The sequence below is a fragment of the Variovorax sp. 10L421 genome (assembly GCF_056395365.1).
In genome coordinates this window covers 56,466-490,261 of the sequence record NZ_JBFTJJ010000002.1, presented here as the reverse complement: position 1 = coordinate 490,261, position 433,796 = coordinate 56,466, and the positions used below count along the sequence as shown (strand labels likewise).

The following is a 433,796-nucleotide window of genomic DNA, read 5'->3' as shown; positions in this document are numbered from 1 at the left end:
TTACCGATATGCGGCGCCTCAGCACGTGCAAACGAGGTCACTCGCGACAATTCGCTTGCTGGGGGCATCGAGACCCATCAGGACACTCGCTAACGCGAGGGTCCGGCATACTGGGCGCGATGAGGGCGTTTCCACACAGCCTCGGCCGATAGTACCCATTCGCGCGAGCCCGTCGAATGTCGGCAACTCGCTGCAAAACCGCCTCTCACACGGCCGTCACGACCACCTCATCCTCGGGCTTTCAACTTGACGGACTCTCCAAAGAACACGGACATTGCCCCTGCTTCGTGATGAGCGAGGCCGGATTTAGCAGCCCGCTGACATCCTGCGACGAAAGCCGCAGTCACCGCACATGGTCCGCGGCTTTTTCGTTCGTGCCTCTTTTTTAGGCGGATCGAACGGGAGGGCTCGCGCCCTGCCGGTTTCCGCAAGGATGTCCCGGTCTGTCAACCCGTTCGAGCTGCCGCTCTCGTTTGACAGCAGGTGCTGGTTGTTGCAAATCGACATCCTTGGAGGCCCATGGCCCATGCTTCAAACGCTGGCTGCTTCTGCACGCCTTATTGTCCTACCGCCCAATTCAAATCCTTCGAATTGGTATAAGCCGAGCGGCTCCCCCCCTCCCAACAAAGCCAGGCCGCATTCCTCAACGACGCACGCGACGCCGTGCAAGGTGCACACACGCTGGTCCAACTGCTCGCCTGGGACGAAGACCGCCGCGATGCCGCCTTATCCGACGCAGACCCTGCACCGCTCTTCGACACATGCCAGCGCAGCGCGCTGCAGCGGTTTCTCTCGGTGTCGCTGGGCCTGCTTCATGCCCGCATCGAAAGCCAGTGCGAGGCGCTGACGCAGGAGGGTACCTTGCGCGCCGCCTGACAGCTTGTGCCCCCTCCATGCGGCGCGCAGAATCACGGCCCCGCGTTGGAGGAATTGACCATGACGATTCCGTACTTTGTCCTGACGCCTGACCGGCGTGAAGTTCCTCTGAACGTGCTCGGCACGCAGGTGACGGTGCTGGCGTCGAATGCGACGACGCAGAGCTATGGCATCACTTTCCAACGGGGTGACGAAGGCACGGGGCCGCCGCCGCACAGCCACGACTGGGACGAAGCCTTCTACGTCCTCGGAGGCGAGGTCGAGTTTCTCTGCGACGGCCGCGCGCACATGTGCCAGCCCGGCACGCTCGTCCATGTACCGCGTGGAACGGTGCATGGCTTTCACTACGGCAAGGGCGGCGGGCAGATGCTCGAGATCACCGGGGAGGGCGCCTTGGCCGCCCAGATGTTCACCGCGATCGATCGCGAGATTCCGGTGGGGCCGCCTGATATTCCGAAGCTGCTGGAGGTGCTCGAGCGGAATGGGATTGCCGTCGCAGCCTGACCGGGAGGCGGCCGTAGCCGGGCGGTCGCTTGCCGAGGCCAGACTGTGCCGCAGTGCGCATGGCATACGAATGTTGTATGATGCGCATCATGCGAAATACCAGGCCCAATACCCGAGCTGCCGCCAAGGATGCAACGCATGAGCGCATCGTGTCCGTGGCAGCCCGCGCGATCCGTCGCAGCGGCTACGACGGGACCGGGGTCTCGGACATCATGAAGGAGGCCGGCCTGACGCACGGGGCCTTCTATGCCCACTTCGCATCGCGTGAGACCATGCTGGCCGAAGCGGCGGGGAGGGCGTGCGCAGAGTCCGCCGCCGCCGCGGCCGACGTCGTGGCCAGCGTGCCCCCCGGCACTGCGCTCGCATCCATGCTGAGCGCCTATCTCTCCAGGGAGCATCAGGAGAACGCCGACATAGGTTGCCCCCTGGCCGCGCTGGGTTCCGAGACCTCGCGGCAGGCTCCCGAAGTGCGCCGTGTAGCGACCCGGCACATCAAGGAAATGATCGACCTCGTCGCCCGCCAGTTGCCGGACTGGGGACAGCCCGGAGCCCACGAACGGGCCCTCGTGACCCTCTCCACCATGGTGGGCGCCTTGCTGCTGGCGCGTGCTGTCGACGAGCCTGCGCTGTCTGACAGCCTGCGCGAGGCCGCGCTCAAGCACCTGACCTCCGTCGGCAACTGAATCCGTTGATGGATGGATGCCGCCCTTTCGTTTGCCTTTAAATATGATGATCATCATGCCAAATGAAGTGTTTATTGACGGAGAAACAAGGAAGGCCATGAAAGCATTTGTGTTGGAGCGCTACGGGAAAAAGAGCGCGTTGCGGTCGGCGGAAATGCCGACCCTCGAATTGCGCGATGACGAAGTCCTGGTCGAGGTTCATGCCGCCGGCGTGAACCTGCTGGACGCCAAGATCAGGGACGGAGAGTTCAAGCTCGTCCTGCCCTACCGCCTGCCGCTCGTCCTGGGCCACGACGTGGCCGGCGTCGTGGTCGAGGTGGGCCGGCGTGTGCAGCATTTCAGGCCGGGCGACGAGGTGTATGCGCGGGCGGATGACTTCCGGATCGGCACCTTCGCCGAATTCGTTGCGGTCAAGGAGGCATCGCTTGCGCTCCGGCCCAAGGGTCTCACGATGGTCGAAGCCGCCTCCATCCCCCTGGTGGGCCTGACGGCATGGCAGGCGCTGGTCGAGAAGGCCGAGCTGAAGAAGGGGCAGAAGGTCTTCATTCAGGCGGGCTCCGGCGGCGTGGGCACTTTCGCCATCCAGTTGGCCAAGCATCTGGGCGCAACCGTCGCCACGACGACGAGCGCAGGCAACGTCGCGCTTGTGAAGAGCCTGGGCGCAGACGTGGTCATCGACTACAGGACGCAGGACTTCGAGGATGTCCTGCGCGACTACGACGTGGTCTTGAACAGCCAGGATGGCAAGACGCTCGAGAAGTCTCTTCGCGTGCTCAAGCCCGGCGGAAGGCTCATCTCCATCTCCGGGCCGCCGGACCCCGAATTCGGCAAGGAAATCTCGGCACCCGGGTTCGTGAAGCTGGTCATGCGGCTGCTGAGCTCGGGCATCAGGCGAAGGGCGAAACGCCGAGGCATTGGCTATTCGTTCCTCTTCATGAGGGCGAATGGAGGCCAACTGCGCGAGATCACCCGGCTCATCGAGGCCGGGGCCATCCGGCCCGTGATGGACCGGGTCTTTCCTTTCGAGGCGACCAACGAGGGCCTGGCCTATGTCGAGTCTGGCCGCGCGAAGGGCAAGGTCGTCATCAAAGTCAAGTGAACCCGATTCCCAACCAACTCATTTTTTGGAGTCTCCCATGAAGATCGAAAACGCTGTCGTCCTCGTCACCGGAGCCAATCGTGGCATTGGCCTGGCCTTTGCACGCGAGTTGCTCGCCCGTGGCGCCCGCAAGGTCTACGCCGGTGCGCGCGACCCCGTCACCATCACGCAAGCCGGTGTCCAGCCCCTGCGGCTCGACGTCAACAAGCCGGAAGACGTCGCAGCCGCCGCGGAGCTGGCCTCGGACGTGACGCTCGTGATCAACAACGCCGGCATTGCACAGCCTGGCGGCTTTCTCGCAGCCGACAGCGAAGACGTTGCGCGGCGCATCTTCGAGACCAACTTCTTCGCCGTGCTGCGCATGAGCAAGGCCTTTGCGCCGATCCTCAAGGCCAACGGCGGTGGCGCATTGCTCAACGTGTTGTCGGTCGCCTCGTGGGTGAACGGCGGCGAACTGGGCGCCTATTCGGCCAGCAAGTCCGCGGCCTGGTCGCTTACCAATGCACTGCGCAACGAACTGGCGGCACAGAAGACGCAGGTGCTGGGGCTGCACATGGCCTACGTCGATACCGATCTGACACGCGGGTTCGAGGTGCCGAAGTCCAGCCCGGAGGAAATCGTCAAGCGCGCGCTCGACGGACTTGAATCGGGTCTCGACGAAGTGCTGGCCGATGAACTCACCCTGCAAGTCAAGCGCGGGATGACGGCGGACAGACCCAGCTACCTGCCGCAGGCCTCCTGAGGTGTTTCGGTTGCACGCCGACTTCCTGAGCAAGGCGCTTGCGTTCCTTGCGCGATGACCGGCGGCGGACCGCCTGCCGTGCACAATCTGCCCCAGCATGCGAATCCACGAACTGAAACGCCGACTGCGCGAAGCCGGAGCCGGCCCCAGCCACGAACAACGCATCCTGCGGCTTTGGTCCCATGCGCTGCCCCGGGACAGCGGCAGGCGCCTGCCGGGGACCTTCTTCCCGTCGTCGTTGCTGGCTGCCTTGCCGTCCATCGAAGCCGAGCTTGCTGGGCTGGCGCGCATCCATGCGGTGCATCCCGGTGCCGATGGTTCAGAGCGGCTGCTCGTGGCCCTCGCGGACGGCCAGACCGTGGAGAGCGTGCTTCTGCCCCGCGATGGCCTGTGCGTCTCCTCGCAGGTCGGATGCGCCGTCGGGTGCCAGTTCTGCATGACCGGCCGCGAAGGCTTGCTGCGCCAGGTGGGAAGCGCCGAGATCATTGCCCAGGTCGCCCTCGCGCGCATGCGGCGGCCGGTGCGCAAGGTGGTGTTCATGGGCATGGGCGAACCGGCCCACAACCTCGACAACGTGATGGAGGCGATCGACCTGCTCGGCACGGTGGGCAACGTTGGCCACAAGAACCTGGTGTTCTCGACCGTGGGCGATCCACGCGCGTTCGAGAGGCTGCACCAGGAACGCGTGAAGCCTGCGCTGGCTCTTTCTTTGCACACGACCAGGGCCGATCTGCGCCGCAAGCTCCTGCCGCGCGCGCCGAACATGACGCCCGAGGAACTGGTCGCCGCAGGCGAGCGCTATGCGCGTGCCACCGGCTACCCGATCCAGTACCAGTGGACCCTGCTGGAAGGCGTCAACGACGGGCAGGATGAGATCGAAGGCATCGTCCAGCTGCTCTCCGGCAAGTACGGCGTGCTGAACATGATTCCCTTCAACGCGGTCGACGGCGTGGCGTTCAGCCGCCCGTCGTGGGAGCGTTGCGAACAGATGGCTCGCACGCTGCACGAACGGGGCATCCTGACGAAGCTGCGCAATTCAGCCGGCCAGGATGTCGACGGCGGATGCGGCCAGTTGAGGGCGCGCGCAGCCGAAGTGCAGGTGCTGTTTCGAAAGACCGAAGACCGGCGTTAGGTCGACCCGCCCGCGTCCGGGTGCTGCAGCTTCACCGAGATCCCGTAAAGAGCCAGCATGCCGAGCACATGCCCGATGGCGACGCCTGGCTCGCCTGATTCGATCCGTGCGATGGTCTGGACGTGAACGCCCAGGCGTGCGGCAGCGGCGGCCTGGCCCTCGCCGGCACTGGTGCGCGCCAGCTTGGCGGCGGCGCCCAGCTCCTTGATCGCCAGAATGGCGTCGCCCCCGATGTCTGCGGAAATTCGTTTGCCTTTGGCCATTTCCGCATTGTCACCGCAGAGAATCCCCGCATGCCCCACGCCGTTTCCCTCCTTCGCGCCGCGCGCCTGGCGCGAAGCGCCAAACCCTTTCTGGCCCGCGGGGGCTTCAAGCGCGAGCGCTGCGCCGGCTGCCGGCTGGTGCCCAGCCACTGCATGTGCGCAGTGCGCCCGTCGGTGGCAACACGCGCTGGGGTGTGCCTGCTCATGGCCGACATCGAGCCGCTCAAGCCGACCAACACGGGTTGGCTGATTGCCGACGTGGTGGCCGATACCTTCGCCTTCGGCTGGATGCGCACCGACACCGACCCCGCGCTGCTGGCCTTGCTGAACGACCCTCAGTGGCAACCGTACGTGGTGTTCCCGGGGCAGTACGCGGCGCCCGAGCGGGTGGTCGCCAGTGTCTCGTCGCCCGACCCGACCCGTGCCGGCACTGCCAAACGCCCGCTCTTCATCCTGTTCGACGGGACCTGGGCCGAGGCGCGCAAGATGTTCAGCAGGAGCCCTTACCTCGACCTGCTGCCCGTGCTGAGCCTGCAGCCGGAGCAGATCACGCAATACAAGCTGCGCCGCTCCGGCCGCGACGATCATTTCTGCACGAGCGAGGTGGCCGCGCTGTGCATGAACCTGGCAGGTGAACACGCCGCCGAGCAAACGCTGGGGGCCTATCTCGCGGTCTTCACGCACCACTACCTGAGTGCGAAGAAGCAGCAGCCCATTGCATGGGATGGGGCTGCGCATCAGCGGCTGCGCGAGCTGTCCGCTCTCCCGCTTTCATGAACCGCGCCGGCCGCTGATGGGCGCATGCAGCGCCATCAGCCCGGCCACCCAGTCGATGAACACGCGCAGCTTGGCGCTGACGTGCCGGTTCGGCGGAAACGCGATGTACAGCGGCATCGGGTCGAGCTGCCAGCCCTCGAACAGAGGTACCAGTTCCCCGTTCGCCACGTGCGCCTTGGCCAAGTAGTCGGGTAGCCAAAGGATGCCGAGTCCGGCCAGACCAGCCGCGAGGTAGGCATTGCCGTCGTCGACCGACAGCACGTAGCGGCCCTGCACCCCGATGTGCTCGCCATCGCGGCGCATGGTGTACGGAAAAGTCTTGCCGTTGCGCGACCACAGGAAGCCCACGATGCGGTGATGCGTGTCTTCCAGGTCCTGAGGGTGCGAGGGCGTGCCGGCGAGTTCCAGGTAGCTCGGCGCCGCATACACGCCGAGCTGCAGATCGCCCACGCGGCGTGCCATGAGCGACTGGTCGGTGAGTTCGCCGCCGCGCACCACGCAGTCCACGTTCTCGCCGATCAGGTCCACCATGCGATCGCTCACGCCCATGTCGAGCTGGATGTCGGGGTAGCGCGCGTGGAACGCCGGCAGCGCCGGCACCAGGATCGTGCGCGCCAGCGGGCTGGGCACGTCCACGCGCAGCCGGCCCCTGGGCGATGCCGAGGCGCCCGAGAGGCTGGTCTCGGCATCGTCCATGTCGGCCAGCAGGCGCACCACGCGCTCGTAGTAGGCCGCGCCGTCGGCAGTGACGTTGACCTTGCGCGTCGTGCGGTTGAGCAGCTTCACGCGCAGCCTCGCTTCGAGCTGCTGCACCAGCTGCGTCACGCTGGTCTTGCTCATGTGAAGCGTCTCGGCCGCCTTGGTGAAGCTGCCTGCTTCCACCACGCGGGCGAAAGCCTGCATTGCATCGAAACGGTCCATGGTGCTGCTCCTGCGGATGCGCGGATTGTTTGGGTTCTGCAAACAGTGATTGTTGGCCTTGCCCGTTTATCCGGGAGGCGCGGTTCCCTAAAGTCCCTCCATCGTTATTTCTTCGGGAAGGCCGTCCATCCATGACTCAGCGCGACGTCGTTTTTCCACCCGGGCGCCAGGCGCTCTACGAAAAGAATCGCTACTCGCCGGCGATCCGGTCCAACGGCTTCCTGTTCGTGTCGGGGCAGGTCGGCAGCCGCCCCGACGGCTCGCCGGAGCCCGATCTGGAGGCGCAGGTCCGGCTGGCGTTCGAGAACCTGAATGCGATCCTTGCGGCGGCGAACTGCACGTTCGACGACGTGGTCGACGTCACGGTGTTCATCGTCGATCCGGAGTCGAATTTCGAGACGGTCTGGAAGGTGGTGCCGGAGTACTGGGGCGGAGCGCCGCACCCGACGCTGACGGGGATCGGGGTGACGTGGCTCTACGGATTCCAGTTCGAGATCAAGGTGATTGCGAGGCTGCCGGAGAACAATGAGGGCTGAGCCCTGCGCTCGCCACGGGCCGCCCGGCCGCCTGCATGGGAGCGATCTCAGCGGATGGGCTTATGGTGACCTGCGCGGAGCTGGCTTGCGCGCTGGCCTTTCAGGTAGCCGGTCACGAGGCGCGCACCCTCGTCGATGAGCGCTTCCATCCGATCGTCGGTCAGAACCCTGGAGTGGTGCAGCACCGCGTTGTGCGTCAACGCCTCGATCGTGGTGACACATACAAACGATGCGAGCTCCAGGTCGTCGACGCCGAGTTCGTCCCGGGCTCCTTCTAGATAAGTACTGAACAGGCTGAAATTTTCACGACTGAAGGTTTCCAGCTTCTCCAGCTTTCCCACGCGCGGGATCTGTTCGGCGAGCACCCGATGCAGTTGGGGGTCGAGACGGTGGGCCTCTACCGCGACAGCGACGAACCTGCGCATCACCTGGTCCAGCGGCTGGCTCGAGACCTCGCTCAGCTCGCTGCGCACCATCTGCATGATCTGCTGCTGGTGGCGCTCGATCACGGCGGCGACGAGTGCCTCCTTGCTGGGGAAATATTGATAGAGCGAGCCGATGCTCACCCCCGCAACCTCCGCGATGCGGTTGGTGCTGGCCTTGTCGAAACCATCCTTGACCAGAATGCGAGCAGTTGCCTCGATCAGGTTGTCCACGGTCGCGCGCGATCGCTCCTGAATGGCGGTTTTCCTGGGCCGGATGACTGGTTTTCTCGTCATTTTCAGATGCCATCAATGCGAGTATGAAAAGCGAATGATCGCTCATATTCTGAGTGGGCGCGGACAGGCAGCGCAACTTCCTGCATGTAAGACCCGTGGCGCGCAAACCCCTCAGGAGACCATGACATGGACGACACACTGCATCACCTCTTCAGATACAAGGCTTGGGCAAACGACCAGCTGTTGACCGCGCTGGCCCGGCTTGGCGACAGCTCCTCGATCACCGCATTGGCCATCAAGGCCTTGAGCCACACCTATGTGGTCGACCGGATATTCGCCGCTCACATCAGGCGGGAAGCTCACGGGTACGCATCGGCCAACTTGAGCGAGATGCCAACGCTGGAAGATCTGTCCACCGATCTCCGGAGAAGCGATCAGGAATACGTCGACTATGTGTCGACGCTCGATCTCGACCAACTGGCCGAACGAATCGACTTCGCGTTCACCGACGGCGCACAGGGGCGCATGTCCCGCGAGGAGATGCTCATGCATGTTGTCACGCACGGAGCAGGCCATCGTGGACAGGTCAGCGCGGTGATGCTGCTCAACTCGGTTCCACCGGCCAGGGATGGCTTCACGACGTACCTGCACGAGGCGCAGGCGTCGGCGAGAGGGCGGCTTGCCTCTGGAGCGTAGTGAGTTGCGAGGTCCGCTCCGGGCCTGCTTGACGATGCCCCGCACGGTTTCTGGAGACAATGACCCCGCTCGAAGCCAAGCACGAAGGGATCAAGATGTCAGCTGACGACTGGTGGAAGTGCGGAATCGTCTATCAGGTCTACCCGCGTTCGTTCCAGGACAGCAACGGCGATGGCATCGGAGACCTCGACGGAATCCGCGCCCGGCTGGATCATCTGGTCTCGCTCGGCGTCGACGCCGTCTGGATCTCGCCGATCTATCCCTCGCCGATGGCCGACTTCGGCTACGACATCTCCCATTTCTGCGACATCGATCCGTGCTTCGGCACGCTCGATGGCTTCGATGCGCTGGTGCAGGAGGCCCATGCGAAGGGGCTCAAGATCATCCTGGATTTCGTGCCCAACCACACGTCGGACCGGCATCCGTGGTTCGTGCAAAGCCGCAGCGCGCGCAGTGATGCGCGGCGCGACTGGTACATCTGGCGCGACCCGGCGCCCGACGGCGGGCCGCCCAATAACTGGCTCGGCAATTTCGGCGGCCCGGCCTGGAGCTTCGATGCGGCCACCGGGCAGTACTACGCCCATTCGTTCCTGAAGGAGCAGCCCGACCTCAACTGGCGCAACCCCGAAGTACGCGCCGCGATGTACGAGGTGCTGCGTTTCTGGCTTCGGCGCGGCGTCGACGGATTCCGCGTCGACGTGCTCTCGCAGATCGTCAAGGACGCGCAGTTCCGCGACAACCCGCCGAATCCGGATTTCGTCGAAGGGCAGGACCCGTTTCTTCGCTGGACGATGCTTCACAACACGGACCTGCCGGAGGTGCAGCCGATCGTGGCCGAGATGCGCCGCGTGGTCGACGAGTTCAGCGATGCACACTCGTCGCGCGTGCTGATCGGCGAGCTCTACCTGCCGCTCGCGCGCCTGGTCGCCTACTACGGCCTCAACGCCCAGGGCGTGCTCGAAGGCGTGCAGCTGCCCTTCAACTTTCAGCTGATCGCGACCGAGTGGCAGGCGGCGCGCATCGACCGCCTGGTGCGCGACTACGAAGCCGCCTTGCCCGCCGGCGCCCAGCCGAACTGGGTGCTGGGCAATCACGACAGGTCCCGCATTGCAAACCGCGTCGGGCCACGGATGGCGCGGCTCGCCGCCATGCTGCTGCTCACGCTGCGCGGCACGCCCACGCTCTACTACGGCGACGAGATCGGCATGACGGACGTCCCCATTCCTGCCGACGAAGTGCAGGACCCGTTCGAGAAGAACAGGCCCGGCATGGGCCTGGGCCGAGACCCGGAGAGAACGCCCATGCAGTGGAGCGCCGAAGCGCACGCCGGCTTCACGACGGGAATCCCGTGGCTGCGCCTCGCATCCGACTGGCACATGCACAACGTCGAAGTGCAGTCGCGCGATCCGGGCTCCATGCTGGCGCTCTACAAGCGCCTCATCGCGTTGCGCCGCGCGCAGCCTGCGCTGCACCGGGGCAGCTACGAAGCGCTTGAAGCCGGGGACGAGATGCTCGCCTATGCGCGCGAGAGCGACGGACAGCGGCTGGTGGTGATATTGAACTTCGGCGCCACCTCGGCGCCGGTGTCGCCGGCGCTGTTGCCGCGCCAGCCGATCGTGCTGGCATCGACCGATCCTGCGCGCGCCGGATCGATCGAAGGGCCCTTGGTGCTGGCGCCTTGCGAAGGTGTCCTCATCGGCGCGGTGAGCGACAAGGGCCCGACGACACGATGAGGGATCAAGGCTCGCCGGTCGGGATCTCGACGTAGCTGCGCGCATGCCAGCGCACGCGCACGGGCCATTTCGCGTCGGCAATGGTTTCCGAGTTCACGTCCTTGCCGCTGCCGTAATTGACCTGCCGGTCGGGGCGCCTGTTGAGGCCGATCACCAGCACGATGCGGCTGCCCGCCGCGAGCCTGCAAGCGGTGACCCGCTCGGTGGTGAAGGCCAGCAGCTGGCGCTCGCCGGCCCGAAGAAGCCGGCGGCGCACGCGATGGCCGGCGTAGCTCGCGCGGAAGTCGTAGGGGTCGAACAGCAGCTGGTATTCGCCGCTCGCCGTCTGCTCGTACAGCGAGATGCGGAAGTCCACGTCCTGCCGCGAGGGCGTGATGTCGAACACGCCGCGCAGGCTGCCGGCGATCTCGGTGTCCGAAGGCAGCGGGTCACTGACAAAGCTGATGCCGTTGCGCGTCGGCACTTCCTTCACGCGCAGCGCGTCGGGCCACGGCATGCCCACGTCGCGCCGATCGGCGAGATCGACCGAGAGCCGCGCGCTGCCACCGCCTTCGGACGGCGACGGCAACAGGCGGTGCGGGTCGTCGCGCCCATTGGTGTCGAGATAGAGGCGCAGCGGCGCGCGCTCCTGCGCGTCCAGCATCGGCACATGGCGCCACTGGTCCGCGCCCATCACCTGGTAGTTGATGCGATCCAGCAGCAGGGAAGGCTTGTTCGCGCCCTTCAGGATGTGGTCGAGCCATTGGTAGCGCAGCTCGGGCAGGTCGACGCGCGCGACGGGGTCCAGCGTGTAGCCGCGCAGCGTCGGCGCCGTGCCGCGGCGGATCGAGGTCGCGTCGTAGGGGCCAAGCAGCAGCGTCGTGTCGGCCTGCGGCCGGTTGCGAAGATGCTCGTGGTGGAAGTAGAGCGCGCCGGCGTCGGCGCCGTAGTAGCCGGCGAAGCTGAGCACCGGGATGTCGATGCGCGCGAACTGCTCCGCCGACGGCAGGAACTTCTGCCAGTAGCGGTCGTGGCTCGGGTGCGTCAGCCAGGCGCGGATCAGCCTGCTGCGCCTGCCCAGCAGGACGCGGTCCACGTCCCAGTAGGGGCGATTGCCGCGATGCCAGCGCGCGTCGAGTGCCTGCCATACCGCGTCCGGGCCGGCGTCGGCGTCGATGCCGGCCTGCAGGGGCTCGGCATCCGCGTGCTCCTGCGCCCAGCGGACCATGGCGTTGCGGAAGATCTGTCCGGCCATCGGGAAGTCGATGCCCGGCGCCATCGGCGCGATGGTGGCGATGGCCTTGAGCGCCGCCGGCCTCCTGCGCGCGGCGGCCCAGGCGGCGTAGCCGGAGTAGCCGTCGCCGAGCATGGCAACGCGGCCGTCGCTCCACGCCTGCCGGGCGATCCAGTCGATGACGGCGGCGGCATCTTCGCCGTCGCGAATGAAGGGCCACACGGCGCCCTTGCCGTCGGGCGTGCGTCCGCGCACGTATGCCGTGACGCCGATGTAGCCCCTGGCGGCGCTGCGCCTGGCGTCGTCCTCGGCCGGGTCGAGCGTGAAGCGCAGCAGCGTCGACAGCGCGCCATCCATGCGGCCGGGCCGGACCACGCTGGCATGGATGACGCCGCCCCGCACGGGAATCCTGACGTCGGCCTCCGCCACGTAGCGGCTGCCGTTTTGCGCGGCGAACAATTCGGGCAGCAGCGCACTGAAGCTGCGGCGCGACTGGAACGAGAGCCAGGTTCGCACGAGCGCCAAGGCCTCGGCCTCCGGCAGGCTGCCCTTCGCGCGCCAGAGATCGAAGGCCTGGCGCAGCGGCTCCCTGTATGTAGCCGGCGGAATCTCGAGCCGCGCCATGACGGCCTGGGCCTGCGCGTTGTCGAGCGGCGACACCAGCTCATGGAACGAGCGCGCGTAGGCTTCGGCGAAGCCGAGGCGCCCGTCCGCCTCGAGCATGCGCGCATTCGCATAGATGCCATCGAGGATCGCACGCTCGACCAGGCCGTCGAAGGGCTTGCCCTGGCGCCGGTCGCGCAGGGAGCGGCTGCTGTCGTAGGCCGCACGGTAGGCGCCGCTGACGATCTGCAGGGCGGTGACGTTGGCCAGGAAGGAGTCGGTGTCCGCGTCCTGGTACACCGGCAGGATGCGCTCGGCCAAGTCCCGCATCAGGTCCGCAGCGGCGGCATCGTCCGGGTCGCGCGGCGGCCGGAAGCCGAAATCAGCCGCCCGGGACCCGGTGGGCCAGGCGGGGAGCGCAAGAGCCAGCCGCATGAGGGCGCGGCGCGCACGGCTGACGGTTGGCAGGGGGCGTCTCATGGTCGCTGCTCCTCGGGCACGGCGTGCGGCGCTTTGACCAGATGAACCACCTGCGTGAACAGCCGGTCGTGCGCCTCGCCGGCCGAGCCTATGTGAATGATGCCCGTGTGGGTGAGCTTGCCAAGCACGCCGATGATGAGTTCGAGCGTGTCGTCGTCGAATGCGCTGAAGGCCTCGTCCATCACCAGCCAGGGCGGCGCCTGCAGCACCACGCGGGCGAAGCCCAGCCGCAGCTGCTCGTCCATGCTGAGCTCGCTTTCCCAGCGGCCCTTCCTGTCAAGCAAGGGTTCCAGGCGCTGGAGGCCCACGCTTGCCAGCGCGGCCACCATGGCATCTCTGGGATAGGTCGTCGGCTCCATCGCATACGACAGCACTTCGGCCAGCGTGCCGCGGGGAATGTAGGGCGTGCCGCGCGGCATGTAGTGGATCGTCTCGCCGCCCGGCCGGCGCACCGTGCCGGAGCCCCAGGGCCACAGGCCCGCAAGCGAGCGGAACAGCAGCGTCTTCTCGGCACCCGGCGTGCCGAGGATCAGCACGCGCTGGCCGCGGTGCACGACCAGGCCCGAAACGTCCAGCCGATCGTGGCCGCTCCAGGAGCGAACCTCCAGCGCTTCGATCGCGAGCGTTCCGCCTTCGCCTTCCTCGTAGGCGATGCGACTGCCGCTCGCCCGTGCCTCCAGATCGGACGCCAGCATCCGGCGCAGGTCGGTCACGCGCAGCAGCGTGGCGCGCCAGTCGGCAATGATGCTGAAGTTGTCGACGAACCAGCGCAGCGACGACTGCGCCTGCGTGAAGGCCGCGGCAGCCATCATCAGGCCGCCGAACGAAACCTTCCCCGAGAAATACAGCGGTGCGGCCACCAGCGTCGGCGCGATGATGGTGATCCAGCCGAAGCCCGCGGTGACCCAGGTCAGGTTGGTCAGCCCGAGCACCACGCGCGACGTGGCGCGCAGCACGTCGCCGAAATGCATGGCGACGCGACGCTTCTCGTCGGCCTCGCCACCGGCCAGGGAGATGCCGTCCAGATGCTCGTTGATGCGCGTCAGCGAGAAGCGCAATTCGCCTTCGCGCGCGTAGCGCTCGGCGTTGCGCGAGATCAGGCCGTTGCCGACCCAGTAGGTGACCAGCGACCCGGCCACCGCATAGACAATCGCCGCCCACAACATGAAGCCCGGCAACACATGGTCCTGGCCGTCGAAGAAGATGCTGAAGTCCTTGGAGAGCACCCACAGCACGCTCGCGAAGCTGCCGAACAGCATCGTGGCCTGCAGCAGGCCCACGCCGAGGGTGACCGACAGATCGCACAGCTTCAGCGTGTCGTCGTGCATGCGCTGATCCGGGTGGGCACCCATCGGGCCGCTGGCCTGGAGCCAGAACGCCCGGCGCGGCTGCAGCCACAGCCCCACCAGGTCGTTGACCACTGCCTTTCGCAGCTTCAGTTGCAAGGTTTCGCCGAGCCACCGCTGCGCGACGTTCAAGACCAGCAACGCGCCCGCAATCACCGCGAAGACGCCGACCTGCACGATGAATTCGCTCAGGTCGCGGCGCGAGATCGCGTCGTAGAACGGCTTGTTCCAGCTGTTGAGCTCGATCTGCCCATACGCCGTGAGCGCGACGACCACGACGATCGCGCCCATCAGCGCGACAAGCGTTTTCGCGACCGGGGATACGCGCAAGGCGCCGAGCAGTTCGCCGACCTGGCGGAAGACGCCGGTCCTTGCAGCCGGCTCGGCAGGGTCGCCTGGCCTTGCGCTCATCGTTACCGCGATGCCTGAGAGGCGGCGGCCGCGATGCGGCGCGCGGAGACACACGAAATGAACGCGGCGTGGCTCCAGGCCAATTGCTTCGCCGAGGTCTGCGCGCCGCTGTGCTGATCGAACTGCTCCGACAGATCACCGCCGGCCGGCGTGTAGGTGCGTACGGTGGCCAGGTAGGCGTCGCCGCGCTCCATCCACTGGTTCCCATGGCGTGCATCGCCGCCCAGCGCCGCGGCGCGGAAACAGAACTCGGCGGCACCGAGCGTCGAGAAGTAGTACGCGCCGCCTGAGCAGTACACGTCGCCGGCGTACCGGCCCATCGCCGTGCCACGGCCTGCGGCACGGCCGTGGTTGATCGGATAGGCAGCGTCGAACAGTGCGTCGAGCCGCGCCAGCGTGGCCTGCATGCGCAGATCGACCGGGCTGTGCGAGGCCTCGGTGCCGAGGCTGTGGATCGCCGACAGGATCACCGCGATGTCCAGCGCCTTCGGACTGGGCCGGCCGTCGGCCAGCACGCGCGAACGGTAGTAGCCGTGCGTCGCGCCTTCCTCATCGACCCAGTAGCCATCGAGCAGGCGCAGCACGGCCTGCGACTCCTCCCGGCAGCGCTGCGCCTGCGCCGCGTCGCCCAGGCCCTCCAGCCATGCCGCGCCTTCGGCCAGCGCTGCTGCCGAGACGCGCAGCGTGTAGTAGTGATGGCCGCTTTCCTCCTCCCAGATGTCGAACGACGGCTCGCGCCAGTGGCGCAGCGTGAAGCCGAGGTCGAAGCGGATCAGCGGCGCGACCTCGGCCAGCAGGGCCGCGTCGAGGTGCCCGCCGGCCACCCAGCGCAGCAGCGCCAGCGCTCGCAGCGGCGGCCCGTCGTGCTGAGGGCGCGCCCAACGCAGGACATCGAGCGTGCCGTCGGGGTTCACCCGCGTCTCGGCGGCGACGGCATCGCCGTGGACGCCCGCGAGCTCATGGTCCTCGCGCAGGTACTGCAGCAATTCGGGAGCCACGCGCGTCCTGCGGTCCTGCACCGCGGCAATCGCGCGGCCGTCGAGTGCGTTCAAGGCAAGACTGAAGCGGATGAAGTCGCGCAGATGCTGCAGGGCTTCGGCGCCGATGCGTCGCTCGACGTAGAGCAGGCGCAGCGCATCGATGACGACGGCGGAATCCCGGAACCAATGGAAGAAGTAGTCCGGGTCAGGGTCGTAGTTGCCGAGCACCGGCGAGGCGACGATGGCACCGGCGACCGGCCGTATGGTCTGGCCGAAGCCTGGGCGATGCTTGACGATCGACACCGGCGAGACGCTGGACAGCATCGCGCTCGCCGAATGGGAGAGCTGTCCGTCGAGCCAGGACTCGAACGCCGGGTCTTGATGACTCGCCACGCCGAATGTCACAGTGCCGGTGACCCGAGGTGCGGGCTGCTGAAGTCCAGGCGGTGCAGCCCGGCCTGCACCTCGGGCACGCTCATGAACAGTTTCCAGAGCAGGCCTGTGCGATGGTTCTCCATCATCACGACGATCGGGCCCTGGTCGATGGCGAGAAAAGTCTCTGCGAACCAATCGCGCCGTTCGCAGAACGCATCGACGAAGCCGTAGTCCTTCCACAAGCGCGTGCCATGCACGGTGAGGAAATGCCGCAGAACCTGCATCACCTCGGTGGGCGCATACGGCAGGCTGGCCAGTGCGGCCGTCGGCGAAATGGTGCCGTTGTCGACGTCCGGGGCGTGCGCGAGGTAGCCGTCGGGGTCGTCGCTGGCGGTCAGGCCCCAGCACGATTCGCCGTAGCCCGGGTGGCCATGAGGATTGGCGATGCAGTGTGCACGGTTGATCTGCAGGTGGCGGCAGTTGAGATCCCAGTAATCGGCGTAGCGATCCTTCAGGCCGTGCGGATCGAGGCCGCAGAACGAGTAGTGCGTGAAGAACAGCGGGCCGCCATACGGCATGCCCAGCGGTATCTCGATGCCGTAGTACGACCGGCCGTTGAGGAAACCAGTCCCCGCCGCAAAGCCGCGGTGGTACACCCGCGGATCGATCGCATGGCGCGGCGCGGCCGCCGCCAGCAGATATGTGATGAGGCACTCGTTCCAGCCGCGCACTTCATGGTTCATCGCCCAGCCGTGGTTCGGGCTCCAGTGCCAATACAACACGTCCCGTCCGCCCTGGGTGAACCAGTTCCATTCGACCTCGTGCCACAGTGTGTCGATGTCACTGCGCAACCGGCGCGCCGCGGCCGTGTCCTCGCTGAAATACTGGCGCGCACAGAGCAGGCCCATGCAGAGGAACGAGGTCTCGACCAGATCGCCCGCGTCGTCCTTGGGGCTCATCGGGATCGTCGCGCCGCTTGCTGCGTCCATGAAGTGGGGGAAGGCGCCGTGGTAGCGCCTGGCGCGGAAGAGGGCGTCGCGCATGCGCCCCAGGCGCTCCAGCGCTGCGTCCCGCGTGACCCAGCCGCGTTCCACCGCGACGATCATGGCCATGATGCCGAAGCCCGTGCCGCCGATCGCGACCCTCTCGTCGGCCAGGTCTTCGCCCGTGGCGCTGACGAGCGTGCGGCGGTCGAGTGCCAGGCCGCTGGCGGCATCCGCACCGTCCCAGAAATAGCGGAAGGTCTGCCGCTGCACGGCGTCGATCAAGGCTTCATCGGGCAGGGCAGCCAGTGCCCTCGGGTTCCTGTCATCCTTCTGCACGAACGGTTCCTTTCGTTGTCGTCCCGGGTGTCACGGTTGGTTTTCATCGAATCATCGGCGTCACGCGGCCGACGGCTCCCCCGCAGCATGCCATCATTAGGTCCCCTGGGTTCTATTCGAAATCCCTGATGATGAGTCGCATCGATTCCCTCATGGCCCGGATGACGCTGGCCGAAAAACTGGGTCAACTGACGATGACCGCCTCCAGCTACACGGTCACCGGGCCGGTGCTCGCGGGAGACTCCACGCAGTCGATCATCGATGGCACCGTCGGCAATCTGCTGAACATGGTCGGTGCCGGCCCCACGCGCGAGATGCAGCGGCTGGCCGTCGAGAAGTCCCGGCTCGGCATTCCGCTGCTGATCGGCCTGGACATCATTCATGGCCATCGCACGCTCTTTCCGATCCCGCTCGCGGAGGCCGGCACCTTCGACGACGAACTCTGGGAGCGCACGGCGCGCGAGGCCGCGCGCGAGGGCGCGGCCGAAGGGTTGGCGATGACCTTCGCGCCGATGCTCGACGTGTCGCGCGATCCCCGCTGGGGCCGCACCGCGGAAGGACCCGGCGAAGACCCCTGGCTCAACGCGCGCATCGCGCAGGCCAAGGTGCGCGGTTTCCAGGGCGCCGACCTGTCGTCGGCCGAATCGCTGGCCGCCTGCGCGAAGCATTTCGTCGCGTACGGCGGGGTCGCCGCGGGGCGCGAGTACGCCGCCGTCGACATCTCCGAGCGCACTTTGCGCGAAGTGCATCTGCCGGGCTTCGCGGCGGCCGTGCGCGCCGGCGTCGCGACGCTGATGCCCGCCTTCACCGATCTCAATGGCGTGCCGATGACGGCGCACATTCCCTTGCTGCGCGACTGGCTGCGCGGCGAGATGGGCTTCGATGGCGTCATCGTCAGCGACTACAACGCGATCGCGGAATTGATCAAGCACGGCGTTGCCGCCGATCTCGTCGATGCCGCGGTACTGGCGCTGAAGGCCGGCGTCGACATCGACATGATGGCCGACGCATACCGCAAGGGCCTGCCGGTCGCGCTCGAGCAGAGGCGCGTGACGATCGAGGAGATCGACGCCAGCGTGCGCCGCGTGTTGCGGCTCAAGGAACAGCTCGGACTGTTCGACGACCCCTACCGCCGCGGCGCGACACCGGAGCCCGCGGCGGTTGTCGCCGAGCGGCGCGCGGTGGCGCGCGACGCCGCGCGCAGGGCCATCGTCATGCTGAAGAACGAGCGTGACACCTTGCCCTTGTCCGCGGCGGCCAAGGCACTGTGCGTCATCGGCCCGCTGGCCGACGCGAGCACCGAGATGAAAGGCCCGTGGTGGGGTGCCGGCGAACACGAGCCGGCCGTCAGCGTGCTTGCCGGCTTGCGCGCCGCGCTGCCGCAGACCGACATACGCCACGCACCGGGCGTTGCCATCGAGAGCGACGACGACAGCGGCATCGAAGCTGCTGTCGCGCTGTGCGAGGGCGCCGACGCCGTTTTGCTGTGCCTGGGCGAGCGCGCCACGATGAGCGGCGAGGCGGCCAGCCGCGCCACACCCGCGCTTCCCGGTCGACAGCAGGCTCTGGCCGAAGCGGTGACGGCCCGTGCACGTGCGCTAGGCATCCCCGTCGTCGCGATCCTGTTTTCGGGCCGTCCGCTCGTCGTCCCCTGGCTTTCCGAACACGCCGATGCGCTGCTGGCTGCGTGGTTCCTCGGCGTCGAAGCGGGCCATGCGATCGCCGACGTGGTCACAGGCCGGGCATCGCCCTGCGGCCGCACGCCGATGAGCTGGCCGCGCGCCGTCGGACAGGTGCCGATCCACTTCGGCCAGCGTCCCACCGGCCGGCCGATGAATCCCGCCGACTACTTCACGAGCAAGTACCAGGACGTCGACAACACGCCGCTGTATGCCTTCGGTCATGGCCTGACCTACGGCCGATTCAGCTACGACGAACTCCAGGTCGAGCCGCGGCGCGTGCGCGAGCAGGACGCGCTGAAGATCAGCGTCAGGCTGCGCAACGTTGGCGCGCGCGAGGCTGAAGAGACCGTCTTCCTGTTCGTGCGCGGCAAGGTGAGCCGTGTCACCCGGCCGCTGCTGGAACTCAAGGGCTACGCGAAGCAGCGATTGATGCCCGGCGAAGCCGGCGCGGTCGAACTGGAGTTGCCGGCGTCCGAGTTGCGCTACCTCGGGCCGGACCTGCTGCCCTTGTTCGAGGCGGGCGAGGTGGAGATCCTTGTCGGGCCGAGTGCCGAGCAATCGGGGGTGCTGCGTCGGACCATTGAATTGGGTTGAAACCTCGGCGCTGAAGGAGACCGGCCGTTTGTGAGCGGGGCGTAGGTAAGGGGGCAGCCAGCCTGAAGCGGGCATCCTCGAAGGGCGGTTACGCAGCGATCGCGGTCTGTCGTGCGTCTGCAATTGACGTCCGCTTCTTGCTAATGAACTGCCCTTCAACGCGGCTGCTCCGACTACCAGCAGGGAGAAAAGCTGGCCACAAAAGCCGGGGCGATTCAGTTCGCCCTGTGCTGTTAGCCTTGCATGGTCGGCAGGGCCTCTGCCACGCCAACTCCGGCCATCGTGCCCAAAATTTTAGAAGTGAACTAACCATGACCAGCCCGCTGTACAACGCCTCCGTTCCCGTCATGCAGCAGATGCTGCGCGCCCTGTCCGACGTGCTCAAGAAGGCCGAAGACCAGGCGACGCAGAAAAATATCGATCCGAATGCGCTGCTGCAGGCGCGGCTGTTCCCTGACATGTTTCCGCTGGTACGTCAGGTACAGATCGCCGCAGACTTCTCCAAGGGCATTGCCTCCCGCCTGGCTGGTGCCGAGGTGCCGTCCTGGCCCGACACCGAGGTCAGCTTCGCCGACCTGCAAGCGTTGATCGCCAAAGCTTTGGCCCATATCGGCTCCTTCAAGCCTGAGCAATTTGATTCAAGCGAGAGCCGCGAGATCGTATTGCGCCCCGGCACCCCCAAGGAAAAGAAGCTGACTGCAGGCGCATATCTTCTGCACTATGGACTGCCGCAGTTTTTCTTCCACGTGACCACCACCTATGCCATCTTGCGTCACAACGGTGTTGAGATCGGCAAGCGCGACTACATGGGTGCCTACTGATCCAAGACAGACAGGCGTTCAGCCACTCTGACCACTGCCGCTCGAAGTGCAAGCGTGCACGGCAACCCCAATGTGTTGACGCGCGACATCGGCACCTCATCGCTGGCGCAGGGTTGCGCGGGGCAACGCACTGCGGTGCAGGTCGCGCGCTACGACGGCGTGCTGCCACCGATTCGCGCCTTTGAGCCGCCAATGACGGTCCTTGAAGGCGCCGCCCTAGAGCCTGGGCCTGCCGGCACTCGAACGCGGTGTTCAACGGCCAGCGTACGGCAGCGACGAGTGATGCACGACGATGCGCAGCTTGCCGGCACCGTCCTTCACGAAAGTCCAGGTCTTGTCGACCGTGGTGACCTTGCCGTCCGGGTCAGTGAACAGCACGTTACCCAGCGTGCTGGCCACGTCGCCGTGGATGAGCACGGCACTGTTGGCAATGTCGCATTTGGTCCAGCCCTTCAGGGCGAAGCCGGTGTCGTTGGGAAAGGCAGGGTTGCCGCCCACGAAGTACGCCAGCGCGCCGTCGCGAGCGGTGCGGAAGGTCTGCGGCGATGTCGTGAGCGTCGGCTTGAACAGCACTGCGCCCAGCTGGTAGGCGTAGGCGCTGTCGATGACCTTCTCGGCCAGCGCCCTGGCGGCCGGCTGCCCTGCGCTGGAATTCGCAGCACTGATGTCGACCAGCGCCTTGCACCAGGCCTGCTGGGCCCCCAGGACTTCCGCTTCCGTGATGCTCCGGTCGACGACTTTCTCCTTGGCGGCGGCCGGCAAGATTGCCCCGGCGATCAGGAGGCTGGCGATGGCGCTGGGAATGAATTTTTTCATTTGGGTCTCCAATTGAAGTAGTTGGATACCGGAGCGGCCGGGTGGGTCGAGCCGAGACCCAAAGTGCATCGATACGACATGCACAAGACATGATGCGCCGGCTGATTTGCTCTGAGTAAAAGATGCAAATGAAATGATTGGTTGTGCATTCGCGAGATAGTCAGGCGTGCAGGCCTGTCTCGCAACAGTCTGAAGCGGGCGCACACGAAGGACGGCCATGCAGCGACTGCCAGCCTTCGAAAGGCTCGCTCGAATAGGTACTATCGGCCACGACCGGACCTTCGGAGCCAGGACCCAACAATGCGAATAGCAGTTCAAAAGCTTGTCGCTCTTGTGCTCGCCTGCATCGCCCTTGGTGCAGCGCACGCAGAATGGAGTAACGAGGAATTGGAAGCCCGGAATCTTCCCAAAGCACAGTGGAACGCGATCGCCAGGGGTGATTTTGCGCAATGCCAAGCCGACGCTGCGGCAGTCAAGAAGCAGGCAGTCCCTGAGCAGCACGGGTGCCCAGAGACCATGGCGCCATATCTGTATCAACAGTGCATCAGTGCCAGCAACAGTCTCAGAGCCGATGGCGAACAACTGAAACAGGACATCTTGATGGGCTGTATGGCCCGCAAAGGTTGGGCTTGGTCCGACAACTAACCGACAGCGGCACCCGGCCAGAACCGGCTCTTCGGCTCTGACCGGAATCTAGTCAAAGCCAATGACGTACAAGACATGGTGAAGCGCAGCCGAAACTCGGCAGAGGTATTCACTTCTGCAACTCATGTGCAACCTCCCGGCGTATCAACTACCACACAGACTTCATGCTCTTCAAAACAGTGCTCGTCTCCATCGTGCTCGCTCTCGCGGGTTGCGCAGTTCAAACAGTGAATCTAAAGCCTGTGTCAGGCGTGGCAGCGCGCGCGCCGGCAGAAGACTTCGTGCACGAGGGTGTCGCGGGCCTCGCGAAGGTTCAATATGCGCTCGCGATAAAAGCAGGCCGATACGTACCCGTCGGCCAGAATGAAGCGGGTACATTCTTCTTGAGTGAGCAGTCGGACAACTTTCGAATTTTCTATTTAGAGCGCAAGAGATTTGATGGAAAGCGACTCATCGCGGTGTATTCCGGCGGGATGCTTATTCCGCACAGCGCATCTGCATCACCGAGATTCTTCATCTTGCTGGGAACCGAGAAGCTGGTGGTTGTGAGTGATGCTTCTATCTCCAAGTTCGCACATGGAACCGGCCACCCGGCGGCCGACATTACTTCCGAGGAGATGACTGCGCATCTTGAACGACCTGCTATTCCATTTGATGGCGCAGTAGCCTTCTTGATTCGGGACTTCGAAGGAAAGGGCTTCACATTCTGGGGACCACAAGACGAAGCAGAACGAGCCGCAAGATCTTGGCTGCTTGACACTCGCAAGCTGTAGGGGAGTGCCCGTCTGCGCCTCAACAAGAGGGATGGCGTTGGAACGACACGGTTCTGACCTTCAGGTCGAACGACTGCTTCCGGGGAGGCTTGATGTCCACAATGGGCCCTTTCGCGACGGTAGCGCGACCAGCTACAGTCGGCCAGGAGCCATAAACTGCCACGCCAAGGGAGGTCCGATGTCACAAGCAAACCAACTGCGCCCGTTTTCGTTCGTGCTGGCTGTGCCGGACCTTGAGCGAAACACCGCCTACTTCAGGGATGCCTGGGCTTTAAGGCTGAATACGCGCACCGACTTTTGCCGGAACTGTTTCATCCAGAGGGCTAACGTCAGCCCGATCGGGCGACCGCTCCGGCAGAATTCAGCCACAGTAGCGGACGGTCGGGCCTTCAAGCACATCTCATGAAAACAAGACTTCATGCTATTCGAGCCGACATCACTGGGCTGTCGGTCGATGCCGTCGTCAATGCAGCCAATTCGTCATTGCTTGGCGGGGGCGGTGTCGATGGAGCAATCCACCGCGCCGCAGGTCCTGAGCTGGTACATGAGTGCCGCTTGCTGGGGGGATGCAAAACAGGTGATGCAAAGATCACAAAAGGCTATCGGCTACCGGCCCGCTTCATCATTCATACGGTCGGTCCGGTCTGGAGGGGAGGGGTAAACGGCGAGGCGGACCTGCTGGCGTCCTGCTACCGAAAATCGCTGATGCTCGCAAACGAATACGGGGCGCGAACGGTGGCGTTTCCGAGCATCAGTACGGGCATCTATGGCTACCCGATCGAACGGGCTGCGCAGGTGGCCGTTGATGCGGTCCGCGCTGCGTTGGAAGAAACTTCGGTCATTGCAGAGGTCACGTTCTGCTGTTTTTCAGACGAAGACTTGGCAATTTACAGGTCTGTTCTTGGATAAGGTGGGTGTAGGCCTCCTTCTCACCATGGCAGACACTGAGGCCCGCCGCCGCGCTGTCCAACGGCCTAAGCCGGCCTCAACGGCGCGGCGAACCTGTAGGTATTGAGGACAAGGCCGGACGGCGTCGTCTTCGTGCTGGCGAGCTCGAAGGAACACCCCGGGGTCCCCTCGGCGAAGAAGCGCTTGCCCGTGCCCACCAGCACCGGATAGAGGATCAGCATGACTTCGTCCGCAAGTCCGTGCTCCAGCAGCGTCGATGTCAGCGTGGAACTGCCCCACAGAACCAGGTCCGGGCCAGCCTGCGACTTGATGCGCCGCACCCCCTCGACCGGGTCCGGCCCGACGCCCTCGAACGGCCCCCACGCGAGGCTTTCCGGGCGATGGGTGACGACGAACTTGGTGGCCGCATTCAAGCCATCAGCCATCGGACTGGCCGGCACCTTCGGCCAGTAGTCCGACCACATGTCGTAGGTGCGCCGGCCCAGCAGCAGGTCGAAGCGCCCGCCGTGCGCGGCGAGCACCTCGTCCCGGCCGGCGGGAGTCCGGTAGGGCGCCGTCCAGTCGGCATACGGGAAGCCGTCTTCGCCGGAGGACTGGATCACGCCGTCCAGCGACAAGTGTTCCATGATCTTGAGCTTTCTCATTCGGGTCTCCGTGTTTGGTTGTTGGGCTTGGAGGGGATGAGGATGCTGAACCGCTCTCGGTCTTCGCGCAACTCCGCCGGCCTAGGAGTCAGGCGTTGCTCGCGCGCGCCATCTGTGGCTCATCGAAGCGCTCGGGAGTCTGAGGCGAGCCGGCCAGGTCCGCGCGGGCGAGCTGGAAGCAGTCTGTTCCCGCAGGAAGCACCACGCCCGTCTGCGCCGAGCTGGTCCAGATGTGCGAACTGATCGAAACGGAGTTCGGGTCGTCGAAAGCTCCGCGAGAAATCGCGCGGTACTCGGGCCAGCGCTCGAAGGTGAGCGAGAGGGTGGTGCCGCACTTGGGGCAGAAATGAACATGCACCTGCTTCGAGCTGCCTTCCGATCTGTGCGAATACTGCGCCATCGGCTCGCCCGAGAACCGAACCGCGTCCACCGCATACATCGACTCCGCATACGAGGTCGAGCCCGTCATGCGCTGGCAGAACCTGCAGTGGCATTGCAGCGTGCGAATGGGCTCGCCCTGGGCGACAAAACGCACTGACCCGCAGAGGCATCCTCCAACGCGCTGAGTGGTCACGTTGATCTCCTTTGTGAATGCCGCGAGTATGGGCGAGCAATCCGCTTGCCTGTCTCCCGAACTTGACGCTGGCGGGGCAGGGCCTCGCCTTCCTTTCACAGCGTCGGCATCCTGTCGAACTTGGGCAATGCCGGGTCCAGAAAATCCCATCGATGTCCGCGCACGGCATACGTGACCGCCTGTGGCTTGTACCGGCCAGGGTCGTCGAGGCTCGCGGCGTGCACCGTGAAGATGTCGGGCATCGCCGCAAAGGTCATGTACACGGGCGAGCCGCAGTGCGGGCAGAACGCCCGGGTCTTGACGTTGCCGCTGTCGCCGACCATGTCCCACAGCGCGGCCTGGCCGCTGTGCTTCACGCCGCCACGCGGGAAGGTGAGGTACGAGCCATGGCCGGTGCCGCTCTTGCGTTGGCAGTCGCGGCACTGGCAGTCGTTCTGGAAGATGGGCTCGGCTGAAATCTCGTAGCGGACTGCGCCGCATGCGCAGCCGCCGGTGTAGGCGTGGGTCATTTCCTGGTTCCTTCGGGGTGTGCTTTCCGGCGGCTCTGGCCGGGTGCAGCCAATCTAGCGGGGGCACGCGTGTCGCGGGGAGTAACAAGTTCGTCGCGAGTCGCTTCGCCGAGCCGGCTGGATGCCAGGGCCGCCATTTGAAGTGCTTACAACTTCGGCGCCATCCAGTCTGCTGCCAGACGGTAAAGTTCCCGTCTCCGGTTTCGGATCGTCCGCGGCCCTTTTTTCCACCGCCTCCCGCTTTTCCGCTCGCCCCCCATGTCCAACCTCATCGTGCACGGCGGAACGCCGCTGCGTGGCCGCGTCACCCCCTCCGCCAACAAGAACGCCGTGCTGCCGGTGCTCTGTGCCACCTTGCTCACCTGGGAGCCGCTGCGCCTGCACGGCGTGCCCGACATCACCGACGTGCGCAAGATCCTCGACATCTTCCGCACCCTGGGCAGCGACGTGCGCATGGACCACGAGACCGGCACGCTCGAGCTGCACCATCGCGAGACTGCCTTCGACGCATCGCGCCACCGGCTGCCGGAGGAGATGCGCTCGTCGATCATGCTGGTGCCGCCGCTTTTGGCGCGCTTCGGCGTGGCGCGGCTCGAGGACAACGTGAAGGGCTGCACGCTCGGTGTGCGCGAGATCGATCCGCACGTGGAGGTGTTCCAGCGCTTCGGCGGCGAGGTGGAGCGCACCGAAGGCTCGCTGCTGGTGCGCAGCGCGGGCCGCCTCACGCCCACGGACCACTGGCTGGACTACGCCTCCGTCACGACCACCGAGAATTTCGTGCTGTGCGCAGCCGCAGCGGGCGGTACTTCGACGTTGACCAATGCGGCGTCGGAGCCGCACGTGCAGGAGTTCTGCCGCTTCATGGCGATGATCGGCGTGCGCATCGAAGGCATGGGTACCTCGCGGCTCACTGTGCACGGCGGCGGCACGCTCAAGGGCGGTGAGTTCCGCTTCGACGAAGACTTCCACGAGATCACGACCTTCCTGGCGCTGGGCGCCATCACCGGCGGCGACGTGGTCGTGCGCAACAGCGCACCCGAAAACTTTCCGCTGCTCGACCGCACGTTCGCGAAGTTCGGCGTGCAGATCGTGCATGAAGACGGCTGGTCGCGCGCCATCCGCAGCGGCCCGCTGAAGGTGCAGACGCCTTTCACGAGCAACGTGCTGACCAAGGTGGAGGCGGCGCCGTGGCCTTACTTTCCAGTCGACCTGCTGCCGATCTTCATCGCGCTGGGCGTGCGCGCGCAGGGCAATGCGATGTTCTGGAACAAGGTGTACGACGGGGCGCTGGGCTGGACGGGCGAGTTGTCGAAGTTCGGCGCGCACGTGTTCTCTTCGGACCCGCACCGGCTCATCACCTTCGGCGGCAATCCGCTGACGCCGGCCGTGGTCGAAAGCCCGTACATCATCCGCGTGGCGATCGCCTTGTTCATGGTGGCGGCGAGCATCGAAGGGCGTTCCGAGATCCGCAACGCCACGCCCATTCGCCGCGCCCATCCGCGCTTCGTCGAGAACCTGCGCAGCCTTGGCGTGCAGGTGGAGTGGACGAGCGAGGAGTGAGCTGATCCACGGGCGATGGCCCTGTTGCGGGAGGCAACTCCGCCTTGGCGGGAGAATTGGCGGTATCCGACACAAAAGGAGCGCCTTCATGACCACGCTGCAGCAGATTCTCGGCACCGAACTCCCGTTGATCCAGGCCCCGATGGCCGGCATTCAGGGCAGCGCGATGGCCATCGCGGTGAGCAACGCAGGCGGCCTCGGTTCGCTGCCTTGCGCCATGCTGAGCCCCGAGGCCATGCGCAGCGAGCTCGCCGCGATCCGCGCGGGCACCGACAAGCCCTTCAACGTCAACTTCTTCTGCCATACGCCGCCCGTGCCGAGCGCCGAGCGCGAGGCGGCGTGGCGCGCCGCGCTGGCGCCTTACTACGCCGAGTTCGGCATCGATGCGGCCGGGATTCCGACCGGGCCGGGCCGCAACCCCTTCAGCGCCGAGGTGGCAGAGCTGCTGGCCGAATTCGCACCGCCGGTGGTGAGCTTTCATTTCGGACTGCCGTCCGAGGCGCTGCTGGCGCGGGTGCACGGCTGGGGCGCGAAGGTGCTGGCCTCGGCCACCACGGTGGAAGAGGCGCTGTGGCTCGAAGCGCGCGGCGCCGATGCCGTCATCGCCCAAGGACTGGAGGCCGGCGGGCATCGCGGCCATTTCCTCTCGCACGACCTGACGAGGCAGCTCGGCACTTTTGCGCTGGTGCCGCAGGTAGTGCATGCAGTGAAGGTGCCGGTGATCGCGGCCGGCGGCATCGCGGATGCGGGCGGCGTGGCCGCGGCCATGGCGCTGGGCGCTGCAGGCGTGCAGGTGGGCACGGCCTACATGCTGACGCCCGAGGCGACGACCAGCGCGCTGCACCGCGAGGCGCTCAAGGGCCGGGCCGCGCGGCACACGGCGCTGACCAATCTCTTTACCGGCCGACCGGCCCGCGGCATCGTGAACCGTGTGATGCGCGACCTGGGGCCCATCGGCGAGGCCGCGCCGGAGTTTCCGCTGGCCACCTCGGGCATTGCGCCGCTGCGGGCCAAGGCCGAGGCGCAGGGCAGCGGCGATTTCTCTCCGCTGTGGTCGGGGCAGAACGCAACCGGCTGCCGCGAGGTGCCGGCGGCCGAAGTTACCCGCGCGCTCGCGCAAGGCTTTCACGCAACCGTCTGAAGATCCATCGATGCCTCAACTTCACTTGCCCCTCAAATTCCTCGAACACGCGGCCCGGCCCGAGGCCCGCGAACCCTGGCTGCTGGTGCTGATGCACGGCGTGGGCAGCAACGAGCAGGACCTGTTCGGCCTCGCGCGGCTGATGCCGCCGCAGTTCCACGTGCTGAGCCTGCGCGCGCCGTATGTGCTGTCGCCCGGTGCCTACGCGTGGTTCGAGTTCCAGGTGCTGCCGAACGGCGAGCGGCAGATCAACGAAGAGCAGGAGCGCGAAAGCCGCTTCCTCGTCGGCGAGATGATCGCCTCGGCTTCGCAGCAGCTCGGCGTGCCGGCCGAGCGGGTGGTGGTTGGCGGCTTCAGCCAGGGCGGCATCATGTCGCTGTCGCAGCTGCTTACCAAGCCGCAGAGCGTGCGTGCCGCGATGGTGTGGCACAGCCGGCTGCTCTCGCAGGTGGTGCCGCACATCGCGCCGCCGGAGGCCTTCGAGGGCAAGGCGCTGTGGGTGAGCCATGGCAGCGCCGACAACGTGATTCCGCCGAGCGCCGCGCAGGCCACGCGCGAGCTGGCGCGCGGCTTGCCGCTGGCGCTGTCGGGCTCGGACTTTCCGGGCGCGCACGAGATCCGCCCGGCCGAGCTGCAGGGGGCGATTGCCTGGCTGCAATCGCTGAGCGGGCCCACCGACGCGGCCTGATTGCGCAGCTTGCGCGGCACGGGGCGACACAGGGCGTTACGCGGCCGTGGTGCCATGGAGCGCCCGATTGGTGCAACATGACCGGTCTCTCCGCATCACACACAGCCTTAGCAGAAGGAAAGTGCCGCCATGTCCGACCGAGATACCCCCGGCTCCGGGGACGATTCCCCCGAATTCCGGCCACGCCGCGAAATGCCCATAGGCGCCATCGTCGCCTTCATGCTGGTGGTGCTCGGGACGGCCTTCGTCGGCTGGCGCTGGTATCAGCAGCAGCAACAACTACCCGAGGCCCCGCCGGTGGCCGCGGCGCCGAACGACGGGCTCGCGCCCGCGCCGGCGCCCGTGCCCGCGCCCGAGTCCCTGGAGCCGCGCAACCCCATCGACGCGATTGCCGTGCCCGACACGGGGCTGCCTACCGTCACCGATTCCGATACGCGCGTGATGAAGGCGCTCGTCGACCTGCTCGGCAGCAAGAACGTGGCCGACTTCCTGAAGTTCGACGGTGTCGTGCGCCGCTTCGTGGCAACGGTCGACAACCTCGCGCGCGAGCAGGCGCCAGCGAGTGCGTGGCCGGTGCAGCCGGCCAGGCAGCGCTTCACCACCGCAGGGCAGGGCGAGAAACAGGTCATCGCGCCCAACAACGCCGCGCGCTACAACGCCATCGTGCTGTTTGCCGAATCGGTCGATCCTGCGAAGGCGGCCAAGACGTATGCCCGCCTCTACCCGCTGTTCCAGCAAGCCTATGAAGAACTCGGCTATCCGGGGCGCTACTTCAACGACCGGCTCATTGCCGTGATCGACCACCTGCTGCAGGCGCCGGAGCCCGCCGGACCGGTGCAGGTGCGGCTGGTCGAGGTGAAGGGCAATGTTCCTTCGCAGCGGCCCTGGGTGCGCTACGAATACGCCGATCCGCAGTTGGAGTCGCTTTCTTCCGGCCAGAAGATCATGGTGCGGGTGGGGCTCGAAAACGAACGCAGGCTGAAGGCCAGCCTGCGCGGCTTCCGCGAGCAGATCGCCACGGCCGGCTTGGCGAAGAAGAAACAGCCCTGACGCGCACGGTGCGCCGTGTAGGCGCGGACTGATTGCATGCCGCGCAGATGCCGCAGATGATTTGTTCCCAAGACCAAGATCTCGAGGACAAACGTATGAACCCGATGAGCGTCGACCTCTACCAGAGTGCCACCGATCCGGAGAAATTCCTCGCGCTTCCCGCGGGCGCCGATCCTGCCGAACTCATGGGCCCGATGACCTTCGACCAGGACTACGCGCAGGTCAAGCGATACCAGGAGGCATTCCAGTTCAACCCGTCCGAGGCCTATGCGGGCGTCAACGCGGCCAAGATCGCCGCGGACATCCTGACTGTGAAGTGGGCCATCTATCGCCGCGAATCCCCACCGAAGAAGGGCGCCGCGGCGCGGCGCGGCTGAACCCGCCTGCGGGCCTTCTCAGGCCTCTTCGGTTTCCTGGTATTCGCCCACCGGCACGCAACTGCAGAACAGGTTGCGGTCGCCGTACACGTTGTCGACGCGGCCGATCGGCGGCCAGTACTTGGCCTGCTTGAGTTCGGCCAGCGGGAACGCGCCGAGTTCGCGCGAGTAGGGGTGCGGCCACTCGGTGCCGAGCAGGCTCGCGGCCGTGTGCGGCGCGTGCTTGAGCGGGTTGTCGTCCTTCGGCCAGACGCCTTCCTCCACGCGGCGGATCTCGCCGCGGATGGCGATCATCGCGTCGACGAAGCGGTCGAGCTCGGCCAGAGGCTCGCTCTCGGTCGGCTCGACCATCAGCGTACCCGGCACCGGGAAGCTCAGCGTGGGCGCGTGGAAGCCGTAGTCGATCAGGCGCTTGGCCACGTCCTCGGCGGTGACGCCGCTGGTGTCCTTGAGCGGGCGCAGGTCAAGGATGCACTCGTGCGCGACGTGGCCGTTCGGGCTTGCGTACAGCGTCGGGTAATGGTCCTTCAGGCGCGCGCTGATGTAGTTGGCGCTGAGGATGGCCGTTTCGGTCGCGGCCTGCAGGCCCTTGGCGCCCATCATGCGGCAGTACATCCAGCTGATCGGCAGCACGGCCGCATTGCCGAGCGGCGCTGCGGAAACCGCACCGACGCCGTTCGATGCGACGCCGGCCGTCGCATGGCCCGGCAGGTACGGCACGAGGTCTTCGACCACGCAGACCGGGCCCACGCCCGGGCCGCCGCCGCCGTGTGGAATGCAGAAGGTCTTGTGCAGGTTCAGGTGGCTCACGTCGCCGCCGAACTCGCCCGGCGCGGCCACGCCGACCAATGCGTTCATGTTGGCGCCGTCGACGTACACGCGCCCGCCGTGCTCGTGCACGAGCTCGCACAGTTCCTTCACGCGCGTCTCGAACACGCCGTGCGTGCTCGGGTAGGTGATCATCACTGCGGCGAGGTGGGTGCTGTGCTTCTCGCAGGCGCGCTTGAGGTCGTCCATGTCGACGTTGCCCTGCGCGTCGCAGGCCGTCACCACCACCTGCAGGCCCACCATCTGCGCGCTGGCCGGGTTGGTGCCGTGCGCCGACGACGGAATCAGGCAGATGTTGCGGTGGCCCTGGCCCTTGGCCTCATGGAAGGACTTGATGGCCAGCAGGCCCGCGTACTCGCCCTGCGAGCCGGCGTTGGGCTGCAGGCTGATGCCGGCATAGCCGGTGGCCTCGCACAGCCATGCGCGCAGCTGCGCGTCGAGCTGCGCATAGCCCTGCTGCTGCTCGGCCGGTGCGAAGGGGTGGATGTTGGCGAACTCGGGCCAGGTGATGGGGATCATCTCGCTGGTCGCGTTGAGCTTCATGGTGCAGCTGCCCAGCGGGATCATGCTGCGGTCGAGCGCGAGGTCCTTGTCCGACAGGCTGCGGATGTAGCGCAGCATCGCGGTCTCGCTCTTGTGGGTGTTGAACACCGGGTGCGTGAGAAAGGCGCTGGTGCGGCGCAGGTCTTCGGGAATGAGCGGCGCGGTGTTGGCGGCCAGGTCGTCGAAGCGCGGCATCGGGGTGCCGGCGGGCACGAACAGCGCCCACAGCGTCTCGATGTCGGCGCGCGTGGTGGTCTCGTCGAGCGAGATGCCCAGGTGCTGCTGCAGGCGCTGGCGCAGGTTGACGCCGCCCGCCTGCGCGCGCTCGATGATCGCGGCCGTATCGTCGCCGGTGCGGATCGTCAGCGAGTCGAAGGCCGTGGTGTTGACCGGCTCGCGGCCCATCTGCGACAGGCCCCGGGCGAGGATGGCGGTGAGCGCCGCCACGCGCTGCGCGATGCGCGTGAGCCCGTCGGGCCCGTGGTACACGGCGTACATGCTGGCGACCACGGCCGGCAGCACCTGTGCGGTGCAGATGTTGGAGGTGGCCTTCTCGCGGCGGATGTGCTGCTCGCGCGTCTGCAGCGCGAGTCGGTAGGCGGGCTGGCCGTGCGTGTCGACGCTCACACCCACCAGGCGGCCCGGCAGCGAACGCTTGAACGAATCGCGGCAGGCCAGGTAGGCGGCGTGCGGGCCGCCGTTGCACAGCGGCATGCCGAAGCGCTGCGTGGTGCCGCAGACGATGTCGGCATCGAACTCGCCGGGTGCGACCAGCAGCGTCAGCGCCAGCAGGTCGGCCGCGACGATGAGGGCGGCGTCGCACTGGTGCGCGTGGCCCGCGAGCGGGCGCAGGTCGTGCACGTGGCCGGTGGTGGCGGGGTATTGCGCAAGCACGCCGAAGAATTCGCCGCTCACCATCAGGTGCGGCAGCGTTTCCGACACGGTGCTCACCTTCACCTCGATGCCCAGCGGCGCAGCGCGCGTCCTGATGACTTCGATGGTCTGCGGATGGCAGTCGCCCGACACCAGGAACACGTTGCTCTTGCTCTTGACGCTGCGCTTGGCGAGCGTCATGGCTTCGGCCGCGGCCGTGGCTTCGTCGAGCATCGATGCGTTGGCGATGGCCATRCCCGTGAGGTCGCACACCATCGTCTGGAAGTTGAGCAGGGCTTCCATGCGGCCCTGCGAAATCTCGGCCTGGTAGGGCGTGTAGGCGGTGTACCAGGCGGGGTTCTCGAGCACGTTGCGCAAGATGACGCCCGGCGTGTGCGTGCCGTAGTAGCCCTGGCCGATGAAATTGCGGAACACCTTGTTCTTCGACGCCATCACCTTCAACTCGGCCAGCGCATCGGCTTCGGTCGCCGGTGCGGGCAGCCGCATCGGCTTCGCGCGGCGAATGGCCGCGGGCACGATGCCGTCGATGAGCTCAGCCCGCGTCTCCGAGCCGATCACGGGCAGCATGCGCGCCTCGTCCGCCGCATCGATGCCGATGTGGCGGGCGAGGAATTCTTCGGCGTTCTCTAGTTGTTGCAGGGAGGGGAGGGCGTGGCTTGACATGGCGGAGAGGTAGGGCGGGAGGGGCGGGAGCGGTGGTCCGTGTTCAGCAGCGCATCAAGACTCGGCGGCGAACTTGTCGTACGAGGCCGCATCGAGCAGCGCGTCGAGCTGCGCCGGCTCACTCAGCTTGACCTTGAAGAACCAGCCGCCGGCCAGCGGGTCGCTGTTGGCGAGCGAGGGGTCGGCGCGCAGCGCTTCGTTCACTTCGGTGATCTCGCCCGACACGGGCATGAACACGTCGGCCGCGGCCTTGACCGATTCGACGACGCCGGCGACTTCACCCTGGGCAAAGGTCTTGCCGACTTCGGGCAGGTCGACGAACACCACATCGCCCAGCGCGTCCTGCGCGTGCACGGTGATGCCGACGGTGGCCGCGCCGCCTTCGGCCGAGACCCATTCATGGTCCTTGGTGTACTTGATGCTCATGTAAAAAACTCCTCGTGGAAAAAATGATGATCGGGATGCGTAGCCTAGCCGCGGTAGTAGCGGGTGGGCACGAAAGGCATGGTCGAGACTTCCATCGGCACCGGCTTGCCGCGCACGATGGCCTGGATGCGCGTGCCCGGCTCGGCGAAGGCGGTGGCCACGTAGCCCATGGCGATGCAGCGGTCGGCGGTAGGGCCGAGCAAGCCGCTGGTGACGAGGCCGATGTCCTGGCCTTCGAAGGATTGCAGCACCGTGCCGTCGCGCACCGGAATGCGTTCGAGGGCAACGAGGCCCACGCGCTTGCGCTTCAGCGTGTCGTGATCGGTGTGGCCTGCCGCGCCCACGGTGGATGCGGTGAGCTGCGCCAGGACCTTCGCGGCGCCCGGAAAGCCGCCTGCGCGCGCGCCGCCGGTGCGGCGCACCTTCTGCATCGCCCAGTTGAGCGAGGCCTCGACCGGCGTGGTGGTGGTGTCGATGTCGTTGCCGTACAGGCACAGGCCGGCTTCGAGCCGCAGCGAATTGCGTGCGCCCAGGCCGATGGGCTTGACTTCGGGCTGGGCCAGCAGCAGGCGGGCGAGGGCGTCGGCGTCCTTGGCGGCCACCGAGATCTCGAAGCCGTCCTCGCCGGTGTAGCCGCTGCGGGTGACGAAGGCGGGAATGCCGCCGATCTGCACCGCGCCGCCCGTCATGAACACGAAGCGCTCGACACCGGGCGACAGCCGCGCGAGTGCGGCGGCGGCCTGCGGGCCTTGCAGTGCGAGCAGGGCGTGGTCGGGCAGGGGCTGCACGTCGCAGCGGGCGCCGATCTTCTGCTGGATGTGCGCGATGTCGGCCACCTTGCAGGCCCCATTCACGATCACGAAGATCGAGCCGTGGCCTTCGTTGAAGAACATCAGGTCGTCGATGATGCCGCCCTCGTCGTTCAGCAGCAGGCCGTAGCGCTGCTTGCCGGCGGGCAGGTCGATCACGTCGACGGGCATCAGGGTTTCGAAGGCGGCTGCCGCATCGGGCCCGACGAGGCGCAGCTGTCCCATGTGGGAAATGTCGAACAGGCCGGCCGCATCGCGCGTGTGCTTGTGCTCGGCCATCAGGCCGGCGGGGTATTGCACGGGCATCGAATAGCCGGCGAAAGGCACCGTGCGGGCGCCGAGCTCCAGATGGAGGTCGTACAGCGGCGTCTTGAGAAGAGGGGCGTCGGAGGGAGCGGAAGAAGCAGCCACTGGGCACTCCAAAGGGGCAGTCGAAATCCATGGCTGCAACGCCATGGGCCACCCCTGCTGTCCGCTTTACCTGAGAGATTCGCCCCACGATCGGGGTTTGCTCCTTCGGTGGGCCGTTACCTGGCAACGGCCTCTCTCCAGCAAGGAAACACCGGTGTCCACCAGTGCCTTGTCAGTCCTTTTGCCTGAGCGTTCGGGAATCCCCTGCGCCTTCGGCGGCCCCGGCGTGCGGGGCTCTCTCCTGACCCCGGCAAGTGTAGTGGATCGCGCAGCCCGCAGCCCCGGACTTGCCCTTCACCCTATCGCGACCACAGGCGCCACGCTGCGACGCCGACCGCGATCCACACGGCCACGACAAGCGCGGCGCCATACCGGCTGGTCGGCCTGGCGCCCGACTTCTGCATCCAGTCGTCGGCTTGCCGGCGGCACTCCGCGAGCACCGGCGGCGGAATCATCCGGATCGCAAGCCAGATCAGCCCCGGCAGCAGGAGAACGTCGTCGAGGTAGCCCAGGACCGGGATGAAGTCGGGAATGAGGTCGATCGGGCTGAGCGCGTAGGCGACCACGAGCATGCCCAGTGCCTTGGCATACCACGGGGTGGATGCATGCCTGCCGGCGAACCACAGCGTGACGCCGTCGCGCTTGACGCGCCGGGCCCAGGCGCGAAGCCGGTCGGACAGGGGCGGTTTTTCGGGAGCGGAGTTCACCTCGCGATGGTGTCACAGGCCGCGTTCGCGCCCGTGGTGCGCTCTTCAATGAACGATTTCGGCCGGCGGCAGCAGCCGGTCGATGCGCTCGCGCAGCGATTCGGCCCGCTCCACGCCGGCGGTTTTCTCGATCTCGGTCAGCATCAGCGCGGCGATGGTCAGCATCGCCTCGCGGTCGCGCGCCTCGCGCAGCGCGTCGCGCATCTGCAGCGCGAACTTCGGGTCGCGCCGCACGAACATGCGCTCGCAGATGTCGAACAGGAACATGCGCGTGGTGGCCAGCGAGCGCTTGCCGTCGAAGGTATCGGCCGAGGTGGGGAGGCGGATCGGTTCGTTGGCGGGGATCGGCACGGGCTGGGCGGGTGCCGGTGCGTCCGCGGCTTGCGGGCTCTGCAGGTAGCCCCTCTGGATCAGCGCCCGGATCGCCAGCTCGGCTTCATGCCGGTCGGGGAACAGCGCGCTGAAGTCGGTCAGCGAGCGCCGGCCGTCGGCCATCAGCAGCAGGGCGCGCTCGCGCTGGCTGAGCGTGCGCTGTCCGCCCTGGAGTTCGTCGCGCGCCTTGTCGGTCTTGGTGGGAAACATGGCAGCCACAGCTTTGGGGAATCGATGGACGCAGCATCGTTGCAAGCGGTGACATCTTTATTACCCGTTTTCCTCGCAGGGCCAATGGCCGCCGACGCTACTTGAACCCGAGCGCGTGCGGCAGCCAGGTGCTCAGCGCCGGCACGAAGGTCAGTATCAGCAGCACCGCGCCGTGCGCCCAGAGGAAGGGCACCAGCTCCTTCACCAGCGCCGACATGGGTACCTTCGACACGTTGCACGTCACGAACAGCAGCCCACCCACCGGCGGCGTGATCATGCCCAGCGTGAGGTTGAAGATCACGATCATCGCGAAGTGCACCGGGTCCACGCCCAGCTTCACCGCCACTGGCGCGAGGATCGGCGCCAGCACCATCACGCCCGGCAGCGGCTCGATGAAGATGCCGAACAGCAGCAGGAAGATGTTGACGATGATCAGGAACATCCACGGCGAGAGGTTCATGCCGATGAGCCATTCGGCCATCTGCTGCGGAATGCCCTCGATGGTCAGGATCCACGCGAACGAGGCCGACAGGCCGATGATGATCAGCACCGAGGCCGACAGCAGGGCCGAGCGCGAAAGAATGTCGGGCAGCGCCTTCCATTCGAGCGTGCGGTAGATGAACTTGCCGCACACGAGCGCGTAGAACACCGCCACCACCGATGCCTCGGTGGGCGTGAACCAGCCCGCGCGCATGCCGCCGAGAATGACTACTGGCAGCAGGATCGCGGGAATCGCCTTCCACGTCGTCACCAGGATCTCGCGCAGCGGCGGCGTTTGCCCGTCGCCCTTGTAGTTGCGCTTCTTCGAGACGTGGAAGTTCACCAGGCACATCGCCACCGCGATCAGGATGCCCGGCAGGATGCCTGCTGCGAACAGCGTGCCGACCGAGACCGTCTCGTCCTGCAGCGCGTAGATGATCATGATGATCGAGGGCGGAATGATCGGCCCCACGATCGCGGTCGAGGCCGTGAGCGCCGCCGCGTAGGAGCGGTCGTAGCCGGCCTTGTCCATCATCTTGATGAGCATCGACCCCGGCCCCGCCGCGTCGGCCAGCGCCGAGCCCGAGATGCCCGAGAAGAAGGTCAGCGACACCACGTTGGTGTAGCCCAGACCGCCCCGGCGATGGCCCACGAACTGGCCCGCGAAGCGCAACAGCACCTCGGTGAGGGAGCCGCCGCTCATCAGCTCGGCCGCCAGGATGAAGAAGGGCACGGCCATCAGCGGAAAGCTGTCGATGCCGGTGAAGGTTTCCTTCAGCAGTACCATCAGCGGGTAGTTCTCCGCGAGGATCAGCGTGGTCACGGTGGAAAGGCCCAGCGCGAAAGCAACCGGCACGCCGATGGCCAGGAACACGCAGGCGGAAACGATCAGAACGAGGCTTGCATCCATGGTCGTTCCTCCTTACAGCGACGCGCTCGCGTTGGCGTCGAAGTGCGCGTCGGAGGCGAACTCGCGGTTCAGCACGTAGCCGCGCACCACCAGCAGCCAATGCACGACGAGCAGCACGCCGCCGAACAGCATCGCGCTGTAGATGTAGGCAAACGGAATCTGCGTGACGGCCGTGAGCTGGAACATCGTGCGCTGCATGTACAGCCAGCCGTACCACACCATGAAGCCGAAGAAAGCGAAGAGAAGCCCTGCCACCACGATGCGCAGCGCCACCGCGGCGGGGCGCGGCAGCGCGTCCTGCAGATTCTCGACCGCGATGTGCCCGCCGTAGCGCAGCACCGGCCCGGCGCCCAGGAATGTGAGCCAGATCATCATGTGGCGCGACACCTCCTCGGCCCATTCGAGCGACTGGTTGGTGGTGTAGCGCAGCACGACGTTGGTGAAGATGATGACCGACATGGCGGCCAGCAGAAGAATCAGCGCCCAGCGGTTGGCGGCGAGAAAGTAGCGCTCGAAGGCTTGCACTTTGAGTTGTTCTCTGTTGTGTCGAGAGATGAAAAAACGAAGCGCCCGGCGCACTATGGCGAGCCGGGCGCGTTGCCGGAAGACCGGCGGGGCGGCGTTACTTGACGTCCGAAATCTTCTTGATGTTGTCCGCGCCGAATTCCTTGGCGTAGCTCACGTATGCCGGCTTCAGCGCCTCGCGGAAGGCCGCGCCGTCGACGGTGCGCGTGACCTTCATGCCGTCTTTCTCGAGCTGGGCGATGCCGTTGTTCTCGTCGTCGTTCACCTTCTTGCGCTGGGCGACGGAGGCCTTCTTCGCGGCTTCGACGAACACCTTCTTGTCGGCGTCCGAGAGCTTGTTCCACACCTTCGGCGACAGCAGCAGCAGCGCCGGCGAATACACGTGGCCCGTGAGCGAGAGGTGCTTCTGCACCTGCGAGAACTTCGATGCCAGGATCACCGGAATCGGGTTCTCCTGCCCGTCGACCGTGCCCTGCTGCAGCGCGCCGAAGAGTTCGGGGAAGGCCATCGGCGTGGGCAGGATGCCGAAGGTGCGGTAGCCGTCCATGTGCACCTTGTTTTCCATGGTGCGCATCTTCAGGCCCTTGGCGTCCTCGGGCTTGACGATGTCGCGTTTGCTGTTCGTCATGTGGCGGAAGCCGTTCTCCGTCCAGGCCAGCGCGACGATGCCCTTGCTCGGGAACTTGGTCAGGATGTCCTGGCCGATCGGGCCGTCCATCACCTTGCGCGCGTGGTCGTAGTCGCGGAACAGGAAGGGGATGTCGACGATCTTGACCTCGGGCACGAAGTTGCCCACCGGGCCGGTCGAGGTGTTGACCAGGTCCTGCGTGCCGAGCTGTATGGCCTCGATCTGCTCGCGCTCGCCGCCCAACGCCGAGTTGGCGAAGTGCTGGCACTTGTAGCGGCCTTGCGTGCCCTTCTCGATCTCTTCGCAGAACACCGTGGAGCCCACGCCGTAGTGCGACTCCTTGGAGGTCGCGTAGCCGATCTTCAGGACGGTCGGTTGTTGCGCATGGGCAGCGGAAGCGCCCAGGGCGAGCGAAAGGCAGGCGGCGGCGATGTGGCCGATTTTCATGATGTCTCCGGGGTTGAAGTCAGGTGCGCGTCAGGCGCCCCGGACTATGCAACACCGGAGAGCTTCACCGCGTCGGGATTTTCACGGACGTATTCGCGGATGACGGTCTCGAAGCTCTGGTCCGCCGACAGGCCCAGCGCCTTCGCACGCGCCGTTTCGATGCGCCCGGGCCAGGTCTTCACGATGCGCATGATCGTCGGATCGGGCGTGCGATCGAGCAGGGCGGTGGCGGCCTGGCCGGCCACGTGCTCCAGCGCGGCAGCCATCTCGCCCACCGTGGTGGCCAGCGAGGGCAGGTTCAGTGCGGTGCGCGGACCCCACTGCGCATCGCTCGCCTCGGCGGCGCGGATGATGCCCTCGATGGTGCGCGCCGGTGACGCGATGGCGACAGGCGTCGAATCGGGCACGGGGCAGGCCGCGCGCAGGCCGGCCAGCGGCTCGCGGATCATGCCGCTGAAGAAGCCCGAGGCCGCGCCGTTGGGTTTGCCCGGGCGTACGCTCACCGTCATGAGCCGCACGCTGCGCCCGCGCACGAAGCCCTTGCGCGTGAAATCGGCCACCAGCTGCTCGCCGATGAATTTCTGGATGCCGTAGCTGGTCTGCGGCGTGGGCAGCGTGTGGTCTTCGATGACCTTCGGCAGCGGCTGCTCGGGCGAATCGCCGAATACCGCGAGCGAGCTGGCGAACACCAGCACTGGCCTCGTGCCGAGCGCACGCACCCGTTCGAGCAACGCGTGCGTGGCTGCGAAATTGCTGCGCATGCCGAGGTCGAAGTCGGCCTCGCACTCGCCGCTCACGGCCGCGGCCAGGTGGAAGACGGCATCGGCTTCGCGCCAGACGGTCGCGTCTGCATCGGGCGAGAGTTGCGCGTTGAGGTCGCCCGTCACGGTGGCGATGCGCGCATCGGACGCGAGGTCGGCGGGCGCGCCCACGCGGTCGACCAGCGTGATGCGCTCGATCGGCCGGACCGGTGCGCCGGCCAGCGAGAGGGGGCCTTGCTTCAACAGCGTGCGGGCGAGGCGAGCGCCCAGAAAACCGGCGCCGCCGGTGATGACGATGTGCATGGGTTTTGTCTCCTGTGAGCCGCCAGAATACGCGAGGCTCCGGCAACACGAAGCGCAGCGGAGAGCCGAAACGAAAAAGCCCTCCGAAGAGGGCTCGCCGACGAGGCAAGGAGGCCTTACATGCCCACGTAGTTCGGCCCGCCGCCGCCTTCGGGCGTGACCCACACGATGTTCTGCGTCGGGTCCTTGATGTCGCAGGTCTTGCAGTGCACGCAGTTCTGCGCATTGATCTGCAGGCGCTGCTTGCCGTCCTCGGTGCCCACGAACTCGTACACGCCGGCCGGGCAGTAGCGGCTTTCGGGGCCGGCGAACTTGGCGAGGTTGATGTTGACCGGCACCGTCGCGTCCTTCAGCGTCAGGTGGGCCGGCTGCTGCTCTTCATGGTTGGTGTTGCTGATGAACACGCTGGAGAGGCGGTCGAAGGTGAGCTTGCCGTCCGGCTTCGGATAGACGATGGGCTTGCACTCCGAAGCGGGCTTCAGGTAGAGGTGGTCGGGCTTGTTGCGGTGCAGTGTCCATGGAATGTGGCCCTTGAGCAGCCACTGCTCGATGCCGTTCATGAAGGTCGCGATACCCAGGCCCTTCTTGAACCAGGCCTTGAAGTTGCGCGCTTTGTTCAGCTCGGTGTAGAGCCAGCTCTTCTCGAACGCGGCCGGGTAGGCCGTGAGTTCGTCGTGCTGGCGGCCGGCCTGCACCGCCTCGAAGGCGGCTTCGGCGCACAGCATGCCGGTCTTGATGGCGGCATGGCTGCCCTTGATGCGGCTCACGTTGAGGTAGCCGGCCTCGCAGCCGACCAGCGCGCCGCCCGGGAACACCGTCTTGGGCAGCGACATCAGGCCGCCGGCCGTGATGGCGCGCGCGCCGTAGCCGATGCGCTTGGCCGGCTTGATGCCCTGGGCCTCGTCGCCTTCGAGGTACCAGCGGATGTTGGGGTGCAGCTTCCAGCGCTGCATTTCCTCGAACGGGCTCAGGTAGGGGTTGCTGTAGTCCAGGCCGGTGATGAAGCCCATCGTGACCTTGTTGTCCTCCATGTGATAGAGGAAGGCGCCGCCATAGGTGTCGCTCTTCATGGGCCAGCCGGCCGTGTGCAGCACGAAGCCGGGCTGGTGGCGCTTGGGGTCGATCTCCCACACTTCCTTCACGCCGAGGCCGTAGGTCTGCGGGTCCTTGCCGGCGTCGAGCTTGTACTTCGCGATGAGCTGGCGGCCGAGGTGGCCGCGCGCGCCTTCGGCGAACACGGTGTACTTGCCCAGCAGCTCCATGCCGAGCTGGAAGTTCTCGGTCGGTTCGCCGTCCTTGCCCACGCCCATGTTGCCGGTGGCCACGCCGCGCACCGAACCGTCTTCGTTGTAGAGCACTTCCGCCGCGGGGAAGCCCGGGAAGATTTCGACGCCCATGTTCTCGGCCTGCTGCGCCAGCCACTTGGTGAAGGCGCCGAGGCTGATGATGTAGTTGCCGTGGTTCTGGAAGCAGGCCGGCAGGAACAGGTTGGGGGTGCGCAGGCCCGACTTCTCGCCGAGGAACACCATCGCGTCGTCGGTCACGGGCTGGTTGAGCGGCGCGCCGAGTTCCTCCCAGTCGGGCAGCAGCTCGTTGAGCGCGCGCGGGTCCATGATGGCGCCAGAGAGGATGTGCGCGCCGGGCTCCGAGCCCTTTTCGAGCACCACGACCGAGATCTCCTTCTCGTGCTGCGCGGCCAACTGCTTGAGCCGGATCGCGGTCGAGAGGCCGGCCGGGCCGCCGCCGACCACGACCACGTCGTATTCCATGGCTTCGCGAGGGCCGAACTGGGCGAGGATTTCGTCGTGGGTCATGTGGGTTGGGTCGATAATGATTTTTCGAGGCGCGGGGCATTTTATGCGGCGTCCACGGGCGGTCCGTGTCACTCGCGGACGGGCCTGTTTCGTCACCTGCGCGACTCCACAGGATCCAGTCCATGGCTTACAGCATCGATCTTTCCGGCCGCGTGGCCTTCGTCACCGGCGCCTCCAGCGGGCTCGGCGCCCAGTTCTCGAAAACCCTGGCGCGCGCCGGTGCCGCCGTGGTGCTGGCCAGCCGCCGCGTCGAGAAGCTCAAGGAGCTGCGCGCCCGCATCGAAGGCGAGGGCGGCGACGCCCATGTGGTCGAGCTCGACGTGACCGACATCGGCAGCATCAAGGCCGCGGTCGCGCGTGCGGAGACCGAGGTCGGCCCCATCGACATCCTGGTCAACAACTCGGGCGTGAGCACCACGCAGCGCCTGCAGGACGTGACGCCCGACGACTACGACTACATCTTCGACACCAACGTGAAGGGCTCCTTCTTCGTCGCGCAGGAAGTCGGCAAGCGCATGCTGGCGCGCGCCACGGGCACGGCACCGGGCACCTACATCGGCGGGCGGATCATCAACATCGCCTCGTCGGCGGCGCTCAAGGTCATGCCGCAGATCGGCACGTATTGCATGAGCAAGGCCGCGGTGGTGCAGATGACCAAGGCCATGGCGCTCGAGTGGGGCCGCTTCGGCATCAACGTGAACGCGCTGTGCCCGGGCTACATCGCGACCGAACTCAACGAGGAGCACTGGACCACCGAGGCAGGCGCCAGGCTGGTCAGCATGCTGCCGCGCAAGCGCGTGGGCAAGCCCGAGGACCTGGACGGCCTGATCGTGCTGCTGGCCAGCGGCGAGAGCCATTTCGTGAACGGTGCCGTCATTGCGGCCGACGACGGGTTCGCGCTCTGAGTCCGCGGGCCTGGACCGGCATTGCCGCCGGCCTGGGCGCGGGTGCGCTCTGGGGGCTGGTGTTCGTAGCGCCGCGCATGGTGGGCCAATTCGGCATGGTCGACATCACCGCCGCGCGCTTTCTCGTGTTCGGCGCGGTCTCCGGGCTTGCGGTGTTCGCGCGGCCGGCCGCCGTGCGCTGGCCGAACGGTCGGCAGGCGCTCGCGGCGCTGGGGCTCAGCGTGCTGGGCTTCAGCGGCTACTACCTGCTGCTCGCCTTCGGCATCGCGGCAGCCGGCACCGAGGTGCCGAGCCTCGTCATCGGCACGATCCCTGTCTGGATGATGCTGCTGGGCCGGCCCGCGGGCCTGCACATGCGGGCCTTGCTGCCCGGGCTGCTGCTCACGGGCGCGGGCATGGCACTCATGATCTGGGGCGCCTGGTCGGCGCACGGCGGCGCGGGCAGTGGTGCTGGCGCGCGCTTCGGCGGGGGCATTGCGCTGGCGCTGTGCTCGATGGTGAGCTGGACGGTCTACGGCTTGCTCAACGCCGCCTGGCTGCAGCGGCACCGCGAGGTGCACGCGGCCGACTGGGCCAACTGGCTCGGCATTGCCACCGGCCTCGGGGCCTTGCTGCTGTGGGCGGCGGCGGGCAGCGATGTCGCCACGCTGCGGTCGCAGCCCGACGGCATGCTGTTCATCTGGATCGCACTGGCGAGCGGTTTCGGTTCGTCGTGGCTCGCGACCATCCTGTGGAACGTCGCGAGCCAGCGGCTGTCTGCGAGCCTGTGCGGCCAGCTGATCGTCAGCGAGACGCTGTTCGCATTGCTCTATTCCTTCCTCTGGGACGGCCGCTGGCCGCTGGCCACCGAATGGCTGGCGGCCTTGCTGTTCGTCCTGGGCATCCTCGCATCCATCAAGGCCCACCGATGAGAATCGAAATCCCCGAAAAGAAGAAGCTCGTGTACGAAATGTCGATCCCCATCCGCTGGGGCGACATGGACGCCATGGGCCACCTGAACAACGGCACCTACTTTCGCTATCTCGAAACCGCGCGCATCGACTGGATCCGCTCGATCGGTGTCGAGCCCGCGCCGGGCGGCGAGGGCATGGTGATCGTCAATGCCTTCTGCAACTTCTACCGGCAGATCGAATACCCGGGCAACGTGCGGATCAAGATGTACGTGAGCGACCCGGGGCGCACCACCTTCGAAAGCTGGGCCACCATGGTCCGCGAAGACGCGCCCGACGTGGTCTGCGCGGCCGGCGGCGCAACCACCATCTGGGTCGATTTCCCGAAGCAGAAGGCGCTGGCGCTGCCCGACTGGCTGCGCACGCTGGTGAGCGACTGAGCAGGAGCCGCTGACGCAGCTCAGGCCGGCTGCAGCACGATGCGAGCCTCGAAGCCATGCGCCGCGGCCGCCGGCGGCGACGAGAGTTCGAGCCTCGCGCCGTGCTTCTCGACGATGGTGCCCACGATCGAGATGCCCAGGCCGTAGCCGGCGCGATCGGAGCTGTGGCGCACATGGCGCTCGCGCAGGGTTTCGAGCTGCGCGGGGTTCACGCCGGGGCCGAAGTCGCGCACGGCAAGGGTGCAGGGCGCCGTCACCTCGACGACGACGCGGCCACCCCCGTAGCGCAGCGCGTTCTCCACCAGGTTGCGCAGTGCGATCGCGAGTGCGTCGAAGTCGCCGAGGGCCAGGGGGGTGGCGCTGTCGGGCACCTTGAGCACGAGGCGCTCGGTGTTGCGCGGGTCTTGCCAGAAGTCCTGCGCCACGGCGCCGGCGAGCTGCACCAGGTCGACCCGCGTGCGTGTGAGCGAGGCGCCCGATTCCGCGCGCGACAGCTGCAGCAGCTTCTCGGTGCGGTGGCTGAGGGTGCGCAGCGCATCGAGCGCGGCCTGCACGTCGTTGCGCTGCAGGTCGTGTTCGAGCGCGGTCTGCAGCCGCAGGCGGGCGGCGGCAAGCGGTGTTCGCAGTTCGTGCGCGGCGTTGGCCGCCAGCGCGCGCTCCACGTCGAGCGAGTGCGACAGGCGCTCCAGCAGCCGGTTGACGTGGTCGCCGACGGTGCGCAGCTCCCTCGGCAGGCCGGGCAGGGCGATCGGGCTCAGGTCGGCGCCGCTGCGTTTCTCGATCTCACCGGCCAGCTCCTGCAGCGCCCGCAGCTCGGCACGCGCCACGTTGCGCAACACCAGCGCGAGCAGCGGCAGCACCGCGACGAGCGGAATGATCAGGCCGAAGAGCGTGCGGTTCAGGGCATGGCGGCGTTCGTCGAGCGGGTCCGCCACCTGGAAGAACAGGCCCAGCGTCGGATGGCGCACGGTGTAGATGCGCCAGCTCGGGTTGTTCGCGAAGCCGGCGGCCAGCGGCACATCGAAGGTGTCCGCGGGCGCTTCGGCGGAGCGCAGCAGTACGTGTTCGTGCAGGTCGACGATCTGGTAGATCACCGCGTCCTCGGAGAACAGCTGCTTGGGCGCGATCAGCGGTTCGCGCGGCGGCTCCTGTCTGGGGTGCTGCAGCTTTTCCAGTTCCTGCACGGCCATCGCGAACATGCGGTGCGAAACTTCGACCATTTCGTTGTCGAAGTTGTGGTTGATCTCGCGGTCCACATACCAGACCACGGCGAACACGCACAGCAGCCACACGCCGCCGACCCAGAGGATCAGCGTGCGGGTCAGCCGGCCCGCGAGCGTGTCGCGGCCGGCCACGAGCTTGTTCAGGCTCATTCGTCGTCGTCCGCCGAGAACGACAGGCGATAGCCGAGGCCGCGCAGCGTCTGGATGTGGTTGCGCCCTAGCTTGCGGCGCAGGCGGCTGATGAAGACCTCGAGCGTGTTGCTGTCGGCCTCGTCGCCGAAGCCGTAGAGCGCATCGGCAAGGTTCTCGCGCGTGTGGATGCGCTCGGGTCGCGTGGCCATGACGCGCAGCAGCGCCCATTCCTTCTGCGTCAGCGTGATCGGCGAGCCGTCCTTGCGCACCATGTCGTGCGCCAGGTCGATCTCGAGCGTGCCGAGCTGCAGCACCGGCGAGCTGCTCGCGCTGCGGCGGCGCTCGACCGCGCGCAGGCGCGCCAGCAGCTCGGCGGGGTCGTAGGGCTTGATGAGGTAGTCGTCGGCGCCGGCATCCAGGCCGCGGATGCGGTCGGTCACCTGGTCGCGTGCCGTCAGCACGATGACGATGGGGCGCTCGGGCAGGGCGCGCACCTGCGGCAGCAGCGAGAGGCCGTCGCCGTCGCCCAGGTGCAGGTCGAGCAGCACGGCCGCGTATTGCACCGAAAGCAGGGCGCCGCGGGCGTCGGCCAGGCTCGAAGCCACGTCGACCACGAAGGCCTTGGCCAGCAGGTAGCTGCAGACGGCATCTGCCAACGCAGTGTCATCTTCGACCAGCAATATGCGCACGCCATGTCCTTCCAACAAAAAATGGAGTCTAGCGCTGCCCGGTTGCACGGGGCCTGCCAGTCAGGTTCGGTTCATCTTGCTTCAGGCTGGGTTCATTCCGCGAACGTAGGCTCGCGTCTGTTTTTCAGTCCCGCCTTCGTTCATGACACGTTTCCCGCTATTTCGCCTGGGGGTCCTGACCCTTTTTGCACTGGTTGCACTGATGGCATGGGACGCGACGGGGGCAGACCTGGTGCTGGCGCGCATGGCAGGTTCGCACATGGGTTTTCCCTTGCGCGACAACCCTTTCATGGTTCACGTGATGCATGAGGGCGCCCGGAACCTGAGCTGGGCGCTCGTGATCGCATTGTTCGCCGCAATCCGGTGGCCGTTCGGCTTCCTGCGCCGCCTGAGCACCGGGGGCCGCGCCCAGCTGGCGCTCACGGTGCTGGCCTCGGTGATCGCCGTCAGCGTGCTCAAGCATGCCAGCCAGACCAGCTGCCCGTGGGACCTGCAGGAGTTCGGCGGCGTTGCACGGTATGTGTCGCACTGGTCGTGGGGCGTCAACGATGGCGGGCCGGGCGGGTGTTTTCCTGCCGGCCATGCGTCTGCGGCCTTTGCCTACGTGGGCGGGTACTTCGTGCTGCGCCGGGTGTCGTCCCGTGCGGCGGCGATCTGGCTGGGGGTGTCCGTGGTTGCGGGGTTCGTGCTGGGCGCGTCGCAGCAACTGCGCGGCGCCCATTACATGAGCCACACCCTCTGGACCGCTTGGGTCTGCTGGGTGGTGGGCTTCGTCATCGAGGCGGCGGTGACTCGCTTCAAATCGCGCATGCTGAAGCCGGCGATGCCCGCACATGCAGGATCTTGATTTCGCACTGTTCAGGCTGATCAACGCGGACCCTTCGGTGCCGGCGTGGAGCCTGCGTGTCGCCGAGTTCTCCTCCAACCTGCTGCCGGCCCTGCTGACGCTCGCCATCGGGGTCTGCGCGCTGTTCAGCCGGCGCTGGCGCCATGCGCTGTTCACGGTGCTGGTGAGCGTGCTGGCCGTGTGGTTGATCGTGAACATGATCCGCACGCTGATGCCGGTTCCCCGGCCTGCGTTCTATGGCCTTGGCATCCAGTGGGTGCCCCAGGGCGTGCGGCCCGGCTTTCCGAGCCTGCATGCGGCCGGAACCTTTGCCGCCGCCTTTTCGCTCTGGTGCCTGCCTTCCCGCGCAGCCATGCTGGCGGCGCTGCTGGTGGCTGTTGTGGTGGCATGGAGCCGGGTGTTCCTGGGCCTGCATTTTCCCTCCGATGTCGTCGTGGCGGCGGTGCTGGGCGCGGTGGTGTCGGTCATTGTGGAGCGCGGCGTCAGCCGGCCGCTGGGCCTGGCCGCTTCCGGCGTGCTCATGGCGCGCAGGCGCGCGAAGATGCGCCTGCGCCGGGCCAGCCTGAACACCGACTGAAGGGGCAATTCAGGCTCGCTTCAGGCGGACTCGCTACATTCGCCGCATGTCTGTTTCGCGAATCGAGCCCGCACCCCTGCAGCGGGCGAGCACTTCTGACCCCAAAACGCCGCACTCACCCGCCTCCGGTACGTCGTGGGAGCGCTTCAACCTGTGGTTGAAGCAGCCGCGTTCGGCCGCCGTGCTCGTTCTTTGGCTCAGCCTCTACCTCGTATTGACCACCAACTGGCCGCTGTGGAACGAGCTGGCCCGTATCGGCGGTGCGCCGAGCACCTACATGTCCACCATCGTGGCCATGAGCCTGCTCACGCTGTGCGGCTCGGCGGCCATGCTGTCGCTGACCGCCTGGTCGCGCTGGATGAAGCCGCTGTGGCTCGCCGTGGTCGTGCTGGCCGCGGTGGTCCAGCACTACATGCTCCAGTACCGCGTGGTGATGGACCCGACCATGATCGCCAACGCGCTGCAGACCGATCCGAACGAGGCGCGCGATCTGCTGAGCTGGCGCATGGCCTTCAACGTCGGCGTGGTGGTCCTGCCTGCGGCCTGGCTGCTGTGGCGGGTGCGCGTCACGCCGATGCGCTTTCTGTCGAAGCTCTGGCGCAACGCCGCGCTGTTGCTGCTGTCGGTGCTCGTCGCGCTGGGCGCGGCGGTGTCCATGAACCGCGAGCTGGCGCCGCTGATGCGCAACAACGTTCATCTGCGCTACATGATGAACCCCATCGCGACGCTCTATTCCACGGGCTCGCTGTTCATCAAGCCGCTGTTCAAGCGCAGCGGCAAGCTGATTCCGATCACTGCCGGCACGGCGCTGGGCGCCAGCTATGCGGCTCAGACCAAGCCACCGCTGTTCGTGGTGGTGGTGGGCGAGACGGCTCGCGCCGACCACTTCGCCTTGAATGGCTATGCGCGCGACACCACGCCCGAACTCGCCAGGCGCGGTGTGCTGAGTTACCGCGAGGTGCATTCCTGCGGCACCAACACGCTGGCCTCCGTGCCGTGCATGTTCTCGCCGCTGGGCAAGGAAGGCTACGAATCGCGCAAGGACGACTACGAGACACTGGTCGACGTGCTGCAGGCTGCGGGCCTGGCCGTTTTCTGGCTGGACAACCAGGCCGGCTGCAAGGGTGTGTGTGTCCGCGTGCCGAACGCCTCGGCCTTCGAAGGCCTCGATGCCGCCACCAAGAAGGCGCTGTGCGACGGCGACGAATGCCTCGACGACGTGATGCTCAAGGGCCTCGACGAGCGCATTGCCGCGCTACCGGCCGAGCGCCGCGCCAAGGGTGTCGTGCTGGTGATGCACCAGATGGGCAGCCACGGCCCGGCCTACTACAAGCGCTCGGCGCCCGACGTGAAGCGCTTCCTGCCCGAGTGCAAGACCAATGCGCTGGCCGAGTGCGGCCACGCCGAGCTCATGAACGTGTACGACAACTCGATCGTGCAGACCGACCGCTTCCTAGGCCAGACCATCGACTGGCTCAAGGCCCAATCGAAGCAGTACGACCCGGCGATGCTGTACGTGAGCGACCACGGCGAGTCGCTCGGCGAATACGGCCTGTTCCTGCACGGCGTGCCGTACAGCTTCGCGCCCGAGGCGCAGAAGCACGTGCCGATGGTCACGTGGTTCAGCGAAGGCATGAGCCAACGGCGCAAGCTTTCGCGTTCGTGCATGGAGGCGGGGCTCGACACGCCGCTCACCCACGACAACCTGTACCACACGGTGCTGGGCGTGATGGACGTCGCCACGCCCACCTACAAGCCGGCGCTGGATGCACTGGCTTCTTGTCGCGGTAAGGGCTGAGCTTCTATCGGAGCTTGCCTGCGGTTGATGGCCCAGGGACATTCGCGCAGGGGACTACCCGGTGCCCTGTGCACACGCCCTGAACGGACCCCGCATCAAATCAGGCTCACTTCTTCTCGCGCGGCAGCCGCCCCATCAGGAAGAACTCGTTGTTCGGCTGCATGCCGCTGAAGCTCGCCAGCCGGTTGCTCAGGCCGAAGAAGGCGGTGATGGCCGCGATATCCCAGATGTCCTCGTCGTCGAAGCCGTGCGCGTGCAGCGGCGGGAAGTCGCTGTCGTCGATCTCGTGCGAGCGCTCGCAGACCTTCATCGCAAAGTCGAGCATGGCGCGCTGGCGCGGCGTGATGTCGGCCTTGCGGTAGTTCACCGCCACCTGGTCGGCCACCAGCGGCTTCTTCTCGTAGATGCGCAGCAGCGCGCCATGCGCCACAACGCAGTACAGGCATTTGTTGGCCGCGCTGGTGGTGGTGACGATCATCTCGCGGTCGCCCTTGGTGAGCGAGCCTTCTTCCTTGAGCATCAGCGCATCGTGGTACGCGAAGAAGGCGCGCCACTCGGCCGGCCGGCGTGCGAGGGCGAGGAACACGTTGGGCACGAAGCCCGCCTTTTCCTGCACGGCGAGGATCGCGGTGCGGATGTCTTCGGGCAGGTCTTTCAGTTCGGCGAGGGGATAGCGTTCTGCGGCCATGTTGTCTCCGGTGCGGGTTGCTTTGATGGAGCCATCATAGGCAAGCCGCACCGCAGACGTGGAACCGCTCCTTCTCCTACTTGAGTGCCTTGCCCTGCGTCGCACCCAGCGGCGTGTGCAATTGCGACGGCACCCACTCGCCGGTGTTGTCGTTGCGCCCCTGCAGCAGATAGCGCGTGTCGGCCTTGCCGTAGTTCTGCACCGCCATCGCCGAGAACTTGCCGATGTCGGTCTTCGGGTCGCGCAGGCGGTTCACGATCAGCACCTTCTTCGTGTCGGCGAAGTCGGCCATCATGTTCTGGTCGCCTTCGCTGTCGCCGGCCACGAAGCTCGGGCCGTAGCCGTACTTGGCGACCAGGAAGCGCTGGATGTTCTTCGTCTTGCCCGGGCCCTGCGTCTGGTCGTAGCCGCGGCGGAACTCGGGCTGGATCACGCCATTGGCATCGCGCTCCAGTTCCATCGCGAGCACGCGCTCGGGCGGGTTGTTGTAGCCGAAGGCGGGGTTCGACGAGATTTCCTTGATGACATCGACGAACGACGCCGAGCACACCCACACGTCGAAGCCCGCGTTGCGGAAGGCGGCGTACAGCGCCTGTATCTCGGGTTGCAGCCGCAGGCCGTTCTTCCAGCTCACCGACACCACGCCGGCGCGGCCCGGCAGGGCTGCGGGCGACGTCCACTTGACCTTGACGATCGGCTCCTTCAGCTGCCATGCCACCGTGTCGGCCGTGAGCTTGCGCACCTGCGCCTCGGTCATGCCGGCGAAGAGGTAGGTCACCCACGGGTAGGCCGTGTCGTGGTCAAAGGTGTCGCCGATGGCTTCGTAGAGATAGCGCACCTTGGCGGTGAACGCGATGTAGTGCGGATTCAGCTTCACGGCCGCCAGCGGCTGGCTGCCCTTGAGGCCGGCATAGTTCTGATAGAGCCAGGTGTAGCTGGCCACGATGTCGGGCACCACCAGGTCGATGTTGACCGACCCGCCGGCCGCGTTGTTGAACGGCGGGAGGAAGTCTTTCTTCGGAATGTTCTTGCGCAATGCCACCTCGAGCTGCGCGGGCGTGGCGCCGAACACCAGGTTCTCGAGCTGGTAGATCAGCGAGGCTTCCTCGATGTCGAGGAAGACGCTGGTGTTGTCCCAGTCGAAGACGACGTAGGGCGGCCTGGCGGCGTTGTAGCCGGGGCTGTCCTTGCCGAGGCCGGCGATCAGGCCTTCGATCTGCGCGCGGTTGAAGGCGTCCCAGTGGCCGGGCGACAAGCCCTTGGCGGGCGAGAGGCTGGCGCAGCCGGTGGCGACGAGCGCGGTGGCGAGGGGGGTAAGGAGAATGAGGCGGCGTTGCATGCGTTCCCTGTTGTTGTGCGGTGTGGATGGGAAGCACCAAGCGTATGCGGCGCTGGTGACACTTCCGCGTCGACCTACGCATCAGCCGTGCCAGCCCACCGCATGAGCTCACGCTTGCCTCCTGCCGCCTCGACGCTCGCCGCGGCCCGCCGATCTCCACGCCAGCTTCGACACGCCGGGAATTGGAAGGCGTCTAGCCGGGCAGCCCCGGCCTCACCGCACCGGGTTGCTTCAGCACTGCGAGATCGCTCTCGTCCTTGAGCCCGACGCCGGTCAGCCCGCGGCGCAGGGATTCGCGCATCAGCCATGCCAGCTTGAACGCGGCGGTTTCATAGGACAGGCCTTCGGGCCGCACATTGGAGATGCAGTTGCGCTCGGCGTCGTGCCGGCCGCGCTTGGGCGAATGCGTGAGGTAGATGCCGAGGCTGTCGGGCGAGCTCAGGCCGGGGCGCTCGCCGATCAGCATGACGGAGAGCGCCGCGCCGAACAGCTCGCCCACCTCGTCGGCCAGCGCCACGCGTGCCTGCGTGGCGATGACCACCGGGGCGAAGCTGGTGTCGGCCGGCAGGTGCGAGCGCAATGCGGCCAGCAGCGGCGCCGCATGGCGGGCGACGGCGAGCGAGGAGAGCCCGTCGCCGATCACGATGCAGACATCGCAGCCGTAGCGGCCGTCGACGAGCAGGCGCGTGGCGTCGTCCTCGTCGAGCTGCCGGCCGAGGTCGGGGCGGCGCAGGTATTCGGTGCGGTCCGCTGCACGGCTGCGTGCGCGCGCCACCTCCCAGTGCTGCGATCGCAAGGCGGCTTCGAGCGCATCGACGTCGAGCGCGGCATGGATGGCATCGCGTGCCATCGCATGTGCCCAGCCGAAGCGCAGCGTCTCGTCGGTCGGCATGCCTGCGCCGGCGCGGCCCAGCGCCAGCCGCGCGGGCGTGGCCGAGCGCCATTGCGCCCAGGGGTTGGGTGTGACCGGTGAATCGCTCATGACGCGAGCGCGGACAGCCCGCTCATGTCGGCCAGCAGCCGGTTGGCAGCAGGCGGCGCCAGTTGCCCGGCCGCGTTGGTGATCTGCATGCGCTGCAGCCAGGCCTCGAATTCGGGCGCGCGCTTTAGGCCCAGCGTTTCGCGCAGGAAGAGCGCGTCGTGGAAGGAGGTGCTCTGGTAGTTGAGCATCACGTCGTCCGCGCCCGGGATGCCCATGATGAAGTTGATGCCCGCCGTGCCCAGCAGCACGAGCAGCGTGTCCATGTCGTCCTGGTCGGCCTCGGCGTGGTTGGTGTAGCAGATGTCGCAGCCGATGGGCAGGCCCAGCAGCTTGCCGCAGAAGTGGTCCTCGAGCCCGGCGCGGATGATCTGCTTGCCGTCGTACAGGTACTCCGGCCCGATGAAGCCGACTACCGTGTTGATGAGGAAGGGCTTGTAGCGCCGCGCCAGCGCATAGGCGCGCGCCTCGCAAGTCTGCTGGTCGACACCGAAGTTGGCATTGGCCGAGAGCGCGCTGCCCTGGCCGGTCTCGAAGTACATGACGTTGTCGCCGATGGTGCCGCGCTTGAGCGACAGCGCCGCGGCATAGGCCTCGTCGAGCAACTCGGGCGTCACGCCGAACGAGAGGTTGGCCTTCTCGGTGCCCGCGATCGACTGGAACACCAGGTCCACCGGCGCGCCGGCCTCGGCAAGCTTGAGCGTGTTGGTCACGTGCGTGAGCACGCAGCTTTGCGTGGGAATCTCGAAGCGCTGGATCACCTCGTCGAGCATGCGAAGCAACTGGCCCAGCACGGGCATGCTGTCGGAAGCGGGGTTGAGGCCGATCACCGCATCGCCCGCGCCGTAGAGCAGCCCGTCGAGCGTGGAGGCCGCCACGCCGCGCAGGTCGTCGGTCGGGTGGTTGGGCTGCAGCCGCACAGCCAAGTGGCCGGGCAGCCCGATGGTGTCGCGAAAGCGTGTGACCACGCTGCATTTCTTCGCGACCGATACCAGGTCCTGGTTGCGCATGAGCTTGGACACGGCCGCGACCATCTCGGGCGTGAGGCCCGGTGCCAGCGCGGTGAGCGTGGCGGTGGTGGCCGCTTCGGACAGCAGCCAGTTGCGGAAGTCGCCGACCGTGAGATGCGCGACCGGCGCGAACGCCTGCGCGTCGTGGCCGTCGATGATGAGGCGCGTGATGTTGTCGCTCTCGTATGGAATCAATGCTTCGGTCAGGAACTGCCTGAGCGGCGTCTCGGCCAGCACGTGGCGCGCGGCCATGCGTTGCTGCGCGGTGGCCGCGCCGATGCCCGCGAGGTAGTCGCCCGAACGCGCCGGGCTCGCGAAGGCCATGACCTGCCGCAAGTCGTCGAAGGCGAAGACATGGCTGTCGATGGTGGTGCGGTACAGCATCTGTCAGGCGGCAGTCTTCGAGGAAGACAGCATCTCGTCGGGCGCGGCCGCCTTGCGCTGCGCCGAGGTCAGCAGGAAGTAGCCGTACGCCGCTGCCATCAGCACGATGAACAGCAGCGTGAGCATGCCGTTGAACCACACCATTGCGCCCAGGCACACGACGCCGAGCCCAAGCGCAATGGCCGGGAACACGGGGTAGAAGGGCGCGCGGTAGGTGCGCAGCAGGTTGGGCTCGGTGCGGCGCAGCTTGAACAGCGCTGCCATCGAGATCAGGTACATCACGATGGCGCCGAGCACGGCCATGGTCACGATGTTGGCGGTGAGCGTCTGGCCGCCGAACTGCACCCACTCGTCGCTGAAGATCGCGACCACGCCGATCACGCCGCCGGCCAGCAGCGCGCGGTGCGGCGTGTCGAAGCGCGGGCTCAGCCCGGCGAAGTAGCGCGGCAGGTACCCCGCGCGCGCCAGCGCGAAGATCTGGCGCGAGTAGCCCATGATGATTCCGTGGAACGAGGCGATCAGCCCGAACAGCCCGATCCACACCAGCATGTGCAGCCAGCCGCTGTTGTCGCCCACCACCGCCTTCATGGCCTGTGGCAGCGGATCGTTGATGTTGGCGAGCTTGCGCCAGTCGCCCACGCCGCCCGCGAAGATCATCACGCCGAAGGCCAGCACCACCAGCGTGACGATGCCCGTGGTGTACGCGATGGGAATGGTGCGGTGCGGATCGCGCGCCTCCTCGGCCGCCATGGCCGCGCCCTCGATGGCGAGGAAGAACCAGATCGCGAACGGAATGGAGGCGAAGATGCCCGAGATGGCCGCGCCGTTGAGCACGCTGCCGCCGGCCCAGCCGTTGGCCACGAAGTTGGCCATGGTCCAGCCCGGCGTGACCACGCCCATGAAGACCAGCAGCTCGACGATGGCCAGGATGGTGACGAACAGCTCGAAGGCCGCCGCGATGCCCACGCCGATCCAGTTGAGTCCGATGAAGATCACGTACGCGCCCAGCGCGAACCACTTCGGGTTGATGCCCGGAAACTGCACGTTGAGATACGCACCGATGGCCAGCGCGATGGCCGGCGGCGCGAAGACGAATTCGATCAGCGTGGCAAAGCCCGCGACGAAGCCACCGTTGGGACCGAAGGCACGCCGCGCATAGGCGAAGGGCCCGCCCGCATGCGGGATGGCAGTCGACAGTTCGGTGAAGCTGAAGATGAAGGTGGTGTACATCGTCGCGACCAGCACCGTGGCAACGAGAAAGCCGAGTGTGCCGGCCGTGTTCCAGCCGTAGCTCCAACCAAAGTACTCACCCGAGATGACGAGGCCCACCGCGATGCCCCAGAGCTGGACGGGACCGAGCACTTTCTTGAGATGACCGGTGCCTGAATGGTCGGGCGTCGTGCCCGTGCTGGCGGCTGCGGTGGAGTTCATGCGGCTTCCTCTCTTCGTGGATGTTGACAGTGCACATTCCGCAAAGCAAGGGCTGTTCCAACACGCGCATCGGTCCCGAATATCCCCTTACAGGCCTGGCCGGCCGCTGGCCATAATCGACGACTTTCAACCTCCGAGGTCTTTCGTGAAGTCTCTTCTCTGCGCCGCACTCGTGTCCGTTCTCGCCGCTCCCGCCGCCTTTGCGCAATCCGCGCCGGTGACCACGCCCAGCGGCCTGGTCTACCAGTCGCTCAAGGAAGGCACCGGTGCCTCGCCTGCCGCGACCGACACGGTCAAGGTGCACTACCGCGGCACCTTCCCCGATACCGGCAAGGAATTCGACAGCTCCTACAAGCGCGGTGAGCCCACCGAGTTTCCGCTCAACGGCGTGATCCCGTGCTGGACCGAAGGCGTGCAGAAGATGAAGCCGGGTGGCAAGGCCAAGCTGACCTGCCCGCCGTCGATTGCCTATGGTTCGCGCGGCGCGGGCGGCGTGATTCCGCCGAACGCCACGCTCAATTTCGAAGTGGAACTGGTGTCGGTTACCAAGCGCTGATTTCAGGCTGCAGCCCCGCCCGCAGTCAGACTCCCGGCTGGTACTGATACAGCCAGGTTTCCGTAAGCGTCTTGTCCCCCGTCTTCAGGTAGAGCCGCATGTCGACCGGCTCGTTGCCTTCGGGCGTGAAGTCGAACTGCGCGCGCCAGTGGCCCGGCACGCCGTTGGGCACGGCCTCGGCGAAGATGTACGAGAACTTGCCGCGCGCCGCCGTCAGCACCACCTCGGGCTTCACGCCGAAGGGCACGGTAGTCAACGGTTGGCCGACGAACTCGACCATGAACTTGCGCACGCCCTGCGGTCGCGGCTGGCCCGGCTGTCCGCCGCGGCCGATGCGCGTGGCCACGCAGCGCGCGAGCGGCGACGGAAACGGCTCCTGGTCAGTCCAGTGCAGCCGGTACTGCAGGCTGTAGCTCGCACCCGCCTTGGCATCGGCCTTCGGCACCCAGAAGGCGACGACGTTGTCGTGGATCTCGTCGTCGGTCGGAATCTCGATGAGCTGCACCGAGCCTTCGCCCCAGTCGCCCAGCGGCTCGATCCACAGGCTCGGGCGCTTCTCGTAGCCCACGCCGTCCTGGTAGTGGTCGAACGCGCGGTCGCGCTGCAGCAGGCCGAAGCCACGCGGCTTGGTGTCCGCGAACGCGGATGCGCGCGTCTGCGTCGGGTTGTTGAGCGGGCGCCAGATGCGCTCGCCCGCGCCGTTCCAGATCGCGAGGCCGTCGGAGTCGTGCACCTCGGGGCGCCAGTCGATGGCCGTGGGCTTGATGGTTTCCGAGTACCAGTACATGGACGTGAGCGGCACCAGGCCAAGGCGCGACACGTCGCGGCGCAGGAACATGCGCGCGTCGATGTCCATGATCACGGCCTTGGTGCGCTGCATGACGAACTTGAACACGCCCGTCACGCTCGGTCCTTCGAGCAGCGCGTAGACCGTCATCGAGGTGGTGTTGTTCGCGGCCGGCGTCTCGAAGTAGAAGCGCGTGAAGCTCGGGAATTCCTCGGGCTTGTCGGGCACCGCCACGTCGAGCGCAATGCCGCGCGCCGACAGCCCGTACTGGTAGAGCTCGCCGATGGCGCGGAAGTACGAGGCGCCGAGGAACGCGACCCAGTCGTTCTTCTGCCAGTCGAGCTTGGCCTGGTCGCCCAGCCGGCTCTCCTGCAGGCGAAAGCCCGCGAAGCCCGCGCCCGGCGGCAGCGCGCGCGCGGGGCTGTCGGGCGGCATTGAGAAGTAGGTGGGGCTGTAGAGCACCTCGCGGGCGAACGCATCGCCGTCGGTGTTCTCGAGCACGTGCATGCGCACCGGCGTCTGGAAGAAGCGGCCGAGGTGGAAGAAGGTGACCGGGAACGCGCCGGGCCCGTCGCGGAACAGGGCGTTGGCGACGTCGAACTTGATCTTGCCGTGCGCGTCGTAGTCGATGCGATCGAGCACCTCGGGCGCCAGCGGCGCTGCGGCCGCATAGGGCCTTGCGGCGAGCGACTTCGCTTGTGCGACCAGCGCGTCGAAGGAGAAGGGAGTGGGCTGGCTCAGTTGCAGTCCGTTGGCGGCCAGTGCCTCTTCGGGCAGTCCGAGGGCGGCGAGTGCGGCAGCGGCTCCGCCGGCGGCAAGGAAGGATCGGCGATCAAGCATGTGTTTCTTGAGGGTTGCGAATCTTTGGGGGAAAGAAGGGAAAGCGGCGGAAACGACAGCGCATTTTCCGCGAATGGGAACACCGGCGAGCTTGGCCCGGCGAGGGATCGAACCGCGTCAGCCATCCAGCGCAAGCCGGGCCGGACAAAGCCGGCAATTCACGAAATTGTGCGTTTATGTATCGGCCTCGTTCTCCGCCTTCAACGCGTAGAGCGCATACAGCGGTACGCCCAGGAACAGCATCACCATCGGCGCGAACAGCGTGTAGGGCAGGCCGGCGCCTTCCAGCACGCCGTAGGTGGCGGCCAGCCGCAGGCGCGGATGGGGTTGCGTCAGCTCGGCCGGCCGATGGATGCCCCAGTGGAACTCCGCGCCGGTCGCGCGCACCGAAGGGTGCTGCTTCGCGTGGCCCACCGCGAGCCAGCACAGGGCGTCGAAGACCAGCATCGAGCCCGCAGGCGCGCGTTCGCCGAAGGTGGCGAGCACCGCCTGCACCTGCTCGGGCTTCAGGTACATCAGCACGCCTTCGGTGAACAGGAACACCGGCCGCGCATTGCGCCTGCGCGGCAGGCCCAGTTGCTCCCACCAGCCGGGCGCGGTCAGGTCGAGTTCGCGCAGGTCGTGGCGTTCGTTGGCTTCGGGGATCAGCTCGCGGCGCAGTTCGAGCACTTCGGGCAGGTCGGCGTCGGTCATGCGGGACTTGCCGTCGTCCAGCCACTGGAAGTAATGGCTCAGGCCGCAGCCCATGTTCACCACGCGTGCTCCGGGGTGCTCCTTGAGGAAGTCCTGGGCCAGGCTGCGGAAGCGCCGCGTGCGCCAGAGGATGCCGTAGATGGTCGCCCGGTCTTCCGGCAGCGCGCTGCCGTCGTCGCGGATCTGCTCCAGGATGCCGGCGGCGTAGGCGTCCCGCACGGCCATCTGCGGAAAGATGGCGTCGCCCGAGGCCCGCGCAGCGAGGGGAATCCGCAAGGTGGAAGGGACGGCCGAGAGGCGCTGTGCCTTTTTTCTGGTGGTCATGAATGCGAGGGCGAGGCCATGCGCAAAGTCTGGCCGCTGCGGCATGGCGGGGCAAGTCAGTCTTTGGTTGTGCGGGCGGCCTCCACCGGCCGCCCTGTCAGTGCCCGGAAGGCTTGCCGCGCTGGCGTGCGAGATGGCGGTAGATGGTGCTGCGGTGAACGCCGAGGCGGCGCGCGGCCTTCGCCACGTCGTGCTCGCAGGCCTTCAACGCCTCGTCGATGGCGTGGCGTGTGATGGCCTGCAGCGGCTCGGCATGCGCAGGGGCGCACTCGAGCGGGTCGTCGGGCAAGACGGTAGGCTGCGCGCCCAGCAGGTGCGCGGGCAATGCGCTCGCCGTCACCGAGTCGCCCGTATCGGCCAGTGCCACGATGGCGCGCAGCGTGCTGCGCAGCTCGCGCACGTTGCCCGGCCAGCGGTAGGCGGCCAGCACTTCGAGTGCGTCGTTTTCCAGCCGCAAGTGCTTGGCCGCGCCGCCCGCTTCAAGAAACAGCCGCGCGATCAGCGCGTGCCGGTCGTCGCGCCGGCTCAAGGGAGGCAGGGTGACGGTGAACCCCGCCACGCGATACATCAGGTCGGCGCGGAAGCGTCCGGCCTCCACCAGCGCCGGCAGGTGGCCGTGCGTGGCGCAGACCAGGTCGAAGTCCACCGCCACCCCCTGGCCGCCGCCCAGCGGCGTGACCACGCGCTCCTCCAGCACGCGCAGCAGGCGCGTCTGCAGGGCCAGCGGGATCTCCGCGATCTCGTCGAGGAACAGCACCCCGCCATGCGCTTCGCGGATGCGGCCCCCCATGCCCTTGCGCTTCGCGCCGGTGAAGGCGCCTTCCTCGTAGCCGAACAGTTCGGACTCGATCAGCGTCTCGGGCAGCGAGGCGCAGTCCACCGCCACGAAGGGGCCCGTGCTGCGGCGGCTCGCGGCGTGCAGCCGGCGCGAGAAAACCTCCTTGCCGCTGCCGGTCTCGCCGTTGACCAGCACGGAGACGCCTTCGTTCAGCACCCGCACGGCCTTGTGCAGCAGAGGCTGCACATCGTCGGTTTCGGGCTCGGCCACCGCGCGCCGCGTGGGCGTGCGCGAACCGCCGGCCGCATGCGAACGCTCCATCACCGTCGCGATCTGCCGGCCGCCCGGCAGCGTCAGCAGGCTGCGCCGGTGTTCCATGCGCGGCCAGTTCGCGCCGAGAAAGGCCTCGGCGTCCAGTTCGAGAAGACCGTCCCACGAGCGCCCGAACAGCTCGAGCGCCACCCGGTTCGCCGCGACGATGCGCCCGCCCTCGATCACCATCAGCCCTTCGCGCGCGGTGCCGATCAGCGCCGGGCGCGCATGGAAGCGCAGTACGTGGCCGTTGGCCTCGGCCAGCATCATGCGGTGCTCGACCTGCTGCGCCGCCATGCGCACCAGGCCGAGCGCATGCGTGTTCACGCGCACCGTCTCGCCCGAGATGTCGAGCGCGCCCGCCAGTTCGCCGCGCCCGGTGAAGATGGGCGCTGCCGCGCATCCGAGCGTTCCGTTCTGCGCGAGGTAGTGCTCAGCGCCCAGCACCATCAGCGCCTCGCGCTCCGCCAGCGCCGTGCCGATGGCGTTGGTGCCCCGGTTGCGCTCCGACCATTCCACGCCGGGCTGCAGCGCGATGCGCTCGGCCTTGGGCAGGAAGTCGGCGCTGCCGACCTCCTCGAGAATCAGGCCGCTGGCATCCGACAGGATCACCACGCAGCCGTTGCCGACCGCATGCTCGGCCAGGCCGTCGAGCTCGGGCTGCGCGCAGTTCAGCAGCCGCATGGCCTGCTCGCGCCGTTCGCGCAGCAGGGCCAGCGCCATCGGCTCGGGGTCCGTGGCCTGGTGGCCGACCGGCCGGCAGCGCTGCCAGGAGCGCGAGATGTGCGGGGCGATCCACGGCGCGGGATCGCAGCCTTGTCCAAAGAACAGTTCGCGGGCCTGCGCCACTTTGATCGACGGCAACTGCGCTGCGCTCATGCGTGTCTCCGAGAGGTTTTCGCCTTGTGCGACATCCTAGTCGCCATGTTCGCGCGGACATGTCGCATATTGCGAATGAAAACCCCCCCTGCGGCATGCGATGCCCAGGAGGAAGTACCCAGGGAATGTACCGATCCGGCCGGGTATGCGGCTTGCGATTGCTCAAGCAGGTCGCCGCATGTCGCGGCGCCGCCAGCAGCAAATGGAGACAAGTCATGGACATGCTCGAACCGGGCAAATTCGGCACCGCGGTGCCGTTCAAGAAGCGTTACGGCAACTACATCGGCGGCGAATGGGTCGCGCCGGCGGACAACCAGTATTTCGAGAACATCACGCCCGTCACCGGCAAGGTCTTCTGCGAAGTGCCGCGCTCTACCGCGGCCGACATTGAACGTGCGCTCGACGCCGCGCACAAGGCCAAGGGCCCCTGGGGCCGCACCTCGACCACCGAGCGCGCCAACATCCTCAACAGGATTGCCGACCGCATGCAGGAGAACCTGCCCATCCTGGCGGCAGCGGAGACCTGGGACAACGGCAAGCCCATCCGCGAAACCACCGCGGCCGACCTGCCGCTGGCCATCGACCACTTCCGCTACTTCGCCTCGTGTGTGCGCTCGCAGGAAGGCGGCATCAGCGAGATCGACTACGAAACCTTCGCCTACCACTTCCATGAGCCCATCGGCGTGGTCGGCCAGATCATTCCGTGGAACTTCCCGATCCTGATGGCCGTGTGGAAGCTGGCGCCCGCGCTGGCGGCCGGCAACTGCGTGGTGCTGAAGCCGGCCGAGCAGACGCCGGTGTCGATCCTCGTGCTGCTGGAGGTCATCGGCGACCTGCTGCCGCCGGGCGTGCTGAACGTGGTCAATGGCTTTGGCGTGGAGGCGGGCAAGCCGCTGGCGTCGAGCAACCGCATCGGCAAGATCGCCTTCACCGGCGAGACCACCACCGGCCGGCTGATCTCGCAGTACGCGAGCCAGAACCTGATTCCGGTCACGCTGGAGCTGGGCGGCAAGTCGCCCAACATCTTCTTCGCCGACGTGATGGACAAGGACGACGCCTTCTTCGACAAGGCGCTCGAGGGCTTCGCAATGTTCGCGCTGAACCAGGGCGAGGTCTGCACCTGCCCGTCGCGCGCGCTCATCCAGGAGTCGATCTACGACCGCTTCATGGAGCGTGCGCTGAAGCGAGTGGCAGCCATCAAGCAGGGCAGCCCGCTCGACATGGCCACCATGATCGGCGCGCAGGCCTCCGGCGAGCAGCTAGAGAAGATCCTGTCGTACCTCGACATCGGCAGGCAGGAGGGGGCGAAGGTGCTGATCGGCGGCGAGCGCCAGCGGTTCGAGGGCGACCTGGCCGACGGCTACTACGTGAAGCCGACCGTGTTCCGGGGCCACAACAAGATGCGCATCTTCCAGGAGGAGATCTTCGGCCCGGTGGTGTCGGTCACCACTTTCAAAGACGAGGAAGAGGCGCTTTCCATCGCCAACGACACGCTCTACGGCCTGGGCGCCGGCGTGTGGAGCCGCGACATGAACCGTGCCTTCCGCATGGGCCGCGGCATCCAGGCCGGCCGCGTGTGGACCAACTGCTACCACCACTACCCGGCGCACGCGGCCTTCGGCGGCTACAAGCAATCGGGCATCGGCCGAGAGAACCACAAGATGATGCTCGACCACTACCAGCAGACCAAGAACCTGCTGGTGAGCTACAGCGAGAACAAGCTGGGCTTCTTCTGATGAGCACCACCGGCGACGTCCTGCGTGTCACCGCGACTGATGCCGCGCTCGCGCTGATCGACAGGCTCGCCAAAAAGCACGGCCCGCTGATGTTCCATCAGTCGGGCGGCTGCTGCGACGGCAGCGCGCCCATGTGCTATGCCCAGGGCGAGTTCATCGTGGGCGACTACGACCGGCTGCTGGGGCACATCGGCGGCATGCCGTTCTACATCAGCGGGCCGCAGTTCGAGTATTGGCAGCACACGCAACTCATCATCGACGTGGTGCCGGGGCGCGGCGGCATGTTCTCGCTGGAAGGCCCCGAGGGCGTGCGCTTCCTGACGCGCTCGCGGCTTTTCACCGACGCGGAATGGGCCGTGCTGGAAGCCGAGGAGGCGAAGTAGGGCTGCTGCAAAAGGCCTCGGCCGAGGCGAGGCTGCCGGGCTACGAGGTCGAATCGTGGTTCGCGGTGCTCGCGCCAGCGAAGACGTCGCCCGAGGTTGTCAACAGGCTCAGCGCGGAACTCCGGAAGATCGTGGAGAGCGAAGCCTTCCGCAAGAAGGTGGACGAACAGGGCGCCTTCGCGACCTACATGGACCTGCCGACGCTCGCGAAATTCGTCGACCAGGAGCTGGCGGCGTAGTCGAAGGTGATCAAGTCGGCGGACATCAAGCCCGACTGATTCGAAATACGGGCACGACCGGCTACAGCTTGACGTTGATGATCGACAGGATGATCGCAGAGAGCGTCATCGCGACGGGCAGCTTCCGCACGGCGAGCGCATGAGCGCGGGCGACGGAGGCTTGCGTCTGCAGCAGAAGGCTGCGTTCGGAATGGATGGGTGTGGACATTTCGGACTCCTGTTTGGTTGTGGGCTCGTCGCCCTTGATGACCTCCACGATAGGCTTCGCAGGGCGCAGCGGCGCGGGCGTTTCGACGACACGGCGTTTCTGTTTTCGCAACGATGAGGCGGCAACTGGCCGGAACTTCGGGCGGCTCTTTTGGATCGGCGAGGCTTGCGTGCGGCGTGAGAATCCGGCGCCGGCGCCGGCGACCAATGACCGAACTAGAAAGCAGGCAGAAATCATGAACATTGCGGTGCGCGATGAACTGCGCGGCCATGGTGTGGGCACTGCGCTGTTGTGCAGAAGCAGGACGGCATCGTGTTGCGCGACATGCTCCGCATGCGCATCGAGCTCGCTGACTAGCCCGCGATCAGCTTCTGCACCAGTTCCGCGGTGGTCGCGGCCGCGTACTTGCGCATCAGCCGGGCCCGGTGCAGTTCCACCGTGCGGTGGCTGATGCCCAGCGCCTTGCCGATCTCCTTCGAGGTCAGCCCGCGCATCACCTGCGCCGCCACCTCGCGCTCGCGCGGCGTGAGTTCGGCCTTGACGGCGCGGCGCGAGCCCAGGTCCTCGAAGGTCCAGATGCCGGCCTCGTGCGGCGCGGCGCGGTTCATGGCGTGGCCGGTGACGTGGCACCAGAAGGTCTCGCCTGCGATGGCGCCGTGCAGTCCGCCCAGGCGCTTCATCATGCGGTTGTCGGCGTAGTGCCCGCTGGCATTCAGAAAGGGCTCCATGCGCTTGCCGATGCGCTCGAACTCGACCACGCTGGGGTACAGGATGCTGAACGAATGCCCGACCAATGCGGAGGGCGTTGCGCCAAAAATCTCGCACACGCGAACGTTGCAGGCCACGATGGTGCGGTTGCTCGACACCACCATGCCGACGGGCGCGTGTTCAAAGGCCAGCCGGTAATCGATCTCGGGCATCGGGGGTCACCATTACGAAATACTACGTATGCGAGTAGGTAGTATCGTTCAGGGCTTTCCCACCTCTCTCCATTCACCCATCAAGGAGCCCGAGTGAACAAGATTTATCCCACCGCGGACGCGGCACTCAAGGGGGTCGTCGCCGACGGGCAGATGCTCGCGGTCGGCGGCTTCGGCCTGTGCGGCATTCCCGAAGCGCTGATCGACGCGCTGAAGGACTCCGGCGTGCAGAACCTCACCGTCGTGTCGAACAACGCGGGCGTCGACGGCTTCGGCCTCGGCAAGCTGCTGGAGACGCGCCAGATCAAGAAAATGATTGCGTCCTACGTCGGCGAGAACAAGGAGTTCGAGCGCCAGTACCTCGCGGGCGAACTGGCCCTCGAATTCACGCCCCAGGGCACGCTGGCCGAGAAGCTGCGCGCCGGCGGCGCGGGCATCCCGGCCTTCTTCACCAAGACCGGCGTGGGCACGCAGGTGGCCGAGGGCAAGGAGCTGCGCGAGTTCGACGGCGAAACCTACGTGATGGAACGCTCGCTGGTGCCCGACGTGGCGCTGGTGAAGGCCCACGTGGCCGACAAGTCGGGCAACCTGCGCTTTCGCCTCACGGCGCGCAACTTCAACCCGGCCGCCGCCATGGCCGGCAAGATCTGCATCGTCGAGGTCGAGAAGATCGTCGAGGTGGGCGAACTGGCCCCCGACGACATCCACCTGCCGGGCATCTACGTGCACCGCATCGTGCTCAACGCCAAGCCCGAGAAGCGCATCGAGAAGCGCACCGTGAGCGCCTCGGTCGATGCCGTCGCCGCCAAGGTCGAGGCTCAGACCGCCATCGCCCAGGCCGCTGCCGGCAGTGAAGTGCCAGCCAAGGTCGTCAACAAGAAAGAAGGAGCCTGAGATGCCCTGGACCCAAGACCAGATGGCGGCCCGCGCCGCGCAAGAACTCGAAGACGGCTTCTACGTCAACCTCGGCATCGGCATTCCGACGCTGGTGGCCAACCACACCGGCACCAAGGAAGTGTGGCTGCAGAGCGAGAACGGCATGCTCGGCATCGGCCCGTTCCCGACCGAGGACAACGTCGACGCGGACCTCATCAACGCCGGCAAGCAGACCGTCACCACGCTGCCCGGCTCGGCCATCTTCGGCAGCCATGACAGCTTCGCGATGATCCGCGGCGGCAAGATCAACCTGTCGATCCTCGGTGCGATGCAGGTGAGCGTGAAGGGCGACCTCGCCAACTGGATGATCCCCGGCAAGATGGTCAAGGGCATGGGCGGCGCGATGGACCTCGTGGCCGGCGTGAAGCGCGTGATCGTGCTGATGGAGCATGTGGCCAAGAAGAAGGACGGCACCGAGGACCTGAAGATCCTCGAACAGTGCACGCTTCCGCTGACCGGTGTGGCCGTGGTCGACCGCATCATCACCGACCTGGCCGTGATGGACGTGGTGCCCGAAGGCCTGAAGGTCGTCGAGCTGGCGCCGGGCGTGAGCTTCGATACGCTGCAGGCCAAGACGGGTGCGAAGCTGATCCAGTAACAAGGCTGCGAACGCAACGACGACAAAGGGCAGGGCCGCGCAAGCGGGCCCTGCCTTTTTTCCTGGAGAGACGGAATGAATGCAAGCGAAGTTCTGGGCGACATCTGGCAGCAGGCGGGCCTGCCCGCCGAAGCCTTGGTGTTCGCGCGATTGACGGGCGCCGACCCTGTGCTGCCGTCGTCCTTCGCGGTCGGCGCAGCGGCGCAGAGCACCATCGCGGCGGCCGCGCTCGCGGCCTGCGAACTGGGGCACCGGCGCGGCACGGCGCGGCAGCAGGTCGGCGTCGACATGCAGCATGCGGCACTCGACTGCACCGGCTGGTTCAGCCTCGACGGCCGCGTGCCCGACCCGTGGGACGCCTTCTCGGGGCTGTACCGCTGCGCGGACGGCTGGGTGCGCGTGCATGCGAACTTCGCGCACCACCGAGACGGTGCATTGCGCTTGATGAAGCTGGACCCGGCCACCGCCACCCGCGCCGACGCCGAGGCTGCGATGGCCGGCTGGCGCGCGCTCGATTTCGAAGAGGCGGCCTCGGCACTGGGATTGGTGGCGACCGCGCTGCGGCGCTTCGACGAGTGGGATGCGACGCCGCAAGGGCAGGCTATCGCGGCCCAACCGCTCTTCACGCTTGAGCGCATCGGCGATGCGCCACCGCTCGCACTGCCGCCGCTGCGCGAAGACCAGCGTCCGCTGAGCGGCCTGCGTGTGCTCGACCTCACGCGCATCCTCGCGGGACCGGTCGGCGGCCGCGCGCTCGCGGCCTATGGCGCCGACGTGATGCTGGTCAATTCGCCGCAACTTCCGAACATCGAAGCCATCGCCGACACCAGCCGCGGCAAGCTCTCGGCGCACGTGGACCTGCGCACCGACGAAGGTCGCGCCGTGCTGCACGGCCTCGTCGCCGACGCACACGTCTTCGTGCAGGGCTACCGTCCCGGCGGCATCAAGGCGCTGGGCTTCGGCCCCGAGGCGCTGGCGCGCGAGCGGCCGGGCATCGTCTGCGTCTCGCTCACGGCCTACGGCACGCAGGGGCCGTGGGCTGACCGGCGCGGCTTCGATTCGCTGGTGCAGACTGCCATGGGCTTCAACCATGCCGAGGGCGAGGCTGCAGGCGACGGCAAGCCGCGCCCGCTGCCCATGCAGATCCTCGACGAGGCCACCGGCTACCTGATCGCCTTCGGCGCCGCTGCGGCGCTCTGGCGCCAGCAGCGGGAAGGCGGCAGCTGGCATGTGCAGGTGTCGCTGGCACAGACGGGGCAGTGGCTGCGCGGGCTGGGGCGCGTGCCGAATGGGCTGTCGATCGCGAGGCCCGATATCAAGCCGTACGTCGAGACCTCGGCTTCCGGCTTTGGTGAGCTCGCGGCGTTGCGCCACAGTGCGCAGCTGCCGCGAACGCCTGCGGCATGGCCGCGGCCGTCGATGCCGCCGGGCAGCGATGCGCCGGTGTGGCCGGCCGTCACGACCGGGTAGGCGCTGCGCATCGCTGGGCGAGGGGCGCGCGTCTACTCCCCGGCCTGCGCTGGGGCGGGGATCGGCAGCCCCTCGAAGCCCTTGAATTCCTGGAGCGAGAAGCTCGTGCGCACCTGCCGCACGCCGGGCAGCCGATGCAGCCGGGTCTGCAGCAGCGTGGAGTAGTGGTCCAGGTCGCGTGCCACGACCACCAGCATGAAATCCTCGGGCCCGGAGATGCCGTGGAACATCACTACCTCGGGAATGGCCTGGACTGCCTCCTCGAACTCGGTGGAGCGGGCGTCGTTCTGGTGGTCGATGCCGATCATCACGAACGCCATGACCCCATACCCCAGCGCGCGACGGCTGAGCCGGGCCTGGTAGCCGGCGATCAGCCCGCTTTCTTCCATGCGTTTGATGCGGCGCCAGCAGGGCGATTGCGACAGCTGCGTCATCTGTGCGAGCTCGCCCGTGGTGAGCCGTGCGTTGTCTTGCAGCGCCTTCAACAGCTTTCGGTCGGTCAAATCGAGGTCGGTTTGCATAATTATTTCTTCAAATTGAAAAATTCGAATAAACATACCTCAAATTGATATATGTAGGGTTCAACACTACGTTATTTGTGGATTTGATGCATAGCATTGCGTGAAATTCAGAAGCAAGACCGGTCCCGGTTGCGCTTTTCCTGCCCCCTCCAGAAGCTCCAGCCCCCACGACCATGTCCATGTCACCGCCCCCCCTGTTCGCCCACGTTCCGTCCTATGCCGGCGACCCCATCCTGTCCTTGATGGAAGACTTCCAGAAAGATCCGCGGACGAACAAGGTCAGCCTCAGCATCGGCATCTACTTCGACGGCGCGGGCCGGCTGCCCGTCATGGAAGCCGTGCGCAAGGCCGAGACCGCATTGCTCGACGGCATCGGCCCGCGTCCGTACCTGCCGATCGAAGGCGTGGCGGACTACCGCCAGGCCGTGCAGCGCTTGCTCTTCGGTGCCGGGCACGAGGCCGTGGCCAGCGGCCGCATCGCCACGCTGCAGACCCTCGGCGGCTCGGGCGGGCTCAAGGTGGGCGCCGATTTCCTGCGCCGCTACTTCCCCGAGTCCCAGGTCTGGGTCAGCGACCCCACCTGGGAGAACCACCGCGCGCTGTTCGAAGGCGCGGGCCTGGCCGTCAACACCTACCCCTACTACGACCCGGCCACCGGAGGCCTGTGCTTCGACGAAATGCTGGCCAGGCTCGCGACCCTGCCGCGCCACGGCATCGTGCTGCTGCACGCGAGCTGTCACAACCCGACCGGCGTCGACCTCTCGCCGGCCCAGTGGCAGGCGCTGATTCCGGTGCTGCGCGACCGCGGCCTGATCCCGTTCGTCGACATCGCCTACCAGGGCTTCGGCGACGGGTTGGACGAAGACGCCTTCGCGCTGCGCGCGCTCGCCGACGCGGGTCTGCAATTCTTCGTGGCCAATTCCTTCTCCAAGAACTTCTCGCTGTACGGCGAACGCTGCGGCGGCCTCAGCGTGGTGTGCGCCGACAGCGCCACGGCGCAGACGGTGCTCGGACAGCTGAAAGCCACGGTGCGCGCCAACTACTCGACGCCGCCCACCCATGGGGCGCGCATCGTCGCCACGGTGCTGCGCAGCGCCGAGCTGTTCGCGCTGTGGACGCAGGAAACCGCGCAGATGCGCCAGCGCATCCGCGCCATGCGCGAGCGCCTGCACGCCGCGCTGGACGAAAGATTCCAGGGCCGGCGCAACTTCGACTACCTGCTCACGCAGCGCGGCATGTTCAGCTACACGGGCTTGAACGAAGCGCAGGTGACCCGCCTGCGCGACGAGCACGCGGTGTACCTGGTCCGCTCGGGCCGGATGTGCATCTCGGGCCTGACCGACGGCAACGTCGATCACGTGGCGGCGTCCATGGCCGCCGTGCTGGGCCGATGACACAGCCGGCGAGGAATACCATGAAAGAGATCATCGACGTCGGCCTGCCCGCGCTGAGCCAGCCGTTTTCCTGGGCCGTGAAATCGGCCGGCCTGCTGTTCACCGCGCACGGCCCCGTGCGCTCCGACGGCAGCATCGACACCGGCGCCGTCGACGATCAGGCTCGCCTGACCTTCGCCAACCTGCGCCGCGCGCTCCATGCTGCCGGCGGCACGCTGCACGACGTGACCCAGGTGCTGATCTACATGACCGACGTGCAGGACATGAAGGCCATCGACGCGGTCTATCGCGAGTTCTTCGAGGCGCCTTACCCCAACCGGTCGAGCATGGGCGTCAACGGCCTCGTGGTGCCCGGCATGAAGCTCGAGATCGTGGCCTACGCCGTGATCCCCGAGCCTCCTGCATCCGCATGACTTTCCAAAATACGAGGAGATGACGATGTCCAGCAGCTTTCAGGAAATATCGAACAGGGAAAAGGGCCTGCAGAAGGAGCTTTCCGCAGGCCAGATGGCGATGATCGCGATCGGCGGAGCCATCGGCACCGGCCTGTTCCTCGGCAGCGGCTTCGCCATCGGCCTGGCCGGCCCCAGCGTGCTTGTGAGCTACGCGATCGGCGGCCTCATCGCGCTGCTGCTGATGGGCTGCCTCGCCGAGATGACCGTGGCGCATCCCACCTCGGGCTCGTTCGGCGCCTACGCCGAGCACTACATCGGCCCGTGGGCCGGCTTCATCGTGCGCTACGTCTACTGGTCCTGCGTGGTGCTGGCAGTGGGCACCGAGGTCACGGCCATCGGCGTGTACATGGCGTACTGGTTTCCCGGCTCGCCGCAGTGGCTCTGGGTGGTGCTGTTCTCGGCACTGCTGATCATGGTCAACGCCATGAGTGTGAAGGCCTTCGGCTTCGTCGAGTACTGGTTCTCGATGGTCAAGATCGTGGCCATCGTGCTGTTCATCCTGATCGGCGCCTACGTGGTGTTCGGCTCGCGCCCCGCCGGCATCGGCCTGGACAACTACGCCGTGCAGGGAGGCTTCTTTCCCAAGGGCGTGTGGGGCACCTGGGTGGCGGTCGTGGTCGCCATCTTCAGCTACATGAGCGTCGAGACCATCGCCGTCGCCGCCGGCGAGGCCAAGGACCCGGAGCGCGCGGTGACCGGTGCCTTCCGCGCCACCATGCTGCGCCTGGCGGTGTTCTACCTCGCATCGATCGCGTTGATGCTGGCCATCGTGCCGTGGAACGCCACCAACGCCGACAAGAGCCCGTTCGTGAAGGTGATGGAAATCATCGGCATTCCCGGCGCCGCCGCGGTGATCAACTTCGTGGTGCTGATTGCCGCACTGTCGGCCATGAACAGCCTGCTCTACATCGCCACGCGCATGATGTTCAGCCTGTCGCGCGCCGGTCATGCGCCCAAGCGCTTCGGCCGCATCCGCGGCAACGGCGTGCCGGTCGACGCGCTGGCGATCTCCTGTGCCGGCATTGCCATCGCCACCGCGCTGAGCGTCGTCGCGCCCGAGCAGTCGTTCGCGCTGATGATGGCCATCGCCATGTTCGGCGGCCTGTTCACCTGGTTCATGATCTTCGCGACCCACTGGTTCTTTCGCCGCCGCTGGGTGAAGGAAGGGCGCCCCGGCCCAGGCTTCCGCATGTGGGGCTTTCCGTGGCTCACGCTGCTGGGCGCGGGGCTGGTGCTGGCGATCCTGGTCACCACATACTTCACGCCGATGTTCAGGTTGACGCTGCTGGTGGGCCTTCCGTTCCTGGCCGTCCTGGTGGTGGTGTACCTGGCCTGGTACCGCCCGCTTTCCGGCGGTGCGGCGCTGCCGGCCCGGGCACGCCGCTAGGCGTCCAGCGCGGCGCGCACCTTCTCGCCCAGTCCGCGCAGCCGTTCGACCGGCTCGTTGGAAAACACGAAGCGCAGGTACTGCGCGCCATGCGTCTCGCCCCAGCCCTTCATCGCGGTGGCGCACACGCGATGCTTCAGCAGGCGCTCCGACAGCGTCTGCCCGTCGATGCCGAAGTCGCTCGCACGCAGCAGCAATGACCAGCCGCCCGCGGGCACGCCGACCGGCAGTCCCTTGAGTTCATCGAGCACCGTGTCGCGCCGCCGCTCCAGTTCGCCCACATACGGCGCGAGCGTGTGCGCCGATTGCGCCAGCGCCGTGGCCACCGCGTCCTGCGCAATCCCCACGGGCACCACCACGTTCGCGAGCGACACGGCCACGAGGTCCGGCATGTAGCTCTCGGGTGCCACGGTCCAGCCCACGCGCCAGCCGATCATGCGCAGCTCCTTGGCCGATGAACCCACCGTGATCGTGCGTTCGGCCATGCCGGGCAGGCCCGCGGGGTGGATGACCTCGCGGCCGTCGTACAGCAGGCGTTCCATGGCGGTGTCGAGGATCAGCGTCAGGTCGTGCCGCACGCACAGCGCGGCGATGGTGCGCCAGTCGTCTGCGTCGAAGTACCCGCCCGTCGGCATCGACGGCGACATCAGCAGCATCACGCGCACGCGGGGGCCGATGGCCGTTTGCAGCGCGGCGCGGTCCAGCTTCCATTCGCCGCCGGGGTTGAATGCAAAGGGCAGGTACTTCGGCGTGCCGCCGGCGAGCCGGATGCGGTTGAGCAGGCCGGCGTAGGTCGGATCGGTGACCAGCACTTCGTCGCCCACCTCGACGGTTGCGAGCAGCGCGTTGAGGATGCCCGAGAGCCCGCCGGCCGAGATCACGCAGTTGCGTGCGTCGTAGGCAACGCCCGAGAGCGCGGCCACATGCCGCGCCGCGATCTCGCGCAATCGGGACTGGCCGACGAACGGGAGGTAGCTGTTGTCGGCGTCTTCCGAGGCGGCGCGCACGGTGCGCGCGATGGCATCGGGGTCGGGCGGGATGTCGACGTCGAGGTTTTCCAGCCGCAGGAACCGCGGGCCGTCCGCGTCGTCGGCGATCGCGCCCATGCGGTCGACGCCGATGCCTGCGATGTGTTCCAGGCGGGCGGGGCGGTGGCGTGGCATGGGGCGAATCTCCGTGTCGGGGTTGGCTTGCTACGGGGCCGGCCTGCGCGAACGGGCCGGCCGCTGCTGCGACGCGCCATTCTCATCGCCGGGCGGGGCCGGGAGCAACAGCGCCTGCCGGGCCTGCGCCGTCTCGCGCAGGAAGCTCCACACCGCCTGCATGCGCGCCAGGTGCTTGGTTTCCTCCGGCATCGACATCCAGAAGGTGCGCGTGAAGTTCGCCTGCCCCGGCAGCACGGGCCGCAGCGCGCTGTCGTTCTCGGCGATGAAGGCCGGCAGCACCGCGATGCCCGCGCCCGCCGCCACCGCACTGTGCTGCGCGAGCACGCTGGTGCTGCGCAGCGCGAAGCTGTCAGGGCGGTGCAGTTCGTCCAGGTACTGCAGCTCCTTGCTGAACAGCAGGTCGTCTACGTAGCTGATGAAGGTGTGGCCGCGCAGGTCTTCACGCGTCCTGATGGGCTTGTGCGCTGCCAGGTACTTCTTCGACGCATAGAGCCGCAGCGTGTAGTCGGTGAGCTTGGTGACGACCACCGGTCCGCGCGCCGGCCGTTCGAGCGAGATCACGATGTCGGCTTCGCGCCGCGACAGGTGCACGAGCCGCGGCATCGCGAGCAGGTCGATGGTGAGCTTCGGATGCTGCAGCGCGAACAGCGCGAGCTGCGGTGCGAGCACCACGGTGCCGAAGCCCTCGGTGGCGCCGATGCGCACCAGCCCCGACAGGCCCTCCTGCGAGGCCGGCGCGGTGCTCTCCACGGCCTGGAAGGCGCTCTCCATCGCCTCGACCTGCGGCTGCAGCCGCCGGCCGGCCTCGGTAAGGCGGTGGCCGCCCGCTTCGCGCGAGAACAGCGGGGCGCCGACCTCCTTCTCCAGCGCCTGGATGCGGCGCGCCACCGTGGTGTGGTCGACCTCGAGGCGGCGCGCGGCGCTCATCAGCGTGCCGGAGCGGGCGAGTTCGAGGAAGTAGCGCAGGTTGTCCCAGTCCATGTGTGTTCGGGTTCTCGATGGAGGTTTGCATCCTCTGCGTCTTGTTCCGCATTCTGCATTTATGCAAAACCAAGGTGCAGATTTGTCTATTGTCATGGCAAATATGCAAAGCTAGGATGCACGCTGTACCGGCCCCCGACCGGCATCGCCTTCCCGAGATTCACAGGAGACAAACCCCATGGACGCCACCACCACCCCCTCGACGCAAGTCGCCACCGTCAAGCTGCTGATCGGCGGCAAGCTCGTCGAGTCGAAGACCACCGAATGGCGCGATGTCGTCAACCCGGCCACGCAGCAGGTGCTGGCCCGTGTGCCCTTCGCCACGCAAGCCGAGCTCGACGCTGCCGTGGCCTCCGCCAAAGAGGCCTTCAAGACCTGGCGCAAGACCCCCATCGGCGCGCGCGCCCGCATCTTCCTGAAGTACCAGCAGCTCATCCGCGAGAACATGAGCGAGCTGGCTGCCATCCTCACGGCCGAGCAGGGCAAGACGCTGCCCGACGCCGAAGGCGACGTGTTCCGCGGGCTCGAAGTAGTGGAGCACGCATCGAACATCGGCAACCTGCAGCTCGGCGAGCTGGCCAACAACGTGGCCAACGGCGTCGACACCTACACGCTGCTGCAGCCGCTGGGCGTGTGCGCCGGCATCACGCCGTTCAACTTCCCGGCCATGATCCCGCTGTGGATGTTCCCGATGGCCATCGTCACCGGCAACACCTTCGTGCTGAAGCCTTCCGAGCAGGACCCGATGGTCACCATGCGCCTGTGCGAACTGGCACTCGAAGCCGGCATTCCGCCCGGCGTGCTCAACGTGGTGCATGGCGGCGAAGCGGTGGTCAACGGCATCTGCGACCACAAGGACATCAAGGCGATCAGCTTCGTCGGCTCGACCAAGGTCGGCACGCACGTCTACAACCGCGCCACGCTGGCCGGCAAGCGCGCCCAATGCATGATGGGTGCGAAGAACCACGCCATCGTGATGCCCGACGCGAACAAGGAGCAGACGCTCAACGCACTGGCCGGCGCCAGCTTCGGTGCAGCCGGCCAGCGCTGCATGGCCGTGTCGGTCGCGGTGCTGGTGGGCGAGGCACGCAACTGGGTGCCCGAACTCATCGAGAAGGCCAGGACGCTGAAGATCGGTGCGGGCACCGAGAAGGGCGTGGACGTGGGGCCGCTGGTGTCCTGCGCTGCCTACGACCGCGTGAACGGTCTCATCGAACGCGGCGAGGCCGATGGTGCCAAGCTCGTGCTCGACGGCCGCAAGCCCACGGTGCCCGGCTACGAGAAGGGCAACTTCGTCGGCCCGACGATCTTCACCGGCGTGAAGCCCGGCATGTCGATCTATGACCAGGAAGTGTTCGGCCCGGTGCTGTGCATCGCCGACGCCGAGACCATCGACGAAGCCATCGAGCTGATCAACAGCAACCCGAACGGCAACGGCACGGCGATCTTCACGCAGTCGGGCGCGGCCGCCCGCCGGTTCCAGGAAGACATCGACGTGGGCCAGGTCGGCATCAATGTGCCGATTCCGGTGCCGGTCCCGATGTTCTCGTTCACCGGCTCGCGCGCCTCGAAGCTCGGCGACCTGGGGCCGTACGGCAAGCAGGTCATCATGTTCTACACGCAGACCAAGACGGTGACGGCGCGCTGGTTCGACGACAGCACCGTCTCGCACGGCGTCAACACCACGATCAGCCTCAAGTAAGAAGTCCGCCGGATGGACTTCGAACTTTCCGAAGAGCAGCGCGCTTTCGCGCAAAGCGCGCGCGACTTTGCGCAGGCCGAGTTCGCGCCCCATGCGGCGCAGTGGGACGCGGAGGGTGTCTTCCCGAAGGAGGCCATCGCCAAGGCCGGCGAACTGGGCTTCTGCGGACTCTATGCGCCCGAGCGCATCGGCGGCCTCGGACTGCCGCGGCTCGATGCGGCGCTGGTGTTCGAGGAGATGGCCGCGGTCGACCCCTCGACCACGGCCTTCATCACGATCCACAACATGGCGACGTGGATGCTCGGCACATGGGCCACCGATGCCGTGGCGCAGCAGTGGGGCGAAGAACTCACGAGCGGGCGCAAGCTCGCGTCGTACTGCCTGACGGAGCCGGGCGCGGGCTCAGATGCGGGTTCGCTGAAGACGCGCGCCGAGCTGCGGGGCGCCGAGTACGTCATCAACGGCGGCAAGGCCTTCATCTCGGGCGCGGGCTCGACCGACGTGCTGGTGCTGATGGCGCGCACGGGCGGCGCGGGCGCCAGCGGTATCTCGGCCTTCGCGGTGCCGGCCGACGCGCCCGGCGTCAGCTACGGCAAGAAGGAGCACAAAATGGGCTGGAACAGCCAGCCCACGCGAAGCATCAACTTCGACAACGTGCGCGTTCCCGCGCAGAACCTGCTGGGCAAGGAGGGCGAGGGCTTTCGCATTGCCATGAAGGGGCTCGACGGCGGGCGCATCAACATCGCGACCTGCTCGGTGGGCGCGGCGCAGGGGGCGCTCGACGCGGCCCGCCGCTACCTGCACGAGCGCCAGCAGTTCGGCAAGCCGCTCGCGAGCTTCCAGGCGCTGCAGTTCAAGCTGGCCGATATGGCGACCGAACTGGTGGCGGCGCGGCAGATGGTGCGGCTGGCGGCATCGAAGCTCGACGCCGGGCATGCCGACGCCAGCACCTATTGCGCGATGGCCAAGCGCTTTGCAACCGATGCGGGCTTCAACGTCTGCAACGACGCGCTGCAGCTGCATGGCGGCTATGGCTACCTGAGCGAATTTCCGCTGGAGCGGCTGGTGCGCGATGCGCGCGTGCACCAGATCCTCGAAGGCACCAACGAGATCATGCGTGTGATCGTTGCGCGAAAATTGCTGGAGGGCGACAGCGATATCCGCTGAAGTTTTCGCATCCAGAACCTCTCAAGACAATGACCGACTCCGTAGTTCTCTTCGACGAAATCAAGACCGCCGGCGGCCAGCGCTTCGGCGTTGCCACCCTCAACGCGCCGGCTTCGCTCAACGCGCTCTCCGTGGACATGGTTCGCCTGCTCACGCACAAGCTGCGCGAATGGGCGAAGGACGCAGGCATCGTCGGCGTCCTGCTGCAGGCCGCGGGCGAGAAAGCCTTTTGCGCCGGCGGCGATTTGCGCCAGCTCTACCAGACGCTGCTCGACTGCGGCCCCGAGCGCAACACCTACGCCGAGGACTTCTTCCGCGAAGAGTACGAACTGGACCACCTGATCCACACCTTCCCCAAGCCCTTCCTGTGCTGGGGTCACGGCATCGTGATGGGCGGCGGCGTGGGCTTGCTGGCTGGCGCCTCGCACCGCGTGATGACGCTGCAAAGCCGCATCGCCATGCCCGAGATCAACATCGGCCTGTACCCCGACGTGGGCGGCAGCTGGTTCCTGCGCCGCACGCCGGGCCGCACGGGCCTGTTCCTCGCACTCACTGCCGCGAACATCAACGCAGCAGACACCATCTTCTGCGGGCTGGCCGACGTGCTGGTGCCGCAGGAGCGCAAGGGCGAGGTGCTGGAAGCCGTCGCTTCGACGAAATGGGCCGGCGAGAACAAGGCCGACCGCGCCACGCTGTCGCGCATCCTCGCCAAGGCAGGCGAGGGCACCGAGATGCCGCCATCGAAGGTGCGCGAGCACTACGACACCATCAACGCGCTGATGGCGGGCGACGACCTGCTCGACATCGCAAGGCGTTTGCGCGATCTGCAGAGCGATGACACATGGCTGCAGACCGCAGCCAAGACCTTCGCCAAAGGCGCACCCAGCTCGGCCGCGCTGAGCTTCGAGCTGTGGCAGCGAGTTCTGCGCATGTCGCTGGCCGAGGTGTTCCGTCTCGAATACTGGGCCTCGCTCGGCTTCTGCGCACACAAGGACTTCGCCGAAGGCATCCGCGCGGTGCTGGTCGACAAGGACCGCAATCCGCGCTGGAGCCCTGCGACGCTCGAAGAGATCACGCCAGCCTTCATCGAAGATCATCTGCGCCCGCGCGGCGAGATGCCGGTCGAGCTGGCGTCGCTGGTCTGATCCACACGCATAGATTCCTGCACAGAACAACGGAGACAAGACATATGAAGATCGCATTCATCGGCCTCGGCAACATGGGCGGCCCGATGGCCATGAACCTGCTCAAGGCAGGCCATACGCTCAGCGCCTTCGACCTCTCGGCCGAGGCCTGCAAGAAATTCGGCGCCGAAGGCCTGCCCATTGCCAAATCGGCGGCCGAGACGGTGGCCGATGCCGAGGTGGTCATCAGCATGCTGCCGGCCAGCGCGCACGTCGAGGGGCTGTTCCTCGGCAGTGGAGGCAAACCCGGCCTGCTCGACAGCATCCGCGCCGGCACATTGGTGATCGACAGCAGCACCATCGCCGCAGCCACCTCGCGCAAGGTGGCCGAAGCCGCTGCCGCCAAGGGCGTTGCGATGATCGACGCGCCCGTATCGGGCGGCACCGGCGGTGCGATTGCCGGCACACTGACCTTCATGGTCGGCGGCGAGACGGGTGACCTGGAGCGCGCGCGCCCGGTGCTCGAAAAGATGGGCGCCAACATCTTCCACGCCGGCGCGGCCGGCGCGGGGCAGACCGCGAAGATCTGCAACAACATGCTGCTGGGCATCCTGATGATCGGCACCTCGGAGGCGCTGGCGCTGGGTGTGGCCAACGGGCTCGACCCCAAGGTGCTGTCGGAGATCATGCGCCGCAGCTCGGGCGGCAACTGGGCGCTGGAAAAGTACAACCCGATGCCGGGCGTGATGGAAACGTCGCCCGCCTCGAAGAACTACGCGGGGGGGTTCGGCACCGACCTGATGCTCAAGGATCTGGGCCTGGCGCAAGAGAACGCGACCGCCGTGCGCGCGGCCACGCCCCTGGGTGGGCTGGCGCGCAGCCTGTATGCCGCACACAGCCTCGCCGGCCACGGCGCGCTCGATTTCTCGAGCGTGCTGAAGCTGGTGCAGAAGGCTTCCTGAAGCGGGCTCTGTGATCAGCCGTAGTGGGAGTGCAGGGCCCACAACAGGCCGATCACCACCACGAAGAGCACCGCGAAAAGCGCCCAGGCACGCATGACTGCCTGGTTCTCCGTGATTTCGGCGGGAGCTGCCTCGGGAGGCTGGCTAGGAGCGGCGGGCGGCGGTTGGGTCATTCCCGACTGTACCCCGCGCCGAGGCGGCGGGGCGAGCTTTGCAGAAGCGTCCATCCGCGACATCGCCCACATGATGCCGGCCGCCACGAGGTTGGCGCCCACGCTGGACAGGATCGGCAGCATGTAGCTGCGGCTGATGTCGAAGGCAAAGCCCGCGGCGGCGGGGCCGACCAGCGTGCCGAAGGCCACGCTGGTGTAGAGCACCCCGATGATCGCGCCGATGTTGCGGCCGCCGAAGTAGTCCATGACCAGCGCCGGCAGCAGCGCGACGAAACCGCCGTAGAACGCGCCGTAGAAGAACGCGAACACGGCCAGCCCCGGGAAGCCGCTGGACGCCGCCCACACGAGCAGCGACAGGGCCATGCCCGTCGACATCAGCAGCATGGTCTGCGCACGCCCCATGCGATCGGCCAGCCCACCGAGAAAGAATCGCCCGGCCGTGCTGCCGACGCCGATGGCGCCCAGCAGCAGCACCGCGGAGGCGTTGGGCACGCCGTGGTCCAGGGCGTAGGGCACGAGGTGCACGAAGGGCACGAACAGGCCGAACGAGCTGATGAGGCAGGCCGCATACAGGCCGGCGAAGCGCCTTGAGCGCACTGCATCGCGCACCGTGAAGCCTTCGGGCCTGGCCGAAGCGGCCAGCGGCTGCGGCGGATCGCCGTCGGGGCCGAGCCCCCGGTCGCGCGGGTCGTTTTCTATCAGCAGTGCCATGCCCACGCCCACCACCACCGCCAGCCCGCCGAGTGCCAGGTAGGCGTGCCGCCAGCCCAGGGTTTGGATGAACAGCGACGCCAGCGGCGGCATCACCAGCGTGCCCACGCCGATGCCGCTCACCGCCAGCCCCGACGCGAAGCCGCGCCGCCTGACGAACCAGCGCTGCACCGCGCCCAGCACCGGCACATACGACGCGCCAACCCCGAGGCCGACGCCAAGCCCGTAGGCCAGGTAGATCTGCGTGAGGCTCTGCGCCTGCCCCGCAACGGCCAGCCCCAGCCCGACCAGCACCATGCCGGCGACGGCCAGCCGCCGCGAACCCCAGCGGTCGGCCAGCGGCCCGCTCAGCACGCCCAGGCCGAAGTAGAGAAAGCCCGCCAGCGAGAACACCAGCGACACCGAGCCGCGCGAGGCGCCGAAGTCTTTCTGCAGCGATTCGAGAAAGGCGCTGAAGGTGTAGGCGCTGCCGAAGCCGACCAAGGTCACGGCGAAGGCGCCCGCGACCACCAGCCAGCCTCGGAAGAGGCCCCTGTTGCTCAACGGATGGCCTCCATTGGATGGATCAGAATATTTGAATTCATAGTTGCGAGTGACGAATCAGATCGGTTTTCTTCTTTCCCTGCGTGTGCCAATATTCCTGCTTCGAGGATCGCTTCGCAAACCAGAATTTCTGACCGGTTCGGATCAGATTGGCTAAACCATGGAGCACCAACTCCCACCGCTCAACGCTCTGCGCGCCTTCGAGGCCGCAGCACGCCATCTCTCGGTGAAGAATGCCGCGGACGAACTGTGCGTGACCCCGGGTGCCGTGAGCCAGCTCGTCAAGACGCTGGAGCTGCACCTCGGCGTGGAGCTGTTTCGCCGCGTCAACCGCGGCATCTTCCTGACCGATGCGGGCCAGGCCTACCTGCCGCCGGTGCGCAATGCCTTCAGGCAGATCAGCGACGCCACGCAAAAGGTGGCCGTGCCTGCGGACACCGGCCTGCTCACCGTGAGCGCCACGCCGTTCTTCGCTGCCGCCTGGCTCGTGCCGCACCTCAAGTCATTCCAGAAAGCGCATCCCGGCATCGACCTGCAGGTGCGGGCCAGCAACACGCTCGCCGATTTCTCGCGCGACGGCATCGATGTGGCCATCCGCCACGGCATGGGCCGGTACCCCGGGCTTGCCAGCCAGCGCGTGCTCACGGTCGAGATGGTTGCCGTCGCCGCGCCCGCGCTGGTCGCCGAGCACGGCAAGCCGAAGAAGCCGGCCGACCTGCTGCAATGGCCGCGCGTGAACGACGCGGAACGCAAGGGCTGGCACACGTGGTTCGAGGCACAGGGCGTTGCTGACACCGGCCCGGCCCGCGGGCCGTCGTTCGACGATGCGGGGCTGCTGGTGGGCGCGGTGCAGGCGGGGCAGGGCGTCGGCCTGCTGCCCGCGGCCCTGGTGGCGAACGACGTCGCAGAAGGCCGGCTGGTGCGGCTCTTCAGGGCCGCATGGCTGGAAGACTTCGCCTATTACCTCGTGTACCCGCAGGCCAGCCACGATCGGCCGAAGGTGGCGGCCTTCCGCGCCTGGATCGGCGAGGCGATGCGCCGCGGTCAGACGGCGGCGAGAAAGTCGCCGGCGTCCCCGCCTTCGCATTTCCAGTCGGCAAAGACACCGACGAGGCTGCAATTGGTGCAGCGGCAGCCGAGGTAGTACCAGCGCACGTCGGTGCTGTCGGCATGGAGTGCTACGCCCGAGAGCAGCTCGAAGGCTTCGGCGCCGCAGACGCATTCGTGGTTCTCGAACTCGGCTTCGTCTGCGTATTCGGCGCTGTCGCCCATCAGGTGAACGTTGCCGCAGGCCGTGCAGGTGCGCCGCGCCGCGCCCGTGTCTTCGTCGGTCTCGAGCTTGAAGACGCGTCGACCGCAGCTGCATGCCGATGCCGCGAACCGCGTGGCCGGGTAGGCGTTGGCCTGGCTGTAGCGCTGCATTTCGGCCTGGGTGTCTTCCGAACCATCGCCGTACCAGTAGCGGCCTTTTTTCTTCAGAGCCATCGGGTCTTCCTGTCCTCGAGTGCGGATGCGAAGTCGCGATTCTGCAGTGCCATTGCTACAGCAGCTCGATCCCCGGCAGGCTCTTGAAGCAACTCTCGCGCGTGATGCGCACGAAGTCCGCCAGCCATGGCTGCCCCGACGTGCCCCGCGTGCACGCCATGTAGAGCCGCCCCGTCAGCCCTTTACTGCCCACGCGGCGAGCCGTGACGTAGCCGCGGTCGAGGTAGTTCTGCACCGCCCACAGCGGCAGCGTCGCCACGCCGCGCCCGCTCGCCACCAGTTGCAGCATCGCCACCGTGAGCTCGGTGGTGCGGCGGTGCGCGGGCTCCACGCCCGCCGGCGCCAGCACCTGCCGCACGATGTCGAGCATGTCGTCGGGCACGGGGTAGGTGATGAGCGTCTGGTTGGCGAAGTGGCGCGCCGTCAGATACGCCTTGGCTGTCAGTGGATGGTCGTTGGCCAGCAGCGCCATGATCTCGAAGCGAAACAGCGCGTGGTAGTCGACGGTTTCGTCGGGGTCTTCCTCGGACACGATCGCCACCTCGGCGCGGTTCTGCAGTACCAGCGCGATCGGGTCGGGGTGAAAGCCGGAGACGATGTCAAGCTCGATCTCGGGCCAGCGCTGGCGGAACGCGTCCATCGCCGGCATCAGCCAGTCGAAGCAGGTGTGGCACTCGACCACGATGCGCAGCTGCCCGCTGCGCCCCAGCGCGAGCCGGGCCACGTCACGCTCGGCTTCCTCGATGAGCGGCAGGGCGGTGTCGGCCAGCTGCAGCAACCGCAGGCCGGTGGTGCTGAACTGGGGCGGCACCGACTTGCGTTCGAACAGCTGCGCGCCGTAGCGGTCCTCGAGCAGCTTGATCTGGTGCGACAGCGCCGATTGCGTGAGGTTGAGCAGCTGCGCTGCGCGCACCAGGCTGCCGGTGTCGCGCAGCGCGATGAGCGTGCGCAGGTGGCGTATTTCGAGGGTCGACTGCGACATGAAAATTATTCAATCGAATGGGCAAAAGGTTTCGTTTGAATCATATGCCCCAAACGCCGACCATTGCAGGCTCCCAAGATCAGCGATTACTACTTGCAAATGACCACCCGTATCCACACCCTCGGCTTTCCGCGCATGGGCGCCCACCGGGAACTCAAGTTCGCCCTCGAAAAGCACTGGCGCGGCGAGATCGATCGCGCCTCGCTCGAAGCGGTCGGCGAAGAACTGCGCGCGCGCCACTGGCAGGCCCAGCGCGATGCGGGACTCGACTTCGTGACGGTCGGCGACTTTGCATACTACGACCACGTGGCCAACCATATCCAGCTGCTCGGCTGCGAGCCGTCGCGCTTCGGCTTTCATGGCGGCGAACCCGAACTTTCGCGTTACTTCACGATGGCGCGCGGCGTGGAAAGTGAAGCCGGCCACGTACACGACGACAGCTGCAACCACGCCGAAGGCACTTTCGCGCTGGAAATGACCAAGTGGTTCGACACCAACTACCACTACCTCGTGCCCGAGTTCGATGCGGCCACGCAGTTCAAGCTCGTGTCGACGCGCCTGTTCGACGAAGTGGCGCAGGCGCAGCAGGCCGGGCACGCGGTCAAGGCCGTGCTGCTCGGGCCACTGAGCTTCCTGTACCTCGGCAAGGAAAAGGAAGCCGGCTTCGACCGCTTCTCGCTGCTCGACTCGCTGCTGCCCGTCTATGAACAGGTGCTTCGGCGGTTGAAGCTGCAGGGCGTGGAATGGGTGCAGATCGACGAGCCCATCCTCGGCCTCGACCTGCCCGACGCGTGGCGCAACGCCTTCGAGCGCGCCTACTGGCAACTGGCCCGCAGCGCGCCGAAGCTGCTGCTGGCCACGTACTTCTCGCCGCTGTCGGACAACCTGCGCCTGGCCTGCCAGCTGCCGGTGGCGGGCCTGCACGTGGACGCCGTGCGTTCGCCGCAGGAACTGACGGGCGTGGCCGACTGGCTGCCGGCGCACAAGGTGCTGTCTGTCGGCGTGGTCGATGGCCGCAACATCTGGCGTACCGACGTCGATGCCGCGCTGGCCAAGCTCAGGCCAGTGGCGGAGAAGCACAAGGGCGAGCTGTGGATCGCGCCTTCGTGTTCGCTGCTGCATGTGCCTTTCAACCTCGAGGCCGAGACGAAGCTCGACACCGAGCTCAAGTCGTGGCTCGCCTTCGCCATCGAGAAGCTCGACGAGCTGCGCGTGCTGCGCGCGGCCATCGACGGCGATGAAGCCTCGGTCGCAACCGAACTGGTGGCCGCCCGCGCGGCAGTGTCGGCACGCCGCGCCAGTCCGCGGGTGCACCGCGCCGACGTGGCCCTGCGCCTGGCGCGCAGCGTGGCCGGCGACGACAGCCGCGTGTCGGTCTTTGCGCTGCGCCAACCGGTGCAGCGCACGCGCTTCGCCTTGCCGGTGCTGCCGACCACCACCATCGGCTCGTTCCCGCAGACGCCGGACATCCGCGCCGCGCGCGCCGCCTTCAAGCGCGGCGAGCTCGACGCCGCCGGCTACCGCGAGAAGATGCGCGCCGAGATCGCACTCGCCGTACGCAAGCAGGAGGAACTGGGCATCGACGTGCTGGTGCATGGCGAAGCCGAGCGCAATGACATGGTCGAGTACTTCGGCGAGCAGCTCGACGGCTTCGCCTTCAGCGCCAACGGCTGGGTGCAGTCGTACGGCTCGCGCTGCGTGAAGCCGCCGGTGATCTTCGGCGACGTGGCGCGCCCGGCGGCGATGACGGTGGAGTGGAGCGCCTATGCGCAGAGCCTGACGAAGCTGCCGATGAAGGGCATGCTGACCGGCCCCGTCACCATCCTGCAGTGGTCTTTCGTGCGCGACGACCAGCCGCGCGCCACCACCTGCGAGCAGATTGCCTGGGCGATCCGCGACGAGGTGGTCGACCTCGAAGGCGCGGGCATCGGCATCATCCAGATCGACGAACCCGCGATTCGCGAAGGACTGCCGCTGCGCCGCGCCGGCTGGCCTGCGTACCTGAAGTCGGCCACGCGCGCCTTCCGCATCAGCGCTTCAGGCGTGCGCGACGAGACGCAGATCCACACGCACATGTGCTATTCGGAGTTCAACGACATCCTGCCGGAGATCGCGGCAATGGACGCCGACGTGATCACCATCGAGACCAGCCGTTCCGACATGGAACTCCTGCGAGGTTTCGGCGGCGAGAACGATGCGGGTGGCTTCCGCTACCCGAACGAGATCGGCCCGGGCGTGTATGACATCCACTCGCCGCGCGTGCCCTCGGTCGACGAGATCGTGCGCCTGATGCGCAAGGCCGCGGGCGTGGTGCCGCACGAGAACCTCTGGATCAACCCCGACTGCGGCCTCAAGACCCGCGGCTGGCCCGAGACCGAGGCGGCGCTGTCGAACATGGTGGCCGCAGCGAAGCTGCTGCGAAAGGAACTGGTTCCCGCTTGAGGTGAGGAGGGGCAATGCGGGCGCGCCAATAATGGCGGCATGCTTTGCCCAGACCGTCTCTTCCCGTTCCGTTTCTCCCTGTTGCTCCTGTTGCTCCTGTTGCTCCTGGCCCCCGTGATGGGCTGGGCGCAGAACCGCGCGGAAGCGCTGCTGCAGTTCGAAGGCGTGCAGGCGCGCTATGAAGCGTCCTATGCGCCCGGTGCCGTCGCGCGTGGTGCGAGGGAACTGCTGGAGCCCGATGACCAGGCCATTGCCGACAAGGCACTCAAGGCGCTGGACACTGCCGCCGGCCGTGCGTTCAACACCAGGGCCTCCGTGGCCGCGATCCAGCAGGAAGTAGCGTTGGCCGGCAACGGCGGTGCCGCTCCCGGCCCGCAGGTGCTGGCCGCCGTGGCGCATCTCGTGAAACTGCGCACCGACTACGCCGCCATGACCGAGGCCGGCAAGGCCGAGTTCTTCAGCCGCGAGCGCGCCAAGCCCGCCGATCCGGTGCGCACCGAACTGCTCGAACGCATGGCCGTGGCGGAGGTGCGCGAGATCGACTTCTCGAGCCAGTTGCTGATGAGCGCGGTGGTCAAGCAGCTCGCGCGCGGCAACGGCGGCCAGCTCAGCTCGCTGCCGGACCGCACACTGGACATGGCACTCGACACGCTGTGGTCGCGCGGCGTAACGTCGACGCGCCCACGCAACCTGATGATCGTGGCGCGCGAATTCGAGAAGCAGGTGACGCAGGCACAGCTCGCCGCGCTGCCCGATGCGGACGTGGCCGCATTGCTGGCCTGGCGCAACGACCCCCAGGCGGCAGTCGAGCGCGAGGCCCTGGTGGGCACCTACCGCGCAGAGGTCAAGGGGAGCGGCGCGGTCGCGCTCCGGACGCTGGTGCGCGCCTGGCCGCGCTCCTGATCGCGCCTGCCGCCGGTGCTGCCGCATAGGGCATGAACCGGCTCTGGTTCTCGTCCACGGCCAGCGGCCGGCCCACGAACGGAAACGCGCGCTGCGGGCAGGTCTCGCGTTCGCACACCTTGCAGCCCGCGCCGATGGGCGTGGGCACGTCGGGGTCGCGCAGGTCCATGCCCTTCGAATAGACCAGCTGCGTGGCATGGCTGATGTCGCAGCCCAGCCCGATCGAGAAGGTCTTGTTGGGCGAACCGTAGCCGCGGTAGCCGTGCGACACCGTGCGCGCGATCCAGAGGTAGGCGCGCCCGTCGGGCATGCGCGCGAGCTGCGTGAGTACGCGCCCGGGCTGCGCGAAGGCCTCGTACACGTTCCACAGCGGGCAGGTGCCGCCCGTCTTCGAGAAGTGGAAATGCGTGGCCGACTGCCGCTTCGAGATGTTGCCCGCGCGGTCGACACGGATCAGGAAGAAGGGCACGCCGCGCGCATCGGGCCGCTGCAGCGAGCTCAGGCGGTGGCAGATGGTCTCGAAGCCCACACCGAAGCGGCGCGCCAGCTGGTCGATGTCGTAGCGCAGCAGCTCGGCGGTTTCGAGGAACTCGCCGTAGGGCAGCAGAAGCGCCGCGGCGAAGTAGTTGGCCAGGCCGATGCGCGTGAGCGAACGGGCCGTATCGCTGGACAGCGGCGCGGTTGCCACCAGCGCTTCGAGCATGTCGCCGAGCTCCAGGAAGGCGAGCTGCGTGGCGAGCTGGAATGCATGCTGCCCGGGCTCCAGGTGAGGCGAGAGCCGCAGCACGCGCGAGGCCGGGTCGTAGCGCCGCAGCGCACCGGCTTCACCATCTTCGGCGGGCACCACCTGCACGCCGTGCGCTTCGAGCAGCCGGCGCGCGAGGCGGTCGCCGGGGTTGCCTTCGCGCAGGCGCCATTGCGCAGCGAAGGCTTCGGCCGCATCGTCGAGCGGCGCGATGTGGTTCTGATGCGCGAAGAAGAAGTCGCGCACTTCCTCGAAGGGCATGGGCCGCGCCTGCGGCAAGCGTGCGAGATCGCCACGGCCGTCACCCAGTTCGCCCGCCAACGCTTCGAGCCGTTCCATCGCATCGCGGTGGCGCTGGTGCAGGGCCACCAGCGCGCGGCCCACGGCCGGCATCTGAGTGGCCACTTCGCGCAGTTCGGCCAGCGCGACCGCGTCGCCGCTCGGGTTGTCGGCCAATGCCTCACGCAGGCTGGCGATGAGCCGCGCTTCCTCGTCTTCCGAGAAGGCCTGGATGTCGACGCCCAGCGCGGCATGCAGGCGCAGCAGCACCGGCACCGTGAGCGGCCGCTGGTTCTGCTCGATCTGGTTCAGGTAGCTGGGCGACAGGCCCAGCTGCTGCGCGAGCGCGAGCTGGCTCAGGCCGCGCTCCTCGCGCAGGCTTCGCAGCCGCACGCCCATGAAGGTCTTCTTCATCGTCTGTGTCCGTTGTTCGCAAGATTCGCAAACTTGATCGCGTTTCCTTCGCAATCATTCGCCAATTCAGTTCTTCATTATGGACACGAACATGCGTAAATTGCGAATCATGCAAGGCACTCGCGGCTCGGTCCGTCTCATCGAGGTGGTGTTCCCGGAACACACCAACCACTACGGCACGCTGTTCGGCGGCCAGGCGCTGCAGCTGATGTCGAAGGCTGCCTTCCTGGGCGGCCGGAGCTTCGTGCGCGGCGACGTGGTGATGGCGCGCTGCGGCGAGGTGTTGTTCCATGCGCCGGTGCGCCTGGGCAGCACGCTGGTGCTCGACACGCACGTCTCGCGCGCCGGCCGCAGCTCGCTCACGGTGTGCGTGCGCGGCTGCGTGCAGGACGTGGCTACCGAGGCGCTTGCATGCGTGCTCGAGGGCGAGTTCGAGATGGTGGCGGTCGACGCCGCCGGACGCCCGAGGCGCATGGCACGCCTCGCCGAAGCAATTTCCGAGGAGATCGTATGACCACCGACACCGCAAGCCCCCAGTACATGGTGGCCGTGCCGATGATCTTCGGCCGCCTCACTGCCGGCGACTACGACGACAGCGTGGCAAATGACCCGCGCATCGACGCGCTGCGCGACAGGATCGTGTGCGTGGAAGACCCCCGCTTCACCGCCGACTACCACGACCCCGAAAAGCGCAGCATCGCGAACGCGCTGACGGTGGCGTTCAAGGACGGCACGAGCCTTGCCGAAGTGGTGGTCGAGTACCCCATCGGCCACAAGCGCCGCCGCGGCGACGGCATTCCGCTGCTCGAAGCCAAGTTCCGCACCAACCTTGCGCGCCGCTTCGCGCAAGGCCGTGATCGAGACGGGCGAGATGCTCGGCAAGATCAAGGCCGCGGTCGATGCGCGGCAGGACGGCGATCTGCTCGTCATGGCCCGCACCGATGCGGCGGCAGTGCATGGCTTCGAGGCCGCCATCGAGCGCGCGCAGAAGTTCGGCGAAGCCGGCGCCGACATCCTCTTCGTCGAGGCCGTGACGCTGGCCGAAGAAGTGCGCACCATGCCGCAGCGCCTCGGCAAGCCGCAGCTCATGAACATGGTGATCGGCGGCAGGACGCCGACCTTCGGCGCGCAGGAACTGGGCGCGCTGGGCTATGGCTTCGTGCTCTACGCCAATGCCGCGTTGCAGGGCGCGGTGGCTGGCATGCAACGTGCGTTGACCGTTCTGCGCGATACCCGCCGGCTGGAAGAAGACCCGGCGCTGGTAGCACCTTTTGCAGAAAGGCAGCGCCTGGTCGGCAAGCCATTGCTTGATGAGCTAGAGAAAAAGTACGCGAATTAGCCGCGTTTTTGACGGCGGAGAGGGCGGTTGAGTTAGCTTCGTCAGAAAGTTCCTCGTCATTGTTTCGATTTCATGAACACTGCGATTCGGTTGTATAGGGGTTTGCCCTAGTAATCGTGATGCACACTTGAGGCACCCAAAGGCCCAATGAATAAGGAATTGAAATGAAGACCTCGAACATCCTCGCCGCCGCCGCCCTGTCCCTGCTCGCCGCCGCTGGCGCTCACGCAGAAAGCTACGAAGGCGTGCAGCCCCTGACTTCCGGCTACAGCCGCGCCGACGTGGCGCCCCAGGCAGTTGCCGCCGCCCGCGCCGGCAATGCATATGGCGACAACGACGGCGCTGCTTCGACCGCAACGCCCGCGCTGACCGCTTCGGCCGACCGCGCCGCCGTCCGCAATGAAGCTGTTGCCGCTGCACACGCACCGGGCCAGAACCTGCGCCCCGAAACCTTCGCCGGCAGCGTGATCCCCGCGCAAGCGAAGGGCCTGGCCTTCACGCGCCAAGCCGGCCTGTAAATTGTCGCGGCGCAAGCCGCTTCACTTAGCAGCCAGACAAAACCGGACCATGCGAAAGCGTGGCCCGGTTTTTTTATTGCGTCATTTCAGCTTGGCCGCGTGCCGGTGGCAGTCGTGCGCATGGTCGTCGACGATGCCCGTGGCCTGCATCCACGCGTAGACGATGACGGGGCCGACGAATTTGAAGCCGCGCTTCTTGAGCGCAGCCGAAATGTCTTCCGACAGCGGCGTCTTCACCGGCACGCTGCCCGTGCGGTTGACGATGGGCTTGCCACCAGCCATGCCCCAGATGAATTCCGAGAAGTCTTCGCCCGCCGCCTGCATCGCAAGGTAGGCGCGCGCATTGCCGATGGTGGCTTCGATCTTCGAGCGCGAGCGCACGATGCCGGCGTCCTGCATGAGCCGTTCGACATCGGCCTCGGTGAATTTGATGATCTTCTCCGGCACGAAGCCCTTGAAGGCCTTGCGGAACGCATCGCGCTTGCGCAGGATGGTGAGCCACGAGAGGCCGGCCTGGAAGCCGTCGAGCATCAGCTTTTCCCACAGCGCACGGCTGTCGCGCTCGGGAACGCCCCATTCGGCGTCGTGGTAGGCGGCCAGCAGCGGGTCGGTCTGGGCCCATGCGCAGCGGATCTTGGCGTTGCTGTTGTTCATCGTTCGGTATTTCGCTCGGCTATCGTCGGGAATGTTTTTCAGAATGAGGAGGTCACCCTGATGCAGCATTTTCGATTTTCATTGTCGGCCCTGTCGATGGTCGTGCTCGGCCTTGGTGCGAGCGTGCACGCCGAAGCACTCAGGAAGCCCCAGCTCGATCAGCTCGCCGCCGCATGGCAAGCCGGCAAGGCCCCGGCCGATTTCAATGCCTTCCTCGCGCAGGCAACCAGGAGCAACCCCGCGCTGCAAGCCAGCGTGGCCGCCTATCGCGCGAAGAAACCGCTGGCCGGGGACGACCTCGTCAACATCGCGCGCCTGCTCGGCTTGTACAACCGCCTGCAGAACCAGCAGGCCGTGATCGCGAGCATCGGCACCATGGTGGCGATTCCGACGGTGCGCAACGTGCAGGTTCCGCCCCACGAGAGCGCACCGATCATCGAGTTCGGCAAGCTGGTCGAGAAGATGGCGGGCGACTTCGGCCTTGCCTACCGCAATGTCGACAACCGCATCTTCGAAGTCAGCCTCAAGGGCAAGGGCACGGAAGAGTTCGGCATCCTCACGCACGCCGATGTGGTGCCTGCGGTGCTGTCCGAATGGGTGCTCGACGATGGCACGCGGCTCGACCCGTTCAAGATGACCCGCGTGGGCGACTTCCTCTACGGCCGCGGCACCATCGACGACAAGGGCTCCATCGCCGCCGTGCTCTACGCGATGAAGGCCGTGAAGGACAGCGGCCTGCCCATCGAGCGAAGCATCCGCCTGATGATCGAGACCACCGAGGAAACCGGTGGCGACGCCATGCAGTACTACCGCGCGAAGACGCAGCTGCCGGCCTACAACATCGTGCTCGACAGCAAGTACCCGGCCGTGGTGGCGGAGAAGGGCTCGGGCGCGCTGAAGGTGCTGTTCCCGGCGGAAACGGCCGATGGCGCATCGACGGCGATCACGGCCATGGCCGGCGCCGCATCGGCCAACGCGATCTCGCAGACGGCAACCGCCACGCTCAAAGGCGGCGACCTTGCAGGCGTGCTCGCAAAGCTCGAAGCAGCAAAGCCGGCCTTCCTGCAGAAGTACGAAGCGCAGGGCGGCAAGTTCGCCATCGACATCGCACGCGGCGCCGACAGCATCGAGCTCAAGGTGACAGGCGTCTCGGCCCACGGCTCGCGCCCGGAAGAAGGCGTCAACCCGCTGCCGCGCCTTGCACTGTTCCTGGAGGAGTCTGGCGTGCCGCTGGCCGCCAACCAGTACCTGAAGGCCGCGAAGTACATCGACGCGCTCTACGGCACCGGCTACCTCGGCGAGAAGATGGGCCTGGGCTACGCCGACGATTTCATGGGCCCGCTGACCTTGTCGCCGAACCTCGTGCGCATGGGCAACGATGGCAGGCTGGAGGTCACGGTCAACGTGCGCATGCCGCGCGGCCGCACGCCCGACGAACTGAAGGCGCAGGTCACCTCGAAGGTCAACGCCTGGGCGAGCGCGAACAACGTGAAGCTCGATGTGGTCTACGACCAGGGCAACTGGATGGCGCGCGACCCCAAGGGCGCATGGCTGTCGACGCTGCTCGACATCTACGGTGACACCACCGGCCTTGAAGCCAAGCCCGTGCCCACGGCCGGCAGCACCACTGCGAAGCTGATGCCCAACGCCATCAACTTCGGTCCCGCCATGCCAGGCAAGAAGTACACGGCGCACAACGCCAAGGAATACAAGGAAGTGCCCGACCTCGACGCCGACATGCAGATGTTCACCGAGATGCTGGTGCGCATCGGCAACCTGCAGCAGATGCAGTAGCGTCAGCGCAGGCCGTGTGCCTGCAGCACGGCCTTGAGCCGCCGCACTTCGTGCTCCAGGTCGAGGATCAGCGCGGCGGCATCGAGCCCCACGCCGAAGTCGCGCTCCAGCCGGCGCACTTCGAGCGCGTGCTGCAGGTCTGTGCTGGAAAATTGCCAGCGCTCGGGCTGGGTCTCGGCCGTTTCGATCTGCAGGATGCCGACCTCGACCAGTTGCACGATCCAGGCGGTGTCGGCGCCGACGGCGTGCGCCAGTTCGCTCGCCGCGAGCGGCTGCGAGGCGCTGATGGCGGTGGCGGTCGTAAGGGTGAAGTTCACCATGCTCAGACTCCCAGATGCTGGCGTGGGTGGAACGATGCCGTGGCTTGCGCCAGCTGCTCGTAGGCCTTGCGCGCATCGTCGCTGTCGGCCGGCGGCAGGGCGATGTCGAGCAGCAGGTACAGGTCGCCGGGCGTCTTGCCCGCGAGGCCCCGGCCCTTGAGCCGCAGCTTCAGGCCGTTGCGCGCATTGCGCGGCACGGTCACCTCGAYCACGCCGCCGGTCGGCGTCGGCACCTGCACCTGCGTGCCCAGTGCCGCCTCGGTGGGTGTGACGGGCAGCGTCATGTACAGGTCGCGCTCTTCCACGCGGTACAGCTTGTGCGGCGCAATGCGCACTTCGAGATACAGGTCGCCCGGCGGCTCGCCGCCGTGGCCGGGCATGCCTTGCCCCGCGAGGCGGATGAACTGGCCCGGGTGCACGCCCGGCGGGATCTTCACGCTGAGCGTGCGGTTCTGCCACTGCGGGTGGCCCTGAGCGTCGACGGTCTGGGCGCGCAGCGTGATCTCGCGCTCGGCGCCGTTGAGCGCGTCTTCGAGTGCAATCTCGATGGCCGCATGATGGTCTTCGCCGCGCGCCTTGTAGTTCCGCCGCGCCGCGTCGCGCCGCTCGGCCTCGCCGAACAGCGACGAGAAAAACTCGCTGAAGTCCGCGTGGTCGGCCGGGCCCTGGCGCGGGCCGCGGTGGAACTCGAAGCCCTGGTCCCAGCCCGGCGGCGGCTGGAAGCCGCCCTCGGGGTGGCCGCCGCGTGCGACACGGTCGGCCAGCGCGTCGTAGGCCGCGCGCTTTTCCTTGTCGCCCAGCACGTCCTTGGCCTCGTTGATGTCGCGCATGCGCTGCTCTGCGTCGGACTCCTTGCTGACGTCGGGGTGGTACTTGCGGGCGAGCTTGCGGTAGGCCTTGCGCACTTCGTCGTCGGACGCGGTGCGGTCGACGCCCAGTGCGCTGTAGTAGTCCTTGAATTCCATGGTGTGTGGCAGTTCGTTGTGTGGACGGCATCAGGGCCCGGGGCGCCGGGGTTGGTTAAGCCAGGGCTGCGTTTCCGTCAGTTTGCCGCAGCAGCGGCGTTACGCCCCATGTGGGGCCTGTGCGCTCGAAACGCAATGGCTGTGCGTTGCCGAGCAGGCCGAGGTCGATAGGTACACCCAGCAGTGCAGCCAGCGCATAGAGCGTGCCGCCGTGCGCCACCACCAGCACCGGGGCGGGCAGCCGCAGTGCCTCGTCGAGGGCGGCGCGCGTGCGCGCGACGAACTGCGTGAGCGTCTCGCCGCCCTCGGGCTCGCAGGCCCAGTCGATGTTGGCGGACGAGGTGCCGATCAGCGCGCCGAAGTTGCGCTCGCGCAGCGCTGCCTGCGCGGCCGGCACCAGTTTCAGCGCCGTGCCAACGGCGTGGGCGGTGTCGTTCGCGCGCCGCGCATCGCTGCACACGACGGTGCGGATGGGCTCGCCCGCCAGCAGCCCGGCAGCGCGCGCGGCCTGCTGCAGGCCGAGCTCGCTCAGGGGTTCGTCCACCGCCTGGAAGATGCGCTGCGCATTGCGCCCGGTCTGGCCATGGCGCAGGAAGTAGAAGTGATCGCAGTCGGGCGACAGCGGTTGCGTCTCGGCGATGCAGACGAGCTGATCGAGGCCGCCGGTGCCGATGTGAACGGACGTGGTTTGTGACATGGCGTGTCGCTTTCAGCCGAACTTCATGCCCTTGGGGCGGCCCTGCAGCCGGTTGACGTAGGCGTCGAGCTTGGGCCGGTTCAGGATGCCGCCGAACGCGCGGTGCCAGATGAGCATCGAGCCGATCATCACGTCGGCCGCGGTGAACTGCGCGCCGAACAGGTAGGGGCCATCGCCCAGTTCGCGCTCGACCGCGTCCTTGGCCGCCTCGAAGTCCGTCCAGCCGCGCGCTCTGTTGTTGCTGCGGATCTTCAGCAGGCTGTCGCCCATCGCAGGCTCCAGCTGCGAGGTCGAATAGACCATCAGCGACAGGTAGCGGCCACGATCCGGTGAACCGGGGAAAGGCGCGAGCCGCTTGCCGGGAAACTTCTCGGCGACGTACATGCAAATGGCCGCGTTCTCGAAGACGCGCGTGCGGCCGTCGACCAGCGCCGGCAGCTTGCCCGCCGGGTTGATCTTCAGGAACTCGGGCGTCTTGTGGGCCTTGTCCTTGATGAGCGTGGTTACGATCTCGTAGTCGACGCCGGCTTCGTCGAGCATCCATCTGGCAACCTGCGAGCGGCTCTGAGGGTCGAAATACAGCTTCATCGTCATCGGCGTGTTTCCTTCGTGTTGAACGGTCAGAACTTGGGGATGCGCAGCGTCTTGCTGATCATGAGCGTGCCCGACAAGGCGAACAGCAACACCAGCGGATGCAGCTGCCACGGGCCGACGGCCCAGGCGGCGCCCCACAGCGCGTCGCCGATGCGGCCCTGCCAGGCTGCGTACGCCAGCACGCCCACCAGCACCACGCTGGTCGGGATGGGCGTGCCCTCGAAATACTTCACCTTGTCGGCGCCGGCCGACAGGGCTTCGGCCGTGACGTTGTAGCGCGCGAGCCGGCTCACGCCGCAGCCCACGAAATAGATCAGGATCACGCAGTCCCAGCCGCCGCTCAGCCCGGCCGCGAAGCCGAGCGCGGCGGGCGCCACGCCGAACGAGATCACATCGGCGAGCGAGTCGAGCTCGCGCCCGAGGGCCGATTGGGTCTGGCGCCAGCGCGCGATGCGGCCGTCGAGCACGTCGAAGATGAAGGCGGCCGGCGCGAGCGCTGCCGCCCACAGGAACTGCGCGAGCGAATGGCTCGCCATGAAGGCCATCGCCAGGAACACCGCGCCCACTCCGCAGGCCGCATTGCCGAGCGTGAACGCATCGGCGAGGTGGAACCCCCGGATCATCGAAAAATGCTTGCGGGCTGGCGCGGTGGAAGGAGTGGTCATGAAAGAAGGGTTGGCAAACGGCGAATGGACCGCACCTTAACCGAAGCGCGCGGCGCTTCCTGTAGTCGCGGTCCGACGGCCCGGCGGGGCTTTCGGGCCGCCGAAGCTCAGCTGCCGTGGTGCGCTTCGACAATCCGCGCGAAGCGCCCGAGCAGCCCGGCCGCCGCGTCGGTAGGGCCTACGCGCTCGCGCAGCGCGGCCGGATCGACGCCGGCGGAAGCCAGGTCGTCGGCCAGCAGGTCGATGTAGCCGCGCATGGCCTCGCCGTCGAACTCGGGGTGGAACTGCACGCCCCAGGCGTGCTTGCCGATGCGGAAGGCGTGCACCGGCTCGTGGTCGTTGCCGGCCAGCCGTACCGCGCCTTCGGGCAGGCGAAGCGCGCTCTGCCAGTGCACCACGTGCGCCGGAAACTGCGCGGGCAGGCCGCGCAACAGCGGGTCGGTGGCGGCCGCCTCTTCGAGGGTGACCGTGACGGTGCCGACCTCCACGCCCGCCGGATGATTGCCTGCTTCGCCGCCGAGCGCATGCGCGAGCAGCTGGTGGCCGTAGCAGATGCCGAGCACGGGCGTGTCGTGCGCCACCAGCTGCGCGAGCCACGCGGCGGTGGTTTCGCTCCAGGGCTCGCGGTGCGACACCATTGCGTGCGAGCCGGTCACCACCACGCCGGAGACCGCTTCCGCGTCGGGCAGTGTGTCGCCGCGGCGCGGGTCGATCACCAGGATCGGCAGCGCCTGCGTGTCCAGCCCGTCGGCAATCCAGTTCTCGAAGTCGCCGCGCTCTGCGCGAAGGACTTCGAAAGTGCTTCCAACCTTGACGATGACCAGCGGATTCGGGGGCGTTTTTTCCATGCCCGCGATCATGCCGCAGACCGAAAGCGAGGTTTCGACGTGCGGTTTCAGCGCGAGGCTTCCCTGCTGTGCAGCAGGTCCATGAAGGCCCGGCCCACCGGCGAGGGCGACCGGCCCGCGCGCGTGATGAGCCCGATGGGCCGAGACATGGCCGGGCGCTGCAGCGGCACCGTCACCAGGTCGTCGTTGCGCGTGAGCTGCAGCGCCAGCCGCGGCAGCGCCGTGATGCCCAGACCCGCGGCCACCAGCGCGCCGGCCGCGGCCACGCTCGGGTACTCCAGCGCCGGCACCACCTGCAGCCCGCGCTGGAGAAAGGCCGCGTCGGTGATCGGGCGGATGCTGCTGCGAAAGCCGCTGGCAATGAAGGGCCGCGTCGCGAACACCGACCATGCCACCGTCGTCCGCGCCGCCAGCGGATCGTCGCGCCGGCACAGCAGCATGAACGGGTCGTCGATCAGGTGGCGGTACAGCATCGGTTCCTGAGGCCCGGGGCGCACGCTGATGCCGAAGTCGGCCCGGCCTTCGTCCACGGCCGAGCGCACCAGCTCCGCCGGCCCTTCGATCAGCGAGAACTCTACCTGCGGGTGGCTGCAGCGGAATTCCACGATCGCGTTCGGCAGCAGCGCCGCGCCCGTGGACGGCAGCGACGCAATGGTCAGGTGGCCGCTTCGGCCTTCGAGAAACTGCGACAGCTCGCTGAACGAGCTGTGAAAGTTCTCCAGGATGCGCAGCGCAATCGGTAGCAGCTCGCGCCCGGCGGGCGTGAGTTCCACGTGGCGCGTGTCGCGGTCGAACAGCCGCGCGCCGGCCAGGTCTTCGACGATGCGGATGGTGCGGCTCAGCGCGGGCTGCGACACATGCAGCGCCAGCGCGGCGGCGCGGAAGTTCGAGGTCTTCGCCACTTCGGCGAAGGCCTCCAGCTGCTGCAGCGTGATGTCGATTCGCACCGGTGCATCCCTTGTGGATTGATCCATCCAAGTTATCACAGATATAGAAATATTCGTCTTCCCAGATCAATGCGGGAAGCCCAGACTGGCGCCACTGAAACGAGACAACGGGCCTGGCAACAGGCGCGAGACATGCAAAAAATACTGGAAGGCATCCGGGTGCTCGAACTCGGACAGGTGCTGGCCGGGCCGTTCGCGGGGGCGATCCTTGCGGACCTGGGGGCCGACGTGGTCAAGCTCGAACGCACCGAGGGCGGCGACGACGCGCGCCACATGGGCCCCGCGTTCCGGCACGGCGACGCGCTCAACTTTCATGTGTTCAACCGCGGCAAGAAGTCGGTGGCCATCGACCTCAAGGGCGCCGACGGCATGGCGGTGTTCGAGCGGCTGGCGGGCGAGTCCGACATCCTGATCCACAACCTGCGCCCGGGCGTCACGCAATCGATGGGCATCGACGGACTGGCGTTGTGTGCGCGCCATCCGCGCCTTGTCTACTGCGAGATCTCCGCCTTCGGCCACGCCGGGCCGCTGGCCATGCAGCCGGGCTACGAGCCGCTGATACAGGCCTTCAGCGGGTTGTCGAGCATCAACGGCGGCCCCGAAGACCCGCCCCTGCGCACCGGCGCCTCGGTGTGCGACCAGGGCACCGGCATGTGGGCCGTGATCGGCGCGCTGGCGCTGCTGCAGCGGCGCCACGTCACCGGCAAGGGCGGCGTGGTGAGCGCCTCGCTGCTCGAGACGGCGCTGGTCTGGACCGGTCAGAAGGCCGACGCCTATGCCAACGAAGGCCGCCTGCCCGATCGCCACCGCTCGGGCCACCCGGGCTTTGTGCCCTACGAATCCTTCGACACCGCCGACGCGCCGCTGCTCGTGTGCTGCGGCAACGACCGGCTGTTCGCCAAATTCGCACACGAACTCGGCCGCGGCGACTGGACCGGCGACGAGCGCTTTGCCACCAACCGCCAGCGGCTGCGCCACAAGGCGGCACTGTTCGAGCAGATCGTGCCGTTGCTGCGCGCACGCACCCGCGACGACTGGGCTGCGCGCTTCGCCGCGGCCGGCGTGCCCTGCGCGCCGGTGCACACCGTGCCCGAGGCCATCGCGCACCCGCAGGTCGGGGCACTGGGCATGCTGCAGGCCGTGCCGGGCGAAGACTTCAGGCTGACCGCGCTGCCGCTGTCGATCGACGGCGCGCGGCCGCGGCACCGCGCGGCGGCGCCGCGGCTGGGCCAGCACAACGCGGAGTTCGGCGCGCCCGCCATACCGCCACAGAAAGACCAGGGAGCCGCACATGTCTGATTTGCCGCGCCGCGTTCACTTGCACGAGGAAGGCCCGCGCGAGGGCTTCCAGATCGAGGCCGGCCCCATCGCGTCAGCCGACAAGGTGCGCCTCATCGAGGCGCTGGCAGAGACCGGGCTCGAAGAGGTGCAATGCGTGTCCTTCGTCAACCCCGAGCGCGTGCCCGGCATGGCCGACGCCGAACTGGTCGCCCAGTCGATCCGCAAGCGCGAAGGCGTGCGCTACTCGGGCCTGTGGCTCAACCTGCGCGGGATGCAGCGCGCCATGCGCACGCAGCTCGACATCGAAGGCACCATCGGCACCAGCGCGTCGGAGGCCTTTTCGGTGCGCAACAACGGCAAGGGCCTGGCCGCGCTGCGCGAGGCCCAGCGCGAAACGCTGGCGTTCTGCGTGGATCACGGCATTGCGGTCACGCGCGGCATCGTCACCACGGCCTTCGGCTGCAACCTCGAAGGCACGATCGCCCCGGCCACCGTGGTCGAGCGCGTGGCGCAGATGCTCGACACCATGGCCGAGTTCGGCCTGCGCCTGCCGATATTGCGGCTGGCCGACACCGTGGGCTGGGCGCAGCCCAACGCCATTGCCGCGGTGGTGGGCGCCGTGCGCGAGCGCTGGCCCGAGCTGCGGCTGGGCCTGCACCTGCACGACACGCGCGGCACCGCCATGGCCAATGCATTGATGGGCCTGCAGATGGGCATCGACACCTTCGACAGCGCCTGCGCCGGCCTGGGCGGCTGCCCGTTCGCGGGCCACACCGGTGCGGCCGGCAACATCTGCACCGAAGACTTGGCCTTCATGTGCGAGGAGATGGGCATCGAGACCGGCGTGGACCTCGACGCGCTCATCGGCTGCGCGCAGCTGGCCGAAGAAATCGTCAGCCATCCGCTGCCGGGCAAACTCATGCGGGCCGGCACGCTGGGCCGGTTCCGGCACTGAGCGCTTGACGGCCCCCTTGCAAGCCGAAGAAAAAAACATTCCACAAGAGACAACGACATGCCGACTTTCTTCTCCCGACTCTGCGCCGTCTCGGCGCTCTGCGCGGCCGTGCTGGCCGCCGGCCCGGTGCACGCGCAGCCGTACCCGAGCAAGCCCATCACCATCGTCGTGCCCTTCGGCGCCGGCAGCGGCACCGACCAGCAGGCGCGCAGCATGGCGCAGGCGCTGGGCGCCGAGTACAAGGTGCCCGTCATCGTGGACAACCGGGCCGGTGCCAGTGGCTTCATTGCCGCGCAGTACGTGGCCAAGGCCGCGCCCGACGGCTACACCCTGCTCATGACCACCAACACTACCCACGCGGCCAACGAGCACCTGTTCAAGAAGCTGCCCTACGACCCGGTGAAAGACTTCACCCCGGTCACGCTGCTGTCCAAAGGCCACATGCTGCTGCTGGTGAATGCCGAGTCGCCCATCAAGTCGGTGGCAGATCTCGTGGCCGCGGCGAAGAAGTCGCCCGGCAAGCTCAATTTCGGCAGCGGCAGTTCGTCGAGCCGCGTGGCCAGCGAACTGCTCAAGCAGATGGCCGGCATCGACATGGTGAACGTGCCCTACAAGAGCAACCCGCTGGCCATCACCGACCTGCTGGGCGGGCAGGTCGACTTCATGTTCGCCGATGCGCCCACCGCACTGCCGCAGGTCAAGAGCGGCAAGCTGCGCGCGCTGGCTGTCAGCGGCAACAAGCGACTTGCCGCCGTGCCGGCGCTGCCCACCGTGGAAGAGGCCGGCGTGAAGGGCTACGACATGTCGTACTGGACGGCCGTGTACCTGCCGCCGGGCGCGCCCGCGGCCGTGACGAACAAGGTCAACGAGATGATGATCAAGGTCTCCGCCGCGCCCGCCGTAGTCGCCTACCAGACCACCACCAGCGGCGAGGCCGTGACCAGCACGCCCGAGGGGCTCGCGCAGTTCCAGGCGGCCGAGTCGCAGAAGTGGGGCCAGGTGATTCGCGCGGCCGGCATCCAGCCGGAATGACGATGCCGTGAGTGGGGGCGGGTGCCGGGGGCTCGCAAGGCGGGCAGGGTGCGGCTACAGTTGGTGCATCTTTCGCAGCCGACCTGCAACCCGACCCGACCTCACCTCACTGGCCCATTCACCGATGCGTTCCCTGGCACTCTTCCTGTCGATCTTCGCCACCGCGGCAGGCGCGCACGCGGAAGTGGTTCGCTGCACCGATGCCAATGGGGCCATCTCGTACACCAACGTCGAATGCCCGGCGGGTAGCAAGCAGTCGCGCCAGGTGCAGATCCTGGAAGCGCCGGTGCCCGTCCCCAACCGCCGGCCCGACTACGCGCCACCGCAAGGCGCTGCGCCATCCACCCCGCCGCCCGCCCAGGTGGCCGCCAACCCGCCGTCGGGCCCCGCCATCATTCCGCGCTACCCCGCCGGCATGCAGGAACTGCAGCAACAGCAGCCGGCTGCCGACCCGCCCGTCGTCATCCTGAGCCCCGACCCGTACTACGACGGCGTGCGCCCCATCCGCCGGCCGCCGCCGCATGTGCGCGACCCCGGGCCGCCGCCGGGCCAGCGGCCCTGCCAGAACCTTGCGGGCATCAAGCGCAACAACTGCTGAATGAGCGCAGGGGAATCCAGCGGGCCCGACAGCCTTCTTCCGTGGACCGTCTATTGCGACGGCAGCGCCATGCCCAACCCGGGCCGCATGGGCATCGGCGCCGTCCTCACCGCGCCGGACGGAGCGCGCCACACGCTGTCGCAGGCCACGCACACCACCGGCTGCAACAACGAGGCCGAACTGCTCGCACTGACGCTGGCCCTGCAGGAGCTGCGCGCACGCGGCGCGACGGCGGTGCGGGCCTACAGCGACAACAGCATCCTCGTCGAGCAGCTGGCCGCGTCCGAAGCGAAGCCGATCGTGCGCATGGCCGCGTTGTTCGACGATGCCCGCGCCTTGCTCGCAAGCTTCGACGACGCGCGCGTTCAGTGGATCCCGCGCCACCGCAATGGCGAGGCCGACGCACTGGCCCGTGCCGCCCTGGGCTTCGCGCCAAAGCCCCCGGCGCGGCACGCGAAGAAGAAGCGGCGCTAGGGCAGGGCGCGGAGCCCCTATCATCACGCGCCATGACAGAAGCCACTCCCCGCCCACCCCTTCCCGACCACCTCTCCATCGATCCGCGCAGCCCGCACCACGTGGCGGCCGCCTTCGAACACGACATCGGCATCCGTTTCAACGGCAAGGACCGCCTCGACGTCGAGGAATACTGCATCAGCGAAGGCTGGGTCAAGGTGCCCGCCGGCAAGACCCTCGACCGCAAGGGCAAGCCCCTGCTGCTCAAGCTGAAGGGCAAGGTCGAGGCGTTCTACAAGTAAGCCGGTTCAGCGCCACTGCAGCAGCAGCGACCAGGGCTGGCGGCTCATGTGGCGATCGATGCAGCCCGGCGTGCCCGGCGTGCATCCCTCGGACTGGTAGCTCGGGTCCAGCCACCGAGTGCCCGGCGCAAAGTCGAGCCGGCGCCGCGTGACCGACTGCAGCACGTTGCCGCCCACCGTGTCGAAGCCCGTGGCATCCACGGCCACCACCACGTCGCAGTGCATGGGCAGCGACTCGCCGCCGGTGTCGCGCGTGGCCAGCACTCCACCGATCTTGTCGAAGGTGTCGAGTTCGGCGCCCGCGCCGCGCGCCTGGCAGACGATGTCGCCGATGCGCGGGGGCGTGCGCCTCAGGTCGCAGGCTCGCAGGGCGTAGCGCGTGGGCCGGCCCGCGGCCTCGTCGATGCCGGCTTGCCAGGCGGCGCCCGCATAGTCGACATGCGCTTCGGAGAAAACGAACTCGTCGTCCGCCAGACCGGCCTGCCGCGCCAGCCAGCTGATGAAGGCCGCGGACCAGGGCGTGTCGATCACCGCGACGCGGGCGAGGGCGACCTGCACCGCGCGCAGCTCTCCAGAATCAAGCCCCTCGTCGGGGCCTACGCCCATGCCCTGAAGCCGCCCGGCCGTCGCCTCGTTCAACGCCTGCATCAGCAGGTGCCGGTCGGCGGGGCGCAGGGCGCCGAAGCGCACGAGCGACGGCAGCCGCGGGTCGACCGCCTGCCAATAGCCGAGCACCCGCTGCCATGGCGCCAGGCCCGGCAGGGTGGGGCGCGTGTCTTCGGCCTCGGAGCTGCCGGCTTCGGTCATGCGGCCTTCGGCGTCCATGGCCTGGCCACCGAAGGCTTCGTGCTCCTGCAGCGCGAAGGTGGCCATGGCGAGCGCGCGCGATGGCGAAGGGGCTTGCGTAGCGGTGTCGAGGCAGCCTTGCGCGGCCGACGCGGGACTTGCGAAGGCCAGCCACAGGGCGCAGGCGAGCACGGCCAACGAGCGGCGAGGCGTGCGAGGAATCGTGACGGGTGGCGGCATGTGCCGGGAGCATAGCTGCGGGCAGGATGCTCCGGATGCGGAGGTCTATCGCCGCGTCATTTCCGCTTTCCCCCGACCGGCTGTGGCGCCACCTGGAAGTTATTGCGGCCCGCCCCCTTGGCCTGGTAGAGCATCTCGTCGGCCTGCCTGACGAGCGCGGCAGCCGTTGCGGTGCCGCCTTGGTAGAACGCCACGCCGATGCTCGTGCTGATGGAGATCGTCCGCTGTTCGGTGGTGAACGGCACCTGCATGGCCTTGATCAACTTCGAGGCGGCGGAAACCGCGGCGTCCCCATTGGACAGGCCCTCCATGATCACCGTGAACTCGTCGCCGCCCAGGCGCGCGCGGACATCGCTGGAGCGCAGCGCCTGCGACAACCTGCCCGCGAAGCCCCGCAGAAGCTCGTCTCCCGTCTGGTGGCCGAACCGATCGTTGATCTGCTTGAATCCATCGATGTCCAGGTACATCAGCGCCATCAATGCACCGGGGCCTCGCGCACGCTCCATCGCCTGCGCCAGGCGCACCTCGAATCCTGCGCGATTGGCAAGACCGGTGAGAGGATCGATCTGCGCCAGGTTCACCAGGCGCTTCTCCTCGAGCTTTTGCCGCGTGATGTCGGTGATCACGGCATGGAAGCCGACGATGGCCTCGTCGTTCACTGCAGGTTGCGGGATGTACTGGGCTTCGTAGCAGTAGTAGGCGTCGCTCTTGTCGATCTCGCTCTGGAAGGTGACGACCTCGCCGGCCAGGGCCGCGCGGATGTGCGGTTGCACGGCCTCGTAGGCGGGCTCGCCCAGGAGCTCTTTCACGGTGTGCCCCTCGATCTGGTCGCGGGAGAGTCCGAACCCGCGCTCGTAGGCCAGGTTGTTGAATCGATAGCGCTCCTCCGCATCGATGTAGGCGACACGCATCGGCAGTGCGTCGGCCACCGTGCGCAGGCGCGCCTCGCTTTCCTGGAGGGCTTCCTCCGCCTCGTGGTGCGCGGTGATGTCGCTGTCCAGCGTATAGAGGCCGATCACTTCGCCGCGTTCGTCGCGCTCGGGAACCAGCGTGGCCTGGATATCGCGGCGCCCGCCAGGCGTTGCCAGCCTGCGCTCGTAAGTGACCTGGCGCCCGGCCAGAGCGGCGCGCATGTGCGGCTCCATCTGTGCCCACGCTTCATTGCCGTAGAACTCGCGCAGGCTCAGGCCGAGCAGTTGTTCGGGCTGGACGCCGAACCAGTCCTGATAGGCCTTGTTGACGAAGCGCAACCGCAGGTCGCGGTCCAGGTAGGAGACCAGCGCCGGCAGGTGGTCCGTCACCATGCGCAGGCGATGCTCGCTCTCGCGCAGTGCCCGCTCCGCGGCCTTGGCCGCCGAAATGTCGCGCATCAGCCCCGAGAAATACTCCACCTTGCCATGCTTGTCGCGATGCGCGATCACCATGTGGCTGGCCGGAAACTCGTTGTGCTCGGCGTCCCACACCATCGATTCGCCCACCCAGACGCCGGTCTTGACCGCGGTGGGAACCACCTCCGACCGGAACCTTTCCATCGTCTCCGGCGGATTGAAGTCGGCCGCGCTGAACTGTTCGATGGGGGCGTCGAGGGCCAGCCCCGTGCGGCGGCGCGCGGCCGGGTTCATGTAGATGAGCCGCCCCGCCGCATCGAGCTGGACGATGTAGTCGGTCGTCATGTCGAAGATGGCCGTCAACGTGCGAAGTGCCCGTTCGGCCCGCGTGCGCTCGGTGATGTCGGTCACCGTTCCCACGTGGCCGATGACGCGGCCTTCGGCGAGCACAGGCCGGCTTCTCAATGCCACCAGCACCTGGGTTCCATCCCTGCGATGGAGCCGGCGTGTGGCGCTCAACGGCGCGGCCGTGCTGACGACACGAACCCAGTCCTGGCGAACCGTCTCTCGAATCTCCTCGCGCACGAGCGTGAGCCAGCCTTCTTCGGCGTCCTTCCGCTCGAGCCCGTGGATCGCCAGGTACTCGTCGTTCACGTAGGTCATGCGCCCGTCGCTGTCGCAACGGAACAAACCCACGGGTGATGCATCGGTAACCGCCGCCATCTCGAGCCGCTGCTCGCGCAGGTCGGCCATCAGTGCATCGAACTCGCGTGCCAGGTCCCCGCGCTCGTCGTTGGCGACGACGTCGAGTCTTACCTCGCTGTCCGGCGAACGGCGCAGGGTGCGGATCGCGCCGCTCAGCGCCTCCAGGGGGCGCATGACCCACGCAGTCCCCAGCCAGACCAGGAGCGCGCAGCCCAGACCCAGCCCGATCAATTGCAGCAGCAGGTTGCGCCTTGCCTTTTCCAGTGGTGCGTAGGCGATGCGCGCAGGCACGATCAGGCGCAGTTCCCAGTCGGCACTGGGCACGGTGGCGCGCGTTGCCATGTCGCTCTCGGTCCCGCCGTTGAAGGCGACTGCGACTGCGGTTGCGGGCTTGAGCAGCAGGTTCGCATCGGGGTGCATGACGACCTGCGGAGACTGGCCGCGCGTGACGATCATGTAGTGGCCGCCCCGGCCGATGGTGGCGCGGCTGAGATCGCCAAGCACGTTGGCGCGCTGCAGGTTCAGCGCCGCGCCGAGCACGCCGGCGAGGCGGCCATCGGGGCCCTTGACGGGGACCGCCATGACGACCGCGGGCTGTTGGGTGCTCTTCGTGAGCAGGGGCGCAGAGATCGCGGGCTGGCCCATGTCGCGCACGCGCCGGAAGTAGTCGCGGTCGCCGACGTTCGAAGGCCGGCTGGTGGGCGGGTCGATGGCGACGATGGCGCCGTCCAGTGTCGCCAGCGCGGCGTTGTCGAACATCGTGCGCAGGTCCTCGTCGGCAAGGAAACGCTGCTGCGCCGCGGGGTCCGCGAAGCCGTGCAGGCTGAGTTCCCGGGCCGCGCGCGCCAAGGCGGCCAGATGGATTTCGAGCTTGTAGTCGAGATCCGCCGCTGCGCTGTCGGTCAGTGCCTGCTGCTGCTCGCGCATCAGGTTGAGGTATTCGCTGGACAGGCTCCGGTACTGCCACCAGCCAGCCACACCGACCAGCGTGAGTACGAGCGCTGTGATCAGCAGTGCTGTCTTTGTTCTTAGCTTGAGCCGCACTTGGTTTCCTCCGCCACCACGGTGCCGGCGGCCGCATGGTTCGATGATAGCAACGGCTTTTTCACGGCCGCCGCAACGCCGCGCGCGCGCACGCCAGAAACGGCTTGATGAGCGGACTGTCCCAATCGCTGCGCCAGCACGCGGCGATGTCCATCGTCGCGTCGATGCCGCGAAAGGGGCGGAACACCACGCCCGGGGGGCGGCCGATCTGGGCGCAGGCAGGCAGGATGGCCACGCCCTTGCCCGCCAGGACAAGCGCCAATGCGGACACCATGGTTTCGACCCGCAGCGCAATCGGCATGTTGACCTCGTGCCTGCGTAGCATCGACGTGACGACGGATTTGTCGATGTCGCCTTCCGGAACGGGAAGGCCGATCAGAGGCATGCCGGAGAGGCGCGCCAGTGGAATGCTGGACATCCGTGCCAACGGCGAATCCGATCGCACGGCAAGCAGCAGCGGCTGGGTGCCGATGCGTTCGATCGCAATGCCAGGCTGTGCAATCGGTGGGATGCAGATCGCAACCGAAACGTCCGAGTCGGTGATGGCCTCTACGTTGTTGACGGCGTTCAGCTCCACGTACTGGATCTCCACGTCCGGAAGCCTCAGCCGAAGCTCGTTTTCCAGCCGTGGCAGCACCAGGTAGGACAGCACGACCATGGTTCCGACCGCGAGTCGCCCTCTGCTGCCCGAACCCACGGCGCGTGCGGCGTCGAATCCTTCGTTGGCGAGCAGCAACGCCTCCTTGGCGCGCTGGAAGAGGGCATTTCCCGCGTCGGTGATCTCCATGCCGCGCGCTGCCCTGCGGAACAAGGGCGCGCCGATGGCCGCCTCCAGGTTCTTGATGTGAACAGACAGCGGCGGCTGGGCCATGTTGAGCCGCCGCGCCGCCTTGCCGACGCTGCGCTCCTCTGCAACGGCCACGAAGTAGCGAAGCGATCTAAGGTCGGGTGTAGCCATACGCTGTGCATATGCCTTTTCTGGAAAACAGTATTGGACGCAATGTTGCCGCGTATCAATCATCTACGCATGAAGAATTTTCCGCGCCTTCCAAGGTCCGAGATCTGCGAGATGTCCGCGTCGGCGATGCGCACGCTGGTCGCGCAGCGCGAACTCTCCCCGGTGGAGATCGTCGACGAGGTGCTGCGCCGCGCCGATGTGCTCCAGCCACACCTGAACTGCTTCATCACTCTGTGCCACGACGAGGCGACGGAACAAGCCCGGCAGGCCGAGCAGGCGATCATGAGAGGCGACACCGTGGGGGCACTGCACGGCTTGCCGTTCACCGTGAAGGACATCGTCGACACCGCGAACGTCAGGACTACCTACGGATCGCTGCTGCATCGCGATCACGTGCCCGCGCACGACGCCGTGGCCGTGGCGCGCATGCGCGAGGCGGGCGGCATCCTCATCGGCAAGACGACCTCGTCGGAGTTCGGTGCCAAGTGCATGACCGACGCGCCACTCTTCGGCAGCACGCGCAATGCATGGGATCCGACGCGCACCAGCGGCGGCTCCAGCGGCGGAGCCGCCGCGTCGATGGCGGCAGGCATCGCGCCGCTGGCCATCGCGACCGACGGGGGCGGCTCCACCCGCATTCCCGCGGCGTGCAACGGCGTGGTCGGGCTGAAGCAGAGCCTGGGCGTGGTTCCGCACAGCCAGGTGCAGGACGCGTTCGGCAATTACACCTACGTGACGCCCACCACGCGCAACGTCGGCGACACCGCGCTCATGCTGCAGGCGATGACCGGCGCCCACGGTTCGGATCCCTGGTCGCTGGGCGTGCCGTCCCGACGCTACTTCGACGACCTGCAGCCTGGCGGCGACCTGCGCGGCAAGCGCGTCCTTTTCAGTGCGGCCCCGGCGGGGCGGCCGATTGCCGCCGACGTCGCCGCCGCTTTCGAGGCCGCCCTCGCAACCCTGCGGTCGATGGGCGCGGACCTGGAGGAGATGACGGGCGAGGGCTATGACGTCGAGCCGGTGTGGCGCGTGATCAACCACACGAGCTGGCGAGGCCGGTTCGCTCCGCTGGCCGAGGCGCATGCCGACCGGTTGAGTCCGTCGCTGCTGCAGCAGCTGGCGCTGGCGGAGCACGTCGACGGGGTCGCCTTCCAGCAGGCCATGTTCGCGAGGACCGCGCTCTTTCGCAAAGTCCAGGCGCAACTGGAGACGCACGACTTCATCTTCACGCCGACTCTTTCGCGCACGGCGCTGCCGATCGACCAGGACCTCTTCGGAAGCATCGAGATCGACGGCAGGGAATTTGCAGAGCTGCGGCCCAACTGGTTCCCCTGGACGATGCCGTTCAACCTTACCGGGCACCCCGCCATCAGCCTGCCGTGCGGCGCGGGCCGCGACGGATTGCCCATCGGCATGCAACTCGTCGGCGGCTTCCGCGAAGACCTGCAGTTGCTGCAGGCCGCGGCGGCTTTCGAGGCCAACCACCGGCCGGCCAATCCGCTGCCGGTCCTGGCCTTCTGAGCACGCCATTTCTCTTCCTGTTTTTCGTCAATCAACCTTGCGGGTACCTCACCATGACCTCGTTTCCAAAGACACTCGTGCTCAGTGCGCTGGTCGCCCTGGGCGGAAGCTTCGCGCATGCGGACAACAACGCGCCCATCAGGCTGATCGTGGGCTTTCCACCGGGTGGCGCGCTCGACAACCTGGCACGCTCGGTGGCCGAGGACTTGCGCACGGCGCTCAAGGAACCGGTGCTGGTGGAGAACCGGCCCGGGGCGTCGACCCGCATTTCCATCGAAGCGGTCAAGGCGTCGCGGCCTGACGGGCGCACCATCCTGATCGGCGCGACGCCACCGTTCGTGTTCTTTCCGATGACTTATGCGCGGCTGAACTACGACGTCGACAAGGACTTCATTCCCGTTGCCCACCTCGCCAACGTGCCCAGCGTCATCTCCGCCGGCGCGGGCCAGCCGTACAGGACGGTTCCCGAATACGTGGCGTGGATCAGGAAGAACCCCGGCCAGGCCAGCGTGGGCATGACCAACCTCGGGGGCGGGCTTCACTTCAGCGTGCTGCAGCTGTCCAAGGCCATCGGCGTGCCTCTGACGGCGGTCACCTACAGGGGCGGGGCGCCGCTGGCGACCGACATCATCGGCGACCACGTGCCGCTCGGCACCGACGCGCTGGCCAGCCAGCTCGAGCTGCACCGTTCCGGAAAGCTGCGCATCCTGGGCGTCGCAGGAACGAAGCGGCTGAGCTGGCTGCCCGACGTTCCGACGATCAAGGAAGCGGGCTACGACGCGTTCGACCGGGCCAACGCCGCCTATGCCGCGTTCGTGCCGGCGGGCACGCCGAAGGAAGTTGTGGCGAAGCTCGAAAGCGCGTTCCTGGCCGCGATTCGCAGCCCGCGGGTGCGCGGGCAACTCGATCACATGGGCCTCGAGCCGACGGGGCTTCCCGGCGCGGAAGTGACCCGGGTGATGAACGAAGACCGCGAGTACTGGCGCCCCATCGTCAAGGCCTCGGGATTCAAGAGCGAAGACTGAACCGGTGGCAGCCGCATTCATCGCCGGTTCTTCGCGTGCAGAGGCGGCTGCCGACGACGAGGACAGGGCCGGATGGGCCGTGCTCGCCGCGGCATGCCTCGGCGCGCTGCTGTGCTTCCTGAATCTCAGCGCGCTCAACGTGGTGCTGCCCGCGGTGGGGCGCAGCCTGCAGGCCTCGCCCGCGCAGGCGAGCTGGATCCTGCTGTCCTACATGCTCGTGAGCACCGTGTGCATCCTCAGCTTCGGAAGGCTCGCCGACCTGTGGGGGCGGCGGCACCTGTTCCTGGCGGGGCTGGGCCTCTTCGTGATCGCCTGTGCAGCCTGTGCCGTCGCGACGAGCGCGGAAACGATGCTTGTCTTCCGCATCTGCCAGGCCGTGGGCGCCGCGGGCGTCATGGCCAACACCAGCGCCCTGGTGGGCGATGCGTTCGGCCGCCGCAGGATGGGGCTCGCCCTGGGTGTGCTCGCGATGGTGGCCGCGCTGGCCCAGGTCGCCGGCCCGCTGGCGGGCGGCTTCATCGTGTCGTGGTGGGGGTGGCGGGTTCTCTTCATGCTCAATGTCCCGGTCGGCCTGTGCGTCCTGGCATGGTCGTGGCGGATCCTCCCGAAGACGGCGGCGGTCCGTGCCGAGCGCTTCGACATGGCCGGCGCCGCGTTGTCCCTGGCCGGGATCGGATGCGTCACCTATGCGCTCTCGCTGGCGGGGAGCCACGGCTGGGCCAGCATGTCGGTATGGGGCTTCCTGCTCGCGGGCGGCGCGGGAATCCTGTCGTTCGCCCGGCTTCAGCGGCGCGTGGCCAGTCCGCTGGTCGACCCCGAACTCTTCGGCGACCTGCGACGCCGCACCGCCTACATATGCATCCTGCTGCTGTCGATGACGCAGGCGGCGCCTCTTTTGCTGATTGCGCTGTATCTGCAGGCATGCACGGCCCTGTCTGCCTCGGATGTCGGGCTGCGCGTGGCGCCTGTGGCCCTCGGGATGCTGGTGGCCGCGCCCGTGGCCGGCGGCCTGCTGCAGCGCTTCAGGCCCGAATCGATCTGCATGGCTGCGATGCTGCTTGCCGCAGGCGCGCTGGCGCTGCTGGCTGCGCTGCTGCAGCCGGCGATCGGTGCCGGGCAGCTTGCCATGTGCCTGCTGATGCTCGGCTGCGGCATAGGGAGTTTCGTGACGCCCAACAACGCGTCGATCCTGCAGAGCGTGCGTCCCCAGCGCCGGGGCATCGCCAACGGCGTGCGCTCGACGCTCCAGAACGCGGGAATCATGGTAGGCACAGCGCTGACGCTGGGCGTGGCGATGGCGCAACTGCCCGAGGACTCGCAGCGAATGATCCTGGGACACAGCGGCACAGGCCTTTCGGCCTTTGACGTTGCGCTGCTCACCCGGGGCGCGAGGTACGCGTTGCTCATGCTCGCGTTGTGCTGCGTGTCGGGAGCGGTGCTGATCGCGAAGACATGCCTTCGGCCCGCGCCGCCGCCGCCGGCTTGAAGCCGCTCGGCGCCGTTACAGCAGATACACCCGGGACGCGGAACGTCGCCGGGCGGCTGGATCGCCGGGAGGGGCGCTCCTAGGATTCGCTTCGTCCCATCCACTCGCCGAATGAAAGAGAAGACGAAATGAATCCTCCCATCCAGCGCCGCAGCCTGTTGCTCGCGGCCTCCGTCCTGCCGCTCGCCGGCGCATGCACCGCGTGGTCCCGAGCGGGATCGCCGTCTTCGGCCGAGGCGCAGCTCGCCGAGCTCGAACGCGCTTCGGGCGGCCGCCTGGGCGTGGCCGGCTTCCACACCGGCAGCGGTGCGCGCATCCAGCACCGGGCGCACGAGCGCTTTCCGCTGTGCAGCACCTTCAAGCTGATGCTGGCGGCGGCCGTGCTCGAACGCAGCGCGAAAGACGCCAGCCTGCTCGCGCGGCGCATCGGCTACGGCAAGGCCGACCTCGTCTCCTGGTCGCCCATCACCGAGAAGCACGTGGCCGACGGCATGACGGTCGCCGAGCTCTGCGCCGCCACCGTGCAGTACAGCGACAACGCCGCCGCCAACCTGCTGCTGAAGATGCTGGGCGGCCCGGCCACCGTCACCGCCTTTGCGCGCGGCATCGGCGACCAGGCCTTCAGGCTCGACCGCACGGAGCCCGAGCTCAACACCGCAATTCCCGGCGACCTGCGCGACACCACCACGCCCGCGGCGATGTCCGACAGCGTGCAGCGGCTGGCGCTGGGCGACGCGCTGGGCACGGCGCAGCGCGACCAGCTGACGACCTGGCTGCTGGGCAACACCACGAGCGCCGAGCGTTTCCTGGCGGGCGTGCCGGCCGGCTGGAAGGTGGGCGACAAGACCGGCTCGGGCTCCTACGGCAGCACCAACGACGTCGGCGTGCTGTGGCCGCCGGCCGGTGCCCCGGTGGTGCTGTCGGTGTACCTGACCTTTCCGCAGAAGGACGCGAAGGGACGCAGCGACGTCATTGCATCGGCAACGCGCATCGTGGTGGCTGCGCTGGCGGGCTGAGGCGCCCTCAGCTGCTTTGCCGCACCACCAGTTCGAACCCCATGTCCACCATCGGTTCGTTCACCGGGTCGCCGCGCATCAGTGCCAGCAGCATCGAGGCGGCGCGCATGCCGATCTCCTTGCGCGGCGTGCGCACGCTGGTCAATGGCGGCAGCATCTGGTCGCTGCCGTCGAGGTCGTTGAAGCCTGCGATCGCCACGCGCTGCGGTACCGCGACGCCGGTGCGCAGCGCGGCGAGCAGGCCTCCCTGCGCAAGGTCGTCGTTGCAATAGAAGATCGCGTCGACGTCCGGGTGGCGGGCGAGCAGGTCTTCGAACTGCCGTCCGCCGAGCGCCATGGACGTCGGACCCGGCGTGAGCAGTTCGAGCTGCGGGTCGTGGCAGCCCGCCGCACGCAGCGATTGCCGATAGCCTTCGAGCCGCTGCATCACACGCGGATCGAGCTGGCCCGCCGCATAGGCGATGCGCCGGCGGCCGCGCTGCAGCAGGTGCTCGGTGAGCGCACGGGCCGCATCCTGCTGGGAGAGCCCTACGCTGTAGGTGCCCGGTGCCGGCGAGGTTTCCATGAGGTGCACGCAGGGCACGTCGCTTTCTTCCAGCATGCGCGAGGCGGCCGCGCTGCGGTCGAGGCCGGTCAGCAGCAGCCCGGCGGGGCGCTGCGAGAGATAGCTGCGCAGCAGCGCTTCTTCCTGCGCGAGGTCGTAGTGCGTCACACCGATCAGCGACTGGAAACCCGAAGGCGCCAGCGTGTCCTGCACTGCCTCGAGCAAATCGACGAACAGGGCGTTCGTCAGCGACGGGATCAGCACCGCGACATGGGAGCTGCGGGCCGAAGCCAGCGCGCGCGCGGCAACGTTGGGCACGTAGCCGAGTTCGTCCACCGCGGCCTGCACGCGGGCCTGCAGGTCCGGCGCCACGTTGCGTGCTCCACGCAGCGCGCGGGACACGGTGATCGGGCTGACGCCGGACACCCGGGCCACGTCGTCGAGCGTGACGCGGCTGGAAGAACGGGAGCGGGGGCGTTCGGAGGTGTCGGCCATTTTATTGGGGTTAATACCAGTATTTAATTGGACAGCGCAGTCCTAGGATAGCGCTATCCCAGCCCTGGGCCATCGGCACAAACCCGGTTCGATCGCCCTGCGGCTGATTTTTTCGATCTTTGAGGATAGCGCTATCCCAAAAATGCCTGGCCACCCCCTTGCAGCCAGGATCCTGGAGACAACATGTTCGGTTTAAGCAAAGAGGTGTTCCTGCTGGTCGATGCCCTGGCAGCGATCCTCGGGCTCATCCTTCTGATCACGCGCTGGCGCGTGCATCCCTTCATCGCGTTGACGCTGGCCGCAGGCTTCCTGGGCCTGACCTCGGGCATGCCCGTGGCGCTGGTGATGAAGTCCTTCCAGGACGGCTTCGGCGGCGTGCTGGGCTTCGTGGGCATCGTGCTGGGCCTGGGCACCATGCTCGGCAAGATGATGGCCGAGTCGGGCGGCGCCGACCGCATCGCGCGCACGCTGGTCGGCGCCTTCGGCCGCGAGCGGGTGCACTGGGCGATGATGTTCGCGGCCTTCCTGGTCGGCATTCCGCTGTTCTTCGAGATCGGCTTCGTGCTGCTGATCCCGCTGGTCTTCATCGTGGCGCGGCGCACCGGCGTATCGCTGATCCGCATCGGCATCCCGCTGCTGGCCGGCCTCTCGGTGGTGCACGGCCTCGTGCCGCCGCACCCAGGGCCGCTGCTGGCCATCGGCGTGTTCAACGCCGACATCGGCAAGACCATCTTCTACGGCCTGCTCGTCGGCCTGCCCACGGCGATGATCGCGGGCCCGATCTTCGGCAAGTTCATCTCGAAGTACGTGCCGGGCGAGGCTTCGCCCGAGCTGATGGCGCAGCTGGCGCACGAGCCCGAGGCGCGCGAGCTGCCGGGCTTCGGCATCACGCTGCTCACCGTGCTGCTGCCGGTGGTGCTGATGCTGCTCAAGACCTTCGCCGACGTGGCGCTCGACGAGAAGAACGTCGTGCGGCAGTGGCTGGACTTCATCGGCCATCCGATCACGGCCCTGCTCGCCGCGCTGCTGCTGTCGCTCTACACCTTCGGCACCGCGCGCGGCTTCACGTCGAAGCAGATCATGAAGTTCGTCGACGACAGCCTGGCGCCCACGGCGGCCATCGTGCTCATCATCGGCGCGGGCGGCGGCTTCAAGCAGATGCTGGTGGCCAGCGGCGTGGGCAACGCGATCGGGCAGATGGCGCTGCATGCGCAGATATCGCCGATCCTGCTGGCATGGCTCGTGGCGGGCCTGATCCGCATCGCCACCGGCTCGGCCACGGTGGCGACCATCACGGGCGCGGGCATCGTCGCGCCGCTCGCCACCATGGTGCCGGGCGTGAACCGCGAACTGCTGGTGCTTGCCACCGGCGCGGGCTCGCTGATTCTTTCGCACGTGAACGACGCGGGTTTCTGGCTGGTGAAGCAATACTTCAACATGAGCGTGGCCGAGACTTTCAAGACCTGGACCGTGATGGAGACGCTGATCTCGGTTGTCGCGATCATCTTCATCATGCTGCTCAGCATGGTCGTCTAGGAGAAGGCACATGAACCGCATCGCCATCGGGGTCGACATCGGAACCACCAGCACCAAGGCGGTCGCCTTTTCCACGGCGGGGCGCGTGCTGGCGAACGATGCGGTGGAGTACCCCCTGCTGCAGCCTGAACCCGCGGCCGCGGAGCAGGACCCGGAGCAGATCTACAGGGCCGTGCTGTCGACCATTGCCTCGTGCGTGCGGCAGTGCAAGGCGGCGCCGGGCGATGTGCTGTGCGTGTCGTTCAGCGCAGCCATGCACAGCCTCATCCTGGTGGACGAGCACGGCGCGCCGCTGACGCGCAGCATCACCTGGGCCGACCACCGCAGCGCGGCCTGGGCCGGGCGCATTCGCACGGAGTGGGAGGGCGACGCGATCTACCACCGTACGGGCACGCCGATCCATCCCATGTCGCCGCTGGCCAAGCTGGTGTGGCTGCGCCACGAGCGCCCGGAGCTTTTCGCGCAGGCCCGGCGCTTCGTCGGCATCAAGGAGTACGTGTTCTTCCGGCTGTTCGGCCGCTGGCTGGTGGACCATTCGATCGCCTCGGCCACCGGGCTCTTCAACATCGGGCAACTCGACTGGGATGCCGGGGCGCTCGCGCTCGCGGGTGTGCGCGCCGAGCAGCTCTCGGATCTCGTGCCCACGACTTGGCACGTGGAGGGATTGGCGGGCGAGACGGCGGCGCAGCTCGGGCTGTCGAGCGACACGCCCTTCGTCGTCGGGGCCAACGACGGCGTGCTTTCCAACCTGGGCGTGAACGCGGTGGCGCCGGGCGAGGTGGCCGTGACCATCGGGACCAGCGGCGCGATGCGCACGGTGATCGACCGCCCGATGACCGACTCCGAAGGCCGCACCTTCTGTTATGCGCTGGCCGACCGGCGCTGGGTGGTCGGCGGGCCGGTGAACAACGGCGGCATCATCCTGCGCTGGGTGCGCGACGAGTTCGCCTCCGCCGAAGCAGAGACCGCCAAGCGACTGGGCATCGACACCTACGAGGTGCTCACGCGCATTGCCGAACGCGTCTCGGCCGGCTCCGAAGGGCTGGTGTTCCATCCCTTCCTGACCGGCGAACGTGCGCCGTACTGGAATGCGGATCTGCGCGGCTCCTTCTTCGGCCTGGGCATCCATCACCGCAAGGAGCACATGATCCGCGCCGTGCTCGAGGGCGTCATCTTCAATCTCTACAGCATCCTGCCCGCGGTCGAATCGATTGCGGGCACGAGCACCAGCATCAAGGCCACAGGCGGTTTTGCGCGCTCGGGTCTGTGGCGCCAGATGATGGCTGACGTGTTCGACCGCGAAGTGGTGGTTCCGGAGAGCTTCGAGAGCTCCTGCCTCGGCGCGGCCGTCCTCGGGCTTTATGCGCTGGGGCACGTCGATTCCCTGGACGTGGTGTCGGGCATGGTGGGTGCCACGCACCGCCACACGCCCAATCCGAAGAACGCGGCGCTCTATCGGCAATTGCTGCCTGTGTACCTCTCGCTGCCGCGCAAGCTCGGCGACGAATACCGCACCCTTGCGAAGTTCCAGCAGCAGGCGGTGCAGCGCACCGGTGACTGAGGCCATTCCTTTCTAGTTGGAGATTCGGTCTTGTTGAACACGATCCCGCCAGCCATCGCCGCCCGACCGCACATGCCCGACACCCTGCGCCGCGCGATGCTCCAACGGCCTGGTGCCGACGTGTTCGACAAGAAAACCTCGATCCACTGCGCCGAGTACGCAGCCCGCGACCGGCAGGCCGGCCTGCACGACTACGAACTCCATCTCACGGGGGCCTTGCCAGGGCGCATCCGCGTGAGCGACGGCGTGGACAGGGAGGTGCCGCCGGAGGCGGTCGTTCTTCTGGGCCCCAGGCTGCCGCACAGGCTGGCCATCGAATACCGCGCCAGCGGGGCGGCTGAGCAGCCGTGCGGCCTGGTGCTGCGCTTCGGCGACGAACCGCTGCGCCGGGGCATGGCGCTGTTTCCCGAACTCAATGACGCGGGCCCGCTGCTGGCCCGCGCACGGCATGGCGTGCAGTTTCTCGGCCTCGGCGAGGGCACGGTTGGGCGCTTCAGGCGCATTCACGCGCTGCAGGGGCTTGCACGCTTCTCGGAATTCACTGCGCTGCTGAGCGAGCTTGCGCAATGGAACGACTACCGTCTTCTTTGCACGCCGTCGCTGCAGGACGACGCGCATGACGAGAACGGCCGCGCGACGCGCATCCACACGGCGCTCGACCACATCCGGGAAAACTACGCGGAAGAACTCTCGCTCGCCGAAGTCAGCGCCGTGGTCGGCATGCGCGAGCACACCTTCTCGCGCTGCTTTCGCCGTGCCACGGGACAGACCTTCACCGATGTGGTGATCGGCCTGCGCGTGGACAAGGCCTGCCGGCTGCTGCTGTCCACGCGCCAGCACGTCAGCAGCATCTGCTACGAGGTGGGGTTCAACAACATCTCGAATTTCAACCGGCACTTCCGCAGGCTCAAGGGCATGGCGCCGGGTGAATTCCGCGCCATTGCGCGGGAGTAGGACTTACAGCACGAACCACCCCACCGCCACATAGTGGCTCGCCGTCCCCGCCAGCACGAACAGGTGCCAGGCCCCGTGCGCATGCCGGAAGCCCTGGCGGTTGCGGTAGAACACCGTTCCCGCTGTGTAGAGCACGCCGCCGATCAGCAGCCATGCCAGCCCCGCGCCCTCGAGCCGCGCGGCCAGCGGCACGGCGGCCAGCACACCGAGCCAGCCCATGCCGATATACAGCGCCAGTGATGGCTTCTTCAACGCCTTGCCTCCGGCCGGCATCAGCTCGCGCCAGATGCCGAAAAGCGCCGCGCCCCAGATCGTCGCCAGCAGCAGCCGGCCCCACGGACCTTGCAGCGTGACCAGCGCGAAGGGCGTGTAGGTGCCCGCGATCAGCAGGTAGATCGCGCAATGGTCGGCGCGCTCCCACATGCGCTTGAGCCGGCCGCGCGTGCTGTGGAAGAGCGTGGAGGCCGCATACAGGGCCACGGCCGAGAGCGAGAACACCAGCGCTCCCGCGATGCGCGCGGGATCGCCGGTGGGCACGGTCTTGGCGAGCAGCAGGGCTGTCGCGGGCAATGCGAGCAGCAGGCCCAGCAGGTGGCTGTATCCGTTGAACCGTTCGCCGGGGTACATGCGCTCGCTGCAGGCCTCAGCGGCCCGTTTCCTTCAGGTAGCTCGCGCGCGCCGCGAACGCCGTGTTCGCGAAATCGGAGAACACGCCGTCGATGCCCGCGCGGAAGTACGCGAGGTACTCGGCCGTCGGGTCGCCCTTGTAGACGCCTGCCAGGTACTTGGCCTCGTTGCGGAAGGTGTAGCTGTGCACGAACAGGCCGGCCTTGTGCGCATCGGCGATCAGGCTGGTGGGCTTGATGGTGTTCACATCGGCAAGGCCCTTGCCTGCGACAAAGGGCACGATGGTGTGGGCCATGACCTGTGGCTTCCACGGGCCGATGCCGTCGGCATAGGTCTTCACGTCGGCCAGGCCCGCTGGCGTGAGCATCTCTGCGAACCACTTCGGGTTACCGGCCAGCGTCCAGCTGTAGGGGCGACCGTCGACGAAGGTGTAGACGTCCTTGGTGACGTAGATCATCTCGCCGGTCTGGTAGTTGACGTCGTTGCCGTCCACCAGTTGCACCGCACGGGCCTTCATGCCGGCCGAGCGCAGGTACTTCAGGCTCTCGGGTTCGAAGCTCTGCACGAAGATCGGCGCGTCCTTGCGGTTCAGGTCGTTGAAATTCATGATCTTCAGCAGCGCGTCTTCCAGCGGATGGCTGCCGGCCGGCCCGCAGCCGTTGGCGATGGCCTGGGCGTTGTTCCAGATCGGGTTCTTGGTCTCCGGGTACACGGTGAGCGTGCGGCCGGTGGCTGCGCTCTTGGCCTTGGCGATGTCGATGATTTCCTGGAAGCTCAGGATCGGCAGCTTGCCGTTGAGGTCGGTCGGACGCTGGTCCCTGGCGTCGTAGGTGGTGCCGCGGATCCACTGGCGCAGCTCGTCCATCGTGAAGTCGGTGATCGACCAGTCGTTGGTGTGGTCCTCGCCATCGACGACGAGCGACTTGAGCACCGACTTCGGATCGCTCGGGTCGGTCAGGTCGCTCAGGTACTGGGCCGGGCCGTTGGCCTCGACGGGCGGGTACGTCACGTTCACCAGCACGCCCGGCACGGTGCGCTTGCGGCCCGCGACGGTGGTGTTGGTCTTGGCCACGTCGGCGATGTTGGTGTTGTCGCTGAGCCAGGGGTTGTGCCGCGCGACGAGCACGCAGTCCTTGGTGAGGTGCAGGTCGGTCTCGAGCGAATCGGCACCGGCATCGGCCGCGGCTTCGTAGGCGACCTTGGTTTCCTCGGGGTACAGGCCCGGCAGGCCGCGGTGGCCGATGACCAGCGGGACCGAGCCGTCGAGCGTGCCCAGGGGCGCGGGAGCCGGGGCAGGGGCCGGCGGTGCGGGGGCAGGTGCCGGTGCCGGCGGGAGAACCGGGAACGCGATGCCCCCGCCGTTGCCGCCCCCGCAGGCTGCAATCACGAGGCAGCCGCCGATGGCTGCGATGGCGGCGCGAACCGGGCGTGGCGCGGGCACGGGGACGCTCTTTTTCATATGCGGTCTTCGGGTGTTCGTTGAAAGAGAAACAAAAGCCGCCGGATGCTAGGTCGGGTGCGTGACGCGGCAGTGACCGAGGCCGAAGGCCCAGGCCTCGGGACTGCGAGCGCGGCGCGAACGAATGGCAGACGATGTTCCGAGCGCATCGGAAATAACTGAAACGCAGCGCGAGCCCGCACCATCTAATGGGAAAAGCAGCACACCATGTCCCACACCGCCTCCACACCCGACGCCGCCCCCGAAACCGGGGGTGCATCCGATCGCGAGCTTGCGGCACGCTCCGCACAGGGCGACACGCGGGCTTTCGCGGCCATCATGCGGCGCCACAACCAGCTGCTGTTCCGCACGGCGCGCAGCGTGCTCAAGAGCGACTCCGAGACGGAGGACGCCGTGCAGGAGGCCTATTTGCGCGCGTGGCGGGCCATCGGCACCTTCCGGGACGACGCGCAGCTTTCGACCTGGCTGGTGCGCATCGTCATCAACGAGGCCCTGGGGCGCCTGCGGCGACGAGGGGCGCAGGTGATTCAGCTCGACGGGGCGCACGTTGCCGACGTGGACCCGGACCCGGCGTCGGCGGTGGCCGACGATCCCAACCTGCAACCCGAACATCTGGCCATGCGTGAAGAACTCCGCCTTCTGATGGAGCGCCGCATCGATCGGCTGCCCGATGCCTACCGCACCGTGTTCATGCTGCGGGCGGTCGAGGAAATGAGCGTGGCACAGACGGCGATTGCGCTCGCACTGCCCGAAGCGACCGTGCGCACGCGCTTCTTTCGCGCACGCAGCCTGCTGCGCGAGGGCCTGTCTCGCGACATGGACGTCGCTTTGGGCGACGCCTTCTCATTCGACGGCGCACGTTGCGATCGCATCGTGGCGGGTGTGCTGTCGAGCCTTGTCAACGGGCGGGAATCGCCCCGCTCGTGACGTTCACCCTGCGAGGAAAACAAAATGTCCTTCTTTCAGATGGCTTCCCCCATTGCCGCCCGGCGCATGTTCCTGGGCCGTTCGGGCCTGGCGCTGTCCGGCGCCGCGGTTGCGCTGCTGGCCGGCAAGGACGTGCTGGCCGCCAAGGCCGGCGGCGCGACCGGGAACGATGTGCAGATTCTCAATACCGCGCTGGGCGCGGAGCTGGAAGCCATTGCGGCGTACCAGCTCGGTGCCGAAAGCAAGCTGCTCGAGAAGCCGGTGCTCGACCTGGCGGTGACCTTCCAGGGGCACCACAAGGCGCACGCGGAGCTGCTGGCCCAGACGATCGCCAAGCTCGGCGGCAAGGCCGTTGCGGCAAAGCCGAAGTACGACTTTCCGGCGAACCAGCTGAAGTCGCAGGCGGACGTGCTGCGGTTCGCGGCCAAGCTCGAACAGGGCGCGGTGAGCGCCTACCTGGGGGCCGTGCCGCTGTTTGTGAACCGCGACCTGTCGAAGGCGGCGGCGAGCATCCTCGGCGACGAAGCCATGCATTGGGCCGTGCTGCGCCACGCGCTTGGCGAAGCACCGGTTCCTTCGGCCTTCGTGTCGTGACGCCGCTGCAGCTTCTGGCGGTTGCCGCGCTGTTCTCAAGCATGGCCGCATGGGGCGCCGCGCCCGATGCGGTGCGCGGCGAGCAGATCTACGCGCGCTGCCTGGCGTGCCATGCGCTGGCGACCGACCGGGTCGGGCCCAGGCACTGCGGCCTGTTCGGACGGCTGGCTGGCAGCGTGCCCGGTTTCAGCTATTCGCAGGCCATGAAGAATTCGAAGATCGTGTGGAACGACAAGACACTCGACCGCTTCCTGGCGAAGCCGCTGGCCATGGTGCCCGGAAGCGCCATGACCTATGACGGCGTGCCGGACCCCATGGAGCGGGCGGACCTGATTGCGTACCTGCGGCAGGCGAACGGCAAGCCTCCGTGCACGAACAGCCATTGAAGAAAAGCATCACGCGCGCGTACCCGCGAGCACCGGCTGGAAGAACGCGCCGTCGACGCGCCCCAATCGGCGCTCATGCCCGCGGCACCTTCCCCGCCGTATTCGGCGCACGGAGAAAGTCGAAGTCCACGCCCTTGTCGGCCTGCGTCACGGTCTGGAGGAACAGCTTTCTGTAGCCGCGCTCGGCGGTGGGTTCGACCACTGTCGTCTCCTGCGCGCGGCGCGCCAGTTCATCGTCCGTCACCAGCAGCGAAATCTCGCGCCTTGCCACGCTGAGGCGGATGCGGTCGCCGCTGCGTACGTAGGCCAGTGGGCCGCCGACGGCCGACTCGGGCGTCACGTGCAGCACGATGGTGCCAAAGGCGGTGCCGCTCATGCGGCCGTCGGAGATGCGCACCATGTCCTTCACGCCGGCACGCGCGAGCTTGCGGGGGATGGGGATGTAGCCCGCCTCGGGCATGCCCGGCGCGCCCTTGGGGCCGATGTTCTTGAGCACCAGCACGTCTCGCGGCGCGACGTCGAGCGTGTCGCTGTCGATGCGGGTCACCAGGTCTTCGGCGTTCTCGAACACCACCGCGCGGCCTTCGTGTTCCATCAGCGCCGGGTCGGCGGCCGATTGCTTGATGATCGCGCCGCCCGGCGCCAGGTTGCCCCAGAGCACCGCGATGCCGCCCTGCGGATAGATCGGCCGGGCAGCCGGCCGCACCACGTCCTGCCGAAAGCCGGGGCCCGCGCGCTCGAGCTCCTCACCCAGCGTGCGGCCGGTGACCGTGAGCGCGTCGAGGTGCAGCAGCGGCTTGAGTTCGCGCAGCAGCGTGGCCATGCCGCCCGCGGCGTGGAAGTCTTCCATGTAGTGCTGGCCCGAGGGCTTCAGGTCGAGCAGCACCGGCGTCTCGCGGCCCATGCGGTCGAGCGCGTGCAGGTCGATGTCCAGGCCCATGCGCCCCGCAATGGCCGCGAGGTGCACGATGCCATTGGTCGAGCCGCCGATGGCCAGCAGCACGCGCATCGCGTTCTCGAAGGCGGCGGGGGCCAGCACCTTGTCGATGGTGAGGCGATCGCGTGCCATCTGCACGGCCTGCGCGCCGGTCTGCTCGGCGATGCGGATGCGGTCGGCCGTCACAGCGGGCGGCGAGGCGCCGCCCGGCATCGTCATGCCCAGCGCCTCGGCGATGCAGGCCATGGTGCTGGCCGTGCCCATCACCGAGCAGGTGCCCACGCTCGCGACCAGCTGGTTGTTGACGTCGGCGGTTTCCTCGGCGTCGATCTCGCCCGCGCGGTACTTGCCCCAGTAGCGCCGGCAGTCGGTGCAGGCGCCCACGCGCTCGCCGCGGTGGCTGCCCGTGAGCATCGAGCCGGTGATGAGCTGGATCGACGGCAGGCCCGCCGAGGCCGCGCCCATGAGCTGCGCGGGCACGGTCTTGTCGCAGCCGCCGATCAGCACCACGGCGTCCATGGGCTGCGCGCGCACCATTTCCTCGGTGTCCATGGCCATCAGGTTGCGCAGGTACATGCTGGTGGGCGCGGCGAAGCTCTCGTGCACCGAGATCGTCGGAAAGTCCATCGGCAGTCCGCCCGCGAGCATCACGCCGCGCTTGACGGCCTCGACGAGTTGCGGCGCGTTGCCGTGGCAGGGGTTGTAGGCGCTGCCGGTGTTGGCGATGCCGACCACCGGACGATCAAGTGCGGCATCGGTATAGCCCGCGCCCTTGATGAAGGCCTTGCGCAGGAACAGCGAAAAGCCGCGGTCGCCGTAGCTGGTCAAGCCCTTGCGCATGCCTGCACGGTCCGGGTCCGTGCCGTTGTCGTCATCGGGTTCGAGGGGCAAGGGGGACATGGAAGGGCCTCTGTGTTGCTTGCGTGATCGTATGCCCGTGCCCGGGCAAACCCGATTACCACTTTATGTTTCAAATCCTTACGATTGGAGCCGGGGGTGTTTCCGTGGCATCCCCTTGCGCTGGCGCGCAATTTGCACTGGTTTTGCCTTTTCTCATCGAGGGAGAGTTCATGAAAAGCTTCTTGCCGTGGCACCGGGCGGGCGTGCTGCTGATGGCATTGGGTGGCGTCATCGCTGTCCACGCCCAGGCCCAGGTGCTGCAATTCAAGTGGGGCCATGTCTACGAGCCCGCGAGCATCTTCCACCAGCAGGCGGAGCTGGCGGCGCGCAAGATCGCCGAGCAGTCCGACGGCAAGATCAAGATCGAGGTCATTCCCTCCTCCAAGCTGGGGCAGGAGGGCGACTTTCCGCTGATGCTGGCGAACGACTCGGTGCAGATCGCCTACGTCGGGCAAGCCACGCTGGCCGAGGGCTATCCGCCGCTGAGCCTGGGAACCTACCCCTTCGCCTTCAAGGACCTCGACCACATGCGCAGGTACCTGGCGAGTCCGCTGTTGGCCGAGCTGATGAAGGGCTACAACGAGAAGAGCGGCAACCGCATGGTGGCCTCGGTGTACTACGGCGCGCGGCAGGTCACGTCGGCAAAGCCGCTGTCCAGGCCCGAGGACTTCCGCGACCTGCGCCTGTACGTGCCCGCCGCCGCGGCCTACCAGCTGTTCGCCACCGCGCTCGACGCCAAGCCGGTGACGCTGCCTTTCATGAGCCTCTACGGCTCGCTCAAGAAGAACGAGGTGGAGGCGCAGGAAAACCCGCTCGACATCGTCAAGTCGAAGAAGCTCTACGAAGTCCAGAAATACGTGCTGCTGACGGGGCACGTCCACGACACGCTGGGCATCGTCATCGGCAAGGCCGCCTGGGCGAAGCTCGCGCCGCCCCAGCAGGCGATGGTCGAGAAGGTGCTCGCGGAAACCGCGAAGTGGACCAACGTGGGCGTGATCGCCGGCGAGCTCGAGGACGAGAAGTTCCTGCGCGACAAGGGCATGACCGTGTCGCCGGCCAACCGGCAGCTGTTCCTGGAGCGGATCGCGAAGCGGTCGACGCCCGAGCAGATGGGCGCGCGGCCGGGCGACTACGCACGCCTGCAGGCGCTGGTGAACTGACGAGGCGGTTTCAGGCGGCTTCGAAGGCACGCAGCAGCGCGTGCGAGAGGTCGGCCACGAGTGCTTCGCGCTGGGGAGAAGGGCGCCAGAACGCGCGGCTGGCCACGCCCGTGGCTTCCCATTCGGGATGGTTGCGCGCCGGCTGCACGCCGCGCACCGCGGCCGCGGCGGCACGCGTGGGGGCATCGCCGTTCTCGGGCGCATCGGCGGCGATGCGCTGCGTGGCCGCGTGGCCGCGCTGCTCGAGGGCCTGCGTGAGCTTGAGCTGCCATGCGGCCAGCGTGAACAGCACGCCGTCTTCCACCGTGAGTTCGTGCACGTCGCGCAGCTTGTTGGCCAGCTTGCGCCCGAGCGGCCCCAAGCCCTGCGACACCGCACCGCCGATGGCGCCGCCCAGCGCCGCACCCGCACCGAGCGAGATGCCGGCCACCGCCAGGTCGGCCACCACGCCCACGGCCGCGCCGATGACCGCGCCCTTGCCGAGCCGCAGGCCCGCGTCCTTCATGGCTTCGGGGCTGAAGAAGTCGAGCGTCCAGCGGCCTTCGATCATCGGCAGCGGTGCCTCGTCGGCGTCGCCCTGGCGGAAGCCGTAGAGCGCGAGCAGGTCGTCGGTGCAGCGCTGGGCCTTGTCGAATACCGCCTTCTGCAGCGCCTCGACGAGCGCCTGGCGGCGTGCCGCGTCGGCGAACTCGGTGGACGACACCGTGCGGCGCACCGCGGCCGCATCGACGAGCAGGCCGGCGATGCGCGTGCAGGCGGACTGGCGGCGCCGGGCCGCCTCGGCGTCCAGCGCATCGACCACGGCGCGCAGCAGGTCGCGGCGCTCGCGCAGCAGCGTGGCGAGGTCGTTGTACAGGTCTTGTTCGGCGCCGACGAAGGGGGCCGCCGCGTCGAAGCGCACCTGCACGTGCAGGCCATAGGCCGAGAGCAGTTCCTTCCACGCCGTTTCGCGGCTGGCGGCATCGCGCACGAAATTCAGCACCGGCAGCACGGGGCGCGCACAGGAGTTGAGCAGTTCGATCTCGTCGCGGAACTTGGGCAGCACCGGCTCGCGCACGTCGATGACCAGGAAGGCCGCGTCGATGTCGAGCATGGTGCGCAGCACCTTGGCCTCCTGCTCGAACACGCCATGGGCTTCGGGACCCTGCAGGAACCGGCGGATGCGCTCGGGGGGCGTGGCCTGCTGGTCGAATCCGGCCAGGTGCTCGCGCAGCGCGACCGCGTCTTCCAGGCCTGGCGTGTCGAAGAAGCGCACGGCGCCTGCGCCATCCACGTCGAGGTCGACCGATTCGACATGGCGCGTGGTGCCGGGGCGCTGCGACACCTCGCCGAAGCCGACGCGGCGCGTGAGCGTGCGCAGCAGCGAGGTCTTGCCCGCGTTGGTGTGGCCGACGACGGCGATGCGGATGGGCGGTTGCGGCGTCACGGTGCGGCGACCCCGTCCTGCAAGGAGACGTCCAGGCGGTCGGCGGCGGTTACGCGCTCCAGGCCGGTGTCGCGCAGCCAGTCGAGCCAGCGCTGCGTGGCGCCGGCATGCGGCGCATCGGCCAGCCAGATTCGGCACTCGCCGCAATGCGCGAGCAGCTCGCGCAGGAAGCGCTCGGTGCCGCGATCGGGGCTCGATGCGGCGTGGCAGACCAGCAGCACGGTACGCGGATGGACGTGGGCCAACTGGTCGAGCAGGGCGCGGCGCGCGGGGGCGCTGCCGTCGATGCGCTGCACCTGCGTCGCGATGCCGGCGGGCAGGGCGGCTGGGGGCCAGGGCATGTCGGGCGGCAGTTCGAAGCCGACGACGAAGAGCGCGTCATGCAGTTCCGAGGCCGGCAGGCCCGTGGGCAGCGCACCGCGCGTGCGGCCCGGGTCGGCATCGACGATGGCCGCCGGGGCCATCGCGGCGAAGCGGGCCAGCAGCTTGCGGTAGTAGGGCTCGCTCCAGTCGGGCTGCAGCGCCTTGCGGCGGCTGCGCCACACGGCCGCGCTCCACAGCACGAGCACCACGCGCGGCAGCAGCCCGTAGACCACGATGCAGCCGGTAAGCCACAGCGCCCAGGCGCGCTGGCCGCCGGCGTTTGCGGCACCGGGTGCCGCGGCCAGCACGGCGGCGGCATCGGGCACGGGAAAGCCGAGCCGCGCCGGCGCCCAGCCCAGCGCCTGCACGGCCCGCACGAAGAATGCCGGCTCGAGGATCGTCGTCTCCCAGCTCAGCGTGTAGCTGCGGAACGCGAGCGCGAACAGCATCGCGGCCAGTACCACGGCGAACGACAGCGACCAGATGCCGTGGCTCACGAGCCCGAAGGCCCATGGCAGCAACTTCGCGCGGGACAGCAGCCCGGTGGCCGCACGCACCAGCAGCGGCGCCTGGCCGCGCCTGCCGCCGGCCACGCGGGCGGTGAGCGACAGCCAGATCCAGCCGAGCGATGCGGTACTGAAGGAAACGAAGGGCACCCACAGGCCCACGAGCCAGAGCAGCAGCGTGAGCACATGCAGGCCCAGCAGGCTCGCGAGCGCGACGATCACGTTGATGTGGCGCTCGCCGCCGCCGACCACGTTGCCCGCCAGCCCGAGGCCGGCCGCAACGATCAGCGCCACCAGCGCGAGCAGCACCCAAGGGGCCCAATGGCGGGCGCGTGCGAGTTCAGCCTGCAGGCCGATGCGTTCGCCGAGCCGGAGTGCGCGTTCGACGATCTGCCCGTGGGCATCGGCTGTGTGCGAGGCTGCGGTGCGCAGGGCTTGCGCATCGTCGAGCGGACCGGCCTGCTCGGTCCATCGGATGGCCTCGGTGATCACCGCGTCCGGAAAAGCAGTTTCGCGCAGCGCGGTGTTGGTCAACAGGGTCCCTTCGCAGCCAATCGGTCATCGCCCCGCCGGGTGCGGGGGGCGCGCGAATTATGCCCGGCGCATCAGGGACGGCCACGAAGGAAACGGGGCCGCAAGCGGCCCCGTTCTGCATGTCGCGGGAGGCGATGGCGCGTGCCCGGTCTCAGCGAAGGCCGAAGAACGAAAGCACGGCTACGACCACCACGATCAGACCGACGATGTAAATGATGGAATTCACGCGAGGACTCCTCTGTGTTGAGACGGGTCCAGCATTGCGCCGCCTGCGTGGCACCACTGTCGGCAGGGGGCGGCGTGTGCTGTAGGCGCGGGTGAAGCACCGCCCGGAGGTTTCCCCGGGGGCTCGTGGCGGCTCGCCTCATTTGTGACGATTGTTTGCAGGCGCAACCGGTGCCGTTCAGGCGCGCATCGCCTCGTCTTCCTCGAGGTTGTCGCCCAGGAAGCCACCGCTCTGGTGCGCCCACAGCCGCGCATACAGCCCGCCCTGCGCCATCAGCGTGCGGTGGTCGCCTTCTTCCACCACGCGGCCCTCGTCGAGCACGATCAGGCGGTCCATGGCCGCGATGGTCGACAGCCGGTGCGCGATCGCGATCACGGTCTTGCCCTCCATCAGCGCGTAGAGGCTTTGCTGGATGGCGGCCTCGACTTCGGAGTCGAGCGCGCTGGTGGCTTCGTCGAGCAGAAGGATCGGCGCGTCCTTCAGCATCACGCGCGCAATGGCCACGCGCTGGCGCTGGCCGCCCGAGAGCTTCACGCCGCGCTCGCCGACGTGCGCCTCGTAGCCGCGCCGTCCGGTTGCGTCGCCGAGCGTCTGGATGAATTCGTGCGCCTCGGCCCGCTTCGCCGCCGCCTCGATCTGTGCGTGCGTGGCGTCGGGCCGCCCGTAGGCGATGTTGTCGGCCACCGAGCGGTGCATCAGCGAGGTGTCCTGCGTGACCATGCCGATGTGGCTGCGCAGCGAGTCCTGCGTGACGTGCGCGATGTCCTGCCCGTCGATCAGGATGCGGCCGCTCTCCAGGTCATGGAAGCGCAGCAGCAGATTCACCAGTGTCGACTTGCCCGCGCCCGAACGGCCCACCAGGCCGATCTTCTCGCCGGGCTTCACCACGAGGTTCAGGTCGTCGATCACGCGGCGGCCTGCATCGGCATAGCGGAAGCTCGCGCGCTCGAAGCGCACCTCGCCGCGCGGGACTTCCAGGGTCTTGGCACCGGGCGCGTCGAGCACGGTGCGCGGGCGCGACAGCGTCTTCATGCCGTCCTGCACCGTGCCGATGTTCTCGAACAGGCTGGTCATCTCCCACATGATCCAGTGCGACATGCCCTGCAGCCGCAGCGCCATCGCCGTGGCCGCGGCCACCGCACCCACGCCCACCGCGCCGTGCGACCACAGCCACAGCGCCGTCCCTGCCATGCCGGCGGTGAGGCCCATGCTCAGCGTGTGGTTGACGATCTCGAAGGCGCTCACGAGGCGCATCTGGCCGTAGCCCGTGTGCATGAATTCGCGCATCGCGTCGCGCGCGAAGCCGGCCTCGCGCTGCGTGTGCGAGAACAGCTTGACGGTCGCGATGTTGGTGTAGGCGTCGGTCACGCGGCCGGTCATGAGCGCGCGGGCGTCGGCCTGCGCCTTGCCGACCTTGCCCAGGCGCGGCACGAAGTACACGAGCGAGCCGATGTAAAGCGCCAGCCAGATCAGGAAGGGCCATGCCAGTTGCGCGTCGAGCACGCTCACCAGCAGGATCATGGTGGCCACGTACACGCCCATGGCCACCAGCACGTCGGCCAGCACGAAGATGGTGTCGCGCACGGCCAGTGCGGTCTGCATTACCTTGGCCGTGATGCGGCCGGCGAACTCGTCCTGGTAGAAGGCCATGCTCTGGCCCAGCATCAGGCGGTGGAAGTTCCAGCGCAGGCGCATCGGCAGGTTCACCGCGAGCGTCTGGTGCTTCACGATGGTCTGCAGCGCGACCACGCCGATGCTGATCACCAGGAACGCGGCCAGCCACATGAGCGTGGTGCCGCGTTCTTCCCAGAGGCGCGAAGGCTCGAGCCCGCCGAGCCAGTCGACGATGCGCCCGAGGATCGCGAACAGCGCCGCCTCGAAGATCGACATGACGGCGGTGAGCGCGCCCATCGCGGCGATCTTGCCGCGCACGCCGTGCGTGCAGGCCCAGAGAAAGGCCACGAAGCCCTGCGGCGGCAACGCAGGTTCGGCTGCAGGGTAGGGGTGAAGGAGTTTTTCGAAGAGGCGGAACAAGGAAACAGTCTCCCGGAGAACTCAGGACTTTAGCCGCGCAGGCATGACCTTGCCCCGCAAAGGTGCGCTCCGCGGCGCATCCCTGCCGAGCCGCTCACCCAGGAAGCCCGAGCCTGAGGACCAGCGGCCCTTCCAGCTCGACGCGAGCGCGCAGTCCTACCAAGAAATCCGCACCGTTCCCGGCTTGGGTGTAGTCGCTGCGTGCAGCCACTTCGCACAAGACTGGCCGGGGTCGCCCCCGCTAGTCTCGTGGCGCTACCAGGAGACACCGGATGGAATTCTTCGAAGCGCTCCCGCTTCCCTTCTATTTCTCGCCCGAGCACGAGCAGTTCCGTGCCAGCCTGCGCGACTTCATCGCGCGCGAGATCACGCCCCATGTCAACGAATGGGACGAGGCCGAGACCTTCCCGCGTTCGCTCTACGGCCGCGTGGCCGAGTTGGGTGTGCAGGGCCTGGGCTACCCCGAGGAATACGGCGGCACGCCGGCCGACATCTTCTACCAGTTGGTGGTCGCCGAGGAGTTCGCGCGCTGCGGCGGCGGCGGCGTGCAGGCCTCGCTCAACTCGCACAGCATCGCGCTGCCGCCGATCCTCAAGGCCGGCAGCGACGAGATCAAGCGCCGTGTGATCCCGCCGGTATTGGCCGGCGAGAAGATCGCCGCGCTGGCCGTGACCGAGCCTTCGGGCGGTTCCGACGTGGCCAACCTGCGCACGACCGCGGTGCGCGACGGCGACCACTACGTGGTCAACGGCGAGAAGACCTTTATCACCTCGGGCATGCGCGCCGACTTCATCACCACCGCCGTGCGGACCGACCCCGCGATCAAAGGCGCGGGCGGTATCTCAGTGCTGTTGATCGACGGCGACACGCCGGGCCTCACGCGCACCGCACTGCAGAAGATGGGCTGGTGGAGCTCCGACACCGCGCACCTGCGCTTCGACAACTGCCGCGTGCCCGTGGCCAACCTCGTGGGCGAGGAGAACAAGGGCTTCAAGACCTTCATGAACAACTTCAACAGCGAGCGGCTGTTCATGTCGGCGCTGGCCTGCGGTTACGCCGAGGTCTGCTTGCAGGAAGCGCTCGACTGGACGCGCCAGCGCACGCTCGCGGGCAGCACGCTGTCGCAGCGGCAGGTGGTGCGCCACAAGCTGATGGACATGACGCTGCGCATCGATGCCGCGCGCGCTGCTCTACGACCTGGCCTATCGCATCGAGCACCGGCTCGCGCGGCCCGAACACCTGGTGGCCCGCGTCTGCCTGGCCAAGGTGCAGGCCACGCAGGCCATGCAGTTCTGCGCCGACCAGGCGGTGCAGTTGCTGGGCGGCATGGGCTTCATGCGCGGCACGCGCAGCGAACGCATCTACCGCGAAGTCAAGGTGATGATGATCGGCGGCGGCTCGGAAGAGGTCTTGAAGGACCTGGCCGCGCGGCAGCTCGGCGTCTGAGCACGTGTGGCCGGCCGCGCTGCAGGTGGCGGCGCTCCAAGGGCCGCAGCCAGTTCGCGCAAGACCGGTCCCGGACCTTTGCCTAAGCTGACACCCAATCAACAGTCCGCGAACCAAACGCCAACCAGCAACTGCAGCAACACAGCAATGGCAATCATCGAGTCGAACGTTTCCCCTGGCAGCGAGGCCTTCGAGGCCAACCGCACCGGCATGCTGGCCCTGATCGACCGCGTACGCGGCTACGAGAAGCGCAGCATCGCCACATCGGGCAAGTCCCGCGAGCGTTTCGAGAAGCGCGGACAGCTGCTGCCGCGCGAGCGGCTGTCGTTGCTGCTCGACCCGGGCACGCCCTTCCTCGAGATCGGCTCGCTGGCCGGGCTCGGGCTGGACAATCCCGACTTGGAGAAGAGCGTGCCGGGCGGCGGGGTGATCGGCGGCATCGGCTGGGTCTCGGGCGTGCGCGTGATGGTCAATGCTTCCGACTCGGGCATCGATGCCGGCGCGCTGCAGCCCATGGGCATCCCCAAGCAACTGCGCATGCAGGAGCTGGCGCTGGAGAACAAGCTGCCCTATGTGCAGCTGGTCGAGAGCGCGGGCGCGAACCTCATGACCTACAAGGTCGAGGAATTCGTCGCTGGCGGCAACCTGTTCCGCAACATCGCGCGCATCTCGGCCGCGGGCCTGCCCGTCGTGACGGTCACGCATGGCTCGTCCACCGCGGGCGGCGCCTACCAGACCGGCCTGTCTGACTACATCATCATGGTGCGGGGCCGTTCACGGGCCTTCCTCGCGGGACCGCCGCTGCTCAAGGCCGCGACCGGCGAGATCGCGACCGAGGAGGAGCTGGGCGGCGCGCTGATGCACACCTCGATCTCGGGCCTGGGCGACTACCTGGCCGAGGATGACCGCGACGCGATTCGACTGGCGCGCGAGATTCTGGCCAACATCGACTGGCAGCGCGGCATGCCCGTCGAGCCCGCGCGCAGCTTCAAGCCACCGCGCTACGACGCGGAAGAGCTGCTGGGCGTGATGCCCATGGATCACAAGCGCCCGGTCGACATGAAGCAGGTCATCGCGCGCATTGCCGATGACTCCGAGTTCCTCGAGTTCGGCGAGAACTACGGCAGCGCGACCGTGGTCGGCCACATCAAGATCGAAGGCATGCCGCTGGGCGTGATCACCAACAACGGGCCGATCGACCCGGCCGGCGCGACCAAGGCCACGCACTTCATCCAGGCCTGCTGCCAGTCGAAGACCCCGATCCTCTACCTCAACAACACGACCGGCTTCATGGTTGGCAAGGACTACGAGGAGGCCGGCATCATCAAGCACGGCTCCAAGATGATCCAGGCCGTGACCAATGCCACCGTGCCGCAGATCACCATCTACTGCGGCGCCTCGTTCGGCGCCGGCAACTACGGCATGTGCGGCCGCGGTTTTCATCCACGCTTCTGCTTCTCCTGGCCCAACGCCAAGACAGCGGTGATGGGTGGCGAACAGGCCGCGCAGACCATGATCAACGTGACCGAGGCCGCCATGAAGCGCAAGGGCGGCGAAATCGACCGCGAGAAGCTCGCCGAGATGGAGCGCCGCATCATCGACCGCTTCGACAGCCAGATGAGCGTATTCACCACCAGCGCCCACATGCTCGACGACGGCGTGATCGACCCGCGCGACACGCGCGCGGTGCTGAGCAAGGTGCTGTCGATCTGCCGCGATGCCGAGCTGCGTACACCGCAGAAGATGCAGTTCTCCGTGGCGCGCCCCTGAGTCGAAGAAAAAGAAGCGAGACACACGAGCCATGCAACTCACGCCCGAGCACGACACGCTGCGCGACACGCTCAAGCGCTTCATCGACAAGGAGGTCAACCCCTACGTCGACGAATGGGAGCGCGCCGAGGTCTTCCCCGCTCACCAGGTGTTCAAGCGCCTGGGCGAGCTGGGGATGCTGGGCCTGACCAAGCCGGTCGAGGACGGCGGCGCGGGGCTCGACTATTCCTACGGTGCGGTGATGGCCGAGACGCTCGCGCACATGAACTGCGGCGGCGTGCCGATGGCCATCGGCGTGCAGACCGACATGGCGACGCCCGCGCTCGCGCACCGCGGCAGCGCCGAGCTGCGCGCGGAATTCCTCGCGCCCGCAATCAGCGGCGACTGCGTGGCCTGCCTGGGTGTGTCGGAAGTCGGCAGCGGCTCCGACGTGGCATCGATCAAGACCACCGCGCGCAAGGACGGCGGCGATTACGTGATCAACGGCGGCAAGATGTGGACCACCAACGGCACGCAGGCCGACTTCTGCTGCGTGCTCGCCAACACCTCCGAAGGCGCCTCGCACCGCAACAAGTCGCTGATCGTGGTGCCCATGAAGACCAGGGGCGTCGAGGTCGCGCGCAAGCTGCGCAAGATGGGCATGCACTCGTCGGACACTGCGCAGATCCACTTCGACGACGTGCGCGTGCCGCAGCGCCATCGCATCGGCGAGGAGGGCATGGGCTTCATCTACCAGATGGAGCAGTTCCAGATCGAACGCCTCTGGGGTGCGCTCAACAACGCGGGCATGGCGCAGCGCGCCATCGACACCACCATCGGCTACACGCGCGAGCGCCGCGCCTTCGGCCGCTCGATCCTCGACAACCAGTGGGTGCACTACCGGTTGGCCGAGATGCAGACTGAGGTCGCGGCCCTGCGCGCGCTGTGCTGGCAGGGCGTGGAGGAGGTGGTGGCCGGGCAGGATGCCACTCGCACCGCCACCATGGCCAAGCTCAAAGCCGGCCGCGTGATCCGCGAGGTGGCCGACGGCTGCCTGCAGTTCTGGGGCGGCATGGGCTTCGTCGACGAGAGCCCCATCTCGCGCATCTTCCGCGACGGCCGGCTCACCTCGATCGGCGGTGGCGCCGACGAAGTGATGCTCCAGATTCTCAGCAAGTTCATGGGCACCTTCCCGTCCGCTCACTGAAAAAACCATCGACGTACGCTCCATGACCGCCTCGACCCCACAGCTCACTCCCTTCCGCAAGATCCTGATTGCCAACCGCGGCGAGATCGCCTTGCGCATCATCCGCAGCGCACGTGCGCTCGGCTACCGCACGGTCGCCGTGTACTCCACGGCCGATGCCGGCGCGCGTCACGTGTGCGAGGCCGACCAGGCCGTGTGCATCGGCGAACCGCTGCCCGCGCAGTCCTACCTGCGCATTCCCGCGATCATCGAGGCCGCGAAGCTCAGCGGTGCCGACGCGGTGCACCCGGGCTACGGCTTCCTCGCCGAGAACGAGGACTTCGCGCAGGCCTGCCAGGACGCGGGCCTGGTGTTCGTCGGCCCGTCGGCCGAGGCCATCGTGTCGATGGGCAACAAGGCCGGCGCCAAGACGCTGATGCAGGCGGCCGGCGTGCCCTGCATCCCCGGCTACCAGGGCGACGACCAGAGTGAGGAGCGGCTCGCGGCCGAGGCCGTGCGCATCGGCTTCCCGGTGATGATCAAGGCCACGGCCGGTGGTGGCGGGCGCGGCATGCGGCTGGTGCCTTCGGCCAAGGAATTCCCCGAGCTGCTGCGCAGCGCGCGCTCCGAGGCGCAGAGCGCCTTCGGCGACCCCGAGGTGATCCTGGAGCGCGCGATCGTCGAGCCGCGCCACATCGAGATCCAGGTCTTCGCCGACCACCACGGCAACGCGATCCACCTGGGCGAGCGCGACTGCTCGGTACAGCGCCGCCACCAGAAGCTGATCGAGGAAGCGCCTTCTCCGGCCGTCGACGCCGAGCTGCGCGCACGCATGGGTGCCACCGCGGTGGCCGCGGTCAAGGCCATCCGCTACGAAGGCGCTGGCACGCTCGAGTTCCTGCTCGATGCCGAGGGCAACTACTACTTCATGGAAATGAACACCCGGCTGCAGGTCGAGCATCCGGTGACCGAGGCCATCACCGGCCTGGACCTGGTCGCGCTGCAACTGCGCGTGGCCGGCGGCGAAGCGCTGCCGATCACGCAGGAGCAGGTCAGGTTCCAGGGCCACGCGATCGAGGTGCGGCTGTGCGCCGAAGACGCCGACAAGGGCTTCATGCCACAGAGCGGCACCATGGCGCTGTGGGCCATGCCCGCGCAGCTGCGCGTCGAGCATGCGCTGCGCTCGGGCGGCGAGATTCCGCCCTACTACGACTCGATGATCGCCAAGGTCATCAGCCACGGCGACACGCGCGAGGCCGCGCGGCGGCAACTGATGGCCGGCCTGGAGGATGCGGTGGCGCTGGGCGTGACCACCAACCAGGCCTTCCTGCACCGCTGCCTGGGCCATGCGGTGTTCGCGGCCGGCGGCGCCACCACCGCCTTCATCGCGCAGAACCAGGACGCGCTGCTCGCGCCAGACACCGAGGCCCGCGCGCGCGCCGCCGCCATCGCGGCCGTGCTGCTCTACGAGACCACCGGTGCGCGCCGCGCGCCGTCGGCCGGTCGGCGTATGACGCACAGCCTGCCGATCTCGCTGCGCTTCGAGGTCGAGGGCGCCGCGGTGCGCGCGAGCATCGTGCTGCGGCAGCAGCGCCATTTCGAGGTGTCGATCGGCGATGCCGCATATGGGGTCGAGCTGGCCGAGATCGGCGAGCACGCCGTGCGCTTCGTGTGCAACGGCCTCTACGAAAGTGCGGCCTTCCACCGCGACGGCGCCACGCTGCTGCTGCATTACCGCGGCATTCCGGTGCGCATCGAGGACAAGACCCGGGCCGCGACCGCGCGCCAGGGCGAGGCCGGCGGCGACGGCAAGGTGCGCGCATCGATGAACGGCCGCGTGGTCGCGGTGATGGCCGCGATCGGCGACATGGTCGAGGCGGGTCAGCCGGTCATCACGCTCGAGGCCATGAAGATGGAGCACATCCACGCAGCGCCGGTGGCCGGCAAGGTGATCGCGCTGCACGTGAAGACCGGCGACCAGGTCGCGGCCAGCCGTGTGGTGGTCGAGATCGAGGTGGCCGCCAAGGACGCGGTCGCGGCTTAGTAAACACCGGGCGCGCGGTCGGCGCCCCAGAACAAGGAGCGAGACGAGATGAGCGAGACGAACGAGCCCGCGGTGCGGCTGGAGAAGCGTGGCCACGCGATGTGGGTCACGATCAACCGGCCCGACAAGCGCAACGCGATCAACAAGGACGTGGTGGCCGGCATCCGCGACGGCTGGCGCCGCGCCCATGCCGACAGCGAGGTGCGCGTGATCGTGCTCACTGCCGCGGGCGACAAGGCCTTTTGCGCGGGCGGAGACCTGCAGCCGGGCGCGGGCTTCGCCTTCGACCTGTCGCAGCCCAACATCGACTACGCCGATATGCTGCGCGAGGTGCAGAACGCCACGTTGCCGAGCATCGCGCGCATCAACGGCGTCTGCATGGCCGGCGGCGTGGGCCTGCTGTGCATGACCGACATGGCGGTCGCGGCCGACCACGTGCAGTTCGGTCTGCCCGAGGTCAAGATCGGCCTGTTCCCGATGCAGGTGCTGAGCCTGCTGCAGGACATCGTGCCGCGCCGCACGCTGCGCGAGTGGTGCCTCACGGGCGAGCCCTTCGGCGCGGCGGAGGCCCGGGAGGCGGGGCTGCTCAACTACGCGGTGCCCGCCGGCGAACTCGACGCGAAGACGCAATGGCTGGTCGACCGCCTCGCCGGCAAATCGCCCACGGCGCTGCGCCGCGGCAAGTACGCGATGCGCGCGATGGCCGCGATGTCCTTCGACGAAGGCATCGCCTACACCGAGAGTCAGATCGCGCTGCTCGCAATGACCGAGGACGCGCGCGAAGGCCTGGCCTCGTTCAACGAGAAGCGCAAGCCCGTATGGACCGGACGCTGAGCATCGCCGCCCCCACGGCCACCGACCGCAGCGCGCACGCGGTCGGCCTGGCCGAGTGGCTCTCGCGCCGCGCGGCGCGCGCGCCGCACCGCCCGGCGCTGAGCTGCGAGGACGTCCACTGGAACTACGGCGAACTCGTCGACCGCATCGAGAGCATGTCGGCGGTGCTGGCCGCGGGCGCCCGCGTCGGTTACCTCGGGCTCAATGACCCGATGTTCGTCGTCGTGCTGTTTGCCACCGCGCGGATCGGCGCGATCTGCGTGCCGCTCAACTTCAGGCTCAGCGGCGCGGAGCTGTCCTTCGCGATCAACGATGCGGGCGGGCCGTGAAACTCGCGGAGAAGGCCGGCGCGGACATCGTGCTGCTGTCCTATCCCCCGCAGTTCTGGCCCACGACCGAGCAGGAGATCTACGACTACACCAAGCAGTTCTGCGATGCGACCGAGCTGGCCGTGATGCTGTTCCCGATTCCGCTGTGGGGCTTCGAGCGTGTGCATCCGGCGGGCATGTCGGTCGAGCTGGTGCGCCGCCTGCTGAAGGATTGCCCCAACATCGTGGCGATCAAGTCGGAGCAGGGCTTCCCGCTGCCCGCAGGCCTGTGCGAGATGTACCACCATTTCCGCGACGAGGTGGTGATCAGCTGCCCCATCGAGGGCGATGCCATTCCGCTCATGAGCGTGATGAAGCTGCAGTTCTCCGGGACCAGCAACACGCAATGGATGAGCACCTACTACCCGCGCGCCTTCGACCTGGCAAAAAACGGCGAGTGGGAGTCCGCAATGGAGATGTACTGGAAGGTGAACCCGGCGCGCAGCGCCAACGGCGCCGCCGCACAGAGCTACGCCGGCGGCACCGGCGTGTTGAACCGCACGATGTGGAAGTACCAGGACTGGCTGGCGGGCTTCAACGGCGGGCCTTTGCGCGCGCCGGCCATGCGTGTCCCGGACCGCCTCATGAAGATGCTGCGCCAAGGGCTGGTGGCCTCCGGGCTGCCGGTCACCAAGGACCCGGACAGTGCCTACATGGTCGGGCGCAACCCATGCTGAAGGAAGGCACGATGCGCCACCTTCTCGAGGATCCGACGCTCTTTCGCACCGCCGCCCACGTGGCCGGCGAGTGGATCGGCGCCACGCCGCACGGCACCTACACGCTGCGCAATCCGGCCGACAACGCCGTCCTGGCCGAGCTCCCGCGCTTCAAGGAGGCGGAGACCGGCAACGCCATCGAAGCGGCCCACGCGGCTTTCCTGTCCTGGCGCAGGACCACGGCCAGGCACCGTTCGGAAGTGCTGCGCCGCTGGTACGAACTGATGATCCGGCACCGCGACGATCTTGCAACGCTGATCACGCTGGAAGAAGGCAAGCCGCTTGCCGAAGCGAAGGTGGAGGTCGACTACGCGGCCTCCTTCCTGCAGTGGTTTTCCGAAGAAGCCAAGCGCACACGCGGCGATGTGATTCCCGCGCCGAAGGACACGCAGCGCGTTCTGGTGCTGAAGGAGCCGATCGGCGTGTGTGCGGCAATCACGCCCTGGAACTTTCCGGCTGCAATGATCACCCGCAAGGCCGGCCCGGCGTTGGCGGCCGGCTGCAGCATGGTCGTGAAACCGGCCAGCCAGACGCCGCTCACGGCGCTGGCGCTCGCCGAACTGGCGCAGCGCGCCGGCGTGCCGCCCGGCGTGTTCAACGTGGTCACCGGCAATGACACGCGTGCCATCGGCCACGCGCTGACCAGCCATCCGCTCGTGCGCAAGATCACGTTCAACGGTTCGACGGAGGTGGGGCGCCTGCTGCTCGCGCAGGCCGCGGCAACGGTCAAGAAGTGCTCGATGGAGCTGGGCGGCAACGCGCCGTTCATCGTCTTCGACGATGCGGATCTCGACGCGGCCGCCGACGGCGTCGTCGCCGCCAAGTTCCGCAACACGGGCCAGGCGTGCATCAGCGCCAACCGGGTGCTGGTCCAGGCGGGCGTGTACGACGCCTTCGCGGCCAAGCTCGTGGAGCGGGTGGCCAGGCTGCGCGTGGGCAACGGCCTGGAAGCAGGCGTGCAGCTGGGACCGCTGATCGATGACGCGGCCGTGGCGAAGGTCGAGGAGCACATCGCGGATGCGATCGCCGGCGGCGCCACCGTGCTGCACGGCGGAAAGCGCCACGCGCTCGGCGGCCGCTTCCATGAGCCGACGGTCATCATGGGGGCGACGCCGGAAATGGCCGTGGCTCGCGAGGAAACCTTCGGACCCCTTGCGCCGCTGTTCCGCTTCGAGAACGACGAGGAGGCCTTCGAGCTTGCGAACGCCACGGAATTCGGCTTGGCCGCTTATTTGTACAGCCGCGACGCGGCCCGCATCTGGCGCGCATCTTCCGCGATCGAGTCGGGAATGATCGGTATCAACTGCGGCCTGATCTCGAACGAGGTGGCGCCCTTCGGCGGCGTAAAGCAGAGCGGCCTCGGCCGCGAAGGCTCGCACCATGGCATCGAGGAATTCCTCGAGATCAAGTACCTTTGCTGGGACGGGCTGGCGCCTGCCTTCGGTTGACGCCTTCCCAGAAAAATCAGGAGACAGAAATGAAGCAACAGCGTTGCCCTGCGTGGCTTTCCCCGCTTTTTGCCGCGATCGCCATGATTGCCGCAGCCGCCACGGCCCACGCACAGCCGAACGTGACCAAGATGGTCGTGCCCTTTCCGCCGGGCGGCGTCACGGACCAGGTGGCCCGCATCATGGCGGAGCACATGGGCCGGCAGCTCGGCCAGGTCATCATCATCGACAACAGGCCGGGCGCAAGCAGCCGGCTGGGCGTCGAGGCCGTCATCAAGGCGCCCGGCGACGGCACGACGCTGCTGTTCACCAATTCGAGCTACAGCATCCTCCCGGTGGTCGATCCGAAGATTTCCTTCGATCCTGCAAAGGCGCTGGCGCCTGTCAGCATGACCGCCACCTATGGCCTGCAGATCGTCACGAAGAAGGACATTCCCGCGAGCACGCTGGCCGAGTTCATCGCCTACGCCAAAAAGAATCCCGGCAAGCTGAGCTATGGCAGCGCCGGCATGGGGAGCGGCGCGCATTTTGCCGGCGAGTACTTCAAGTCGCTGACCGGAACATTCCTCGTGCACATTCCATACCGTTCCACGGCGGGTGCACTGAACGATGTCGCGGGCGGCCAGCTGGACGTGGCGTTCGATGCCTCGGCCAAGCCGCTGATCGATGCGGGGCATATCAAGTTGCTGGCGGTCACCAACCGGCAGCGGGATCCGCGCTTCCCCGGCACACAGACGGCGTCCGAGGCCGGCGTGAAGCCCTTCGTGCTCGAGTCATGGGTGGGTGTGCTGGCACCGGCAACGACCCCGCAGCCCTTGCTCGAGAAGCTGAACAAGGCGGCGGGCGCGGCGCTGGCCGACCCTGCGGTGCAGAAACGGTTCGCGGAACTCGGGCTGCGGCCTGAGGGCGGCACCTCCGCGCGCTTTGCCGATGCGATCCGCGACGACCTCGTGCTCTATCGCGGGATCGCCAAAGAGTCCAAGCTTCAATTCGAATAGGTCGACATCATGAATCTTCCAGTCATCCATCGCGTGGTCACCGGCCACGACGCGCAAGGCAACGCCGTGATCACCAGCAATGGGCCGCTGCCCGTCGTGGCGGAGATCAAGGCCATTCCGGGCACGGTCTTTCACGAGGTGTGGGCCACGACGGGTACGCCGGTGCGTGTCGACAACGGCCCGGACCCGACCACCGGACCGCTGACGCTGCCCCCGCCGGCGCTTGGAACGCGCATCCGGTTCGTCGACATTCCGCCGGACAGCGAGGAACTGTTCAGCCGCAGCGCCGACCAGTTGCGCGCGGGTTTCAGCGAGATCGGGGACATGGCGGCGTCCACGGCGGACCGGGGCGCGCCGCATCCGTTGATGCACCGTACGCAAAGCGTCGACTACGGTGTCGTGATGGAGGGCGAGATCACGCTGGTCGTGGACCAGGGCGAGGTGCAGCTCGGCGCCGGCAGCGTCGTCGTGCAGCGCGGTACCAACCATGCGTGGGCCAACCGCTCCGGCAAGCCATGCCGGATGCTCTTCGTCCTGATCGACGGCGAGTACGACCCTGCCATCGGCCAAGCGCTGGCCGGCCTGCGTTGAGGCGAAGCAGCGCTGCTCTTCGAACTGAAAAAAGCATGAAACTGGCATCCTTGAAGGGCGGCAAGGACGGCCGCCTCGTCGTCGTCTCGCGCGACCTGCAGCAATCGGTGAGTGCGCAGGCGATCGCACCCACCCTGCTCGACGCGTTGGAGCGTTGGGCCGAGTGCGAACCTCGGCTGCAGCAACTCTATGCAGGGCTCAATGCGGGGCAGGCGGACGGTGCATCCGCGTTCGATCCGCGCCAGGCTGCCGCGCCGCTACCGAGAGCGCCGCAATGGTGCGACGGTTCCGCCTTCCTGAACCACGGCCGCCTGATGGAAACGGCGTTCAAGCTGGCGCCCATTCCGGACATGGAAACGATCCCGTTGATCTACCAGGGCGGTTCCGACGACTTCCTTGGAGCCACCGACGACGTGCCGCTGCCGGACGAGGCGCATGGCATCGACTTCGAGGGCGAGTATGGCGTGATCCTGCACGAGGTGCCGCTTGGCACTTCGGCGCAACTTGCGCGCAGCCGCATCGCGCTGCTGGTGCAGATCAACGACGTGAGCCTGCGTGCCTTCGGCCCGCGCGAGATGAAGACCGGCTTCGGATTCTTCCAGGCCAAGCCTTCCTCCAGCTTTGCGCCGGTGGCGGTGACGCCGGACGAGATCGGGGACCATTGGCGGAACACCCGCGTGCACATGGACCTCCACGTCGAATACAACGGCGCATGGTTCGGCAACCCCAACGGCGGCGAGATGAACTTCGGTTTCGACGAGCTGATCGCACATGCGGCCGCGACGCGTCGCCTGTCCGCCGGCACGATCATCGGCAGCGGCACGGTCTCGAACGCAGGCGGGCAGAAGGGCTCGGCCTGCATTGCGGAGCGCCGCGCCATCGAGACCATCGAGCACGGCGCACCCCGGACGCCGTTCATGCGCTTCGGCGACCGCGTCCGGATGGCGGTGCGCCAGGACGGCCAGTGTGTCTTCGGCGCCATCGACCAGCGTATCGTCCGCGCCCCCGTGCCGCCGCAGGCGTGAGCGAAGCCATGCGAGTCCTCATTACCGGCGCGGCCGGCTTCATCGGCGCCCACCTTGCCGGCCTGCTGCGCGAGCGGGGCGAAATTGGCGGCCGGCGCATCGGAGCACTGGCGCTCGCCGACCAAAGCTTGCCGGACACGGCCGCAGAGATCGCGATTCGCGGCGATCTCGCGGACCCCGGCGTGATGGCCCAGGTCGCGGCGTTCCGGCCGGACGTGGTCTTTCACCTCGCGGCCGTCCCGGGCGGTGCATCCGAGCAAGACTACGCGCTCGGCCGCCGGGTCAACCTCGACGCATCGCTTGCGCTGTTCGAGGCGCTGGCCGGGAACGGCGCGAGGCCGACAGTCGTCTATGCCAGCAGCATCGCGGTGTACGGCACCCATCTTCCGGACTGCGTCACACCCGCCATGCCGCTGCGGCCGCCGCTCACCTACGGTGCCCACAAGCGGGTGTGCGAGATCCTGCTGGCCGACTTCACGCGCCGCGGGCTCCTGGACGGCCGGTCGGTCCGGTTGCCCGGGATCGTCGCGCGCGCGAAGAGCAGCGCCGGGCTCACCTCCGCATTCATGAGCGACATCCTGCATGTGCTCAAGGCGGGCGTTGCCTACACCTGCCCGGTAGGTCCCGAAGCCACGGCGTGGTGGATGTCGGCGCGCCGCTGTGCCGAGAACCTGGCCCATGCGGCGGTGATGGAAGTCCCGCATGCGGAGCCGGAGCGCGCTTGGCCGCTGCCTGTGCTGCGGCTCTCGATCCAGGAAATCGTCGACACGTGCTCGGCACGCTACGGTGAGTCCCGTCGCGGGTTGGTGTCATTCCAGCCTCGTCCCGATGTAGAGGCGGTGTTCGGGCGCTATCCGCGCCTCGACGATGTATCGGCCCGTGCGCTCGGACTGCGCGACGACGGCTCGGCGGACGAGCTGGTGCGCCGGGCACTTGGTGAAATCAACTGATCTGAAGCCCCGCTTCCGGGCTGATGCCGAGAAACCAGCTTCTCGTCAGTTGCGCTTCGAAAATTTGTCAGGATGGCCGGGTTCTCCAGCGTCTTCGCCTCGTCCTCCAACAGGGCGCCTGCGTTTCAGGAAGACGAGGGCGCCGATCGCCTGTGGTTTCGTCGGAGCGCCCAGCCACCACGGCTTCGGCCACGAGGCGCCGATTTTTGTGGAGTAATTTAGAGAGCTATTGAGATAACTCTTCTTATCACGATAGCAAGTTTCCATGGCTGAACTGGAGGGCATGAAAGTAGGCAGTCTCATTTCAGCAGGTCTCGATCCCCTTCGTTTCAAGATCTAGCAGTGCCGAGCTATTCTGCGTGTGTCGGACAACTGCGTCGAGCTCAACTGCGCTCAGCCTTTTTCCTCGATGGATGCAGTAGCGAGTTGTTCTTGATTAGCGTCGAGTCTTTGGCGTCACCATTGAACCGATAGACTCCTGTCTTGCAATTTGAAGAACTAGGAATCTAGACGCAGCGTTTCGCGGAGACCCACATGGATCGCATGACCAGCTTGCGGGTGTTCCGCGAAGTGGTGGAGGCCGGCAGCTTCGTAGCGGCAGCCGAGCGACTGGGGCTATCGGCGCCGATGGCCAGCAAGCATGTCGCACAGCTTGAGAAATCCCTCGGAGCACGGCTGCTGCACCGCTCCAGCCGCCACTTGAGTCTGACCGAGGCCGGGACGGGTTGGTACGAGCAGAGCCGCCGCGCGCTCGATCTACTCGACGCAGCGGAGGCCGCCATTGGCCAGACGCACGACACACCGCGCGGACAGCTGAGGGTGAGCGCGCCCATTTGGTGCGCCACGCCGCGCTTTGCGCGCGTGCTGGCCGACTATCGCGAGAGATACCCCGAAGTGCTGGTCGACATCCATCTGGAGAACCGCAAGGTCGATCTCGCGGCTGATGGCTACGACTTGGCCCTGCGCGCCACACTAGAGCCTTCGACCGCTCTCATCGCACGACCGCTTTGCCACGTCCCCTTCTACCTCGTAGGAACGCCGGCCTACATCGAACGCATGGGCGGCCTGCCCACATCGCCTGCCGAATTGGCGAGGCTCGGTGCCATTGTGCCGAGCTACGTGAACCTGGAGAACCTCGAGCTCAAGGGCCCGGGTGGGCGCATGTTTTCGCTGCGCCTCTCGCCGGCCATGCGCTCCGACGACACCACGCTCTCTCTTCATGCGGTCCATGCGAATATGGGTATCGCGTTCATGCCGTTGTGGCTGATCGCAGAGGACATTGCTAACGGACGTCTGCTGCAACTTCTGCCGGAGTTTGCTTTCGGGCCGATACGATTGTTCGCGGTCTATACGAGCCGACAGTACATGTCGCCTAAGCTCAGGACCTTCATTGACTTCCTAGGCGAGCGGCTCGAGAAGGCAGTCGCAAACGCGCAGACGTCGGTCACCCGCCCTGGCGTTGCTAATCGGGACAGAAATGCTAAGCCGCGGATAGGGTCCTGAGCTCGTAGCCCCAGCAGCAGAGGCGGCAGCGAATTCTTTCCCCTTCTGTCAGATGACGAGATGACCGATGAGATGCCTAGCCGATAGCGTGACCTTAGACATCGGTACGGAGATGCGGGTGTCGTGCAGAGGCGGGCACATCCTGTGCTCGTCGAGCGTTGCGCAGGATCTGCGTGACGTTTGCTTGGTGGGGCGGGGTAACTTTTGCCACTTGGCAAATTTCCATGACCCTTTGCCTCGGGGTATTTCTCGCGATAGTCGGCCAGCACCCGTGCGAAGCGCGGCGTGGCGCACCACACGGGCGCGCTCACCTTGAGCTGGCCGCGCGGCGCGTCGTGGGCCTGGCCGATGGCGGCTTCGGCCGCATCGAGCAGGTCGAGGGCGCGGTGGCTCTGCTCGTACCAGGCGGTGCCGGCCTCGGTCAGGCTCAGGTGACGGCTGGAGCGATGCAGCAGCCGCGCCCCGAGCGACTTCTCGAGCTGTGCCACGTGCTTGCTGGCCATCGGCGGCGACAGGCCCAGCCGCTCGGCCGCGGCCACGAAACTGCCGGCCTCCACCACTTCGCGGAACACACGCAGGCTGGTCATCCGGTCCATGGCAATCTTTCCTGTGGAGAACTGATTCGATGCATCGTAGCCTGTCGATTTCCTTGCAGGAAATGTCTACAGTCGATGCAAAGCCTTCAAGGAGCATCGACTTGACCCACGACAACGCCAGCGCTTCATCGCGCCTGCCCACCTACTTCATCTCGCACGGCGGCGGCCCCTGGCCCTGGATGAAAAAGGAAATGGGCCCGACCTACGACCAGCTCGCCGCCTCGCTGGCCGACATGCCGCGCCAGATAGGCCGCACGCCCAGCGCCATCCTGATGGTGTCGGCGCACTGGGAGGCGCCCGTCTTCACGGTGCAAGGCAACCCGAAGCCGCCGATGATCTACGACTACGGCGGCTTTCCGGCCCACACCTACGAAGTGCACTACGACTCGCCCGGTTCGCCCGAACTCGCGCAGCGCGTGCAGTCGCTGATCGCCGCGGCGGGCCTGCCGGTGCAGATCGACCCCGAGCGCGGCTACGACCACGGCATGTTCTCGCCGATGGCCGCGATGTACCCGAAGGCCGACGTGCCGGTGGTGCAGCTGTCGTTGCGCCGCGGGCTCGACCCTGCCGAGCACCTGGCGCTGGGCCGCGCGCTCGCGCCGCTGCGCGACGAGAACGTGCTGATCGTCGGCAGCGGCCTGAGCTATCACAACCTGCGCAACTTCGGGCCGCAGGCGCACGGCGTGTCGAAGGCTTTCGACGACTGGCTCGACGACGCGGTGGTGCAGGGCGCGCCGGCCGGGCGCAGCGCCCGACTGATCGACTGGGCTTCAGCCCCGGCGGCACGCATGGCGCATCCGCGCGAAGAGCACCTGATTCCACTCATGGTGGCCGTCGGTGCGGCAGAGGGCGAGGCCGGCGAGCGCGTGTACCACGAGGATGCCTTCATGGGCGGCCTGGTGGTGTCGAGCTTTCGTTTCGGCGCCTGAGGCTTCAGCCCCGCCGCACGCCCTCGGCATCCACCAGCCCGACGCGCGTCTGCCGGCCCCAGGTGCCGCGCCCGGTCAGGAACATCCACCAGCCCCAAGCCGCGCCCGTGTGGCGCAGTATCTGGAAGGTGAAGGGCTCGACCAGCGCGGCCAGGAAGGCCTGCACCATGTTGGCTTCGCTGCCGTGGCCTATCCAGCGCCGGTACAGGAACACCGACCACAGGTGGAAGACGAGGTCGAGCACGATCTTCGCGCCGATCACGCCGGCCACCGGCGCGAGCACGCCGAAGTTGCCGCGCACCAGATACACCAGCAGCAGCCCGAAGGCCGCAAGGCCGTAGAGCGGCTGCAGCGTGTCGATGGCCTTCACCGGCAGCATCGCAACGCCGAGCCAGCCATAGCGCCGGTCGCCAACCATGGCGCGGTACCAGAACTGCGTCTGCAGGAAGCCGCCGAACCAGCGGCGGCGCTGTCGCAGGAAGGCGCCCGTGCTGCTGGGCGCGTCGGTGTGGGCCTGCGCGTCGCCCAGCACGCGCACCTTCCATGGCAGGCCGTGGGCCTGGGCGTGGCGATGAAGGCGGTGGATGAGCTCGTAGTCTTCCACCAGGCAGTCCGTGTCGAAGCCGCCCACGGCGCGCACAGCGCCGGTTCGAAAGCCGGCGAAGGCGCCCGAGATCAGCAGCAGCCCGTTGACGCGCATCCACGCGTAGCGCGAGAGGAAGTTGCGGATGTACTCGTAGGTCTGGAACCACTGGAAGCAGCGCCCGGCCAGCGTGCGGCTGCACACCGGGATGATGACGCCGGTGGCGGCCACGAGGTTGGGCTCTTCGGAGAACGCCCGGCGCACGGCGCCGATGGCCTGGCTGTCGAGCAGCGTGTCGCCATCGACCGTGAGCACGGTGTCGGTGTCGATACACAGGATGGCCGCGTTCAGCGCGACCGCCTTGCCGCCATGCGGCAGGCGCAACCAGAAAAGAGAAGGATGTGTCGCGCTGGGCGCGCTCAACTCGCCCGGGGCCGGCGCGACGAGCCCGTAGCGCGTGGTCAGCAGCTCGGCCGTGCCGTCGGTCGAACCATCGTCGGCGATCACGATGCGGTCGGGCAGGTCGGCCTGGCCGAGCAGGGCGGCCAGCGTCACAGGCAGCACGGCGGCCTCGTTGTGCGAGGCGACGATCACGCCCAGCGTGTCGCGCCGGGTCGCGCTTGCGACAGCGGGCAGGGGGCGCGGCCGCAGGATCGGCAGCGTCATCCACGCCACGAACAGCAGCAGTACCGTGTCGTACAGCACATAGGCCACGCCCACCGACCATGCGGCGACGTTGCCGAACTTGAAGGCCATGGCGAAGAGCAGCGCCCACAGCACGAGCACGCCGCCGTGGATGAGCCAGCTTCGCAGCGGAGTATTGGGGGGCGACAGGCGCGGCGATGCGGCCGCGAAGGCGCGTTGGAGAGAATCGTTCAAGTGAAGGTGCCCCGGGGCGACAGTCGGTCGTTCGTCGATACGCAAAAACTCGGCCTGCGGTTTCGAAAATCCCGGGCAAAGCCGGGACAATCGCACGCGCCTTCGAATGAGTCGCCTCACGCCCGAAAATTCCCCGCATGCTCGCACAAACCCGCTACACCCGAACCGCCATCGTGCTGCACTGGCTGGTCGCGGTGCTCATGATCGCCAACATCGTCCTGATCCTGCTGGTCGACCATTACCCCGACGACTGGGTGCGCCCGGCCGTCGACACCCACAAGTCGATCGGCATCACCGTGCTGGGCCTCGTGATCCTGCGGCTCCTCTGGCGCGCCACGCATAAACCGCCACCCATGCCGGGCTCGTACGGTGCGCTCGAACGGTTCGCGGCGCATGCGGCCCATGGCGCGCTGTACCTGGTGATGGTTTTGCTGCCGCTGTCGGGCTGGATGCACGACTCGGCCTGGAAGGACGCGGCCACCCACCCGATGCAGCTCTTCGGCCTGTTCGCATGGCCGCGCATCGGCTGGATCATGGCCATCGAGCCGGCCGTGAAGGAAACCTGGCACACCGTGCTGGGCGGCGTGCACGCCTGGGCGGGCTATGTGCTGTACGTGCTCTTCGGGCTGCACGTGCTGGGTGCGCTCAAGCACCAGTTCCTCGATGGCGAGGCCGAACTCCAGCGGATGCTGCCATGACGACACCGCAGACCGGGGCACGCGACCTCATCACGCGCATCGACGCGCTCTCCACCCGCCACGACCCGGTGCACGAGGGCGTGCGCGTGCGCTGGCGCCGCTTCGGCACCGACGCGACGAAGCCCCCGCTGGTGCTGCTGCACGGCGGCCACGGTAGCTGGATGCATTGGCTGCGCAATGCCGAGGCGCTCTCGGCCGGCCGCACGCTCTGGCTGCCCGACATGCCGGGTTTCAACGAATCCGATGCGCTGCCGCGCGTGGCGCCGGGCGAAGACCCGCTGCAGCCGCTGCTGGCCGCGCTCGGTGGCACGCTCGACCAGCTCATCGGCGCGGGTACCGTCATCGACCTCGGCGGCTTCTCCTTCGGCGGTCTGACGGCCGCGCGCTTCGGGGCAGGGCGCGGCGCGGTGCGCCGGCTCGCGCTGATCGGCAGCGGCGGCCACGGCACGCTGCGGCGCATGACTGCGCAGATGATCAACTGGCGCGCCGCCCCCGACCGCGAGGCCGAGCGCGCCGCGCTGCTGCATAACCTGGCGGCGCTGATGCTGCACGATGCCGCAGCCATCGGCGAGCTGGCTTTCGCCATCCACGACATCTCCTGTCACGGCACGCGCTTTCGCAGCAAGGAGGTGTCGCAGTCGGGCGGACTGCAGCAGGCGATCGGCACCATGAGCGTGCCGACGCTGCTGCTGTGGGGTGAGTTCGACGTCACGGCCGATCCGCGCCCGCTGGTGGCGCAGCTCGCCGCCGAAGGCCCGGGGCGCGAAGGCGTGGTGATCGACGGCGCCGGGCATTGGGCGCAGTACGAGCGCGCCGACGAGGTCAACGCGCGGCTGCTGGAATTCTTCCGCTGAGCCTTGCCGCAGCCGTTATTGCTGCTGCTTCACCAGCCCCAGCTTGCGGATGATGTCGCCCCACTGGTCGTATGTTGCGCGCGTCAGGTCGGCCAGCTGCTTCGGGCTCGACGACTCGGCCTCGTACGCACCCCGCCGGAAGAACTCGCGCGTGGCCGGCATCGCCAGCACTTGCGCCAGCGCGGCGTTGAGCTTCTCGACCACCGGCGCCGGCATGCGCGCCGGGCCGTGGAAGCCCGGCGAGGGCTACGGCATGAGTCCCGCGAAGTTCGCCGAGTTCTTCCGCGCACAGTACGACGCCTTCGGCGCCACGGTGCGCGAGCACAACGTCAAGTTCGAATAGAGGCGGCCTCGCGCTGCCAGAAGGCCGCGTCGGGAAAACTGCCCGTGCCGGCTGCCGCGTTGTCGGCCATGTGCTCGCGGCGGCTGGTGCCCGGTATGGCGCAGGTCACGGCCGGATGGCTCAGCACGAACTTCAGCAGCACCTGCGCCCAGCTCGTGCAGCCGATCTCGCCGGCCCACGCGGGCAGGGGCCGGTCGCGCAGCCGGCGCAGCAGTCCGCCGCCGCCGAAAGGCATGTTGACGATCACCGCCACGCCGCGCTCGGCGGCCAGCGGCAGCAGGCGCTGCTCGGCCTCGCGCGCGTCGAGCGAGTAGTTGATCTGCAGGAAGTCGAGCTTCTCGGCCTTCAGCACCGCTTCGACCTCGCCGTAGGCCGAGGCGGTGTAGTGCGTGATGCCGATGTAGCGCACGCGGCCCTGTTCCTTCCAGCCGCGCAGCGTGGCGAGGTGCGTGCGCCAGTCGACGAGGTTGTGCACCTGCATCAGGTCCATGCGCTGCGTGCGCAGCCGCGCGAAGGACTGCTCCATCTGCGCGATGCCGGCCTCGCGGCCCGAGGTCCAGACCTTGGTGGCGAGAAAGACCTTGCCTTGCAGCTTCGACACGGCCAGCAGTTCGCCGGTGCTTTCCTCGGAGCGGCCGTACATCGGCGAGCTGTCGATCACCGTGCCGCCGGCCGCGAACAGGGCGTCGAGCACGCCGGGCAGGCGCGCGTATTCCTCGCTGCCGGGGCGCTGGTCGAAGCCGATCCAGGTGCCGCAGCCGATCACGGGCAGGGCCTCCTGGGTGGAGGGGATGGGGCGGGTGTTCATCTTCATCGCAGGCCTGCCTTGTTGCTGGGCGAAGGAGGGGAGCGCGGCGCCAGCGCAAAGTGCGACGCTCGCACGCAGCAGCCGGGCGCGCGTGAAAGCGGGGAGGTGGGGCTCGTTCGTGAAAGGCGTCGTCACGGACGAAATTCTGCGCCGACAGGTTTCGGCTTGGAACCTGTCGGGGCCAGCGGCAGGCAGGGCCCTCAGCGCAGGTAGCGCCCGTCGGCCTTCAGCATCGACAGCTCGGAGAAGGTGAGGCCGCGGTGCTCGCCGGGCCGGTACGACACCGCAATGCCGCCGATGTCGAGCGTCTTGAACGACTCGAGGCCCTTCTGCAGCGATTCCGGCGTCGGGTTCGCCCCGGCGCGTTTCAGGCCTTCGACCATGACCTTCGCCGCGACATAGCCCTCGAGGCTGGCATAGCCGAACTCGGTCGCGCCGATCTTCTTCATGGCCGCCTGGTACTCGGCAATCACCGGCATTGCGCTGTTCCACGGATAGGGCACGACCTGCGAGATGACCACCCCGGCAGCGTCCTTCTTGATGTCCTGGAACAGCTTCTGCCCGTTCAGGAAGGAGAACGAGTAGAAGGCCGTCTCGCCGCCCGTCGCGCGGTAGGCCGTGATGAACTTCGCCGCCACCTCGTTGGTGGCTGCCAGCACCACCGCCTTGGGCTTGAGCTTGGCCAGCTCGGCGGCGCGCTCGGCGGCGTCGGAGCCGTCGTTCTTGATCGCCACGCTGCCGGCCATCTTCTCGCCGCGCTCGGCAATGAACTTCTGCGTGCTTTCCAGCGCCGACCGTGCGCCCGGGTTGTCGTTGTGGGCGAAGGCGATGCGCGAGAGGCCGATCGTGTAGAGGTGGTTCACGATGCGGCTGTATTCCTCGTCGAAGCTGATGCGCACCGGGAAGCCGTATTCGGTGGGCTTCACCACCGGGCCAGAACCCGAGTAGGGCCCGACGATGGGAACCTTGAGTTCGTTGGCCGCCTTGATCGCGCCGATCGACGACGAAGTGCCGATGGGCATCAGCACGCCGATGGCGCCGTCCTTCACGAAGGTCTTGACGTTCTCGGCGCCCTTGGCGGGGTCGTAGGCGTCGTCGAGCTGGCGCAGCTCGACCGGCCGGCCGTTGATGCCGCCGTTCGCGTTCACCGCGGCGAACATGGCACGGATGCCGAGCAGGGGCTCGGGCGACAGGGACGCCAGCGGCCCCGTCTGCACGTAGGTCTGGCCGATCAGGAGCGGCTTGGTCTGCGCCTGCACCGCAGACGGAAGCCCCAGGACAGTGGAGAGAGCGACGAAGGCCGAAGCCAGCAGATGAATCTTTTTGTGCATGTTGGTAACTTAGTGTTAGCGACCCCATCTTAAGGCGATGGCCCTGCGAGGTAAATCGGGTCTTTGGTTGCGGCCTGGAGAGTACTGTATAAAAATACAGTTAACAGTCTTCACCCATGGGCCTCCCTTTCCTCGACTCCTTTTCCGCTGCCGCGGGCCGCGGCGTCTGGCATGCCGACGAACTCGGCCTGGCCGACGCGCAGGTCACCGCCACCGGCCACGCCGCGCTCGATGCGCAGCTGCCGGGCGGCGGCTGGCCGGTGGGCGCGATGACGGAACTGCTGCAGGGCGCACCCGAGGCCCATGTCTGGCGGCTGCTGCTGCCCGCGCTGGCGCAGGCGGTGCAGGCGCGCGGCGGGCCGGTGGTGCTGGTCGGCGCGCCTTATGAACCCTGCGGGCCGTCGCTCGCGGCGCAGGGGCTGCCGGTGGAAGCGCTGATGTGGGTCAGGAGCGAGGCTCCGGCCGCGCGGCTGTGGGCCTGCGAGCAGGCGCTGCGCTGCGCGGACATCGCCGCCGTCGTGGCCTGGCTGCCGCAGGCGCGGGTGGGCGAATTGCGGCGGTTGCAGCTGGCGGCCGCGCAGCACGAGGTGCTGCTGTTCGTGTGCCGGCCCGAATCGGCCGCGCGGTCGGCCTCGCCGGCGCGGCTGCGCATCCGCGCCGGGCGCTGCGAATCGGATGCGTCGCAGATCGAGCTGCACATCCTCAAGCGCCGCGGCCCGCCGCTGGCCGCGCCGGTGATGCTGCCGGCGCGCAACGAACGCATGGCCGCGCTGCTGGCCGCCGCCCGGCTGCGGCGCAAGTTGCGGTTGCAGCAGTCGGGCACGGTGCCGGCCGGCGAGACGGCAGCGTCTTCGGCGACCGTGGTGCGCATCGACGCGTGGAAAGGAGGAGGCCCGGATGCACTGGATCGCCTTGCAGTGGTTGCCTGACGCCGACACGCCCGACGCTCCCACGCTGCCCACGCCCGAATCGCTGGGCTGGTGGGCGCTGCAGTACACCCCGCACGTCGCCTGGCAGGACGAAGCGCTGATGCTTGAAGTCTCCGCCTGCGAGCGCCTGTGGGGCGGGCGGCTGCAGCTGATGCGCCAGTTGCTGGCCGCCAACCCCGCGCCCGATGTGCGCATGCTGGGCGCGCAGGGCGCCACGAGCCTGATCGCGCTGGCGCGGCTGCGCCTGTTCGAGCGCGACGAGAACAGGCCCCAGGACATTCCGGCCGGCCTGCCGCTCGACACCCTGAGCGCCGCGCGTGAGCACCTCGACCTGCTCGCGCGCCTGGGCTGCCGCACCTGGGGCGATGTGGCGGCACTGCCGCGCGGCGGCCTCACGCGGCGCTTCGGCACTGGCTTGCGCGAGGCGCTCGACGCCGCCTGGGGCCTGCGCCCCGAAAGCCATGCCTGGCTCACGCTGCCCGACGTGTTCGAGCAGAAGCTCGAGCTGCCCGCGCTGGCCGAGACCGCGCCCGAACTCATGTGGTCGGCCAACCGGCTGCTGTCGGCCCTGCAGATCTGGCTGCGCGCCCGCCAGCGCGGTGCGCGCGCGCTCGAGCTGCAGTGGACGCTCGACCTCAAGCGCTTCAACGGCGTGAACCTGCCGCCGCACCAGCAGGTCACCGTGCGCACGGCCGAGCCCACGCAGGACATGGCGCACCTGCGCCGCCTGCTGTCGGAAAAGCTCGCCCTCACCACGCTGGCCGCGCCCGCGAGCTGGCTCAGGCTGCGCACGCTCGAAACCGATCCGTGGGCCGGCGCCAGCACCAGCTTCCTGCCCGAGGACAACCGCAAGGGCGACAGGCTGCACGAGATGGTCGAGCGGCTCAGCGTGCGGCTCGGAGCGCAGCAGGTGGTAGTGCCGGCGGCGCAGGCCGATCACCGGCCCGAGCGCAAGCAGGCATGGCGCCCCGCGCTGCAGAAGGAGAACGCGCCCGCCAAGGCCCGCAAGGACGAAAAAACCGCAGCCTCGCAGCCCGATGCCATCTATCCGCCGTGGCTGTTGTCCGAGCCGCTGCTGCTCGAGATGGACGGCGAGCGCCCGTGCTACCGCGGCCCGCTGAGCAGGCTGATCGGGCCGCAGCGTGTCGAGGCCGGCTGGTGGGGCGACAAGGAAGACGGCGGCCAGCCCGCCATGCGCGACTACTACGTCGCCGAAAGCCCCGAAGCCGGCCTGGTGTGGATCTTCCGCGAGCGGCCCTCCGCCCGTTTTTCGTCCGGCGAGGTGCGCTGGTACCTGCAGGGGTTCTATGCCTGACCTGAGCGGCAAGCAACTGCGTGGACGCAACTCGGCGAAGGTGCATGCGCTGCCCTTGCCGCTGCGCGGGAAGCCCACATTCACGCTGCCCGACTACGCCGAGCTGCATTGCCTCACCCACTTCAGCTTCCAGCGCGGCGCCTCGACGCCGGAGGAAATGGTTGAGCGCGCCTACCAGCTCGGCTACACGGCCTTGGCCATCACCGACGAATGCTCGGTGGCGGGCATCGTGCGCGCGCATGTGGCCCTGCGCGACCTGCCTGCGAAGCTGGACGAGTACGAGCGCGAACATCCCGATGAGCCGCCGATTCCGCGCAATCCCGGTTTCCGCCTGCTGTTCGGCAGCGAGTTCCAGTTCGAGCGCTTCAGGCTCGTGGTGATCGCGAACGGCACCGAAGGCTGGGGCAATCTCTGCGAGTTCATCACCGCCGCGCGCAACACCGAACTGCCCAAGGGCGAGTACCGCGTGAGCTGGGAAGGCAGCGACGTGGCCTCGCTGCGGGACTGCCAGGTTCTTTTCGTACCGCAGCGCAACCCCGGCGGCGCGATGGACACGGCGACGCTGCACGAAGACCTGTCGGCCGCCAGGGCGCTGTATGGCGCGAATCTCTGGCTGGCCGTGGAGCTGTTCAACGAACTCGACGACGACCTCTGGTTCGTCACGCTGATGCAGGCGGGCGAAGAGGCCGGCGTGCCGCTGGTGGCGGCCGGCGACGTGCACATGCATGCGCGTTCGTGCAAGCCGCTGCACGACGTGCTGACGGCCGTGCGCGAAGGCCGGACCGTGGCCGAATGCGGCTTTGCGCTGCAGCCGAATGCCGAACGGCACCTGCGCCCGCGCATGCGGCTGGCCGATCTCTACCTGCCGCTGATGCTGGCGAACACGCTGGTGGTGGCCGGTCGGTGCAGCTTCGATCCCGAGGTGATCCGCGAAAACTACAAGTACCCGCTGGAAAGCGTGGGCAGCCATGAAACACCGGCGCAGACGCTGGTGCGAAAGACGTGGGAGGGCGCGCAGGTCCGCTATCCCCAGGGCGTTCCCGACGTGGTGCGGGCGCAGGTGCAGAAAGAGCTCGACCTGATCCTCGAACTCGAATACGAGATGTTCTTCCTCACCGTGGAAGACATCGTGCGCTTCGCGCGCTCGGAGCACATCCTCTGCCAGGGGCGCGGGTCGTCGGCCAATTCCGCAGTCTGCTATTGCCTGGGCATCACCGCGATCAACCCCGAGAAGGGCCACCTGCTGTTCGAGCGCTTCCTGAGTCGCCACCGCCGCGAGCCGCCCGACATCGACGTCGACTTCGAGCACCAGCGGCGCGAAGAGGTCATCCAGTACATCTACAGGAAGTACGGTCGCGAGCGCGCCGCCATCGCGGCCGTCGTCATCTGCTACCGCTCGCGCAGCGCGTTGCGCGATGTGGGCAAGGCCATCGGCATCGACGAGCGGCTGATCGACGAGTTCGCGAAAGACCACTACTGGTTCGACGACACCGTGCTCGGCGAGCAGCTGCGCCAGGCGGCCGCACGCGTGGGCGTGGAGGAAGACGAACTCAAGCTGGTGCAATGGATCGAGATGACGCAGCGGCTCAAGGGCTTTCCGCGCCACCTGAGCCAGCACGTGGGCGGCTTCGTGCTCACGCATACGAAGCTCACGCGGCTGGTGCCGGTCGAGAAGGCCTCGATGAAAGACCGCTCCGTCATCCAGTGGGAGAAGGACGACCTCGAAGCCATGGGCATGCTCAAGGTCGACGTGCTCGCGCTCGGCATGCTCAGCGCGATCCGCAGGGGACTCGACCACATGAACCGCTGGCGCAACTCGGCGATCGAGATGCATCACATCCCCAACGACGACCAGAATGTGTTCGACATGATCTGCGATGCCGACACCATCGGCGTGTTCCAGATCGAGAGCCGGGCGCAGATGTCGATGCTGCCGCGCCTGAAGCCGCGCACTTATGAAGACCTCGTGATCGAGGTCGCCATCGTGCGGCCGGGGCCGATACAGGGCGGCATGGTGCATCCGTATCTCAAGCAGCGGGAGCGGAAGCGCAACGAGCTGCCCATCCACTACGAGAAAGAAGAGCTTCGCCCCGCGCTGGAGCGCACGCTGGGCATCCCGATCTTCCAGGAGCAGGTGATGCAGATCGCGATGATCGCGGCCAAGTTCACTGCCGACGAGGCCGATCAATTGCGCCGCGCCATGGCCGCGTGGAAGCGCAAGGGCGGCCTGGGCAAGTTTCACGACAAGCTCGTGGATGGCATGGTCGATAACGGCTACAAGGCCAGCTTCGCCGAAGCCATCTTCAAGCAGGTCATGGGCTTCGGCGACTACGGTTTCCCCGAAAGCCACGCCGCCAGCTTCGCGCTGCTGGTCACGATCAGCAGCTGGCTCAAGAACTACGAGCCGGCCTGCTTCCTCGCGGCATTGCTCGATTCGCAGCCGATGGGCTTCTACAGCCCCTCGCAGCTCGTGCAGGACGCGCGGCGCCATGGCGTGGAAGTGCGTCCGGTCGACGTCACGAAGAGCGAGATGGACACCACGCTCGAAGCCCGCGCGCTCGATGCGCCGCGCATGCCGACGGGCACCGATGCGCGCTACGCCGATCGCCTGGGCAACGAGAACCAGCCCGCGGTGCGGCTCGGCCTGAAACGGATCTCGAGCCTCAGCGAGCAGGGCGCCAAGCGACTGCTCGAGGCGCGTGCGCAGGCGCCTTTCACCAGCACCGAAGACCTTGCCCTGCGCGCTGAACTCGATGGCAAGGACATGGCCGCGCTGGCCGCGGCCGATGCACTGATGTCGCTCTCGGGCCATCGGCGCCAGCAGGTGTGGGACGCCACCGCCACCCGTGGCATGGGGAGCCGCGCCCCGGCCCTGCTCAAGGGCGTGCCGATCCACGAACAGGCGCTGCTGCTGCCGGCCGCGCCGGAGGGCGAGGAGATCGTCGGCGACTATGCGGCGCTCGGCCTCACGCTGCGCCGCCATCCGCTCGCGCTGCTGCGCCCGCGCCTCGCGCGCATGAAGCTCATGAGCGCGGAGCAACTGCGTGCGCAGCCCAGCGGCCAGACCGTGCGCGCCTGCGGCATCGTCAAGGGGCGCCAGCGGCCCGGAACCGCCAACGGCACCATCTTCGTCACGCTGGAGGACGAGACCGGCAACGTCAACGTGATCGTCTGGAGCCATGTCATCGAAGCCTGGCGCGAGCCGCTGCTGAAGTCGCACCTGCTCGCGGTGCAGGGCACATGGCAGCGCGACGACGACAGCGGCGGCAAGGTGCAGCACCTGATCGCCACCGGTTTCAAGGACCTGACGCCGCTCATGGGCCGGCTCGCGCAGAGCAACACCAGCCGCGACTTCCATTGACGGGCAAGGGCGAATGCAACCGATCGTTCCATGCCTCGCGCACCCCTCGACTTTTCGCTAACCTGTTTCTCCCATGTCCGCACTCGCTCTTGACTCCGTCGTCGACACGCCGATCGGCCCACCGCCGCCCGCGCCCGACGTGCCCATACCCGTGCCGCCGCCACCGCCGCCCGGACTTCCGCCCGAGGGCGATCCGCCACCCGCGGAGCCGCCGTTCACCGATCCCGGTTTTCCGCCACCCGTGGTGGAGCCTCCGCCGCCCATACAGAGAACCGGCGAGGTGCCGTTCGGAAAACTGCATGCGCGGCGGCTGCGCGAGATCTACCGATCCGCGGGGTGGCCCTGCTGCGATGCCATCGAGGTCGAACTGCTGGCGGGCGGTTATCTGGAGCGCGTGCGCACGCCGCACGGCCACGAGACGCTGCGCGTGACCGACGCCGGCATTGCGCGCATCGCCACCACGCTCACCATCAACCGCGCGGCGCTGTCGCCGCACGAGGCATTGGTCGAACGCGTGGCGCGCGAGATGACGCGCGGCGGCCGCGTCGCGTGGCGCGGCCTCGGCCTGCGGGCTCGTCTGCCGCCGCTGGAAGAGGGCGGCAAGCCGCGCTGGTGCGTTGCGCGGCCCGATGTGTTCTCGATCCGCAATACCAGCGTCGAGGCCTATGCGCACCCCATCGTGCACGAGGTGAAGGTGAGCCGCGCCGACCTGCTGGGCGACCTGCGCAAGCCCGACAAGCGCGCGGCCTACCTCGACCTGGGCGGCGAGTGCTGGTACGTGCTGGGCAACGACGCGAAAGGCCGCTGCATCGCCACGCCCGAGGAGGTGCCGGCCGAGTGCGGCGTGATGGTGCTCGAGGGCGATCGCCTCGTGGTGGCACGCGCGGCCGTGCATCGCGCGTTCGATCGCATTCCGTTTGCGGTGTGGCTTGCGCTGGCCAAGGCGCAGCCGGTCGAGGGCTTCGAGGACGACGCGCAGGACATGCTGATCTGAGCCGTTTCCGTTTCCTTGCGCAGTTCAGTGCAGGGGATAGGAGCCCAGCAGCTCGTGGCGGAACGGGGACGTGAAATGCGAGCGCACCAGGCGGAACTCGGTCGCCGTCCAGCGGATCGGGGTCCGCAATGTGGGCCCTGCGGCATGCTCCGAGTGCCGTGCGATCGTGATGTGCGGTGTCCACACGTGAACCAGAAGGGGAAAGCCGGCCCGCAGCAGCACGTGGGTGATGTCGCGCTGAAGGCGTCGCAATCCTTCGTGCTCGGACAACTGCATCACCGAGACATTGTTCGACCAGGTGCATGAGCGGTCGAGCGTGAGCTCCAGCGGCTGCATGGACACTTCGGCGAGCGCGGCACGCAGCCGTTGCTCGGCGTCTTCCCGCTGGTCGTCGAGGTACTGAAGCGTCAGGTGCAGGCGTTCCTGGGGCGGAAAGGAGCAGCCGCGGGGCCACAACCAGTCCTTGCGGTGAGTCTCGATGTCGACCTGGACTTCCCTGGTGGGAAAAAGCCCGATGAGAAGCTGTCTGCGAGCAGCCATTGCGCACCTCCATCAGGATTCGGATGGCCACCAATTCTCGGCCGTCGTGCGGATCACGCGCGCCGCCTGGACGCGAATGTCGTCCCTGTCGCGGGCTACCTTGAAGGGCCAGGTCGAAATCCGGCCAGCGGGAGAGCGGGAGCGGGCCTGCAACGGGTGCAGCCGGGAGAAAAAAAGAACCTGCGCAGAGGGCGCAGGCGGATTGGCGGTGGTCATGGTCGTCGCCTTGAAGTTGTTCTCGGAGACGACGAATTCTAGGGAAATACTGTGTTTGTGTACAGTATGTTTCCGGGCTTGCAAGCCCTGAGGAAGGCTGCTCTAAGGCTGGACGGGTGCGCCGAGCAGGGCGTCCAGGTCGATGGCCGCCGCCATCGCCTTGTAGCCGGCATCGCCCGGATGCAGGTGGTCGCCCGAGTCCATTGCCGCCTTCAACCGCGAGGGGCGGGCCGGGTCGCGCAGCAGCGCATCGAAGTCGACTACCGCGTCGAACACCTTGCTCTCGCGAATCCAGCGGTTCACGGCCTGGCGCACCTTGTCCTTGTCGGGCGAGTAGTGGCCTTCGAGCGGCGTGCCTTCCAGCGCGCGCTCGGTCGGCGCGATGGTGCCGGCCGTGATGCGCACGTTGTGGGCATGGGCCATCTCGACCAGTTGCCGCAGGCCCTGGATGACGGCTTGCGCGCTCACCGCGGGCTCGTCCGGTGCGAAGGGGCCGCCGGGCCAGCCGATGTCGTTGGTGCCCAGCAGCACGACCATGGCGCGCACGCCGGGCTGGCTGAACACGTCGCGGCCCGCGCGCTCCAGGCCGGCACGGCCCATGCCGTCCTTCAGCAGGCGGCCGCCGGAGATGCCGGCGTTCAGCACCGCGACGTTGCGGCCCGCCAGCCGCTCGGCCAGCGCGTCGGGCCAGCGGGTGTTGGCGCCGGGCGTGGAGCCGTTGCCGTCGGTCAGCGAATCGCCGAGGGTGACGACGGTGATGGGTGGCTGCTGCGTCTCGACCATGAGGCCGCTCACGTAGACGCGGGTGCTCCACGCGGTGGCCCTGGCAGGCAGGTGCTGCGCCGCGCTCAGGTCGCCGTCGGCCACGTAGGCTGTCTGGCGTGCATCGAAATGAAAGCCCGCGGGCTGGCTGGGCTGCGGCAGGTAGAGCGACACGGCCACCTCGGCGAGTGCAGGCAGGGCAATGTCCACCGGGTCGCTGACCAGCCGCGCGCCGGGCGGGATGGTGACTTCGGTCTGCCCGCCGAAGCGCAGCGGCCGGTCGCTGCCTTCGACGACCGCCGAGCCCTCGGCATGCCGCGCCAAGCGCGCCGCGCCGATGTGCAGCGGTGTGGTGCCGCCTTCGTTGCTGATCGCCACGCGCAGCCGCGAGCCACCGATGCTCAGCCGCGCCACCTGCCGCAGGGTCTGCCGGTTGAACTGGAACGGCAGGCCGGTGGGCAGCACGAAGTCGCCGCTCCAGATCGGCTGCGTGCTGGACATCCAGCTGGGGCTCCAGTGCGCGGCGGCCGGTTCGGCCACCGAGCCGGCAGCCATGCCGGCCAGGGTGAGTGCGAGGGCGCCGTGGCGCAGGATCGATGCGAATTTCGGGGTTGTCATGGGAGTCCTTCGATGAGCGGTGAAGCCAGGACTCGACTTTCTTTCATGCGCATCCGGATGGGTAGACGGCAGAATGGCATGCAGACCATTCCATATTTGAATACACCATGGACACCTTGCGCGCCCTCGAAGCCTTCGTGCACAGCGTGGAGCTGGGCAGCCTCTCGGGCGCGGCCCGCGCGCTCGGCACCACGCAGCCGACCGTCAGCAAGCTGGTCGCGGGACTGGAACGCTCGCTCGGGGTGCGCCTGCTGCGGCGCACGGCGGCCGGCCTGAGCCTGACGGAGGAGGGGCAGCGCTTTCACGAGCGCGCACGGCGCATGCTGGAGGACTACGGCGACGCGGTGTCCGATGCACGCGAAGGCATCCAGCAGCCGCGCGGCCTGCTGCGCATGAGCGCGCCGGTGACGATGGGGCAGCGGCATCTCAATGCAATGGCGCTGGAGTTCCTGGGCCTGTATCCGGACATCGAACTGGAGCTGGTGCTCGACGACCGCTTCGTCGATCCGCTGGAGGAGCGCATCGACGTGTCGCTGCGCGTCGGCGGCGCCTTGCCGCCCGACCTCGTTGCCCGCCACCTGGGCACGTGGCCGCGCGTGCTGGTCGCCTCGCCCGAGTACATCGCGGCGCGCGGCAGGCCGCGCAAGCCGCAGGACCTGCTGGCGCACGACTACCTGCGCTATGCGTCAGGCGACGACGGCGTGCTGCTGCAAGGCCCTGAAGGCTCCGTCACGGTGCCGGTGCGCAGCCGCTACCGTGTGAACAACGCGGTGGCTTTGCTCGACAGCGTGCTCGGCGGCGCAGGCATTTCGCTGCAGCCCACCTGGATGGTGGCCGACCTGCTCGCGCAAGGCCGGCTGGTGCGCGTGCTGGGCCGGCACACCGGGCCGCCGCAGGAGGCGCACCTGCTGTATGCCCCGCGTCGCCAACTGCCGCTGCGGGTGCACGTGCTGGTGGACTTTCTGTCGGAGCGGGTGGCGAAGCTGCCGGGCGCCTCCCGCGCGGCTGTTTCGTCTGCTGGGTTCAGTGGCAGCCGCAGGCCGGCTCCCGAGCCGTTGCAAAAGAAGACGGCAGGTCAGTCGAGGCGGATCTCGAAGTAGGCCTCGTCGGCTTCGCCCAGCGCACGGAAGCCCGCGGTCTTCGCGGCTTCGTAGGCCTTGGCCCAGGTGGCGGCCAGTGCGAGTTCGTCCTTGGTGAGTTCGTCGGCGCTGGACTCGCTGGCGTTCTCGAATGCCTTCAGCGCAGGTTCGACGCCGTCGCCCAGCAGCTTGTCGAGTTCACGGCGAAAGCGCGACTCCGCGGTGGCGATGACGTCGGCCGGGGCGTCGGGAAAGTCGACCAGTTTCACGGTGTAGCTCATGGCCGGATGCTACGTGATGTGGGTGCAGGGAGCGGCCCCTTCGCTCAGACGACCGACACAGCGGCGGCCCCCGCGGCGCGGTTGTCGAAGATCGGCGGCGTCTTGACGATCGACGTGAGCGCGGGTACGGCCGCGCGCAGCGAGGCCAGGTCGGGGCGCGGACGGCGCAGCTGCGCATCCGGGGAGAACGCCGCCTCCATGGCATGCGCCGCACCCAGCACCTGATGGTCGGCCCTGAACCCGCCCACGATCTGCAGCCCGAACGGCATGCCTGCGTGGTCGAGGCCGCAGGGCAGCGAAATCGCCGGGTGCGTCGTCAGCGTGACCACGTAGGTCAGCGCGAGCCAGCGGTAGTAATTGGCCTGCGTCTCGCCATTGATGGTGTCGGCGTACAGCTGTGTCCACGGGAAGGGCGAGACCGGCGTGGTCGGCGACAGCACCAGGTCGTAGTCGGCGAAGGTCGCCTGGAAGCGCTTCAGGAGCCGGGTCTGCTCGGCCTGCGCCCAGGCGCTGTCGAGCAGGCTCATGCGTGCGCCCATCTCGTAGTTGGCGCGCGGGTTGGGGCCCAGGCTGTTCGGGTCGCGCTCGTAGGCTGCCTGCATGCCCGCCACGAAGGCCTCGGCGCGCAGCACGTCGAAGCAGCGATGCGCTTCGCCCATGTCGAACTCGACCTTGTCGCAGCGGCGAAACAGGTGCCGCATGGCCTCGATCTTCCGGCGGAAGGTGGCGCGGATGCCGTCGTCCACCGCGCAGGTGCCGAAGTCCTCGGTCCACGCCACGCGCAGGTTGGCCAGGTCGACGCGCTCCGGCACGAGAAATGACTGCGGGTCCAGTGGATAGCTCAGCGGGTCGCCGGCGTTCGCGCCCGCGGACGCCGCCAGTTGCAGGCAGGCGTCTTCCACCGTGCGGCCCATCGGGCCGACCACCGAGATCGGCGTCCAGCCCAGCGGCTTGCGCACGCTCGGCACGATGCCCGGCGAGGGACGGAAGCCCACCACGCCGCACTTGGCTGCTGGAATGCGCAGCGAGCCGCCGGTGTCGGAGCCCGTGCACACGGGCAGCATGTCGCAGGCCAGAGCGGCCGCCGAGCCGCCGGACGAGCCGCCGGCATTCAGGTTCGGGTTGAAGGGGTTGCCGGTGGCACCCCACACGTCATTGCGCGAGTTGGCGCCCGCGCCCATCTCGGGCACGTTGGTCTTGCCCGCCACGATGGCGCCCGCGCGGCGCAGCCGGGCCACGAGCTCGATGTCTTCCGTCGGCACGTGGTCGCGGTAGATCGCCGAGCCCCAGGTCGTGAGCAGGCCCTCGGTGGGCTCCAGGTCTTTCACGCCAAGCGGCAGGCCATGCAGCAGGCCGAGCGTGTCGCCGCGCAGGACGGCGCTTTCCGCCGCCTTGGCCTCGGCGCGCGCGCGCTCGAAGCAGGTGGCGGTCACCGCGTTGACGAAGGGGTTCACGCGCTCGATCCGCGCGATGCACGCCTCCAGCAGTTCGACGGGCGAGACCGCCTTGCTGCCGATGAGGCGGCGGAGTTCGACGGCGGACTTCTCGACGAGCTCCGTGCCGGTGTTCATGTGATTCATCAGTCGGCAGTGATGTTGGCGCGCGCCGCAACCGCGCGCATCAGGGGCAATTCACGGGTGATCAGCTCGCTCGCCGCGGCGGCGTTGCTGTAGGTCGGCTCCAGGCCCTGGCCCAGCAGCTTGGTGCGCGTGTCGGGGTCGGCGATGGTCACGGCCAGCGCCTTCTCGAGCTTGGCCTTGACGTCGGCGGGCAGGCCCTTCGGCCCCGCCACCATCAGCCACGAGTCCATGTCGATGCCGGCGTAGCCGCTCTCGGCGAAGGTGGGCACGTCGGGCAGCAGCGCGGAACGCTTCGCGGTGGTCAGTGCAATGGCCTTGATCTTGCCGCTCTTGAGCTGGGGGATTGCCGCGCTCACGGTATCGATGCTGAACGGGATCTGGCCGCCCATCAGGTCGGTCATTGCGGGGGCGCTGCCCTTGTAGGGCACGTGCGTCATCTTCAGGCCGGTCGCATGCAGCATGGTCTCGCCGGCGAACTGGGCGGTCGTTCCGGTGCCGTAGGAGCCGTACGAGTATTTGCCCGGCGAGGCCTTCACGTAATCGACGAACTGCTTCACCGTCTGCACCGGCACCTCGCTGTTGGCCAGCAGGATCAGCGCGACGCGCCCCGCGATGCCGATCGGCTCGAAGCTCTTCACGGGGTCGTAGGGCAGGTTGGAGCGGATCGCCGGGTTGACGGTGAATGTGGAGCCCGAGCTGATCAGCAGCGTGTAGCCGTCGGGGGCCGCTTTCGCCACATAGCTTGCGCCGACGACCGTGCCTGCGCCCGCGCGGTTCTCGATGACGACGGGCTGGCTGAGCTCCTTGCCGAGCCGCTGCGCGATCACCCGGCCGTTGACGTCCGTCGCGCCGCCGGGCGGGAAGGGAATCACCAGCGTGATGGGGCGCGACGGGAAACCCGTGTCCGCGGCGATGGCGGCCAGCGGTGCAAGACCAAGGCAGGACAGCAGCGCCGTGCCGACCATGAGCGGGAGACGGTTCATCGGGATACTCCTGGAGCTGGGGGGATGAGTTCATCCTAGGAGCGGCGGGGCGCTGCTACAAGCGCAATGTTTAGAATTGTCGATTGCCGATTCGGCAATCGATGCAGGCCGCTTGTGGCCGCACCAACCGGGAAATCCATGGCAATTCGCGCCTTGCAGGAAACCGCGGTCCGGTACTTTCTAGAGGTTGTGAAGACCGGTTCCGTGAAGGACGCCGCGCTCAAGCTCAACGTCGCGCCCTCGGCGGTCAGCCGGCAAGTGGCACGGCTGGAGCGCGAACTCGACACGCTCCTGTTCGAGCGCCACGCGCGCGGCATGGTGCCCAACGCGGCCGGCGAGATGCTGGCCGCGCACGCCAAGCGGGCGCAGCAGGACATCGAGCGGGTCACCAACGACATCGCCGGCCTGCGCGGCCTGCGCAGCGGGCATGTGCGCGTGGCGAGCACGGAGGGTTTTGCCTTCGACTTCATCCCGACGCTGATCGCGCAGTTCCGGCAAAAGCACGAGGGCATCCGCTTTCACCTCGAGGTCTGTTCGCTGGGCGACATTTCCAGGCGCGTGCGCGACGGCGAAGCCGACGTGGGCATCACCTTGAGCGCTGTGCCCGAGCCCGGTATCGAGATCGAACTGCGGCACCCCAGCCCCATCCTGGCCGTGATGGCGAGGGATCACCCCCTGGCGATGCAGCGGCAATTGTCGCTGCGCCAGGTGGTGGCGTACCCGCTGGGGTTGCCACAGGAAGACAGCTCGATCCGGCGCCTGCTCGACGCCAGCTGCATCCGGCAGGGTTTGCGCTATGAGCAGGCCATGTCCAGCAACCATGCGAGTGCGCTGCTGAGTTTTGCGGCGGCCGGCGGCAGCGTTGCTTTCTATGGCGCGCTGTCGATGCGAACGCTGTTGCGGAGCAAGGCGCTGGTCGCCATTCCGCTCAAGGACCGCGAGATGAACGAGCGCCACCTCGAGATCGAGACCATGGCGGGGCGCTCGCTGCCCGATGCCGGGAAAGCCTTTGTGCGGTTTTTGGTCGAGGCCGTGAAAGCCTCCGGCTGATCCGGCCGCCCAGCAAGGACCGCCCCACGCGAATCGCGTGCGGACCTCCTATAAATACGGGATGCCTGGAGAGGCTCCTTTCGGGTCAACTCGGACACTTGCAAGCATGCGAAAGCGAAGCAATGCCGAGACGGACCATCCACAGCGCGACCATCACCTTGAAACTGCCATTCGACCTGGACGCCAGCGAAGAGGTCACTGCCCTTCGGGCTGCCGGCATTCCCGTTGACGCGCAGGGCAATGCAGAACGGGGCTTTCTCTTCGTCAGGTTCGGCGAAGAAAGGGGAAAGCAGACCAACATCTTTCGGTGGTTTGCCGGTGGGGTGGGGCCAGACCGTAGCGATGTCCGCACTGCTTCTCGATCCCGCGAACACAGTGCCGCGCGTTCAGGCGACGTGCTCAATGGCTGGATGCCCAACTAGCTTCGCGTCCAGGTCGGGTGGTCGAATAACCCCGCCTTCGCCGCTGGGGTCGAACATATACCCGACGCCCCACACCGTCAGGATGTAAGAGGACGGTCCGTTCTGCAATAGCTTTCGAAGCCGGGAGACTTGCACATCCAGGCTGCGCTCGAAAGCGCCGAGTTCGCGGCCACGCGCTACCTGAGCGAGTTTTTCCCGCGAAAGCGGCTGCCCCGCATGGCGGACCAGCACCTTGAGTATCGCGATCTGAACGGTTGTGATGCCCAGGATTAGCCCGTCCCTGCGAAGCGTGCGCGTGCCCAGGTTGAATTCGAATGGACCAAACCGGACCACCTCGTTTCTGCTCGAAGGACCGCCCGGCTCCTCCCTCGGAGGGCTGCGCCGCAGAATTGCCTGGATACGCGCTCGTATTTCCCTGGGATTGAATGGTTTGCGGACATAGTCGTCCGCGCCCATCATCAATCCCGCAATTCGATCGGTATCTTGCGCCTGCGCACTGAGAATGATGATGGGAACCCGGATGCCATTGGCTCGCAGCCGCTGGCAGATCGAAAAGCCGTCCTCGTCCGGCAGCAGCAGGTCGAGCACGATGAGGTCAATCGCGCGGCGATGCAGGATCGACGAGAGCGATGCACCGTTCTCGGCCTCGAATACCTCGAATCCCTCTTGCGAAAGATAGCTGCCTAGCAATTGCCGCACGCGGGGGTCGTCATCAACTATTGCGATCGCGTCGGCTCGGTGGGCTATCGTCATGGAAGCAAACTTTGTTAAATGAGAATCTCGCTCGTCTCGGCGGTTTTGCGGGGTTATAGGGCTGCACCAGTTGATTGATCAAATCCATCAATTTGGCCGAAGGGCGATTTGCGGAGCGAAAAAGCAGCCCCTCCGGACCCCGTTGTTTTCAATTGACACGATAAATGAAATTCAGTCTCTCATATTTCAATGTAATCCTGAGATCGATTCAGGATGCAATAAAAACGAACGTGAATAAATTGGCGTTTGTACGAGGAATGCATAATTCGGGCTGAGGCGAAAGCTCCAATTACGATTGTTTGTATTTAGAGTCCGCGGCTCGCACAGGGAGGCATGGAGCACCGGAAATACCGGCGCCCGCGCCCGCAGTTCTTGCGGAGCGCATTGCCAGGACAGACAGGTTATGAACCGGATTTTTCGCGTCATCTGGAACGACGCACTCGCCCTTTGGACCGTCGCTTCCGAATTGGGACGTGGCCACGCAAGATCTACCTCAGCCACGCAGGGCGTGGCCCTGCTAGCCGCCACTTTGCTGGCGGCTGCTTCCTTGCCCGCCTCCGCCGCATGTACGACGGACACGAATGCCAATGCAGTCAATTGCACGGGAAACCAGGGCACGACGGTAGGTACGGGCGCGGCGACCACGCCGGGCGTCTCGGTCACGGTCACGTCGGGCGCGACGGTCGATACAGGCAACAGCTCGGGCATCAGCGTCGGCGACCAGGCTGCCATCGTGATCCAGAACGGCGGGATCGTTCAGAACAATGCCGCCAGCGGCGGCGCATCGCCTTACCCGGGCATCGGTGCGAACACGATCGAGGTCAACAACAACAGCACGATCACCATCGATGCAGGGGGCTCCGTCGCCGCCAGCGGCTCAGGTGGCAACTCCGAAGCCATCAACCCCCTGGGCAGCGGAAACATCATCACCAACAACGGCGCGATCAGCTCTGCCCATACCGCGATCTGGTTCCAGGCGAACAGCGGTTCCAACACCGTCGTGAACACCGGCAGCATCGTCGCTGGTGCCGGCACGAACTCGACCACGACGACCGTCATCGGCGCCAGCGGCACGATGGCGGTCGATTTCACCAACAAGGGCAGCCTCGTCGGCTCGCTCGCCTTCGCTGGCGGCAGCGACGTGCTGCGCTGGTACACGGGAGCCACGATCACCGGCAACATCAGCGGTGGCGCGGGCGCCGACCTGCTCACGCTCAACAGCGACAACGGCGCGAGCGACACTTTCGCGCCGCGGTCTCTTACCGGATTCGAAACGCTGGTCAACAACAGCGGCACCTGGAAATTCAATGTCGCGCTGGCACCAGCGGGCATCACGAGCACCACGGTCCTGGGGGGAACGCTGATCCTTGGCGCCGACAACAGCGCCTATGCAGGCAGCATGACCGTGGGCTCGGGCGGCGTGCTGCAGAGCAGCGCGCAGTTCGCGCCGGCGACGATCACCGACAACGGACTCGTGCGCTTTGCCCAGCCCGACAACGCAACCTACAGCGGCCTGTTGAGCGGCACGGGCGGCATCGAGAAGACCGGCACGGGCACGCTCACGCTGATCGGGGACCAGACCTTCACGGGCCTCACCACTGTTTCCGCGGGAACGCTGCAGCTCGGCAACGGCGGCACCACGGGCAGCATCGTGGGCAACATCCTGAACAACGCGACGCTGGCCATCAACCGCTCGAACGCGCTCACGCTGTCGGGCACGATCAGCGGCACCGGCTCGCTCGTGAAAGAGGGCGCCGGCGCCACGACGCTGACCGCAGCCAACAGCTACAGCGGGGGCACCGCGCTCAAGCAGGGCCGATTGAACGTCGGCAACAGCCTGGCGCTGGGCACCGGCGCGCTGGCAATGGACAACGGCACCACGCTCGGCTTTGCCGCCGACGGCCTGAACCTCGCCAACGCCATCGTGCTGACCGGCAGCGACGACCCGGTGATCGACACCGGCAGCTTCAGCGCAGCGCTCAGCGGCAACATCAGCGGCAGCGGCTTCATCACCAAGCTGGGCAGCGGCACCCTCACGCTCTCGGGCGCCAACAGCTACACCGGCGCGACCGACGTGGCCGAAGGCACCCTGAGGGCAGGCGCAAGCGGCACCTTCAGTGCGGCCTCGGCACACACGGTGGAAAGCGGTGCCACGCTCGACCTCGCGGGCTTCAGCCAGACGGTGGCCTCGCTCGCCAACAGCGGCACCGTCTCGCTGGTGGGCACCGCACCGGGCACCACGCTCACCGTCACCGGCGCCTATGCCGGCAACAACGGCGTGCTGCGGCTGGGCACTTTCCTGGGCGACAGCAACAGCGTGAGCGACCGGCTGGTGCTGGACGGCGCGAGCGCCTCGGCCAGCGGCCGCACCAGCGTGCAGATCACGCAACTTGGTGGCCTGGGCGCACTGACCACGGGCAACGGCATCGAGGTGATCTCGGCGCGCAACGGTGCCACCACCACCGCGCAGACCACGAAGGACGCCTTCTCTCTCGCAGGCGGGCACGTCGATGCGGGCGCCTACGAGTACCGCTTGCATGCCGCCGACGCGAGCGGTGCCGGCGAGAATTGGTACCTGCGCTCGACCACCACGGCGACGGTATCGACGGCAACGCCAGCGACAGGCGCGGGTGTCTCGACCGGCGGCACCGGCACTACAGGCCCCATCACCGTGCAAGTGCCAACCTATCGCGCCGAAGTCCCGCTGCTGTCCGCGTTGCCCAGCCAGGTGCGCCAGATGGACCTGGCCATGATCGGCAACCTGCACCAGCGCATCGGCGACGACGACGTCAAGGCCGGCGGCCCCGCATCGACCGGCACCGAGCGCCGTGCCTGGGGCCGTGTGATCGCCACCGACATCGACATCCGCCAGCAGGGCACCGTCAGCCCGCACAGCAAGGGCAACGTCAAGGGCTTCCAGGCCGGCACCGACCTCTTCGCCACCTCGAACTGGCGTGCCGGTGTGTACGTCGGCCAACTCGACGGCCGCGTCAGGGTCAACGGCTTCGCCAGCGGCATCGCCAACCTGGCCGTCGGTTCCAACGACCTGCGCAGCCAGTACCTGGGCGCCTACGGCACCTGGACCGCCGATTCGGGCTTCTATGCCGATGCCGTGCTGCAGGCTGGGCGGCACCGCTACACCATCGAGCCGTTGTCGACCTCGCGCGGCGCGGGCAAGGGCGACAGCCTGATGGCGTCCATCGAAGTGGGCCAGGCCTTCGCGCTAGGCGAGAGCGGCTGGAAGATCGAGCCGCAGCTCCAGCTGATCCACCAGCACCTTGGCCTGGACAACATCGCGATCTCCGGTGCGAACGTGCGGCAGGACAGTAACGACGGCTGGATTGCGCGCATCGGCGTGCGCCTGAAGGGCGAGATGGCCACGGCGCTCGGCACGCTGCAACCGTACGGCCGCTTCAACCTCTACAAGGCGAGCAGTGGTGCCGACGTGGTCCGCTTCGTCGGACCCGCCGCCACGACCGACGTCACGGGCCGCACCGGTTCCACCGTCAGCGAGCTGGCCGGTGGCCTCACCCTGGCGCTGAATCAGACGACCAGCATCTACGGCGAAGTCGGCAAGCTGTGGGCCTCGGGTGGCGCGACGGATGTGAAGACTTCCCTGCAAGGCTCGCTCGGGCTGCGCATGAAGTGGTGAGAGCGCGCCGCGCCATGAACCAGTTCTTGGCGCGGTGCGGTCTTGCGCCGGCAGTCGAGAAGAAGCCCGGCCAGGACAAGAATTCAAAGGTACCTGCCAGCCCCCTATGAAGCCGGACATCGATCTTCCTTGGACTCCTTTCAGCTTCGATGGTGTAGCAACCTGGTTGTGTCCCAGTCTGTGGGACGAGACGAAGCACGTCCCCTTCAGGGGGGCGTTATTCGTTCTTTCCTACAGCGCATCAACCATTTTCTTTTTCTCGGTAGTGATGGTTCCCGTCGGGTTGCTTGTTTCCGTTCCGTTGATGACGACGCTCGCGATCGCACTCATCCCCGGGACGTGGTTTGGTATCGCGATGGGTTTGCTTTCTGGGTGGCATTTCAGAAGAAAAGTGCATAAATCCAGGCAGCCATAGCATGGCGGGCCCCGGCTGAGCAAGACCTCAGGCCGCGGCCCACTCCAGCGCCTGGCCCACGCAGTGCAGCGCGGCGGCGAGCTCGGCGTTGGTCGCCAGGCCGAAGCCGAGGCGGAACACACGGGGCTGGTCGCCGAACCAGGGGCCCGGCGCCAGCCGAACACTGCGTTCATGCAGTGCCGCCTGAAAGCGCTGCAGCGCCGCATCGTCATACACCTGCGGCTTCAGCCGCACGCAGCACAGCGCGCCGGCGTCCGGACGCACCCATTCGATCCGCGCGGCGTGGCGGCCGACCCAGGCCTCGAGCGTCCCCAGGTTGTGCGCGAGATGCCGCCGCCGCGTGCCGACGATGTGCTCCCCTTGCTTCAGAACCGTGGCCGCCAGTGCCTCGTCCAGTGGCGAGCACGAGATCACGGTGTTGAACTTTGCCGTGATCAGCGCTTGCCGCAGCGCCGCGTCGCGCACGATCGCCCAGCCGATGCGCAGCCCCGCGGCGCCATGGCACTTGGAGAGCGATGCCACCGTGACCACCCGAGGCCCCAATGCACTGGCGCTGGGCAAGGTGGAGTGGTCGCCGTAGGCCGCCTCGCGATAGGTCTCGTCGACGATCAGCCAGGCATCGGGCGCATGCGTGCGCATCAGCTCGGCCACTTTGCGCAGCGTCGACGCCGGGATGGCGACACCCGAGGGATTCTGCGGCGAAGCGAGGCTCACGATGCGGGTCTTCGACGAGAGCAGCGCGCGCAGCGCCTCGAGGTCGATCCGGTAGCCGGCGTCGAAGTTCAGCGGCAGCGAGCGCACGGTCGCGCCGACCGCCCCGAGCGTATTGCGCGCGAGCGGAAAGGCCGGTTCGGCGATCACCGCTTCGTCGCCTGGCCCGCAGAGCGTGAAGGCAAGGAGAAACAGCGCATGCATGCCGCCGACCGTGACGACCACATCGTCGGCATCCACGCCATGACGCGCGGCGATCTGCGTGCGCAGCTGCGCACCGCCCGCCGCAGTGCCGTAGCCCAACTGAAGCGCGCCGATCTCTGCCAGGTTGGAGCCGAGCAGTTCGCCGAGCCAGAGGTTCGGTCCCACGCTCTCGGCCAGGTCGTGGCGCGGCGCGCTCGAGACCAGCGAGATGATGTCGTTGTCCGGAAATCGATCCATGGCTTCTCGTACCCGTCTTGTGTAGCTGCCTTCGATGGTGCAAGCTCCAGGTTCAAGATAACAGCCACAGTTTTCTGAAATTGCGACCAGCACAGTTGAAGCCATGACGCTCGAAACACATTCCGCCGGCGGTGCCGATCCGCAGCCCGCCACGCGCTTCCGCTACGAAGAGCTGGCCGATTTCATCGCCGGCCTCGTCGAGAGCGGCACGCTGCCCGCGGGCAGCCGCGCGCCATCGCTGCGCGAGATCAGCGCGCAGCACCGCACCAGCCTGAGCACCGCGGTGCAGGCCTATCGGCTGCTCGAGGACCGCGGCGTGCTCGAGGTGCGGCCGCAGTCGGGCTACTACGTGGCCCGGATACCGACGGCGCTGCCGCTGCCGGCACCCACGCGGCCGCCGCTGCGCCCGACCAAGGTGGCAGTGTCGAACCTCATGCTGCAACTGCTCGAGAACGCATCGAACGAGGCCTACGTGCCGCTGGGCTGCGCCATTCCTAGCGCGCGGATCCTTGCTTCCTCCAAGCTCGACCGCATCCTCGCGCGCACCGCGCGCGTGAAGGGCGCGCAGCTCAACACCTACTCACCGCCGCGCGGCGAACTGTCGCTGCGCATGGAAATCGCGCGCCGTGCCATGCGCTTCGGACAGGCTTTGTCACCTGACGCCATCGCCATCACCTGCGGCTGCACCGAGGCGTTGGCGCTCGCGCTCGACGCGGTCACCGAGCCTGGCGATGCGGTCGCCATCGAATCGCCGACTTACTTCGGCCTGCTGCAGGTGTTGCGCATGCGCGGCCTGCGGGTGGTGGAACTGCCCACCGACGCCGGCACCGGCGTGGTGATCGATTCACTGCGCGACGTGCTTGCCGCGGGCCAGGTGCGCGCCTGCGTGCTGGCTTCGAGCTTCCAGAATCCGCTGGGTTTCACGATGCCGATCGAGAATCGCCGCGAGGTGCTGCGCCTGCTCGCGAAGCACCGCGTGCCGCTGATCGAGGACGACGTCTATGGCGACATCCATTTCGGCGAGGAACGCCCGATTCCCTTCAGCGCGCTCGACCGCCACGACAACACCATCTACTGCGGTTCGTTCTCGAAGACGCTGGCGCCGGGCTATCGCATCGGCTGGATCGTGCCGGGCCGCCACATGGCACGCGTGCTCGAGAGCAAGTTCGCCTCGACGCTGGCCACACCGGTGCTGACGCAGGCTGCGCTTGCGGACTTTCTCTCGAACGGCGACTACGACCGCCACCTGCGCCGCTTGCGGCGCGAGTTCGCCGACACGCTGGAGCGCATGTCGCGCGTGATCGAGCAAGCCTTTCCGCCGGGGACCAGGATCACTCGGCCAGCGGGCAATTTCGTGCTGTGGCTCGAACTTCCCAAGGCGCTCGACACGCGGGCGCTGTTCGCTCAGGCGCTGAAGAAGGGCGTGTGCTTCGCGCCCGGCGTGGTGTTCTCGGCGAGCGGGCGCTATGCCCATTGCATGCGCCTGAGCGGCGGCTACGGCTGGGATGCGCGCATCGAGAAGGGCCTGCGCACGCTGGGCGCGCTCGCGGCGAAGGCAGTGAGCTGAACGAAGAGGCTGCGGCGGGAAACCCGGGGCTCACACCCGCCGGTGCGCAGCCACCCGTTCGAGCAATTCGAACAGCATCCCTCGCTCGCCGGGCGTCAGGTGTGCCAGCAGATCGGCCTCCATCTTCGCCGCGACGGTCTCCGCCTTCTTGACGAGATCGCTGCCCTTGCGCGTGAGGCGTACGTGCGCCGAGCGGCGATCGGTCTCGCTGCGGCTGCGATTCAGCAGGCCGCGTTCTTCGAGCCGATCGAGCGTGATCGTGAGATAAGGCATCGAGACGTACAGCGCACGCGCGAGCTGCTTGGGCGTCACATCGCTGTTCGAGTCGACCAGCACGAGCAGCGAGAACTCGACCCGCCGCAGGTTGAAGGGTTCGCCCACGTGCTTCTCGTAGAGGGTCGACGTGGGGATCGTGGCCTGCACGAGGCTGTAGCCCAGCAGCCGGCGCATGCGCTCGTCTTCCAGTCCGCTGCGGTCGGGATGGCGAGCGGGTTCATGGGAAGAAGGAGGGGGGTGGGCCGTCATGGAGGCGGCCAGTGTAGCGGTCCGGCCGGACCGATCGCACGCGCCTGGCAGGCGGGCGACCGCATCGCGGCCGGCGATGCCCGCCGTCAGTTGGCGCAGACGAACTTGCCGGGATCGTTCTGTTCCAGCAATGCCGCCGGCGCCGAGCCGGTGGTCCCGATGTACTGCGCGTATTGCGGGTAGGGGCACAGGGGCCGCACGCGCGAGCTCACTCCCGCGGGCAGCGTCCAGCCGGCGGTGTCGGGATTGCCGGGCTTCGAGCTCGCGATCAGGCGATCGGGCGCCTTGCCTTTCTCGACCCAGTCGACCATCGCGCTGAATACCGGGAAGGTATCGGTGGCGGGGCCGCCCGAGCAGTGGTTCATGCCGGGCACCGCGAACAGCCGCACGAAGTCCTTCACGGTGCCGTTCGCCGTGTTGCCGGCCAGCGAATCGACCCACTTGGCCGTGTAGTTGAAAGAGAAGACCGGGTCGCTGGTGCCGTGATAAAGAATCAGCTTGCCGCCCTTGCCCTTGAGCTTGGACATGTCGGTCGAGTGCGTGCCCATGAAGCTGTAGGCCGACTCGGTGTAGATTCCGTCGGTGGCCTTGATCTTCGGCGCGTCGGCATCCCAGTCGAAGCGCAGCTGGAACTGCACCAGCGAGTTGCCGGTCGCCAGGCCCTGTGTGGGCGGGGTGGTGAAGATCAGCGGACCCGCGCCGCCGCCGAGGGTGGCGTTGATCGCATCGTTCGCGCCGCTCGTGCGGTAGCCGAATCCGGTCTTCCAGATCTGCCATCCGAAGGCGCCGATGCCTGCGTCCCAGGGCCAGTCCGAGTAGAGCGCGTCGCCGGCGCTGTTTTTCACGCCGCCCATTACCTTCTGCATGGCCGTGACCTGGGCCGGAACGAGGCAGCCCGGCGCGCCTGGTGCGCCCGGCGCGCCGCAGGCCAGGGTGCTGACATCGAAGGTGCAGGAGCGCTTGTTGATCATGCCGTCGACCAGCCCGTCGTCGGCATCGCATTTCGCCAGTACCGCTTGCTGCAGGGCCGCCCATTGCGCGGGCTGGAAGGCCGCATTCATCAGGGGGGTCGCGTTCGAGGCGCCGGGGCCCGTGGTTTCCAGGAAGCCCTGCGCTTGCGCCGCAGCCGCGAACTGCTGCGTGTCCCAGGCCTCGGCGAGCCAGGCCTTCGGAAGATCCGAGCCGGGGTCTCCGGCGACCACGCCGTCGAACTCGTCGCCGAAGCGCTGCGAAACCATCATCGCTTCGCGTCCGCCTTCGGAGCAGCCCATGAAATAGGCGTAGTCCTGCTTCTTGGCGTAGTAGCGCGCGACCAGCTGATTGGCGAGCTGCTTGGTCTGGCCGATCGCGTTGTAGCCGAAATCCACGCGTGCCACGGGGTCGAGTCCGAAGGAGGCCGTGCCCGCGTTGTTCGGATCGTTGTTGGTCGCGTTGCTGTGGCCGCTGTCGTTCGAGACGGTGGCATAGCCCGACAGCAGCGGCTGGACGGTTTCACCGTTGCTGATGGCGCCCGTGGTGTCCGGCACCGAGCCATCGGAGCCGCCGCCGCCGCTCATGAACATGCGGCCGTTCCACCGCGTCGGCAGGTTGATCTGGAACGCGATTGCATAGGTCGACATCGCGTCGGTCTGGCCCGCGGCCTGGAGGCCCTTGCGGCCGCCGTTGATGGTGCCGGCCACCGCGCAGTAGCTTTGCGGGTTGCCGCTCGCGTCGGCCGCAGTGGTCTTCGCGATCTTGGTCGAAGTGATGCTCACGGTGCGTCCCGCGGCCGAGAGCTCGGCCGCCAGTGCCGCGACCGCTGCACAGCCGCCGGCCTCGTCGGGCGTGTTGAGCAGCGCGGGCTGGGCCACGGGTGCCGGCGCGGGCGACGGCGGGGGCGCAGACGGGGGTGAAGTGGGCGCGGGGGCTGGTGTCGGCAACAGGGTGAATGCGGAAGCCGCCCTGTCGCTCCCTCCGCATCCGCTTGCGGCGGCCRCCGCGACGACACAGGCCAGCAGCGGCCTCCGGATTGGGGAACCCATTCGATTGTCTCCAGTTGTTAACTAGTTTTCGAGCCCGCACTGCCCGATCCCCCTCGTGAAACCGGAGGAAACGAGTCGTTCGAACGGGAGAATAGTTAACTTGATTAATCAAATGATCGGGACTTACCCGAGGCCCCATGCAGCGGGCTGAAGCTCGCGCTCGTGCTATTGGTGCTGGCTAGACATCAGTGTCGGGCTCTCCCAGGTTCTGGTGCTGGCCGTCGCGGGCTTCCATGTTCTGAGCGGCCGCGTTTGGGCATTCGGTCCTCCGGGGGCGGGCAGGGTAGGGCCTCCGGATTTGACCGTCACCGCAACTGCAACTTCATCACCACTTCACGCGCACGCCAACCGAGCCATTGACCGAGCTCTTGACCCTGGCGTTGCCGCCGCTCGCCCAGAGCTTGCCGACTTCTCCGTAGAGGCTCGTCGACGCGCCCAGGGTCAGCGTGAAGCCGCCCGCGAGCTCGGTGCTCGCGCCGCCGGTGGGCACCGAGATGTCAGTCGTGATTGCTCCGTTCACGAAGCGCGCGATGTCCGCGCCGCTGGAGCTCCTGTAGACGTTGAAGCGGCCGTACGGCTGCAGCATGCCGATGCCGGTGTCGACCTGGCCCTTCACCCGCACACCCGCGCGGGCGATCCAGCCGCTGTCGGCCTGCGGCTGGACGACGGCGCCGACAATGGCGGAGTTGTTCAGATCCATGTGCTGGTGGATCAGCTGCAACTGGGGCTCGATGCTCCAGCCGCTGCCACCGAGCGCAAAGGCTTGCCCCACCTCGATCGAGCCCAGCAGGCTGTTGCCCTTGCCGCCGACGCCCTGGCCCAGCAGCGGCTCGACCGTGTAGCGGTGGCGGCCCGACTGCAGCACCGCATCGGCATAGAACCCGCTGTCACCGGTGTAGGTGCCGTACACGCCCACATACTGGCTGCGAAGGTCGTTGCGGCCCACGGCCAGGTTCTGGATACCGCTGGCGAAGCCCCGCACGCGGGCGTCGCCGTCGAGTTGGCCGACGTAGATGCCTGCGCGCCAGTTCGGCGCGGCCAGCAGGTCGGTGCCGGCCTGGAAGCCCGTGAGCCGGCCCTTGCCGGTGGGGGAGACGGCGCCACCTTGCTGGACGTCGATGTCGGCGGAGAGCACGCGCGCCCAGGCGTGGCGATCCGAGCCGCTCGGCATCGCCGCGCTGCCCTTGACGTCGTCGTCCCCCACGCGTTTGCGTAGGTCGCCCAGCATCGCAAGATTGCCCTGGCGCAGTTGGCTCGGCAGCGCCGCGTAGAGCGAGGCTTCCGATCGGTAGGTGATCACCGGCGCAGCGGGCGCCGCCGGTGGGACCGCATTGATGCTTGATCGCAGGAACCAGTTCTCCCCCGCGCCCTTGGCATCGGCTGCGTAGAGGCGGTACTCGTACGCACCTGCATCGACATGGCCGCCGGCCAGCGAGAACGCGTCCTTGGTGGTCTGGGCCGTCGTGGTGGCGCCGTTCAGTGCGGAAATCACTTCGATGCCATTGCCGCTGGTCAGTGCGCCCAGTCCACCGAGATTGGTGATCTGCACACTGGTCTTTCCACTGGCCACCGCTGCGGCGCCGTCGAAGATCAGGCGGTCCGACGAGCCCGAGTTGCCGAGAGCCGTCCCTAGCCTCAGCACACCGTTGTTGCCGACGTAGGCGCCGTTGAGGGTCAGCGTCGTGCCCGCGGCCGCCCCGACCAGCGAGACGGTGCCGCTGTTGCTCAGCGAAGCCACGGTCTGGTTGAAGCCTGCAAGATCCAGCGTCGCGCCCGAAGCCACGCTGTACGCGGAGCTTGCACTGAAGGTGTTGGCGGCGCCGGCCTTCAGCGTGCCCTGCGCCACATTGGTGGCGCCGGTATAGGTGTTGGCGCCTGAGAGCGTCAGCGTGCCCGTGCCTTGCTTCGTGATGAAGCCGCCGCCGCTGATCGCGCCGCTCAGCGTTTCATTGAAGCTGCCGGTGTCGATGACCGGATCGTTGTTGCCTGTCAGTTGGATCGTGTTGGCAACCGTCAACCCATCGGCGCTGAAACCCAGCGTGGTGTCGTCGTCCATCGCCAGCGCGCCGGTGCCTAGCGCCTGGTTGTGGCCGAGGTTCAGGCGCCCTTGACGCAGCGCGGTGCCGCCCGTGTAGGTATTGGCGCCCGAAAGCGTCAGTGTGCCGGTGCCGATCTTGACCAGCGAGCCGCCGGTGCCCGAGATCACGCCCGAGACTTCGGTGTTGGCGTTCAGCCCGCCCGTGGTCAGTGCCTTGGCGCCGAGAATCACGTCGCCCATGCCCGACAGCGCGCCGATGGAGATTCCCGCTGTGGTCAGCGAGCTGATGCGCAGGCGCCCGCCAGCGTTGTTGACCACCGTGGCTTGGCCGGCGCTCGCGCGGTCGAAGATGTCAATCAGCCCGCCGCTTTCGTTGACGAAGGTCGCCTGGCCCGCGCTGGCGTCGTCCAGCAGGTTGATCTGGCCGCCCGAGAAGTTGGTGATGCGCGCGTTGCCGGCCGTCGCGTTGAACCAGATGTTGGTCAGCCCACCGTGGTTCTCGATGACGGCGTTGCCCGCGGTGGCGTTGTCGCGAAACTCGGCGGCCGCGCCGTTGTTCATGACCAGACGGGCATTGCCTGCCGACGTGGTGCCGCCGAAGCGGACGAAGCCGGCATTGCCGGTGGCGCCGCGCTCGGCGGCGGTAATGGTCAGTCCGCTCGCGTCTGCGTTGCCGCTGAAGAGCAGCGAGGCATTGGCCGCCACCGAGACAGGACCGCTGCCCAGCGCGCCGGTCGCGGCTGCATTGAGGCTGCCCGCCTCCACGGCCGTCCCGCCGACGTAGTTGTTGGCCGCACTGAGCACCAGCGTGCCGGCGCCGGTCTTGTGCAGGCTGCCCGGACCGGAGAGCGTGCCGTTGAGGGTCAGCGTACGCACCAGATCGACTTCGAAGGTCGCACCGCCCGCTCCGAGGGTGATGCTGCGCGTGGCGGTGGTCGTGCCGGTGGAGCGCAACGTACCGGCGTCGAGCGTGAGCCTGCCGGACGAGTCGCCGAGCGCGCCGTCGTCGGCGATGGCGAGCGTGCCTCCGAGCACCGTCCAGGGCGTCAGCCCGGTGGTGGTGCCGGTCAGTGTCCAGGTGTTGGCGCCTGTCTTCTCGTAGCGCTCGAAGCCGCGATAGGTCGCGGCGCCGAGCGAAGTGGTGCCGTCGGTCGCCACGCCCGAGAGGCGCAGCACGTTCCCGGTGCCGATTGCCGACAGGGTCCCATTGATCACCGAGCCGTTCTGCAGCTCGACCGAGTTGTCGTTGCCGGTGACGCGAACCGCGTCGCCGCGCGTGACGCCGTCGCCGCCCATGCCGCCTATCAGGGTGCCGCTGTTGACGATGCTGTTCGCATTGCCGCGGATGCGCAGGCCTGCGCCTCCGATGCCGTTGGCGGCACTGCTGCCGCCGGCACCGCCCGCGCCCCCCACCAGTGCCCCGGTATTGAGCACCGAGTTGCCGCTGGACTCCATCGCCAGGCCGGCGCCGCCCTCGCCGCCGCCGCCCACCATGCCGCCGATGGTCGCCACGCCGCCATTCCCTCCGCTCCCGCCAGTGGCCGTGCCGGTGTTGGTGACGGTGGCGCCCCCACCTTGCAGCACGATGCCGTCTCCGCCGCCGCCGCCACCGCCGGCCCATTGGCCGATGCCGCCGTTGCCGCCATTGCCGCCGACGATGGCCTGGCTCGCATTGCTGACTACCGCATTGGCGGCGACACCCTGAAGGCCCGCGCCACCACCGCCGCCGCCGCCGGCCAGTCGCCCGCTGCCACCATCGCCGCCACTGCCCCCCAGGAGCGTGGTGGCGCCCGTCACGGTGATGGAGGTGCCAGAGGTGTACACGGCGGCACCACCGCCGCCGCCGCCGCCCGCCCCATAGATCGGATCGGGATCGGGAACGCCGGTGCTTCCCGACGATCCGCCGACGGAGCCCGTGACGCTGGTCGCGCCCACCGCTCCCCCGACTCCGCCGGCACCAGCCGCTCCGTTACCGCCGGCTCCGCCACTGCCTCCCGATGGAGACGATCCGTTGCTGGTGGGGTACATGCCGATGTTGCCGCCGCCGCCGCCACTGCCATTTCCAGCACCGCCCCGGCCGCCAGTACCCCCGCCCGCGACGAATGCAGTACCGCCGCTGGCCTGCGCCCAGGCGCCTGCCGGCAGGCCAGCCAAGGCCAGCCAGCACACGGCGGCAGCGACCGAAGAAGCGCGCCGCCCGCACCGATGCGAAACCTCCGAAACGGCGACCCAGGCGCCGAGCGCAGCGTTCCAGATGCTGCGGTACACAGTGTTCATGTCCCAACCTCTCCTAACGATGGATATGCAACCAAAACAGGCTGAATGTAACTAAACGTGCGGGAGGGGAGAGTACTGTTTTCGTCGGCGCTCAAACATCACCGGAACGGGTGATAGCCAAATCACTGACGCAGGGCAGCTGAGTTGCCGATTGCAGTGTTCGTTCGTACTCATTTGCTCCAGAAGATCGGAGTGGACAACCACCCTCGGGCTGCACTCAGGAGTGCCAGTAGAATCCGTGCCTGCCGCGGGTGTAGTTCAATGGCAGAACGGCAGCTTCCCAAGCTTCATACGAGGGTTCGATTCCCTTCACCCGCTCCATGCCTGCTACGCAGGCCATGTCATCGCCGCAGCGAACGCACCTACTCGCCGGGTACAGGCGGTATGTATTTCCCAGCCTGCTCAAGGCTCGCGCGCTCAACAACCTCCTCGCTGCCATAGGGACTTTCCCGACAAGCCTCCCGTTGTCAGGTGGAGGTCAGGTATTCGATCCAGCATTGAAATAGAAAGTACTACTTTCGCTCGCAGGCCTTGCCCGAGCCTCGGTTCGGCGGCAGGGGCCCAAAAAGCGATCTGGAGGGTGCGATGCGCGTGACCAACTTGAATTGGGCCGGGACTTCGGAACCGACGTTTCGCGTGTGGCCGGATGACCCTGGCGGCTTCTCCACCCAGAGGATCACGCCGATGCACCACAACTTTCACGAGCATCCCCTGTTTCAGGTGCCCGAACTCGTGAAGCTCGGGATGGAACTCTCGAAGCTGGACCAATGCAGGTTCATGAACCCGAACAGGACGGTCGCGTCCACGCTTGCGCACGACAGCCGGCATCCTGACGGGCGCAGCATCGAGGAATTCTTCCAGCGCATGGAGGAGCCGGGTTCGTCGGTTTCCTTCTACAACATCGAAGTCATTCCCCGCTATCAGGCTCTGCTGATGTCGGTGGTGAATTCGATGCGCGCTCTCGTCGAACGTGAGCAGCCGGACATCTTCAGGGTGAACGGATTCGTCTTCTTCTCTGCGCCGCCGTCCGTCACGCCCTTTCACATCGACCGAGAGAACAACTTCTGGCTGCAGTTGCATGGGCACAAGACCCTCAACGTCTGGGATCACCGCGATCGCACCATCGTGCCGGCCGATGCCGTGGAGGACTTCATCGTCACGCAGTCGCTCAAGAAAGTGCGTTTCGACGAAGCGTTCCTGCCGCGCGGGCTGGAGTTCAATGCGCAGCCAGGGGATGCCATCTATTTCCCGAGCACCTCGCCCCACATGACGAGATCCAAGGTCGACGGGGCTGGCCCAGGCGATCGCCTGTCGATTTCGATCGGGGTGACCTTCTACACCGCTGCCACGCGCGAGGTTGCCCGCATCCATCAGGTGAACCGGCTGATGCGCAAGTGCGGCCTGTCCCCCTCGTATCCGAGGGAATCGCCCACCGCGGACGCAGTCAAATCGGCCCTCGGCGGCATGGTCGGTGCAGGGCGCGCCAGGCTCGGCGCCGCGCGCGCCCGGCTCATCAGCATGACGACGGCGCGACGTTTCAAGCACACGCCGCCGCCCGGCTCCTACTGAAGAACGTGCCTGCGCCGGGCCGCTCCCTCCCGCTCGAACTGTGGTGGCATGTCCTTCGATGCCCACCCCACCGAGGAGGAGGCTGGCACCATATCGAGCATGAAATTCAAACCCACCAGGCTGGCTGTCCATCTGCTCCTCGCCGCGGCAGCCGGGTCGTGCGCCGCTGGAACGATCGTGTGCGCGCCGGCTTCGAGCAGCGCAGGGCCGGCTCCCTGGATCCGCAGGATCTCGATCGACGAGCACTCTCGCACCGTCAACATGGACGTTGTTCGCCAGAGGACGAAAGACGCGGACACCATGGGCAAGATGAGGGCCGAGCTGCTGAGCATGGACGAGACCCAGGGGGGCGAGCCGGTCTACGTGTTCAACGCCATTCCCGCCGCGAGTGACGAAGTTACGCACCTCTTCAAGCTGTTCAAGGCAGGGGAGTGGCGCCTGATACGTGCCGGGGTGACGTTCGTCGGCAAGGTGCCGGCACTGCGAACGATCGAGACAAGCACGGTCCTGGATTGCAAGCGGTCGGACTTGGGGTAGCTTCGTCGCCATCGGATCAAACAAAGAACGGACAACCTGCCACGGGCATGGAGCAGGGGCGGAAATGCCGCAACAAAAGCAGGTAACCCGAAGGTAGGCGTGTTCCGACAGACTTGAAGGCTGGCGCGGAGGAACATGACTTCCCACCGCACCCTCGCGGAAAGGAGCGTGAAATGACGTTCGACTTCTTGTTTCGCCCGACTCACACCGCGTATCTCCGGCGCGCGGCGGCACTTTTGGAAGAGGCGCAGATGGCGCGCATCGAGCATCAGGCTGCGGCAGAGCATCACAGCGCCCTCGCCAGGATGTACGCCGAACGCGTCAGGCGTCTCGAGAACGAGCTCTATCGCCAGCCGCAGAATGTGGCGCACGGAATGCCCGCCGAAGGTGCCGCCGCCGACGAGCGGCCGCAGTTGTATTCGCTGGACGGAACCCGCAAACCCGGGCTGACTTCGGCGACCTGAGCCAGGGGGCGGCCTCTGGGCCGTGCGTGGGGCGAGTCCAAAAAAATACCCGCCGAAGCGGGTACGAATAGCCCATGGAGGGGCGCTCTGGGCACTGACCGAGAGCTCTTCTTTTATGGGCCCTGTTGCGTGACAGCATCGGTATCGTCGATGCCCCCCTGGGGTCCGGGTGTCAGTCGGAAATAGGCAGTTGCCGTAGGACACTCATAAAAACGTGAACTATTTGGCAATATTTTTCCGGCCATCAGCGCAGGAACACGTGCCGCATGAACTGCATGATCGGGTACTGGATGACCGTCTGCACCTTTGCCGGTAGTTCCAGCGGCCGCATCAGCATCTTGAGCGTGTGGCCGGGGCTCAGGTTGGTGCGGATGGTGCTGTTCATGTCCGCGCTCAGTTGCTGCACGTAGGCCGTGTCGGTGGCGCGGCCGGGCGAGCGCGTCTTCACCACGTGGCGGATCGCGCAGTCGGCGTCTTCGCTCTTGAGTTCGAGCGTGCGGCGGCCGATGGTGCCCATCACGCGCAGGCGGCCCAGCTTTTCCTGCTCGCGGTAGCGGCGGAAGAAGCGGTAGAAGTGCTTGTAGTGGTTGACCTCGTCGGTCGCGATGCGGGTCGCCAGGTCCCGCAGCACGGGTTCGTCGGTGCAGCGCGCCATGGCGCGGTAGTAGGTGGCGGTGCCGGTCTCGACCACGCAGCGGGCGGTCATTTCGAGAGCGCGGGTCGGGGCCAGCAACTCGACCTTGCAATAGGTCGCGTATTCCTCCAGGAAGCCCTGATAGGCGACATCCCATTCGAACTCCGGCCAGACGTGGCGGACATATGCGCGCAGGGCCCTGCCGTGCTGCAGTTCCTCGAGTTCCCAGTGGTTCGACAACCAGTCGGTGACCTCGTCGTCGCCCCGGAAAAAATCGACCAGGTTGTGTGTGTAGAGGTCCGAGCCGCTCTCGACGAAGGAGGCGGAGGTCACCAGGTAGAAGAGATTTTCGTCCGGGCGTACCTTGTCGAGCGCGATGCGCGAGAAATCCAGGTCTTCGATCTTCCAGTGCTGATCCGCCTCTTGGCTTGCCATTCGAGCTCCTTGATCTTGTGTCCGTACAAGTACGGATGGCGCCGGCCGTATTTGGTTCTCTTCTTTTGCGCCAAGTCACATATTAGCCGTGGCCTCCGGATCGTGCAGCTTGCGAGGCGGCGCGGGCGCATGGCCAAACCTATAATCGTTTGTTCAAGCAAATCAAGCAGTTAGGCCGGTTCGCCGCAGTGGGTTCGACATGAGGGTCGCCATCGCCGCGCCGCCCTCGACAGAAGACGAATCCAAAGATGAGCCAGCCCACATTCACGGTCGCGGACATCCGCAAGACCTTTCTCGATTTCTTCGCCTCCAAGGGCCATACGGTGGTGGCCTCGAGCTCGCTGGTGCCGGGCAACGACCCGACCCTCATGTTCACCAACTCGGGCATGGTCCAGTTCAAGGACGTGTTCCTGGGCGAAGACAAGCGCAACTACGTGCGCGCCGCTTCGGTCCAGGCCTGCCTGCGCGCCGGCGGCAAGCACAACGACCTCGAGAACGTGGGCTATACCGCGCGCCACCACACCTTCTTCGAGATGCTGGGCAACTGGAGCTTCGGCGACTACTTCAAGCGCGAATCGCTCAAGTGGGCCTTCGAGCTGCTGACCGAGGTCTACAAGCTGCCGGCCGAGAAGCTCTGGGCCACCGTCTACATCGAAGACGACGAGGCCTACGACATCTGGACCAAGGAAATCGGCCTGCCGCCCGAGCGTGTGGTGCGCATCGGCGACAACAAGGGCGGCCGCTACATGTCCGACAACTTCTGGATGATGGCCGACACCGGCCCGTGCGGCCCGTGCTCCGAGATCTTCTTCGACCACGGCCCCGAGATCCCCGGCGGCCCGCCCGGCTCGCCCGACGAAGACGGCGACCGCTACATCGAGATCTGGAACAACGTGTTCATGCAGTTCGACATGCAGCCCGACGGCTCGGTCAAGAAACTGCCCGCACCCTGCGTCGACACCGGCATGGGCCTGGAACGGCTGGCCGCGATCCTGCAGCACGTGCACAGCAACTACGAGATCGACATCTTCGACGCGCTCATCAAGGCGGCCGGCCGCGAGACCGGCACGCAGGACCTCGCGAACAACTCGCTCAAGGTGATTGCCGACCACATCCGCGCCACCTCGTTCCTGGTGGCCGACGGCGTGATCCCGTCGAACGAAGGCCGCGGCTACGTGCAGCGCCGCATCATTCGCCGTGCCATTCGCCACGGCTACAAGCTGGGCCAGAAGAAGCCCTTCTTCCACAAGCTGGTGCCCGACCTCGTGAAGCTCATGGGCGATGCGTACCCCAAGCTGGTGGCCGATGAGAAGCGCATCACCGATACGTTGAAGGCCGAGGAAGAGCGCTTCTTCGAGACGCTGGCCAACGGCATGGAAATCCTCGACGCGGCGCTGGCCGGTGGTGCCAAGGTGCTGCCGGGCGAAGTCGCCTTCAAGCTGCACGACACCTATGGCTTCCCGCTCGACCTGTCGGCCGACGTGTGCCGCGAGCGTGGCGTGAGCGTCGACGAGGCCGGCTTCAACGCCGCCATGGAAAAGCAGAAGGCTGCGGGCCGCGCCGCCGGCAAGTTCAAGATGGACCGCAACGTCGAATACGCCGGTGCGGGCAACACCTTCACCGGCTACGACCACCTCGAAGAAAACGCCAAGGTCGTGGCGCTGTACTTCGAAGGCGCTGCCGTTCAGGAACTGAAGGAAGGCCAACCCGGCATCGTGGTGCTCGACACCACGCCTTTCTATTCCGAGAGCGGCGGCCAGGTCGGCGACCAGGGCGTGCTCGTTGCCGAAGGCGTGCAGTTCGGCGTGGAAGACACGCAGAAGATCAAGGCCGATGTGTTCGGCCATCACGGCACCCAGACGCAGGGCACGCTCAAGGTCGGCGACACGGTCAAGGCCGCGGTCGACACCGCCCGCCGCGCCGCCACCATGCGCAACCACAGCGTCACCCACCTGATGCACAAGGCCCTGCGCGAAGTGCTGGGCGGCCACGTTCAGCAGAAGGGCTCGCTGGTCGATGACGACAAAACGCGCTTCGACTTCGCGCACAACGCGCCCGTCTCGCACGACCAGATCGTCGAGATCGAGAAGCGCGTCAACGCCGAGATCCTCGCCAACGCGCCGACCCAGGCCCGCGTGATGGACATGGAGTCGGCCCAGAAAACCGGCGCCATGATGCTGTTCGGCGAGAAGTACGGCGAGACCGTGCGCGTGCTCGACATCGGTACGAGCCGCGAACTCTGTGGCGGCACCCACGTGGGCCGCACGGGCGACATCGGCCTCTTCAAGATCGTCAGCGAAGGCGGCGTGGCCGCCGGCGTGCGGCGCATCGAGGCCGTTACGGGTGCCAACGCGCTCACCTACCTGCAGGACCTCGAATCGACCGTGCACAGCGTGGCCGCCACGCTCAAGTCGCCGGCCGCCGAGCTGCAGGGCCGGCTCACGCAGGTGCTGGAGCAGGTGAGGGCGCTCGAACGCGAAGTGGGGGCGCTCAAGGGCAAGCTCGCGTCGTCGAAGGGCGACGAGCTCGTCTCGCAGGCCGTGGACGTCAACGGCATCAAGGTGCTCGCGGCCAAGCTCGACGGCGCCGACGCCAAGACGCTGCGCGACACCATGGACAAGCTCAAGGACAAGCTCAAGACCGCCGCCATCGTGCTGGCCGCCGTCGACGGTGACAAGGTGCAGATCGCGGCCGGCGTCACGGCCGACAGCGTGGGCAAGGTCAAGGCCGGCGAGTTGGTCAACTTCGTGGCCCAGCAGGTCGGCGGCAAGGGCGGCGGCAAGGCCGACATGGCCATGGCCGGCGGCACCAACGCGGCGGGCCTTGCGGCCGCGCTGCAGTCGGTGCAGGCCTGGGTTGCGGAACGCGCCTGACCATCCACCCGTCTCGACCCGCACAAGCACTTCATGCCAGACGCAATCCCCGGTGAAGTGCTCGTGATGGGGGCGGGCACCATCGGGTGCTTCATCGGCGGCAGCCTTGCAGCGGCCGGCGTGCCCGTCACTTTCGTCGGACGTCCGCGCATGCTGGACAAGCTCGCGGCGCATGGCCTGACGCTCACCGACATCGACGGGGCGACGCGCAGGCTGCCTGCCGAGAAATTGCGGCTGTGCGACCAGGTCCCGGTGGGTGCGCGGCCTTCGCTGGTGCTGCTGTGCGTGAAGAGCGGCGCCACTGCCGCGGCGGCCGGCGAGCTGGCTTTTGCATTGCCCGCGGGCACTACGGTGGTCTCGCTGCAGAACGGCATCTCCAATTCCGCGGCCGCATCGCAGACTGGCCCCTCGCTGAATGTGCGGGCCGGCATGGTGCCGTACAACGTGGCCGAGATCGGCCCCGGCGCCTTCCATCGCGGCACCGCTGGCCGGCTGGCCGCGGAAGACGATGCGGCGCTGCGACCCTGGCTGCCCGTGTTCGAGCGCGCCGGCGTGCCGCTCGACCTGTATGCCGACCTGCTGCCCGTGCAGTGGGGCAAGCTGATGCTCAACCTCAACAATTCGGTCAACGCGCTCTCGGGCCTGCCGCTGCGCGAAGAGCTGATGCTGCGCGGCTATCGCCGCTGCTTCGCGTCGCTGATCGAGGAGGCGTTGGACATCCTCAAGGTCGCGGGCATTGCACCGGCGCAGGTCGCTGCCGTTCCGGCGCACCGGCTGGTCAACCTGCTGCGCCTGCCCGACTGGCTGTTTCGCATCGTTGCGGCGCGCATGCTGCGCATCGATGCCAAGGCCCGCTCCAGCATGGCCGACGATTTGGCGCTGGGCCGCCGCACCGAGATCGACTCGCTCAGCGGCGAGGTCGTGCGCCTCGCGCAGGAGCACGGCCTGAGCGCGCCGCGCAATGCGCGCATGGTCTCGCTGCTCGAGGCCTGGCCGCAGAGCCCCAAGCGCTGGACGGCACGGCAATTGCAGGATGCGCTCGGCCTGTAGCGCTTAGCCTGTACCCTCGGCTGCGTTGCAGCAGCTTTCAAAGGGTTGTTCTCATGCAGGTCCTGATTCTCGGCAGCGGTGTCATTGGCACCTCGATGGCTTACTACCTGGCGCGTGCCGGGCACGAGGTGACGGTGTTGGAGCGCCAGCCGGCGCCCGCGCTCGAAACCAGCTTCGGCAACGCGGGCGAAGTCTCGCCCGGCTACTCGGCGCCGTGGGCCGGGCCAGGCGTGCCGGTCAAGGCCATCAAGTGGATGCTGATGCAGCACAGCCCGCTGGTCATCAAGCCGATGCTCGATCCGGCCATGTGGCGCTGGGGCCTTGCGATGCTGCGCAACTGCACGCAGGCGCGCTACGAGGTCAACAAGGGCCGCATGGTGCGGCTCGCCGAGTACAGCCGCGATTGCCTGAAGGCCCTGCGCGCCGACACCGGCATCGCCTACGACGAGCGCATGCAGGGCACGCTGCAGTTGTTCCGCACGCAGCACCAACTCGACGGCACCTCGAAAGACGTCGAAGTGCTCAAGGCCTCCGGCGTGCCCTACCAGGTGCTCGACCGTGAAGGCTGCGTGCAGTACGAGCCCGCGCTTGCATCGGTGAAGGACAAGTTCGTGGGCGGCCTGCGCCTGCCCGGCGACGAGACCGGCGATTGCTTCAAGTTCACGCAGGCACTCGCCAAGCTGGCGGAAGCCGAGGGTGTGAAGTTCAGGTTCGGCGTGAACATCCAGGCCCTCGAGCACGATGCAGTCAAGGGCGTGACGGCTGTGCGCACCGATGCCGGCAGCTTCACCGCCGAGCGCTACGTGGTCGCGCTCGGCAGCTACTCGCCCGCGCTGGTCAGGCCGCTGGGCATTCGCTTGCCGGTGTATCCGGTCAAGGGCTTCTCGATCACCGTGCCCATCTCCGATGCCGGCGGCGCGCCCGAGTCGACGGTGATGGACGAGACCTTCAAGGTGGCCGTCACGCGGCTTGGCAACCGCATCCGCGTGGGCGGCACCGCGCAGCTCTCGGGCTTCGACCTGCGCCTGGACGCGCGTCGGCGTGACACGCTCGAACACGTCGTGACCGACCTGTTCCCCAGGGGCGGCAACGTGCGCGACGCCTCCTTCTGGACCGGCCTGCGCCCCATGACGCCCGACGGCACGCCGGTGATCGGCGCCACCCGCATTCCCAACCTGATGCTGAGCACCGGCCACGGCACCCTTGGCTGGACCATGGCGGCCGGCACCGGCCGCGTGATGGCCGACCTGATCGCGGGCAGGGCGCCCGAGATCGACATGGGAGGTCTCACCGTGGCGCGCTACGGCGGCTGAAGCGGCAACCGCGCTTTCCAATCCCGCAGGGCGGCCCGCAAAGGCCGCCCTGTTTTCGTTGTGTCACAGAGATCAGGGTTTGTACTTAGTCATGAAGTTGTCTTCCTCGGTATTCTTCGTGGCGTTCCATTAATAAATCGTTGTTTCTTTAGTGAAACAAAACCACGATCCAAAGAACCCGATGAAACACACACGCCGCCATGCCTTTGCCGCTGCCATTTCCCTGGCGGCCGCTTGCGCCACCGGACTCGCCTGGGCAGACAGCTACCCGAGCAAGCCGATCACCCTGGTCGTTGCCTATCCGGCCGGTGGCGACACCGACGCATTGGCGCGGCTTTTCGCCGAAAAGCTGTCGACGCGCGTCGGCCAGCCCGTGGTGATCGACAACCGCCCCGGCGCCAGCGGCATCATCGGCAGCGCCTACGTGTCCAAGGCCGCGCCCGACGGGTACACGCTGCTGCTAGCGCCCAGCACCTTCTCGATCGCGCAGCTGGTGCTGAAGACAAACGGCTCCGCGGGCTACGACGTGCTGAACGGCTTCACGCCGATCGTGCAGACGGGCAGCCAGCCGCTGTTTCTCGTGGCCGCCGGCAGCAGCGGCTTCGCGAGCGTGAAGGATGCGGTGGCCGCTGCGAAGGACGGCAAGTCGCTGAGCTATGCGAGCCCGGGCAGCGGCTCGCCGATGCACATCCTCGGCGAGATGTTCGCCCGCACCTCGGGCGCGAGCCTCTCGCACGTGCCCTACAAGGGCGTGGCACCCGCCATCAACGATGTGCTCGGCGGCCACGTGCCGGTCACCTTCATCACGCTGGGCCCGGTGGCGCCGTACATCCCCAACGGCAAGCTGCGCCCGCTGGCAGTGGCCTCGGCCCAGCGCTCGCCGCTCGCGCCCAACGTGCCGACGCTGGCGGAGATGGGCTACAAGGACGTCGAGGTCACGGCCTGGAACGGCCTGTGGGGCCCGCGCAACCTGCCGCCCGAGATCGCGAAGATGCTCAACGGCCACTTCAACGAGATCCTCAGGATGCCCGACATTGCAGCACGCATGGCGGTGCTCGGCACCACGCCCGTGGGCGGCGAGGCCGGCGTGCTCGGCAAGACCAACGCCGCCGACTACACGCGCTTCGGCAAGGTCATCAAGGAGCTCGGCATCCAGGCCGACTGAACCACGCATCCCATGTCCGAACTCAAAGCCATTCCCGATCCTTCGAGCCTGCAGGCACTGCTGGCCGAACTGCCCGCCAACCTGCTGGCGGGTCGCCGCATCCTCGTGACCGGCGGCGCGCGCGGCCTCGGGCTTGCCTTCGCGCAGTGCATCGCCGCGGCAGGCGCGAGCGTGGTGCTGGCCGACATCCTGGGCGAGCTGGCCGACACCGAAGCGCAGGCGCTGCGCAAAGCGGGCCGCATCGCCCACGCGCTGCCGGTCGACCTGTCGAATCCGGGCTCCATCGTGGCCTGCGCCACCGAAGCTGTTCGACTGCTCGGCGGCCTCGACGGCCTCGTGAACAACGCCGCCATCACCAACTCGGGCGGGCGCGACGCACACCAGCTCGAGATCGACATGTGGGACCGCGTGATGGACGTCAACGTGCGAGGCAGCTGGCTCATGGGCCGCGCCTGCCGGCCCGCACTGGCCGAAAGCGGCCGCGGCGCCATCGTCAACCTCGCGTCCGACACCGCGCTGTGGGGCGCGCCCAACCTGCTGGCCTATGCGTCGAGCAAGGGCGCCGTCATTGCCATGACCCGTTCGCTGGCACGCGAATGGGGCGGCGACAACATCACCGTCAACGCCGTGGCGCCCGGCCTCACGCTGGTCGAGGCGACCGAGTACGTGCCGATGGCGCGCCACCAGAAATACCTCGAAGGCCGCGCCATCCCGCGCGAGCAGCAGGCCGCCGACGTGTGCGGCGCGACCCTGTTCCTGCTCTCCGGCCTCTCGCGCTTCGTGACCGGCCAACTGCTTGCCGTCAACGGCGGCTTTGCGATGCACTGAACGAATTTTTCCGACCAAGGAGTACACCTGATGAGCGATCTGTCCGAACAGCAAAAGATCACCGATGGCAACAGCAGCCTGGCGCAGCCCGAAGGCGCGAGCCTCGCGGAGTGGATGAACACCCGCATCGCACGCTACGAAACCCGCAAGTACGACTGGGATGCGCTGAAGTTCCAGGCCGACTTCGACCCCAAGTTCCGCCGCGCCCAGATGCGCTACGTGGGCACGGGCGGCACCGGCGTTGCGAAGGACGTCAACACCGTGCCCGCCGAGCACTTCACCTTCTCGACCATGGTGATCCCCGCCGGCCACGAAGGACCGCCGCACCTGCACACCGACGTGGAAGAAGTGTTCTTCCTGATCCGCGGCAAGCTCAAGGTGGTGATCGAGAAAGACGGCGAGCGCTTCGAGACCATCATGACCGACCGCGACCTGATCTCGGTGCCGCCCGGCGTGTACCGCGAGGAGATCAACATCGGCGACGAAGACGCGCTGATGTGCGTGATGCTCGGCGCGAAGAAGCCGGTCACGCCGACGTACCCTGCCGATCACCCGCTGGCCAAGATCAAGCGCTGAGCGAGCCGGCCATGAACGACGCCATCGCTTCCGACCTGCCGACCTTGCCGGCCTCCGAGCTGGCCCGGCTCGACGCCCGCTTTCCGGCCCGCCATGTGGGCGTGGGCGGCGGTGCCGTCGTGTCGGTGCGCGAATGCGGTCAGGGCCCGGTGGCCGTGTGCCTGCACGGCATCGGCTCGGGTGCGGCGTCGTGGCTCGACACCGCTGCGCTGCTGGCGTCGCAGGCCCGCCTGATCGCGTGGGACGCGCCGGGCTACGGCGAATCGACGCCGCTCGAAGCCACCGCACCGACTGCCGCCGACTACGCGGCGCGGCTGAGCGCCTTGCTGGACGCACTCGCCATCGATTCGTGCGTACTCGTCGGCCATTCGCTGGGCGCAATCACCGCCGCATCGGCCGCACGCGGCGACAAGCGCATCCGCCGCCTCGTGCTCGTCAGCCCCGCCATCGGCTACGGCGCGCCGTCCCGCGCGGAAGCCCGCGCCAAGGTCCGCACCGAACGCCTCGCCACACTCGACGAACTCGGCATCGCCGGCATGGCCGCGAAGCGTGCGGGCCGGCTCGTGTCCGACAAGGCGAGCGACCACGCCCGCCGGTGGGTGCGCTGGAACATGGCCCGCCTCAACGACCATGGCTACCGCCAGGCCGTCGAGCTGCTGTGCAACGCCGACCTGCTGGCCGACCTGCCGCCGCCGATGCCGGTGCGCGTGGCCTGCGGCGCGCTCGACGTGGTCACGCCGCCGGCGTCGTGCGCCGAGGTCGCGCGCCAGTGCGGCGTGACGCTCGAATTGTTGGACGATGCGGGGCACGCCGGCTATGTGGAGCAACCGCAGGCCGTTGCCACGCTGCTGCGCGAATCGCTCGCCGGTTGACCGCAATACACACAGACAAGAAATTCAAGGAAAGAACAGGCATGGCCACCAACGACAACGAAGCGATGGAAGAGGGCGCCGACCGCTACAACGTGCCGGCGCTGGAGCGCGGCCTGCGCCTGCTGTGCGAGTTCAGCCGCGAGAGCCGCACGCTCTCCGCCCCCGAACTGGCCCGCCGCTTCGACCTGCCGCGCTCGACCGTGTTCCGCCTGCTCACCACGCTGGAGAACATGGGCTTTCTGGAACGCGCCGAGGGCGGGCGCGACTATCGCCTGGGCCTGGCCGTGCTGCGCCTGGGCTTCGAATACCTCGCGTCGCTGGAACTCACGCAACTCGGCACGCCGCTGCTCAACCGCCTGTGCGACGAACTGCGCACGCCCTGCAACCTGGTGGTGCGCGACGGCCGCTCCATCGTCTACGTGGCCAAGGTCGCGCCGCCTACGCCTTTCGCCAGCTCGGTGACGGTGGGCACGCGGCTGCCGGCCCATGCCACGGTGCTCGGCCGCATCCTGCTCGAAGACCTCACGCTGCCGCAGCTGCGCGCGCTCTACCCCGAGGACAAGCTCGAAACCTTCTCGCCGAGCACGCCCAAGACCGTGAACGAACTCTTCGACATGGTGCAGGCCGACCGCCAGCGCGGCTATGTGCTGGGCGAGGGCTTCTTCGAATCGAACATCTCCAGCATCGCCGCGCCGGTGCGCGACCACAGCGGCCACATCGTGGCGGCGCTGGGAGCCACCGTCACCTCGGACCACATCGACGAGAGCCGCATGGACGAGATGGTGCTGCGCGTGCGCGGCACGGCCGACGAGATCTCGGGCCTGCTGAACTATTCGCCCGCGCGCGCTGCAAAAGTGGTGCCGCTTCGCAGCGCATGACGATCATGAAGACGCATTCTTCTTCCCTCCTTGCCGCCGACGCATTGGCCGGGCGCGTGGCCGTGGTCACGGGCGGCTCGTCGGGCATCGGCCTCGCGACCGTCGAGCTGCTGCTCGGCTGCGGTGCGGCCGTTGCGCTGTGTGGCCGCAATGCCGAACGGCTCGACGCGGCCGTGGCTGGCCTGCGCAAGCAGCACCCGGATGCGAAGCTCTTCGCGCAGGCCTGCGACGTGCTCGACGCCAAATCGGTCAAGGCATTTGCCGCCGCCAGCGAAGCCGCGCTCGGGCCGGCCTCGATGCTCGTCAACAACGCAGGGCAGGGCCGCGTCTCCACCTTCGCCGACACCGACGATGCGGCCTGGACCGAAGAGCTCAACCTGAAGTTCTTCTCCGTCATCAATCCCACGCGTGCCTTCCTGCCGCAGCTCGAGGCGCAGCGCGCGGTGCTGGGCGACGCCTCCATCGTCTGCGCGAACTCGCTGCTCGCGCGCCAGCCCGAGCCGCACATGGTCGCGACCTCGGCCGCGCGCGCCGGCCTGCTGAACCTCGTGCGCTCGATGGCCACCGAGTTCGCGCCGCAGGGCGTGCGCGTCAACGGCATCCTGATCGGCCTCGTCGAGTCCGGCCAGTGGCGCCGCCGCTTCGAGGCGCGCGAAGACAGGTCGCAGGACTGGGCCGCCTGGAGCGGCCAACTCGCGAAGAACAAACACATCCCGCTGGGTCGCCTGGGGCTTCCGACCGAAGCCGCGCGCGCGATCCTTTTTCTTGCTTCGCCCCTCGCGTCGTACACGACGGGCAGCCACATCGACATTTCCGGAGGCCTTTCGCGCCATGCATAACCCCAACAAAACCGTCACGGTCGGCGCAGTCGTTGCCGCCTTCCTCGAGCAGTGCGGCGTCAAGGCTGCCTTTGGCGTGATCTCGATCCACAACATGCCGATCCTCGATGCCTTCGCGCAGCGCGGCACGATCCGCTTCATCTCGGCGCGGGGCGAGGCGGGCGCGGGCAACATGGCCGATGCCTATGCGCGCTCCACCGCCAGCCTGGGCGTGTGCATCACCAGCACGGGCCCGGCCGCGGGCAACATCGCGGGCAGCATGGTCGAGGCACTGACGGCGGGTGCGCCGCTCCTGCACATCACCGGGCAGATCGAGACGCCGTACCTGGACAAGGGCATGTCGTACATCCACGAGGCGCCCGACCAGCTCACCATGCTCAAGGCCGTGTCGAAGGCCGCGCTGCGTGTGCGCAGCGTCGAGACGGTGCTCGGCACGCTCAAGCGCGCGGTGCAGCTTGCGCTGACCGCACCCACCGGTCCGGTCAGCGTGGAGATTCCGATCGACATCCAGTCGGCGCTGACGACCATGCCGGCCGACCTGTCGCCGCTGCCCATCGAGCGGCCGGTGCCCTCGGCCGCCGCGCTCGACGCGCTGGCCGCGCGCCTCGTCGTTGCCAAGCGCCCGATGCTGTGGGTCGGCGGCGGTGCACGCCACGCCCGCGCCGCCATCCAGCGCCTGCAGAAGCTGGGCTTCGGCGTCGTCACCACGACGCAGGGCCGCGGCACGGTACCCGAGGACGATGCCGGCTCGCTCGGCGCCTACAACATCCAGAAGCCGGTCGAGGCCCTCTACCAGACCTGCGATGCGATGCTCGTGGTCGGTTCGCGCCTGCGCGGCAATGAGACGCTGAAGTACGAACTGAAGCTGCCGCATCCGCTGTACCGCATCGACGCCGATGCCGCCGCCGAGGGCCGCTGCTACGCGTCCGAGGCCTTCGTCTGCGGCGATTCCGCGCTGGCCCTCGACGGCCTGGCCGACCRCCTCGAAGCCGCCAAGTACAAGGCCGACCCGCAGCTGCTGGTCGACCTGCGCACCGCGCACGACCAGGCGGTCGCCACGCTGCGCGACGGCCTCGGCCCGTACGCCGAACTCGTGCGCCAGATCCAATTGGTGGCCGGCCGCAAGTTCAACTGGGTGCGCGACGTTACCGTTTCCAACAGCACCTGGGGCAACCGTGAACTGCGCGTCTTCGAACCCAGCGCCGGCGTGCATGCCGCGGGCGGCGGCATCGGCCAGGGGATGCCCATGGCCATCGGCGCGGCCATCGGCGCGGCGGTGACAGGCTCGGGCCGCAAGACCTTCTGCCTGGCCGGCGACGGCGGCTTCATCCTGAACCTGGGCGAGCTGGCCTGCATGGTGCAGGAGAAGGCGCCCATGGTGATCGTGCTCATGAACGACAAGAGCTACGGCGTCATCAAGAACATCCAGGACGCCCAGTACGGCGGCCGCCAGTGCTATGCCGAGCTGCACACGCCCGACTACGACCTGCTGTGCAAATCGATCGCGCTGCCGCATGCGCGCGTGCAGGACCTTGCCGATCTGCCGGTCCGCCTGGACGAGGCGCTGGCCGCCAACGGCCCGTTCCTGCTAGAGATCGACATGCTGTCGATCGGCGGTTTCAAGACCACCTTCGCCGGCCCGCCGACCAACACGGTCACGCAGATTCCTGCGCTCGGCGCGGCCAAGTGAGCGGAGCCTTTCCCATGCCCGCCATCACGCGCATTGCACTCATCGGCTGCGGAGCCATCGGCACCTCGGTGCTCGAACTGCTCCGGGGCGATCCGGCCCTCGAGGTTGTGGCCATCGTCGTGCCCGCGGAGGGCGTCGCCGCCGCGCAGAAGGCCGCGCCCGACGCACAGGTGGGCAGCGCCGTGCCCGCCGCCGGCATCGACCTCGTGGTCGAGACGGCCGGCCATGCCGCCATCGAAGAGCACGTGCTGCCTGCGCTGGCACGCGGCACGCCCTGCGTGGTGGCGTCTGTGGGCGCGCTGTCGGCCACAGGCTTCGCCGAGAAGCTCGAGGCCGCCGCCATTGCCGGCAACACGCAGGTGCAGCTGATTCCCGGTGCCATCGGCGCCATCGACGCGCTCGCCGCGGCCCGCATCGGCGGCCTCGACAGCGTGCGCTACACCGGCCGCAAGCCGCCGCAGGCCTGGAAGGGCACGCCGGCCGAGCAGGGCCGCGACCTCGACAGGCTGGCGCAGGAAACCGTGATCTTCGAAGGTAGTGCGCGCGAAGCGGCCCTGCTGTTTCCGAAGAACGCCAACGTCGCGGCCACCGTCTCGCTCGCGGGGCTCGGCCTGGACAAGACGCTGGTGCGCCTCATTGCGGACCCTGCCACCACCGAGAACGTGCACACCGTCGAAGCCGAAGGCGCCTTCGGCAGCTTCGAGCTGACCATGCGCAACAAGCCGCTCGCGGCCAATCCCAAGACCTCGGCGCTGACCGTGTACAGCGCCGTGCGCGCGCTGCGCAACCGCGTTGCCGCGCTCGCCATCTGAGTCACCCCATGATTTCTTCCGAACTTCTCCCGATCTGCATCGCCGGCGAATGGCGCCTGGGCGGCGGCGACGTGTACGAGAGCCTTTATCCGGCCACCGGCGAACCCATCGCACGCCTGAAGGCCGCGAGCCTCGCCGATGTCGAGGAGGCCATCACCCGTGCCGACCACGCGTTCCGCACCAGCGGCTGGGCCCAGCGCCTGCCGCACGAGCGCGCCGCCGTGCTGCACCGCGTGGCGCAGCTGATCCGCGAAGAGGGCGAGGCGCTCGCGCAGAAGCAGCGCCTGGACAACGGCAAGCCGATCAGCGAAACGCGCAACCTCGTGGCCAGTGCCGCGGGCACCTTCCAGTTCTTCGCGGCAGCGCTCGAGACGCTGGAAGAAACCATCACCCCTTCGCGCGGCGCCTTCGTCACGATGAGCGTGCACGAGCCGATGGGTGTGGTTGCGGCCATCACGCCGTGGAACTCGCCCATTGCGAGCGAAGCCCAGAAGCTCGCGCCCGCGCTCGCAGCCGGCAACGCGGTGGTCGTGAAGCCCGCCGAAGTCACGCCGCTGATGGCGCTGGAGCTGGCGCGCATCTGCGAGCAGGCCGGCGTGCCGAAAGGCATCGTGAGCGTGCTGCCGGGCAGGGGCTCGGTCATCGGCGATGCGATCACCAAGCATCCGCTGGTCAAGCGCGTGTCGTTCACGGGTGGCACCACCACCGGCAAGCACATCGCGCACATCGCGGCCGACAAGATGATGCCGGTGTCGCTGGAGTTGGGCGGCAAGTCGCCCACCATGGTGCTCGACGACGCAGACCTCGACCATGCGGTGAACGGCGTGCTGTACGGCATCTTCAGTTCGTCGGGCGAGTCGTGCATCGCGGGTTCGCGCCTGTTCGTGGCGCGCGGCATCTACGACGAGTTCCTCACGCGGCTGGCCGAAGGCGCCAATGCATTGCGCGTGGGCGATCCGGCCTCGGAGCGCACGCAGATGGGGCCGCTCATCACGGCGAAGCACCGCGAGGGCATCGAGCGCTATGTGGATCTGGGCGTGTCCGAAGGCGGGCGCATCCGCACCGGTGGTGTCCGGCCCCATGGCGATGTCTACGACAACGGCTACTTCTACAAGCCGACCATCATCGAGGGCCTCGACAACAGTGCGCGCATCAGCCAGGAAGAGATCTTCGGCCCGGTGCTCGTCGCGATGCCCTTCGACAACGAGGAAGAGCTGATCGCGCAGGCCAACGACAGCGTCTACGCGCTGGCCGCCGGCGTCTGGAGCCGCGACTTCAAGCGCGCCTGGAAGCTCGGCCGCGCGGTGCAGGCCGGCACGGTCTGGGTCAACACCTACAAGCAGTTCTCCGTGTCCACGCCGTTCGGCGGCTGGCGCGACAGCGGCCTGGGCCGAGAGAAGGGCCGCGAAGGCATCTTCCAGTACATGGAGCAGAAGAGCATGTACTGGGGCACGAACGAACAACCCTTGTCGTGGGCACTGACATGAGCGTACTTGGCATCGACCAGATCACCTACGGGGCGGACGACCTGCCCGCCTGCCGCCAGTTCTTCCAGGACTGGGGCCTTGCATTGAAGTCGGAGGCCGCCGACGAACTCGTCTTCGAGTGTCTCAATGGCTGCAAAGTCGTCGTTGCGGCGTTGGACAAGCCCGGCCTGCCGCCCGCGATGGAAGAGGGCCCGACGCTGCGCGAAGTGGTGTGGGGCGTGGAGAGCGACGCCGACCTGGACCGCTACGCCGCCGCCATCGCGCAGGACCCGGCCTTCACCGACAGCACCGTCGACGGCGCACGCCGCATCGGCTGCATCGACCCCAACGGCCTCGCCGTGCGCCTGCAGGTCAGCCGCAAGCATGCCGTCGACGTCGAATGCGGCGCCATGAACACCTGGAACGCCAAGCCGCGCATCAACCAGGCCGCACCCATCTACGAACGCGCGACGCCCATCGAGGTCGGCCACGTCGTGTTCTTCGTGAGCGACGTGAAGGCCACCAGCGCGTTCTATGCGCAGCGCTTCGGCTTCGTCTCGTCCGACAGCTATCCAAACCGCGGCGCCTTCATGCGCTGCGCGGCGGAGGGTGGCCACCACGACCTGTTCCTGCTGCAGATTCCTTCGGGCAAGCGCGGGCTCAACCACGTGGCCTTCACCGTGCGCGACATCCACGAGGTGTTCGGCGGCGGCCTGCATTTCTCGCGCCGCGGCTGGGAAACCCAGCTCGGCCCGGGCCGTCACCCGGTGTCTTCGGCGTACTTCTGGTACTTCAAGAACCCGGCCGGCGGATTGATCGAGTACTACGCCGACGAAGACCAGCTCACCGCCGACTGGCAGCCGCGCGAATTCGAGCCCGGCCCCACGGTGTTCGCCGAATGGGCGGTCGATGGCGGCCTCGACGGCAACACGCGGCGCCAGAAGAACGCGGATGGCCCCAAAGGTGCCTTTCTCACCGAGAAGAAATAGACCTATGCTCACCCCCAGTCTTCGCGCACTTCGTGTCGCTTCGCCAACCCCCTTCCAGGGGGCAACACCAGCGGCCCGGCAAAGCCGGTTCCACGGTGTTTCACGAACATGCTTCGCTGCGCTCGCAACGATGGCTTTCTGTGTTGCTGCTTTTGCCCAGAGCGATGCGCAGAAGCAGCTGTCGAGCGAGCGCTTCACCATCGTCTCGCCGTTCCCGCCCGGCGGTCCGGTCGACACGCTGGCGCGTGTGCTCTCCGACGGTCTCGCCAAGCGCTACGGCCAGGCGGCAGTGGTCGAGAACCTGGTCGGCGCGGCCGGCAACATCGGCATCGACAAGGTCAAGCGTGCGAAGGGCGACGGCCACACGCTGCTCGTGGTGCCCGCAGGCAATCTCACGATCAATCCGACGCTGATGCCGAACTTTCCGTTCGACATCGAGAAGGACTTCGTGCCCATCACCATGCTCGCCAAGGCGCCCAACGTGCTGGTGGCGTCGCCCTCGTCGGGCATCAAGAGCGCGAAGGAACTGGTGGCGCTGGCCAAGGCAAAGCCGAACACGCTGTCGTACGCCTCGCCGGGCGTGGGCAGCGGCCTTCACCTGGCGGGCGAGCTGTTCAAGCAGCAGGCCGGCATCGATCTGCTGCATGTGCCTTACAAGGGCACGGCGCCCGCGCTGAACGACGTGCTCGGCGGCTCGGTGCCGCTGATGTTCAGCAACCTGCCCGCGACCATGCCCTTCATCAAGAACGGCAAGCTCGTCGCATTGGGCGTGACCGAGGCCAAGCGCAGCGCCGCCGCACCCGACATCCCGACGCTCGCGGAGCAGGGCATCCAGGGCGTGACCGTGACCTCGTGGTACGGCCTGCTGGCGCCCAAGGGCACGCCGCCGGCCGTGGTCGAGCAGCTTGCGAAGGACGCGGCGCAGATGCTGGCCCAGCCCGATGTGCGCGAGCGCCTGAAGGTGCAGGGCATGACCGACGCGGCGATGAAGCCTTCCGAGTTCTCTGCGCTCATCCGCGACGAGACAGCCGTATGGGCCAAGATCATCAAGGCCCGCAACATCGTGGCCGAGTGAGCCGCACGCAAGAACCAAAGCGGAGACATCCATGAAGACAACAAGCGAATCCACCATCGGCATCGTCGGTGCCGGCATCGGTGGCCTGGTGGCTGCCATCGCGCTGCGGCGCGCCGGGCATGACGTGGTGGTGTTCGAGCAGGCGAAGCAGTTCGCCCGCGTCGGCGCCGACATCAACCTCACACCCAACGCCGTGCGCGCGCTCGATGGCCTCGGCGTGGGCGAGGCGGCCCGCGTGACGGCGGCGCGCCCGTCGCACCGCATCAGCCGCACCTTCGACACCGGCGAGGAAACTTCGCGCCTGGAGATGGCCGATTCGGCGGAGCAACGCTACGGCGCGCCGCAGCTCACCATCCACCGCGCCGACCTGCTGGCCGCATTGGCCGACATGTTTCCGGCCGAGTGCGTGGCCCTCGGCAAGCGCGCGGAGAAGATCGCCGCGGATGACAAGGGCGTGAGCCTCTCGTTCGCCGACGGGACCAGCGCCCGTGTCGGCGTGCTGCTCGGCGCCGACGGCATCCACTCGTGCGTGCGCACCGCCATGTTCGGCGCCGAGAGCCCGCGCTTCACCGGCATCGTCGCCTACCGCGCCGTGGTGCCGGCCGAGCGCGTGGCCGGCGTGCCGAACCTCGGCGCCTTCACCAAGTGGTGGGGCCCGACCCCGCAGAGCCAGATCGTCACGTTCCCGCTGAACCGGGGCAAGGACATCTTCATCTTCGCGACCACGCCGCAAGACACCTGGCATCTCGAATCGTGGACCGCGCCCGGCAGCGTGGACGAGCTGCGGGAGCAATACGTGGCCTACCACCCCGAGGCGCGCGCCTTGCTCGACGCCTGCGACACGGTGCTGAAGACTGCGCTGTACGAACGCGACCCGATGCCCGCCTGGGCGCAAGGCCGCATGGCGCTGCTGGGCGATGCCGCGCACCCGATGCTGCCCTTCATGGCGCAGGGCGCCGGCATGGCCATCGAAGACGCGGTGGTGCTGTCGCGTCATCTCGAAGGCGTGGCCATGGCCGACGTTCCGGCCGCGTTGAAGAGCTTCGAGACCGCCCGCATCGAGCGAGCCAGCCAGGTGCAGCTCGGTTCGCGTGGCAACAACTGGCTGCGCGAAGGCGGCAACGCCGACTGGGTCTACGGCTACGACGCCTGGACTGCACCTCTCGGCACGCCTGCGATGGCCGCCACCGCCTGATTCATTCCACCTCACTCCACGGAGGCACACGATGCAACAAGACCGCTATCTCCAACCGCACCAGGCGCGCCAGCGCCCCGCGACCACCTACGAAGACCTGCTGGGCGACGTGATCGAACGCGCCTTTGCCGACGGCATCCACGACCTTGGCGGGCTGGTGCAGCGCCTGAACGACAGCGGCCTTGCCACGCCCGGCGGCCAGCCGTGGACCGAAGCGCTGTACCGCAAGGAAATGGCCGCGCTCGGCGCCTGAGCAGAGAGACAGAGAGAGAGAGACATCACCATGACCATCGCCATCACCCCCGTCTCCGCCGACCCGGTGGACCACCTGCTCGAGATCGGCCTGAAGGATCTCTGGTACCCGATCTGCCCCTCGCATTTCATCAAGGAGAACCCCATCTCTCTGCGCCGCCTCGGCCGCAAGCTCGCGCTGTGGCGCGACAACGAAGGCGTGCTGCATGCGCTGGAAGACCGCTGCCCGCACCGCGGCGCGCCGCTGTCGCAGGGCGTGGTGCTCGGCGACCGGCTTTCGTGCCCGTACCACGGCGTCGAGGTGCGCCACGACGGCGTCGTCACGCGCGTGCCCGGCAGCCCGGGCTGCAAGCTGGAAGGCTCGCAGGCCACGCGGCACTTTCATGTGCAGGAGCGTGCGGGCGCCGTGTTCCTCTACAACTCGAAGGAATCGGTCGACGTGCCGCCGCCGCTGGTGCTGCCCGAGCAGCTGACAGATGACGCCGAATACGCGAACTTCCTCTGCTACACCGAATGGAAGGGCGACTACCGCTACGTGCTCGACAACGTGATGGACCCGATGCACGGCACGTACCTGCACAAGCAGTCGCACTCGATGGCCGAGGGCGACTCGAGCGCCAAGTTCGGCATTCGCGCGACCGACATCGGCTTCGTGTTCGAGAAGGAAGGCCAGCGCAACGTCAACTTCGACTGGACCGAATGGGCCGACACCGGCATCCACTGGATGCGCCTCGAAATCCCGTACCCGAAGACCGGCGGCCCCGGCGGCAACTTCATCATCATCGGGGCCTTCTCGCCGATCGCGAAGGGCATGACGGCCACCTTCTTCTGGCGCGTGCGCAAGCTGCCGGCGGGCTGGGAGCGCGACACCTGGCGCTTCCTCTACAAGAATCGCCTGGAGGCGCGCCACTGGCACGTGCTGGAGCAGGACCGCGTGATGCTCGAAGAGATGGAGCCCGACGCCAACCAGCACGAGAACCTGTACCAGCACGACCTGGGCATCGTCCGCCTGCGCCGCCACATGCGCAACCTCGCGGTCGCCCAATTGGCCGAGGCCGAAGCCACCACGGCCTGAACCGCAAGCGAGCATCGCCATGTCTTCTCCCACGCTGAACGCCCTCGTGCACACCATGCGCTACGAGGCCGACGGCATCGTCAGCGTCGAGTTCCGGCCGGCCACACCGGCGGTGGACTTTCCCGCCTTCGAGGCCGGCTCCCACATCGACCTGCACCTGCCCAACGGGCTGGTACGCAGCTACTCGCTGTGCAACCCTTCGAGCGACCGCCAGCGCTACGTGGTCGGCGTGCTCAACGACCGCAAGAGCCGAGGCGGCTCGCGCTACGTGCACCAGCAGCTGCGCGTGGGCATGACGCTGCCCATCTCGGCGCCGCGCAACAACTTCAAGCTGGAAGAGGGCGCCGTGCGCTCGGTGCTGGTGGCAGGCGGCATCGGCGTGACGCCCATCTGGTGCATGCTGCAGCGGCTGGTGGCCATCGGCAAACCTGTCGAGATCCTGTACTGCGCACGCACCCGCAAGGAGGCGGCCTTCTGCGATGCCATCGAAGCGCTGGCGAAGGAAAAGTCGGTACAGCTCGCCTGGCATTTCGACGACGAGAAGGGCGTGCCGCCCGACCTCGCGAAACTGCTGGCCGGCAAGGGCGCGGCCAGCCACTACTACTGCTGCGGCCCGACGCCGATGCTCGACGCTTTCGAGAAAAGCTGCGAGCAACTCGGCTACGCCAACGCGCACATCGAACGCTTTGCCGCCGTGCACGTGGAGGCGCCCAGCGCCACGCAGAGCTGTGTGGTGATGTGTGCAAAGAGCGGCAAGAGTGTCGAGGTGCCTCCGGGCAAATCGATTCTCGACAGCCTGATCGACGCCGGCCTCAACCCCGACCACAGCTGCAAGGAGGGCGTCTGCGGCGCTTGCGAGACCGCTGTGATCGAGGGCGAAATCGATCACCACGACGGCATCCTCACGAAGATCGAACGTGCGTCCAACAAGACCATGATGATCTGCGTCTCTCGCTGCAAGGGCGAGCGGCTGGTGCTGGACATCTGAACAAGGCCACAACCCAAAGACGGCCGAGAAAAACCAACCGAGACATTCAATGAAAAAGTACTTGATCGCGATGGCTGCGGCCACCGCGGCTGGCGCAGCGCTGGCCCAATCTTCCGTCACGCTCTTCGGCGTGGTCGATGCCGCCGTCACCTATACCACGGGCAGCGGCGACGGTTCGGCCCACAAGACGCAGCTGACCAACAGCGGCAACATGTTCAGCCGCCTGGGCTTTCGCGGCACCGAAGACCTGGGCGGCGGCTACTCCGCCAACTTCTGGATGGAGATGGGCCTGCAGAACGACAGCGGGCAGGGCTTTCCGTCGAACTCGAACAACCAGGCCAGCGGCAACGGCACCACGGGCATCCTGAGCTTCAACCGCCGCTCGACGGTGAGCCTTGCGGGCCCCTTCGGCGAAGTGCGGCTGGGGCGCGACTACGTGCCGGCGTTCTGGAACACGGCCATCTTCGATCCCTTCGGCACGGGCGGCGGCATCGGCGCCAACCAGATCTATTTCTCGGGCCTCGGCGGCCTGGTGGCACCCACCGGCACGCGCGCGTCGAACAGCGTCGGCTACTTCCTGCCGGCCAATCTTGGCGGCTTCTACGGGCAGGTGATGTATGCCATGGGCGAGAACGCTTCCAACTCGGTGCTGCCGAACACGCTGGTGTCGAACAAGCACGACGGCGAGCATACCGGCGCGCGCTTCGGCTACCAGAGCGGCGGACTCAACGTGGCCCTGGCCACCGGCCGCACGCGCTACGCGAGCGGCGACCTGCGCGTGACCAACCTCGGCGCGGCCTATACCTTCGATGCCTCGCTCATGAACCTCAAGCTCACGAGCGAGCTGTACAAGGAATCGAAGGGCAGCACCGACGCCAAGGGCGCGCTCATCGGCTTCCATCTGCCCATCGGGCCGGGAGAGATCAAGGCCTCGTATGCACGCTACAAGCTCGAGCCCGCCAACGCGGCGCTCAAGCCCACGTCGTCGAAGCTGGCCATCGGCTATGTGCACAACCTGTCGAAGCGCACGGCGCTGTACGCCACCATCGCGCGCATCAGCAACAAGAACGGTGCGTCGCAGGCCCTGGCGGGCGCGATCACCATGCCGAACCGCGCCTCCAGCGGCACCGAGTTCGGCATGCGCCACATGTTCTAGGCGCGCAGGCGCGTCATCACCCTCACACTGGCAGGACAGATCATGCAGAGCAAGAACTTTCGTTGGTACGGCGTCCTCACGCTGTTCGTGATCGTTGCGATCTCCTACGTGGACCGCATCAACATCGCGGTACTGATCACCGATGCCGCGTTCCTGAACCACGTGGGCATCGCTGCCACCGACCGCGTGAGCCAGGGCTTCCTGGCGACGGCCTTCATGCTGGGCTATGGCGTATCGGCTTTCGTGCTCACGCCGTTCTGCTCGGCCTTGTTCGGCGTGCGGCGCAGCCTGGTCTACGGACTGGTCCTCTGGGGCGTGGTGACGTGGGTCTCGCCGATGCTCCACAGCTACGGCCTGTTGCTGGCCTCGCGCGTGCTGCTGGGCGTTTCGGAAGGGCCGCTGTTCTCGCTGGCCTCGTCGTACATCAAGGCGCATTTCCGCAGCGACGAGAACGGCAAGCCCAACGCCTTCGTCAACATGGGCACGGGGCTGGGGCTGGCCATCGGTTATCCGCTGGTGGGCTGGCTGCTCACCCGGTTCGCGTGGGACACCTCGTTCCACGTGCTCGGTGTGCTGAACATCGTGCTCGGCATTCCGCTGGTGCTGGCCTTCGTGCGCATGCCGCCCGCGCATGCCGACGGTGTCAAGCCTTCGTCGTTCGGCGAGGCGATGGCGCGCGTGGGCGGCATCGTGAAGGGTGCGCTGCACACGCGGCATCTGTTCCTCATCACGCTGCTGACCTCGGCCGCGCTCGCCTACCTGTGGGGCAGCAGCAACTGGCTGCCGACCTACCTGCGCGAGGCGCGCGGCTTCTCGATGCGCGAGATGGGCTGGCTGGCCTCGCTGCCGCAGTACGCCACCGTGCTCGCGGTGTTCGTGGGCGGCGTGCTGATCGACAAGGTCGGGCGCGAGCGCGTGCCCTTCATCTTCATGGGTGCGAGCGCGGGCGTGGCGCTGTCGGTGCTGATGGCCATCAACGCGAGCGACCCGTATGCGGCAGCGTGCTGCCTCGTGGCGGCCAACTTCTTCTGGGGCCTGCAGAGCCCGGCCATTCCGAGCACGGTGCAGTACTGCTCGCGGCCCGAGCACACGGCCAGTGCGTTCGGCGTGACCAATGGTGCCGGCAGCCTGGTGGCGGGCTTCATGCCGGCGTTGATGGGCGGCGTGATCAGCGCTGTGTCGCATGGTTCGGGCGCATCGGGCGCGGGCGCGGCCGCGGCTTCGGCCGCCTCCGCCTCGGGCTTCTTCGCGGGCTTTGCGCTGCTGATCGGCACGCAGGTGGTGGTGTTCGGCTGCGGCTTCATGCTGTGGCTGCGGGACCGTACGCCACCGGCAGTGGGCGTGTCTCAGTCGCAGGCTTCATAGCTGTTCCGCCGCAGAAATCCGATGCTGTGGCTGCAAGGTCACAGCGAATGCGCGCGGCATACGCGGCAGGCGACGCATGCGATGAACCATCTTCGTACCGCATGGCACACGCGATGTGCGGTGACTCCATTCGGCCTATCGCGCGCGAACATTTTGAGAGGGAAAAGTTCCGCGATCCGTTGAGCGAATGTGTGCGATCAGATAAAACTGAGCGCACACCAATGGACGAGGGAATGCGCGTGAAATCAACGACAAGAGCCGCAGAGAGTCTTGCCATCGCCGAGATGGCCCGTGCCGCTTGCACTTCGCGCAAACGCACCGCTTCGATATCCGGGCACTGAACGCAAGCCTTCGCGCTACAAGCCCGCGTTCGCATCCCACCACCCCGCGTTTCGACGGGAATGGAACCTCTTACGCCCCGCATCCTGGGACCACCGCTTCTTGCGCGGTGTGCCTTTGCATGACCGTGTGGTCCTGACGAACGCAAGCGTTCGCCGGGAGGGCATCGTGTTGCCCTTTTCTTTCAGATAACCCCGTTGTTCATCTCATCACCGCGCGCGTCACGCGCATCGCCGGCTATCCGCCGGTGCATGCAGGACGGCGCATGTTTCTTCTTACCAAGAGTACCCAGAGGCGATCATGAAAAAATTCAGTACACCCGTCGTCAATCATCTTGCCATCACGGCGGTGACCCTTGCCGTGCTGACGGCATGCGGTGGCGGTGGAGACAGTGGTGGCGGTTCGCTCGGTGGCGCAGGCGTCGGTCTCGGTGCGCCATCGGAGCCGGTCGCTTCCGCTCCGGCGTCCGATCCCACGGCGAAGGCACCCGACGATGGCGCGCCCACCGTGGCGTCGGTCGACCGCACGGCCAAGCCCATGGAGCTGCCCGACACCGTCTGGCCGAGCAACTACAAGCTGTGGTTCCGCCCCGATGCGGCGCTCAAGACCTTCGTGGGCCGCGGCGACGTGGAGATCGAGGTGCTCAAGCCGGTCGATGCCATCGTCGTCGCCGCGCACAACCTGAACTTTGCCAAGGGCCGCACCACGCTGCGCAAGGTGTCGAAACCCGGCGAGGCGATCCCGCTGATCCCCACGCCGCAGACGCTCGGCGACTTCGTGCAGCTGCGCCTGAACGACGGCCAGATCGCCAAGGGCAAGTACCTGCTGCACATGGAGTGGGACGGCAAGATCCAGTTCTCCGATGCCGAGTACTGCCCACCCGCCGAAGTGGCGCGCAACCCGTTCTGCTCGGCCGCCACCGGCGTCTTCAAGGTGGGCCTTTCCACACCCGAAGGCGTGAGCAGCGACGCCATCGTGACGCAGGGCGAAACCAACTATGCGCGCCAGTGGTTCCCGGGCTGGGACGAGCCGGCCTTCCGCCACACCTTCGAGATCTCGGCCGAGGTGCCGGGTGACTGGAAGACCGTGTCGAACGGCGCGCAGACCGAGGCGACGAAGCTGCCCGACGGCTACCAGCGCGTGGCCTTCGAGAAGACGCCTTCGATGCCGATGTACCTGGCCTTCTTCGGTGGCGGCAAGTTCGACATCCTGGCCGACACCTTCAAGAACCCGCTCGACGGCAGCGACATGCCGCTGCGCTGGTTCACGCCGCCGGGCCGCTCCGACTGGGCGAAGTTCGCGATGGAGTGGACCAAGGTGTCGATGGACTACTACTACAAGTACACCGGCATCCCGCTGCCCTTCAAGAAGTTCGATACCGTCGCGRCCAACGACAGCTACGACAACAAGCCCAACACCGGCTTCGGCGGCATGGAGAACTGGGGCTCGATCTTCGAGTTCGCCGACCGCGTGCTGACCAAGCCGGGCGACACGCCGACGCTGTACTCGGTGACGGTGGTGACGCACGAGGTGGCGCACCAGTGGTTCGGCGACCTGGTCACGCTCGACTGGTGGGACAACGTGTGGCTCAACGAATCGTTTGCGCGCTGGTTCGAACGCCGCACCACGATCAAGTTCCACCCCGAGTACTACAGCTTCTCCGACTACGTGCTCGACAAGCACAACGTGATCGTGGCCGACCTGAAAAGCACGGCCGTGCCGGTGCAGCGCAACCTCAACGATGCGGGTTCGTTCGGCTTCATCAGCCCGTCGATCTTCGTCTACAACAAGGGCAGCCACGTGCTGGAGACCATCCAGAACTACATCGGCGAAGAGGCGATGCAGAAGGGCCTGCAGATCTACCTGAAGGACTACGCGTTCGGCAACGTCACGCCTTCGCGCCTGTGGAGTTCGCTGGAGAAGGCGACCGACAAGAAGGTCAGCGAGATCGGCGACAGCCTGATCCGCCAGACCGGCATTCCGCTGCTCACGGTGGACGCGCAGTGCGCGGGCAACAGCACCTACGTGAACATCACGCAGGAGTCGTTCCCCAACCAGAACGTGTACCCGGCCTCGACGTGGACCATCCCCGTCACGCTGGCGTACGGCGACGCGATGGACCAGCGCAAGACCTTCGTGATGTCGAACAACAGCACGCAGGTGGAACTGCCTGGCTGCACGGCGGTGCTGGCCGGGCCGACCGGGCAGGACTACTACGTGAGCAACTACAGCGCGCAGTCGTGGAGTGCGCTGCTGGCCAAGGCGCAGAGCTTTGCCGGCAACAAGCCGCTGCTGCTGAACATCGAGCGCGATGCGTTCCGGCTGCTGAGCGTGGGGCGCATCACGCAGGCGCAGTACGACCAGATCAAGGGCGTGCTGAACCTGCCGGCGACGCTGCTGGCCAAGACGCAGGTCAGCGAGCAGAAGATGGCGGCGGTGGCCACCGGTGCGGAGAAGGAGGAGTACCCGCATGCGCTGCGCTTCCAGGGCGGCCTGAAGCTGCGCGAGAACCTCAAGCGCTGAACGTTGTTTGAAACCCCGGCGCGCACCGTCCGGCATGCCTGCAGGGCGGCGCGCGCCTCATCACACCGGGATCATCATGAATACAGCATTTAAATGGTTGGCCATGAGCGCTTGCGCCATGTTGCTGGGCGCTTGCGGCGCAAGCAATGGCGGGCCAGAGGCCGAACTGGTCGGGGTCTACGCCGTGAAGCAGAACGGTGCGCTCAAGGAACTGGTCAAGATCGAGCGGCAGGGCGACCGCTACGTGATGCGCGACAAGGTGCGCACGCCCGAATGGAGCGAGCCGAAGATGCAGATGCAGCCCGTGACGCGCGAGCGCTGGAGCCGCATCACGACCGACACGGAGAACACGTCCTTCGTCGGCATCTCGAGCGACCAACTCGGCATCTTCAAGGTGCCGCCTGGGTGGCAGAAGAACGGCTTCAAGACGCAGACAGGGTACTTCCTGTTCTACTCACAAGGGCCTGTGGAGGCGTACAAGCTTTGATTCGCGCTGCGTGTTCGGGGCGTCGCTCACGCCGACGGGGACATTCGCGGAGGGAAGTACCCGGTGGCCTGTGCACGCGCCCTGAACAGGAGCGCTCAACTACGGCGCAACGATTGCACCCTCGATGCGATGGCGTTTCAACGCATCGGCGACAAAGCCCGAAGCCTTCATCTCCTCGACAAAGGCAGCAAGCAGCGCCTGCGCCTCGGCGCCCCGGCTGGCCGGCGTACCCATCGCCTGCTGGATCACCATGAAGCGCCCAGGCAGCACACGCACACCCGGCGCGCGGGCAGCCTCGCCTTCGAGCAGCTGGCGGATGCCCGCTGCCACCTCGACCTGGCCCGCGCGCAATGCGGCGAGCGCAGGGCCGGCACCCTGGAGGCGCACGATCTCGGCGGCCTTGATCTCGCGTGTGAGGAACAGGTCGTAGGCGCTGCCCGAGCCGACCGAGATGCGATGGCCTTCGGCATCGACCTGCGCGTTGTCGGTCAGCGCCGACGATTCGGGCACGAGGTAGCTGCCTTCGATCAGCACGTAGGGTGCCGTGAAGCGCAGCCCTTCGCTGCGCGCGGGATCGACCGCGAAGAAGCCGATGTCGGCTTTCTCGTTCTTCACCGCGTCCACCGAGGCCGCGGCCTTCTCGAACACCACCAGCTCGACGCCCACGCCAAGCCGCTGTGCGAACTCGCGGGCAAGGTCGATCGATACGCCGACAGGCTCACCCGTGGCGACGTCCTTGTTGGCGAGGATCGGATTGCCGAGGTTGATCGAGGCGCGCAGCGTGCCGCTGGGCACAAAGGCGGAAACGAGGGCGGGGGAGGCCGTTGTCGGTCGAGGCTGGGTCATGGCGTTGGGCGTCGATGAAGGCTGGGAATGCGTACCAGTTTACGGCCCGACAGGCAACCGGGCAGTGATGAGGAGGGCCGGCTCCCCACCGGTCTGCATCAACAGGCCAAGACTAACGGCCGGGCTGAAAACCGGGGGTAGGGACTGGGTTGCAGTCCGGCAAAGGAGAAGCCTTTTGATCGGGATAGAGCTGTACTACGGCAAAGTCATTGCTTGATCCGTAGGCCATTTGCTCCCGGTAAGGGTGCGAAATAGTCCTTACCTGGATATCAGTGGGGAACAGTGCTTTGAGCGCGCGTGCGGCGCTCTCCGCTCGTTGCTTCGCCCGTTTCTCGGCCCTTCGCAGTGGCTCATCCGGAGTTCTTAGCGAGGCGCCTGCTTCAACTGAGGCGTAATCGAATTTTGGGTACTGTGAAGTCGCGCCGTCGATCCATGCAGCCAACTTGACTATTTGAGCTTTATCCAGATCAGATGTACCCGCTCCGAACGCGAGCGATGTCTGGACGATGTACTGGCAAGCCGAGGCGTTGGTACAGATCGTGAATGTCAGCAGTATTGAAAGTGCTCTAGCGAGCATGGAAAACCTCGTCCCAGACCACGTAGCCAGCGATGCTATCAGCGTTGCTTCGCATTCTTTGCGGGTCTGTTTTCGCGGCCTCGCGAGAAGACCTAAGGTAGTACAGAGCATCAAAGCTTCCAAAGCAGTCGTTGAAATGCGTGACCTCGTGAATAAGCGTTGAGAGCTTTGAATCCTGATCGGCAGAAATGGGGCGAAGCGCGCAGAACTTGATATTGATCGCGATGGTATGGGTAGCGGTATCTGGCTTGCAAACACCCGCAGCCGCATCATCCGCGTTGCTCGGCAAGATGCAACCGACATGCTTGAGTGCTGTTTCCGAGTAGCGCACGAAGTTTCTGGCATCGAGCCCTCGAAGCACTTGCACGCATGCCTTCAAGCCCTGTTGCATGTATTCGCGGGTGCTCTGGTCGGCCACGCCAAACCAATCTTTCACTCGGGATCTATCAGCCTCATTCCATCGCTCCAACTCGGGGAGCCGCTTCCCGGAAATGAGCGATACCGCCTTGTCGCGCAGTTCCAGCACCGTGGTCACAAACTCCTTGTTCGTCATGTTGGGACAGATGTTTTCGGTCTGTTCGGCCTCGGCTGGGTGCGCAACACCTGCATCCACCACTTTCTTCAACGCCGCCATCTCCGAAGGCGCGGCGGCAACCAACATGGCCATTGCTGCCACGCTCGGTTCGGCTCCAGCGGCGTACCACGCACCGTCATCGTATGTTGATGTGTGCTGCAGCGTGGCAAGCAGGGGCTGTGGCATCGGGCAGTGGCAGATCACCACGTCGCCTTCCAGCGCGGCCTCTGAAATGAATTGAAGACGCCGTGGCCCTCCTGCCTTGGCGATGATGCCCACGCTGTTGCAGCCCTCACAGTAGGCCCTGCCGCCTATCAACGCGATGCGGTGGCCATACAGACCGAACATCGGACCGTCGTAAGGCAGAACCCGCCCGCCAAGTGCCGGCGGATCGCCGACGACAAGAATTTTTCGCTCCATTTGGCACGCTCCCAGTAGATGACGGGGCGTTGTACGTGGCTGTGCGCACTGACACTGTTGCCCATCGTCAACCGGCTGGTCGTTTGTCACGAAGGCCGACGTTTTCGGCCTGTATCGGGCTGGCGAAGTTAGAACAAATCTGCGGGCTTGGCCTCCGGTTCGCAGCTGTCGATGATCAACGTCTGCTGATTGGCCCGGTATCCCGTGCACGCCAGTGCTCGCGCGAGACCCCGGCGCCGCACGTGCGCGTCGAGTTCTTCCGGTGTGATGGCCGCACGCTCTGACGGTGCGCGCTCAACGTGCCGACAGCGGCTCCAGCCCCGTCTTCGCGATGGTCGGCGCCGCGGCCGGGGAGTTGAGATAGCGGATAAGCTGCCGCGCCGCATCGGGCTGCTTCGATGCGGTGGCGATGCCGGCCGAGAACACCGTCACGCGCTGCACCTCGGCGGGCAGCGGACCGATGTAGTCGATGCCCTCGATGGGCAGCAGCTCGCTCACCTGCTGCAGGCCGAGCGCCGCGTCGCCGCGCGCCACCACCGTGCCCACGCGCTCGCTCAGGATGCGCTTGCTCTTGGGTTTCACCTGGTCTTCGATGCCCAGCTTCTTGAGCAGCTCGGTCTCGTAGTAGGTGCCGCTCGCGCTCGCCGAGTAGGCGATCGACGGTGCCGCGAGCAGCGTGCGCTTGAGCGCGTCGACCGTGCCGATGTCCGGCTTGGGCGCGCCCTTGCGCACCGCGAAGCCAATGGACGAGCGCACCAGGTCGACCTGGCTGCCCGCCACCACCTTGCCCTGCGCCACCAGCGCATCGAGCGCCGGGCGCGCGAGGATCACGACGTCGGCCGGCTCGTTGCGCGCCAAGCGGCTGGGGATCGAGTCGGTGGCGTTGCCCATCGAGGCGCCATAGGCGGTTTTGACGGTGCGGCCGCTGCTGCGCTCGAACTCCGGGCGCAGGTCGTTGTAGGCGGCGGTGAAGCCGCCCGAGGTCATGACGTGGATGTCTTCGCCCGCAGGCTTGTTGCCGCCGCCGAGGGTGCCGCAGCCGGCGAGCGCGAGGGCTGCGATCAGCGGCAAGGCAGCGCGGCGGGTGAGGGCGAGGAAGGGGGAAGGAAGGGGCTTTGTCACGATGTCTCCGGGAGGAAGAAAAGGCCAGTGGCCTGGAGGCCGCCTGTCGTTTGCCTATCGTAGAGGCCGGAGCTGTCATTCCGCCTTCAGCGGATTCGGGGTTATCACCGAGGCGACACGGCTTGTCGGGTGCATCGGCGGATCGCGGCTGCCTGGACGCCGCATCTCTTGATCGACCGGCAGGGACGCTCCTTTCCCGCCGGCCGGGTTGGCGCATCAATCGACGAGGTCGAAGCAGCAGCCCGCGTAGTACGGCTTGTCGCCGCCAGCGACGAAGGGCACCTCGATCGGCTTGCCCTCGTTGCGCCACACGTCGCGCTTCCTGTAGCCCGAGCGTGCGAGATCGGCCAGGAGTTCGTCGTGGTGCTGGATGCGGTAGGCGCACACGGCCACGCCGATGCTGTTGAGCGTGTAGATCGTGCGCTCGGGGTGCACGGCCGTGGTGTTCATGATGATGCGCCTCGGCTTCACGGCCAGCGCGGAAAGAATCGCGTCCATGCGCGTCGGCAGGTACTGCAGACTGCCCGAGACATACAGCACGTCGCAGCCGCTCGCATCGCGGTAGTCGGTGGTGAAGCCGAGCTGCGCGGTGGCTTCCCGCTTCACGGCCATCGCGCGGCCGCTCTCGACCACGCCGGGCACGTCGCACACGGTCCATTGCAGGGTGGCGGGGTAGCTCAGCACGCGCCGGAATGCGTAGTACTTGATGCCGACGTGCCCGCCGAGGTCGAACACGCGCGTCAGCCCCGCATCGATGGAGCGCCCCAGCCAGAAGAGGCCGGGATAGTCGTAGAAATAGATCTGCGGGCTGTAGAGGTCGCTCGCATCGGCATTGGCATAGCCCACGGCTTTGGAGGGCGGCGCGCCGGCCTCGGCCGCCGCGAAGCTCTCGAACGAGCCCATGAAGAGGTTCTCGTCCGTGTTGTTCAGGAACTTGCGCCTGTACGCACTTTCGCGGGGAGGAAACTGCAGAAGGCTTGAGAGCATTGTTGACTCCGGTGGCGTTCTCATTTTGAATGCAACCAAAGTATTCGCGACCTATAGCCCCGCGCCGTTGGGGCGGTTACCCCATGGGGGTTACATACCGCTCGCCAGCGCCGCCGCAGCCGCCCGCGTCTCCACCCCCAGCTTCTCGAAGATGTGCTCCAGGTGCTTGTTCACCGTGCGCGGGCTGGTGCCGAGGATGTCGCCGATGTCGCGGTTGGTCTTGCCCTTGGCGAGCCAGGAGAGCACCTCGGTCTCGCGCGGCGTGAGGGCGGCATCGGCCAGCCGGGCCGCCGGGCCTTCACGCTGGATGGCGAACAGCAGCATCGTCTCGCCGAGCGCTGCTGCGCCGAGGTTGCGCACCGACAGCCGCATGCCCGTGGCGGTGCCGATGGCAATGGCCGCGCCCGGCGCCAGCGCCGGTTCCAGCGACGCGGGCAGCAGGCCCGGCGCCACCGGGTCTTCGAGCGCGTGCAGCCACAGCGCGGCCTGCGGCGAGCGCCACGCGATGCGCCCGCGCGTGTCGACGAACACCACGCCCATGCCGGCCACATCGACCGCGTCGCGCGCCATGCGCGTGATGCGGGCGTTGCGCGCGTGCGTGTGCAGCCGCGCCAGCACCTCCTGTGCGCGGATCGGCTTCACCACGTAGTCGACTCCGCCGCACTCGAAGCCCTCGACCACGTGCGAGGTTTCCGACAGGCCCGTCATGAACAGCACCGGGATGTGCGCGAGCGCCGGGTTGGCCTTGATGCGCCTGCAGGTCTCGAAGCCCGAGAGACCGGGCATCAGGCCGTCGAGCAGGATCGCATCGGGCACCACGAGTTCGAGCCGCTGCAGCGCGGCCTCGCCGTCGACCGCCACCAGCACGGTGTAGCCGCTGGCCTCCAGCGTGTCGCACAACATGCCGAGGCTGCTGGGCGCGTCGTCCACCACCAGCACCACGGGCCGTTCGGATGACGATTCAGGGGGCGAGGGTGTCTGCATCTTCGGCCAGTGCGTTGCGGAGGTTGTCGAGTTCGAAGCGCACGACCATGCCGCGCAGCCAGGTGCAGGTCGATGCGGCGGCGGGCGAGGCGGCTGCCAGCCGGTCGAGCGCCGTGTGCAGGCCGCGCACGTGGCCCATCTGCACAAGGCGCATGAGTTCGGCGCGGTCGTCTTCCGAAAGAGCGAGTTGCCGGGGGCGCTGCAGCGCTTCTTCTGCTTCACCCGCGAGAGGCGCGAGCGCATCGGCGGTCGACAGCCATTCGAGCCCGAGGTGGCGCTCCAGCGTGGCGATCAGCTCCGACTCGATCACCGGCTTGCCCACAAAGGCCTGGCAGCCTGCCGCTTGCAGGCGCTCGTTCTTGTTCTCGAACATGTTGGCCGAGACGATGATGATCGGGATATCCCCGAAGCCCGAGGCGCGCACCGAGGTGGCGGTCTGCCAGCCGTCCATGTCGTCCATCGTCAGGTCGAGCAGGATGGCCGATGGCAATTCTTCGCGCAGGCTGTCGAGGCACTCGGTGCCGCTTGCGGCCTCGCGTATCTCGAAGCCCAGCGGCACGAGCATGCCGGCCAGCATCTGGCGCTGCACGGGCTGGTCATCGACCACCAGCAGCGTGCGGCGCGCGCCGATGTAGCCCGACACGGGCTGCCGCGGTGCGCCGGCCTTGGCCTGCGGGCCGGGGTCGGCCACCTCGCGCAGGTACACGCGCACGCTGAAGGTGCTGCCCTGCGACGATGTCGATGCCAGCCTGAGCTCTCCGCCCATCAGCGAGGTGAGCAGCCCGGTGATGGTGAGGCCCAGTCCCGTGCCCGGCTCGCCACGGCGGCGGCCCGCTGCGCCGCGCTCGAAGGGCAGGAAGATGCGCTGATGGTCCTGCGGCGCGACGCCGATGCCGGTGTCGACCACGTCGAAGCGCAGTACCTCGCGCCGCGCATCCACATGCAGCGTGACCGTACCGCTGTCGGTGAATCGCACGGCATTGGTCAGCAGGTTGATGAGGATCTGCCGCAGCCATTTCGCATCGGCGTGCACCCACGGCGGCAACCGCCCTGCATGCGTGCAAACGAAGGCCAGGCCCTTGTTCTCGGCCTGCGGGCGCACCATGTGCACGAGCTGGTCGAGAAACGCGGGCAGCGCGAGCGGCGCGGGTTCGAGCTGCAGCCGGCCGGCCTCGATGCGCGCCAGGTCGAGCAGCCCGTCGATCAGGCCCAGCATGTGCTCGCCGCTGCGGTGAATGGTCTGCACCGCCTCGCGCGGGGGCGCGACCGCGTCGCCCTTGAGCAGGATCTGCGAGTAGCCCAGGATGCTGTTGAGCGGCGTGCGCAACTCATGCGTCATGCCGGCCACATAGCGCGTCTTGGCCTGGTTCGCGGCCTCGGCGGCTTCCTTGGCGGTCTGCAGTGCGGCGTCGGTGCGGCGGTGCGCCTCGATCTCGAGCGCGAGCAGGTTGTTGTGGCGCATCGATTCTTCCTGCGCCATCTGCCGGCTCTCGCTGCCCAGCACCACCCACCATGCGGCGACCGCGGCCACCACCGAGAGCAGCGCGAACACTTTCAGGAAGGCCGTGGCCATGACCGAATCGCTCGTGCCCGCCAGCGCCTCCTGCGCATAGACCACGCCGACCACGGTGGCCAGCAATGCAATGAGCGAGGTGGCGATCAGCAGGTAATGCGCCACGCGGAAGTTGAGCCGCGCCGACAGCGCCGGCGGCAGCAGCGCCTGCAGCCAGCCGCTCATCTGCTCGGCCGCGCGCGAGTCGGTCTTGCAGCGGTCGTGGCAGCGCGATTCGAGCGTGCAGCACAGCGAGCAGATCGGTGCGCTGTAGGCCGGGCAGTGCGCCATGTCTTCCGACTCGAAGCTGTTGTCGCATACCGAGCACTTCACGTTCTGGCCGGGCGTCCAGCGGTCGATGTCGTGGCGCGCGAGGTAGTAGCGCCCGCGCGTGCGCCAGGCCAGCAGCGGCGACACGGCCATGGCTGTCACCAGTGCGATGAAGGGCGAGAAGGCTTTTGCCCAATGGCCGAGCACGCCCGAGTAGGCCAGCATCGCCAGCGCGGCGGCCACCAGCATCGCCACCAGCCCGACCGGGTTGATGTCGTACAGGTGCGCGCGCTTGAACTCGATGGTCTTCGGGCTCCACCCCAGCGGCTTGTTGATGACCAGGTCGGCCACCAGCGCGCCGACCCAGGCGATGGCGATGTTGCTGTAGAAACCCAGCACGTGCTCCAGCGCCGCGAACACGCCGAGCGCCATCAGCAGGATCGCGATGACCACGTTGAACACCAGCCACACCACGCGCCCCGGATGGCTGTGCGTGAGCCGCGCGAAGAAGTTCGACCATGCCAGCGAACCCGCGTAGGCGTTGGTGAGGTTGATCTTCATCTGCGAGACCACCACGAAGAGCACCGTGATGCCCAGCACCCAGGCCGGGTCGCGCAGCACGTACGAGAAACCGGTGAGGTACATCTGCGTCGGCTCGATCGCATGGATGCCGGGTATCTCGTGCTGCAGCGCGAGGAAGGCAAGGAAGGCCCCGCCCATCATCTTCAGCATGCCCGGCACGATCCAGCCCGGCCCCGCGATCAGCACCGCGGCCCACCAGCGGCCCCGGTTGGCGGCTGTCTTCTCGGGCAGGAAGCGCAGGTAGTCGACCTGTTCGCCGATCTGCACCACCAGCGAGAAGGCCACCGTGGCGGCCGCTCCGAACATCAGTGGGTCGAAGCCGCTGCTGTCGGAGGTGCGGCCCACGAGGCCGGTGAAGTCGGCGTAGAGCTCGGGCTTCTTCACCATCACCGCGATGAAGGGGCAAACGAACAGCACGATCCAGATCGGCTGCGTCCACAGCTGCAGCCCCGAGATGAGCGTGATGCCGCGCGCCACCAGCGGAATGATGACGATGGACGACACCAGGTACAGCAGCCACAGCGGCCAGTCCAGATACATCTGCAGTGCCAGCGCGAGGATGGCCGCCTCCAGCGCGAAGAAGATGAAGGTGAAGCTCGCGTAGATCAGCGAGGTAAGCGTGGAGCCCAGGTAGCCGAAGCCCGCGCCGCGTGTGAGCAGGTCCATGTCCACGCCGTGGCGCGCCGCGTAGTACGAGATCGGCAGGCCGGTAAGGAAAGTGATGAGCCCCACCACCAGGATGGCCCACAGCGCGTTCGAGAAGCCGTAGCTCAGCCCGATGGCACCGCCGATGGCCTCCAGCGCCAGGAACGAGGTGGCACCGAAGGCCGCATTGGCCACGCGGAACTCCGACCATTTGCGAAAGCTGCGCGGCGTGTAGCGCAGCGCGTAGTCCTCCAGCGTTTCGTTCGCGACCCAGGCGTTGTAGTCGCGGCGGATGCGAAAGATCTTCTGTCCGGAGACGGATTGCATGGCGGGTTCTCGCGGCGGCGGTGGCATGAGGGCGGACACAGCAAGAAGCGCTCCCTGGTTGCATTGCCGCCAATGTCGTGCCTTCGAGTCTGCAGGCAGGGCGCCTGCGCACCGCTACGTTGAATGACGTATTCGCGAGTACGCAGGTGATTTCTAAAGTGCCAGCCATGGTGCTCGGGGCACCGTCCGATGCACTGTGATGGTGCACGGCCTTCCTTTCCAACAACCTGCCTGGAGTTTCCTGATGTCGCGTGATTCCGATCTTTCTCTCGATGCCCTGGCATTGCGCCGCCGCCGTCTGCTGCAGGGCGCCGCCGCGTTGCCCGTGTTGGGCCTGAGCGGCCTCAGCTTCGGCCAAGGACAGTTCCCCACGGCCAAGGTGAACACCACCAAGCTCGCTGTGACCGACACCGAGGTGACGGTGGGCCAGCTGCACTCGTCTTCCGGCACCATGGCCATTTCGGAGACCGGCTCCATCCAGGCCGAGCAGCTCGCCATCGACCAGATCAACGCGATGGGCGGCATCCTCGGCCGCAAGATCAAGGTCATCAAGGAAGACGGCGCCTCCGACTGGCCGACCTTTGCAGAGAAGTCGAAGAAGCTGCTCGTCAACGACCACTGCGCCGCCGTGTTCGGCTGCTGGACCAGCGCCTCGCGCAAGGCCGTGCTGCCGGTGTTCGAGAAAGAGAACGGCCTGCTGTACTACCCGACCTTCTACGAAGGCCTGGAGCAGAGCAAGAACGTGATCTACACCGGCCAGGAAGCCACGCAGCAGATCATCTGGGGCCTGGACTGGGGCGCGAAGGAGAAGAAGGCCAAGACCTTCTTCCTGGTGGGCTCCGACTACATCTGGCCGCGCACCTCGATGAAGATCGCGCGCAAGCACATCGAGAATTTCCAGAAGGGTTCGGTCAAGGGCGAGGAGTACTACCCGCTGGGCCACACCAACTTCAACTCGCTGATCAACAAGATCAAGGTGGCAAAGCCCGACTGCATCTTCGCGGCGGTGGTGGGTGGCTCGAATGTGGCTTTCTACAAGCAGTTGAAGGCCGCGGGCATCACCGGCGACAAGCAGTTCCTGCTGACGCTGGCCGTGACGGAAGACGAAATGACCGGCGTGGGTGGCGAGAACTTCGCGGGCTTCTACTCGTCGATGAAGTACTTCCAGTCGCTGGACAACGCGAACAACAAGAAGTTCGTGGAAGCCTTCAAGGCGAAGTACGGCAAGGATGCGGTGATCGGCGACGTGACGCAGGCGGGGTATCTGGGGCCGTGGCTGTGGAAGGCGGCGGTGGAGAAGGCCGGCAGCTTCGATGTGGACAAGGTCGTGGCCGGTTCGCCGGGGATCGAGCTGAAGACGGCGCCCGAGGGGTACGTGAAGCTGGATGCGAACCACCACCTGTGGAGCAAGGCGCGCATCGGGCAGGGGCAGCTGGACGGGACGTTCAAGGTGGTGGCGGAGTCGGCTGAGCTCATCAAACCCGATCCGTTCCCCAAGGGCTATCAGTAATCCTGTCTTTCTCCCTCCCCCTCTGGGGGAGGGCAGGGGTGGGGGCAAGCGGCGTTACTACTGGGCACGCTCCGCCTGCCCCCATCCCAGCCTTCCCCCAGAGGGGGAAGGAGCCAATACCCCAACCACCGGAATTCGTTGCCATGACTCTGTCGGACATGATGAACATCGGCCTCATGCAGGGCTTCGCGGGGCTGAGCCTCTTCGCGGTGCTGCTGCTGATGGGGCTGGGCCTGGCGATCATCTTCGGCCAGATGGGCGTGATCAACATGGCGCATGGCGAGTTCATGACCATCGGCGCCTACTCGATCTACCTGGCCGCGCGCGTCACCGAAAGCCTGGCGCCCGAGTTCATGCCGTACTACTTCCCGATCGCCATCGGGCTGGCCTTCGTCTTCGCCTTCATCGTCGGCTGGATCGTGGAGTGGGTGCTCATCCGCCACCTCTACAAGCGACCGCTCGACACGCTGCTCGCCACCTGGGGCGTGAGCCTGGGCCTGCAGCAGATTTTCCGCACCTTCATCGGCCCGAAGGAAGTAAGCCCGACGCTGCCCGAATGGCTCATGGGCTCGTGGACGCCGCATGAAGGCCTCGACATTCCCATCAACGGGCTGTTCGTGCTGGCGCTCACAGCACTGGTCACCGGCGGCGTGCTGATTGCGCTGCACAAGAGCCGCTGGGGCCTGCGGGTGCGTGCCACGGTGGCCAATCGCGTGATGGCCAACGCCACCGGCATCGACACGAAGAGGACCGACCGCCTGACCTTCGCCATCGGCTGCGGCATCGCGGGCATGGCGGGCGCGGCCTTCACCACCATCGGCTCGACAGGGCCGACCTCGGGCTCGCTCTACATCGTCGACGCCTTCCTGGTCGTCACCTTCGGCGGCGCGGCCAGCCTGTTCGGCACGGTGGTATCGGCCTTCGGCATTGCGCAGACGCAGTCGATCTCCGAGTTCTTCATGACCGGCTCGATGGCCAAGGTGCTGACGCTGTCGCTGATCGTGCTGATCCTGATGATGCGACCGCAGGGCCTATTCGCAGTCAAGGTCCGCCGCTGAACCCGATTCCTGTTTTGGAGAACGTTCCGATGAATTTCATCAAGGCCTCGATCCAGCGCTACCAGCTCGGCAGCCTGTTGCTGCTGGTGCTGCTGCTCGCGGTGGTGCTGCCGCTGTCGCTCGACATCTTCCGCCTCAACCTCGTGGGCAAATACCTCACCTACGCCTTCGTGGCCGTGGGCCTCGTGATGGTGTGGGGCTACGGCGGCGTGCTGAGCCTGGGGCAGGGCGTGTTCTTCGGCATCGGCGGCTATGCGATGGCGATGTTCCTCAAGCTTGAAGCCTCCGACCCCGTTTCCACCAAGATCCAGACCACGCCCGGCATTCCGGACTTCATGGACTGGAACCAGATCACCGAGCTGCCCACGCTGTGGCTGCCGTTCAAGAGTCTGCCGCTGAGCCTCGCGCTGGTGGTGCTGGCGCCGATGGCGCTGGCCTGGCTCGTGAGCTTCGCGATGTTCAAGCGGCGCGTGGGCGGGGTGTACTTCGCGATCATCACGCAGGCGGTGGCGCTCATCTGCACCGTGCTCATCATCGGCCAGCAGGGCTATACGGGCGGCGTGAACGGCATGACCGACCTGAAGACGATGCTGGGCTGGGACACGCGCACAGACGGCGCCAAGTACGTGCTCTATTACGTCTGCGTCGGCCTGCTGGTGGCGAGCATCGTGCTGTGCCGCTGGGTGCAGACAAGCAAGCTCGGCACGCTGCTGCTGGCCATGCGCGACAAGGAAGACCGGGTGCGCTTCTCGGGCTACGACGTGTCGAACTTCAAGGTCTTCATCTTCTGCCTGGCGGCCGCGCTTTCGGGCATCGGTGGCGCGATGTTCGCGCTGCAGGTGGGTTTCATGTCGCCGAGTTTCGTGGGCATCGTGCCTTCGATCGAGATGGTGATCTTCTGTGCGGTGGGCGGGCGCATGAGCCTGGTGGGCGCGGTGTATGGCGCGCTGCTGGTGAATGCGGGCAAGACGCTGTTCTCGGAGAGCTTTCCGGACCTGTGGCTGTTCCTGATGGCGGGCCTCTTCATCGGCGTGACCATGGCCTTCCCGATGGGGCTCGCGGGTTTGTGGGAAGAAAAGATCCGGCCATGGTGGAAATCGCGCCGCCAAGCCTTGCGCGATGCGGCAGTCAAGCGACCGGCGGCCGCAGCACCCGTGGTGCCCACAGCCACACCATCCGAACCCACGCTGCCCGACGGCGTCGGCAGCCAGCACGCCTGAACCCGGAGCCACACCCTCATGAGCAACACCGACTTCGCGCTCGCCGTGGAAGACCTCACCGTGTCCTTCGATGGCTTCAAGGCCATTGACGACCTCACGCTGTACATCGACCGCAACGAGCTGCGCGTGATCATCGGCCCCAACGGAGCCGGCAAGACCACGCTGCTCGACCTGATCTGCGGCAAGACGCGCGCGAGCGCCGGCAGCATCAAGTTCAACAACACCGAGCTCACGAAGATGGCCGAACACAAGCGCGTGCGGCTGGGTATCGGGCGCAAGTTCCAGACGCCGTCGATCTACGAGAACCTCTCGGTGTTCCAGAACCTGGAGGTCTCATTCCCGAAGGGCCGCTCGGTGTTCGGTGCGCTGGCTTTCAGGTGCGACGACGAGGTCAAGAACAAGGTGCAGGCCATTGCCGAGGACATCGGCCTTGCCGACAAGCTCGACACCGAGGCCGGCTTGCTGAGCCACGGCCAAAAGCAGTGGCTCGAGATCGGCATGCTGCTGATGCAGGAGCCGGAGCTGTTGATGCTCGACGAGCCCATCGCCGGCATGAGCGCGCGCGAACGCGAACTCACGGCCGAGCTGCTCAAGCGCATCTGCCAGAACCGCGCAGTGATCGTCATCGAGCATGACATGGCCTTCGTGAAGCAGATCGCGCACAAGGTTACCGTGATGCACCAGGGAAAGATCCTTGCCGAGGGGCCGATGGAGAAGGTGCAGGCCGATCCGAAGGTCATCGACGTCTACCTGGGCCACTGACATGAGCAACATCAACCTGAAGGTCGAAGACCTGCACGTCGCCTACGGCCAGAGCGAGGCGCTGCACGGCATCTCGTTCGAGGGCCATGCCAACGAAACCATCGCCATCATGGGCCGCAACGGCATGGGCAAGACCACGCTGTTCAAGGGCCTGATGGGCGTGTTGCCGTTGAAGAGCGGGCGCATCGAGGTGGCAGGCCAGGACGTGTCGCGCGACGAGAGCTTTCGCCGCGTCGCCAAGGGCATCGCCTACGTGCCGCAAGGCCGCATGATCTTCCCGACGCTGACGGTGGAAGAGAACATCCAGACCGGCTTGGAAAACTCGAAGACCCGCCGAATCCCCGAGGAAATCTACGCGCTGTTCCCCGTGCTGTGGGACATGAAGACCCGCAAGGGCGGCAACCTCTCCGGCGGCCAGCAGCAGCAACTTGCGATTGCGCGCGCCCTCGTCACCGACCCCAAGGTGCTGCTGCTCGACGAGCCCACCGAAGGTATCCAGCCTTCGATCATCAAGGACATCGCCAAGGCGCTCAACGAGATCCGCAAGCTGCGCGGCATCACCATCGTCGTGTCCGAGCAGGTGCTCAGTTTCGCGATGGACGTGGCCGACAGGCTCTTCGTCATTGAAGGCGGCCGGTTCGTGCACGAGACCGCGCGCGACAAGACAGATGTCGACCACATCAAGGCCTATCTCTCCGTTTGATCTGACCACAACCAACCCAACCAGGAGCCACTGCACATGACTGACACGCTGATCAAGGTCGACCTGACCAAGTCGCCCGTCGAGAACGAGAACATCCACAATCGCTGGCATCCGGACATTCCGATGGCCTGCTGGGTCAACCCGGGCGACGACTTCATCCTCGAGACTTTCGACTGGACCGGCGGCTTCATCAAGAACAACGACAGCGCCGACGACGTGCGCGACATCGACCTGAGCACCGTCCACTACCTCTCGGGCCCCGTGGGCGTGAAGGGCGCGGAGCCCGGCGACCTGCTGGTGGTTGATCTGCTCGACATCGGCGCCAAGCAGGACAGCCTCTGGGGCTTCAACGGTTTCTTCTCGAAGAAGAACGGCGGCGGCTTCCTGACCGACCACTTCCCCGAGGCGCAGAAATCGATCTGGGACTTCAAGGGCATGTTCACCAGTTCACGCCACGTTCCGGGCGTGAACTTCGCGGGGCTGATCCACCCCGGCCTGATCGGCTGCCTGCCCGACAAGCCCATGCTCGACATGTGGAACGAGCGCGAGAAGGCCCTTATCGCCACCGATCCGGAACGTGTGCCCGGCCTCGCGAACCCGCCGTTTGCGGGCACTGCCCACATGGGAAAGATGACCGGTGAAGCCCGCGCCAAGGCAGCCGCCGAAGGCGCGCGCACCGTGCCGCCGCGCGAGCACGGCGGCAACTGCGACATCAAGGATTTGTCGCGCGGTTCGAAGGTGTTCTTCCCCGTGTACGTCGATGGCGCGGGCCTGAGCGTGGGCGACCTGCACTTCAGCCAGGGCGACGGCGAGATCACCTTCTGCGGCGCCATCGAGATGGCTGGCTGGGTCCACATGAAGGTCACGCTCATCAAGGGCGGCATGGCCAAGTACGGCATCAAGAACCCGATCTTCAAGCCCAGCCCGATCACGCCGCAGTACAACGACTACCTGATCTTCGAAGGCATCTCGGTCGACGAGAGCGGCAAGCAGCACTACCTCGACGTGAACGTGGCCTACCGCCAGGCCTGCCTGAACGCCATCGAGTACCTGAAGAAGTTCGGCTACTCGGGCGCGCAGGCCTATTCGATCCTGGGCACGGCGCCGGTGCAGGGCCACATCAGCGGGGTGGTCGACGTGCCCAACTCGTGCGCCACGCTGTGGCTGCCCACGGGCATCTTCGACTTCGACATCAACCCGAACGCCTCGGGCCCGGTGAAGTTCATCGACGGCAGCATCGACATGCCGCTGTCGCACGACCTGCGCTGAAGCAAGCCATGCCGACCTACGACTACGCTTGCGGGCAGTGCGGCGGCTTCGAGGCGTTGCGGCCCTCAGGCCTGCGCGACGAGGCGGCTGCGTGCCCCGATTGCGGATGCGCTTCGCCGCGCGTGCTGTCGGCCGCGCCGCGGCTCGCACTGATGGCCTCGGGCACACGCCGCGCCATGGAAACCAACGAGCGCGCGCGGCACGAGCCGGGCAACTCGCGCGACTACGCGCGCTTCAAGCATCCGGCGGGGTGCGGCTGCTGCGGCTCGGGCAAACGAAGTGCGACGGTGACGGCGCCGAGCGGGGCCAAGTCTGCGCCGTCGCGGCGACCGTGGATGATCAGCCACTGACGACCGGCTGTTTTCAAGGGTTCGATTGTTTCAATCCTGTGAACGCCGTGGTTCCTTTTGCCGGCGTTTTTCGAGGCTTTTCAGGATCAAACTTCTCCTCACCAACCAACCACCTGAAGGAGATTGAAATGAATGCCTCGAAGATCCTCGCTGCTGCTGCTCTCTCGCTCCTGGCCGCTGCCGGAGCCCATGCAGAAACCTACGACGGCGTGCACGTCGTGAACTCTTCTGTCACCCGCGCCGAAGTCGCACCGCAGGCCGCTGCCGCCGCACGCGCCGGCAACGAGTACGCCGATGCCTCCAGCGCTGGCGCACAGGTCTTCACGTCGACCGCCGACCGCGCGACCGTGCAAGCCGAAGCCGTTGCCAAGGCTCACGACCCGCTCGCCAGCCTCGATCGCCGCGCGTTCTACCGCGACGAAGTGCCGCAAGCCTACAAGAAGCCCAGCGTGTCGTTCACGCGCCAGGCAGGCCTGTAAGCCGAACCAGCAAGCATGAAGAACGGGCCTTCGGGCCTTTTCTTCGTGTTCGCTTCGTGTCCGCGTCGCCAGCTGATGACGCCCGACCCTAGAGGGTCTCGTTTTCCTTGAGAACGCCCGCGTTGCGCAGCGCGGAGTTCAGCCATTTGGCAGCCGTGTTGCCATTCTTGATGGCCTCGATGCGCGCAGCCTCGTCCTCGACCTTCTTCGCCGCCGCCTGAAGAAGCGTCTCCACCTTCTCCCGCTCGACGACGACCACGCCATCCGCATCGCCGATGACGAGGTCACCGGGGCGTACCGCCACGCCGCCCACCGACACCGGATGCCCGATGCGCCCCGAGGCCAGCTTGGTCGGCCCGTTGGGATTGGTGCCGACCGAGAACACCGGAAAGCCCATTTCGTCGATTTCCACGCTGTCGCGCACCGCGCCGTCGATCACCACGCCGGCGATGCCGACCTGGCGGCAGGCGTTCATCATGATCGTGCCCATGAGGGCGGCGCTCTGGTCGCCCTTGCCGTCGATCACCAGCACGTCACCGGGCTTCGCGAGCGCGATGGCGGCATGGATCATCAGGTTGTCGCCGGGCCGCACTTCCACCGTGAGCGCGCTGCCCACCAGTTTCATCCGATGGCGCAAGGCCTGGATGCGGCCGTGCAGGGCGCCCCGGCGGCCGGCCACGTCGGCGAGGATGGCGGGCTGGAAGGCCGAGGCCTGGCGAATCAGGTCGGAGGAGACGCGCTCGAAGTCGCGGACGATGTCTGGAAGCTGGCTCATGTTCTCGATTCCGTTCATTCGGCCTTGATGTCGGCGTCCTTCACCACGCGGCCCCACTTGCGCTTGTCCGCAGCCAGGAAGGCACGGAACTGCTCTGGCGTGCTTCCCACGGGCTCCAGCCCGTCGGCGATAAGCCGCTTGGCGATCTCGGGCATCGCGAGCACCTTGGCGACTTCGCGCTGGATGCGCTCGACCACGGCCGGCGGCGTGTTCTTCGCAGCGCAGATGCCGGCCCAGGTCACGGGGTCGAAGTCGGGAACGCCGGCTTCCGCCACGGTCGGGATGTCCGGAAAGGCCGGTAGCCGGCGCGGGCTGGCCACCGCCAGCGCGCGCAGCTTGCCCGAGCGGGCGTACTGCATCGAGCTCACGGGCTGGTCGAAGATCATCGAGACCTGGCCCGCGATGAGGTCCGTCATCGCCTGGCCGGTGCCCTTGTAGGCCACGTGGACGATGTCGATGCCCGCGCGGCTCTTCAGCATCTCGCCCGCAAGGTGTCCGCCCGTTGCCGTGCCCGAGGAGGCGAAGTTGATCTCGCCGGGCTTCTGCCTGGCGTAGGCGATGAGTTCCTTCACGCTCTTCACCGGCAGATTCGAGTTGACCAGCAGCATGTAGGGCGCATTGACCACCTGCGTGACCGGAACGATGTCCTTCTCGGAGTCGAAGGGCATGCTCTTGAGCACATGCGGCTGGATCGACAGCGTACCTGTGGTGCACATCAGCAGCGTGTGCCCGTCGGCAGGCGCCGCAAGCATCGCCGACGCGGCGATGTTGCCGCCGGCGCCCGGCCGGTTGTCGATCAGCACCTGCTGCCCGAGGCCTTCGGCCAGCTTCGGTCCGATCAGGCGCGCCACCATGTCGTTGGACCCGCCGGGCGAGAAGCCCACGAGGACCTTGATCGGCTTCGACGGAAAGGCATCGGCGGCCCATGCCTGGGTGGTGCCGAGCCAGGCGGTGCCGATGGCAAGGGCCGGCAGCAGCTTCAGAAGGGTGCGGAGTTTCATTGCGGTTCCTGGTTGATGGCTTGGCCCGAGAGTTCGTCGCGTGCCCGCGCGATGCGTCGGCAGCCTTCCAGCAGTTGTTCGGTGCTGGCGGCGAAGGAGATGCGGAAATGCGTGGGCACCCCGTAGGCGCTGCCTTGCAGGGCGGCAAGGTCCTGCGAATCGAGCAGGTGCATCACCCAGTCGTCGCTGCTGTCGATCACCGTGCCCTTGCCGGTGCGAAGGCCGAAGAGAGCGCTGCACGAGGCGAAGACGTAGAACGCACCGTCGGGCACCTCGCAGCGGATGCCGTCGATGGCATTGAGCGCGGCGACCACCATGTCGCGCCGCGTTTCGTATTCGTGCCGGTTGCTGGCGATGGTGTCCTGCGGCCCCGTGAGCGCCGCGACGGCTGCCGCCTGCGCGATCGAGTTCGGGCCGGAAGTGCTTTGCGACTGGAGCTTGACCATCGCCTTGACGAGCGCCGAGGGGCCTGCGCCGTAGCCGATGCGCCAGCCCGTCATCGCGTAGGCCTTGGACACGCCGTTCACGGTCAGCGTGCGGTCCTTGAGGTCGGGCGCCGCCTCGGCCATGGTGGCGAATTCGACGCCGCCGTAGATCAGGTGCTCGTAGATGTCGTCCGTCAGTATCCAGACATGGGGGTGGCGCCGCAGCACCTCCGCCAGCGCCTGGAGCTCGACGCGCGTGTAGGTTGCCCCGCTCGGGTTGTTCGGCGAGTTGAGCATCAGCCAGCGCGTCCTGGGGGTGATGGCGCGCTCGAGGTCGGCGGGCTGGAGCTTGAAGCCCGCGGCCGCCGGGCAATCGACGAAGACCGGAACTCCGCCGGCCAGCAGGGCGATGTCGGGGTAGGACACCCAGTAGGGCGCCGGCACGATGACTTCGTCGCCCGCCGCGACCGTGCACATGAGCGCGTTGAAGATCACCTGCTTGGCGCCGGTGCCGACGATGATCTCGCCCGGCGTGTAGGCCAGCCCGTTCTCGGTCAGGAACTTGCCCGCGATGGCTTCCTTCAGCGCCGGCGTGCCGCCCACGTCGGTGTAGCGCGTCTGGCCGTCCGACATGGCGCGGATGGCGGCGTCCTTGACGTGGCCGGGCGTCTCGAAGTCGGGCTCGCCCGCCGTGAGGCCGAGGATGTCCCGGCCCATCGCGCGCAGCTCGCGCGCCCTCTGGCCGGCCATGGAGCTGGGGGAAGGCTTGATGCGATTCAGGCGTGGTGCGATGTGAAGCATGCGCGCAGTATCAAAGTCCGCTCGCCGCGGGACAAACGAGAAATCGGACCGTCGCGGTATTCCTTTTTTTCCTGGCTGACCGTAGGCGTACATTCCGCTGGCATGAACTTCACCTTCAAGCAGCTGGAGGCTTTTCTCTTCAGTGCCAAGCTCCAGAGCTTCAGTGCCGCGGCGGTGAAGCTGCACACCACGCAGTCGGCCATCTCGAAGCGCCTGGCGGAACTCGAGGATTCGCTTGGCGGCCCCTTGCTGCATCGCACCTCGCACGGCCTGGAATTGGCTCACTCCGGCCGCGAACTGCTGCCGCTCGCGGAAGAGGCCCTGCGCCTGTGGCAACGCATCGAGCACGACATCAGCCTCGACAAGACACTGCGCGGCACCTTCCGGGTGGGCGTGACGGAGCTGATCGCGATGACCTGGCTCACGCGGCTGATTCAGCTGCTGCAGAAGCTGCATCCCGAGGTGACGCTCGAGCCGGTGGTCGATGCGGGACTGACGCTCTTCGAGCGGCTGGAGGCCAACAAGCTCGACCTGTCCATCATGCCCGGCACCTTCTGGGGACAGGCCTTCGAGTCGGTCAAGGTGGGGCAGGTCGACCAGGCCTGGATCGCGAGCCCGAGGCTGGGCATTCCACAGCGGGCGCTGAAGCCGCATGAATTCGCCGACTATCCGGTGATCGAGCAGCCCGCCGGTGCCTCGAAGAACAGGTTCTACGAGGCCTGGCGCGCAGAGCATGGCTTCCGCTTCGGCAAGGTGCTGCTGACGAACAGCACGACCGTCTTGCGCGAACTGACGATCAGCGGCTTCGGCATCAGCCAGCAGGCGCTCGACTACGTGCGCCCGGACATCAGGAGTGGCCTGCTGCGCGTGGTCAGGAGCGACCCGATGCCGCCGCCGCTGGTCTACAGCGCGGTCTACCGGCGCGACAACGCCAGTCCCGCGCTGGCGCGCATCGTCGAGCTGGCGGTGAAGACATGCGATTTCACTTCGAGGGCGAGCCAGCACGACGTGGCGCCGGCGAACCCGCCGCGCGGTTCGGGTTCGACGCTGCGGCAGCGCTCGCAGCGCCAGGTGGCGAAGAAGCCCGCGAGGAAGACCCGGAGGTAGCCCAAACGGCAGGCGCTTCTTTGGGCTTTGAAAATATACGCATTGAGTATATGCTTGTGGCCCATGAACATGCCGCAACAGGTGCTCCTCCGCGACGCGATGCGTCAACTCAACATGACGCGCGATGCTTTCGCAGAGCGCATCGGCAGCCGCAGACGGGCGCTCGACGCCTGGCTGCTACCCGACGAGTCCAATGAATTCCGGGCCATGCCCGAAGTGGCCCGGCGCTTCGTGAGCGAAATCCTGGCTTCGGATGGGCGTCGCGCAGAATATACGCAAAGCGCATATGAAAGCGCCTTGCGAAGGTCGCTTGCCATTGAAGGCTCGCACCACCTGCTCTCTGTCAACCAGTTCAACCGCGACGCCATCGACGAACTGTTCCAGCTGGCCGACGTCATGCAGCCCATCGCGCGGCGGCGCAAGGTCAGCCGCGTGCTCGAAGGCGCCGTGCTGGCCAATCTTTTCTTCGAGGCCAGCACGCGCACGCGTGTGAGCTTCGGCGCGGCGTTTTGCCGGCTGGGCGGCTCGGTGTGCGACACCACCGGCTTCACCTTCTCGTCGATGGCCAAGGGCGAATCGATCTACGACACCAGCCGAGTGATCAGCGGCTATGTCGACGCCATCGTGGTGCGGCATCCGGAGCAGGGCTCGGTCGCCGAATTCGCGCGCGCCACCAACGTGCCGGTCATCAACGGTGGCGACGGGCCCGGCGAACATCCGAGTCAGGCGCTGCTCGACCTGTACACCATCCAGCGCGAGTTCTCGCGCCTGGGGAAGCTGGTGGACGGTGCGCACATCGCCATGGTCGGCGACCTGAAATACGGGCGCACCGTGCACTCGCTCATCAAGCTGCTCGCGCTGTACAAGGGGCTGAAGTTCACGCTCATCTCGCCGCCCTCGCTCGCCATGCCGGCGGAAATCGTGGACGCCGTGAGCCGCAACGGCCACGTGGTCGAGACCGCGGCCGCGCCGGCGCAGGCGCTGGCCGGCGCCGACATCATCTACGCCACGCGCATCCAGAAAGAGCGCTTCGCGCACGACGAAGTGCTGGAGGGCTTCGACAACGCCTTCGAGATCAACCGCGCACTCGTCGAATCGGCCTGCAGGCCCGAGGTGGTCGTGATGCACCCGCTGCCGCGCGACGGCCGCCCGGGTTCGCACGACCTCAGCGTCGACCTGAACAACGACCCGCGCCTGGCCATCTTCCGCCAGACCGACAACGGCATTCCCGTGCGCATGGCGATCTTCGCCACGCTGCTGGGCGTGGAAAAGCTCGTGAGCCGCTCGATGCGCGACGCCGCCTGGACGCCGCCCTCGCACATCGGGCCGGACGACAGCGTGTTCCATGGGCTCGACTGAAACTGCCGCACGACACACCACCCCTGACGGGCGTCGACGGCTTCATTCCCGCGTGAGAGCGAACTGCTTGCGAATGCCGCCCGCAGCCGAAGGCCCCACCCAGAGATCGAAATCGCCGGGCTCCACGGCCGGCTTCATGTCGCGGCCGACGAATGCCAGGTCGTTGGCCGTGAGCGCGAACTCGACGACCGTCGATGCGCCGGGCGCAATGTCGACCTTGCGGAATTCCTTGAGCTCGCGCACGGGCCGGGTCACGCTGGCGGCGCGCTGGGCGATGTAGAGCTGCACCACTTCCTCGGCCTCGCGCTGGCCGGTGTTGCTGACGGTGGCGCGCACGCGCAGCGTGCCCGACAGCGGCAGGCGCTCCGAACTCAGCTCCACGCCGTCGTAGTGCACCGGTGCATAGCCGATGCCGAAGCCGAAGGGGTAGAGCGCCTCGTTGGTCGCGTCCAGGTAGCGGGTCCTGAAGGCCGTGCCCGGTGCGTTCTCGGGCGAGGGGCGGCCGGTGCGCTTGTGGCCGTAGTAGTAGGGCACCTGTCCTGCCGTCTGCGGAAAGCTCACGGGCAGGCGGCCCGACGGATTGAAGTCGCCGAACACCACGTCGGCGATCGCGTTGCCGGTCTGCACGCCCAGGAACCATGTGACAAGGATGGCGCGGGCATCGCGTACCGCACCCTTGAGCGCCATCGCGCGGCCGTTGCTCAGCAGCACGACCACCGGCTTGCCGGTGGCGGCCACGGCTTCGGCCAGGTCCTGCTGCGCCTGCGGCAGGCCGATGTCGGCGCGCGAGCGCGCCTCGCCCGACATCTTCTGGCTCTCGCCGATGGCCAGCAGCACCACGTCCGCATCGCGCGCGGCGGCCACCGCGGCGTCGATGCCGCCGGGCAGCGCCGACTCGATGCCCGAGCCGCGCACGACGTTCACCGACGAATCGGCCCCCAGTGCCGCGCGCAGGCCCTGGTCGACGCCCACCGGCGCCGACTGGCCCGGGGACAGGCTCCAGGCGCCCATCAGGTCGACAGTGCCCTCGGCGAAGGGGCCGATCAGCGCGATCTTCGTGCCGGCCTTGGACAGCGGCAGCAGCGCGCGCTCGTTCTTCAGCATCACGATGGAGCGGCGCGCGCTCTCGCGGGCCAGCGAGATGAACTCGGGGTTCTCCGTGCGTTGTGCGGCAGGCGGGCCGTCGAGGCCGCGCATGGGGTCGTCGAACAGGCCGAGCTTCTGCTTTACGCGCAGCACGCGTCGCACCGCGTCGTCGAGCCGCGCCATCGGCACTTCGCCCGAAGCCACCAGCTCGGGCAGGTAGCGCGCGTACAGGCCGCTTTGCATGCTCACGTCGGTGCCGGCCATGAAGGCCTGTCTGGCCGCTTCGCGCGGGTTGGCGGCGTAGCCGTGCTCCACCAGTTCCTCGTCGGCCGTGTAGTCGGACACCACGAAGCCCTTGAACTTCCATTCGTCGCGCAGCACGCCCGTGAGCAGCGCGGGATTGGCGGTGGAGGGCACGCCGCCGATCTCGTTGAAGGCGCTCATGATCGACAGCGCGCCCGCGTCCAGCGCCGCGCGGAAGGGCGGCAGGTACACCTCGCGCAGCGTGCGCTCGGAGATGTCGCTCACGCTGTAGTCGAGTCCGCCCTCGGCCGCGCCATAGGCCGCGAAGTGCTTGGGCGTGGCCAGCATGGCGTCGGGCCGCGAGAGGTCGGGGCCCTGGAAGCCGCGCACGCGCGCGGCGGCGAACTGCCTGGAGAGGTACGCGTCTTCGCCCGCGCCTTCGAGGCCGCGGCCCCAGCGCGCGTCGCGCGCGACGTCGACCATCGGCGCGAAGGTCCAGCGGAAGCCGTCGGCCGTGGCTTCGATCGCCGCGGCGCGCGCGGTGCGCTCGGCGAGCGCGGGCTCCCAGCTCGACGCCTCGGCCAGCGGCATCGGGAACATGGTGCGAAAGCCGTGGATCACGTCCGCACCGAAGATCAGCGGAATGCCCAGGCGCGACTCGTTCACCGCCATCTGCTGCAGCCGCCGCTTGCCTTCGAGGCCCGCGTTGTTGAACAGGCCGGTGAGGCGGCCGGCGCGCACGTCGGCGGTTTCCTGCTGCACGTTGCGCGAGCCGGCCTGCGGGTTGTTGGGGGTGTCGATATCGGCCGGGCCGTAGAGGCTCAGCTGGCCGGCCTTCTCCTGCACCGTCATGCGGGCGATGAGCGATTCGATGCGGGCCTCGGCGGCGTCGGGCGAGCGGGAGGGTTGAAGGTCCTTGGAAACGGACGCCGCAGTGGCGGGAGGAAGCAGGGCGGGGAAGGAGAGTGCGGAAAGGAGGAAAACGAGGGCGGGAACCGCGGCTTTTCGAACGTGCATGGCCCTCTATTCTGCAGACAATGCACGCCGGCCCCGGCCAGCGGGTTTCCGCCCTGGCCGTAGGGGCTTGTCCGAGCCGGCCCGCCTATTCGGCGGTGGCGCCGGCTTCCTTCGCCACTTTGACCCACTTGGTCGTCTCGGTGCCGATGAAGTTGGCCAGTTCCGTGGGTTTCATGTTCCCGGCCGTTACACCCTGTTCCTCGAAACGTTTGATCACATCGGGCTGTTGCACCGCGCGGGCGAGTTCGGTGTTCAGGCGCTGCACGATCTCGGGCGGCGTGCCGTGCGGCGCCATGAGCGCGAACCATGTCGTCATGTCGTAGCCCTTGAGGCCGGCTTCGTCGAGCGTCGGCACACCAGGATAGGCGGGCGAGCGCGCCTTCGTGGTCACGGCCAGCGCGTGCACCTTGCCGGCCTTGATGTGCGGCGAGGCCGAGGGGCTGGTCTCGATGGCCATCTGGATCTGCCCGCCCATCAGGTCGGCCATCATCGGCGCGCCGCCCTTGTAGGGCACGTGCACGATGTCGGTCTTCGTCATCGAGCGGAACAGTTCGCCCGAGATGTGCTCGGTGCTGCCGTTGCCGGCCGAGCCGAAGTTGACCTTGCCGGGGTTGGCCTTGATGTACGCGACGAGTTCGGCCACCGTCCGTGCAGGCACCTTCTCGTTGACGATCAGCACGTTGGGCGTGGAAGCCGCGAGCGCGACGGGATCGAAGTCGCGCTGGAAGTCATAGGCGAGCTTCTTGTAGAGGCCCGGCGCGATCGCGTGTGCGATGGTGGCGAGGAACAGCGTGTAGCCATCGGCCGGCGCCTTCGACGCGATGGTCGCGCCCACGGTGCCGCCTGCCCCGCCGCGGTTGTCGACGATCACCGGCTGTTTGAGCGATTCGGAGAGCTTCTGGCCGATGGTGCGCGCGACGATGTCGGTGGTGCCGCCGGCCACGAAGGGGACGACGAGCGTGATGGGTTTCGTCGGCCATTCGGCGGCGGATGCCGCGCCGCTGGCGAGCATCAGTGCGGCGATGGTGGTGCGAAGGAAGGTGAGTCGGTTCATGGTCTTGAGGTCTCGGTGTTGTTGTGGAGGTGAAGGGTCTCGCGCATTCAGTCCGCGCCCAGCCGCAGCCGGCTCGGCAGGCGCTTCTCGATGGCGAACTTCAGCAGCGCCGCGCAGCGGAAGATGCCGTGCGCGAACTTGCCGTAGGGCAGCGTGAGAAAGAGCGCCATCACCACGCCCAGGTGCACCGCGAGCAGCAGCGCCATGAAGCGGGTGTCGCGCCAGGCCAGCAGCGCCAGGCCGGTGAGGCTGGTGAGCAGCAGCAGCGCGATGAAGCCGCGGTCCATCGGCCGCTGCGCCGCGTCGCCGTGCGCGGCGTGGCGACGCAGGTTCAGCCGGAGCAGACCGACGGGACCGATCGCGAGGCCGATGCCGCCTGCAGCGCCCAGCAGCACCGGCAGGCTCGTGAGCGCGTAGGGCGCGTGCAGGTCGAACAGGTAGTGATAGAGCGTCGCCACGCAGGTCGAGGCGAAGCACAGCATGAAGCCGTAGAAGGTGAAGTGATGGAAGCGCCGACGCCAGAGGGTGAAGCGGTCGTCGTCGTTGTTGCATCCCTCCCCGTGGCCGCCGTCGAGGTACTTCAGGCGCAGCGCGTCGTGCGCGGCTTCGGCGCCGGCCGCGCGGCGCACGCCCGGCAGGTCGGGGGCGTTGCCTGGATCGTTCGCGGGCGACACCTCGCGCCAGAAGCGGCGCGTGCCCATCGCCAGCGCGAACATCACGAACAGGAACACCGCGCCGAACACCAGGGCGAGGAAGTTGTGCGGAAAGATCGCGTAGAAGTTGCCCGCAAGCGGTTCGTGCAGCAGCGCGCCCGACATCGCCACGGCCAGCACGAGGAACAGCGCGAGCCCGCCCGCCAGTGCGAGCGCGACGGTGAGCCCGGCCTTTTTGTAGAGCGCGCCCATCACGGGCGGCCATGCGTAGTCGTGGTAGGTCTGCAGGCGCACTTGCGCCATCGCTTGTGGCACGTTCACCGCGAACTCGTGCGGCGGTGCGTACTGGCAGGCATGCAGGCACGAACCGCAGTTGTGGCAGAGGTTTGCGAGGTAATGCGTATCGGCCTTGCCGAATTCGAGCCGTCGCGTCATCGCGGGGAACACGGCACAGAAGCCTTCGCAGTAGCGGCAGGCGTTGCAGATCTGCAGGATGCGTGCGACTTCGCCTTCAGGCGCGGTCAGCGGCAGGGTGGGCTGGATCGGGATCACGCGCGACGTGGGATTGCCGCCGATGCCGTCGGCATCGGCACGGGCGCGCGCGACGAGGTCAGTGAGCTGCTGCAAGGGCGGCCTCCGGAGATTGCTTTGAGACGTTCTTTGCTGCGTTCGCCGCTTGCGTGCCGGCGATGCGCCCGAAGGCCGTGCCGATGCTCATGCCCACGCCGGCCGTGTAGCCCTTGCCCAGCACGTTGCCGGCCATCATTTCGCCGGCCACGAAGAGGTTGGGGCTCGGCCGGCCGCCGAAGCGCACGGCGGCGGTCTCGTCCACCTTCAGGCCGAGATACGTGAAGGTGATGCCGGGGCGCAGGGGGTAGCCGTAGAAGGGCGCGGTGTCGATCGGCCGCGCCCAGTGCGTCTTGGCGGGCGCGAGGCCTTCGGTGTGGCAATCGTCCAGCGCCGTGTGGTCGAAGCGGCCGACGCGGCAGGCGGCGTTGTAGTCCTGCACGGTGCGAACGAAGGCGGCTTGGTCCAGGCCGAGCTTCTGCGCGAGTTCGCCGAGGGTGTTCGCCTGCGTGCCGGTGAACACCGGCGGCATGAAGCGCCCGACCGCTTGCTGATCGATGACCGACCAGGCGATCTGCCCCGGCTGCTGGGCCACGAGCCGGCCCCAGATCGCGTAGCGCTTGGGCCAGAAGTCTTCGCCCTCGTCGTAGAAGCGCTGCGCGTCGCGGTTGACTACCACGCCGAGCGACACGCAGTCGATGCGCGTGCAGATGCCGCCGTCGTACAGCGGCGCGCGCGCGTCGATGGCTACCATGTGGCCCTGCGACGGATCGCCGATGCTGTCGGCGCCCGCATCGATCATGTGCTTGAGCAGCACGCCCTGGTTGAAGCGCGTGCCGCGGATCAGGAAGTTGTCGGCCGGCCATTCGCCGCGTTCGTTTCGGCCCCACGCTTCGCGCAGCCACTCGCGGTTCGACTCGAAACCGCCCGAGGCCAGCACGCAGCTTTTTGCCGCGATGCGCCCGCCGGCTTCGGTGTGCACGGCAACGAAGCGGTCGCCGTCGAGTTCGACCGAGGCCACGGGCGAGTCGTAGCGGATCTGCACGCCCAGCCTTTCGGCGCTGCGGTAGTAGGCGTTGACGAGCGCCTTGCCGCCGCCCATGAAGAAGGCATTGGTGCGCGCCACGTGCAGCGCGCCCGACAGCGGCGGCTGGAAGTGCACGCCGTGGCTGCGCATCCAGTCGCGGCAGTTCGACGAGGCGCGGATCACCAGCCGCGCGAGGTGCTCGTCGGTGAGGCCTCCCGTCACTTTCAGCAGGTCGTGCCAGTACTCCTCTTCAGGGTAGGCATCGACCAGCACATCCTGCGGCGCGTCGTGCATGCAGCGCAGGTTGCGGGTGTGCTGCGAATTGCCGCCACGCCATTCTTTGGGCGAAGCCTCCAGCAGCAGCACCGAAGCGCCGGCCTCGCGCGCCATCAGCGCGGCGCACAGCGCGGCATTGCCGCCACCGACAACCAGTACGTCTATCACTCGTGGGTCTCCTTGGAATGCAGGAGACTTTAGGGAGTGAAGCCTTCACGCGAAAGGCCAAAAGAAGCAACAGGTGTTCAGTGATCGAGAAGACTTGCGCCGGCCCAGCGGCCTTCGCGCACCAGCGTGCGCGCGGTCTCGGCCACCACCACGCGCGCGGCCAGCGCGGCGGGCGAGAGCTCGTCGTCCGACAGACTCACGAGCAGGTTGCGCCGGCCCACGTGCGCGTCGGAAATCTGCGTGAGCACGAGATCGTCGCGGTCGTGCCGCGCCGTGGCGGCGCCGGGCTGGATGGTCGCACCGTGGCCGGCGCGCACCGCGTCCATCAGCAATGCCAGGCCATCGACCTCGGCCACGATGCGCGGCGCCACGCGTGCCCGCGCAAAGGCGGCCATCAGCRTGGCTCGCAGGCCGTGGCTGCCGCTGGGCAGGATCAGCGGCACTTCGGCCAGCTGCGACAGCCGCACCTTCGCACCGGTGGGACGCGGTGACAGCGTGGGCGAGGCGATCACGAAGAGCTTTTCGGCCAGCAGCGGCGCCACGCTCCAGCGCCGCGGCGTGTCGGTCTGGAACAGCACGGCCAGGTCGAGCTGGCGCGCGTGCAGCATCGTCGTGAGGTGACCTGACAGCGCCTCGACCATGTGCAGGCGCACTTCGGGGTAACGCGCCTGCATGGCCTGCATCAGCGGCACACCCAGCACGGTGGCGGTGGTGGGAGCCAGGCCCACGCTCACATGGCCCGACAGGCGCGCCTGCTGGGCGGCGCGCACGGCGTCGTCGGCGTGGCGCAACGTGAGCTGCGCCTGGTGCAGGAAGGCCAGGCCCGCGTCGGTGGGCATGACGCCGGTCGAATGGCGGCGCAGCAGCCGCGTCGAGAGTTCGCTTTCGAGCCGGCTGATCTGCTGGCTCAGCGCCGAGGTGACCACCCCCAACTCCACGGCCGCGCGGCCCATGCTGCGAAGCTCGCAGACCTTGACGAAGTAGCGCAGTTGCCGGAGTTCCATCGCCCGATCATCGCGCAGGCGCCGTCGGCCGCGAAAACAGCGGGCGGCGCGCGTCTTATTGTTTGTAGCTGTCGTCGATGCGGTCGAGCTTGCGGATCAGCGAAGGCCAGACGAACTGGCCGCCCATGCCGCCGGTCTGCACCTTCATTGCCTGGCCCACGCCCTCGACGATCTTGGGGTTCACCTGCGTGAGTTCACTGCCGCCCGACTGCGCCGCAATCTGGATCTGGCAGGTGTTCTCGAAGGTGTACATCGAGAGGAAGGCGTCGGCGATGGTCTTGCCGCAGGTGAGCAGGCCGTGGTTGCGCAGCATGAGGAAGTTGGCGCTCCCCATGTCGGCCTGCAGGCGCGGCTTCTCGTCGTCGCGGAAGGCCACGCCTTCGTAGTCGTGGTAGGCCAGCGAGGCCAGCACGAAGGTCGACTGCTGGCTGATGGGCAGCACGCCGTTTTTCTGCGCGCTGACGGCAATGCCGGCCTTGGTGTGGGTGTGCAGCACGCACTGGATGTCTTCGCGCGCGGCATGCACGGCGCTGTGGATCACGAAGCCGGCCGGGTTCACGGGGTAGGGCGAGTCGATGATCTTGTTGCACTGCTGGTCGACCTTCACCAGGCTCGACGCGGTGATCTCGTCGAACATCAGGCCGTAGGGGTTGATCAGGAAGTGGTGCTCCGGGCCGGGGATGCGTGCGCTGATGTGCGTGAACACCAGGTCGCTCCAGCCGTACAGCGCCACGAGGCGATAGCAGGCGGCAAGGTCGACGCGCAGTTGCCACTCCTCGGCGGAGACGAGCTTCTGGATTTCGGGTTGGGTGGTGGCGTTCATGGCGTGGTGTCCTTTGGTGGTTATGGAGTTCGGCATCAGGCCGCAGCCGGCTCTTGCAAGGCCGCCTTGTAGATGCTTTGCTTCGGCTGTGCCATCAGGCGGCGCAGCATGGGTTCGAATTCCCCGATCGGCAGGGTCTCGGCCTTGGGGTCGAAAGCGGGGTTGTCGTAGAGCGCGCAGAACTCGGCCGTGCGCTCGTAGTGCGGATGGTCCTTGAAGTTGTCGCGCATGTCGCGGTCCAGCCCGATGTGATGGAAGAAGTAGTGGCCCTGGAAGATGCCGTGGTGCTGCACCATCCAGTGGTTGGCTTCGCTCACGAAGGGCTTGAGGATGGCGGCGGCGATGTCGGGGTGGTTGAAGCTGCCGAGCGTGTCGCCGATGTCGTGCAGCAGCGCGCACACCACGTACTCCTCGTCGCGGCCATCGCGCAGTGCGCGGGTGGCGGTCTGCAGCGAATGGGTGTAGCGGTCGACCGGAAAGCCGCCATAGTCGCCTTCGAGGATCTGCAGGTGCTTGATCACGCGTGCGGGCAGGCCGCCCGCGAACTGCATGAACTCGCCGCCGATCAGCTGCCAGTCTTCGCGCGTGCTTTCCTGCATGCTCCTGAAACTTGCGCGTGCGTTGCTCATCGTGAGGTCTCCGTTCTTGTGGGTGCCGGTCACTGTATGCCTGCGCTTGACCTGGAACTGTCAAGAATTTGACAATGCAGGGTTCTGGTAAACCCCCGCCCGCATGGCCGCTTCGTCCAAACCCCGCCTCTCTGCCGCGCATCGCGGTGCCCTCGAGGGCAATCCATGGTTCACCAGCATTCCGCGCGCGCAGCGGGAGGCGCTGCTCGGCGCGGCCGAGCTCATCCATGCACGGCGCGGCGCGATGGTGTTTCGCCAGGGCGATCCCATTCACGCGGCTGGCGGCGGCTTCTATGGGCTCGTGGCCGGCACCATCAAGATCTCGTCTCTGCGGCAGGACGGGCGCGAGGCCATCCTCGCCGTGCTGGAGCCCGGCAACTGGTTCGGCGAGATCACGCTGATCGACGGCTCGCCGCGCACGCACGACGCCACCGCGCTGGAAGCGCTCGACCTGCTCGCGGTGCCGCCCGCGGCTTTCGTGCAGCTGATGCGCGACGTGGTCTTCTCCAACGCCATCGCCGCGATGCTGGCGGCACGCGTGCGCATGCTCTACGGCCTGACGGAAGACGCCATGCTGCGCAGCCTGCGCGCCCGCGTGGCGCACCGGCTGCTGGTGCTGGCGCGCGGCGATGCCACGCAATCGGTGCACCTGCGGCACCAACTGCAGCTGCCGCAGGAGGCGCTTGCCATGATGCTGGGCGTGACGCGGCAGACGCTGTCGAAGGAGCTCAATGCGCTGGCAGGCGAGGGCGTCGTCGCACTGGGCTACGGGCGCATCGAGCTGCGGTCGATCGATGCGCTGCAGGCGCTGGTGAGCACGGGTTGAGCCCGTGCGCAGGCATCAGCGCAATACGCGGCCGTCGGCGGAGATGCTGATGAGGTCGATGCTGCGCACGCTGTCGCGCAGGCCCGGGCGCAGGTTGATGCGGAAGCCGCCTACGTCGTAGTCGGTCATGCCGGACATCACACGCAGCAGGCTCGCCGTGTTGAAGCCGCGGCCCGCGCGGCGCACGGCCTCGCCGGCCGCCTTGGCCGCGATGAAGCCTTCGAGGCCTTCGTACGACGCGGTCTGGTCGGAGTTGTCGACGGCCGCAAGGTATTCCTTGACGATGGGAATGGCCGATGGCCGCGGCGAGGGCACCACCTGGGAGATCACGATGCCGCCGATGTCCTTGCCGAGCGTGGCGTAGAGCGGGTCGATGCCGACGATGGAGAAGGCCATGAAGTTGCCCGCATAGCCGCTCTTGCGCAGCTTGCGGATGGCGTTGGCCGTGGTGCCCGAGAGCGACACCAGCACAATGGCCTGGGGCGACTGCTGCTGCACCGTCTTCAAGGCTGCGTCGAGCTTGTCGCCGGTCGGCGGCACCAGCGCGGTTGCGACCAGCGGCGTGAGCTTGAGTTCGCTGATGGCCTGCTCGACGGCCGCGAGGCCGGCGCGGCCCATCGCGTCGTCGTCGCCCACCAGCGCCACGCGGGTCTGCCCCACGGTGGCGCACTGCTTCACGATCTTCAGGGCCTCGTCGATCATGCCGGGCCGCACGTGGAACACGTTGGGATGGTCGGCGCCGCGCAGCGTGTCGGAGGCCGCGAAGGGCGCGAACAGCAGGCTGCCCTGCTGCGTCGCAACGTTGGCGCCGGCCTCGCTGCTGGCCGTGCCGACGAAGCCGAAGAGCATGTCGGCCTTCTGGGTGGTGAGCAGGGTGCGCGCGTTGACGGCGGCGCGGGCCGCGTCGTAGCCGTCGTCGAGCTGCAGCAGCTTCAGCTGCAGGCCGCTGGCGGCGTTGCGTTCGTTGAAGTCGCTCACCGCGAGGCGGCTGCCGGCGGCGAAGGCGGTGCCGATCTCGTTGGCACTGCCCGTGAGCGGCACCGATTGCCCGAGCAGTACGACACGCGGTGCGCCGGCCGCCGCGCGCGCGGACTGCGCCATGGCGGGGTGGGCAATGCCGATGCCGCTACCCAGCATCACCGCGCCCCATGCCTTGCCCAACCACTCTCTGCGTGATCCGTTCATTGGACACCTTCTTTCACATTAGTAAAAAAGTGTAGCAATTTCGGGGCCAAGGGGGAAGGCGGGTTAGCTCGGCCTCCTGGTCGCGAGGAGCCGGCTCAGGACAGCTGCTGGATGCGGATCAGGCTGCCTGCAGGATCGCGTACGGCGCAGTCGCGAACGCCGTACGGCTGGTCGGTCGGCTCCTGGACGATCTCGGTGTCGCTGGACTGCAGCCGTGCGAAGGTGTCCTCGAGATCGGGGGTGGCCAGCAGGATGGCGGCATAGGTGCCCTTGGCCATCATCTCGGCGATGGTGCGGCGCTCGTCGTCGGTGATGCCGGGGTAGGCGGCCGGCGGCGCCAGCACGATGGACGTGCCGGGCTGGCCGGCGGGGCCGACCGTGATCCAGCGCATGCCCCCGTATCCGACGTCGTTGCGGACCTCGAAGCCGAGGAGGTCGCGGTAGAAGGCCAGGGAGGCTTCGGGGTCGTTGTGGGGGAGAAAACTCGCGTGAATGGTGATGTTCATGGTGCTCGGTCCAGTCCAGGTGTTGTCAGGCCGGCCAGTCTAGATTCGGACCTTCGAGTGGCGCTTCTCGATTCCTGATCGGTCTGGTGACCTGTTTCGCCACGCACGCCGGCATTCCCGCGGCCGCATGCGCGGCTTGGCGCCGGTAGGTGCTGGGCGGCACGCCGACCAGTTCGGCGAAGCGCGTGCTGAAGGTGCCCAGCGACGAGCAGCCGACCTCGAAGCAGACCTCGGTGACGTTGAGGTCGCCGCGGCGCAGCAGTGCCATCGCGCGTTCGATGCGCCGGGTCATCAGATAGGAATAGGGCGACTCGCCGTAGGCGAGCCGGAACTGGCGGCTGAGGTGTCCGGCCGACATGTGCACGCCATAGGCGAGCGCCTCGACGTCCAGCGGCTGTGCGTATTCCCGGTCGATGCGGTCGCGAACGCGGCGCAGCCGTGCGAGGTCGCGCAGATGCTGCGCCGCTTCGGGTTTGCTGGTCATCCGCGGGATCGTGCCATGCCGCACCGGGGCGCTCAAGCCCGCTGACGGCGCGTGCTCAGGTCGATGCGACCCGCTCGAACACCAGGTCCCACACGCCATGCCCCAGCTTGATGCCGCGGTTCTCGAACTTGGTGAGAGGGCGGTAGCCGGGCTTGGGTGCATAGCCTTCGGCCGTGTTGTGCAGCAGCGGCTCGGCCGACAGCACTTCGAGCATCTGCTCGGCATAGGGCTGCCAGTCGGTGGCGCAATGGATGTAGCCGCCAGGGCGCAGGTGCTGTGCGAGCTTGGTCACGAACGCGGGCTGGATCAGGCGGCGCTTGTTGTGGCGCTTCTTGTGCCACGGGTCGGGGAAGAACACGTGCACGCCGGCCAGGGTGCCGGGCTGCAGCATGTGGTCGAGCACGTCGACCGCGTCGTGGGCGCAGATGCGGATGTTCGACAGCGACTGCTCGCCGATGCGCTTGAGCAGCGCGCCCACGCCGGGCTCGTGCACTTCGCAGCAGAGGAAGTTGGTCTCGGGCAGCACGGTGGCGATGTGCGCAGTGGCCTCGCCCATGCCGAAGCCGATCTCCAGCACCGCAGGGCCGGCGCGGCCGCCGAAGGCGGCAGTCAGGTCGAGCGGTTCGGGCTTGTAGGGCAGCAGGAACAGCGGTCCCAGTTCGGAAAAGGCGCGTGCCTGGCCGTCGGTGGTGCGGCCGGCGCGCTTCACGAAGCTCTTGAGGCGGCGATGCAGCGGGTGCGGCTTGGCCGCGTCATCGTCTCTGCCTTCGGAAGAGGGCGCATCGTCGCTGCGCGGGAGGTCGTTGGACACGGTGTCGGGAGAATTCATTACGGCTGCGAATTGTAGAGAGCGCGCCATTCGGGCACCCAGCCGGCCAGGGCGTCCGCGCAGCCGGTGGCCGTGGCGGGTCGCAGGCCGAGCACGCGCGCGGCGCTGTCCAGTGCGGCCAAGGCAGCTTCGGGCGTGCCCGTGTCGATCGAGGTGGCGCCGTTCTGCTTCGACAACTTGTCGCCATCGGCGCCGCGCACCAGCGGTGTGTGCAGGTAGCTGGGTGTGGGAAAACCGAGCGCGCGCTGCAGCAGGATCTGGCGCGCCGTGTTGTCGGTGAGGTCCTCGCCGCGGACCACGTCGGTCACGCCCTGTTCGGCATCGTCGACCACCACGGCGAGCTGATAGGCCCACGGGCCATCGGCGCGGCGCAGCACGAAGTCGCCGACTTCGCGGCTCAAGTTCTGGCACTGGCGGCCGAGGCGGCGGTCGGTCCAGCAGAGTTCGCTGCCGGCATCCGGGGCGTCGGCGTCTTCTTCCTCCCAGGGCACGCCCGGCGTGGGCGGCCGGTCGGCTTCGAACTTCGCGGTGGCGAAGCGCCAGGCGCGCGCCGGCTTGCCGTGCAGTCCGTTGCGGCAGGTGCCGGGATAGACCCGCTCGCCGTGGCGCTCGTGCCGCAGGCCGAGGCGCGCGAGCGCCTGGTTGATGTCCTTGCGCGAGCAGCCGCAGGGGTAGGCCAGGTCGCAGGCCTGCAGCCTGGCCAGTGCGGCTTCGTAGCGCGCGGTGCGCTGGGTCTGCCACACGGGGGCTTCGTCGGGCAGAAGGCTGCAATCGGCCAACTGCTGGAGGATGTGCTCGCCCATGCCGGGCAGGCAGCGCTCGGTATCGGCGTCTTCGATACGGACCAGCCAGCGCGCCTGCGGACCGCGGGCGCGCACGTCGAGCCAGCTTGCCAGCGCTGCCACCAGAGAGCCCGCATGCAGCGGGCCGGTGGGCGAGGGCGCGAAGCGGCCGGTCTCCCTCATCATCTCCCGGTCAGATGACTTCGAGTGCGAGCGACAGGCCGGAGAGGAACGCGTCTTCCACGCGGTGGCCGGTGCACCAGTCGCCAGCCACGCCGATGCGCGCCTTGGCGTCCCAGAGGTGGGTGGTGCCCATCGGCACCTGTGTCTGCGCTTCGCTCCAGCACAGCGCCTGGGCGTGCGCCGGAGTGGCATGGACGCCGGTGATCTCGGCGAAGGCGCGCAGCAGCTTGGCCTCGACGCGCGTGGGCGTGTCGCGCACGTGTTCCTGCGACCACGCGGCGCTGGCCTGCAGCGTCCAGCGTTCGACGGGCTCGCGGCCGGGTTTGGAGGATTCGCGCGCCAGCCATGCCACGCGGTGGTGGGTGCTGCGCGCCGCATTCCACTGCGGGCCGAGGTGCGACATGGTGGGCTGGTTGGCCTGGGGGTAGGCAATCATCAGCGTCCAGCAGGGCGCGATGCGCACGGGTTCGATCTTGCGGCTGAGCGTGGCCGAGAGCTTGCCGTCGCCCAGCAGCGCGCGGGCGCGCGAAGGCGGCACGGCGAGCAGCACGGCGTCGAAGCCCGAATACACGTGCCGGGAGTCGTCGGTGCCCGTGGTGCGCAGCTGCCAGCGCTGGGGGGCAAGTGCATCGGGCTCGATCTGCGTGACCTGCGTGCCGGCGACGAGGCTGTCGCCGAGCGGCTTGGCCCAATGGGCCACCAGCGCATCCATGCCGGGCTGCGCCACCCAATGCGGCTCGAGCGAGGGCAGGGCCGCCTCGGCTACGCGGCCGTGGGCGTCGAGCACGCGCACGAGGTTGGCGCTCCAGCGCTTGCACAGGCCGGGCGTGCTTGCCAGCGCCAGCGCAAAGCGCGGGTCGCGCACGGTGAAGTACTGCGCGCCGCTGTCGAAGCGGCCGAAGGCGGTGTCGATGCTCGCCATGCGTCCGCCGGCCGTGGCCTCGCGTTCGAACAGCGTGACCTTGTGGCCGGCTTGCACCAGCGTTCGCGCACAGGCCACCCCGGCAATGCCAGCGCCGACGACGGCGTAATGGCGCGGGGTGGCTGGGGTTCGGTGGCGGACGGAGGGCTTGGCAGTTGCGCGAGTGCTCATTGCAGACTCTTTTCTTCTGGGTGGGAATGCGGTTGGATGTGTCTGCACTCTACATCGGTCCGAGAGGAGCTTCGCCTGAGGGCACACCCTTAGCGAAGCCGCGCGATCCTCGGCAATACTTATCGGCCCCGATGCCGATCGAGCAACGCGCGCCGCGTGCCTTCATGCTCGAACTGCGCCAGCCACCATTCGAGTGCCTTCCCCGGCTTGCCCGCGCTGCGCATGCGCCATGCGCAATGCATCGTTCCAAGTGGCGGCTTGCGCTCCGTCTTCAGCTCGACCAGGTGCCCGGCCTCGATGTACGGCCGCGCCATCGGCTCCGGCAGGAAGCCGCCGCCCAGCCCGTGCAGCTGCGCCGCGATCTTGGCCTGCATGCTCGGCACGGTGAGCACGTCCTGCCCGCTCACGAGGTTCACCGTCATGCTGGGGCCGTGCCGCGCCGAATCGGCTGCGGCCACCGCGCGGTGCTGCCGCATCACCGCGTCGCTCAGCGGCTCGGACACGCGCGCCAGCGGATGTTGCGGCGCCACGGCGTAGACGAAACGCAGCTCGCCGATCAGCCGGCTGCGGATGCCGGTGGCGGTGAACGTCAGGCTCGCCGCATCGAGCACCGCGCCGATGGCCAGGTCGGCCTCGCCGGTGGTCAGCGCCTCGATGGTGCCCAGCAGCGTCTCGTCGCGCAGCTTGAGCCTCGTCGGCGGCTCGAGGGCGAAGAAGGCGGTGGCCAGGTCGAGCAGCGGGTCGCGCGCGATCACGCTGTCGACCGCGATGGTCAGCATCGGCTCCCAGCCCGTGGCCACGCGCTTCACCCGGTTGGCCACCGCATCGATCTCGGCCAGCAGCCGGTCGGCCTCGCGCAGCAGTTCGGCGCCGGCCTCGGTCAGCCGCGCCTGGCGGGCGCTGCGGTCGAACAGCAGCACGTCGAGCGCGTCCTCGATCTGGCGCACGCGGTAGCTCAACGCGCTCGGCACGAGGTTCAGCGAGCGGGCGGCGGCAGCAAAGCTGCCGGTGCCGGCCACGGTCTGGAGCATGGCGAGGGCGTCGGGGGTCAGCACGTCTCGGGGGCTGGGCATAGGGGCTCCATTGATCAAATTATTTGAATGGTGCCATCAAACCGAGGCGTCTTTCCGAATGGGGTGCGGACCTAAAGTTCTTCACATCCGCTGCGCATCCGGCGCGGCATACGAAAAAGGCCCGCACACCCCAACGGGGCAGGGCCAAAGGAGTTCGACGATGTTGCAAGTCCGTAAATCTCAGGAACGCGGTTATGCCGACCATGGCTGGCTGCGCTCGTTCCACAGCTTTTCCTTCGCCGGTTACTACGACCCTGCCTACATGGGTTTCGGCAACCTGCGGGTGATCAACGAAGACCGCGTGGCGGCGGGCGCCGGTTTCGGCACCCACGGCCACAAGGACATGGAGATCATCAGCTACGTGCTCTCGGGCGAACTGGCGCACAAGGACAGCATGGGCAACGTGGAAAGCATTCCGCCGGGCGACGTGCAGCGCATGAGCGCGGGCCGCGGCGTGATGCACAGCGAGTTCAACCACAAGGCCGACGAGACCACGCACTTCCTGCAGATCTGGATCGAGCCGAATGTGCGCGGCATTGCGCCGGGCTACGAACAGAAGCAGTTCACCGACGCCGAGAAGCGCGGCAAGCTGCGCCTCGTGGCCTCGCCCGACGGCAGCGACGGCTCGGTGACGGTGCATGCCGATGCCCGCCTGTACGCCGGCCTGCTCGACGGCGAGGAAAAGGCCGGCCTGGCGCTCGACCCGCAGCGCAAGAGCTATGTGCACCTGGTGCGCGGCGAGCTCGAAGTGAACGGCCAGAAGCTCGTCGGCGGCGACGCCGCGATGCTGCAAGGCGAATCGCAACTGACGCTGGGCGCCGGCAAGGACGCCGAAGTGCTGGTGTTCGACCTGGCCGCCTGATCCCCCTTGCCGGGCGCGTGGTGCGCCCGGTTCTTTTCTTTTCTCTTTTTTCTTTTTCAACAACCGAGGAGTTTTCAACCATGGCAACCGCAACCACCACCAATTCCACACAAGACACGCTCGCTCTGATCGGCCGCATCCTGGTCGCCTACCTGTTCATTCCCGCCGGCATCGGCAAGCTCATGGGCTTCGGCGGCACGGTCGGCTACATCACCTCGGCCAGCCTGCCGCTACCCGAAGTAGCGGCGGCCATCGCGATCCTCATCGAACTGGGCCTCGGCATTGCGCTGCTGCTGGGCTTCAAGACCCGCTGGACCGCCATCGTGATGGCGATCTTCTCTGTGGTCACGGCGCTGTTCTTCCACAAGTACTGGTCCGCGCCCGACGCCATGAAAATGATGCAGCAGATCAACTTCAACAAGAACATCGCGATTGCCGGTGGCCTGCTTGCGATCGCTGCTTTCGGCGCTGGTCGGTTCAGCATCGATAGAAAGTAAGCTCTTCCTGGAGGCTTCGCGCACTTCGTGTCGTTTCGGGGTGCGCTCACGCCGACGGGGTGCCTTGCTCCGCGAATGTCCCCCGGCCTGCGGCCTCCTCCTTTATTTCGCTGCGCAAGGCACCCCATCGGCGTGATCGTTCAGCAGGGCGGTTGAACTGCCGGCATGAGCAGAGCGCCCTTCGTGCACAGGGCACCGGGTGCGCCCCGCAGCGAAATAAAGGAGGAGCCGAAGGCGAGGGACATTCGCGGAGGGGAGTACCCGGTGTCCTGTGCACGCACCCCGAACAAAAGCACCCCGAACAACCCACAGTGACTGGAGAAAACATCCCATGGCAAACATCGTCGTCGTCTTCCATTCCGGCTACGGCCACACCCAGCGCGTGGCGCAAGCCGTGGCCGATGGCGCTGACGCCCAATTGCTCGCCATCGACGCGGACGGCAACCTGCCCGAAGGCGGCTGGGAACTGCTCGCCGCGGCCGACGCGATCATCTTCGGCTCGCCAACCTACATGGGCGGCGTGAGCTGGCAGTTCAAGAAATTCGCCGACGCGTCGTCGAAGGTCTGGTACACGCAGGGCTGGAAGGACAAGCTCTTCGCCGGCTTCACCAACAGCGCGACCATGAACGGCGACAAGGTCACCACCATGACCTACCTCTGGACGCTCGCGATGCAGCACGGCGGCATCTGGGTCAGCATGGGCATCCTGCCGGCCAACAGCAAGGCCGCCACGCGCGACTCGATGAACTACGTGGGCGGCTACGGCGGCCTGCTGACGCAGTCGCCGTCCGACGCCAGCCCGGCCGAAATGCCGAAAGGCGACTTCGACACCGCCCGCGCGTTCGGCGAGCGCATCGGCACAGTGGCAAGATCGCGCGAATAACCGGCAACCCCACGGAGAACACGATGGCCGACACCAACCCCGAGACCCAATTGCTCAACCCGCACGACAAGGACCTCGGCGGTGGCTTCAAGGTGCGGCGCCTGCTGCCCGCGGCGCAGCGCCGATCGGTCGGCCCGTTTGTGTTCTTCGACCATTTCGGCCCGGCCACCGAGCAGCCGGGCACGGAGCACGACGTGCGGCCGCATCCGCACATCGGCCTCTCGACGGTCACGTATCTCTTCAAGGGCGCGATGATGCATCGCGACAGCCTCGGCAGCGTGCAGGAGATCCTGCCCGGCGCCATCAACTGGATGACCGCGGGGCGCGGCATCGTGCACTCCGAGCGCAAGCCCGAGCGCCTCAAGGCCGACACCTACGTGAACCACGGCCTGCAACTGTGGGCCGCATTGCCGCAGGCGCATGAAGAGATCGAGCCCAGCTTCGAGCACACGCCGGCCGACGCGATCCCCGAGTTGAAAGAGCAGGACGCCGGCGTGCGCGTGCTGGTGGGCGAGGCCTTCGGTGCGCGCTCGCCGGTCAAGACGCTCTCGCAGACCGTGTACCTCGACATCGCGCTGCCGGCAGGCGGGCGCTTCGTGCTGCCCGCGCTGGCGCCCGAGCTGGCCATCTATGCGGTCGATGCCGATGTCAGCGTGAACGGCGAGCCTGTTTCCGTGCACACCATGGCCGTGCTGCCCGACGGCCAGGGCGTGGTGCTGGCTTCCGACACCGCCGCGCGCCTGATGGTGATCGGTGGCGAACCGCTCGACGGTCCGCGCTACATCACCTGGAACTTCGTCTCCAGCCGGCGCGAGCGCATCCTCGAAGCGGGCTCCGACTGGGCCGCCCAGCGCATGGGCCATGTGCCCGGCGAGACCGAGTTCATTCCGCTGCCCGGCAAGCCTTTTGGCGTGCGCGAGCCTGATGTGGGCACTACGCCGGTCTGATCTCGAGTGCCCGTTGTCCGGAGCGCGTGCGCAGGCGTTGTTTCGCTCGATCAACAAGTGCCATGAAAAAGGGCCCGTTCAACGGGCCCTCTGCATTGGCGAAGCGCGCGGGTCATTCGCCGCTGAGGGACACCGCCTCGGCCGGTGGCGAGCCTTCCGGCGCCTTCGGCAGCTCGACCATGGCCTTGCGGCCGCCACGAGCGCGCCACGCCGAGTAGCCCACGCCCGCCAGCAGCAGCGCGCACAGGCCGATGAAAGTGCCGCTGATCGGACGCGTCACGAACACCGACATGTCGCCGCGCGAGAGCAGCAGTGCGCGGCGGAAGTTCTCTTCCACCATTGGCCCGAGCACGAAGCCCAGCAGGATCGGCGCGACCGAGAATTCGAGCGTCATCAGCACGGCGCCGACGATGCCGAAAACCAGCACTTCCCAGATCTGGAACAGGCTGTTCTGCGTGCTGTACACGCCCGTCGCAATGAAGAACATCGCGGCCGGGAACAGGTACTTGTAGGGCACCTTCAGCAGCTTCACCCACACGCCGATCATCGGCACGTTCAGGATCACGAGGATCACGTTGCCGATCCAGAACGAGGCGATCAGGCCCCAGAAGATGTCCGGATGCTCGGTGATGAGCTGCGGGCCGGGCTGGATGCCCTGGATCAGCAGCGCACCCAGGATCAGCGCCATCACCGCGTCGCCCGGAATGCCCAGGCTCATCGTCGGGATGAAGTCGACCTGCGTCTTCGAGTGGGCAGAGGCCTCGGGGCCGGCCACGCCTTCGATCATGCCGGTGCCGAACTTGTTCGGCGTCTTCGACACCTTGCGCTCCAGCGCATAGGCGATGAAGGTGGTGATGGTCGGGCCCGTGCCGGGCATTGCGCCGAACACCGTGCCCACCAGCGTGCCGCGCAGCATGGCGGGGAAGGCGCGCTTGAGCTCTTCCTTGCTCGGGCGCATGTCGCTGAGCTTGAGCGTACCGGTGTCGCCGATGGCCTTCATGCGGTTCACGTTGAGCAGGAAGTCGGCCACGCCGAACAGGCCCATCGAGATCGCCACGAGTTCGAGGCCGTCGCTCAGTTCGGGCAGGCCGAACGCGAAGCGGAAGCTGCCGCTGTTCACGTCGGTGCCGACCACGCCGCACAGCAGGCCGAACAGCGTCATCGCCACGCCCTTGAGCGGTGAGCCGCGCGACATGGTGGAGCCGGCGAGCAGGCCCAGCAGCATGATCGAGAAGATCTCGGTCGGGCCGAACTTGAACGCGATCTGCACCAGCAGCGGCGAGGCGAAGATCATCACGATGATGCCGACGGACGCCGCGAAGAACGAGGCGATCATCGTCACCCCGAGCGCGACGCCACCCTTGCCCTGCTTGGTCATCGGGTACCCGTCCAGACAGGTCACCGCGTGCGGCGGGTGCGACGGCATGTTCATCAGGATGGCACCGATGGCGCCGCCGTACTGCGAGCCGTAGAAGATGCCGGCCAGCATCAGGATGGCGGGCACCGGATGCATCGCGTAGGTGAGTGGCAGCAGGATGGAGATGGCCTGCAGCGCGCCCATGCCCGGCAGCACACCGATCAGGTTGCCCACCAGCACGCCGAAGAACGACCACAGCAGGTTGGAGCCCTGGAACGCAACGCCGAAGCCGAACCAGAGGTCGTGAAGCGATTGACCGATCATGATCTCAGCCTCCCCATTGGAACAGGGGCAGCTGCAGCTTCAGCGCCCACCAGAAGACGACCACCGCGACGAACGACATCGCGAGCGAGAGCAGCAAGGCTTCGGTCAGCGTGTTGTCGCGGTCGCCGAGCGCCGAGATGAACACGATCGCGAAGGTGGCTGGCAGGAGGCCGCCGTACTCGCCGAACAGCAGGAACGCGAGGATGCCGAGGATGATGCAGATGCAACCGCGCATGTCGGGCATGCCGCCCGGATGGCCGTGCGACGCAGCCTCTTCACTGGCGACGCTCGCGGGCTCCTCGGCGCGCGCCGAGATGGCAATGAGCAGGCCAGTGAGCGCCAGCAACCCGCCGAGCGCAACCGGAAAGAAGCCCGGTCCCATGTGCGCCAGCTCGCCCACGCGGTAGCCGATGCCGGCGTATACCGCGGCCAGTCCGATGACGATCAGCAGGGCGCCGCCGTAGTAATCTTTTTTGAATTTTGAAGCGGGCCGGGGCGCGTGCGAGGCCGGATCTTCACCGAGCTGGTGATGCATTGAGACTCCTTCGTTTGGAAGGAGCGGAGTCTAGGAATCGAGACTTTCAATCGCCTTTCGGATCACGTCCAAACGGCCCGGCGGCCCGCAAAATACGTGTATTCACGTACCGGCATATGCGGTAAAACCCTTGCAAAAAGGACCTCAAAAGGCGCACAGCGGCAGCCTCAGGATGGCGCGCAGTCCGCCGCCGTTGGCGCTCTCCGGCATGTCGGCATTGTCGAGTTCGATCTCGCCGCCGTTGCGCCGCGCATAGCTGCGCGCAATGGTCAGGCCAAGGCCCGCGCCGTGCGCCGCACCGGCGCCTGCGGAAGGGTCGCGATGGAAACGCTCGAACACCTGCTCGCGCCGTTCGGGCGCAATGCCCGGTCCGCTGTCGCACACCTCGGCCAGGGCGTACGAAGCCTCGCGCCGCACGGTCACGGTGATGTTGCCGCCGCGCGGCGTGTACTTGATGGCGTTGTGCACGAGGTTGGCGAGCGCCTCGTGCAGCTCGGCGGCATTGGCCGCGACGGGCAGCACGGGCGGGTCGTCTTCCTCGCCGGCCTCGTCGGTGCCGTCGATGTCCGCCACGCCGTTCGCAGTGTCGCCGCGCGCATCGACCCAGCCCAGGTCCTGATCGTTCTCGCGCGCCAGCGGCAGGTACTGCAGCACCACGGCGCGCGCGATGGCGTTGAGGTCGGCCACCGCGGGCTCGGCCGGGGCGGTCTCGTCTTCGGCGGTGGCGTGGGCCAGTGCCAGCAACTGTTCGCTCAGGCGGCGCGTGCGCGCGAGCTGCGCGACGATGGCGTGCAGCGACTCGCGCATGCGCGCCGGATCGGTCTCGCGCACCGCGTAGCCCGCCTGGATCGACAGGATGCTTAGCGGCGTGCGCAACTGGTGCGAGGCATCGGCCAGGAACTGCGATTGCTCGGCCACCATGCGCCGATGGCCCGCGATGTGGTGGTTCACCGCGTCGACCAGCGGCACGACTTCCTGCGGCACGCCGCTGGCGTCGAGCGGCTTCAGGTCGTCGCGCGAGCGTTCGCGCAGCGAGCGGCGCAGGCGCTCCAGCGGGCGCAGCGACCAGGCCACGCCGAGCCACACCAGCAGCGCCATCACCAGCACCATGCGCGTGTCGCGCAGCAGTTCCTGGCGCAGTGTCTCGGCCTGGGCCTCGGTGCGCGGGCCGATGCCCTCGGCTGCCTGGATCAGCACGCTGTAGGCAACGCCGGGGTGGGCGTCGTCGTACACCGTCTGCCGCAGCGCGGCCACGCGCACCGGATGCTGCTCGTGCACCGCGTCGTAGAAGACCGGCGTGCCGTCGGTCGGACGCTGCGCCGGGCGGGGCAGGCCAGGCACGCCCATCAGCGTGGTCTCGGGCGAGTTCACGTCCAGCGTCTCGCCTTTGGGAATGCGCTGCACGCCGACGTGCAGGTACTTGTAGCGCAGGTGCGTGGACTCGAACATTGCCTGGATCGAGAACGGCTCCTGCACGCGCACGCTGCCGTCGCCGGCCACCACGATGCCGTTGGCCAGCGCCTGCACGGGTTCGAGCAGGCTCTGGTCGTAGGCGACCACCAGCGAATCGGTCAGCGCCTGATAGTCGCTCCAGCTGTCGAGCGCCAGCAGTGCGACGATGCCGGGCAGCAGCAGCGCGAGCAGCCGCGCGCGGATGCCGAAGCGCCGCACTTGCTGCGGCGCCGGCTCAGTCGTCTTCGCCGGGGCGTTCGGGGTGGAGTGCTGGGGCTGAGGATCCATCGGCAATGCTTTCCAGCATGTAGCCCAGGCCACGCACGGTGACGATGCGCACGTCGCTGTCCGCGAGCTTGCGCCGCAGCCGGTGCAGCACCACCTCGATGGCGTCGGGGCCGGCGGTGCTGTCGTTGGTGAACACCTTGGCAAAGAGCTGCGACTTGCCGACCGGCGCGCCGCTGCGCATCAGCAGGGCGGTGAGCGCGGCCTGCTCGCGCGGCGTGAGCGACAGCAGCGTGCCGCGCAGCGTGAAGGCGTGGCTCTGGCTGTCGTACGACAGCGAGGCGCACTGCAGGCGCGGGTGCTGCTTGCCGCGGCTGCGGCGCACCAGGGCCGACAGGCGCGCTTCGAGTTCGGCCAGCTCGAAAGGCTTGGTGAGAAAGTCGTCGGCACCCAGGTTCAGGCCGCGCACGCGATCCTGCAAGGCACCCTGCGCGGTGAGGATCAGCACCGGCGTGCGGTCGTCGGCATTGCGCATGTCGGCCAGCACGCTCAGGCCGTGCTTGTCGGGCAGGCGCAGGTCGAGCACGATGGCGTCGTATTCGGTGCCGGCCATGAAGCCCTCGGCGGTGCGCGCATCGGGCGCATGGTCGGCCACGAAGCCGCTCTGGGTCAAAGCGCGGACCAGCCACGAGGCCATGTCCAGTTCGTCTTCCACCAGGAGGATCCGCATCCGGCGCCCCTGTTACTTCTTGATGCCGAGGTCCGGATCTTCGGATGCGCGGGCACTGGCGCGGGCCGAGCGCGCGCTCAGGTCGGGCGCCAGGGCCTCGCGGCCGTCGAACACGAAGCAGTCGCCCTGGTAGTGCGCGCTGCCGACTTCCTCGAAGTACTTGAGGATGCCGCCTTCGAGCTGGAGCACATGTTCCACGCCTTCCTCGCGCATCAGGATCGCGGCCTTCTCGCAGCGGATGCCGCCGGTGCAGAAGCTCACGACCGTCTTGCCCTTGAACTCCTCGCGATGCGCCTTGAGGGCGGGCGGGAACTCGGTGAACTTGCCGATGCGCCAGTCGATGGCGCCTTCGAAGCTGCCGTAATCGACTTCGAAGGCATTGCGCGTGTCGAGCAGGGCGATCTCCCGGCCCTCGTCGTCATGGCCCTGGTCGAGCCAGCGCTTGAGCGTAGGGGCGTCCACGCCGGGCGCCCGGCCCGCGGCGGGCTGGATGGCCGGGTGGTCCATGCGGATGATCTCGCGCTTGAGCTTCACCAGCATGCGGCGGAAGGGCTGCGCGGCGGACCAGCTTTCCTTGGCCTCGAGGTCGGCAAAGCGCGCATCGGCGCGCAAATGGGCCAGAAAAGCCCGCACCCCGTCGGTGGGACCGGCCAGGAACAGGTTGATGCCCTCGGGTGCCAGCAGGATGGTGCCCATGAGTCCCAGGGCCTGCGCGCGGGCGCGCAGGTCTTCGCGCAGCACGGGGCTGTCGTCGATGGCCACGAACTTGTAGGCCGCGATATTCAAAATCTCTTGCACGGGGCGGGATTCTAGGTGTCGCCGCGGTGCCCGCCGGGCTCGGGGCCTCTGTCCGGCAGGCCGGCGGCGATTTCAGGGATTGCCAACCCACATCGTGGAGGCGGCGCTTTCTACAATGAAAGGATGTTTGTTCACCTGCGCCTGCACACCGAGTTTTCCGTCGTCGACGGCACCAACCGAATCGACGAAGTCATCAAGGCCGCCGCTGCCGACAAGCAGCCCGCGCTGGCCATCACCGACCTGAACAACCTGTTCGGCGCGGTCAAGTTCTACAAGCAGGGCCGTGGCAAGGGCGTCAAGCCCATCATCGGCGCGGAAGTGTTCGTGGAAGGGCTGGGCAAGGAGCCCGGCGTGCTCACCCGCATCGTGCTGCTGGTGCAGAACATGGAAGGCTACCTGAACCTGTCCGAGCTGCTGGCGCGGGCCTGGACGCAGAACGTGGGCCGGGGCCAGTCGCAGGCGGCCTGCAAGATGGAATGGGTCGAGGAGCTGGCGGGCGGGCTGATCGCACTCTCCGGCGCCCAGGCCGGGCCGCTGGGGCAGCCGCTGCTGCAGGGGCAGGGCGAGCGCGCGGCCGAGCTGGCACTGCGGCTGGCGGGCATCTTCCCGCATCGCTTCTACATCGAGCTGCAGCGCGCGGGCCGGCCTGAAGACGAACCGCACGTGATCGCCGCGGTGCAGCTGGCGGCCCGGCTGCACCTGCCGGTGGTCGCCACGCACCCCGTGCAGTTCGCTGCCCGCGAAGACTACGAGGCGCACGAGGCGCGCGTGTGCATTTCCGAAGGCGAAATTCTTGGCAACCCGCGCCGGGTGCGCCGGTTCACCGAAGAGCAGTACTTCAAGTCGACAGCCGAGATGCAGGCACTGTTCGCCGACGTGCCGAGCGCGCTGGCCAACACGGTCGAGATCGCCAAGCGCTGCAACCTGACGCTGGTGCTGGGCAAGCCGCAGTTGCCGGACTTCCCGACGCCTTTCATCAGCGAAGGCGTGCGCATGCCGATCGACGACTTCTTCCGCCAGGAATCGTTCGACGGGCTGGAGCAGCGCCTGAAGCATCTCTTTCCCGACGAGGCCAGGCGCGAGGCCGAACGCCCGCGCTACGTCGAGCGGCTGGAGTTCGAGATCAACACGATCCTGAACATGGGGTTCCCGGGCTACTTCCTGATCGTGGGCGACTTCATCCAGTGGGCCAAGAACAACGGCTGCCCGGTGGGCCCTGGCCGGGGCTCGGGTGCGGGTTCGCTGGTGGCCTACGCACTGAAGATCACCGACCTCGATCCGCTCGAATACAAGCTGCTGTTCGAACGTTTCCTGAACCCCGAACGCGTCTCGATGCCCGACTTCGACATCGACTTCTGCCAGGGCAACCGCGACCGCGTGATCGACTACGTGAAGGACAAGTACGGCCGCAACGCCGTGAGCCAGATCGCCACCTTCGGCACCATGGCCGCGCGCGCGGCCATCCGCGACGTGGGCCGCGTGCTCGACATGAGCTACATGTTCTGCGACGGCATCAGCAAGCTGATTCCGAACAAGCCGGGCATGTCGGTCACGCTGCAGTACCCGCCCGAGAAGAAGATCGAAGGCGACAAGAACAACTACGCCATCGAGATGGAGCCGCAGCTCGCGGAGCGCATCGAGAAGGAAGAAGAAGTCAAGATGCTGGTCGAGCTCGCGCAGAAGCTCGAAGGCATGACCCGCAACATCGGCATGCACGCGGGCGGCGTGCTCATCGCGCCGGGCAAGCTCACCGACTTCTGCCCGCTCTACCAGCAGCCCGGCAGCGAATCGGCCGTGAGCCAGTACGACAAGGACGACGTCGAAGCGATCGGCCTCGTGAAGTTCGACTTCTTGGGACTGGCGACGCTCACCATCCTGGAGATCGCGCGCGAGTTCATCATGAAGCGCCACAAGGGCCAGGAGAACTTCGCGTTCGAGAACATCCCGCTGAACGACGCGGCCACCTACCGGCTCTTCTCCGACGGCAAGACCGAGGCCGTGTTCCAGTTTGAAAGCCGCGGCATGCAGGGCATGCTGAAGGACGCGCGGCCGACACGGCTCGAAGACCTGATCGCGCTGAACGCGCTGTACCGTCCGGGCCCGATGGACCTGATTCCCAGCTTCGTGGCGCGCAAGCACGGCCGCGAAGAGGTGGAGTACCCGCACCCGGCCGTGGCCGAGATGCTGTCGGAGACCTATGGGATCATGGTCTACCAGGAGCAGGTGATGCAGACCGCGCAGATCCTGGGCGGCTACTCGCTCGGCGGTGCCGACCTGCTGCGCCGCGCGATGGGCAAGAAGAAGCTCGAGGAGATGGCCGAGCACCGCGAGAAATTCCGCGCGGGCGCACTGGCAACGCACGGCATCGTCCAGGACAAGGCCGATGAAATTTTCGACTTGATGGAGAAGTTCGCGGGCTACGGCTTCAACAAGTCGCACGCCGCCGCCTACTCGCTGCTGGCGTACCACACGGGCTGGCTCAAGGTCCACTACACGGCCGAGTTCTTCTGCGCGAATATGACCGTGGAAATGGACGACACGGACAAGCTCAAGCTGCTGTTCGAGGACGCCCAGAAGAACTTCGGCATCACCTTCGAGCCGCCGGACGTAAACCGCGGCAACTACCGCTTCGAGCCGGTCACCAACAAGATCATCCGCTACGGCCTGGGCGCGGTGAAGGGCACGGGCCAGCTCGCGGTCGAGGCCGTGGTGCGCGCGCGCGAAGAGGGCGGGCCGTTCAAGAGCCTGTTCGACTTCTGCGTGCGCATCGACCGCCAGCGCATCAACAAGCGCACGGTCGAGGCGCTCATCAAGGCCGGCGCGTTCGACGCGATCCAGCAGAACCGCGCGTCTCTGATCGCCTCGGTCGATCGCGCCTTCGAATTCGCCAACGCCACGGCGGCCAATGCGGCGCAGGTCGACATCTTCGGCGACGCGGAGCACGGCTCGGCCACCGCCGAGCCCGACCTCGTCGACGCCACGCCCTGGGGCGTGAAGGAGCGGCTGACGCTCGAGAAGACGGCCGTGGGCTTCTACCTGTCAGGCCACCTGTTTGACGAGGTCTCGCACGAGGTGCGGCGCTTTTGCAAGCGCGAGATCGGCGACCTGCTCGACAGCCGCGACCAGCAGGTCATTGCCGGCATCGTGAGCGACTTCCGCGTGATCAACGGCCAGCGCGGCCGGCTGGCGATCTTCAAGCTCGACGACAAGTCGGACTCGATCGACGCGACGGCCGACGAGGCACTCATCAACGCCAACCGCAACACGCTGAAGGACGACGAGCTGGTCATCGTCAGCGGCCGGTTGCAGCCCGCGCGCGGCGGTTTCGAGGCGCGCTTCCAGGTGCAGCAGGTGTGGGACCTGGCCACCGCGCGCTGCCGCTTCGGCAAGTTCCTGCGCGTGGCGGTGAACGGCAAGGCACCGGACATCGCGCGCCTGCTGAAAGACTTTCCGCCGCGCACCGAGCAGTCCGAGGTCGGCGACCTGATCCAGGGCCTGCCGGTGCGGCTTTCAATGGCGCGTGGCGGTGCGCAGGTCGAGCTGCAGCTGGGCGAGCGCGCCAAGTTCTTCCCGACCGATGCGGCGCTGGCCAGCTGGACTGCGCAGGCGGAAGCCGGCAAGGCGCAGATCGTTTACGACTGAGCCCGAGCGGGGGCGAAGGGCGCGCCGTCAGTGCGCCATCGGCGCCACCGCGAGGTCCGGCACCACGTTCATGACGCGCAGCGTCTGCTGCACGATCTGGCTGAACACCGGCGCCGCAACCAACCCGCCGAAATATTTGCCCGCGCCGGGTTCGTCGATCATCACCGCGACGATGATGCGTGGCTTGTCGATGGGCGACATGCCGGTGTACCAGGCGCGGTACTTGTTGCTCGCGTAGCCCTTGCCGACCTGCTTGTGCGCGGTGCCTGTCTTGCCGCCGACCGAGTAGCCCTCGGTCTGCGCCAGCGGGGCGGTGCCGCCAGGCGCGGCCGCCAAGTGCATCATCTGGCGCACCTCGCTCGCCACCTGCGGCGAGAACACCTGCACGCCGGGCGGCTCGGTACCGGTGCTTTTCAGGAGGCTCACGGGAATGACCTCGCCGCCGTGCGCGAACGCGGTGTACGCATGCGCGATCTGGAAGAGCGACGCCGAAAGGCCGTAGCCATACGACATGGTGGCCTGCTCGATCGGCCGCCACGACTTCCAGGGCCGCAGGCGCCCGCTGACCGCGCCGGGGAAGGGCGTCTGCGGCTTCTGGCCCAGGCCCACGGCGGTGAACGAGTTCCACATCTCCTGCGCCGTCATGCGTTGCGAGATCTTGGTGGCACCGACGTTGCTCGATTTCTGGATCACGCCCTCGACCGTCAGCACGCCGAAGTTCTCGTCGTCGTGGATGGTCGCGCCCGACACGGTGATGCGCCCCGGGTTGGTGTCGATGATGGTCTTGGGCGTCACGCGGCCCAACTGCAGCGCGGTGGCGACGGTGATCGGCTTCATCGTCGAACCGGGCTCGAACACGTCGGTCATCGCGCGGTTGCGCAGCTGTTCGCCCGTGAGTTTGCGGCGGTCGTTGGGGTCGTAGCTCGGGTAGTTGGCCATGGCCAGCAGCTCGCCCGTGCGCGCATCGACCACCACCACGCTGCCCGCCCTGGCCTTGTTGGCGACGACCGCGTCGCGAAGCTTCTCGTAGGCCACGAACTGCACGCGGTCGTCGATGCTCAGCTGGATGTCATGGCCGTCGGTCGGCGGCACCTGGTCCTCCGTGTCCTCGACGATGTGGCCCAGCCGGTCCTTGAGTACGTGGCGCGAGCCCGATTTGCCCGCCAGCTCCTGGTTGAACGCGAGTTCCACGCCTTCCTGCCCGATGTCCTCCACATTGGTGAAGCCGGCCAGGTGCGCCGCCGCTTCGCCTTCTGGGTACTGGCGGCGATAGTCGCGGCGCAGGTAGATGCCCTTGATGTCGAGCGCGGCGACCGCCTTGGCGACCGGTTGATCGACCTGGCGCTTGATCCAGACGAAGGTCTTGTCCTCGTCCTCGAGCTTCTTGTCGAAATCCTTCTGCGGCATGCCCAGCAGCTTTGCAGCCTGCCTGAGCTTGGCCTGCACCTCGGGGTCGTCGCGCTCGATGTCCTCGGGAATGGCCCAGATGCTGGGCGCCGGAATGTCGGAGGCCAGGATCAGTCCGTTGCGGTCGAGGATGCGGCCGCGGTTGGCCGGCAGCTCCAGCGTGCGCTGGTAGCGCACCTCGCCCTGGTGCTGGAAGAAATCGTTGTTGAAGATCTGGACGTAGGCGGCACGGCTTGCCAGCAGCACGAAGCCGAAGGCGATGCTGGCCACGATGAACTTGCTGCGCCACACGGGGGTGGGGCTGGCGAGCAGTGGACTGCTGCCGTAGCGGATGCGGCCGTTGGGGTTCATCTTGTGCGGGCGTGGACCCGGCTGTTGTTGTGCGCGGGTAGACAGCGCGGTAACCGAGGAGTTCCGGGCGGCCTTGGAGAAGATCGCCCGGAACCGGCAGGAATCAGCGCTTGGGCCGCAGTGACACGATCAGCGATGGGAAGATGCGCCCGTCGGTGTCGCGCGGCAGCTTGTCGGTCTTGCGCAGGCCGCGCTCGGCCGCGTCGTCCCAGCCAGGCAGGCCGCTTGATTTGCTCAGCTTGACGCCGACGATGGTGCCGTCGGGCGCGAGGCTCACTTCGAACTCGGCCGCCGGGTTGCCGTTCACGGTTTCGGCATCAGGGAAGGTGATGTTCGGGCGCACGGCAGCGGCGATGCGGCCGGCATAGCCACTCGAAGGCCCCGAAGAGCGTTGGGCCGTGCCCTTCGAATCGTCGCTGCCGCTCGCACCGGCCAGGCCCTGCATGCGCTTGAGCGCTGCGGCACGGTCGGCGGCGGCCTGCTTCGTGGCGGCCTCGGCCTTCTTGGCTTCGGCCTGCTTGGCCTCGGCTTCCTGCTGCTTCTTCTGCTCGGCCAGCTTCTTCTGCTGTTCCTTCTTGCGCTCGGCTTCGTCCTCGGCGCGCTGCCTGGCTTCGAGCTCTTTTTTCTTCTGCTGCTGTTGCTCCAGCTCGCGCTCTTTTTGTTCCTTCTGCTCCTTGAGCTTCTTCTCGCGCTCCAGGGCAATGTCGGGGGCCTTGGGTGCGGGCGCGGGCTCGGGGGCCTTGGCAACAGGCGGGGGCGGCGGTGCGGGGGCCGGCGGCGGCGGCGCGGGAACCGGTGCGGGCGCCGGTGGCGCCTGCAGGCGGGGCGCTGCCTGCTGAACCGTGGACGACCACAGCTCTGCATCGACCGCGCCTTCGTCGGCATCGCTGCGCCAGCGCACGCCCCAGGTGAGCGCCGCGATCAGCAGCGCATGCGCGATGAGCGCCAGCACGACGGCACGCGGCGTGCCGCGCTGCGGCGGCGGCGCGAACTCGGGGCGATCCAGTGCGAGCGACATGCCTTATTTGCCGCCCGTGGTCGTGACCGACAGGCCCACGCGCTCGACGCCGCTCTTCTTGAGCTGGTTCATCGCCTTCACGACGGTTTCGTATTTCACCGACTTGTCGGCGCTGATGACCACCGGGCGCTGGTCGTCGCCGCCCTGCGCCTGCTTGGCGGCCGAGCCGATCTGGGTCATGGGGATCGAAGTGCCGCCCGTGCCAGTGGACGGGTCCTTCTTGATCTGCACCTCGTCCTCGCTCTTGATGACGATCTCGATGGGCTTGTCGGGCTGCTTGTTGGCGCGGTCGACCGAAGGCAGGTTGATCACGCTCGGCGTGATGAGCGGGGCGGTGACCATGAAGATGATCAGCAGAACCAGCATCACGTCGATGAACGGGACCATGTTGATCTCGTTGATCGTCCGGCGGCCGCGGCCCCGGGATGAAACGGCGGGCATGCGTTGCGCCTCCGCTCAGCGGTTGGCCGGAGCCACCGACGATGCCGCGCCCGCGTTCGGGTTGGCCGAGAGGTTGCGCTGCAGGATGTTGGAGAACTCCTCGATGTAGGTCTCGAGGGCGATGGCGATCTTGTCGATCTCGCGGGCGAAGCGGTTGTAGCCGACCACCGCCGGAATGGCGGCGAACAGGCCGATGGCGGTGGCCACCAGCGCCTCGGCGATGCCGGGGGCCACGGTGGCCAGCGTCACCTGGGCGAGGGCCGCGAGGCCGGTGAAGGCATGCATGATCCCCCAGACCGTGCCGAACAGGCCGACGTACGGCGACACCGAACCCACGGTGGCCAGGAACGAGAGGTTCTGCTCGGCCGCGTCGAGCTCGCGCTGGAAGCTCGCGCGCATGGCGCGGCGGGCGCCGTCGAGCAGCGTGGCGGCGTCGCTCACGTGGCGTTCGCGCAGCTTCTGGTACTCGCGCATGCCGGAGGCGAAGATGCGCTCCATCGGGCCGGCGAACTTGGCGTTCTGCGCGGCCGAGGCGAACAGCTCGTTCAGGCTGGTGCCTGACCAGAACTCGCGCTCGAAGTCGTCGTTGAGGGCGCGCATGCGCCGCAGCGCGAAGTACTTGCGGATGATCGCGGCCCAGCTGGCGATCGAGACGATCACCAGCAGCAGCACGACCAGTTGAACCACGAAGCTCGCATGGAGCAGGAGATTGATGATGGAGAGGTCTTGGTTCATGGCTTGAAAGGTTGTGTCATGGAGCCGCTGTAGCGCTCGAGGGTTCCCGTCACTTGCTTCGGAATGCGTGCGGGACGCAACGTGGCGGCGTCCACCCAGCCGATGCGGATCGTGCCTTCGCACAGCAGGACAGGCGCCGAGGCATCTGTTCGCTCTTGCTCTGTTTTTGATAGCACGCGCTGGCCGATTATCAACGACGCCGTGCCCAATTGTTGAAGATCGGCTGTAACGAGCAGTTCGTCGTCCAGCCGCGAGGGGCGATGGTATTTGAGCTGCGTTTCGCTCACCACGAACTGGCCGCCGGTTTCCTCGCGCAGCTTGTGCTGCTCGACGCCCAGGGAGCGCAGCCACTCGGTGCGGCCGCGTTCCATGAACTTCAGGTAGTTGGCGTAGAACACGATGCCGCCGGCATCGGTGTCTTCCCAGTAGACGCGGATCGGGAACGCGTAGCTCATTGGGCCCGGTTCTCTGCCATCGCCCGCAGGCGCTCGATGGATTCCTGCAGGTGCGCCATCGAGCTGGCTGTGGAGAAGCGCACGAACTTCGCTGTCTGCGCCGTGCCGAAGTCGCGGCCGGGCGTGACAGCGACGTGGGCGCGCTTCATGGTTTCGAAGGCGAAGTCCCAGCTGCCGGAGATGCCGAGCTTCTCGGCGAAGCCGGTGCAGTCGGCCCAGGCGTAGAAGGCGCCGTCGGGCACCACGGGCACGTTCAGGCCCAGCGCGTTCAGCTGCGGGATGAACCAGTCGCGGCGCGCCTTGAATTCGGCGCGGCGGCGTTCGTACTCGGCGATGCTCTCGGCCTCGAAGCAGGCGAGCGCCGCGTACTGCGACACCGTGCTGGCGCAGATGAAGAGGTTCTGCGCGAGCCGCTCGACCACCGGCACCAGCGCCTCGGGCACCACCAGCCAGCCGAGCCGCCAGCCGGTCATGTTGAAGTACTTGCTGAAGCTGTTGATGCTGATGACGTTGTCATCGATGGCCAGTGCGGTTTGCCCGAATGCGTCGTCGTACGAGAGGCCGAGGTAGATCTCGTCGATCAGCGTGATGCCGCCGCGCTGCGACACCGCCTCGTGGATGCGGCGCAGCTCGGCGGGCGCGATGGAGGTGCCGGTCGGGTTGGAGGGCGACGCCAGCAGCACGCCGCGCGTCCTGTCGGTCCAGGCGGCCTCGACCTTGGCGGCCGTCAGCTGGAAGCGCTCTTCGGCCGTGGTCGGCACCAGCACGGCCTTGCCGTCCGCCGCGCTCACGAAGTGGCGGTTGCATGGATAGCTCGGGTCGGGCATGAGAATTTCGTCGCCCGACTCGATCAGCGCGAGGCAGGCCAGCTGCAGCGCGGCCGAGGCGCCGGCCGTGATGACGATGCGCCGGGCCGGCACGTCGACGTTGAAGCGCTGCTTGTACCAACCGCTGATGCGTTCGCGCAGATGGTCGAGGCCGGTGGCCTGCGTGTACTGCGTGGCGCCGGCGCGCACGGCGCGGGCTGCGGCTTCCTGCACCAGCGGCGGGGCGGTGAAGTCGGGTTCGCCGATGTTCAGGAAGATCATCGGCCGGTCGGTATGGGCCACTTCGCGGGCCAGCGCACCGGCCGCCTTCGCCACCTCCATCACGTAGAAGGGCTCGATGCGCTGTGCGCGCGTCGAAATTCTCATTGCACCCCCAGGCTGCGGCGCTGCGCGTCTTCGCCTCCCCCCTCGCAAGCGAGGGGGCGAGCGCCTTCGGTCGGCCGGGCGGCGCTCCTCATGCCTTGGCTTTCCCCGAAGCGCGGTCGGCTTCCACTTCGAGCGGACGCAGCTGCGGCGCCAGGCCGTTCAGCACGGCGTTCACGTACTTGTGGCCGTCGGTGCCGCCGAATTCCTTGGCGAGTTCGATGCACTCGTTGAGCACCACGCGCCATGGCACGTCGGGGCAGTTCTGGAACTCGTACACGCCGATCCACATCACGGCGTGCTCGATGGGCGAAATCTCTTCGAACTTGCGATCCAGCAGCGGGCGGATCAGTGCGTCGAGCTGCTCGGCGCCTTCGATCGAACCGTGCAGCAGCGCGTCGTAGTGCAGCGCATCGGCCTTGTGGAAGCCCGCGAGGTCGCGCGTGAAGTGGTCGATATCGGTCGGGTCGTTGCGGCCCACCAGGTGCTGGTAGAGCGCCTGCAGTGCGAACTCGCGCGCGCGGCTGCGGTTCGATTTGGCAGAAGCCTTGCGCGCGCCGGTGCTGGTGAGTCCGACGCGCGACTGGCGCGGCTTGGCGCCAGCGGGCTTGAGGGGCTTGGAGGTGTCTTCGGTCATGAAAGGGTGGCCAGCAGTTGTGCCATCTCGACGGCGACCTGGGCTGCGTCGCGGCCCTTGTCGGTTTGCCGCGCGATGGCCTGCTCGAGGTTTTCGGTGGTGAGGATCGCGTTGGCGATGGGCAGGCGGTAGTCGAGCGCGACGCGGCTCACGCTCGCGCCCGATTCGTTGGCCACGAGTTCGAAGTGATAGGTCTCGCCGCGGATGATGCAGCCCAGCGCAATGAGCGCGTGGTAACCGCCGCGCTCGGCGAGCGCCTGCAGGGCCACGGGCACTTCGAGTGCGCCGGGAACCTGCAGGTGGTGGATGTCGCTGGCAGCCACACCCAGTGCCTCGAGCTCCGAGAGGCAGGCCGAGGCCAGCGCGTCGGTGATGTCGGCGTTGAAGCGCGCCTGCACGATGCCGATGCGCAGTCCTTTTCCGTTGAGCGTCGTCTCGCCCTTGTTTGAACCTTGCATGGTCGTTCAGTCTTTCGTGAGGTAGCCGGCAATTTCGAGGCCGTAGCCTGCTGCCATGCTCGGCATGCGGCGCGGCGTGCCCAGCAGGTTCATCTTGTGCACCCCGCATTCGCGCAAGATTTGCGCGCCGATGCCGTAGCTGCGCAGGTCCATGCGGCCGCGCTCGGGGGCTTGCGCGGGGCGCGCGGTGCCGTCGAACTGCGCAAGCAATTCACCGGCGGTTTCGCCGCAGTTCAGCAGTACGGCCACGCCCTTGCCCTCGGCCGCGATGTGCGAGAGGCTGGCGTCCAGGCTCCACGAGTGCATCGGGCGGTTGATTTCGAGCGCGTCGAGCACCGAGAGCGGCTCGTGCACGCGAACCGACACCGTGTCTTCCGGCGCCCACTTGCCGCGCACCAGCGCGAGGTGCACGCCGCGGCTGGGCTTGTCGATGAAGGCATGGGCGGTGAAGGCACCCCAGTTGGTCTGGATCTCGCGGCAGCCGACCTTCTCGACCAGCGATTCGACGCGGCTGCGGTGCTCGATCAGGGCGGCGATGGTACCGATCTTGATGTCGTGCTCGGCCGCGAAGATCTGCAGGTCGGGCAGGCGGGCCATCGTGCCGTCTTCGTTCATCACCTCGCAGATTACCGAGGCGGGCGAGCAGCCGGCCATGGCAGCCAGGTCGCAGCCGGCTTCGGTATGGCCGGCGCGCATCAGTACGCCGCCGTCCACCGCCTGGAGCGGGAAGATGTGGCCCGGTTGCACCAGATCGGCGGCCGCGGCGTTGGGCGCCACGGCGGCCTGCACGGTGCGCGCGCGGTCGGCGGCGGAGATGCCGGTGGTCACGCCTTCGGCCGCTTCGATGGAAACGGTGAACGCGGTCGAATGCTTGGCGCCGTTGCGCTGCACCATCGGCGGCAGCTGCAGCCGCTCGCACATTTCGCGCGAGAGCGTGAGACAGATCAGGCCGCGTGCATGGCGCGCCATGAAGTTGATGGCTTCGGGCGTGATGTGGTCGGCCGCGATGACGATGTCGCCTTCGTTCTCGCGGTCTTCCTCGTCGACCAGGATCACCATGCGGCCGGCGGCGAGCTCGGCCACGATCTCCTCGACCGGGGAGATGGGGGCAGGAGCGCGCGCGGCGCGGGGAGCGCCGATCGGCGTGACGGAGGCATTCATTCGGCTGTGTCCTTGGAATACGTGGAGGGCGGCACCAGCACGCCGGCCTGGAGCATGCGCTCCACGTAGCGCGCCACGGTATCGATTTCGAGATTGACCTTCGAGCCGGCCTGCAGGCTGCCGAGCGAGGTGTTTTCGACGGTGTGCGGGATCAGGTTGATGCTGACCTCGGCGCCTTCGGCGATGTCTTTCACGCTGTTGACCGTGAGGCTCACGCCATTGATGGTGATCGAGCCCTTGTACGCCAGGAAGCGGGCCAGCGCCTGCGGCGCAACGATGCGCAGCTCCCAGCTCTCGCCGACGGGCTCGAAGAAGCTCACGCGGCCGATGCCGTCCACGTGGCCCGAGACGATGTGCCCGCCGAGGCGGTCGCTGGCGCGCAGCGCCTTCTCGAGGTTGATGCGGCTGCCTTCGTCGGTCAGGCCCGCGGTCTTGTCGAGGGACTCGGCTGAAATGTCGATGGTGAACTGCTGTCGCTCGGGGGCGAGCGTGGTGACGGTCATGCAGGCGCCGTTGAGCGCGATGCTGTCGCCGAGGCCGACGTCATCGAGGTAGCCGTCGGGCGCCGCGATGCTGAGTCTTTTGCCGTAGGAGGAGGAGGTGCCGAGGTCGTGAATGGCGGCGATGCGCCCCACGCCGGTGATGATTCCGGTGAACATCCGCGCATTTTCGCAGACATCCTGGGTCCGGCCGTCGGACGCTCGCATTCGCCCGCTAGAAAGCATCCCTTCCGGCCACCCGGGCCACGATCCGGAGGTCCGGCCCGATCCGCTCGAAGGTCCGGAATTCGAGCGGTAGCGCACCTGCCAGGTCGGCCAGCGGGCCGCCCGTGTGAATGCCGGACGCCATGCCGAGGCCATCGCCGATGAGTTTCGGCGCCAGATACACCAGCAGTTCGTCGACCAGGCCTTCGCGCAGCAGCGAACCATTGAGTTTGTGGCCGGCCTCGACGTGGAGCTCGTTGACCTCACGCCGGGCGAGATCCCGCAGCATCGCCGCCAGATCGACCTTGCCCTGCGCATTGGGCAGAAAGGTGATGGTGGCGCCGCGCGCTTCCAGGGCGGCGGCCTTCGAGCCGTCCTGCGCCGCGGCGTAGATCCAGACAGCGCGGCCGGGCAAGAAGAGCTTTGCGTCGGGCGGGGTCTGCAATTGGCTGTCGATCACCACCACGTGCGGCTGGCGCGTGGTTTCAACGAGGCGCACGTCGAGCCGGGGATCGTCTTCCAGCACCGTGCCCACGCCCGTCAGTACCGCGCTGGCCCGCGCACGCCATGCATGGCCGTCGGCGCGCGCCGGCTCGGACGTGATCCATTGGCTCACGCCGTTGTGCAGGCCGGTCTTGCCGTCCAGCGAGGCTGCGGCCTTGAGCCGCACCCAGGGTGTCTTGCGGACCATGCGGCTGAAAAAGCCGATGTTGAGCTCCCGCGCTTCAGCTGCGCCGGGCCCCACCTCGACCTCGACGCCAGCGGCGCGCAGCCGCTCGAAGCCCTGGCCAGCGACCAGCGGGTTGGGATCGGCGAGCGATGCAACGACCCGGCCGATGCCCGCCGCGACCAGTGCATCGCAGCACGGGCCGGTGCGGCCGTGATGAGCGCAGGGCTCGAGCGTGACCCAGGCGGTTGCGCCCGCGACCGAATGGCCCCGTGCCGCGGCATCGCTCAGTGCCATGACCTCGGCATGCGAGCCGCCGACCCGCTGGGTGTAGCCCTGGCCGATCACCCCGCCATTCGCGTCCACCAGCACGCAGCCGACGCGCGGATTGGGATCGGTTTCCGGGCCGGCCTGGCGCGCGAGGTCCAGCGCATGGGCCATGAAATTCGCATTTGTCATTTTTGTTAATTCAAATTAATTGGGGAATCAATTTAAAACAATTGAGTCCGCCGATCCGTTGATCTGTTTGTTTTGACCGTCTGTCGATCAATAGGCGATCAATAAGAATTCGACAATAGAATTTCCAAAAATTGCAGTCAGGGAGAAACGTCCGCGGCCCCAGCCAAATGGCGAGGCAGCGGACGGTACAACATGAAAAACGGATTCTGCACGTCCGTGCAGGCACACCTGCGCCGACGCGGAACGCCACGCGGCTTCACGCTGGTCGAAATGATGGTCGTCATCGTATTGACGGCCATCCTGCTGGCACTGGCCCTGCCCAGATTCAACAGCCTGATCGAGAAGTATCGCGTCGAGGGCATGGCTTCGGCGTTGATGGCGAGCGTGAGTCACGCGCGCTCGGAGGCGGTGCGTCGCGGACAGGTCGTGACCATCCGGCAGCGCGCGGAGTGCACCGGCGCAGACTGGAGCTGCGGCTGGGAAACGGTGGTCGGCAGTGGCACCGGGTTCGAGATCGTTCGGCGGCAAGACCCCGACGCGCGCGTTGCGGTCGAGAAAAGTGCCCTCGGATCCATGGCCTTCGACCCCATGGGCCATTTTTCGAGCGTCGCCCGTGTCGACTTCCGTCCCGTGGGAAGCACGGGTTCATCCAACGACATTGCCGTGTGCATCTCGCTCGGCTGGCGGATTCGGCTGGTGAAGGGGGGCGGGACATGCTGAGCGTTTCGATTCGCGCGCCGCGCAAGCTGCGCCGAAGGCAGGCAGGCTTCTCGATGATCGAGGCCCTGGTGGCCGTTCTCGTGCTCTCGTTCGGCCTGCTTGCACTGGCCGGCTTCCAGCTGCGCGTGCTCTCCGACAGCGTGGGCGCGAACAACCAGAACATCGCCGTGCAGTTGGCCGGCGACATGGCCGATCGCATTCGCGCGAACCCGGTGGCGGGCGCCGTGTCCAGCAGTCCTTATGTCGCCGATTGGTCGGCGGCGAGCGCCAGCCAACCTGACCCATCCTGCGCGGGGGCCACGGCCAGCTGCACGGCCCCCCAGCTGGCGGCCCACGATCTGTGGAACTGGAAGCGCAGGGTGGCGGGTGCGCTGCCGGGCGGGGCGGCGAACGTGCAGAGCAGGAAGGCCGCGGGGGGCTTGCTGTTCGTGCACATTGCCTGGGACGAGCCCGCCGCCGTCAACCCGATCGCACCGGATTCGGCCTGGAGCTGCCCGACCGGCAAGGCCTGCCAGGAAGCCATCGTCGCGGTGCCCCAGCCATGAACAACAAGACCTTCGCTCATCGCCTGCAGCAGGCCGGCTTCACATTGGTCGAAATCCTCGTCGCGCTGATCATCGGCATGCTGGTGGTGCTCGCCGCCATGGCCAGCATGCTCGGGACGCGCAGCACCGCCAAGACAGGCGACGACGTCAACGTGCTGCACCAATCGTCGGCGCTGGCGTTCAGGCTGCTGGGCCAGCAGATCCGGCAGGCTGGCTACTTCCCGATCGATGCCACGGGGTCGCGGTACTACTTCAATGTCGATGCGGACGTCGACACCAAGCTCGCGAGCGAGCCCTCCTTCTTCGCGGTCAAGGGGCAGGAGGCGGCCGTCGGTTCGGTGAACGACACGCTGAAGGTCGGCTATGCACCGAACCCCGATTACTTCAAGGACTGCCTCGGGCAGCAAGCCAAGGGTTCGACGGGTGCAGCGTACAAGCCCGCCAATCCGGCGGACGCCGGAAACGTGCGCTTGATCACTAGTGAGTTCTCGGTGGTGAACGGTACCTTGCGCTGCGAGGGCAGCGGCAACGGCAACAAGCCGCAGCCGATCATCGACGGCGTCGAGCGCTTCGACGTCATGTACGGCATCGGCGATGTGGGAGGTGAACGGCTGGTGCGCTACGTGACGGCCGCGAACGTGGGGAGCTTCGATCAGGTCCGCTCGGTGCGCGTGTGTCTGCAGCTCGCGGGCACTTCAACGAGCAACCCGGGCGGCAGCTACGTCGATTGCGATGGTTCGTTGCGAGCCAGCAGCGACGGCAGGCTGCGCCGCGCTTACACGGCGGTGTTCGCACTGCGGAATCTATGACTACCCCCAGTCTTTGCGCACTTCGTGTCGCTTCGCCAACCCCCTGCAGGGGGGCCGCACCAGCGGCCCGGCAAAGCCGGTTCCGCGGTGTTTCTGGCAGATGCTCAGCGCGGCACCGGGGGTTCTCGCTGTTCATCGTGCTCATCATGCTGCTGCTCTCGGCGCTGCTGGCGGTGGGAGGCGCGCGAATGGCTCAACTGCTCGAATCGATGGCGGGCAACCAGCGCGAATATCAGCGCGCCTTCGAGGCCGCCGAAGCCGCGCTGCTGGATGCGGAGCGCGACATCCGGCAACTGGCGTTCGATGCCGCGACCCAGACCTACGTGAAGTGCTCCGCGCTCGCAGTGTCGCCCTGCCGCAAGGCCGCGGACGGTCGCGTCTTCCCAGACCGGGACACGGGCTGGGTGACCGCCTACGTGGGCAGGGGCGCCAACAGCTGCGAACGGGGCATCTGCTATTTCGCCGGGGCCGATTCCGTGAATGCCGCTTCAGGCAGCGAGGCCTATCAGTTCTGGGCCCGTTCCGCGTATGTGGACCAGCACGCCGCCTATGGGCGATTCACGGGCGCACCGGATGCCGGCAGCCCGGCACTGGCCAGCGCCAGGTACTGGATCGAGGTGATCGACCGACCGCGCGGCGGCGAGCCGCTGTACCGGATCACTGCGGTTTCCACCGGCGCGCGCACTGCGAGCACGGCCGGCGGCACGCGGGTTGTCTTGCAGGAGTCTTTCGACCCGGATGCGGTCAGGAAAGTCAACTGAGCACGGCGAGGGAAGGACTATGAACATGAATCTGTTTTCCAGGAACACCGTGCTGTGCGGGCTGATGCTGGCGCAGTCCGCCGGCCACGCCGTGCAATACCCGCTGGCGCAAGAGCCGCGCAACACCGCGATCAAGGAACCGGCGCCCAACGTGATCGTGTCGGTCGACAACTCGGGCAGCATGGCGTGGTCGTCGCAGGCGTCGGACGGAAGCTGGGCACCGCCAGCCGGAACGCCCACCCGGATGGAAGCGCTGAAGACCGCGCTCAGGGACAACTTCTCGGCGTCCAACATCCCCAACGACCGGATCCGCCTCTCCTGGCAGGCGATGAACAACAACAAGGACAACAGCTGCGTCGGTTTCTTCGGCGACACCGCGGCTGGCATCTATCGGGCCGGCAATTGCCTCGTCAACGGCCGCGCCAATGCGAATCTGATGCGTTCGCTGGACGACACGCAGCGCGCCAATTTCATGACCTGGGTCGATGCCCTGGCCGCGGGTGGCGGAACGCCCTTGCACGCCATGATGACCCGCGCCGGCGAATACATGAAGACGACAGGCCGATTCAGTCCCTATTCGGATGACCCGGGCGTGGAGGGCGCGACGCAGTCGAGCTGCCGCAAGTCCTTCCACATCTTCATGACGGACGGCGACTACAACTTGTTCGGCTTCAACCCGGATCCGGCGGCACTCAGCATGCCGGCCATCGGCAATGCGGATGGAACCAGCCGCGCCTTGCCCGATGCCGTGGCCTATGTGCCACGGGCTCCCTACAAGGACGACGCAGGCGCGGTGAACAGCGGCCTCAACTGGGTGAAGGACGCGAACGGCGGCTGGAGGCCGACGGCGGAATATCGGCCCACACTGGCCGACATGGCCTTTCACTACTGGGCCAGCGACCTGCAGTCCGGCATCTCGGACAACCTCAAGAAGGTCGTTGCCGAGCCTGGCAGCGCGACCGTAGGAACGGCGACAGTCCCCGAGTACTGGAACCCCAAGAACGATCCCGCCACCTGGCAGCACCTGACCACCCACACCATCGGCTTTGGCGCTGCCTCGTCGTGGACGGGTGCGCCGGCCATTACGACGGGCGCGTCGCAGCCCACCTACAGTGGAGACTATGCCAGCTTGGTGGACGGCTCGATGACCTGGTCCGACCCATTGGCGAACACCTTGGCAACCACCTCCACGGCCGACGGCTACAACGGCTTCATGAACTGGAACTCCGGCAGTGCCGTTGGTTACTGGCATGAAAAGACATCCAACGCCGCCGCCGTTCGCATGGACCTCTGGCACGCCGCGCTCAACAGCCGAGGCACCTTCACGCCGGCCTCGAACGCGCAGGCACTCGGCGATGCCTTCAGGTCCATCCTGGCGCAGATCCTGTTCAACACCAGCACCCCGCTGACCTCGATTGCGGCCAGCAGCTCCAGGACCTCGACAGCCACGGCGGCCTACCAGGCCGGCTACGATACGGCCGACTGGTCGGGCAAGTTGACGGCCACGCCGTTCGGCAGCAACGGCAAGCCGGCCGCCACGCCCGCGTGGTCAGCGCGCGAACTGCTCGATGCACGCATGGCCGTGGCGGGCGCGCACGACAGCAATCGCAAGGTGCTGAGCTTCTCCGGCACCACCGCGGCGGCGCCAACCCATGCCGCGACCATCGGTTCCGGCGTGCCGTTCCGATGGGCCAGCCTGAGCGATGCGCAGAAGGCGGCGCTCAAGGGCAGCACCGGCACCGACACCGCGAGCGAAACGCTCGGCCGGGGAGTCCTCGACTTCCTGCGCGGCGATCGCAGGAACGAGGGTACCGGCCTGAACCTGCGCAGGCGTGGCCACGTGCTGGGCGACATCGTGGGCTCCAGCCTCATGTACGCGGGGCAGCCCCGGAGCGGCTTCACCCAGGACGGCTATGCCAAATTCGCTTCGACCATCGCCCGCGCGCCGATGGTCTACGTCGGCGCCAACGACGGCATGCTGCACGCCTTCTTCGCCGGCACCGGCGAAGAAGCGTTCGCCTATGTACCCGAGGGCCTCTACGGCTCGGCGGCGGCGCCCCAACTCAAGAAGCTCAGCGAACCCACCTACTCGCACAGGTACTACGTCGACGGCAGTCCGTTCGTGGCCGACATCTACATGGGTTCGGCCGTCAACGCCACGGCCACCGATACCGAGAAGGCCGCGCTGTGGAAATCCTTCCTCGTGGGCACGCTGGGGGCGGGCGGCAAGGGTTATTTCGTGCTCGACGTCACCAAGCCCGAGAACATCGGCGAGACCAACGCCGCCGACGTGGCCCTGATCGACACGACCGCGCTCGCCGACGACGACCTCGGCCACCAGTTCCAGCAACCCGCGCTCGATTCCTTTTCCAAGCGCGCGCTGCAGGTGGCGTCGCTCAACAACGGCCGCAGGGCCGTGATCCTGGGCAATGGCTACAACAGCACGAGCGAGAAGGCGATGCTGTGGATCCAGTATCTCGACGGGGACAAGTCGGTGCTGAAGATCCCGGCTCCCGCCGCGCAGGCCGCGGGCGCCGGCAATGGGCTCTCGGCGCCGCAGGTGGTGGACCGCAATGGCGACGGCAAGGTCGACTATGTCTACGCCGGCGACCTGCTCGGCAACCTCTGGAAGTTCGACCTGAGCGATGCCGACAGCACCAAGTGGAAGGCCACCATGGGCTCGGCGGCTGCCGCATCGAGCCTGGACGGCGTGCCGTTGTTCGCCGCTGGCGCCACGCAGCCGATCACTGCCGCGCCGCTGGTCGTCGACCATCCGCGCGGCGGCTACATGGTGATGTTCGGCACCGGCCGGTTGTTTGTCTCCGGCGACGAAAGCAGCACCGCCACGCAGTACCTGTACGGCGTCTGGGACCGCGCCAACGGCAGCACGGGCACCGCGGCGCTGACCGACTTGGTGGCACAGACCATCGGCGTCGATACGGTCAAGGAAGGCGATGCCGAATATCGAACCGCGTCGAGCCAAAGCGTGAGCTACAGCGGTGCGAGCGCCAAGCGCGGCTGGTATCTCCAGTTCGGCGCCACCGGGGAGCGCATGGTCTATCCAGGCGATGCGCTGAGCGGCAGCGCAGGCCTGTTCTCGACCACCATTCCCGGCTCCGCCAGCAATTCGCTCGACTGCGCGCCGGGCACCGGTGACGACGGCTGGTCGATGGTGATCGATTTCTTCAGCGGCGCCATCCCCGACGGCATCGCCTACAACGGGTCCACCGGCACGGCAGGCGCCTACCTCGGCTTCCGGAACCGTTCAGGCCGGGACGACCTCGTCCTGCGACCTCAGAAGGCCGATGAAAAAGGCAAGCACGTGATCTGCAATGCAGCCGGCGGCTGCAACGAAGCCTACCTGCCGCAAGCCGTGCGGCGCTTCGGCTGGCGCAACCTGATCTCGTGGAATTGACGGCGCAGCGGACCCCACCCATGAACAAATATCCCGAAGCGCAGACCCACAAAGGCCGGCTCCGCTCGCGCGGCTTCACGCTGGTCGAACTCATGATCGTGACGGCGGTGATTGCCATCCTCGCCGCGATTGCCTACCCGAGCTACGGGCGCCATGTGCTGCGGGCGAAGCGGGCCGATGCCAAGCAGCAACTGCTGCAGGCCGCGCAATGGACCGAGCGCTACCTGACGGCCAACGGTCAATATCCCCCGGCAACCGTTGCGCTGCCGGCCGGGCTCGACCAGGCGCCGTCGTCCGGCACGGCGAACTACGCCATCGGCTATGCCGCGAGAACCGCGACCACCTACACGCTGCAAGCCGTGCCGCACGGCGCATCGACCGCCGACGAGTGCGGAACGCTCACGGTGAACCATCAGGGCGTCAAGCTGGCGGCTGGCCAGACCAGCGCCTCGAATGCGCAGGTACAAGCCTGCTGGAACCGCTGAGGCGGCCGCCGCGCGCGGGGCGCCTCAGATGTCGCGCAGCAACTGCCTGAACTCGTCCACGTCCTCGAAGCTGCGGTACACCGAGGCGAAGCGCACGTAGGCAACCTTGTCGAGCTTCTTGAGTTCGCGCATCACGAGCTCGCCGACCTTGGTCGAGTCGATTTCGCGCAGGCCGCTGGCCAGCAGCTTCTGCTCGATGCGCAGCAGGGCGTTGTCGATCTGCTCGATGCTCACCGGGCGCTTGCGCAGCGCCAGCATCATCGAGGCGCGCACCTTGGTCGAGTCGAAGTCGGCGCGGCTGCCGTCCTTCTTGACCACCACGGGGAAGTTGACGTCGGGCCGCTCGTAGGTGGTGAAGCGCTTGTCGCAGGCGCTGCATTGGCGGCGCCTGCGCACGAAGTCGGCGTCTTCCGAAACGCGGGTCTCGACGACCTGCGTTTCAAGATGACCGCAAAAAGGGCATTTCATGCGGTCAGGTCTTCCGGGTGATCAGCGGTAGACGGGGAAGCGGCTCGTCAGCGCGTGCACCTTGGCGCGCACCGCGTCGATGTTCGCCGCATCGCGCGGGTTCTCGAGCACGTCGGCCACCAGGTTCGCGGTGATGCGGGCCTCTTCGTCCTTGAAGCCGCGCGTGGTCATGGCGGGGGTGCCGATGCGCACGCCGCTGGTGACCATCGGCTTTTCCGGGTCGTTGGGGATCGCGTTCTTGTTGATCGTCATGTGGGCGGCGCCCAGCACGGCTTCGGCTTCCTTGCCGGTGATGCCCTTGGCGCGCAGGTCGACCAGCATGACGTGGCTCTCGGTGCGTCCGCTCACGATGCGCAGGCCGCGCTCGGTAAGGGTGTCGGCCACGATCTGGGCATTCCTGACCACCTGTTGCTGGTAGGCCTTGAACTCGGGCGCCATGGCTTCCTTGAACGCGACGGCCTTGGCGGCGATCACGTGCATCAGCGGGCCACCTTGCAGGCCCGGGAAAATCGCGCTGTTGATGGCTTTCTCGTGCTGAGACTTCATCAAAATGATGCCGCCGCGCGGGCCGCGCAGGCTCTTGTGGGTGGTGGAGGTGACGACGTCGGCGTGCGGCACCGGGTTGGGATACACGCCCGCGGCCACCAGGCCGGCGTAGTGGGCGATGTCGACCATGAAGATCGCGCCGACGTCCTTGGCCACCTTGGCGAAGCGCTCGAAATCGATGCGCAGCGAATAGGCCGAGGCGCCCGCGATGATCAGCTTGGGCATGTGCTCGTGCGCCTTGCGTTCCATCGCGTCGTAGTCGATGGCTTCGTTGGCGTCCAGGCCGTAGCTCACCACGTTGAACCACTTGCCGCTCATGTTCAGCGGCATGCCGTGCGTCAGGTGGCCGCCTTCGGCCAGGCTCATGCCCATGATGGTGTCGCCGGGCTTCAGGAAGGCCAGCATCACGGCTTCGTTGGCCGAGGCGCCGCAATGCGGCTGCACGTTGGCGGCGTCGGCGCCGAAGATCTGCTTGATGCGGTCGATGGCCAGTTGCTCGGCCACGTCGACGTGCTCGCAGCCGCCGTAGTAGCGCTTGCCCGGGTAGCCTTCGGCGTACTTGTTGGTGAGCTGCGAGCCCTGGGCGGCCATGACGGCCGGCGAGGCGTAGTTCTCGCTGGCGATCAGCTCGATGTGGTGTTCCTGGCGCGCGTTTTCCGCTTGGATCGCAGCCCAGATTTCGGGATCGGTCTGTTCGACCAGGATATTGCGTTGGTACATGGCAGTCCTTTGAAGACGAGGTCCTTGTTCTTCAACCAAACAAGGGCTGCCCAGGCGAACGGCTGAACGCCTGTGGTGCAGGCGGTACGCTTCCCAGTGGTGTTCCACGTCAGCGCGTGGCACCTTGTTCGGATGCTGCGCCTATCGCCAGTCGCGTACCGGCCGAGTGTAGCTCACACCCGGCCCGCGAAGCTCAGGAAACGGAGGAGAGCAGGGCGACCTTGGCCGGCTCTCTGCCTTCCTCAGGCTTGGCCGGCACTACCACGGGGATCGGCTGAGCACGCACGCTTGGCGGCGTGGCAGTCGACGGCGAGCGGCCGTTGGCCACCTGCCGCAGGCGCTCGTGCTCGGCCATCACCTTGCTGGCGTAGCCGCCGTCGTCCTCGAGATTGGCCGCGCCCACGTAGTAGCGCAGGCCGCCTTCGAGCGAACCGGCGCGGGTGATGCATTCCTGTAGCACCTTCACGCCGACACGCATGTTGGTCACCGGATCGAAGGCGGTGAGCGTGCCGCCCGCACTTTCGTACTTGTCGCCGTGCACGCGGGTCATGACCTGCATCAGGCCTTGCGCGCCGACCTGGCTCTGGGCGAACGGATTGAAGCTGGACTCGACGGCCATGATCGCGAGGATCAGAGTCGGATCGATCTTGGTGCGCTTGCCGATGCCGTAGGCCTCGGCCACGAGCACGCTCAACGGCTCGGCGGCCACGCGGTACTTTTTGCTCAGCCAGTAAGCCACGGCGGCCTGCTGCTTGGGCAGGTCGGCGGGGCTCGCGGCCGTTGTGCGCTCGATGGCGGTCGGCTCCAGGTCGGTGGCTTCAGGCGCGGGCTTGCGCGACTGCAGCCAGCCCATCAGTTGCTCCTCGCCGGTCTGGCGCAGGTCGGGCCGCGCCACGAGGGCGAGGGCCGCGAACACGATGGCGAGGCCGACCAGTGCAAACCCGTTGTGGGTGATTTCAAAAAAGCCGTCTGCCACGTCGGACACGAAGGTCCGTAGCCCGCGGGCTGTGGCATGGAACGCCTTGTTCATCGCTCTTCCTTTCTGTGCGGCACCTGCTCGCAGCGCCTGGGAAGGCGATGGATGAAAGGCAACGGCGCTTGGATTGGTACGAATCAGGCTCCGCGCATGGAGTGAAGGGGGTTGAGGGCGCGGCGACCTGATCAAGCCGGGGGAATTCGGCAGCGGATTCAGGGAGGCTCTGCTGCATCGGGCAGTCAGAGCAGGGCGGATTCTAGCGTGGCTAAATACCCGGTCAAGCATAAGAAATTGTTTCTTTATGCTAATAAGCGGTTAAAAAATCGACTGGCAAGAGGTGTTTAGGTTTACGGGAAACCCCTTGGCAAAACGCGTTTGCAATCCGAGGGTGTGACGCCTAATCTGGACGGGCCTGAGTTTTCAGGTGTTTTCCGAGGTCCGGCAGCCCGAGGTGCAAGTCAAGGGCTCAGCGGCCGAGGATCCATGGTGGCAATCTCTTGCTGCCAGCACGGCAGGAACCATTGACTTCCGGTCGCGCGAATCGATGGCATGGGTTTTGGGCCCGCCATCAAGCCCGGCAACAAGACAATTCCGTCGCGTTGCCGGGCTTTCTTGCTTCTGGATTGGCCATCCGTTTGCGGCACACTCCCTTGATGGACTTTGCTTCGATCAAACAAAACAAATGGGCGCGGCGTGGGGTCGTCGCGGTGCTGGTTCTGCTGGCCTTCTGGGCCATCGCCTGGCTGGCAGTGCCGCCGATTGCCAAAAGCCAGCTCCAGAAGATCGCGAGCGAGAAGCTCGGGCGCCAGGTAACAGTAGGAAAGATCGATTTCAAACCCTGGACGCTCGAACTCACGCTGAGCGATCTGCGCATTGCCACCGCCGACGGCAGCAAGCCGCAGGTGGCCATCAACCGCATCTACGCCGATGCCGAACTGCAGTCGCTCCTGCGCCTTGCGCCGGTGATCGACGCAGTCACGATCGACGGCCCAGCCGTCCTGCTCACGCACCTGACCGACGGCAAATACGACATCGACGACGTCCTGGCCAAGCTCTCGGCCGGCCCGCCGCGCGATCCGAACGCCAAGCCCGCGCGCTTTGCCATCTACAACATCGCGATCAATGGCGGCTCGGTCGATTTCGACGACCAGACGGTCAAGCGCAAGCACGAACTGCGCGACTTCGTGCTCAAGGTGCCGTTCCTGAGCAACCTCGATTCCAAGCGCGACATCAACACCGAGCCCAAGCTGGCCTTCGCGCTCAATGGTGGAAAGTTCGACTCGGCCGCCTTCACCACGCCCTTCGCCGACAACCGCAAGACCGACGCCCATGTGCAGTTCAAGGGGCTCGACCTGGTGCCGTACCTCGGCTACATCCCCGGCGGCCTGCCGGTGCGCCTGCAGGCGGGCAGCCTCGACGCCGACCTGAAGATCGGCTTCGAACAAGCGGAGACCACCGGCCTGAGGATCACCGGCACGGTCGAGGCGCACACCGCCAAGGTGGCCGATGCGCGCGGCCGCGACCTGCTGGCCTTCGACTCGCTCAAGCTGGCGCTGGCCGACGTGCGCCCGCTGGAATCGGTGTTCCACCTGAGCGAAGTCGCGCTGGTCAAACCGCAACTGGCGGTGGCGCGCGACGCGGCCGGCAAGCTCAATCTGCTGGCCACCGATCCATCCACTGGCGCGGCCGAGAAGGCGGCGCCGCTGCCGGCCGCTACGGCGAGTGCTCCGGCCGGCAAGGCGGTGCCAAAGCCGGCCTTGAAAGTGCAGGTCGACAAGCTGGCGCTGGACGGCGGGCGCATCGGCTGGCGCGATGAAACGACCAATCCGGCCGCGGCCGTCGACCTGATCGACCTGGGCATCGACGTCACGGGCGTCACCTGGCCGATGGAAAAGCCGGCCGCATTCAACGGCAGCACGGCCATCGCCGGCGCCTCGCTCAAGTTCAAGGGCACCGCCACCGACAAGGTGGCGGACGTGCAGACCGAGGTCGACGCGCTGCCGCTGTCGCTGGCCGCACCCTATCTGGCACAAAGCCTGGAGCCCACGCTGGACGGCAAGCTCAGCGGGCAGATCGACGTCGCCTGGGCCCAGCCCGACCTGAAGTTCAAGGCGCGCCGCCTGTCCGCCGACGGTCTCGCGCTGACCCAGGCCAAGACCGCGCTGGCGAGCGTCGGCCGCTTCGAGCTGGTCGATGCCGAGGCCGACATGACGAAGCACACATTGAACGTGGCCTCGTTCACCGCGACCAACCCCAAGGTGCGCGTCGAGCGCGACAGCGAAAAGCGCTGGATGTTCGAACGCTGGCTCAAGACGCCGGCCGGCGGCGGCGCCAAGGAGGCCGAAGCCAAGGTCGCCGCGCCCAAGCCCGCAGGCGCAGAGACGCCGAAACCGGGCGCCAACACCAAGCCCTGGGCGCTGACCATCGGCACGCTGGCGATCGACAACGGTGCGCTTTCCTATGCGGACAAGGCCGGCGCCACCCCGGTGGCCGTGGAAGTCACTGCCTTCAAGCTTCAGGCCCAGAAGATCGCGCCCGAAACCAGCACGGCGTCGCCGCTGGAAGTCTCGGGCCGCATCGGCTCCGGTCGCTCCGAGCCGGGCCGCTTCGACTACAAGGGCAACGTGGTGCTCAAGCCGCTCGCGGCCGAGGGCCGGCTCGAGGTGGCGTCGTTCCCCGCGCATACCTTCAAGGCCTACTACGCGGACGCGCTCAACGTCGATATCCGGCGCGCCTTTGCGAGCTACCGCGGCACGGTGCGCTATGCCACGTCGCCGGCGGGCATGAGCCTGAAGCTGGCGGGCGACACCGCGCTCGACGACTTCCGCGCCAACAGTGTCTCCCTCACGCAGTCGCCCGGTTTCGATCGCAACACCAACCAGTTGCTGAGCTGGAAGACCTTGAGCCTGCGCGGCCTGCAGGTCAGCATGGCGCCCAACGCCCCGCCGAACGTGGACGTGCGCGAAACCACGCTGACCGACTTCTTCGCCCGCGTGATCGTCGACCCGACCGGCCGGCTCAACCTGTCGAGCCTGACCAAGAAGGGCGAGGCCGAGGCGAACGCGGCTGCGGCAGCGGCCGGCGAGGCCAGTACCCGCAAGGGCCCGGGCGGAACCTCCACCACCACGGCCCGGGCACCCGTGCAGAAACCCGCGGGGGGCGCGCCGGTGTCGGCCGAGGAGATGGTCGGCGGGGCACCTCCATCCGCCAAGCCGGTGGCGACCGCAGCGGGGCCCGCTCCGGCGGCCGATGCGGGCCCCGCACCCATCATCAACTTCGGCCCGATGAGCCTGGTCAACGGCAAGATCGACTTCACCGACCTGTTCGTCAAGCCCAACTACTCGGCCGACCTCAGCGAGCTGACAGGCAAGCTCAGTTCGTTCTCGTCGAACCCGCCCAAGGGCGAGGGCGGCCGCCCCGCGCTGGCCGACCTGGAACTGCGCGGCAAGGCGCAGCAGACCGCGGCGCTGGAAATCACCGGCAAGCTCAATCCGCTGGCCAAGCCGCTCGAACTCGACATCACCGCCAAGATGCGCGACCTCGATCTCGCTCCGCTGTCGCCGTACTCGGTGCGCTACGCCGGCCACGGCATCGAGCGCGGCAAGATGAGCATGGACGTCAACTACAAGGTCGCGCCGGACGGGCAGCTGACGGCCACCAACAAGCTGGTGCTCAACCAGCTGCAGTTCGGCGACGAAGTCGCAGGCTCCACCAGCAGCCTGCCGGTCAAGCTGGCCGTAGCGTTGCTGGCCGACCGCAACGGCGTGATCGACGTCGACCTGCCACTCAGCGGGTCGCTCAACGATCCACAGTTCAGCGTCGGCCCGTTGATCTGGAAGGCCGTGGTCAACCTGATCGCCAAGGCCGCGACGGCACCGTTTCGCTTGCTTACAGGCGGCCTCGGCGGCGGCAGCGACGAATCGAGCGCCATTACTTTCGAGCCCGGCAGTTCGGAGCTCGGCGCCACCGCCAAGGAGGGCCTCGACAAGGTCGCCAAGGCGCTGACCGACCGGCCCACGCTGCAGATGACGGTGGTCGGCACCTCCAGCCTCGAGAAGGAGCGCGACGCCTACCAGCGCCAGCGCGTGCGCCAGCTCGCCTACGCCGAGAAGCGCCGGGTCGCAGTGCGCGGCGGGGAGACCGGCACCGAGGTGCCGCCCGTCACCGATGCCGAATACCCCGGGCTGCTGACCGCCGTGTACAAGCGCGCCGACATCACCAAGCCGCGCAACCTCGTCGGCCTGGCGAAAGACCTTCCGGTTCCGGACATGGAGAAGCTGCTGTTCGCCAGCGTGCCGGTCGACGAAGAGTCGATGCGCCAGCTCGCGGTCGAACGCGGCGCGGCCGTGCGCGACTACCTGCTCGCGAAGAAGCTGCCGAGCGAGCGTCTGTTCCTGGGCGCCGTGCGCACCAGTGCCAGCGGCGGCGACTGGAAGCCGGGCGCCGAGCTCAGCCTGACCATGAGGTGAGGCGCGGCGATCCGTCCGCGGGACTTGGTTTTTTTCTTCAGCTTGCTATATATGTAATTCATTCGCCTCCCGCCCACGACCCGTGTTCGCTACCGTTTCAGGACGGAATTCAGCGGCCAACCGCAAGTGGGTGAAAATATCGATGTGCGCCGGCCTTTGCCGGCGCCTTCGCTTTCTCTACCAAGACAACGATTTCGCGCAGTGACCTCTACTTCTTCCAAGCCACACGACCTTCAGGCCCTCGACACGCTCACCGGCGGCGCCTTCACCGCGCCGACCTCCGGAGAGCGCGCCGCGCGCATCCGCGACTGGCTCGCGGGCAACCCCGCGCCCGAGCTGATGCAGGAGGTCTTCAAGGAGCTGAGCGGTCGCGACAAGGGCGCCGCGCGCCTGCTGCGCGAAAAGCTCGACGAACTCAAGCGCGCCAAGGGCCAGGAGGCCATTGCCGCCGAATGGGCGCAAAAGGCCGAGGCGCTGCTGGGCCAGTCCAAGCTCAACATCGCCGATGCACTGGCTTGGCAGCGCGACGCCGCCAAGGCCGGCGCGCCGCTGTCGCGCGAACCGCTGGCTGGTCTAAAAGCCAGGCTAGCCGAACGCGTCAAGGGCATCGAAGACCTGCAGCACCGTGCCCAGGTGCACCGCGAAGCCGCCGTGCTGCTGGCGCAGCGCTTCGAGGTGCTGTCCACCAAGGGCTGGCAGGATGCCCAGGCGGCCGAGGAATCGCTGCGCGTCGACGTGACCCACTGGCAGCAGCAGGCGGGCGAGATCACGGCCGACGCCAACTGGACCAGCCTCGACGCCAAGTTCGCGCCGCAGCTCGAATCGTCGAAGTCGCAACTGCTGGTGGTGTCCGATGCTTTCCACAGCGCGCTGGCCCAGGCCGTCGCGGCCGCGGCCGATGCTGCCGCACCGCTGCCGCCCGTGCCCGTGTGGGCCGATGAATTGCGCGCTGCGCGCGGCGAGGTCGTGGCGCCAAAGCCTGCCACCCCTGCTCGCCCCGCTGCGCCCAAGGTCGACCCGGCCGTGCGCGCCGCTGCGCAGGACGCGGTGCAGGCCGCGCTTGCCAAGCTCGAGCAGGAAACCGCCGAAGGCCATGGCAAGGCCAGCGCCGGTGCGGCTGCTGCGCTGCGCGCCGTGCTCAAGGAACACGGCAAGCTGGTCGAGGCGCCGCTCGAAGCCCGCGTGCACGCCGCGCTGGTGGCCGCTGGCGAACTCGAAGGGTGGCAGCGCTGGAGTGCCGACAAGGTGCGCGAAGACCTCGTCGCCAAGGCCGAAGGCCTGCTCAAGCGTCCCGAGGGCCAGGCCCTCGGCGGCCGCAAGATGCAGGAAACCCTGCGCGCCCTGCGCGACCAGTGGAAGCAGGCCGACCAGGGCGGCGTGCCCAACCACGCGCTCTGGAAGCGCTTCGACGAAGCCTGCAACGAAGCCCACAAGGTGGTCGAGGCCTGGCTCGAGAAGGTTCGCGCCGATGCGGCCGAGCACCGCGCGCACCGCGTCGCGCTGATCGAAGAAGTCAAGGCCTGGGCAGCCGAACATGCCGGCGCCACCGACCTGAAGGCGCACAACCGCGCGCTGCACCAGTTCGCCGACCGCTGGCGGGACGGCGGCCACGTGGGCGAGAAGGTGTTCGCCGAGCTGCAGTCGCAGTGGAACGAAGCCTTTGGCGCGGCCCGCGCACCGTTCGAGGCCGCGCAGAAGGCCAGCGTCGAACGCCGCCAGGCGATGATCGCCGAGGCGATCGAACTCGGCGCCCAGCCGGTGCTGCGCATCGATGCCGTCAAGGCGCTGCAGCAGCGCTGGCAGGCCGAGGCGCAGAGCGTGCCGCTCGACCGCCGCCACGAACAGAAAATGTGGGACGCATTCCGCGCGCCCATCGACGAAGCCTTCAACCGCAAGACGGCCGAGCGCGAAAAGGCGTCGTCCGCAATGAGCGAGCACGACCGCCATGTGCTCGATGCGTCCAAGGCACTCGACGCAGCCAATGCCGGCGGCGACGTGCAGAAGATCCGCGCCGCCATTGCCCGGCTGGAAGCCGCGATGCGCGGTGAAGTACCGCCGCCCGCATCGAAGGCCGAGCAGGCCGCTGCCGCGAGCGACGGTCCGTCGGTTGGCGCGACCGAGATCGAGGCTCCGGGTCAGGCCGCCGCTGAATTCGGCGAAAGCGCGGAGCAGGCGCCGAGCCCGAGCGATGCGGAAGCCTCGCCCGGTACGCACGCAAGCCAGGCGCCTGCCGCTTCGGTCGATCTCGTGGCGCCCGCTGACGGTGCCGATGCCTCGGCACGCGCCGATGGCCCGGCGCATGACGCCGGCGAAGCCGCCGCTGTCGAAGCGCCGGCCGCGGCACCGAAGCCCGCGCCCAAGCCCGTCGTGGCGATGCGCGGCGACGACCGCCCCAGCAGCAAGAAGGCCGAAGCGGCTCCCGCAGCCCGTGGCGCAGGCGGCCGGTTCGGCGACCGGCGCGAAGGCGGTCGGCCAGGCGCTGGTGGTCCGGGCCGCTCAGGCGAGCGCGGTGCTCCGCGCTCGGACGCACGCGGCGATCGCGGCGCACCTGCGGGCCGTTTCGGCGACCGTCCGCCGCGTTTCGAAGACCGTGGCCCGCGTCTGGGCGATGCAGCCTTCCGCGCGCAACGCGAAGCACTCGAACGCGCCGATATGGCGCTGCGCAAGCTTGCCGCGCAGGCACATGGCGAAGCGCTGACGCAGGTGCTGGGCGCATGGGAACAGCGCGACGCCAGCCGCCTGCCGAGCATTCAGGAACTGGGCCGCGCAGTCACGCCCGCTGTGCGCAGCGGCTGGTCGCAAGCCATCGGCTCCGCGCCGACGGCCGCCGCGCCCGATGCCGCCGAAGCGCTGCTGCGCCTCGAAATGGCGGCCGAAGTGCCGACGCCGGCCGAACAACTCGACGCGCGCCGCGCGTTGCAGCTCAAGCTGCTCACGAAGCGTGGCGACCCGGCGCCGGCACAGACCTGGGGCCAGGATGCCGGCAAGGTTCTGGCTGCTGCACACGATGCCTCCAGCGCGCGACGTTTGCAGAACGCACTGAAGGCGCTGCTGCGCAAGTAAGCAGCCGGCCGAAAGTCGCGGCCACGAAAAAGGCGCCCTTCGCCGGGCGCCTTTTTCTTTTGGGGCAGCGAATCGAACGCCGAGTCGTTCAGGCCTTCCCGCCGATGAAGAATTCATCGAAAAGCGCGAGCACGCCCGGGAAGTCCCGGGCGAAGTTCGGGCGGTTCACGAAGTAGGCCTCGCACGCCACCGCGAAGAACTCGCTGATCGAGGTGGCGCCATAGGCGTCGAGCCATGGCGGCTCACCGCCGAAGCGCTCTGCCTTGATGGTTTGCTCGCGAAAATCCTCGTAGGCAGGCTGCAGCACGGCAAGCCACGCCGTGCGGGCTGCGCGCGCGCTGCGCTGGCCCGCAAAGCCGGCGGGCAGCGGCGGGCAGCCGTTGGCGTCGCCGCTGCGCATGTCGATCTTGTGGGCGAACTCGTGGATCACGACGTTGTAGCCGCGCTCGCTGGTGATGCTGCTTGCCAGCACATCGTCCCAGCTCAGCATGACGGGGCCGCGGTCCATGGCTTCGCCGGCGACGACTTCGCCGTACTCGTGCACCACCTGGGCCTCGTCGACAACCTTGCGGCGCGCCACCACCTCGGAGCGGTGCACGACGATGCCGACGAAGTCGTCGTACCAGTTCAGTCCGCCCTTGAGATGCAGCACCGGCAGCACGGCCTGGGCCGCGATGGCCAGCGCGACTTCATTGGTGATGGTGAAGCCCTTGGCGCCGTGGAATTCCTTGTCGCGCAGGAACTCGGCCGTCAGCGTGCGCAGGCGTTGCCGGTCGGCGGCGGGCAGGGCGCCGAGAAAGGCGTAGCGCCTGAGCGCGGACTGCCAGGCGGCTTCGGGAATCGGGGGCAGGGCGCGCAGGCGGCGCAGCCACTTGAGCATTGGCGGCGGCGCGGCTAGCGCAGATCGACGCGCTGCGCGCCGGCGGTGGACAGGCACAGCAGCTGCGCGCGCGGCGGATGCGCTGCCACATCCCAGTCGCTCAGCACGACGCGGTGCAGGCCGTCGCCCAGGTCGTGATCGGCAGGGCGGTGCGTGTGGCCGTGAACCAGCGTGTGGGCGTTCGCCTGCTGCAGCCAGTTGCGCGCGGCGGCGGTGTCGACGTCGGCCCAGATGGCCGAGGGGTTGCGCTTGCGGTCTTCGCTCTGCACGCGCATGGAACGTGCGAGCGCGCGGCGCTCTTCCAGCGGCCTGGCCAGGAATGCGGCCTGCCACTCGGGCGTGCGAACCTGCGCGCGAAACTTGAGGTACTCGGTGTCCTCGAGGCAGAGGATGTCGCCGTGGCTCAGCAGCCATCGTTGGCCGTGCAGCACGAGCACCGTGGGATCGTCGAGCAGCGTGAAGCCGCATCGCGCAGCGAACGCGGGGCCGACGAGGAAGTCGCGGTTGCCGTGCATGAAGAACACCGGCAGCCGTTGCGCGGCGCGGCACAGCAGCTCGGCGCACTGTGCCTCGAAACCAGCGGAGTCGAGCGAGTCGTCGCCGACCCATACTTCGAACAGGTCGCCGAGGATGATCAGCGCATCGGCCGGCGTGGTCTGCAGGTAACCCTGCCAGGCTTCGAAGGTGGCGGGCTCGCCGGCTTGCAGGTGCAGGTCGGAAATCAGGTCGACCGTGCGCCACGCAGGCGGCGCCACCAGTTCCTTGAACACCGTTGTTGCGGCCGCCGCCGGGCTCACAGTCACTCGGCGATGACGACGGCCTTCTCGATCACCACGTCTTCGAGCGGAACGTCGTCGTGGAAGCCCTTGCGGCCCGTCTTCACGGCCTTGATCTTGTCGACCACGTCGGTGCCGTTGATGACCTTGCCGAACACGGCATAGCCCCAGCCCTGGGCCGAAGGTGCGGTGTGGTTCAGGAAGCCGTTGTCGGCCACGTTGATGAAGAACTGCGCGGTGGCCGAGTGGGGCGCGCTGGTGCGGGCCATCGCCACGGTGTAGTTGGCGTTCTTCAGGCCGTTGTTGGCTTCGTTCTCGATCTCGGCGCCGGTGGGCTTTTGCTGCATGCCGGGCTCGAAGCCGCCGCCTTGCACCATGAAGCCGGGGATCACGCGGTGGAACACCGTGTTGTCGTAGTGGCCCTTCTTCACGTACGAGAGGAAGTTCTCGACCGACTTCGGCGCCTTGGCGGCGTCAAGTTCGAGCGTGATCACGCCGTAGTTCTTGATGTGCAGTTCGACTTGGGGATTGCTCATGAGGGGACTCCTGCTTGGGAAATGAATTACTTCGCCACCAGCGTGGCGGACTTGATGGTGACGGCTTCGAGCGGCACGTTCTGCATGCCGCCCTTGTTGCCGGTGGCCACCGCGCGGATCTTGTCGACCACGTCGGTGCCGGCGACGACCTTGCCGAACACGGTGTAGCCGTAGCCGTCGGGGTTGGGCGCGTTGAGCGAGTCGTTGTTCTTCACGTTGATGAAGAACTGCGAGGTCGCGGAATTCGGATTGCCGGTGCGGGCCATGGCGATCGTGTATTTGTCGTTCTTCAGGCCGTTGCTCGCTTCCAGCGGAATGGGGGCGCGCGTGGGCTTTTGCTGCAGGTCGGCCGTGAAGCCGCCGCCCTGGATCATGAACCCATCGATCACGCGGTGGAACACCGTGCCGTCGTAGTGCTTGTCCTTGACGTACTGCAGGAAATTCTCGACCGACTTGGGTGCCTTGGCCGCATCGAGCTCGACCACGATGTCGCCAGCCGAGGTGGCCAGCTTGACGTGCGGCGCCGCGGCAGTCTGTGCATGGGCCGTGGCTGCGAACGCGAGGGCGGTGGCCAGCGCGAGTGCGCTGCGGCGGCTGAAGCGGGAGAGGGACTGGATCGTCAAATGAGGCTCCGTGTGCGGATGAGGAAACGGGGCCGCACGGCAGGCACCGTTGCGGCGCCCATGCCGGCGGTGGCGATTACTTGCTGGTGCGGCCGACCGGTTTGCGAATGACCGCCGGCGGTGCGGGCAGGGGGGCGGCCTCGGCTTCGGCCTTCGGCGTGAAGATCTGGCGTATCAGCACGAGCTTGGGCGCAACGCTCGCATTGGTGCTGGCGAACTGTTGCGCACGCACGTATTCCTGGGCAGCGAGACGGGCATACACGTCGCCGAGGTTCTCGTGCGCCGTGGCGTAGTTCGGGTTGAGCTTGATGGCCTGCTCCAGCGCGGCGCGCGCCTGGTCGAACTTGCTTTGCGACGCGTACAGCGCGGCCAGGTTGTTGTAGGGCTCGGACAACTCGGGGAAGTCCTGCGTGAGCTGCGTGAAGGCGGCGATGGCCTCGGCCTGCTTGTTCTGTTCGGTGAGGATCACGCCGCGCAGGAAGCGCATCTGCGGGTCGCGCGGCTTGCCGGCGATGTAGGTGTCGGCCTTGGCGAGCGCCTCGTTCGACTTGCCCTGGCGCAGCATCAGGTTCACGTCGTCGTATTCGTTGGCGTGCGCTGCGGAGCCCCACAGGCTGAACAGCAGTGCGAAGGCAATGGAGAGTCTGGAGAATGCGGCGTGCTTCATGAAGCCTCGGCGGAAATGGGGGAGATGCGGGCTCAGCGGGCTTGGGGAACACCCGCACGCCGCTCGGCAGCAGACGTTTATACTAGGTCGGATTGTAGCCGAGGGGCCATGTCCAACCCCTCGCGACACAGCCCCCGTCACCCCTGAAAAACACCGTCTTTCGCCCGTGCCGCACGTGCGCGAAACGACGCTTTCCGAGCCTCATGAGTCTGCGCATCTACAACACGCTGTCGCGTGAATTGGAGGAATTCTCCCCATTGCAACCGGGACAGGTGCGCATGTACGTTTGCGGCATGACGGTCTACGACTACTGCCATCTCGGCCACGCCCGCTCGATGATCGCCTTCGACGTGGTGCAGCGCTGGCTCAAGGTGAGCGGCTTCGATGTCACCTATGTGCGCAACATCACCGACATCGACGACAAGATCATCCGCCGCGCCGTTGAAAACGGCGAGAGCATCCGCGCGCTGACCGATCGCATGATCGACGCGCTGCACGAAGACGCCGACGCGCTGGGCATCGAACGCCCCACCCACGAACCCCGTGCCACCGACTACATCCCGCAGATGCTGTCGATGATCGGCACGCTCGAGAGGAAGGGCCTGGCCTACCGTGCCGAGAACGGCGACGTGAACTATGCGGTGCGCAAGTTCCCGGGCTACGGCAAGCTCAGCGGCAAGTCGATCGACGAGCTGCATGCGGGCGAGCGCGTGGCCGTGCTCGACGGCAAGGACGATCCGCTCGACCCGGTGCTCTGGAAGAGCGCCAAGGCCACCGAGCCCGACGAGGTGAAGTGGGCCAGCGAATTCGGCGCCGGCCGTCCGGGCTGGCACATCGAGTGCTCGGCCATGGCCTGCGAACTGCTCGGCGAGACGCTCGACATCCACGGTGGCGGCGAAGACCTGCAGTTTCCGCACCACGAGAACGAAATCGCGCAGAGCGAGGGGGCCAACGGCAAGCCGCTGGCCAACTTCTGGATGCACAACGGTTTCATCGTGACCGACAACGAGAAGATGTCCAAGAGCCTTGGCAACTTCTTCCTGATCCGCGATGTGCTCAAGAAGTACGACGCGGAGACCATCCGCTTCTTCGTGCTGCGCGCGCACTACCGGCGCCCGCTCAACTACAGCGACGTCCACCTCGACGATGCGCGCGCCTCGCTCAAGCGGCTGTACACGGCGCTCGATCTCGTGGCGCCGGCCGACGTGAAGATCGACTGGACCGACCCGTACGCCGCGCGTTTCAAGGCCGCGATGGACGAAGACTTCGCAACGCCCGAAGCCGTGGCGGTGCTGTTCGACCTGGCGGGCGAAGTGAACCGCACGCAATCGGCCGCCCAGGCCGGATTGCTGAAGGCATTGGGTGGCTGCGTGCAGATCCTGCAGGACGACCCGAAGGCCTTCCTGCGCGCGGGCGCCACGCTCGACGAGGCCACCATCCAGGGCAGGATCGAAGCGCGCGCCGCAGCCAAGGCCGCGAAAAATTTCGCCGAAGCCGATCGCATCCGCCAGGAACTCCTCGAGCAGGGCATCGTGCTCAAGGATTCGCCCACAGGCACGACCTGGGCGGCTGCGCAGTGAACGGAACGACGAACCCCATGCCCGCCACCAGGAAGACCAGCGTCCAGATCTATACGCCGGACTATTGGGAGGAGGCATGCAAGCACCTTTCCCGGAAAGACCGCGTCATGAAGCGGCTCATTCCGAAGTTCGGCGATGCCTGCCTCGAGTCGCGCGGCGACGCGTTCACCACCCTCGCGCGTAGCGTGGTGGGCCAGCAGATCTCGGTGAAGGCCGCGCAGTCGGTCTGGGACAAGTTCGCCGCGCTGCCGCGCAAGCTCACGCCGGCCAATGTGCTCAAGCTCAAGGTCGACGACATGCGCGGGGCAGGGCTGTCGGCGCGCAAGATCGAGTACCTCGTCGACCTGGCCCTGCATTTCGATTCGGGCATGGTCCACGTCGACGCGTGGAAGGACATGTCGGACGAGCTCATCATCGAGGAGCTGGTGGCCATCCGCGGCATCGGCCGCTGGACGGCCGAGATGTTCCTCATCTTTCACCTGATGCGCCCGAACGTGCTGCCCGTGGACGACCTGGGGCTGCTCAACGGCATCAGCGTCAATTATTTTTCCGGCGATCCTGTGAGCCGCAGCGATGCCCGCGACGTCGCCGTGGCCTGGGCGCCATATTGCAGCGTGGCGACTTGGTATATTTGGCGATCGCTGGACCCGGTTCCAGTCGCGTATTGAACAACAGGAGAAGACGTTGGCGAAACGAACCTTCCTCGACTTCGAGCAGCCCATTGCTGAACTCGAAACCAAGATCGAAGAATTGCGCTATGTGCAGACCGAATCCGCGGTCGACATCTCTGAAGAAATCGATCAGCTCGGCAAGAAAAGCCAGCAGCTCACCAAGGACATCTACAGCGACCTGACGCCCTGGCAGATCACCAAGATCGCCCGGCATCCGGAGCGCCCGTACACGCTCGACTACGTCAACGAGATCTTCACCGACTTCGTCGAACTGCACGGCGACCGGCACTTCTCCGACGACCTGTCGATCGTGGGCGGCCTTGCGCGCTTCAACGGCGTGCCCTGCATGGTGCTTGGCCACCAGAAGGGCCGCGACACGAGGGAGCGCACCGCGCGCAACTTCGGCATGAGCAAGCCAGAGGGCTACCGCAAGGCCTTGCGCCTGATGAAGATGGCCGAGAAGTTCAAGCTGCCGGTGTTCACCTTCGTGGACACGCCCGGCGCCTACCCCGGCATCGACGCCGAGGAACGCGGCCAGTCGGAAGCCATCGGCCGCAACATCTTCGAGATGGCGCAGCTCGAGGTGCCGATCATCGTCACCATCATCGGCGAAGGCGGCTCCGGCGGCGCGCTGGCCATTTCGGTCGGCGACCAGTTGGTGATGCTGCAGTATTCGATCTATTCGGTGATCAGCCCCGAAGGCTGCGCTTCCATCCTGTGGAAGACCAGCGACAAGGCGCAGGAAGCGGCCGATGCGCTGGGCATCACCGCGCACCGCCTCAAGGCGCTGGGCCTGGTCGACAAGATCGTGAACGAGCCCGTCGGCGGCGCGCATCGCGACCATCGGCAGATGGCGGCTTTCCTGAAGCGCGCGCTCAACGACGCGTTCCGCCAGGTCAGCGACCTGAAGACCAAGGAACTGCTGGATCGCCGCTACGAGCGCCTGCAGAGCTACGGCCGCTTCAACGACACCAAGGCCGACAGCGTCAGATAACGCGCGGGCGCTGTCATGAACTCAGCTTTCGAACGCGCCGTCGCCGCGTTCGAGCCGGCGCATTGGCCGCTGGCGGTGGGCTTCAGCGGCGGCGCGGATTCAACCGCCTTGCTGGCTGCCAGCGCATCGCGCTGGCCGGGGCAGGTGATCGCCTTTCATGTGCATCACGGGCTGCAGGCTGCGGCCGACGATTTCGAGCGGCATTGCCGGGCGGTGTGCGAACGCCTGGGCGTGCCGCTGGTCGTCCATCGCGTCGATGCGCGGCATGCACCCGGCGACAGTCCGGAAGATGCCGCCCGCCGCGCCCGCTACGCGGCGTTCGCCGAGATGGCACGCGCGGATGGGGCGAGGGCGGCTGTCAAATGTGTGGCGCTGGGGCATCACGCCGACGACCAGGTCGAAACCCTGCTGCTGGCGTTGTCACGCGGCGCGGGGCTCCCGGGGCTCGCTGCCATGCCAGCGCAGGCGCGACGCAACGGGCTCGACATCCATCGGCCGCTGCTTGCCGTTGCCGGCGCCGACATCCGCGAATGGCTGGCCGGTAGAGGCCTGCCATGGATCGAAGATCCGACCAACGGCGACGCACGCTACACCCGCAACCGGATTCGCTCCGTGCTGCTGCCGGCGCTGGAGCAGGCCTTTCCGCAGTTCCGTACGACGTTCGCGCGCAGCATTGGCCATGCCGCACAGGCGCAGCAGCTGCTGGCCGAACTGGCGGCGCAAGACCTGGAAACCGTGGGCAGCCCGCCGCGCATTGCGACGCTGCAGACGCTGTCGCGCGCCCGCCAGGCCAACGTGCTGCGCCACTGGCTGATGCAGTCGCACGGCTGCGCGCCCAGCGCCGCGCAGCTCGACCAGCTGCTCGACCAGGTCCGCGCCTGCGCCACGCGCGGCCACCGCATCCACCTCAAGGTGGCCGCCGGTTTCGTCGAGCGGCAGGGCGATTGCCTGCATTGGTACAATGTTTCGCCCTCGCCGAAGACTTTGCTCTGACAGCTTGCAGGGCGCCGCCTTTCAAGCGGCCCTTTCCCTTTCTCTGATTTCACCCATGGCATTGATCGTTCACAAATACGGCGGTACGTCGATGGGCTCGACCGAGCGCATCAAGAATGTCGCCAAGCGCGTCGCCAAGTGGGCGCGCGCAGGCCACCAGATGATCGTGGTTCCGAGCGCCATGAGCGGCGAGACCAACCGCCTGCTCGGCCTGGCCAAGGAACTGGCGCCCAGTAAACCCGGCGTGGCCCACAGCCGCGAGCTCGACATGCTGGCCTCGACCGGCGAGCAGGCGTCGTCGGCGCTGCTGGCCATCGCGCTGCAGGCCGAAGGCGTCGAGTCCGTGAGCTACGCGGGCTGGCAGGTGTCGGTGCGCACCGACAACTCGTACACCAAGGCCCGCATCGAGAGCATCGACGACGAGCGCGTCATGGCCGACCTGAACGCCGGCAAGGTGGTGGTCATCACCGGCTTCCAGGGCGTGGACGACGACGGCAACATCACCACGCTGGGCCGTGGCGGCAGCGACACCTCGGCCGTGGCCATTGCCGCGGCCATGAAGGCGCACGAATGCCTGATCTATACCGACGTGGACGGTGTCTACACGACCGATCCGCGCGTCGAGCCCGATGCGCGCCGCCTGACGACCGTGAGCTTCGAAGAGATGCTCGAGATGGCGAGCCTGGGCTCCAAGGTGCTGCAGATCCGCTCGGTGGAATTCGCCGGCAAGTACAAGGTGCCGCTGCGTGTGCTCTCGAGCTTCACGCCGTGGGACATCGACATCAATGAAGAGGCCAAGTCCGGCACGCTGATCACTTTCGAGGAAGACGAAAACATGGAACAAGCCGTCGTATCCGGCATCGCATTCAACCGCGACGAAGCCAAGATCTCGGTGCTCGGCGTGCCCGACAAGCCCGGCATCGCATATCACATCCTCGGTGCCGTGGCGGACGCCAACATCGAAGTCGACGTGATCATCCAGAACCTCAGCAAGGACGGCAAGACCGATTTCAGCTTCACCGTGCATCGCAACGAATACGCGAAGACGGTCGACCTGCTGCAGTCGAAGGTCATGCCCTCGCTGGGCGCGACCGAGATCGTGGGCGACACCAAGATCTGCAAGGTCAGCATCGTGGGCATCGGCATGCGCAGCCACGTAGGCGTGGCGAGCAAGATGTTCCGCGTGCTGAGCGAGGAGGGCATCAACATCCAGATGATCTCGACCAGCGAAATCAAGACTTCGGTTGTGATCGACGAAAAATATATGGAATTGGCAGTGCGCGCACTGCACAAAGCCTTCGATCTGGATCAGCCGAGCGCCTAAAGATGGCATAATCTCGGCTTCTTTCAGGAACTGTGACCGAGTGGCCGAAGGTGCTCCCCTGCTAAGGGAGTATGGGGTGTAGAGCCTCATCGAGGGTTCGAATCCCTCCGGTTCCGCCAAGTTGATGAAGCCTCGTTGATCGTGTGATCGGCGGGGCTTTTTTCATGCTCCGGGAAAGCGGCGAGCATCGCCCTGAAGCTCTCGCCGGCGCGTTGTTCGTCTTCGTTTTCCGACGGAGCCAAGTCTCGCGGCTTTCCTCAGTCCTCAAGAACCTTGGCAGCTGTAGCTGTCGGCTGAGTTCGCGTCGCCGCTGCCCTTGTATTTCGGGAAGGTCGGGTACTGGCACAAGGGGCGCGCCAGCGTGGCGGCCTTGGTCGCCGGATCGAGCTTCTTCGCCACGATGCTCTGCGCGGAAGGCTTGGCACCACCTTCTCGCCATTTCACGACAGCGTCCACAAGATCGACGGTGTCAGGGCCGACCCCGCCAGAGCAATGCTGGACGCCCGGCTGGAGGAAGAACTCCATCGAGGCATCCCGCGTGGACGCGCCACCAACCGCGGTCGCGACATCGTTGAAGTACTTGATCGAGCCCTTGTAGCTGATCGCCCAGTCATTCGTTCCGTGAGCAAGGATCATCTTGCCGCCCTGTCCAAAGAAGGAGCGGAGGTCGGGCGTCGCATCGAGTGTTGTGGCCGCGAGGCGCAGTCCCGCAGAGTAGAGCTCCGGATCGAAGCCCAGCACGTTGAAGGCCGGGTCGCCCGTGACCCAGTACTTCACCAAGCCGCTGCCGAACATGAACTGGAGGCCGGTGCCGCCGATGGCGGAGCCGGTCACCCACAGGGGCCAGCCCAGGTTCTCGCCGCCGGGGCCCCAGCCGGGATAGACGCTCGTGCTGTCCGCACGCTTGAGTTCGGAATAGATCGTGTTGGCCGTCGCTATCTGCTGGTCGGTCAGGCAGGTTTCCGCATCTCCTGCCGTGCAGCGCAACACCGCCGGGTCGAAGGTGCAGGCGGCCTGGTTGCTCACGATGCCGTCCGCAATGCCGTCAAGCGCATCGCACTGCGCGGTGACGGTCTTGCCGATAAGCGAGGCCTTTGCATCGCTGAGCTGTCCACCCGGTGCCGCGAGAGCCTTTCCGTTCGCAACGAAGGCCTGGAACAGTTCGGTGAAAGAGTAGGCCGGCGCACGCACGACGATGCCGTCGAAGTCGTTCGGGAAGCGCGTGGCCTGGATCAGCGCCTCTCTGCCGCCATTGGAGCAGCCTTCGAAGTAGCTGAACGTGGCATCCGAGCCGTAGCGCTGGCGAACGATCTCCTTGGTGACCTCATTGACCGAGTGGATCGAGAGATAGCCGAAGTCCGCTTGTGCCGTGGAATTGTTCAGGAAGACCGAGGCGTCCAAGGCGTCTCCCTGGCGCCCTCCGTCCGAGGCCACGAGCACGTAGCCTGCGGTGGACCCGCTGGGCGAGATGGGCGTGATGTTGATGCTGCCGTCCCAGCCGCCACCGCCGGCATACAGGAGCTTGTTGTTCCACGCGGTGGGGAGGTGCACCTCGAAGTTGAGCGTGCCATGAAGAGTGCCCGTGACCTTGCAGTACTCCGCGGAGTCCGCCGCTGCGGCGACGAGCTTGGCGTCTTTCAGCGACGCACCGGCGAGCGAGGCGCCGGCGAAGGCCGTGCACTTCTCCTGCGCTGACGCGACTGGGGCTGGCGCGGGCGCTGGCGGCGGGGTCGATGTCGGCGCAGGCGTGGGGAACAACACCGGCAGGTTGCTCCCGCCGCCGCCGCCGCAAGCCGCCAGCATGATGGGGATGCACGCAAGAGCGCAGCGCGCCATCGAGAGAGGGTTTTTCATGATTTGTCTCCTGTTCGTACTGCCACATAAACTCAGGCGGCCCGGACCATCGCCTGCGCAGCGCATGCTAGGCACTACGGTCGAGGAAGAAAGTCTTTCCAATGACAAAGCACGTGCAGACCATTGCCATGCTGCGAGCGGCTGCCTGGGCTCGCGGCTTGTCGCAAGAACAGCTTCAGCGCGTCGAGCAGGAAACGCAGGATCGTTTCTATTCGGCTGGCGAAATCGTCTGTCAGAAATCGAGCCCGGCCACGCACTGGATCGGGGTCGTCGAAGGCATGGTCAAGGTGGATGTTCTTTCGGCGGATGGCAGAAGCACCACTTTGACCGGGGTATCCGATGGAGGGTGGCTCGGAGAAGGATCCGTTCTGAAGGGAGAGTCGCGTCCCTACGGTGTCGCGACGCTGCGAGACAGCCGCATTGCATTGATGCCGAGCTCGACCTTCCACTACCTGGTCGCCAACAGCTTGACCTTCTGCCATTTCATGATCAACCAGCTCAACGCAAGGCTTGGCCAGTTCATCGCCCTCGCTGAAGGCTATCGGATGCACGACATCAACTCGCGAGTGGCCCACTGCCTGGCCGAACTCTTCAACCCGCAGCTCAACCCTCAGACCAATCCTGTGCTGCACATATCGCAGGAAGAGATCGGCCGGCTGGCCGGCATCTCGCGCCAGATCGCCCACCGCGCGCTGCACGAACTCGAGGACGCGGGCCTGCTTCACATCCGCTACGGCAGCATCGACGTGCTGGATGTCGACGGCCTGCGGCTGTATGCGCGCGAACACGCGGAGTGAGGGCCTTGGGCTATTCGATGGCCGCCACCTCGGACTTGCTGCCGGGTTGCCAACCCCCGCCCAGTGCCTTGAAGGCAGTCACCGCGGCGCGTGCCGATTCGGTTTGCGCCTGGGCCCGTGCATCGGAGGCGCGCAGCAGGTTCTCGTCTGCCTGCAGCACTTCGATCAGGCTGACCACGCCTTTCTGGTAGGCCGCGAATGAAGCGCCTCGCGCGCGGCCGAGCGAATCCACGCCCTGCGCGAGCGTGCTGGCCTGCTCCTCGCGCTTGACCAGCGCCGAGAAGGCGTTTTCCACGTCCTCGGTGGCGCGCAGCACGGCCAGCCGGTACGCGGCGAGCATCTCCGCATCCTGTCCCTTGGCGAGGTCGATCTGCGCGTCGATGCGGCCAAAGTCGAACAGGCGCCAGCGCAGGCCCAGCACCCCGGCGGCCTGGCTGGCACTGCCGGTGAACAGGTGACCGCCGGACACCGACGTCGCACTGCCGATCAGCCCGCTCAGCGAGAACTTGGGGTAGTACTCCGCGACGGCGACCCCGATCCGGGCGTTCGATGCGGCGAGGCGGCGCTCGGCCGCGATCAGGTCGGGCCGTCGCCTGAGCAATTCGCCCGGCGATCCCGCGTCCCTGATCTGCGGGGCGACCGGTATGGCACTGGCCTCGGCCAGTTCCGCCCGATGCGTACCCGGCGGCGAGCCCAGCATCACATCCAGCGCGTTCATGGCCGCGTCCAGGCCCGCCTCCAGGACCGGGACGGAGGCTCCAACCTGGGCAAGTGCACCTTCGGCCTGCCGCACCTGAAGTTCAGCCGCCAGCCCTTTGCCATAGAGAAGGTTGACCGTGGAGAGCAAGTCCTGCTGCGTGCGCACCTGCCGGCGCGCCACGTCGAGCCGGGTCTGCAGCCCCCGGATGCTGATGTAGATATCGGCGGTCTGTGCCGCCACCGCCAACCGGGTGGCGGCCGCGCCTGCTTCCGAAGCCCGGTAGTCCGCCTGCGCCGCCTCGCGTCCACGGCGCAGGCCGCCGAACACGTCCAGTTCCCAGCTCGCACCGAGATTGGCCTCGTAGGCGCTGCCGTAACGATCGAAACCGGGCCTCGAGTTCAACACCTGTCCCTGGGGCGTTTCAACTGACTGGTAGGCCCTGGCCGCCTGACCGCTGACATTTGCTGACGGCAGCAAGGCAGCATTCGCCGCCCCGAGTCCTGCGCGAGCCTGGGCCACGCGCGCGGACGCCTGCGCGAGGTCAAGGTTCTGCGCCAGCGCCAGCGCGACGAACCGGGCCAGTTGCGGGTCGCCGAAACCCATCCACCAAGCGGTGAGATCGGCATTGGAGGTGGCAGGGCGTCGATCGACGGCGGCTTGGCCCATGTACCGTTCGGGCAAGGGCGCCTCAGGCCGGACATAGTCGGGGCCGACTGCGCATCCTGCAGCGAGGCTGGCAACGAAGAGCGTGGCAAGGGTGCGTTGGAGCATGGCTTCTTCCGGAAGATGGTCAAGAAAAGCGTGATGAATGAAGTGACTATAATTCAATATGGTCACTCGTTGTTGATTTTCAGGGGAGGCGCTAAGCTTCGGGCATGAGCAAAGCCACCCTTTCTTCCGTTTCTGCACGCGGCCCGGCCGACCACGACGTGCGGGACCAGATCGTTCTCGCGGCCACGGAGCACTTCAGCCGGTATGGCTACGAGAAGACCACTGTTTCCGACCTCGCCAAAGCCATTGGTTTCTCCAAGGCTTACATCTACAAGTTCTTCGAGTCCAAGCAGGCCATCGGCGAGATGATCTGTGCGAACTGCCTGCGCGAGATCGAAGCCGAGATCCGGGCGGCCGTCGAAGGCGCCGATCGCCCTCCCGAGAAGCTGCGCCGGATGTTCAAGTCGGTGGTCGAAGCCAGCCTTCGCCTGTTCTCCCAGGATCGCAAGCTCTACGAGATCGCGATTTCTGCGGCGACCGAGCGCTGGCAGTCGGCGCTCACGCATGAAGAGCGCATTCGGCAGTTGCTCCACGACATCCTGCGTGAAGGCCGTGAAATGGGGGAGTTCGAGCGCAAGACGCCACTGGACGAGGCGGCGGGGGCCATCTATCTCGTCATGCACCCCTACATCAATCCGCTGCTTCTGCAGCACAGCTTCGACCACACGGCCGAAGCGCCGGCACAACTGTCGGGCCTGGTGCTGCGCAGCCTGTCGCCTTGAGAAAAAAGAGATGTGACTATTGACTGAATTGGTCACTGGTATCAGAATGGCGGTCCCGATCACTTCGTCACTGGGACTCTCATGCTCTGGCGCCGCCTTGCCACTTCTGCAGTCATCTGCGCATTGCCGTTGGCGTTGGTCGCTTGCGGCGAAACAACGCCCTCCGATCCACGCACGCAGGCGCCGCAGGTGCGCGTCACCTCCGTCCAGGGGGCCGGCGCTGCATCGCGCGCCTTCACCGGCACCGTAGCCGCCCGGGTCCAGAGCGACCTGGGTTTTCGCGTCTCCGGCAAGGTGCTGGAGCGGCTCGTGGACGCGGGGCAGGCCGTCAAACGCGGTCAGTTGCTGATGCGCATCGACCCCGCCGATCTGAATCTGGCGGCCCATGCGCAGCAGGAGGCGGTCGCCGCGGCGCGGGCGCGCTCGCGGCAGACGGCGGAGGACGAAGCCCGCTACCGCGACCTGCGCGGCACCGGCGCGATCTCGGCCTCGGCCTACGACCAGATCAAGGCGGCCGCGGACGCCGCCAAAGCCCAGCTCAGCGCGGCCGAGGCCCAGGCCGACGTGGCCCGCAACGCGAGCCGCTATACCGAGCTCATGGCAGACGGCGATGGCGTCGTCATGGAAACGCTGGCCGAACCCGGCCAGGTCGTGAGCGCTGGGCAGGCCGTGGTGCGCGTGGCCCGCGCCGGTCCGCGCGAAGCCGTGGTCCAGTTGCCCGAAACCCTGCGGCCGGCGGTCGGTTCCGCCGGGCAGGCCACGCTCTTCGGCAAGGAGGGCGTGACGGTGCCGACCACGCTGCGGCAACTCTCGGACGCCGCGGACCGGCTGACCCGCACCTTCGAGGCGCGTTATGTGCTCAAGGGCGAGCTCGCCAATGCACCGCTGGGGGCCACGGTCACCATCCGGATCCCGGACGGGCTTCCCGCCGCGCAAGGCGGCCTGCAGGTGCCGATCGGCGCCCTGTTCGACGCGGGCAAGGGGCCGGGCGTGTGGATCATCAGCGGCGAACCGGCGAAGGTCAGCTGGCGGCCCGTCGTGGTCGAGCACCTCGATGACGATGGTGCGCGCGTTGCCGGCTCGCTCAAGCAAGGCGACCGGATCGTTGCGCTCGGCGCGCACCTGCTGCGCGAAGGCGAGCAGGTGCGTGTGGCGGGCCAGGCCGCTGCGGCGGAGGGAGCCCGTCCGTGAGCGAAGGCCGCTTCAACCTGTCGGCGCTCGCAGTGCGCGAGCGCTCGGTCACCCTGTTCCTGATCTTCCTGATCTCGCTCGCGGGTCTTGTCTCATTCTTCAAGCTGGGCCGCGCGGAAGACCCTGCCTTCACCGTCAAGGTGATGACCATCATCACCGCCTGGCCCGGCGCCACCGCACAGGAAATGCAGGACCAGGTGGCCGAGAAGATCGAGAAGCGCCTGCAGGAGCTGCGCTGGTACGACCGCTCCGAGACCTACACCCGGCCCGGCCTGGCCTTCACGACCTTGACCCTGCTCGACAGCACGCCGCCTTCGCAGGTGCAGGAGCAGTTCTACCAGGCCCGCAAGAAGGTCGGCGACGAGGCGGGCAACCTTCCGTCCGGCGTGATCGGGCCGATGGTCAACGACGAATATGCGGACGTCACCTTCGCGCTGTACGCGCTCAAGGCCAAGGGCGAAGCGCAGCGCCTGCTGGTGCGCGACGCGGAGACGCTGCGCCAGCGCCTCCTGCATGTGCCGGGCGTGAAGAAGGTCAACATCGCCGGCGAGCAATCCGAACGCATCTTTGTCGAGTTCTCGCACGAGCGCCTGGCAACCTTGGGTATCGGTCCGCAGGATGTGTTCGGCGCGCTCAATGGCCAGAATGCCCTGACGCCGGCGGGCTCCGTCGAAACCAAGGGGCCCCAGGTGTTCATCCGCCTGGATGGGTCTTTCGACGAGCTGCAGAAGATCCGCGACACGCCAGTCGTGGCACAGGGCCGCACCCTGAAGCTGTCGGACATCGTCACCGTCAAGCGCGGCTATGAAGACCCGGCGACCTTCATGATCCGCAACGGCGGCGAGCCTGCCCTTCTGCTGGGCGTTGTCATGCGCGAAGGCTGGAACGGGCTCGACCTGGGCAAGGCGCTGGATCACGAGGTCGGTGCCATCAACGCCGAGCAGCCGCTGGGCATGAGCCTGAGCAAGGTCACGGACCAGGCCGTCAACATCAGCGCCTCGGTTGATGAGTTCATGGTCAAGTTCTTTGCCGCGCTGCTGGTGGTGATGCTGGTGAGCTTCCTGAGCATGGGCTGGCGCGCGGGCCTGGTGGTGGCCGCGGCCGTGCCGCTGACATTGGCGATCGTCTTCGTGGTGATGGCCGCTACCGCCAAGAACTTCGACCGCATCACGCTGGGGTCGCTGATCCTGGCGCTGGGCCTGCTGGTGGACGACGCGATCATCGCCATCGAGATGATGGTGGTGAAGATGGAGGAGGGCTACAGCCGCGTCGCCGCGTCCGCCTATGCCTGGAGCCATACCGCGGCGCCGATGCTCTCGGGCACGCTGGTCACGGCCGTCGGCTTCATGCCCAACGGCTTCGCGCCATCGACCGCGGGCGAATACACCAGCAACATGTTCTGGATCGTCGGCATCGCGCTGATCGCGTCCTGGGTCGTCGCCGTGGTTTTCACGCCCTACCTGGGTGTCAAGCTGCTGCCCGATTTCAAGAAGGTCGAGGGCGGCCATGCCGCCATCTACGACACGCCGCGCTACAACCGCCTGCGCGCGGTGCTCGGGCGCGTCATTGCGCGCAAGTGGCTGGTCGCCGGCGCGGTGGTGGGCCTCTTCGTCGCGGCCATCCTCGGCATGGGACTGGTCAAGAAGCAGTTCTTCCCCATCTCCGACCGGCCCGAGGTCCTGGTCGAGGTGCAAATGCCCTATGGCACGTCGATCACGCAGACCAGCGACGCCGCGGCGAGGGTGGAGGCATGGCTGGCCAGGCAGAAAGAAGCGCAAATCGTCACGGCCTACATCGGGCAGGGCGCGCCGCGCTTCTACTTCGCGATGGGTCCGGAGCTGCCCGATCCGTCCTTCGCCAAGATCGTGGTGCGCACGGGCAGCCAGGAAGAGCGCGACGCGCTGAAGCACCGGCTTCGCCAGGCGATCGCCGATGGCCTGGCCCCCGAGGCGCGCCTGCGTGTCACCCAGCTCGTGTTCGGGCCCTATTCGCCGTTCCCTGTCGCCTATCGGGTCTCGGGGCCGGACCCGGACAAGCTGCGCCAGATCGCGGCCGAAGTGCAGCAGGTCATGGATGCAAGTCCGACGATGCGCACGGTCAATACCGACTGGGGCACGCGCACGCCCACGCTGCACTTCACCTTGCACCAGGACCGGCTGCAGGCCGTGGGGCTGAGTTCCAGCGCGGTGGCGCAGCAGCTGCAGTTCTTCCTGAGCGGCGTGCCTGTCACCGCGGTGCGCGAGGACATCCGCACGGTGCAGGTCGTGGCCCGCTCGGCCGGCGCCACCCGGCTCGATCCGGCGAGGATCGCGGACTTCACACTGTCCGGCGCCAACGGGCAACGCATTCCGCTGTCGCAAGTGGGCGAGGTCGACGTGCGCATGGAAGAGCCGGTCATGCGACGGCGCGACCGCATGCCCACGATCACCGTCCATGGCGACATCGCCGATGGCTTGCAGCCGCCGGACGTGTCGACGGCCATCACCAGGCAACTGCAGCCCATCATGGACAAGCTGCCGGCGGGCTACCGCATCGAGGAGGCCGGCTCCATCGAGGAGTCGGGCAAGGCGACCAAGGCCATGCTGCCGCTCTTCCCCATCATGCTGGCGGTCACTCTGCTCATCATCATCCTGCAGGTGCGCTCCCTCTCCGCGATGGTCATGGTCTTCCTGACCAGCCCGCTGGGTCTGATCGGCGTGGTTCCCACCCTGATTCTTTTCCGGGAGCCATTCGGCATCAATGCGCTGGTCGGCCTCATTGCGCTGTCGGGCATCCTGATGCGCAACACGCTGATCCTGATCGGGCAGATCCACCACAACCAGGAGGAGGGACTGGACCCCTTCCGTTCGGTCGTCGAAGCCACCGTGCAGCGTGCACGGCCGGTGATCCTGACGGCGCTCGCCGCGATCCTGGCCTTCATCCCCCTGACCCACTCGGTGTTCTGGGGAGCGCTCGCCTACACGCTGATCGGCGGCACCTTGGCGGGAACGGTGTTGACGCTGGTGTTCCTGCCGGCCATGTATTCCATCTGGTTCAGGATCAGACCCGGCCACGGCAGCCGGCCTGCGCACTGATCCGCTCTTCATCCCATTCACCTGTATCGAGGAACTGCAATGTCGAATTCAACAGTGGTCGTGGTCACCGGCGTGTCGTCGGGCATCGGACGCGCCGCCGCACAGAAGTTTGCCGAGCGGGGTTGCCAGGTATTCGGTACCGTGCGCAACCTCGCGAAAGCGCCCGCATTGCCCGGCGTCGAGCTTGTCGAGATGGATGTGCGCGACGAAGCTTCTGTCCAGGGTGCGGTCCGATCCATCATCGACCGGATCGCGCGCATCGACGTGCTCGTCAACAGCGCGGGAACGACGATGATCGGCGCGGTGGAGGAGACCGCGACGGCCGAGGCCGCAGCGCTGCTCGATACCAATGTGCTCGGCATCCTGCGCACGGCCCAGGCCGTGCTCCCGCACATGCGGGCACAGCATCGCGGAAGGATCGTCAACATCAGTTCGGTGCTCGGCTTTCTTCCAGCTCCGTACATGGGGCTCTACTCGGCGTCCAAGCATGCCGTGGAGGGGCTGTCCGAAACGCTGGACCATGAGGTTCGCCAGTTCGGCGTGCGCGTCACGCTGGTCGAGCCGTCTTACACCAAGACCAACCTGGATATCAATTCGCCGCATGCAAAGTCAAAGATCGCGGCCTATGGCCGCGAACGCGACCTCGTAGCGCGCTCCATCGCCAGCAGCGTCAACGGTGCACCCGAACCCGATGGCGTGGCAAACACGATCGTCGAAGCGGCGCTTGGCGCGTGGCGCATGCGCTGGACTCCACCGGGCCAGGCATCCGTGCTGAGCAAATTGCGCCGCTTCATGCCGGCTGGTCCTGTCGATGCGAGCTTGAGAAAGAAACTCGGACTCGCCTGAAGCATCGACGAGGCGGATCGGCCAACGGCCGATCCCACGCAAAGTCTTGCAAGAAAGGAGATGCTTTGGATAGCTTGGATCTTTTGCGAACCTTCAGCGAGGTTGCAGTTTCAGGCAGCTTCTCGCGCGCCGCCGAGCATCTGGAGATGTCGAGAGGAACCGTGAGCAAATACATCGCGACACTCGAGGGGCGTTTCGGTGTCCGGCTGCTGAACAGGAACAGCCACGCTGTCAGTCTTACAGATGCCGGCGTGTTGCTGCTCGAAAGAAGCAAGCCCATGTTGGAGCTGGCCGACATAACGCGCGCGGAACTCCAGGAACGAGCGCTGACGCCCAGCGGGCGCCTGCGTATCTCCGCACCGCATGGTATCGATCAGACGGAGCTTCCGGCGCTGGTCAATACTTTCCTGGGCCACTATCCGGAGGTCAGCGTAAGCCTTGTTCTGACCAATCGCCAGGTCGATCTGGCGGCGGAAGGGATCGACATAGCCTTGCGTTTCGGGCCGACTGCGAACGAGAACCTCATCGTCCGCAAGTTGCTTCTGATGGATTTGGCGGTGTGCGCGTCTCCGATGTACTGGAAAAACCGGGGAATTCCAATGCACCCCGGCGATCTTGCGAATCACGATGCGCTGGTAAGCATCCATCTGAACCCCCTATCGAAGTGGCGATTTCAAGTGGACGGAGAACCATTGGAGGTTGCGGTGCGCGGCCGACTGGACGCGACGGAAGCCGGGCCGTTGATTCAGGCCGCGTTGCGGGGCGCGGGCGTCCTGTACCTGCCGTCGGTGATGCTGAGGCCGTACATCGAGAGCGGTCGCCTCGTCCCGGCATTGACGGAGTTCGTTCGCAGCGACATGTGGCTCTCGGCGGTCTATCTGCAGCGGCGACACAGTACCGCGGTCCAGCGCGCCTTTCTGAGCTTTCTCGAGGACCGGATCAATCCTCTGCGGTCTCCGCACAGAGCTTGAGCCAAGACGAGGGAGCGAAGTTTCCGCCTTGAAGACACGACGTTGCTGCATGCGCGTATCAAGATGGCGGGAAGGCGCCAGAAAATCGCATACGCGGCAACAAATTTCAGAGCAATGAAAGTTTGAGCCGAGCAAGGATCGACACTCAACTCTCAAGGACCGATATGAAGAAAATTCAAATTGTTCAAGGCGCCATTCTTGCGCTTATTTTCGCTTCAGCCGCCCAGGCGGAAACCTATGACGGCGTGCTTCAAAGTTCCAGCGTTCGCTCCCGGGCAGACGTCGACGCAGAGGCCGCAACCGTCGCGCAGAAGGAAGATCTTTACAGGGAATCGGCATCGAGCGGAGTCATCGCACCGCTCGGGTCTTCGAAGTCCCGGGATGTCGTCAATGCCGAAGCAGTCAAGGAGGCCCATTCCGCCAACCAGAATCTCACCGGCAAGGCCTACTACAGGGACGCCATTCCCTCCCAGTACCAGAGTCGGCCGCAGCTGGTGAACGCGGCGAAGTAGGAGTGTGGTCAGTGGATTCCGTTGTCCTGAAACGTCATGCCGCGTGTGGCTCCCGCTGCAGCGGCAGCCACAGCACGAACCGCGTTCCCGTCGGCTTCGATTCCCAACGGACCACGGCCTTGATCGCCTGCGCCCGCCGCCGCTGGTTCTGCAGGCCCCGTCCGGATGCGGACGGATTGGCCATCACCTTCTGGACGTCGAAGCCCTGACCGTTGTCCTCGATCGTCACCTGCACACCCGCGCCCTCCAGCGAGGTGCCAACGCGTATTTCCGTAGCGCGCGTGTGCCGCAGGATGTTCGAGATGCTTTCCTGCACGATGCGCAGGATGTGCAGCGCGCTCGAGGGATCGAGCCAGCCCAGGGCCGGCAACTCCTGCACTTCCCATCGCAGCGAAACACCGGTGCCTTCGAGCCGCGGCTCCAGCCGGTAGCGCAGCGTGGCCAGCAGCAGCAGCAGGTCGGCCTCGACCGGCTCCAGGGAGTCGAGCGCGAGCCTCAGGTCGTCCAGGCAGCTTTTGAGGATCTGCGAGACCTTGTCGTCGCTCATGCCGCCGCTCTCGACCGAGCGGATCGCGCTGATCAGCGAAGAGCCGAGCCCGTCGTGCATGTCCTGCATCAGGCGCTGGCGCTCATCGCTGATGGTCTGCAGGCGCTCGACCTCGCGCAGCCGCTGGTGGCTCAGCTCGAGTTCGGCCTCGCGCTTCTGCAGGCGCTGCGCAAGGCTCGCGTTGAGCTGCTCGACTTCGCCGATGGCATGCATGTAGCGGCGGTACATCAGCACGCCGAATACGCTGAAGGTGACGGCGTTGGTGTACGCCCCCATGTACCAGCCTTCGGGGCTGATGAAGTTGTTCTGCAGCAGCCAGTCGGTCAGGCCCAGCAGCACGCAGATGCCGATCCCTACCGCCACCAGCCGGCCTTCGTTGGAGCGGCGCCATGCGCTGACGCCGCCCACAAGGCAGACCGCCGCGCCCAGCAGTGCCGCGACCGCGTAGATCAGCGGCGTCACGCGGGGAGTGTTCTGCACGATGGACAGGCCGGGCATCGTGGCGATGCCGATGGCGGTGGTTGTCACGACCACGCCGCAGGTCAGCCCCTTGAGCTGCCGGCCGTGCAATTGGCGCAGGAAGAAGTGCACGATCATCACCAGCCAGAAAAGCGAGTTGACGGTCAGCCAGGCGAACCAGTCGTTCGCGATCGGCAGGCTTACGTAGAAATGCAGCCCCCGCATGAAAGAGGTGGCCGAGAGGTTGAAGAACAGCAGGTAGCCCGTTTCGTCGCGGCGCCTGAACCACACGAACAGTGCGAACACGCCCACGGCCATGAAGGCCGCACTGAGCAGTGCCGGCAGCTCCTGCTGCAGCCACTGGCGCATGCCGTAGCGGCCTCTCAGCGCGTCGATGGGGCCGATCCACAGCGACGACAGCGCCACCTGGGCGCCCCGGGTGTGCTCCAGGCGCAGGAGGATCTCGCTGGGCGGCTTGCTGCCGGCGCCGTCGTCCAGCTGGACCCACAGCGGTGTGCGGGTGCTGTTCCATAGCGGACCCGACTGCTGCGCCCGGTGGACCAGATGGCCATCGGCGTAGACCGCGATGGTGCCGTCGGTCTTGATCCGGATGCCATACAGCGCAAGCGGCCCGGGGTTGGGCGGCAGGCCGCGCACGGACAGCCTGATCCAGGTCGTTCGCGTCGTCCTTGTGGAAGTGGCCTCTGCCTGTCGCAGCAGCGCGATGGGGAGGGCGAGGGGCAGTTCGACCTGCTTCCAGGTGTTCGGCAGGGCGCTGCTGTCCTGAAGAGGCGCTGGATTGCTGAAGCCAGGCGCGTCGTCGACCTGCCAGTCGGCCCGCGTGAGGTGCAACAGCGCATCGGACTGCTGCGAGCCGACCGTTCCGGCCAGCAAGACACCAATGACGCCCAGCAATGCCATCGAAACGACGAGCACCACGTTGGCGAAGAAGGGCGCGGGACGGTAGGTCAAGGGGAGTTCGGATGGGCAGCGTTCAGAACCGACGCGAACGAGATGTAACCTATTTTCTCATTTTGTAATGCAACTTCGAGGCGTGCGCCGTCGTGCATTCACGACAAGGTGATTCAGGAGTAACTATATGTATGGTTAAATCCCCGCAACTATCGCGAAGAAGACGAGGGATTGCATGAAGCTGCTGCTGAGCATTGTGTTCGCCGCCGTGAGCCTGGCCGGTTGCGCCAGCGCACCGCCCACACCCACCGAACCCGGAACGGGCACAGGCACTTCCTATGTGCCCATGGTCGCCATGGAGGGCGTGGACAAGGCGCGCTACGACAACGACGTGGCGGCATGCCGCACGGCATCGACCCGCATCACGGCCCGCAGCGAAACCGGCGACGCCATGTGGGGTGCGCTGGGCGTCGGGCTGATCACGGTGTACGGGCAGGGCATCGTCGCCGCAGCCTCCTACACCGGCATCACCGCCGCCGTCATCGACTGGAACGGTCGCCCCGATGCAGAACTGATCGCCGAGCACCAGCAGGTCGCCATCGTGCATTGCATGGCCAAGCGCGGCTATCGCAACCTCGACCCCAACGTGCGCGAATCGTTCTACGGCAACACCTTTACCCCGGGCGTCATTGCGAAGCCCCGCCGTACCGGCGTCGACACCTATAACGTCGAGACGCTCGCCAAGGCCGGCCGCTGCAACCTGCAGCCGCGCGCGGAGCTCACGGCCAAGGGCCCCGGCTACGAGAACTACAACGTGCCCTGCGACAACGGCGGAACCTGGGCCGTGCGTTGCGAGTTCGGCCAGTGCCGCGTGCTGGCGCAGGCACCCACCCGCCGCTCCTGAGCTTCGACGGCCCCGCGCCGGGCCGGCAAGCTCACTTGACGATCATTCCCTTGAGCGCCGGGTCCGGCGGCGGCGGCTTGAGCTTCATCTGCCGCATCGTCTTCACCAGCAGCTGCGCGATCATCACGTTGCGATGCCGCTTGCTGTTGGCGGGCACCACGTACCAAGGCGCGTGATCGGTCGATGTGGCGCCCAGCGCGGTCTCGTAGGCCTGCTGGTAGGCGCTCCACTTGGTGCGCACCGCGAGGTCGTCCATGCTGAACTTCCATTGCTTGCCGAGCGTATCGATCCGGGCCTGCAGGCGCTCCCGTTGCTCGTCCTTGTCGATGTGCAGCATGCACTTGACAATCACCGTGCCGGTTTCGGTGAGCAGCCGCTCGAAGTCGTTGATCTGAGCGTAGCGGCGTTTCGCCTCGGCCTTGTCGATCCAGCCCTCGACCACGGGCACCAGCACGTCTTCGTAGTGGCTGCGGTTCCACACCATGATCTCGCCGATGCGCGGCACGGCGGCATGGCAGCGCCAGAGGTAGTCGTGTGCGCGTTCCTCGTCGTTCGGTGCCTTGAAGGCCGTCACGCGCACGCCCAGCGGCGAGGTGCGCGAGAACACCCAGCGCACGGTGCCGTCCTTGCCGCTGGTGTCCATGCCCTGCAGCACCAGCAGCAGCTTGCGCCGCCCCTCGGCGTGCAGCACGTCCTGCAACTCGTCGAGCTCGACGGCCAGTGCGTCGAGTTCCGCGCGCTGCAAGGCCTCGTCCCCATGGCAGAACGACGTGTCGTCGGGGTCGATGTGCGAGAGCCTGAACTTGCCGCCGGCGCGGTATTTCTTGAAGCTGGCCATGAAGCGGGACTCCGTGAAGAAAAAGAGCCGACAGCGTACGCGATCGATCAGCGCTCGTCGTCTTCGGGGGGCAGGGAGGCGCTCCAGCGATCGTCCCATTCGGCATGCTGGCGCGCGGCGCCGTCGAGTTCGCGCCGGTCGCGCTTGGTGGGGCGGCCCTGTTCGATGGCCAGGGCCGGCTCGGTGCCCGCGCGGCGCTGCTCCCGGAAGGCGGCCTGCGCCGCAAGGCTCTCGGCGGTTTCCTCGTAGAGCTGCTGCGCCACCGGCGCCGGCCCGCGCTGGCCACTGAGGCCGCGCACCGTCACGGTCCGCGTCAGCGGGCCCATGCGCATGGCCACGGTGTCGCCGGGCTTGACTTCGCGCGAGGCCTTGGCGACGTCGCCGTTCACCTGCACGCGGTTCTTGCCGATTTCCTCCGCGGCCAGCGAGCGCGTCTTGAAGAAGCGGGCGGCCCAGAGCCATTTGTCGATGCGCAGACGGTCCATGGATGTCGAAGAGTGGGTGTCAGGAATTGTGCCCCGACAGCGGCAGATGCACGACCGCGTCCAGCCCGATCACCTGTTCGGCCCCGCTCTGCGCGTCCGGCTCGCTGCGGTTGTCGAGGCTGATGCGTCCGCCGAGCGCCAGCACGATCTCGCGGCAGATCGCCAGGCCCAGCCCCGAGCCGCTCGACGCGCTGCCGGCGGAGAAGGGCGCGAACAGGCGCTGCCGCAGCTCGGACGAGATGCCGGGGCCGCAATCGCGCACGGTGAGCACCGCGTCCTCGCCCTCGGCGCGCACCGAGACCGACAGTGCAGCGCCCACGGGGCTCTGCCTGATCGCGTTGTGCAGCAGGTTGCGCGTGAGTTCCTGCAGCATCCAGTGGTGGGCGCGCACCGGCACTGGCTCGTCGATGGCGAGCTCGAAGTCGAGCGCCTTGTCGGCCACCAGCGGCGACAGGTCGAGCGCGATCTGCCGCGCCACCTCGCCGAAGTCGAGCGTCACCGATTCCGGCTGCTGGCGCAGCTGCTCCACCTTGGCAAGCGACAGCATCTGGTTGGCAAGCGTGGTCGCACGCTCCACCGTGTGGCTGATCTCGCCGAACGCCTGCTCGGGAGCGACGTCGCCGCGCCGCGCCGACTGCACCTGGGCCTTCAGCACGGCCAGCGGCGTGCGCAGCTGGTGGGCGCTGTCGCGCACGAAGCGCTTCTGGTGGTCGAGCAGCCGCTGCAGCCGGCCCATCACTTGCGTGGTGGCGTCGATCAGCGGGCGCAGCTCGCGCGGGGCATCGGGCGCGTCGATGGGCGAGAGGTCGTCGGCCGGGCGCTTCTCGATGGCTTCGCCCAGCTCGCGCACCGGCCGCGTGGCGCGCTGCACGACGAACACCGTGACCAGCGCGATCACGCCCATCAGCAGCAGCTGGCGCCACAGCATGTCGAGCAGCAGCTTGCGCACCAGGGTTTCGCGCAGCTCCAGCGTCTCGGCCACCTGCACCACGGCCATGCCGCGGCCGGTGGCGCTCGCCACCGGCTGCAGCAGCACGGCGACCCGCACCGGCTGGTTGCGGAATTGCGCGTCGTAGAAGTCGACCAGCGCCGCATACGCGCCGCGGTCCGGAATGCGGCCGCGCCAGAAGGGCAGTTCCGCAAAGCCCGAGATCAGCTTGCCGTCGAGCGCCGAGACTCGGTAGAACAGCCGGCTGCGGTTGTCGGCCTCGAAGGCCTCCAGTGCGGAGTAGGGCACGATGGCCCGCAGCCGCGCCATGTCTTCGTAGCCCTCCACGTCGAGCTGTTCGCCGATGGTCTTGGCGGACGCGAGCAATGTGCGGTCGTAGGCCGTGGTGGCGGCCGCGAGGCTCTGGCGGTACAGGCTCACGCTGTTGATCACGATGAACACCGCAATCGGCGCGAGGATGCCGAGCAGCAGCCGCGCGCGAAGCGAGGAAACGCGGGTCATGTTTCCGGGCGCAGCAGGTAGCCCAGCCCGCGCATGGTCATCAGCACGGCGCCGGTGCCCACGAGCTTCTTGCGCAGGCGGTACACCACCACCTCGATGGCTTCGTACTGCACGTCGGCCTCGCCCGGAAACACCAGCTCGAACAGGCGCTCCTTGGTCACGGCGTGGCCCGGCTTCATCATCAGCGCCTTCAGCAGCGCCAGCTCGCGCGGTGTGAGTTCGAGCAGCTCGGCGCGGTTGTAGATGGCGCCGTTGTCGGGCTCGAAGCGCAGCCCGCCGATCTCCTGCGGGTTGAGTCCGGCGTCCTGCCCCGCGACGCCGTGGCTGCGCCGGCGCAGCGCGCGGATGCGGGCTTCCAGCTCGTCGAGGTCGAAGGGCTTGGGCAGGTAGTCGTCGGCGCCGGCGTTGAGGCCGACGATGCGGTCGCCGACCGTGCCGCGCGCGGTCAGCAGCAGCACCGGCGTGCGCAAGCCTTCGGCGCGGGCCTGGGCCAGCACCTGCAGGCCGTCGAGGTTGGGCAGGCTCAGGTCGAGGGCGACCACGTCGGGCTCGATGGCGCGCCACTGGGCGACGGCCTCTGCCCCGTCGCCGCAGACGCGCACATCGATCCGGCGGCGCCCGAGGGTGCGCTGCAGGGTGATTTGCATCGAGGGATCGTCTTCGACCAGCAGCAGCTTCATACGGTGGCGGCAGGGATGGGTACTTTGGTGTTTTCCCCAGTCTGGCGGACAGCCAACTGACAGCGGGGCGGCGCATGATAGCGCTCAGCTAAAAGTCAGCTTCCTTTCAAGTTCCTTCCAATTCCAGGAGACACGCATGCGTCGCGACACCTTTCTGAAGTCATTGGCCGCGCTGGCCGCCACCGGTGCCCTGCCACTGTCGGCCCTGGCGGCCGCCAACGTCAAGATGATGATTCCCGCCAACCCCGGCGGCGGCTGGGACACCACCGGCCGCGCACTGGGCAAGGCCATGACCGAAGCCAAGGTGGCCGACACCGTCACCTACGACAACAAGGGCGGCGCCGCCGGCGCGCTGGGCCTGGCCCAGTTCGTGAACGGCTCCAAGGGCGATGCGAACGCGCTGATGGTCATGGGCTCGGTCATGCTGGGCGGCATCATCACCGGCAAGCCGCCGGTCAACCTGTCGCAGGCCACGCCCATCGCCCGCCTGACGACCGAGTACAACGTGTTCGTGCTGCCGGCCAACTCGCCGCTCAAGAGCATGAAGGACGTGGTCGACCAGCTCAAGAAGGACCCGGGCAGCGTCAAGTGGGGCGGCGGTTCGCGCGGCTCCACCGAGCACATCGCCGCGGCCATGATCGCGCAGAAGGTGGGCGCCGATCCGTCCAAGATCAACTACGTCGCCTTCCGTGGCGGCGGTGAAGCCACCGCCGCTGTCCTGGGCGGCAACGTCACCGTCGGCGGCAGCGGCTACAGCGAATTCGCCGAATACATCGCCGCCGGCAAGATGAAGGCCATTGCCGTCACCTCCGCGCAGCGCCTGCCGGGCATCAATGTGCCCACGCTGAAGGAGCAGGGCATCGACGTCGAGATCGGCAACTGGCGCGGCGTGTACGGCGCGCCCGGCATCTCGGCCGAGCAGCGCAAGGCGCTGACCGACATGGTGCTGGCCGCGATGAAGAGCCCGTCGTGGGCCGAGTCGCTCAAGAAGAACGACTGGACGCCGGCGGTGCTCTCGGGCGACGCCTTCACCAAGTTCGTCGATGACGACTTCGCGAGCCTCCGGGCCATCATGGCGAAGTCCGGCATGGTCTGAACAAGGTTCACCCCCAGGCTGCGCGCACTTCGTGTCGCGCGCGCCTTCCCCCTGCCGGGGGCAACACCTGAGGCCCGGCAAAGCCGGTTCCTCGGTGTTCCCCGAAGGGGCTCTCTTCCCCCCGACTGCGGGAGCAAAAAATGACAACTCCAGACTCCTCGGCCTCGCCGCAACCCTCGGCCACGTGGCCACAAACCCTGGTCGGCGCCGGCGTGCTGCTGACCGGCCTCGCGCTGGCCTTCGGCGCGATCGGCATTTCTTCCGAAGCCGGCTATGGCGGCGTCGGCCCCAACTTCCTGCCCTGGCTCGTGTCCGTGGTGCTCGTGCTGTGCGGCGCCTGGATCCTGTGGGAGGCGCGCACCGGCGGCTTCCGCGAGCTCGACGCGCCTACTGGCGCCGAGCATGCCTACTGGCCCGGTTTCGTCTGGGTGTCGGCGGGGCTGCTGCTCAACGCAGCACTCATCACCACGCTCGGCTTCATCTTGAGCTGCACGATGTGCTACGTGCTCGCGGTGCAGGGCCTGCGCCGCGCGAGCGGGCAGGGCGGCGTCAACTCGCCGCGCACCTGGCTCGTCGACTTCGTCACCGGCGCGCTGATCTCGGCCCCGGTGTTCTGGATGTTCACGCAATTCCTGGCCATCAACCTGCCTGGCCTCACCAACACCGGGTGGATCTGACATGGATATCTTCAACGCACTCATGGCGGGCTTCGCCGCCGCCATCACCCCCGTCAACCTGCTGTGGTGCCTGGTCGGCTGCGCCCTGGGCACGGCCGTGGGCGTGCTGCCCGGCATCGGCCCGGCCGTGGCGGTGGCCATGCTGCTGCCCATCACCGGCAAGGTCGACATCACGGCCTCGATGATCTTCTTCTCGGGCATCTACTACGGCGCCATGTACGGCGGCTCGACCACCTCCATCCTGCTGAACACGCCTGGCGAAACCGCCAGCATGGTGACGGCGATGGAGGGCAACAAGATGGCCAAGAGCGGCCGCGCGGGCGCAGCGCTTGCCACGGCCGCCATCGGCTCGTTCGTGGCCGGCACCATCGCCACCGTCATCGTCACGCTGTTCGCGCCCTTCGTGGCCGACTTCGCGGTCAAGCTCGGGCCGCCCGAGTATTTCATGTTGATGCTGCTGGCCTTCACCACGGTAAGCGCGGTGCTCGGCAAGAGCACGCTGCGCGGCATGACGGCGCTGTTCGTCGGCCTCGCCGCGGGTTGCGTCGGCCTTGACCAGATCTCGGGCCAGGGCCGCTATACCGGTGGCGTGCCCGAACTGCTCGACGGCATCGAGATCGTGCTGGTGGCCGTGGGCCTGTTCGCCGTGGCCGAGGTGCTGTACGCCGTGCTGTACGAAGGCCGCGTGGTCGAAGGCCAGAACAAGCTCAGCCGCGTGCACATGAGCAAGCGCGACTGGAAGCGCTCCATTCCCGCCTGGCTGCGCGGCACCGCCATCGGCACGCCGTTCGGCTGCATCCCGGCCGGCGGCACGGAGATCCCGACTTTCCTGAGCTATGCGACCGAGAAGAAGCTCGCCAAGGACAAGGACGCCAAGGCCGAGTTCGGCACCACCGGCGCCATCGAAGGCGTGGCCGGCCCCGAGGCCGCCAACAACGCCACGGTGACGGCCGCGCTGATCCCGCTGCTCACGCTGGGCATTCCGACCTCGAACACCACCGCCATCCTGCTGGGTGCGTTCCAGAACTACGGCATCCAGCCGGGGCCGCAGCTGTTCACCACCTCCGCTGCGCTGGTGTGGGCGCTGATCGCATCGCTGTACATCGGCAACGTGATGCTGCTGGTGCTGAACCTGCCGATGGTCGGCCTGTGGGTCAAGCTGCTGAAGATTCCGAAGCCGCAGCTCTACGCCGGCATCCTGATCTTCGCGACGGTGGGTGCCTACGGCATGCGCCAGAGCGCGTTCGACCTGTTCCTGCTGTATGCCATCGGCCTGCTGGGCGTGGTGATGCGCCGCTTCGACTTCCCGACCGCGCCCGTGGTGGTCGGCATGATCCTGGGCCCGCTGGCCGAAGCGCAGCTGCGCAACGCCATGTCGATCGGCGAGGGGAGTGCGTCGGTGTTCTTCCAGCGCCCGATGTCGATCGCGCTGGTCGTCATCGTGGTGGCCGTGCTGGTGCTGCCGCGCCTTGCCAAGCGCATGAGCGAACGCAAGCTGAAGCGGCTGGCACAGCTGGACGCCTGACGCTCCTCGGGGCTCGCCCGAGCCCGGGCAAAAAAAAGCTGCGGCAATGCCGCAGCTTTTTTTGTTGCCGCAGTGAGGCTTATCGCCCCGCCGCAGGCGTCTCGACCAGGTCGTCGTCGATGTGCGGATCAGCCGGCTGCCCGCGCAGCTTGCGCACGGTGCGCCGGATCCAGTGCTCGATGTCGTCCACGTAGGTGAACACGGCCGGCACCACCAGCAGGCTCAGCACAGTCGAGGTGATCAGCCCGCCGATCACCGCCATCGCCATTGGCGAGCGGAAGCTGGAGTCCGCGGCGCCGAAGCCGACCGCGATCGGCAGCATGCCCGCGCCCATGGCGAGCGTGGTCATGATGATGGGCCGGGCGCGCTTGTGGCAGGCGTCGCGCAGCGCGTCCCAGCGGCTCATGCCGTGGTCGCGGCGCGCCACGATGGCGTACTCCACCAGCAGGATGGAGTTCTTGGTGGCAATGCCCATCAGCATGATGAGACCGATCAGCGAGGGCATCGACAGCGCCTTCTGCCCGATCAGCAGCCCCACGAACGCGCCGCCCAAGGCGAGCGGCAGCGCGCACAGGATCGTCACCGGATGCAGGAAGTCCTTGAACAGCAGCACCAGCACGATGTAGATGCACAGCACGCCGGTGAGCATCGCCAGGCCGAAGCTGGCGAACAGCTCGGTCATCACCTCGGCGTCGCCCACTTCGGTCACGCGCACACCGGCCGGCAGCTTCTGGATCGAGGGCAGCTTTTCCACCGCGGCCTTGGCGTCGCCCAGGCCCACGCCCGAAAGCTCGATCTCGAAGTTCACGTTGCGCGAGCGGTCGTAGCGGTCGATCACGGCCGGGCCGCCTTCCATGGTGAGCGAGGCCACCTGGTTCAGCATCACGGGCCCGCGCGCGCCGGGCACCGAGAGGCGTCCGAGCAGGTCGATGTCCTTGCGTGCCGAGTCTTCCAGCTTCACCACGATCGGCACCTGCCGCTGCGCGAGGTTGAGCTTGGCCAGCGCCTGGTCGTAATCGCCCAGGGTGGCCACGCGCAGCGTCTCGGCGATGGCCGAACTGGTCACGCCCAGGTCGGCGGCGCGCGCGAAGTCGGGGCGCACGGCGATCTCGGGGCGGATCAGGCTGGCGGTGGAGGTGATGTTGCCCAGGCCGGGAATGGTGCGCAGGTCTTTCTCGACTGCGCTGGCGGCGCTGGCCAGCGCCGCCGGGTCTTCGCCCGTGAGCGCCAGGATGTACTTCTCGCCCGAGCCGCCCAGGCCCACGGTGCTGCGCACGCCGGGCAGCGTTTCGAGCGCGGCGCGGATCCGGTTCTCGATCACCTGCTTGCGCGGGCGGTCGCCGCGCGGATCGAGCTTGATTGTGAGCGTGGCCTTGCGCGTTTCGGGCGTGCCGAAGTTCGCGAACGGGTCACCACCCGCGCTGCCGCCCGCCACAGTGGTGTAGACGCTCTTCACGTGGTCGATCTTCATCACGCGGTTGCGGGTTTCCTCGGCGGCGGCCGTGGTCTGCGCCAGCGTGGAGCCGGGCGCGAGCGAGAGATAGATCTGCGTCTGCGAGTTGTCGTCCGCCGGAATGAAGCCGGTCTTGAGCAGCGGGATCATCGCCAGCGAACCGAAGAAGAAGAGGGTGGCCAGCACCATCGTCTTGAAGCGGTTGTGCGTGCTCCATTCCACCGCGCGCATGTACCAGCGCAGCCAGCCCGGCTCCTTCTCAGCGCCGACGATCGGCTTCAGGATGTAGGCCGCCATCATGGGCGTGAGCACGCGCGCCACCACCAGTGACGCGAACACCGCCAGCGAGGCCGTCCAGCCGAACTGCTTGAAGAACTTGCCGGCCACGCCGCTCATGAAGGCCGTGGGCAGGAACACCGCGATCAGCGTGAAGGTGGTGGCGATCACGGCCAGGCCGATCTCGTCGGCCGCCTCCATGGCCGCCTGATAGGGTGTCTTGCCCATGCGCAGGTGGCGCACGATGTTCTCGACCTCCACGATGGCGTCGTCCACCAATATGCCGACCACCAGCGACAGCGCCAGCAGCGAGATCACGTTGACCGAGAAGCCCAGCAGGTACATGCCGATGAACGCCGGGATCACCGACATCGGCAGTGCGATGGCCGACACGAACGTGGCGCGCCAGTCGCGCAGGAACAGCCACACCACCACCACCGCCAGGATGGCCCCTTCGTAGAGCAGGTGCAGCGAGCCGTTGTATTCCTCGTCCACCGGATCGACGAAGTTGAATGCCTCGGTCAGCTCGATGTCGGACCGCTTCGCACGCAGGTCGGCCAGCGCCTTCTGCACGGCGTGGCCCACTTCCACCTCGCTGGCACCGCGGCTGCGGGCCACCTCGAAGCCCACCACGGGCTTGCCGTTGAGCAGCGCGGCCGCGCGCGGCTCGGCGATGGTGTCGCTGATGCGCGCCACCTGGTCGAGGCGGATGCGCCGTCCGTCGGTCAGCACGAGCTGCATGTCGGCCAGCTGGTCGGCCGACTGCACCGTGGCCATGGTGCGAACGGGCTGCTCGCTGCCACCCAGGTCGAAGCGGCCGCCCGCGCTCTCGGTCTGCACCTGGCGCAACTGGCGCGAGATGTCGGCCGCCGAGGCGCCCAGCGCCTGCAGCTTGCCCGGATCGAGGTCGACGTGCACCTGGCGCGCGACGCCGCCCACGCGGTTCACCGCACCTACGCCGGGCAGCGCGAGCAGCTTCTTGGTGATGTCGTTGTCGACGAACCAGCTCAGTGCCTCGTCGTCCATGGCCGAGGAGGCGATGGTGAAGGCCAGCACCGGCTGGGCCGCGAAGTCGAGCTTGGTGACGACCGGGTCGCGCACGTCGGCCGGCAGGTCGGCGCGCACGCGCTGCACCGCGGAGCGCACGTCGTCCACGGCTTCCTGTACCGGCTTCTCGAGGCGGAATTCGACGATCAGCGTGGCGGCGCCGTCCTGCACCTTGGTGGTGATGTGCTTCAGGCCCTGCACCGTGGCGATGGAGTTCTCGAGCTTGCGCGCGACGTCGGTCTCCAGCTGCGAAGGCGCGGCGCCGGGCAGCGACGCCGAGACCGTCACGGTCGGCAAGTCGATGTCCGGAAAGTTCTGCACCTTCATCGCGTTGAACGACAGCAGCCCCCCGAAGGTGAGCAGCACGAACAGCATCACCGCCGGAATCGGGTTGCGTATGGACCAGGCGGAAACGTTCATGGGCGTGTCCTTTGAATTGCTTACTTGGCCGCGGCGGCGGAGGCCGCCGACCTGGCCGGCTGCGCGGAGGGCGCGGGCGCATCCACCACGCGCACCAGGTCGCCGTCGTTGAGGAAGCCCGCACCCTGCACCACCACCTGGGCGCCGTCGGGCAGCGCGCTGGTGATTTCGATGCGGTCGTTCAGGCGCCGGCCGATCTGCACCTTCATCTGCGCCACCTTGTTGTCAGGCTTGAGCAGGAAGACGTTGTTGAAGCCGTCGCGCGGCACGATGGCGCTCTGCGGCACCGTCGGCGCCGAGCTGCGGCCCAGCTCGAAGTCGCCGCGCGCGAACATGCCCGCCTTGATGCCGGTGTTCTGCTGCACGTTGGGAAGGTCGACGTACACCAGCGCCGCGCGCGTCTGCGGATCGACCGTGGGCGCAATGCTGCGCACCTTGCCGCGCACCTGCGCGCCGCTGGCGCTGACCACGAAGGCGGTGGTGCCGACCGAGATGCGGCTCAGCTCCGCCGAGGTGACCTCGGCGCGCCATTCGAGCCGGCCCTGGCGGATCAGGCGGAACAGCTCGGTGCCGGCCGCGACCACGCTGCCGACGGTGGCGGTGCGCGCCGAGATCACGCCGTCGTCGGGTGCCAGCACCTGTGTGTTGCGCCCGCGCACCTGCTGCGCGGCCAGCACCGCCTCGGCCGCCTCCACGCGCGCCTTGGCGGTCTGCTCGGTCGTCTGGTACTGGTTGATCTGCTGCTGGCTCAGCGCGCCGGTGGCCTGCAGCGTGCGGGCGCGCGCGGCATTGCCGGCGGCGTCGGCCGCGGTGGCGCGGGCTTCGGCCAGCGAGGCGCGCGACTGCGCGATGTCGGCCTGCACCGTCTCGGGCGAGAACACGGCCAGCACCTGGCCCTTCTTGACGACGTCGCCCACGTTCACGCGCACCTCGGCCAGCTTCAGGCCGTTGGACTCGGAGCCGACCACCGCCTCCTGCCAGGCGGCCACGTTGCCGTTGGCTGCGAGCGTGAGCATCAGCTCGGTGGCCTCCGGCCTGGCGACGGTGACGGTCAGCGCGGGCCTGGGCGCGGAGCCGCCGTCCTTTGCCTTGGCGGCGGACTCGGCCGCCTTGTCCGAGGGCTTGCCGCGCGCCACGAAGAAGATCGCCGCGATGACGACGACCAGCGCGAGCAGCGCGATGACGAGAGTGGAACGCTTCATTGTTTTCATGGCGACGTCGCGACCTGGGTGGCCGGGGTGGTGGTCATTGAGGACGATTCGGAAGAGGGCGCGGAGCGGCTCCAGCCGCCACCCATCGAGCGGTACAGCGCAACCCATGCCTCGGTGCGCTCGCGCTGCAGCGAGACGCGCGCCGTCTGCGCGGAGAACAGCGTGCGGCGCGAATCCTCCAGCTCGAACAGGCTCGCGAGGCCGCTGCTATAGCGGGCCTGCGTGGCGTCGAAGGAGGCCTGGTAGTTCTTCACCGCGGCGTCGGCGTCGGTGGTGCGGGCGTCGGTGGCGTCGAGGTTGACCAGCGCCTCCTCGACCTCGCGCACGGCCTGCCGCACGTTGGCGCGGTAGAGCGACACAGCCTCGGCGTAGCGCGCCTTGGCGGCGTCGGTGTTGGCCCTGCGCGCGCCGCCGTCGAGCAGCGGAACGGTCAGCGACAGCGGGCCCACGGTCCAGGTCTCGAGCGATTGGTGCACGCCGCCGACGCGATATTGCGTGCGTCCGATCGAACCCGACAGCGTGAGCTTCGGGTAGCGCTCGGCTTCGGCCGAGCCTACGTCGGCGCTGGCCGAGGCTACGCCGAGCTCGGCCGCGTACACGTCGGGCCGCTGCGAGATCGCCTCGGCCGGCACGCTGGCGATGCTGCCCACGGCTGGCAGTGCACGCTGTGCTGGCGCGGCGGCGAGCTTCTGTTCGAGCGTGGTTTCGTCGATGCCGCTGAGCGCGACCAGCGCCTTGCGCTGCACCGCGCACTGGGCGCGCTGCTGGGTGAGACGGCCCGAGGCGTCGGAGGCGCTGGCGCGGGCCAGTGCGGCATCGGCCGGTGCGGTGAAGCCGGCCTTCGCGGAGAGGTCGTTGAGCCGCGCCGTCTCCGAGCGCGAACGCGCGTCCGATTCGGATACCCGCAGCTGCTGCTGGCAGGCACGCTCGGCGAAATAGGCGTTGGCCGTCTCGGCCGCCACTGCCACGCGCGCGTCGTRCCACTTGGCGTTGGCGCTGTTCTGCTTGGCCTCGGCGGCGTCGCGGTCGGCGCGCAGGCGGCCGAACAGGTCGATCTCCCATTTCGACTGCAGGCCCGCCTGCAGCGTGGTGATCGGCGTACTCGCGGAGAGGTTGCTGCTGTTGCTGCCGCCGCCGCTGGAAGCAAAGCCCGAGGTGCCGCGGCTGGCCGAAGCCGTGCCGTCCAGGCTCGGCAGCAGCGCGGCGCCGGCCTGCACGCGCGTGGAGCGCGCCTCGGCCACGCGCGCCGCTGCGCTGGCGATGTTCGGGCTCGCCGCTTCGGCTGCGGCGATCAGCTCGACCAACAGCGGATCGTCGAGCTGGCGCCACCAGTCGGCCAGCGATGCCAGTGAGCCGCCGTGGGGCAGGGGAGCGTGCCATTGCGCAGGGAACGGCGCCTCGACCTGCGCGGGCGGGCGCGTCAGCGAACAGCCCATCAGGCCGATGCCCAGGCAGAGGGCAGCCATCAGTTTCAGTCGGAGTCTTCTCATTTCTTCAGCTTTCTCTCGGCATTCCGGCGGGCCGCCTCGGCTTCGACCAGCGCCAGCGCATAGCCCGTGAGGCGGTCGGCCCAGGTGTCGATGGCGCGCGGTGTGCGCAGCAGCGAAGGGCGAATGGCCTCGATGAAATCCTGGCTCACGTAGAGCTGCATCGACAGCCCGGTGATCGCGAAGGTCAGGCGGTGGATGTCGTCGTCGGCCCGCTCCACCTTCAGGTGGCGGCACAGCAGGTCGGCGATGGCGCGGTGCGGACCCTTGATGTCGCGCTCCAGCTCTTCGGCCCAGCGGCTCGTCGGCTCCAGCATCTCGCGCATGTGCAGCTGGATGCACTGCCGCACGATCTCGCCCTGCTTGAGCGGGTCGATCATCGACACCATGCAGATGCGCAGCGTGTCTTCGAGCGACTGGCCGGGCACGTTGCAGGCGGCGACGAGGTCGCTGGAGTCGCCGCCCATCGGTTCGCTGAAGGTGGCCGCGTACAGCCCCTCCTTGTCGCCGAAGTAGTAGCTGATGGCCGAGATGTTGACCCCGGCCTCGCGGGCGATCTCGCGCGTGGAGGTCTTGGAGAACCCCTTCTGCGCGAACAGCCGCAGCGCTGTATGGAGCAGCCGGTGGCGTGCCTCGGCGCCGTCGCTGCGCGGTGCGCGGCGCGGGGCCTGGGTGATCGGGTCTCTCGCATTCATGCCCCGCATTAAACCATGCATGAAATCAAACGATTGATTTACTTAAGGGCTGCTGAAGGCTTTTGTCTGCAACTTCGATTCTGGGCATTTCCCCGCGGACTTTGATGCCGGATTTGTTGCCGATTGATGCGCGCTACGATCCCGCCATGCCTGTCGCTCCCACCGCACCGCCCACACTGCCCCTCGACGCCGAGGGCATCCTCGCGCTGGCCGCGCGCTCGATGTTTCATTTGTTTTCAAGCATCAGCCAGGGCATGTTCCTGGTGGACAGCAGCGGGCGCATCGTGTGGGTGAACGAGGGCTACCGGCGCTTCCTGCCGGCGCTGGGCTTTTCGTCCATCGACCAGTTCCTGGGGCACATGGTGGAAGACGTGATTCCCAACACCCAGATGCGGCGCGTGCTCGAGACCGGCGAGCCGATCCTCGTGGACCTGCTGACCAACAAGGCCGGCACCTTCGTGGTCAGCCGCCTCCCGCTGCGCCAGGAGCGCGAGGGCGGGGCGGGCGAGGTGATCGGCGCCATCGGCATCGTGCTGTTCGACCAGCCCGAGACCACGCTGCAGCCGCTCATCAGCAAGTTCGCGCTGCTGCAGCGCGACTTGGACGACGCGCGGCGCGAACTCGCGAGCCAGCGCAACAACCCGCTCTACCAGCATGCGCCCGATGGCCAGCGCCGCTCCAAGTACACCTTCGCGAGCTTCATCGGCAGCAGCCCGGCGGCGGTGGAGGTGAAGCGGCATGCGCGCCGTGCGGCCCAGTCGGCCAGCCCGGTGCTGCTGCTGGGAGAAACCGGTACGGGCAAGGAACTGCTGGCGCACGCGATCCATGCCTCGTCGGCGCGGGCGAAGGGCCAGTTCGTCAGTGTCAACATCGCGGCCGTGCCGGACACGCTGCTCGAAGCCGAGTTCTTCGGTTTCGCACCCGGCGCCTTCACCGGCGCCGACCGCAAGGGGCGCGAGGGCAAGTTCAAGCTGGCCGACGGCGGCAGCCTGTTCCTCGACGAGATCGGCGACATGCCGCTCGGCCTGCAGGCCAAGCTGCTGCGTGCGCTGCAGGAGGGCGAGATCGAGCCGTTGGGCTCCAACAAGCTCGTGCCCTTCGATGCCCGCGTGATCGCGGCCACCTCGCGCGACCTGCCGGAGCTGGTGCGGCGGGGGCTGTTCCGCGAAGACCTCTACTACCGCCTCAACGTGCTGCCGCTGCGCGTGCCGCCGCTGCGCGAGCGGCGCTCGGACATTCCCGCGCTGGTCGAGGCGCTGGGCGAGGACATGGCGCTGCGCAGCGGCGAGGCGCCACCCGAACTCACGCCCGACGCGCTCGCGCTGCTCGCGGGCCAGCACTGGCGCGGCAACATCCGCGAACTGCGCAACGTGCTGGAGCAGGTGACCATGCGCAGCGACTCGCAGCGCATCGATTCCGTGCAGCTCGAACGCATCCTGCGCGAGGCTGGGCTGGAGCAGATCGAGTTGCCGGCCACCTTGCAGAGCGCGCACGATGCGGATGAAGAAGCGGCGTTGCTGCGGCCGCTGGCGCAGCAGGTGGCCGAGCTGGAGCGCAAGGCGATCGCGGCAGCGCTGGCTTCGACGGGCGGGAACAAGCTGGCGACCTCGCGGCTGCTCGGGATTTCGCGGGCGACCTTGTATGAGCGGATGACGAGTCAGGAACAGCCAACCTGAATCCGCTGTCTGCCATGCGCAGATAAGCCGCGCGGACATCGAGCGCGACACGTCCATTGGCAAGTCCTGATGCACGAATATGAGAGCCGAAGGGTTGCCGACTACGACCAGCAGGTCTACGAGGCTCCGGGCCACAAGCAGCTCTATTGGGTGGAGTCCCCGTGACCGGAGCATTGAGCCCGGTGTCAGAGCGATACTCCCGCTCCAGCCCACAACTCCGACGCCACATCCGATGAAGAAGGCCCTTGCCCGCTCCGCTGCCTGCCTTGCCCTCTGCGCCGCTGCCAGTTTGGCAAATGCCGCGCCCCAGTGTTCCGGCGAGGCCGTCGCCCGTGCCAAGAAGCTGCTGACCTTCCACTTCGGCGAGGACGACCGCATCCGCATCAGCCCCGACGTGAAAGAGCTGCCGCCGATCCGCAACCCTGCCAACAAGAAGCAGCAGTTCAAGGTGCTCGAAGTCTGGGGCAGCATCTACAAGGGCGAGTACCGCATGCGGCTCATCTACTTCGTGTCGGGTAACGACTGCACGCTGATGGGCCAGGAGATCCTGGAGTACGCGAACCTGTGAGCATCAAGGCACTGCGCTCCACCTTCGGGCCCAACTGCCATTGGTGCGGGCTGCCTATGGATTTCGAGGAGCCCGCGGGCCGGCCAGAGGCCGCCACCATCGAGCATCTCGTCGACTCGACCTTCGGCGGCATCCGTTCGTCAAAGCACCGGCGGCTCGCGCACGCAGCCTGCAATCACGCGCGCAACGAATTCCGCATGCAGGCCGAGCGTCAGTTCAAGCAATGGATCGCGCAGCGCCAAGCCTCCGCGAAAACCCTGAACAATAAAAAGACAGATGTCTGAAAAAAAGACATCGCCAGTGTTCTGAATTCAGTCGAATGGCGCTCTTCTCGAATAAAGAAGCGTTTGTTATCAATGGCTTAGAGAATGGCACGAACTGTGCAATATTCAGTCACCATTATCAGGAGACAAAGAATGAACCGTCGCCACCTCGTCGCCCTGGCCGCACTCGCCACCTGCGCAGCCGCCGCACCCGCCTGGGCCCAGTCCAACGAAATCCGCATCGCCCACATCTACAGCAAGACGGGCGCACTGGAGGCCTACGGCAAGCAGACCCAGACCGGCTTCATGATGGGCCTGGACTACGCCACCGGCGGCACGATGATGGTCAACGGCAAGAAGCTCGTGGTCATCGAGAAGGACGACCAGGGCAAGCCCGATCTCGGCAAGTCGCTGCTGGCGGCCGCCTATTCCGACGACAAGGCCGCGCTGGCCGTCGGCCCGACCTCGTCGGGCGTGGCGCTCGCGATGCTGCCCGTGGCCGAGGAATACAAGAAGATCCTGCTGGTCGAGCCTGCGGTGGCCGACTCGATCACCGGCGACAAGTGGAACAAGTACATCTTCCGCACCGGCCGTAATTCGAGCCAGGATGCGATCTCCAACGCGGTGGCCGTCGACAAGCCGGGCGTCACCGTCGCCACGCTGGCGCAGGACAACGCCTTCGGCCGCGACGGCGTGAAGGCCTTCGGCGCAGCGCTCAAGAAGGCCAAGCTGGTCCATGAGGAGTACCTGCCGCCCACCACCACCGACTTCACGGCCGGCGCGCAGCGCCTGATCGACAAGCTCAAGGACCAGCCGGGCCGCAAGGTCATCTGGATCGTCTGGGCCGGCGCGGGCAACCCGTTCAAGATCGTCGACCTCGACCTGAAGCGCTACGGCATCGAGATCGCCACCGGCGGCAACATCCTGCCCGCGATGGCGGCCTACAAGGCGCTGCCGGGCATGGAAGGCGCGGCGTACTACTACTTCGGCATCCCGAAGAACCCGGTGAACGAGGCGATGGTGTCGGCGCACTACAAGCAGTTCAAGACGCCGCCGGACTTCTTCACGGCCGGCGGCTTCTCGGCCGCGATGGCGGTGGTCACGGCGCTGAAGAAGACCAACGGCGACACCAACACCAACAAGCTCATCAGCACCATGGAAGGCATGAGCTTCGACACGCCTAAGGGCAAGATGACCTTCCGCAAGGAAGACCACCAGGCGATGCAGTCGATGTACCACTTCAAGATCAAGGTCGACCCGGCGTTTGCCTGGGGTGTGCCGGAGCTGGTGCACGAGATCAAGCCTGAAGAGATGGACATCCCGATCAAGAACAAAAGGTAAGGGCTCGCGCCCAGGCTGCGCGCACTTCGTGTCGCTGCGCCTACCCCCTACCGGGGGCAACACCAGCGGCCCGGCAAGCCGGTTCCGCGGTGTTCCTTGAGTGTTCTCCATTTCGCCCCGGATGGCCGCCGGGCGAAGCGCCAGCCTGCGTCTGCGCAGCCAGCCTGATCCACGGCCGATTCGTCAGCAAGCAAGCGTTCGATACCCACAACACAAGGAGACAGCGATGCGATCGATGAACTGGAAGGGATTCGCCGCGGCCGCGGCAATGGCGGTGGCGGCGCATGCCGCCACGGCGGCTGTGCCGCTGCCGGCGCTCGGCGCCAACCCGGCGGAGGTGAGCGTGTCCGGCCTGTCGGCGGGCGGCTTCATGTCGGTGCAACTGCATGTGGCCTATTCGGCCACCTTCAAGCGCGGCGCCGGCGTGGTGGCGGGCGGGCCGTTCTATTGCGCCGAAGGCTCGGTGACCAACGCCACCGGGCGCTGCATGACGCACAGCACCAGCATCCCGGTGTCGTCGCTCGTGAGCACCACCAATAGCTGGGCCGCCAGCGGCGCGATCGACCCGGTGTCGAACCTCAGCGGCTCCAAGGTGTACCTGTTCTCGGGCACATCGGACAACACCGTCAAGCAGGCGGTCATGGACGACCTGAAGACCTACTACCAGAGCTTCGTGCCCACCGCCAACACGGTCTACAAGAACAACATCGGCGCGGGCCACGCGATGGTCACCGACGACTACGGCGGCGCCTGCAGCACCACCGCTGCACCCTACATCAACAACTGCGGCTTCGACCTCGCGGGCGAGATCCTCACGCAGCTCTACGGGCCGCTGAACCCACGCAACAACGGCACGCTGGGCGGCACCTTCACCGAGTTCAACCAGTCGGAGTTCATCACCGGCCACGGGATGGCCACCACCGGCTGGATCTACGTGCCGCAGGCCTGCACCACCACCTCGTGCCGCGTGCACCTGGTGTTGCACGGCTGCAAGCAGAACTACACCGACGTGGGCGACCAGTACGTGCGCAAGACCGGCTACAACCGCTGGGCCGACACCAACAACATCGTGCTGATCTACCCGCAGACGAGCACGGCCGCCACCAACAGCTGCTGGGACTGGTGGGGCTACGACAGCGTCAACTATTCCAAGAAATCCGGACCGCAGATGGCGGCGATGAAGGCCATGATCGACCGCGTCACCGGCTCGGCGGGCGGCAGCGGCCTGCCCGCGCCTACCGGCGTGGGCACCTCGGGCGCGACCAGCAGCAGCATGGTGATCGGCTGGGCTGGCGTCACGGGCGCCAGCGGCTACAACGTGTACCGCGGCGGCAGCAAGGTCAACGCCTCTCCCGTCGCCGCCACCAGCTACACCGACACCGGCCTGGCCGCATCGACCACGTACAGCTGGACGGTGGCCGCGCTGGACGCGAGCAACGTCGAAGGCGCCATGTCGGCCGCAGCCACGGGCGCCACCACCGCGGGCTCCGGCGGCGGCGAAACGTGCTACACCGCGAGCAACTACACGCACACCGTGGCCGGGCGAGCCTATGCACTGTGGGGCCTTACCTATGCCTACGGCTCGGGGCAGTCGATGGGCTTGTGGAACATCTACGTCACCACCACGCTGAAGCAGACCGGCCCCAACTACTACGTGATTGGCACCTGTTGAGGTCCGTCTTCATTTCTCTTTTTAATTCGCAATGACCAACGATGCTTGAGACCCGGGACCTGACCATCCGCTTCGGTGGGCACGTGGCCGTCAACGGTGTGAGCTGCGCCTTCGCGCCGGGCACGCTGACGGCCATCGTCGGCCCCAACGGGGCGGGCAAGACCACTTACTTCAACCTTATCTCGGGCCAGCTCAAGGCGAGCGCCGGCACGGTCTCGCTCGACGGGCACTCGCTGTCGGGCCTGTCGCCGTCGGCGCGCACGCACGCGGGGCTGGGGCGGGCCTTTCAGCTCACCAACCTGTTCCCGAACCTCACGGTGCTGGAGAACGTGCGCCTCGCGGTGCAGGCCACGCGCGAGGGCGCGCACCGGCGCGGGCTCAACCTGTGGAGCATCTGGAGCGACCACAAGGCGCTGACCGAGCGCGCGGACCAGATCCTTGGAGACGTGGCGCTGAAATCGCGCGAGCACGCGACCGTGGCGAGCCTGCCGCACGGCGACCAGCGCAAGCTCGAAGTGGCGTTGCTGATGGCGCTGGAGCCGAAGGTCTTCATGTTCGACGAGCCCACGGCCGGCATGAACGCGGCCGAGGCGCCCGTCATTCTCGACCTGATCCGCAAGCTCAAGCAGGACAAGAGCAAGACCATCCTGCTGGTCGAACACAAGATGGACGTGGTGCGCGAGCTTGCCGACCGCATCATCGTGCTGCACAACGGCACGCTGGTGGCCGACGGCGAACCGGCGGAGGTGATCGCCTCGCCGGTGGTGCAGGAGGCGTACCTGGGCATCGCGAAGGAGGCTGCATGAGCGCCGAGAATCTTCTTCTGAGCCTCGAGGGCGTGCACACGCACATCGGGGCGTACCACATCCTGCACGGCGTCGATCTTGCCGTGCCGAAGGGCCAGCTCACGATGCTGCTGGGCCGCAACGGCGCGGGCAAGACGACCACGCTGCGGACCATCATGGGCCTGTGGCACGCGTCGCAGGGCAGGGTGCGCTTCGGGGACAAGGAGATCACCGCACAACACACGCCGCAGATCGCCGGCCTGGGCATTGCCTACGTGCCCGAGAACATGGGCATCTTCTCCGACCTCACGGTGAAGGAAAACATGCTGCTGGCCGCGCGCGGCGCCAAGAACGCGCAGCAGATCGACGACACGCGCCTGAAGTGGATCTTCAAGCTCTTCCCCGCGGTCGAGAAGTTCTGGAACCACCCGGCGGGCAAGCTCTCGGGTGGGCAGAAACAGATGCTGGCCGTGTCGCGCGCCATCGTGGAGCCGCGCGAGCTGCTCATCATCGACGAGCCCAGCAAGGGCCTTGCGCCCGTGATGATCAACAACATGATCGATGCCTTCGACGAGCTGAAGCGCAGCGGCGTGACCATCCTGCTGGTGGAGCAGAACATCAACTTCGCCCAGCGACTGGGCGACACCGTCGCGGTGATGGACAACGGCCGCGTGGTGCACAGCGGCTCGATGGCGGCGTTCTCCGAGGACGCGCAACTGCAGCAATCGCTGCTTGGACTGGCTCTATGAAGTATTCGATGTATTTCTCCCTCCCCCTTTGGGGGAGGGTTGGGGTGGGGGCTCGCGGCCTTCGATGCAGCGCGGCCTTGCAAGCGCCGCCAGCCCCCATCCCAGCCTTCCCCCAGGGGGGGAAGGAGCACGAGGGAGCGCGCGCATGACGAAGATCGACTTCGACTGGAAACCGCTGCTGCTCGCGCCGGTGCTCGCGTTGGCCGCGCTGCCCCTCACCGGTTCCTTCTCCACCTGGCTCACGCTCACGGTCGCGGGTTTGGCGATGGGCATGATCATCTTCATCATCGCCTCGGGCCTCACGCTCGTGTTCGGCCTGATGGATGTGCTGAACTTCGGCCACGGTGTGTTCATTGCGCTCGGCGCCTTCGTGGCCAGCAGCGTGCTCGGCCTGATGGGCGACTGGACCGGCTCGGGCGAGCTGTGGCGAAACCTCGTGGCCGTGTTCCCCGCGATGCTGGTCGCGATGGCGGTGGCCGGTGCCGTGGGCCTTGCCTTCGAGCGCTTCATCGTGCGGCCCGTGTACGGCCAGCACCTGAAACAGATCCTCATCACCATGGGCGGCATGATCATCGGCGAAGAGCTCATCAAGGTGATCTGGGGGCCGGGGCAGGTGCCGCTGCCCTTGCCCGACGCGCTGCGCGGCTCGTTGCTGGTCGGCGACGCGGCCATCAGCAAATACCGGCTGCTCGCGGTGGCCGTGGGCGTGGTCGTGTTCGGCCTGCTCGCATGGACGCTGGGCCGCACCAAGATCGGCCTGCTGATCCGCGCCGGCGTGCAGGACCGCGAGATGGTCGAGTCGCTCGGCTACCGCATCGGGCGCCTCTTCGTCGGCGTGTTCGTGGTGGGCAGTGCGCTGGCCGGACTGGGCGGTGTGATGTGGGGCCTGTTCCAGCAGAACCTCGTGCCGCAGATGGGCGCGCAGGTCAACGTGCTGATCTTCATCGTGATCATCATCGGCGGGCTGGGTTCGACCGGCGGGGCGCTGATCGGTGCGCTGCTGGTGGGGCTCATGACCAACTACATCGGCTTCCTGCTGCCCACGCTCACGCAGTTCGCGAGCATCTTCCTGATGGTCGCGGTGCTGCTGTGGCGTCCGCAGGGCGTGTATCCCGTCGCGAACCGCTGAGGAAGAAGACGCTCATGTTCCTGAAACGACTTCTCTCCAACGACATGCCCCGCAGCCGCCTGCTGGCGCTGCTGCTCGTGGCCCTGTTCATCGCGCTGGCGTTCGCGCCGTTCATCTTCCCGGGCGTGAAGGCGCTCAGTGTCGCGGCCAAGATCCTGGTGTTCGTGGTGCTGGTTGCGAGCTTCGATCTGCTGCTGGGCTACACCGGCATCGTGAGCTTCGCGCACACGATGTTCTTCGGCATCGGGGCGTACGGCATCGCGATCTCGGCGACGCGGCTCGGGCCTAACTGGGGTGGGGTGCTGGTGGGGCTGGGCGCCTCGCTCGCGATCTCGCTGCTGCTCTCGTTCGCCATCGGCCTGTTCTCGCTGCGGGTGCGCGCGATCTTCTTCGCGATGATCACGCTGGCCGTGGCCTCGGCCTTCCAGACGCTGGCTTCGCAGCTTTCCGACTTCACCGGCGGCGAGGACGGCCTGACCTTCAAGCTGCCCGAACTGATCTCGCCGAGCTTCGAGTTCGCGGAAGAGCCTTTCCTCGGCGTCTCGCTCGACGGCCGGCTGCTGTGCTACTACCTGCTGTTCGTGGCGGCGGTGGTGCTGGTGCTGGCGCTGCTGCGCATCGTGAACTCGCCCTTCGGCCGCGTGCTGCAGGCTATCCGCGAGAACGAGTTCCGCGCGGAGGCCATCGGGTACCGCGTGGTGGTGTACCGCACCACGGCTGCCGTGCTGTCGGCGCTGTTCGCCACGCTGGCCGGGGCGATGCTCGCGGTCTGGCTGCGCTACAACGGGCCCGACACCTCGCTGAGCTTCGAGATCATGATCGATGTGCTGCTGATCGTGGTGATCGGCGGCATGGGCACCATCTACGGCGCGGCCATTGGCGCGGTGCTGTTCGTGGTGGCGCAGAGCTACCTGCAGGACCTGCTGCGCATGGGCAGCGAGGCGGCGAGTGGCTTGCCCTGGCTGGCCGCGCTGCTGTCGCCCGACCGCTGGCTTCTGTGGCTGGGCGTGCTTTTCGTGCTGTCCGTCTATTACTTTCCCACCGGCATCGTCGGAAAACTGCGTGCGAGGGCGGTCAAATGAAGCTCACCCCCAGGCTTCGCGCACTTCGTGTCGCTACTCCCACCCCCTTGCAGGGGGCCGTGCCAGCGGCCCGGCAAAGCCGGTTCCGCGGCACGCCTGAAAGGGAATCACAGAAATGAACTTGCCACTTTCCCGCTACGCCCAGCTCGCGGGCCGCGAAATCCACTGGCTCGACTGGGGCGCGCCGGAGGCGCCGGTGGTCATCGCATGGCACGGCCTGGCGCGCACCTGCCGCGACATGGACGAGCTGGCGCAGCACTTCGCCTCGCGCGGCTTCCGCGTGATCTGTCCCGACACCATCGGCCGCGGCCTGAGTCAGTGGAGCCCGCTGCCCGACGAGGAATACAAACTCTCGTTCTATGCGCGCATCGCCAATGCGCTGTGCGACGAACTGCAGCTCGGGCGTGTGCATTGGGTCGGCACCTCGATGGGCGGCGCCATCGGCACGGTCTGCGCGTCAGGCCTGTTCGAGCCGCGCATGAAGGCGCGCATCGCGAGCCTGGTGCTCAACGACAACGCGCCCGAGCTGGCGCAGCCGGCCATCGAGCGCATCCGCGCCTATGCGGGCGAGCCGCCGTCGTTCGATACGGTGGCCGAGCTGGAGGCCTTCTTCCGCACGGTCTACAAGCCCTATGGCTGGCTCAGCGATGCGCAGTGGAGGCGCCTGACCGAAAGCTCCACGCGCCGGCTGGCCGACGGCCGCGTCACGCCGCACTACGACCCGGCCATGGTCCGCCAGTTCAGCGCGCACGACAACGACTACCTGATCTGGCCGCACTACGACACCATCGAGGTGCCGGTGCTGTGCCTGCGCGGTGCGGAGTCGGACCTCGTGCTGCCAGCGGTGACGCAGCAGATGCAGCAGCGAGGGCCGGGCGCCGCCGGGTTGCTGGAGGTGGTCGAAATCCAGGGGTGCGGCCACGCGCCCGCGCTCAACGTGCCGGAACAACTGGAGCTGATCGAAGGGTTTATTCGCGCGGCCGGATCCTGAGGCTCGGGCGGCGTGACAATCGCCGCCGATTCCAACCACAAGGCCTCGAACACCATGGCGCTCTCGATGTACGACCTGTCCGTGCCCGTCTTCATCCGCGGACTCGGACAACTCACCCATTTTCTCGACAAGAGCCTGGCGCATGCCAAGGCCAACGGCATCGATCCGGCCACGCTGGTCGAGGCGCGCCTCGCGCCCGACATGCTCACGCTGGCCGGCCAGATCCAGCGCGCGAGCGACGCGTCGAAGCTGGGCGTGGCCCGTATCGCGGGCATCACCGCGCCGAGCTTTCCCGATGAGGAAAGGACCTGGGACGACCTGGTGGCGCGCATCGCGAAGACGCAAGACTTCCTCGCGGGCGTGGACCGGGCGCTGATCGACGGCCAGGAAGAGCGGCCCGTGACCATCAAGGCCCGCGAGGGCGAGGCGCATTTCACCGCGCAGCGCTACCTGCTGCAGTTCGCGCTGCCCAACTTCTTCTTCCACGTGACCACGGCCTACGACGTGCTGCGCCACAAGGGCATGCCGATCGGCAAGATGGACTATCTGGGCAAGTTCTGAAGACCGGGCGCCTTCACGGCGCCGGGACAAACTTCAAATTGCCGTGACACATGCGCACGCAGCGCGTGCGCCGCAAACAATCGCGCCTGACCGCTGTCGGTCTGACACGAACAAGGTTGCGATCATGAAGAGCATGGTGTCCAGAAGGGCGTTCTCGGGGTTCGCCGTGGGGGCCTCGGCGCTTGTCACGGCAGCAGGCGGCGGGTGGCCGGCGCGCAGTGCACTGGCCGCGTCGCCGGGCCTGCGAGACTACGGCACGGCGCCCGAGTTCGCGGGCATCGACAAGTGGCTCAACTCGGAACCGCTCACGTTGCAGGGGCTGGCCGGCAAGGTGGTGCTTGTCGATTTCTGGACCTACTCCTGCATCAACTGCATCCGCACGCTGCCGCACGTGGTGCGCTGGTACGAGAAGTACAAGGACCAGGGCTTCGTGGTGGTGGGCGTGCATTCGCCCGAGTTCGCGTATGAAAAATCGACGCGCAACGTGCAGGACGCGATCGAGCGCTTCAACATCCGCTACCCGGTGGCGCAGGACAACAGCTTCACCACCTGGAGGGCCTACAACAACCAGTACTGGCCAGCGTTCTATCTGGTCGACAGCAAGGGGCAGGTGATGCGGCAGCACTTCGGCGAAGGGGAGTACGCCGAGATGGAGGCCGCCATCGAGGTGTTGCTGGCGCGCAGGCCGGCGGGTTGAGCGCGCCCGGTCATTCCGGCGACGAGACGATGCGCTTCATGTCATGACGGATGTCCGTTGCGTGGGCCAGCCCGCCAGGTTGCGTTCGGCGATGTCCGCGAGCGCGGTGATCCATGCCGGGCTGTCGTTGAGGCAGGGGATGTAGCTGAAGGCCTGGCCGCCCGCGTGCATGAAAGCCTCGCGGCCTTCCATGGCGATTTCTTCGAGCGTCTCCAGGCAGTCGGCTGGGAACCCCGGGCACACCACGTCGACCCGCTTGATGCCGGAGGCACCGAGTTCGCGCAGCGTGGGCTCGGTGTAGGGCTCGAGCCACTTGGCACGGCCGAAGCGCGACTGGAAGGTGACGCGGTGCTGGGCGGCCGTGAGGCCTAGCCGCGCCGCGAGCAGGTGAGCGGTCTCGAGGCACTGCGACTGGTACGGATCGCCCAGCGCGATGTTGCGCGCGGGAATGCCGTGGAAGCTCATCAGCAGCACTTCGCCGCGGCCTTCGGCCTTCCAGTGCTTCTCGATGCCTTGCGCCAGCGCTTCGATGTAGGCCGGGTCGTCGTGGTAGTCGTTGACGAAGCGGAACTCCGGCAGGCGGCGCTGCCTGCGGCTCCAGTCGTTCACCGCGTCGATCACGCTGGCCGTGGTGGTGGCCGAGTATTGCGGGTAGGCCTGCAGCACCAGCACGCGCGTGGCGCCTTCGGCCTGCAGCGCGTCGAGGCGGGAAGCGATGGACGGGTTGGCATAGCGCATCGCGTCGCGCACCGTCACGCGGTGGCCGCGCTCGCCGAGCCAGCCGGCCAGCAGCGTGGCCTGCTTCTGCGTGAACACTTTCAAGGGGGAACCCTCGGGCGTCCAGATGCTCGCGTACTTGGCGGCCGACTTCGCCGGGCGTGTGCGCAGGATGATGCCGTGCAGGATCAGTGCCCAGATCGCCCTCGGGATTTCGACCACGCGCGGGTCGCCCAGGAAGTCGGCGAGATAGGGCCGAACGGCGGCTGCGGTGGGCGCGTCGGGCGAACCCAGGTTACACCAGAGCACAGCGGTGCGCGGGGTACTTGAGGAGGCGTTCTCGTGGGTCGAAGGCATGCGATATTCTCGGGCATGACTTCCGCTTCCCCGGTGCCTGCGGGCGCCGCGCCCCTCGATCTCAAGCGCATCTCGGCGATCTCTCTCGACCTCGACGACACCCTGTGGCCGATCTGGCCGACCATTGAACGCGCCGAGGCCGTGCTGCATGCATGGCTGCTGCGGGAGGCGCCGAAGACGGCTTCGCTGCTGATGACGCCCGGCATCCTGCGCGAGCTGCGCGAAGCCACAGCCAAGGAGCGCTCCGACCTCGCGCATGACCTGAGCGCATTGCGCCGTGAGTCGATCCGCACCGCGCTCACGCGGGCTGGCGAAGACCCGGCGCTGGCCGACCCGGCCTTCGACGCCTTCTTCGCGGAGCGCCAGCGCGTGACGCTGTACGACGACGCGCTGCCCGCGCTGAAGTGGCTCAGCGAGCGCTATCCGCTGGTCGCGGTCTCGAATGGCAATGCAGACATCCACAAGACCGGCGTCGGCCGCTGGTTTCGCACCGCCTTCAATGCACGCGCCTTCGGCAGCGGCAAGCCGCACGCGCCGATCTTCCGCGCCGCCGCGGCTTCGGTCGGCCTGTTGCCGAAAGACGTGCTGCACGTCGGCGACGACGCCGAGCTCGACGTGGTGGGCGCGCTCAATGCCGGCATGCAGGCGGCCTGGCTGGTGCGCGACGAGCGGCCCTGGGTGCACGGCGCGCGGCCGCAGCTGATCGTGCCCAACCTGCACGCGCTGTGCATGGCGCTGGGCGGCTGAGCGCTATTTGAAGACCGGTCGGAAGAAGCTGCGCTCGTAGCTGAGAAAGCAGCGCGTGTCCTGCGCGTACTTGAACGCGGCCTGGCATTCGGGGTCCTGCATCGAGTCGGCGCGGTACTTTTCGTACGCGGCCAGGCTCGGGAAACTGAACATCGCCAGGGCCAGGTCGTTCGCGCCCTCGGAGGGCAGGAAGTAGCCGTGGTGCTGGCCGCCGAACTTCTCGACCAGCGGAATCCAAAGCCTGCCGTAGTGCTCGAACTCCTTGAGCTTGTAGGGGTCGACGATGTAGCGCAGGTAGCAGGTGACCATGGATGTTGTTCCGGCTGTGAAGGGGGTATTGCCGCCGCGTCTGCAGCGATTCATGGGCCTGACTATAGTTTGCGCCACGACGTCTTGCGGCTGCGCTCCGGCCAGGAAAAACCCACATGCATTTCTCCAACTGGCTCCTCTTCTGCGGCGTGACACTGCTCGTTGCGTTCACGCCGGGTCCGGCCGTGCTGCTCGCCGTCTCGAATTCGATGAGCGTGGGTCCGCGCCGCGCGATGATCAGTTCGCTCGGCAACGCCATGGGGCTGTTCATGGTCTCCGCCGCGGCAATGGCCGGGCTGGGCGTGGTGCTCTCCACCTCGGCCAATGCGTTCATGGTGCTGAAGGTGGCCGGCGCCGCTTACCTGATCTATCTGGGCATCAAGCAGTGGCGCAGCCAGGGCAGCGTGTTCGCCGACCTGCAGGGCACGTCGGCCGAGGGTTCGCCGCGCTCCAGTTGGCGGCTGTTCGGGCACGGCCTGACGGTGGCGCTCACGAACCCGAAGGGCATTCTTTTCTTCTCGGCGCTGTTTCCGCAGTTCCTGACGCAGGATGCGCCGCTCGCCATGCAGTTCGCGGTGCTGACGACCACCTTCGCGACGGCCTCGGTGCTGTCGCATGCGTTCTATGTGCTGCTGGCGCGCCTGCTGCGCAAGCAGCTGTCGGACCCGCGCCGCACGCGGGTTTTCAACAAGGTGTCGGGCGGGGCGTTCGTGCTGCTGGGGCTGAGCCTGCTGCGCTTGCGCAACAAGGCGGCCTGATCTTTTTCAGCCCAGCGCGAACTGCTCGCGCAGCGCGGCGCAGAAATCGGCAGTGCCACTCAGCGAGAGGGTGAGGGTGTCGAAGCGCGGGTTGTCCTCGTGCGTCTGCTGCAGGTCGTAGTCCCAGGTCGCGCCTTCATCGAGGGCGCCGCGCGCATGGGGAAACGTGGCTTCGGCCCAATCGAGCACCTGCGCGATTTCAGCTCGCACCTCGGGTGTCTTGTCCGGCGTGGTCGACGCCATCGCGTCGAAGGTGCCGTGGCCTTCGGTGTCTTCGCTGTAGTCGAAATCGAGATAGCGCAGTTCGGTCGTCATGCGTTCAATGCCTTCGCCGCTGCCAGCCCGCTGAGCACCGCGCCCTCCAGCGTGGCAGGGTAGGGACCTTCGATGTAGTCGCCGCAGGCTCGCAGGCCGGGGGCGATGTCCATCGGCGGCCGCGACAGCCCCGGGGTGCAGGCGAATGTGGCGCGCTTCTCGACCACGGTCTGCACGAGCTGCAGCTTCGTCTGGCCCAACTGCGCAACCGCTTGCGCGATCACCTGTTCTTCCAGCGCCTCGCGCGGCGTTTCGTTGGCACTTACGACCATGGCAAGCACTCCGGGCAGGCCGCTGAGCTGGCCCCGGTCGAACGCGAATTGGGCCGGTGCGCTGGCCGGATCGCTGCGCAGCGCGAGCATTGGTTCGGCGAGCGGCGTCGCGCCGCGTACGTAGACCGTGGCGATGGCCTCGAAGCGCAGGGCTTCGGTGGTTCCGCACCAGCGCTCGGCCGGCAGTCCGGATGCGCGGACCAGCCGCGCAGCATCCCATGGCGCGCAAGCCAGCACGACCTTGTCGAAGAGCTCGTCGTCGACGCGCCACGGTCCGGCTTCCGGCGCGATGGCACGCACACGGGCGCCGATGCGCACCGCTGCGCCGTGCTTCATGAGCCATTGGATGGCGGCATCGGGCATCAGGGCGCCGAGGTCGGCGCATGGCAGCAGCAGGTCGGCGCCGCCGCTGCCGCTGAACAAGGCGTCGTTCAGCACGCGCAGGAACACTTCCCCGCTCGATTGCGCGACGGGCGTGTTCAATGCGGAAACGCACAGCGGCTCGATCAATTCCTGCATCACGCGCGGCGTGAGGCCTGCGCACAAGTCGGCGACCGTGGTACTGCTGGCGCAGCGAAAGCCTGCAAACCGCCACCGGATCGCGGTGCGCAGCAACGAAGACTTGTCGCGCCATGTCCAGCCGCGCGCCGTGAAGATGCCGGCCAGCAGGTCGAGCGGCGCGGGCAGCCGCGGCAGCTTGAGCCCGCCGCCATCGGCGAAGCGCAGCGAGAGAGGCATGCGCAGCAGCGCGCCTTCGACATCCACGCCCACATCGCGCATCAGCTGCAGCGTGGCGGTGTACGCACCGATCAGGATGTGCTGGCCGTTGTCCAGCGCCAGCCCGTGCATGTTGTCGACCCGCCGCGCCCGGCCGCCCGGCATGTGCGCCGCCTCGAACAGCGTGACGGCATGGCCGAGCCGCGTGGCTTCCACCGCGCAGGCGAGGCCGGCCCAGCCGGCGCCGATGACGGCGGTTTTCTTCTTCAAGCTCAGATGCGTCCCAAAGCCTGGACCTTCCACGCCAGCCAGAACTTGCGCACCGGCGTCAGGCTCACGCGCTGGTTCAGCACCTGGAAGTTGTCGCGCTCGATCTCGCGCAGCAAGGTGCGGTAGATGCTGGCCATCATCAGCCCGGGCTTCTGCGCGCGGCGATCGGCCAGCGGAAGCAGTGCGAGCGCTTCGTCGTACGCCGCGTGGGCGCGCTCGGACTGGAACTTCATCAGCGCGACGAAGCGATCGGAGTGCACGCGGTTGAGGATCTCGTGCGCCTTCACGTCGAACTTCTGCAACTCGTTCACCGGCAGGTAGATGCGTCCGCGCAGGGCGTCCTCGCCCACGTCGCGCAGGATGTTGGTGAGCTGCAGCGCCAGGCCGAGCTTGTGGGCGTAGGCGGTGGTCTGCGGATCGGTCTGGCCAAAGATGCGCGCCGCGACTTCGCCGACCACGCCGGCCACCAGGTGGCAGTAGCGCGCAAGGCCGGGAAAGTCGAGATACCGGGTCTGCTCCAGGTCCATCTGGCAGCCGTCGATCACTTCGTTGAGCTGGCGTGCCTCGATGCCGTAGGCCACGGCATGCGGCATCAGTGCCTGCGTCACCGGATGGCGCGGCGTGCCTGCGAACGACTGGGCGACCTCGGTGCGCCACCAGGCGAGCTTGGTGGCGGCCACGCCGGGGTCGGAGACCTCGTCGACCACGTCGTCGACCTCGCGGCAGAACGCATAGAAGGCCGTGATCGCGGCGCGGCGCGGCTTGGAAAGGAACAGGAAGGCGTAATAGAAACTGCTGCCCGAGGCGGCGGCCTTGTCTTGTACGTATTGCTCGGGATTCATCGGGGAGGCGCTGCTTTCATGGGCCGCAATTGTCTCCGCATCCGCATGGCCTTCCAGAGCAGCACGGGCGCATCGAATTTGCCGATGGTGGGGCGCTGCGAGAAGGTGTCGAAGCCCAGGGCCTCGATCTTGTCGAGGATGCGCAGGCCGCCCTGCACCACGAGGCGCAGCTCCCAGCCGGCGCGGCCCGGCAGGCGGTGCACGAGGGGGGCGCCCTGGTGCATGAGTTCGCGCGCCCAGTGCGACACGATGGCCATCAGGTTGATGGCCTCCTGCGGAGGCGGGCCGCTCGCGAGCGGTGCAAAAACCTTGAAGTTCTCGCGTGTCAGGCTGCGCCGCTCGCAGTCGGCCAGCGGAAAGTAGAAGCGGTCGCGCGGCAGGTCGACGCTCGGGTCCTGCCAGAAATTGATGAGCTGCAACGCGCTGCAGATGGCGTCGCTCTGCGCGAGCGCCTGCGCGTCGTGCACGCCGTAGAGATGCAGCAGCAGGCGGCCGATCGGGTTGGCGGAGCGGCGGCAGTAGTCGAGCAGCTCGGCGCGGTCGGCGTACGTACCGCGGTCGCGGGTCTTCTCGATGTCCTGCATGAAGGCGCTCAGCAGGTCAGCGAGCAGGTCTTCGGGCAGGTCGTACCGGGCGATGCTGTGGGCCAGCGGCTCGAACACCTGTGGCCAGCGTGATGCGGGCAGCACCTCGCCCCGGGCGGCGGCGGCGAGTTCCTCGCGGTAGGCATTCAGATCGGCCAGGCGTTCGCCGGGCGAGGCATTGCCTTCGTCGGCGATGTCGTCGGCGGTGCGCGCGAAGTGGTAGATGGCGGCGATCGGCGGGCGCAGGTGCGGCGGACACAGCCACGAGGCGACCGGAAAGTTCTCGTAGTGCGCGGACGGCGCGGCAAGGTGGGGAGTGGCGGACACGCCACGATTGTCAGCGACGACGCCACGCTCCGGCACTATGCTCGCAGCGTCGCCACTTTGAATTCCCCGCTTCATGAAAGCATCCGCTCCGGCTTCCGGGCCCCAGGTTTCCGCGTACGGCGAGGCGGCGCACCCGAAAGGCCCGGTGCTCATGATCGCGGCCCTGGGCGTCGTGTTCGGCGACATCGGCACCTCGCCGCTGTATGCCTTCAAGGAAACGATGAACCCCGAGCACGGCATCCCGTTCTCGCCCGATTCGGTGCTGGGGCTGCTCTCGCTGATCTTCTGGGGGTTGATGTTCGTGGTGACGCTGAAGTACGTGGTGTTCGTGCTGCGCGCCGATCACGACGGYGAGGGCGGCATCCTGGCGTTGCAGGCCCTGGCACGCAGCGCCGTGGGCGGACCGAAGACCAGGCCCTGGGTGTGGAACGTGATCGGCATGCTGGGCCTGGTGGGCGCGGCCATGTTCTACGGCGACAGCCTGATCACGCCGGCCATCTCGGTGCTCTCGGCGGTGGAAGGGCTGGAGGTGCAGGCGCCGGTGCTGCAGCGCGCGGTGATTCCGATCACGATCATGATCCTGATCGCGCTGTTCGCGGTACAGAAGAAGGGCACGGGCGTGGTCGGCAAGGTGTTCGGGCCGATCATGCTGCTGTGGTTCCTGGTGCTGGCAGCGGCCGGCCTGTGGCAGGTGCTGCAGCAGCCGCAGGTTCTGGCGGCGCTCGATCCTCGGCGGGCCGTGGGCTTTCTTGTCGAGCACCGGGCGCAGTCGCTGGCGGTGCTGGGCGCGGTGTTCCTGGCCTTCACGGGCGGCGAGGCGCTGTATGCGGACATGGGGCACTTCGGTGCGCGGCCGATCCGGCTGGCATGGCTGTTCATCGCGCTGCCGGGGCTGGTGCTGAACTACTTCGGGCAGGGCGCGCTGGTGCTGGCCAACCCCGGCGCCATCGACAACCCCTTCTTCCGGCTCTTTCCCTCGTGGGGCGTGCTGCCGATGGTGGTGCTGGCCGCGATGGCCACGGTGATCGCCTCGCAGGCGGTGATTTCTGGCGCCTTCTCGCTCACGGCACACGCGATGCGCATGGGCTACCTGCCGCGCATGCGGGTGATCCAGACTTCGGGCGCGGCCATCGGGCAGATCTACGTGCCAGCCGTGAACTGGCTGCTGATGGTGGGCGTGCTGCTGCTGGTGGTGGGCTTCCGCAGCTCGAGCGCGCTGTCGGCGGCGTACGGTATCGCGGTGTCGATCACGATGGTCACGACCACGCTGCTGGCCGGCATCGTGGCCTGGGGGCTGTGGCGCTGGAACAAGGTGGCGGTGGTGGTCGGCGTGGCAGCCTTCGCGGTGATCGACCTGACCTTCGTGGTTGCCAACAGCCTGAAGGTCGCCGAGGGCGGCTGGCTCACCTTGGCGGTGGCCGCGGTGGTGATGGTGGTGTTCACCACCTGGGCCAAGGGCCGTCGCCTGGGGCTGGAGGCGGCCGCGGCCGAGAGCCTGCCGCTGCGCGCCTTCGTCGAGTCGCTGGCGCTGCACATGCCGCACCGGGTGAGCGGCACCGCGGTGTTCTTGAACCCCGACGCCACCGCGGTGCCGCACGCGCTGCTGCACAACCTCAAGCACAACCAGGTGCTGCACGAGCAGGTGATCGTGCTGCGCGTGCTGCCTTGCGACACACCGCGCGTCGACGCGCGCATTCGCATCGAGGCAGAGCAACTGATGGACGGCATCTGGATGGTCACGGCGCGTCACGGTTTCATGGAGCGGCCCGACGTGCCGGAATTCATCCGCATCCTGGCCTACCAGAAGACGCTGGCGATCGATTCGATGAAGACCTCCTACTTCGTTTCGCGCGCCTCGATCGGCGAGGAAACCCTGCCTGGCATGAACCCGATCCGGCGTGCCCTGTTCGGCTGGCTGCAGCGCAACGCGGGGCGCGCTTCGGACTATTTCGAACTGCCCGACAACCGCCTCGTGGAGATGGGCCAACGAACCTAGTGACCGGCGGGTCATTGACAGTGCTTCACGTTTACCCTAGATTACTAACCAGTGGGTCATTAATGATCCGGTTCGTCCTTTCCAGGGTGTCTCATGACCGCCTCCGCCGTCCTCTCGTCCCGTGTCCGCAGTGCCGCATGGCTGCTGCTTCCCGCCATTTTTCTGGCCGGCTGCTCGCCGAAACCCGCCGCCGAGGATCCCGTGCGCGCGGTCAAGTTCGTGACCGTGGGCACGAGCGAATTCGATGCCCAGCCCGAGTTCTCGGCCGAGGTTCGGGCGCGCGTCGAATCGCGCCTGGGCTTCCGCGTGGCGGGCAAGATCACCAGGCGCCAGGCTGAACTCGGCCAGCATGTGCAGGCCGGCCAGGTGCTGGCCCAGCTCGACCCGCAGGACTACAAGCTCGCCGCTGAGGCCGCTCGAGCCCAGCAGGCCGCCGCGCTGACCAACCGCGACCTGGCTGCCGCCGACCTGAAGCGCTACACCGAATTGCGCCAGCAGAACTTCATCAGCGGCGCCGAGCTCGAGCGCCGCGAAACCACCTGGAAGGCCGCGCAGGCCCAGCTCGAACAGGCTCAGGCGCAGCTCGCCTCGCAGGGCAACCAGGCCAACTACACGACGCTGGTGGCGGACGTGGCCGGCATCATCACGGCCATCGAGGCCGAGCCGGGCCAGGTGGTGCAGGCCGGCACGCCGGTCGTGCGCATCGCACAGGACGGCGCGCGCGACGTGGTGTTCGCGGTGCCCGAAGACCGCGCCACGCTGATCAAGGCGGGGTCACCCGTCACGGTGCGCGGCTGGTCCGGCGGCAGCGAGCTGCAGGGCGAGGTGCGCGAAGTAGCGGCCAGCGCCGACGCGGTCACGCGCACCTACTCGGTCAAGGTCGCCATCGATGCGGCCGCCTCGCCGCCGCTCGGCGCCACGGTCTATGCGCGTCCGCAGGCGCTCGCGCATGGCACCACCGCGGTGATGAAGCTGCCGACCAGCGCACTGCGCCAGGAGGGCAAGGGCTCTGCCGTGTGGGTGCTCGACAAGCCGACCATGACGGTGCGTTCGCAGACTGTGCAGGTCGCCACGGCTGACGGCAACGAGGCGGTGATCGCCAGTGGCATCGCCCCCGGCATGATGGTCGTGGCTGCGGGCGTGCACGTGCTGTCGCCGGGGCAGAAGGTCACCATCTACCAGTCCAAGGAGGCGGCCGCGGCCGCCGCCAATGCCGGTGCGAAGGACTCGGCACAGCCCGTGGCGGCTGTCGCTGCGACGAACAAGGAGATCGCAGCGGGTGCCGCCAAATGAGCGGCGGCGCAGCAACTCCCCCCGCTGAGAAGCCCGCCGGCTTCAATCTCTCCAAGTGGGCGCTGGACCACGCGCCCCTCACGCGCTACCTGATGGTGGTGCTGATGGTGCTGGGTGCCTTCGCGTACTTCCAGCTCGGCCAGGACGAGGACCCGCCGTTCACCTTCCGTGCGATGGTGGTGCGCACCTACTGGCCCGGCGCCACCGCGCAGCAGGTGGCCGAGCAGGTCACCGACAAGCTCGAACGCACGCTGCAGGAAGCGCCGTACGCCGACAAGATCCGCAGCTACTCGAAGCCCGGCGAGTCGCAGATCATCTTCAACATCAAGGACTCGTCGAAGTCCACCGAAGTGGCCAACGTCTGGTACACGGTGCGCAAGAAGATCGGCGACATGCGCGCCACCTTGCCCGCCGGCGTGCAGGGGCCGTTCTTCAATGACGACTTCGGCGATGTCTATGGCGTGATCTACGCGCTGGAGAGCGAAGGCTTCAGCTACGCCGAGCTCAAGACGTTGGCCGATGACGTGCGCCAGCAGCTTCTGCGCGTGAAGGACGTGGCCAAGGTCGACCAGTTCGGCGTGCAGGACGAGAAGGTCTACATCGAGATCTCGCAGAAGCGCCTGGCGCAGCTGGGGCTCGATTTCAACGCAGTGCTGGCGCAGCTCGGCTCGCAGAACGCGATCGAGAGCGCGGGCTCGATCCAGTCGCCGCTCGACGTGGTGCAGGTGCGCGTGGCCGGCCAGTTCACCAGCGTCGACCAGCTGCGCGAGATGCCCATCCGCGGCAGCTCGGGCAGCCAGATCAAGCTCGGCGACATCGCCGACATCCATCGCGGCTACATCGATCCGCCGGCGGTCAAGGTGCACCACCAGGGCAAGGAAGTGATCGCACTTGGCGTGTCGATGGCCAAGGGCGGCGACATCATCGCACTGGGCAAGGCGCTGAAGGCCACCACCGCCACCATCGACCAGCGCCTGCCGGCCGGCGTGAAGCTGGCGCAGGTGCAGGACCAGCCGGTGTCGGTGGCCAGCTCGGTCAACGAGTTCGTCGGCGTGCTGATCGAGGCCGTGGCCATCGTGCTGGCCGTGAGCATCATTTCGCTCGGCCTGCACAAGGGCGGGCGCTTCGGCTGGTACATCGACATGCGACCCGGGCTGGTGGTGGCGATCACCATTCCGCTGGTGCTGGCCGTGACCTTCCTGGCGATGAACTACTTCGGCATCGGGCTGCACAAGATATCGCTGGGCTCGCTGATCATCGCGCTCGGCCTGCTGGTGGACGACGCGATCATTGCGGTCGAGATGATGGTGCGCAAGATGGAAGAGGGCTACGACAAGGTCCGCGCCGCCACCTTCGCCTACGACGTGACGGCCAAGCCGATGCTCACGGGCACGCTCATCACGGCCGCGGGCTTCCTTCCGATCGGCATCGCCAAGTCGGTGACGGGCGAGTACACCTTCGCGATCTTCGCAGTGACGGTGATCGCGCTGGTGCTGTCGTGGATCGTCTCTGTGTACTTCGTGCCCTACCTCGGCACGCTCTTGCTGAAGGTGAAACCGCACGACCCCGAGGCGCCGCCGCACGAGCTGTTCGACACGGCCTTCTACAACGCCTTTCGCCGCGCGGTGAACTGGTGTGTGCAGCACCGCTGGATGACCATCGGCGCCACGGTGTTGATCTTCGCGCTCGGCATCTTCGGCATGGGCAAGGTGCAGCAGCAGTTCTTTCCGGATTCGAGCCGGCCCGAGATCCTGGTCGACATCTGGTTCCCCGAGGGCACCTCGTTCGCGGCCAACGAAGAGGTGGCCAAGCGCGTCGAGAAGCGTTTCATGCAGGAAGCTGGCGTGAAGACGGTCAGCACCTGGATCGGCTCGGGCGTGCCGCGTTTCTATCTGCCGTTGGACCAGGTGTTTCCGCAGACCAACGTGTCGCAGCTGATCGTGCTCGCCAAGGACCTGAAGGTGCGCGAGACGCTGCGCCTGAAGCTGCCGCAAGTGCTGGCGCAGGAATTTCCGGAGGTGCGCGGGCGCGTCAAGCTGCTGCCCAACGGGCCGCCGGTGCCGTACCCGGTGCAGTTCCGCGTGATCGGCACCGACCCGGCGCAGCTGCGCGGCCACGCCGACGAGGTGAAGGCCGTGTTGCGCGAGAACGCCAACATGCGCGGCGTGAACGACAACTGGAACGAATCGGTCAAGGTGATCCGCCTCGAAGTCGACCAGGCCAAGGCGCGCGCGCTCGGCGTGACGAGCCAGGCCATTGCGCAGGCCTCGAAGACCATGTTCAGCGGCACGACAGTGGGCCAGTACCGCGAGAACGACCTGCTGATCGACATCGTGCTGCGCCAGGCGCCCGACGAGCGCCAGGCCATCTCGGACATCGGCAACGCCTACATCCCGACCACCTCGGGCCGCTCGATCCCGCTCACGCAGATCGCCAAGCCGGTGTTCACCTGGGAGCCGGGCGTGATGTGGCGCGAGAACCGCGACTACGCCATCACCGTGCAGGGCGACGTGATCGAGGGGCTGCAGGGCGCGACCGTGACGGCGCAACTGTTGCCGAAACTGCGCCAACTCGAGGCCGGCTGGGTAGAGGCCGGGCAGGGCGGCTACCGCATCGAGGTGGCGGGCGCGGTGGAAGAAAGCAGCAAGGGCTCGGCCTCGATCGTGGCGGGTGTGCCGATCATGCTGTTCCTGGTGTTCACGCTGCTGATGCTGCAGCTGCACAGCTTCAGCCGCTCGCTGCTGGTGTTCGTCACCGGCCCGATGGGCATCGCCGGCGTGGCCGGCGCGCTGCTGGTACTGAACCGGCCCTTCGGCTTCGTGGCGCTGCTGGGCGTGATCGCGCTGATGGGCATGATCCAGCGCAACGCGGTGATCCTGATCGACCAGATCGAGCTTGACCGCGCGGCGGGCGTGCCGGCGTGGGATGCGATCGTGGAGTCGGCGGTGCGGCGGCTGCGGCCGATCGTGCTGACGGCCGCGGCGGCGGTGCTGGCCATGATTCCGCTGTCGCGCAGCGTGTTCTGGGGGCCGATGGCCGTGGCCATCATGGGCGGYCTGATCGTCGCGACGGTGCTGACGCTGCTGGCCTTGCCCGCAATGTATGCCGCGGCATTTCGTGTGAAGCGGGAGCCGAAAGAGGCGCCGATTAGCGTCTAAAATCGAAAGCTGACCGATTTCAAGCGGATGGTCTTTGGCCCGTGAGGTTCCACGGCGCGAAGAGGCCGTCCGCTTTTGCATTCACCTGAAAGATTGGCATTGCGCGGGTGGCGAAATTGGTAGACGCACCAGGTTTAGGTCCTGACGTTCGCAAGAACGTGCCGGTTCGAGTCCGGCCCCGCGCACCAGCCTGCCGAGTAGCCCGTTCCATCGGGCATTGACGAAGCCCCCGTTTCGAGAGAGACGGGGGCTTTTTCTTTTTTGCGCGTCTTCACCAGTCGCTGTTGTCGCCGTCGCTGCTGCCCCCGTCATCCCACGAACCGGTATCGGTGATGCCGAAGTCGTTGTCGACGATGCGTTCGGGCGCCTGGTCGGCGGAGGGCGAGGAAGAAGGCCAGAGGCTGCGGCCCATCTCTGCGTTGCCGCTGTCTGCGATGTGAGAAGTGTCGTTCCGGTCGGTGTTGTCCGACCGGTTGTTCATCCAGTGGCGCACGGCCTCCTGGGCCACCACCGCGCCTACGCCCACCGCCGCACCGGTGGCCAGYGCCGAGCCCAGGCCCATGCCGGGAGCGGCTGTGGGTGGGGCCGCGGGCGTCCAGTTGCCGCCCGGCGCGTAGCTTCCGTATCCAGCGCCTGGTGCGCCCGCTGCAGGGCCGTACGACGGAGCTTGGGCCACAGGCGGCGCCACCCGGCGACGGAAGGCGAGGTAACCCGCGACCAGCAAGCCCACGAGCGCGATCGGCAGCCATGGCGTCGAGCCGCTCTTGGCTTCGGTCTGCGGCGGGGCCGGGGCTGGTGTGCTCATGCGCGCGGGTTCGGTCCGGGCCGGTGCGGCGGCGGGCTTGTCGAGCTTGCTCGTGAGCCGCTCGACGGCCTCGGGCTTGGCGAAAGACAGGTCGGGCGCGAGCGCCTTCGCCTGGGCCAGCGCGCTTCGCGCGCCGTCGAACTTGCCTTGCGCTGCGAGCAGTTCGGCCTGGACGAAATGGGCCTTGGCGCTTTTGGGGTGGTCCTTCAGTACCTTTGCGATCATGGTGTCGGCCTCGGCCATCCTGCCGCCGTTCGCGGCCTCGTAGATCTGCTGGATGGTGGGCTCGGCCGGAGTGGGCGAATCGGCCTTCGCCTGTGCCAACGAGGGCATGCCGAATGCCACGACAAGGGTGAAGGCGAGGGCGGCGAACAGTCGCTGAAGCATGATTTTTCCTGTGCGTTCCTATGGAGAGGGGACGAATCGGAACTGACTTTACGGCTGGAATATTGGTCAAGCCTGACCATCGTTCGCGCCGCGCCAGGCCCCCGTGAAAACCCGCTTTCCCGGCGGATTAGAATCCTGGGTTGCCCAGTTTTGCAGGCGGCACGTGCGTGCCTCCGCATAAATCCCGCCAGCGCGTGTAAGTCCTTGATCTGTATTGATAAAAAAGATGCAGGCCCCGCGCACCGGCCCCCTTACCAGGAAGACATCATGACCGTGACCGTTGAAACTCTCGAGAAGCTCGAACGCAAGATCACGCTGACCCTGCCGGTCGGCACCATCCAGAACGAAGTCGATTCGCGCCTCAAGAAGCTCGCGCGCACCGTCAAGATGGACGGCTTCCGTCCCGGCAAGGTGCCGATGAACGTGGTGGCCCAGCGCTATGGCTATTCGGTGCACTACGAAGTCATGAACGACAAGGTCGGCGAGGCCTTCTCGCAAGCCGCCAACGAAGCCAAGCTGCGCGTGGCCGGCCAGCCCCGCATCACCGAGAAGGAAGAGTCGCCCGAAGGCGAGCTGGCCTTCGACGCGGTGTTCGAGGTGTTCCCCGAAGTCAAGATCAACGACCTGACCGGCGCCGAAGTCGAGAAGCTCTCGGCCGAAGTGGGCGACGAAGCCATCGACAAGACGCTCGACATCCTGCGCAAGCAGCGCCGCACCTTCGCCCAGCGCGCGCAAGACGCCGTTGCGCAGGACGACGACCGCGTGACCGTCGACTTCGAAGGCAAGATCGACGGCGAGCCCTTCCAGGGCGGCAAGGCCGAAGACTTCCAATTCGTGGTCGGCGAAGGCCAGATGCTGAAGGAATTCGAAGACGCCGTGCGCGGCATGAAGGCCGGCGACAGCCGCACCTTCCCGCTGTCGTTCCCAGCCGATTACCACGGCAAGGACGTGGCCGGCAAGCAGGCCGACTTCATGGTCACCCTGAAGAAGATCGAAGCCTCGCACTTGCCCGAAGTCAACGAACAACTGGCCAAGTCGCTCGGCATTGCCGAAGCCACCGTCGAAGGCCTGCGCGCCGACATCAAGCGCAACCTCGAGCGCGAAGTGAAGTTCCGCCTGCTGGCGCGCAACAAGAACGCCGTGATGGACGCCCTGGTGGCCAATGCCGAGCTCGACCTGCCGAACGCCAGCGTGCAGTCGGAAGTCAACCGCATGGTCGAAGGCGCCCGCGCCGAACTGAAGCAGCGCGGCATCAAGGACGCCGACAAGGCTCCGATCCCCGACGAAGTGTTCCGCCCGCAAGCCGAGCGCCGCGTGCGCCTGGGCCTGGTGGTCGCCGAACTGGTGCGCGCCAACAACCTGCAGGCCAAGCCCGAGCAGATCAAGGCCCACATCGACGAGCTGGCCGCCAGCTACGAAAAGCCGGCCGACGTGGTGCGCTGGTACTTCAGCGACAACAACCGCCTGGCGGAAGTCGAAGCCGTGGTCATCGAGAACAACGTGACCGATTTCGTCCTGGGCAAGGCCAAGGTCAACGAAAAGTCGGTGTCGTTCGACGAGCTGATGGCGCAGCAGCAGGGTTGATCCGCCGCTACGGTAACGCCAATGGGGCTTGTGCTTTGCGGCACGAGCCCCATTTCACTCAGGCGTACAGTTCAGAAACAGCGAACGATTCCATTTCTCGGAGAGCAAATTCATGAGCGCACAGGAAATCCAAGGCCTCGGCATGGTCCCGATGGTCATCGAGCAATCGGGCCGCGGCGAGCGGTCCTATGACATCTATTCGCGCCTCCTCAAGGAGCGCATCATTTTCCTGGTGGGCGAGGTCAACGACCAGACGGCCAACCTCGTCGTGGCGCAGCTGCTGTTCCTCGAGAGCGAGAACCCGGACAAGGACATTTCGTTCTACATCAACTCTCCGGGCGGCAGCGTGAGCGCCGGCATGGCGATCTACGACACCATGCAGTTCATCAAGCCCGACGTGTCGACCATGTGCCTCGGCTTCGCGGCCAGCATGGGCGCCTTCCTGCTGGCGGCCGGCGAGAAGGGCAAGCGCTTCTCGCTGCCCAACTCGAAGATCATGATCCACCAGGTGCTTGGCGGCGCACGCGGCCAGGCCACCGACATCGAGATCCATGCGCGCGACATCCTGCGCACCAAGGACCAGATGAACCGCATCCTGGCCGAACGTACCGGCCAGCCGCTGGAAAAAGTCAAGACCGACACCGAACGCGACTATTTCCTGACGGCCGACGAGGCCAAGGAATACGGTCTGGTCGACCAGGTCGTCGCCAAGCGCGGTTAAAACTGTCCGGCGCCCTGTGGCGCAAAAGGCAAAAAACGGCGTTTTCCACACGGGAAACGCCGTTTTTGTTTAGTTATCATTGTCCCTACCCTGTAACGAGGCAAAAGTCCATGGCCGATAAAAAAGGCTCCTCCAGCGAAAAAACGCTTTATTGCTCGTTCTGCGGCAAGAGCCAGCACGAGGTCAAGAAGCTGATCGCGGGCCCTTCGGTCTTCATCTGCGACGAGTGCATCGACCTTTGCAACGAGATCATCCGCGACGAGCTCCCCGCGGGCGAAGAAGCGCGTGAAGCACGCAGCGACCTGCCGACGCCGCTCGAGATCAAGACCAACCTCGACAACTACGTGATCGGCCAGGAGCCGGCCAAGCGCATGCTGTCGGTGGCCGTCTACAACCACTACAAGCGCTTGCGCCACAAGGAAAAGGCCAAGGGCGACGACGTCGAGCTCAGCAAGAGCAACATCCTGCTGATCGGCCCTACGGGCTCGGGCAAGACGCTGCTGGCGCAGACGCTCGCGCGCATGCTCGACGTGCCTTTCGTGATGGCCGACGCCACCACGCTGACCGAAGCCGGCTACGTGGGCGAGGACGTCGAGAACATCATCCAGAAGCTGCTGCAGAGCTGCAACTACGAGGTCGAGCGCGCCCAGCGCGGCATCGTCTACATCGACGAGATCGACAAGATCTCGCGCAAGTCCGACAACCCCTCGATCACGCGCGACGTGTCGGGCGAGGGCGTGCAGCAGGCGCTGCTCAAGCTCATCGAAGGCACGATGGCCAGCGTGCCGCCGCAAGGCGGGCGCAAGCACCCGAACCAGGACTTCCTGCAGATCGACACGACCAACATCCTGTTCATCTGCGGCGGTGCGTTCGCGGGCCTGGAGAAGGTCATCGAAAACCGCACCGAGGCCTCGGGTATCGGCTTCGGCGCCGCGGTCAAGAGCAAGGCCCAGCGCAGCATCACCGAGGTGTTCCGCGAAGTCGAGCCTGAAGACCTGATCAAGTTCGGCCTGATTCCCGAACTGGTGGGCCGGATGCCCGTGGTCGCATCGCTCGCGGAACTCAGCGAGGACGCGCTGGTCCAGATCCTGACCGAGCCGAAGAACGCGGTGGTGAAGCAGTTCACCAAGCTGCTGCAGATGGAAGGCGTGGATCTGGAGATCCGTCCGGCGGCGCTCAAGGCGATCGCACGCAAGGCGCTGGCCCGCAAGACCGGCGCACGCGGCCTGCGCTCGATCCTTGAACAGTCGCTGATCGACACCATGTTCGAATTGCCGAACGCGACCAATGTCGACAAGGTGGTGGTCGAGGAATCGACCATCGACGAAAACAAGCCCCCGCTGCTCGTGTACCGCGAAGCGGCGAAAAAGGCCTAAAGCCAAAGACCCGAAGGATCTGCATGTCTGGCCACACCCCTCTGCCTTCCGAAGCCCTCGACCTGCCGCTGCTGCCGCTGCGCGACGTCGTGGTGTTTCCCCACATGGTGATCCCGCTCTTCGTGGGACGCCCCAAGAGCATCAAGGCACTCGAACTTGCCATGGAGGCGGAGCGCCGCATCATGCTGGTGGCGCAGAAGGCCGCCGCCAAGGACGAGCCCTCGGTCGAGGACATGTTCGAAGTCGGCTGCGTCTCGACCATCCTGCAGATGCTCAAGCTGCCCGACGGCACCGTGAAGGTGCTGGTCGAAGGCCAGCAGCGCGCACGCGTGAACCGCATCGATGACGGCGAGACGCACTTCTCGGCCAACGTGACGCCCGTCGTGGCGCCCGAAGGCGGCGAGAAGGGCACCGAGGTCGAGGCGCTGCGCCGCGCGGTGATGCAGCAGTTCGACCAGTACGTCAAGCTGAACAAGAAGATCCCGCCCGAGATCCTCACTTCGATTTCGAGCATCGACGATCCGGGCCGCCTCGCGGACACCATCGCCGCCCATCTGCCGCTCAAGCTCGACAACAAGCAGGCCGTGCTTGACCTCGACGACGTCAAGGCACGCCTGGAGAATCTGTTCGGGCAGCTCGAGCGCGAGGTCGACATCCTCAACGTCGACAAGAAGATCCGTGGCCGCGTGAAGCGCCAGATGGAGAAGAACCAGCGCGACTTCTACCTCAACGAGCAGGTCAAGGCCATCCAGAAGGAGCTCGGCGAAGGCGAAGAGGGCGCGGACATCGAGGAGATCGAGAAGAAGATCAAGCTCGCCAAGATGTCCAAGGAAGGCCTGAAGAAGGCCGAAGGCGAACTCAAGAAGCTCAAGCTCATGTCGCCCATGTCGGCCGAAGCCACCGTGGTGCGCAACTACATCGACGTGCTGATCGGCCTGCCCTGGAGCAAGAAGACCAAGATCAAGCACGACCTCGCCAATGCCGAGGCGGTGCTCAATGCCGACCACTATGGCCTCGAGAAGGTCAAGGATCGCATCCTTGAATATCTCGCGGTGCAGCAGCGCGTAGACAAGGTGAAGGCACCCATCCTGTGCCTCGTGGGCCCACCGGGTGTCGGGAAGACCTCGCTGGGGCAGTCGATCGCGAAAGCGACCGGCCGCAAGTACACCCGCATGGCGCTGGGCGGCATGCGCGACGAAGCCGAGATCCGCGGCCATCGCCGCACCTACATCGGCGCGCTGCCGGGCAAGGTGCTGCAGGGCCTGAGCAAGATCGGCACGCGCAATCCGCTGTTCCTGCTCGACGAAATCGACAAGCTGGGCACCGACTTCCGCGGCGACCCGTCGAGCGCGTTGCTCGAGGTGCTCGACCCCGAGCAGAACCACACCTTCGGCGACCATTATGTGGAAGTCGACTTCGACCTGAGCGACGTGATGTTCGTCGCCACCTCGAACTCGATGAACATCCCGCCGGCGCTGCTCGACCGCATGGAGGTCATCCGCCTCTCGGGCTATACCGAGGACGAGAAGACCAACATCGCGATCAAGTACCTGCTGCCCAAGCAGATGAAGAACAACGGCGTGAAGGACGACGAGCTCTTCGTCACCGAAGAGGCCGTGCGCGACATCGTGCGCTACTACACGCGTGAAGCTGGCGTGCGTTCGCTCGAGCGCGAACTGTCCAAGATCTGCCGCAAGGTGGTGAAGGGCCTGCTGCTCAAGCAACTCACGCCCAAGGTCACGGTCGACGGCAAGAACCTCAACGAGTTTCTCGGCGTGCGCAAGTACAGCTTCGGCCTCGCGGAGAAGCAGAACCAGGTCGGCCAGGTGGTCGGCCTTGCGTGGACCGAAGTCGGCGGCGACCTGCTGACGATCGAAGCCGTGACCATGCCCGGCAAGGGTGTGATCAGCCGCACCGGTTCGCTGGGCGACGTGATGAAGGAATCGGTCGAGGCTGCACGCACCGTGGTGCGCAGCCGCTCGCGCCGCCTGGGCATCAAGGACGAGGTGTTCGAGAAGCGCGACATCCATATCCACGTGCCAGATGGCGCGACGCCGAAGGACGGCCCGAGCGCGGGCGCGGCGATGACGACGGCCTTCGTGTCGGCGCTCACGGGCATCCCCGTGCGCGGCGACGTCGCGATGACCGGCGAGATCACGCTGCGCGGCGAGGTCACCGCTATCGGCGGCCTGAAGGAAAAGCTGCTGGCGGCACTGCGCGGTGGCATCAAGACCGTGCTGATCCCGGAGGAAAACGCCAAGGACCTGCAGGACATCCCAGAGAACGTGAAGAACGGCCTCGAGATCGTGCCCGTGAAGTGGATCGACAAGGTCCTCGAGATCGCGCTCGAGAAGATGCCCGAGCCGCTGTCCGACGAAGAGGTGGCTGCATCTGCTGCTGCCGTGGCCGAACTGGCCAAGCAGCGCGCGGCGGCACCCGCCGCGGAAGGTTCGGTCAAGCACTGACTGGTTGATCGCAAAACTTGTGGAGGCTCGAAAAACTGATATATAATTCGAGGCTCGAAACGCGGGAATAGCTCAGTTGGTAGAGCGCAACCTTGCCAAGGTTGAGGTCGAGAGTTCGAGACTCTTTTCCCGCTCCAGTTTTGAAAAAGGGAAGCAGCAGCTTCCCTTTTTTTCGCTAGGTCGATTTCGTATTTCTGCGTGGCGCGATAGCAAAGCGGTTATGCAACGGATTGCAAATCCGTCTAGCCCGGTTCGACTCCGGGTCGCGCCTCCACCTTCTCGTTCAACTCGATTCGACCCCGACGACCAAGCCCCGCCAACCCATGTTGCCGGGGCTTGTTTTGTTTGGGTTATCGTCGATGTTCAACCTGACGCCCGGATGGTGAAATTGGTAGACACATCGGACTTAAAATCCGCCGCTTCCTTAATCGGGGCATACGGGTTCGACCCCCGTTCCGGGTACCACACTTACAAGGGAGCATTCGATGCCTCGCTACAACGCTCCATTTGAGATCCATGTGCACGGCGACGTGCCGCTGCGTTCGGACGTGACCTTCGACCAGATCCAGGAGGCGCTCAAGCCCCTCTGGAAGTACGCCGGCGCCAAATCGCTGGCCGACGGTGCCACCAGCACCTACGAAGAAGAGCCCGGAATCCGCTTCGAGCAGAAGGACCACACGCTGCAGATGTGCTGGACCGTGCCCGGCGATGAAGACTTCCGCCAGGCCCTCGACGAGATGTGCATGGCCCTGAACGAGCTCTCCGAGCGCGGTGCGGCCATCGAGGTCACCTTCTACGACACCGACTTCGACGAGGAAGAGGGCGACCCCGAGGAAGAATCACGCGACGACTTCCTGATGCTGTTCGTCGGCCCGAACCCGGCAGCAATCATGCAGGTGCAGCGCGATCTGCTGGTGGAAGACGTCGTCAATCTCATGGAGCGCCACTTCGACGGCGCCGAACTGGGTGGCGTGGTCTCCGAGATCGACCGCCTCTTCAGCGACCGTTTCGACGCGCTCGTGAACTCGCTCGAGATCGGCAAGCGTCCGCGCGGCACGGGCGGTCCCGGCAGCGGCGGTGGCCACGGCGGCGGCCGCCGTCCGCGCCACCTGCATTGATCCACTCTTCATAGACAAGGCCTCGTGGCCCTGTTTCCCGCCTCCGCGCTGCGCCCAGGGGTACGCAAGCGCGAGGTGTTCGGCTGGGCGATGTACGACTTCGCCAATTCGGGCTACACCACGGTCGTCATCACGGCAGTGTTTGCGGCCTACTTCGTGGGCGGCATCGCCAGGGGCGCGCCCTGGGCCGCCTTCGCATGGACGGCCGCGCTCAGCGTCTCCTATGCCATCGTGATGCTCACGATGCCGGCCATCGGCGCCTGGGCCGACTTGCGCGCGGCCAAGAAGCGGGTGCTCGTCTTCGCGACCGTCGGCTGCGTCCTCGCAACGGCAGCGCTTGCAATCACGCCCGGCTTCTCGGGTGCTTTCGGCGTTGCGCTGGCGATGGGGCTGGTGATCGTTTCCAACGCCTTCTATTCCTATGGCGAGTCCCTCACGGGTGCCTTCCTGCCCGAACTCGCCACGGCCGAGGGCATGGGCAAGGTGAGCGGGTGGGGCTGGGCCTTCGGCTATGTCGGCGGCATGCTGGCCCTGGGCATCTGCCTGGCCTATGTGCTGTGGTCGCAATCGAAGGGTTTGCCGGCGGCGCACTTCGTCCCGGTCACGATGCTCATCACGGCAGCCATCTACGGCGCGGCCGCCTGCGCCACCTTCGTGCTGTTGCCCGAACGTGCGCAGCCTCGAACTGCAGATGCCGAACTCGGTGCATGGCAGCAACTGCGCGCCACATACCGCCAGGCCAGGGCCTATCGCGACTTCATGTGGCTGCTGGCCTGCACGGTCTGCTACCAGGGCGGCGTGGCGGTCGCCATCACGCTTGCTGCGATCTACGCGGAGCAGGTGATCGGCTTCGTCGCGAGCGAGACCATGGTGCTGATCTTCGTGCTCAACATCGCGGCGGCGCTGGGCGCCTTCGGCTTCGGCTACATCCAGGACCGCATCGGCCACAAGATTTCGCTGGCCGCCACGCTGGTCGCCTGGATCGCGGTCTGCGTGATCGCCGCCTTGGTGACGACCAAGGGCGGCTTCTGGTGGGCGGCCGCCATTGCGGGGCTGGCCATGGGATCGAGCCAGTCGGCCGGCCGTGCCATGACGGGCTATCTGGCGCCGCCGAAGCAGCTCGCGGAGTTCTTCGGGCTCTGGACCTTCGCGACCCGGCTCGCCAGCATCATCGGTCCGCTGAGCTTCGGCGCGATCACCTGGATGACGGGCGGCAACCAGCGCATCGCGATTCTCTCGACGGCGGTACTGTTCGTGGCGGGGTTGCTGCTCCTGTTGCCAATCCGCATGGAGCGGGGCCGCGCCGCCGCTCTTCGCAGCCCGGCCTGAAGGCGTTCAGGGCACCTGCTGGCGAAGCGACTTCGGCACCTTGAAACGCTCGCCGTCGTAGCGCAGCGTGACGGTGTTGAATTTCGGGGGCAATGCCTTTTCCACGCAGCCCTGGTCTTCCTGCTCCTGCGCGCGGCTTTGCAGCAGCGTACGCGACAGCTGCAGGTCGGCAAGGCCGTTGCTGCTGCCCTTGCCGACGGACAACATGGTGCGCAGCTTGTCGAAGTGGCCGGTGCAGGTGGCGTCCCATCCACCATGGTCGTGGTCCAGCTCAATCTCCTGCAGAACCTCGCGCAACTGCTTGCCATGGTGCACGTAGAGCCGCACGGTTTCGCTGGCCAGCGGGCTGCCGGGCGCGTTGCTGCCGCGGTAGCGCACGCGCAGGCCGAAGGCGCGGGCCTCGGGCGACAGCACGTAGCGCGAGGTGTCGATGCGGATGTCCTGGATCGAGGTGGTGGCGTCCTCGTCGAGCGCCTCGGGCTGGAGGAGCCGGGCGATGACGGTGTCGCGTTCGGTGTTGCCGTTGTCGGGGCGCTGGATCAGCAGGATCTCGAGATCGAAGACCTTGGCGCCGTGGTCGGTCGTTTCGCGCGGCATGGGCAGCACGACGATGCTGCGCCCCGGAAAAGCCGGCCAGACCTTGCAGGCCGCGAGCCGCTCGTCGAGCGGCCGGTGGGGATGCAGCTTGGCGTGCATGCGCTCGGCCAGTCCGCTTTCGCAGGCCGCGTGGCTCAGCCCGGCGGCCGAGAGGCAGAAGAGTAGAGCGGCGTGGCGCAGCAGGCGCATCGAGGTCAGGCTTCGGTGGCCGTGGGAAGCCCGAGCCAGCGGGCGGCCGCCGCTTCGAGCACGGCGACGTTGCCGCTGCTTTGCAGCAGCAGGCTGCCGACGCCGCCATCCGCGAGTCGACCTGCCGACGCGAGCAGGCGCCGCGCCTGCTGCGCGACCGGCACGCCGGTGTCGATGAAGCGCAGCGTCGCCGGTGCATGCCGGCTCAATTCGTCTTTCACGAGCGGGTAGTGGGTGCAGCCCAGCACCACGGTGTCGACACCATCGGGGCCGTCGCCGAAAGGCCCGGCCTCTTTCATGTAGCGCTCGCACAGCGCCGCGATACCCGCAGCGTCGAAGCCTTCGATGGCCTTCACGAGCCCGTCGCACGGCACGGAGCGTACGTCTGCCGATCCGGCGAACGAAGCGCGCAGGGCCGCGTACTTGGCACTGGCCAGGGTGCCTCGCGTGGCCATCACTGACACGCGTCCGGTGCGGCTGGCCGACACCGCGGGCTTGAGGCCGGGCTCCAGCCCCACGATGGGCAGGTCGGGATGCTCGGCCCGAAGCAAGTGGATGGCGGCCGTGGTGGCTGTGTTGCAAGCCACCACGAGCGCCTTGACTGCATGCTCGCGCCGCAGATGCTCGACCACCGAGCGCGAGCGCTCGATCACGTAGGCGTCCCCGCGCTCGCCGTACGGCGCATAGGCCGTATCGGCAAAGTAGACGAAGTTCTCCTGCGGCAGCTCGGCCCTCAGCGCGGCCAGCACGCTGAGGCCGCCGACCCCGCTGTCGAAGACGCCTACAGCGGTCACTCGGAAACCTCCGTGCTGCGCACTGCGGTGCGAGCGCCTGCGGGCGGCCGAGCGGCGCTCAAGCTTCTTCCATCATGATGGTCTTGAACTCGCCGCTGGCGATGCGCTTCTGCCACTCGGCAGGGCCGGTGATGTGCGCGCTGGTGCCGCCGGCATCGACCGCCACCGTCACGGGCATGTCGACCACGTCGAATTCATAGATCGCTTCCATGCCCAGGTCGGCGAAGCCCACCACCTTGGCGGTCTTGATGGCCTTGCTCACGAGGTAGGCGGCGCCGCCCACAGCCATGAGGTAGGCGCTCTTGTGCTTCTTGATCGCCTCGATGGCGACGGGGCCGCGCTCGGCCTTGCCGATCATCGCGATCAGGCCGGTCTGGGCCAGCATCATCTCGGTGAAGCCGTCCATGCGCGTGGCGGTGGTGGGGCCGGCGGGGCCCACGGCTTCATCGCCGACCGGATCGACCGGGCCGACGTAGTAGATGACGCGGTTGGTGAAGTCCACCGGCAGCTTCTCGCCCTTGGCCAGCATGTCCTGGATGCGCTTGTGCGCGGCATCGCGGCCGGTGAGCATCTTGCCGTTGAGCAGCAGGGTGTCGCCGGGCTTCCAGCTCGCCACTTCGGCGGGCGTGAGCTTGTCGAGGTCGACGCGCTTGCTCTTCTTTTCGTCGGGTGCCCAGTTGACGTTGGGCCACAGGTCGAGCGACGGCGGATCGAGGTACACCGGGCCGCTGCCGTCCATCACGAAGTGTGCATGGCGGGTGGCCGCGCAGTTGGGGATCATCGCCACTGGCTTGCTGGCCGCGTGCGTCGGGTACATCTGGATCTTGACGTCGAGCACGGTGGCCAGGCCGCCCAGGCCCTGCGCACCGATGCCCAGCGCGTTGACCTTCTCGTACAGCTCGATGCGCAGCGCCTCGACCTTGCTGAGTTCGGCGCCCGACTTCTTCTTGGCCTGCAGCTCGTGCATGTCGAGGTCGTCCATCAGGCTTTCCTTGGCCATCAGCGCGGCCTTCTCGGCCGTGCCGCCGATGCCGATGCCCAGCATGCCCGGCGGGCACCAGCCGGCGCCCATGGTCGGCACGGTCTTGAGCACCCAGTCGACCACGCTGTCGCCGGGGTTCAGCATGACCAGCTTGCTCTTGTTCTCGCTGCCGCCGCCCTTGGCCGCGACCGTCACTTCGACGGTGTTGCCGGGAACGATCTCGGTGAAGATCACCGCGGGCGTGTTGTCCTTGGTGTTCTTGCGGTCGAACTGCGGATCGGCCACGACCGAGGCGCGCAGCGTGTTGTCGGGGTGGTTGTAGCCGCGGCGCACGCCTTCGTTGATGGCGTCGTCCAGGCTGCCGGTGAAGCCGCCCCAGCGCACGTCCATGCCCACCTTGAGGAACACGTTGACGATGCCGGTGTCCTGGCAGATCGGGCGGTGGCCCGTGGCGCTCATCTTGCTGTTGGTCAGGATCTGCGCGATGGCGTCCTTGGCCGCGGGGCTCTGCTCGCGCTCGTAGGCGCGGGCCAAATGGGCGATGTAGTCGGCGGGGTGGTAGTAGCTGATGTACTGCAGCGCGGCGCTGATCGATTCGATCAGGTCGGCCTGCTGGATCGTGGTCGTCATGGTGGGGGGGTGTTTTTTGGAGTGTGGAACGCCCCCCGATTATCTCAGCCGGCGCGCCTACCTCGCCGCCGCCCGGGCTTCCTCGATCCAGCCGTCGAACAGCGGCCGATGCGCCTTGATCCAACCATCGGTGTGCCGCTCCAGGTCTTGCTGGGTATTGGCGCCCTGGCTCATGCGCAGGTTCTGGGCATTGATGTCGCCGATCGGCAGCTTCATCACCTCGAACAGCCTGCCGGCCGCGGGGTTCTTCTCGACGAAAGCCCGGTTGGCGACGATCTGCTCCTGGTTGGCCTGGAAGCCGTAGTTCTTGCCGTTGGGCAACCGCGTGTCGGCGCCGTCGCCCTGCGACGAAGAGGACGGCACCTGCAGCCACACCACGTCCGCGCCCGGACGCAGCACGGCGCTCACCCAGTAGGGCGTCCAGGTGTAGTACAGCACCGGCTTGTCCTGCCTGAAGCGGGCGATGGTGTCGGCCATCAGCGCGGCATAGCTGCCCTGCTTGTGCGTGACGGTGTCGCGCAGCTGATAGGCCGTCAGGTGTTTTTCGATCGCGAGTTCGCAGCCCCAGCCGGGGTTGCAGCCTGTCAGGTCGGCACGGCCGTCGCCGTCTGTGTCGAACAGCTTCGCAATGGCCGGGTCCTTGAGCTGCGCGATGTTGGTGATGTTGTATTGCTCGGCTGTCTTGCGGTCGATCAGGTAGCCCTGCACCGCGCCGTCGGAGTACACGCCCCTGCGCCACAGCTTGGCGTCGCCGCCGCTGTTCTTGTAGAAGTCGGCGTGCAGCAGGCTCCAGTGGTTGGCCATGAAGGTGGCGTCGCCGTTGGCGATGGCGAGGTGTTCGGTGGCGGGCTCCAGGTCTTTCATGGGCTCGACCGTGTAGCCGAGCTTTTCGAGCGCGCGCATCACCAGCAGCGTCTGGAACGCCTCCTCGGCGAGCGAGCTCTTGAGCGGCTGCACGGTCACGCCCTTGCCGGGGAGGTCGTTGGCGGCTTGCGCGGCCATGCCGAAGGCGACGAAGCCGAGGGCCAGAAAGCTGCGTGCGATGAAAGTGGTTTTCTTCATGCGTTGAATTCCTCCGTGGCGGGTCATTGCGCTTGCGTGGACAAGGCGGGAACAGGCGCGTTCGCACCGCGCGACGGCGTGCCCAGCAAGCGCTGCAGCACGCGCAGCGAGAAGCCGGCCGGCCCGGTGTGCCACCAGCGGCGACCCGCGCTGCGGCGCGACTTGCCCATCGCCTGCGTCAGCCGGTCGAGCGAAATCGCCAGCAGCACGATGCCCAGGCCGCCGACCGTCGCCAGGCCCATGTCGAGCCGGCCGATGCCGCGCAGCACCATCTGGCCCAGGCCGCCCACGGCGATCATCGAGGCGATCACCACCATCGACAGCGACAGCATCAGCGCCTGGTTGATGCCCGCCATGATCGACGGCATGGCCAACGGCAGTTGCACCTTCACCAGCATCTGCCATGGCGAAGCGCCGTAGGCGCGCGCGGCCTCGATGAGGTCGGGCCGCACCTGGCGCAGGCCCAGGCTGGTCAGGCGCACCAGCGGCGCCAGCGCGAAGATGATCGTCACGATCACGCCCGGCACGTTGCCGATGCCGAACAGCATCACCACCGGCACGAGGTACACGAATGCTGGCGTGGTCTGCATGGCGTCGAGCAGCGGGCGCATGAGGCGCTGGGCCCGGTCGCTGCTGGCCAGCAGCACGCCCAGCGGCAGGCCGATGAACATGCAGAACACGAGCGAGGTCAGCACCAGCGACAGCGTCACCATGGCTTCGGGCCAGATGCCCAGCATCGCCACGAGCAGCAGCGCGACCGTGGTGCCGACGGCCAGCGCGCGGCCGGCGAACTGCCAGGCGAAGAGGCCGATCAACGCGATCATCGCCAGCGTGGGCAAGCCGGTGAGCAGGCCCTGGACCCAGTTCAGCGTGCTGTCGATGGGCAGGCGCACGGTCTGGAAGAAGGGCCGGAAATGTTCCACCACCCAGCCGAGGCCCTGGTTGATCCAGGATTCGACGGGCAAGGAACCGTCCCAGAGGCGGTGCAGCTGGAAGCCGTCAGTCGCGGCATTGGCCGATCCGGCCAGCTGGTGGGCCGTGTCGACAGGGGCATCGAGCCAGGCGCTGGTGGCAGAGGTGTCGGGCGCGGCTGAGAGTGCTTCCCACGGATCGACGAAGGTGGGGGCTGCGGGCGTGTCCAGCACCGGCGTGCCCAGGTCGGAAGGAAGTGTGTTGTCGTTCATCGTTCAAGGTCCTCCGTGAATTCAGTGCGGCTCGGCGGCGAGCGCGGGGGCGGCGTTGGGCAAGACGGGCTCGATCGGCGGCGTGTCGCGGTCGAGGAACTTGAGAAGCGTCGTCTTGCTGATCGCACCGCAGAAGCGGCCGTCGCTGGCCACCACCGGCAGCGCGCACGGTGCCTGCGCGAGCTGGCCGATCAGGCCCGCCACGGGGGCTTCGGCGTCGATGCGCGGCAGGTCGTCGAGGAACGCGTGCTGCAGCCCCAGCGGACCCGAATGCCCATCGAGCGCGCTGCGCAGCGTGTCCGCCGACACCACGCCGAGGTAGCGCCTGTTCGGGCTGGTCACGTAGGCGAAGTCGCGGTCCTGGTCTTCCAGCACCTTGAGCGCCGCGCGCGCACCGCGCTCGGGGTGCTCGCACACGACGGTGAGCGACTTGCGCGCGATGTCCGCTGCCTTGAACACCGCCGCCGCATCCACGCCGCGCACGAAGCTGCGCACGTAATCGTCGGCGGGGCTGCGCAGGATCTCGTCGGGCGTGCCGACCTGGATCACCTGGCCGTCCTTCATGATCGCGATGCGGTCGCCGATGCGCATCGCTTCATCCAGGTCGTGCGAGATGAAGACGATGGTGCGGCGCTGTTCCTTCTGCAGTCGCAGCAGCTCCGACTGCATCTCGGTGCGGATGATCGGGTCGAGCGCCGAGAAGGCCTCGTCCATCAGCAGGATCGACGGGTCCGAGGCCAGCGCGCGCGCCAGTCCCACGCGCTGCTGCATGCCGCCGGAAAGCTCATCGGGATAGCTGTCGCCCCAGCCTGCAAGGCCTACTTGCGCGAGCGCCTGATCGGCCTGCGCGAGCCGCTCTTTCTTGCTCGTGCCCGACAGTTCGAGGCCGAAGGCGGTGTTCTCGCGCACCGTCATGTGCGGCATCAGCGCGAACGACTGGAACACCATGCTGATGTCCTTGCGGCGCAGCGCGCGCAGCTTGGCGTCGGAGTGCTCGTTGATGTCGGCGCCATCGATCACGATGCGGCCGGCGGTCGGCTCGATCAACCGGTTCAACAGGCGCACCAGCGTCGACTTGCCCGATCCCGAGAGGCCCATGATCACGAAGATCTCGCCGGCCTGGATCTCGAAGGTGGCATCGAACACGCCGATCGACTGGCCTGTCTCGGCGAGGATTTCCTTCTTCGAGAAACCTTGCCGCACGAGTTCCAGGGCCTGCCCGGGCGCGTCGCCGAACACCTTGAAAACATGGTCGATGAGAATTCCTTTGGCCATATGCCGGGGCTCCTTGTGTGAAGGTTGGACACAGCACCGCCCCGGAGGACGGCAACGGTCACGCCATCAGCCGATGGGACTGTCCGAACAGAGAGCGCGTGAGGAAAACGCGTGCAATGGCCCGGCGAGCCTCTGGGGCTGCCGACAGGCACTGAAGACGACGTGGCGACGAAACCAGTGCCCGCCGAAAGGTGGCGTGGCAGTGGGGCCGGAAACGATCCGGCCGGTTTGCCGGGCAGGGCCCGGCGGGGAGAACCTTGCACCGCGACGGGATTCGGAGATCCGCGAGTAGTGCAGGGCCGATCAACATGACTTGTTGGTCGTCTGAAGCTCATGATTATAACTTTTTGACATGACGCGAGTCAACCCAACGGGCGTAACGTAATGTCGGCGGCGGCCCAATGGCCCCGTCAGATGCGAGCTATTCTTATTGGCCGATACTCGGCCTCGCGCCCGATCAGGCGGCGCGACCATCCAAGACTGCGGAGCTTTTTCACCATGACGACTTCCCCCAAGACCCGTGCCGAGCGCGATACCTTTGGACCGATCGACGTGCCGGCCGACAAGCTGTGGGGTGCGCAGACGCAGCGCTCGCTGCAGAACTTCGACATCTCCGGTGAGCAGCAGCCGCGCGAGATCATCAAGGCGCTGGCCCAGGTGAAGCGCGCGTCGGCCGTGGTCAACCACGCGCTGGGCCTGCAGGACCAGAAGAAGACGAACGCCATCGTGGCAGCGGCCGATGAAGTCATCGCCGGCAAGCACTCGGGCGAGTTCCCGCTGGTGGTCTGGCAGACCGGCTCGGGCACGCAGACCAACATGAACGTCAACGAGGTGCTGGCCAACCGGGCGAGCGAAATCCTCGGCGGCGAACGCGGGGAAGGGCGCCTCGTGCACCCGAACGACGACGTCAACCGCAGCCAGTCGAGCAACGACGTGTTTCCCACCGCAATGCACGTGGCCGCCGTCGAGGCCATCACGCACAAGCTGCTGCCGGCCATCGCCAAGCTGCGCGGCACACTCGACCAGAAGGCCAAGGATTTCGCCGACATTGTGAAGATCGGCCGCACCCACCTGCAGGACGCCACGCCCCTCACGCTGGGCCAGGAGTTCTCGGGCTACGTGGCGCAACTGGCGCACGGCGAGGCGCATGTGCGTGCCGCGTTGCCGCACCTGTGCGAACTGGCGCTGGGCGGCACGGCCGTCGGCACCGGGCTCAATGCGCCCAAGGGTTATGCCGAAAAGGTGGCCGCCGAGTTGGCCAAGCTCACGGGCCTGCCTTTCGTCACCGCGCCGAACAAGTTCGAAGCCATGGCCAGCGTCGACGCGCTGGTACACGCCCACGGCGCACTCAAGACGCTGGCCGCCAGCATGAACAAGATCGCCAACGACGTGCGCTGGCTGGCCAGCGGCCCGCGCAGCGGCATCGGCGAACTGAGCATCCCGGAGAACGAACCCGGCTCGTCGATCATGCCGGGCAAGGTCAACCCGACCCAGAGCGAAGCCGTCACGATGCTCGCCGCACAGGTGTTCGGCAACGACGTGGCCATCAACATCGGCGGCGCCTCGGGCAACTTCGAACTGAACGTGTTCCGCCCGATGGTGGCGCACAACTTCCTGCAGAGCGTGCGCCTGCTGGCCGACGGCATGGTGAGCTTCAACGACCACTGCGCCGTGGGCATCGAGCCGAATCGTGAACGCATCACGGAGCTGGTGCAGCGCTCGCTGATGTTGGTGACGGCGCTGAACACGCACATCGGCTACGACAAGTCGGCGTACATCGCGAAGAAGGCGCACAAGGAAGGCACGAGCCTGCGCGAGGCGGCAATTGCATCCGGCCACCTCACGGCCGAGCAGTTCGATCAGTGGGTGGTGCCGGAGAACATGACCGGCCGCTGATGCCGTGGTGGGGGCCGTCATTCGCGGGGACCGCCGCGCACGGCCGCCCGAAGCGGCCGGCCCGCCCCCGGTAGGGGGTTGGCAAAGCGACACGAAGTGCGCGCAGCCTTGGGGGCGAGCTTCAATACCCGATGGCGTAGCGCTGGCGCGAGTGCGCCGGCTTTTCGAGCTCGTCGATGAACGCGATTGCGTAGTCCTCGAACGTGATCCAGCTGCGGCCTTCGGCGCTCACAAGCAAGTCGTCCTTGCCCAGGCGGAACTTGCCCGTGCGCTCGCCTTCGACGAACTCGGCGGAGGGCGACAGGAAGGTCCAGTCGAGTTCCTTCTCGTTGCGCAGCGCCTCGAGAAACACGCCGCCGGCCGAGGCTTCGGCGCGGTAGGCGTCGGGGAAGTTCGGCGTATCGATCACCCTCAGGCCGGGCGCCGCGAACAGGCTGCCGGCGCCGCCGACCACCAGCAGGCGCTTCACACCCGCGCGCTTCACGGGTTCGATGATGGCCGCAGGCGGCACGGTGGAGAAGTGCGCGGCGCTGAACACGGCGTCATGGCCGGCCAGGGCTTTCTCGAGCGCGGCGCCGTCGAGCACGTCGAGGTCGACGGCCTTCACGTTGGCGCGGCCCGCCAGCTTGGCGCTGGCCTTGCGCGCGATGGCAGTGACCGTGTGGCCGCGGCGCAGGGCTTCTTCGAGAAGGCGGCCGCCGGCGCGTCCGGTGGCTCCAATGATGGCGATGTGGCTCATGAGGGACTCCTGTGAAAGATCGAAAGGATCGGATGAAATGAATCGCATCTTAGGTTTCTGTTTTCGAAAGAAATACCTCGATTTGCGCGCTTGTTTATTCCTAAAATCGTTCAAATGGACCGATTGAATGCAATGCGCGTGTTCGTGAACGTGGTCGATTCGGGCAGCCTTTCGGCCGCGGCCGACAAGCTCGACCTGTCCCGGCCGGTCGTCACGCGCTACGTGGCCGAGCTGGAGCAATGGACCGGTGCGCGCCTGCTGCACCGCACGACGCGCCGGCTGAGCCTCACAGCCGCTGGCGAAGAACTGCTGCCGCGCTGCCGCCAGGTGCTCGAGCTCACCGGCGACATGCAGGCCGCGGTGCGGCATCCGGCCGAGGCGCCGCGTGGGCAGTTGCGCATCACGGCCAGCACCTCGTTCGCGCAGGCGCAACTGGCCGATGCGGTGGCCGACTACGTGCGGCTCTACCCGGGTGTGGCTGTCGACCTGGTGCTGCTCGACAGGGCCGTGAACCTGGTCGACGAGCGCATCGACCTGGCCATTCGCGTGGCCGCGGAGATCGACCCCAACCTGATCGCGCGCCGGCTCACCGACTGCCGCTCGGTCGTGTGCGCGTCACCGGCGTACCTGAAGGAGCACGGCCAGCCGCTGCGCGTGGAAGAGCTGGCGCAGCGCAATTGCCTCACGCATTCGTACTTCGGGCGCAGCCTCTGGAATTTCACGCGCAAGGGCACGGGGGAGCCGGCCTCGGTGGCCGTGGGCGGCAATGTCTCGGCCAACGATGCAGCCAGCCTGATGTGCCTGGCCCGGGCCGGGGCAGGCATCGCGATGCTGCCGACCTATCTGGCGGCGCCACTGCTGCAGGAAGGGGAACTGGTGCGGCTTTTCGGCGATTTCGAGCCGCAGGTGGTGGGCATGTACGCGGTATATGCCTCGCGCAAGCACATGCCGGCCACGCTGCGCACGATGCTCGATTTCCTGGCCGCGCGCTTCACTGAAACGCCGGCCTGGGACACGCCTTAGTGGTGCGTGTTGGCGGCTGCGGCTTCGTTCATCAGCTTGTCGGTATAGGCGATGGCCATGGCCGAGAACAGGAAGGCGATGTGGATCGCGGTCTGCGCGATCAGCACGCGGTCGGTGTAGTTGTCCGCGTTGATGAAGGTCTTCAGCAGGTGAATCGAGCTGATGCCGATGATGGCGGTGGCCAGCTTCACCTTGAGCACCGAGGCGTTCACGTGGCTCAGCCATTCGGGCTGGTCGCGGTGGCCTTCGAGGTCCATGCGGCTCACGAAGGTCTCGTAGCCACCCACGATCACCATGATCAGCAGGTTCGAGATCATCACCACGTCGATCAGCGCGAGTACCACCAGCATGATCACCGTCTCGTTGAGCGTGCCCACCGGCGCCGTGGTCTTGTAGCCGATGCTGGTGATCAGCGCCTGCAGCGCATCCTGGCTGCCGAAGGCGGCTTCGACCAGGTGCAGCAGCTCGACCAGGAAGTGCACCACGTACACCGCCTGCGCCACGATCAGGCCCAGGTAGAGCGGCAACTGCAGCCAGCGGCTCGCGAAAATCAGCTTGGGCAGGGGGCGCAGCGGCGAACCACGGGCTGGTACGGGCGGGTTCCGGGTGTCGAAAGGATCGGTAGCGGACATTGGCGGGCGAGAGATGAAAGACCGCGGATTCTAGGTGTGCCCCTGTGTCGTACTCGTGATAACCCTGCGAACTAACATCGAACCCGTCAGTGACCCGTAAGTGCGGCCACCGACATTACGGCCGCACCTTCCAGGAGACAAAAAGCATGAGCAGCGCATCGAAGAACATTGAATCCGTCCTCGTCGAGAACCGTGTGTTTCCCCCTGACGCCCGCGCCACCGAAGGCGCCCGCATCTCCGGCATGGCCGCCTACGAGGCCCTGTGCAAGGAGGCCGAGGAGGACTTCGAAGGGTTCTGGACCCGCCTGGCCAAGGGCAACCTGCAATGGACCAAGCCCTTCACGAAGACGCTGGACGAATCGAAGGCCCCGTTCTACGAATGGTTCGGCGACGGCGAGCTCAACGCCAGCGCCAACTGCCTCGACAGGCACATGGGCACCCCGGTCGAGAACAAGACCGCCATCGTCTTCGAAGCCGACGACGGCACCGTCACCAACGTCACCTACAAGGAGCTGCTGGCCCGCGTGAGCCAGTTCGCCAACGCGCTGAAGGCCGCGGGCATCCAGAAGGGCGACCGCGTCGTCATCTACATGCCGATGACGGTCGAGGGCGTGATCGCCATGCAGGCCTGCGCGCGCATCGGCGCCACCCACAGCGTGGTGTTCGGCGGCTTCTCGGCCAAGGCGCTGCAGGAGCGCATCATCGATGCGGGCGCGGTGGCGGTCATCACGGCCAACTACCAGATGCGCGGCGGCAAGGAACTGCCGCTCAAGGCCATCGTGGACGACGGCATCGCGCTGGGCGGCTGCGAATCGATCAAGACCGTGTTCGTCTACGAGCGCACGCCCACCGCATGGACGCGCGTCGAAGGCCGCGACAAGACCTTTGCCGAGGCGCTGAAAGGGCAGGGCACCGAATGCGCCCCGGTGCCGGTGAATGCCGAGCACCCGCTCTTCATCCTCTACACCTCGGGCTCCACCGGCAAGCCCAAGGGCGTTCAGCACGCCACCGGCGGCTACCTGCTGTGGGCCAGGCTCACGATGGACTGGACCTTCGACATCCGCCCCGAAGACGTGTTCTGGTGCACCGCCGACATCGGCTGGATCACCGGCCACACGTACGTCGCCTACGGCCCGCTCGCGGCCGGCGCCACGCAGGTGGTGTTCGAGGGCATTCCTACCTTCCCGCATGCGGGCCGCTTCTGGCAGATGATCGAGAAGCACAAGGTGTCGGTGTTCTACACGGCGCCCACCGCGATCCGCTCGCTCATCAAGGCGGCCGAGGGCGACGAGAAGGTGCATCCGAAGAACTGGGACCTGACGAGCCTGCGCATCCTCGGCTCGGTCGGTGAGCCCATCAATCCCGAAGCCTGGATGTGGTACCACCGCAATATCGGCGGCGAGCGCTGCCCGATCGTCGACACCTTCTGGCAGACCGAGACCGGCGGCCATGTGATCACGCCGCTGCCGGGCGCCACGCCGCTGGTGCCGGGCTCGTGCACGCTGCCGCTGCCGGGCATCATGGCCGCCATCGTCGACGAGACCGGCAAGGACCTGCCCAACGGCGCCGGTGGCATGCTGGTCATCAAGCGGCCGTGGCCCTCGATGATCCGCACCATCTGGAACGATCCCGAGCGCTTCAAGAAGAGCTATTTCCCCGAGGAAATGGGCGGCACCATCTACCTGGCCGGCGACGGTGCGGTGCGCAGCGCCGACCGCGGCTACTTCCGCATCACGGGCCGCATCGACGACGTGCTGAACGTGTCGGGCCACCGCCTGGGCACGATGGAGATCGAGTCGGCCCTCGTGTCCAAGACCGACCTCGTGGCCGAAGCCGCGGTGGTCGGCCGTCCCGACGACGTGACGGGCGAGGCCGTGTGCGCCTTCGTCGTGCTGAAACGCGCCCGCCCGACCGGCGAGGAAGCCAAGCAGATCGCCAACGAACTGCGCAACTGGGTGGCCAAGGAGATCGGTCCCATCGCCAAGCCCAAGGACATCCGCTTCGGCGACAACCTGCCCAAGACGCGCAGCGGGAAGATCATGCGGCGCCTGCTGCGCAGCATCGCCAAGGGCGAGGCGATCACGCAGGACACCTCGACGCTTGAGAATCCGGCCATTCTGGAACAGTTGTCACAGACCAACTGAACGGTGCTGTAGGACATGGCCGTTTAAGCGGCCATCCACGCCGAACCGGGCCCTTCGCTGAGGTAAAACCATCCGGAGCACCGTGCGCCTCGACGCGCATGGGCGTTTCCGATGTGTCCGATCTTTCCGAAGGAGGCCCCCATGGGCGTGAGATCCGCTTTTCTTCTTGTCATCGTGCTGCTCATCGCAGCGCTCGCCGCGCTGAACTGGGGCACGCTGTCCGCACCCACCAACGTATGGCTGGGTTTCATGACCGTCTCGGCGCCGCTGGGCCTGATCATGCTGGGGCTGACGGTGGTGCTGGCTGCCTTCTTCCTCGTCTACGTGCTGTACCTGCACAGCTCGGTGCTGATCGAAACCAAGCGCCACACCAAGGAAATGCAGGTCCAACGCGACCTTGCGGACAAGGCCGAGGCCTCGCGCTTCACCGAACTGCGCAACTTCCTGGAGGCGCAGGAGAACAAGCACATGGCGCAGAACGCCGACCGGCAGGCGGCGATGCTGGCGCGCCTGGAGCAGCTCGAGACCGCGATCCGCCTGCGCTCGGATCAGACCGACAACACCGTGGCCGCGCACATCGGCCAACTCGAAGACCGCATCGAGCGCAGGCCGCTGCCGGTGGACATCAACCCGCAGGCGTGATGCCCCCGGAACCTACTTCGTCGACAGCACCCAGGCTGCGAGCTTCCGGGCGTCGGCTTCGCTGACCTGGTTGTTCGCCGGCATCGGCACCGGCCCCCATACGCCGGAGCCGCCCTTGACGATCTTGCTGGCAAGAGTGTCGACGGCACCCTTGTCGTCCTTGTACTTGGCGGCCACGTCCTTGAATGCCGGGCCGAGCACCTTGCGCTCGACCGCGTGGCAGCTCATGCAGTTCTTCGAGGTTGCCAGGGCGAGGTCGGCGAAGGCGGGTACGGCGAGTCCGACAAGGCCGAGGCCGAGGGCTGCCGACAACAAGACTCTTTTCATGGGGCGTATTTCGTAAGGGCTGAGTTACATTCGACTCAACGCGATTGTAGGTAGCGCCGTGCACGTCGTACGGGTGCGTGCCAATACAACCCGGAGGGATTCGCGATGTGGTTTCTGGCGCTGGGCCTGCTTGGATTGGCCCTCAAGTATTTGGAAGTGGGCATGGTCGCCGGCTGGAGCTGGTGGATCGTGCTGTCCCCGTTTGCAATGGCCGTCGCATGGTGGGCCTGGGCCGATTCGTCGGGCTATACCAAACGCAGGGTCATCGAGCGGGAAGACCGGCGCAAGCAGGATCGTATCGATCGCCAGAAGACCAACATGGGCATGAAGACCGGCAACGGGCAGCGCCGGAAGTAGGGCTCGCCCCCAGGCTGCGCGGCACTTCGTGTCCGCTTCGCCTTCCCCCTGCCGGGGGCAACACCTGAGGCCCGGCGAAGCCGGTTCCTCGGTGTTTCACGCAATAGCCCCGATCAGAACTTGTCGAGCACTGCGCCCGAACTGGCGCTGGACGCATTGAACGCGAACTTCGCCTGCACGCCGCGCGTGTAGCGCGGTGCCGGTGCCTTCCAGCCTTCGCGGCGCTTCGCGATCTCGGCTTCGGGCACGTTCAGTTCGAGCACCAGCTTGTGCGCGTCGATGGTGATCGAGTCGCCTTCGTTCACGAAGGCGATGGTGCCGCCGGCGGCCGCTTCGGGCGCCACATGGCCGACCACCATGCCCCAGGTGCCGCCGGAGAAACGGCCGTCGGTGATCAGGCCGACGCTTTCGCCGAGGCCCGCGCCGATCAGCGCACCCGTGGGTGCCAGCATTTCCGGCATGCCCGGGCCGCCCTTGGGGCCGAGGTAGCGCAGCACCATCACGTCGCCGGCCACGATCTTGCCGGCCAGGATGGCCTGCAGTGCTGACTGCTCGTCGTCGAACACGCGCGCCGGGCCGGTGATGACGGGGTTCTTCAGGCCGGTGATCTTGGCGACCGCGCCTTCGGGCGAGAGGTTGCCCTTCAGGATGGCGAGGTGGCCCTGGTCGTACATCGGCTTGTCGATCGGGCGGATCACGTCCTGGTCGGCGCGCGGCACATCGGGCACGTCCTTCAGCACTTCGGCAATCGTCTGGCCCGAGATGGTGATGCAATCGCCGTGCAGCAGGCCTGCGTTCAGCAGCACCTTCATCACTTGCGGAATGCCGCCCGCCTGGTGCAGGTCGACCGCGAGGTATTTGCCCGATGGCTTCAGGTCGCACAGCACCGGCACCTTCTTGCGCATGCGCTCGAAGTCGTCGATGGTCCATTCGACCTCGGCCGCGTGCGCGATCGCCAGGAAGTGCAGCACCGCATTGGTCGAGCCGCCCGTGGCCATGATCACGGCCACTGCGTTCTCGATGGCCTTCTTGGTCACGATGTCGCGCGGCTTCAGGTCTTTCTTGATGGCTTCGATCAGCACCTTGGCCGATTCCTTGGCCGAGTTGGCTTTTTCATCGTGCGGATTGGCCATGGTCGACGAGTAGGGCAGCGAGATGCCCAGCGCCTCGAAGGCGCTGGACATGGTGTTGGCCGTGTACATGCCGCCGCACGAGCCGGTGCCGGGAATGGCGCGCTTCTCGATCTCGTGCAGGTCTTCGTCGCTCATGTTGCCCGCGGCGTTCTGGCCCACGGCCTCGAACACGCTCACGATGTTCAGGTCTTGCCCCTTGTAGCGACCGGGGAGGATGGTGCCGCCGTACACGTAGATGGCCGGCACGTTGGCGCGCAGCATGCCCATCAGGCCGCCGGGCATGTTCTTGTCGCAGCCGCCGACCACCAGCACGCCGTCCATCCACTGGCCGCCGACGCAGGTTTCGATGCAGTCGGAAATGACTTCGCGGCTGACCAGCGAGTACTTCATGCCCTCGGTGCCCATGGCCATGCCGTCGGAGATGGTGGGCGTGCCGAACACCTGTGCGTTGCCGCCGGCTTCCTCGATGCCGGCGATGGCAGCGTCGGCCAGCTTCTGCAGGCCCGAGTTGCAGGGCGTGATGGTGCTGTGGCCGTTGGCGACGCCGACCATCGGCTTCTTGAAGTCGCCTTCCTCGTAGCCCATGGCGTAGAACATGGAGCGGTTGGGCGCGCGGCTCTTGCCTTCGACGATGTTGGCGCTGCGGCGGTTGATCTGGATCGGCTTGGTGTCCATGGTGTCTCTTCTGTCGTGGGGGATCGGGGGGAACCCAAGTATCGGACTTCTGATTGATTGGTTCCAATCCGTTTTCGAGCACGGATTGATATGCTTCGCATATGAATGAAGCCCTGATCGACCTGCGGGCCTGGCGGCAGTTCGTGGCCGTGGCCGAGGAGCTGCACTTCGGCCGCGCCGCGCTGCGGCTGCACATGACGCAGCCCCCGGTGACGCAGGCCATTGCCCAGCTCGAGAAGACGCTGGGCGTGGTGCTGTTCGACCGCACGCGAAGACGCGTGGCGCTCACGCCCGCCGGCGAGGCCTTGCTGCCCGACGTGCGCGAGCTGCTGGCGCGCGCGCAGGCGCTTCCCGCGCGGGCACGGGCGGCAGCGGCGGGGCAGGTGGGGCGGGTGCGCATCGCCTTCGTCTCGACGGTCGGCTTCGAGCAGCTGCCGGCCTGGGTGCGCGAGTTCCGCGTGCTGTGCCCGGAGGTTGCGCTCGAATTGGTCGAGGCCACCGGCGACGTGCAGCTCGAAGCCTTTGCGCGCGGCGAGATCGATGCCGGGCTGATGCTGCATTCGCCCGGCGCGGCGCCGCCCGGCCTGTCCCGCCTGCCGGTGGAGGAAGAGGCGCTGGTGCTGGCCCTGCCGGCGCAGCACCGGCTCGCCCGCGCACGGCCCGTGCCGCTGGCAGAGGTGCTGGCCGAGCCGCTGGTGATCTTTCCGCGCCGCATCGTGCCGTCGCTGCACGATGCGGTGTTCGACCTCTATCACGCAGCTGGCCGAGTGCCCCAGGTGGCACAGGAGGCGATCCAGATGCAGACCATCGTCAACCTCGTGTCGGGTGGCATCGGCGTGGCCTGGGTGCCGCACAGCGTGATGCAGTTTCGGCGCGCTGGCGTCGTCTACCGGCAGGCCGGCGAATTCAAGGGCGTGGGCCGGCGCCGCGTGGCGCTGCCGGCTTGCGAGACGAGCCTCGTATGGCCGGCGCAGGCTGCGCACCCGGCGCTGGCGCGGTTCGTGGCGTTCGTGCGCGAGCGCACGGCGGGGGCCAAGCAGGGCGCAGGGTCCGCTCGCTGACCAGCAAATTCGCAGAACACCGCGGAACCGGCTTTGCCGGGCCGCAGGTGTTGCCCCCGGCAGGGGGAGGGCGAAGCGACGCGAAGTGCGCGAAGCCTGGGAGCGAGTCATTCGCTCCGGGCACAATCTGCGGATGCTCATGTATCCGCAGATCAATCCCATCGCCCTGCAGCTCGGGCCGGTGGCCATCCACTGGTACGGCCTGACCTACCTGGCCGCGTTTGCGCTGTTCTATTTTCTCGGCACGCGCCGGCTGCATCACGAGCCGTACCGCTCGCTGGTGGGCGCGGGGGTGTGGCAGCGCAAGGACATCGAGGACATTCTTTTTCTCGGCGTGATGGGCGTCATCGTCGGCGGGCGGCTGGGCTACTGCCTGTTCTACAAGCCCGAGTTCTATCTGACGCATCCGCTCGAAATCCTCTACGTGTGGCAGGGCGGAATGAGCTTCCATGGCGGGCTGCTCGGCGTGATCGGTGCGATGGTCTGGTTCTCGCGTTCGCGTGCGCGGCCGTTCTGGCAGGTGATGGACTTCGTCTCGCCCTGCGTGCCGACCGGGCTTGCCGCCGGCCGCGTGGGCAACTTCATCAACGGCGAACTGTGGGGCCGCTTCAGCAGCCCCGATCTGCCCTGGGGCATGGTGTTCCCGCAAAGCGGATCGATGCTGCCGCGCCATCCCTCGCAGGTCTACCAGTTCCTGCTCGAGGGGCTGTTGCTCTTCGTGGTGATGTGGCTCTATGCGCGCAAGGAGCGCAAGCAGGGGCAGGTGGCCGCGGTGTTCCTGATCGGTTATGGCGTGCTGCGCTTCGTGGCCGAGTACTTCCGCGAGCCCGACGACTTCCTCGGCCTGCGCGCGCTGAACCTGAGCCAGGGGCAATGGCTCAGCGTGCCGATGGTGATCGCCGGCATCGCGCTGTGGTTCTGGTTCGGCCGCGCCAACAACAAGACCGCCCCCGCGCAGGCGTGAGTTCGTTCGGCCGGAAGCTTGCAGGGTAAGTCCCAGCCGCGCAGGGCGTGCGCGGCTCTTGCGCCAAATGCTCGGCGGGCTCAGAATTACGCGTAATTACAGGAAATTACGCCATTCCAATGCGCCTGGTTCCCAACTCCCTGCACGACGAAGTCGCTGCCACGCTGCGCGAGCAGATCTTCGACGGCACGCTGGCGCCCGGCAGCTTCGTGGACGAGGCGGCGCTGTGCGAGCGGCTCTCAATTTCCCGTACCCCGTTGCGCGAGGCACTCAAGGTGCTCACCGCAGAGGGCCTGCTGCGGCACGAGCCGCGGCGCGGCTGCTTCGTCAACGAGGTGACCGAACGCGATCTCGACGAGATCTTTCCCGTCATCGCGCTGCTCGAGGGCCGCTGTGCCTACGAGGCCGCGCGCAACGCCAGCGACGCCGAGCTCAACGAACTCGATGCGCTGCACGAGCGGCTGGTGCGCCACGCCAGGGCGCGCCGCATCAATGACTACTACGCCACCAACCACATCATTCACGAGGCGATCATCAAGCTCGCCGACAACAAGTGGCTGGCGCAGGTGATCGGCGACCTGCGCAAGATCCTCAAACTCGCGCGGCTGCAGCAGCTGCATGCGCCGGGGCGGCTCGACCAGAGCCTGTCCGAGCACCTGGCCGTGTTCGCGGCGCTCAAGGCGCGCGACAGCGAAGGCGCAGACGCCGCCATGCGCACGCACATGACGCGCCAGCGCGAAGCGCTGCGTGAAGTCGCGCGCCAGCAGAAATCCAGGGTAATGCCGTGACCGCCGAACGCGCCATGCCCGCCCCCCCAAGCATTGGAGTGCCCCGATGAGTGCGACCGAATGGTTCCAGGCGCGGCTGCGTTCTGGCGAAAAGTCCAAGGTGCCGGTGGCGTCGGAAGGCGCCGCCAAGGGCGCGTCGAAGAGCGCGCCCAAGCCCAGCGCACGTTCCACCGCCGAGCGCCTGCAGGCCACGCTGCGCAAGGCCGACGAAGCCTTGTCGCCGCGCGCGCTGCGCCGCGTGCTGGCCGACCTGCAGGCCGTGATCGATCCGCGCGTGAGCGAGGTCGAGGGCGGCCGCCGCGCGCATGCCATCGCCGACGCCTACCGCGCCGCCACGCCCGAGGAGCGCCGCGACTACTGGGCCCTGATGAGCGAGCATTTCGCCGCCGACGCGCAAAAGCTCGAGACCGCCCGCAACCAGCACCAGGCTGCCGTGGGCACGCCCGACGAAGGCCAGGCCGAGCTGCGCCTGCGCCGCGCGCTGGTGTCGCCGCGCATGCGCCTGCTGCAGCGCTTCGCGGTCGAGCCTGAAGGCATGCGCTTCCTGGTCGATCTGCGCGCGGACCTGCTGCCGTGCCTGAAGGCCGACAAGCGCCTTCTTGCGCTCGACGCCGAGCTGGAGCATCTGTTCTCCACTTGGTTCGACGTGGCCTTCCTCGAACTGCGCCGCATCGACTGGGACTCGCCGGCCTCGCTGATCGAGAAGCTCATCCGCTACGAGGCGGTGCACGACATCAAGAGCTGGTCCGACGTGAAGAACCGGCTCGACGACAGCGACCGCCGCTGCTATGGCTTCTTCCATCCGCGCCTGCCCAACGAGCCGCTGATCTTCGTCGAGGTGGCGCTGGTCGACCGCATCAGCGACGGCATCACGCCGCTGCTCGACGAGGCTGCCGTGCCCGTGCTGCCGGCCAGGGCCACCACCGCCATCTTCTATTCGATCAGCAACACGCAGAACGGCCTGCGCGGCGTGAGCTTCGGCGACTCGCTCATCAAGCGCGTGGTCGAGACGCTCCAGGACGAACTGCCACGCTTGAAGACCTTCGCCACGTTGTCGCCCATTCCGGGCTTTCGGACCTGGCTCGCGAAGAACGTCGTCGACCTGCTGCCGCGCCTGGACGAGAAGCGCGAAGCCGAACTCGGCCGCCTCGTCGGCTCGCTGCCGCCGACCGCCGAGCGCCTGCTCGCCGCGGCGGACTCTGCCGCCACCTTCGACGCGAAGTCACCGCTGCGCCAATGGCTGATGCAGGCCGCCGCCGAATACCTCGGCCGCGCGCTGGTCGACGGTACGCCGGCCGACCCGGTCGCGCGCTTCCACCTGGGCAACGGTGCCCGCGTGGAGCGCCTGAACTGGGCCGGCGACCCGTCGCCCAAGGGGCACAAGCAGTCGTACGGGCTCATGGTCAACTATCTCTACGACCTCAAACGTCTGGACAAACATCGCACCTGGCTGGCGGACGGCAAGGTGGCTGTATCGGGAGACATCGAAAGCCTGTACTTCAAAAAAGGCTGATGGCGTTCGCAGGCCGGTGGCAAACAGTACGCCGGACACCGCATCGGGCGGCAAGATCCACAACGACAAACTGGAGATGAGACAAATGAATCCAAGCTTTCAACGCCGTGACGTCTTGCGCGCGGCTGCCGCCGGTGCGGCCGTTCTCTGCGGTGCTGCCCGGGCCCAGCAGGGCTGGCCGACGAAACCGGTGACGATGATCGTGCCGTTCCCGGCCGGCGGCGGGACCGATGCGTTCGCGCGGCCGCTCTCGGGCCAGTTCTCGCGCATCGCGGGGCAGACGCTGGTCATCGACAACCGCGGTGGGGCAGGGGGCACACTGGGCGCGAGCATCGCCGCCAAGGCGCCTGCCGATGGCTACACGCTGTTCATGGGCGCGGTGCACCATGCGATCGCGCCGTCGATCTACCCGAAGCTCGACTACGACATCGAGAAAGACTTCGTGCCGCTGATGCTGCTGGCCAACGTGCCGCAGGTGGTGGTGATCAACCCGAAGCGCGTGCAGGTCAACACGGTCCAGGAGTTCATCGCGCTGGCCAAGCGCAACCCCGGCAAGTTCAACTACGGCTCGGCCGGCTCGGGCACCTCGCACCATCTGGCGGGCGAGCTGTTCAAGCTCCAGACAGGCACCTTCATCACCCATATTCCGTACCGCGGCGCGGGCCCGGCACTGTCCGACCTGATCTCGGGCAACGTCGACCTGATGTTCGACGGTTTGGGCTCCTCGGCCCAGCACATCAAGAGTGGCCGCATCAAGGCGCTGATGGTCGCGGGCAGCAAGCGCAACCCCGCCTTTCCCGACGTGCCCTGCGCGGCCGAAGTGGGCCTGCCCGACTACACCGTCACCACGTGGTACGGGCTGTGGGCGCCCAAGGGCACGCCAGCCGAAGCGCAGGCGCGCGCGATCGACGACATGAAGAAGGCGCTCGCCACCGATGACCTGAAAGCCATCTGGGCCCAGAACGGCTCCGAGATCCCGAACCTCACCACCACCGCCTACGGCAGCTTCGTCAATGCCGAGATCAGGCGCTGGGCCGCGGTGGTGAAGGCATCAGGCGCCAAGCTCGAATGACCGATAGCTGCATTTCGCTGCGCCGGGAAGGCGCCATCGCGGTCGTCGCTTTGTCGAACCCAGGGCGCCTCAACGCCATGACGCGCGCCATGTGGCGCGAGCTGCGCGCCGTGTTCGACGGCCTCGGCGGTGACGACGATGGCCTGCGCTGCGTCGTCGTGCGCGGCGAGGGCGCAGCCTTCTGCGCGGGTGGCGACATTTCCGAATATCCGTCGTTTCGCTTCGAAGAGCCGAGCCTGCGCGAGTTCCACGAGAACGAAGTGTGGGCCGCGCTGCAGGCCATGCTCGATTGCCCGCTGCCGCTTGTCGCGCAGATCGAGGGCGCCTGCATGGGCGCGGGCGTCGAGATCGCCAGCTGCTGCGACATCCGCCTGGCCGGCGCGTCGGCGAAGTTCGGCGCGCCCATCGCCAGGCTCGGTTTTCCGATGGCACCGCGCGAAGCCGCGCTGGTGCATGGCGCCATCGGCGATGTGCTCGCGCGCGACATGCTGCTGGCCGCCGGCGTGCACGGGGCGCAGCGTCTGTACGACGCGGGCTTTCTGCTGCAGGTGCTGCCGGACAACGAAGTGGCGCTCGCGGTGCAATCCCATGCCGCACGCATCGCCGCGCTCGCGCCGCAGGCCGCACGCCTGCACAAGAAGACCTTTGCCGCGCTGCGTGCCGGCGCCCCATCCGCCGACGGCCTGCTTGCCAGTGCCTACGACTACGCCGACTCCGCGGAGCACCGCGAAGGCATCGCCGCCTTTCTCGCGAAGCGGCCCCCGAATTTCTGAAGAGAAGAAACCGTCCGATGAAGAAGACCGCCAACGCCAACCTGTTCGCCGCCCTGCGCGCGGCATTTCCCGCCGACCTCGACCGCATCGCCGTCGAGACCGACAACGGCCTGTTCTATTCGTGGCGCGACATCGAGCGCGCAAGCGCCATGATCGCGAACCTGCTCGACGCGCTGGGCCTGGAGAAGGGCGCACGCATCGCGGTGCAGGTCGAGAAGTCGGTCGAGGCGATGCTGCTGTACCTCGCCACGCTGCGCGCGGGCTATGTGTTCCTGCCGCTCAACACGGCCTACCAGAGCGCCGAGATCGAATACTTCATCGGCAACGCCGAGCCGGCCGTGGTGGTGTGCACCAGCCGCAATGCCTCGTGGGTCGCGCCGATTGCCGCCGCGGCGGGTACGAAGCACGTCTTCACGCTGGACGACGACCGCACCGGCACGTTGCTCGAAATGGCCGCGCAGTGCAGCGACCGGCACACGGTGGCACAGCGCAAGACCGGCGACATGGCCGCCATCCTCTACACCAGCGGCACCACCGGCCGCAGCAAGGGCGCGATGCTCACGCACGGCAACCTGCTGTCGAACGCCCAGGTGCTGAAGGACTACTGGGGCTGGACCGAAGGCGACGTGCTGATCCACGCGCTGCCCATCTTCCACGTGCATGGCCTGTTCGTGGCGCTGCACGGCGCGCTGCTCAACGGCAGCAAGATGCTGTGGTTCTCGAAGTTCGAGCCGAAGCGCGTCGTCGCGAAGCTGCCCGAGGCGACGGTGTTCATGGGCGTGCCCACGCTGTACGTGCGGCTGCTGGCCGAGCCGGGCCTCACGCGCGAGGCGGTGCGCAACATGCGGCTGTTCGTCGCGGGCTCGGCGCCGCTCCTGATCGAGACCTTCGACGAATGGCGCGAGCGCACCGGCCACACCATCCTCGAGCGCTACGGCATGAGCGAGACGGCCATGCTCACGTCCAACCCCTACAGGCCGGAACAGGGCGAACGCCGCGGCGGCACCGTCGGCTTTGCGCTGCCGGGCGTGCAACTGCGCGTACGCGACGACAGCGGCCGCAGCTGCGCCACCGACGAGATCGGCAACATCGAAGTCAGCGGCCCCAACGTGTTCGCGGGCTACTGGCGCATGCCCGAGAAGACGAAGGAAGAGTTCACCGCCGACGGCTTCTTCAAGACCGGCGACGTGGGCAAGATCGACGGCCGGGGCTACATCACCATCGTCGGGCGCAGCAAGGACCTGATCATCAGCGGTGGCTACAACGTGTACCCGGCGGAGATCGAGGGCTACATCAACGAGATGGCCGGTGTGGCGGAAAGCGCCGTGGTCGGCGTGCCGCACCCCGACTTCGGCGAGGTGGGCGTGGCCATCGTCATTCCCAAGGCGGGCTCTTCGCTCGATGCCGATGCCATCGTGGCCGAGCTCAAGTCGAAGCTCGCGAACTTCAAGATCCCCAAGCGCTGCTTCGTGGTGCCGGAGCTGCCGCGCAACACCATGGGCAAGGTGCAGAAGGCGCTGCTGCGCGCTGAGCACAAGGGGCTGTTCGCCGCCTGAGACTGCCTACGAAGCGGGCGCGAGCCCGTTCATCAGCCCGCTGCCCGCGTGGCAGTTGACGTACTCGTAGCTCTGCTCGTCGGCCTTGAGCACCGACACCTCGTGGTACACGCGCAGCTGCAGCTGGAAGTTCAGCGCCTGCACGTAGCGCATGAAGCTGCCGAAGATCGCGACGTGCGTGGGGTGCGACTCGGCCCAGCGCTCCATATCGGCCAGCGCGCGCCAGTAGCTCAGGCCGAATGACTTCTGCAGTGTCGCTCCCTGCGCGTCGAGGTGGCGCATATAGCGGTTGCTGTAGCAGCCGATGCCCAGCCCTTGGTCGCGCAGGAAGTCCATGCCTTCGCGCAGCACCGGTTCCATGTCCTGCAGGTAGAGCGTGCGTTCCTGGCCGGTGGTCTCGGTCCATTCCTGGCCGGAGCGGATCATCGCGAGGTTCTCGTGGCCCGCGATGCGAACGCGCTGCCCCGGCGCCGGCGTACCCGCGATCACCGCGCGCATGCCCGAGGGCGCCATCGCGTCGGTCTGCGAGAGCGGGATGCGGTCGCGCATCGAACCCCAGTAGCCGTGCTCCTGCAGCTCGCCGCTGACCCCGCCCATCACCACACCGACCCCTTCGAAGCGGTCGGGTGTGTTGAACATGGTCTCGAAGTGCTCGACGCGCGGCGAGGCGATCTCGCGGAAGTAGCCCAGGCCTTCCCTGAGCCGCTCGTCGGAGCGCCACCAAGCGTCGACCGCGGGCGTCGCGCACCAGCGCGCGTAGGCTGCGGGATCGCTCCAATAGGCGATGGCGATCATGTTGTCGAAGCCTTCGGCGTCGACGTAATGCGTCAGGTCGTGATGGCCGGGGCCGTCGGGCAGGGCGAAGTCGCGTGCGATCTTCATCAGCGCGGCGCAGGCACGGCCCTGCATTTCAGCGCCGCGCGACTGCACGCCGAAGTAGCCCATCACCACCTGCTTCACCGCGACCGGGGCCCGCGCCGACCACACGGGGTAGGGCGGCACGTAGTCGTTTTCCACGCGGCGATGGCGCGTGCGGGGGCACTTCAGGTGCTCGTCGATGGCGGATTCCATGGCGTGCCTCCGCTGCTTCAGGCTGCGACCGGCTCGGACACGGCGCCTTCGGGCTCGGCCTTGGGCCCCGGCGACGCCGCCTGCTGCACCACGACCGGTTCGCGGCGCGTCTTATTGAGCAGCAGCTGCGTGACATCGGGCCGCGAGTAGTGGCCGCTGGGGTCGGCGGCAGCCTTGGCGAGAGAGATCATGCCGAGGTCGATGTCCGCAACGACCAGGCCTTCCTCGTCTTCCGCCAAGGGCGTGCCCAGCGGCGAGCCGTCGGGTGCGTAGATGCGCGCATAGCCGCCGCCGGTGCGCAGCATCTGCTGCTTGCCGGCATCGGTGCACATCAGTTCGCTCATGGCCTTCGACACGGTGGCGCAGGGCGCGATCACGAAGCACTGGCCCTCGGCCGCATAGACCTGGCTCGCGGCGTTGTTGACCTCGGGCCCCAGCGCGTAGGCAGCGCCTCGGTACAGCGAGAAGCTCGGCCAGGCGCCGCAGTGGATCTGCTCGTTCTGCGAATACATCGCGTACTTGCTCAGAGGCTGCAGGTGCTCCCAGCACGAGAGCGAACCGATGTTGCCCAGCGGTGTCTCGACCACGGCAAGGTCGGAGCCGTCGCCTTCGCCGAACACCGTGCGCTCCACGTGCGTGGGCTTGAGCTTGCGCCGCGTCTGCACCGTGTCGCCCTGGTCGTCGATGAGCGCCTGTGCGATGTAGAGGCTGCCCGCGGCCTTCTCGCTGTAGCCCAGCGACACCCAGATCCCGAGCTTGCGCGCGGCCTCCCTGACGCGGTCGAACTCGGCCGAACCGACCACCAGCGAGTTGTCGTGATAGCGCTGCACGAACTGCATGCCCCAGGCCGGCGAGTCGAGCCAGATCCACCATGGGTAGCCGGGCACCCAGGTCTCGGGAAAGGCGACGAGCTTCACGCCCTGTTTCGCGGCCTGCGCCATGAGGTCGATGGTCTTGTCGATGGTGCCGTCGAGGTCGAGGAACACGGGCGAGGCTTGTACTGCTGCAACGCGCAGCTTGGGATGAACGGTGGTCGGCATGAAGTTTCTCCAGATGCAATGGAAGTAACGGGGCGTGGGCCGCAAGCACCGGGTTTGCGCTGTGGCATGCGGGTTGCTTGAAGCGTAGATTCGCGCCGCCGGAACGCCTTGACCCGGTTTGGCGGCGTTCTTGTTCCAGCGTTGCATGCCTTGCCTGCTCCTGCTGTCCAGGCTTTCCGAGGAACCCCCGATGACCCAGTTGCTCAGCACCGACGCCGTCCCGCGCGACCAGCGGCTCGCCTACTGGACCGACATGATCTGCAACGTCTACGTGCAGCTCGGCTGCGACCCGGTGCGCGAGGGCGAGGCCGGCGATTTCGAAGGCAGCATCCGCCAGCACACGCTGCCCGGGCTCGACGTGTCGGTCGTCACCTCGGGGCCGCAGAAGGTGATGCGCACGCCGGGGCATATCTCGCATTCCAGCGACGACTACTTCCTCGTGAGCATCCAGGCGCGCGGCCAGGGCGTGGTGCGGCAGGACGGCCGCGATGCGGTGCTGTCGGCCGGCGACTTCGCGCTGTACGACAGCACGCGGCCCTACCAACTGCTGTTCGACCAGTCCTTCGAGCAGATCGTGCTCAAGCTGCCCGGCGAGCGCCTGCGCAGCGAGCTGCGCGACACCGAGGCGCTGACGGCCACCACGGTTTCGGGACGCGAAGGCGCGGGGCACCTGCTGCTGAGCATGATCCGCACGCTGCGTGAGGACATCGACACGCTGCAGCCGGCATCGGCCCTCGCGGTGGCCAACGGCGTGCAGAACATCCTGGTGGCCGGGCTGCAGACCTTGCCGGTGGCGAGCGCGCCTTCGCTGAGCAATCTCGCGGCTTACCACCTCGCGCGCGTGAAGCGGCGCATCGACGAGCAGCTAGCCGATCCATCGCTGTCGGTGAGCACGCTGGCGGCCGGGCTGGGCGTGTCGGTGAGCCACGTCCACCGCGTGTTCAAGAGCGAGCCGCTCACGCCCTCGCAGTACATCTGGGAGCGCAGGCTGGAGGCATGCAGCCGCGACCTGCTGGAGCCGCGCCTCGCGGGCCGCCCCGTGGCCGACATCGCCTACAGCCGGGGATTCAACGACGCGGCGCATTTCAGCCGCGCGTTCAAGGAGCGCTTCGGCTGCTCGCCGCGCGAATGGCGGCAGCAGCGCACGCAGTAGCGACGAAGAAAACTACTGCACCAGCAGCACCGTGGTGTTCGTCTCGGCGATCACCTTGGTGGCGACCGAGCCCATCAGCGCGCGGCCGAAGATGCCATGGCCGTGGGTGCCGAGCACGATCAGCCCCGCTTGCGCTGCAGTGGCCGACTTGAGGATTTCCTCGGCCACGTGGCCGTGGCGCGATTCCACCGTGTAGTTGCTCACGCCGCTCTCGGCGAACAGCGCCTTCACGGGGTCGAGCACCTTGGCACTTTCCTCCGCGTAGTAGTCCGCGACGATCTCCTTGCTCAGGTGGCGCGAGACGTGGCCCGAGATGCCGGTGCACACGTTCACCACCACCAGCTGATGCCCGTCCACGAACATGCCCCGGTTGGACAACAGGTAGTCGAGCGCCTTGCGGGTGTAGGCGCTGCCATCGACGGCGATGAGGATTTTCATGAGGCCGTTATACGGCGCGGTCCTTCGCGCCGCAATGGGACGGACCTCGGGCGCGAAGGGCTTTTTCGCCCGACGGATCAGCCGTGCAGCCCCTTCCAGAGCATGTAGGCCGCCAGCAGGTACAGGATGCTCGCGAACACGCGCTTGAGCTTCCTCACCGGCAGGCTGTGCGCGGCCTTCGCGCCCAACGGCGCGGTGAACACGCTGCAAATGGCGATCACAGCCAGCGCGGGCAGCCAGATGTAGCCGAAGGAGCCCGCCGGCAGGCCCTGCACCGACTGGCCGCTGACCGCATAGCCGAGCACGTTTGCCACCGCGATCGGAAAGCCCAGCGCCGCGCTGGTCGCCACCGCGTTGTGGATCGACACGTTGCACCACGTCATGAACGGCACGCTGATGAAGCCGCCGCCCGCGCCCACGAGGCCCGAGATGAAGCCGATCACACCGCCCGCCGCGAGCTGGCCGCCCGCACCCGGCATCTGCCGTGTAGGCGCGGGCTTCTTGTCGAGGAACATCTGCGTGGCCGAGAAGCCCACGAACAGCGCGAAGAAGATGGCGAGCGCCGTGCCCTTGAGCAGCGAGAACACGCCGAGGCTGCCCACCAGGCTGCCGATGACGATGCCGGGCGCGAGCCGCCGCACGATGTCCCAGCGCACCGCGCCGCGCTTGTGATGCGCGCGCACGCTCGACACCGACGTGAAGATGATCGTCGCCATCGAGGTCGCGATCGCCATCTTCACCGCGAGGTCGGCCGGCACGCCGCGATGGCCCATGATGATCGTGATGAACGGCACCATCAGCATGCCGCCGCCGATGCCCAGCAGGCCCGCGAGAAAACCGGTGCCAAGGCCCAGGGCGGCGAGTTCGGCAATCAGGATGGGGTCGAGCAGGGCAGCGAAGTTCACGGGAAGGTCAGGCGAGGGGAGTTTGGAAAAAGCAACGGCCCCATGCAGTGGATGCAGGGGGCCGTGGCAGGAATAGGTGTCTGCAGGTGATGTGCCGGACCCGCATCCTGAACCAGGGTTCAGGTGGGCGAGGGCAGCAGGACTTCGGGTTCATCTGACGCGAGATGATCACGCCCGTCGAGCGATGTACCAAGCCCGGCTCCGGAGAGCATTGGAACAAGGAAATATTAAGCCCGACACAGTCTGCAGACGGAGTGGATTTTACGCTTCGTCTGTCTCCCTGCGGGATTCATTCAGAGTAAATGTCCATCGCCGGCCAGGGCCTGATCGAGTCTTTGAATGAGTTGCGCGGCCTTCGGGTCGGCATCGCCGCTGTCTGCTGTGGCGGCAACGGCGGGCGCCGCCATTGGTGCGGCTGCGGCCTGCTGCTGTGCCGCCAGATCGAACGCCAGGTTCAGCGAGGCCAGCACCGCGATGCGATCGCGGGCCTTGACTTTTCCCGCATCGCGGATCTTGCACATGGCCGCGTCCACGCGTTCGACGGCTTCGCGCAGCTGCGCCTCGCCGCCATCGGGGCAGCCGAGCAGATAGCTCTGGCCCATGATCTGTACTTCAATCTGCTTCATGCGGGGGAATCTTCGGAAGGTGGTTCAGCCGGCAGCCGTTCGAGCAGGGCATCGAGACGCGTGCGAGCCGCGGCGAGGCGCGACTTCAGGCCGTCGCGTTCGCGCGTGAGCGCATCGACCTGCTCCTGCAGCAACGCATTGGTGCGTTGCACCTCTTCGTGACGCACGAGCAGTCGTTCAACACGCTCGGCGATCTGGTCGATGGGGCTGGAGGCGGGCATGGTTGGCGATTGTAGTTTCACGGGGAGGCGGTCCCGCCGAGGCCTGGCGCGGCACGCGGCGCAATCCGGATTCTGCGACCTCGCAGTCCGTCGATCAAACCTTTCATGGCTCGCTCAGCCGCACGTAGGTGGCGAGCAGCGCGCTCTTCGCTGCCACGCCCAGCAGCACCGGGTTGGCCGTGCTCTCGATCACCGGCAGCCGCTCGCCCAGGTGGTCCAGGAAGCGCTGAAGCGCTTCGCCCAGGCCAGTGTCGGCGGTCAGCGGCAGGATGGCCTGTGAGAGCAAGGCGCTCGCGGTCGTCTCGGCAGGTGCCGTACCAAGAGCCGACAGCGGCACCACGCCGAGATAGCGGTTGTCCGCATCGACCACGTACAGGTACTTCACGGGGTGCTGCAGGAAGAGCTTGCTCATCGCCTCGCGGTCCGCCTCGGGCCTGACCACCGTTTCGGCCGGCTGCACCAGGTCGCGCATGTGCAGCCCGCGCAAGCGCATCTGTGCGTCGCGCTGTTCGTTGCGGCGCAGGGTGATCTCGTACATCGAGCCGGCGTTGGCCGAGCGCGCGACGAAATATGCGATGACGCTCGCCGCCATCAGCGGCAGCATGACCTGGTAGCTCAGCGTCATCTCGAAGATCATCAGGATCGCCATCAGCGGCGCCTGCGTCGCGCCCGCCAGGAACGCACCCATGCCGACGATGGCATAGGCGAACGGCGCCGAGCTTGCGGCCGGCCACAGCGCCTGTACGCCCTGGCCGAACAGCGCACCCACCATGCAGCCGAAGAACAGCGCGGGCGTGAACACGCCGCCCACCGCGCCCGAACCGGCCGTGGCCAGCGTGGCGACCGCCTTGGCTGCCAGCACCATCGCGATCAACGTCCACGGCCAGGGCGTGTGCAGCACCGCATTGACCACGCTGTAGCCGTTGCCCCAGACCTCGGGCACGGGCACAGACACCACGCCCATCACCAAGCCGCCCAAAGCCAGCCGCCACGGCAGCGTCAGCAGCAATCGCGAGAACAGTGCGCGGCTGCCCTGCAGCGCACGCAGGAAGCCGACCGCGGCAAAGCCCAGCAGCACGCCGAGCACGCAGAACAGCATGACGTCGGCGCCATGGATCTCCGGGAACGCCGGCATCCTGTACGGCGGCTGGTAGCCGGGCAGCGCCCGCATCGCCACGTTGGCGACCACCGAGGCGATGATGATCGGCCCCACGTTCTCCATTGCGATCGAGCCCAGCACGATCTCGGCGACGAAGAAGGCGCCGGCGATGGGCGCGTTGTAGGCCGCGGTCAGGCCCGCCGCCGCGCCGCAGGCCACCAGCAGCCGCAGCCGCTCGACCGGAAAGCGGAACACCCGCCCCAACAGCGAAGCCGCCAGCGCCGCCAGCTGCACCATCGAGCCCTCGCGCCCGATGGAGCCGCCGCTGCCGATGCTCACCAGCGACGACGCACTGCGCGCCAGCGTCTGCGCCACCGGGATGCGTCCGTCGCCGAGCACGATGGCTTCCATGTAGTCGGAGGTGGCGCTGCGCTGCGCGACGCGTTTCGCCAGCACGAGCAGCAGCCCGGCCACCAGCCCGCCCAGCGTGGGGCAGGCAATGCGCGCCCACCACGGCAGGTGCTTCGCCATCGCCACCAGCCCTTCGCCCGGCCCGAGCACCAGGTGCTCGAAGGCAAGGAGCGCCGCGCGGAAGACTTCGGTCGCCAGCGTGCCCAGCAGGCCGGCCCCGATGGACCACAGCAGCATCGACTGCCAGCCCGAGATGCCGAAGAGACGCTGCAGCGCTGAACGAAGATCCAGGAAAACCGAGGCGGGCCGCATCATGGCCGCCGATGTTAGCGGCGACCGCAACTTTCGAATTAACCCGCCGCCGGCAGGCTCTAAAATCCCGCCCGTTGGTGCCTGCGGCGTGGTTCACGCGCCGCGGTTCAACGGGAAGCAGGAGTGGAAGCCCCCGACCTCATCAGGTCGGAACAAGGCCGAAGCCGCCTGCGCTGCCCCCGCAACGGTCAAGCAGACGGCGCCGCAAGGCGCCAACCCCTTTCCATCGAAGCCACTGGGTGCCCTGAAACAGGCGCCTGGGAAGGCGGCAGGGGTCGTTCTGCCAGCCCGGATACCGGCCAACAAGGCGGCTGCCGCATGCGTGATCGTTGCATGGGGCGGCCATGGCGCCCAGGCGCCGGCGGGGAGGCCGGCGAGGGGTATTGACGTTCGTTCGGCTCATTCCATGATTTCCCACGTTTGCTTTTCTCGCGGCCGCGCTCCTGCGCGCCGTTTCCGCCACGCCTGCCTGCCGCTGGCGCTGGCTACCGCCTTCGGCGGCCTGGCCCATGCACAGGAGGCCCCCACGCTCGGCGAAACGGTGGTCACGGCCAACCGCACGCCGCAGGCGCTGTCGGACCTGGTGGGCGACGTGTCCATCGTCGACCGGCAAACCATCGAGCGCAGCGGCGCGACCGGCGTGGCCGACGTTCTCTCGCGCCTGCCCGGCATCGAGATCTCGCGCTCGGGCGGCTTGGGCAACGCCACCAGCCTGTACATCCGCGGCGCGGAAACGCGCTTCACGGCGGTCTACCTCGACGGCGTGCGCATCGACTCGCAATCGACCGGAGGCGCCGGCTGGGAAGGCATTCCGCTCTCGCAGATCGACCGCATCGAAGTGCTGCGCGGCCCGGCCGCCGCGGTCTATGGCTCGGATGCCATCGGCGGCGTGATCCAGCTCTTCACCAGGCGCGGCGAAGAGGGTGTGGCGCCTTACGCGGGCATCGGCTTCGGCAGCAACGGCCTGCGCAAGATCGAAGGCGGCGTGAGCGGCAAGTCGGGCCTGTTCGACTATTCGTTCGGCGTGGCGCATGAAGAAAGCAAGGGCTACAACGTGCAGCCCGCCAACAAGCGCAACGTGGTCAAGGACGGCTACGCCAGCCCCGACCGCGACGGCTACACCAGCACCTCGGGCAACGTGAAGCTGGGCTTCCAGATCACGCCCGACCAGCGCATCGATGCCACGCTGCTCACCAGCGAGGCCAAGGCCGGCTACGACGCCGCCGTGTCCTACAGGACCAGGCCGCCGATCCTGTTTCGCGACGACGAGTCGACCAATACCCTGCGCACCGCCGGCCTGACCTGGTCAGCCAAGTGGAACGACGTCTACAGCACCCGCGTGCAGGTGACCGATTCGCAGTCGGTCTACAAGACGCAGCCTTCGTTCTACCGCACCGAAACCAACCTGCGCGGCTACCTGTTCCAGAACGAGTTCCGCTTCGGCCCGCACCTGGTGACGGCCACGCTCGAACGCCGCGAGGACGCACTCGAAAACGCACCCACCACTACATCCAAGCTGCTGTCGCGCGATCGTTCGCAGGATGCGATTTCGCTCGGCTACGGCTTCGTGCAGGGCCCGCATTCGCTGCAGCTGCACGTGCGCCACGACAAGGACAGCGAGTTCGGCGGCAAGACCACCGGCAGCGCGGCCTACGGCTATGCCATCACGCCATCGCTGCGCTTCACGGCTTCTGCGGGCACGGCCTTCCGCGTGCCCACGCTGTATCAGCGCTTCAGTGAATTCGGCTTGGCCACGCTCAAGCCGGAATCGAGCCGCAACGCCGAGCTGGGCCTGCAGTTCACCGAAGGCGCCACGCAGGCGGGCATCGTCGTCTACAGCAGCCGCGTGCGCAACCTGATCGGGTTCGATGGAACGGCCAAGGGCTGCGCCTCCTCGTTCGGCTGCTACTCGAGCACCGCGCGCGCCCGCTACCAGGGCGTCACGTTGTCGGGCAGCCAGCGCTTGGGCGACGTCACGCTGCGCAGTTCGTTCGACTTCCAGGACCCGCGCGACCTCGCCACCCACAACCTGCTGGCCCGCCGCGCGCAGCGCCACGCCACCCTGGGCGCCGACTGGCGCATTGCCGGCTGGACGCTGGGCGCCGAGGTGCAGACATCGAGCCGCCGCTACGACGATGCAGCCAACAGCGTGAAGCTCGGCGGCTACACCGTGCTGAACCTGTCGGCCTCCACGCAGATCACGCGTGACCTCAACCTCGTGGCGCGCGTTGACAATGTGGGCAACAAGGACTACCAGTACGCGCGGCTGTACGCCAATGCCGGCCGCACTGCGTACGTCGGTCTCAAGTGGACGCCTCACTAAGCCAACCCTCGCCACGAAGCGGCGCCGCCGGTGCCGAGGCGGCCTCGTGCGCCGCCGTGCTGGTGGCTGCCCCGGCCTCGGGGCAGGGCAAGACCACCGTCGCGGCGGCGCTCGCGCGGCTGCATGCGCGCCAGGGCCGCCGGGTGCGCGCTTTCAAGTGCGGGCCCGATTTCCTCGATCCGCACTGGCTGGCGCTGGCCACCGGCGCGCCGGTGCATTCGCTCGACCTCTGGATGACCGGCGAGGCCGATTGCCGGGCGCGCCTGCGCGCCGCAGCGGCCGAATGCGACCTGCTGATCGTCGAAGGCGTGATGGGTCTGTTCGACGGCACGCCCAGCGCGGCCGACCTTGCCGAGCGTTTCGGCCTGCCGGTGCTCGCGGTGATCGATGCGCACGCCATGGCCGGTACCTTCGGCGCGCTGGCCTACGGGCTGCAGAACTTCCGGCCCGGATTGCCGTGGGCTGGCGTGCTGGCGAATCGGGTGGCCAGCGAAAGGCATGCGGGCATGCTGAAGGACGCATTGCGCGAGCCTTCGCAATGGCTCGGCGCCTTGCCGCGCGACGCAGGCTTCACGCTGCCCGAGCGGCACCTGGGCCTCGTTGCCGCCACCGAACTCGGCGATGCGATGGCGCGGCTCGATGCGGCGGCCGATGTGCTGGCCGCCACGCCGCTCGGCAGGATGCAGGCCAGTCAGCTGCCGCAGGTGCGCTTCGAAGCGACTGAACCTGAAGCAGCGATCCCGGCGTTGCTGGCCGGGCGCACCATCGCCATCGCGCGCGATGCGGCCTTCTCGTTCATCTATCCCGCGAACCTCGACGTGCTCACTGCGCTGGGCGCGCGGCTCTCCTTCTTCTCGCCACTTGCGGGCGATGCCCTGCCGGCCTGCGACGCCGTCTGGCTGCCCGGCGGCTATCCCGAGCTGCACGCTGAAGCGCTGGCCGCCTGCGCAACGATGCGCGAATCGCTCGCCGCGCATGCTGCATTGGGCAAGCCGGTCTGGGCCGAGTGCGGCGGCATGATGGCGCTGTTCGACGAACTGGCCACGCAGGACGATGCACAGGTCCACCGTCTCTGGGGCCTGCTGCCCGGCCGCGTGACGATGCAGAAGCGGCTCGCCGGCCTCGGACCCCAGCAGCTCACGCTCGGCAGCGACACCTTGCGCGGCCACACCTTCCACTATTCGCGCTGCGAAACGACGCTCGCGCCTGCCGCCCACACGGCCCGGCCCGGCGCAACGCAGGCCGTGGGCGCGCGCAGCGGCGAGGCGCTGTACGTGCACGGCCCGGTGCGCGCGAGCTATTTCCACGCGTGGTTTGCCTCCAGTCCGCAAGCCACGGCCCGCCTTTTCGGCGCCATGCCCATCGATTTGGAGAGCCATGCCGCAACCGAGTAAGCCGAAGACCGCCGAGCACGAATTCATCCTGGGCGGCCAGAAGAGCGGCAAGTCGCGTCGGGCAGAGCAGCGCGCCATCGACTGGATCGCCGCCGAGCCTCGCACGCACCGCGCCGTGCTGATCGCCACCGCGCAGGCTTACGACGACGAGATGCTGGAGCGCATCGTGCGCCACCAGGCCGACCGTGCCGAGCGCGTGCCCGGCATGCGCACCATCGAGGAGCCGATCGAACTCGCGCGCGCCGTCGTCACGCAGAGTTCGCCCGAGACGCTGGTCGTGATCGACTGCCTCACGCTGTGGCTCACCAACCTGCTGATGCCGATGCCCTCCGAAGACGCTCGGCCCGTGACACGCACCCCGGCAACGCACGTGGCGATGCTGCTGGCCGCGCTGCGCGAGGCGCGCGGGCCGGTGGTACTGGTCGGCAACGAGATCGGACTGGGCGTGATTCCGCTGGGCCGCGAGACGCGCGCCTTCGTCGACGCACTCGGCCGGCTCAACCAGGACGTGGCCGCCGCCTGCGGTCGCGTCACGCTGATGGCGGCCGGACTGCCGCTGAGTCTGAAGGCACCTGCTGCATGAAGAAGATCCGTAGTCCGCTGGCGGCATTCGGCCTCGCCTTTTTCGCCCTGGCCGCGCACGCACTCGACCTGGTCGACGAGCGCGGCGTTTCCGTGAGCCTCCCGCAACCACCGCAGCGCATCGTCTCGCTGCTGCCGGCGCTGACCGAATCGGTCTGCGCGCTCGGCGCCTGCGGCCGGCTGGTGGGCGTCGACCGCTACTCCAACTGGCCCGAACAGGTGAGGGCGCTGCCCCAGCTCGGCGGCGGCATCGACCCGAACGTGGAAGCCATCGCCGCGCTCAGGCCCGACGCGGTGCTGCTCGCCAAGTCGTCGCGCGTCACGCAGCGGCTCGAAGCGCTGGGCCTGAAGGTGCTGGTGCTCGAACCCAAGAGCCACGCCGATGTGCAGCGCGTGCTCGACAAGCTCGACCAGGTGCTCGGCACGCATGAAGCGCCCAAGGTTTGGCGCGTGATCGATGCCAGCGTGTCGGCCGCCGCGCAGTCGGTGCCCGCGAGTGCGAAGGGGTTGCGTGTGTATTTCGAAGTGAACAGCGCGCCGTATGCGGCGGGCGAGTCGTCGTTCATCGGCGAGACGCTCAAGCGGCTCGGAGAGAGGAACATCGTGCCGGCATCGCTGGGGCCGTTTCCCAAGCTCAACCCCGAGTACGTGGTGCGCGCGAATCCCGATCTCATCATGGTCAGCGTGCGCAGTGCGCAAGGGCTGGAGCAGCGCCCCGGCTGGGCCGGCATCCGCGCGGTGCGCGAAGGCCGCATCTGCCGCTTCGACGCTGCGCAATCCGACGTGCTCGTGCGCCCCGGCCCGCGCATGGACGAGGCTGCGCGCCTGATGGCGCAGTGCCTGAGCGACAAGGGCGGCAAGCGGTGAACGCGGCGCTCAGGCATACGGCCCACCTGCGCCGCGTCTTGCTGCTCGGCGCGGGCCTGCTGGTACTCGGCGCCGCGCTGATGGTGCTGGGGCTGGGCATCGGCAGCACCGGTTTCGAAAGCCTGTTCGCGGCGCGGCACGACCCGGTGGCGCTGCAGATCGTGTGGGAGATCCGCCTGCCGCGCACGCTCGGTGCATGGCTGGCCGGCGCGCTGCTGGGGCTGGCGGGTGCGGTCGCGCAGGGGCTGTTCCGCAATCCGCTGGCCGATCCGTACCTGCTGGGCAGCGCCTCGGGCGCTTCGCTCGGCGTGGCACTGGCGCTGCTGATGTTCGGCGGCTCGGCCGCCAGCACGCAGTGGGTGATGCGGCTCGGGCTCACCGGCGCGGCCTTCCTCGGTGCGGTGCTGGCGGTGATGCTCACGCTGATGCTGGCGCGCGGCGTGCAGCAGACGCTGCGGCTGTTGCTGGCCGGGGTAATCGTCGGCGTGGTGCTCGGCGCCGCGAAAGACCTCATCACCATCGCCTCGGCCGACATCCTGCAGGCGATCCAGGGCTTCATCCTGGGCAGCACCGGCCTCGTCGGCTGGAGCGCCTGCGCGGTGATGGCCATGGTCGGCGCGGTCTGCCTGCTGCTGGCCTGGGCGCTGGCGCCGGTGCTCGACGGGCTCGCGCTCGGCGAGGCCACGGCGCGCAGCCTGGGCCTGCCGCTGGGCGCGATGCGCGCGGCGCTGGTCGTGGTGCTGGCGTTGGCCACGGGTGCGGCGGTGGCGCAGACCGGGTTGATCGCCTTCGTCGGCCTGGCCGCGCCACACCTCGTGCGCTCGGTCGTCAAGACCACGCACGCGCGGTTGATCGTCCTGTCGGCGCTGATGGGCGGCTTGCTGCTGATGGCGGCCGACCTGCTGGCGCGCTGGCTGATCGCGCCGCAGGAACTGCCGGTGGGCGTGCTCACGGCGGTGCTGGGCGGCAGCTACCTGCTGTGGCTGATGCACCGACGCGGCGCACGGAGTGGCGTGGCATGAGCGAGCGGCACACACCGGCCCTCGAAGCACGCCGCGTGAGCGCTACGCTGGGCGCTACCGAGGTGCTGCACGACATCGACCTGCAGCTGTCCACCGCCCGCTGGACCAGCATCGTCGGCCCGAACGGCGCGGGCAAGTCGACGCTGCTCAAGGCGCTCGCGGGCCTGCTCACACACCGCGGCGAAGTGCGGCTCTTCGGCGAGGCGCAGGGCAAGGTGCCGGCGCGCATCCGCGCCCAGCGCCTCTCGTGGCTGGGCCAGAGCGGCACGGGCGAGGGCAGCGCCGACGACCTGATGGTCTACGACGTCGCCATGCTCGGCCGCTTGCCGCACCAGCGCTGGCTGGCTGCGCCCAGTACCGCCGACCGCGAGGCCGTGGAGCGTGCCCTGCGCAGCACGCAGGCCTGGGACTGGCGCGATCGTCCGCTGGGCCAGCTTTCCGGTGGCGAGCGCCAGCGCGTGCTGCTGGCGCGTGCGCTCGCGGTCGAGGCCGAACTGCTGCTGATGGACGAGCCGCTCGCCAATCTCGACCCGCCGCACCAGGCGGACTGGATGCAGACGGCGCGCGCGCTTGTCGCCGAGGGCCGCACCGTGGTCAGCGTGCTGCACGAGCTGCCGATGGCACTGGCCGCCGACGAGCTCGTCGTGATGGACCGCGGCCGCGTGGTTCATCATGGCGGCTGCGGCGACCCCACTACTCACGCCGCACTGGAGCAGGTGTTCGACCACCGCATCCGCGTGCACCGGGTGGCGGACCAGTGGATTGCGTTGCCGCTATGACGTGCGCTGTGTTTTTTGCGCGTTGTTCGGGGTGCGCGCACACCCCGAAACAGCAGCCCCGAAACTGACAAGAGAACCCATGCAAATAGAAGCCCCTCCCAGCGAGAAGCCCTACGAGAAGCCCGAAGGCGAACGCCGCGGCCTCGTCATCGTCAACACCGGCGACGGCAAGGGCAAGAGCACCGCGGCCTTCGGCCTTGCGCTGCGCGCGCACGGCCGCGGCAAGGCCGTGAAGATCTACCAGTTCATGAAGGTGCCATCGGCGCGCTTCGGCGAGCACCGCATGTTCGAACAGATCGGCATCCCGATCGAAGGCCTCGGCGACGGCTTCAGCTGGAAGAGCCAGGACCTCGAACGTTCGGGCCAGCTCGCGCGCGACGGCTGGGAGAAGGCCAGGGCGGCGATCCTGTCGGGCGAGCACTTCCTCGTGGTGCTCGACGAAATCACCTACCCGCTGATCTATGGCTGGCTACCGCTCGAAGGCGTGCTCGAAACATTGCGAGCGCGGCCCAAGCATGTGCATGTGGTCCTCACGGGGCGGCGCTGCCCGCCGGAGATCATCGAGCTGGCCGATACCGTGACCGAGATGACGCTCGTCAAGCATGCCTTCAAGGCGGGCATCCCGGCGCAGCGCGGCATCGAGGACTGAGGTGAATAGCTGTCGTCGTCGTCGTTCGGGGCGTGATCACGCCGACGGGGTACCTTGCTCCGCGAATGTCCCCCGGCCTGCGGCCTCCTCCTTTATTTCGCTGCGCAAGGCACCCCATCGGCGTGATCGATCAGCAGAGCGGTTGAACTGCCGGCATGAGCAGAGCGCCCTTCGTGCACAGGGCGCCGGGTGCTCCCCGCAGCGAAATAAAGGAGGAGGCGAAGCCGGGGGACATTCGCGGAGGGGAGTACCCGGTGGCCTGTGCACGCACCCCGAATGACGCATCACGCCTTCCCAAAGGATGAGACGCAGGCCGTCTACCGCGCCATCCACGAACGCCGCGACATGCGCCACTTCGCAGGCGGGCAGGTCGAGCCCGAAGTGCTGCGCCGGCTGCTCGATGCGGCACACCACGCGCCCAGCGTCGGCTTCATGCAGCCCTGGCGTTTCATTCGCATTCGCGGCGAAGCGCTGCGGCAGGAATTGCACCGCGTCGTCGAACAGGAACGCGTGCTTACGGCCCGTGCCCTGGGCGAGCGTGAAGACGAATTCATGCGCCTCAAGGTGCAGGGCCTGCTCGACGCCGCCGAACTGCTGGCGGTGACGCTGGCCGACGGCCGCGAGAAGCATGTGTTCGGCCGCCGCACGCTGCCGCAGATGGACCTGGCTTCGGCCTCGTGCGCCATCCAGAACCTCTGGCTCGCGGCGCGTGCCGAGGGGCTGGGCATGGGCTGGGTGTCGCTGTTCGATCCGGCCGAGGTGTCGGTGCTGCTCGGCCTGCCCGAAGGCGCCGAGCCCATTGCGCTGCTGTGCCTGGGCCCCGTGCACGGCTTCTACGAAGAGCCGATGCTGCAGCGCGAACGCTGGGCGAAGCGCGAGCCGCTCGCTTCGCTGGTGTTCGACGAAGGCTGGGGCCGGCCTTCGGACCTTTTCGATCAACCGCCTGCCGTGGAGCCTATCTGATGCTGGCTTTCGATACCGTTCTCTTCGAGCTTGCGCGCCTGTTCCTCTGGCCGGTGACGCTGGGCGTGCTGCTGTCTTTCGTCTATGCCGTGTACTGCCTCGGCGCGTTCGGCATCGAGTATCTGCAGCGGCTTCGCGACCCGTCGCGCGCGCTGGTGCTGCAGCGCCACGCGCAGGCCAGCCAGGAGCAGATGGAGCTGGTCGTGCTCAAGCAGCTCGAAGGCGTGCGCCTGTGCAGCCGCGTGGCGCCGATGCTGGGGCTGATCGCCACCATGATCCCGATGGGCCCCGCGCTCGTGGCCGTGGCCTCGGGCGAGTCGCAGGGCGTGGCGCAGAGCCTGGCGCCCGCGTTCGCGAGCGTGATCGTGGCGCTGGCCTCGGCCTCGATCGCCTTCGTGGTCTACACCGTGCGCCGCCGCTGGCTCATGCGCGAGCTGGTGACGGTGCTCGACGCGCGGGACCGGCTGTCATGAGCAGTCGTCGCCAGTTTTCCATACTGAGCAGCCTGGACAGCGACGACGACGACCCGGTGCTCTCGACCATCAACCTGATCGACGTGTTCATGGTGGTGATCGGCATGCTGATGATCGCGGTCATCAACAACCCGATGAACCCTTTCGCGCAGGACAAGGTGACGATCATCCGCAACGAAGGCCAGCCGAACATGGAGATCGTCACGCGCGAGGGCCGCAAGATCACGCGCTTCAAGGCCAGCGGCGCGACGGGGCAGGGCGACGGCGAGAAGGCCGGCACGGCATGGCGGCTGAAGGACGGCACGATGGTTTATGTGCCGGCCGATGCGGTGCCGGCGCAGGACGGGAAGTGACGCGATTCCTCTTCTGGTTGTTGATGGTGGGGCTGGGCGTCTTTTCGCCGGCCCAGGCGCAGCAGGCTCCTTCCCGCGTCGTGGTGCTGAGCACGTCGCTGGTGTCCCCGGCGCGCGTGGTGCGGTTGCAGGCCGCGGCGCGCGAGGCGGGGCTGCCGCTGCAGGTGGTGTCGGCGTCGCAAGATTCGCGCGGGACGCTGGCCGCTGCGCTCGAAGGCGCGCGTTTGCTCGTCGTCGATGCGCCGCACATCAGCGTCGCGCAGGCGGCGGCGGCACGCTTCGGCGACACGATTGCGCAGAGCGCCGCGCCGTATGTGCTGATCGGCGAGTTCGCGCTGGTGGCCAAGGGGCAGACCTCCGCCGCCGCGCCGCTGCTGGCCGAACGCGGTGTCGAAGCGGCGTGGGCGCAGCGGGTGCGCGAGTACTGGCGCTTTGCCGGTACCGCCAACCTCGACGCGGCAATGAAGGCACTGGCGCAGCCCGGCAATCTCGCTGGCCTGCCCGATGCCGTGCCGCTGCCGCTGGCCGGCCTCTATCACCCGGCCTGGCCCCGTATCGAAACCGAGATCGCCGCCATCGAACGGCTGCCCGGCAGCGGCACGGTCGCCATCGCCGTCAACAGCGCCACCGTGACGGGCGACGACACCGGCTGGCTCGACGCGCTGATCGCCTCGCTCGAACGACGTGGCATGCGCGCCTATGCCTTCTACGGCCCGCGCCAGCAGAAAGACCTGTTCTTCCGCATGACGAACGCCGGTGAACGGCACGTGGCCGATGCGATCGTCAATGCCTCGCTGGTGTTCAGCCCCAACGAGCGCAAGGCCGAGCTCGAGCGCATCGGCGTGCCGGTCCTGCAGACGCTGCCCTCGCTGGCGATGGATGCCGCGCAATGGGCGCAGAGCAAAGACGGCCTCTCGCAAACCGACATCGCTGCGTACTACAGCCCGAGCGAGCTGGCAGGCATGACCGACCCGATGCTCGTCAGCGCCCGCGATGCCGCGGCCGGCACGCTGCAGCCGCTGCCCGCGCAGATCGACGCCGTGGCCGACAAGGCCGCCGTGCTGCTGCGCCTGCAGTGCACGCCGGCTGCGGACCGCCACGTGGCGATGCTGGTCTACAACTATCCGCCGGGCGAGGCGAACTTCGGCGCGTCCTTTCTCAACGTGCCGCGCAGCGTGAGCAACATGCTCGCGGCAATGAAGTCGGCCGGCTACCGCACCGAGCAGCCGGGCGCCGACGCGCTGATCGCGCAGGTGCAGGCCGCGATGAAGGCCTACTACCCGACGGGGCAGGGTGACGAACTGCAGCCGCTGCTCGACAGGAACCTTGCCGACGCGATGCCGCTGTCGCGTTACCTCGCCTGGTTTCGCGCGCTGCCCGTGGAGACGCAGCGCCGCATCGAAACCTACTGGGGCCCGCCCGAAAAATCGACTATGCTGCGCCCCGTTGCCGGCGAGCCGGCCTTCGTGATTCCACGCGTCCAGTTCGGCAACGTCGTCGTGCTGCGCCAGCCGCCGCGCTTCGAGCCCGGCACGCAGGTGGCGGGCAAGGCCGAGCAGGTCTACCACCGCTCGGCCGTGCCGCTGAGCCACAGCTACCTCGCCACCTACCTCTGGCTGCGCACGCAGTTCGGCGCCGGCGCCGTGGTGCACGTGGGCACGCACGGCACGCTCGAATGGTCGGCGGGCAAGGAGCGCGGGCTGTCGGTGCAGGACGATCCGCTGCTCGCGCTGGGCGATCTGCCGAACGTCTATCCGTTCATCATGGACAACCTCGGCGAAGCCACCACCGCCAAGCGCCGCGGCCGCGCGACGATGGTGAGCCATTCGACACCGATGTTCGCGCCCGCCGGCTTCCGGCCCGGCGTGCAGGAAATGCACGAGCGTATGCACGACTGGGAAACGCTGTCGCCCGGCCCTGTGAAGACCGCGATGGAAAAGCAGCTGGCGGCCGAGTTCGTCGAACAGCACTACGACCGCGACCTCGGCTGGACGCCCGCGCGCATTCGCGCGGACTTCGCGGGCTTCGTCGCCGTGCTGCATCCGTACCTCGACGAACTCGCGCAGACCGCGCAGCCGTTGGGTCTCGCGACCTTCGGTCAGGCGCCCGATGCGCAGCGCCGCCGCATGACCATCCTGCAGATTCTCGGCAAGCCGCTGGTCGAGGCGCTCGGCGAAGACATCGACGAGGCCTTCCTGATCGATGCGAAGCGCATTGCCGATTCGCGCCCCACGCGCTGGGTCGAGCTTGCGCTTGTCGATGCGCAGACTGCGAGCGCCATGGGAAAGACCGTCGCCGGGAAGCAAAGTCTTCTGCTGCTGGCCGAACGCGCGCAGAAGCTCGACGCCGTGCTCGCGCACAACGAGGAAATCGAAGGCCTGCTGACCGCGCTCGATGGGCGCTACCTGAAATCGAGCTACGGCGGCGACCCGGTGCGCAACCCGGACAGCCTGCCGACCGGCCGCAATCTCTACGGCTTCGACCCGAGCCGCATGCCGACGCGCGCGGCGTGGGAGACGGGCGTGGCCGCCATGGACGCGTGGATCGCCGAACACGCGACGTCCCATGCCGGCAAGCCGCCGGAAAAGATCGCCTTCACGCTCTGGGCCGGCGAGGCCTCGCGCCACCAGGGCGTGCTGGAAAGCCAGGCCTTCTACGCCATGGGCGTGAAGCCGCGCTGGGACGAGGGCGGGCGCATGGCGGGCATCGAGGTGATTCCCGCGCCGGTGCTGAAGCGGCCGCGCATCGATGTGCTGATCAGTGTCACCGGCTCCTACCGCGACCAGTTTGCCAACACGATGCGTTGGCTCGATGAGGCCGTGCAGCAGGTGGCGGCCCTGCACGAATCGGGCAACGCCGTGGCGCAGCACAGCGAGGCACTGGCACGCAAGCTCCGCGCGGAAGGCGCGACAGCACAAGAGGCGCAGCGCTGGTCGACGGCGCGCGTGTTCTCGAACGAGCAGGGCAGCTACGGCGCCGGGCTGGAGGAAGCCGCGCTTGCGAGCGACGTGTGGGCGAGCCAGCAACGCGGCGGCGGCGACGCGCAGATGGCGCAGCTCTACATGGACCGCATGGGCCACGCCTACGGCAAGGGCCTCGACGGCGCCGCGCGGCCTGGCGCCTATGCGGGCAATCTCATGCAGGTCGACGCGGCGTTGATGGCGCGCAGTTCCAACCTCTACGGCGTGCTGACCAACGACGATCCGTTCCAGTACCTCGGCGGCATCGCGCAGGCGGTGCGCCAGCTCACCGGCAAGGACCCGGCCCTGTACGTGCAGAACCTGCGCGACAGCGGCGCGGTGCGCACCGACACGGCCGCAGGCGCCATCGCGCGCGAGATGCAGACCCGCTACCTGCACCCGCAATGGGTCGAGGCGCAGAAGGCCGAGGGCTACAGCGGCACGCTGCAGGTGCTGAAGACCGCGCAGTTCCTCTGGGGCTGGCAGGTCACGGCGCCGCAGGCCGTGCGGCAGGACCAGTGGCAGTCGCTGCACGACGTGTACGTGCGCGACAGATACAAGCTGGGCACGCGCGAATGGCTGGAAGGCGACAACCGTGCAGCCTTCGCGCAGACGCTGGAGCGCATGCTCGATGCGGTGCGGCTGAATTACTGGAAGCCGGATGCGGCCACACGGCGCGAGCTGGCGCGGGCCTATGAGGAGGCGGTGCGCACGACCGGGCTGCGCGAGCGCAATGCGGGTGTGCAGCGGTTCGCGCAGGCGGAGCTGTCGCCGCCTGCGGCTTCGCACAAGCCGAGCGTGCCGGTCGAGCCCGTGGTCGTGGCTGCACCAGCGTCGGCGCCGGTGCAAACACCGGCGACTGGGCCTGCACCCGATAGTCCCCAGCCCGTCAGCGGCCTCAAGCTCGAACCCACGCCCGCCGACGCGCCATCGCCCAAGGCCGAGACAGTCGTGCTTCGGCTCTGGGTCGCGTTGGGCGCCGCACTGCTTGTCGCACTCGGCGCGCTGATGCAGTGGCGCCGGGGCAGGGCGCCTGCCTGATTCGCGAGAATGGCGGCTCTCATGCCCTATCTGAATCCCGAGCACGCCATCGTGGCCACCGCCGCGCTGTGGCTCGCGCTGGCCATCGACCATTGGCTGGGCGAGCCGCCTGCACGCCTGCATCCCGTCGTGTGGATGGGGCGCTACCTCGGCTGGGTCGGTTCGAGCGTTGCACCGCATGCGTACCAGGCGAAGCCGGTGGATCTGCCGATGTTCTTCATCGGCGCGCTGACATGGTGCGTGGGTGCGGCGGCCGTGTGGGGTGTCGCCATGGCCATGCAGGCATTCATCGCGCTGTCGCTGCCCGCGTGGGCCGGCGCGTTGCTGCTCGGCCTGCTGCTCAAGCCGCTTTTCGCCTGGCGCATGCTGCGCGACGAAGTGCTCGCGGTCGAGGCGGCGTTGAGCGTGTCGATCGATGCCGGACGCAAGCAACTGGCACGACTGGTGAGCCGCGATGTCTCCCGGCTCAGTGAGCGCGAAGTGCGCGAAAGCGCCATCGAATCGCTCGCCGAAAACCTCAACGACTCGCTCGTGGCCCCGGTGTTCTGGTTCGTGCTGCTCGGCCTGCCGGGTGCGGCGCTCTACCGTTTCGCCAACACGGCCGATGCGATGTGGGGCTACCGCGGCGAGCGCAACGGCCGCGACTGGACATGGTTCGGCAAATGGGCCGCGCGCGCGGACGATCTGCTCTCGTGGATCCCGGCACGCATCACCGTGGGGCTGCTGGCGCTGGCGGCGTGGCGCTGGCCCACGGGGCTGTCCGGCGAGGCGCGACGCACGCCGTCGCCCAACAGCGGCTGGCCGATGGCGACGATGGCGCTGCTGCTCGGTGTGCGGCTGGCCAAGCCGGGCGTGTACGCGCTGAATGCCGAGGGGCGTGCGCCTTCGGCGGCGGATATGCAACGCACTGCGCAACTGGGCGGACGCGCCGCCGCAGCGCTGGGCGTGTTCGCGTCGCTGGCCATCGCGGCAACGACCGGCTGGAGGTGGGTATGAGCGCGGTCCTGCACGGCGGCCCCGATGCATCCGGTGCCGCGCCGCACGACTTCTCGACCAATGGCAATGCCGTGGGCGCGTGCCCGGCCGTGTTGTCCGCGTTGCGCGTCGTCGACGCCGCTCGCTATCCGGACCCGCAGTACACGGCACTTCGAAGCAGGCTTGCGGCCTTTCATGGTGTAAAGGCCGCACGCATCGTCATCGCGGCGAGCGCGAGCGAGTTCATTCATCGCATCAGCGCCGCTGTCGCACAAGGCGGTGGTCGTTGCGTCTGGCTGCCGGCGCACAGCTATGGCGACTATGAGCGTGCGGCGCAGGCCTGGGTTTTGCAAACGATTCGTGCACCTCAGGCGTACAGCGACGCCGCGCTGCGCTGGTGCTGTGAACCGTCGAGCCCGCTGGGGCAGCCGCAAGCCGATCTGCCGCAGCTGGCTGCGAGCCCGGGTGGCGCATGTGTGCTCGACCTGGCCTATGAGCCGTTGCGCCTCGAAGGCCAGGCTTCGCTCGACGCCACTCAGCGCGACMGCCTCTGGCAGCTGTGGACACCGAACAAGGCCATGGGCCTGACAGGCATCCGCGCCGCCTACGCCGTCGCCCCTGAAGACGCCGATGCGAGCCTCGTGCAACGCATCGAACGGCTGGCCCCTTCATGGCCGCTGGGCGCGCACGGCGTGGCGATGCTTGAGGCCTGGACCGGCGACGAAGCGCAACGCTGGCTGGCCCAAAGCCTGCAGACCCTGAGGGACTGGAAAAACCGACAACGCGCGGTCTGCGAATCGCTCGGCTGGCAATGCCTCCCGAGCGACGCCAACTTCTTCTGCGCGCGTACCGACCGTCCGTACCCAGACGTGGCCGCCGCGCTGCGCACCGAAGGCATCAAACTGCGCGACTGCACCTCCTTCGGCCTTCCCGGCCACGTGCGCCTCGGCGTATTGCCCCCGGCCAGCCAGCAGGCGCTGAAGCAGGCCTGGACAAACACGTCCTGACCACATACACCCGCGAGAAAAAATGCTCTACGCCATCACCACGCTCTTTATCTGCCAACTGGCCGGCGAACTGCTCGTGCAGTGGCTCGGCCTGCCCATCCCCGGCCCGCTGATCGGCATGGTGCTGCTGTTCGCCGGCCTGCTGGTGCGACGCGGCGTGCCACAGGTCCTGGCCGACACCTCGGGCCACCTGCTGCGCAACCTGATGCTGTTGTTCATCCCGGCCGTGACCGGCGTCATGCTGCATTTCGAGCGCGTGGGGCGCGAGTGGCTGCCCTTCCTTGCGGCGGGCATCGCCGGTGCGGCATTCACCATGACGGTCACCGCGCTCACGTTCCGCTGGATGATCCGCATCACCGGCAAGGACGCCGAATGACAGCGCCCGCGAAGCTCTCCGAGATCTGGGTCTTCCTCGCGCAGTCGCCGCTGCTGTGGCTTTCGCTCACGCTGCTGGCCTATCTTGGCGCACTGTGGCTGCACACCCGCAGCGGACGCAATCCGGTGGTCAACCCGGTGCTGGTCTCGGTGATCGTCATCGTCGGCGTGCTGCTGCTCACGCGCACGCCCTACGACACGTATTTCGAAGGCGCGAAGTTTGTGCACTTCCTGATCGGCCCCGCCACCGTGGCACTGGCTGTGCCGCTCTACAGCCAGGTCGGACGGCTGCGGCGGTTGTGGCTGCCCATCGGCGTGGCGTTGTTCGTGGGCTCGGTCGCGGCCATCGTGTCGGCCATCGGCATCGCGTGGGTGCTGGGCGGATCGCACGAGCTGATGATGTCGCTCGCGCCCAAGTCGGCCACCATGCCCATCGCCATGGGCGTGGCCGAGAAGATCGGCGGGCTGCCCTCGCTGGCGGCGGTGGCCGCGGCCATTGCCGGCATCTCGGGCGCGATCATGGCGACGGGGCTGCTGAACCTGCTGCGCATCAAGGAGCCCGCGGTTCGCGGGTTCGCGGTCGGCCTTGCCGCGCATGGCATCGGCACGGCGCGGGCGATCCAGGTGAACGAGACGGCGGGCGCATTCTCCGCGCTGGCCATGGGGCTCAACGGCATCGCGACCGCACTGCTGGTGCCGCTCGTCGTCAAGCTGATGGGAGTGTGAAGGTGCCGTTGTACCGATCCCGTCCCGTCACCGATCCCCGGCCGATGGAGCTCGTCTGGCCCGCGAGGCCTTACCTGGCCGGCTACGTCTCGGCGTTGAACAGGGGCTGGTCGCGCGACGAGACGCGGCCCGAATCGGGCGCGGAGGAACGCGCCGCGATCGAGTCCGACCCCGCCCTGTTCCTCGCGAGCCTGGTCGACCGCGAGGCCAGGGGCGCGCCCATCACCATGCCGGACGGCACGCAGGTGCCGCGCCTGCCGGGCTACAAGTGCTGGATGTGGGACGGCGAGTTTTGCGGCAGCATCGACCTGCGCTGGCAGCCCGGCACCGACGCCTTGCCGATCTACTGCCTGGGCCACATCGGCTACAACGTGGTGCCGTGGAAGCAGCGCAGGGGCTACGCCACGCGCGCACTCGGCGCCATGCTGACGCTGGCCGCGCGCGAGGGGCTGAGCCGCGTCGAGATCACGACCAGCCCGGACAACTTCGCGTCGCAGAAGGTGATCACGGCCCATGGCGGCATGCTGGCCGAGACCTTCGTCACGTTGCCCAGCCAGGGCAGCCTCACCAAGTACCGCTACTTCATCCATCTCTGAAATCTTTCGAGCAAGGAGCACGACCCATGGCCCAGTACACCGCGGAAATCCTTTGGGAGCGGGGCGATCAGGACTTTCTCGGCAACACCTACAGCCGCAGGCATGTGCTGCGCTTCGACGGCGGGGCGGAAGTGGCGGCCTCGTCGTCCCCGCACGTGGTGCCGCTGCCGATGTCGGATGCATCGGCGGTCGATCCGGAGGAGATGTTCGTCGCCTCGCTTTCCAACTGCCACATGCTGTGGTTTCTCACGATGGCCGTGAAGCGCAGGTTCATCGTCGACCGCTACTTCGACGCGGCCACTGGCGTGATGGAGAAGAACGCCGACGGCAAGATGGCGATGACAGTGGTCACGCTGCGACCGGAGGTGGCGTTCTCGGGCGAGAACATTCCTACGCGCGAGCAGATCGAGCAGATGCACCACCGGGCGCATGAAGAATGCTTCATTGCCAACTCGGTGAAGACCGAGGTGCGCTGCGAGCCGGTGTAGTCCGATTCAGCGGCGCTGCAGCCGCGGATTCTTGGCAAACAGCTCCGCCGCCCAATCCACGAACGCGCGCACCTTCGCGCTCAGGTGGCGGTTGGGCGGGTACACCACGTGGATCGGCAACGGGTCGCGATGCCAATCGGGCAGCAGCTCGATGAGCTCGCCGCTTTCCAGCAGCGGCTCGGCCATGAAGGTGATGCACTGCGAGATGCCGAAGCCGCCCAGCACCGCGGTGATGTGCGCGTTGCTCTCGTTCACCGACACGCGGTAGGGCCCGTTCAGCTCGATCTGTTCGTCGCCCTTCCTGAACTCGTGCGGGTAAACGCGCCGCGTGGTGCCCGAGAAGTAGCTCACCACGTGGTGGCGCTTCTCGATGTCGCTCGGGTGCTGCGGCACGCCGTAGCGCTTCACGTATGCCGGCGATGCCACGGTGACGAAGTGCAGCGTGCCGATGCGCCGCGCCACCAGCGACTGGTCGTTGAGCTCGCCGGCGCGGATCACGCAGTCGACGTTGTCGCTGATCAGGTCGACGGTGCGGTCGCTCACCCCCAGGTCGACCTGGATATCAGGATAGCGGTCGCAGAAGCTGGCCAGCGCAGGCAGGATGATCTGCCTTGCCACCGAGGTGCCGACGTCGATGCGCAGCCGCCCCGTGGGGTTGGCCTGCGCATTCGTCATGCTGGCTTCCATGTCGTCGAAGTCGTTGAGAAGGCGCGCGGCTCGCTCGAAGTAGGCCGCGCCGTCGGGTGTGACCGTGACGCGCCGCGTGGTGCGGTTGAGCAGCTTCACGCGCAGGCGCGATTCGAGCGCCTGGATCTGTTTGGTGACCGTGCCTTTGGGCAGGGCGAGAGAGTCCGCCGCACGGGTGAATGTGCCGGCTTCCACGACGCGGACGAAGATCCGCATGGCCTGGATTTGATCCATTGAATGCCTGTTCTGGGTACCCGGCCCACACCGGGGGAGGCGGATTCTCACACAAGCAGCCAAACCCTTGGCGGGTGGCCCCGATTGTTATCGGTTTGGAAACAGAGTAGGGCCGGCTTGCCTGTTTCAACGCTGCGCCGGGCGACTTATATTTCAACCATCGCCCAATTCCCTGAGGTCGCCCATGTCACCCGTTCCATCGTCCCGCTCTGCCGAAGCCGCCGCCCGTGCGGCGGTACAGGGCGTGGAAGCCGATCTGTCGATCGAGCTGCCCGGCCGCGAACCGGTCGGTGCCCGTGTGTACGGCCAGCGTGCCAAGGGTGAAGTCGCACCGCTGGTGCTGCATTTCCATGGCGGCACCTTTGTGTGCGGCGATCTCGACAACGGCCGCAACGTGGCTCGGCTCCTGGCCGGCGCGGGGGCGGTGGTGGTGTCGGTGGCCTATCCGCTGGCGCCCCAATCGCCGTTCCCGGAGCCGATCGAGGTGGGCTATGCCGCCCTCGAATGGCTCTACAAGCAGCGCACCAAGCTCGGCGGCAAAGGCGCGCAGGTGTACCTGGCCGGCGAGGAAGCCGGCGGCAACCTGGCGGCCGCGGTGGCGCTGATCGCCCGCGACCGGGCGCATCCGCCGGTTGCCGGCCAGATCCTGCTGTCGCCCATGCTCGACCCCTGCGCCGGCACCGCCTCGTTGCGCAAGGCCACCAGCGATGCGGCCGAATGCCGCTGGGCCAGCGGCTGGGAGAAGTACCTGAGCTGCCCCTCGAACGCCACCCATCCCTATGCGGTGCCTAGCGGTTCGCTGCGGCTGTCGGCCCTGGCGCCTGCGCTGGTGCTGGTGGGCCAGGACGACGCCATGCGCGACGAGGCGCTGACCTTCGCCGGCCGCTTGCGTGCCGCCGGCATCGAGGTCACGAGCAGCGTGCTGCCCAGTGCCTCCAACTGGCCCAAGGCACTCTACGACACCGAGAACACGGGTTGCGTGGCCTGTGAGGCCACGGTGCAGCAGCACTTCCGCGAGTTTTTCAGCGCGACCACGCCACCGGGTGCGGCGCCGAACCACCCCAGCTAGTTCCCGGCCGATCCCGGCTGCCTGATCGACACGCCGCCAGCGCGGCAGCGTGCGAGGGCCTTGTTTTTTCTGAATTCCGCCGCCTGGTGCCAAAAGCGCCGGGGTGGCCTGTTGCATCCCTGAAGTCATCGAGAAGGACGAACCATCATGTCGAACAACGAGAAAAAGCTGTCTTCCGTCGCCCGCAAGGGCCTGTGGCCCGCCGTGACCGGCATTACCGCATTGCTGGCCGTGGCGGCCGCCGTGTTGGGCATGCACAGTTTCAAGGCCGAGGCCAACAACGCGCCGGCGGCGCCGCAGGCCACCCCGGTGTCGGTGGCCACCGTGGCGTCCAGCGAGATCAACGCCTGGGACGAGTTCTCGGGCCGGCTCGAAGCCGTCCAGCGCGTCGATGTGCGCTCCCGCGTCGCGGGCGCCGTGCAGTCGGTGCACTTTCGCGAAGGCGCACTGGTGAAGCAGGGCGATCTGCTGATCACCATCGATCCCGCCCCGTACGCGGCCGAGGTCGAGCGCGCCGAAGCGCAGGTAGCCTCCGCGCAGGCCCGCCAGTCGTTCAGCCGCAGCGAGCAGGAGCGCGCCAAGCGCTTGTGGGACGACAAGGCCATTGCCCAGCGCGAGTACGACGAGCGTGTGAATGCCGGCAGCGAAGCCAATGCCAACCTGCGCGCCGCCCAGGCCCAACTGCAGACCGCGCGCCTGAGCCTGGGCTACACCCAGGTGCGCGCGCCGGTGTCGGGCCGCATCGGCAAGCTCGAAGTGACGGTGGGCAACCTCGTCGCCGCGGGCCCCGGTGCGCCGGTGCTGACCACGCTGGTGTCGGTGAGCCCGATCTACGCGAGCTTCGACGCCGACGAGCAGGTCATCACGCGAGCCCTGAAAGACCTGCCGAGCGGCTCCAGCGCCCGAGGCCAGATCGAGAGCATTCCCGTGCAGATGGGCACCGCCGGCCTCGACGGCACGCCCTTCACCGGCAAGCTGCAGCTGATCGACAACCAGGTCGATGCCAAGAGCGGCACGGTGCGCGTGCGTGCTTCGTTCGACAACAAGGACGGCGCGCTCATCCCCGGCCAGTTCGCCCGCATCCGCATGGGACAGGCCCGCAACGACACCGCGCTTCTCGTGAGCGAACGCGCCATCGGCACTGACCAGAACAAGAAGTTCGTGATGGTCGTGGGCGAAGACAACAAGGCGGTCTACCGCGAAGTCACGCTCGGTGCGTCGATCAACGGGCTGCGTGTCGTGAGCAAGGGTCTGAAGGCCGGCGACAAGGTCGTGGTCAACGGCCTGCAGCACATCCGCCCGGGTGCGCTGGTGGCGCCGAAGCAAGTGACCATGGACGCCAAGGCCGACCCCAAGCAACAACAACCGGAACGTGTCGCGGAAGCGGCCAAATCTTGAACCACCCCCAGGCTTGCTCACTTCGTGTAGCCGCCAACCCCCTCGCGGGGGCAACACCAGCGGCCCGGCAAAGCCGGTTCCGCGGTGTTCCTGAAATGGGAGCCACTTGGATGCCGCGTGCCTGCATGCGGCGTGGACCGCGCACGACGCGGTGGAGTAAACGAACATGAATCTCTCAAAATTCTTCATCGACCGGCCGATCTTTGCCGGCGTGCTGTCGCTATTGATGCTGATAGCCGGCCTGATCGCGCTGCGCGGGCTGCCGATCTCGGAGTACCCGGAAGTCGCGCCGCCTTCGGTGGTGGTGCGCGCCCAGTACCCCGGTGCCAACCCGAAGGTGATTGCTGAAACGGTGGCCACGCCGCTCGAAGAGCAGATCAACGGCGTCGAAGGCATGCTCTACATGGGCAGCCAGGCAACGACCGACGGCGTGCTGACGCTCACCGTGACGTTCCGCCTCGGCACCGATCCCGACAAGGCACAGCAGCTCGTGCAGAACCGCGTCTCGCAAGCCGAGCCGCGTCTGCCCGAGGAAGTGCGCCGGCTCGGCATCACGACCGTCAAGAGCGCGCCCGACCTGACGATGGTGGTCCACCTCGTCTCGCCGAACAACCGCTACGACATCAACTACCTGCGCAACTACGCGGTGCTGAACGTGAAGGACCCGCTGGCGCGCATCGAAGGCGTGGGCCAGGTCCAGATCTTCGGCGGCGGCGACTACTCCATGCGCGTGTGGCTCGACCCGCAGAAGGTCGCGCAGCGCGGCCTCTCGGCGAGCGACGTGGTGGCTGCCATCCGTGGCCAGAACGTGCAGGCCGCGGCCGGCGTGGTCGGCGCATCGCCGGGCCTGTCGGGTGTGGACATGCAGCTGTCGATCAATGCGCAAGGTCGCCTGCAGAGCGAGGAAGAGTTCGGCGACATCATCGTCAAGAGCGGCACCGACGGCGCCGTCACGCGTCTTCGCGACATCGGCCGCCTCGAGATGGGCGCCGCCGACTACTCGCTGCGCTCGCTGCTGAACAACGACCCGGCCGTCGGCATGGGTGTGTTCCAGGCGCCGGGCTCCAATGCGCTCGACATCTCGTCCAACGTGCGCAAGACGATGGCCGAGCTCAACAAAAACATGCCCGAGGGCCTGGAATACCGCATCGCCTACGACCCGACGCAGTTCGTGCGCGCGTCCATCGAATCGGTGATCCACACGCTGCTCGAAGCCATCATGCTGGTGGTGCTGGTCGTGATCCTGTTCCTGCAGACGTGGCGCGCGTCGATCATTCCGCTGCTGGCCGTGCCGGTGTCGGTGATCGGCACCTTCGCGGTGCTGCACGTCCTCGGCTTTTCGATCAACGCGCTGAGCCTGTTCGGGCTGGTGCTGGCCATCGGCATCGTGGTGGACGACGCCATCGTGGTGGTGGAGAACGTCGAGCGGAACATCGAGGCCGGGCTCACGCCGCGCGAGGCGACCTATCGCGCGATGCGCGAAGTGTCCGGGCCCATCATCGCGATTGCGCTGGTGCTGGTGGCCGTGTTCGTTCCGCTGGCTTTCATCAGCGGCCTCACGGGCCAGTTCTACCGCCAGTTCGCGGTGACGATTGCGATCTCGACGGTGATCTCGGCGATCAACTCGCTGACGCTGTCGCCCGCGCTCGCTGCACTGCTGCTGCGCGGCCATGACGCTCCCAAGGACGCGCTGACGCGCGGCATGGACAAGGCCTTCGGCTGGCTGTTCCGCGGCTTCAACAAGCTGTTCCATCGCGGCTCCGAGGCCTACAGCGGCGGCGTGAAGAACGTGATCTCGCGCAAGGCGCTGATGCTCGCGATCTACGTCGCGCTCATCGCCGTGACCTTCGGTCTCTTCAAGGCGGTGCCCGGCGGCTTCGTGCCGGCGCAGGACAAGCAGTACCTGATCGGCTTCGCTCAGCTGCCCGACGGCGCCACGCTCGACCGCACCGACGAAGTGATCCAGCGCATGGGCGAGATCATGAAGAAGAACCCGAACGTGGAGGACGCCATCGCCTTCCCGGGCCTGTCGATCAACGGCTTCACCAACAGCTCCAACTCGGGCATCGTGTTCGCCACGCTCAAGCCCTTCGACCAGCGCAAGCGCGCCGACCAGAGCGGCGGCGCGGTGGCGGGCCAGTTGAACGGCGCCTTCTCGAGCATCCAGGACGCCTTCATCGTGATGTTCCCGCCCCCGCCGGTGGCGGGCCTGGGCACCACGGGCGGCTTCAAGCTGCAGCTGGAAGACCGCGGCTCGGTGGGCTACGACCAGATGGACGCGGCAGTGAAGGCCTTCATGGCCAAGGCTTACCAGGCGCCCGAACTGGCCGGCATGTTCACGAGCTGGCAGGTCAACGTGCCGCAGCTGTACGCAGACATCGACCGCACCAAGGCCCGCCAGCTCGGCGTGCCCGTGACGGACATCTTCGACACCATGCAGATCTACCTTGGCAGCCTGTATGCGAACGACTTCAACAAGTTCGGCCGCACGTACTCCGTGCGCGTCCAGGCCGATGCGCCTTACCGCGCCCGTGCTGAAGACGTGGGCCTGCTGAAGGTGCGCTCGACCTCGGGCGAGATGGTGCCGCTGGCCGCGCTGATGAAGGTGAATTCGACCTTCGGCCCGGAACGCGCCATGCGCTACAACGGCTACCTCGCCGCCGACATCAACGGCGGCCCGGCGCCGGGCTACTCCTCGGGCCAGGCGCAGGACGCGATCACCAAGATCGCGGCCGAGACGCTGCCCAAGGGCGTGAGCTTCGAGTGGACCGAGCTGACCTACCAGGAAATCCTGGCCGGCAACTCCGCCTTCCTGGTGTTCCCGCTGGCGATCCTGCTGGTGTTCCTGGTGCTGGCTGCGCAGTACGAAAGCCTGACGCTGCCGATCGCGATCATCCTGATCGTGCCCATGGGCATCATGGCCGCGATGACCGGCGTATGGATATCGGGGGGTGACAACAACGTCTTCACGCAGATCGGGTTGATCGTGCTGGTGGGGCTGAGTGCGAAGAACGCGATTCTTATCGTGGAGTTCGCCCGGGAGCTCGAATTTGCCGGCCGCACACCGATACAGGCCGCCATCGAAGCCAGCCGCCTGCGCCTGCGCCCGATTCTCATGACTTCGCTGGCCTTCGTGATGGGCGTGCTGCCCCTCGTGCTGTCCACCGGCGCGGGTTCGGAGATGCGCAAGGCCATGGGCGTGGCGGTGTTCGCCGGGATGATCGGCGTGACGGCCTTCGGCCTGTTCCTGACGCCTGTGTTCTACGTGCTGCTGCGCCGCCTCGCGGGCAACCGGCCACTCAAGCTGCATGGCGAAGTGCCGCATGGCGACGACTTCGTGTCGGCCGGGCATCCGGCTTCGCATGGCGGCGCCGGTGGTGGCGGCCTTCATCCGGTGCCCGCATCGCCGCGTTCTTCGCATGACGACTGATCGAGAAAGCGCATCATGAAATTTTCAGTACAACCTCTGGTGAAGCCGCTTCGTACCGCGTTGCTGCCGCTGATGGCAGCCCTGGTGCTCGCCGGCTGTGCCACCGCGCCCTCGGGCCTGCCCGAGATCACGACCACCGCCCAGTTCAAGGAGCAGGGCAAGGACCAGGCGGTGACGCCGCCCGCCGGCTTCACGCGGGCCGCGCCCTCCGAGGCGCAACCGCGCGGCGACTGGTGGCTGGCGTTCAACGATCCGGCGCTCAACGCACTGATCGAGAAGGCCGACGTCAACAACACCAACATCCAGGCCGCGGCCGCTCGGCTGGCCGAGGCTCGCGCGCTGGCGCGCAGCGCCAACGCCGACCGCCTGCCGCAGATCGGCCTGGGCGCTGGCGCCAACCGCGGCGCGGGCCTGGACAAGGCCACGGCCAGCACCCGGCCAGCCACGATGACGAACATCGGCGCCACGTTCTCGTACGAGGTCGACCTGTTCGGCCGCCTCTCGGGCGCGAGCAATGCGGCCAAGCTCGATGCGGCCGGCCGCGAGGCGCTGCTGCAAAGCACGCGCCTCGCCGTGCAGGCCGAAGTGGCGCAGACCTACCTGCAGTTGCGCGCGCTCGATGCCGAGCGCGCCCTGGTGCGCGAGCAGGTCGAGGCGTATCGCGACACGCTGCGCCTGTCGCAGCGCCGCGAGCAGGCCGGCGACATCGCCGAGCTCGACGTGGCGCGCGTGCAGACCGAGGTGTCGTCCACCGAGTCGGATGCGCTCGCGCTCGACCGCCAGCGCGCCCAGGTGGAGCATGCGCTCGCGGTGCTGGTGGGCGATTCGGCTTCCAGCTTCGGCTTGCGCGTCGACGAGTGGGCGACGGCGCTCCCGTCCATTCCGCCGGGTGTGCCCGCCACGGTGCTCACCCGCCGCCCCGACGTGTCGGCTGCGCAGAGCGCTGTGCTGGCCGCGCAGGCCCGCGTGGGCGTGGCGCAGGCCGCGTGGTTCCCGGACATCTCGCTGACCGGCGCCGCCGGCTATGCCTCGCCCGAGATCGGCGACCTCTTCAAGTGGTCGGCGCGCTCGTGGGGCGTGGGCGCGCTGCTGTCGCTGCCGATCTTCGACGGCGGCCGCCGCGAGGCCGGCGTGCAGGGCGCCAATGCCCAGCTCGACGGTGCGCTCGCGAGCTACCGCACGCAGGTGCTGGTGGCGTTTCAGGAAGTCGAAGACCAACTGGCCGCCATCCGCATCCTGCAGGAGCAGTCGGTCGTGCAGGCACAGGCCGTGACCTCGGCCCAGCGCGCCACCAGCCTGTCGGACACGCGCTATCGCAACGGCTACGTCAGCCAGCTCGACCTGCTGGACGCGCGCCGCAGCGAATTGCGCAACCGCCGGCAGGCACTGCAGGTGAAGTCGGCGCAGTACCAGGCGGCGGTGGGGCTGATCCGCGCCATCGGCGGCGGCTGGGAAGCGCCGGCGCCGGTCGCGGCTGTCCCGGCACGGACGGCCGTGGCCGTGCGCTGAATCGCGATCAAGGATTGAAATTGAAAGCCTGAGCGCCGCAAGGCGGTCTTGCGCCGCCGTGGGTTCAGTCGGTTTTCTTGCCGGCTGGATTCGCGGCGGCGCTTATTTTTTGCAGTTCCACCGCGCCCACGGCCAGGGCGTTTGAATAGCTGGCCTGCGGCCTCGACGCTGTCCGGTAGACCCTGTAGTCGAAGGTTTCGGAGACGGCGTCGCCATGGTGGGCTTCGAGCAGGATCCAGAAGAACTGGCCCGGCTCGCGTTCCTCGACGGTTAGCGCCAAATCATTCAAGGCTGGCATGGGTTCCCGGGTGCAATGCGGTGTGGTGGCATCTGGTGTACGCAAAAAATGCTACTGTTTGATGCACCGGATGTATTTGCAATGCCCGGCGATGTGAAAGATGTCGCATTTCGTCGCTTCCATTTGGCCTTTCCCGGACCGGTGTGGCGCTCAACGACAATTCGCCGATGAGTTCAAAGGCGAAAAGCGGGCCGGCGCGTTGCGTCATGGTCCTGGGCACCACCAGCGGCGCCGGCAAGAGCTGGCTGGCCACGGCGCTGTGCCGCTGGTATGCGCGGCAGGGCCTGAAGGTGGCGCCTTTCAAGGCGCAGAACATGAGCAACAACGCCCGCGTGGTCGACGGCGGCGAGATCGGCAGCGCCCAATATTTCCAGGCCCTGGCCGCCAATGCCGTGCCCGGGGTGCGCATGAACCCGCTGCTGCTCAAGCCCGAGCGCGACACCCACAGCCAGGTGGTGCTGATGGGGCAGGTGAATGACGAACTCTCGGCCTTGCCCTGGCGCGGCCGCAGCGAGCGCGTCTGGCCGCAGATCGCGCAGGCGCTCGACGAACTGCGCGCCGGAAACGACGTGGTGGTGATCGAAGGCGCGGGTTCGCCGGCCGAGATCAACCTGATGGCCAGCGACATCGTCAACATGCGCATCGCCCGGCACGCGCAGGCGCGCTGCCTGCTCACGACCGACATCGACCGCGGAGGCGCCTTTGCCCATCTGTACGGCACCTGGGCGCTGCTGCCCGAGGCCGACCGCGCGCTGCTGCGCGGCTTCGTGCTCAACAAGTTCCGCGGCGATGCCTCGCTGCTCGCGCCTGCGCCGCAGCAACTGCAGGAACTGACTGGCGTGCCCACCGTGGCCACGCTGCCGATGTGGTGGCAGCACGGCTTGCCCGAGGAGGACGGCGTATTCGATGACCGCAGCCGTGCGAGCGGCACCGTGACGCGCACGGTCGCGGTCGTGGCATACCCGCGCATCAGCAACCTCGACGAATTCCAGGCGCTGAAGAACGTGCCCGGCGTGCGGCTGATCTGGGCCCGTACGCCGGCCGACGTGGCCGGCGCCGACTGGATCGTGCTGCCCGGCTCCAAGCGCACCAGCGGCGACCTGGCCTGGCTGCGCGCCCAGGGGCTGGACAGCGCCGTGGCCGCGCATGCCGAACGCGGCGGCGCGGTGCTGGGCATCTGCGGCGGACTGCAGATGCTGGGAGAGGCGCTGGTCGATCCGCACGGCATCGACGGCAATGCGCCGGGACTGGGCCTGCTGCCGCTGGTGACGGTGTTCGCGCGCGAGAAGACGGTGCGGCATCGCACCGGGACCTTCGGCGAGCTGAGCGGTGTCTGGGCTGCGCTGTCGGACGTGCCCGTCGCCGGCTACGAGATCCACCATGGCCAGACCGCCGCACACCCGCAGATGGCGCAGGACGGCCAGGCCGTGATGCCCGACGGACTGGCCTGGCAGAACGCGCGCGGCAACGTGCTCGGCATCTATCTTCACGGCCTGTTCGAGGACCCGCGCGCGCTGCACGCGCTGTTCGGTGCCTCCGTGCCCACGCTCGACGCCACCTTCGACGGCCTGGCCGACTTCATCGATACCCACTTCGACGCCGGCGTGCTCGCCGGACTGATTGCATGACCGAAACCATTCCCACCATTTCCGACATCACCGACACCGCGCTCGCCGCCCGCCTGCAGAGCGCGCTCGACAACAAGACCAAGCCGCTCGGCGCGCTGGGCCGGCTCGAGGCGCTGGCGCTGCGCATCGGCACCATCCTCGGCACCGAAAGCCCGGAGCTCGAAGCCCCGCAGATGCTGGTCTGCGCGGGCGACCACGGATTGGCGGCGCGCGGCGTCTCGGCGTACCCGAGCGACGTGACCTGGCAGATGGTCGAGAACTTCCTCGCCGGCGGCGCGGCCGTGAGCGTGCTGGCGCGCCAGCACGGGCTGGCACTGACGGTGGTCGACTGCGGCGTACGGCGCGACTTCCAGGCGCGCCCGGGGCTGGTGTCGCGCCGGATCGCCGAAGGTACGGCAGACGCTTCGCAGGGCCCGGCCATGACGGCCGCGCAGTGCGCCCAGGCCATCGCCAACGGGCGCGAGGTGGTGCGCGTGCTGCCGGGCAATGCGTTGCTGCTCGGCGAGATGGGCATCGGCAACAGTTCGTCTGCCGCGCTGCTGCTCTCGCGGCTGGGCGGGTTGGACATCGACGCCTGCACCGGTGCCGGCACTGGCCTCGATGCGGCCGGGCTGGCGCGCAAGCGCGATGTGCTGCGGCAGGTGCTGGCGCTGCACGCGGGCGCGACCGCGCCTCTGGACGCGCTGGCCGCCTTCGGTGGCTTCGAGGTGGCTACGCTGGTCGGCGCGGTGCTGCAGGCGGCCGAGGAGCGGCGCGTGATCGTGGTAGACGGCTTCATCGCCAGCGCAGCGGTGCTGGTGGCGCAGGCGCTGCAGCCGCACGTGGTGCAGCGCTGCGTGGCCGCGCATTGCTCGGCCGAACCCGGCCACGTGCTGCTGCTGGAGCGGCTGGGGCTGGAGCCGCTGCTCAAGCTCGAACTGCGCCTGGGCGAAGGCTCGGGCGGGGCGCTGGCCTGGCCGCTGCTCGAATCGGCCTGCCGCATCCTGCGCGAGATGGCGAGCTTCGAGTCGGCCGGCGTGTCGCGCAAGGACAGCTGAAGAGGATGAACGGCGTTCGCCATTTCCTGCTCGCGCTGCAGTTCTTCACGCGCGTGCCGGTGACGGGGCCGCTGGCTGCGTGGGTCGGCTTCAGTCCGCAGATGCTGCGTTCGAGCGCGGCGCATCTGCCCGGCATCGGATGGCTGGCAGGTGGCGTGGCGGCGCTGGTGTTCGCGGGTGTGGGCATGGGGCTGCCGGGTGTCGCCGGTGCGCTGGCTGCTGCCGTGCTGAGCACCACCGCCACCGTGATGCTGACCGGCGCCTTCCATGAAGACGGTCTGGCCGACGTGGCCGATGGCCTGGGCGGTTCGGCCGACCGCGACCGGGCGCTGGAGATCATGAAGGACTCGCGCATCGGCGCCTTCGGTGCGCTGGCGCTGGTGCTGGCGCTGGGCCTGAAATGCGCGCTGCTCGCAATGCTGGCCGGGCACGGCCTGCAGGCGGTTGTTGTCGCCATCGTCGGCGCGCATGTGCTGTCGCGGCTGATGCCGCTGTTCCTGATCCGGTGGTTGCCCTATGTGGGCGACAGCGGGGCGAGCAAGGCGAAGCCGCTGGCGGATGCGATCAGCGGTGGTGCGTTGCTGATCGCGGTGGTGTGGGCGCTGCCGGCGGTGGCACTGCTGCTGTATGCACACGACGTGGCGCACGTCTTGGCGGCCTTGCTTGCGGCCGTTGTTGCCGCAGGCTGGATGGCGCGTCTTTTCATGCGCCGGCTGCAGGGCTTCACCGGCGACGGCCTTGGCGCCACCCAGCAGGTCTGCGAGCTGGCGATCTACCTTGCACTGGCGTGGCGCGCATGAGCGACGCCGCCCGAAGGACGCTCTGGCTCCAGCGCCATGCGCCCGTGGTGGCCGAGCCCGGGCTGTGCTACGGCGCCACGGACCTCGAAGCCCATGCGGACTCCACGCTCGCTGCTGCGCAGCGCATCGCGCCTTTGCTTCCTGCGGCCATCAGCGTGCGCAGTTCGCCGCTGCGGCGATGTGCCGGGCTGGCCGATGCCATCGCCGCGTTGCGCCCCGATCTTCGGGTGCGGCACGACGCACGGCTGGCCGAGATGAACTTCGGCGCCTGGGAAGGGCGGCCGTGGTCTGCCATCGCACGCGAGGAATTCGACGCCTGGACCGGCAATTTCGCCGATGCGCCTGCCGGCGGCCATGGCGAAAGCGTGCGCGCATTCATGCAGCGCGTGGCCGCCGCACATGACGAATGGCTTGTGGACGAGGGCGATGCGCTGTGGATCACGCACGCCGGCGTGCTGCGGGCGGTAACGTTGCTGCAGCGCGGCACCCGCTGCCCTGGAGTCGCCGCCGACTGGCCTGATGGGGAACTGCCCTTCGGCGGTTGGCTGACTTTCGACAATTAGCTGCCGTCGGCCAGTGCCGATTGCGGCTCAGTTCTTCTGCCGCCACTGTTCGCGCCAGAGCCGCTCCAGCTGCGGCGCAAGTGCAGCCGGCGGCGTGCCCAGGAAGCGGTTGCTGCCGTTGCGCTGCACCAGGCCGTAGAGGCGGCCGGAGCCCTGGTCGTAGAGCGCGACCGCGTTGTTGTCGTAGCAGTCGTGCGGCTTGCAGAAGGCGTGCAGGAGGTAGCGCGTTCCCTCGACCGTCACCCATTGCGGCTCGGGCGCCGGACCTTCGCGGCGCACCAGCCAGCGGTCGTTCTCGCGCGTGCCCAAGGCGGCGCGCCAGGCCTTCTCCATGGCCGGGCCCCGCGCCAGCGCCGCCGGGCTGCCCGTGGGCGGGGGAGGCGCCTTGACGGCGGGCTCGACGGGCGGGGCCACGGCCCGCACCGCGCCGTTGCAGCGCCAGTAGCGCAGCTTCATCATGTCGGGGCCGAGTTGGCCGGCGACCGGCTTGTCGGCGTCCAGCGCGATGTACTGGCCGCGCGCTTCGCGGTAGACGAGGAAGGTCATTGCGCCGGACTTGCCCGGGCTGCTCATCAGCGCCACGTCGAAGCCTGCCGGCGGCGGGCGGTTGCCGAAGAAGCTGTGGGCGGTCTGCGGTTCGTTGCCGGTCACGCGGCGCTTGCCGCTTTCGGCGATCAGCATGTCCTGGCGCACCTGCAGCGTCGGTGCGGCCGCGTTGGCGCAGTTCGTCGACCAGCGGCCGCCGTAGATCGCCATGGCCTCGGGCGGCAGGCCGCCGCCCTGCTGCGACCATGCCGCGGCCGGAAGGAGGGCGGCGAGCAGCGTGGCGGCCAGCAGTGCCCGGGAGTCGTTCTTTCGTGTCGTCATTCGTCGTCGGTCTCAGGCCGTCTTCGGCATCGGTGTCTTTGGCTTGTAGGCGCAGAAAATGGCCACCGCGCACTCCCAGCAGCGCGGCTTGCGCGCCACGCAGATGTAGCGGCCATGCAGGATGAGCCAATGGTGCGCATGCAGCCGGTATTCGGGTGGGACGCGCTTCTCGAGTTTGAGTTCCACCTCCAGCGGCGTCTTGCCGGGCGCAAGCCCGGTGCGGTTGCCGACGCGGAAGATGTGCGTGTCGACCGCCATGGTCGGCTCGCCGAAGGCCACGTTGAGCACCACGTTCGCGGTCTTGCGGCCGACGCCCGGCAGCGCCTCCAGCTCGGCGCGGGTGCGCGGCACCTCGCCGCCGTGCAGCTCCACCAGCATGCGGCAGGCCTCGATCAGGTGCTTCGCCTTGCTGCGGTACAGGCCGATGGTCTTGATGTACTCCTCCAGCCCCTCGACACCCAGATCGAGAATGGCCTGCGGCGTATTCGCCACCGGATACAGCTTGCGCGTGGCCTTGTTCACGCCCACGTCGGTGGCCTGTGCCGACAGCAGCACGGCGGCCAGCAGCTCGAAGGGGGTTGTGTATTCGAGTTCAGTCTCGGGCTCGGGGTTGGCCGCCTGCAGGGTGGCGAAGAAGAGGGGGATGTCGTTTTTTTTCATGGGGCTCCGTGGGAGGCGGCACGCGCAATATATCGTTGAAAGGCGATAGCCTTACGCAGCTTTATTGCCTGCCGCTTTCGCGACAATGGCACCCCAGAAAGTGAGACCGACCATGCAATTCGCCTCCCGCCTCGACAACGTCGAGACCTCCGCCATCCGCGAACTCTTCAAGCTGCTGGGCAAGCCCGGGATCATCAGCTTTGCGGGTGGCTTTCCCGACAGCGCCATGTTCGACGTCGAGGGCCTCAAGGAGGCGAGCCAGAAGGCGCTCTCCGAAGAACCCGGCGCTGCGCTGCAGTACGGCGCCACCGAAGGCTACGAGCCGCTGCGCAGCCAGCTCAGCGCCTTCATGAAGACCAAGGGCGTCGAGGTCGACCCCAGCGGCCTGATTGTCACCACCGGCAGCCAGCAGGCGCTCGACCTGCTGGGCAAGACCATGATCTCGCCCGGTGACAAGGTGATCGTCGAGGGCCCGACCTTCCTGGCCACCATCCAGTGCTTCCGCCTGTACGGCGCGCAGCTCATCAGCGCGCCCATCGACGCCAACGGCGTGAAGACCGACGAGCTCGAGAAGCTCATCGCCGAGCACAAGCCCAAGTTCGTCTACCTGATCCCGACCTTCGGCAACCCCAGCGGCGCGATGCTGACGCTGGAGCGCCGCAAGAAGGTGCTCGAGCTGGCCGTGAAGTACCAGACGCTGATCGTCGAGGACGACCCCTATGGCGACCTCTATTTCGGCGAAGCACCTCCGCCCTCCATCCTGGCCCTGAGCAAAGACGTGCCGGGCAGCCGCGAGTTGCTGGCGCACTGCGGCAGCCTGAGCAAGGTGTTGAGCCCGGGCCTGCGCATCGGCTGGATGATCGCGCCGCCCGAGCTGCTGTCCAAGGCGACGATGTGCAAGCAGTTCAGCGACGCGCACACGAGCACGTTCTCGCAGGCCACGGCTGCGCAATACCTCAAGAGCGGCCGCATGCCGGCCACGCTGGCGCACGTGCGCGAGGTCTACGGCCAGCGTGCCCAGGCCATGGGCGCGGCGCTCAGGCGCGAGCTGGGCGATGCAGTGAGCTTCACCCAGCCCAACGGCGGCTTGTTCTTCTGGGCGCGCCTCACCGGCGCCAATGGCAAGCTGGCCGATGCGAACGAACTGGCGAAGCGCGCGATCGAGAAGCTCGTGGCCTTCGTGCCCGGCGCACCATTCTTTGCCGAGAAGCCCGATGTGGCGACGCTGCGTCTGAGCTTCGCGACGGCCGACGTGGCGAAGATCGAAGAGGGCGTGAAGCGTCTCGGTCAGGCGCTGTAGTCGATCCGATCAGGGGGACCGGTGCAGCCGGGGCGCTGCAAGCAGGTCCAGGTTGTCTGAAATGGCCGCATCCACGTTCGGATAGCGGCCTTTCATTTTCGACAACGTCATGATGGTCTGCAGCGCCTTCAGGTCCTTGACCGATGGCGCGACCTTGATCTGCGCGATGGCTGCGGCGGGGTTGCCACCGTTGATCAATGCCATCACCTTGCTTGCCCAGTCGTTTGCGCGCGCCATGTCTTCACCTGCTTTCGTTCGAAGCGCCGACTGTACACAGCGCCGCGCCGATCACCGCCGGAACCGTCACGCTGTGCCTGCAAATCCTCCGAAGAAAGCGCGTGCGTTGGCTTCCAGGCTGTCGAGGTGATAGCCGCCTTCCTGGACGATCAGCGTAGGCAGCCCCAGCGCGCCTACGGCCTTGCCGAGACGGCCGAAACCCTCGGTCGTCACCGCGACCTGCGACTGGGGGTCGTCCTTGTAGATGTCGAACCCGAGGGCCAGGACCAGCGCGTCCGGCGCGAATCGTTGCAGCACGCCCGCCGCATCGTCGACGCGCTCGAAGAACGCCGCTTCCGTCGCCCCGTGCGGCATCGGGAAATTGACGTTGAAGCCATCGCCGTCGCCGGCCCCGCGCTCGTCGTCGTAGCCGGCGACGGCAGGGTAGAAGTTGGTCGGGTCGCCGTGGATCGAGACATACAGCACGTCGCTGCGGTCGTAGAAGATTTCCTGCACCCCCTGGCCGTGGTGCATGTCGGTATCGAGGACCGCCACGCGAGCGAAGCGCCCGCGCAACGCCTGGGCGGCGATGGCTGCGTTGTTGAGGTAGCAGAAGCCGCCAGCGGCATCGACGCGCGCATGGTGGCCGGGCGGGCGGCACAGTGCGTAGGCCGCAGGGGCGCCGTCGACGATGGCCGCCGCGCCGGCCACCGCGCTCTGGGCCGACCAGTACGCGGAGCGCCAGGTTTCGGCCCCGACCGGGCAGCTGCCGTCGGCAAGGTAGCGCGCCGCCTTGGCCAGCACGCCGCGCAGGCGGTTGGGCTCGCGCACGTAGACGTTCGACATCACCTCGTCGCCCCAGTCGGGCGGCATCTGCTTCCATTCGCCGTGCGCGTCCTCCAGAAAGCGCAGGTAGTCGGCACTGTGCACGGCGGCCAATGGCGCCATGCCGGCGTCGGCCGGCGTCCGGAGATCGAAGCCGAGCGATTGCACGGCGGCGACGAGCCGAAGTGCGCGGTCGGGAATTTCCTGCGGGGTGCGCATCTGTCCGCGCGACAGGTAGCTGCGCGGATGGTGCAGCAGCTGCTCTGGATGGAAGTAGGTCAGCATGGGCGATTCGGCATGGCCGCCGTGGAATTTGCTCGGCAGCCATGGTAGCGAGCAAGATCGGTGCCCATCGAGGGCATCGGATGGCGCGCGAATCGGCGGCATCCACATTGGTTACGATCACCCATGAGAAAAACCTTTCAGCTTCAGGTCGAGGGCAAGCACCCCGACCGTCTCCTCGAAGCCATCAAGCACGAGATCCGCAAGTACATCAAGCGCGAGCGGCGGCGCGAATTGCCCGAAGGCAGCGATTTCTGGGACTTCGATTGCAAGTTCGGCGCGGCCCAGGAATCCGCCGAAGTCATTCACCTTTCCGCCATCACGGGCCTCATCGACGGGGTGGTGAAGGAAGGCGGCAAGCAGTTCTACATCGAGATCCTGGCCAAGCCCGGCAAGCGCAAGCCGCGGCCTGAAGGCGAACAGGGCGCTGCCACCGATTCCGAAGAGGAATAACCGCCGTCAGGCCTGCGCCTGCGCCAACCGCAGGCCGTACCGCTGCTCCGCATCCTGCAGCGAGCGCGCAATCGACGGGTGCAGCCGCACCCCGTTCCTGGCCTGCGCTTCCCGACGCTTCAAACCGCCTTCGCCCGGTAGCCGCACAGGCTTGGCCGGGTCGATGGGCACGTTGCCGCGACACTTCGCCGCCACATGGTCCATCTGGCGCAGGAAGGCGTCCTTGCCGCCGAAGGCATTCAGGTCGTGCAGCGTGATGTGCACCGTCGCGCCCCAGCCCTCGGGCGGATCGGCCCGGCCGTGGCCCGCGAGGCCGGCCGTGAGCGTCTCGACCAGCAGCGCCATGCCGTAGCCCTTGTGGCCGTGGCTCAATCCGCCGACCGGCAGCAGCGTGCCAGGCGGCTGGTCGAACAGCACCTGCGGGTCGTTCGACGGCTTGCCGGCAGCGTCGATCAGCCATTCCTCGGCGAAGGTCTCGCCCGCTGCGCGCTTGCGGTTGCTCATGCCGTTGGTGGTGATGGAGGCCGAGATGTCGACCATCACGCCGCCTTGCGAGAGCGGAAAACCCATGGCCAGCGGATTCGGCGTGAACACGGCCTGCGTGCCGCCGAAGGGCGCGACGCTGGCGGCATTGGGGTCGGAGCAGGCCAGCAGCATCAGCATGTCTTCCTGCAGCGCGCGCAACATGTAGACGGCGAGGCAGGCGATGTGGTGGCTGCGGCGGATGACGAGCGAGGCGGTGCCGAGTTCGCGGGCACGCGGAATCAGCAAATCCATGCCCTGGTCCATGAGCCAAGGACCGGGCAGGCGCTTGCCGTCCCAGAGCACGGCGGCGGGGCGGTCGGACAGCACCTCGGGGGTGCCGTCGCGCGTCATGCCACCGGATTCCAGTTCCTTGACGTACCCGGCCAGCAGCGCGAGGCCGTGCGTGTCGTGTCCCAGCAGGTCGCCTTCGACGAGCGTGCGGGCGACGCTGTCGGCCATCGACGCGGCGAGCCCGGCTTTTTGCAGCAGGGCGCTCGCGTAGTCCTTGAGGGCTTCGGCGCGGTAGAGCGGGGCGGTGTCGGTCATGTCAGTGGTCCGTGTCTCGTTGGGGCGGTTGTTCTTGGGGGCGCTGTCGTTCAGGGCGCGTGCAAGGGCACCGGGTACGCTCCTGCGCGAATGTCCCCCGTCGGCATCATCGCCCCCGAACCACGCCCCCAATCGCTCATCGCAGTATTTCGAGAAGGCGGTCCAGTCCGCCTTCGTTGATTGCAACCATTGCCTGTTCACGTACCTTGGGTTTCGCGTGATAGGCCACCGACAGGCCGGCTTCGCCCATCATCGGGAGGTCGTTCGCGCCGTCGCCCACGGCGATGGTTTCCTGCGGCGAGATGCCCATGAGCGAAGCCACCTCGAGCAGCGTCCTGCGCTTTTCAGCGCCGTCGCAGATGTCGCCCCAGCTCTGCGTGACGACTTCGCCGGTGAGCTTGCCGTCGGCTTCGTCGAGCAGGTTGGAGCGCGCGAAGTCGATGCCCAGCCGGTCCTTCACCCGGTTCGCGAAGAAGGTGAAGCCACCCGACACCAGCAGCACCTTGAGGCCGGCTTTCTTGCAGGCCGCGACCAGTTCGCTCGCGCCCGGGTTGAGCTTCAGCCGCTCGTCGTACACCTGCTGCAGCGCCCCGACCGGCACACCCTGCAGCAGGGCCACGCGGCGGCGCAGGCTTTCCTTGAAGTCCTTGATCTCGCCGCGCATCGTGGCCTCGGTGATGGCGGCGACCTCGGCCTTCTTGCCGACGGCATCGGCGATCTCGTCGATGCATTCGATGTTGATCAGCGTCGAGTCCATGTCGAACGCAATCAGCTTGAAGTCGGCGAGCCGCAACGGTGGCTTCACGCGCTGGATGACGAGGCCGGGGGAGATTTCTTGGGTAGCGCTCATGCGGTGACGGTTTCCTTGACGAGGGGTTGGCCCAGGCTGCGCAGCACGTCGCGCACCATCTGGGCTCGCTCTTTGGGCTCTTTCAGCTCGCGCTCGATGCGCAGCTTCTCGTTGCCGGCGAGCTTGATGTGCTTGTTCTTCTGGATCAGCTGGATGATGGCCATGCCATCGACCGGCGCATCTTTCTTGAACGTGATGTTGATGATGCCCGGCGCCGCGTCGACCTTGACCACGCCGTAGGGCCGCGCCAGCACGCGCAGGCGGTGCGTGTCGATCAGCGTCTGTGCCTGCGGCGGCAGCTTGCCGAAGCGGTCGACGATTTCTTCGAGCAGCGTGTCGATCTGGTCGGGCGTCTTCGCGGTGGCCAGCTTCTTGTAGAACGACAGGCGCAGGTGCACGTCGCCGCAGTAGTCATCAGGCAGCAGGGCGGGCGCGTGCAGGTTGATTTCGGTGGTGACCGACAGCGGTGAGAGCAGGTCTGGCTCCTGGCCGGCCTTGAGCGAGCGCACGGCCTCGCTGAGCATCTCGTTGTAGAGCTGGAAGCCGATTTCCATCATGTTGCCGCTCTGGTTCTCGCCGAGCACCTCGCCGGTGCCGCGAATCTCGAGGTCATGCATGGCGAGGTAGAAGCCGGAGCCCAGCTCTTCCATCTGCTGGATGGCGTCGAGCCGCTGCGCCGCCTGCTTGGTCAGGCCCTCGGTGTCGGGCACCATGAGGTAGGCATAGGCTTGGTGGTGCGAGCGGCCGACGCGGCCGCGCAACTGGTGCAGCTGCGCCAGGCCGAACTTGTCGGCGCGGCTCATCACGATGGTGTTGGCGGTTGGCACGTCGATGCCGGTCTCGATGATGGTCGAGCACAGCAGCAGGTTGTAGCGCTGCGCCACGAAGTCGCGCATCACGCGCTCCAGCTCGCGCTCGGGCATCTGGCCATGGGCCACGGCGATGCGGGCCTCGGGCAATATTTCTTCCAGCTTCTGGCGCCGGTTCTCGATGGTCTCGACCTCGTTGTGCAGGAAGTAGACCTGCCCGCCGCGCTTGAGCTCGCGCAGCACGGCCTCGCGGATCACGCCCGTGCCTTCGTTGCGCACGAAGGTCTTGATGGCGAGGCGCCGTTGCGGTGCGGTCGCGATCACACTGAGGTCGCGCAGGCCTTCGAGCGCCATGCCCAGCGTGCGCGGAATCGGCGTGGCCGTGAGCGTGAGCACGTCGACCTCGGCGCGCATGGCCTTCATCGCCTCCTTGTGGCGCACGCCGAAGCGGTGCTCCTCGTCGATGATGAGCAGGCCCAGGTTCTTGAACTTGACCGACTGCGACAGCAGCTTGTGCGTGCCGACCACGATGTCGACCTGGCCCTCGGCCAGCCCCTTGGCGGCGGTGGTGATTTCCTTGGCCGAGCGGAAGCGGCTCATCTCGGCCACCTTCACGGGCCACTTGGCGAAGCGGTCGACCAGCGTCTGGTAATGCTGCTCCGCCAGCAGCGTGGTGGGCGCGAGGAACGCGACCTGCTTGCCGCCGGTGACGGCGATGAAGGCGGCGCGCAGCGCCACCTCGGTCTTGCCGAAGCCCACGTCGCCGCACACGAGGCGGTCCATGGGCTGGGGCGAGATCATGTCCTGCACCACGGCGTGGATAGCGGCCTTCTGGTCGGCGGTTTCCTGGAAGCCGAAGTCGTTGGCGAACACCTCGTAGTCGGCCGGCGAGTAGCGGAAAGCATGGCCTTCGCGCGCGGCGCGGCGAGCGTAGATGTTGAGCAGTTCGGCAGCGGAGTCGCGCACCTGCTCGGCGGCCTTGCGCTTGGCCTTTTCCCATTGGCCGGAGCCCAGCTTGTGCAGCGGGGCCTCGTCGGCGCTCACGCCGGTGTAGCGGCTGATCTGGTGCAGCTGCGACACGGGCACGTAGAGCGTGGCCTTGTCGGCGTACTCCAGGTGCAGCATTTCCTGCAGCAGCGGCTTGCCGTCGGGGCCGCTGCCCTGGCCCAGGTCCATGTGGATCAGGCCGCGGTAGCGGCCGATGCCGTGCGCGGTGTGGACCACCGGGTCGCCGACGTTGAGTTCCGACAGGTCCTTGATCAGCGCCTCGACGTCGCTGACCTGCTCCTGCTTCTTGTTGCGCCGGCGCGTGGTGGGCGCGGTGGCGAACAGTTCGGTCTCGGTGACGAGGTCGATCCCCTGCTCGCGCCAGGCGAAGCCCGAGGCCAGCGCGGCGGTGGCGATGCCGATCTTTTCGTCGGCGGAGGCTTCGAACTCGGCCAGCGAGTCGAAGGCCGGCGGGCTCACGCCGCTGGCGCGCAGGAAGTCGAGCAGGCTCTCGCGGCGGCCGTCGCTCTCGGCGATCAGCAGCACGCGGTGGGGCGTGGCCTTGATGTGGGCCTTGAGCCCGACCAGCGGGTCTTCCGCGCCGCGCACCACGGCGAAGGGCGGCAGTTTGTCGAATTCGGCGTAGGGCGCTTCCGTGGGCACGTCGCCGCGGACGGCGAGTTGCGCGTGCGGCTTGGCGCGCTGGTAGAACTGCTCGGCGTTCAGGAACAGCGCCTCGGGCGGCAGGGCGGGGCGCTCGGGGTCGCTATGCACCAGCCGGTAGCGTTCGTTCGTGTCCTGCCAGAAATGCTGGAACGCAGGTTCGAGGTCGCCGTGCAGCACCACCGTGGCGTCTGCGCCCAGGTAGTCGAACACCGTGGCCGTCTCGTCGAAGAACAGCGGCAGGTAGTACTCGATGCCGGCGGTGGCCACGCCGTTGCCCATGTCCTTGTAGATGCGGCTCTTGGTCGGGTCGCCCTCGAGCAGTTCGCGCCAGCGGCTGCGAAAGCGCGCGCGGGCGTCGTCGTCCATGGGGAACTCGCGGCCCGGCAGCAGCCGCACTTCGGGCACGGGATAGAGGCTGCGCTGGGTGTCGGGGTCGAAGGTGCGGATCGAGTCGATCTCGTCGTCGAACAGGTCGACGCGAAACGGCACCGGCGAGCCCATGGGGAACAGGTCGATCAGGCCGCCGCGCACCGCGTATTCGCCGGGGCTGACCACCTGCGTCACGTGGGTGTAGCCGGCCAGCGTGAGCTGGGCCTTGAGCTTCGATTCCTCGAGCTTCTGCTTGGCCTTGAAGTGGAAGGTGTAGCCGGCCAGGAAGGCCGGGGGTGCGAGTCGGTAGAGGGCGGTGGTGGCGGGCACCAGCACCACGTCGGCCTCCTTCTGGCTGATGCGCCAGAGGGTGGCCAGGCGCTCGCTGATCAGGTCCTGGTGGGGCGAGAAGCTGTCGTAGGGCAGCGTCTCCCAGTCGGGGAACAAGGCGCATCGCAGGTCGGGCGCGAAGAAGGCGATTTCATCGATCAGGCGCTGCGCGTCGTTGGCGTCGGCCGTGAACATCGCCGTGGCGCGCCCGGCGGCTTTCTCGCGCATGGCCAGCTGCGCCAGCAGCAGTGCATCGGCCGACAACGGGGGACGCGGCAGCGTGAAACGCTTGCCCGCCGTGAGGTGGGGGAGGTCCATGGAACGCTTACTGGAAATGCACAACACCCCGCGCCGGTTGGCGAGGGGTGTGCGTAGCGGTCGATTCTAGAATGGCGGCCCTTTATTCGCTTGCTGGCCAGCGCCGGCGCCGGGCCCCCATGTCCTCTTCCCGACTTTTCGTGCTGATCCCATGCGCCGGCTCCGGCCATCGTGCGGGGCATGCGCAGTCCGCGCTGCCCAAGCAGTACCGACGCCTGGCCGGCCTGCCGATGGTGGCCCACACGCTGGAGGCCTTCCGCGCGCTGGCGGGGCGCTTCGCCGGGCTGGCGCTGGTGGTGTCGCCGGACGACCGCGACGTGGATGCGGTGCTGCCGCGCTTTCCCGCCGAGAACGAATACCTGCTGCGCGTGGGCGGCGTGACCCGCGCGGCCACGGTGCGCAACGGCCTGGTGGCACTGCGGCAGAAGGGCGCAGGCGCGCACGACTGGGTGCTGGTGCACGACGCGGCGCGCTGCCTCGTCACGTCGAGCCAGATCGAGGCGCTGATTGCGGCCTGCGAGCACGACGCTGTGGGCGGCCTGCTGGCGCACCGGCTGGCGGACACGCTGAAGGCGTCGACGGCCGAGAGCCGAGTAGCCCAGACGCTGTCGCGCGCCGACAAGTGGCTGGCGCAGACGCCGCAGATGTTCCGCATCGGCATGCTGCTCGACGCGCTGGAGCGCACGGGCGACACCGTGACCGACGAGGCCAGCGCCATAGAGGCCATCGGCCTGTCGCCGCTGCTGGTGCAGGGCAGCGCGCAGAACTTCAAGGTGACGTTCCCCGAGGACTTCGCATTGGCCGAGGCGGTCCTGCAGGGCCGCAAGAAGGGCATTGCATGACGAGCGCCTTCAACATCCGTGTCGGCGAGGGCTGGGACATTCACCAACTGGTGGCGGGGCGCAAGCTGATCCTGGGCGGTGTCGAGGTGCCGCACACCACCGGCCTGCTGGGGCATTCCGATGCCGACGTGCTGCTGCACGCCATCACCGACGCCCTGCTGGGTGGCGCGGGGCTCGGCGACATCGGCCGGCATTTTCCGGATACCGACGAGCAGTTCCGCGGTGCCGATTCGTCGGTGCTGCTGGCCGAGGCGGCGCGCCGGGTGCGCGCGGCGGGCTGGGAGATCGGCAACGTCGACAGCACCGTGATCGCGCAGGCGCCCAAACTCGCGCCTCACATTCCGCTCATGTGCCAGCGAATCGCCGGCACGCTGGGCATTGCGGTCGACCAGGTGAACGTGAAAGCCAAGACGGCCGAGAAGCTCGGCCCGGTGGGCGAGGGCCGCGCGATGGAAGCCCGCGCGGCCGTACTTCTGCATCGCTGAGGCCTCCGCAGGCTCAGGCCGGCTTCCTGCCTCCCGGCAGCTCACCCGGCTTCGGCGCCGGCATCGCGCGCGGCATCCGGATGTGCGCCGCCAGGCCGCGGCCCGGCGTGCTGGTCAGCGCGAAGGTGCCACCCATGCGCTCGATGTTCTTCGCCACGATCGACAGGCCCAGGCCCGCGCCGGCTGCCGAGGTGCGCGCCGTGTCGCCGCGGAAGAAGGGCTTGGTCAGCTGCGAGAGCAGGGCGGGCTCGACGCCTGCGCCGTGGTCGCGCACCTTGATCAGCACCGCGTCGTTGTTGGCTTGTGCCTGGATCGTGACGTCGGCCACGCCCGTGGAGGGCGATTTGCCATAGCGCCGCGCGTTCTCCACCAGGTTGGAGATCACGCGCGTGAGCTCGACCTCATCGCCCATCACGCGCAGGTCGGACGGCACCTCGACCTTGATGTTCATCTCCTCGTAGTCCTGCACCGCATAGGTGCAGGCGTCGACCACGTCGCGCAGCAGCACCGGACGAGGATCGACATGGTCGGGCCGCGCGTAGTCGAGGAACTTGTCGATGATCGCGTCGAGCTGGGCGATGTCGGCCGCCATGTGGTCGCGCGCGTCCTCGTCGGCCACGCTCATCTCGGTTTCCAGCCGCAGCCGGGCCAGCGGCGTTCGCAGGTCATGCGAGATGCCGGCCAGCATGATGGCGCGGTCCTGCTCGATCTTGGCGAGCTGGTCCGCCATGCGGTTGAAGCCGATGTTGACGGCGCGGATCTCGTTGGTGCGGGCTCGTTCGTCGAGCCGGTGCGCCTCGTACTCGCCTTCGCGCACCTGCATGGTCGCGCGCGACAGCTGCTTGAGCGGCAGGTTGATGAGCCGCGTGATCAGCGCCGCGCCGGCCAGCGAGAGCGCCATCGCCGTGCTGAGCCAGACCAGCCAGGTACGCCCTCCCACGCGGCTGAAGCGCGTGGGGTCGAGCAGCAGCCAGTAGGTGTCGCTCTCGATGGTGAAGCCGATCCAGAGACCCGCCTCGTCGTTCACGCGGCTGGCCACCGTGGTGCCTTCACCGAGCTGATCAATCAGCTCCTCGGTCACGCGCAGGTCGAGCGCGCCGCTGGTGTAGGGCTGGAACCGGTCGTTGGGTTCGCGCGGCAGGATGCGCACGCCCTCCTGGTCGGCCAGCGTCTTGATGAGCGACACCCGGGTTATCGCGTCCGAATACACCAACGCCGCGCGCGTGAGGTTCACGAGCGAGGCGATCTGGTGCGCGGTCTGGATGGCGCGCGGCTCGTATTCGAGCGAGCGGAAGGTCTGCAGCCAGGCAACCGTGCAGCCGATGAGCAGCAGCGCCAGCAGAAAGAAGGTGCGCCAGAAAAGGCTGAACCCCAGCTTGAGGCCGGGGCGGCGGTCACGTTGCGCGCTCGCTTCGAGCGGGCTCGGCATCGTGACCTGCACGCCGTCCTCCTGGGCCGCGCCGGGTCTGGTGGGTTGGCCGACGGCCACCTGTCAACGGCGCGTCAGGCCGTGCCGTCCGGCACGAACACGTAGCCGACGCCCCAGACGGTCTGGATGTAGCGCGGCGCCGCGGCGTCGGACTCGACCAGCTTGCGCAGGCGCGAGATCTGCACGTCCAGGCTGCGGTCGAAGGGCTCGAACTCGCGCCCGCGCGCCAGCTGGGCCAGCTTTTCGCGCGACAGCGGTTGACGCGGATGGCGCACGAGCGCCTTCAGCATCGCGAACTCGCCGGTGGTCAGCGAGAGTTCTTCGCCATCCTTCTTCAGGGTGCGCGAGCCGAGGTCGAAGGCGAACGGGCCGAAAGTGACGGTCTCGTTCTCGGTAGAAGGGGCGCCCGGCGCCTCCAGCGGCGGACGGCGGCGCAGCACGGCGTGCACACGGGCCAGCAGTTCGCGCGGGTTGAAAGGCTTGCCGAGATAGTCGTCAGCGCCGACTTCGAGGCCGACGATGCGGTCCACGTCCTCGCCCTTGGCGGTGAGCATGATGATCGGGGTGCGGTCGTTGGCGGCCCGCAGGCGGCGGCAGACCGAGAGGCCGTCTTCGCCGGGCATCATCAGGTCGAGCACGATCAGGTCGACCGTGTCGCGCAACAGGATGCGGTTGAGCGCCTTGCCGTCCTCGGCCACGATCACTTCGAAACCTTCTTGCGTCAGGTAGCGGCGCAGGAGGTCGCGGATGCGGGCGTCGTCGTCGACGATCACGATCTTGTCGGTGCGAGCGGGAACTTGAGTCATTTCTACAACGATGAATTTGTAACAGGGCCGATTCTGAAGGCGTTAAGGCTTCGTTGAGCCGGATTTACTTATGGTTTGACACTAAGTTACAAAACTTGCGGACGCTCGCGGTCTGGTCATCCGACGTTAGCGAGGAGGTGGCAAAGTCCAATTTCCTGATGACTTGCGCTCAATGAGACGTCCTATTTCCGCCCTGCCGTTGATCCTCGTTCTCGCCTGCGGTCCGTCGCTGGCGATGTCCGGCGATTTCTTCAGGGTGGGCGAAGTGCGCCGCAGCGAAGTCCGGGACGCGGTGGCGGCCCACCGTGCCGCGCAGCGCGAGGAGGTCCGCCGCGAACAGGCGGCCGCGGGCAGGCGCCTGACCGCCGCCGAACTGTTCGAGCTGCGGCAGCAGGTTCGCGGCCAATGGACCCCGCCCGCGACGGGTGCATTGCTCAATTCGGCAGAATCGCAGCCGGCCGAGCGGATCGTGCCGGTGCCGCCGCCGGCAGCCCGCCCGTCCTTGACCGCACCGCGCAGCCAGCGCCGCTGATGCGCGAGCCTGCGGGCGCAGGCTTGTCTTTCATACCAACTCAGGGGAGTACTTCGTCTTGAAGAAAACAATCAAATTGCTCGCGGCGTGCGCCGCCCTGGCCGCCGCCGGCACCGCACTGGCCCAGAACGCTGCGCCAGTACCGCAGAACGTGCTGCAGCTGGCGGCTTCCGGCACGGTCGAAGTGCAGCAGGACATGCTGAGCATGACGCTCGTGACCACCCGCGACGCCCCTGACGCGGCCGCCGTGCAGACGCAGCTGAAGGCGGCGCTCGACGCGGCCCTGGCCGAAGCGAAGAAGAACGCCCAGGCGGGCCAGCTCGACGTGCGCACCGGCAACTTCAGCCTGTCGCCGCGCTATTCCAAGGACGGCAAGATCAACGGTTGGCAAGGCTCGACCGAGCTGGTGCTCGAGGGGCGCGACTTCTCGCGCATTACCCAGGCGGCCGGCCGCATCACGACGCTCAGCGTGGGCAACGTGGGCTTCGGCTTGAGCCGCGAGCAGCGCGCCAAGACCGAAACCGAGGCGCAGAACATCGCCATCGAGAACTTCAAGCAGAAGGCCGGCGAGCTGGCCAAGGGCTTCGGCTTCAGCGGCTACACGCTGCGCGAGGTATCGGTGAACGCGAACGACGGTAGCCCGATCCGCCCGCGCATGATGGCGGTGCAGGCCAAGTCGTTCTCGTCCGACTCGACGGTCCCGGTCGAAGCCGGCAAGACCAGCGTGGTGGTGAGCGTGTCGGGCTCGGTGCAGCTCAAGTAAGGGGCGCGCGTACCGGCAGGCTACCCTTTATTGGGCAGTCCAGCCGCCGTCCATGGCCCAGGCGACGCCTCGGACCTGATCGGCCGCCGGCGAGCACAGGAAGACCGCCAGGCCGCCCAACTGCTCGACGGTGGTGAACTGCAGCGATGGCTGCTTTTCGCCCAGCAGCTCGTTCTGCGCCTGCGCCGCCGTGATGCCTTCGCGCGCGGCGCGGTCGTCGATCTGCTTTTGCACCAGCTGGGTCAGCACCCAGCCGGGGCAGATTGCATTGGCAGTGACGCCGGTGGTCGCGGTTTCGAGCGCGACCGACTTGGTCAGGCCGACGATGCCGTGCTTGGCGGCCACATAGGCCGATTTCTGCGCGGATGCCACGAGGCCATGGGCCGACGCGATATTGATGACGCGGCCCCAGTTGGCTTCGCGCATCGCGGGAATCGCCAGCCGCGTCGTATGGAATGCGCTGGTGAGATTGATGGCGATGATCGCATCCCAGCGTTCGGTGGGAAAGTCTTCGACCTTGGCCACATGCTGGATGCCGGCGTTGTTCACGAGGATGTCGACGCGGCCGAACTTCGACGCGGCGAACTTCATCATGTCTTCGATCTGTTCGGGTTTGCTCATGTCTGCGCCGTGGTACTCGGCGCGTACGCCGAGCGCCTCGATCTGGGCCTTGGGGGCTTCGGCGTCGCCGAAGCCGTTGAGCACGATGTGCGCGCCCTGTTGGGCGAGAGCCTTGGCGATGGCGAGGCCAATGCCGCTGGTGGACCCCGTGACAAGCGCGGTTTTGCCTTTGAGCATGAAGATCAATCTCCGGATGAATTAGGATGCGACGAGACAATTATCCGCACCAGGACGACTTCGTTTTCATGACAGAACCGACGCTTCATTACGTGGCGTGCGATGACGCCCAAGGCGGCCATCGCATGGCCTATTGGCAATGGGGCGACGCGCGCAGTGCGCATGTCGTGATCTGCGTGCACGGGCTGACCCGGCAGGGCCGCGATTTCGACCTGTTGGCTCAGGCCATCGTGGCGCGCGCTGCCGGCGATGTGCGCGTGGTCTGCCCCGACGTGGTGGGCCGTGGGCGCAGCGACTGGCTGCGCGACCCCGCTTTCTATCAGGTGCCGGTGTATGCGGCCGACATGGTCGCGTTGATCGCGCAGCTCCATCGCGAGCAGGCCATCGGCACGCTCGACTACCTCGGCACCAGCATGGGCGGGCTGATCGGCTTCGTGCTCGCGGGCCACAAGGAACTGCCGCTGGCGCGGCCCATCCGCCGCTTCATCGCGAACGATGTCGGTCCGACGATCGAGCCGGCCGCAGTGCAGCGCATCGGCGCCTACGTAGGGAAGAACGGTTCCTACGCGAGTGTGCAGGCGGCAGCCGATGCCATGTGGACGTTGTCGACCAGCTTCGGGCCGCACACGCCCGCGCAGTGGCTGGCGCTGTCGCAGCACATGGTGGTGCCCGCGTCGCAGCGCACTGCCGATGGTTCGGCCAAGGCCGAGGCTGGCGGCGACGAGGGGGCCTGGCTGCTTCACTACGACCCCGCCATCGGCGTGGCGCTGCGCGCCATCACGCCCGAGGCCGCGGCGCAGGGCGGCGCGATCATGTGGAGCCTGTACGACGCCATCGAGGCGCGCACGCTCGTCACGCGGGGCGCCGAATCGGATCTGTTGTCGCGCGAAACCGCACTGGCCATGACACAGCGCGGCCCGCACGCCACGCTGGTCGAGTTCGAAGGCGTGGGCCACGCGCCGACCTTTGTCGATCCCCTGCAGATCGCCGCAGTCACCAACTTCCTGTTCGATTGATTGATTGAAGCGTGAAGCGCGATTCCTCGAGTCTCCAGACGGCACCCATGTCCGACGCGGCCATGGTCGACTATCCGTTGTCCGCGGCAACGGCCGACCGTACGCCGGTGATGGAAAACATGCTGGCGCGCGCGCGTGCGTTCGCCGAACCGCTGATCGCCGACGAGAAGCTCGACACGGGCGAGAACTCGCTCGCGCATGCCGACGCGGTTGCCGCCATCGTCGCGAAGATGGGTGGCTCCGAGGCCATGCAGGCGGCGAGCTATCTGGTTTATTCGTGTCAGCACCTGAATCGCCCGCAGGAGGTGATCGCCAAGGTGTTCGGCGACAACTTTGCAGCGCTCGCCGTCGAGACGACCAAGCTGGTGCGTGTACAGGAGCAGGCCCGCTCCGCGTCGCAGGGGCATCACGTCGAAGGCGCGGGCGCGCAGACCGAGAACGTGCGCAAGATGCTGCTTGCGTTCTCGCGCGACCTTCGCGTGGTGATGCTGCGGCTGGCTTCGCGCCTGCAGACGCTGCGGCATGCGGCCGCAAGCAAGCAGCCTGCGCCCGAGAGCGTGGCGCGCGAGTCGTTGCAGGTGTTCGCGCCACTGGCCAACCGGCTGGGTATCTGGCAGGTGAAGTGGGAGATCGAGGACCTCTCGTTCCGCTTCCTCGAGCCCGAAACCTACAAGCTGATCGCGCGCCTGCTCGACGAAAAGCGCATCGAGCGCGAGGGGCACATCGAGCAACTGCGCTCGCAGCTCGAGCGCGAACTGCAGGCCGAAGGCGTCAAGGCCACTGTGCAGGGGCGCCCCAAGAACATCTACAGCATCGTCAAGAAGATGCGCGGCAAGTCGCTCGACTTCGAGCAGGTCTTCGACATCCTCGCACTGCGCGTGGTGGTGCCCGACGTCAAGGATTGCTACGCGGCGCTGGCGTGGGTGCATTCGCACTTCCAGCCGATCGACGAGGAGTTCGACGACTACATCGCGCGGCCCAAGCCCAACGGCTATCAGTCGCTGCACACGGTGGTGCGCGAGCTGGTGGATGGCAAGGCGGGCAAGCCGATCGAGATCCAGATCCGCACCGAAGAAATGCATGACCACGCCGAGCATGGCGTGGCGGCGCACTGGGCCTACAAGGAAGCGGGCCACAAGGGCTACGCGGGCGTATGGGCGAGTGGCGAGTACGACGCGAAGATCGCGGTGCTGCGGCAACTGCTGGCATGGGAGCGCGATCTGTCGGGCGGCCTGCAGGGTCAGGGTCTGTTCGACGACCGCATCTATGTGCTGACGCCCGATGCCGCTATCGTCGAGTTGCCGCAGGGCGCGACGCCGGTCGACTTTGCCTACACCGTGCACACCACGCTGGGCCATCGCTGCCGCGGAGCGCGCGTCGATGGTGCGATGGTGCC

The 433,796-nt window shown here is 67.3% G+C and carries 391 protein-coding genes, 6 tRNA genes, 5 pseudogenes and 4 riboswitches (1 of these 406 only partly in view); of the genes and pseudogenes, 232 read left to right on the top strand and 170 right to left on the bottom strand.

What is annotated here, in order from left to right; translation table 11 throughout:
• Positions 1-663 precede the first annotated feature (663 nt).
• From AC1DFC_RS06285 to AC1DFC_RS06260, 6 genes are all read left to right on the top strand, one after another.
• A complete protein-coding gene (locus AC1DFC_RS06285) occupies positions 664-876 on the top strand; it encodes a hypothetical protein (RefSeq protein ID WP_237726049.1) in 213 nt (70 codons plus the stop codon).
• Between the two features lie 60 nt (positions 877-936).
• A complete protein-coding gene (locus AC1DFC_RS06280; RefSeq protein WP_413333129.1) occupies positions 937-1,380 on the top strand; it encodes a cupin domain-containing protein in 444 nt (147 codons plus the stop codon).
• A 77-nt stretch (positions 1,381-1,457) separates the two neighbouring features.
• Positions 1,458-2,063 carry a TetR/AcrR family transcriptional regulator gene (locus AC1DFC_RS06275; RefSeq protein WP_478178834.1) on the top strand — a complete coding sequence of 202 codons (606 nt, stop codon included), beginning with the start codon at positions 1,458-1,460 and terminating at the stop codon, positions 2,061-2,063.
• Positions 2,064-2,160: 97 nt separating this feature from the next.
• Positions 2,161-3,162, top strand: a complete 1,002-nt coding sequence (locus AC1DFC_RS06270; protein ID WP_478178838.1) for an NADP-dependent oxidoreductase — start codon at positions 2,161-2,163, stop codon at positions 3,160-3,162.
• Positions 3,163-3,199: 37 nt separating this feature from the next.
• Entirely contained in the window at positions 3,200-3,904 is a 705-nt protein-coding gene (locus tag AC1DFC_RS06265) for an SDR family oxidoreductase (RefSeq protein ID WP_007830028.1), read from the top strand.
• Positions 3,905-4,001: 97 nt separating this feature from the next.
• Positions 4,002-5,036 carry an RNA methyltransferase gene (locus AC1DFC_RS06260; RefSeq protein WP_478178833.1) on the top strand — a complete coding sequence of 345 codons (1,035 nt, stop codon included), beginning with the start codon at positions 4,002-4,004 and terminating at the stop codon, positions 5,034-5,036.
• On the opposite strand, the gene AC1DFC_RS06255 is transcribed toward AC1DFC_RS06260, so the two are convergent.
• Positions 5,033-5,299: a helix-turn-helix domain-containing protein gene (locus AC1DFC_RS06255; protein ID WP_042672889.1), complete on the bottom strand. Its 267-nt coding sequence runs from the start codon at positions 5,297-5,299 to the stop codon at positions 5,033-5,035. The genes AC1DFC_RS06260 and AC1DFC_RS06255 overlap by 4 nt on opposite strands.
• 30 nt (positions 5,300-5,329) lie before the next feature.
• On the opposite strand from AC1DFC_RS06255, the gene AC1DFC_RS06250 reads away from it, so the two are divergent.
• Positions 5,330-6,076, top strand: a complete 747-nt coding sequence (locus AC1DFC_RS06250) for a tRNA-uridine aminocarboxypropyltransferase (RefSeq protein ID WP_478178832.1) — start codon at positions 5,330-5,332, stop codon at positions 6,074-6,076.
• On the opposite strand, the gene AC1DFC_RS06245 is transcribed toward AC1DFC_RS06250, so the two are convergent.
• Complete coding sequence (locus AC1DFC_RS06245; protein ID WP_413315154.1) at positions 6,071-6,997, bottom strand: LysR family transcriptional regulator; 927 nt, start codon at positions 6,995-6,997, stop codon at positions 6,071-6,073. The genes AC1DFC_RS06250 and AC1DFC_RS06245 overlap by 6 nt on opposite strands.
• Positions 6,998-7,128: 131 nt before the next feature.
• Between AC1DFC_RS06245 and AC1DFC_RS06240 the strand changes: the two genes are divergently transcribed.
• Positions 7,129-7,533 carry a RidA family protein gene (locus AC1DFC_RS06240; protein ID WP_413333119.1) on the top strand — a complete coding sequence of 135 codons (405 nt, stop codon included), beginning with the start codon at positions 7,129-7,131 and terminating at the stop codon, positions 7,531-7,533.
• Positions 7,534-7,580: 47 nt separating this feature from the next.
• On the opposite strand, the gene AC1DFC_RS06235 is transcribed toward AC1DFC_RS06240, so the two are convergent.
• Positions 7,581-8,252 (bottom strand): TetR/AcrR family transcriptional regulator, encoded by a 672-nt coding sequence (locus AC1DFC_RS06235; RefSeq protein ID WP_413315152.1) that lies wholly within the window; start codon positions 8,250-8,252, stop codon positions 7,581-7,583.
• A 126-nt stretch (positions 8,253-8,378) separates the two neighbouring features.
• Between AC1DFC_RS06235 and AC1DFC_RS06230 the strand changes: the two genes are divergently transcribed.
• Positions 8,379-8,888: a DinB family protein gene (locus tag AC1DFC_RS06230; RefSeq protein ID WP_478178831.1), complete on the top strand. Its 510-nt coding sequence runs from the start codon at positions 8,379-8,381 to the stop codon at positions 8,886-8,888.
• A 95-nt stretch (positions 8,889-8,983) separates the two neighbouring features.
• Positions 8,984-10,621, top strand: coding sequence for an alpha-amylase family glycosyl hydrolase (locus tag AC1DFC_RS06225; RefSeq protein WP_478178830.1), 1,638 nt, complete (start codon positions 8,984-8,986; stop codon positions 10,619-10,621).
• Between the two features lie 4 nt (positions 10,622-10,625).
• Here AC1DFC_RS06225 and AC1DFC_RS06220 read toward each other — a convergent pair whose 3' ends face one another.
• The 4 genes from AC1DFC_RS06220 to AC1DFC_RS06205 are packed head-to-tail and all read right to left on the bottom strand — an operon-like array spanning position 10,626 to position 17,351.
• On the bottom strand, positions 10,626-12,917 hold the full coding sequence (locus tag AC1DFC_RS06220) for a CocE/NonD family hydrolase (RefSeq protein ID WP_478178829.1): 2,292 nt from the start codon (positions 12,915-12,917) through the stop codon (positions 10,626-10,628).
• The gene (locus AC1DFC_RS06215; protein ID WP_007830041.1) at positions 12,914-14,674 is read right to left on the bottom strand and encodes an ABC transporter ATP-binding protein/permease; all 1,761 of its coding nucleotides are present in this window, start codon (positions 14,672-14,674) and stop codon (positions 12,914-12,916) included. Before AC1DFC_RS06215 ends, AC1DFC_RS06220 begins: the two co-directional genes overlap by 4 nt.
• 2 nt (positions 14,675-14,676) lie before the next feature.
• Positions 14,677-16,047 (bottom strand): glycoside hydrolase family 15 protein, encoded by a 1,371-nt coding sequence (locus tag AC1DFC_RS06210; protein ID WP_478178828.1) that lies wholly within the window; start codon positions 16,045-16,047, stop codon positions 14,677-14,679.
• A gap of 8 nt (positions 16,048-16,055) precedes the next feature.
• Positions 16,056-17,351, bottom strand: coding sequence for a glucoamylase family protein (locus AC1DFC_RS06205; RefSeq protein WP_478178827.1), 1,296 nt, complete (start codon positions 17,349-17,351; stop codon positions 16,056-16,058).
• Positions 17,352-17,479: 128 nt separating this feature from the next.
• Here AC1DFC_RS06205 and AC1DFC_RS06200 point away from each other — a divergent pair, with 128 nt between their 5' ends.
• Both AC1DFC_RS06200 and AC1DFC_RS06195 read left to right on the top strand, forming a co-directional pair.
• A complete protein-coding gene (locus AC1DFC_RS06200; RefSeq protein WP_478178826.1) occupies positions 17,480-19,627 on the top strand; it encodes a glycoside hydrolase family 3 N-terminal domain-containing protein in 2,148 nt (715 codons plus the stop codon).
• 311 nt (positions 19,628-19,938) lie between these two features.
• On the top strand, positions 19,939-20,448 hold the full coding sequence (locus AC1DFC_RS06195; protein WP_007830048.1) for a DUF1993 domain-containing protein: 510 nt from the start codon (positions 19,939-19,941) through the stop codon (positions 20,446-20,448).
• A 252-nt stretch (positions 20,449-20,700) separates the two neighbouring features.
• Here AC1DFC_RS06195 and AC1DFC_RS06190 read toward each other — a convergent pair whose 3' ends face one another.
• Positions 20,701-21,264 (bottom strand): hypothetical protein, encoded by a 564-nt coding sequence (locus AC1DFC_RS06190; protein WP_007830049.1) that lies wholly within the window; start codon positions 21,262-21,264, stop codon positions 20,701-20,703.
• 300 nt (positions 21,265-21,564) lie between these two features.
• Here AC1DFC_RS06190 and AC1DFC_RS06185 point away from each other — a divergent pair, with 300 nt between their 5' ends.
• The 3 genes from AC1DFC_RS06185 to AC1DFC_RS06175 all read left to right on the top strand — a co-directional run bounded on the left by AC1DFC_RS06185 (position 21,565) and on the right by AC1DFC_RS06175 (position 23,591).
• Positions 21,565-21,909, top strand: a complete 345-nt coding sequence (locus AC1DFC_RS06185) for a hypothetical protein (protein WP_413333101.1) — start codon at positions 21,565-21,567, stop codon at positions 21,907-21,909.
• Positions 21,910-22,073: 164 nt separating this feature from the next.
• Entirely contained in the window at positions 22,074-22,682 is a 609-nt protein-coding gene (locus AC1DFC_RS06180) for a hypothetical protein (RefSeq protein WP_007828126.1), read from the top strand.
• A gap of 402 nt (positions 22,683-23,084) precedes the next feature.
• Positions 23,085-23,591, top strand: coding sequence for an O-acetyl-ADP-ribose deacetylase (locus AC1DFC_RS06175; RefSeq protein ID WP_413333098.1), 507 nt, complete (start codon positions 23,085-23,087; stop codon positions 23,589-23,591).
• A 65-nt stretch (positions 23,592-23,656) separates the two neighbouring features.
• Here AC1DFC_RS06175 and AC1DFC_RS06170 read toward each other — a convergent pair whose 3' ends face one another.
• From AC1DFC_RS06170 to AC1DFC_RS06160, 3 genes are all read right to left on the bottom strand, one after another.
• Positions 23,657-24,235 (bottom strand): dihydrofolate reductase family protein, encoded by a 579-nt coding sequence (locus AC1DFC_RS06170; RefSeq protein ID WP_478178825.1) that lies wholly within the window; start codon positions 24,233-24,235, stop codon positions 23,657-23,659.
• Between the two features lie 88 nt (positions 24,236-24,323).
• The gene (locus AC1DFC_RS06165) at positions 24,324-24,809 is read right to left on the bottom strand and encodes a GFA family protein (protein ID WP_007834427.1); all 486 of its coding nucleotides are present in this window, start codon (positions 24,807-24,809) and stop codon (positions 24,324-24,326) included.
• Between the two features lie 95 nt (positions 24,810-24,904).
• The gene (locus AC1DFC_RS06160; protein WP_478178824.1) at positions 24,905-25,318 is read right to left on the bottom strand and encodes a GFA family protein; all 414 of its coding nucleotides are present in this window, start codon (positions 25,316-25,318) and stop codon (positions 24,905-24,907) included.
• A gap of 258 nt (positions 25,319-25,576) precedes the next feature.
• Here AC1DFC_RS06160 and AC1DFC_RS06155 point away from each other — a divergent pair, with 258 nt between their 5' ends.
• The 5 genes from AC1DFC_RS06155 to AC1DFC_RS06135 all read left to right on the top strand — a co-directional run bounded on the left by AC1DFC_RS06155 (position 25,577) and on the right by AC1DFC_RS06135 (position 30,134).
• Entirely contained in the window at positions 25,577-26,878 is a 1,302-nt protein-coding gene (locus tag AC1DFC_RS06155) for a UDP-N-acetylglucosamine 1-carboxyvinyltransferase (protein WP_413315140.1), read from the top strand.
• An 88-nt stretch (positions 26,879-26,966) separates the two neighbouring features.
• The gene (locus tag AC1DFC_RS06150; RefSeq protein ID WP_007834432.1) at positions 26,967-28,019 is read left to right on the top strand and encodes an NAD(P)H-dependent flavin oxidoreductase; all 1,053 of its coding nucleotides are present in this window, start codon (positions 26,967-26,969) and stop codon (positions 28,017-28,019) included.
• Positions 28,020-28,029: 10 nt separating this feature from the next.
• Entirely contained in the window at positions 28,030-28,707 is a 678-nt protein-coding gene (locus AC1DFC_RS06145) for an alpha/beta hydrolase (protein ID WP_478178823.1), read from the top strand.
• A 129-nt stretch (positions 28,708-28,836) separates the two neighbouring features.
• Positions 28,837-29,757 carry a DUF3014 domain-containing protein gene (locus AC1DFC_RS06140; protein WP_413315138.1) on the top strand — a complete coding sequence of 307 codons (921 nt, stop codon included), beginning with the start codon at positions 28,837-28,839 and terminating at the stop codon, positions 29,755-29,757.
• Between the two features lie 95 nt (positions 29,758-29,852).
• Entirely contained in the window at positions 29,853-30,134 is a 282-nt protein-coding gene (locus AC1DFC_RS06135; RefSeq protein WP_007834440.1) for a hypothetical protein, read from the top strand.
• 18 nt (positions 30,135-30,152) lie between these two features.
• Here the strand turns inward: AC1DFC_RS06135 and gcvP are convergent, their stop codons facing one another.
• The 10 genes from gcvP to AC1DFC_RS06085 all read right to left on the bottom strand — a co-directional run bounded on the left by gcvP (position 30,153) and on the right by AC1DFC_RS06085 (position 41,865).
• The gene (gene gcvP, locus AC1DFC_RS06130) at positions 30,153-33,062 is read right to left on the bottom strand and encodes an aminomethyl-transferring glycine dehydrogenase (protein WP_478178822.1); all 2,910 of its coding nucleotides are present in this window, start codon (positions 33,060-33,062) and stop codon (positions 30,153-30,155) included.
• Between the two features lie 54 nt (positions 33,063-33,116).
• Entirely contained in the window at positions 33,117-33,488 is a 372-nt protein-coding gene (gene gcvH / locus AC1DFC_RS06125) for a glycine cleavage system protein GcvH (RefSeq protein ID WP_007834443.1), read from the bottom strand.
• 44 nt (positions 33,489-33,532) lie between these two features.
• A complete protein-coding gene (gene gcvT / locus AC1DFC_RS06120; RefSeq protein WP_478178821.1) occupies positions 33,533-34,708 on the bottom strand; it encodes a glycine cleavage system aminomethyltransferase GcvT in 1,176 nt (391 codons plus the stop codon).
• A 47-nt stretch (positions 34,709-34,755) separates the two neighbouring features.
• Positions 34,756-34,859, bottom strand: a riboswitch (glycine riboswitch).
• Positions 34,860-34,871: 12 nt separating this feature from the next.
• Positions 34,872-34,962: riboswitch (glycine riboswitch) on the bottom strand.
• Positions 34,963-35,007: 45 nt separating this feature from the next.
• The gene (locus AC1DFC_RS06115) at positions 35,008-35,415 is read right to left on the bottom strand and encodes a YkvA family protein (RefSeq protein ID WP_007834446.1); all 408 of its coding nucleotides are present in this window, start codon (positions 35,413-35,415) and stop codon (positions 35,008-35,010) included.
• Between the two features lie 45 nt (positions 35,416-35,460).
• The gene (locus AC1DFC_RS06110) at positions 35,461-35,997 is read right to left on the bottom strand and encodes a hypothetical protein (protein WP_007834449.1); all 537 of its coding nucleotides are present in this window, start codon (positions 35,995-35,997) and stop codon (positions 35,461-35,463) included.
• A 97-nt stretch (positions 35,998-36,094) separates the two neighbouring features.
• Positions 36,095-37,387, bottom strand: coding sequence for a TRAP transporter large permease (locus tag AC1DFC_RS06105; protein WP_007834451.1), 1,293 nt, complete (start codon positions 37,385-37,387; stop codon positions 36,095-36,097).
• A gap of 12 nt (positions 37,388-37,399) precedes the next feature.
• Positions 37,400-37,912, bottom strand: coding sequence for a TRAP transporter small permease (locus AC1DFC_RS06100; protein WP_007834453.1), 513 nt, complete (start codon positions 37,910-37,912; stop codon positions 37,400-37,402).
• Between the two features lie 97 nt (positions 37,913-38,009).
• Complete coding sequence (locus AC1DFC_RS06095; RefSeq protein ID WP_007834455.1) at positions 38,010-38,987, bottom strand: TRAP transporter substrate-binding protein; 978 nt, start codon at positions 38,985-38,987, stop codon at positions 38,010-38,012.
• Positions 38,988-39,031: 44 nt separating this feature from the next.
• A complete protein-coding gene (gene denD, locus AC1DFC_RS06090; RefSeq protein ID WP_478178820.1) occupies positions 39,032-40,051 on the bottom strand; it encodes a D-erythronate dehydrogenase in 1,020 nt (339 codons plus the stop codon).
• 116 nt (positions 40,052-40,167) lie between these two features.
• A complete protein-coding gene (locus tag AC1DFC_RS06085) occupies positions 40,168-41,865 on the bottom strand; it encodes an electron transfer flavoprotein-ubiquinone oxidoreductase (RefSeq protein WP_007834459.1) in 1,698 nt (565 codons plus the stop codon).
• Between the two features lie 122 nt (positions 41,866-41,987).
• Between AC1DFC_RS06085 and AC1DFC_RS06080 the strand changes: the two genes are divergently transcribed.
• The 3 genes from AC1DFC_RS06080 to AC1DFC_RS06070 all read left to right on the top strand — a co-directional run bounded on the left by AC1DFC_RS06080 (position 41,988) and on the right by AC1DFC_RS06070 (position 44,100).
• Positions 41,988-42,770: an SDR family oxidoreductase gene (locus AC1DFC_RS06080; RefSeq protein ID WP_007834461.1), complete on the top strand. Its 783-nt coding sequence runs from the start codon at positions 41,988-41,990 to the stop codon at positions 42,768-42,770.
• Between the two features lie 77 nt (positions 42,771-42,847).
• Positions 42,848-43,681, top strand: coding sequence for a DMT family transporter (locus AC1DFC_RS06075; protein ID WP_478178819.1), 834 nt, complete (start codon positions 42,848-42,850; stop codon positions 43,679-43,681).
• Positions 43,678-44,100: an acyl-CoA thioesterase gene (locus tag AC1DFC_RS06070; RefSeq protein WP_007834465.1), complete on the top strand. Its 423-nt coding sequence runs from the start codon at positions 43,678-43,680 to the stop codon at positions 44,098-44,100. Before AC1DFC_RS06075 ends, AC1DFC_RS06070 begins: the two co-directional genes overlap by 4 nt.
• Positions 44,101-44,120: 20 nt before the next feature.
• Here the strand turns inward: AC1DFC_RS06070 and AC1DFC_RS06065 are convergent, their stop codons facing one another.
• A complete protein-coding gene (locus AC1DFC_RS06065) occupies positions 44,121-45,473 on the bottom strand; it encodes a sensor histidine kinase (protein WP_007834467.1) in 1,353 nt (450 codons plus the stop codon).
• The gene (locus AC1DFC_RS06060) at positions 45,470-46,144 is read right to left on the bottom strand and encodes a response regulator (protein ID WP_007834469.1); all 675 of its coding nucleotides are present in this window, start codon (positions 46,142-46,144) and stop codon (positions 45,470-45,472) included. Before AC1DFC_RS06060 ends, AC1DFC_RS06065 begins: the two co-directional genes overlap by 4 nt.
• Positions 46,145-46,286: 142 nt before the next feature.
• Between AC1DFC_RS06060 and AC1DFC_RS06055 the strand changes: the two genes are divergently transcribed.
• From AC1DFC_RS06055 to AC1DFC_RS06045, 3 genes are read left to right on the top strand one after another with little or no spacing between them, the layout of a single operon-like run.
• The gene (locus AC1DFC_RS06055) at positions 46,287-46,991 is read left to right on the top strand and encodes a phosphatase PAP2 family protein (RefSeq protein WP_007834471.1); all 705 of its coding nucleotides are present in this window, start codon (positions 46,287-46,289) and stop codon (positions 46,989-46,991) included.
• The gene (locus AC1DFC_RS06050) at positions 46,978-47,568 is read left to right on the top strand and encodes a phosphatase PAP2 family protein (RefSeq protein ID WP_007834473.1); all 591 of its coding nucleotides are present in this window, start codon (positions 46,978-46,980) and stop codon (positions 47,566-47,568) included. Before AC1DFC_RS06055 ends, AC1DFC_RS06050 begins: the two co-directional genes overlap by 14 nt.
• A 46-nt stretch (positions 47,569-47,614) precedes the next feature.
• A complete protein-coding gene (locus tag AC1DFC_RS06045) occupies positions 47,615-49,366 on the top strand; it encodes a phosphoethanolamine transferase (protein ID WP_007834475.1) in 1,752 nt (583 codons plus the stop codon).
• 106 nt (positions 49,367-49,472) lie between these two features.
• Here AC1DFC_RS06045 and AC1DFC_RS06040 read toward each other — a convergent pair whose 3' ends face one another.
• The 5 genes from AC1DFC_RS06040 to eat all read right to left on the bottom strand — a co-directional run bounded on the left by AC1DFC_RS06040 (position 49,473) and on the right by eat (position 55,197).
• Entirely contained in the window at positions 49,473-50,054 is a 582-nt protein-coding gene (locus AC1DFC_RS06040) for a peroxidase-related enzyme (RefSeq protein WP_007834477.1), read from the bottom strand.
• Positions 50,055-50,130: 76 nt separating this feature from the next.
• Complete coding sequence (locus tag AC1DFC_RS06035) at positions 50,131-51,393, bottom strand: HAD family hydrolase (protein WP_007834479.1); 1,263 nt, start codon at positions 51,391-51,393, stop codon at positions 50,131-50,133.
• Between the two features lie 193 nt (positions 51,394-51,586).
• Positions 51,587-52,375 (bottom strand): ethanolamine ammonia-lyase subunit EutC, encoded by a 789-nt coding sequence (gene eutC / locus AC1DFC_RS06030; RefSeq protein ID WP_478178818.1) that lies wholly within the window; start codon positions 52,373-52,375, stop codon positions 51,587-51,589.
• On the bottom strand, positions 52,372-53,766 hold the full coding sequence (locus AC1DFC_RS06025; protein WP_478178817.1) for an ethanolamine ammonia-lyase subunit EutB: 1,395 nt from the start codon (positions 53,764-53,766) through the stop codon (positions 52,372-52,374). The genes eutC and AC1DFC_RS06025 overlap by 4 nt, the downstream gene beginning before the upstream one ends.
• Before the next feature lie 3 nt (positions 53,767-53,769).
• A complete protein-coding gene (gene eat, locus AC1DFC_RS06020) occupies positions 53,770-55,197 on the bottom strand; it encodes an ethanolamine permease (RefSeq protein ID WP_007834492.1) in 1,428 nt (475 codons plus the stop codon).
• Between the two features lie 145 nt (positions 55,198-55,342).
• Here eat and AC1DFC_RS06015 point away from each other — a divergent pair, with 145 nt between their 5' ends.
• Positions 55,343-55,753 carry an FKBP-type peptidyl-prolyl cis-trans isomerase gene (locus AC1DFC_RS06015; RefSeq protein WP_007834494.1) on the top strand — a complete coding sequence of 137 codons (411 nt, stop codon included), beginning with the start codon at positions 55,343-55,345 and terminating at the stop codon, positions 55,751-55,753.
• Between the two features lie 25 nt (positions 55,754-55,778).
• Here AC1DFC_RS06015 and AC1DFC_RS06010 read toward each other — a convergent pair whose 3' ends face one another.
• From AC1DFC_RS06010 to AC1DFC_RS06000, 3 genes are all read right to left on the bottom strand, one after another.
• A complete protein-coding gene (locus AC1DFC_RS06010; RefSeq protein ID WP_478178816.1) occupies positions 55,779-57,380 on the bottom strand; it encodes an OpgD/OpgG family glucan biosynthesis protein in 1,602 nt (533 codons plus the stop codon).
• Between the two features lie 174 nt (positions 57,381-57,554).
• Positions 57,555-58,397 carry a class I SAM-dependent methyltransferase gene (locus tag AC1DFC_RS06005; RefSeq protein ID WP_478178815.1) on the bottom strand — a complete coding sequence of 281 codons (843 nt, stop codon included), beginning with the start codon at positions 58,395-58,397 and terminating at the stop codon, positions 57,555-57,557.
• A 97-nt stretch (positions 58,398-58,494) separates the two neighbouring features.
• Positions 58,495-60,366 (bottom strand): sigma-54-dependent Fis family transcriptional regulator, encoded by a 1,872-nt coding sequence (locus tag AC1DFC_RS06000; RefSeq protein WP_478178814.1) that lies wholly within the window; start codon positions 60,364-60,366, stop codon positions 58,495-58,497.
• A 215-nt stretch (positions 60,367-60,581) separates the two neighbouring features.
• Here AC1DFC_RS06000 and adh point away from each other — a divergent pair, with 215 nt between their 5' ends.
• Genes adh through AC1DFC_RS05985 form a run of 3 tightly spaced genes read left to right on the top strand, consistent with a single transcriptional unit; the run spans position 60,582 to position 62,724 of the window.
• Entirely contained in the window at positions 60,582-62,102 is a 1,521-nt protein-coding gene (gene adh, locus AC1DFC_RS05995; RefSeq protein WP_007834504.1) for an aldehyde dehydrogenase, read from the top strand.
• The gene (locus AC1DFC_RS05990; protein ID WP_478178813.1) at positions 62,102-62,485 is read left to right on the top strand and encodes a DUF779 domain-containing protein; all 384 of its coding nucleotides are present in this window, start codon (positions 62,102-62,104) and stop codon (positions 62,483-62,485) included. The genes adh and AC1DFC_RS05990 overlap by 1 nt, the downstream gene beginning before the upstream one ends.
• Positions 62,452-62,724 (top strand): tripartite tricarboxylate transporter substrate-binding protein, encoded by a 273-nt coding sequence (locus AC1DFC_RS05985; protein WP_478178812.1) that lies wholly within the window; start codon positions 62,452-62,454, stop codon positions 62,722-62,724. The genes AC1DFC_RS05990 and AC1DFC_RS05985 overlap by 34 nt, the downstream gene beginning before the upstream one ends.
• A 61-nt stretch (positions 62,725-62,785) precedes the next feature.
• On the opposite strand, the gene AC1DFC_RS05980 is transcribed toward AC1DFC_RS05985, so the two are convergent.
• Positions 62,786-63,175 carry a hypothetical protein gene (locus AC1DFC_RS05980; protein ID WP_478178811.1) on the bottom strand — a complete coding sequence of 130 codons (390 nt, stop codon included), beginning with the start codon at positions 63,173-63,175 and terminating at the stop codon, positions 62,786-62,788.
• Positions 63,176-63,285: 110 nt separating this feature from the next.
• Complete coding sequence (locus AC1DFC_RS05975; RefSeq protein ID WP_007834514.1) at positions 63,286-63,852, bottom strand: LuxR C-terminal-related transcriptional regulator; 567 nt, start codon at positions 63,850-63,852, stop codon at positions 63,286-63,288.
• A gap of 93 nt (positions 63,853-63,945) precedes the next feature.
• Here AC1DFC_RS05975 and AC1DFC_RS05970 point away from each other — a divergent pair, with 93 nt between their 5' ends.
• The 3 genes from AC1DFC_RS05970 to AC1DFC_RS05960 all read left to right on the top strand — a co-directional run bounded on the left by AC1DFC_RS05970 (position 63,946) and on the right by AC1DFC_RS05960 (position 66,856).
• Positions 63,946-64,746 (top strand): CoA transferase subunit A, encoded by an 801-nt coding sequence (locus AC1DFC_RS05970; protein WP_007834516.1) that lies wholly within the window; start codon positions 63,946-63,948, stop codon positions 64,744-64,746.
• Between the two features lies 1 nt (position 64,747).
• Positions 64,748-65,386 (top strand): 3-oxoacid CoA-transferase subunit B, encoded by a 639-nt coding sequence (locus AC1DFC_RS05965; protein WP_007834518.1) that lies wholly within the window; start codon positions 64,748-64,750, stop codon positions 65,384-65,386.
• Positions 65,387-65,461: 75 nt separating this feature from the next.
• Positions 65,462-66,856, top strand: coding sequence for a CoA transferase (locus AC1DFC_RS05960; RefSeq protein ID WP_007834519.1), 1,395 nt, complete (start codon positions 65,462-65,464; stop codon positions 66,854-66,856).
• A 32-nt stretch (positions 66,857-66,888) separates the two neighbouring features.
• Here the strand turns inward: AC1DFC_RS05960 and AC1DFC_RS05955 are convergent, their stop codons facing one another.
• Complete coding sequence (locus AC1DFC_RS05955) at positions 66,889-67,377, bottom strand: Lrp/AsnC family transcriptional regulator (protein ID WP_007834520.1); 489 nt, start codon at positions 67,375-67,377, stop codon at positions 66,889-66,891.
• Positions 67,378-67,571: 194 nt separating this feature from the next.
• On the opposite strand from AC1DFC_RS05955, the gene AC1DFC_RS05950 reads away from it, so the two are divergent.
• From AC1DFC_RS05950 to AC1DFC_RS05940, 3 genes are read left to right on the top strand one after another with little or no spacing between them, the layout of a single operon-like run.
• Positions 67,572-68,771 carry an amino acid aminotransferase gene (locus AC1DFC_RS05950; RefSeq protein WP_193386559.1) on the top strand — a complete coding sequence of 400 codons (1,200 nt, stop codon included), beginning with the start codon at positions 67,572-67,574 and terminating at the stop codon, positions 68,769-68,771.
• A 20-nt stretch (positions 68,772-68,791) separates the two neighbouring features.
• A complete protein-coding gene (locus tag AC1DFC_RS05945; RefSeq protein ID WP_007834522.1) occupies positions 68,792-69,184 on the top strand; it encodes a RidA family protein in 393 nt (130 codons plus the stop codon).
• Between the two features lie 25 nt (positions 69,185-69,209).
• Complete coding sequence (locus AC1DFC_RS05940) at positions 69,210-70,613, top strand: amino acid permease (protein WP_007834523.1); 1,404 nt, start codon at positions 69,210-69,212, stop codon at positions 70,611-70,613.
• On the opposite strand, the gene AC1DFC_RS05935 is transcribed toward AC1DFC_RS05940, so the two are convergent.
• Positions 70,610-71,776, bottom strand: a complete 1,167-nt coding sequence (locus AC1DFC_RS05935) for a pyridoxal phosphate-dependent aminotransferase (protein WP_478178810.1) — start codon at positions 71,774-71,776, stop codon at positions 70,610-70,612. The genes AC1DFC_RS05940 and AC1DFC_RS05935 overlap by 4 nt on opposite strands.
• A gap of 30 nt (positions 71,777-71,806) precedes the next feature.
• The gene (locus AC1DFC_RS05930; RefSeq protein WP_007834527.1) at positions 71,807-72,760 is read right to left on the bottom strand and encodes a LysR family transcriptional regulator; all 954 of its coding nucleotides are present in this window, start codon (positions 72,758-72,760) and stop codon (positions 71,807-71,809) included.
• Positions 72,761-72,938: 178 nt separating this feature from the next.
• Between AC1DFC_RS05930 and AC1DFC_RS05925 the strand changes: the two genes are divergently transcribed.
• The 4 genes from AC1DFC_RS05925 to mmsB are packed head-to-tail and all read left to right on the top strand — an operon-like array spanning position 72,939 to position 77,715.
• A complete protein-coding gene (locus tag AC1DFC_RS05925) occupies positions 72,939-74,462 on the top strand; it encodes a CoA-acylating methylmalonate-semialdehyde dehydrogenase (protein WP_007834530.1) in 1,524 nt (507 codons plus the stop codon).
• Between the two features lie 12 nt (positions 74,463-74,474).
• Complete coding sequence (locus AC1DFC_RS05920; protein ID WP_478178809.1) at positions 74,475-75,629, top strand: acyl-CoA dehydrogenase family protein; 1,155 nt, start codon at positions 74,475-74,477, stop codon at positions 75,627-75,629.
• A 29-nt stretch (positions 75,630-75,658) separates the two neighbouring features.
• Complete coding sequence (locus AC1DFC_RS05915; RefSeq protein ID WP_478178808.1) at positions 75,659-76,774, top strand: enoyl-CoA hydratase/isomerase family protein; 1,116 nt, start codon at positions 75,659-75,661, stop codon at positions 76,772-76,774.
• Positions 76,775-76,818: 44 nt separating this feature from the next.
• A complete protein-coding gene (mmsB, locus tag AC1DFC_RS05910) occupies positions 76,819-77,715 on the top strand; it encodes a 3-hydroxyisobutyrate dehydrogenase (protein ID WP_007834537.1) in 897 nt (298 codons plus the stop codon).
• A 14-nt stretch (positions 77,716-77,729) separates the two neighbouring features.
• On the opposite strand, the gene AC1DFC_RS05905 is transcribed toward mmsB, so the two are convergent.
• Positions 77,730-79,142 carry an MFS transporter gene (locus tag AC1DFC_RS05905; protein ID WP_478178807.1) on the bottom strand — a complete coding sequence of 471 codons (1,413 nt, stop codon included), beginning with the start codon at positions 79,140-79,142 and terminating at the stop codon, positions 77,730-77,732.
• A 160-nt stretch (positions 79,143-79,302) separates the two neighbouring features.
• Here AC1DFC_RS05905 and gcvA point away from each other — a divergent pair, with 160 nt between their 5' ends.
• Positions 79,303-80,286 carry a transcriptional regulator GcvA gene (gene gcvA, locus AC1DFC_RS05900; RefSeq protein WP_478178806.1) on the top strand — a complete coding sequence of 328 codons (984 nt, stop codon included), beginning with the start codon at positions 79,303-79,305 and terminating at the stop codon, positions 80,284-80,286.
• Here the strand turns inward: gcvA and AC1DFC_RS05895 are convergent.
• Positions 80,187-80,627: a hypothetical protein gene (locus AC1DFC_RS05895; RefSeq protein WP_478178805.1), complete on the bottom strand. Its 441-nt coding sequence runs from the start codon at positions 80,625-80,627 to the stop codon at positions 80,187-80,189. The genes gcvA and AC1DFC_RS05895 overlap by 100 nt on opposite strands.
• A 55-nt stretch (positions 80,628-80,682) precedes the next feature.
• Positions 80,683-81,609 carry a LysR family transcriptional regulator gene (locus AC1DFC_RS05890; RefSeq protein WP_007834548.1) on the bottom strand — a complete coding sequence of 309 codons (927 nt, stop codon included), beginning with the start codon at positions 81,607-81,609 and terminating at the stop codon, positions 80,683-80,685.
• 99 nt (positions 81,610-81,708) lie between these two features.
• Between AC1DFC_RS05890 and metE the strand changes: the two genes are divergently transcribed.
• Both metE and AC1DFC_RS05880 read left to right on the top strand, forming a co-directional pair.
• The gene (metE, locus tag AC1DFC_RS05885; RefSeq protein ID WP_478178804.1) at positions 81,709-84,051 is read left to right on the top strand and encodes a 5-methyltetrahydropteroyltriglutamate--homocysteine S-methyltransferase; all 2,343 of its coding nucleotides are present in this window, start codon (positions 81,709-81,711) and stop codon (positions 84,049-84,051) included.
• A 90-nt stretch (positions 84,052-84,141) separates the two neighbouring features.
• Positions 84,142-84,954: a hypothetical protein gene (locus tag AC1DFC_RS05880; RefSeq protein WP_413333256.1), complete on the top strand. Its 813-nt coding sequence runs from the start codon at positions 84,142-84,144 to the stop codon at positions 84,952-84,954.
• Here the strand turns inward: AC1DFC_RS05880 and AC1DFC_RS05875 are convergent.
• Positions 84,896-86,392 (bottom strand): short-chain fatty acyl-CoA regulator family protein, encoded by a 1,497-nt coding sequence (locus AC1DFC_RS05875; protein ID WP_478178803.1) that lies wholly within the window; start codon positions 86,390-86,392, stop codon positions 84,896-84,898. The genes AC1DFC_RS05880 and AC1DFC_RS05875 overlap by 59 nt on opposite strands.
• A gap of 109 nt (positions 86,393-86,501) precedes the next feature.
• Here AC1DFC_RS05875 and AC1DFC_RS05870 point away from each other — a divergent pair, with 109 nt between their 5' ends.
• The 4 genes and pseudogenes from AC1DFC_RS05870 (at position 86,502) to AC1DFC_RS05855 (ending at position 88,249) form a co-directional block, all read left to right on the top strand.
• Positions 86,502-86,906: an acyl-CoA thioesterase gene (locus tag AC1DFC_RS05870; RefSeq protein ID WP_413312166.1), complete on the top strand. Its 405-nt coding sequence runs from the start codon at positions 86,502-86,504 to the stop codon at positions 86,904-86,906.
• Between the two features lie 20 nt (positions 86,907-86,926).
• Positions 86,927-87,286, top strand: a pseudogene (gene prpD / locus AC1DFC_RS05865) (2-methylcitrate dehydratase); the annotation flags it as partial.
• A pseudogene (locus tag AC1DFC_RS05860) lies at positions 87,240-87,731 on the top strand (isocitrate lyase/PEP mutase family protein); the annotation flags it as partial. The pseudogenes prpD and AC1DFC_RS05860, both read left to right, overlap by 47 nt.
• Before the next feature lie 164 nt (positions 87,732-87,895).
• Positions 87,896-88,249, top strand: coding sequence for a hypothetical protein (locus AC1DFC_RS05855; protein ID WP_056522489.1), 354 nt, complete (start codon positions 87,896-87,898; stop codon positions 88,247-88,249).
• Between the two features lie 81 nt (positions 88,250-88,330).
• On the opposite strand, the gene AC1DFC_RS05850 is transcribed toward AC1DFC_RS05855, so the two are convergent.
• Positions 88,331-88,903, bottom strand: a complete 573-nt coding sequence (locus AC1DFC_RS05850; RefSeq protein WP_478178802.1) for a DNA-3-methyladenine glycosylase I — start codon at positions 88,901-88,903, stop codon at positions 88,331-88,333.
• A gap of 60 nt (positions 88,904-88,963) precedes the next feature.
• Here AC1DFC_RS05850 and AC1DFC_RS05845 point away from each other — a divergent pair, with 60 nt between their 5' ends.
• Positions 88,964-90,697, top strand: coding sequence for a dipeptidase (locus AC1DFC_RS05845; RefSeq protein WP_413333250.1), 1,734 nt, complete (start codon positions 88,964-88,966; stop codon positions 90,695-90,697).
• Between the two features lie 2 nt (positions 90,698-90,699).
• Here AC1DFC_RS05845 and AC1DFC_RS05840 read toward each other — a convergent pair whose 3' ends face one another.
• The 7 genes from AC1DFC_RS05840 to AC1DFC_RS05810 form a co-directional block, all read right to left on the bottom strand.
• Positions 90,700-91,017 carry a chaperone modulator CbpM gene (locus AC1DFC_RS05840; protein ID WP_413333248.1) on the bottom strand — a complete coding sequence of 106 codons (318 nt, stop codon included), beginning with the start codon at positions 91,015-91,017 and terminating at the stop codon, positions 90,700-90,702.
• A 2-nt stretch (positions 91,018-91,019) separates the two neighbouring features.
• On the bottom strand, positions 91,020-91,982 hold the full coding sequence (locus AC1DFC_RS05835; RefSeq protein WP_478178801.1) for a DnaJ C-terminal domain-containing protein: 963 nt from the start codon (positions 91,980-91,982) through the stop codon (positions 91,020-91,022).
• A gap of 55 nt (positions 91,983-92,037) precedes the next feature.
• The gene (locus AC1DFC_RS05830; protein ID WP_413312160.1) at positions 92,038-92,679 is read right to left on the bottom strand and encodes a histidine phosphatase family protein; all 642 of its coding nucleotides are present in this window, start codon (positions 92,677-92,679) and stop codon (positions 92,038-92,040) included.
• A gap of 12 nt (positions 92,680-92,691) precedes the next feature.
• Positions 92,692-93,273: a glutathione S-transferase family protein gene (locus AC1DFC_RS05825; protein ID WP_478178800.1), complete on the bottom strand. Its 582-nt coding sequence runs from the start codon at positions 93,271-93,273 to the stop codon at positions 92,692-92,694.
• A 26-nt stretch (positions 93,274-93,299) separates the two neighbouring features.
• Positions 93,300-93,938 (bottom strand): CDP-alcohol phosphatidyltransferase family protein, encoded by a 639-nt coding sequence (locus tag AC1DFC_RS05820; RefSeq protein WP_413312158.1) that lies wholly within the window; start codon positions 93,936-93,938, stop codon positions 93,300-93,302.
• A 107-nt stretch (positions 93,939-94,045) separates the two neighbouring features.
• Positions 94,046-94,786 carry a glutamine amidotransferase gene (locus AC1DFC_RS05815; protein WP_478178799.1) on the bottom strand — a complete coding sequence of 247 codons (741 nt, stop codon included), beginning with the start codon at positions 94,784-94,786 and terminating at the stop codon, positions 94,046-94,048.
• Positions 94,787-94,833: 47 nt separating this feature from the next.
• Positions 94,834-95,733: a LysR family transcriptional regulator gene (locus AC1DFC_RS05810; protein ID WP_413333239.1), complete on the bottom strand. Its 900-nt coding sequence runs from the start codon at positions 95,731-95,733 to the stop codon at positions 94,834-94,836.
• A gap of 132 nt (positions 95,734-95,865) precedes the next feature.
• Here AC1DFC_RS05810 and AC1DFC_RS05805 point away from each other — a divergent pair, with 132 nt between their 5' ends.
• The 6 genes from AC1DFC_RS05805 to AC1DFC_RS05780 all read left to right on the top strand — a co-directional run bounded on the left by AC1DFC_RS05805 (position 95,866) and on the right by AC1DFC_RS05780 (position 100,354).
• Positions 95,866-97,032 (top strand): CaiB/BaiF CoA transferase family protein, encoded by a 1,167-nt coding sequence (locus tag AC1DFC_RS05805; RefSeq protein WP_478178798.1) that lies wholly within the window; start codon positions 95,866-95,868, stop codon positions 97,030-97,032.
• Positions 97,025-97,969, top strand: a complete 945-nt coding sequence (locus AC1DFC_RS05800) for a hydroxymethylglutaryl-CoA lyase (protein ID WP_413333235.1) — start codon at positions 97,025-97,027, stop codon at positions 97,967-97,969. The genes AC1DFC_RS05805 and AC1DFC_RS05800 overlap by 8 nt, the downstream gene beginning before the upstream one ends.
• 57 nt (positions 97,970-98,026) lie before the next feature.
• Positions 98,027-99,001, top strand: coding sequence for a Bug family tripartite tricarboxylate transporter substrate binding protein (locus tag AC1DFC_RS05795; protein ID WP_413333234.1), 975 nt, complete (start codon positions 98,027-98,029; stop codon positions 98,999-99,001).
• Between the two features lie 124 nt (positions 99,002-99,125).
• Complete coding sequence (locus tag AC1DFC_RS05790; protein ID WP_478178797.1) at positions 99,126-99,599, top strand: hypothetical protein; 474 nt, start codon at positions 99,126-99,128, stop codon at positions 99,597-99,599.
• Positions 99,600-100,073, top strand: coding sequence for a ribonuclease HI family protein (locus tag AC1DFC_RS05785; protein WP_007834580.1), 474 nt, complete (start codon positions 99,600-99,602; stop codon positions 100,071-100,073). It abuts the gene before it with no gap.
• A gap of 32 nt (positions 100,074-100,105) precedes the next feature.
• Entirely contained in the window at positions 100,106-100,354 is a 249-nt protein-coding gene (locus tag AC1DFC_RS05780; RefSeq protein WP_007834582.1) for a DUF3297 family protein, read from the top strand.
• A 6-nt stretch (positions 100,355-100,360) separates the two neighbouring features.
• Here AC1DFC_RS05780 and AC1DFC_RS05775 read toward each other — a convergent pair whose 3' ends face one another.
• The 3 genes from AC1DFC_RS05775 to AC1DFC_RS05765 all read right to left on the bottom strand — a co-directional run bounded on the left by AC1DFC_RS05775 (position 100,361) and on the right by AC1DFC_RS05765 (position 105,415).
• Positions 100,361-101,380 (bottom strand): DUF2272 domain-containing protein, encoded by a 1,020-nt coding sequence (locus tag AC1DFC_RS05775; RefSeq protein ID WP_478178796.1) that lies wholly within the window; start codon positions 101,378-101,380, stop codon positions 100,361-100,363.
• Positions 101,381-101,436: 56 nt separating this feature from the next.
• Positions 101,437-104,457, bottom strand: coding sequence for a PAS domain-containing protein (locus AC1DFC_RS05770; protein WP_478178795.1), 3,021 nt, complete (start codon positions 104,455-104,457; stop codon positions 101,437-101,439).
• 61 nt (positions 104,458-104,518) lie between these two features.
• Positions 104,519-105,415 carry a LysR family transcriptional regulator gene (locus tag AC1DFC_RS05765; RefSeq protein WP_413312149.1) on the bottom strand — a complete coding sequence of 299 codons (897 nt, stop codon included), beginning with the start codon at positions 105,413-105,415 and terminating at the stop codon, positions 104,519-104,521.
• Between the two features lie 69 nt (positions 105,416-105,484).
• Here AC1DFC_RS05765 and AC1DFC_RS05760 point away from each other — a divergent pair, with 69 nt between their 5' ends.
• The 4 genes from AC1DFC_RS05760 to bla all read left to right on the top strand — a co-directional run bounded on the left by AC1DFC_RS05760 (position 105,485) and on the right by bla (position 110,463).
• A complete protein-coding gene (locus AC1DFC_RS05760) occupies positions 105,485-106,936 on the top strand; it encodes an amidase (RefSeq protein ID WP_478178794.1) in 1,452 nt (483 codons plus the stop codon).
• 53 nt (positions 106,937-106,989) lie between these two features.
• On the top strand, positions 106,990-107,961 hold the full coding sequence (locus AC1DFC_RS05755; protein WP_478178793.1) for a tripartite tricarboxylate transporter substrate-binding protein: 972 nt from the start codon (positions 106,990-106,992) through the stop codon (positions 107,959-107,961).
• Positions 107,962-107,965: 4 nt separating this feature from the next.
• Entirely contained in the window at positions 107,966-109,447 is a 1,482-nt protein-coding gene (locus AC1DFC_RS05750; protein ID WP_478178792.1) for an MFS transporter, read from the top strand.
• Between the two features lie 128 nt (positions 109,448-109,575).
• Positions 109,576-110,463 carry a class A beta-lactamase gene (gene bla / locus AC1DFC_RS05745; RefSeq protein ID WP_478178791.1) on the top strand — a complete coding sequence of 296 codons (888 nt, stop codon included), beginning with the start codon at positions 109,576-109,578 and terminating at the stop codon, positions 110,461-110,463.
• A gap of 7 nt (positions 110,464-110,470) precedes the next feature.
• Here the strand turns inward: bla and gntR are convergent, their stop codons facing one another.
• Positions 110,471-111,502: an HTH-type transcriptional regulator GntR gene (gene gntR, locus AC1DFC_RS05740; protein ID WP_478178790.1), complete on the bottom strand. Its 1,032-nt coding sequence runs from the start codon at positions 111,500-111,502 to the stop codon at positions 110,471-110,473.
• Between the two features lie 183 nt (positions 111,503-111,685).
• On the opposite strand from gntR, the gene AC1DFC_RS05735 reads away from it, so the two are divergent.
• From AC1DFC_RS05735 to AC1DFC_RS05725, 3 genes are read left to right on the top strand one after another with little or no spacing between them, the layout of a single operon-like run.
• Positions 111,686-113,038 carry a GntP family permease gene (locus tag AC1DFC_RS05735; protein ID WP_007834598.1) on the top strand — a complete coding sequence of 451 codons (1,353 nt, stop codon included), beginning with the start codon at positions 111,686-111,688 and terminating at the stop codon, positions 113,036-113,038.
• A 10-nt stretch (positions 113,039-113,048) separates the two neighbouring features.
• Positions 113,049-114,599, top strand: a complete 1,551-nt coding sequence (gene gntK / locus AC1DFC_RS05730; RefSeq protein ID WP_478178789.1) for a gluconokinase — start codon at positions 113,049-113,051, stop codon at positions 114,597-114,599.
• A 30-nt stretch (positions 114,600-114,629) separates the two neighbouring features.
• Complete coding sequence (locus tag AC1DFC_RS05725) at positions 114,630-115,553, top strand: AraC family transcriptional regulator (RefSeq protein WP_478178788.1); 924 nt, start codon at positions 114,630-114,632, stop codon at positions 115,551-115,553.
• A gap of 3 nt (positions 115,554-115,556) precedes the next feature.
• Here AC1DFC_RS05725 and trhA read toward each other — a convergent pair whose 3' ends face one another.
• Together trhA and AC1DFC_RS05715 are read right to left on the bottom strand one after the other, a co-directional pair.
• Entirely contained in the window at positions 115,557-116,180 is a 624-nt protein-coding gene (trhA, locus tag AC1DFC_RS05720) for a PAQR family membrane homeostasis protein TrhA (protein ID WP_478178787.1), read from the bottom strand.
• A gap of 16 nt (positions 116,181-116,196) precedes the next feature.
• Entirely contained in the window at positions 116,197-117,639 is a 1,443-nt protein-coding gene (locus tag AC1DFC_RS05715; RefSeq protein WP_007834603.1) for a glycerophosphodiester phosphodiesterase family protein, read from the bottom strand.
• Positions 117,640-117,846: 207 nt separating this feature from the next.
• On the opposite strand from AC1DFC_RS05715, the gene AC1DFC_RS05710 reads away from it, so the two are divergent.
• From AC1DFC_RS05710 to AC1DFC_RS05700, 3 genes are read left to right on the top strand one after another with little or no spacing between them, the layout of a single operon-like run.
• The gene (locus AC1DFC_RS05710; protein WP_007834610.1) at positions 117,847-118,566 is read left to right on the top strand and encodes an RNA polymerase sigma factor; all 720 of its coding nucleotides are present in this window, start codon (positions 117,847-117,849) and stop codon (positions 118,564-118,566) included.
• Between the two features lie 24 nt (positions 118,567-118,590).
• Positions 118,591-119,160 carry a ferritin-like domain-containing protein gene (locus AC1DFC_RS05705; protein WP_007834612.1) on the top strand — a complete coding sequence of 190 codons (570 nt, stop codon included), beginning with the start codon at positions 118,591-118,593 and terminating at the stop codon, positions 119,158-119,160.
• A 41-nt stretch (positions 119,161-119,201) separates the two neighbouring features.
• Positions 119,202-119,546, top strand: coding sequence for a c-type cytochrome (locus tag AC1DFC_RS05700; protein ID WP_007834613.1), 345 nt, complete (start codon positions 119,202-119,204; stop codon positions 119,544-119,546).
• 73 nt (positions 119,547-119,619) lie between these two features.
• Here AC1DFC_RS05700 and AC1DFC_RS05695 read toward each other — a convergent pair whose 3' ends face one another.
• A complete protein-coding gene (locus AC1DFC_RS05695; protein WP_007834614.1) occupies positions 119,620-121,383 on the bottom strand; it encodes an IlvD/Edd family dehydratase in 1,764 nt (587 codons plus the stop codon).
• 170 nt (positions 121,384-121,553) lie between these two features.
• On the opposite strand from AC1DFC_RS05695, the gene AC1DFC_RS05690 reads away from it, so the two are divergent.
• Positions 121,554-122,543 carry a sialic acid TRAP transporter substrate-binding protein SiaP gene (locus tag AC1DFC_RS05690; RefSeq protein ID WP_413334269.1) on the top strand — a complete coding sequence of 330 codons (990 nt, stop codon included), beginning with the start codon at positions 121,554-121,556 and terminating at the stop codon, positions 122,541-122,543.
• Positions 122,544-122,553: 10 nt separating this feature from the next.
• Here AC1DFC_RS05690 and AC1DFC_RS05685 read toward each other — a convergent pair whose 3' ends face one another.
• From AC1DFC_RS05685 to AC1DFC_RS05675, 3 genes are all read right to left on the bottom strand, one after another.
• Positions 122,554-123,969: a GTPase/DUF3482 domain-containing protein gene (locus AC1DFC_RS05685; RefSeq protein WP_413334267.1), complete on the bottom strand. Its 1,416-nt coding sequence runs from the start codon at positions 123,967-123,969 to the stop codon at positions 122,554-122,556.
• The gene (locus AC1DFC_RS05680; protein ID WP_413334265.1) at positions 123,966-125,372 is read right to left on the bottom strand and encodes a DUF2868 domain-containing protein; all 1,407 of its coding nucleotides are present in this window, start codon (positions 125,370-125,372) and stop codon (positions 123,966-123,968) included. Before AC1DFC_RS05680 ends, AC1DFC_RS05685 begins: the two co-directional genes overlap by 4 nt.
• Positions 125,373-125,775: 403 nt before the next feature.
• Entirely contained in the window at positions 125,776-127,632 is a 1,857-nt protein-coding gene (locus AC1DFC_RS05675) for an ABC transporter ATP-binding protein (protein ID WP_478178786.1), read from the bottom strand.
• 272 nt (positions 127,633-127,904) lie between these two features.
• On the opposite strand from AC1DFC_RS05675, the pseudogene AC1DFC_RS05670 reads away from it, so the two are divergent.
• The 13 genes and pseudogenes from AC1DFC_RS05670 to AC1DFC_RS05610 all read left to right on the top strand — a co-directional run bounded on the left by AC1DFC_RS05670 (position 127,905) and on the right by AC1DFC_RS05610 (position 142,490).
• Positions 127,905-129,078: pseudogene (locus AC1DFC_RS05670) on the top strand (acyl-CoA dehydrogenase family protein).
• 147 nt (positions 129,079-129,225) lie between these two features.
• A complete protein-coding gene (locus AC1DFC_RS05665; protein WP_478178785.1) occupies positions 129,226-130,848 on the top strand; it encodes an acyl-CoA carboxylase subunit beta in 1,623 nt (540 codons plus the stop codon).
• A 31-nt stretch (positions 130,849-130,879) separates the two neighbouring features.
• On the top strand, positions 130,880-132,034 hold the full coding sequence (locus AC1DFC_RS05660; protein WP_478178784.1) for an acyl-CoA dehydrogenase family protein: 1,155 nt from the start codon (positions 130,880-130,882) through the stop codon (positions 132,032-132,034).
• A 22-nt stretch (positions 132,035-132,056) separates the two neighbouring features.
• Positions 132,057-134,057 carry an acetyl-CoA carboxylase biotin carboxylase subunit gene (locus AC1DFC_RS05655; RefSeq protein WP_478178783.1) on the top strand — a complete coding sequence of 667 codons (2,001 nt, stop codon included), beginning with the start codon at positions 132,057-132,059 and terminating at the stop codon, positions 134,055-134,057.
• A gap of 48 nt (positions 134,058-134,105) precedes the next feature.
• Positions 134,106-134,891: an enoyl-CoA hydratase/isomerase family protein gene (locus AC1DFC_RS05650; protein WP_413334255.1), complete on the top strand. Its 786-nt coding sequence runs from the start codon at positions 134,106-134,108 to the stop codon at positions 134,889-134,891.
• Positions 134,876-135,220 carry an AMP-binding protein gene (locus AC1DFC_RS05645; protein ID WP_478178782.1) on the top strand — a complete coding sequence of 115 codons (345 nt, stop codon included), beginning with the start codon at positions 134,876-134,878 and terminating at the stop codon, positions 135,218-135,220. The genes AC1DFC_RS05650 and AC1DFC_RS05645 overlap by 16 nt, the downstream gene beginning before the upstream one ends.
• Positions 135,217-135,936: a dihydrodipicolinate synthase family protein gene (locus AC1DFC_RS05640; RefSeq protein ID WP_413334251.1), complete on the top strand. Its 720-nt coding sequence runs from the start codon at positions 135,217-135,219 to the stop codon at positions 135,934-135,936. Before AC1DFC_RS05645 ends, AC1DFC_RS05640 begins: the two co-directional genes overlap by 4 nt.
• 11 nt (positions 135,937-135,947) lie before the next feature.
• A complete protein-coding gene (locus AC1DFC_RS05635; RefSeq protein ID WP_413334249.1) occupies positions 135,948-137,423 on the top strand; it encodes an NAD-dependent succinate-semialdehyde dehydrogenase in 1,476 nt (491 codons plus the stop codon).
• Positions 137,424-137,506: 83 nt separating this feature from the next.
• Positions 137,507-138,421, top strand: coding sequence for a Bug family tripartite tricarboxylate transporter substrate binding protein (locus tag AC1DFC_RS05630; RefSeq protein WP_478178781.1), 915 nt, complete (start codon positions 137,507-137,509; stop codon positions 138,419-138,421).
• A gap of 9 nt (positions 138,422-138,430) precedes the next feature.
• Entirely contained in the window at positions 138,431-139,012 is a 582-nt protein-coding gene (locus tag AC1DFC_RS05625; protein WP_478178780.1) for a cupin domain-containing protein, read from the top strand.
• 35 nt (positions 139,013-139,047) lie between these two features.
• Positions 139,048-140,037 (top strand): fumarylacetoacetate hydrolase family protein, encoded by a 990-nt coding sequence (locus tag AC1DFC_RS05620; RefSeq protein WP_413334243.1) that lies wholly within the window; start codon positions 139,048-139,050, stop codon positions 140,035-140,037.
• Between the two features lie 8 nt (positions 140,038-140,045).
• Entirely contained in the window at positions 140,046-140,987 is a 942-nt protein-coding gene (locus AC1DFC_RS05615) for an NAD-dependent epimerase/dehydratase family protein (RefSeq protein WP_478178779.1), read from the top strand.
• Positions 140,988-141,521: 534 nt separating this feature from the next.
• A complete protein-coding gene (locus tag AC1DFC_RS05610) occupies positions 141,522-142,490 on the top strand; it encodes a LysR family transcriptional regulator (protein WP_413334239.1) in 969 nt (322 codons plus the stop codon).
• 470 nt (positions 142,491-142,960) lie between these two features.
• On the opposite strand, the pseudogene AC1DFC_RS05605 reads toward AC1DFC_RS05610, so the two are convergent.
• Positions 142,961-143,077, bottom strand: a pseudogene (locus AC1DFC_RS05605) (helix-turn-helix domain-containing protein); the annotation flags it as partial.
• A 110-nt stretch (positions 143,078-143,187) separates the two neighbouring features.
• On the opposite strand from AC1DFC_RS05605, the gene AC1DFC_RS05600 reads away from it, so the two are divergent.
• Positions 143,188-144,015, top strand: a complete 828-nt coding sequence (locus AC1DFC_RS05600) for a DODA-type extradiol aromatic ring-opening family dioxygenase (RefSeq protein WP_007834628.1) — start codon at positions 143,188-143,190, stop codon at positions 144,013-144,015.
• Positions 144,016-144,019: 4 nt separating this feature from the next.
• Here AC1DFC_RS05600 and AC1DFC_RS05595 read toward each other — a convergent pair whose 3' ends face one another.
• Positions 144,020-145,477, bottom strand: a complete 1,458-nt coding sequence (locus tag AC1DFC_RS05595) for a glycosyltransferase family 2 protein (RefSeq protein ID WP_478178778.1) — start codon at positions 145,475-145,477, stop codon at positions 144,020-144,022.
• Between the two features lie 137 nt (positions 145,478-145,614).
• On the opposite strand from AC1DFC_RS05595, the gene AC1DFC_RS05590 reads away from it, so the two are divergent.
• Positions 145,615-146,175: a cytochrome b gene (locus tag AC1DFC_RS05590; RefSeq protein WP_478178777.1), complete on the top strand. Its 561-nt coding sequence runs from the start codon at positions 145,615-145,617 to the stop codon at positions 146,173-146,175.
• Entirely contained in the window at positions 146,172-147,029 is an 858-nt protein-coding gene (locus AC1DFC_RS05585; RefSeq protein WP_478178776.1) for an alpha/beta fold hydrolase, read from the top strand. Before AC1DFC_RS05590 ends, AC1DFC_RS05585 begins: the two co-directional genes overlap by 4 nt.
• Positions 147,030-147,044: 15 nt before the next feature.
• Here the strand turns inward: AC1DFC_RS05585 and AC1DFC_RS05580 are convergent.
• Positions 147,045-147,266: pseudogene (locus AC1DFC_RS05580) on the bottom strand (tripartite tricarboxylate transporter substrate-binding protein); the annotation flags it as partial.
• On the opposite strand from AC1DFC_RS05580, the gene AC1DFC_RS05575 reads away from it, so the two are divergent.
• The gene (locus AC1DFC_RS05575; RefSeq protein WP_413334232.1) at positions 147,244-147,372 is read left to right on the top strand and encodes a hypothetical protein; all 129 of its coding nucleotides are present in this window, start codon (positions 147,244-147,246) and stop codon (positions 147,370-147,372) included. The pseudogene AC1DFC_RS05580 and the gene AC1DFC_RS05575 overlap by 23 nt on opposite strands.
• Here the strand turns inward: AC1DFC_RS05575 and AC1DFC_RS05570 are convergent.
• Positions 147,359-148,186: an aldo/keto reductase gene (locus AC1DFC_RS05570; RefSeq protein ID WP_478178775.1), complete on the bottom strand. Its 828-nt coding sequence runs from the start codon at positions 148,184-148,186 to the stop codon at positions 147,359-147,361. The genes AC1DFC_RS05575 and AC1DFC_RS05570 overlap by 14 nt on opposite strands.
• A 194-nt stretch (positions 148,187-148,380) precedes the next feature.
• Complete coding sequence (locus tag AC1DFC_RS05565) at positions 148,381-149,511, bottom strand: ABC transporter substrate-binding protein (protein WP_007834667.1); 1,131 nt, start codon at positions 149,509-149,511, stop codon at positions 148,381-148,383.
• Between the two features lie 116 nt (positions 149,512-149,627).
• Here AC1DFC_RS05565 and imuA point away from each other — a divergent pair, with 116 nt between their 5' ends.
• The 4 genes from imuA (at position 149,628) to AC1DFC_RS05545 (ending at position 156,110) form a co-directional block, all read left to right on the top strand.
• Positions 149,628-150,440, top strand: coding sequence for a translesion DNA synthesis-associated protein ImuA (imuA, locus tag AC1DFC_RS05560; RefSeq protein WP_007834669.1), 813 nt, complete (start codon positions 149,628-149,630; stop codon positions 150,438-150,440).
• Positions 150,409-151,755, top strand: coding sequence for a Y-family DNA polymerase (locus AC1DFC_RS05555; protein WP_478178774.1), 1,347 nt, complete (start codon positions 150,409-150,411; stop codon positions 151,753-151,755). The genes imuA and AC1DFC_RS05555 overlap by 32 nt, the downstream gene beginning before the upstream one ends.
• A complete protein-coding gene (locus AC1DFC_RS05550) occupies positions 151,748-155,116 on the top strand; it encodes an error-prone DNA polymerase (RefSeq protein ID WP_478178773.1) in 3,369 nt (1,122 codons plus the stop codon). The genes AC1DFC_RS05555 and AC1DFC_RS05550 overlap by 8 nt, the downstream gene beginning before the upstream one ends.
• A 73-nt stretch (positions 155,117-155,189) precedes the next feature.
• Positions 155,190-156,110, top strand: coding sequence for a hypothetical protein (locus AC1DFC_RS05545; protein WP_413336151.1), 921 nt, complete (start codon positions 155,190-155,192; stop codon positions 156,108-156,110).
• Positions 156,111-156,134: 24 nt separating this feature from the next.
• Here the strand turns inward: AC1DFC_RS05545 and AC1DFC_RS05540 are convergent, their stop codons facing one another.
• From AC1DFC_RS05540 to AC1DFC_RS05530, 3 genes are all read right to left on the bottom strand, one after another.
• The gene (locus AC1DFC_RS05540; protein WP_413336153.1) at positions 156,135-156,650 is read right to left on the bottom strand and encodes a 2'-5' RNA ligase family protein; all 516 of its coding nucleotides are present in this window, start codon (positions 156,648-156,650) and stop codon (positions 156,135-156,137) included.
• Positions 156,651-156,662: 12 nt separating this feature from the next.
• Positions 156,663-156,866: a hypothetical protein gene (locus AC1DFC_RS05535; protein ID WP_413336155.1), complete on the bottom strand. Its 204-nt coding sequence runs from the start codon at positions 156,864-156,866 to the stop codon at positions 156,663-156,665.
• Positions 156,867-156,968: 102 nt separating this feature from the next.
• On the bottom strand, positions 156,969-158,246 hold the full coding sequence (locus tag AC1DFC_RS05530; RefSeq protein WP_413336157.1) for an SGNH/GDSL hydrolase family protein: 1,278 nt from the start codon (positions 158,244-158,246) through the stop codon (positions 156,969-156,971).
• Positions 158,247-158,353: 107 nt separating this feature from the next.
• Between AC1DFC_RS05530 and AC1DFC_RS05525 the strand changes: the two genes are divergently transcribed.
• Positions 158,354-159,346 carry a LysR family transcriptional regulator gene (locus tag AC1DFC_RS05525; RefSeq protein WP_413336159.1) on the top strand — a complete coding sequence of 331 codons (993 nt, stop codon included), beginning with the start codon at positions 158,354-158,356 and terminating at the stop codon, positions 159,344-159,346.
• Here the strand turns inward: AC1DFC_RS05525 and AC1DFC_RS05520 are convergent.
• The 3 genes from AC1DFC_RS05520 to AC1DFC_RS05510 are packed head-to-tail and all read right to left on the bottom strand — an operon-like array spanning position 159,322 to position 162,169.
• Complete coding sequence (locus tag AC1DFC_RS05520) at positions 159,322-159,606, bottom strand: hypothetical protein (RefSeq protein ID WP_007834682.1); 285 nt, start codon at positions 159,604-159,606, stop codon at positions 159,322-159,324. The genes AC1DFC_RS05525 and AC1DFC_RS05520 overlap by 25 nt on opposite strands.
• Positions 159,607-159,650: 44 nt before the next feature.
• Positions 159,651-161,177, bottom strand: coding sequence for an amidase (locus AC1DFC_RS05515; protein ID WP_413336162.1), 1,527 nt, complete (start codon positions 161,175-161,177; stop codon positions 159,651-159,653).
• An 8-nt stretch (positions 161,178-161,185) separates the two neighbouring features.
• A complete protein-coding gene (locus tag AC1DFC_RS05510; protein ID WP_478178772.1) occupies positions 161,186-162,169 on the bottom strand; it encodes a Bug family tripartite tricarboxylate transporter substrate binding protein in 984 nt (327 codons plus the stop codon).
• 138 nt (positions 162,170-162,307) lie between these two features.
• On the opposite strand from AC1DFC_RS05510, the gene AC1DFC_RS05505 reads away from it, so the two are divergent.
• Positions 162,308-163,219 carry a LysR family transcriptional regulator gene (locus tag AC1DFC_RS05505; protein WP_413312091.1) on the top strand — a complete coding sequence of 304 codons (912 nt, stop codon included), beginning with the start codon at positions 162,308-162,310 and terminating at the stop codon, positions 163,217-163,219.
• 158 nt (positions 163,220-163,377) lie between these two features.
• A complete protein-coding gene (locus tag AC1DFC_RS05500) occupies positions 163,378-163,641 on the top strand; it encodes an RNA-binding protein (protein WP_193386558.1) in 264 nt (87 codons plus the stop codon).
• On the opposite strand, the gene AC1DFC_RS05495 is transcribed toward AC1DFC_RS05500, so the two are convergent.
• A complete protein-coding gene (locus AC1DFC_RS05495) occupies positions 163,606-164,394 on the bottom strand; it encodes a response regulator (protein ID WP_413335688.1) in 789 nt (262 codons plus the stop codon). The two genes, AC1DFC_RS05500 and AC1DFC_RS05495, sit on opposite strands and share 36 nt — an antisense overlap.
• A 403-nt stretch (positions 164,395-164,797) precedes the next feature.
• On the opposite strand from AC1DFC_RS05495, the gene AC1DFC_RS05490 reads away from it, so the two are divergent.
• Complete coding sequence (locus tag AC1DFC_RS05490; RefSeq protein WP_413335690.1) at positions 164,798-168,046, top strand: autotransporter outer membrane beta-barrel domain-containing protein; 3,249 nt, start codon at positions 164,798-164,800, stop codon at positions 168,044-168,046.
• 106 nt (positions 168,047-168,152) lie between these two features.
• Positions 168,153-168,461, top strand: a complete 309-nt coding sequence (locus AC1DFC_RS05485) for a hypothetical protein (RefSeq protein ID WP_413312086.1) — start codon at positions 168,153-168,155, stop codon at positions 168,459-168,461.
• A gap of 27 nt (positions 168,462-168,488) precedes the next feature.
• Here the strand turns inward: AC1DFC_RS05485 and AC1DFC_RS05480 are convergent, their stop codons facing one another.
• A complete protein-coding gene (locus AC1DFC_RS05480; protein WP_413335692.1) occupies positions 168,489-169,613 on the bottom strand; it encodes a pyridoxal phosphate-dependent aminotransferase in 1,125 nt (374 codons plus the stop codon).
• Between the two features lie 103 nt (positions 169,614-169,716).
• Here AC1DFC_RS05480 and AC1DFC_RS05475 point away from each other — a divergent pair, with 103 nt between their 5' ends.
• Positions 169,717-171,180 carry an aminotransferase-like domain-containing protein gene (locus AC1DFC_RS05475; RefSeq protein WP_413335694.1) on the top strand — a complete coding sequence of 488 codons (1,464 nt, stop codon included), beginning with the start codon at positions 169,717-169,719 and terminating at the stop codon, positions 171,178-171,180.
• Between the two features lie 30 nt (positions 171,181-171,210).
• Here AC1DFC_RS05475 and AC1DFC_RS05470 read toward each other — a convergent pair whose 3' ends face one another.
• From AC1DFC_RS05470 to AC1DFC_RS05460, 3 genes are all read right to left on the bottom strand, one after another.
• Entirely contained in the window at positions 171,211-171,705 is a 495-nt protein-coding gene (locus tag AC1DFC_RS05470) for a MarR family winged helix-turn-helix transcriptional regulator (RefSeq protein ID WP_478178771.1), read from the bottom strand.
• Between the two features lie 86 nt (positions 171,706-171,791).
• A complete protein-coding gene (locus AC1DFC_RS05465) occupies positions 171,792-173,555 on the bottom strand; it encodes a tannase/feruloyl esterase family alpha/beta hydrolase (protein ID WP_478178770.1) in 1,764 nt (587 codons plus the stop codon).
• 496 nt (positions 173,556-174,051) lie between these two features.
• Positions 174,052-178,041, bottom strand: coding sequence for an autotransporter outer membrane beta-barrel domain-containing protein (locus AC1DFC_RS05460; RefSeq protein ID WP_478178769.1), 3,990 nt, complete (start codon positions 178,039-178,041; stop codon positions 174,052-174,054).
• A gap of 247 nt (positions 178,042-178,288) precedes the next feature.
• Between AC1DFC_RS05460 and AC1DFC_RS05455 the strand changes: the two genes are divergently transcribed.
• The 4 genes from AC1DFC_RS05455 (at position 178,289) to AC1DFC_RS05440 (ending at position 180,611) form a co-directional block, all read left to right on the top strand.
• A tRNA-Gly gene (locus AC1DFC_RS05455) sits at positions 178,289-178,362 on the top strand.
• A 264-nt stretch (positions 178,363-178,626) separates the two neighbouring features.
• On the top strand, positions 178,627-179,610 hold the full coding sequence (locus tag AC1DFC_RS05450; protein ID WP_007834730.1) for a JmjC domain-containing protein: 984 nt from the start codon (positions 178,627-178,629) through the stop codon (positions 179,608-179,610).
• A 48-nt stretch (positions 179,611-179,658) separates the two neighbouring features.
• Positions 179,659-180,147 (top strand): hypothetical protein, encoded by a 489-nt coding sequence (locus tag AC1DFC_RS05445; RefSeq protein WP_237726106.1) that lies wholly within the window; start codon positions 179,659-179,661, stop codon positions 180,145-180,147.
• A 173-nt stretch (positions 180,148-180,320) separates the two neighbouring features.
• Positions 180,321-180,611: a hypothetical protein gene (locus AC1DFC_RS05440; protein ID WP_007834733.1), complete on the top strand. Its 291-nt coding sequence runs from the start codon at positions 180,321-180,323 to the stop codon at positions 180,609-180,611.
• A gap of 244 nt (positions 180,612-180,855) precedes the next feature.
• On the opposite strand, the gene AC1DFC_RS05435 is transcribed toward AC1DFC_RS05440, so the two are convergent.
• Positions 180,856-181,680: a ferritin-like domain-containing protein gene (locus AC1DFC_RS05435; RefSeq protein ID WP_413312073.1), complete on the bottom strand. Its 825-nt coding sequence runs from the start codon at positions 181,678-181,680 to the stop codon at positions 180,856-180,858.
• 248 nt (positions 181,681-181,928) lie between these two features.
• On the opposite strand from AC1DFC_RS05435, the gene alaS reads away from it, so the two are divergent.
• The 22 genes from alaS to AC1DFC_RS05325 all read left to right on the top strand — a co-directional run bounded on the left by alaS (position 181,929) and on the right by AC1DFC_RS05325 (position 207,486).
• Positions 181,929-184,553 (top strand): alanine--tRNA ligase, encoded by a 2,625-nt coding sequence (gene alaS, locus AC1DFC_RS05430; protein ID WP_478178768.1) that lies wholly within the window; start codon positions 181,929-181,931, stop codon positions 184,551-184,553.
• A gap of 33 nt (positions 184,554-184,586) precedes the next feature.
• Entirely contained in the window at positions 184,587-185,603 is a 1,017-nt protein-coding gene (locus AC1DFC_RS05425) for a 2-dehydropantoate 2-reductase (RefSeq protein WP_478178767.1), read from the top strand.
• Positions 185,604-185,656: 53 nt separating this feature from the next.
• Positions 185,657-186,916 carry a D-amino acid dehydrogenase gene (locus AC1DFC_RS05420; RefSeq protein ID WP_478178766.1) on the top strand — a complete coding sequence of 420 codons (1,260 nt, stop codon included), beginning with the start codon at positions 185,657-185,659 and terminating at the stop codon, positions 186,914-186,916.
• 181 nt (positions 186,917-187,097) lie between these two features.
• Positions 187,098-188,081 (top strand): Bug family tripartite tricarboxylate transporter substrate binding protein, encoded by a 984-nt coding sequence (locus AC1DFC_RS05415; protein ID WP_478178765.1) that lies wholly within the window; start codon positions 187,098-187,100, stop codon positions 188,079-188,081.
• Between the two features lie 12 nt (positions 188,082-188,093).
• On the top strand, positions 188,094-188,909 hold the full coding sequence (locus tag AC1DFC_RS05410; RefSeq protein WP_007834753.1) for an SDR family oxidoreductase: 816 nt from the start codon (positions 188,094-188,096) through the stop codon (positions 188,907-188,909).
• 30 nt (positions 188,910-188,939) lie between these two features.
• Positions 188,940-189,485 (top strand): cupin domain-containing protein, encoded by a 546-nt coding sequence (locus tag AC1DFC_RS05405; protein ID WP_007834755.1) that lies wholly within the window; start codon positions 188,940-188,942, stop codon positions 189,483-189,485.
• Positions 189,486-189,496: 11 nt separating this feature from the next.
• Entirely contained in the window at positions 189,497-190,357 is an 861-nt protein-coding gene (locus AC1DFC_RS05400) for an alpha/beta fold hydrolase (protein WP_478178764.1), read from the top strand.
• 41 nt (positions 190,358-190,398) lie between these two features.
• Positions 190,399-191,235, top strand: coding sequence for an IclR family transcriptional regulator (locus AC1DFC_RS05395; protein ID WP_007834759.1), 837 nt, complete (start codon positions 190,399-190,401; stop codon positions 191,233-191,235).
• A 5-nt stretch (positions 191,236-191,240) separates the two neighbouring features.
• Positions 191,241-192,074 (top strand): SDR family oxidoreductase, encoded by an 834-nt coding sequence (locus AC1DFC_RS05390; protein ID WP_042673604.1) that lies wholly within the window; start codon positions 191,241-191,243, stop codon positions 192,072-192,074.
• Entirely contained in the window at positions 192,067-193,764 is a 1,698-nt protein-coding gene (locus AC1DFC_RS05385; RefSeq protein WP_478178763.1) for a thiamine pyrophosphate-binding protein, read from the top strand. Before AC1DFC_RS05390 ends, AC1DFC_RS05385 begins: the two co-directional genes overlap by 8 nt.
• A 14-nt stretch (positions 193,765-193,778) precedes the next feature.
• A complete protein-coding gene (locus tag AC1DFC_RS05380) occupies positions 193,779-194,576 on the top strand; it encodes an aspartate dehydrogenase (RefSeq protein ID WP_007834764.1) in 798 nt (265 codons plus the stop codon).
• An 8-nt stretch (positions 194,577-194,584) separates the two neighbouring features.
• A complete protein-coding gene (locus tag AC1DFC_RS05375; RefSeq protein ID WP_478178762.1) occupies positions 194,585-196,063 on the top strand; it encodes an aldehyde dehydrogenase in 1,479 nt (492 codons plus the stop codon).
• Entirely contained in the window at positions 196,060-197,031 is a 972-nt protein-coding gene (locus tag AC1DFC_RS05370; protein WP_413332889.1) for a VOC family protein, read from the top strand. The genes AC1DFC_RS05375 and AC1DFC_RS05370 overlap by 4 nt, the downstream gene beginning before the upstream one ends.
• Positions 197,032-197,161: 130 nt before the next feature.
• Entirely contained in the window at positions 197,162-198,106 is a 945-nt protein-coding gene (locus AC1DFC_RS05365; protein WP_478178761.1) for a Bug family tripartite tricarboxylate transporter substrate binding protein, read from the top strand.
• A gap of 31 nt (positions 198,107-198,137) precedes the next feature.
• Entirely contained in the window at positions 198,138-199,301 is a 1,164-nt protein-coding gene (locus AC1DFC_RS05360; RefSeq protein WP_478178760.1) for an FAD-dependent monooxygenase, read from the top strand.
• A 31-nt stretch (positions 199,302-199,332) separates the two neighbouring features.
• Positions 199,333-199,554: a recombinase-like helix-turn-helix domain-containing protein gene (locus AC1DFC_RS05355; RefSeq protein ID WP_007834985.1), complete on the top strand. Its 222-nt coding sequence runs from the start codon at positions 199,333-199,335 to the stop codon at positions 199,552-199,554.
• A 30-nt stretch (positions 199,555-199,584) separates the two neighbouring features.
• Positions 199,585-200,628 carry an aromatic ring-hydroxylating oxygenase subunit alpha gene (locus tag AC1DFC_RS05350; RefSeq protein WP_007834984.1) on the top strand — a complete coding sequence of 348 codons (1,044 nt, stop codon included), beginning with the start codon at positions 199,585-199,587 and terminating at the stop codon, positions 200,626-200,628.
• 19 nt (positions 200,629-200,647) lie between these two features.
• The gene (locus AC1DFC_RS05345) at positions 200,648-201,616 is read left to right on the top strand and encodes a PDR/VanB family oxidoreductase (RefSeq protein WP_478178759.1); all 969 of its coding nucleotides are present in this window, start codon (positions 200,648-200,650) and stop codon (positions 201,614-201,616) included.
• Positions 201,617-201,665: 49 nt separating this feature from the next.
• Positions 201,666-202,772, top strand: a complete 1,107-nt coding sequence (locus tag AC1DFC_RS05340; protein ID WP_478178758.1) for a porin — start codon at positions 201,666-201,668, stop codon at positions 202,770-202,772.
• A 42-nt stretch (positions 202,773-202,814) separates the two neighbouring features.
• Positions 202,815-204,137 carry an MFS transporter gene (locus AC1DFC_RS05335; RefSeq protein WP_478178757.1) on the top strand — a complete coding sequence of 441 codons (1,323 nt, stop codon included), beginning with the start codon at positions 202,815-202,817 and terminating at the stop codon, positions 204,135-204,137.
• Positions 204,138-204,776: 639 nt separating this feature from the next.
• Positions 204,777-206,999 (top strand): M1 family metallopeptidase, encoded by a 2,223-nt coding sequence (locus AC1DFC_RS05330; protein WP_478178756.1) that lies wholly within the window; start codon positions 204,777-204,779, stop codon positions 206,997-206,999.
• A gap of 76 nt (positions 207,000-207,075) precedes the next feature.
• On the top strand, positions 207,076-207,486 hold the full coding sequence (locus AC1DFC_RS05325) for a hypothetical protein (protein WP_042673620.1): 411 nt from the start codon (positions 207,076-207,078) through the stop codon (positions 207,484-207,486).
• Between the two features lie 99 nt (positions 207,487-207,585).
• Here AC1DFC_RS05325 and AC1DFC_RS05320 read toward each other — a convergent pair whose 3' ends face one another.
• From AC1DFC_RS05320 to AC1DFC_RS05290, 7 genes are all read right to left on the bottom strand, one after another.
• Complete coding sequence (locus tag AC1DFC_RS05320) at positions 207,586-208,332, bottom strand: transporter substrate-binding domain-containing protein (RefSeq protein ID WP_478178755.1); 747 nt, start codon at positions 208,330-208,332, stop codon at positions 207,586-207,588.
• Positions 208,333-208,444: 112 nt separating this feature from the next.
• The gene (locus tag AC1DFC_RS05315) at positions 208,445-208,909 is read right to left on the bottom strand and encodes a hypothetical protein (protein WP_162130819.1); all 465 of its coding nucleotides are present in this window, start codon (positions 208,907-208,909) and stop codon (positions 208,445-208,447) included.
• Entirely contained in the window at positions 208,899-209,903 is a 1,005-nt protein-coding gene (locus AC1DFC_RS05310; protein WP_478178754.1) for a M35 family metalloendopeptidase, read from the bottom strand. The genes AC1DFC_RS05315 and AC1DFC_RS05310 overlap by 11 nt, the downstream gene beginning before the upstream one ends.
• A 294-nt stretch (positions 209,904-210,197) precedes the next feature.
• A complete protein-coding gene (locus AC1DFC_RS05305) occupies positions 210,198-211,025 on the bottom strand; it encodes a substrate-binding domain-containing protein (protein ID WP_478178753.1) in 828 nt (275 codons plus the stop codon).
• Positions 211,026-211,241: 216 nt separating this feature from the next.
• Positions 211,242-212,012, bottom strand: a complete 771-nt coding sequence (locus AC1DFC_RS05300; RefSeq protein ID WP_007834971.1) for a TIGR04325 family methyltransferase — start codon at positions 212,010-212,012, stop codon at positions 211,242-211,244.
• A 90-nt stretch (positions 212,013-212,102) separates the two neighbouring features.
• Positions 212,103-212,996: a response regulator transcription factor gene (locus AC1DFC_RS05295; RefSeq protein WP_007834970.1), complete on the bottom strand. Its 894-nt coding sequence runs from the start codon at positions 212,994-212,996 to the stop codon at positions 212,103-212,105.
• Entirely contained in the window at positions 212,974-216,372 is a 3,399-nt protein-coding gene (locus AC1DFC_RS05290) for a hybrid sensor histidine kinase/response regulator (RefSeq protein ID WP_478178752.1), read from the bottom strand. The genes AC1DFC_RS05295 and AC1DFC_RS05290 overlap by 23 nt, the downstream gene beginning before the upstream one ends.
• Before the next feature lie 244 nt (positions 216,373-216,616).
• Between AC1DFC_RS05290 and urtA the strand changes: the two genes are divergently transcribed.
• The 8 genes from urtA to AC1DFC_RS05250 all read left to right on the top strand — a co-directional run bounded on the left by urtA (position 216,617) and on the right by AC1DFC_RS05250 (position 223,723).
• Entirely contained in the window at positions 216,617-217,882 is a 1,266-nt protein-coding gene (gene urtA, locus AC1DFC_RS05285; RefSeq protein ID WP_056592157.1) for an urea ABC transporter substrate-binding protein, read from the top strand.
• A 143-nt stretch (positions 217,883-218,025) separates the two neighbouring features.
• Positions 218,026-218,940: an urea ABC transporter permease subunit UrtB gene (urtB, locus tag AC1DFC_RS05280; protein ID WP_413334734.1), complete on the top strand. Its 915-nt coding sequence runs from the start codon at positions 218,026-218,028 to the stop codon at positions 218,938-218,940.
• 29 nt (positions 218,941-218,969) lie between these two features.
• Positions 218,970-220,160 carry an urea ABC transporter permease subunit UrtC gene (gene urtC, locus AC1DFC_RS05275; RefSeq protein ID WP_478178751.1) on the top strand — a complete coding sequence of 397 codons (1,191 nt, stop codon included), beginning with the start codon at positions 218,970-218,972 and terminating at the stop codon, positions 220,158-220,160.
• 18 nt (positions 220,161-220,178) lie between these two features.
• Positions 220,179-220,922, top strand: a complete 744-nt coding sequence (urtD, locus tag AC1DFC_RS05270; protein ID WP_007834954.1) for an urea ABC transporter ATP-binding protein UrtD — start codon at positions 220,179-220,181, stop codon at positions 220,920-220,922.
• A 1-nt stretch (position 220,923) separates the two neighbouring features.
• The gene (gene urtE, locus AC1DFC_RS05265) at positions 220,924-221,625 is read left to right on the top strand and encodes an urea ABC transporter ATP-binding subunit UrtE (protein WP_007834953.1); all 702 of its coding nucleotides are present in this window, start codon (positions 220,924-220,926) and stop codon (positions 221,623-221,625) included.
• Between the two features lie 36 nt (positions 221,626-221,661).
• Positions 221,662-222,894: a formamidase gene (gene fmdA / locus AC1DFC_RS05260; protein WP_413312031.1), complete on the top strand. Its 1,233-nt coding sequence runs from the start codon at positions 221,662-221,664 to the stop codon at positions 222,892-222,894.
• An 8-nt stretch (positions 222,895-222,902) separates the two neighbouring features.
• Positions 222,903-223,244, top strand: a complete 342-nt coding sequence (locus tag AC1DFC_RS05255) for a zinc ribbon domain-containing protein (protein WP_007834949.1) — start codon at positions 222,903-222,905, stop codon at positions 223,242-223,244.
• Between the two features lie 128 nt (positions 223,245-223,372).
• Positions 223,373-223,723: an alpha/beta hydrolase gene (locus AC1DFC_RS05250; RefSeq protein WP_478178750.1), complete on the top strand. Its 351-nt coding sequence runs from the start codon at positions 223,373-223,375 to the stop codon at positions 223,721-223,723.
• Positions 223,724-223,811: 88 nt separating this feature from the next.
• Here the strand turns inward: AC1DFC_RS05250 and AC1DFC_RS05245 are convergent, their stop codons facing one another.
• The 3 genes from AC1DFC_RS05245 to AC1DFC_RS05235 are packed head-to-tail and all read right to left on the bottom strand — an operon-like array spanning position 223,812 to position 226,725.
• Complete coding sequence (locus tag AC1DFC_RS05245) at positions 223,812-224,498, bottom strand: RraA family protein (RefSeq protein ID WP_042673625.1); 687 nt, start codon at positions 224,496-224,498, stop codon at positions 223,812-223,814.
• 14 nt (positions 224,499-224,512) lie between these two features.
• On the bottom strand, positions 224,513-225,499 hold the full coding sequence (locus tag AC1DFC_RS05240) for a Bug family tripartite tricarboxylate transporter substrate binding protein (protein ID WP_007834943.1): 987 nt from the start codon (positions 225,497-225,499) through the stop codon (positions 224,513-224,515).
• Complete coding sequence (locus AC1DFC_RS05235) at positions 225,496-226,725, bottom strand: pyridoxal phosphate-dependent aminotransferase (protein WP_042673618.1); 1,230 nt, start codon at positions 226,723-226,725, stop codon at positions 225,496-225,498. The genes AC1DFC_RS05240 and AC1DFC_RS05235 overlap by 4 nt, the downstream gene beginning before the upstream one ends.
• A gap of 102 nt (positions 226,726-226,827) precedes the next feature.
• On the opposite strand from AC1DFC_RS05235, the gene AC1DFC_RS05230 reads away from it, so the two are divergent.
• Together AC1DFC_RS05230 and AC1DFC_RS05225 are read left to right on the top strand one after the other, a co-directional pair.
• Entirely contained in the window at positions 226,828-227,832 is a 1,005-nt protein-coding gene (locus AC1DFC_RS05230; RefSeq protein WP_413334745.1) for a LysR family transcriptional regulator, read from the top strand.
• A gap of 63 nt (positions 227,833-227,895) precedes the next feature.
• Positions 227,896-229,191 carry an aspartate carbamoyltransferase gene (locus AC1DFC_RS05225; protein WP_007834929.1) on the top strand — a complete coding sequence of 432 codons (1,296 nt, stop codon included), beginning with the start codon at positions 227,896-227,898 and terminating at the stop codon, positions 229,189-229,191.
• A gap of 42 nt (positions 229,192-229,233) precedes the next feature.
• On the opposite strand, the gene bglX is transcribed toward AC1DFC_RS05225, so the two are convergent.
• The 7 genes from bglX to AC1DFC_RS05190 form a co-directional block, all read right to left on the bottom strand.
• Complete coding sequence (gene bglX / locus AC1DFC_RS05220; RefSeq protein WP_478178749.1) at positions 229,234-231,537, bottom strand: beta-glucosidase BglX; 2,304 nt, start codon at positions 231,535-231,537, stop codon at positions 229,234-229,236.
• An 85-nt stretch (positions 231,538-231,622) separates the two neighbouring features.
• Positions 231,623-232,591, bottom strand: coding sequence for a Bug family tripartite tricarboxylate transporter substrate binding protein (locus AC1DFC_RS05215; RefSeq protein ID WP_478178748.1), 969 nt, complete (start codon positions 232,589-232,591; stop codon positions 231,623-231,625).
• Between the two features lie 47 nt (positions 232,592-232,638).
• A complete protein-coding gene (gene tcuB, locus AC1DFC_RS05210; protein WP_478178747.1) occupies positions 232,639-233,871 on the bottom strand; it encodes a tricarballylate utilization 4Fe-4S protein TcuB in 1,233 nt (410 codons plus the stop codon).
• The gene (gene tcuA, locus AC1DFC_RS05205; RefSeq protein WP_478178746.1) at positions 233,855-235,282 is read right to left on the bottom strand and encodes an FAD-dependent tricarballylate dehydrogenase TcuA; all 1,428 of its coding nucleotides are present in this window, start codon (positions 235,280-235,282) and stop codon (positions 233,855-233,857) included. The genes tcuB and tcuA overlap by 17 nt, the downstream gene beginning before the upstream one ends.
• Before the next feature lie 77 nt (positions 235,283-235,359).
• Positions 235,360-236,286 carry a LysR family transcriptional regulator gene (locus tag AC1DFC_RS05200; RefSeq protein ID WP_478178745.1) on the bottom strand — a complete coding sequence of 309 codons (927 nt, stop codon included), beginning with the start codon at positions 236,284-236,286 and terminating at the stop codon, positions 235,360-235,362.
• 55 nt (positions 236,287-236,341) lie between these two features.
• Positions 236,342-237,109 (bottom strand): class II aldolase/adducin family protein, encoded by a 768-nt coding sequence (locus AC1DFC_RS05195; RefSeq protein ID WP_007834916.1) that lies wholly within the window; start codon positions 237,107-237,109, stop codon positions 236,342-236,344.
• Positions 237,110-237,144: 35 nt separating this feature from the next.
• Positions 237,145-237,738 (bottom strand): HD domain-containing protein, encoded by a 594-nt coding sequence (locus AC1DFC_RS05190; protein WP_007834914.1) that lies wholly within the window; start codon positions 237,736-237,738, stop codon positions 237,145-237,147.
• A 103-nt stretch (positions 237,739-237,841) separates the two neighbouring features.
• On the opposite strand from AC1DFC_RS05190, the gene AC1DFC_RS05185 reads away from it, so the two are divergent.
• Entirely contained in the window at positions 237,842-238,564 is a 723-nt protein-coding gene (locus AC1DFC_RS05185) for a Crp/Fnr family transcriptional regulator (protein ID WP_007834912.1), read from the top strand.
• 15 nt (positions 238,565-238,579) lie between these two features.
• Here AC1DFC_RS05185 and AC1DFC_RS05180 read toward each other — a convergent pair whose 3' ends face one another.
• The 7 genes from AC1DFC_RS05180 to AC1DFC_RS05150 form a co-directional block, all read right to left on the bottom strand.
• Positions 238,580-239,749, bottom strand: coding sequence for an ABC transporter substrate-binding protein (locus AC1DFC_RS05180; RefSeq protein WP_007834910.1), 1,170 nt, complete (start codon positions 239,747-239,749; stop codon positions 238,580-238,582).
• Positions 239,750-239,844: 95 nt separating this feature from the next.
• Positions 239,845-240,255, bottom strand: a complete 411-nt coding sequence (locus AC1DFC_RS05175) for a VOC family protein (protein WP_478178744.1) — start codon at positions 240,253-240,255, stop codon at positions 239,845-239,847.
• A 25-nt stretch (positions 240,256-240,280) separates the two neighbouring features.
• Complete coding sequence (locus AC1DFC_RS05170; protein ID WP_007834906.1) at positions 240,281-240,739, bottom strand: helix-turn-helix transcriptional regulator; 459 nt, start codon at positions 240,737-240,739, stop codon at positions 240,281-240,283.
• Positions 240,740-240,794: 55 nt separating this feature from the next.
• A complete protein-coding gene (trmB, locus tag AC1DFC_RS05165; protein ID WP_478178743.1) occupies positions 240,795-241,568 on the bottom strand; it encodes a tRNA (guanosine(46)-N7)-methyltransferase TrmB in 774 nt (257 codons plus the stop codon).
• A complete protein-coding gene (gene gluQRS, locus AC1DFC_RS05160) occupies positions 241,568-242,533 on the bottom strand; it encodes a tRNA glutamyl-Q(34) synthetase GluQRS (RefSeq protein WP_478178837.1) in 966 nt (321 codons plus the stop codon). Before gluQRS ends, trmB begins: the two co-directional genes overlap by 1 nt.
• Before the next feature lie 10 nt (positions 242,534-242,543).
• Entirely contained in the window at positions 242,544-243,626 is a 1,083-nt protein-coding gene (locus tag AC1DFC_RS05155; protein WP_007834900.1) for an NAD(P)/FAD-dependent oxidoreductase, read from the bottom strand.
• Between the two features lie 119 nt (positions 243,627-243,745).
• Positions 243,746-244,699 carry a LysR family transcriptional regulator gene (locus AC1DFC_RS05150; protein ID WP_413334759.1) on the bottom strand — a complete coding sequence of 318 codons (954 nt, stop codon included), beginning with the start codon at positions 244,697-244,699 and terminating at the stop codon, positions 243,746-243,748.
• 160 nt (positions 244,700-244,859) lie between these two features.
• Here AC1DFC_RS05150 and AC1DFC_RS05145 point away from each other — a divergent pair, with 160 nt between their 5' ends.
• The 4 genes from AC1DFC_RS05145 to AC1DFC_RS05130 all read left to right on the top strand — a co-directional run bounded on the left by AC1DFC_RS05145 (position 244,860) and on the right by AC1DFC_RS05130 (position 247,888).
• Entirely contained in the window at positions 244,860-245,561 is a 702-nt protein-coding gene (locus tag AC1DFC_RS05145) for a pirin family protein (protein ID WP_007834897.1), read from the top strand.
• A 20-nt stretch (positions 245,562-245,581) separates the two neighbouring features.
• A complete protein-coding gene (locus AC1DFC_RS05140) occupies positions 245,582-246,058 on the top strand; it encodes a DoxX family protein (protein ID WP_272943565.1) in 477 nt (158 codons plus the stop codon).
• Positions 246,059-246,389: 331 nt separating this feature from the next.
• Positions 246,390-246,941, top strand: coding sequence for a flavodoxin family protein (locus AC1DFC_RS05135; protein WP_007837945.1), 552 nt, complete (start codon positions 246,390-246,392; stop codon positions 246,939-246,941).
• A gap of 23 nt (positions 246,942-246,964) precedes the next feature.
• The gene (locus AC1DFC_RS05130) at positions 246,965-247,888 is read left to right on the top strand and encodes a pirin family protein (RefSeq protein ID WP_413334761.1); all 924 of its coding nucleotides are present in this window, start codon (positions 246,965-246,967) and stop codon (positions 247,886-247,888) included.
• 112 nt (positions 247,889-248,000) lie between these two features.
• On the opposite strand, the gene AC1DFC_RS05125 is transcribed toward AC1DFC_RS05130, so the two are convergent.
• From AC1DFC_RS05125 to AC1DFC_RS05105, 5 genes are all read right to left on the bottom strand, one after another.
• Complete coding sequence (locus AC1DFC_RS05125) at positions 248,001-249,569, bottom strand: tripartite tricarboxylate transporter permease (protein WP_007837948.1); 1,569 nt, start codon at positions 249,567-249,569, stop codon at positions 248,001-248,003.
• Between the two features lie 4 nt (positions 249,570-249,573).
• On the bottom strand, positions 249,574-250,104 hold the full coding sequence (locus AC1DFC_RS05120; protein WP_007837950.1) for a tripartite tricarboxylate transporter TctB family protein: 531 nt from the start codon (positions 250,102-250,104) through the stop codon (positions 249,574-249,576).
• A 144-nt stretch (positions 250,105-250,248) separates the two neighbouring features.
• Positions 250,249-251,844: a sensor histidine kinase gene (locus tag AC1DFC_RS05115; RefSeq protein WP_007837960.1), complete on the bottom strand. Its 1,596-nt coding sequence runs from the start codon at positions 251,842-251,844 to the stop codon at positions 250,249-250,251.
• Entirely contained in the window at positions 251,792-252,511 is a 720-nt protein-coding gene (locus AC1DFC_RS05110; RefSeq protein ID WP_007837962.1) for a response regulator, read from the bottom strand. The genes AC1DFC_RS05115 and AC1DFC_RS05110 overlap by 53 nt, the downstream gene beginning before the upstream one ends.
• Positions 252,512-252,523: 12 nt before the next feature.
• Positions 252,524-253,309, bottom strand: coding sequence for a sulfurtransferase (locus tag AC1DFC_RS05105; RefSeq protein ID WP_042674241.1), 786 nt, complete (start codon positions 253,307-253,309; stop codon positions 252,524-252,526).
• Between the two features lie 123 nt (positions 253,310-253,432).
• On the opposite strand from AC1DFC_RS05105, the gene dnaE reads away from it, so the two are divergent.
• Positions 253,433-256,951 carry a DNA polymerase III subunit alpha gene (dnaE, locus tag AC1DFC_RS05100; RefSeq protein ID WP_007837965.1) on the top strand — a complete coding sequence of 1,173 codons (3,519 nt, stop codon included), beginning with the start codon at positions 253,433-253,435 and terminating at the stop codon, positions 256,949-256,951.
• 27 nt (positions 256,952-256,978) lie between these two features.
• Here dnaE and AC1DFC_RS05095 read toward each other — a convergent pair whose 3' ends face one another.
• From AC1DFC_RS05095 to ribD, 11 genes are all read right to left on the bottom strand, one after another.
• On the bottom strand, positions 256,979-258,709 hold the full coding sequence (locus AC1DFC_RS05095; RefSeq protein WP_007837966.1) for a peptidoglycan D,D-transpeptidase FtsI family protein: 1,731 nt from the start codon (positions 258,707-258,709) through the stop codon (positions 256,979-256,981).
• Positions 258,710-258,812: 103 nt separating this feature from the next.
• Positions 258,813-259,727, bottom strand: coding sequence for a cell envelope integrity protein TolA (gene tolA / locus AC1DFC_RS05090; protein WP_007837967.1), 915 nt, complete (start codon positions 259,725-259,727; stop codon positions 258,813-258,815).
• 3 nt (positions 259,728-259,730) lie between these two features.
• Positions 259,731-260,168, bottom strand: a complete 438-nt coding sequence (locus AC1DFC_RS05085; protein WP_478178742.1) for an ExbD/TolR family protein — start codon at positions 260,166-260,168, stop codon at positions 259,731-259,733.
• 15 nt (positions 260,169-260,183) lie between these two features.
• Positions 260,184-260,903, bottom strand: coding sequence for a protein TolQ (gene tolQ, locus AC1DFC_RS05080; protein ID WP_007837969.1), 720 nt, complete (start codon positions 260,901-260,903; stop codon positions 260,184-260,186).
• Positions 260,900-261,358, bottom strand: coding sequence for a tol-pal system-associated acyl-CoA thioesterase (ybgC, locus tag AC1DFC_RS05075; RefSeq protein WP_007837970.1), 459 nt, complete (start codon positions 261,356-261,358; stop codon positions 260,900-260,902). Before ybgC ends, tolQ begins: the two co-directional genes overlap by 4 nt.
• Positions 261,355-262,551, bottom strand: a complete 1,197-nt coding sequence (locus AC1DFC_RS05070) for a pyridoxal phosphate-dependent aminotransferase (protein WP_413335415.1) — start codon at positions 262,549-262,551, stop codon at positions 261,355-261,357. The genes ybgC and AC1DFC_RS05070 overlap by 4 nt, the downstream gene beginning before the upstream one ends.
• An 88-nt stretch (positions 262,552-262,639) precedes the next feature.
• Complete coding sequence (gene nusB, locus AC1DFC_RS05065; protein WP_007837974.1) at positions 262,640-263,185, bottom strand: transcription antitermination factor NusB; 546 nt, start codon at positions 263,183-263,185, stop codon at positions 262,640-262,642.
• Positions 263,182-263,643: a 6,7-dimethyl-8-ribityllumazine synthase gene (ribH, locus tag AC1DFC_RS05060; protein ID WP_007837976.1), complete on the bottom strand. Its 462-nt coding sequence runs from the start codon at positions 263,641-263,643 to the stop codon at positions 263,182-263,184. Before ribH ends, nusB begins: the two co-directional genes overlap by 4 nt.
• 6 nt (positions 263,644-263,649) lie before the next feature.
• Complete coding sequence (gene ribBA / locus AC1DFC_RS05055) at positions 263,650-264,804, bottom strand: bifunctional 3,4-dihydroxy-2-butanone-4-phosphate synthase/GTP cyclohydrolase II (protein WP_478178741.1); 1,155 nt, start codon at positions 264,802-264,804, stop codon at positions 263,650-263,652.
• Complete coding sequence (locus AC1DFC_RS05050; RefSeq protein ID WP_413316162.1) at positions 264,801-265,463, bottom strand: riboflavin synthase; 663 nt, start codon at positions 265,461-265,463, stop codon at positions 264,801-264,803. Before AC1DFC_RS05050 ends, ribBA begins: the two co-directional genes overlap by 4 nt.
• Before the next feature lie 55 nt (positions 265,464-265,518).
• Positions 265,519-266,634: a bifunctional diaminohydroxyphosphoribosylaminopyrimidine deaminase/5-amino-6-(5-phosphoribosylamino)uracil reductase RibD gene (gene ribD / locus AC1DFC_RS05045; protein ID WP_413335411.1), complete on the bottom strand. Its 1,116-nt coding sequence runs from the start codon at positions 266,632-266,634 to the stop codon at positions 265,519-265,521.
• Between the two features lie 192 nt (positions 266,635-266,826).
• Here ribD and AC1DFC_RS05040 point away from each other — a divergent pair, with 192 nt between their 5' ends.
• The 6 genes from AC1DFC_RS05040 (at position 266,827) to AC1DFC_RS05015 (ending at position 273,369) form a co-directional block, all read left to right on the top strand.
• Entirely contained in the window at positions 266,827-267,354 is a 528-nt protein-coding gene (locus AC1DFC_RS05040) for a GspH/FimT family pseudopilin (RefSeq protein WP_478178740.1), read from the top strand.
• A complete protein-coding gene (pilV, locus tag AC1DFC_RS05035) occupies positions 267,348-267,899 on the top strand; it encodes a type IV pilus modification protein PilV (RefSeq protein WP_413335407.1) in 552 nt (183 codons plus the stop codon). The genes AC1DFC_RS05040 and pilV overlap by 7 nt, the downstream gene beginning before the upstream one ends.
• The gene (locus AC1DFC_RS05030) at positions 267,896-268,708 is read left to right on the top strand and encodes a PilW family protein (protein ID WP_413335406.1); all 813 of its coding nucleotides are present in this window, start codon (positions 267,896-267,898) and stop codon (positions 268,706-268,708) included. The genes pilV and AC1DFC_RS05030 overlap by 4 nt, the downstream gene beginning before the upstream one ends.
• Before the next feature lie 128 nt (positions 268,709-268,836).
• On the top strand, positions 268,837-269,469 hold the full coding sequence (locus AC1DFC_RS05025; protein ID WP_413316170.1) for a PilX N-terminal domain-containing pilus assembly protein: 633 nt from the start codon (positions 268,837-268,839) through the stop codon (positions 269,467-269,469).
• 25 nt (positions 269,470-269,494) lie between these two features.
• The gene (locus AC1DFC_RS05020) at positions 269,495-272,884 is read left to right on the top strand and encodes a pilus assembly protein (RefSeq protein ID WP_478178739.1); all 3,390 of its coding nucleotides are present in this window, start codon (positions 269,495-269,497) and stop codon (positions 272,882-272,884) included.
• A 20-nt stretch (positions 272,885-272,904) separates the two neighbouring features.
• Positions 272,905-273,369: a type IV pilin protein gene (locus AC1DFC_RS05015; protein WP_413335402.1), complete on the top strand. Its 465-nt coding sequence runs from the start codon at positions 272,905-272,907 to the stop codon at positions 273,367-273,369.
• Positions 273,370-273,393: 24 nt separating this feature from the next.
• Here AC1DFC_RS05015 and nrdR read toward each other — a convergent pair whose 3' ends face one another.
• From nrdR to AC1DFC_RS05000, 3 genes are all read right to left on the bottom strand, one after another.
• Complete coding sequence (gene nrdR, locus AC1DFC_RS05010) at positions 273,394-273,837, bottom strand: transcriptional regulator NrdR (RefSeq protein WP_007836918.1); 444 nt, start codon at positions 273,835-273,837, stop codon at positions 273,394-273,396.
• Between the two features lie 21 nt (positions 273,838-273,858).
• Positions 273,859-275,103 (bottom strand): serine hydroxymethyltransferase, encoded by a 1,245-nt coding sequence (gene glyA / locus AC1DFC_RS05005; protein WP_007836917.1) that lies wholly within the window; start codon positions 275,101-275,103, stop codon positions 273,859-273,861.
• Positions 275,104-275,144: 41 nt separating this feature from the next.
• Positions 275,145-275,268, bottom strand: a riboswitch (ZMP/ZTP riboswitch).
• Between the two features lie 28 nt (positions 275,269-275,296).
• Entirely contained in the window at positions 275,297-276,133 is an 837-nt protein-coding gene (locus AC1DFC_RS05000) for a lytic transglycosylase domain-containing protein (protein ID WP_007836916.1), read from the bottom strand.
• 599 nt (positions 276,134-276,732) lie between these two features.
• On the opposite strand from AC1DFC_RS05000, the gene AC1DFC_RS04995 reads away from it, so the two are divergent.
• Positions 276,733-280,548 carry a DUF748 domain-containing protein gene (locus AC1DFC_RS04995; RefSeq protein ID WP_478178738.1) on the top strand — a complete coding sequence of 1,272 codons (3,816 nt, stop codon included), beginning with the start codon at positions 276,733-276,735 and terminating at the stop codon, positions 280,546-280,548.
• Between the two features lie 201 nt (positions 280,549-280,749).
• On the top strand, positions 280,750-283,611 hold the full coding sequence (locus AC1DFC_RS04990) for a DUF349 domain-containing protein (protein WP_478178737.1): 2,862 nt from the start codon (positions 280,750-280,752) through the stop codon (positions 283,609-283,611).
• A gap of 88 nt (positions 283,612-283,699) precedes the next feature.
• Here the strand turns inward: AC1DFC_RS04990 and AC1DFC_RS04985 are convergent, their stop codons facing one another.
• The 5 genes from AC1DFC_RS04985 to AC1DFC_RS04965 all read right to left on the bottom strand — a co-directional run bounded on the left by AC1DFC_RS04985 (position 283,700) and on the right by AC1DFC_RS04965 (position 287,093).
• Positions 283,700-284,491, bottom strand: a complete 792-nt coding sequence (locus AC1DFC_RS04985; RefSeq protein WP_413335396.1) for a M90 family metallopeptidase — start codon at positions 284,489-284,491, stop codon at positions 283,700-283,702.
• Between the two features lie 14 nt (positions 284,492-284,505).
• On the bottom strand, positions 284,506-285,294 hold the full coding sequence (locus AC1DFC_RS04980) for a UDP-2,3-diacylglucosamine diphosphatase (RefSeq protein ID WP_413335394.1): 789 nt from the start codon (positions 285,292-285,294) through the stop codon (positions 284,506-284,508).
• On the bottom strand, positions 285,291-285,803 hold the full coding sequence (locus AC1DFC_RS04975; RefSeq protein WP_007836899.1) for a peptidylprolyl isomerase: 513 nt from the start codon (positions 285,801-285,803) through the stop codon (positions 285,291-285,293). The genes AC1DFC_RS04980 and AC1DFC_RS04975 overlap by 4 nt, the downstream gene beginning before the upstream one ends.
• 26 nt (positions 285,804-285,829) lie before the next feature.
• On the bottom strand, positions 285,830-286,426 hold the full coding sequence (locus tag AC1DFC_RS04970; protein ID WP_007836898.1) for a peptidylprolyl isomerase: 597 nt from the start codon (positions 286,424-286,426) through the stop codon (positions 285,830-285,832).
• Between the two features lie 76 nt (positions 286,427-286,502).
• Positions 286,503-287,093, bottom strand: a complete 591-nt coding sequence (locus AC1DFC_RS04965; RefSeq protein WP_007836897.1) for a tetratricopeptide repeat protein — start codon at positions 287,091-287,093, stop codon at positions 286,503-286,505.
• A 203-nt stretch (positions 287,094-287,296) separates the two neighbouring features.
• Here AC1DFC_RS04965 and cysS point away from each other — a divergent pair, with 203 nt between their 5' ends.
• The 6 genes from cysS (at position 287,297) to AC1DFC_RS04935 (ending at position 292,774) form a co-directional block, all read left to right on the top strand.
• Positions 287,297-288,673: a cysteine--tRNA ligase gene (cysS, locus tag AC1DFC_RS04960; RefSeq protein WP_007836896.1), complete on the top strand. Its 1,377-nt coding sequence runs from the start codon at positions 287,297-287,299 to the stop codon at positions 288,671-288,673.
• Positions 288,674-288,690: 17 nt separating this feature from the next.
• Positions 288,691-289,341: a DNA-3-methyladenine glycosylase family protein gene (locus AC1DFC_RS04955; protein ID WP_007836894.1), complete on the top strand. Its 651-nt coding sequence runs from the start codon at positions 288,691-288,693 to the stop codon at positions 289,339-289,341.
• A 16-nt stretch (positions 289,342-289,357) separates the two neighbouring features.
• The gene (locus tag AC1DFC_RS04950) at positions 289,358-290,338 is read left to right on the top strand and encodes an acetyl-CoA carboxylase carboxyltransferase subunit alpha (RefSeq protein ID WP_413315413.1); all 981 of its coding nucleotides are present in this window, start codon (positions 289,358-289,360) and stop codon (positions 290,336-290,338) included.
• Positions 290,339-290,353: 15 nt separating this feature from the next.
• On the top strand, positions 290,354-291,331 hold the full coding sequence (gene tilS, locus AC1DFC_RS04945) for a tRNA lysidine(34) synthetase TilS (RefSeq protein ID WP_478178736.1): 978 nt from the start codon (positions 290,354-290,356) through the stop codon (positions 291,329-291,331).
• 55 nt (positions 291,332-291,386) lie between these two features.
• Positions 291,387-292,655: an aspartate kinase gene (locus AC1DFC_RS04940; RefSeq protein WP_007836888.1), complete on the top strand. Its 1,269-nt coding sequence runs from the start codon at positions 291,387-291,389 to the stop codon at positions 292,653-292,655.
• Between the two features lie 26 nt (positions 292,656-292,681).
• Positions 292,682-292,774: transfer RNA gene (locus AC1DFC_RS04935), tRNA-Ser, on the top strand.
• Positions 292,775-292,919: 145 nt separating this feature from the next.
• On the opposite strand, the gene AC1DFC_RS04930 is transcribed toward AC1DFC_RS04935, so the two are convergent.
• Positions 292,920-294,509, bottom strand: a complete 1,590-nt coding sequence (locus AC1DFC_RS04930; protein ID WP_478178735.1) for a tannase/feruloyl esterase family alpha/beta hydrolase — start codon at positions 294,507-294,509, stop codon at positions 292,920-292,922.
• Positions 294,510-294,610: 101 nt separating this feature from the next.
• Here AC1DFC_RS04930 and AC1DFC_RS04925 point away from each other — a divergent pair, with 101 nt between their 5' ends.
• Entirely contained in the window at positions 294,611-295,306 is a 696-nt protein-coding gene (locus AC1DFC_RS04925) for a Crp/Fnr family transcriptional regulator (RefSeq protein WP_007836872.1), read from the top strand.
• 10 nt (positions 295,307-295,316) lie between these two features.
• Here the strand turns inward: AC1DFC_RS04925 and AC1DFC_RS04920 are convergent, their stop codons facing one another.
• Positions 295,317-296,777, bottom strand: coding sequence for an efflux transporter outer membrane subunit (locus AC1DFC_RS04920; protein ID WP_007836871.1), 1,461 nt, complete (start codon positions 296,775-296,777; stop codon positions 295,317-295,319).
• Between the two features lie 104 nt (positions 296,778-296,881).
• Here AC1DFC_RS04920 and AC1DFC_RS04915 point away from each other — a divergent pair, with 104 nt between their 5' ends.
• The 6 genes from AC1DFC_RS04915 (at position 296,882) to AC1DFC_RS04890 (ending at position 304,093) form a co-directional block, all read left to right on the top strand.
• On the top strand, positions 296,882-297,499 hold the full coding sequence (locus AC1DFC_RS04915) for a TetR/AcrR family transcriptional regulator (RefSeq protein ID WP_007836870.1): 618 nt from the start codon (positions 296,882-296,884) through the stop codon (positions 297,497-297,499).
• 81 nt (positions 297,500-297,580) lie between these two features.
• Entirely contained in the window at positions 297,581-298,690 is a 1,110-nt protein-coding gene (locus AC1DFC_RS04910) for an efflux RND transporter periplasmic adaptor subunit (RefSeq protein ID WP_413315430.1), read from the top strand.
• Positions 298,687-301,764, top strand: a complete 3,078-nt coding sequence (locus AC1DFC_RS04905) for an efflux RND transporter permease subunit (RefSeq protein ID WP_478178734.1) — start codon at positions 298,687-298,689, stop codon at positions 301,762-301,764. The genes AC1DFC_RS04910 and AC1DFC_RS04905 overlap by 4 nt, the downstream gene beginning before the upstream one ends.
• A 39-nt stretch (positions 301,765-301,803) precedes the next feature.
• Positions 301,804-302,610: an oxidoreductase gene (locus AC1DFC_RS04900; RefSeq protein ID WP_007836863.1), complete on the top strand. Its 807-nt coding sequence runs from the start codon at positions 301,804-301,806 to the stop codon at positions 302,608-302,610.
• Between the two features lie 65 nt (positions 302,611-302,675).
• Positions 302,676-303,581 (top strand): LysR family transcriptional regulator, encoded by a 906-nt coding sequence (locus AC1DFC_RS04895; RefSeq protein ID WP_007836861.1) that lies wholly within the window; start codon positions 302,676-302,678, stop codon positions 303,579-303,581.
• A gap of 164 nt (positions 303,582-303,745) precedes the next feature.
• Positions 303,746-304,093: a hypothetical protein gene (locus AC1DFC_RS04890; protein WP_007836859.1), complete on the top strand. Its 348-nt coding sequence runs from the start codon at positions 303,746-303,748 to the stop codon at positions 304,091-304,093.
• Positions 304,094-304,127: 34 nt separating this feature from the next.
• On the opposite strand, the gene AC1DFC_RS04885 is transcribed toward AC1DFC_RS04890, so the two are convergent.
• Positions 304,128-306,071, bottom strand: coding sequence for a sensor histidine kinase (locus tag AC1DFC_RS04885; RefSeq protein ID WP_007836857.1), 1,944 nt, complete (start codon positions 306,069-306,071; stop codon positions 304,128-304,130).
• 175 nt (positions 306,072-306,246) lie between these two features.
• Between AC1DFC_RS04885 and AC1DFC_RS04880 the strand changes: the two genes are divergently transcribed.
• Positions 306,247-306,915, top strand: a complete 669-nt coding sequence (locus tag AC1DFC_RS04880; protein WP_007836854.1) for a hypothetical protein — start codon at positions 306,247-306,249, stop codon at positions 306,913-306,915.
• 31 nt (positions 306,916-306,946) lie between these two features.
• Here the strand turns inward: AC1DFC_RS04880 and AC1DFC_RS04875 are convergent, their stop codons facing one another.
• The 4 genes from AC1DFC_RS04875 to AC1DFC_RS04860 are packed head-to-tail and all read right to left on the bottom strand — an operon-like array spanning position 306,947 to position 310,368.
• A complete protein-coding gene (locus tag AC1DFC_RS04875; protein WP_007836853.1) occupies positions 306,947-307,753 on the bottom strand; it encodes a PPK2 family polyphosphate kinase in 807 nt (268 codons plus the stop codon).
• Between the two features lie 47 nt (positions 307,754-307,800).
• On the bottom strand, positions 307,801-308,238 hold the full coding sequence (locus AC1DFC_RS04870) for an RNA-binding S4 domain-containing protein (RefSeq protein ID WP_007836851.1): 438 nt from the start codon (positions 308,236-308,238) through the stop codon (positions 307,801-307,803).
• A 19-nt stretch (positions 308,239-308,257) separates the two neighbouring features.
• Positions 308,258-309,688: a sensor histidine kinase gene (locus AC1DFC_RS04865; protein WP_478178733.1), complete on the bottom strand. Its 1,431-nt coding sequence runs from the start codon at positions 309,686-309,688 to the stop codon at positions 308,258-308,260.
• Positions 309,685-310,368: a response regulator transcription factor gene (locus AC1DFC_RS04860; protein WP_007836848.1), complete on the bottom strand. Its 684-nt coding sequence runs from the start codon at positions 310,366-310,368 to the stop codon at positions 309,685-309,687. Before AC1DFC_RS04860 ends, AC1DFC_RS04865 begins: the two co-directional genes overlap by 4 nt.
• A gap of 136 nt (positions 310,369-310,504) precedes the next feature.
• On the opposite strand from AC1DFC_RS04860, the gene AC1DFC_RS04855 reads away from it, so the two are divergent.
• The 3 genes from AC1DFC_RS04855 to AC1DFC_RS04845 all read left to right on the top strand — a co-directional run bounded on the left by AC1DFC_RS04855 (position 310,505) and on the right by AC1DFC_RS04845 (position 313,666).
• Positions 310,505-311,464 (top strand): tripartite tricarboxylate transporter substrate binding protein, encoded by a 960-nt coding sequence (locus AC1DFC_RS04855; protein ID WP_413335197.1) that lies wholly within the window; start codon positions 310,505-310,507, stop codon positions 311,462-311,464.
• A gap of 140 nt (positions 311,465-311,604) precedes the next feature.
• On the top strand, positions 311,605-312,141 hold the full coding sequence (locus AC1DFC_RS04850; RefSeq protein ID WP_007837985.1) for a tripartite tricarboxylate transporter TctB family protein: 537 nt from the start codon (positions 311,605-311,607) through the stop codon (positions 312,139-312,141).
• A 1-nt stretch (position 312,142) separates the two neighbouring features.
• Positions 312,143-313,666: a tripartite tricarboxylate transporter permease gene (locus tag AC1DFC_RS04845; RefSeq protein WP_007837987.1), complete on the top strand. Its 1,524-nt coding sequence runs from the start codon at positions 312,143-312,145 to the stop codon at positions 313,664-313,666.
• Between the two features lie 79 nt (positions 313,667-313,745).
• Here the strand turns inward: AC1DFC_RS04845 and AC1DFC_RS04840 are convergent, their stop codons facing one another.
• The 4 genes from AC1DFC_RS04840 to AC1DFC_RS04825 are packed head-to-tail and all read right to left on the bottom strand — an operon-like array spanning position 313,746 to position 320,264.
• Positions 313,746-316,862, bottom strand: coding sequence for an efflux RND transporter permease subunit (locus AC1DFC_RS04840; protein WP_413335194.1), 3,117 nt, complete (start codon positions 316,860-316,862; stop codon positions 313,746-313,748).
• 20 nt (positions 316,863-316,882) lie between these two features.
• Positions 316,883-318,073, bottom strand: a complete 1,191-nt coding sequence (locus AC1DFC_RS04835; RefSeq protein ID WP_478178732.1) for an efflux RND transporter periplasmic adaptor subunit — start codon at positions 318,071-318,073, stop codon at positions 316,883-316,885.
• Positions 318,070-319,563, bottom strand: a complete 1,494-nt coding sequence (locus AC1DFC_RS04830; RefSeq protein WP_478178731.1) for an efflux transporter outer membrane subunit — start codon at positions 319,561-319,563, stop codon at positions 318,070-318,072. Before AC1DFC_RS04830 ends, AC1DFC_RS04835 begins: the two co-directional genes overlap by 4 nt.
• The gene (locus AC1DFC_RS04825; RefSeq protein ID WP_086012124.1) at positions 319,560-320,264 is read right to left on the bottom strand and encodes a TetR/AcrR family transcriptional regulator; all 705 of its coding nucleotides are present in this window, start codon (positions 320,262-320,264) and stop codon (positions 319,560-319,562) included. Before AC1DFC_RS04825 ends, AC1DFC_RS04830 begins: the two co-directional genes overlap by 4 nt.
• 137 nt (positions 320,265-320,401) lie before the next feature.
• Here AC1DFC_RS04825 and AC1DFC_RS04820 point away from each other — a divergent pair, with 137 nt between their 5' ends.
• The 12 genes from AC1DFC_RS04820 to AC1DFC_RS04765 all read left to right on the top strand — a co-directional run bounded on the left by AC1DFC_RS04820 (position 320,402) and on the right by AC1DFC_RS04765 (position 331,769).
• Positions 320,402-321,931, top strand: coding sequence for a sigma-54 interaction domain-containing protein (locus AC1DFC_RS04820; RefSeq protein ID WP_042674253.1), 1,530 nt, complete (start codon positions 320,402-320,404; stop codon positions 321,929-321,931).
• A 232-nt stretch (positions 321,932-322,163) separates the two neighbouring features.
• The gene (locus AC1DFC_RS04815; protein ID WP_007838001.1) at positions 322,164-322,499 is read left to right on the top strand and encodes a hypothetical protein; all 336 of its coding nucleotides are present in this window, start codon (positions 322,164-322,166) and stop codon (positions 322,497-322,499) included.
• Positions 322,496-322,783 carry a hypothetical protein gene (locus AC1DFC_RS04810; protein WP_042674251.1) on the top strand — a complete coding sequence of 96 codons (288 nt, stop codon included), beginning with the start codon at positions 322,496-322,498 and terminating at the stop codon, positions 322,781-322,783. The genes AC1DFC_RS04815 and AC1DFC_RS04810 overlap by 4 nt, the downstream gene beginning before the upstream one ends.
• A gap of 132 nt (positions 322,784-322,915) precedes the next feature.
• On the top strand, positions 322,916-324,103 hold the full coding sequence (locus AC1DFC_RS04805) for a substrate-binding domain-containing protein (protein WP_478178730.1): 1,188 nt from the start codon (positions 322,916-322,918) through the stop codon (positions 324,101-324,103).
• 226 nt (positions 324,104-324,329) lie between these two features.
• On the top strand, positions 324,330-325,775 hold the full coding sequence (locus tag AC1DFC_RS04800; protein ID WP_413335183.1) for an extracellular catalytic domain type 2 short-chain-length polyhydroxyalkanoate depolymerase: 1,446 nt from the start codon (positions 324,330-324,332) through the stop codon (positions 325,773-325,775).
• A 41-nt stretch (positions 325,776-325,816) separates the two neighbouring features.
• On the top strand, positions 325,817-326,581 hold the full coding sequence (locus AC1DFC_RS04795; RefSeq protein WP_007829834.1) for an ABC transporter ATP-binding protein: 765 nt from the start codon (positions 325,817-325,819) through the stop codon (positions 326,579-326,581).
• Positions 326,578-327,309, top strand: coding sequence for an ABC transporter ATP-binding protein (locus AC1DFC_RS04790; protein ID WP_007829832.1), 732 nt, complete (start codon positions 326,578-326,580; stop codon positions 327,307-327,309). Before AC1DFC_RS04795 ends, AC1DFC_RS04790 begins: the two co-directional genes overlap by 4 nt.
• 145 nt (positions 327,310-327,454) lie before the next feature.
• Positions 327,455-328,438, top strand: a complete 984-nt coding sequence (locus tag AC1DFC_RS04785; protein ID WP_007829830.1) for a branched-chain amino acid ABC transporter permease — start codon at positions 327,455-327,457, stop codon at positions 328,436-328,438.
• A 14-nt stretch (positions 328,439-328,452) separates the two neighbouring features.
• The gene (locus tag AC1DFC_RS04780; RefSeq protein WP_478178729.1) at positions 328,453-329,520 is read left to right on the top strand and encodes a branched-chain amino acid ABC transporter permease; all 1,068 of its coding nucleotides are present in this window, start codon (positions 328,453-328,455) and stop codon (positions 329,518-329,520) included.
• Between the two features lie 115 nt (positions 329,521-329,635).
• A complete protein-coding gene (locus tag AC1DFC_RS04775) occupies positions 329,636-330,511 on the top strand; it encodes an alpha/beta fold hydrolase (protein ID WP_413333355.1) in 876 nt (291 codons plus the stop codon).
• A gap of 54 nt (positions 330,512-330,565) precedes the next feature.
• The gene (locus tag AC1DFC_RS04770; RefSeq protein ID WP_478178836.1) at positions 330,566-331,072 is read left to right on the top strand and encodes a DUF1993 domain-containing protein; all 507 of its coding nucleotides are present in this window, start codon (positions 330,566-330,568) and stop codon (positions 331,070-331,072) included.
• Positions 331,073-331,205: 133 nt separating this feature from the next.
• Positions 331,206-331,769, top strand: a complete 564-nt coding sequence (locus AC1DFC_RS04765) for a thioredoxin family protein (protein WP_478178835.1) — start codon at positions 331,206-331,208, stop codon at positions 331,767-331,769.
• A 36-nt stretch (positions 331,770-331,805) separates the two neighbouring features.
• Here the strand turns inward: AC1DFC_RS04765 and hemH are convergent, their stop codons facing one another.
• Positions 331,806-332,843: a ferrochelatase gene (gene hemH, locus AC1DFC_RS04760; RefSeq protein ID WP_478178728.1), complete on the bottom strand. Its 1,038-nt coding sequence runs from the start codon at positions 332,841-332,843 to the stop codon at positions 331,806-331,808.
• A 15-nt stretch (positions 332,844-332,858) separates the two neighbouring features.
• Between hemH and AC1DFC_RS04755 the strand changes: the two genes are divergently transcribed.
• Entirely contained in the window at positions 332,859-333,590 is a 732-nt protein-coding gene (locus tag AC1DFC_RS04755; RefSeq protein WP_007829818.1) for an HAD family hydrolase, read from the top strand.
• Positions 333,591-333,593: 3 nt separating this feature from the next.
• Here AC1DFC_RS04755 and AC1DFC_RS04750 read toward each other — a convergent pair whose 3' ends face one another.
• The gene (locus AC1DFC_RS04750; RefSeq protein WP_007829816.1) at positions 333,594-333,899 is read right to left on the bottom strand and encodes an NIPSNAP family protein; all 306 of its coding nucleotides are present in this window, start codon (positions 333,897-333,899) and stop codon (positions 333,594-333,596) included.
• 116 nt (positions 333,900-334,015) lie between these two features.
• Here AC1DFC_RS04750 and AC1DFC_RS04745 point away from each other — a divergent pair, with 116 nt between their 5' ends.
• On the top strand, positions 334,016-334,657 hold the full coding sequence (locus tag AC1DFC_RS04745) for a LysE family translocator (protein ID WP_007829813.1): 642 nt from the start codon (positions 334,016-334,018) through the stop codon (positions 334,655-334,657).
• A gap of 6 nt (positions 334,658-334,663) precedes the next feature.
• Here AC1DFC_RS04745 and AC1DFC_RS04740 read toward each other — a convergent pair whose 3' ends face one another.
• The 4 genes from AC1DFC_RS04740 to hpnC are packed head-to-tail and all read right to left on the bottom strand — an operon-like array spanning position 334,664 to position 337,984.
• The gene (locus tag AC1DFC_RS04740; protein ID WP_007829811.1) at positions 334,664-334,972 is read right to left on the bottom strand and encodes a hypothetical protein; all 309 of its coding nucleotides are present in this window, start codon (positions 334,970-334,972) and stop codon (positions 334,664-334,666) included.
• Positions 334,969-336,231 (bottom strand): hydroxysqualene dehydroxylase HpnE, encoded by a 1,263-nt coding sequence (gene hpnE / locus AC1DFC_RS04735; protein WP_413333347.1) that lies wholly within the window; start codon positions 336,229-336,231, stop codon positions 334,969-334,971. The genes AC1DFC_RS04740 and hpnE overlap by 4 nt, the downstream gene beginning before the upstream one ends.
• Before the next feature lie 2 nt (positions 336,232-336,233).
• Positions 336,234-337,073 carry a presqualene diphosphate synthase HpnD gene (gene hpnD, locus AC1DFC_RS04730; protein ID WP_478178727.1) on the bottom strand — a complete coding sequence of 280 codons (840 nt, stop codon included), beginning with the start codon at positions 337,071-337,073 and terminating at the stop codon, positions 336,234-336,236.
• Complete coding sequence (hpnC, locus tag AC1DFC_RS04725; protein ID WP_042672855.1) at positions 337,070-337,984, bottom strand: squalene synthase HpnC; 915 nt, start codon at positions 337,982-337,984, stop codon at positions 337,070-337,072. Before hpnC ends, hpnD begins: the two co-directional genes overlap by 4 nt.
• Positions 337,985-338,135: 151 nt before the next feature.
• Between hpnC and AC1DFC_RS04720 the strand changes: the two genes are divergently transcribed.
• The 4 genes from AC1DFC_RS04720 to AC1DFC_RS04705 all read left to right on the top strand — a co-directional run bounded on the left by AC1DFC_RS04720 (position 338,136) and on the right by AC1DFC_RS04705 (position 344,619).
• Positions 338,136-339,980 carry a potassium transporter Kup gene (locus AC1DFC_RS04720; protein WP_007829803.1) on the top strand — a complete coding sequence of 615 codons (1,845 nt, stop codon included), beginning with the start codon at positions 338,136-338,138 and terminating at the stop codon, positions 339,978-339,980.
• A 93-nt stretch (positions 339,981-340,073) separates the two neighbouring features.
• Positions 340,074-341,273 (top strand): efflux RND transporter periplasmic adaptor subunit, encoded by a 1,200-nt coding sequence (locus tag AC1DFC_RS04715; protein ID WP_007829802.1) that lies wholly within the window; start codon positions 340,074-340,076, stop codon positions 341,271-341,273.
• On the top strand, positions 341,270-344,431 hold the full coding sequence (locus tag AC1DFC_RS04710; protein WP_478178726.1) for an efflux RND transporter permease subunit: 3,162 nt from the start codon (positions 341,270-341,272) through the stop codon (positions 344,429-344,431). Before AC1DFC_RS04715 ends, AC1DFC_RS04710 begins: the two co-directional genes overlap by 4 nt.
• 101 nt (positions 344,432-344,532) lie before the next feature.
• Positions 344,533-344,619 (top strand) — tRNA-Leu (locus tag AC1DFC_RS04705).
• An 83-nt stretch (positions 344,620-344,702) separates the two neighbouring features.
• On the opposite strand, the gene AC1DFC_RS04700 is transcribed toward AC1DFC_RS04705, so the two are convergent.
• On the bottom strand, positions 344,703-345,623 hold the full coding sequence (locus tag AC1DFC_RS04700; RefSeq protein ID WP_007829793.1) for a hypothetical protein: 921 nt from the start codon (positions 345,621-345,623) through the stop codon (positions 344,703-344,705).
• Between the two features lie 267 nt (positions 345,624-345,890).
• Here AC1DFC_RS04700 and tig point away from each other — a divergent pair, with 267 nt between their 5' ends.
• The 9 genes from tig to AC1DFC_RS04655 all read left to right on the top strand — a co-directional run bounded on the left by tig (position 345,891) and on the right by AC1DFC_RS04655 (position 354,216).
• Positions 345,891-347,207, top strand: coding sequence for a trigger factor (gene tig / locus AC1DFC_RS04695; RefSeq protein ID WP_007829791.1), 1,317 nt, complete (start codon positions 345,891-345,893; stop codon positions 347,205-347,207).
• A 112-nt stretch (positions 347,208-347,319) separates the two neighbouring features.
• Positions 347,320-347,928, top strand: coding sequence for an ATP-dependent Clp endopeptidase proteolytic subunit ClpP (gene clpP / locus AC1DFC_RS04690; RefSeq protein WP_007829785.1), 609 nt, complete (start codon positions 347,320-347,322; stop codon positions 347,926-347,928).
• A gap of 110 nt (positions 347,929-348,038) precedes the next feature.
• The gene (clpX, locus tag AC1DFC_RS04685; protein ID WP_007829783.1) at positions 348,039-349,304 is read left to right on the top strand and encodes an ATP-dependent Clp protease ATP-binding subunit ClpX; all 1,266 of its coding nucleotides are present in this window, start codon (positions 348,039-348,041) and stop codon (positions 349,302-349,304) included.
• A 23-nt stretch (positions 349,305-349,327) separates the two neighbouring features.
• The gene (gene lon / locus AC1DFC_RS04680; protein WP_413313857.1) at positions 349,328-351,769 is read left to right on the top strand and encodes an endopeptidase La; all 2,442 of its coding nucleotides are present in this window, start codon (positions 349,328-349,330) and stop codon (positions 351,767-351,769) included.
• Between the two features lie 61 nt (positions 351,770-351,830).
• A tRNA-Gly gene (locus tag AC1DFC_RS04675) sits at positions 351,831-351,906 on the top strand.
• Between the two features lie 63 nt (positions 351,907-351,969).
• Positions 351,970-352,043 (top strand) — tRNA-Cys (locus AC1DFC_RS04670).
• Between the two features lie 99 nt (positions 352,044-352,142).
• Positions 352,143-352,234 (top strand) — tRNA-Leu (locus AC1DFC_RS04665).
• Between the two features lie 20 nt (positions 352,235-352,254).
• On the top strand, positions 352,255-352,887 hold the full coding sequence (locus tag AC1DFC_RS04660) for a DUF6806 family protein (RefSeq protein ID WP_007829779.1): 633 nt from the start codon (positions 352,255-352,257) through the stop codon (positions 352,885-352,887).
• A gap of 24 nt (positions 352,888-352,911) precedes the next feature.
• The gene (locus AC1DFC_RS04655) at positions 352,912-354,216 is read left to right on the top strand and encodes an MFS transporter (RefSeq protein WP_413313858.1); all 1,305 of its coding nucleotides are present in this window, start codon (positions 352,912-352,914) and stop codon (positions 354,214-354,216) included.
• 6 nt (positions 354,217-354,222) lie between these two features.
• Here AC1DFC_RS04655 and AC1DFC_RS04650 read toward each other — a convergent pair whose 3' ends face one another.
• Genes AC1DFC_RS04650 through proV form a run of 6 tightly spaced genes read right to left on the bottom strand, consistent with a single transcriptional unit; the run spans position 354,223 to position 360,929 of the window.
• Positions 354,223-355,002 carry a PA3715 family protein gene (locus AC1DFC_RS04650; RefSeq protein ID WP_007829777.1) on the bottom strand — a complete coding sequence of 260 codons (780 nt, stop codon included), beginning with the start codon at positions 355,000-355,002 and terminating at the stop codon, positions 354,223-354,225.
• 5 nt (positions 355,003-355,007) lie between these two features.
• On the bottom strand, positions 355,008-355,796 hold the full coding sequence (murI, locus tag AC1DFC_RS04645; protein WP_007829776.1) for a glutamate racemase: 789 nt from the start codon (positions 355,794-355,796) through the stop codon (positions 355,008-355,010).
• Positions 355,797-355,854: 58 nt separating this feature from the next.
• Complete coding sequence (locus tag AC1DFC_RS04640; protein WP_007829775.1) at positions 355,855-357,408, bottom strand: fumarate hydratase; 1,554 nt, start codon at positions 357,406-357,408, stop codon at positions 355,855-355,857.
• A 57-nt stretch (positions 357,409-357,465) separates the two neighbouring features.
• A complete protein-coding gene (proX, locus tag AC1DFC_RS04635) occupies positions 357,466-358,470 on the bottom strand; it encodes a glycine betaine/L-proline ABC transporter substrate-binding protein ProX (RefSeq protein ID WP_413313860.1) in 1,005 nt (334 codons plus the stop codon).
• A 23-nt stretch (positions 358,471-358,493) separates the two neighbouring features.
• Positions 358,494-359,654, bottom strand: a complete 1,161-nt coding sequence (proW, locus tag AC1DFC_RS04630) for a glycine betaine/L-proline ABC transporter permease ProW (RefSeq protein ID WP_478178725.1) — start codon at positions 359,652-359,654, stop codon at positions 358,494-358,496.
• Between the two features lie 21 nt (positions 359,655-359,675).
• Complete coding sequence (proV, locus tag AC1DFC_RS04625; RefSeq protein ID WP_478178724.1) at positions 359,676-360,929, bottom strand: glycine betaine/L-proline ABC transporter ATP-binding protein ProV; 1,254 nt, start codon at positions 360,927-360,929, stop codon at positions 359,676-359,678.
• Positions 360,930-361,427: 498 nt separating this feature from the next.
• Between proV and fumC the strand changes: the two genes are divergently transcribed.
• On the top strand, positions 361,428-362,825 hold the full coding sequence (gene fumC / locus AC1DFC_RS04620) for a class II fumarate hydratase (RefSeq protein WP_478178723.1): 1,398 nt from the start codon (positions 361,428-361,430) through the stop codon (positions 362,823-362,825).
• Positions 362,826-362,946: 121 nt separating this feature from the next.
• Here fumC and AC1DFC_RS04615 read toward each other — a convergent pair whose 3' ends face one another.
• Positions 362,947-363,564, bottom strand: a complete 618-nt coding sequence (locus AC1DFC_RS04615) for an NAD(P)-dependent oxidoreductase (RefSeq protein ID WP_478178722.1) — start codon at positions 363,562-363,564, stop codon at positions 362,947-362,949.
• A gap of 114 nt (positions 363,565-363,678) precedes the next feature.
• On the opposite strand from AC1DFC_RS04615, the gene AC1DFC_RS04610 reads away from it, so the two are divergent.
• A complete protein-coding gene (locus tag AC1DFC_RS04610) occupies positions 363,679-364,587 on the top strand; it encodes a LysR family transcriptional regulator (RefSeq protein WP_042672848.1) in 909 nt (302 codons plus the stop codon).
• Here AC1DFC_RS04610 and AC1DFC_RS04605 read toward each other — a convergent pair.
• A complete protein-coding gene (locus tag AC1DFC_RS04605) occupies positions 364,584-365,219 on the bottom strand; it encodes a YqhA family protein (protein ID WP_007829761.1) in 636 nt (211 codons plus the stop codon). The genes AC1DFC_RS04610 and AC1DFC_RS04605 overlap by 4 nt on opposite strands.
• 146 nt (positions 365,220-365,365) lie before the next feature.
• Between AC1DFC_RS04605 and acs the strand changes: the two genes are divergently transcribed.
• Both acs and AC1DFC_RS04595 read left to right on the top strand, forming a co-directional pair.
• The gene (acs, locus tag AC1DFC_RS04600; protein ID WP_478178721.1) at positions 365,366-367,363 is read left to right on the top strand and encodes an acetate--CoA ligase; all 1,998 of its coding nucleotides are present in this window, start codon (positions 365,366-365,368) and stop codon (positions 367,361-367,363) included.
• Positions 367,364-367,504: 141 nt separating this feature from the next.
• Entirely contained in the window at positions 367,505-368,005 is a 501-nt protein-coding gene (locus tag AC1DFC_RS04595) for an SPFH domain-containing protein (protein ID WP_007829756.1), read from the top strand.
• A gap of 12 nt (positions 368,006-368,017) precedes the next feature.
• On the opposite strand, the gene AC1DFC_RS04590 is transcribed toward AC1DFC_RS04595, so the two are convergent.
• On the bottom strand, positions 368,018-368,332 hold the full coding sequence (locus tag AC1DFC_RS04590; RefSeq protein ID WP_478178720.1) for a c-type cytochrome: 315 nt from the start codon (positions 368,330-368,332) through the stop codon (positions 368,018-368,020).
• 105 nt (positions 368,333-368,437) lie between these two features.
• Between AC1DFC_RS04590 and AC1DFC_RS04585 the strand changes: the two genes are divergently transcribed.
• Positions 368,438-368,689: a TIGR04438 family Trp-rich protein gene (locus AC1DFC_RS04585; protein WP_007829747.1), complete on the top strand. Its 252-nt coding sequence runs from the start codon at positions 368,438-368,440 to the stop codon at positions 368,687-368,689.
• Positions 368,690-368,802: 113 nt separating this feature from the next.
• Here the strand turns inward: AC1DFC_RS04585 and ilvD are convergent, their stop codons facing one another.
• The gene (gene ilvD, locus AC1DFC_RS04580; protein ID WP_007829745.1) at positions 368,803-370,497 is read right to left on the bottom strand and encodes a dihydroxy-acid dehydratase; all 1,695 of its coding nucleotides are present in this window, start codon (positions 370,495-370,497) and stop codon (positions 368,803-368,805) included.
• 101 nt (positions 370,498-370,598) lie between these two features.
• Between ilvD and AC1DFC_RS04575 the strand changes: the two genes are divergently transcribed.
• The 7 genes from AC1DFC_RS04575 to AC1DFC_RS04545 all read left to right on the top strand — a co-directional run bounded on the left by AC1DFC_RS04575 (position 370,599) and on the right by AC1DFC_RS04545 (position 378,224).
• A complete protein-coding gene (locus AC1DFC_RS04575) occupies positions 370,599-371,558 on the top strand; it encodes a LysR family transcriptional regulator (protein WP_007829744.1) in 960 nt (319 codons plus the stop codon).
• Positions 371,559-371,691: 133 nt separating this feature from the next.
• Positions 371,692-372,522, top strand: coding sequence for a prolipoprotein diacylglyceryl transferase (gene lgt / locus AC1DFC_RS04570; RefSeq protein WP_042672845.1), 831 nt, complete (start codon positions 371,692-371,694; stop codon positions 372,520-372,522).
• Positions 372,523-372,641: 119 nt separating this feature from the next.
• Positions 372,642-373,310, top strand: coding sequence for a GntR family transcriptional regulator (locus AC1DFC_RS04565; RefSeq protein ID WP_007829742.1), 669 nt, complete (start codon positions 372,642-372,644; stop codon positions 373,308-373,310).
• Between the two features lie 46 nt (positions 373,311-373,356).
• Positions 373,357-374,823: a malonyl-CoA decarboxylase gene (locus tag AC1DFC_RS04560; RefSeq protein WP_056592479.1), complete on the top strand. Its 1,467-nt coding sequence runs from the start codon at positions 373,357-373,359 to the stop codon at positions 374,821-374,823.
• 85 nt (positions 374,824-374,908) lie between these two features.
• The gene (locus AC1DFC_RS04555) at positions 374,909-375,895 is read left to right on the top strand and encodes a Bug family tripartite tricarboxylate transporter substrate binding protein (RefSeq protein WP_042672844.1); all 987 of its coding nucleotides are present in this window, start codon (positions 374,909-374,911) and stop codon (positions 375,893-375,895) included.
• A complete protein-coding gene (locus AC1DFC_RS04550) occupies positions 375,892-376,668 on the top strand; it encodes an enoyl-CoA hydratase/isomerase family protein (protein WP_413333317.1) in 777 nt (258 codons plus the stop codon). Before AC1DFC_RS04555 ends, AC1DFC_RS04550 begins: the two co-directional genes overlap by 4 nt.
• A gap of 17 nt (positions 376,669-376,685) precedes the next feature.
• Positions 376,686-378,224, top strand: coding sequence for a malonate--CoA ligase (locus AC1DFC_RS04545; RefSeq protein ID WP_478178719.1), 1,539 nt, complete (start codon positions 376,686-376,688; stop codon positions 378,222-378,224).
• A gap of 6 nt (positions 378,225-378,230) precedes the next feature.
• Here the strand turns inward: AC1DFC_RS04545 and AC1DFC_RS04540 are convergent, their stop codons facing one another.
• Together AC1DFC_RS04540 and AC1DFC_RS04535 are read right to left on the bottom strand one after the other, a co-directional pair.
• Entirely contained in the window at positions 378,231-379,295 is a 1,065-nt protein-coding gene (locus AC1DFC_RS04540) for a phenylacetaldoxime dehydratase family protein (RefSeq protein WP_007829734.1), read from the bottom strand.
• Between the two features lie 17 nt (positions 379,296-379,312).
• Complete coding sequence (locus AC1DFC_RS04535) at positions 379,313-380,335, bottom strand: carbon-nitrogen hydrolase family protein (protein ID WP_413333312.1); 1,023 nt, start codon at positions 380,333-380,335, stop codon at positions 379,313-379,315.
• A gap of 190 nt (positions 380,336-380,525) precedes the next feature.
• Between AC1DFC_RS04535 and AC1DFC_RS04530 the strand changes: the two genes are divergently transcribed.
• Positions 380,526-381,488, top strand: a complete 963-nt coding sequence (locus AC1DFC_RS04530; RefSeq protein ID WP_478178718.1) for an AraC-like ligand-binding domain-containing protein — start codon at positions 380,526-380,528, stop codon at positions 381,486-381,488.
• Between the two features lie 12 nt (positions 381,489-381,500).
• On the opposite strand, the gene AC1DFC_RS04525 is transcribed toward AC1DFC_RS04530, so the two are convergent.
• From AC1DFC_RS04525 to AC1DFC_RS04505, 5 genes are all read right to left on the bottom strand, one after another.
• Positions 381,501-381,926, bottom strand: a complete 426-nt coding sequence (locus AC1DFC_RS04525; protein ID WP_007829729.1) for a universal stress protein — start codon at positions 381,924-381,926, stop codon at positions 381,501-381,503.
• A 77-nt stretch (positions 381,927-382,003) separates the two neighbouring features.
• Positions 382,004-382,831: a sulfite exporter TauE/SafE family protein gene (locus AC1DFC_RS04520; RefSeq protein WP_007829727.1), complete on the bottom strand. Its 828-nt coding sequence runs from the start codon at positions 382,829-382,831 to the stop codon at positions 382,004-382,006.
• 293 nt (positions 382,832-383,124) lie between these two features.
• Entirely contained in the window at positions 383,125-383,457 is a 333-nt protein-coding gene (locus AC1DFC_RS04515) for a cell division protein ZapA (RefSeq protein ID WP_007829725.1), read from the bottom strand.
• Entirely contained in the window at positions 383,454-383,678 is a 225-nt protein-coding gene (locus AC1DFC_RS04510; RefSeq protein WP_007829722.1) for a hypothetical protein, read from the bottom strand. The genes AC1DFC_RS04515 and AC1DFC_RS04510 overlap by 4 nt, the downstream gene beginning before the upstream one ends.
• A gap of 103 nt (positions 383,679-383,781) precedes the next feature.
• Positions 383,782-385,503 carry a ClcB-like voltage-gated chloride channel protein gene (locus AC1DFC_RS04505; protein ID WP_478178717.1) on the bottom strand — a complete coding sequence of 574 codons (1,722 nt, stop codon included), beginning with the start codon at positions 385,501-385,503 and terminating at the stop codon, positions 383,782-383,784.
• A 55-nt stretch (positions 385,504-385,558) separates the two neighbouring features.
• A riboswitch (cobalamin riboswitch) is annotated at positions 385,559-385,818 on the top strand.
• A gap of 88 nt (positions 385,819-385,906) precedes the next feature.
• Here AC1DFC_RS04505 and AC1DFC_RS04500 point away from each other — a divergent pair.
• From AC1DFC_RS04500 to AC1DFC_RS04420, 17 genes are all read left to right on the top strand, one after another.
• The gene (locus AC1DFC_RS04500) at positions 385,907-387,823 is read left to right on the top strand and encodes a TonB-dependent receptor domain-containing protein (protein WP_478178716.1); all 1,917 of its coding nucleotides are present in this window, start codon (positions 385,907-385,909) and stop codon (positions 387,821-387,823) included.
• A complete protein-coding gene (locus tag AC1DFC_RS04495; RefSeq protein WP_042672843.1) occupies positions 387,808-389,217 on the top strand; it encodes a cobyrinic acid a,c-diamide synthase CobB in 1,410 nt (469 codons plus the stop codon). The genes AC1DFC_RS04500 and AC1DFC_RS04495 overlap by 16 nt, the downstream gene beginning before the upstream one ends.
• The gene (locus tag AC1DFC_RS04490) at positions 389,201-389,800 is read left to right on the top strand and encodes a bifunctional adenosylcobinamide kinase/adenosylcobinamide-phosphate guanylyltransferase (RefSeq protein WP_007829714.1); all 600 of its coding nucleotides are present in this window, start codon (positions 389,201-389,203) and stop codon (positions 389,798-389,800) included. The genes AC1DFC_RS04495 and AC1DFC_RS04490 overlap by 17 nt, the downstream gene beginning before the upstream one ends.
• Entirely contained in the window at positions 389,797-390,666 is an 870-nt protein-coding gene (locus AC1DFC_RS04485; RefSeq protein WP_007829713.1) for an ABC transporter substrate-binding protein, read from the top strand. Before AC1DFC_RS04490 ends, AC1DFC_RS04485 begins: the two co-directional genes overlap by 4 nt.
• Positions 390,663-391,688: a FecCD family ABC transporter permease gene (locus AC1DFC_RS04480; protein WP_007829712.1), complete on the top strand. Its 1,026-nt coding sequence runs from the start codon at positions 390,663-390,665 to the stop codon at positions 391,686-391,688. The genes AC1DFC_RS04485 and AC1DFC_RS04480 overlap by 4 nt, the downstream gene beginning before the upstream one ends.
• Positions 391,685-392,467 carry an ABC transporter ATP-binding protein gene (locus tag AC1DFC_RS04475; RefSeq protein WP_413333299.1) on the top strand — a complete coding sequence of 261 codons (783 nt, stop codon included), beginning with the start codon at positions 391,685-391,687 and terminating at the stop codon, positions 392,465-392,467. Before AC1DFC_RS04480 ends, AC1DFC_RS04475 begins: the two co-directional genes overlap by 4 nt.
• Before the next feature lie 79 nt (positions 392,468-392,546).
• On the top strand, positions 392,547-393,116 hold the full coding sequence (cobO, locus tag AC1DFC_RS04470) for a cob(I)yrinic acid a,c-diamide adenosyltransferase (RefSeq protein WP_007829710.1): 570 nt from the start codon (positions 392,547-392,549) through the stop codon (positions 393,114-393,116).
• 276 nt (positions 393,117-393,392) lie between these two features.
• Positions 393,393-394,079, top strand: coding sequence for a 5,6-dimethylbenzimidazole synthase (gene bluB / locus AC1DFC_RS04465; RefSeq protein WP_007837081.1), 687 nt, complete (start codon positions 393,393-393,395; stop codon positions 394,077-394,079).
• Complete coding sequence (locus AC1DFC_RS04460; protein ID WP_413313887.1) at positions 394,079-394,552, top strand: MotA/TolQ/ExbB proton channel family protein; 474 nt, start codon at positions 394,079-394,081, stop codon at positions 394,550-394,552. Before bluB ends, AC1DFC_RS04460 begins: the two co-directional genes overlap by 1 nt.
• A complete protein-coding gene (locus AC1DFC_RS04455; RefSeq protein WP_007837075.1) occupies positions 394,549-394,905 on the top strand; it encodes a DUF2149 domain-containing protein in 357 nt (118 codons plus the stop codon). Before AC1DFC_RS04460 ends, AC1DFC_RS04455 begins: the two co-directional genes overlap by 4 nt.
• Positions 394,902-398,906: a cobaltochelatase subunit CobN gene (cobN, locus tag AC1DFC_RS04450; protein ID WP_478178715.1), complete on the top strand. Its 4,005-nt coding sequence runs from the start codon at positions 394,902-394,904 to the stop codon at positions 398,904-398,906. The genes AC1DFC_RS04455 and cobN overlap by 4 nt, the downstream gene beginning before the upstream one ends.
• Positions 398,907-398,927: 21 nt before the next feature.
• Entirely contained in the window at positions 398,928-399,902 is a 975-nt protein-coding gene (gene cbiB / locus AC1DFC_RS04445; RefSeq protein ID WP_478178714.1) for an adenosylcobinamide-phosphate synthase CbiB, read from the top strand.
• The gene (locus tag AC1DFC_RS04440) at positions 399,899-400,888 is read left to right on the top strand and encodes an aminotransferase class I/II-fold pyridoxal phosphate-dependent enzyme (protein WP_478178713.1); all 990 of its coding nucleotides are present in this window, start codon (positions 399,899-399,901) and stop codon (positions 400,886-400,888) included. The genes cbiB and AC1DFC_RS04440 overlap by 4 nt, the downstream gene beginning before the upstream one ends.
• Positions 400,889-400,910: 22 nt before the next feature.
• Positions 400,911-401,264, top strand: coding sequence for a CidA/LrgA family protein (locus tag AC1DFC_RS04435; protein ID WP_056592551.1), 354 nt, complete (start codon positions 400,911-400,913; stop codon positions 401,262-401,264).
• Positions 401,261-401,989 (top strand): LrgB family protein, encoded by a 729-nt coding sequence (locus AC1DFC_RS04430; RefSeq protein WP_413335895.1) that lies wholly within the window; start codon positions 401,261-401,263, stop codon positions 401,987-401,989. Before AC1DFC_RS04435 ends, AC1DFC_RS04430 begins: the two co-directional genes overlap by 4 nt.
• A gap of 44 nt (positions 401,990-402,033) precedes the next feature.
• Entirely contained in the window at positions 402,034-402,585 is a 552-nt protein-coding gene (locus tag AC1DFC_RS04425) for a GNAT family N-acetyltransferase (RefSeq protein ID WP_007837056.1), read from the top strand.
• Positions 402,586-402,611: 26 nt separating this feature from the next.
• On the top strand, positions 402,612-403,073 hold the full coding sequence (locus AC1DFC_RS04420) for an OsmC family protein (RefSeq protein ID WP_007837055.1): 462 nt from the start codon (positions 402,612-402,614) through the stop codon (positions 403,071-403,073).
• Positions 403,074-403,079: 6 nt separating this feature from the next.
• Here AC1DFC_RS04420 and AC1DFC_RS04415 read toward each other — a convergent pair whose 3' ends face one another.
• Complete coding sequence (locus AC1DFC_RS04415; protein WP_007837054.1) at positions 403,080-403,994, bottom strand: LysR family transcriptional regulator; 915 nt, start codon at positions 403,992-403,994, stop codon at positions 403,080-403,082.
• Between the two features lie 184 nt (positions 403,995-404,178).
• Between AC1DFC_RS04415 and AC1DFC_RS04410 the strand changes: the two genes are divergently transcribed.
• From AC1DFC_RS04410 to AC1DFC_RS04395, 4 genes are all read left to right on the top strand, one after another.
• Positions 404,179-405,063, top strand: a complete 885-nt coding sequence (locus AC1DFC_RS04410; RefSeq protein WP_007837053.1) for an alpha/beta hydrolase — start codon at positions 404,179-404,181, stop codon at positions 405,061-405,063.
• A gap of 147 nt (positions 405,064-405,210) precedes the next feature.
• Complete coding sequence (locus AC1DFC_RS04405; protein ID WP_007837049.1) at positions 405,211-406,461, top strand: efflux RND transporter periplasmic adaptor subunit; 1,251 nt, start codon at positions 405,211-405,213, stop codon at positions 406,459-406,461.
• Between the two features lie 166 nt (positions 406,462-406,627).
• On the top strand, positions 406,628-409,891 hold the full coding sequence (locus tag AC1DFC_RS04400) for an efflux RND transporter permease subunit (protein WP_413313896.1): 3,264 nt from the start codon (positions 406,628-406,630) through the stop codon (positions 409,889-409,891).
• 15 nt (positions 409,892-409,906) lie between these two features.
• Complete coding sequence (locus AC1DFC_RS04395; protein WP_413313897.1) at positions 409,907-411,400, top strand: efflux transporter outer membrane subunit; 1,494 nt, start codon at positions 409,907-409,909, stop codon at positions 411,398-411,400.
• A 64-nt stretch (positions 411,401-411,464) separates the two neighbouring features.
• Here the strand turns inward: AC1DFC_RS04395 and AC1DFC_RS04390 are convergent, their stop codons facing one another.
• Positions 411,465-411,698 (bottom strand): hypothetical protein, encoded by a 234-nt coding sequence (locus AC1DFC_RS04390; protein ID WP_007837044.1) that lies wholly within the window; start codon positions 411,696-411,698, stop codon positions 411,465-411,467.
• Between the two features lie 167 nt (positions 411,699-411,865).
• Here AC1DFC_RS04390 and AC1DFC_RS04385 point away from each other — a divergent pair, with 167 nt between their 5' ends.
• From AC1DFC_RS04385 to AC1DFC_RS04370, 4 genes are read left to right on the top strand one after another with little or no spacing between them, the layout of a single operon-like run.
• Positions 411,866-413,326, top strand: a complete 1,461-nt coding sequence (locus AC1DFC_RS04385) for a cobyric acid synthase (RefSeq protein ID WP_478178712.1) — start codon at positions 411,866-411,868, stop codon at positions 413,324-413,326.
• Entirely contained in the window at positions 413,323-414,363 is a 1,041-nt protein-coding gene (cobT, locus tag AC1DFC_RS04380; protein WP_007837042.1) for a nicotinate-nucleotide--dimethylbenzimidazole phosphoribosyltransferase, read from the top strand. The genes AC1DFC_RS04385 and cobT overlap by 4 nt, the downstream gene beginning before the upstream one ends.
• Positions 414,364-414,368: 5 nt before the next feature.
• A complete protein-coding gene (locus AC1DFC_RS04375; RefSeq protein ID WP_007837041.1) occupies positions 414,369-415,163 on the top strand; it encodes an adenosylcobinamide-GDP ribazoletransferase in 795 nt (264 codons plus the stop codon).
• Positions 415,160-415,726, top strand: coding sequence for a histidine phosphatase family protein (locus AC1DFC_RS04370; RefSeq protein ID WP_478178711.1), 567 nt, complete (start codon positions 415,160-415,162; stop codon positions 415,724-415,726). Before AC1DFC_RS04375 ends, AC1DFC_RS04370 begins: the two co-directional genes overlap by 4 nt.
• Positions 415,727-415,753: 27 nt before the next feature.
• Here AC1DFC_RS04370 and AC1DFC_RS04365 read toward each other — a convergent pair whose 3' ends face one another.
• Both AC1DFC_RS04365 and nth read right to left on the bottom strand, forming a co-directional pair.
• Positions 415,754-416,593 (bottom strand): Ivy family c-type lysozyme inhibitor, encoded by an 840-nt coding sequence (locus AC1DFC_RS04365; protein WP_478178710.1) that lies wholly within the window; start codon positions 416,591-416,593, stop codon positions 415,754-415,756.
• Between the two features lie 12 nt (positions 416,594-416,605).
• A complete protein-coding gene (gene nth, locus AC1DFC_RS04360) occupies positions 416,606-417,253 on the bottom strand; it encodes an endonuclease III (RefSeq protein WP_478178709.1) in 648 nt (215 codons plus the stop codon).
• Between the two features lie 112 nt (positions 417,254-417,365).
• Here nth and AC1DFC_RS04355 point away from each other — a divergent pair, with 112 nt between their 5' ends.
• On the top strand, positions 417,366-418,553 hold the full coding sequence (locus AC1DFC_RS04355; protein ID WP_007837037.1) for an aminotransferase-like domain-containing protein: 1,188 nt from the start codon (positions 417,366-417,368) through the stop codon (positions 418,551-418,553).
• Positions 418,554-418,562: 9 nt separating this feature from the next.
• Here AC1DFC_RS04355 and AC1DFC_RS04350 read toward each other — a convergent pair whose 3' ends face one another.
• Both AC1DFC_RS04350 and AC1DFC_RS04345 read right to left on the bottom strand, forming a co-directional pair.
• Positions 418,563-418,790: a hypothetical protein gene (locus AC1DFC_RS04350; protein WP_007837035.1), complete on the bottom strand. Its 228-nt coding sequence runs from the start codon at positions 418,788-418,790 to the stop codon at positions 418,563-418,565.
• A 66-nt stretch (positions 418,791-418,856) separates the two neighbouring features.
• Positions 418,857-419,879, bottom strand: coding sequence for a histone deacetylase family protein (locus tag AC1DFC_RS04345; RefSeq protein WP_478178708.1), 1,023 nt, complete (start codon positions 419,877-419,879; stop codon positions 418,857-418,859).
• 123 nt (positions 419,880-420,002) lie between these two features.
• Here AC1DFC_RS04345 and AC1DFC_RS04340 point away from each other — a divergent pair, with 123 nt between their 5' ends.
• Positions 420,003-420,329 (top strand): DUF6172 family protein, encoded by a 327-nt coding sequence (locus AC1DFC_RS04340; protein ID WP_007837030.1) that lies wholly within the window; start codon positions 420,003-420,005, stop codon positions 420,327-420,329.
• A gap of 6 nt (positions 420,330-420,335) precedes the next feature.
• Here the strand turns inward: AC1DFC_RS04340 and AC1DFC_RS04335 are convergent, their stop codons facing one another.
• From AC1DFC_RS04335 to mfd, 3 genes are all read right to left on the bottom strand, one after another.
• Positions 420,336-421,400 (bottom strand): Ldh family oxidoreductase, encoded by a 1,065-nt coding sequence (locus AC1DFC_RS04335; RefSeq protein WP_413331527.1) that lies wholly within the window; start codon positions 421,398-421,400, stop codon positions 420,336-420,338.
• A 136-nt stretch (positions 421,401-421,536) separates the two neighbouring features.
• Positions 421,537-422,250, bottom strand: a complete 714-nt coding sequence (gene serB / locus AC1DFC_RS04330) for a phosphoserine phosphatase SerB (protein ID WP_478178707.1) — start codon at positions 422,248-422,250, stop codon at positions 421,537-421,539.
• Complete coding sequence (mfd, locus tag AC1DFC_RS04325) at positions 422,247-425,729, bottom strand: transcription-repair coupling factor (RefSeq protein WP_478178706.1); 3,483 nt, start codon at positions 425,727-425,729, stop codon at positions 422,247-422,249. Before mfd ends, serB begins: the two co-directional genes overlap by 4 nt.
• Positions 425,730-425,848: 119 nt before the next feature.
• Between mfd and ispD the strand changes: the two genes are divergently transcribed.
• Both ispD and ispF read left to right on the top strand, forming a co-directional pair.
• Entirely contained in the window at positions 425,849-426,571 is a 723-nt protein-coding gene (ispD, locus tag AC1DFC_RS04320; RefSeq protein ID WP_007837023.1) for a 2-C-methyl-D-erythritol 4-phosphate cytidylyltransferase, read from the top strand.
• Positions 426,568-427,056: a 2-C-methyl-D-erythritol 2,4-cyclodiphosphate synthase gene (gene ispF / locus AC1DFC_RS04315; protein ID WP_007837020.1), complete on the top strand. Its 489-nt coding sequence runs from the start codon at positions 426,568-426,570 to the stop codon at positions 427,054-427,056. Before ispD ends, ispF begins: the two co-directional genes overlap by 4 nt.
• A gap of 13 nt (positions 427,057-427,069) precedes the next feature.
• Here the strand turns inward: ispF and AC1DFC_RS04310 are convergent, their stop codons facing one another.
• On the bottom strand, positions 427,070-428,485 hold the full coding sequence (locus AC1DFC_RS04310; RefSeq protein WP_042674038.1) for a sensor histidine kinase: 1,416 nt from the start codon (positions 428,483-428,485) through the stop codon (positions 427,070-427,072).
• 74 nt (positions 428,486-428,559) lie between these two features.
• Positions 428,560-429,291 (bottom strand): osmolarity response regulator transcription factor OmpR, encoded by a 732-nt coding sequence (gene ompR, locus AC1DFC_RS04305; protein ID WP_007837017.1) that lies wholly within the window; start codon positions 429,289-429,291, stop codon positions 428,560-428,562.
• Between the two features lie 199 nt (positions 429,292-429,490).
• Here ompR and AC1DFC_RS04300 point away from each other — a divergent pair, with 199 nt between their 5' ends.
• On the top strand, positions 429,491-429,823 hold the full coding sequence (locus AC1DFC_RS04300; RefSeq protein ID WP_237726157.1) for a hypothetical protein: 333 nt from the start codon (positions 429,491-429,493) through the stop codon (positions 429,821-429,823).
• Positions 429,824-429,881: 58 nt separating this feature from the next.
• Entirely contained in the window at positions 429,882-430,586 is a 705-nt protein-coding gene (locus tag AC1DFC_RS04295) for an SIMPL domain-containing protein (protein ID WP_007837012.1), read from the top strand.
• Positions 430,587-430,613: 27 nt separating this feature from the next.
• Here AC1DFC_RS04295 and AC1DFC_RS04290 read toward each other — a convergent pair whose 3' ends face one another.
• Positions 430,614-431,384, bottom strand: coding sequence for a 3-hydroxybutyrate dehydrogenase (locus AC1DFC_RS04290; protein ID WP_056594347.1), 771 nt, complete (start codon positions 431,382-431,384; stop codon positions 430,614-430,616).
• A gap of 26 nt (positions 431,385-431,410) precedes the next feature.
• On the opposite strand from AC1DFC_RS04290, the gene AC1DFC_RS04285 reads away from it, so the two are divergent.
• Together AC1DFC_RS04285 and AC1DFC_RS04280 are read left to right on the top strand one after the other, a co-directional pair.
• Positions 431,411-432,400, top strand: coding sequence for an alpha/beta fold hydrolase (locus AC1DFC_RS04285; RefSeq protein WP_413313924.1), 990 nt, complete (start codon positions 431,411-431,413; stop codon positions 432,398-432,400).
• A gap of 47 nt (positions 432,401-432,447) precedes the next feature.
• On the top strand, positions 432,448-433,796 hold the 5' portion of the coding sequence (locus AC1DFC_RS04280) for a RelA/SpoT family protein (RefSeq protein WP_413749400.1). The gene runs 856 nt beyond the window's last position; only the first 1,349 of its 2,205 coding nucleotides appear in the window; its start codon is at positions 432,448-432,450; its stop codon lies off the right edge, out of view.

Excerpts from the sequence above, each read along its gene's own strand:
- AC1DFC_RS06280 (WP_413333129.1), top strand. The coding sequence starts at position 937 with ATGACGATTCCGTACTTTGTCCTGACGCCTGACCGGCGTGAAGTTCCT.
- AC1DFC_RS06275 (WP_478178834.1), top strand. The coding sequence starts at position 1,458 with ATGATGCGCATCATGCGAAATACCAGGCCCAATACCCGAGCTGCCGCC.
- AC1DFC_RS06270 (WP_478178838.1), top strand. The coding sequence starts at position 2,161 with ATGAAAGCATTTGTGTTGGAGCGCTACGGGAAAAAGAGCGCGTTGCGG.
- AC1DFC_RS06265 (WP_007830028.1), top strand. The coding sequence starts at position 3,200 with ATGAAGATCGAAAACGCTGTCGTCCTCGTCACCGGAGCCAATCGTGGC.
- AC1DFC_RS06260 (WP_478178833.1), top strand. The coding sequence starts at position 4,002 with ATGCGAATCCACGAACTGAAACGCCGACTGCGCGAAGCCGGAGCCGGC.
- AC1DFC_RS06255 (WP_042672889.1), bottom strand. The coding sequence starts at position 5,299 with ATGGCCAAAGGCAAACGAATTTCCGCAGACATCGGGGGCGACGCCATT.
- AC1DFC_RS06250 (WP_478178832.1), top strand. The coding sequence starts at position 5,330 with ATGCCCCACGCCGTTTCCCTCCTTCGCGCCGCGCGCCTGGCGCGAAGC.
- AC1DFC_RS06245 (WP_413315154.1), bottom strand. The coding sequence starts at position 6,997 with ATGGACCGTTTCGATGCAATGCAGGCTTTCGCCCGCGTGGTGGAAGCA.
- AC1DFC_RS06240 (WP_413333119.1), top strand. The coding sequence starts at position 7,129 with ATGACTCAGCGCGACGTCGTTTTTCCACCCGGGCGCCAGGCGCTCTAC.
- AC1DFC_RS06235 (WP_413315152.1), bottom strand. The coding sequence starts at position 8,252 with ATGACGAGAAAACCAGTCATCCGGCCCAGGAAAACCGCCATTCAGGAG.
- AC1DFC_RS06230 (WP_478178831.1), top strand. The coding sequence starts at position 8,379 with ATGGACGACACACTGCATCACCTCTTCAGATACAAGGCTTGGGCAAAC.
- AC1DFC_RS06225 (WP_478178830.1), top strand. The coding sequence starts at position 8,984 with ATGTCAGCTGACGACTGGTGGAAGTGCGGAATCGTCTATCAGGTCTAC.
- AC1DFC_RS06220 (WP_478178829.1), bottom strand. The coding sequence starts at position 12,917 with ATGAGACGCCCCCTGCCAACCGTCAGCCGTGCGCGCCGCGCCCTCATG.
- AC1DFC_RS06215 (WP_007830041.1), bottom strand. The coding sequence starts at position 14,674 with ATGAGCGCAAGGCCAGGCGACCCTGCCGAGCCGGCTGCAAGGACCGGC.
- AC1DFC_RS06200 (WP_478178826.1), top strand. The coding sequence starts at position 17,480 with ATGATGAGTCGCATCGATTCCCTCATGGCCCGGATGACGCTGGCCGAA.
- AC1DFC_RS06195 (WP_007830048.1), top strand. The coding sequence starts at position 19,939 with ATGACCAGCCCGCTGTACAACGCCTCCGTTCCCGTCATGCAGCAGATG.
- AC1DFC_RS06190 (WP_007830049.1), bottom strand. The coding sequence starts at position 21,264 with ATGAAAAAATTCATTCCCAGCGCCATCGCCAGCCTCCTGATCGCCGGG.
- AC1DFC_RS06185 (WP_413333101.1), top strand. The coding sequence starts at position 21,565 with ATGCGAATAGCAGTTCAAAAGCTTGTCGCTCTTGTGCTCGCCTGCATC.
- AC1DFC_RS06180 (WP_007828126.1), top strand. The coding sequence starts at position 22,074 with ATGCTCTTCAAAACAGTGCTCGTCTCCATCGTGCTCGCTCTCGCGGGT.
- AC1DFC_RS06175 (WP_413333098.1), top strand. The coding sequence starts at position 23,085 with ATGAAAACAAGACTTCATGCTATTCGAGCCGACATCACTGGGCTGTCG.
- AC1DFC_RS06170 (WP_478178825.1), bottom strand. The coding sequence starts at position 24,235 with ATGAGAAAGCTCAAGATCATGGAACACTTGTCGCTGGACGGCGTGATC.
- AC1DFC_RS06160 (WP_478178824.1), bottom strand. The coding sequence starts at position 25,318 with ATGACCCACGCCTACACCGGCGGCTGCGCATGCGGCGCAGTCCGCTAC.
- AC1DFC_RS06155 (WP_413315140.1), top strand. The coding sequence starts at position 25,577 with ATGTCCAACCTCATCGTGCACGGCGGAACGCCGCTGCGTGGCCGCGTC.
- AC1DFC_RS06150 (WP_007834432.1), top strand. The coding sequence starts at position 26,967 with ATGACCACGCTGCAGCAGATTCTCGGCACCGAACTCCCGTTGATCCAG.
- AC1DFC_RS06145 (WP_478178823.1), top strand. The coding sequence starts at position 28,030 with ATGCCTCAACTTCACTTGCCCCTCAAATTCCTCGAACACGCGGCCCGG.
- AC1DFC_RS06140 (WP_413315138.1), top strand. The coding sequence starts at position 28,837 with ATGTCCGACCGAGATACCCCCGGCTCCGGGGACGATTCCCCCGAATTC.
- AC1DFC_RS06135 (WP_007834440.1), top strand. The coding sequence starts at position 29,853 with ATGAACCCGATGAGCGTCGACCTCTACCAGAGTGCCACCGATCCGGAG.
- gcvH (WP_007834443.1), bottom strand. The coding sequence starts at position 33,488 with ATGAGCATCAAGTACACCAAGGACCATGAATGGGTCTCGGCCGAAGGC.
- AC1DFC_RS06110 (WP_007834449.1), bottom strand. The coding sequence starts at position 35,997 with ATGTTTCCCACCAAGACCGACAAGGCGCGCGACGAACTCCAGGGCGGA.
- AC1DFC_RS06105 (WP_007834451.1), bottom strand. The coding sequence starts at position 37,387 with ATGGATGCAAGCCTCGTTCTGATCGTTTCCGCCTGCGTGTTCCTGGCC.
- AC1DFC_RS06095 (WP_007834455.1), bottom strand. The coding sequence starts at position 38,987 with ATGAAAATCGGCCACATCGCCGCCGCCTGCCTTTCGCTCGCCCTGGGC.
- denD (WP_478178820.1), bottom strand. The coding sequence starts at position 40,051 with ATGCACATCGTCATCACCGGCGGCGCCGGTTTTCTGGGCGCTCGCCTC.
- AC1DFC_RS06085 (WP_007834459.1), bottom strand. The coding sequence starts at position 41,865 with ATGACCCACGACGAAATCCTCGCCCAGTTCGGCCCTCGCGAAGCCATG.
- AC1DFC_RS06080 (WP_007834461.1), top strand. The coding sequence starts at position 41,988 with ATGGCTTACAGCATCGATCTTTCCGGCCGCGTGGCCTTCGTCACCGGC.
- AC1DFC_RS06075 (WP_478178819.1), top strand. The coding sequence starts at position 42,848 with ATGGTGGGCCAATTCGGCATGGTCGACATCACCGCCGCGCGCTTTCTC.
- AC1DFC_RS06070 (WP_007834465.1), top strand. The coding sequence starts at position 43,678 with ATGAGAATCGAAATCCCCGAAAAGAAGAAGCTCGTGTACGAAATGTCG.
- AC1DFC_RS06065 (WP_007834467.1), bottom strand. The coding sequence starts at position 45,473 with ATGAGCCTGAACAAGCTCGTGGCCGGCCGCGACACGCTCGCGGGCCGG.
- AC1DFC_RS06055 (WP_007834471.1), top strand. The coding sequence starts at position 46,287 with ATGACACGTTTCCCGCTATTTCGCCTGGGGGTCCTGACCCTTTTTGCA.
- AC1DFC_RS06050 (WP_007834473.1), top strand. The coding sequence starts at position 46,978 with ATGCAGGATCTTGATTTCGCACTGTTCAGGCTGATCAACGCGGACCCT.
- AC1DFC_RS06045 (WP_007834475.1), top strand. The coding sequence starts at position 47,615 with ATGTCTGTTTCGCGAATCGAGCCCGCACCCCTGCAGCGGGCGAGCACT.
- AC1DFC_RS06040 (WP_007834477.1), bottom strand. The coding sequence starts at position 50,054 with ATGGCCGCAGAACGCTATCCCCTCGCCGAACTGAAAGACCTGCCCGAA.
- AC1DFC_RS06035 (WP_007834479.1), bottom strand. The coding sequence starts at position 51,393 with ATGCAACGCCGCCTCATTCTCCTTACCCCCCTCGCCACCGCGCTCGTC.
- eutC (WP_478178818.1), bottom strand. The coding sequence starts at position 52,375 with ATGAGCGATTCACCGGTCACACCCAACCCCTGGGCGCAATGGCGCTCG.
- AC1DFC_RS06025 (WP_478178817.1), bottom strand. The coding sequence starts at position 53,766 with ATGCTGTACCGCACCACCATCGACAGCCATGTCTTCGCCTTCGACGAC.
- eat (WP_007834492.1), bottom strand. The coding sequence starts at position 55,197 with ATGAACTCCACCGCAGCCGCCAGCACGGGCACGACGCCCGACCATTCA.
- AC1DFC_RS06010 (WP_478178816.1), bottom strand. The coding sequence starts at position 57,380 with ATGCTTGATCGCCGATCCTTCCTTGCCGCCGGCGGAGCCGCTGCCGCA.
- AC1DFC_RS06005 (WP_478178815.1), bottom strand. The coding sequence starts at position 58,397 with ATGACCACCAGAAAAAAGGCACAGCGCCTCTCGGCCGTCCCTTCCACC.
- AC1DFC_RS06000 (WP_478178814.1), bottom strand. The coding sequence starts at position 60,366 with ATGAGCGCAGCGCAGTTGCCGTCGATCAAAGTGGCGCAGGCCCGCGAA.
- adh (WP_007834504.1), top strand. The coding sequence starts at position 60,582 with ATGGACATGCTCGAACCGGGCAAATTCGGCACCGCGGTGCCGTTCAAG.
- AC1DFC_RS05990 (WP_478178813.1), top strand. The coding sequence starts at position 62,102 with ATGAGCACCACCGGCGACGTCCTGCGTGTCACCGCGACTGATGCCGCG.
- AC1DFC_RS05985 (WP_478178812.1), top strand. The coding sequence starts at position 62,452 with ATGGGCCGTGCTGGAAGCCGAGGAGGCGAAGTAGGGCTGCTGCAAAAG.
- AC1DFC_RS05980 (WP_478178811.1), bottom strand. The coding sequence starts at position 63,175 with ATGTTCATGATTTCTGCCTGCTTTCTAGTTCGGTCATTGGTCGCCGGC.
- AC1DFC_RS05975 (WP_007834514.1), bottom strand. The coding sequence starts at position 63,852 with ATGCCCGAGATCGATTACCGGCTGGCCTTTGAACACGCGCCCGTCGGC.
- AC1DFC_RS05965 (WP_007834518.1), top strand. The coding sequence starts at position 64,748 with ATGCCCTGGACCCAAGACCAGATGGCGGCCCGCGCCGCGCAAGAACTC.
- AC1DFC_RS05960 (WP_007834519.1), top strand. The coding sequence starts at position 65,462 with ATGAATGCAAGCGAAGTTCTGGGCGACATCTGGCAGCAGGCGGGCCTG.
- AC1DFC_RS05955 (WP_007834520.1), bottom strand. The coding sequence starts at position 67,377 with ATGCAAACCGACCTCGATTTGACCGACCGAAAGCTGTTGAAGGCGCTG.
- AC1DFC_RS05945 (WP_007834522.1), top strand. The coding sequence starts at position 68,792 with ATGAAAGAGATCATCGACGTCGGCCTGCCCGCGCTGAGCCAGCCGTTT.
- AC1DFC_RS05940 (WP_007834523.1), top strand. The coding sequence starts at position 69,210 with ATGTCCAGCAGCTTTCAGGAAATATCGAACAGGGAAAAGGGCCTGCAG.
- AC1DFC_RS05935 (WP_478178810.1), bottom strand. The coding sequence starts at position 71,776 with ATGCCACGCCACCGCCCCGCCCGCCTGGAACACATCGCAGGCATCGGC.
- AC1DFC_RS05930 (WP_007834527.1), bottom strand. The coding sequence starts at position 72,760 with ATGGACTGGGACAACCTGCGCTACTTCCTCGAACTCGCCCGCTCCGGC.
- AC1DFC_RS05925 (WP_007834530.1), top strand. The coding sequence starts at position 72,939 with ATGGACGCCACCACCACCCCCTCGACGCAAGTCGCCACCGTCAAGCTG.
- AC1DFC_RS05920 (WP_478178809.1), top strand. The coding sequence starts at position 74,475 with ATGGACTTCGAACTTTCCGAAGAGCAGCGCGCTTTCGCGCAAAGCGCG.
- AC1DFC_RS05915 (WP_478178808.1), top strand. The coding sequence starts at position 75,659 with ATGACCGACTCCGTAGTTCTCTTCGACGAAATCAAGACCGCCGGCGGC.
- mmsB (WP_007834537.1), top strand. The coding sequence starts at position 76,819 with ATGAAGATCGCATTCATCGGCCTCGGCAACATGGGCGGCCCGATGGCC.
- gcvA (WP_478178806.1), top strand. The coding sequence starts at position 79,303 with ATGGAGCACCAACTCCCACCGCTCAACGCTCTGCGCGCCTTCGAGGCC.
- AC1DFC_RS05895 (WP_478178805.1), bottom strand. The coding sequence starts at position 80,627 with ATGGCTCTGAAGAAAAAAGGCCGCTACTGGTACGGCGATGGTTCGGAA.
- AC1DFC_RS05890 (WP_007834548.1), bottom strand. The coding sequence starts at position 81,609 with ATGTCGCAGTCGACCCTCGAAATACGCCACCTGCGCACGCTCATCGCG.
- metE (WP_478178804.1), top strand. The coding sequence starts at position 81,709 with ATGACCACCCGTATCCACACCCTCGGCTTTCCGCGCATGGGCGCCCAC.
- AC1DFC_RS05875 (WP_478178803.1), bottom strand. The coding sequence starts at position 86,392 with ATGAAGAAGACCTTCATGGGCGTGCGGCTGCGAAGCCTGCGCGAGGAG.
- AC1DFC_RS05870 (WP_413312166.1), top strand. The coding sequence starts at position 86,502 with ATGCAAGGCACTCGCGGCTCGGTCCGTCTCATCGAGGTGGTGTTCCCG.
- AC1DFC_RS05855 (WP_056522489.1), top strand. The coding sequence starts at position 87,896 with ATGAAGACCTCGAACATCCTCGCCGCCGCCGCCCTGTCCCTGCTCGCC.
- AC1DFC_RS05850 (WP_478178802.1), bottom strand. The coding sequence starts at position 88,903 with ATGAACAACAGCAACGCCAAGATCCGCTGCGCATGGGCCCAGACCGAC.
- AC1DFC_RS05845 (WP_413333250.1), top strand. The coding sequence starts at position 88,964 with ATGCAGCATTTTCGATTTTCATTGTCGGCCCTGTCGATGGTCGTGCTC.
- AC1DFC_RS05840 (WP_413333248.1), bottom strand. The coding sequence starts at position 91,017 with ATGGTGAACTTCACCCTTACGACCGCCACCGCCATCAGCGCCTCGCAG.
- AC1DFC_RS05830 (WP_413312160.1), bottom strand. The coding sequence starts at position 92,679 with ATGTCACAAACCACGTCCGTTCACATCGGCACCGGCGGCCTCGATCAG.
- AC1DFC_RS05825 (WP_478178800.1), bottom strand. The coding sequence starts at position 93,273 with ATGACGATGAAGCTGTATTTCGACCCTCAGAGCCGCTCGCAGGTTGCC.
- AC1DFC_RS05820 (WP_413312158.1), bottom strand. The coding sequence starts at position 93,938 with ATGACCACTCCTTCCACCGCGCCAGCCCGCAAGCATTTTTCGATGATC.
- AC1DFC_RS05815 (WP_478178799.1), bottom strand. The coding sequence starts at position 94,786 with ATGGAAAAAACGCCCCCGAATCCGCTGGTCATCGTCAAGGTTGGAAGC.
- AC1DFC_RS05805 (WP_478178798.1), top strand. The coding sequence starts at position 95,866 with ATGCAAAAAATACTGGAAGGCATCCGGGTGCTCGAACTCGGACAGGTG.
- AC1DFC_RS05800 (WP_413333235.1), top strand. The coding sequence starts at position 97,025 with ATGTCTGATTTGCCGCGCCGCGTTCACTTGCACGAGGAAGGCCCGCGC.
- AC1DFC_RS05795 (WP_413333234.1), top strand. The coding sequence starts at position 98,027 with ATGCCGACTTTCTTCTCCCGACTCTGCGCCGTCTCGGCGCTCTGCGCG.
- AC1DFC_RS05790 (WP_478178797.1), top strand. The coding sequence starts at position 99,126 with ATGCGTTCCCTGGCACTCTTCCTGTCGATCTTCGCCACCGCGGCAGGC.
- AC1DFC_RS05785 (WP_007834580.1), top strand. The coding sequence starts at position 99,600 with ATGAGCGCAGGGGAATCCAGCGGGCCCGACAGCCTTCTTCCGTGGACC.
- AC1DFC_RS05780 (WP_007834582.1), top strand. The coding sequence starts at position 100,106 with ATGACAGAAGCCACTCCCCGCCCACCCCTTCCCGACCACCTCTCCATC.
- AC1DFC_RS05775 (WP_478178796.1), bottom strand. The coding sequence starts at position 101,380 with ATGCCGCCACCCGTCACGATTCCTCGCACGCCTCGCCGCTCGTTGGCC.
- AC1DFC_RS05765 (WP_413312149.1), bottom strand. The coding sequence starts at position 105,415 with ATGGCTACACCCGACCTTAGATCGCTTCGCTACTTCGTGGCCGTTGCA.
- AC1DFC_RS05760 (WP_478178794.1), top strand. The coding sequence starts at position 105,485 with ATGAAGAATTTTCCGCGCCTTCCAAGGTCCGAGATCTGCGAGATGTCC.
- AC1DFC_RS05755 (WP_478178793.1), top strand. The coding sequence starts at position 106,990 with ATGACCTCGTTTCCAAAGACACTCGTGCTCAGTGCGCTGGTCGCCCTG.
- bla (WP_478178791.1), top strand. The coding sequence starts at position 109,576 with ATGAATCCTCCCATCCAGCGCCGCAGCCTGTTGCTCGCGGCCTCCGTC.
- gntR (WP_478178790.1), bottom strand. The coding sequence starts at position 111,502 with ATGGCCGACACCTCCGAACGCCCCCGCTCCCGTTCTTCCAGCCGCGTC.
- AC1DFC_RS05735 (WP_007834598.1), top strand. The coding sequence starts at position 111,686 with ATGTTCGGTTTAAGCAAAGAGGTGTTCCTGCTGGTCGATGCCCTGGCA.
- gntK (WP_478178789.1), top strand. The coding sequence starts at position 113,049 with ATGAACCGCATCGCCATCGGGGTCGACATCGGAACCACCAGCACCAAG.
- trhA (WP_478178787.1), bottom strand. The coding sequence starts at position 116,180 with ATGTACCCCGGCGAACGGTTCAACGGATACAGCCACCTGCTGGGCCTG.
- AC1DFC_RS05715 (WP_007834603.1), bottom strand. The coding sequence starts at position 117,639 with ATGAAAAAGAGCGTCCCCGTGCCCGCGCCACGCCCGGTTCGCGCCGCC.
- AC1DFC_RS05710 (WP_007834610.1), top strand. The coding sequence starts at position 117,847 with ATGTCCCACACCGCCTCCACACCCGACGCCGCCCCCGAAACCGGGGGT.
- AC1DFC_RS05705 (WP_007834612.1), top strand. The coding sequence starts at position 118,591 with ATGTCCTTCTTTCAGATGGCTTCCCCCATTGCCGCCCGGCGCATGTTC.
- AC1DFC_RS05700 (WP_007834613.1), top strand. The coding sequence starts at position 119,202 with ATGGCCGCATGGGGCGCCGCGCCCGATGCGGTGCGCGGCGAGCAGATC.
- AC1DFC_RS05695 (WP_007834614.1), bottom strand. The coding sequence starts at position 121,383 with ATGTCCCCCTTGCCCCTCGAACCCGATGACGACAACGGCACGGACCCG.
- AC1DFC_RS05690 (WP_413334269.1), top strand. The coding sequence starts at position 121,554 with ATGAAAAGCTTCTTGCCGTGGCACCGGGCGGGCGTGCTGCTGATGGCA.
- AC1DFC_RS05665 (WP_478178785.1), top strand. The coding sequence starts at position 129,226 with ATGGCAATCATCGAGTCGAACGTTTCCCCTGGCAGCGAGGCCTTCGAG.
- AC1DFC_RS05660 (WP_478178784.1), top strand. The coding sequence starts at position 130,880 with ATGCAACTCACGCCCGAGCACGACACGCTGCGCGACACGCTCAAGCGC.
- AC1DFC_RS05655 (WP_478178783.1), top strand. The coding sequence starts at position 132,057 with ATGACCGCCTCGACCCCACAGCTCACTCCCTTCCGCAAGATCCTGATT.
- AC1DFC_RS05650 (WP_413334255.1), top strand. The coding sequence starts at position 134,106 with ATGAGCGAGACGAACGAGCCCGCGGTGCGGCTGGAGAAGCGTGGCCAC.
- AC1DFC_RS05645 (WP_478178782.1), top strand. The coding sequence starts at position 134,876 with ATGGACCGGACGCTGAGCATCGCCGCCCCCACGGCCACCGACCGCAGC.
- AC1DFC_RS05635 (WP_413334249.1), top strand. The coding sequence starts at position 135,948 with ATGCGCCACCTTCTCGAGGATCCGACGCTCTTTCGCACCGCCGCCCAC.
- AC1DFC_RS05630 (WP_478178781.1), top strand. The coding sequence starts at position 137,507 with ATGATTGCCGCAGCCGCCACGGCCCACGCACAGCCGAACGTGACCAAG.
- AC1DFC_RS05625 (WP_478178780.1), top strand. The coding sequence starts at position 138,431 with ATGAATCTTCCAGTCATCCATCGCGTGGTCACCGGCCACGACGCGCAA.
- AC1DFC_RS05620 (WP_413334243.1), top strand. The coding sequence starts at position 139,048 with ATGAAACTGGCATCCTTGAAGGGCGGCAAGGACGGCCGCCTCGTCGTC.
- AC1DFC_RS05615 (WP_478178779.1), top strand. The coding sequence starts at position 140,046 with ATGCGAGTCCTCATTACCGGCGCGGCCGGCTTCATCGGCGCCCACCTT.
- AC1DFC_RS05610 (WP_413334239.1), top strand. The coding sequence starts at position 141,522 with ATGGATCGCATGACCAGCTTGCGGGTGTTCCGCGAAGTGGTGGAGGCC.
- AC1DFC_RS05590 (WP_478178777.1), top strand. The coding sequence starts at position 145,615 with ATGCTCGCACAAACCCGCTACACCCGAACCGCCATCGTGCTGCACTGG.
- AC1DFC_RS05585 (WP_478178776.1), top strand. The coding sequence starts at position 146,172 with ATGACGACACCGCAGACCGGGGCACGCGACCTCATCACGCGCATCGAC.
- AC1DFC_RS05575 (WP_413334232.1), top strand. The coding sequence starts at position 147,244 with ATGCGCGCCGGGCCGTGGAAGCCCGGCGAGGGCTACGGCATGAGTCCC.
- AC1DFC_RS05570 (WP_478178775.1), bottom strand. The coding sequence starts at position 148,186 with ATGAAGATGAACACCCGCCCCATCCCCTCCACCCAGGAGGCCCTGCCC.
- AC1DFC_RS05565 (WP_007834667.1), bottom strand. The coding sequence starts at position 149,511 with ATGCACAAAAAGATTCATCTGCTGGCTTCGGCCTTCGTCGCTCTCTCC.
- imuA (WP_007834669.1), top strand. The coding sequence starts at position 149,628 with ATGGGCCTCCCTTTCCTCGACTCCTTTTCCGCTGCCGCGGGCCGCGGC.
- AC1DFC_RS05555 (WP_478178774.1), top strand. The coding sequence starts at position 150,409 with ATGCACTGGATCGCCTTGCAGTGGTTGCCTGACGCCGACACGCCCGAC.
- AC1DFC_RS05550 (WP_478178773.1), top strand. The coding sequence starts at position 151,748 with ATGCCTGACCTGAGCGGCAAGCAACTGCGTGGACGCAACTCGGCGAAG.
- AC1DFC_RS05545 (WP_413336151.1), top strand. The coding sequence starts at position 155,190 with ATGTCCGCACTCGCTCTTGACTCCGTCGTCGACACGCCGATCGGCCCA.
- AC1DFC_RS05540 (WP_413336153.1), bottom strand. The coding sequence starts at position 156,650 with ATGGCTGCTCGCAGACAGCTTCTCATCGGGCTTTTTCCCACCAGGGAA.
- AC1DFC_RS05535 (WP_413336155.1), bottom strand. The coding sequence starts at position 156,866 with ATGACCACCGCCAATCCGCCTGCGCCCTCTGCGCAGGTTCTTTTTTTC.
- AC1DFC_RS05530 (WP_413336157.1), bottom strand. The coding sequence starts at position 158,246 with ATGACAACCCCGAAATTCGCATCGATCCTGCGCCACGGCGCCCTCGCA.
- AC1DFC_RS05525 (WP_413336159.1), top strand. The coding sequence starts at position 158,354 with ATGGACACCTTGCGCGCCCTCGAAGCCTTCGTGCACAGCGTGGAGCTG.
- AC1DFC_RS05520 (WP_007834682.1), bottom strand. The coding sequence starts at position 159,606 with ATGAGCTACACCGTGAAACTGGTCGACTTTCCCGACGCCCCGGCCGAC.
- AC1DFC_RS05515 (WP_413336162.1), bottom strand. The coding sequence starts at position 161,177 with ATGAACACCGGCACGGAGCTCGTCGAGAAGTCCGCCGTCGAACTCCGC.
- AC1DFC_RS05510 (WP_478178772.1), bottom strand. The coding sequence starts at position 162,169 with ATGAACCGTCTCCCGCTCATGGTCGGCACGGCGCTGCTGTCCTGCCTT.
- AC1DFC_RS05505 (WP_413312091.1), top strand. The coding sequence starts at position 162,308 with ATGGCAATTCGCGCCTTGCAGGAAACCGCGGTCCGGTACTTTCTAGAG.
- AC1DFC_RS05495 (WP_413335688.1), bottom strand. The coding sequence starts at position 164,394 with ATGACGATAGCCCACCGAGCCGACGCGATCGCAATAGTTGATGACGAC.
- AC1DFC_RS05490 (WP_413335690.1), top strand. The coding sequence starts at position 164,798 with ATGAACCGGATTTTTCGCGTCATCTGGAACGACGCACTCGCCCTTTGG.
- AC1DFC_RS05485 (WP_413312086.1), top strand. The coding sequence starts at position 168,153 with ATGAAGCCGGACATCGATCTTCCTTGGACTCCTTTCAGCTTCGATGGT.
- AC1DFC_RS05480 (WP_413335692.1), bottom strand. The coding sequence starts at position 169,613 with ATGGATCGATTTCCGGACAACGACATCATCTCGCTGGTCTCGAGCGCG.
- AC1DFC_RS05475 (WP_413335694.1), top strand. The coding sequence starts at position 169,717 with ATGACGCTCGAAACACATTCCGCCGGCGGTGCCGATCCGCAGCCCGCC.
- AC1DFC_RS05470 (WP_478178771.1), bottom strand. The coding sequence starts at position 171,705 with ATGACGGCCCACCCCCCTCCTTCTTCCCATGAACCCGCTCGCCATCCC.
- AC1DFC_RS05460 (WP_478178769.1), bottom strand. The coding sequence starts at position 178,041 with ATGAACACTGTGTACCGCAGCATCTGGAACGCTGCGCTCGGCGCCTGG.
- AC1DFC_RS05450 (WP_007834730.1), top strand. The coding sequence starts at position 178,627 with ATGCGCGTGACCAACTTGAATTGGGCCGGGACTTCGGAACCGACGTTT.
- AC1DFC_RS05445 (WP_237726106.1), top strand. The coding sequence starts at position 179,659 with ATGTCCTTCGATGCCCACCCCACCGAGGAGGAGGCTGGCACCATATCG.
- AC1DFC_RS05440 (WP_007834733.1), top strand. The coding sequence starts at position 180,321 with ATGACGTTCGACTTCTTGTTTCGCCCGACTCACACCGCGTATCTCCGG.
- AC1DFC_RS05435 (WP_413312073.1), bottom strand. The coding sequence starts at position 181,680 with ATGGCAAGCCAAGAGGCGGATCAGCACTGGAAGATCGAAGACCTGGAT.
- alaS (WP_478178768.1), top strand. The coding sequence starts at position 181,929 with ATGAGCCAGCCCACATTCACGGTCGCGGACATCCGCAAGACCTTTCTC.
- AC1DFC_RS05425 (WP_478178767.1), top strand. The coding sequence starts at position 184,587 with ATGCCAGACGCAATCCCCGGTGAAGTGCTCGTGATGGGGGCGGGCACC.
- AC1DFC_RS05420 (WP_478178766.1), top strand. The coding sequence starts at position 185,657 with ATGCAGGTCCTGATTCTCGGCAGCGGTGTCATTGGCACCTCGATGGCT.
- AC1DFC_RS05415 (WP_478178765.1), top strand. The coding sequence starts at position 187,098 with ATGAAACACACACGCCGCCATGCCTTTGCCGCTGCCATTTCCCTGGCG.
- AC1DFC_RS05410 (WP_007834753.1), top strand. The coding sequence starts at position 188,094 with ATGTCCGAACTCAAAGCCATTCCCGATCCTTCGAGCCTGCAGGCACTG.
- AC1DFC_RS05405 (WP_007834755.1), top strand. The coding sequence starts at position 188,940 with ATGAGCGATCTGTCCGAACAGCAAAAGATCACCGATGGCAACAGCAGC.
- AC1DFC_RS05400 (WP_478178764.1), top strand. The coding sequence starts at position 189,497 with ATGAACGACGCCATCGCTTCCGACCTGCCGACCTTGCCGGCCTCCGAG.
- AC1DFC_RS05395 (WP_007834759.1), top strand. The coding sequence starts at position 190,399 with ATGGCCACCAACGACAACGAAGCGATGGAAGAGGGCGCCGACCGCTAC.
- AC1DFC_RS05390 (WP_042673604.1), top strand. The coding sequence starts at position 191,241 with ATGAAGACGCATTCTTCTTCCCTCCTTGCCGCCGACGCATTGGCCGGG.
- AC1DFC_RS05380 (WP_007834764.1), top strand. The coding sequence starts at position 193,779 with ATGCCCGCCATCACGCGCATTGCACTCATCGGCTGCGGAGCCATCGGC.
- AC1DFC_RS05375 (WP_478178762.1), top strand. The coding sequence starts at position 194,585 with ATGATTTCTTCCGAACTTCTCCCGATCTGCATCGCCGGCGAATGGCGC.
- AC1DFC_RS05370 (WP_413332889.1), top strand. The coding sequence starts at position 196,060 with ATGAGCGTACTTGGCATCGACCAGATCACCTACGGGGCGGACGACCTG.
- AC1DFC_RS05365 (WP_478178761.1), top strand. The coding sequence starts at position 197,162 with ATGGCTTTCTGTGTTGCTGCTTTTGCCCAGAGCGATGCGCAGAAGCAG.
- AC1DFC_RS05360 (WP_478178760.1), top strand. The coding sequence starts at position 198,138 with ATGAAGACAACAAGCGAATCCACCATCGGCATCGTCGGTGCCGGCATC.
- AC1DFC_RS05355 (WP_007834985.1), top strand. The coding sequence starts at position 199,333 with ATGCAACAAGACCGCTATCTCCAACCGCACCAGGCGCGCCAGCGCCCC.
- AC1DFC_RS05350 (WP_007834984.1), top strand. The coding sequence starts at position 199,585 with ATGACCATCGCCATCACCCCCGTCTCCGCCGACCCGGTGGACCACCTG.
- AC1DFC_RS05345 (WP_478178759.1), top strand. The coding sequence starts at position 200,648 with ATGTCTTCTCCCACGCTGAACGCCCTCGTGCACACCATGCGCTACGAG.
- AC1DFC_RS05340 (WP_478178758.1), top strand. The coding sequence starts at position 201,666 with ATGAAAAAGTACTTGATCGCGATGGCTGCGGCCACCGCGGCTGGCGCA.
- AC1DFC_RS05335 (WP_478178757.1), top strand. The coding sequence starts at position 202,815 with ATGCAGAGCAAGAACTTTCGTTGGTACGGCGTCCTCACGCTGTTCGTG.
- AC1DFC_RS05325 (WP_042673620.1), top strand. The coding sequence starts at position 207,076 with ATGAATACAGCATTTAAATGGTTGGCCATGAGCGCTTGCGCCATGTTG.
- AC1DFC_RS05320 (WP_478178755.1), bottom strand. The coding sequence starts at position 208,332 with ATGACCCAGCCTCGACCGACAACGGCCTCCCCCGCCCTCGTTTCCGCC.
- AC1DFC_RS05315 (WP_162130819.1), bottom strand. The coding sequence starts at position 208,909 with ATGCTCGCTAGAGCACTTTCAATACTGCTGACATTCACGATCTGTACC.
- AC1DFC_RS05310 (WP_478178754.1), bottom strand. The coding sequence starts at position 209,903 with ATGGAGCGAAAAATTCTTGTCGTCGGCGATCCGCCGGCACTTGGCGGG.
- AC1DFC_RS05300 (WP_007834971.1), bottom strand. The coding sequence starts at position 212,012 with ATGCTCTCAAGCCTTCTGCAGTTTCCTCCCCGCGAAAGTGCGTACAGG.
- AC1DFC_RS05295 (WP_007834970.1), bottom strand. The coding sequence starts at position 212,996 with ATGCAGACACCCTCGCCCCCTGAATCGTCATCCGAACGGCCCGTGGTG.
- AC1DFC_RS05290 (WP_478178752.1), bottom strand. The coding sequence starts at position 216,372 with ATGCAATCCGTCTCCGGACAGAAGATCTTTCGCATCCGCCGCGACTAC.
- urtA (WP_056592157.1), top strand. The coding sequence starts at position 216,617 with ATGTCGCGTGATTCCGATCTTTCTCTCGATGCCCTGGCATTGCGCCGC.
- urtB (WP_413334734.1), top strand. The coding sequence starts at position 218,026 with ATGACTCTGTCGGACATGATGAACATCGGCCTCATGCAGGGCTTCGCG.
- urtC (WP_478178751.1), top strand. The coding sequence starts at position 218,970 with ATGAATTTCATCAAGGCCTCGATCCAGCGCTACCAGCTCGGCAGCCTG.
- urtD (WP_007834954.1), top strand. The coding sequence starts at position 220,179 with ATGAGCAACACCGACTTCGCGCTCGCCGTGGAAGACCTCACCGTGTCC.
- urtE (WP_007834953.1), top strand. The coding sequence starts at position 220,924 with ATGAGCAACATCAACCTGAAGGTCGAAGACCTGCACGTCGCCTACGGC.
- fmdA (WP_413312031.1), top strand. The coding sequence starts at position 221,662 with ATGACTGACACGCTGATCAAGGTCGACCTGACCAAGTCGCCCGTCGAG.
- AC1DFC_RS05255 (WP_007834949.1), top strand. The coding sequence starts at position 222,903 with ATGCCGACCTACGACTACGCTTGCGGGCAGTGCGGCGGCTTCGAGGCG.
- AC1DFC_RS05250 (WP_478178750.1), top strand. The coding sequence starts at position 223,373 with ATGAATGCCTCGAAGATCCTCGCTGCTGCTGCTCTCTCGCTCCTGGCC.
- AC1DFC_RS05245 (WP_042673625.1), bottom strand. The coding sequence starts at position 224,498 with ATGAGCCAGCTTCCAGACATCGTCCGCGACTTCGAGCGCGTCTCCTCC.
- AC1DFC_RS05240 (WP_007834943.1), bottom strand. The coding sequence starts at position 225,499 with ATGAAACTCCGCACCCTTCTGAAGCTGCTGCCGGCCCTTGCCATCGGC.
- AC1DFC_RS05235 (WP_042673618.1), bottom strand. The coding sequence starts at position 226,725 with ATGCTTCACATCGCACCACGCCTGAATCGCATCAAGCCTTCCCCCAGC.
- AC1DFC_RS05230 (WP_413334745.1), top strand. The coding sequence starts at position 226,828 with ATGAACTTCACCTTCAAGCAGCTGGAGGCTTTTCTCTTCAGTGCCAAG.
- AC1DFC_RS05225 (WP_007834929.1), top strand. The coding sequence starts at position 227,896 with ATGAACATGCCGCAACAGGTGCTCCTCCGCGACGCGATGCGTCAACTC.
- bglX (WP_478178749.1), bottom strand. The coding sequence starts at position 231,537 with ATGCACGTTCGAAAAGCCGCGGTTCCCGCCCTCGTTTTCCTCCTTTCC.
- AC1DFC_RS05215 (WP_478178748.1), bottom strand. The coding sequence starts at position 232,591 with ATGAACCGACTCACCTTCCTTCGCACCACCATCGCCGCACTGATGCTC.
- AC1DFC_RS05195 (WP_007834916.1), bottom strand. The coding sequence starts at position 237,109 with ATGAACGCCACCACCCAACCCGAAATCCAGAAGCTCGTCTCCGCCGAG.
- AC1DFC_RS05190 (WP_007834914.1), bottom strand. The coding sequence starts at position 237,738 with ATGAGCAACGCACGCGCAAGTTTCAGGAGCATGCAGGAAAGCACGCGC.
- AC1DFC_RS05185 (WP_007834912.1), top strand. The coding sequence starts at position 237,842 with ATGGCCGCTTCGTCCAAACCCCGCCTCTCTGCCGCGCATCGCGGTGCC.
- AC1DFC_RS05180 (WP_007834910.1), bottom strand. The coding sequence starts at position 239,749 with ATGAACGGATCACGCAGAGAGTGGTTGGGCAAGGCATGGGGCGCGGTG.
- AC1DFC_RS05175 (WP_478178744.1), bottom strand. The coding sequence starts at position 240,255 with ATGAACATCACCATTCACGCGAGTTTTCTCCCCCACAACGACCCCGAA.
- AC1DFC_RS05170 (WP_007834906.1), bottom strand. The coding sequence starts at position 240,739 with ATGACCAGCAAACCCGAAGCGGCGCAGCATCTGCGCGACCTCGCACGG.
- trmB (WP_478178743.1), bottom strand. The coding sequence starts at position 241,568 with ATGAATTCTCCCGACACCGTGTCCAACGACCTCCCGCGCAGCGACGAT.
- gluQRS (WP_478178837.1), bottom strand. The coding sequence starts at position 242,533 with ATGAGGGAGACCGGCCGCTTCGCGCCCTCGCCCACCGGCCCGCTGCAT.
- AC1DFC_RS05155 (WP_007834900.1), bottom strand. The coding sequence starts at position 243,626 with ATGAGCACTCGCGCAACTGCCAAGCCCTCCGTCCGCCACCGAACCCCA.
- AC1DFC_RS05150 (WP_413334759.1), bottom strand. The coding sequence starts at position 244,699 with ATGCCCAGCCCCCGAGACGTGCTGACCCCCGACGCCCTCGCCATGCTC.
- AC1DFC_RS05145 (WP_007834897.1), top strand. The coding sequence starts at position 244,860 with ATGTTGCAAGTCCGTAAATCTCAGGAACGCGGTTATGCCGACCATGGC.
- AC1DFC_RS05135 (WP_007837945.1), top strand. The coding sequence starts at position 246,390 with ATGGCAAACATCGTCGTCGTCTTCCATTCCGGCTACGGCCACACCCAG.
- AC1DFC_RS05130 (WP_413334761.1), top strand. The coding sequence starts at position 246,965 with ATGGCCGACACCAACCCCGAGACCCAATTGCTCAACCCGCACGACAAG.
- AC1DFC_RS05125 (WP_007837948.1), bottom strand. The coding sequence starts at position 249,569 with ATGATCGGTCAATCGCTTCACGACCTCTGGTTCGGCTTCGGCGTTGCG.
- AC1DFC_RS05120 (WP_007837950.1), bottom strand. The coding sequence starts at position 250,104 with ATGCATCACCAGCTCGGTGAAGATCCGGCCTCGCACGCGCCCCGGCCC.
- AC1DFC_RS05115 (WP_007837960.1), bottom strand. The coding sequence starts at position 251,844 with ATGGATCCTCAGCCCCAGCACTCCACCCCGAACGCCCCGGCGAAGACG.
- AC1DFC_RS05110 (WP_007837962.1), bottom strand. The coding sequence starts at position 252,511 with ATGCGGATCCTCCTGGTGGAAGACGAACTGGACATGGCCTCGTGGCTG.
- dnaE (WP_007837965.1), top strand. The coding sequence starts at position 253,433 with ATGTTTGTTCACCTGCGCCTGCACACCGAGTTTTCCGTCGTCGACGGC.
- AC1DFC_RS05095 (WP_007837966.1), bottom strand. The coding sequence starts at position 258,709 with ATGAACCCCAACGGCCGCATCCGCTACGGCAGCAGTCCACTGCTCGCC.
- tolA (WP_007837967.1), bottom strand. The coding sequence starts at position 259,727 with ATGTCGCTCGCACTGGATCGCCCCGAGTTCGCGCCGCCGCCGCAGCGC.
- AC1DFC_RS05085 (WP_478178742.1), bottom strand. The coding sequence starts at position 260,168 with ATGCCCGCCGTTTCATCCCGGGGCCGCGGCCGCCGGACGATCAACGAG.
- tolQ (WP_007837969.1), bottom strand. The coding sequence starts at position 260,903 with ATGAACCAAGACCTCTCCATCATCAATCTCCTGCTCCATGCGAGCTTC.
- ybgC (WP_007837970.1), bottom strand. The coding sequence starts at position 261,358 with ATGAGCTACGCGTTCCCGATCCGCGTCTACTGGGAAGACACCGATGCC.
- AC1DFC_RS05070 (WP_413335415.1), bottom strand. The coding sequence starts at position 262,551 with ATGAGAATTTCGACGCGCGCACAGCGCATCGAGCCCTTCTACGTGATG.
- nusB (WP_007837974.1), bottom strand. The coding sequence starts at position 263,185 with ATGACCGAAGACACCTCCAAGCCCCTCAAGCCCGCTGGCGCCAAGCCG.
- ribH (WP_007837976.1), bottom strand. The coding sequence starts at position 263,643 with ATGCAAGGTTCAAACAAGGGCGAGACGACGCTCAACGGAAAAGGACTG.
- ribBA (WP_478178741.1), bottom strand. The coding sequence starts at position 264,804 with ATGAATGCCTCCGTCACGCCGATCGGCGCTCCCCGCGCCGCGCGCGCT.
- AC1DFC_RS05050 (WP_413316162.1), bottom strand. The coding sequence starts at position 265,463 with ATGTTCACCGGAATCATCACCGGCGTGGGGCGCATCGCCGCCATTCAC.
- ribD (WP_413335411.1), bottom strand. The coding sequence starts at position 266,634 with ATGACAAATGCGAATTTCATGGCCCATGCGCTGGACCTCGCGCGCCAG.
- AC1DFC_RS05040 (WP_478178740.1), top strand. The coding sequence starts at position 266,827 with ATGAAAAACGGATTCTGCACGTCCGTGCAGGCACACCTGCGCCGACGC.
- pilV (WP_413335407.1), top strand. The coding sequence starts at position 267,348 with ATGCTGAGCGTTTCGATTCGCGCGCCGCGCAAGCTGCGCCGAAGGCAG.
- AC1DFC_RS05030 (WP_413335406.1), top strand. The coding sequence starts at position 267,896 with ATGAACAACAAGACCTTCGCTCATCGCCTGCAGCAGGCCGGCTTCACA.
- AC1DFC_RS05020 (WP_478178739.1), top strand. The coding sequence starts at position 269,495 with ATGAATCTGTTTTCCAGGAACACCGTGCTGTGCGGGCTGATGCTGGCG.
- AC1DFC_RS05015 (WP_413335402.1), top strand. The coding sequence starts at position 272,905 with ATGAACAAATATCCCGAAGCGCAGACCCACAAAGGCCGGCTCCGCTCG.
- nrdR (WP_007836918.1), bottom strand. The coding sequence starts at position 273,837 with ATGAAATGCCCTTTTTGCGGTCATCTTGAAACGCAGGTCGTCGAGACC.
- glyA (WP_007836917.1), bottom strand. The coding sequence starts at position 275,103 with ATGTACCAACGCAATATCCTGGTCGAACAGACCGATCCCGAAATCTGG.
- AC1DFC_RS05000 (WP_007836916.1), bottom strand. The coding sequence starts at position 276,133 with ATGAACAAGGCGTTCCATGCCACAGCCCGCGGGCTACGGACCTTCGTG.
- AC1DFC_RS04995 (WP_478178738.1), top strand. The coding sequence starts at position 276,733 with ATGGACTTTGCTTCGATCAAACAAAACAAATGGGCGCGGCGTGGGGTC.
- AC1DFC_RS04985 (WP_413335396.1), bottom strand. The coding sequence starts at position 284,491 with ATGCTCAAGTGGCTGCGCCGCCTGCGCGCCCTGCCCCCGATTCCCGAA.
- AC1DFC_RS04975 (WP_007836899.1), bottom strand. The coding sequence starts at position 285,803 with ATGAGCAATCCCCAAGTCGAACTGCACATCAAGAACTACGGCGTGATC.
- AC1DFC_RS04965 (WP_007836897.1), bottom strand. The coding sequence starts at position 287,093 with ATGAAGCACGCCGCATTCTCCAGACTCTCCATTGCCTTCGCACTGCTG.
- cysS (WP_007836896.1), top strand. The coding sequence starts at position 287,297 with ATGAGTCTGCGCATCTACAACACGCTGTCGCGTGAATTGGAGGAATTC.
- AC1DFC_RS04955 (WP_007836894.1), top strand. The coding sequence starts at position 288,691 with ATGCCCGCCACCAGGAAGACCAGCGTCCAGATCTATACGCCGGACTAT.
- tilS (WP_478178736.1), top strand. The coding sequence starts at position 290,354 with ATGAACTCAGCTTTCGAACGCGCCGTCGCCGCGTTCGAGCCGGCGCAT.
- AC1DFC_RS04940 (WP_007836888.1), top strand. The coding sequence starts at position 291,387 with ATGGCATTGATCGTTCACAAATACGGCGGTACGTCGATGGGCTCGACC.
- AC1DFC_RS04930 (WP_478178735.1), bottom strand. The coding sequence starts at position 294,509 with ATGAAAAACCCTCTCTCGATGGCGCGCTGCGCTCTTGCGTGCATCCCC.
- AC1DFC_RS04925 (WP_007836872.1), top strand. The coding sequence starts at position 294,611 with ATGACAAAGCACGTGCAGACCATTGCCATGCTGCGAGCGGCTGCCTGG.
- AC1DFC_RS04920 (WP_007836871.1), bottom strand. The coding sequence starts at position 296,777 with ATGCTCCAACGCACCCTTGCCACGCTCTTCGTTGCCAGCCTCGCTGCA.
- AC1DFC_RS04915 (WP_007836870.1), top strand. The coding sequence starts at position 296,882 with ATGAGCAAAGCCACCCTTTCTTCCGTTTCTGCACGCGGCCCGGCCGAC.
- AC1DFC_RS04910 (WP_413315430.1), top strand. The coding sequence starts at position 297,581 with ATGCTCTGGCGCCGCCTTGCCACTTCTGCAGTCATCTGCGCATTGCCG.
- AC1DFC_RS04900 (WP_007836863.1), top strand. The coding sequence starts at position 301,804 with ATGTCGAATTCAACAGTGGTCGTGGTCACCGGCGTGTCGTCGGGCATC.
- AC1DFC_RS04890 (WP_007836859.1), top strand. The coding sequence starts at position 303,746 with ATGAAGAAAATTCAAATTGTTCAAGGCGCCATTCTTGCGCTTATTTTC.
- AC1DFC_RS04880 (WP_007836854.1), top strand. The coding sequence starts at position 306,247 with ATGAAGCTGCTGCTGAGCATTGTGTTCGCCGCCGTGAGCCTGGCCGGT.
- AC1DFC_RS04875 (WP_007836853.1), bottom strand. The coding sequence starts at position 307,753 with ATGGCCAGCTTCAAGAAATACCGCGCCGGCGGCAAGTTCAGGCTCTCG.
- AC1DFC_RS04870 (WP_007836851.1), bottom strand. The coding sequence starts at position 308,238 with ATGGACCGTCTGCGCATCGACAAATGGCTCTGGGCCGCCCGCTTCTTC.
- AC1DFC_RS04865 (WP_478178733.1), bottom strand. The coding sequence starts at position 309,688 with ATGACCCGCGTTTCCTCGCTTCGCGCGCGGCTGCTGCTCGGCATCCTC.
- AC1DFC_RS04860 (WP_007836848.1), bottom strand. The coding sequence starts at position 310,368 with ATGAAGCTGCTGCTGGTCGAAGACGATCCCTCGATGCAAATCACCCTG.
- AC1DFC_RS04855 (WP_413335197.1), top strand. The coding sequence starts at position 310,505 with ATGCGTCGCGACACCTTTCTGAAGTCATTGGCCGCGCTGGCCGCCACC.
- AC1DFC_RS04850 (WP_007837985.1), top strand. The coding sequence starts at position 311,605 with ATGACAACTCCAGACTCCTCGGCCTCGCCGCAACCCTCGGCCACGTGG.
- AC1DFC_RS04845 (WP_007837987.1), top strand. The coding sequence starts at position 312,143 with ATGGATATCTTCAACGCACTCATGGCGGGCTTCGCCGCCGCCATCACC.
- AC1DFC_RS04840 (WP_413335194.1), bottom strand. The coding sequence starts at position 316,862 with ATGAACGTTTCCGCCTGGTCCATACGCAACCCGATTCCGGCGGTGATG.
- AC1DFC_RS04835 (WP_478178732.1), bottom strand. The coding sequence starts at position 318,073 with ATGAAAACAATGAAGCGTTCCACTCTCGTCATCGCGCTGCTCGCGCTG.
- AC1DFC_RS04825 (WP_086012124.1), bottom strand. The coding sequence starts at position 320,264 with ATGCGGGGCATGAATGCGAGAGACCCGATCACCCAGGCCCCGCGCCGC.
- AC1DFC_RS04820 (WP_042674253.1), top strand. The coding sequence starts at position 320,402 with ATGCCTGTCGCTCCCACCGCACCGCCCACACTGCCCCTCGACGCCGAG.
- AC1DFC_RS04815 (WP_007838001.1), top strand. The coding sequence starts at position 322,164 with ATGAAGAAGGCCCTTGCCCGCTCCGCTGCCTGCCTTGCCCTCTGCGCC.
- AC1DFC_RS04805 (WP_478178730.1), top strand. The coding sequence starts at position 322,916 with ATGAACCGTCGCCACCTCGTCGCCCTGGCCGCACTCGCCACCTGCGCA.
- AC1DFC_RS04800 (WP_413335183.1), top strand. The coding sequence starts at position 324,330 with ATGCGATCGATGAACTGGAAGGGATTCGCCGCGGCCGCGGCAATGGCG.
- AC1DFC_RS04795 (WP_007829834.1), top strand. The coding sequence starts at position 325,817 with ATGCTTGAGACCCGGGACCTGACCATCCGCTTCGGTGGGCACGTGGCC.
- AC1DFC_RS04790 (WP_007829832.1), top strand. The coding sequence starts at position 326,578 with ATGAGCGCCGAGAATCTTCTTCTGAGCCTCGAGGGCGTGCACACGCAC.
- AC1DFC_RS04785 (WP_007829830.1), top strand. The coding sequence starts at position 327,455 with ATGACGAAGATCGACTTCGACTGGAAACCGCTGCTGCTCGCGCCGGTG.
- AC1DFC_RS04780 (WP_478178729.1), top strand. The coding sequence starts at position 328,453 with ATGTTCCTGAAACGACTTCTCTCCAACGACATGCCCCGCAGCCGCCTG.
- AC1DFC_RS04775 (WP_413333355.1), top strand. The coding sequence starts at position 329,636 with ATGAACTTGCCACTTTCCCGCTACGCCCAGCTCGCGGGCCGCGAAATC.
- AC1DFC_RS04770 (WP_478178836.1), top strand. The coding sequence starts at position 330,566 with ATGGCGCTCTCGATGTACGACCTGTCCGTGCCCGTCTTCATCCGCGGA.
- AC1DFC_RS04765 (WP_478178835.1), top strand. The coding sequence starts at position 331,206 with ATGGTGTCCAGAAGGGCGTTCTCGGGGTTCGCCGTGGGGGCCTCGGCG.
- hemH (WP_478178728.1), bottom strand. The coding sequence starts at position 332,843 with ATGCCTTCGACCCACGAGAACGCCTCCTCAAGTACCCCGCGCACCGCT.
- AC1DFC_RS04755 (WP_007829818.1), top strand. The coding sequence starts at position 332,859 with ATGACTTCCGCTTCCCCGGTGCCTGCGGGCGCCGCGCCCCTCGATCTC.
- AC1DFC_RS04750 (WP_007829816.1), bottom strand. The coding sequence starts at position 333,899 with ATGGTCACCTGCTACCTGCGCTACATCGTCGACCCCTACAAGCTCAAG.
- AC1DFC_RS04745 (WP_007829813.1), top strand. The coding sequence starts at position 334,016 with ATGCATTTCTCCAACTGGCTCCTCTTCTGCGGCGTGACACTGCTCGTT.
- AC1DFC_RS04740 (WP_007829811.1), bottom strand. The coding sequence starts at position 334,972 with ATGACGACCGAACTGCGCTATCTCGATTTCGACTACAGCGAAGACACC.
- hpnD (WP_478178727.1), bottom strand. The coding sequence starts at position 337,073 with ATGAATCCCGAGCAATACGTACAAGACAAGGCCGCCGCCTCGGGCAGC.
- AC1DFC_RS04715 (WP_007829802.1), top strand. The coding sequence starts at position 340,074 with ATGACCGCCTCCGCCGTCCTCTCGTCCCGTGTCCGCAGTGCCGCATGG.
- tig (WP_007829791.1), top strand. The coding sequence starts at position 345,891 with ATGACCGTGACCGTTGAAACTCTCGAGAAGCTCGAACGCAAGATCACG.
- clpP (WP_007829785.1), top strand. The coding sequence starts at position 347,320 with ATGAGCGCACAGGAAATCCAAGGCCTCGGCATGGTCCCGATGGTCATC.
- clpX (WP_007829783.1), top strand. The coding sequence starts at position 348,039 with ATGGCCGATAAAAAAGGCTCCTCCAGCGAAAAAACGCTTTATTGCTCG.
- lon (WP_413313857.1), top strand. The coding sequence starts at position 349,328 with ATGTCTGGCCACACCCCTCTGCCTTCCGAAGCCCTCGACCTGCCGCTG.
- AC1DFC_RS04660 (WP_007829779.1), top strand. The coding sequence starts at position 352,255 with ATGCCTCGCTACAACGCTCCATTTGAGATCCATGTGCACGGCGACGTG.
- AC1DFC_RS04650 (WP_007829777.1), bottom strand. The coding sequence starts at position 355,002 with ATGCGCCTGCTGCGCCACGCCGCTCTACTCTTCTGCCTCTCGGCCGCC.
- AC1DFC_RS04640 (WP_007829775.1), bottom strand. The coding sequence starts at position 357,408 with ATGACGACCACGATCCAGCAGGCCGACCTGATCGAATCGATCAGCGCC.
- proX (WP_413313860.1), bottom strand. The coding sequence starts at position 358,470 with ATGAAGAAAACCACTTTCATCGCACGCAGCTTTCTGGCCCTCGGCTTC.
- proW (WP_478178725.1), bottom strand. The coding sequence starts at position 359,654 with ATGAACGACAACACACTTCCTTCCGACCTGGGCACGCCGGTGCTGGAC.
- proV (WP_478178724.1), bottom strand. The coding sequence starts at position 360,929 with ATGGCCAAAGGAATTCTCATCGACCATGTTTTCAAGGTGTTCGGCGAC.
- fumC (WP_478178723.1), top strand. The coding sequence starts at position 361,428 with ATGACGACTTCCCCCAAGACCCGTGCCGAGCGCGATACCTTTGGACCG.
- AC1DFC_RS04615 (WP_478178722.1), bottom strand. The coding sequence starts at position 363,564 with ATGAGCCACATCGCCATCATTGGAGCCACCGGACGCGCCGGCGGCCGC.
- AC1DFC_RS04610 (WP_042672848.1), top strand. The coding sequence starts at position 363,679 with ATGGACCGATTGAATGCAATGCGCGTGTTCGTGAACGTGGTCGATTCG.
- AC1DFC_RS04605 (WP_007829761.1), bottom strand. The coding sequence starts at position 365,219 with ATGTCCGCTACCGATCCTTTCGACACCCGGAACCCGCCCGTACCAGCC.
- acs (WP_478178721.1), top strand. The coding sequence starts at position 365,366 with ATGAGCAGCGCATCGAAGAACATTGAATCCGTCCTCGTCGAGAACCGT.
- AC1DFC_RS04595 (WP_007829756.1), top strand. The coding sequence starts at position 367,505 with ATGGGCGTGAGATCCGCTTTTCTTCTTGTCATCGTGCTGCTCATCGCA.
- AC1DFC_RS04590 (WP_478178720.1), bottom strand. The coding sequence starts at position 368,332 with ATGAAAAGAGTCTTGTTGTCGGCAGCCCTCGGCCTCGGCCTTGTCGGA.
- AC1DFC_RS04585 (WP_007829747.1), top strand. The coding sequence starts at position 368,438 with ATGTGGTTTCTGGCGCTGGGCCTGCTTGGATTGGCCCTCAAGTATTTG.
- ilvD (WP_007829745.1), bottom strand. The coding sequence starts at position 370,497 with ATGGACACCAAGCCGATCCAGATCAACCGCCGCAGCGCCAACATCGTC.
- AC1DFC_RS04575 (WP_007829744.1), top strand. The coding sequence starts at position 370,599 with ATGAATGAAGCCCTGATCGACCTGCGGGCCTGGCGGCAGTTCGTGGCC.
- lgt (WP_042672845.1), top strand. The coding sequence starts at position 371,692 with ATGCTCATGTATCCGCAGATCAATCCCATCGCCCTGCAGCTCGGGCCG.
- AC1DFC_RS04565 (WP_007829742.1), top strand. The coding sequence starts at position 372,642 with ATGCGCCTGGTTCCCAACTCCCTGCACGACGAAGTCGCTGCCACGCTG.
- AC1DFC_RS04560 (WP_056592479.1), top strand. The coding sequence starts at position 373,357 with ATGAGTGCGACCGAATGGTTCCAGGCGCGGCTGCGTTCTGGCGAAAAG.
- AC1DFC_RS04555 (WP_042672844.1), top strand. The coding sequence starts at position 374,909 with ATGAATCCAAGCTTTCAACGCCGTGACGTCTTGCGCGCGGCTGCCGCC.
- AC1DFC_RS04550 (WP_413333317.1), top strand. The coding sequence starts at position 375,892 with ATGACCGATAGCTGCATTTCGCTGCGCCGGGAAGGCGCCATCGCGGTC.
- AC1DFC_RS04545 (WP_478178719.1), top strand. The coding sequence starts at position 376,686 with ATGAAGAAGACCGCCAACGCCAACCTGTTCGCCGCCCTGCGCGCGGCA.
- AC1DFC_RS04540 (WP_007829734.1), bottom strand. The coding sequence starts at position 379,295 with ATGGAATCCGCCATCGACGAGCACCTGAAGTGCCCCCGCACGCGCCAT.
- AC1DFC_RS04535 (WP_413333312.1), bottom strand. The coding sequence starts at position 380,335 with ATGCCGACCACCGTTCATCCCAAGCTGCGCGTTGCAGCAGTACAAGCC.
- AC1DFC_RS04530 (WP_478178718.1), top strand. The coding sequence starts at position 380,526 with ATGACCCAGTTGCTCAGCACCGACGCCGTCCCGCGCGACCAGCGGCTC.
- AC1DFC_RS04525 (WP_007829729.1), bottom strand. The coding sequence starts at position 381,926 with ATGAAAATCCTCATCGCCGTCGATGGCAGCGCCTACACCCGCAAGGCG.
- AC1DFC_RS04515 (WP_007829725.1), bottom strand. The coding sequence starts at position 383,457 with ATGAAGCAGATTGAAGTACAGATCATGGGCCAGAGCTATCTGCTCGGC.
- AC1DFC_RS04510 (WP_007829722.1), bottom strand. The coding sequence starts at position 383,678 with ATGCCCGCCTCCAGCCCCATCGACCAGATCGCCGAGCGTGTTGAACGA.
- AC1DFC_RS04505 (WP_478178717.1), bottom strand. The coding sequence starts at position 385,503 with ATGATGCGGCCCGCCTCGGTTTTCCTGGATCTTCGTTCAGCGCTGCAG.
- AC1DFC_RS04500 (WP_478178716.1), top strand. The coding sequence starts at position 385,907 with ATGATTTCCCACGTTTGCTTTTCTCGCGGCCGCGCTCCTGCGCGCCGT.
- AC1DFC_RS04490 (WP_007829714.1), top strand. The coding sequence starts at position 389,201 with ATGCCGCAACCGAGTAAGCCGAAGACCGCCGAGCACGAATTCATCCTG.
- AC1DFC_RS04485 (WP_007829713.1), top strand. The coding sequence starts at position 389,797 with ATGAAGAAGATCCGTAGTCCGCTGGCGGCATTCGGCCTCGCCTTTTTC.
- AC1DFC_RS04475 (WP_413333299.1), top strand. The coding sequence starts at position 391,685 with ATGAGCGAGCGGCACACACCGGCCCTCGAAGCACGCCGCGTGAGCGCT.
- cobO (WP_007829710.1), top strand. The coding sequence starts at position 392,547 with ATGCAAATAGAAGCCCCTCCCAGCGAGAAGCCCTACGAGAAGCCCGAA.
- bluB (WP_007837081.1), top strand. The coding sequence starts at position 393,393 with ATGACGCATCACGCCTTCCCAAAGGATGAGACGCAGGCCGTCTACCGC.
- AC1DFC_RS04460 (WP_413313887.1), top strand. The coding sequence starts at position 394,079 with ATGCTGGCTTTCGATACCGTTCTCTTCGAGCTTGCGCGCCTGTTCCTC.
- AC1DFC_RS04455 (WP_007837075.1), top strand. The coding sequence starts at position 394,549 with ATGAGCAGTCGTCGCCAGTTTTCCATACTGAGCAGCCTGGACAGCGAC.
- cbiB (WP_478178714.1), top strand. The coding sequence starts at position 398,928 with ATGCCCTATCTGAATCCCGAGCACGCCATCGTGGCCACCGCCGCGCTG.
- AC1DFC_RS04435 (WP_056592551.1), top strand. The coding sequence starts at position 400,911 with ATGCTCTACGCCATCACCACGCTCTTTATCTGCCAACTGGCCGGCGAA.
- AC1DFC_RS04430 (WP_413335895.1), top strand. The coding sequence starts at position 401,261 with ATGACAGCGCCCGCGAAGCTCTCCGAGATCTGGGTCTTCCTCGCGCAG.
- AC1DFC_RS04425 (WP_007837056.1), top strand. The coding sequence starts at position 402,034 with ATGGAGCTCGTCTGGCCCGCGAGGCCTTACCTGGCCGGCTACGTCTCG.
- AC1DFC_RS04420 (WP_007837055.1), top strand. The coding sequence starts at position 402,612 with ATGGCCCAGTACACCGCGGAAATCCTTTGGGAGCGGGGCGATCAGGAC.
- AC1DFC_RS04415 (WP_007837054.1), bottom strand. The coding sequence starts at position 403,994 with ATGGATCAAATCCAGGCCATGCGGATCTTCGTCCGCGTCGTGGAAGCC.
- AC1DFC_RS04410 (WP_007837053.1), top strand. The coding sequence starts at position 404,179 with ATGTCACCCGTTCCATCGTCCCGCTCTGCCGAAGCCGCCGCCCGTGCG.
- AC1DFC_RS04405 (WP_007837049.1), top strand. The coding sequence starts at position 405,211 with ATGTCGAACAACGAGAAAAAGCTGTCTTCCGTCGCCCGCAAGGGCCTG.
- AC1DFC_RS04400 (WP_413313896.1), top strand. The coding sequence starts at position 406,628 with ATGAATCTCTCAAAATTCTTCATCGACCGGCCGATCTTTGCCGGCGTG.
- AC1DFC_RS04395 (WP_413313897.1), top strand. The coding sequence starts at position 409,907 with ATGAAATTTTCAGTACAACCTCTGGTGAAGCCGCTTCGTACCGCGTTG.
- AC1DFC_RS04390 (WP_007837044.1), bottom strand. The coding sequence starts at position 411,698 with ATGCCAGCCTTGAATGATTTGGCGCTAACCGTCGAGGAACGCGAGCCG.
- AC1DFC_RS04385 (WP_478178712.1), top strand. The coding sequence starts at position 411,866 with ATGAGTTCAAAGGCGAAAAGCGGGCCGGCGCGTTGCGTCATGGTCCTG.
- cobT (WP_007837042.1), top strand. The coding sequence starts at position 413,323 with ATGACCGAAACCATTCCCACCATTTCCGACATCACCGACACCGCGCTC.
- AC1DFC_RS04375 (WP_007837041.1), top strand. The coding sequence starts at position 414,369 with ATGAACGGCGTTCGCCATTTCCTGCTCGCGCTGCAGTTCTTCACGCGC.
- AC1DFC_RS04370 (WP_478178711.1), top strand. The coding sequence starts at position 415,160 with ATGAGCGACGCCGCCCGAAGGACGCTCTGGCTCCAGCGCCATGCGCCC.
- AC1DFC_RS04365 (WP_478178710.1), bottom strand. The coding sequence starts at position 416,593 with ATGACGACACGAAAGAACGACTCCCGGGCACTGCTGGCCGCCACGCTG.
- nth (WP_478178709.1), bottom strand. The coding sequence starts at position 417,253 with ATGAAAAAAAACGACATCCCCCTCTTCTTCGCCACCCTGCAGGCGGCC.
- AC1DFC_RS04355 (WP_007837037.1), top strand. The coding sequence starts at position 417,366 with ATGCAATTCGCCTCCCGCCTCGACAACGTCGAGACCTCCGCCATCCGC.
- AC1DFC_RS04350 (WP_007837035.1), bottom strand. The coding sequence starts at position 418,790 with ATGGCGCGCGCAAACGACTGGGCAAGCAAGGTGATGGCATTGATCAAC.
- AC1DFC_RS04345 (WP_478178708.1), bottom strand. The coding sequence starts at position 419,879 with ATGCTGACCTACTTCCATCCAGAGCAGCTGCTGCACCATCCGCGCAGC.
- AC1DFC_RS04340 (WP_007837030.1), top strand. The coding sequence starts at position 420,003 with ATGAGAAAAACCTTTCAGCTTCAGGTCGAGGGCAAGCACCCCGACCGT.
- AC1DFC_RS04335 (WP_413331527.1), bottom strand. The coding sequence starts at position 421,400 with ATGACCGACACCGCCCCGCTCTACCGCGCCGAAGCCCTCAAGGACTAC.
- serB (WP_478178707.1), bottom strand. The coding sequence starts at position 422,250 with ATGAGCGCTACCCAAGAAATCTCCCCCGGCCTCGTCATCCAGCGCGTG.
- mfd (WP_478178706.1), bottom strand. The coding sequence starts at position 425,729 with ATGGACCTCCCCCACCTCACGGCGGGCAAGCGTTTCACGCTGCCGCGT.
- ispD (WP_007837023.1), top strand. The coding sequence starts at position 425,849 with ATGTCCTCTTCCCGACTTTTCGTGCTGATCCCATGCGCCGGCTCCGGC.
- ispF (WP_007837020.1), top strand. The coding sequence starts at position 426,568 with ATGACGAGCGCCTTCAACATCCGTGTCGGCGAGGGCTGGGACATTCAC.
- AC1DFC_RS04310 (WP_042674038.1), bottom strand. The coding sequence starts at position 428,485 with ATGCCGAGCCCGCTCGAAGCGAGCGCGCAACGTGACCGCCGCCCCGGC.
- ompR (WP_007837017.1), bottom strand. The coding sequence starts at position 429,291 with ATGACTCAAGTTCCCGCTCGCACCGACAAGATCGTGATCGTCGACGAC.
- AC1DFC_RS04290 (WP_056594347.1), bottom strand. The coding sequence starts at position 431,384 with ATGCTCAAAGGCAAAACCGCGCTTGTCACGGGGTCCACCAGCGGCATT.
- AC1DFC_RS04285 (WP_413313924.1), top strand. The coding sequence starts at position 431,411 with ATGCGACGAGACAATTATCCGCACCAGGACGACTTCGTTTTCATGACA.